Annotated in this window: 414 protein-coding genes, 12 tRNA genes and 2 pseudogenes (2 of these 428 running past the window's edge); 226 read left to right on the forward strand and 202 right to left on the reverse strand. The window is 65.9% G+C overall.

Translation table 11 applies throughout. The features are described from left to right. Positions 1–281 carry the 3' end of an amidohydrolase gene (locus ACRYLO_RS03845; protein WP_482658951.1) on the forward strand. Its footprint begins 1,393 nt before the window's first position, so the window shows 281 of its 1,674 coding nt (coding positions 1,394–1,674); its start codon lies off the left edge, out of view; its stop codon occupies positions 279–281. Positions 282–441: 160 nt separating this feature from the next. Here ACRYLO_RS03845 and ACRYLO_RS03850 read toward each other — a convergent pair whose 3' ends face one another. Further along, positions 442–2,193, reverse strand: coding sequence for a methyl-accepting chemotaxis protein (locus ACRYLO_RS03850; RefSeq protein WP_482658952.1), 1,752 nt, complete (start codon positions 2,191–2,193; stop codon positions 442–444). A gap of 307 nt (positions 2,194–2,500) precedes the next feature. Between ACRYLO_RS03850 and ACRYLO_RS03855 the strand changes: the two genes are divergently transcribed. The 3 genes from ACRYLO_RS03855 to ACRYLO_RS03865 all read left to right on the forward strand — a co-directional run bounded on the left by ACRYLO_RS03855 (position 2,501) and on the right by ACRYLO_RS03865 (position 4,317). Next, on the forward strand, positions 2,501–3,319 hold the full coding sequence (locus ACRYLO_RS03855) for a flagellin (RefSeq protein WP_482658953.1): 819 nt from the start codon (positions 2,501–2,503) through the stop codon (positions 3,317–3,319). Positions 3,320–3,480: 161 nt separating this feature from the next. Beyond that, the gene (locus ACRYLO_RS03860; protein ID WP_482658954.1) at positions 3,481–3,894 is read left to right on the forward strand and encodes a hypothetical protein; all 414 of its coding nucleotides are present in this window, start codon (positions 3,481–3,483) and stop codon (positions 3,892–3,894) included. A 117-nt stretch (positions 3,895–4,011) separates the two neighbouring features. Continuing rightward, on the forward strand, positions 4,012–4,317 hold the full coding sequence (locus tag ACRYLO_RS03865; protein ID WP_482658955.1) for a hypothetical protein: 306 nt from the start codon (positions 4,012–4,014) through the stop codon (positions 4,315–4,317). Between the two features lie 190 nt (positions 4,318–4,507). On the opposite strand, the gene ACRYLO_RS03870 is transcribed toward ACRYLO_RS03865, so the two are convergent. Continuing rightward, positions 4,508–5,920, reverse strand: a complete 1,413-nt coding sequence (locus ACRYLO_RS03870; RefSeq protein ID WP_482661666.1) for a sugar MFS transporter — start codon at positions 5,918–5,920, stop codon at positions 4,508–4,510. A 280-nt stretch (positions 5,921–6,200) separates the two neighbouring features. Here ACRYLO_RS03870 and ACRYLO_RS03875 point away from each other — a divergent pair, with 280 nt between their 5' ends. Together ACRYLO_RS03875 and ACRYLO_RS03880 are read left to right on the forward strand one after the other, a co-directional pair. Continuing rightward, entirely contained in the window at positions 6,201–6,353 is a 153-nt protein-coding gene (locus ACRYLO_RS03875) for a hypothetical protein (RefSeq protein WP_482658956.1), read from the forward strand. Positions 6,354–6,448: 95 nt separating this feature from the next. Continuing rightward, entirely contained in the window at positions 6,449–8,314 is a 1,866-nt protein-coding gene (locus ACRYLO_RS03880; RefSeq protein ID WP_482658957.1) for an asparagine synthase-related protein, read from the forward strand. Here the strand turns inward: ACRYLO_RS03880 and ACRYLO_RS03885 are convergent. Then, positions 8,283–9,221, reverse strand: a complete 939-nt coding sequence (locus ACRYLO_RS03885; protein WP_482658958.1) for an HPr kinase/phosphorylase — start codon at positions 9,219–9,221, stop codon at positions 8,283–8,285. The two genes, ACRYLO_RS03880 and ACRYLO_RS03885, sit on opposite strands and share 32 nt — an antisense overlap. A gap of 119 nt (positions 9,222–9,340) precedes the next feature. On the opposite strand from ACRYLO_RS03885, the gene ACRYLO_RS03890 reads away from it, so the two are divergent. The 6 genes from ACRYLO_RS03890 to ACRYLO_RS03915 all read left to right on the forward strand — a co-directional run bounded on the left by ACRYLO_RS03890 (position 9,341) and on the right by ACRYLO_RS03915 (position 16,462). Then, positions 9,341–9,622 (forward strand): PqqD family protein, encoded by a 282-nt coding sequence (locus ACRYLO_RS03890; RefSeq protein ID WP_482658959.1) that lies wholly within the window; start codon positions 9,341–9,343, stop codon positions 9,620–9,622. 159 nt (positions 9,623–9,781) lie between these two features. Then, positions 9,782–10,357 (forward strand): RNA polymerase sigma factor, encoded by a 576-nt coding sequence (locus ACRYLO_RS03895; protein ID WP_482658960.1) that lies wholly within the window; start codon positions 9,782–9,784, stop codon positions 10,355–10,357. After that, positions 10,350–11,303 carry a FecR family protein gene (locus ACRYLO_RS03900; RefSeq protein WP_482658961.1) on the forward strand — a complete coding sequence of 318 codons (954 nt, stop codon included), beginning with the start codon at positions 10,350–10,352 and terminating at the stop codon, positions 11,301–11,303. The genes ACRYLO_RS03895 and ACRYLO_RS03900 overlap by 8 nt, the downstream gene beginning before the upstream one ends. Positions 11,304–11,386: 83 nt before the next feature. Beyond that, entirely contained in the window at positions 11,387–14,413 is a 3,027-nt protein-coding gene (locus ACRYLO_RS03905; RefSeq protein ID WP_482658962.1) for a TonB-dependent receptor, read from the forward strand. A 46-nt stretch (positions 14,414–14,459) separates the two neighbouring features. Next, the gene (locus tag ACRYLO_RS03910) at positions 14,460–15,365 is read left to right on the forward strand and encodes an alpha/beta hydrolase fold domain-containing protein (RefSeq protein WP_482658963.1); all 906 of its coding nucleotides are present in this window, start codon (positions 14,460–14,462) and stop codon (positions 15,363–15,365) included. Further along, positions 15,362–16,462 carry a pectinesterase family protein gene (locus ACRYLO_RS03915; protein ID WP_482658964.1) on the forward strand — a complete coding sequence of 367 codons (1,101 nt, stop codon included), beginning with the start codon at positions 15,362–15,364 and terminating at the stop codon, positions 16,460–16,462. Before ACRYLO_RS03910 ends, ACRYLO_RS03915 begins: the two co-directional genes overlap by 4 nt. A gap of 44 nt (positions 16,463–16,506) precedes the next feature. On the opposite strand, the gene ACRYLO_RS03920 is transcribed toward ACRYLO_RS03915, so the two are convergent. From ACRYLO_RS03920 to ACRYLO_RS03960, 9 genes are all read right to left on the reverse strand, one after another. Next, positions 16,507–16,582, reverse strand: a tRNA-Thr gene (locus ACRYLO_RS03920). Positions 16,583–16,631: 49 nt separating this feature from the next. Beyond that, a complete protein-coding gene (locus ACRYLO_RS03925; protein ID WP_482658965.1) occupies positions 16,632–17,489 on the reverse strand; it encodes a hypothetical protein in 858 nt (285 codons plus the stop codon). 12 nt (positions 17,490–17,501) lie between these two features. Further along, entirely contained in the window at positions 17,502–18,116 is a 615-nt protein-coding gene (locus ACRYLO_RS03930; protein WP_482658966.1) for a response regulator transcription factor, read from the reverse strand. Positions 18,117–18,196: 80 nt separating this feature from the next. After that, entirely contained in the window at positions 18,197–21,661 is a 3,465-nt protein-coding gene (locus tag ACRYLO_RS03935; protein ID WP_482658967.1) for a CHASE domain-containing protein, read from the reverse strand. A gap of 229 nt (positions 21,662–21,890) precedes the next feature. Next, complete coding sequence (locus ACRYLO_RS03940) at positions 21,891–22,805, reverse strand: hypothetical protein (RefSeq protein ID WP_482658968.1); 915 nt, start codon at positions 22,803–22,805, stop codon at positions 21,891–21,893. Then, a complete protein-coding gene (locus ACRYLO_RS03945) occupies positions 22,802–23,065 on the reverse strand; it encodes a PqqD family protein (RefSeq protein ID WP_482658969.1) in 264 nt (87 codons plus the stop codon). The genes ACRYLO_RS03940 and ACRYLO_RS03945 overlap by 4 nt, the downstream gene beginning before the upstream one ends. Before the next feature lie 4 nt (positions 23,066–23,069). Beyond that, positions 23,070–23,942 (reverse strand): hypothetical protein, encoded by an 873-nt coding sequence (locus ACRYLO_RS03950; RefSeq protein ID WP_482658970.1) that lies wholly within the window; start codon positions 23,940–23,942, stop codon positions 23,070–23,072. 59 nt (positions 23,943–24,001) lie between these two features. Beyond that, a complete protein-coding gene (locus ACRYLO_RS03955) occupies positions 24,002–24,823 on the reverse strand; it encodes an HTTM domain-containing protein (RefSeq protein WP_482658971.1) in 822 nt (273 codons plus the stop codon). Beyond that, the gene (locus ACRYLO_RS03960; protein WP_482658972.1) at positions 24,820–25,488 is read right to left on the reverse strand and encodes a hypothetical protein; all 669 of its coding nucleotides are present in this window, start codon (positions 25,486–25,488) and stop codon (positions 24,820–24,822) included. Before ACRYLO_RS03960 ends, ACRYLO_RS03955 begins: the two co-directional genes overlap by 4 nt. Between ACRYLO_RS03960 and ACRYLO_RS03965 the strand changes: the two are divergent. Both ACRYLO_RS03965 and ACRYLO_RS03970 read left to right on the forward strand, forming a co-directional pair. Continuing rightward, a pseudogene (locus ACRYLO_RS03965) lies at positions 25,487–27,178 on the forward strand (O-linked N-acetylglucosamine transferase, SPINDLY family protein). The gene ACRYLO_RS03960 and the pseudogene ACRYLO_RS03965 overlap by 2 nt on opposite strands. A gap of 109 nt (positions 27,179–27,287) precedes the next feature. Next, positions 27,288–27,443, forward strand: coding sequence for a hypothetical protein (locus ACRYLO_RS03970; RefSeq protein ID WP_482658973.1), 156 nt, complete (start codon positions 27,288–27,290; stop codon positions 27,441–27,443). A gap of 32 nt (positions 27,444–27,475) precedes the next feature. Here ACRYLO_RS03970 and ACRYLO_RS03975 read toward each other — a convergent pair whose 3' ends face one another. Next, positions 27,476–28,378 carry an NHL repeat-containing protein gene (locus tag ACRYLO_RS03975; protein ID WP_482658974.1) on the reverse strand — a complete coding sequence of 301 codons (903 nt, stop codon included), beginning with the start codon at positions 28,376–28,378 and terminating at the stop codon, positions 27,476–27,478. An 86-nt stretch (positions 28,379–28,464) separates the two neighbouring features. Here ACRYLO_RS03975 and ACRYLO_RS03980 point away from each other — a divergent pair, with 86 nt between their 5' ends. Continuing rightward, positions 28,465–30,201: an asparagine synthase-related protein gene (locus ACRYLO_RS03980; protein WP_482658975.1), complete on the forward strand. Its 1,737-nt coding sequence runs from the start codon at positions 28,465–28,467 to the stop codon at positions 30,199–30,201. 7 nt (positions 30,202–30,208) lie between these two features. Here ACRYLO_RS03980 and ACRYLO_RS03985 read toward each other — a convergent pair whose 3' ends face one another. From ACRYLO_RS03985 to ACRYLO_RS03995, 3 genes are all read right to left on the reverse strand, one after another. Continuing rightward, positions 30,209–31,414: a 2OG-Fe(II) oxygenase family protein gene (locus tag ACRYLO_RS03985; protein WP_482658976.1), complete on the reverse strand. Its 1,206-nt coding sequence runs from the start codon at positions 31,412–31,414 to the stop codon at positions 30,209–30,211. A 175-nt stretch (positions 31,415–31,589) separates the two neighbouring features. Continuing rightward, positions 31,590–32,048: a thiol-disulfide oxidoreductase DCC family protein gene (locus tag ACRYLO_RS03990; protein WP_482658977.1), complete on the reverse strand. Its 459-nt coding sequence runs from the start codon at positions 32,046–32,048 to the stop codon at positions 31,590–31,592. A 165-nt stretch (positions 32,049–32,213) separates the two neighbouring features. Beyond that, a tRNA-Pro gene (locus ACRYLO_RS03995) sits at positions 32,214–32,290 on the reverse strand. A 263-nt stretch (positions 32,291–32,553) separates the two neighbouring features. Between ACRYLO_RS03995 and yajC the strand changes: the two genes are divergently transcribed. Genes yajC through ACRYLO_RS04015 form a run of 4 tightly spaced genes read left to right on the forward strand, consistent with a single transcriptional unit; the run spans position 32,554 to position 35,892 of the window. Further along, a complete protein-coding gene (yajC, locus tag ACRYLO_RS04000; protein WP_482658978.1) occupies positions 32,554–32,895 on the forward strand; it encodes a preprotein translocase subunit YajC in 342 nt (113 codons plus the stop codon). A gap of 1 nt (position 32,896) precedes the next feature. Further along, positions 32,897–34,540: a protein translocase subunit SecD gene (gene secD / locus ACRYLO_RS04005; protein ID WP_482658979.1), complete on the forward strand. Its 1,644-nt coding sequence runs from the start codon at positions 32,897–32,899 to the stop codon at positions 34,538–34,540. Between the two features lie 12 nt (positions 34,541–34,552). Further along, the gene (gene secF, locus ACRYLO_RS04010) at positions 34,553–35,530 is read left to right on the forward strand and encodes a protein translocase subunit SecF (protein ID WP_482658980.1); all 978 of its coding nucleotides are present in this window, start codon (positions 34,553–34,555) and stop codon (positions 35,528–35,530) included. After that, complete coding sequence (locus ACRYLO_RS04015) at positions 35,530–35,892, forward strand: Mth938-like domain-containing protein (RefSeq protein WP_482658981.1); 363 nt, start codon at positions 35,530–35,532, stop codon at positions 35,890–35,892. Before secF ends, ACRYLO_RS04015 begins: the two co-directional genes overlap by 1 nt. On the opposite strand, the gene ACRYLO_RS04020 is transcribed toward ACRYLO_RS04015, so the two are convergent. Then, positions 35,889–37,016, reverse strand: coding sequence for a tetratricopeptide repeat protein (locus tag ACRYLO_RS04020; RefSeq protein ID WP_482658982.1), 1,128 nt, complete (start codon positions 37,014–37,016; stop codon positions 35,889–35,891). The genes ACRYLO_RS04015 and ACRYLO_RS04020 overlap by 4 nt on opposite strands. A 144-nt stretch (positions 37,017–37,160) precedes the next feature. Here ACRYLO_RS04020 and ACRYLO_RS04025 point away from each other — a divergent pair, with 144 nt between their 5' ends. After that, on the forward strand, positions 37,161–38,285 hold the full coding sequence (locus ACRYLO_RS04025) for a DUF3089 domain-containing protein (RefSeq protein WP_482658983.1): 1,125 nt from the start codon (positions 37,161–37,163) through the stop codon (positions 38,283–38,285). On the opposite strand, the gene ACRYLO_RS04030 is transcribed toward ACRYLO_RS04025, so the two are convergent. The 3 genes from ACRYLO_RS04030 to ACRYLO_RS04040 form a co-directional block, all read right to left on the reverse strand. Next, positions 38,282–39,448, reverse strand: coding sequence for a glycosyltransferase (locus tag ACRYLO_RS04030; RefSeq protein WP_482658984.1), 1,167 nt, complete (start codon positions 39,446–39,448; stop codon positions 38,282–38,284). The genes ACRYLO_RS04025 and ACRYLO_RS04030 overlap by 4 nt on opposite strands. A 46-nt stretch (positions 39,449–39,494) precedes the next feature. Continuing rightward, the gene (locus ACRYLO_RS04035; RefSeq protein WP_482658985.1) at positions 39,495–39,875 is read right to left on the reverse strand and encodes a glycine zipper 2TM domain-containing protein; all 381 of its coding nucleotides are present in this window, start codon (positions 39,873–39,875) and stop codon (positions 39,495–39,497) included. A gap of 101 nt (positions 39,876–39,976) precedes the next feature. Further along, positions 39,977–40,297, reverse strand: coding sequence for a glycine zipper 2TM domain-containing protein (locus tag ACRYLO_RS04040; protein WP_294018940.1), 321 nt, complete (start codon positions 40,295–40,297; stop codon positions 39,977–39,979). Between the two features lie 93 nt (positions 40,298–40,390). On the opposite strand from ACRYLO_RS04040, the gene ACRYLO_RS04045 reads away from it, so the two are divergent. Both ACRYLO_RS04045 and ACRYLO_RS04050 read left to right on the forward strand, forming a co-directional pair. Next, on the forward strand, positions 40,391–40,822 hold the full coding sequence (locus ACRYLO_RS04045) for a cupin domain-containing protein (RefSeq protein ID WP_482658986.1): 432 nt from the start codon (positions 40,391–40,393) through the stop codon (positions 40,820–40,822). A 1,055-nt stretch (positions 40,823–41,877) separates the two neighbouring features. Then, entirely contained in the window at positions 41,878–42,621 is a 744-nt protein-coding gene (locus ACRYLO_RS04050) for a sulfite exporter TauE/SafE family protein (protein WP_482658987.1), read from the forward strand. Here ACRYLO_RS04050 and ACRYLO_RS04055 read toward each other — a convergent pair. The 3 genes from ACRYLO_RS04055 to dnaK form a co-directional block, all read right to left on the reverse strand. Next, positions 42,544–43,101 (reverse strand): DUF805 domain-containing protein, encoded by a 558-nt coding sequence (locus tag ACRYLO_RS04055; protein ID WP_482658988.1) that lies wholly within the window; start codon positions 43,099–43,101, stop codon positions 42,544–42,546. The two genes, ACRYLO_RS04050 and ACRYLO_RS04055, sit on opposite strands and share 78 nt — an antisense overlap. Positions 43,102–43,250: 149 nt before the next feature. Beyond that, on the reverse strand, positions 43,251–44,363 hold the full coding sequence (dnaJ, locus tag ACRYLO_RS04060) for a molecular chaperone DnaJ (RefSeq protein WP_482658989.1): 1,113 nt from the start codon (positions 44,361–44,363) through the stop codon (positions 43,251–43,253). Between the two features lie 68 nt (positions 44,364–44,431). After that, positions 44,432–46,336, reverse strand: a complete 1,905-nt coding sequence (gene dnaK / locus ACRYLO_RS04065; protein WP_066658756.1) for a molecular chaperone DnaK — start codon at positions 46,334–46,336, stop codon at positions 44,432–44,434. A gap of 176 nt (positions 46,337–46,512) precedes the next feature. Between dnaK and ACRYLO_RS04070 the strand changes: the two genes are divergently transcribed. Then, positions 46,513–46,941, forward strand: coding sequence for a copper chaperone PCu(A)C (locus ACRYLO_RS04070; RefSeq protein ID WP_482658990.1), 429 nt, complete (start codon positions 46,513–46,515; stop codon positions 46,939–46,941). A gap of 211 nt (positions 46,942–47,152) precedes the next feature. Here ACRYLO_RS04070 and ACRYLO_RS04075 read toward each other — a convergent pair whose 3' ends face one another. From ACRYLO_RS04075 to ACRYLO_RS04090, 4 genes are all read right to left on the reverse strand, one after another. Continuing rightward, a complete protein-coding gene (locus ACRYLO_RS04075; RefSeq protein WP_482658991.1) occupies positions 47,153–49,279 on the reverse strand; it encodes a TonB-dependent receptor in 2,127 nt (708 codons plus the stop codon). Between the two features lie 23 nt (positions 49,280–49,302). Further along, a complete protein-coding gene (locus ACRYLO_RS04080; protein WP_482658992.1) occupies positions 49,303–49,494 on the reverse strand; it encodes a hypothetical protein in 192 nt (63 codons plus the stop codon). Beyond that, positions 49,491–50,636, reverse strand: coding sequence for a PepSY-associated TM helix domain-containing protein (locus tag ACRYLO_RS04085; RefSeq protein ID WP_482658993.1), 1,146 nt, complete (start codon positions 50,634–50,636; stop codon positions 49,491–49,493). The genes ACRYLO_RS04080 and ACRYLO_RS04085 overlap by 4 nt, the downstream gene beginning before the upstream one ends. Before the next feature lie 290 nt (positions 50,637–50,926). Further along, a complete protein-coding gene (locus ACRYLO_RS04090; protein ID WP_482658994.1) occupies positions 50,927–51,457 on the reverse strand; it encodes an rRNA large subunit pseudouridine synthase E in 531 nt (176 codons plus the stop codon). 46 nt (positions 51,458–51,503) lie between these two features. On the opposite strand from ACRYLO_RS04090, the gene ACRYLO_RS04095 reads away from it, so the two are divergent. Continuing rightward, positions 51,504–51,965: a vgr related protein gene (locus ACRYLO_RS04095; protein ID WP_482658995.1), complete on the forward strand. Its 462-nt coding sequence runs from the start codon at positions 51,504–51,506 to the stop codon at positions 51,963–51,965. Positions 51,966–51,971: 6 nt separating this feature from the next. Here the strand turns inward: ACRYLO_RS04095 and ACRYLO_RS04100 are convergent, their stop codons facing one another. Continuing rightward, complete coding sequence (locus tag ACRYLO_RS04100; RefSeq protein ID WP_482658996.1) at positions 51,972–53,702, reverse strand: hypothetical protein; 1,731 nt, start codon at positions 53,700–53,702, stop codon at positions 51,972–51,974. A gap of 313 nt (positions 53,703–54,015) precedes the next feature. Here ACRYLO_RS04100 and ACRYLO_RS04105 point away from each other — a divergent pair, with 313 nt between their 5' ends. From ACRYLO_RS04105 to uvrA, 4 genes are all read left to right on the forward strand, one after another. Beyond that, positions 54,016–54,666 carry a hypothetical protein gene (locus ACRYLO_RS04105; protein WP_482658997.1) on the forward strand — a complete coding sequence of 217 codons (651 nt, stop codon included), beginning with the start codon at positions 54,016–54,018 and terminating at the stop codon, positions 54,664–54,666. Next, positions 54,663–55,238: a hypothetical protein gene (locus ACRYLO_RS04110; protein ID WP_482658998.1), complete on the forward strand. Its 576-nt coding sequence runs from the start codon at positions 54,663–54,665 to the stop codon at positions 55,236–55,238. Before ACRYLO_RS04105 ends, ACRYLO_RS04110 begins: the two co-directional genes overlap by 4 nt. Continuing rightward, complete coding sequence (locus ACRYLO_RS04115; protein ID WP_482658999.1) at positions 55,220–57,877, forward strand: DUF2610 domain-containing protein; 2,658 nt, start codon at positions 55,220–55,222, stop codon at positions 57,875–57,877. The genes ACRYLO_RS04110 and ACRYLO_RS04115 overlap by 19 nt, the downstream gene beginning before the upstream one ends. Positions 57,878–57,956: 79 nt before the next feature. Continuing rightward, positions 57,957–60,929 carry an excinuclease ABC subunit UvrA gene (gene uvrA / locus ACRYLO_RS04120; RefSeq protein ID WP_482659000.1) on the forward strand — a complete coding sequence of 991 codons (2,973 nt, stop codon included), beginning with the start codon at positions 57,957–57,959 and terminating at the stop codon, positions 60,927–60,929. On the opposite strand, the gene ACRYLO_RS04125 is transcribed toward uvrA, so the two are convergent. Genes ACRYLO_RS04125 through ACRYLO_RS04135 form a run of 3 tightly spaced genes read right to left on the reverse strand, consistent with a single transcriptional unit; the run spans position 60,926 to position 63,385 of the window. Next, positions 60,926–61,486, reverse strand: a complete 561-nt coding sequence (locus ACRYLO_RS04125; RefSeq protein ID WP_482659001.1) for a toll/interleukin-1 receptor domain-containing protein — start codon at positions 61,484–61,486, stop codon at positions 60,926–60,928. The two genes, uvrA and ACRYLO_RS04125, sit on opposite strands and share 4 nt — an antisense overlap. Next, on the reverse strand, positions 61,487–61,933 hold the full coding sequence (locus tag ACRYLO_RS04130) for a TIR domain-containing protein (protein ID WP_482659002.1): 447 nt from the start codon (positions 61,931–61,933) through the stop codon (positions 61,487–61,489). 9 nt (positions 61,934–61,942) lie between these two features. Continuing rightward, complete coding sequence (locus tag ACRYLO_RS04135; protein ID WP_482659003.1) at positions 61,943–63,385, reverse strand: SIR2 family protein; 1,443 nt, start codon at positions 63,383–63,385, stop codon at positions 61,943–61,945. 122 nt (positions 63,386–63,507) lie between these two features. On the opposite strand from ACRYLO_RS04135, the gene ACRYLO_RS04140 reads away from it, so the two are divergent. Beyond that, positions 63,508–63,903: a cupin domain-containing protein gene (locus ACRYLO_RS04140; protein ID WP_482659004.1), complete on the forward strand. Its 396-nt coding sequence runs from the start codon at positions 63,508–63,510 to the stop codon at positions 63,901–63,903. Between the two features lie 9 nt (positions 63,904–63,912). Here the strand turns inward: ACRYLO_RS04140 and ACRYLO_RS04145 are convergent, their stop codons facing one another. Further along, positions 63,913–64,425, reverse strand: a complete 513-nt coding sequence (locus tag ACRYLO_RS04145) for a DUF421 domain-containing protein (protein ID WP_482659005.1) — start codon at positions 64,423–64,425, stop codon at positions 63,913–63,915. A 119-nt stretch (positions 64,426–64,544) separates the two neighbouring features. Between ACRYLO_RS04145 and ACRYLO_RS04150 the strand changes: the two genes are divergently transcribed. The 4 genes from ACRYLO_RS04150 (at position 64,545) to ACRYLO_RS04165 (ending at position 66,093) form a co-directional block, all read left to right on the forward strand. After that, the gene (locus ACRYLO_RS04150; protein ID WP_482659006.1) at positions 64,545–65,003 is read left to right on the forward strand and encodes a hypothetical protein; all 459 of its coding nucleotides are present in this window, start codon (positions 64,545–64,547) and stop codon (positions 65,001–65,003) included. Positions 65,004–65,472: 469 nt separating this feature from the next. Then, complete coding sequence (locus ACRYLO_RS04155; protein WP_066658172.1) at positions 65,473–65,685, forward strand: cold-shock protein; 213 nt, start codon at positions 65,473–65,475, stop codon at positions 65,683–65,685. A gap of 61 nt (positions 65,686–65,746) precedes the next feature. After that, a complete protein-coding gene (locus tag ACRYLO_RS04160; RefSeq protein WP_482659007.1) occupies positions 65,747–65,947 on the forward strand; it encodes a hypothetical protein in 201 nt (66 codons plus the stop codon). Then, positions 65,944–66,093, forward strand: coding sequence for a hypothetical protein (locus ACRYLO_RS04165; protein ID WP_482659008.1), 150 nt, complete (start codon positions 65,944–65,946; stop codon positions 66,091–66,093). The genes ACRYLO_RS04160 and ACRYLO_RS04165 overlap by 4 nt, the downstream gene beginning before the upstream one ends. Here ACRYLO_RS04165 and ACRYLO_RS04170 read toward each other — a convergent pair. The 3 genes from ACRYLO_RS04170 to ligA (ACRYLO_RS04180) form a co-directional block, all read right to left on the reverse strand. Further along, a complete protein-coding gene (locus ACRYLO_RS04170; protein WP_482659009.1) occupies positions 66,090–66,680 on the reverse strand; it encodes a hypothetical protein in 591 nt (196 codons plus the stop codon). The two genes, ACRYLO_RS04165 and ACRYLO_RS04170, sit on opposite strands and share 4 nt — an antisense overlap. 108 nt (positions 66,681–66,788) lie before the next feature. Continuing rightward, positions 66,789–69,341, reverse strand: coding sequence for a TonB-dependent receptor (locus ACRYLO_RS04175; RefSeq protein ID WP_482659010.1), 2,553 nt, complete (start codon positions 69,339–69,341; stop codon positions 66,789–66,791). A 134-nt stretch (positions 69,342–69,475) separates the two neighbouring features. Beyond that, a complete protein-coding gene (gene ligA / locus ACRYLO_RS04180; RefSeq protein WP_482661667.1) occupies positions 69,476–71,611 on the reverse strand; it encodes an NAD-dependent DNA ligase LigA in 2,136 nt (711 codons plus the stop codon). A 150-nt stretch (positions 71,612–71,761) separates the two neighbouring features. Here ligA (ACRYLO_RS04180) and ACRYLO_RS04185 point away from each other — a divergent pair, with 150 nt between their 5' ends. After that, positions 71,762–72,226 carry a hypothetical protein gene (locus ACRYLO_RS04185; protein ID WP_482659011.1) on the forward strand — a complete coding sequence of 155 codons (465 nt, stop codon included), beginning with the start codon at positions 71,762–71,764 and terminating at the stop codon, positions 72,224–72,226. 178 nt (positions 72,227–72,404) lie between these two features. Here the strand turns inward: ACRYLO_RS04185 and ACRYLO_RS04190 are convergent, their stop codons facing one another. Then, complete coding sequence (locus ACRYLO_RS04190) at positions 72,405–72,947, reverse strand: DUF3617 domain-containing protein (protein WP_482659012.1); 543 nt, start codon at positions 72,945–72,947, stop codon at positions 72,405–72,407. A 432-nt stretch (positions 72,948–73,379) separates the two neighbouring features. Here ACRYLO_RS04190 and uvrB point away from each other — a divergent pair, with 432 nt between their 5' ends. Together uvrB and ACRYLO_RS04200 are read left to right on the forward strand one after the other, a co-directional pair. Continuing rightward, entirely contained in the window at positions 73,380–75,569 is a 2,190-nt protein-coding gene (gene uvrB, locus ACRYLO_RS04195) for an excinuclease ABC subunit UvrB (RefSeq protein WP_482659013.1), read from the forward strand. 41 nt (positions 75,570–75,610) lie between these two features. Continuing rightward, a complete protein-coding gene (locus ACRYLO_RS04200; protein ID WP_482659014.1) occupies positions 75,611–76,144 on the forward strand; it encodes a hypothetical protein in 534 nt (177 codons plus the stop codon). Between the two features lie 383 nt (positions 76,145–76,527). Here the strand turns inward: ACRYLO_RS04200 and ACRYLO_RS04205 are convergent, their stop codons facing one another. Next, positions 76,528–77,091, reverse strand: a complete 564-nt coding sequence (locus ACRYLO_RS04205) for a hypothetical protein (RefSeq protein WP_482659015.1) — start codon at positions 77,089–77,091, stop codon at positions 76,528–76,530. A 65-nt stretch (positions 77,092–77,156) separates the two neighbouring features. On the opposite strand from ACRYLO_RS04205, the gene ACRYLO_RS04210 reads away from it, so the two are divergent. Then, positions 77,157–77,747 (forward strand): NADPH-dependent FMN reductase, encoded by a 591-nt coding sequence (locus ACRYLO_RS04210; RefSeq protein WP_482659016.1) that lies wholly within the window; start codon positions 77,157–77,159, stop codon positions 77,745–77,747. On the opposite strand, the gene ACRYLO_RS04215 is transcribed toward ACRYLO_RS04210, so the two are convergent. The 4 genes from ACRYLO_RS04215 to ACRYLO_RS04230 are packed head-to-tail and all read right to left on the reverse strand — an operon-like array spanning position 77,744 to position 80,958. Then, on the reverse strand, positions 77,744–77,914 hold the full coding sequence (locus tag ACRYLO_RS04215; RefSeq protein WP_482659017.1) for a hypothetical protein: 171 nt from the start codon (positions 77,912–77,914) through the stop codon (positions 77,744–77,746). The genes ACRYLO_RS04210 and ACRYLO_RS04215 overlap by 4 nt on opposite strands. After that, positions 77,911–80,487 carry a DNA mismatch repair protein MutS gene (gene mutS / locus ACRYLO_RS04220; protein WP_482661668.1) on the reverse strand — a complete coding sequence of 859 codons (2,577 nt, stop codon included), beginning with the start codon at positions 80,485–80,487 and terminating at the stop codon, positions 77,911–77,913. Before mutS ends, ACRYLO_RS04215 begins: the two co-directional genes overlap by 4 nt. Before the next feature lie 28 nt (positions 80,488–80,515). Continuing rightward, positions 80,516–80,794 (reverse strand): type II toxin-antitoxin system RelE/ParE family toxin, encoded by a 279-nt coding sequence (locus tag ACRYLO_RS04225; protein ID WP_482659018.1) that lies wholly within the window; start codon positions 80,792–80,794, stop codon positions 80,516–80,518. After that, on the reverse strand, positions 80,773–80,958 hold the full coding sequence (locus ACRYLO_RS04230) for an antitoxin (RefSeq protein WP_482659019.1): 186 nt from the start codon (positions 80,956–80,958) through the stop codon (positions 80,773–80,775). The genes ACRYLO_RS04225 and ACRYLO_RS04230 overlap by 22 nt, the downstream gene beginning before the upstream one ends. Before the next feature lie 178 nt (positions 80,959–81,136). Between ACRYLO_RS04230 and ACRYLO_RS04235 the strand changes: the two genes are divergently transcribed. Further along, positions 81,137–83,395: an NADP-dependent malic enzyme gene (locus ACRYLO_RS04235; RefSeq protein ID WP_482659020.1), complete on the forward strand. Its 2,259-nt coding sequence runs from the start codon at positions 81,137–81,139 to the stop codon at positions 83,393–83,395. 3 nt (positions 83,396–83,398) lie between these two features. Here the strand turns inward: ACRYLO_RS04235 and ACRYLO_RS04240 are convergent, their stop codons facing one another. Beyond that, positions 83,399–84,505: a lactonase family protein gene (locus tag ACRYLO_RS04240; protein ID WP_482659021.1), complete on the reverse strand. Its 1,107-nt coding sequence runs from the start codon at positions 84,503–84,505 to the stop codon at positions 83,399–83,401. A 173-nt stretch (positions 84,506–84,678) separates the two neighbouring features. Between ACRYLO_RS04240 and ACRYLO_RS04245 the strand changes: the two genes are divergently transcribed. Then, positions 84,679–85,752 (forward strand): AI-2E family transporter, encoded by a 1,074-nt coding sequence (locus ACRYLO_RS04245; RefSeq protein WP_482659022.1) that lies wholly within the window; start codon positions 84,679–84,681, stop codon positions 85,750–85,752. On the opposite strand, the gene ACRYLO_RS04250 is transcribed toward ACRYLO_RS04245, so the two are convergent. Both ACRYLO_RS04250 and ACRYLO_RS04255 read right to left on the reverse strand, forming a co-directional pair. Then, complete coding sequence (locus ACRYLO_RS04250; protein ID WP_482659023.1) at positions 85,749–86,537, reverse strand: Rossmann-fold NAD(P)-binding domain-containing protein; 789 nt, start codon at positions 86,535–86,537, stop codon at positions 85,749–85,751. The genes ACRYLO_RS04245 and ACRYLO_RS04250 overlap by 4 nt on opposite strands. Before the next feature lie 14 nt (positions 86,538–86,551). Beyond that, on the reverse strand, positions 86,552–87,697 hold the full coding sequence (locus ACRYLO_RS04255; RefSeq protein WP_482659024.1) for an acyl-CoA dehydrogenase family protein: 1,146 nt from the start codon (positions 87,695–87,697) through the stop codon (positions 86,552–86,554). Between the two features lie 91 nt (positions 87,698–87,788). Between ACRYLO_RS04255 and ACRYLO_RS04260 the strand changes: the two genes are divergently transcribed. Together ACRYLO_RS04260 and ACRYLO_RS04265 are read left to right on the forward strand one after the other, a co-directional pair. Further along, positions 87,789–88,016, forward strand: a complete 228-nt coding sequence (locus ACRYLO_RS04260) for an AbrB/MazE/SpoVT family DNA-binding domain-containing protein (protein ID WP_482659025.1) — start codon at positions 87,789–87,791, stop codon at positions 88,014–88,016. 6 nt (positions 88,017–88,022) lie between these two features. After that, positions 88,023–88,406 carry a type II toxin-antitoxin system death-on-curing family toxin gene (locus ACRYLO_RS04265; protein WP_482659026.1) on the forward strand — a complete coding sequence of 128 codons (384 nt, stop codon included), beginning with the start codon at positions 88,023–88,025 and terminating at the stop codon, positions 88,404–88,406. A 62-nt stretch (positions 88,407–88,468) separates the two neighbouring features. On the opposite strand, the gene ACRYLO_RS04270 is transcribed toward ACRYLO_RS04265, so the two are convergent. Beyond that, complete coding sequence (locus ACRYLO_RS04270) at positions 88,469–88,627, reverse strand: hypothetical protein (protein WP_186456931.1); 159 nt, start codon at positions 88,625–88,627, stop codon at positions 88,469–88,471. A 180-nt stretch (positions 88,628–88,807) separates the two neighbouring features. On the opposite strand from ACRYLO_RS04270, the gene ACRYLO_RS04275 reads away from it, so the two are divergent. The 6 genes from ACRYLO_RS04275 (at position 88,808) to ACRYLO_RS04300 (ending at position 96,092) form a co-directional block, all read left to right on the forward strand. Then, complete coding sequence (locus ACRYLO_RS04275) at positions 88,808–90,190, forward strand: helix-turn-helix domain-containing protein (RefSeq protein ID WP_482659027.1); 1,383 nt, start codon at positions 88,808–88,810, stop codon at positions 90,188–90,190. A gap of 121 nt (positions 90,191–90,311) precedes the next feature. Then, the gene (locus ACRYLO_RS04280; RefSeq protein ID WP_482659028.1) at positions 90,312–91,376 is read left to right on the forward strand and encodes an efflux RND transporter periplasmic adaptor subunit; all 1,065 of its coding nucleotides are present in this window, start codon (positions 90,312–90,314) and stop codon (positions 91,374–91,376) included. Beyond that, positions 91,376–94,477 (forward strand): efflux RND transporter permease subunit, encoded by a 3,102-nt coding sequence (locus tag ACRYLO_RS04285; RefSeq protein ID WP_482659029.1) that lies wholly within the window; start codon positions 91,376–91,378, stop codon positions 94,475–94,477. The genes ACRYLO_RS04280 and ACRYLO_RS04285 overlap by 1 nt, the downstream gene beginning before the upstream one ends. Before the next feature lie 27 nt (positions 94,478–94,504). Then, positions 94,505–95,056 carry a TspO/MBR family protein gene (locus ACRYLO_RS04290; RefSeq protein ID WP_482659030.1) on the forward strand — a complete coding sequence of 184 codons (552 nt, stop codon included), beginning with the start codon at positions 94,505–94,507 and terminating at the stop codon, positions 95,054–95,056. 120 nt (positions 95,057–95,176) lie between these two features. Next, the gene (locus ACRYLO_RS04295; RefSeq protein ID WP_482659031.1) at positions 95,177–95,476 is read left to right on the forward strand and encodes an accessory factor UbiK family protein; all 300 of its coding nucleotides are present in this window, start codon (positions 95,177–95,179) and stop codon (positions 95,474–95,476) included. Positions 95,477–95,585: 109 nt separating this feature from the next. Then, positions 95,586–96,092 carry a type III secretion system chaperone family protein gene (locus ACRYLO_RS04300; RefSeq protein WP_294018071.1) on the forward strand — a complete coding sequence of 169 codons (507 nt, stop codon included), beginning with the start codon at positions 95,586–95,588 and terminating at the stop codon, positions 96,090–96,092. A 172-nt stretch (positions 96,093–96,264) separates the two neighbouring features. Here ACRYLO_RS04300 and ACRYLO_RS04305 read toward each other — a convergent pair whose 3' ends face one another. Together ACRYLO_RS04305 and ACRYLO_RS04310 are read right to left on the reverse strand one after the other, a co-directional pair. Then, positions 96,265–96,528 (reverse strand): hypothetical protein, encoded by a 264-nt coding sequence (locus ACRYLO_RS04305; RefSeq protein ID WP_482659032.1) that lies wholly within the window; start codon positions 96,526–96,528, stop codon positions 96,265–96,267. A gap of 132 nt (positions 96,529–96,660) precedes the next feature. Continuing rightward, positions 96,661–97,311 carry a hypothetical protein gene (locus tag ACRYLO_RS04310; RefSeq protein ID WP_482659033.1) on the reverse strand — a complete coding sequence of 217 codons (651 nt, stop codon included), beginning with the start codon at positions 97,309–97,311 and terminating at the stop codon, positions 96,661–96,663. Between the two features lie 135 nt (positions 97,312–97,446). Between ACRYLO_RS04310 and proC the strand changes: the two genes are divergently transcribed. Then, the gene (proC, locus tag ACRYLO_RS04315; RefSeq protein ID WP_482659034.1) at positions 97,447–98,250 is read left to right on the forward strand and encodes a pyrroline-5-carboxylate reductase; all 804 of its coding nucleotides are present in this window, start codon (positions 97,447–97,449) and stop codon (positions 98,248–98,250) included. Between the two features lie 61 nt (positions 98,251–98,311). After that, on the forward strand, positions 98,312–98,941 hold the full coding sequence (locus ACRYLO_RS04320; protein WP_482659035.1) for a hemerythrin domain-containing protein: 630 nt from the start codon (positions 98,312–98,314) through the stop codon (positions 98,939–98,941). 32 nt (positions 98,942–98,973) lie between these two features. On the opposite strand, the gene ACRYLO_RS04325 is transcribed toward ACRYLO_RS04320, so the two are convergent. Further along, positions 98,974–99,459: a MarR family winged helix-turn-helix transcriptional regulator gene (locus ACRYLO_RS04325; RefSeq protein WP_482659036.1), complete on the reverse strand. Its 486-nt coding sequence runs from the start codon at positions 99,457–99,459 to the stop codon at positions 98,974–98,976. Between the two features lie 79 nt (positions 99,460–99,538). Between ACRYLO_RS04325 and ACRYLO_RS04330 the strand changes: the two genes are divergently transcribed. The 6 genes from ACRYLO_RS04330 to ACRYLO_RS04355 all read left to right on the forward strand — a co-directional run bounded on the left by ACRYLO_RS04330 (position 99,539) and on the right by ACRYLO_RS04355 (position 107,435). After that, positions 99,539–100,606, forward strand: coding sequence for a branched-chain amino acid aminotransferase (locus ACRYLO_RS04330; RefSeq protein ID WP_482661669.1), 1,068 nt, complete (start codon positions 99,539–99,541; stop codon positions 100,604–100,606). 52 nt (positions 100,607–100,658) lie between these two features. Then, a tRNA-Gln gene (locus tag ACRYLO_RS04335) sits at positions 100,659–100,733 on the forward strand. A gap of 231 nt (positions 100,734–100,964) precedes the next feature. Beyond that, the gene (locus tag ACRYLO_RS04340; protein WP_482661670.1) at positions 100,965–104,375 is read left to right on the forward strand and encodes a response regulator; all 3,411 of its coding nucleotides are present in this window, start codon (positions 100,965–100,967) and stop codon (positions 104,373–104,375) included. Further along, a complete protein-coding gene (locus ACRYLO_RS04345; RefSeq protein WP_482659037.1) occupies positions 104,360–105,208 on the forward strand; it encodes a CheR family methyltransferase in 849 nt (282 codons plus the stop codon). Before ACRYLO_RS04340 ends, ACRYLO_RS04345 begins: the two co-directional genes overlap by 16 nt. Beyond that, positions 105,205–105,777 carry a chemotaxis protein CheB gene (locus ACRYLO_RS04350; protein WP_482659038.1) on the forward strand — a complete coding sequence of 191 codons (573 nt, stop codon included), beginning with the start codon at positions 105,205–105,207 and terminating at the stop codon, positions 105,775–105,777. Before ACRYLO_RS04345 ends, ACRYLO_RS04350 begins: the two co-directional genes overlap by 4 nt. Continuing rightward, positions 105,774–107,435 (forward strand): response regulator, encoded by a 1,662-nt coding sequence (locus ACRYLO_RS04355; RefSeq protein WP_482659039.1) that lies wholly within the window; start codon positions 105,774–105,776, stop codon positions 107,433–107,435. The genes ACRYLO_RS04350 and ACRYLO_RS04355 overlap by 4 nt, the downstream gene beginning before the upstream one ends. A gap of 34 nt (positions 107,436–107,469) precedes the next feature. Here ACRYLO_RS04355 and ACRYLO_RS04360 read toward each other — a convergent pair whose 3' ends face one another. Further along, positions 107,470–108,699: a chymotrypsin family serine protease gene (locus tag ACRYLO_RS04360; RefSeq protein WP_482659040.1), complete on the reverse strand. Its 1,230-nt coding sequence runs from the start codon at positions 108,697–108,699 to the stop codon at positions 107,470–107,472. 151 nt (positions 108,700–108,850) lie between these two features. On the opposite strand from ACRYLO_RS04360, the gene ACRYLO_RS04365 reads away from it, so the two are divergent. The 5 genes from ACRYLO_RS04365 to ACRYLO_RS04385 all read left to right on the forward strand — a co-directional run bounded on the left by ACRYLO_RS04365 (position 108,851) and on the right by ACRYLO_RS04385 (position 116,205). Then, positions 108,851–110,134, forward strand: a complete 1,284-nt coding sequence (locus ACRYLO_RS04365; protein ID WP_482659041.1) for an SGNH/GDSL hydrolase family protein — start codon at positions 108,851–108,853, stop codon at positions 110,132–110,134. 347 nt (positions 110,135–110,481) lie between these two features. Continuing rightward, the gene (locus tag ACRYLO_RS04370) at positions 110,482–111,486 is read left to right on the forward strand and encodes a LacI family DNA-binding transcriptional regulator (protein WP_482659042.1); all 1,005 of its coding nucleotides are present in this window, start codon (positions 110,482–110,484) and stop codon (positions 111,484–111,486) included. A gap of 113 nt (positions 111,487–111,599) precedes the next feature. Continuing rightward, complete coding sequence (locus tag ACRYLO_RS04375; protein WP_482659043.1) at positions 111,600–112,682, forward strand: alpha/beta hydrolase; 1,083 nt, start codon at positions 111,600–111,602, stop codon at positions 112,680–112,682. Positions 112,683–112,774: 92 nt separating this feature from the next. After that, entirely contained in the window at positions 112,775–114,886 is a 2,112-nt protein-coding gene (locus ACRYLO_RS04380; protein WP_482659044.1) for a TonB-dependent receptor, read from the forward strand. An 89-nt stretch (positions 114,887–114,975) separates the two neighbouring features. Continuing rightward, positions 114,976–116,205, forward strand: a complete 1,230-nt coding sequence (locus ACRYLO_RS04385; protein ID WP_482659045.1) for an MFS transporter — start codon at positions 114,976–114,978, stop codon at positions 116,203–116,205. Here ACRYLO_RS04385 and ACRYLO_RS04390 read toward each other — a convergent pair. Next, the gene (locus ACRYLO_RS04390; protein ID WP_482659046.1) at positions 116,202–117,182 is read right to left on the reverse strand and encodes an alpha/beta hydrolase; all 981 of its coding nucleotides are present in this window, start codon (positions 117,180–117,182) and stop codon (positions 116,202–116,204) included. The two genes, ACRYLO_RS04385 and ACRYLO_RS04390, sit on opposite strands and share 4 nt — an antisense overlap. Before the next feature lie 212 nt (positions 117,183–117,394). Here ACRYLO_RS04390 and ACRYLO_RS04395 point away from each other — a divergent pair, with 212 nt between their 5' ends. Together ACRYLO_RS04395 and ACRYLO_RS04400 are read left to right on the forward strand one after the other, a co-directional pair. Then, the gene (locus tag ACRYLO_RS04395; RefSeq protein ID WP_482659047.1) at positions 117,395–118,561 is read left to right on the forward strand and encodes a glycoside hydrolase family 68 protein; all 1,167 of its coding nucleotides are present in this window, start codon (positions 117,395–117,397) and stop codon (positions 118,559–118,561) included. Next, a complete protein-coding gene (locus ACRYLO_RS04400; protein ID WP_482659048.1) occupies positions 118,558–119,442 on the forward strand; it encodes an ROK family protein in 885 nt (294 codons plus the stop codon). Before ACRYLO_RS04395 ends, ACRYLO_RS04400 begins: the two co-directional genes overlap by 4 nt. 18 nt (positions 119,443–119,460) lie before the next feature. Here the strand turns inward: ACRYLO_RS04400 and ACRYLO_RS04405 are convergent, their stop codons facing one another. Both ACRYLO_RS04405 and ACRYLO_RS04410 read right to left on the reverse strand, forming a co-directional pair. After that, positions 119,461–120,804 carry a neutral/alkaline non-lysosomal ceramidase N-terminal domain-containing protein gene (locus ACRYLO_RS04405; protein ID WP_482659049.1) on the reverse strand — a complete coding sequence of 448 codons (1,344 nt, stop codon included), beginning with the start codon at positions 120,802–120,804 and terminating at the stop codon, positions 119,461–119,463. Positions 120,805–120,957: 153 nt separating this feature from the next. Next, the gene (locus ACRYLO_RS04410) at positions 120,958–121,677 is read right to left on the reverse strand and encodes an arylesterase (protein ID WP_482659050.1); all 720 of its coding nucleotides are present in this window, start codon (positions 121,675–121,677) and stop codon (positions 120,958–120,960) included. A gap of 17 nt (positions 121,678–121,694) precedes the next feature. On the opposite strand from ACRYLO_RS04410, the gene ACRYLO_RS04415 reads away from it, so the two are divergent. Next, positions 121,695–122,393 carry an ABC transporter ATP-binding protein gene (locus tag ACRYLO_RS04415; RefSeq protein WP_482659051.1) on the forward strand — a complete coding sequence of 233 codons (699 nt, stop codon included), beginning with the start codon at positions 121,695–121,697 and terminating at the stop codon, positions 122,391–122,393. Further along, the gene (locus ACRYLO_RS04420) at positions 122,390–124,909 is read left to right on the forward strand and encodes an ABC transporter permease (protein ID WP_482659052.1); all 2,520 of its coding nucleotides are present in this window, start codon (positions 122,390–122,392) and stop codon (positions 124,907–124,909) included. Before ACRYLO_RS04415 ends, ACRYLO_RS04420 begins: the two co-directional genes overlap by 4 nt. Before the next feature lies 1 nt (position 124,910). Here the strand turns inward: ACRYLO_RS04420 and ACRYLO_RS04425 are convergent, their stop codons facing one another. Genes ACRYLO_RS04425 through ACRYLO_RS04435 form a run of 3 tightly spaced genes read right to left on the reverse strand, consistent with a single transcriptional unit; the run spans position 124,911 to position 128,136 of the window. Next, positions 124,911–125,828, reverse strand: coding sequence for an alpha/beta hydrolase (locus ACRYLO_RS04425; protein WP_482659053.1), 918 nt, complete (start codon positions 125,826–125,828; stop codon positions 124,911–124,913). A gap of 17 nt (positions 125,829–125,845) precedes the next feature. Next, entirely contained in the window at positions 125,846–126,820 is a 975-nt protein-coding gene (locus tag ACRYLO_RS04430; RefSeq protein ID WP_482659054.1) for a glycoside hydrolase family 43 protein, read from the reverse strand. Beyond that, positions 126,817–128,136 carry a sugar MFS transporter gene (locus tag ACRYLO_RS04435; RefSeq protein ID WP_482659055.1) on the reverse strand — a complete coding sequence of 440 codons (1,320 nt, stop codon included), beginning with the start codon at positions 128,134–128,136 and terminating at the stop codon, positions 126,817–126,819. Before ACRYLO_RS04435 ends, ACRYLO_RS04430 begins: the two co-directional genes overlap by 4 nt. Positions 128,137–128,246: 110 nt before the next feature. Between ACRYLO_RS04435 and ACRYLO_RS04440 the strand changes: the two genes are divergently transcribed. From ACRYLO_RS04440 to ACRYLO_RS04455, 4 genes are read left to right on the forward strand one after another with little or no spacing between them, the layout of a single operon-like run. Further along, a complete protein-coding gene (locus ACRYLO_RS04440; protein WP_482661671.1) occupies positions 128,247–129,362 on the forward strand; it encodes an aldose epimerase family protein in 1,116 nt (371 codons plus the stop codon). A gap of 8 nt (positions 129,363–129,370) precedes the next feature. Beyond that, on the forward strand, positions 129,371–131,161 hold the full coding sequence (locus ACRYLO_RS04445; RefSeq protein WP_482659056.1) for an IlvD/Edd family dehydratase: 1,791 nt from the start codon (positions 129,371–129,373) through the stop codon (positions 131,159–131,161). Between the two features lie 25 nt (positions 131,162–131,186). After that, a complete protein-coding gene (locus ACRYLO_RS04450) occupies positions 131,187–132,800 on the forward strand; it encodes an alpha-N-arabinofuranosidase (protein WP_482659057.1) in 1,614 nt (537 codons plus the stop codon). Positions 132,801–132,849: 49 nt separating this feature from the next. Beyond that, a complete protein-coding gene (locus ACRYLO_RS04455; protein WP_482659058.1) occupies positions 132,850–133,377 on the forward strand; it encodes an NADAR family protein in 528 nt (175 codons plus the stop codon). Positions 133,378–133,466: 89 nt separating this feature from the next. Here ACRYLO_RS04455 and ACRYLO_RS04460 read toward each other — a convergent pair whose 3' ends face one another. Together ACRYLO_RS04460 and araD1 are read right to left on the reverse strand one after the other, a co-directional pair. Beyond that, complete coding sequence (locus ACRYLO_RS04460) at positions 133,467–134,390, reverse strand: Gfo/Idh/MocA family protein (RefSeq protein WP_482659059.1); 924 nt, start codon at positions 134,388–134,390, stop codon at positions 133,467–133,469. Further along, positions 134,387–135,379, reverse strand: coding sequence for an AraD1 family protein (araD1, locus tag ACRYLO_RS04465; protein ID WP_482659060.1), 993 nt, complete (start codon positions 135,377–135,379; stop codon positions 134,387–134,389). Before araD1 ends, ACRYLO_RS04460 begins: the two co-directional genes overlap by 4 nt. Positions 135,380–135,495: 116 nt before the next feature. Here araD1 and ACRYLO_RS04470 point away from each other — a divergent pair, with 116 nt between their 5' ends. Then, positions 135,496–136,242 carry a FadR/GntR family transcriptional regulator gene (locus ACRYLO_RS04470; protein WP_482659061.1) on the forward strand — a complete coding sequence of 249 codons (747 nt, stop codon included), beginning with the start codon at positions 135,496–135,498 and terminating at the stop codon, positions 136,240–136,242. On the opposite strand, the gene ACRYLO_RS04475 is transcribed toward ACRYLO_RS04470, so the two are convergent. From ACRYLO_RS04475 to ACRYLO_RS04515, 9 genes are all read right to left on the reverse strand, one after another. After that, positions 136,239–137,222, reverse strand: a complete 984-nt coding sequence (locus tag ACRYLO_RS04475; RefSeq protein WP_482659062.1) for an aldo/keto reductase — start codon at positions 137,220–137,222, stop codon at positions 136,239–136,241. The genes ACRYLO_RS04470 and ACRYLO_RS04475 overlap by 4 nt on opposite strands. A gap of 247 nt (positions 137,223–137,469) precedes the next feature. Beyond that, positions 137,470–139,776 carry a 2-hydroxyacyl-CoA dehydratase gene (locus tag ACRYLO_RS04480; RefSeq protein WP_482659063.1) on the reverse strand — a complete coding sequence of 769 codons (2,307 nt, stop codon included), beginning with the start codon at positions 139,774–139,776 and terminating at the stop codon, positions 137,470–137,472. Further along, positions 139,776–141,023 carry a CaiB/BaiF CoA transferase family protein gene (locus ACRYLO_RS04485; protein WP_482659064.1) on the reverse strand — a complete coding sequence of 416 codons (1,248 nt, stop codon included), beginning with the start codon at positions 141,021–141,023 and terminating at the stop codon, positions 139,776–139,778. The genes ACRYLO_RS04480 and ACRYLO_RS04485 overlap by 1 nt, the downstream gene beginning before the upstream one ends. After that, a complete protein-coding gene (locus tag ACRYLO_RS04490; protein ID WP_482659065.1) occupies positions 141,020–142,189 on the reverse strand; it encodes a CaiB/BaiF CoA transferase family protein in 1,170 nt (389 codons plus the stop codon). The genes ACRYLO_RS04485 and ACRYLO_RS04490 overlap by 4 nt, the downstream gene beginning before the upstream one ends. Continuing rightward, positions 142,186–143,148 (reverse strand): CoA transferase, encoded by a 963-nt coding sequence (locus ACRYLO_RS04495; protein WP_482659066.1) that lies wholly within the window; start codon positions 143,146–143,148, stop codon positions 142,186–142,188. Before ACRYLO_RS04495 ends, ACRYLO_RS04490 begins: the two co-directional genes overlap by 4 nt. Beyond that, on the reverse strand, positions 143,145–144,338 hold the full coding sequence (locus tag ACRYLO_RS04500) for a CaiB/BaiF CoA transferase family protein (RefSeq protein ID WP_482659067.1): 1,194 nt from the start codon (positions 144,336–144,338) through the stop codon (positions 143,145–143,147). Before ACRYLO_RS04500 ends, ACRYLO_RS04495 begins: the two co-directional genes overlap by 4 nt. Beyond that, the gene (gene dctP / locus ACRYLO_RS04505; RefSeq protein WP_482659068.1) at positions 144,335–145,375 is read right to left on the reverse strand and encodes a TRAP transporter substrate-binding protein DctP; all 1,041 of its coding nucleotides are present in this window, start codon (positions 145,373–145,375) and stop codon (positions 144,335–144,337) included. Before dctP ends, ACRYLO_RS04500 begins: the two co-directional genes overlap by 4 nt. Positions 145,376–145,378: 3 nt before the next feature. After that, entirely contained in the window at positions 145,379–146,683 is a 1,305-nt protein-coding gene (locus ACRYLO_RS04510; RefSeq protein WP_482659069.1) for a TRAP transporter large permease, read from the reverse strand. Next, positions 146,673–147,209, reverse strand: a complete 537-nt coding sequence (locus ACRYLO_RS04515; protein ID WP_482659070.1) for a TRAP transporter small permease — start codon at positions 147,207–147,209, stop codon at positions 146,673–146,675. Before ACRYLO_RS04515 ends, ACRYLO_RS04510 begins: the two co-directional genes overlap by 11 nt. Positions 147,210–147,334: 125 nt before the next feature. Here ACRYLO_RS04515 and ACRYLO_RS04520 point away from each other — a divergent pair, with 125 nt between their 5' ends. Then, positions 147,335–147,814 (forward strand): MarR family winged helix-turn-helix transcriptional regulator, encoded by a 480-nt coding sequence (locus ACRYLO_RS04520; protein ID WP_482659071.1) that lies wholly within the window; start codon positions 147,335–147,337, stop codon positions 147,812–147,814. Positions 147,815–147,857: 43 nt separating this feature from the next. Here the strand turns inward: ACRYLO_RS04520 and ACRYLO_RS04525 are convergent, their stop codons facing one another. Next, positions 147,858–150,557, reverse strand: a complete 2,700-nt coding sequence (locus ACRYLO_RS04525) for a TonB-dependent receptor plug domain-containing protein (protein WP_482659072.1) — start codon at positions 150,555–150,557, stop codon at positions 147,858–147,860. Between the two features lie 134 nt (positions 150,558–150,691). On the opposite strand from ACRYLO_RS04525, the gene ACRYLO_RS04530 reads away from it, so the two are divergent. Then, positions 150,692–151,141 (forward strand): MarR family winged helix-turn-helix transcriptional regulator, encoded by a 450-nt coding sequence (locus ACRYLO_RS04530; RefSeq protein ID WP_482659073.1) that lies wholly within the window; start codon positions 150,692–150,694, stop codon positions 151,139–151,141. Positions 151,142–151,268: 127 nt separating this feature from the next. On the opposite strand, the gene ACRYLO_RS04535 is transcribed toward ACRYLO_RS04530, so the two are convergent. The 4 genes from ACRYLO_RS04535 to ACRYLO_RS04550 form a co-directional block, all read right to left on the reverse strand. Beyond that, positions 151,269–153,356: an acetate--CoA ligase family protein gene (locus tag ACRYLO_RS04535; RefSeq protein ID WP_482659074.1), complete on the reverse strand. Its 2,088-nt coding sequence runs from the start codon at positions 153,354–153,356 to the stop codon at positions 151,269–151,271. A gap of 152 nt (positions 153,357–153,508) precedes the next feature. Further along, complete coding sequence (locus ACRYLO_RS04540) at positions 153,509–154,345, reverse strand: p-hydroxycinnamoyl CoA hydratase/lyase (RefSeq protein ID WP_482659075.1); 837 nt, start codon at positions 154,343–154,345, stop codon at positions 153,509–153,511. Positions 154,346–154,475: 130 nt separating this feature from the next. After that, positions 154,476–155,900 (reverse strand): aldehyde dehydrogenase, encoded by a 1,425-nt coding sequence (locus ACRYLO_RS04545; protein WP_482659076.1) that lies wholly within the window; start codon positions 155,898–155,900, stop codon positions 154,476–154,478. 33 nt (positions 155,901–155,933) lie between these two features. After that, positions 155,934–157,322 (reverse strand): MmgE/PrpD family protein, encoded by a 1,389-nt coding sequence (locus tag ACRYLO_RS04550; protein WP_482659077.1) that lies wholly within the window; start codon positions 157,320–157,322, stop codon positions 155,934–155,936. Positions 157,323–157,380: 58 nt separating this feature from the next. Here ACRYLO_RS04550 and ACRYLO_RS04555 point away from each other — a divergent pair, with 58 nt between their 5' ends. Further along, positions 157,381–158,628: an alpha/beta hydrolase gene (locus tag ACRYLO_RS04555; protein ID WP_482659078.1), complete on the forward strand. Its 1,248-nt coding sequence runs from the start codon at positions 157,381–157,383 to the stop codon at positions 158,626–158,628. A gap of 165 nt (positions 158,629–158,793) precedes the next feature. Here ACRYLO_RS04555 and ACRYLO_RS04560 read toward each other — a convergent pair whose 3' ends face one another. Both ACRYLO_RS04560 and ACRYLO_RS04565 read right to left on the reverse strand, forming a co-directional pair. Then, entirely contained in the window at positions 158,794–159,774 is a 981-nt protein-coding gene (locus ACRYLO_RS04560) for an alpha/beta hydrolase (protein WP_482659079.1), read from the reverse strand. A gap of 63 nt (positions 159,775–159,837) precedes the next feature. After that, positions 159,838–160,830 carry a LacI family DNA-binding transcriptional regulator gene (locus ACRYLO_RS04565; RefSeq protein WP_482659080.1) on the reverse strand — a complete coding sequence of 331 codons (993 nt, stop codon included), beginning with the start codon at positions 160,828–160,830 and terminating at the stop codon, positions 159,838–159,840. A gap of 202 nt (positions 160,831–161,032) precedes the next feature. On the opposite strand from ACRYLO_RS04565, the gene ACRYLO_RS04570 reads away from it, so the two are divergent. The 6 genes from ACRYLO_RS04570 to ACRYLO_RS04595 all read left to right on the forward strand — a co-directional run bounded on the left by ACRYLO_RS04570 (position 161,033) and on the right by ACRYLO_RS04595 (position 169,785). Further along, complete coding sequence (locus tag ACRYLO_RS04570; protein WP_482659081.1) at positions 161,033–162,088, forward strand: cytochrome P450; 1,056 nt, start codon at positions 161,033–161,035, stop codon at positions 162,086–162,088. Then, positions 162,085–163,206, forward strand: coding sequence for a CapA family protein (locus ACRYLO_RS04575; RefSeq protein ID WP_482659082.1), 1,122 nt, complete (start codon positions 162,085–162,087; stop codon positions 163,204–163,206). Before ACRYLO_RS04570 ends, ACRYLO_RS04575 begins: the two co-directional genes overlap by 4 nt. Beyond that, positions 163,203–164,249, forward strand: coding sequence for a hypothetical protein (locus tag ACRYLO_RS04580; RefSeq protein ID WP_482659083.1), 1,047 nt, complete (start codon positions 163,203–163,205; stop codon positions 164,247–164,249). Before ACRYLO_RS04575 ends, ACRYLO_RS04580 begins: the two co-directional genes overlap by 4 nt. A 64-nt stretch (positions 164,250–164,313) precedes the next feature. After that, positions 164,314–166,947 carry a TonB-dependent receptor plug domain-containing protein gene (locus tag ACRYLO_RS04585; protein ID WP_482659084.1) on the forward strand — a complete coding sequence of 878 codons (2,634 nt, stop codon included), beginning with the start codon at positions 164,314–164,316 and terminating at the stop codon, positions 166,945–166,947. Next, complete coding sequence (locus ACRYLO_RS04590) at positions 166,947–168,467, forward strand: tannase/feruloyl esterase family alpha/beta hydrolase (protein ID WP_482659085.1); 1,521 nt, start codon at positions 166,947–166,949, stop codon at positions 168,465–168,467. Before ACRYLO_RS04585 ends, ACRYLO_RS04590 begins: the two co-directional genes overlap by 1 nt. A gap of 169 nt (positions 168,468–168,636) precedes the next feature. Then, complete coding sequence (locus ACRYLO_RS04595; protein ID WP_482659086.1) at positions 168,637–169,785, forward strand: hypothetical protein; 1,149 nt, start codon at positions 168,637–168,639, stop codon at positions 169,783–169,785. 274 nt (positions 169,786–170,059) lie between these two features. Here the strand turns inward: ACRYLO_RS04595 and ACRYLO_RS04600 are convergent, their stop codons facing one another. From ACRYLO_RS04600 to ACRYLO_RS04610, 3 genes are read right to left on the reverse strand one after another with little or no spacing between them, the layout of a single operon-like run. After that, positions 170,060–171,382, reverse strand: a complete 1,323-nt coding sequence (locus tag ACRYLO_RS04600; RefSeq protein ID WP_482659087.1) for an MFS transporter — start codon at positions 171,380–171,382, stop codon at positions 170,060–170,062. Between the two features lie 48 nt (positions 171,383–171,430). Then, positions 171,431–171,856 carry a Saro_0803 family transcriptional regulator gene (locus ACRYLO_RS04605; RefSeq protein ID WP_482659088.1) on the reverse strand — a complete coding sequence of 142 codons (426 nt, stop codon included), beginning with the start codon at positions 171,854–171,856 and terminating at the stop codon, positions 171,431–171,433. Then, the gene (locus tag ACRYLO_RS04610) at positions 171,853–172,875 is read right to left on the reverse strand and encodes a Rieske 2Fe-2S domain-containing protein (RefSeq protein WP_482659089.1); all 1,023 of its coding nucleotides are present in this window, start codon (positions 172,873–172,875) and stop codon (positions 171,853–171,855) included. Before ACRYLO_RS04610 ends, ACRYLO_RS04605 begins: the two co-directional genes overlap by 4 nt. An 80-nt stretch (positions 172,876–172,955) precedes the next feature. Here ACRYLO_RS04610 and ACRYLO_RS04615 point away from each other — a divergent pair, with 80 nt between their 5' ends. Then, a complete protein-coding gene (locus tag ACRYLO_RS04615; protein WP_482659090.1) occupies positions 172,956–174,062 on the forward strand; it encodes a 5-methyltetrahydropteroyltriglutamate--homocysteine S-methyltransferase in 1,107 nt (368 codons plus the stop codon). A 117-nt stretch (positions 174,063–174,179) separates the two neighbouring features. On the opposite strand, the gene ACRYLO_RS04620 is transcribed toward ACRYLO_RS04615, so the two are convergent. The 4 genes from ACRYLO_RS04620 to ligK all read right to left on the reverse strand — a co-directional run bounded on the left by ACRYLO_RS04620 (position 174,180) and on the right by ligK (position 178,146). Next, positions 174,180–175,385 (reverse strand): multidrug effflux MFS transporter, encoded by a 1,206-nt coding sequence (locus ACRYLO_RS04620; RefSeq protein WP_482661672.1) that lies wholly within the window; start codon positions 175,383–175,385, stop codon positions 174,180–174,182. Beyond that, complete coding sequence (locus ACRYLO_RS04625) at positions 175,367–176,260, reverse strand: amidohydrolase family protein (protein ID WP_482659091.1); 894 nt, start codon at positions 176,258–176,260, stop codon at positions 175,367–175,369. Before ACRYLO_RS04625 ends, ACRYLO_RS04620 begins: the two co-directional genes overlap by 19 nt. Continuing rightward, a complete protein-coding gene (locus ACRYLO_RS04630) occupies positions 176,257–177,309 on the reverse strand; it encodes a 4-oxalomesaconate tautomerase (protein WP_482659092.1) in 1,053 nt (350 codons plus the stop codon). Before ACRYLO_RS04630 ends, ACRYLO_RS04625 begins: the two co-directional genes overlap by 4 nt. A gap of 162 nt (positions 177,310–177,471) precedes the next feature. Beyond that, positions 177,472–178,146, reverse strand: coding sequence for a 4-carboxy-4-hydroxy-2-oxoadipate aldolase/oxaloacetate decarboxylase (ligK, locus tag ACRYLO_RS04635; RefSeq protein WP_482659093.1), 675 nt, complete (start codon positions 178,144–178,146; stop codon positions 177,472–177,474). A 185-nt stretch (positions 178,147–178,331) separates the two neighbouring features. On the opposite strand from ligK, the gene ACRYLO_RS04640 reads away from it, so the two are divergent. The 7 genes from ACRYLO_RS04640 to pobA all read left to right on the forward strand — a co-directional run bounded on the left by ACRYLO_RS04640 (position 178,332) and on the right by pobA (position 185,260). Continuing rightward, positions 178,332–179,540 carry a LysR family transcriptional regulator gene (locus tag ACRYLO_RS04640; RefSeq protein ID WP_482659094.1) on the forward strand — a complete coding sequence of 403 codons (1,209 nt, stop codon included), beginning with the start codon at positions 178,332–178,334 and terminating at the stop codon, positions 179,538–179,540. A 53-nt stretch (positions 179,541–179,593) separates the two neighbouring features. Beyond that, entirely contained in the window at positions 179,594–180,445 is an 852-nt protein-coding gene (locus ACRYLO_RS04645) for an NAD(P)-dependent oxidoreductase (protein WP_482659095.1), read from the forward strand. Positions 180,446–180,569: 124 nt separating this feature from the next. After that, on the forward strand, positions 180,570–181,595 hold the full coding sequence (locus ACRYLO_RS04650) for an amidohydrolase family protein (RefSeq protein WP_482659096.1): 1,026 nt from the start codon (positions 180,570–180,572) through the stop codon (positions 181,593–181,595). Further along, positions 181,592–182,002, forward strand: a complete 411-nt coding sequence (gene ligA, locus ACRYLO_RS04655) for a protocatechuate 4,5-dioxygenase subunit alpha (RefSeq protein ID WP_482659097.1) — start codon at positions 181,592–181,594, stop codon at positions 182,000–182,002. The genes ACRYLO_RS04650 and ligA (ACRYLO_RS04655) overlap by 4 nt, the downstream gene beginning before the upstream one ends. A 2-nt stretch (positions 182,003–182,004) precedes the next feature. Then, the gene (locus ACRYLO_RS04660; protein WP_482659098.1) at positions 182,005–182,895 is read left to right on the forward strand and encodes a class III extradiol dioxygenase subunit beta; all 891 of its coding nucleotides are present in this window, start codon (positions 182,005–182,007) and stop codon (positions 182,893–182,895) included. Positions 182,896–183,023: 128 nt separating this feature from the next. Beyond that, positions 183,024–183,971 (forward strand): Gfo/Idh/MocA family oxidoreductase, encoded by a 948-nt coding sequence (locus tag ACRYLO_RS04665; RefSeq protein WP_482659099.1) that lies wholly within the window; start codon positions 183,024–183,026, stop codon positions 183,969–183,971. 119 nt (positions 183,972–184,090) lie between these two features. Continuing rightward, positions 184,091–185,260 (forward strand): 4-hydroxybenzoate 3-monooxygenase, encoded by a 1,170-nt coding sequence (gene pobA, locus ACRYLO_RS04670; RefSeq protein WP_482659100.1) that lies wholly within the window; start codon positions 184,091–184,093, stop codon positions 185,258–185,260. On the opposite strand, the gene acs is transcribed toward pobA, so the two are convergent. The 4 genes from acs to ACRYLO_RS04690 form a co-directional block, all read right to left on the reverse strand. Further along, the gene (gene acs / locus ACRYLO_RS04675) at positions 185,257–187,203 is read right to left on the reverse strand and encodes an acetate--CoA ligase (RefSeq protein WP_482659101.1); all 1,947 of its coding nucleotides are present in this window, start codon (positions 187,201–187,203) and stop codon (positions 185,257–185,259) included. The genes pobA and acs overlap by 4 nt on opposite strands. An 89-nt stretch (positions 187,204–187,292) precedes the next feature. Continuing rightward, positions 187,293–188,222 (reverse strand): alpha/beta hydrolase, encoded by a 930-nt coding sequence (locus ACRYLO_RS04680; protein WP_482659102.1) that lies wholly within the window; start codon positions 188,220–188,222, stop codon positions 187,293–187,295. Next, entirely contained in the window at positions 188,222–191,296 is a 3,075-nt protein-coding gene (locus tag ACRYLO_RS04685) for a TonB-dependent receptor domain-containing protein (RefSeq protein WP_482659103.1), read from the reverse strand. Before ACRYLO_RS04685 ends, ACRYLO_RS04680 begins: the two co-directional genes overlap by 1 nt. 60 nt (positions 191,297–191,356) lie before the next feature. Beyond that, positions 191,357–192,691 carry a dicarboxylate/amino acid:cation symporter gene (locus tag ACRYLO_RS04690; protein ID WP_482659104.1) on the reverse strand — a complete coding sequence of 445 codons (1,335 nt, stop codon included), beginning with the start codon at positions 192,689–192,691 and terminating at the stop codon, positions 191,357–191,359. Positions 192,692–192,910: 219 nt separating this feature from the next. Between ACRYLO_RS04690 and ACRYLO_RS04695 the strand changes: the two genes are divergently transcribed. After that, positions 192,911–194,674, forward strand: coding sequence for a sensor histidine kinase (locus ACRYLO_RS04695; protein WP_482659105.1), 1,764 nt, complete (start codon positions 192,911–192,913; stop codon positions 194,672–194,674). Continuing rightward, the gene (locus tag ACRYLO_RS04700) at positions 194,674–196,008 is read left to right on the forward strand and encodes a sigma-54-dependent transcriptional regulator (RefSeq protein WP_482659106.1); all 1,335 of its coding nucleotides are present in this window, start codon (positions 194,674–194,676) and stop codon (positions 196,006–196,008) included. Before ACRYLO_RS04695 ends, ACRYLO_RS04700 begins: the two co-directional genes overlap by 1 nt. On the opposite strand, the gene ACRYLO_RS04705 is transcribed toward ACRYLO_RS04700, so the two are convergent. The 4 genes from ACRYLO_RS04705 to rpsA form a co-directional block, all read right to left on the reverse strand. Then, complete coding sequence (locus ACRYLO_RS04705) at positions 196,005–197,390, reverse strand: hypothetical protein (RefSeq protein WP_482659107.1); 1,386 nt, start codon at positions 197,388–197,390, stop codon at positions 196,005–196,007. The genes ACRYLO_RS04700 and ACRYLO_RS04705 overlap by 4 nt on opposite strands. A gap of 18 nt (positions 197,391–197,408) precedes the next feature. Then, positions 197,409–197,496, reverse strand: a tRNA-Leu gene (locus tag ACRYLO_RS04710). Between the two features lie 101 nt (positions 197,497–197,597). After that, positions 197,598–197,876, reverse strand: a complete 279-nt coding sequence (locus ACRYLO_RS04715) for an integration host factor subunit beta (protein ID WP_482659108.1) — start codon at positions 197,874–197,876, stop codon at positions 197,598–197,600. 184 nt (positions 197,877–198,060) lie between these two features. After that, entirely contained in the window at positions 198,061–199,773 is a 1,713-nt protein-coding gene (gene rpsA / locus ACRYLO_RS04720; RefSeq protein ID WP_482659109.1) for a 30S ribosomal protein S1, read from the reverse strand. 330 nt (positions 199,774–200,103) lie between these two features. On the opposite strand from rpsA, the gene ACRYLO_RS04725 reads away from it, so the two are divergent. Continuing rightward, entirely contained in the window at positions 200,104–200,526 is a 423-nt protein-coding gene (locus tag ACRYLO_RS04725) for a hypothetical protein (protein WP_482659110.1), read from the forward strand. 60 nt (positions 200,527–200,586) lie between these two features. Here the strand turns inward: ACRYLO_RS04725 and ald are convergent, their stop codons facing one another. Further along, positions 200,587–201,693 carry an alanine dehydrogenase gene (ald, locus tag ACRYLO_RS04730; RefSeq protein ID WP_482659111.1) on the reverse strand — a complete coding sequence of 369 codons (1,107 nt, stop codon included), beginning with the start codon at positions 201,691–201,693 and terminating at the stop codon, positions 200,587–200,589. Between the two features lie 141 nt (positions 201,694–201,834). On the opposite strand from ald, the gene ACRYLO_RS04735 reads away from it, so the two are divergent. From ACRYLO_RS04735 to ACRYLO_RS04755, 5 genes are all read left to right on the forward strand, one after another. Then, positions 201,835–202,308 (forward strand): Lrp/AsnC family transcriptional regulator, encoded by a 474-nt coding sequence (locus ACRYLO_RS04735; RefSeq protein ID WP_482659112.1) that lies wholly within the window; start codon positions 201,835–201,837, stop codon positions 202,306–202,308. Positions 202,309–202,423: 115 nt separating this feature from the next. Next, entirely contained in the window at positions 202,424–202,597 is a 174-nt protein-coding gene (locus ACRYLO_RS04740) for a hypothetical protein (RefSeq protein WP_482659113.1), read from the forward strand. Positions 202,598–202,747: 150 nt separating this feature from the next. Continuing rightward, positions 202,748–204,676 carry a potassium transporter Kup gene (locus ACRYLO_RS04745; RefSeq protein WP_482659114.1) on the forward strand — a complete coding sequence of 643 codons (1,929 nt, stop codon included), beginning with the start codon at positions 202,748–202,750 and terminating at the stop codon, positions 204,674–204,676. 134 nt (positions 204,677–204,810) lie between these two features. After that, the gene (locus tag ACRYLO_RS04750; RefSeq protein WP_482659115.1) at positions 204,811–205,320 is read left to right on the forward strand and encodes a 2'-5' RNA ligase family protein; all 510 of its coding nucleotides are present in this window, start codon (positions 204,811–204,813) and stop codon (positions 205,318–205,320) included. Between the two features lie 69 nt (positions 205,321–205,389). After that, positions 205,390–205,466: transfer RNA gene (locus ACRYLO_RS04755), tRNA-Met, on the forward strand. A 4-nt stretch (positions 205,467–205,470) separates the two neighbouring features. Here ACRYLO_RS04755 and ACRYLO_RS04760 read toward each other — a convergent pair. Continuing rightward, complete coding sequence (locus tag ACRYLO_RS04760; RefSeq protein WP_482659116.1) at positions 205,471–205,944, reverse strand: Lrp/AsnC family transcriptional regulator; 474 nt, start codon at positions 205,942–205,944, stop codon at positions 205,471–205,473. 94 nt (positions 205,945–206,038) lie between these two features. On the opposite strand from ACRYLO_RS04760, the gene putA reads away from it, so the two are divergent. Further along, positions 206,039–209,638, forward strand: a complete 3,600-nt coding sequence (putA, locus tag ACRYLO_RS04765; RefSeq protein WP_482659117.1) for a trifunctional transcriptional regulator/proline dehydrogenase/L-glutamate gamma-semialdehyde dehydrogenase — start codon at positions 206,039–206,041, stop codon at positions 209,636–209,638. Here the strand turns inward: putA and ACRYLO_RS04770 are convergent. Next, positions 209,635–211,422, reverse strand: coding sequence for an acyltransferase family protein (locus ACRYLO_RS04770; RefSeq protein WP_482659118.1), 1,788 nt, complete (start codon positions 211,420–211,422; stop codon positions 209,635–209,637). The genes putA and ACRYLO_RS04770 overlap by 4 nt on opposite strands. A 142-nt stretch (positions 211,423–211,564) precedes the next feature. Here ACRYLO_RS04770 and ACRYLO_RS04775 point away from each other — a divergent pair, with 142 nt between their 5' ends. After that, positions 211,565–212,782: an NAD(P)/FAD-dependent oxidoreductase gene (locus ACRYLO_RS04775; protein WP_482659119.1), complete on the forward strand. Its 1,218-nt coding sequence runs from the start codon at positions 211,565–211,567 to the stop codon at positions 212,780–212,782. Positions 212,783–212,791: 9 nt separating this feature from the next. Here the strand turns inward: ACRYLO_RS04775 and ACRYLO_RS04780 are convergent. Next, a tRNA-Cys gene (locus tag ACRYLO_RS04780) sits at positions 212,792–212,865 on the reverse strand. Between the two features lie 164 nt (positions 212,866–213,029). On the opposite strand from ACRYLO_RS04780, the gene ACRYLO_RS04785 reads away from it, so the two are divergent. The 4 genes from ACRYLO_RS04785 to ACRYLO_RS04800 all read left to right on the forward strand — a co-directional run bounded on the left by ACRYLO_RS04785 (position 213,030) and on the right by ACRYLO_RS04800 (position 218,532). Next, on the forward strand, positions 213,030–213,692 hold the full coding sequence (locus tag ACRYLO_RS04785; RefSeq protein WP_482659120.1) for a protein-L-isoaspartate O-methyltransferase family protein: 663 nt from the start codon (positions 213,030–213,032) through the stop codon (positions 213,690–213,692). A gap of 14 nt (positions 213,693–213,706) precedes the next feature. Next, positions 213,707–215,209: a TolC family outer membrane protein gene (locus ACRYLO_RS04790; protein WP_482659121.1), complete on the forward strand. Its 1,503-nt coding sequence runs from the start codon at positions 213,707–213,709 to the stop codon at positions 215,207–215,209. An 81-nt stretch (positions 215,210–215,290) separates the two neighbouring features. After that, positions 215,291–215,812, forward strand: a complete 522-nt coding sequence (locus tag ACRYLO_RS04795; RefSeq protein ID WP_482659122.1) for a DUF2497 domain-containing protein — start codon at positions 215,291–215,293, stop codon at positions 215,810–215,812. Positions 215,813–215,850: 38 nt separating this feature from the next. Then, on the forward strand, positions 215,851–218,532 hold the full coding sequence (locus ACRYLO_RS04800; RefSeq protein WP_482659123.1) for a valine--tRNA ligase: 2,682 nt from the start codon (positions 215,851–215,853) through the stop codon (positions 218,530–218,532). A gap of 30 nt (positions 218,533–218,562) precedes the next feature. Here the strand turns inward: ACRYLO_RS04800 and ACRYLO_RS04805 are convergent, their stop codons facing one another. Next, a complete protein-coding gene (locus ACRYLO_RS04805; RefSeq protein ID WP_482659124.1) occupies positions 218,563–219,270 on the reverse strand; it encodes an SIMPL domain-containing protein in 708 nt (235 codons plus the stop codon). A gap of 242 nt (positions 219,271–219,512) precedes the next feature. On the opposite strand from ACRYLO_RS04805, the gene hemB reads away from it, so the two are divergent. Genes hemB through ACRYLO_RS04820 form a run of 3 tightly spaced genes read left to right on the forward strand, consistent with a single transcriptional unit; the run spans position 219,513 to position 223,310 of the window. After that, complete coding sequence (gene hemB, locus ACRYLO_RS04810; protein WP_482659125.1) at positions 219,513–220,502, forward strand: porphobilinogen synthase; 990 nt, start codon at positions 219,513–219,515, stop codon at positions 220,500–220,502. Beyond that, positions 220,499–221,038, forward strand: coding sequence for a GNAT family N-acetyltransferase (locus ACRYLO_RS04815; RefSeq protein WP_482659126.1), 540 nt, complete (start codon positions 220,499–220,501; stop codon positions 221,036–221,038). Before hemB ends, ACRYLO_RS04815 begins: the two co-directional genes overlap by 4 nt. A gap of 16 nt (positions 221,039–221,054) precedes the next feature. After that, positions 221,055–223,310: a spermidine synthase gene (locus ACRYLO_RS04820; protein WP_482659127.1), complete on the forward strand. Its 2,256-nt coding sequence runs from the start codon at positions 221,055–221,057 to the stop codon at positions 223,308–223,310. A gap of 4 nt (positions 223,311–223,314) precedes the next feature. Here the strand turns inward: ACRYLO_RS04820 and ACRYLO_RS04825 are convergent, their stop codons facing one another. After that, on the reverse strand, positions 223,315–223,806 hold the full coding sequence (locus ACRYLO_RS04825) for a hypothetical protein (RefSeq protein WP_482659128.1): 492 nt from the start codon (positions 223,804–223,806) through the stop codon (positions 223,315–223,317). Between the two features lie 84 nt (positions 223,807–223,890). On the opposite strand from ACRYLO_RS04825, the gene ACRYLO_RS04830 reads away from it, so the two are divergent. Continuing rightward, positions 223,891–223,967, forward strand: a tRNA-Arg gene (locus ACRYLO_RS04830). Positions 223,968–224,064: 97 nt separating this feature from the next. Then, positions 224,065–224,214: a hypothetical protein gene (locus ACRYLO_RS04835; protein WP_482659129.1), complete on the forward strand. Its 150-nt coding sequence runs from the start codon at positions 224,065–224,067 to the stop codon at positions 224,212–224,214. A gap of 2 nt (positions 224,215–224,216) precedes the next feature. Here ACRYLO_RS04835 and ACRYLO_RS04840 read toward each other — a convergent pair whose 3' ends face one another. Beyond that, a complete protein-coding gene (locus ACRYLO_RS04840; RefSeq protein WP_482659130.1) occupies positions 224,217–225,608 on the reverse strand; it encodes a helix-turn-helix domain-containing protein in 1,392 nt (463 codons plus the stop codon). A gap of 99 nt (positions 225,609–225,707) precedes the next feature. Between ACRYLO_RS04840 and ACRYLO_RS04845 the strand changes: the two genes are divergently transcribed. The 12 genes from ACRYLO_RS04845 to ACRYLO_RS04900 all read left to right on the forward strand — a co-directional run bounded on the left by ACRYLO_RS04845 (position 225,708) and on the right by ACRYLO_RS04900 (position 237,052). Further along, positions 225,708–227,234 (forward strand): acyl-CoA carboxylase subunit beta, encoded by a 1,527-nt coding sequence (locus tag ACRYLO_RS04845; RefSeq protein ID WP_482659131.1) that lies wholly within the window; start codon positions 225,708–225,710, stop codon positions 227,232–227,234. Between the two features lie 53 nt (positions 227,235–227,287). After that, entirely contained in the window at positions 227,288–227,518 is a 231-nt protein-coding gene (locus ACRYLO_RS04850) for a hypothetical protein (RefSeq protein ID WP_482659132.1), read from the forward strand. A gap of 28 nt (positions 227,519–227,546) precedes the next feature. Beyond that, complete coding sequence (locus tag ACRYLO_RS04855) at positions 227,547–228,320, forward strand: hypothetical protein (protein WP_482659133.1); 774 nt, start codon at positions 227,547–227,549, stop codon at positions 228,318–228,320. 16 nt (positions 228,321–228,336) lie between these two features. Next, positions 228,337–228,756 carry a methylmalonyl-CoA epimerase gene (mce, locus tag ACRYLO_RS04860; RefSeq protein WP_482659134.1) on the forward strand — a complete coding sequence of 140 codons (420 nt, stop codon included), beginning with the start codon at positions 228,337–228,339 and terminating at the stop codon, positions 228,754–228,756. Between the two features lie 122 nt (positions 228,757–228,878). Further along, a complete protein-coding gene (locus ACRYLO_RS04865; protein ID WP_482659135.1) occupies positions 228,879–229,658 on the forward strand; it encodes an enoyl-CoA hydratase-related protein in 780 nt (259 codons plus the stop codon). Between the two features lie 106 nt (positions 229,659–229,764). Then, positions 229,765–231,903 carry a methylmalonyl-CoA mutase gene (gene scpA / locus ACRYLO_RS04870; protein WP_482659136.1) on the forward strand — a complete coding sequence of 713 codons (2,139 nt, stop codon included), beginning with the start codon at positions 229,765–229,767 and terminating at the stop codon, positions 231,901–231,903. Next, positions 231,900–232,481 carry a TlpA family protein disulfide reductase gene (locus ACRYLO_RS04875; protein WP_482659137.1) on the forward strand — a complete coding sequence of 194 codons (582 nt, stop codon included), beginning with the start codon at positions 231,900–231,902 and terminating at the stop codon, positions 232,479–232,481. The genes scpA and ACRYLO_RS04875 overlap by 4 nt, the downstream gene beginning before the upstream one ends. After that, on the forward strand, positions 232,478–232,831 hold the full coding sequence (locus tag ACRYLO_RS04880) for a hypothetical protein (protein ID WP_482659138.1): 354 nt from the start codon (positions 232,478–232,480) through the stop codon (positions 232,829–232,831). The genes ACRYLO_RS04875 and ACRYLO_RS04880 overlap by 4 nt, the downstream gene beginning before the upstream one ends. After that, on the forward strand, positions 232,828–233,823 hold the full coding sequence (gene bioB, locus ACRYLO_RS04885) for a biotin synthase BioB (RefSeq protein ID WP_482659139.1): 996 nt from the start codon (positions 232,828–232,830) through the stop codon (positions 233,821–233,823). Before ACRYLO_RS04880 ends, bioB begins: the two co-directional genes overlap by 4 nt. A 4-nt stretch (positions 233,824–233,827) precedes the next feature. Continuing rightward, positions 233,828–234,565, forward strand: a complete 738-nt coding sequence (locus ACRYLO_RS04890; protein WP_482659140.1) for an HNH endonuclease — start codon at positions 233,828–233,830, stop codon at positions 234,563–234,565. 50 nt (positions 234,566–234,615) lie between these two features. Further along, complete coding sequence (locus tag ACRYLO_RS04895; protein WP_482659141.1) at positions 234,616–234,876, forward strand: DUF2442 domain-containing protein; 261 nt, start codon at positions 234,616–234,618, stop codon at positions 234,874–234,876. 145 nt (positions 234,877–235,021) lie between these two features. Then, on the forward strand, positions 235,022–237,052 hold the full coding sequence (locus ACRYLO_RS04900; protein ID WP_482659142.1) for an ATP-binding protein: 2,031 nt from the start codon (positions 235,022–235,024) through the stop codon (positions 237,050–237,052). A gap of 97 nt (positions 237,053–237,149) precedes the next feature. Here the strand turns inward: ACRYLO_RS04900 and ACRYLO_RS04905 are convergent, their stop codons facing one another. The 8 genes from ACRYLO_RS04905 to ACRYLO_RS04940 all read right to left on the reverse strand — a co-directional run bounded on the left by ACRYLO_RS04905 (position 237,150) and on the right by ACRYLO_RS04940 (position 244,808). Further along, positions 237,150–238,457, reverse strand: coding sequence for a sensor histidine kinase (locus ACRYLO_RS04905; protein ID WP_482659143.1), 1,308 nt, complete (start codon positions 238,455–238,457; stop codon positions 237,150–237,152). Positions 238,458–238,508: 51 nt separating this feature from the next. After that, entirely contained in the window at positions 238,509–238,724 is a 216-nt protein-coding gene (locus tag ACRYLO_RS04910; protein WP_066662717.1) for a hypothetical protein, read from the reverse strand. Positions 238,725–238,799: 75 nt separating this feature from the next. Then, positions 238,800–240,059: an N-succinylarginine dihydrolase gene (locus ACRYLO_RS04915; RefSeq protein WP_482659144.1), complete on the reverse strand. Its 1,260-nt coding sequence runs from the start codon at positions 240,057–240,059 to the stop codon at positions 238,800–238,802. Then, positions 240,046–241,056: an arginine N-succinyltransferase gene (locus ACRYLO_RS04920; protein ID WP_482659145.1), complete on the reverse strand. Its 1,011-nt coding sequence runs from the start codon at positions 241,054–241,056 to the stop codon at positions 240,046–240,048. The genes ACRYLO_RS04915 and ACRYLO_RS04920 overlap by 14 nt, the downstream gene beginning before the upstream one ends. Beyond that, on the reverse strand, positions 241,053–242,258 hold the full coding sequence (locus ACRYLO_RS04925; protein ID WP_482659146.1) for a hydrolase: 1,206 nt from the start codon (positions 242,256–242,258) through the stop codon (positions 241,053–241,055). The genes ACRYLO_RS04920 and ACRYLO_RS04925 overlap by 4 nt, the downstream gene beginning before the upstream one ends. Before the next feature lie 80 nt (positions 242,259–242,338). Continuing rightward, entirely contained in the window at positions 242,339–243,286 is a 948-nt protein-coding gene (locus ACRYLO_RS04930) for a DUF481 domain-containing protein (RefSeq protein WP_482659147.1), read from the reverse strand. Between the two features lie 50 nt (positions 243,287–243,336). Beyond that, positions 243,337–243,837 carry an RNA pyrophosphohydrolase gene (locus tag ACRYLO_RS04935; protein ID WP_482659148.1) on the reverse strand — a complete coding sequence of 167 codons (501 nt, stop codon included), beginning with the start codon at positions 243,835–243,837 and terminating at the stop codon, positions 243,337–243,339. Further along, entirely contained in the window at positions 243,834–244,808 is a 975-nt protein-coding gene (locus ACRYLO_RS04940; RefSeq protein WP_482659149.1) for an alpha/beta hydrolase, read from the reverse strand. The genes ACRYLO_RS04935 and ACRYLO_RS04940 overlap by 4 nt, the downstream gene beginning before the upstream one ends. Positions 244,809–245,149: 341 nt before the next feature. On the opposite strand from ACRYLO_RS04940, the gene ACRYLO_RS04945 reads away from it, so the two are divergent. Further along, entirely contained in the window at positions 245,150–246,175 is a 1,026-nt protein-coding gene (locus tag ACRYLO_RS04945; RefSeq protein WP_482659150.1) for an aspartate-semialdehyde dehydrogenase, read from the forward strand. Positions 246,176–246,185: 10 nt separating this feature from the next. After that, positions 246,186–246,824 (forward strand): DUF2238 domain-containing protein, encoded by a 639-nt coding sequence (locus ACRYLO_RS04950; protein WP_482659151.1) that lies wholly within the window; start codon positions 246,186–246,188, stop codon positions 246,822–246,824. On the opposite strand, the gene ACRYLO_RS04955 is transcribed toward ACRYLO_RS04950, so the two are convergent. From ACRYLO_RS04955 to ACRYLO_RS04965, 3 genes are read right to left on the reverse strand one after another with little or no spacing between them, the layout of a single operon-like run. After that, positions 246,772–248,355, reverse strand: coding sequence for a DHA2 family efflux MFS transporter permease subunit (locus tag ACRYLO_RS04955; protein ID WP_482659152.1), 1,584 nt, complete (start codon positions 248,353–248,355; stop codon positions 246,772–246,774). The two genes, ACRYLO_RS04950 and ACRYLO_RS04955, sit on opposite strands and share 53 nt — an antisense overlap. 9 nt (positions 248,356–248,364) lie before the next feature. Next, positions 248,365–249,426 (reverse strand): HlyD family secretion protein, encoded by a 1,062-nt coding sequence (locus tag ACRYLO_RS04960; RefSeq protein ID WP_482659153.1) that lies wholly within the window; start codon positions 249,424–249,426, stop codon positions 248,365–248,367. Next, positions 249,419–249,862: a MarR family winged helix-turn-helix transcriptional regulator gene (locus tag ACRYLO_RS04965; RefSeq protein WP_482659154.1), complete on the reverse strand. Its 444-nt coding sequence runs from the start codon at positions 249,860–249,862 to the stop codon at positions 249,419–249,421. The genes ACRYLO_RS04960 and ACRYLO_RS04965 overlap by 8 nt, the downstream gene beginning before the upstream one ends. A 128-nt stretch (positions 249,863–249,990) precedes the next feature. On the opposite strand from ACRYLO_RS04965, the gene ACRYLO_RS04970 reads away from it, so the two are divergent. Continuing rightward, positions 249,991–250,749 (forward strand): alpha/beta fold hydrolase, encoded by a 759-nt coding sequence (locus ACRYLO_RS04970; RefSeq protein ID WP_482659155.1) that lies wholly within the window; start codon positions 249,991–249,993, stop codon positions 250,747–250,749. A 58-nt stretch (positions 250,750–250,807) separates the two neighbouring features. Continuing rightward, positions 250,808–252,640 (forward strand): M2 family metallopeptidase, encoded by a 1,833-nt coding sequence (locus tag ACRYLO_RS04975; protein WP_482659156.1) that lies wholly within the window; start codon positions 250,808–250,810, stop codon positions 252,638–252,640. 57 nt (positions 252,641–252,697) lie between these two features. On the opposite strand, the gene ACRYLO_RS04980 is transcribed toward ACRYLO_RS04975, so the two are convergent. From ACRYLO_RS04980 to ACRYLO_RS04995, 4 genes are all read right to left on the reverse strand, one after another. Next, positions 252,698–253,444, reverse strand: a complete 747-nt coding sequence (locus ACRYLO_RS04980; protein ID WP_482659157.1) for a hypothetical protein — start codon at positions 253,442–253,444, stop codon at positions 252,698–252,700. An 87-nt stretch (positions 253,445–253,531) separates the two neighbouring features. Continuing rightward, a complete protein-coding gene (locus ACRYLO_RS04985) occupies positions 253,532–254,968 on the reverse strand; it encodes an AMP nucleosidase (protein ID WP_482659158.1) in 1,437 nt (478 codons plus the stop codon). A gap of 84 nt (positions 254,969–255,052) precedes the next feature. Next, positions 255,053–255,307, reverse strand: a complete 255-nt coding sequence (locus tag ACRYLO_RS04990) for a hypothetical protein (RefSeq protein ID WP_482659159.1) — start codon at positions 255,305–255,307, stop codon at positions 255,053–255,055. 85 nt (positions 255,308–255,392) lie between these two features. After that, positions 255,393–255,872 carry a redoxin family protein gene (locus ACRYLO_RS04995; RefSeq protein ID WP_482659160.1) on the reverse strand — a complete coding sequence of 160 codons (480 nt, stop codon included), beginning with the start codon at positions 255,870–255,872 and terminating at the stop codon, positions 255,393–255,395. Between the two features lie 108 nt (positions 255,873–255,980). Between ACRYLO_RS04995 and ACRYLO_RS05000 the strand changes: the two genes are divergently transcribed. Beyond that, positions 255,981–256,541 carry a YqgE/AlgH family protein gene (locus tag ACRYLO_RS05000; RefSeq protein WP_482661673.1) on the forward strand — a complete coding sequence of 187 codons (561 nt, stop codon included), beginning with the start codon at positions 255,981–255,983 and terminating at the stop codon, positions 256,539–256,541. 95 nt (positions 256,542–256,636) lie between these two features. Here the strand turns inward: ACRYLO_RS05000 and ACRYLO_RS05005 are convergent, their stop codons facing one another. Then, complete coding sequence (locus tag ACRYLO_RS05005; protein WP_482659161.1) at positions 256,637–258,214, reverse strand: hypothetical protein; 1,578 nt, start codon at positions 258,212–258,214, stop codon at positions 256,637–256,639. A 200-nt stretch (positions 258,215–258,414) separates the two neighbouring features. Between ACRYLO_RS05005 and ahcY the strand changes: the two genes are divergently transcribed. From ahcY to ACRYLO_RS05050, 9 genes are all read left to right on the forward strand, one after another. Next, positions 258,415–259,821 (forward strand): adenosylhomocysteinase, encoded by a 1,407-nt coding sequence (gene ahcY / locus ACRYLO_RS05010; RefSeq protein WP_482659162.1) that lies wholly within the window; start codon positions 258,415–258,417, stop codon positions 259,819–259,821. Positions 259,822–260,004: 183 nt separating this feature from the next. Then, the gene (locus ACRYLO_RS05015) at positions 260,005–262,350 is read left to right on the forward strand and encodes a sensor histidine kinase (protein WP_482659163.1); all 2,346 of its coding nucleotides are present in this window, start codon (positions 260,005–260,007) and stop codon (positions 262,348–262,350) included. Then, entirely contained in the window at positions 262,347–262,790 is a 444-nt protein-coding gene (gene tsaE, locus ACRYLO_RS05020) for a tRNA (adenosine(37)-N6)-threonylcarbamoyltransferase complex ATPase subunit type 1 TsaE (protein WP_482659164.1), read from the forward strand. Before ACRYLO_RS05015 ends, tsaE begins: the two co-directional genes overlap by 4 nt. A 26-nt stretch (positions 262,791–262,816) precedes the next feature. Continuing rightward, the gene (locus ACRYLO_RS05025) at positions 262,817–263,788 is read left to right on the forward strand and encodes an aminoglycoside phosphotransferase family protein (protein ID WP_482661674.1); all 972 of its coding nucleotides are present in this window, start codon (positions 262,817–262,819) and stop codon (positions 263,786–263,788) included. 59 nt (positions 263,789–263,847) lie between these two features. Next, positions 263,848–264,546: a nucleotidyltransferase family protein gene (locus ACRYLO_RS05030; RefSeq protein ID WP_482661675.1), complete on the forward strand. Its 699-nt coding sequence runs from the start codon at positions 263,848–263,850 to the stop codon at positions 264,544–264,546. Between the two features lie 499 nt (positions 264,547–265,045). Beyond that, complete coding sequence (gene addB / locus ACRYLO_RS05035; RefSeq protein ID WP_482659165.1) at positions 265,046–267,988, forward strand: double-strand break repair protein AddB; 2,943 nt, start codon at positions 265,046–265,048, stop codon at positions 267,986–267,988. Next, on the forward strand, positions 267,969–271,379 hold the full coding sequence (addA, locus tag ACRYLO_RS05040) for a double-strand break repair helicase AddA (RefSeq protein ID WP_482659166.1): 3,411 nt from the start codon (positions 267,969–267,971) through the stop codon (positions 271,377–271,379). Before addB ends, addA begins: the two co-directional genes overlap by 20 nt. 51 nt (positions 271,380–271,430) lie before the next feature. Beyond that, positions 271,431–271,757 (forward strand): thioredoxin, encoded by a 327-nt coding sequence (gene trxA, locus ACRYLO_RS05045; RefSeq protein WP_482659167.1) that lies wholly within the window; start codon positions 271,431–271,433, stop codon positions 271,755–271,757. A gap of 1 nt (position 271,758) precedes the next feature. Further along, a complete protein-coding gene (locus ACRYLO_RS05050) occupies positions 271,759–272,163 on the forward strand; it encodes a hypothetical protein (protein ID WP_482659168.1) in 405 nt (134 codons plus the stop codon). Positions 272,164–272,363: 200 nt separating this feature from the next. Here ACRYLO_RS05050 and argJ read toward each other — a convergent pair whose 3' ends face one another. Together argJ and leuA are read right to left on the reverse strand one after the other, a co-directional pair. Further along, positions 272,364–273,587, reverse strand: coding sequence for a bifunctional glutamate N-acetyltransferase/amino-acid acetyltransferase ArgJ (gene argJ, locus ACRYLO_RS05055; RefSeq protein ID WP_482659169.1), 1,224 nt, complete (start codon positions 273,585–273,587; stop codon positions 272,364–272,366). A 53-nt stretch (positions 273,588–273,640) separates the two neighbouring features. Beyond that, positions 273,641–275,305 carry a 2-isopropylmalate synthase gene (gene leuA / locus ACRYLO_RS05060; protein WP_482659170.1) on the reverse strand — a complete coding sequence of 555 codons (1,665 nt, stop codon included), beginning with the start codon at positions 275,303–275,305 and terminating at the stop codon, positions 273,641–273,643. 271 nt (positions 275,306–275,576) lie between these two features. On the opposite strand from leuA, the gene ACRYLO_RS05065 reads away from it, so the two are divergent. Beyond that, positions 275,577–275,972 (forward strand): BLUF domain-containing protein, encoded by a 396-nt coding sequence (locus ACRYLO_RS05065; RefSeq protein ID WP_482659171.1) that lies wholly within the window; start codon positions 275,577–275,579, stop codon positions 275,970–275,972. Between the two features lie 4 nt (positions 275,973–275,976). Here the strand turns inward: ACRYLO_RS05065 and ACRYLO_RS05070 are convergent, their stop codons facing one another. Together ACRYLO_RS05070 and ACRYLO_RS05075 are read right to left on the reverse strand one after the other, a co-directional pair. Beyond that, entirely contained in the window at positions 275,977–276,609 is a 633-nt protein-coding gene (locus ACRYLO_RS05070; RefSeq protein WP_482659172.1) for a YceI family protein, read from the reverse strand. Positions 276,610–276,710: 101 nt separating this feature from the next. After that, positions 276,711–277,838 carry a zinc-binding dehydrogenase gene (locus ACRYLO_RS05075; RefSeq protein WP_482659173.1) on the reverse strand — a complete coding sequence of 376 codons (1,128 nt, stop codon included), beginning with the start codon at positions 277,836–277,838 and terminating at the stop codon, positions 276,711–276,713. 130 nt (positions 277,839–277,968) lie between these two features. On the opposite strand from ACRYLO_RS05075, the gene ACRYLO_RS05080 reads away from it, so the two are divergent. Further along, complete coding sequence (locus ACRYLO_RS05080) at positions 277,969–278,379, forward strand: acyl-CoA thioesterase (protein ID WP_224920221.1); 411 nt, start codon at positions 277,969–277,971, stop codon at positions 278,377–278,379. Positions 278,380–278,513: 134 nt separating this feature from the next. On the opposite strand, the gene ACRYLO_RS05085 is transcribed toward ACRYLO_RS05080, so the two are convergent. From ACRYLO_RS05085 to ACRYLO_RS05115, 7 genes are read right to left on the reverse strand one after another with little or no spacing between them, the layout of a single operon-like run. After that, positions 278,514–278,993, reverse strand: coding sequence for a methyltransferase family protein (locus ACRYLO_RS05085; RefSeq protein ID WP_482659174.1), 480 nt, complete (start codon positions 278,991–278,993; stop codon positions 278,514–278,516). Between the two features lie 9 nt (positions 278,994–279,002). Further along, positions 279,003–279,872, reverse strand: a complete 870-nt coding sequence (locus tag ACRYLO_RS05090; RefSeq protein ID WP_482659175.1) for an RDD family protein — start codon at positions 279,870–279,872, stop codon at positions 279,003–279,005. Continuing rightward, positions 279,865–280,860, reverse strand: coding sequence for a stage II sporulation protein M (locus ACRYLO_RS05095; protein ID WP_482659176.1), 996 nt, complete (start codon positions 280,858–280,860; stop codon positions 279,865–279,867). Before ACRYLO_RS05095 ends, ACRYLO_RS05090 begins: the two co-directional genes overlap by 8 nt. After that, the gene (locus ACRYLO_RS05100) at positions 280,857–282,197 is read right to left on the reverse strand and encodes a DUF58 domain-containing protein (protein ID WP_482659177.1); all 1,341 of its coding nucleotides are present in this window, start codon (positions 282,195–282,197) and stop codon (positions 280,857–280,859) included. Before ACRYLO_RS05100 ends, ACRYLO_RS05095 begins: the two co-directional genes overlap by 4 nt. Then, entirely contained in the window at positions 282,194–283,150 is a 957-nt protein-coding gene (locus ACRYLO_RS05105) for an AAA family ATPase (RefSeq protein WP_482659178.1), read from the reverse strand. The genes ACRYLO_RS05100 and ACRYLO_RS05105 overlap by 4 nt, the downstream gene beginning before the upstream one ends. Next, positions 283,147–284,346 (reverse strand): DUF4350 domain-containing protein, encoded by a 1,200-nt coding sequence (locus ACRYLO_RS05110; protein WP_482659179.1) that lies wholly within the window; start codon positions 284,344–284,346, stop codon positions 283,147–283,149. The genes ACRYLO_RS05105 and ACRYLO_RS05110 overlap by 4 nt, the downstream gene beginning before the upstream one ends. Beyond that, positions 284,343–285,023 carry a DUF4129 domain-containing protein gene (locus tag ACRYLO_RS05115; RefSeq protein ID WP_482659180.1) on the reverse strand — a complete coding sequence of 227 codons (681 nt, stop codon included), beginning with the start codon at positions 285,021–285,023 and terminating at the stop codon, positions 284,343–284,345. The genes ACRYLO_RS05110 and ACRYLO_RS05115 overlap by 4 nt, the downstream gene beginning before the upstream one ends. Positions 285,024–285,160: 137 nt before the next feature. On the opposite strand from ACRYLO_RS05115, the gene ACRYLO_RS05120 reads away from it, so the two are divergent. The 4 genes from ACRYLO_RS05120 to ACRYLO_RS05135 are packed head-to-tail and all read left to right on the forward strand — an operon-like array spanning position 285,161 to position 288,907. Beyond that, entirely contained in the window at positions 285,161–286,582 is a 1,422-nt protein-coding gene (locus ACRYLO_RS05120) for an amidohydrolase (RefSeq protein WP_482661676.1), read from the forward strand. Continuing rightward, positions 286,579–287,880, forward strand: a complete 1,302-nt coding sequence (locus ACRYLO_RS05125; protein WP_482659181.1) for an amidohydrolase family protein — start codon at positions 286,579–286,581, stop codon at positions 287,878–287,880. Before ACRYLO_RS05120 ends, ACRYLO_RS05125 begins: the two co-directional genes overlap by 4 nt. Positions 287,881–287,894: 14 nt before the next feature. Beyond that, entirely contained in the window at positions 287,895–288,536 is a 642-nt protein-coding gene (locus ACRYLO_RS05130) for a TetR/AcrR family transcriptional regulator (RefSeq protein ID WP_482659182.1), read from the forward strand. Between the two features lie 35 nt (positions 288,537–288,571). Further along, positions 288,572–288,907 (forward strand): hypothetical protein, encoded by a 336-nt coding sequence (locus ACRYLO_RS05135; RefSeq protein WP_482659183.1) that lies wholly within the window; start codon positions 288,572–288,574, stop codon positions 288,905–288,907. A 72-nt stretch (positions 288,908–288,979) separates the two neighbouring features. Here ACRYLO_RS05135 and ACRYLO_RS05140 read toward each other — a convergent pair whose 3' ends face one another. Continuing rightward, positions 288,980–291,466, reverse strand: a complete 2,487-nt coding sequence (locus ACRYLO_RS05140) for a PhoX family protein (protein ID WP_482659184.1) — start codon at positions 291,464–291,466, stop codon at positions 288,980–288,982. 162 nt (positions 291,467–291,628) lie between these two features. On the opposite strand from ACRYLO_RS05140, the gene ACRYLO_RS05145 reads away from it, so the two are divergent. Genes ACRYLO_RS05145 through ACRYLO_RS05155 form a run of 3 tightly spaced genes read left to right on the forward strand, consistent with a single transcriptional unit; the run spans position 291,629 to position 293,021 of the window. Continuing rightward, entirely contained in the window at positions 291,629–292,141 is a 513-nt protein-coding gene (locus ACRYLO_RS05145; RefSeq protein ID WP_482659185.1) for a hypothetical protein, read from the forward strand. Then, the gene (locus ACRYLO_RS05150; protein ID WP_482659186.1) at positions 292,138–292,605 is read left to right on the forward strand and encodes a hypothetical protein; all 468 of its coding nucleotides are present in this window, start codon (positions 292,138–292,140) and stop codon (positions 292,603–292,605) included. Before ACRYLO_RS05145 ends, ACRYLO_RS05150 begins: the two co-directional genes overlap by 4 nt. Then, positions 292,596–293,021, forward strand: coding sequence for a hypothetical protein (locus tag ACRYLO_RS05155; protein WP_482659187.1), 426 nt, complete (start codon positions 292,596–292,598; stop codon positions 293,019–293,021). The genes ACRYLO_RS05150 and ACRYLO_RS05155 overlap by 10 nt, the downstream gene beginning before the upstream one ends. On the opposite strand, the gene ACRYLO_RS05160 is transcribed toward ACRYLO_RS05155, so the two are convergent. The 6 genes from ACRYLO_RS05160 to gspG all read right to left on the reverse strand — a co-directional run bounded on the left by ACRYLO_RS05160 (position 293,022) and on the right by gspG (position 298,525). Beyond that, positions 293,022–294,206, reverse strand: coding sequence for a hypothetical protein (locus ACRYLO_RS05160; RefSeq protein ID WP_482659188.1), 1,185 nt, complete (start codon positions 294,204–294,206; stop codon positions 293,022–293,024). Between the two features lie 100 nt (positions 294,207–294,306). Beyond that, complete coding sequence (gene gspD, locus ACRYLO_RS05165; RefSeq protein WP_482659189.1) at positions 294,307–296,352, reverse strand: type II secretion system secretin GspD; 2,046 nt, start codon at positions 296,350–296,352, stop codon at positions 294,307–294,309. A 19-nt stretch (positions 296,353–296,371) separates the two neighbouring features. Next, entirely contained in the window at positions 296,372–297,157 is a 786-nt protein-coding gene (locus ACRYLO_RS05170; RefSeq protein ID WP_482659190.1) for a type II secretion system protein N, read from the reverse strand. Then, complete coding sequence (gspI, locus tag ACRYLO_RS05175) at positions 297,154–297,510, reverse strand: type II secretion system minor pseudopilin GspI (protein WP_482659191.1); 357 nt, start codon at positions 297,508–297,510, stop codon at positions 297,154–297,156. The genes ACRYLO_RS05170 and gspI overlap by 4 nt, the downstream gene beginning before the upstream one ends. Next, positions 297,507–297,974 carry a prepilin-type N-terminal cleavage/methylation domain-containing protein gene (locus tag ACRYLO_RS05180; protein WP_294016907.1) on the reverse strand — a complete coding sequence of 156 codons (468 nt, stop codon included), beginning with the start codon at positions 297,972–297,974 and terminating at the stop codon, positions 297,507–297,509. Before ACRYLO_RS05180 ends, gspI begins: the two co-directional genes overlap by 4 nt. A 5-nt stretch (positions 297,975–297,979) precedes the next feature. Further along, positions 297,980–298,525, reverse strand: coding sequence for a type II secretion system major pseudopilin GspG (gspG, locus tag ACRYLO_RS05185; RefSeq protein WP_482659192.1), 546 nt, complete (start codon positions 298,523–298,525; stop codon positions 297,980–297,982). A 24-nt stretch (positions 298,526–298,549) separates the two neighbouring features. Here gspG and gspL point away from each other — a divergent pair, with 24 nt between their 5' ends. The 5 genes and pseudogenes from gspL to ACRYLO_RS05210 all read left to right on the forward strand — a co-directional run. After that, positions 298,550–299,641, forward strand: coding sequence for a type II secretion system protein GspL (gspL, locus tag ACRYLO_RS05190; protein ID WP_482659193.1), 1,092 nt, complete (start codon positions 298,550–298,552; stop codon positions 299,639–299,641). Then, positions 299,638–300,135: a type II secretion system protein GspM gene (gspM, locus tag ACRYLO_RS05195; protein WP_482659194.1), complete on the forward strand. Its 498-nt coding sequence runs from the start codon at positions 299,638–299,640 to the stop codon at positions 300,133–300,135. The genes gspL and gspM overlap by 4 nt, the downstream gene beginning before the upstream one ends. Before the next feature lie 11 nt (positions 300,136–300,146). After that, positions 300,147–301,607 (forward strand): GspE/PulE family protein, encoded by a 1,461-nt coding sequence (locus ACRYLO_RS05200; protein ID WP_482661677.1) that lies wholly within the window; start codon positions 300,147–300,149, stop codon positions 301,605–301,607. A gap of 135 nt (positions 301,608–301,742) precedes the next feature. Further along, a complete protein-coding gene (locus ACRYLO_RS05205; RefSeq protein WP_482659195.1) occupies positions 301,743–302,966 on the forward strand; it encodes a type II secretion system F family protein in 1,224 nt (407 codons plus the stop codon). A gap of 96 nt (positions 302,967–303,062) precedes the next feature. Continuing rightward, positions 303,063–304,013: pseudogene (locus tag ACRYLO_RS05210) on the forward strand (B12-binding domain-containing radical SAM protein); the annotation flags it as partial. A 420-nt stretch (positions 304,014–304,433) separates the two neighbouring features. Here ACRYLO_RS05210 and gspN read toward each other — a convergent pair. Next, positions 304,434–305,207 (reverse strand): type II secretion system protein N, encoded by a 774-nt coding sequence (gspN, locus tag ACRYLO_RS05215; RefSeq protein ID WP_482661678.1) that lies wholly within the window; start codon positions 305,205–305,207, stop codon positions 304,434–304,436. On the opposite strand from gspN, the gene ACRYLO_RS05220 reads away from it, so the two are divergent. Genes ACRYLO_RS05220 through ACRYLO_RS05235 form a run of 4 tightly spaced genes read left to right on the forward strand, consistent with a single transcriptional unit; the run spans position 305,141 to position 308,099 of the window. Further along, positions 305,141–306,193: a penicillin-binding protein activator gene (locus ACRYLO_RS05220; RefSeq protein ID WP_482661679.1), complete on the forward strand. Its 1,053-nt coding sequence runs from the start codon at positions 305,141–305,143 to the stop codon at positions 306,191–306,193. The genes gspN and ACRYLO_RS05220 overlap by 67 nt on opposite strands. Then, on the forward strand, positions 306,190–306,807 hold the full coding sequence (locus tag ACRYLO_RS05225) for a type II secretion system protein GspJ (RefSeq protein WP_482659196.1): 618 nt from the start codon (positions 306,190–306,192) through the stop codon (positions 306,805–306,807). Before ACRYLO_RS05220 ends, ACRYLO_RS05225 begins: the two co-directional genes overlap by 4 nt. After that, positions 306,804–307,679, forward strand: coding sequence for a type II secretion system minor pseudopilin (locus ACRYLO_RS05230; protein WP_482659197.1), 876 nt, complete (start codon positions 306,804–306,806; stop codon positions 307,677–307,679). Before ACRYLO_RS05225 ends, ACRYLO_RS05230 begins: the two co-directional genes overlap by 4 nt. A 48-nt stretch (positions 307,680–307,727) precedes the next feature. Then, a complete protein-coding gene (locus ACRYLO_RS05235; RefSeq protein ID WP_482659198.1) occupies positions 307,728–308,099 on the forward strand; it encodes a MerC domain-containing protein in 372 nt (123 codons plus the stop codon). Between the two features lie 94 nt (positions 308,100–308,193). Here the strand turns inward: ACRYLO_RS05235 and hutU are convergent, their stop codons facing one another. Genes hutU through hutI form a run of 4 tightly spaced genes read right to left on the reverse strand, consistent with a single transcriptional unit; the run spans position 308,194 to position 313,323 of the window. Beyond that, on the reverse strand, positions 308,194–309,852 hold the full coding sequence (gene hutU, locus ACRYLO_RS05240; protein ID WP_482659199.1) for a urocanate hydratase: 1,659 nt from the start codon (positions 309,850–309,852) through the stop codon (positions 308,194–308,196). Continuing rightward, the gene (gene hutG, locus ACRYLO_RS05245; RefSeq protein WP_482659200.1) at positions 309,849–310,649 is read right to left on the reverse strand and encodes an N-formylglutamate deformylase; all 801 of its coding nucleotides are present in this window, start codon (positions 310,647–310,649) and stop codon (positions 309,849–309,851) included. The genes hutU and hutG overlap by 4 nt, the downstream gene beginning before the upstream one ends. After that, positions 310,646–312,139 (reverse strand): histidine ammonia-lyase, encoded by a 1,494-nt coding sequence (gene hutH, locus ACRYLO_RS05250; protein WP_482659201.1) that lies wholly within the window; start codon positions 312,137–312,139, stop codon positions 310,646–310,648. Before hutH ends, hutG begins: the two co-directional genes overlap by 4 nt. Then, positions 312,136–313,323, reverse strand: coding sequence for an imidazolonepropionase (gene hutI, locus ACRYLO_RS05255; RefSeq protein ID WP_482659202.1), 1,188 nt, complete (start codon positions 313,321–313,323; stop codon positions 312,136–312,138). Before hutI ends, hutH begins: the two co-directional genes overlap by 4 nt. A gap of 28 nt (positions 313,324–313,351) precedes the next feature. Between hutI and ACRYLO_RS05260 the strand changes: the two genes are divergently transcribed. From ACRYLO_RS05260 to ACRYLO_RS05275, 4 genes are read left to right on the forward strand one after another with little or no spacing between them, the layout of a single operon-like run. Next, positions 313,352–314,713, forward strand: a complete 1,362-nt coding sequence (locus tag ACRYLO_RS05260; RefSeq protein WP_482659203.1) for a formimidoylglutamate deiminase — start codon at positions 313,352–313,354, stop codon at positions 314,711–314,713. Next, positions 314,710–315,405 carry a UTRA domain-containing protein gene (locus ACRYLO_RS05265; protein WP_482659204.1) on the forward strand — a complete coding sequence of 232 codons (696 nt, stop codon included), beginning with the start codon at positions 314,710–314,712 and terminating at the stop codon, positions 315,403–315,405. The genes ACRYLO_RS05260 and ACRYLO_RS05265 overlap by 4 nt, the downstream gene beginning before the upstream one ends. 8 nt (positions 315,406–315,413) lie before the next feature. Beyond that, positions 315,414–315,692: a DUF6356 family protein gene (locus tag ACRYLO_RS05270; RefSeq protein ID WP_482659205.1), complete on the forward strand. Its 279-nt coding sequence runs from the start codon at positions 315,414–315,416 to the stop codon at positions 315,690–315,692. 1 nt (position 315,693) lies between these two features. Further along, a complete protein-coding gene (locus tag ACRYLO_RS05275) occupies positions 315,694–317,049 on the forward strand; it encodes an FAD/NAD(P)-binding protein (RefSeq protein ID WP_482659206.1) in 1,356 nt (451 codons plus the stop codon). A gap of 194 nt (positions 317,050–317,243) precedes the next feature. On the opposite strand, the gene ACRYLO_RS05280 is transcribed toward ACRYLO_RS05275, so the two are convergent. The 18 genes from ACRYLO_RS05280 to purM all read right to left on the reverse strand — a co-directional run bounded on the left by ACRYLO_RS05280 (position 317,244) and on the right by purM (position 335,757). After that, positions 317,244–317,555: a hypothetical protein gene (locus ACRYLO_RS05280; protein ID WP_482659207.1), complete on the reverse strand. Its 312-nt coding sequence runs from the start codon at positions 317,553–317,555 to the stop codon at positions 317,244–317,246. Positions 317,556–317,881: 326 nt separating this feature from the next. After that, positions 317,882–317,958, reverse strand: a tRNA-Pro gene (locus ACRYLO_RS05285). A gap of 109 nt (positions 317,959–318,067) precedes the next feature. Continuing rightward, on the reverse strand, positions 318,068–319,366 hold the full coding sequence (locus ACRYLO_RS05290) for an FAD-dependent oxidoreductase (protein WP_482659208.1): 1,299 nt from the start codon (positions 319,364–319,366) through the stop codon (positions 318,068–318,070). 86 nt (positions 319,367–319,452) lie between these two features. Beyond that, complete coding sequence (locus ACRYLO_RS05295; protein WP_482659209.1) at positions 319,453–319,929, reverse strand: response regulator; 477 nt, start codon at positions 319,927–319,929, stop codon at positions 319,453–319,455. Then, complete coding sequence (locus tag ACRYLO_RS05300) at positions 319,926–320,972, reverse strand: sensor histidine kinase (protein WP_482659210.1); 1,047 nt, start codon at positions 320,970–320,972, stop codon at positions 319,926–319,928. Before ACRYLO_RS05300 ends, ACRYLO_RS05295 begins: the two co-directional genes overlap by 4 nt. After that, complete coding sequence (locus ACRYLO_RS05305) at positions 320,969–321,439, reverse strand: methanogen output domain 1-containing protein (protein ID WP_482659211.1); 471 nt, start codon at positions 321,437–321,439, stop codon at positions 320,969–320,971. The genes ACRYLO_RS05300 and ACRYLO_RS05305 overlap by 4 nt, the downstream gene beginning before the upstream one ends. Positions 321,440–321,710: 271 nt before the next feature. Further along, positions 321,711–323,738 carry an RNA polymerase sigma factor RpoD gene (rpoD, locus tag ACRYLO_RS05310; RefSeq protein WP_482659212.1) on the reverse strand — a complete coding sequence of 676 codons (2,028 nt, stop codon included), beginning with the start codon at positions 323,736–323,738 and terminating at the stop codon, positions 321,711–321,713. Positions 323,739–323,791: 53 nt separating this feature from the next. Beyond that, a complete protein-coding gene (dnaG, locus tag ACRYLO_RS05315) occupies positions 323,792–326,584 on the reverse strand; it encodes a DNA primase (RefSeq protein ID WP_482659213.1) in 2,793 nt (930 codons plus the stop codon). Positions 326,585–326,639: 55 nt separating this feature from the next. Beyond that, positions 326,640–327,278, reverse strand: coding sequence for a phosphoribosylanthranilate isomerase (locus ACRYLO_RS05320; RefSeq protein ID WP_482659214.1), 639 nt, complete (start codon positions 327,276–327,278; stop codon positions 326,640–326,642). 92 nt (positions 327,279–327,370) lie between these two features. Then, complete coding sequence (locus ACRYLO_RS05325; RefSeq protein WP_482659215.1) at positions 327,371–328,930, reverse strand: leucyl aminopeptidase family protein; 1,560 nt, start codon at positions 328,928–328,930, stop codon at positions 327,371–327,373. A gap of 56 nt (positions 328,931–328,986) precedes the next feature. Next, a complete protein-coding gene (locus ACRYLO_RS05330; protein WP_482659216.1) occupies positions 328,987–329,505 on the reverse strand; it encodes a GNAT family N-acetyltransferase in 519 nt (172 codons plus the stop codon). Between the two features lie 152 nt (positions 329,506–329,657). After that, on the reverse strand, positions 329,658–330,329 hold the full coding sequence (gene pyrF, locus ACRYLO_RS05335) for an orotidine-5'-phosphate decarboxylase (RefSeq protein ID WP_482659217.1): 672 nt from the start codon (positions 330,327–330,329) through the stop codon (positions 329,658–329,660). Beyond that, positions 330,326–330,673: a LapA family protein gene (locus ACRYLO_RS05340; protein WP_482659218.1), complete on the reverse strand. Its 348-nt coding sequence runs from the start codon at positions 330,671–330,673 to the stop codon at positions 330,326–330,328. Before ACRYLO_RS05340 ends, pyrF begins: the two co-directional genes overlap by 4 nt. Positions 330,674–330,737: 64 nt before the next feature. Beyond that, entirely contained in the window at positions 330,738–333,032 is a 2,295-nt protein-coding gene (locus ACRYLO_RS05345) for a patatin-like protein (protein WP_482659219.1), read from the reverse strand. Next, a complete protein-coding gene (locus ACRYLO_RS05350; RefSeq protein ID WP_482659220.1) occupies positions 333,032–333,727 on the reverse strand; it encodes an endonuclease/exonuclease/phosphatase family protein in 696 nt (231 codons plus the stop codon). Before ACRYLO_RS05350 ends, ACRYLO_RS05345 begins: the two co-directional genes overlap by 1 nt. A gap of 43 nt (positions 333,728–333,770) precedes the next feature. Beyond that, on the reverse strand, positions 333,771–333,911 hold the full coding sequence (locus ACRYLO_RS05355) for a hypothetical protein (protein WP_482659221.1): 141 nt from the start codon (positions 333,909–333,911) through the stop codon (positions 333,771–333,773). Positions 333,912–334,065: 154 nt separating this feature from the next. Then, positions 334,066–334,632 (reverse strand): phosphoribosylglycinamide formyltransferase, encoded by a 567-nt coding sequence (purN, locus tag ACRYLO_RS05360; protein ID WP_482659222.1) that lies wholly within the window; start codon positions 334,630–334,632, stop codon positions 334,066–334,068. Positions 334,633–334,662: 30 nt separating this feature from the next. Beyond that, complete coding sequence (purM, locus tag ACRYLO_RS05365; protein WP_482659223.1) at positions 334,663–335,757, reverse strand: phosphoribosylformylglycinamidine cyclo-ligase; 1,095 nt, start codon at positions 335,755–335,757, stop codon at positions 334,663–334,665. A gap of 211 nt (positions 335,758–335,968) precedes the next feature. On the opposite strand from purM, the gene ACRYLO_RS05370 reads away from it, so the two are divergent. The 4 genes from ACRYLO_RS05370 to ACRYLO_RS05385 are packed head-to-tail and all read left to right on the forward strand — an operon-like array spanning position 335,969 to position 341,575. Further along, the gene (locus ACRYLO_RS05370) at positions 335,969–337,246 is read left to right on the forward strand and encodes a heavy-metal-associated domain-containing protein (protein WP_482659224.1); all 1,278 of its coding nucleotides are present in this window, start codon (positions 335,969–335,971) and stop codon (positions 337,244–337,246) included. Continuing rightward, on the forward strand, positions 337,243–337,881 hold the full coding sequence (locus ACRYLO_RS05375; RefSeq protein ID WP_482659225.1) for a P-loop NTPase family protein: 639 nt from the start codon (positions 337,243–337,245) through the stop codon (positions 337,879–337,881). Before ACRYLO_RS05370 ends, ACRYLO_RS05375 begins: the two co-directional genes overlap by 4 nt. After that, on the forward strand, positions 337,878–340,067 hold the full coding sequence (locus ACRYLO_RS05380) for an RNA degradosome polyphosphate kinase (RefSeq protein WP_482659226.1): 2,190 nt from the start codon (positions 337,878–337,880) through the stop codon (positions 340,065–340,067). The genes ACRYLO_RS05375 and ACRYLO_RS05380 overlap by 4 nt, the downstream gene beginning before the upstream one ends. Next, positions 340,064–341,575: a Ppx/GppA phosphatase family protein gene (locus ACRYLO_RS05385; protein WP_482659227.1), complete on the forward strand. Its 1,512-nt coding sequence runs from the start codon at positions 340,064–340,066 to the stop codon at positions 341,573–341,575. The genes ACRYLO_RS05380 and ACRYLO_RS05385 overlap by 4 nt, the downstream gene beginning before the upstream one ends. Positions 341,576–341,677: 102 nt before the next feature. On the opposite strand, the gene ACRYLO_RS05390 is transcribed toward ACRYLO_RS05385, so the two are convergent. Together ACRYLO_RS05390 and rnd are read right to left on the reverse strand one after the other, a co-directional pair. Continuing rightward, positions 341,678–341,974, reverse strand: coding sequence for an I78 family peptidase inhibitor (locus ACRYLO_RS05390; RefSeq protein ID WP_482659228.1), 297 nt, complete (start codon positions 341,972–341,974; stop codon positions 341,678–341,680). Further along, on the reverse strand, positions 341,971–343,149 hold the full coding sequence (gene rnd / locus ACRYLO_RS05395) for a ribonuclease D (RefSeq protein ID WP_482659229.1): 1,179 nt from the start codon (positions 343,147–343,149) through the stop codon (positions 341,971–341,973). The genes ACRYLO_RS05390 and rnd overlap by 4 nt, the downstream gene beginning before the upstream one ends. 100 nt (positions 343,150–343,249) lie before the next feature. On the opposite strand from rnd, the gene aspS reads away from it, so the two are divergent. From aspS to ACRYLO_RS05415, 4 genes are all read left to right on the forward strand, one after another. Continuing rightward, positions 343,250–345,049, forward strand: a complete 1,800-nt coding sequence (gene aspS / locus ACRYLO_RS05400) for an aspartate--tRNA ligase (protein WP_482659230.1) — start codon at positions 343,250–343,252, stop codon at positions 345,047–345,049. A 113-nt stretch (positions 345,050–345,162) separates the two neighbouring features. Next, positions 345,163–345,936 (forward strand): polyphosphate kinase 2 family protein, encoded by a 774-nt coding sequence (locus ACRYLO_RS05405; RefSeq protein ID WP_482659231.1) that lies wholly within the window; start codon positions 345,163–345,165, stop codon positions 345,934–345,936. Positions 345,937–346,001: 65 nt separating this feature from the next. Further along, on the forward strand, positions 346,002–347,393 hold the full coding sequence (locus tag ACRYLO_RS05410; RefSeq protein ID WP_482659232.1) for an L-serine ammonia-lyase: 1,392 nt from the start codon (positions 346,002–346,004) through the stop codon (positions 347,391–347,393). An 81-nt stretch (positions 347,394–347,474) separates the two neighbouring features. After that, positions 347,475–348,254, forward strand: coding sequence for a DUF1206 domain-containing protein (locus tag ACRYLO_RS05415; RefSeq protein ID WP_482659233.1), 780 nt, complete (start codon positions 347,475–347,477; stop codon positions 348,252–348,254). On the opposite strand, the gene greB is transcribed toward ACRYLO_RS05415, so the two are convergent. The 3 genes from greB to ACRYLO_RS05430 are packed head-to-tail and all read right to left on the reverse strand — an operon-like array spanning position 348,251 to position 351,161. After that, complete coding sequence (greB, locus tag ACRYLO_RS05420) at positions 348,251–348,739, reverse strand: transcription elongation factor GreB (protein ID WP_482659234.1); 489 nt, start codon at positions 348,737–348,739, stop codon at positions 348,251–348,253. The genes ACRYLO_RS05415 and greB overlap by 4 nt on opposite strands. Beyond that, positions 348,736–349,149 carry a GNAT family acetyltransferase gene (locus ACRYLO_RS05425; RefSeq protein ID WP_482659235.1) on the reverse strand — a complete coding sequence of 138 codons (414 nt, stop codon included), beginning with the start codon at positions 349,147–349,149 and terminating at the stop codon, positions 348,736–348,738. Before ACRYLO_RS05425 ends, greB begins: the two co-directional genes overlap by 4 nt. After that, a complete protein-coding gene (locus ACRYLO_RS05430; protein WP_482659236.1) occupies positions 349,146–351,161 on the reverse strand; it encodes a lytic transglycosylase domain-containing protein in 2,016 nt (671 codons plus the stop codon). The genes ACRYLO_RS05425 and ACRYLO_RS05430 overlap by 4 nt, the downstream gene beginning before the upstream one ends. A gap of 71 nt (positions 351,162–351,232) precedes the next feature. Here ACRYLO_RS05430 and dapA point away from each other — a divergent pair, with 71 nt between their 5' ends. From dapA to ACRYLO_RS05505, 15 genes are all read left to right on the forward strand, one after another. Further along, a complete protein-coding gene (gene dapA, locus ACRYLO_RS05435; RefSeq protein ID WP_482659237.1) occupies positions 351,233–352,114 on the forward strand; it encodes a 4-hydroxy-tetrahydrodipicolinate synthase in 882 nt (293 codons plus the stop codon). 3 nt (positions 352,115–352,117) lie between these two features. Then, entirely contained in the window at positions 352,118–352,846 is a 729-nt protein-coding gene (locus tag ACRYLO_RS05440) for a hypothetical protein (RefSeq protein ID WP_482659238.1), read from the forward strand. A 57-nt stretch (positions 352,847–352,903) separates the two neighbouring features. Further along, positions 352,904–353,386 carry an SsrA-binding protein SmpB gene (gene smpB, locus ACRYLO_RS05445; protein WP_294016824.1) on the forward strand — a complete coding sequence of 161 codons (483 nt, stop codon included), beginning with the start codon at positions 352,904–352,906 and terminating at the stop codon, positions 353,384–353,386. 1 nt (position 353,387) lies between these two features. After that, positions 353,388–353,963: a DUF2062 domain-containing protein gene (locus ACRYLO_RS05450; RefSeq protein WP_294016822.1), complete on the forward strand. Its 576-nt coding sequence runs from the start codon at positions 353,388–353,390 to the stop codon at positions 353,961–353,963. A 57-nt stretch (positions 353,964–354,020) separates the two neighbouring features. Beyond that, complete coding sequence (locus ACRYLO_RS05455) at positions 354,021–356,069, forward strand: M13 family metallopeptidase (protein WP_482659239.1); 2,049 nt, start codon at positions 354,021–354,023, stop codon at positions 356,067–356,069. A 38-nt stretch (positions 356,070–356,107) separates the two neighbouring features. Next, positions 356,108–358,495 carry a hybrid sensor histidine kinase/response regulator gene (locus tag ACRYLO_RS05460; protein ID WP_482659240.1) on the forward strand — a complete coding sequence of 796 codons (2,388 nt, stop codon included), beginning with the start codon at positions 356,108–356,110 and terminating at the stop codon, positions 358,493–358,495. Between the two features lie 40 nt (positions 358,496–358,535). Then, positions 358,536–358,886, forward strand: a complete 351-nt coding sequence (locus ACRYLO_RS05465; RefSeq protein ID WP_482659241.1) for a response regulator — start codon at positions 358,536–358,538, stop codon at positions 358,884–358,886. 186 nt (positions 358,887–359,072) lie between these two features. Continuing rightward, positions 359,073–360,143: a recombinase RecA gene (gene recA / locus ACRYLO_RS05470; protein ID WP_482659242.1), complete on the forward strand. Its 1,071-nt coding sequence runs from the start codon at positions 359,073–359,075 to the stop codon at positions 360,141–360,143. A gap of 295 nt (positions 360,144–360,438) precedes the next feature. Beyond that, a complete protein-coding gene (locus tag ACRYLO_RS05475) occupies positions 360,439–361,080 on the forward strand; it encodes a glutathione S-transferase family protein (protein WP_482659243.1) in 642 nt (213 codons plus the stop codon). 25 nt (positions 361,081–361,105) lie between these two features. After that, a complete protein-coding gene (locus ACRYLO_RS05480) occupies positions 361,106–362,416 on the forward strand; it encodes a dicarboxylate/amino acid:cation symporter (protein WP_482659244.1) in 1,311 nt (436 codons plus the stop codon). Beyond that, positions 362,413–363,663, forward strand: a complete 1,251-nt coding sequence (locus tag ACRYLO_RS05485; RefSeq protein ID WP_482659245.1) for a M24 family metallopeptidase — start codon at positions 362,413–362,415, stop codon at positions 363,661–363,663. The genes ACRYLO_RS05480 and ACRYLO_RS05485 overlap by 4 nt, the downstream gene beginning before the upstream one ends. Continuing rightward, positions 363,660–364,226 carry a tetratricopeptide repeat protein gene (locus ACRYLO_RS05490; protein WP_482659246.1) on the forward strand — a complete coding sequence of 189 codons (567 nt, stop codon included), beginning with the start codon at positions 363,660–363,662 and terminating at the stop codon, positions 364,224–364,226. The genes ACRYLO_RS05485 and ACRYLO_RS05490 overlap by 4 nt, the downstream gene beginning before the upstream one ends. 49 nt (positions 364,227–364,275) lie before the next feature. Next, a complete protein-coding gene (gene alaS / locus ACRYLO_RS05495; RefSeq protein WP_482659247.1) occupies positions 364,276–366,933 on the forward strand; it encodes an alanine--tRNA ligase in 2,658 nt (885 codons plus the stop codon). A 70-nt stretch (positions 366,934–367,003) separates the two neighbouring features. Continuing rightward, a complete protein-coding gene (locus tag ACRYLO_RS05500) occupies positions 367,004–367,285 on the forward strand; it encodes a hypothetical protein (protein WP_482659248.1) in 282 nt (93 codons plus the stop codon). Between the two features lie 25 nt (positions 367,286–367,310). Continuing rightward, positions 367,311–369,125 carry a DUF885 domain-containing protein gene (locus ACRYLO_RS05505; protein WP_482661680.1) on the forward strand — a complete coding sequence of 605 codons (1,815 nt, stop codon included), beginning with the start codon at positions 367,311–367,313 and terminating at the stop codon, positions 369,123–369,125. Here the strand turns inward: ACRYLO_RS05505 and ACRYLO_RS05510 are convergent. The 3 genes from ACRYLO_RS05510 to ACRYLO_RS05520 form a co-directional block, all read right to left on the reverse strand. Further along, a complete protein-coding gene (locus tag ACRYLO_RS05510; RefSeq protein WP_482659249.1) occupies positions 369,118–370,908 on the reverse strand; it encodes a cation:proton antiporter domain-containing protein in 1,791 nt (596 codons plus the stop codon). The two genes, ACRYLO_RS05505 and ACRYLO_RS05510, sit on opposite strands and share 8 nt — an antisense overlap. Positions 370,909–371,024: 116 nt before the next feature. Next, positions 371,025–371,849, reverse strand: a complete 825-nt coding sequence (locus ACRYLO_RS05515; RefSeq protein WP_482659250.1) for a hypothetical protein — start codon at positions 371,847–371,849, stop codon at positions 371,025–371,027. A 96-nt stretch (positions 371,850–371,945) separates the two neighbouring features. Beyond that, positions 371,946–373,169 (reverse strand): NADP-dependent isocitrate dehydrogenase, encoded by a 1,224-nt coding sequence (locus ACRYLO_RS05520; protein WP_482659251.1) that lies wholly within the window; start codon positions 373,167–373,169, stop codon positions 371,946–371,948. 147 nt (positions 373,170–373,316) lie between these two features. Between ACRYLO_RS05520 and ACRYLO_RS05525 the strand changes: the two genes are divergently transcribed. Further along, a complete protein-coding gene (locus ACRYLO_RS05525) occupies positions 373,317–374,048 on the forward strand; it encodes a phosphatidylserine decarboxylase (RefSeq protein ID WP_482659252.1) in 732 nt (243 codons plus the stop codon). Further along, entirely contained in the window at positions 374,045–374,836 is a 792-nt protein-coding gene (locus ACRYLO_RS05530) for a CDP-alcohol phosphatidyltransferase family protein (protein WP_482659253.1), read from the forward strand. The genes ACRYLO_RS05525 and ACRYLO_RS05530 overlap by 4 nt, the downstream gene beginning before the upstream one ends. On the opposite strand, the gene ACRYLO_RS05535 is transcribed toward ACRYLO_RS05530, so the two are convergent. Then, on the reverse strand, positions 374,781–374,996 hold the full coding sequence (locus tag ACRYLO_RS05535) for a hypothetical protein (RefSeq protein WP_482659254.1): 216 nt from the start codon (positions 374,994–374,996) through the stop codon (positions 374,781–374,783). The two genes, ACRYLO_RS05530 and ACRYLO_RS05535, sit on opposite strands and share 56 nt — an antisense overlap. A gap of 281 nt (positions 374,997–375,277) precedes the next feature. Between ACRYLO_RS05535 and rpsB the strand changes: the two genes are divergently transcribed. From rpsB to ACRYLO_RS05640, 21 genes are all read left to right on the forward strand, one after another. Then, on the forward strand, positions 375,278–376,135 hold the full coding sequence (gene rpsB / locus ACRYLO_RS05540; protein WP_482659255.1) for a 30S ribosomal protein S2: 858 nt from the start codon (positions 375,278–375,280) through the stop codon (positions 376,133–376,135). 105 nt (positions 376,136–376,240) lie between these two features. Further along, positions 376,241–377,170, forward strand: coding sequence for a translation elongation factor Ts (gene tsf, locus ACRYLO_RS05545; protein WP_482659256.1), 930 nt, complete (start codon positions 376,241–376,243; stop codon positions 377,168–377,170). Positions 377,171–377,311: 141 nt separating this feature from the next. Further along, entirely contained in the window at positions 377,312–378,022 is a 711-nt protein-coding gene (locus ACRYLO_RS05550; protein ID WP_482659257.1) for a TonB-dependent receptor, read from the forward strand. A gap of 104 nt (positions 378,023–378,126) precedes the next feature. Further along, a complete protein-coding gene (gene pyrH, locus ACRYLO_RS05555; RefSeq protein ID WP_294016785.1) occupies positions 378,127–378,858 on the forward strand; it encodes a UMP kinase in 732 nt (243 codons plus the stop codon). 29 nt (positions 378,859–378,887) lie between these two features. Beyond that, positions 378,888–379,445 (forward strand): ribosome recycling factor, encoded by a 558-nt coding sequence (gene frr, locus ACRYLO_RS05560; RefSeq protein ID WP_482659258.1) that lies wholly within the window; start codon positions 378,888–378,890, stop codon positions 379,443–379,445. Next, complete coding sequence (locus ACRYLO_RS05565) at positions 379,442–380,182, forward strand: isoprenyl transferase (RefSeq protein WP_482659259.1); 741 nt, start codon at positions 379,442–379,444, stop codon at positions 380,180–380,182. The genes frr and ACRYLO_RS05565 overlap by 4 nt, the downstream gene beginning before the upstream one ends. Continuing rightward, positions 380,179–380,961 (forward strand): phosphatidate cytidylyltransferase, encoded by a 783-nt coding sequence (locus ACRYLO_RS05570; RefSeq protein WP_482659260.1) that lies wholly within the window; start codon positions 380,179–380,181, stop codon positions 380,959–380,961. The genes ACRYLO_RS05565 and ACRYLO_RS05570 overlap by 4 nt, the downstream gene beginning before the upstream one ends. Further along, positions 380,961–382,118 carry a 1-deoxy-D-xylulose-5-phosphate reductoisomerase gene (locus tag ACRYLO_RS05575; protein WP_482659261.1) on the forward strand — a complete coding sequence of 386 codons (1,158 nt, stop codon included), beginning with the start codon at positions 380,961–380,963 and terminating at the stop codon, positions 382,116–382,118. The genes ACRYLO_RS05570 and ACRYLO_RS05575 overlap by 1 nt, the downstream gene beginning before the upstream one ends. Beyond that, a complete protein-coding gene (locus ACRYLO_RS05580; protein WP_482659262.1) occupies positions 382,115–383,251 on the forward strand; it encodes a M50 family metallopeptidase in 1,137 nt (378 codons plus the stop codon). Before ACRYLO_RS05575 ends, ACRYLO_RS05580 begins: the two co-directional genes overlap by 4 nt. 71 nt (positions 383,252–383,322) lie before the next feature. Then, complete coding sequence (bamA, locus tag ACRYLO_RS05585; protein WP_482659263.1) at positions 383,323–386,079, forward strand: outer membrane protein assembly factor BamA; 2,757 nt, start codon at positions 383,323–383,325, stop codon at positions 386,077–386,079. Next, complete coding sequence (locus tag ACRYLO_RS05590) at positions 386,079–386,696, forward strand: OmpH/Skp family outer membrane protein (protein WP_482659264.1); 618 nt, start codon at positions 386,079–386,081, stop codon at positions 386,694–386,696. Before bamA ends, ACRYLO_RS05590 begins: the two co-directional genes overlap by 1 nt. Next, positions 386,693–387,172 carry a 3-hydroxyacyl-ACP dehydratase FabZ gene (gene fabZ / locus ACRYLO_RS05595; RefSeq protein ID WP_327519819.1) on the forward strand — a complete coding sequence of 160 codons (480 nt, stop codon included), beginning with the start codon at positions 386,693–386,695 and terminating at the stop codon, positions 387,170–387,172. The genes ACRYLO_RS05590 and fabZ overlap by 4 nt, the downstream gene beginning before the upstream one ends. 120 nt (positions 387,173–387,292) lie before the next feature. Further along, positions 387,293–387,523, forward strand: coding sequence for a 50S ribosomal protein L31 (rpmE, locus tag ACRYLO_RS05600; protein WP_066660932.1), 231 nt, complete (start codon positions 387,293–387,295; stop codon positions 387,521–387,523). 124 nt (positions 387,524–387,647) lie between these two features. Further along, a complete protein-coding gene (locus ACRYLO_RS05605; protein ID WP_482659265.1) occupies positions 387,648–387,974 on the forward strand; it encodes a PilZ domain-containing protein in 327 nt (108 codons plus the stop codon). Between the two features lie 57 nt (positions 387,975–388,031). After that, positions 388,032–388,748: a heme ABC transporter permease CcmC gene (gene ccmC, locus ACRYLO_RS05610; protein ID WP_482659266.1), complete on the forward strand. Its 717-nt coding sequence runs from the start codon at positions 388,032–388,034 to the stop codon at positions 388,746–388,748. Continuing rightward, a complete protein-coding gene (gene ccmD / locus ACRYLO_RS05615; RefSeq protein ID WP_482659267.1) occupies positions 388,745–388,876 on the forward strand; it encodes a heme exporter protein CcmD in 132 nt (43 codons plus the stop codon). The genes ccmC and ccmD overlap by 4 nt, the downstream gene beginning before the upstream one ends. Next, the gene (ccmE, locus tag ACRYLO_RS05620) at positions 388,873–389,307 is read left to right on the forward strand and encodes a cytochrome c maturation protein CcmE (RefSeq protein WP_482659268.1); all 435 of its coding nucleotides are present in this window, start codon (positions 388,873–388,875) and stop codon (positions 389,305–389,307) included. Before ccmD ends, ccmE begins: the two co-directional genes overlap by 4 nt. Next, positions 389,304–391,241: a heme lyase CcmF/NrfE family subunit gene (locus tag ACRYLO_RS05625; RefSeq protein ID WP_482659269.1), complete on the forward strand. Its 1,938-nt coding sequence runs from the start codon at positions 389,304–389,306 to the stop codon at positions 391,239–391,241. Before ccmE ends, ACRYLO_RS05625 begins: the two co-directional genes overlap by 4 nt. Beyond that, complete coding sequence (locus tag ACRYLO_RS05630) at positions 391,238–391,765, forward strand: DsbE family thiol:disulfide interchange protein (RefSeq protein ID WP_482659270.1); 528 nt, start codon at positions 391,238–391,240, stop codon at positions 391,763–391,765. The genes ACRYLO_RS05625 and ACRYLO_RS05630 overlap by 4 nt, the downstream gene beginning before the upstream one ends. Next, positions 391,762–392,142 (forward strand): cytochrome c-type biogenesis protein, encoded by a 381-nt coding sequence (locus tag ACRYLO_RS05635; RefSeq protein ID WP_482659271.1) that lies wholly within the window; start codon positions 391,762–391,764, stop codon positions 392,140–392,142. The genes ACRYLO_RS05630 and ACRYLO_RS05635 overlap by 4 nt, the downstream gene beginning before the upstream one ends. Next, positions 392,142–392,798, forward strand: coding sequence for a tetratricopeptide repeat protein (locus ACRYLO_RS05640; protein WP_482659272.1), 657 nt, complete (start codon positions 392,142–392,144; stop codon positions 392,796–392,798). The genes ACRYLO_RS05635 and ACRYLO_RS05640 overlap by 1 nt, the downstream gene beginning before the upstream one ends. A gap of 2 nt (positions 392,799–392,800) precedes the next feature. Here the strand turns inward: ACRYLO_RS05640 and cmk are convergent, their stop codons facing one another. Continuing rightward, positions 392,801–393,439, reverse strand: coding sequence for a (d)CMP kinase (gene cmk, locus ACRYLO_RS05645; protein ID WP_482659273.1), 639 nt, complete (start codon positions 393,437–393,439; stop codon positions 392,801–392,803). Next, positions 393,436–394,770 (reverse strand): 3-phosphoshikimate 1-carboxyvinyltransferase, encoded by a 1,335-nt coding sequence (aroA, locus tag ACRYLO_RS05650; RefSeq protein WP_482659274.1) that lies wholly within the window; start codon positions 394,768–394,770, stop codon positions 393,436–393,438. The genes cmk and aroA overlap by 4 nt, the downstream gene beginning before the upstream one ends. 111 nt (positions 394,771–394,881) lie before the next feature. Here aroA and ACRYLO_RS05655 point away from each other — a divergent pair, with 111 nt between their 5' ends. From ACRYLO_RS05655 to ACRYLO_RS05670, 4 genes are all read left to right on the forward strand, one after another. Then, entirely contained in the window at positions 394,882–395,202 is a 321-nt protein-coding gene (locus ACRYLO_RS05655; protein ID WP_482661681.1) for a TIGR02300 family protein, read from the forward strand. 68 nt (positions 395,203–395,270) lie between these two features. Next, a tRNA-Ala gene (locus ACRYLO_RS05660) sits at positions 395,271–395,346 on the forward strand. Between the two features lie 193 nt (positions 395,347–395,539). Further along, complete coding sequence (locus ACRYLO_RS05665) at positions 395,540–395,917, forward strand: hypothetical protein (RefSeq protein ID WP_482659275.1); 378 nt, start codon at positions 395,540–395,542, stop codon at positions 395,915–395,917. A gap of 85 nt (positions 395,918–396,002) precedes the next feature. After that, positions 396,003–396,170: a hypothetical protein gene (locus ACRYLO_RS05670; protein WP_294016750.1), complete on the forward strand. Its 168-nt coding sequence runs from the start codon at positions 396,003–396,005 to the stop codon at positions 396,168–396,170. 18 nt (positions 396,171–396,188) lie between these two features. On the opposite strand, the gene ACRYLO_RS05675 is transcribed toward ACRYLO_RS05670, so the two are convergent. Next, complete coding sequence (locus ACRYLO_RS05675) at positions 396,189–397,478, reverse strand: MFS transporter (protein ID WP_482659276.1); 1,290 nt, start codon at positions 397,476–397,478, stop codon at positions 396,189–396,191. 126 nt (positions 397,479–397,604) lie between these two features. On the opposite strand from ACRYLO_RS05675, the gene pgsA reads away from it, so the two are divergent. From pgsA to ACRYLO_RS05690, 3 genes are read left to right on the forward strand one after another with little or no spacing between them, the layout of a single operon-like run. Further along, positions 397,605–398,159: a CDP-diacylglycerol--glycerol-3-phosphate 3-phosphatidyltransferase gene (pgsA, locus tag ACRYLO_RS05680; RefSeq protein WP_482659277.1), complete on the forward strand. Its 555-nt coding sequence runs from the start codon at positions 397,605–397,607 to the stop codon at positions 398,157–398,159. Then, positions 398,159–398,410 carry a MoaD/ThiS family protein gene (locus ACRYLO_RS05685; RefSeq protein WP_482659278.1) on the forward strand — a complete coding sequence of 84 codons (252 nt, stop codon included), beginning with the start codon at positions 398,159–398,161 and terminating at the stop codon, positions 398,408–398,410. Before pgsA ends, ACRYLO_RS05685 begins: the two co-directional genes overlap by 1 nt. Further along, a complete protein-coding gene (locus ACRYLO_RS05690; protein WP_482659279.1) occupies positions 398,407–398,847 on the forward strand; it encodes a molybdenum cofactor biosynthesis protein MoaE in 441 nt (146 codons plus the stop codon). Before ACRYLO_RS05685 ends, ACRYLO_RS05690 begins: the two co-directional genes overlap by 4 nt. Here the strand turns inward: ACRYLO_RS05690 and ACRYLO_RS05695 are convergent. Next, positions 398,844–399,758 carry a hydrogen peroxide-inducible genes activator gene (locus tag ACRYLO_RS05695; protein ID WP_482659280.1) on the reverse strand — a complete coding sequence of 305 codons (915 nt, stop codon included), beginning with the start codon at positions 399,756–399,758 and terminating at the stop codon, positions 398,844–398,846. The two genes, ACRYLO_RS05690 and ACRYLO_RS05695, sit on opposite strands and share 4 nt — an antisense overlap. A gap of 100 nt (positions 399,759–399,858) precedes the next feature. Further along, entirely contained in the window at positions 399,859–400,602 is a 744-nt protein-coding gene (locus ACRYLO_RS05700) for an SDR family oxidoreductase (RefSeq protein ID WP_482659281.1), read from the reverse strand. 95 nt (positions 400,603–400,697) lie between these two features. Here ACRYLO_RS05700 and ACRYLO_RS05705 point away from each other — a divergent pair, with 95 nt between their 5' ends. Continuing rightward, positions 400,698–401,600: an AraC family transcriptional regulator gene (locus ACRYLO_RS05705; RefSeq protein WP_482659282.1), complete on the forward strand. Its 903-nt coding sequence runs from the start codon at positions 400,698–400,700 to the stop codon at positions 401,598–401,600. A 52-nt stretch (positions 401,601–401,652) separates the two neighbouring features. Here the strand turns inward: ACRYLO_RS05705 and ahpF are convergent, their stop codons facing one another. The 3 genes from ahpF to ACRYLO_RS05720 form a co-directional block, all read right to left on the reverse strand. After that, positions 401,653–403,233 (reverse strand): alkyl hydroperoxide reductase subunit F, encoded by a 1,581-nt coding sequence (ahpF, locus tag ACRYLO_RS05710; RefSeq protein ID WP_482659283.1) that lies wholly within the window; start codon positions 403,231–403,233, stop codon positions 401,653–401,655. Positions 403,234–403,348: 115 nt separating this feature from the next. Beyond that, positions 403,349–403,912, reverse strand: coding sequence for an alkyl hydroperoxide reductase subunit C (ahpC, locus tag ACRYLO_RS05715; RefSeq protein ID WP_482659284.1), 564 nt, complete (start codon positions 403,910–403,912; stop codon positions 403,349–403,351). A gap of 133 nt (positions 403,913–404,045) precedes the next feature. Beyond that, positions 404,046–404,810 carry a sulfite exporter TauE/SafE family protein gene (locus ACRYLO_RS05720; protein WP_482659285.1) on the reverse strand — a complete coding sequence of 255 codons (765 nt, stop codon included), beginning with the start codon at positions 404,808–404,810 and terminating at the stop codon, positions 404,046–404,048. A gap of 155 nt (positions 404,811–404,965) precedes the next feature. Between ACRYLO_RS05720 and epsC the strand changes: the two genes are divergently transcribed. Continuing rightward, on the forward strand, positions 404,966–405,661 hold the full coding sequence (gene epsC, locus ACRYLO_RS05725; RefSeq protein ID WP_482661682.1) for a serine O-acetyltransferase EpsC: 696 nt from the start codon (positions 404,966–404,968) through the stop codon (positions 405,659–405,661). Continuing rightward, positions 405,658–406,002 carry a DUF2794 domain-containing protein gene (locus ACRYLO_RS05730; RefSeq protein WP_374139471.1) on the forward strand — a complete coding sequence of 115 codons (345 nt, stop codon included), beginning with the start codon at positions 405,658–405,660 and terminating at the stop codon, positions 406,000–406,002. Before epsC ends, ACRYLO_RS05730 begins: the two co-directional genes overlap by 4 nt. An 11-nt stretch (positions 406,003–406,013) precedes the next feature. On the opposite strand, the gene ACRYLO_RS05735 is transcribed toward ACRYLO_RS05730, so the two are convergent. From ACRYLO_RS05735 to ACRYLO_RS05755, 5 genes are read right to left on the reverse strand one after another with little or no spacing between them, the layout of a single operon-like run. Continuing rightward, a complete protein-coding gene (locus ACRYLO_RS05735) occupies positions 406,014–406,289 on the reverse strand; it encodes an acylphosphatase (RefSeq protein ID WP_294016731.1) in 276 nt (91 codons plus the stop codon). Between the two features lie 46 nt (positions 406,290–406,335). Then, positions 406,336–406,488 (reverse strand): hypothetical protein, encoded by a 153-nt coding sequence (locus tag ACRYLO_RS05740; RefSeq protein ID WP_482659286.1) that lies wholly within the window; start codon positions 406,486–406,488, stop codon positions 406,336–406,338. A gap of 49 nt (positions 406,489–406,537) precedes the next feature. Next, a complete protein-coding gene (locus ACRYLO_RS05745; protein WP_482659287.1) occupies positions 406,538–407,173 on the reverse strand; it encodes a carbonic anhydrase in 636 nt (211 codons plus the stop codon). Next, positions 407,170–407,484, reverse strand: a complete 315-nt coding sequence (locus tag ACRYLO_RS05750) for a P-II family nitrogen regulator (RefSeq protein WP_482659288.1) — start codon at positions 407,482–407,484, stop codon at positions 407,170–407,172. Before ACRYLO_RS05750 ends, ACRYLO_RS05745 begins: the two co-directional genes overlap by 4 nt. After that, the gene (locus ACRYLO_RS05755) at positions 407,481–408,446 is read right to left on the reverse strand and encodes a sodium-dependent bicarbonate transport family permease (RefSeq protein ID WP_482659289.1); all 966 of its coding nucleotides are present in this window, start codon (positions 408,444–408,446) and stop codon (positions 407,481–407,483) included. Before ACRYLO_RS05755 ends, ACRYLO_RS05750 begins: the two co-directional genes overlap by 4 nt. A 79-nt stretch (positions 408,447–408,525) precedes the next feature. Between ACRYLO_RS05755 and lipA the strand changes: the two genes are divergently transcribed. Both lipA and ACRYLO_RS05765 read left to right on the forward strand, forming a co-directional pair. Next, entirely contained in the window at positions 408,526–409,458 is a 933-nt protein-coding gene (lipA, locus tag ACRYLO_RS05760) for a lipoyl synthase (RefSeq protein ID WP_482659290.1), read from the forward strand. Further along, positions 409,458–409,931 (forward strand): type II toxin-antitoxin system RatA family toxin, encoded by a 474-nt coding sequence (locus tag ACRYLO_RS05765; RefSeq protein ID WP_294016723.1) that lies wholly within the window; start codon positions 409,458–409,460, stop codon positions 409,929–409,931. Before lipA ends, ACRYLO_RS05765 begins: the two co-directional genes overlap by 1 nt. Here ACRYLO_RS05765 and ACRYLO_RS05770 read toward each other — a convergent pair. The 3 genes from ACRYLO_RS05770 to ACRYLO_RS05780 form a co-directional block, all read right to left on the reverse strand. Further along, positions 409,880–410,395, reverse strand: a complete 516-nt coding sequence (locus ACRYLO_RS05770; RefSeq protein ID WP_482659291.1) for a CinA family protein — start codon at positions 410,393–410,395, stop codon at positions 409,880–409,882. The two genes, ACRYLO_RS05765 and ACRYLO_RS05770, sit on opposite strands and share 52 nt — an antisense overlap. Beyond that, positions 410,392–410,916, reverse strand: coding sequence for a hypothetical protein (locus ACRYLO_RS05775; protein ID WP_482659292.1), 525 nt, complete (start codon positions 410,914–410,916; stop codon positions 410,392–410,394). Before ACRYLO_RS05775 ends, ACRYLO_RS05770 begins: the two co-directional genes overlap by 4 nt. Before the next feature lie 87 nt (positions 410,917–411,003). Next, positions 411,004–412,155, reverse strand: coding sequence for a bifunctional 2-C-methyl-D-erythritol 4-phosphate cytidylyltransferase/2-C-methyl-D-erythritol 2,4-cyclodiphosphate synthase (locus ACRYLO_RS05780; RefSeq protein ID WP_482659293.1), 1,152 nt, complete (start codon positions 412,153–412,155; stop codon positions 411,004–411,006). Here ACRYLO_RS05780 and ACRYLO_RS05785 point away from each other — a divergent pair. Together ACRYLO_RS05785 and ACRYLO_RS05790 are read left to right on the forward strand one after the other, a co-directional pair. Further along, positions 412,091–412,315, forward strand: a complete 225-nt coding sequence (locus ACRYLO_RS05785) for a hypothetical protein (protein ID WP_482661782.1) — start codon at positions 412,091–412,093, stop codon at positions 412,313–412,315. The two genes, ACRYLO_RS05780 and ACRYLO_RS05785, sit on opposite strands and share 65 nt — an antisense overlap. A gap of 147 nt (positions 412,316–412,462) precedes the next feature. Then, on the forward strand, positions 412,463–412,780 hold the full coding sequence (locus ACRYLO_RS05790; protein ID WP_294016715.1) for an HPF/RaiA family ribosome-associated protein: 318 nt from the start codon (positions 412,463–412,465) through the stop codon (positions 412,778–412,780). Between the two features lie 169 nt (positions 412,781–412,949). Here the strand turns inward: ACRYLO_RS05790 and ACRYLO_RS05795 are convergent, their stop codons facing one another. Further along, positions 412,950–413,540, reverse strand: coding sequence for a DMP19 family protein (locus ACRYLO_RS05795; RefSeq protein WP_482659294.1), 591 nt, complete (start codon positions 413,538–413,540; stop codon positions 412,950–412,952). A 203-nt stretch (positions 413,541–413,743) separates the two neighbouring features. On the opposite strand from ACRYLO_RS05795, the gene dusB reads away from it, so the two are divergent. From dusB to ntrX, 5 genes are all read left to right on the forward strand, one after another. Further along, the gene (gene dusB / locus ACRYLO_RS05800; protein ID WP_482659295.1) at positions 413,744–414,769 is read left to right on the forward strand and encodes a tRNA dihydrouridine synthase DusB; all 1,026 of its coding nucleotides are present in this window, start codon (positions 413,744–413,746) and stop codon (positions 414,767–414,769) included. Continuing rightward, positions 414,745–415,848, forward strand: coding sequence for a two-component system sensor histidine kinase NtrB (locus ACRYLO_RS05805; protein ID WP_482659296.1), 1,104 nt, complete (start codon positions 414,745–414,747; stop codon positions 415,846–415,848). Before dusB ends, ACRYLO_RS05805 begins: the two co-directional genes overlap by 25 nt. Positions 415,849–415,983: 135 nt before the next feature. Then, entirely contained in the window at positions 415,984–417,426 is a 1,443-nt protein-coding gene (gene ntrC, locus ACRYLO_RS05810) for a nitrogen regulation protein NR(I) (protein ID WP_482659297.1), read from the forward strand. Positions 417,427–417,506: 80 nt separating this feature from the next. Continuing rightward, positions 417,507–419,774, forward strand: a complete 2,268-nt coding sequence (locus ACRYLO_RS05815; protein ID WP_482659298.1) for a sensor histidine kinase — start codon at positions 417,507–417,509, stop codon at positions 419,772–419,774. Next, positions 419,774–421,144: a nitrogen assimilation response regulator NtrX gene (gene ntrX, locus ACRYLO_RS05820; protein ID WP_482659299.1), complete on the forward strand. Its 1,371-nt coding sequence runs from the start codon at positions 419,774–419,776 to the stop codon at positions 421,142–421,144. The genes ACRYLO_RS05815 and ntrX overlap by 1 nt, the downstream gene beginning before the upstream one ends. Positions 421,145–421,309: 165 nt before the next feature. On the opposite strand, the gene ACRYLO_RS05825 is transcribed toward ntrX, so the two are convergent. Further along, complete coding sequence (locus ACRYLO_RS05825; RefSeq protein ID WP_482659300.1) at positions 421,310–421,624, reverse strand: DMT family transporter; 315 nt, start codon at positions 421,622–421,624, stop codon at positions 421,310–421,312. Here ACRYLO_RS05825 and hfq point away from each other — a divergent pair. The 4 genes from hfq (at position 421,623) to ACRYLO_RS05845 (ending at position 424,725) form a co-directional block, all read left to right on the forward strand. Further along, positions 421,623–422,342: an RNA chaperone Hfq gene (hfq, locus tag ACRYLO_RS05830; protein WP_482661683.1), complete on the forward strand. Its 720-nt coding sequence runs from the start codon at positions 421,623–421,625 to the stop codon at positions 422,340–422,342. The genes ACRYLO_RS05825 and hfq overlap by 2 nt on opposite strands. Before the next feature lie 19 nt (positions 422,343–422,361). Further along, positions 422,362–423,654, forward strand: coding sequence for a GTPase HflX (gene hflX / locus ACRYLO_RS05835; protein ID WP_482659301.1), 1,293 nt, complete (start codon positions 422,362–422,364; stop codon positions 423,652–423,654). After that, complete coding sequence (locus ACRYLO_RS05840) at positions 423,651–424,304, forward strand: peptidylprolyl isomerase (protein ID WP_482659302.1); 654 nt, start codon at positions 423,651–423,653, stop codon at positions 424,302–424,304. The genes hflX and ACRYLO_RS05840 overlap by 4 nt, the downstream gene beginning before the upstream one ends. Before the next feature lie 76 nt (positions 424,305–424,380). Further along, the gene (locus ACRYLO_RS05845; RefSeq protein ID WP_482659303.1) at positions 424,381–424,725 is read left to right on the forward strand and encodes a hypothetical protein; all 345 of its coding nucleotides are present in this window, start codon (positions 424,381–424,383) and stop codon (positions 424,723–424,725) included. A 3-nt stretch (positions 424,726–424,728) separates the two neighbouring features. On the opposite strand, the gene mazG is transcribed toward ACRYLO_RS05845, so the two are convergent. The 10 genes from mazG to ACRYLO_RS05895 form a co-directional block, all read right to left on the reverse strand. Beyond that, on the reverse strand, positions 424,729–425,523 hold the full coding sequence (gene mazG, locus ACRYLO_RS05850; RefSeq protein ID WP_482659304.1) for a nucleoside triphosphate pyrophosphohydrolase: 795 nt from the start codon (positions 425,521–425,523) through the stop codon (positions 424,729–424,731). A 22-nt stretch (positions 425,524–425,545) separates the two neighbouring features. Beyond that, complete coding sequence (locus tag ACRYLO_RS05855; RefSeq protein ID WP_482661684.1) at positions 425,546–426,157, reverse strand: retropepsin-like aspartic protease family protein; 612 nt, start codon at positions 426,155–426,157, stop codon at positions 425,546–425,548. A 5-nt stretch (positions 426,158–426,162) separates the two neighbouring features. After that, positions 426,163–426,927, reverse strand: a complete 765-nt coding sequence (locus ACRYLO_RS05860; RefSeq protein WP_482659305.1) for an MBL fold metallo-hydrolase — start codon at positions 426,925–426,927, stop codon at positions 426,163–426,165. Continuing rightward, positions 426,924–427,709, reverse strand: a complete 786-nt coding sequence (locus tag ACRYLO_RS05865) for a TatD family hydrolase (protein WP_482659306.1) — start codon at positions 427,707–427,709, stop codon at positions 426,924–426,926. Before ACRYLO_RS05865 ends, ACRYLO_RS05860 begins: the two co-directional genes overlap by 4 nt. Next, positions 427,706–429,262: a methionine--tRNA ligase gene (gene metG / locus ACRYLO_RS05870; protein ID WP_482659307.1), complete on the reverse strand. Its 1,557-nt coding sequence runs from the start codon at positions 429,260–429,262 to the stop codon at positions 427,706–427,708. Before metG ends, ACRYLO_RS05865 begins: the two co-directional genes overlap by 4 nt. Before the next feature lie 126 nt (positions 429,263–429,388). Next, on the reverse strand, positions 429,389–430,372 hold the full coding sequence (locus tag ACRYLO_RS05875) for a DNA polymerase III subunit delta' (RefSeq protein ID WP_482659308.1): 984 nt from the start codon (positions 430,370–430,372) through the stop codon (positions 429,389–429,391). Next, entirely contained in the window at positions 430,369–430,992 is a 624-nt protein-coding gene (gene tmk, locus ACRYLO_RS05880) for a dTMP kinase (RefSeq protein WP_482659309.1), read from the reverse strand. The genes ACRYLO_RS05875 and tmk overlap by 4 nt, the downstream gene beginning before the upstream one ends. After that, a complete protein-coding gene (locus ACRYLO_RS05885) occupies positions 430,989–432,155 on the reverse strand; it encodes a D-alanyl-D-alanine carboxypeptidase family protein (RefSeq protein WP_482659310.1) in 1,167 nt (388 codons plus the stop codon). The genes tmk and ACRYLO_RS05885 overlap by 4 nt, the downstream gene beginning before the upstream one ends. 29 nt (positions 432,156–432,184) lie before the next feature. Continuing rightward, positions 432,185–433,018: an SPOR domain-containing protein gene (locus ACRYLO_RS05890; RefSeq protein WP_482659311.1), complete on the reverse strand. Its 834-nt coding sequence runs from the start codon at positions 433,016–433,018 to the stop codon at positions 432,185–432,187. Further along, complete coding sequence (locus tag ACRYLO_RS05895) at positions 433,002–434,018, reverse strand: lytic murein transglycosylase (protein WP_482661685.1); 1,017 nt, start codon at positions 434,016–434,018, stop codon at positions 433,002–433,004. The genes ACRYLO_RS05890 and ACRYLO_RS05895 overlap by 17 nt, the downstream gene beginning before the upstream one ends. 138 nt (positions 434,019–434,156) lie before the next feature. Here ACRYLO_RS05895 and ACRYLO_RS05900 point away from each other — a divergent pair. Beyond that, positions 434,157–434,246 (forward strand) — tRNA-Ser (locus ACRYLO_RS05900). A 179-nt stretch (positions 434,247–434,425) separates the two neighbouring features. Here the strand turns inward: ACRYLO_RS05900 and ACRYLO_RS05905 are convergent. The 6 genes from ACRYLO_RS05905 to ACRYLO_RS05930 form a co-directional block, all read right to left on the reverse strand. Next, positions 434,426–435,016, reverse strand: coding sequence for a phage tail protein (locus ACRYLO_RS05905; protein ID WP_482659312.1), 591 nt, complete (start codon positions 435,014–435,016; stop codon positions 434,426–434,428). A 20-nt stretch (positions 435,017–435,036) separates the two neighbouring features. Further along, on the reverse strand, positions 435,037–435,576 hold the full coding sequence (locus ACRYLO_RS05910; protein WP_482659313.1) for a phage tail protein: 540 nt from the start codon (positions 435,574–435,576) through the stop codon (positions 435,037–435,039). A 29-nt stretch (positions 435,577–435,605) separates the two neighbouring features. Continuing rightward, positions 435,606–436,166 (reverse strand): phage tail protein, encoded by a 561-nt coding sequence (locus ACRYLO_RS05915; RefSeq protein ID WP_482659314.1) that lies wholly within the window; start codon positions 436,164–436,166, stop codon positions 435,606–435,608. A gap of 484 nt (positions 436,167–436,650) precedes the next feature. Continuing rightward, positions 436,651–437,703 (reverse strand): Leu/Phe/Val dehydrogenase, encoded by a 1,053-nt coding sequence (locus tag ACRYLO_RS05920; protein WP_482659315.1) that lies wholly within the window; start codon positions 437,701–437,703, stop codon positions 436,651–436,653. A 90-nt stretch (positions 437,704–437,793) separates the two neighbouring features. After that, positions 437,794–437,870: transfer RNA gene (locus ACRYLO_RS05925), tRNA-His, on the reverse strand. Positions 437,871–437,923: 53 nt separating this feature from the next. After that, on the reverse strand, positions 437,924–438,952 hold the full coding sequence (locus ACRYLO_RS05930) for an ATPase, T2SS/T4P/T4SS family (protein WP_482659316.1): 1,029 nt from the start codon (positions 438,950–438,952) through the stop codon (positions 437,924–437,926). Between the two features lie 107 nt (positions 438,953–439,059). On the opposite strand from ACRYLO_RS05930, the gene ACRYLO_RS05935 reads away from it, so the two are divergent. Beyond that, positions 439,060–439,713 carry a prolyl hydroxylase family protein gene (locus ACRYLO_RS05935; RefSeq protein ID WP_482659317.1) on the forward strand — a complete coding sequence of 218 codons (654 nt, stop codon included), beginning with the start codon at positions 439,060–439,062 and terminating at the stop codon, positions 439,711–439,713. A 54-nt stretch (positions 439,714–439,767) separates the two neighbouring features. Here ACRYLO_RS05935 and ACRYLO_RS05940 read toward each other — a convergent pair whose 3' ends face one another. From ACRYLO_RS05940 to lon, 5 genes are all read right to left on the reverse strand, one after another. Continuing rightward, a complete protein-coding gene (locus ACRYLO_RS05940; RefSeq protein WP_482659318.1) occupies positions 439,768–442,443 on the reverse strand; it encodes a TonB-dependent receptor domain-containing protein in 2,676 nt (891 codons plus the stop codon). Positions 442,444–442,570: 127 nt separating this feature from the next. Beyond that, positions 442,571–444,169: a hypothetical protein gene (locus tag ACRYLO_RS05945; protein WP_482659319.1), complete on the reverse strand. Its 1,599-nt coding sequence runs from the start codon at positions 444,167–444,169 to the stop codon at positions 442,571–442,573. 398 nt (positions 444,170–444,567) lie between these two features. After that, a tRNA-Val gene (locus ACRYLO_RS05950) sits at positions 444,568–444,642 on the reverse strand. 122 nt (positions 444,643–444,764) lie between these two features. Further along, positions 444,765–445,037, reverse strand: coding sequence for an HU family DNA-binding protein (locus ACRYLO_RS05955; protein WP_066656000.1), 273 nt, complete (start codon positions 445,035–445,037; stop codon positions 444,765–444,767). 161 nt (positions 445,038–445,198) lie between these two features. Further along, complete coding sequence (lon, locus tag ACRYLO_RS05960; protein ID WP_482659320.1) at positions 445,199–447,586, reverse strand: endopeptidase La; 2,388 nt, start codon at positions 447,584–447,586, stop codon at positions 445,199–445,201. An 85-nt stretch (positions 447,587–447,671) separates the two neighbouring features. Here lon and ACRYLO_RS05965 point away from each other — a divergent pair, with 85 nt between their 5' ends. Then, a complete protein-coding gene (locus ACRYLO_RS05965) occupies positions 447,672–449,342 on the forward strand; it encodes a M1 family metallopeptidase (protein ID WP_482661686.1) in 1,671 nt (556 codons plus the stop codon). A 64-nt stretch (positions 449,343–449,406) separates the two neighbouring features. Next, positions 449,407–449,991, forward strand: coding sequence for a hypothetical protein (locus ACRYLO_RS05970; protein WP_482659321.1), 585 nt, complete (start codon positions 449,407–449,409; stop codon positions 449,989–449,991). A 10-nt stretch (positions 449,992–450,001) separates the two neighbouring features. On the opposite strand, the gene ACRYLO_RS05975 is transcribed toward ACRYLO_RS05970, so the two are convergent. Next, a complete protein-coding gene (locus ACRYLO_RS05975; protein WP_482659322.1) occupies positions 450,002–450,850 on the reverse strand; it encodes a GGDEF domain-containing protein in 849 nt (282 codons plus the stop codon). A gap of 178 nt (positions 450,851–451,028) precedes the next feature. Beyond that, positions 451,029–451,923, reverse strand: partial view of an ATP-dependent Clp protease ATP-binding subunit ClpX gene (clpX, locus tag ACRYLO_RS05980; RefSeq protein WP_482659323.1) — the 3' portion only. The gene runs 374 nt beyond the window's last position; only the last 895 of its 1,269 coding nucleotides appear in the window; its start codon lies beyond the right edge, outside the window; it ends in the stop codon at positions 451,029–451,031.

Here is a 451,923-nt window from a genome sequence, read left to right on the forward strand (position 1 = left end):
AGGACGGGCAGGGGCAGCCGTTCGGCGGCTGGCGGCCGGAAGAAGCGCTCACGCGTGAGCGCAGCTGGCGCGCCTTCACCCTGGACGGTGCCTATGCCGGCTTTGCCGAGACGAAATTCGGGCATCTGGCACCCGGCATGCGCGCTGATTTCATCGTCATTGACCGCGACCCGCTGCTTGCGTCGTCGAGCGAACTGCGCGCGACCGTGGTGATCGAAACCTGGGTCGGCGGCGAGCAAGTCTATCGCCGACCGGGCAGTGACGCTTCGGGCGGGCGTTAGGGTCGTTTTCGGTTAGGCGGCACCGGCGCGCGCCAACGCCGCTCAACCGCAGCCAAAACGCATTCGGCCCGCCCGGCCGGACCGCCACCGCGAGGGAGTGGGTGGGGTCCGGCGGGCGGGCCGTTCGCACTCCGGGAAGGCAGCGCGAAGCGGGAGAGCGTCAGGCGGCCATGTGCAACGCTGCGCTTGCGCGGCGGCCGCCGGTGCCAGGCTGAAATGCGCTGGCATGTTCGGCAAGACGATCGGCTTCGGTGCTCAGCGTCTGCGCCGCGGCGGAGGTTTGTTCGACCATCGCCGCATTCTGCTGGGTCGCGCTGTCGAGCGACTGGATCGCGCCGGACACTTCGCTGATCGCCGTCGCTTGCGACCGGCTGCCTTCTGCGACTGTGTCGAGCAGGCTGTTGACCTCTGCCACGTCGGTGGCGATGCCGACCAGCGCGGAGTCGACGCGGCGCACCGCCTGGACCGCGCCTTCGATATCGACCTGGGTTGCGGTCAGCTGCTCGCGCGCCTGTTTCGATTCTTCTTCTGCACGCATTGCGAGCGCGGAGACGAGGTCGGCAACGACCGCGAAACCGCGGCCGGCTTCACCCGCACGGCCCGCCTCGACCGCAGCGTTCATCGCGAGCACGCGGGTCTGGAACGCGATCTTGTCCAGGCCTTCGATGACATCGTCGATGCCCTTGGCGCTGTCGGACACCCGGGTCATCGCCTGCATCGCCTCTTCGGCCACCGCCCGGCCCGACACAACCGCACCATGCGCGCGGTCGGCGCGCGTCACGGTGTCGCCCGCAGCGGTCGCGCTTGCCCGCACGCTGCCGTCGATCTGCGTAACGGCGGCTGCGGTCTCCTCGATCGACGCCGCATTGCTCTCGGTCCGGCGTGCCAGATCGTTGGTCGCGCTGGCAATTTCGCTGGTGCCGGTGCGGATTGCCTCGACGCTCTGGCTGACGGCATGGACCAGGTTGCGCAGCCCGGCGACAGCCGAGTTATAATCGTCGCGCAGCCCCTGATATGCTGGCGCCACATTGGCATCGATGCTGTGCGAGACATCGCCGGCCGACAGGCGCTTGAGTGCACTGCTCAACAGGTCGACAATCTTTTTCTGCTCGGCCTCGTTCGCGCGCTTGGCGACCTCGGCGGCCTCCTTGGCGATCGCTGCGTCGCGGAAGACGTGGAGCGCGCGGCCCATGTCGCCAATTTCGTCGCGACGGTCGCCCGTCTGCGCCTCGACCGCATGGTCACCCGCAGCCAGCCGCGCCATCTTGCCGACCATGTCGGCCACCGGTTTGGCGATCGAACGGTTGAGCAGAAACGCCAGCCCACCCGACAGCGCCAACATGATCGCGATGCCCAGGCCCAGCGTCCAGCGGACCGCAGCGCGCAGGCTTGATTCCTCGGCGTCCGCAGCCACGACACGGCTCTTTTGCGCCGCGTCCAGCGCCTTGATCGCGTCGCGGATCCGGCTGAGCTGTTTCTTGCCGGCCAGTTCCTGCGCCTCGGCGCGCGTTGCCGGATTGCGGGCCAGCGCGATGGTCGGCTCCAGCTTGTCCTTCTGCCATTCGGCGGTCGCTGCGGCGTATTCGTCGATCAGTCCGCCAAAATCATGCCCCTGCGATACGCTGCGGATCTCATCGACCGCCTCGGTCACCTTGTCGCGATTTTCGACATAGGTTTCGTAAAAGGCCGGCTGCCCCAGGATGGTGAAACCGCGCACGGCATTCATCTGCTCGAGCGTCAGATAGAGCAGGGTCTGCGTTGCCCGCGCCCCGGCATGTGCATTCGCCTTTTCGGTCTGTGCCTTTTCCAGACCGCCAATGGCGTTGATGATCAGCGCGCTCACACCGCCGAACGTCAGGAGGAGAAGGAGAAAGGAGGCGGCGAGCTTGCGCCAGATCGGCCAGTTCTGCATCGGTGTCGTGCCTTTGATTGTCGCAAAAGGGTGGGCGCGTCGATGCACGCCCGTTCTTCAGGCCAATATAGGCTCGCCTCAGCCCGTCCGGTCGTGCAGCGCTCTAGAATCGCGTGTGCGTGACGCGCTGGAAACCGCAGTGTCGCTGCTTAACGCGCTGCTAACCATCAATATTGCCCGGCCGCGACCGGATCATGCTCCGACCTCCCAAAATTGAAAGGCGGGATGCGCTGTGCAGCCCGTCGCTGGGCCTGCGTCTAAGGACCTGGCTGCAGAAGCGGCCAATTTTTCCAGAAGGAATATGATCATGGGTTTTTCGGTTAACACGAACACTGGCGCGATGGCGGCTCTCCAGAGCCTGAATCAGACCAACAAGTCCCTCGCCACGACCCAGAGCCGCATCAACACCGGCATGAACGTCGCGTCGACCAAGGACGATTCGGCCGCTTTCGCGGTCGCACAGACGCTTCGCGGCGATCTGGGCGGCCTGAAGTCGGTCGGCTCGTCGCTCAGCCGTGCAAAGAGCACGGTTGACGTCGCGGTGGCCGGTGCCGAGCAGATCTCCGACCTCGTCAACCAGATGAAGGCCAAGGCGATCGAAGCTTCGGACGCAGGTCTGGACACGGCCAGCCGCACGTCGCTCGGGAAGGATTTCGATGGGCTCAAGCAGCAAATCGAAACCGTCATTGAATCCAGCGAATTCAATGGCACCAACCTGCTGAAGGCAGCGAGCGGCACGGTGAGCGCGCTTCAGTCGACCGATATGGCGGCTGCTACGCTCGACGTGGCGAACCAGGACTTCACTGCGGTCGTGACCGCGATCGGCACCACCTTCACCGACGCCGCTACGGCGGAGACGATGGTGGGCACTCTCGAAACCCAGGCCACTGCCATCAACACCAAGATGAGCACCCTGGGCGCTGCCTCGCGTAAGATCGAGGGCCAGCAGTCGTTCGTCAGCAAGCTGTCGGACGTGATCGAGAGCGGCATCGGCAACCTTGTCGACGCCGACCTGGCGAAGGAATCGGCCAAGCTTCAGGCGCTGCAGGTCAAGCAGCAGCTGGGCGTTCAGGCACTGTCGATTGCCAACCAGGCGCCGCAGACGATCACCTCGCTGTTCCGTTAATAAAAACTTCCCTGACAAAGGCGGGTCGGGACGCGAAAGCGTTCCGGCCCGTTTTTTTGTCTCGGCACGGCCGCGGTCCCGACGACGTCTATCGCACGGATTTGCGATGAAATTCTCATTCCGGGCACCCGTGCCGCTGTTGCGGCTTCTATAACAATGGCATGGTAACCAGTGCCCCCCGCATCCGAGAGATTATCGACGCCACCGGCCTGCGGCTGCGGGTGACGATTGAGGCCGGCACGCGCGGTCCTGCGATCCGGCTAGGCCGGCCCGATCTCGACGCCGATGTGCGGCTCGACGTGCACGGCGCGGACCTGCTGTGCGGCTATCTGGTCGCCGCGCGGCTTGCTGGGCGCCAGCAGCTCGCCGACGAGACCTCGCTCGGTCCGCTGGCTGCGACCTTCAGCCTCTCGCATGACCCGATCGTGCGGATCGAGGTGCGCCGCCATTTGCTCGACGACGCGCTGCTGACGATCCCCGCGACCATGTGGGACCGGCTCTATGCCGAATTGTGCATCGTGGGGGCGCACGCCCGGGCGCTGGGCGGCCTCTCCGCTGCAGCGGAGGCTGCCTAGTAGTTTTACAATAGGTAATCGCGCAGTATTTCGTTCCGGCCCCGCAACCGGCATCTGGGATCAGGATACTACGCTCGAAAACAGGGAACGAGCATGATGGACCCGCGGGAAACGCAAATGCTGAAGAACGACCCCGACCGTCGCGTATGGGGGATGGGTCCGCAGCCCGAATTCCGGGTGAGCGTTACGCTGACCCTCACGGATGCCGATCGGCTGTGGCACGCCGCGCGCGAACGCCTGCTCGCTGCACCAGGCGGCTGCGAAGAGCTGGTCGAGGAAACGATCGGCCCGGTCGAAGCGCCGCAGCTCGCCGATTGCGTCGCGTTGCTCTGTGCGCCCGCGCTGGTGCCGGGCTGCTCGGTCGATGACTATTGGGTCGATGCCATGCCCGGCCTGCCCAGCCAGGACGCGATTGCAGCCTGACATGAAACAGGGGCGCGCCGGTGGCACGCCCCGCACAAGATCCCCCGAAGAAGGGGCCGGCGCGATCCCTCACGCCGGCCCCTTCGACGTTTTTCATTAGGCTGCGGTGCCGGCCCGCTCCCCCACCCGGCCACCCATAGAATGCTGGCGCGGGTGGCCGGGCGGGGGAGCGGGCCGGCACCGCAAATCCTTATCCCGCCACCGGGCCATCATAGGGGCGCCGGGCATAATAGCCGAAGCCCGCGATGATGGCGTAGCACAGCGCCGGCAGCGCAAAGGCGATTGCGAGACTGCCCGTCGAGTCGGCAATCGCGCCCGTCGCCAGCGGGATGACCGCGCCGCCAAAAATCGCGATATTGATGATCCCCGAACCGTCCGCCGCCCGGCTGCCCAGCCGCTCCGACGCGAGCGCGAAGATCGTTGGGAACATGATCGAGTTCATCAGGCCGATTGCGAGCAGTGAATAGGCAGCGACCGCCCCGCTGGTGTTCGCCGAGATGACGATCAGCGCAACTGCACCGATGGCGACGCCCGTGAGCAGCTTGCCTGGAGCAACGAAGCGCATCAGCCCCGAGCCGATCAGTCGCCCGATCATCGCACCGCCCCAATAGAGCCCGATCATCTTCGCAACCGCCGCCTCAGGCTGCGCGAGTACCCGGTCGAGAGCCAGATAGTTGATTATGAAGGAGCCGATCGACACCTCCGCGCCGACATATAGGAAGATGCACAGTGCACCGAAGCTGAAACGGGGCCGAGCCAGCAGATCATTGCCATAAAGCCAAACCACCGGTGCAAGCATGATCAGGATTAGGCCCGCCACAGCGTGCAGCATGGTCGCAACCACCGCGCCCGCAATGAAAACGGCGAGCCCGATTGCGTAGCGCGACGGGCGGACGAATTCTTTGTCACCCATGCTGTCCGAGCGGTGAGGCAGGCGATTGCGGAACAGCCAGACGGCTGCTGCGACGACTGCCAGCGCGGCGGCGATACCCAGATATCCGTTGACGATGACCTGGCTCTCGGCCGAGCGATAGGCTGCGAGCTCGGCGCCGGCGAGCGTGGTGACATCCACACCTGCAATGCTTCCAAGAATGAGCGCCGCGCCGACGAGCGGGAAGACCCAGGTGCCGAACGAGTTGAACGCCTGGGCAAAGGTCAGGCGGCTATGCGCGGTCTCCGGCTTGCCGAGCAGCGAGATCAGCGGGTTGGCGACGACCTGAACGATCACCACGCCACTCGCCAGCACGAACAGCGCGCCCAGGAACAGGGCGTAGGTCGCAGTCTGCGCCGCAGGAATGAAGAGCAGGCAGCCGACGATCATCGTGACGAGGCCCGCCACAGCGCCGCGCATATAGCCGAGCTTCTTAACCAGCTGCGCGCCCGGAATACCGATTACCAGATAGGCGGTGAAAAAGCAGAACTGGATCAGCATCGCCTGAGTGTAGTTGAGCGTGAACAGCTCCTTCAGCTTCGGGATAAGCACGTCGTTGAGCGACGTGATGCCCCCAAAGATGAAAAACAATGCGAAGACAAAGACCTGAAGGTCCGGGGCGTTCACCCCTTGCGCGCCCGGATCGCCCGAATTCGGGTCGGTCGAGCTCATGTTCGTGACGGGTGCGGCCAAGGCCCCTCTCCTGATAACGTTGTCAGCTGTCGCGATGTTTAACGCCGCTCGCGCGAAAGGCGAGGGGAAAGTGTGTCGATGCGACCATGGTTCGGGTTTCGCGCCCGGTGCAGGGACAAGGCCGATACACGGCGGCGTCAGAGCGGCGCCGCCGCCGCTTTTGGTTGCGATCCCCGCCTCGCGACGATATCGAGGAAGCAGATTGGCGGCCCCCACGGTGGGGGGTGCGTCGCGTCTGAAATAACTGGGGGAAGTTGGCATGGAAACGCAGCGCTTCGATCGCGAAGAAGGTCAGCCGGTTCAGTGGGTCGCGCCGCTTCAGTCGATCGAGACCTTCTCGATCTCCGAATTGACCCAGTTCGGCAACCTTCCGCCGGGCGACGATAGTCTGGGCACCTTTACCCAGTCTTGAATTCGGGTGCCGGCTCGCTGCGGTAACGCATGAGCGAATTTCGTGGACATCTTGCGTATAGAACGGAAGCACTGACGGCGCAGGATCGGGCCCGTGTGGGTGCGCCTTTTTTGGGGGCGGGCCTCCCGAAGCCGCGCGTGTGGCGGGACGATATCGCGGCTCTCGCGCTTGCCCAGCGTATCGTTACCACCGAAGATCGCACCGAGCGCCAACCGATCGCAGATCCGGCGGGCCGCGTTGTGCTGTTCGACGGATATCTGTTCGATCCTGCCGCTTTGATTGCCGATCTCCGCCTGCGCCCGCGAACGCCGGATTCCGAAGTGGTTGCGGCGTGGCTTGACCGGTACGGGTTCGACGCGCTGCACCGCTTGCAGGGCGACTTTGCCTGCGCCCTTTGGGACCCGCATGTCCGATGCCTGCATCTGTTCGTGGCACCGATGGCGATGCGGCCGGTCTATTGGTGCGCGCGGCCGACCGGGATTTGGTTCGCAACGACCCTTGGTGCGCTGCATCAGTTTCCGGGCGTTCCACAGCAACTCGATCCGTTGCAGCTGGCGCGGCACTTCACGACGACGGTCGGCGACCCTGCCAACACGGTGTACAAGGACATCCGGCTCGTTGCGCCCGGGGTCCATGTCATCGCCAATGAAAAGGGCGTGCAGGAACGAACCTTTTGGCGGCTCGACCCGCGCCGTCGCGTGAAGCTGAAATCATCGGAGGATTATGTCGAGGCTGCGCGCGCGCTGCTCGATCAGGCGGTTCGGCGCAGTTTGCGCGCAGCCGATACGCCGGGGCTGACACTGTCCGGAGGACTCGACAGTGCAGCGGTAGCTGCCTCGGCAGCGCGCATGCTCGCGCCGAGCCCTCTGCATAGCTACACGGTCGAACCCCCGCCGGGCCAGACGCTCGCCGCGCGGCGTGGGTGGTATGATCGTGAGCGCCCCAAGGTCGATGCGCTTGCGGCGCGCCATCCCAATCTCCACCCGCATTACTGCCACTCCGACGATCCCGCAGCGATCGAGTCCGATCCCACCCCCTTTTTCGTTGCCGGGGGGCGGCCCGTGATCAACATCAATCATATCGGTTGGTTCGAACCGGCCTATCGCGCCGCGCAGCGCAACGGGCACAGCGTTTTGTTGACCGGCCAGTCCGGCAATCTGACGCTGAGCTATACCGGTCTGCGCGGGCTGGCCGACCTTGCCCGCACGGGCCGCTTCGACAAGCTTGCCCGATTACTCCCCCAGGTGGCGCGGTATCGACAGAATACGCTGTGGGGCACACTCAAGGGAGAGGTGCTGATCCCGGCGCTCCCGACCAAGTTGCGCGCGGCGCTGTGGCGCTGGCGGCATGGGGACGTAGCGCCCTCTACCAAATTTGCCGCGATCCGATCGGAATTCGCCGCAGAGGTGGGGCTGGATGCGGCGCTTGCGGCAGAAGGCGATGACGGCCTTTATTTCTACGGAACCGACAGCCGTAAGCTGATCGCGCATCACCTGAACGCGCAGCGTGTCCGGACGCTCGAAACCGTTCGCACCGTGCGCGCCTATTATGGATTGGAGCTGCGCGACCCGTTGGCCGATCCCGATCTTGCCGAATTCTGCCTGGCGATCCCGCGCGACCAATATCTGTTGGGCGGTGTGCAGCGCAGCCTGGCGCGCCGGGTGCTGGCCGATCGCCTGCCCGACGCATTGCTCGCTGAGCGCGGATTCGGACGGCAGAACCCCGAGTGGTTCGCGCGCATCGGTGCCCAGCGTGAGAGTTTTGCTGCGGAGATCGAACGGCTCGCCCATGTGCCGCTCGCCGCCGAGATGCTGGATCTCCCGCGTCTCAAGCAGCTGCTCGACACTTGGCCTCAGGATGCCGCCGCCGCCGAAGCTCGCCGGTTCGAACTGGCGACGCTGCTGCCGCGAGCCGTTCAGACCGGCCGGTTCATTCGCTGGAGCGAGCGGGGCAATCACTGACCGGACGCTCCGCCAGCGCGCGGATGCGATCAACGAGCGCGGGCAGGTCGGAAAGATCTGCGCTGCGGCTCACCTCGACCATCGGAACCCTGTCCGCCAGTCGCGCCATCGCCTTGAAGATCAACGGTTGATAGCCCAGTGCTGCGCCCAGCTTCCACCGATGGACCAGATCATGTCGGCGCATCGCTGCGACGCCGACCAGCGGGTGCGGCGCGGCCACCTGGCCATCCCGCTCGGTCTTCAGAAAGACAATCTGTGCCGGGGGCAGGGCGTCCGGCTGAAACCGTGCTTCGGGGAGCGGAAGGTTGAACTTCTCCAGCCCCTCCCTGCTGCGATCGAGGTCATCGGTCGAAACCCGCAGTTGGCACGCCGAATCGTCCCATAGCTTGACGCGCGGAAAGGCCGACAGAATGCGCAGCGGCTGCCCTTCGTCCAGTTGAAGCGCGCACAGATCGTCGCCAAGCAACCGGTACCCCTGCGCCGAAAATGCCGCAGCCAGCGTGGATTTTCCTGCGCCCGACGCGCCCGAGATCAGCAGCGCCCGGCCACCGATATTGACCGCACTGGCGTGCAGCGGAACCAGCCCGCGCTGAAAGCAGATCAGGGCGAGCACCGTCCCCAGCAGGAACACCCGGATCAAGGGCGCGTCCCGCGGCAGCAGCGGCGCGATGGTGACATGGCGGCCCGCCGCGATCAAATAATCGGCGACCTGCGGTATGGCCACGCGCAGCCCCTGCGACTGGACCTGCACACCCGGCGTCTGGGCCGGCAGGGTCGGATCAAGCGGCGGCACCGCGCCGACCGCGATGGTCAGGTCCGGCAGCCGATCATCGCCGCGCCATGGGCGAAGCTCCGGGAGCGGTAATGTGCTCTGCACGCGCCAGCCGAAAAGCGTGTAATCGTTCATTGCATCCGGTCTGCCGCCCCGCCCCGCAGCGGACGGCTCAGGGGCGCACGGCCTTGGTGATGTTCACCGCCGCGCAACCGCCTTATAGGAGGACCGCATCGAGAAAGGGTAGCACAATCATGGTCGATCTTGAGACGGTTATCGTGCGCAGCGACACGGTCCTCGACGCCAGCGTCGGTGACGAATCCGTCCTGATGAGCATCGAGACCGGTCAATATTACACCGTGAAGGTCACCAGCCGCGCGATTTGGGAACGGCTGGACCAACCCGTCCGGGTGCGTGACCTGTGTGCCGCACTTGCCGGTGCCTATCAGGCGCCGCTGGAAACGGTCGAAACCGATACATTGGCCTTCCTCAACTATCTGGAGGCGCACAAGATGATCGAGCGCCGCGAGGGCTAGTTGGAACGGGACCAAGCACTTCATTTGCCGTGTGCAAGCTGACGGGCTCTATCCCGTGACCGTTCGTCCCGAAACGCTTCCGTGCCGCTCGGCAGCGGTGCGACCCAACTAAATTTCCGCCCGCTTGACGGAAACACCGCCAATGCGGCTCTTATGCGCATGGGGGGAGAAGGTATCACCACGCGCGAGGAGCTAGCTGAATGGGTCGGTCGCGAGATCCTTCCCCTGGAACGCGACCTGCGATCCTGGCTGCGGCGGCGTGTCGCATCGCCAAGCGATGTCGAGGATATCGTGCAGGAATGCTATTGCCGCATCGCCCGCCTGCACGATGTGGCGCACATAACCCAGCCGCGCGCCTATCTCTATGCGGTGGCGCGCAACCTGTTGCAGAATCAGCTGAAGGCAGCACGCGTGGTCCGGCTTGAAGCACTGGCCGAGCTGGACATGGAGTGGAGCTCCGACGACCCCTCGCCGGAAGATGTCGTCATGGCGCGCAGCGAACTGGGGCGGGTACAGGCCGCGCTGGCGACATTGAGCGAGCGCGCGCGCGCCATCTTCATCATGCGCCGCCTTGAGGGCATGTCGCAGCGCGAGATCGCGCAGACGATGGGCGTGTCGGAAGCGGTCGTCGAGAACGACGCCAGCCGCAGCCTGCGCGCCATTCTGCGCCTGCTGACCGATCCGGATGCCGGGGCCGAACCCAGTCTTGCGCGGGGGAAGCGCCGCAATGCGTGAGGCGATGGAAACCGAAGCCGCGCGCTGGGCGCTGCGCCATCCGCTCTCGGCCGACGAGCGCGTGGCGCTCGAGGCATGGCTGGCGGCGCATCCGCACCATGCCGGGGCGCTGTTGCGGGCGCAGGCCGCGCTGAGCAGCATCGATCGCGCCATCGCGCCGGAACCCGCCGTCATTGCCGAGGAGGCAACGCCTGCCGCACCGCGCAGCCGCCGCTGGTTCCTGGCCGGAGCCGGCAGCATCGCCGCCGCCGCCGCACTAACGGTGGTGTTCGGTTTGCGCGGCACGGCGGCTGATCACGTGGCGACCGGCCCAGGTGAAATCCGGCGCATGCCGCTCGCCGATGGATCGATCGCGGCGATCGATGCCGAAAGCGAATTGCGCATCGCCTTGGCCAAGGACGCACGCCGCATCGACCTGGCGCGCGGCCAGGTGTGGTTTCAGGTGGCCAAGGACCGGCAACGCCCGTTCATCGTCGATGCGGGGATTGCCAAGGTACAGGCGGTTGGCACGGCCTTTTCGGTCAAAAGGACCAGCGCGGGCGTGCGCATTGCGGTGACCGAGGGCCGGGTTGCGATCTGGGCATCGGATGCCAGCGGCGCGGTCAGCATCCTCGATGCCGGCGAGTTTGCGGCCTTTCGCAGTGACGGGACCGCGCCGGTGACCGGCAATGCCCCGAGCGCCATTGAGCGCTCGCTCGCCTGGCGCGAAGGGGAAATCGCGCTGGAGGGCGAAACGCTCGACGAGGCAGTGGCCGCGTTCAACCGGTACAATCAGCAACAGCTCGTCGTGCGCGATCCGGCGCTCGGGCGGGAACGGCTGGTCGGGCTGTTCCAGCTCAACAACCCGGTCGGCTTTGCCAGGACGCTGGAGGCGACGCTGGACGCCGAAGTCACCGTCACGCCGAACGAAATCAGCCTGTCGCGAAATAAAAACGCCTCCAAGTGACGGAAAAGCGGACTACCGCCGCTCTTCCCCCTTGATCGCAGCATCGCACAAGGCGAGCGCGGAAGCTTGGGGGAGGAGTGCGAATGCGCACGATGAATCATATTCTGATGTCCAGTGTGGCGACGGTTGCGGTGCTGGCGGTTGCGCCCGCCGAAGCGGCGGCACAGATTCGCCGGTTCGACGTGCCGGCGCAGTCGGCCCAAACCGGCATTCCCCAATTCGCGCGTCAGGCCGGCATTCAGATCCTTGCCCCCAAGGCGATCGTCGACGGGCTGAAGGTCAATCGCGTCAAGGGCACGATGCATGTCGCCACCGCGCTGCGTCAGCTGCTCGCCGGGACCGACCTGGTCGCGGTGGATATCGGCGGTGCGATGGTGGTGAAGCGCCGCCCGGCGAGCACGCAGGCAGCCGTCGCCCCGGCGGCTACGACTGCGGCATCGCTGGGCACCGCCGATAGCGCCCCGGCGGCCCCGGCGCAGCAGGAGGCCGCAGCCACTGCAGCTGAAGACACCGGGCCGGGCGAAGAAATCGTGGTCACCGGTTTTCGCCAGTCGCTGCAAAACGCGCAGGAGAATAAGCGGCGCGCGGTCAACACGATCGAGAGCATCATGGCGGAGGACATCGCCAAGCTCCCCGACCTCAACCTTGCGGAATCGATCCAGCGTTTGCCGGGCGTCGCCATCTCGCGCGAGGGCGGCGAGGGTCGCAACATCACGCTGCGCGGCTTTGCGCCGGACTTCACCCGGACGACGCTGAACGGGATGGAGGTACCCGCCAGCAGCGACGGACTGGATTCCGGCGGCTTCACCGTGAACGCCGGTCGCGCATTCGACTTCCACGTCTTTGCGTCCGAATTGTTCAACCGGATCGACATCCAGAAGACCCAGACCGCCTCGATCGAAGAGGGCGGCATCGCCGGCACCGTCGATCTCTATACCTCGAAACCGCTCGACAATCCCGGCTTCAACGTCTTCGTGTCGGGGCAGGGCGGCTATAACTCGCTGACCCGCAAGGTCGATCCGCGCGTCGCGGCGGTGGTCAGCAACACCTTTGCCGACGATACGATCGGCGTGCTCCTGTCGGCCGCCTATTCGCAGCGCACTGTCTATCAGGAGGGGTATTCGAGCGTTCTGTGGATCAGCCCCTATGTCAACGGCGACTCCTGGGCCGACACCAACCCGACCGTCACCGGAACGCCGCGGGCGTGCGGTGCGGCCGACCCGCTCGATTGCCTGTGGGCACCGCGTCTGCCGCGCGCGGACTTTTTCGGCAATGACCAGCAGCGGCTGGGTCTGACCGCGTCGCTGCAATTCCGCCCCACCGACAAGCTGCTGGTGACGTTCGACGCGCTTTATTCGCGGCTGGACAATGACCGGTACAGCTACAATTCGATGGAGTGGCTGCTGACCCACGGCCCGGCCGGCGGCTTTGTCGGCCAGACCCCGGTGGCCTTCACGATCGCGCCGGATGGTCGGCAGCTGATCGCGGCGCGGTTCAACGACGTCACCTCCTGGTACGAAAGCCGCCACCAGCAATCGACGTCCGAATTCAAGCAGTTCGTGCTGTCGAGCACCTACAATATCTCGGACCGGGTGAAAGTCGAAGGCCTGCTGGGGAAGGCCAGCGATGACGCCGATCGCACGGAATTGCGCTTCTATGCGCGTTCGGTGCCGCACGCCTTTTCCTATGACTATCGCACCAATCCGTATGTGCCTGAGGTCGACTTCGGGTCCTATGATCCCAATGTGTTCAGCAATTACATCGATGCGCTGACCGCGGCGAACCGGATCAACACGGTGCTGAAGGAAAACTTCACCGGCAAGCTCGGCCTGACCTATGCCGATGACAACGGTTTCTCTGCCAAGACCGGCTTTGCCTATAACGACCGCAAGGTCCGCTATGGCGAAGGGGCGGGGGCCAATGTCAACTTCAATCCCTCGACCTATATGCGCGACTTTCCCTATCCGAATTTCGGTCAGGGGTTCGAAGGCATCGGGCTGAACCGTTTTGCGGTGATCGATTTCGACAAGATCGCCAGCAGCGGGCTGATCCCGGGCGGTTACACCACCAATGTCGGTGCCGGCTGGGAAGTGGGTGAGGAGACGCTGGCGGGCTATGTCGAGCTCAATGGCAGCTTCGACCTGGGCGGCATGCAGCTACGCGCCAATACCGGTCTGCGCTACGTCAAGACCAACCTCAGTTCGCGTGCGACGATCGCTGGCCAGCCGGTTGAGGTGACGCGCAGCTACGAAAACTATCTGCCGTCGATGAACCTGGCGCTGGACATCACCGACAAGCTGGTCGCGCGCTTCGCCTATGCGCGCAGCATGACCCGGCCCGGCCTCAGCACGCTCAACATCGCCGGACCGGTGTTCGGCTATACCACGCGCACGGTCGGCAATCTCGGCAACCCGGACCTCAAGCCCTATCAGTCGAACGACATCGACGCGGGCCTCGAATGGTATTTCGGCAAGGGCGGCCTGCTGGCGGTCAATTTCTTCAACAAGGATATCACGACGTCGCTGACGACGCGGGTGGTGACGCAGATGGTCGACCCGGCCTTCTGGCCGGCCATCTATGCCGACCCGCAATATGACCCGTCCTACAATGCCGACCCGGCGCTGGTGCCCTACACCTTCACGATCCCGGTGAATGCGGACGGCGGCAACAGCGTGAAGGGGATCGAGCTGACCTATAATCAGCCCTTCACCTTCCTCCCCGGCGCGCTGCGCAACCTGGGCGTGGCATCCAACTACACCTATGTCTCGGCCCGGGATTCGACGGGACTGTCGCGCAATTCGTACAATCTGACGGTCTATTATGACTCGAAGAAGTTCGGCGCCCGGCTGTCGGCGAACAAGCGTGACGACTATCTCCTGTCCCAGCCGGGGAGCAGCGGCAACGCCCAGGAGCGCAAATATGGGCCGACCCATGTCGACTTCTCGGCCTTCTACAATGTCACGCCGCAGCTTACTCTGACCGTCGAAGGGATCAACATCACCGATGAGGTCGAGCGCATCTATGGCACCGGAGACGGCACGCAGGACCTCACCCGCGAATACACCCACACGGGAGCGCAGTGGTTTGTCGGTGCGCGCCTGCGTTTTTAAACCGGCGGCCCTCTCCGCAGGTCTGCTCTGCGCCGTCGCCAATCCCGTGGCGGCGCAGAGCCTTTTGCCGATCGATGACAGCTTTAATGTCGCGCGCCGCTTTGCTGCGGACCGGCTCGTGTACCCTGAAATTCGGCTCCCACAGCTACGTACGGCCGCTGGCCAGCGCATGCTGTTCGACCAGCGCTATCGCCAGATCGGCGACCGCGACCTCCACCTCGACATCTTCCTGCCGCCAGCGGGCCGATCGAACGGCTTGGGTATCCTGTTGATCCATGGCGGCGCCTGGGCATCGGGCAACAAATCGCACAGCTATCCGCTCGCCAACCTGCTCGCGCAGCGCGGCTATGCCGTGTTCATGCCCGAGTTCCGTCTATCGCCCGAGGCGGGCTATCCCGCAGGGCTGACCGACGTGAACGCAGCGATCCTGTGGGTGAAGGAGCGGAGGGCGGAGTTCGGGCTGCGACCCGACGGCCTGGCGCTGGGTGGCGATTCCTCGGGCGGCCAGATGGCGGCACTGCTTGCCTATTCGGCAGCGACGGGGCAGTTCGCGCCCCAGGCCGGGGCCGACACGCGAGTGCGCGCGCTGATCGACCTCGACGGCGTGCTCGACATGACCGATCCGCTGGCGCTGCGCCATGAGGACGCCGCCCGCGCGGCCTCACCCTTCGCGCGCTGGGTCGGTGGCGATTACGCGACGCAGGCCGCGCGGTGGCGCGCCGCAAGCGCCGCCACTTATGTCGATGCGCAATCGCCGCCGACACTGATCCTGGGCAGCGGTCATGACCGCTTTACAGCCGGTCGGGTCGGCGTGCAGTCGACGCTCGACCGGCACGGCATTCGCAATCGCTTCGTGAAGCTGGCCCGCGCGCCGCATACCTTCTGGCTCTACGACCCCTATCTCGCGCGCGTCGTCGCGGAGATCGACCGCTTTCTCCGGGAACGCTCATGAAGACCGCCATTGCCGCCTTATGTCTGTCCCTGCTCTGCGCCGCCGGATCGCCCGCGCTGGCAAAGACGAGCCTGAAGGTGCGCACGTCCTGCGCTGAGCAGGTGCGCTGTTTCACCACCATCAGCGCGGCGCTGGCCGAAGCCGAGCGCGACCGGTCGGACCGCTGGGTCACGATCGATGTCGGCGCGGGCGTGTTCCGCGAGAAGCCGACCATCCGTCGCAATCGCATCCGGCTGATCGGGCGCGGCGTCGGCCGCACCCGGCTTCACTTCGACGCGGTCGCCGAACATGCCGCGCATTATGACCGGGGCCGCTGGGGCACTGCAGGATCGGCGACGCTGACGGTCGCCGCCGACCAGGTGCTGGTGTCGGGCATGACGATCGAGAATGATTTCGATTACCTGGGCAATGATGCGCTGCCCGAGGGCGATCCGCGCAAGATTTCGAACAGCCAGGGGGTCGCGGTGACGCTGGATACGGCGAGCGACCGCGTCCTGTTCGATCGCGTGGCGCTCCTGGGCTATCAGGATACGCTGTTCACCCGGGGCAAGCGCGCGATCATCCGCAACAGCCTGATTGCCGGCAATGTCGACTTCATCTTCGGCAACGGCATGCTGCTGATCGAGCACAGCGAAGTGCGCACCCGGCGGCGCGGTGCGGCGACGGAGGGGGAGCCGTTTGCGTCGTTCGTCACCGCCCCCTCGACCAATGTTCAGCAGCCGATCGGCATCGTCATCTATCGCTCGCGCCTCACTCGGGAACGGGGGGTTGCCGATGGGTCGGTGGCGCTGGGCAGGCCATGGCACCCGACGACCGTCTTTCCCGACGGCCGCTATGCCGACCCGGCCGCGATCGGGCAGGCGGTGTTCATCGATTGCCATATGGACGCGCATATCCACCCGGACGGCTGGGCGAGCATGCCGGGCACCGCGCGCGACGGGACCAAGACCGCGATCTTCCGCCCGCAGGACTCGCGCTTTGCCGAAATCCGCTCGCGCGGTCCGGGTGCCCGGCGACGCGACATCGGCATTTCGTGGAGGGACGCACCGGACATTGCAACGGTTCGCCGGGCGATGTTCGAACTGGACCCGCGATGATGGCGTGACCGTGGGTGGCTACTCGCTGGCGCGTCGGGCGGGGATGGTGCCGGTTGCAGGAATCGAACCCGCGACCTTCGGTTTACAAAACCGCTGCTCTACCAGCTGAGCTAAACCGGCGCGGCGGGTGGCGCTGGGGCGACCCGCATCTGGATGGCCCCCCTTTGCGTCAAGCGATGCCGAACGTCCAGCCCTCCGCGCGCGCAATTGCTGAAGTCATCGCGGCGGGCCGCCACAGCGCGGGCGCATCCACCGCGCGCCGCAGCCACGCGGCGGTCAGCAGCGCGTCGGTCGCATGGTCGGTATAGCGCGCGATCGGGGCATGCGGTTGTGAGCCCAATGCCGCCAGCGCGGCGTCGAGCGATTCCCCGTCGCGCAGCTTCGATCGCCCCTTGCGCGCACCAGCCGCCCGTGCGGCGATGGCGGTGTAAATCTCAACGACGCATGCACCATGATTGGGCAGCGGATCGAACGGCCAGATCGGCACGCGCCCATCTAACCGGTGGAGCAGCCGCATCCCGGCAAAACTCGCCTTGGCCACCTGAGCCGCGCCGATCGCGTCGAACACGGTCGACGGCTTAGTGCTGCCATCGTGCGCGACCTCGCACGCGCGCCAGTGCAGAAAGTCCGCCTTCGCCCCGTCCGCGGCGCCAAGATAGAAATGCGTCCCGCGGCGGGCATCGATAAACCTCGCCGCGCCCAGATCGGCGTCGTCGCTCTCGGCATCGACATGCGCCCAGAGCGCGCGGGCATCATCGCCCTGTGTCTCGCCAGGCAGGTGCGCGCCGCGCGCCATGAACGGTGCCGAAAAGCTGAAATCGAACCCGATCAGCGCCGGTATGTCCGCCTGCGCCGCGACCCAGTCCAGCACCTCCTGCCGCGCCCAGGCACGGTTGGGTGGCGGTATCAGCACCGGCGCAGCGGTCCCGCGCTCACACATCGCCACGGCGATGCCGGGATGCCGCACTCCCTTGGCACCGGACCAGTCGATCGCGACAAATCGGGAAAAATGATGGGACGACGCCATGGTCCGACGGGCTCAGCCCGGCGTCTCGATCCCCGCAAGCACCGCCAGCCGGATCGCCTCGGCAAAGCTCGACACGTCGAGCTTGAGCATGATCCGCGCGCGATGCGATTCGACCGTCCGCACGCTCAGCCCAAGCTTCTCGGCGACTTCGCGGTTGGTCAGCCCATCGACCAGCAGCGCCAGAATCTCGACCTCGCGCTCACTCAGCGTTTCCAGCCGGTCGCGCTCGCGGTCGGACTGCCGCTCTTCGGCCAGATTGCGGTCGAGCAGGTCGAACGCGATTTTGAGCGGGCCAAGCAGCTTTTCAAGCGTGAAGGGCTTTTCGATAAAGTCGATCGCGCCTCGCTTGAGCGCTTCGACTGCTGAGGTGATCTGCCCCTGTCCCGACACGATAATCGCCGGGAAACGGCGATGATCGAATGCGCGCAACGCCTCATTCCCGGACAGACCGGGCATATTCAGGTCGAGCAGGACGACCCCCGGGGCGGCGCCATCGCGTGCAGCGGTCAGAAAACGCTCGGCCGAATCCCACGCGCTGACCGACACCCCCGGCAATGTCGCCACCAGGCTTGCAATGACATCGCGGGCAAGATCATCGTCATCGACGACATGAATGGTTCTGGACATTCTCATTCGCTGCTTGGAACCTGAACCGGCCTGATAACCGGTATGTTCTGTAAGTCCATATGATCGTGTGACGTTACTACTCAACTTGATGCGGTCTGGGAACTTGTTTCGATCATCGCCAGCAGCGCCTGCGCAAGAATGATACGTTCGCCGGGTGAAGCATCGATCATCGCCCGTTCTGTTTCGCGCGCCTTTTCACCCAGTTGCGTATCGCCGAAATGCGCCGCCGTTCCGGCCAGCTTGTGGATATCGGAGAGCAGCGCGGCGATCGACTGGGCGTCGTCGGCAGCCACCGGGTCGAATGCGCGCAGCGCTTCGGCCAGTGCAGCGCGACGTTCGGCATAGCGCGCCATCAGCGAAGGGGGGATCGGCTCGGCGGCGGCGGGGGCCGTGCTTGGCACCGACAGCACCGGGATTCTACCGGGATGCCGTCGCGCCCAGGTAGCGATCGCGCCTTCCAGCGCATCGCGCCGCACTGGCTTCGCCAGATGCGCCTGCATCCCGGCCGCGAAACACGCGTCGATGTCGCTTTGGTAGACATTTGCCGACAGCGCGACGATCGGTAGCAGTTCGGCGTCGAACCCCATGCTGCGCAGCTGCCGCGTGGCGCCAATGCCGTCCAGAACGGGCATCTGGATATCCATCAGGATCAAGTCATAGGGCGTACCGCCCCGTACCGCTGCCTCTGCCTGCGCGACCGCCTCTGCACCGTTGCTCACCACATCGAGCGTCAGGCCGAGACGCGCCGCGGTCGCGCGGATCAGCGCCTGGTTGATCTCATTGTCTTCGGCCAGCAGCACCCGGATCGCAGCTGGCGGCGCTTCATCGTGCGACCTGTCTCCCAGCGGATCGGTGGGCGGCACGGACTCTCGCGCCAGGGCGGCGGGAATGCAGGGCAGGGTGAAGTGAAAGTTGCTGCCTTCATTGACGCGACTTTGCACCTTCAGGCTGCCGCCCATCAGCCGGACGAGCGAGCTGGAGATGGTCAGCCCCAGCCCGGTCCCCGTTCCACCAGTGCGCGTCAACGGATCGAGCTGCACGAAGGACTGAAAAATGTCGGCAACCCGGTCCGGGGGGATGCCGGGACCGGAATCGACCACGGCAAACCGCATTTGCTCACCGACCCGGTTGATCTCCAGCCGCACGAACCCCTGCACGGTAAACTTAACCGCATTGCCGAGCAAATTGAGCAGAACCTGCCGCAGCCGCAGCTTGTCGCCGCGCACGACCGGCGGGAGCTTCGGGTCGATCTGGACCTCCAGCCACACGTCGCGACGGCGCACGCTGGGCATCAGCATGCGGATCGCCGAATTGGCCAGTTCCTCGATCGCGACGGGTTCGTCGGCGAGTTCCAGATGCCCCGCCTCGATCTTCGACAGATCGAGCACATCGTTGAGCAGCGCCATCATATTGGTACCAGATTCGATGATGATCTGGGCATAGTTGCGCTGTTCGGTGGCGAGCTTGGATTCGAGCAGCAATTCGGCAAAACCGATCACGCCGTTCATCGGGGTACGAATTTCGTGGCTCAGATTGGCCAGGAACGTTCCGCGCGCCTGGGCCTCCCGCTGCGCCGCATCGCGCGCCTTGAGCAATTGTTCGCGCACCCGCGTTTCATTGGTGACATCCTGTATCACCCCGAACAGTGCGCCGGGCTTGCCGTCCGGCCGCTGTTCGGTGCGGCCGAGATAGGACAGGAAGCGCGTCTCGCCATCATCGTCCCGGGTGATCCGCACGCGCAGATTGAACGGGTGGTGGTCGCGCACAGCCGCCAGCATCGCCTGCCAGGTCTGGTCCTTGTCCTCCGCGTGAAGATAGTCGAGCGCCTCGTCTCGCGTGATCGGCCGGGCCTGGTCGCGACCATGGATGCGATAGACCTCGTCCGACCACAGCAATTTGCCCGCCGCGATGTCGTATCGCCAATGGCCGACATGTGTCGTCGCTTCGGTCATCAGCAGCAGGCGGTTGGTCTCGGACAGTTCGGCCGTGGCGCGATCGACCTCGCGCGTCACCACCGCCTCGCGCCGCGCCACCACCGCCAGCACGGCGGCCAAAGCGAGGTTGATGCTAAGCCCGGTCAGCAGGATCAGCAGCGGCTCGTCACTGCGCGTGCGCTCTTCGAACGCGGCGGTGCTGCGCCATTCCAGCAACCAGACACGGCCGGCGACGTGGAACTTTCTGGAGGTGACAAAAGCCGGTCGATGCGTCGCCTTTGGCCGTTCGGACAGGGTATCGTAGACTGTTACCCAGTTATTCGCGGCGTCGCGCGCGCGGATCAGCAACTCGAAATCGCTGTTCTGGCCCTGTGTCACGCCACTGAAGAACCGCTGGGCGGTGAAGGGGTGATAGACCCAGCCGATCAGCGTGCGGCGGCGCTCCGCCACCGTGCGCGGCGGTTCCGTCGCCGCATAGACCGGCCGCATCATCGTAAAGCCATAGCCGGGCCCGCGATACTGGATGAAGTCGAGCGGCCGGGTGACGACCGCCGTCCCGCTGTCGCGTGCCTGGTCGGCCGCCTCGCGCCGTTTTGGGTCGAAGGTGATGTCCATCCCCAGAACTGCGCGGTTCTGTTCGAGCGGGTGGATATAGGTGACGACATAATGGTCGCTGTCCGCCGGCGCGCGCTGGATGCGGTCGATCGCCAGGCCGTTGCGACGGGCGGCCGCCTGAAATGCAGCGACCTCCGCGCGGGGAACCCGCCGGATGAACCCGATGTCGCGGATGCCGGGATTGCTGCGCTCAAGGTCGATCACCTTGGCATAGGCGACCCATTCGTCCCAGGTCACCCGCTCGCCCGCAGTGAACAGGGCGGATGCAGCGTCCAGGCTGTGCGCGGCACGGTTCAGCCGCTCGTGCAACGCCTGTTCGCTTTCCGCAGCCAGCATGGCAAAGCTGGCCCGGCTGCTATCATACACCCGCTCGCGCACGTTGATCCACGCGAACATGGTCAGCGCAAGACCCAGGCCACAGCCGAGCGCGATATAGCCGAACAAGCCGCGGATCGTCGCGCCGCGCCACAGCGCGCGGAAGCGCCGCCGCTCGCCGATCATTGCAAAGGGCGCGACGGTCAGGATGCCAAGCACGTCGCCCAGCGCCCAGGTCGCCATGCTGCCCGGTACCCGCTCGATCGGAAGGTCGCGCAACGCCATTATCGCGAGATGCCCGACCGAAGCCGACACCAGCGCGGGGATCAATATTCCAAGGCCGATCGCTCCGGCGACATCGCGCGCCCGGGTCAGTTCGATATGATCGCCGAAGCGGCGGCGCAGCAGCACATCGGCGGTCAGCACCTGCAGCGTCGCACCACAGGCGGTCCACACCGCCAGGCTGCTCGCGCGCAGCATCCCGGATCCCATTGACATGCCCAGGATCGTGTTGAGCAACAGCGAGGCCAGGAACACCGCCGGCAACAGCCAGCGCCCATATAGCAGCACCGCCGCAACCGCCACGCCGGACGGAAGCCACAACATGGTGACATTGGCTGGCGGAATCGCGAGCTGCCTTGCGATCCATCCGCTGGCGACGAACGCCAGGATCAGGATCAACCCGATCCGGATGCGCGATATCAGTGACAAGGGTCCAGCGTCAGCCGGATCGCCGGCGGACCGCTGGTCAGCAGAAGGGACGTCGCGCGCAGGTTCCACAACATGGTCTATAGCAAGACGCGCGGCCGATGCATCCATCGCGTTACCCGGTTGGGGACGGCGCACCGCGATGGTGATCTGGGTCCGCGCGGAACAGCGTCACCCGGGGGAAATCTCGGTTGGATCTTTGTCAGCGCCGCGCGCGTCCGGCTTCGGCCATCGATACCAAGAGCTGCGCCGCGCCAGCCGCATTGTGCAATCCCCCATGCGTCGATGCACCGGGCAAAACCGTAACCTGTCGCACGTTCGCAAGATCAAGCAACTGTCGGCGCACGGTGGTGACTGCCGGGGTCTGATAAACGATCCTCGGCCGAAAGAGGCTTCGGGCAAGCAATTGCAGCTTTTGCGGTCCGCTGACTGGCCTGGGCGCACCAGCGCCCAGGATCACGATCCCGCCAATCTCATAGCTTTCGTCGGCCGCGCGACGGCAGGGCCATATCATCTGCTTGCCGCGATCATCGTCAACGATCGTCCGCTTGTGTTCGTGGTCGATGCGCTCGGCCATGTGCGGGTACAGACGCATCGATGGCCGGCCGCGCGTCGCCAGCAGTCGCCCCGCATCCGAATGCAACACGGTAAGGTCGTCGGCCAGAAACTGCGCACCTTCGCCGATCAGTTCGGCGGCAAGGCTGGACTTCCCGGCACCGCTGTTGCCCCCGATCAGCCAGGCGCGGCCGTGGACGACCACGCTGGACATGTGCATCGGCAGCGATCCGCGCCAAGCCAGCAACGTCCCGGCGACGGTGCTGTAAAAGGCGACCGGCAGGGTGCCGCGCCACTGTGTGCCCGGCAGAACATCGATCGTTCCATCGGAATAGGCGTCGAATATTGCCTCGTCCTGCCAGTGCATGCGAAAGCCGTCCCCGGCCAGTTCCACACGGGGGCTGATCCGATGGAGGCTGCGATCCTGCAAGGTCTTGGCGAGACGGACGTGGATCGCCGCGTCTTCGTTGATCGACCTTGTCCGATCAAACAGGTCAAGGTCGAGGTCGCAACGCCAATCGTTGCCAAAGCACCGGTACCCATGCCGGGTCGTGGCGGTCACGCCGGATCGACGAGCCGCTTTTGCGCCATCTCTTCAAGCGTGCGGCTTACGCTTGCCTCGCATGCCGATCGTTCCACCGCATATTCGCTAAGAAGCGCATCGACGACCTCCGCTGCGGTGCGCGGCGTTTCAAGGCTGGTCCAGATCGCCAATGCCGTTTCATTGAGCACGACATAGTCACCAGCATCGATGTGCAGCATCACGAAGCTGTCGTCCACATGCGAGCCAACCCAATTGTCGTTACGCTGGTATCGGGTCATCAGCTCAACTTCCTCTCGCCACCAAGTCGCTTATTTTCGAGCCAAGTTCTTGGAGTGAGTGATATTCCTTGTCAAATCGCAGCTCATAGACGGGAAGCATGCGGCACAGCGCCGTCGCCATCGCCAGCATCGCCTGCTGGTGCCCAAGCAATGTGGGCACGCGTGGCCGGTGCCGATTGCGCATGATGGCGGTAAAGGCCTCGATCCCGGTCAACCGTCGGATCGACAGCGGCTGTCCCGGCGCCAGCACGACGATGGCGTCCAGCCGGGTTGCCTGTGCCCGTTGGATCAGCCCCTCCGCCAGCGGTTCGAACCGCCTGGCGGCTTGCGAACGCACAAACACCCCGCCGGGCAGTCCGTTGCACATCGGCCATTGGCCGGACGGATCGATCGCCAGCGTATCGTCCCCGACCAGGCGGGCCCCGCACCCCAAGAACCAGCGCGCAAGCGTCGATTTGCCGACCCCCGATGGTCCGGCAATGGCGATACATTGTTCGTTCGGTTTCAGGATCAGCCCGGCGGCGTGCAACATGAATCGGCCCCGCGACCATAGCAGCGCCGGCATGGCTGTTGCGACGAGCAGCTCGCCGATGGCCGCGATGGCCGCGTCGGGATGCGGTTCGATCCGGATCGAGTTGCGGGCGATCCGATACCGACCGACACCGGGCGGCGCGAAGTCCAGCACATCCCCCTCACGGCGGTAAGGAAAGGGCCAGGGCGGCAATGCCACCGGGTCACCGACGGTGATCGTCACATCGGTTTCAGCTGACGGGAACGGCCAGGGAATCGCGCCCGGGATCGGCGCTGTGCTGGCAATCCGCAAGCCCCAGCCCAGCACCGGCATATCGCCCGACAATGGTGTCATCGTCAGCGACATCCTGCACGAACGTTGGCAGGATTGCGATGATCGGGCAAGCCGACTGAACATCCTGCCGGTCACCAGGGCGCCATGCTTCCCCTGACGACGTGGCCTAGCAGCAGCGCCGCGGGATAGGCGGCGGCGAAGGCCCAGGGGAACAGGGTGAGCCGCATGACGACCGCCGTCGCGATATGGAAAGCGAGCATTGCGGCGAGCGCGGCGATCAGCACCGGCTCGGTCGCGAACAGCGCCAGCGGAAATAACGCCTCGCCCAGCATCAGCGCCCAGCTGCCGAAAAGCGCGACACCGCGCCGCTGCACCAGACGGCCCGCCCACGGCGCGCCCCACACGGCATGGCGCATCACGCCCGCCAACTCGGTGCCGCTGCGCCACGCGGGCTGACGCAGCTTTGAGACGCCGGCGATCATGTAACAGAGCGCCAACTGCCCGCCGCTAACCAGACAGCCGGCCAGCACCAGCCCGGCATCGCCGACCGACAGCCCGACCGTCCCGACCAACGTCCCGGCAAGCACGATCAGGCCGATCTTGTCCGCCCCGCTCGCGCCATGATCGCCAAACAGCAGGATGAAGCTGCCATGGCTCGCCAGCGCCGCCACCAGGCAGACCGTCGCGAGTAACGGCGATGTCGCGAGCAGAAGCGCGACGGCAAGCGCCAATTGCAGGCCCATCCACGTCCGCAGCAGCTGGGTCGATGTGCGGCGGCGGACTTTGCGCAGCGCTGACCTGCCCGGCATCGGCGGCCAGGGGATCGGCCCTTGCGGTCCAAATGCGCTCGCGCCGACAATCCAGTGCACGCTTGCCAGCATCAGCCAGAGGCCAAGCGCAATGCGGGTCGCGGCAAGATAGGGTGCCGCTGTGGACAGCAGATCGGCGTTCAAGGCGCGAGAAACTCCGACACGAACAGGCGACGGGATTCGCCGCTCGTCCAATCGGTCCGCGACAGGGCAATTTGCAGGTCACTCCGGGGCAGTGCCCGGCGCAGATGCGTGCTCAACGTTGCAAAGGCTTGCGTTTCCGCCAACGTCGTTTCGCTGTCGCCGCGCGCGGCGCGGTGTGCCAGCCGGTCGACCGCGATCCAGATCGCGCCGTTTGCGGCATGGTGGGGATGGTAAATCGCATGCCACCAGCGCACAGGCGGCCAGAGCGGGGCCGGCACCCAATCGCTCAAAGTCCCGGAGGAATCGCGCATGCGAACCTCCACCGCCAGCGCATAGCTACCCACGCCCTGAGTGAAAAACAGCCAGCGCGGCAGGATCCCCAGTCGGTCCAGCGTCTGAAACCTGCGACTGAGCGGCCGAAACTGAAACAGCAGCGTCAGCCCGAGCCAGGCAAGCGCCAGCACCACGGCGATGTCGCCCAGAGTGACGTTGCCCAGAGTGACGTTGCCCAGAGTCATGCCGGTGCCCCGGTTGACCGAAATTCTGCCCGATCGCCCTGCATCGTCGGGACTTACGCCAACATCCTGGCGGCGCCAACCATTCGAGTTGTGCGGCGCGCGCTCCATGGTCCATATGTCGCCGCCGATCAGGAGTGCGTTGCCCATGCCGTCGTTCGCCCGGCACAACGATGCCGGCCACGCTCATTATGCGGCGCGGCGCTTTGCCGAGGCGGTTGCCGCCTATGACCGCGCGATTGCCGCAGCGCCCGATCGTGCGAGCAGCCATAGCCACCGTGCCCGCGCGCTGCTGGCGCTGGGCCGCAAGCCGGAGGCGCTTGCCAGCGCCCTGGCGGCGACGCAGGTCGATCCGGACTCACCGGGGGCATGGATCGCGCTTGGCTCAACCTTCAATACACTGCGCCATTATGAAATGGCGCTGAAGGCTTGGCGAAGCGCGTGGCGTCTAGCGCCCGACCATGTCGGCCTGCCGGGTTTGCTGCTGCAGGCGCAGATGCTGTGTTGCGAATGGGAAGGCCTTGACGCGCTGGCGGAAACGGTCGCCGCCCAGATCGCCTCGGGGGAGGGCGCGGTGCACCCCTTTTACTGGCATGCCATCGCCACCGGGCCAGCCAGCCTGTTGCAGGCCGCGCGTAACTGGCAGCGCGGCACCGCGCCCAAAGCGCCCGACGCCGTGGCAGCGCGCCCCGCCTTCCCGCCGCCCCGCACCGATGGGCGCATCCGCATCGGCTATCTGTCGGGGGAGCTCAATCTGTCGCCCAACGGGCTGGTGATGGCCGGGGTGTTCGACCATCATGATCACGCGACATTCGACATCGTCGCCTTCGACAACAGCCCGGAAGACGGATCGCCGCTGCGTCAGCGCATTATCGGCGCCTTCGATCGCGTGATCGATGTCCGCGCGCTCAGCGATGCCGATCTGGCGGCTGCGATCCGCGCCGCGCAGGTCGATATCATGGTCGATCTCAACGGCTATTTCGGCAACAGCCGCAGCGACGCGCTACGCTATCGCCCGGCACCGGTGCAGGTCAGCTATCTCGGCTGCCCAGCAACCAGCGGCGCAGACCATTTCGACTATGCCATCGCCGATGCCGTCGTCGTTCCCGACGCCGATCGGCAATGGCACAGCGAAGCGATCGTCCATTTGCCTGACAGCTATTATCCCACAGACCGGCAGCGGTTCGTGGGGAGCCGACCCTATACGCGCGCCGAATGCGGCTTGCCCGAGCGGAGCTTCGTCTTCGCCTGCTTCAACCATTGTCACAAGGTGCTGCCGGACAGCTTTGCCCGCTGGATGCGCATTTTGCGCGCGGTGGAGGGCAGCGTCCTGTGGCTGCTCGACAGCAATCCGCTCGCCACCGCCAATCTGCGCGCGCAGGCTGAGCGTCACGGCATTACCGCGGATCGACTGGTGTTTGCGCCACGCATGAGTCCCGAAGATCATCTCAGCCGCCATCGCTGCGCCGATCTCATGCTCGATACCTTGCCCTATAACGGCCACACCACGACCACCGATGCGCTGTAGGCCGGGCTGCCGGTGTTGACGCAGGTCGGGCCGACATGGCCGGGGCGGGTGGCGGCGAGCGTGCTGCATGCGCTCGACATGCCTGAACTCATCGCCAGCGACGGCGCAGCCTATGAGCGATGCGCGATCGACCTTGCCCGCCGCCCCGATGCGCTCGCCGCGATCCGGCATCGCCTGAGCGAACGGCGGCTGTCGGCACCCCTGTTCGACACCGCTCGCTATACGCGCCACCTCGAATCCGCCTATCGCGCCATGCACCGCCGCCGCTGCGATGGGCTGCCGCCCGGACCGATCAGCGTGCCGCTGGACTGACACGTTGCGGCGCGTCTGCGCCAAGGCGGCAACCCGGGCCAGGGGGCATTTGCCAAGTCCCTCAAAAGTGATACTTATGCCGGGTAGAAACAGCCGTCTGGGAAATGACATGGAAAGCACGAAGCTGAACGCCGGTGAAGCCGCCATGGGCAAGGCATGGGTCGAACCGTCGATTCGGTCGCTGGATGTCAGCGAAACCGGCGCATTCCCCAATTTGGGTGCCGATGCGCGCGGCAATCCATCCGTGGATAGCCAGGCCAGCTGAACGGCGGGCTCGCAGTCAGTCGCCAGGCGGTTTCAGCTTAGGGCGACGATCGCTGCCGGTGCACCGGGCAGTTCAATGTCCGCAACGCGTTGAAACTGACGGTCGGACAGCGCAACCATGCCGCGGAGCGCGTCGCGCCGCTCGCGCGGCCCAAAGATCGATAGTCCGACGATGACGTGCTGCGCGTTGAACGCGATGCCGCGCGTCATCAGTGCCTCGCTCATCACGAAGCGTTGACCGTCGCTGGCGACAATTTCACCGGACATTGACGCGGCGTACCACAGCCGCCCGTCACCGCTGGCGACGATGTCGTGGCAACCGCGATCCATCAACACCTGTCGTTCGATTGGCCGCCAGTCGGCTCCAAACCACGCGATTTCGCTGTTCCAGGGTGGGTCTAGGCGACCATTGTGCAGCATCACGCCGATCCGCCCGTCGATCTGCGCAATCGCATTGATGTGATGATAATGCGCCGGATCAAAGGGATGCAGCACGTCAACCGGCCGACCATCGAGATCGAAACGCAGGATCGCCTGGTTGGCGGTATCGACGACGTGCAGAAGTCCGTCGATCACCGTGATCTGGTGACAGTGACAGTCGATGCCGCGGGCGATGACGACCGGTTCGGACAATCGCCCATCGCGCAGCGCGAGTCGCACCAGCCGCCCGCGCGGGCGTTCGCGCTGCCGATGCCCGCAGTTTTCGAACAGGAACAGCCAGTCGCCATAGCGGCAAATGCCGAAATACCACCCGAACAGCGCGGTCGCGAACCCATCGCCATTGACCGCGAATACGCCTTTTGATGACGCCACCAGCCAGTCGTAATCCCGAAGATCGGCATGGGCGACGTGTACGTCGTCGCGGGCATAACGGTCCATTGCCAGGGCCGCGCGTAACTGGGACAGGTCGGGTAGGGAGGGGGTGGTGCTCGGCATCGCTCCAGCCCTAATTCGCTGGCTGGACAGCGCAACCCCGGTCTGGTGCGGCTGGTAAGCTTATGGCATCGGGCAATATGGCCCGAATGAGCGGTATTTACGGAATGTTGCGGCGCGATGGTGGTCCGCTGGACTCCAGCGATGCGGCGTTGCTGGGGTTGCCTGATCCGCAGGGCGCGGCGATCCAGTTGCTGCCCGTCGATGATCGCATACCCAGCGCGCTGCATCGCCTCGACGCAGACGGCGCTGTCACGGTGCTGGTCGGTCATGTCGATGATTGTGCCGCGCTGGCCGCCCGGCTCGCCCTGCCACCCGCGACGTCGCCGGCCATATTGGCGCGCGCCGCACTGGCAAGATTTGCGGGCGACACGCCGATCCACATGATCGGCGAATGGTCGCTGCTGCATGTCGATCGGACGGGTCGCGTAACCCTGATGCAGTCGGCGGCGCTGCGTGATCGCATCTTCTACGCCATCGACGGGCCGACGCTCGCCGTTGCCCCCGATCTGGAGGCGCTGAGCCGCCTGCCATGGGTCGGGCGCGAGATCGATGCGACGGGTCTGCTCTTTGCGCTCGGCCGGGCACAGCTGCGCGTCCGGAACGATGGGCAAACGATGCTGCGCCACGTGCGTCGCCTGGAAGCGGGCGGCACCGTCATGATCGACGAACGCGGGGTGCGAACGTCGAGCGCGAATGCGCTGACCGCTTCGCCGCGCTGGGAAGGCGACTTCGCTGAAGCTGTAGAGGAAACCGAGCGGCTGCTGCGCGTCATCGTCGGCGAGCGGATGCGCCGTGCCGGGTCCTGCATCGCCATGCTGAGCGGCGGCCTCGATTCATCGACCCTGGCATGGCTGGCGGCGGAACAGCGTCCGGCGGATGCGCCCTTGTCGCTGATCACGTCCGTGGCGCCGCCCGATTGCGCCCGGGACGACGAGCGGCACTTCGCCGGAGCGGTGGCATCGGCGCTCGGCCTGTCCACCAACCACCTGTTCCCGGATGCGTCGGTCAGCCTTTACCGCCCTGCCGACGCCATTCTTCACGGCGCCAATGGCCCACTGCTGACGACCCGCCACGGCATGACTGAGCCCTTTCAGCACTTCGCCGCAGCGCGCGGCGCGGCGCTGATGTTCAACGGCAACTATGGCGAGTTGACACTCACCGCCAAGATGCCGGTCGATACGTTGCGCCACCGCATGCGCCGTTTGGCAGGAGCGTTGCGTCGCAGCTTCGGCAAGCGTGCCGCCCCGCCGAGCGCGACCGGCCCATTTGTCGTTCGGCTGGCACGTCACCGATTGGCTGCGTTGCCCGACGCGGTTGTCGACGCGCTGGCGGTGCCGGTACCCGTGGAGGAATATCCGACCCGTGACGACAGTTGCGGCTATCTGCCCGGTGCAGCCAAATCGCTGCGCATCACCACCGAACCCTATCCGGGCGCGGTGCGCGAGGATTTTCCGTACCGCGATATTCGCCTGCTGCGCCTGTTTGCAGGGTTCCCCGCGACGTTCCTGACGCATGGCGGCATGACGCGCTCCGTCGCCCGCCATATGCTGCAGGGGCATTTGCCCGATAGCGTGCGGCTGCGCAGCCGCGGGCTGCCCGCTTCGCCTGACCATCTCGATCGGTTGCACTGGCAGGCATCCGGCGCCCGTGAACGGATCGCCACGTTCCGCCAGGCAGGGATCGATGACTGGATCGATCTCGACTGGCTGGAAGCGGCGCTGGATGACGTGGAGGCCAACGGCGTCACCAGCTATGCCCAGGCCAATGACGTGCAGCTGACTACGATGACCGCCGAATATCTGCTGTCCTGGCAAACTCGCTGAGGACGACTCAGCTCGGCCAGATGTCGAAGGCAACACAGATCCGCCGCTCCGATTGGCCGTGCGGATAGGTGCGGTGATAGGTTTGCGAGGGAAATAGCGCGAGCAGACCGGGCCTGGGGCGCAGCAAATGTCGGCCATAGGCCTGGGCGGCGGCTTCCCCCATCAGCGCGTCGCCGATGCCAAAGGCGATGCAGCCACCCTCATCCTCACCCTCCTGAACCGCGCGCGGCACCGCGACATAATAGACGCCGCTCATCCATCCTTCGGGGTGGATATGCCAATGTTCAAAGCCATGTTCCTGCGTGATCGCGCCCCAGCTGGTCAGTATGCCCGATGCCGGACGCGCGGCGACCCAGGGGTGATCGACATCGTCAAGCGTCGCCGCGTGGCGTTCGGCGGTGCGGGCAATCTGTTCCACCAATGCGGCGGCCAACGGCGCATGGCCATTGGCCAGCGAATCGAGGATCTCGGTGTCGCGCGACGCCGTCCCGTAACGATCGCGACGGATCGCGCTGTTGCGCAGGATTTCGTCCGCCAGCGCGGCATTGAACGCCCCGATATCGTCCCACCCCGGGGGCGGCTCCAGCATGATCTCGGCGCGCAACCTGTGCGCCATTTCACCCGCCTGCGCCGCCTCAATTTCGCCCTGGGCTACCAGCGACAGCGTGCGCGAGGCGTGCAACCAGCTATGCGTGACCCCCAGCGCCGCCATCCGGTCCGCCAGCGCCAGTACCGCTGCAGGCTGCTCACAGCGCAGATGGTGCAGGGTCAGCATCCGATACGCGCCCTGATGGTCCGGTTGGAGCGCCAAAGCACCGTTCAGCAAGTCGATCGCCGCAGAATCAGCACCGTCGCGCCGCGCCAGTCGGGCCTTGAGCACCAGCGCGGCGGTGCGCTGACGGTCGTTGATTGCCTGTTCCAGCGCGGCATCGGCCTCGATCGCCGCACGGCGGATATCCCCCGTCCCGTTGCGGGCGAGCAGCGCCTCACACAGCAAGGCGCGCTCAACGAAGGTCAGCGGACCGGCCGGACTGTCAGTAAGCAGCGCGATGCACGCGTCAAACGCATCGACACGGTTGAACAGCCTGGCCAATCGCGGCCGCAATATAGCCGACCCAGGATTTCGCCGTACCGCTTCACGCAGCAGATCGCATTCTTGCCGCGAGTTGAGCGCGGTGCCGCGTTCAGGCGTGATCGAGATGGAGACAGCCATTGCGGCTCCCACGCGATGCGCGTCGCCGGCCCGCGACGCGATCAGCAAGGCGTTGATGATGCGGCATTCTCATTACCATCAGCGCTAGGCTCGCGACGCCCCTTTTGCAATTGCCGCGACAGGCTCCGCACGACGTTGCCAAGGCCGCCTCGGCATCGCGGTCAGCGCAATGCCGTCACAGCATCCGCGCGCGATGCTCTTCAGAGGGAAGCCAGCAGTCAGTCCGTTTGCCGAAAAGCCGGTAGCGGTTCCGTGCGATCAGCCGGTAGACAGGGTCACGCAGGATCGCCGGTATGATCCGCAAAACCGACGCCAGGCGCCACGGCCAGCCGAGCTTTTCATAGATCGTGATGATCGCATCGCTGTCCTTGTGGACTGCGGATTTCCCGATGACCAGGATGCTGGTCGGGTCATCTGGATCCAATCCGTGCTGGCGGAACAGGCTGGCCCCGACCTGCCCCTGCATCGGTGCCAGATAAAATCGCCGCGCCCTGTCATATGTCAGCACGATCTGCGCATTGGTCGAACACAGGACACATTCGGCGTCGAACAGAATGATGTGACCCTGTTCAAGCAACGCTGAAATGCGCGAATCCGCTTCGTCATCTAACACTATGATGGCAATCCCGAACAACCGCTGTTCTAGTTCGCCTTGCGCCCCGCCGATTGCAAGCAGCTTGTCCGCTTGAGTCTCCGCCCCGCTTCAAACCCGCGCGTCGGTTCGCGTTCCAGATGCGTGCGACGGCATTGCGGTCTTTAACCGCCTGCGGATCAAGCCACTCAAAATGTTCGGATGAATTGGTCGGGGCGACAGGATTCGAACCTGCGACCCCCACACCCCCAGTGTGATGCGCTACCAGGCTGCGCTACGCCCCGACCGAAGGCAGGCCCTCTAGGCGGGTGTGGCGGGGGATGCAAGGGGGTTCGGGTGCGCAGCGACGACGCGCTACCGGCCCGATCCCCACCCGGCCACCCATGGAATACACTGTCGTTGGGTGGCCGGGTGGGGGAGCGGGCCGGTGCCGTATGTCAATATGCCACAGTTGCATGGCCGCAACACAAGTGGTAGCTCGCGCCGCTTGAACCGGGGAGCGTCGCTCCCCACCATTCAGGCCCAACCTTCTGGCCCCGGGAACCTCATGATCATCACTCCAGCATTTGCACAGGCCGCGGGCGGCGCGGCGGCACAGTCCAGCGGCGCGGCGTCGTTCCTGTCGATCGCGCCGCTCGTCCTGATCTTCGTCGCCTTCTACTTCCTGATGATTCGCCCGCAGCAAAAGCGGATGAAGACGCTTCAGGCATCGATCGGATCGATGAAGAAGAACGACACGGTCGTGACCGCAGGTGGCCTGGTCGGCAAGGTGGTGTCCGTCGACGACGTCTATGCCAATGTCGAAATCGCGCCGACCGTGAAGGTCAAGGTGGTCAAGGCGACCATCGTCGAGGTTCAGCCGCTCGGCGGCAAGCCCGCGAACGACTGAGATGCTCGATTTTCCCAAGTGGAAGGTCTGGGCAGTCTGGCTCAGCATCGCCGTCTGCGTGCTGCTGGCGATCCCCAGCTTCGTGCCGGAAAGCGCGCGTGAGCGCTGGCCGTCCTGGATCCCGCAGCCATCGATCAACCTCGGCCTCGACCTTGCCGGCGGCAGCTCGATCCTGCTGGAGGCGGATGTCGACGATCTCGCACGCACCCGCCTCGCGGCCAAGCGCGACGAGATTGAGACCGAGTTCCGCCGTCAGGATCCGCGCATCGACATCGGCGACATTTCGACCCGCGACAACCGCATCACCTTCATGGTGCGCAACGTCGCGCAGGTCGATGCCGCGCGCGAACGCCTGCTCCAGCTGACCGGCAGCGGCGTCGGCATGTCGGGCCAGCGCGAATGGACGATCGAGGTGCGCGACGGCACCCGCTTTATCGTCAGCCAGACCAGCGCCGGGCTCGACCAGGCGGTGACGCAGGCAATGGGCGACGCACGTGAAGTCGTGGACCGCCGCATCAACGCGCTCGGCACGCTCGAACCGACGATCATCCTTCAGGGGCGCAACCGCATCCTCGTCGAAGTGCCGGGGGTCAAGGATCCCGAGGCGCTCAAGCGCACGATCGGCACGACTGCACGGCTTGAGTTCAAGCTGGTCGACACCACCGCCAATCCGGCGGACATCGCGGCCGGGCGTGCGCCAATCGGCAGCGAGATCATGGCCTATCCGGGTGCTCCCGGTGGTGCGCCCTATATCGCCTATCCGACTAGGGAGGGCGAGGTCGCCAAGATCGCGCTCAAGCGCCAGATCATCGTCAGCGGCGATCAGCTGATCGACGCCAAACAGGAATATGACCAGGACCAGCGCGTCGTGGTCGCATTTACCTTCGATAGTCAGGGCGGTTACAAGTTCGCGCAGGCGACGCAGGCCAACACGGGCAAGCCGTTCGCGATCATCGTCGATGGTCAGGTCATCTCCGCGCCGAACATCAACGAACCGATCCTTGGCGGTCGCGGCCAGATTTCGGGCGGGTTCACCGTCGAAAGCGCCAACGAACTCGCCATCGCGCTGCGCTCGGGCAAACTGCCGGTGGCACTCAAGGTAGTCGAGGAGCGTACGGTTTCGGCCGAGCTCGGTCAGGAATCGATCGAAAAGGGCATCCTGGCCGGCATCGTCGGCACGATCGCGCTGATCGCCTTCATGCTGTTCACCTATCTGCGGTTCGGCGTCTATACCGCTGCCGCGCTGCTGGTGAACGCGGTGATGGTGCTGGGCGTGATGGCGTTCTTCGGTGCCACGCTGACCTTGCCCGGCATCGCTGGGTTCGTGCTCACCATCGGTGCGGCGGTCGACGCCAACGTGCTGATCAACGAACGCATCCGTGAGGAACAGCGCATCCGTGGCCGCGCCGCGATCGCTTCGGTCGAGTTCGGCTACAAGGAAGCAAGCCGCGCGATTTTCGACGCGAACATCACCAATGTCATCTCGGCGGCGATCATGTTCCTGTTCGGCACTGGCCCGATCCGCGGCTTTGCGGTCGTGCTCGCCATCGGCATCATCACCTCGGTGTTCACCGGCGTCACCTTCACGCGTCTGCTCGTTGCCGATTATCTGAAGCGCAACCGTCCCAAGACGATCAATATTTAAGGCCGCCCAGATATGCGCCCGCTCAAACTCGTCCCTGACAACACCAACATCCCGTTCCTCAAATGGCGGAACGTGGCGATGGCATTGTCGCTGCTGCTCATCATCGGCTCGATCGTGCTGTGCTTCGTCAAGGGCTTCAACCTCGGCATCGATTTCGTCGGGGGACAGCAGACTCGCGTGACGTTCAGTCAACCGGTCGACATCGAAACGCTGCGCCAGCGGGTCGAAGGGCTCGGCTATGGCGAGGCGACGATCCAGCGCAGCGGCTCGACGAACGAATATTCGGTCCGCACCCCGCTGCCCGAGGGTGGCGAGGAGGCGGCGAACAAGGCCGCGTCGGCGATCCGCGCCACGATCCAGCAGGGCTATCCCGGCGCCCAGGTGGAAGGCGCGCAGAGCGTGTCGGGCAAGGTGTCGGAAGAGCTGTTCCGCAACGGCGCGATCAGCCTGACGCTCGCGATGATCGCCATCGCGCTCTACGTCTGGTTCCGCTTCGAATGGCAGTTCGGCATCGGCGCGCTGTTCGCGCTGTTCCACGACGTCGCGCTGACATTGGGCTTCTTCGCGCTGACCCAGCTTGAGTTCGACCTCAACATCGTCGCCGCGATCCTGACGATCATCGGCTATTCCTTGAACGACACCATCGTCGTCTATGACCGTATTCGCGAAAACATGCGCAAATACCGCAAGATGGAGATGGGCGAACTGCTCGACCTGTCGATCAACGAAACGCTGTCGCGCACCGTCGTGACGTCGCTCTCGATCGGTATCGTGCTCGGCGTGCTGCTGGTGCTGGGTCCGGACGTGATCTTCGGCTTCACCGCCGCGATGCTGCTCGGCATCGTCATCGGCACCTTCTCGTCGGTCTATGTCTCTGCGGCGATCCTGCTGTGGCTGCGGCTGAAGCCCGACAGCTTCCTGCCCAAGGAAGCGCCGGGGCCGAAGGGTGCAGAGCGCACCGGTCCCACCGACTTCAAGGACATGCCCTGATGCGGGTCGACCGGACCCGGATCGAGGGGCCGGTCGTCTCGGGGTTCAGCGGGCGCGGGTTCCGCGTCGATGACGGCGTGTATGACGGGCTGCTCCTCACCCCGACGCGGGCCGATGGCTGGTCGCCTCCGCCGCTCGCGGAACTGACCGCCGACGATCTCGCGCCGCTGCTGGCGATGGACCCGCTGCCGGAATTCCTCATCCTCGGCACGGGCACCACCCTGCGCCGTCCGCCGGCCGCGCTGGAAGCGGCGCTGCCCTTTGGCATCGAGCCGATGGACAGCCGCGCCGCTGCGCGCCTGTGGGGCGTCTTGCGGGCCGAACTTCGCGGCGTTGCCGCCGCGCTCTATCCGCTCGATTAAGGGCGGCTGGTTAGCGCCCAGGCGGCGCGCACCTGCCCGGTGAAGATCGGCGCGTAACTCCGCAATTCGGCGCTAGCCGCCCGGTCATAATCGGCATGCCGCCCCTGCGCCGTCAGCGCTTCGGCCGCTGCCGTCCGGTACAGTGCCCTCGCTTCGCCAGCACGCGCACCATCCTCCCCGATCACACTGGCGAGGCTCCACGCCCCAATCACCCGATCGCGGTCGCCGACTGGCAGCATCGCCAGCTTGATGTGCAGCGCGCGGCGGTACAGCCCCTCCGCCTCCTCTCGCCGCCCCAGCGCCCGCTCCGCCGCCGCCAGCCCGTTGAGGCTGTTGGCAGTATCGGGATGCATCTCGCCGAGGAGTCGCACACGCACGCCTAGCGCCATGCGCAGCGCCATCGCCGCGTCGAACAGCAATCGGCGGCGCAGCATTGCGTCGACCGGCTCAACCCCGCCCGCGCCAGGCATCGGGAGGAACGGGGACAGCACCGCCTGACGCAGGGTAAAGCTGCGTCGAAACCCCGCCTGGACACTGGTCGCGCCCGCCATGCGAACCAGATGCGACCCCAGATTGTTGAGCGCGACCGCAAACTCGGCCTCGGCCGTCGGCCCCATCCGCTGCAATGTCGCCGCCGCCTCGCGATACAGTGCATAGGCGTCTTCGCCGCGCCCCATCGCCGCGAGGATCCCGGCGCGATTGCCTTGCGCACGAGTGAGGTCGAGCCGCGCGCCCGGCCCAGCAGCGGTCAGGATCGTGACCGCCCGCGCCGACAGCGCCTCCGCCTCGTCCAGCCGCCCGGCATCCGCGGCCAGTCCGGCCAACTGGCTCAGGCTGCGCGCGACCGCCGGATGGGCCGCACCATGCCGTACAAGGCGGATCTCGAATGCACGCCGATACAAGGGCTCGGCCTCACGCGGGCGTGCCTGCTTGGCGAGATTGTCTGCGAGCCGCTCCGCCGCATCGGCGACTGAGTCATCGGCGGCTGCCCCAGCATCGCGGATCGCGCGCCGCAGAATCGGCTCCGCCTCGCGATAACGCCCCGCATCCTCAAGCACGCGGGCTGCATCCGGCGGCGCAGCCTGGCTCAGCAATAACAGGGCGAGGGCAGGGGCGAGCGTCACGCCGACACCGTCACCCGCCCACCGCGCGGACGCAAGCGACAGTTTGCGGCTAGGCCGGCCGACCTTCGGGAGAAGTCCATACCCGATCTTCCAATCACGCTACGACTCGTGCATATGTATCGTAAAATAGGGGGAGAGAAGACCATGCTGACCGCCGCACTTGCCATCGCCGCCGCTCAGGTCGCCGCACCCGCGCCTGCCGACTATCGCGATACCGCCAACTGGCTTTGCCGGCCAGGTCGGGAGGACGCCTGCACCGTCAATCTCGACGCCACGGTCGTCGCGCCCGACGGATCACGCACCGTCGAAAAGTTCACGCCCGCAGCAAACCCGAAATTCGATTGCTTCTACGTCTATCCCACCGTCTCGACCGATCAGACACCCAACAGCGACCTCAGCATCGACGCCGCCGAGCGCCGCGTCGCGATGATCCAGGCGGCGCGTTTCCGCAGCGTGTGCCGGGTCTATGCGCCAATGTATCGCCAGGTGACGCTCAAGGCGCTGCAGGCGGTGATGGCTGGCCAGACATCGGGCGCCGATCCGGCGCTCGGCTATCGCGACGTGAAGGCCGCGTTCGACGATTACATGAAGCACGACAATCAGGGTCGCGGCGTCATCCTGATTGGCCATAGCCAGGGCGCGCGGATGCTGTCCCAACTGCTCGAGCGCGAATTCGACGGCAAGCCCGATGCGATGAAGCCGATCATCTCGGCCATGCCGATTGGCTTCAACCTCGACGTTGCGGCGGGGCAGCGCACCGGCACGCTCAAGACAATCCCGACCTGCGCCAGCGCGACCGACACCGGTTGTGTGGTCACCTATGTCAGTTTCCGCGCGACCGTGCCGCCGCCGGCCAAATCGCGCTTCGCCCGCTCCGCCACACCGGGGATGCAGGTCGCCTGCACCAACCCGGCGGCGCTTGGCGGGGGCAGCGCGCCGCTCGACGCCTATTTGCCGACCGGCTCGCTGCTCGGCACTGCCTCCGCCTTCGCGTGGCGCAAGGACGGCCCAGCGGTCACCACCAATTTCGTCAAGCTGCCCGGCCTGATTTCCGGCGCGTGCGTGGTGAAGGACGGCGCAAGCTATTTCGAAGCCACGCTCAACGCCGACCCCGCCGACGCGCGCACTGACACGATCCCCGGTGACGTCATGGTCGGCCCGCAGCGGCTCGACGATTGGGGCCTGCACCTGATCGACATGAACCTGGCGATGGGCGATCTGGTGAAGCTCGCGGAGACGCAATACGCCGCGTGGGCGAAGAAGCGCTAGCGTCCGACCAACCCGGCGAGGTGCGCATAAAGCGCGTCGCGGTTCGCCTCCCAGGTGAACCCCGCCGCGCCCGCGCGCACCGCATCGGGTGCGGGCGGGGCGGCGAGCAGCGCGCCGATCGCCTCGGCAAAGGACGACGCGGCCCTTGCCACGATCCGCCCATGGTCCGGCGCGGTGACCAGTTCGCGCGCGCCACCGGCATCGGGGATCACCACCGGCGTCCCGCTCGCCAGCGCTTCGACCCACGCATTGGCGAGACCCTCCGACGACGATGCCAGCGCCATCACGTCCGCTGCTGCCAGCAATCCGGGCAGCTCGCCATGCGCCACACTGCCCAGCAGCGTCACCCGGTCGCCGACCCCCAGCCGCGCGATCTGCGCCACCAGCTTCGGCCGCTCCGGCCCTTCGCCCGCAATCATCAGCCGCACGCCGGGCAGCGCCGCGACCGCGTCGATCACGATCTCATGCCCCTTGCGCGGGATCAGCGCGCCGACACTCGCGACAAGCGGGCCGTCGACGCCCAGCGCAGCCTTTGCCGCCGCCCGATCGCGCGGTGCGAAGCGGCCCAGATCAACGCCGGTGCGATGCACGCGGATCTTCGCCGCATCCATGCCCAGCGCGACCATGTCGTCGCGCATCGATCCGGCGACTGCCAGCAGCCCGTCGGCACGCCGCCCGGCCTCCAGAATCTGCTCCGCAGTCCCCTGCGCACGGCCCCAATGGTGGATATCGGCTCCCCGTGCCTTGATCGAGACCGGCACGTCGAATGCGCGGCCCAATTCGACCGCTGCCACGCCGTCCGGAAAAAAGAAGCTCGCATCGATCACATCGAACGGAAAATCGCGCCGGATGGCGCGCAACAGCGGCTTGATCCGCGCCGCGAGCATTGTGGCGTGGAACCGCCCACCGGTCCCAGGCAAATTGGCAAAGCGCGGACGCCATGTCTCGACGCCCCTCCATTCCTCGTGCCGGGGGAGGGCGGCCAGCGCCGCATAATGCCCCATGCGCGACATGGGCCAGGGCGGCAGCCCGACCGGGGCGACCAGCTTCAGTTCGACATCGGGATGCGCCGCCAGCCCGAGCGTCTGCCGCTCGACAAACACGCCGAAATTGGGCCGCGACGCATCGGGGAAGAGCGACGAAAGGGTGAGCACGCGAAGCATTGCCTCAGCGCACTACACCCTTCCGGTTAAGTTTGCGCAACCGCGATCAGCGGCAGCGGACTTCACCCTTGTCGACCGCCGAACCGATCACCGCGCCACCGGCAGCGCCGATGATCGTGCCCAGTGTCTTCGACCCGCCCGGCGCGATGATGTTGCCGAGCACGCCGCCCGCGATCCCGCCGACGATCAGTCCGGCGCTGCCATCGCTGCGGCGGCAATAATAACGCCCGTCACGCCCGACATAGACATTGTCCCCGCGGCTGAGGCGGCGTTCCTGATAATTGCCGTCGCGATAGTAGCGCGCTGCGTCCCAGTCACTGCTGCTGGCATAGCCGGGCCGGTCATAGCCATATTGGCTGCAGGCACCGGTCAGCGCCATTGCGCCTGCGCTCAGCGCGATCATACCGGTGCGAAGTGAGAAATTCATCGGGCATCTCCCTGTCCATGATGCCCCCCGCCGATGTTGTGCCAACGAAACGGGGCGCGGAAATATCCCGCGCCCCGCATCATTTTGGCATGCGCCGATCTTTAACGGCAACGCTTGCCGCTGCGCTCGATCTCGCGACCCGCCACCGCGCCTGCGGCCGCGCCAAGCAGCGTGCCGACCGTGCGGTCGCCGCGGGTATCGATCGTCCGACCGACCAGAGCGCCGGCGACGCCACCGATCACCAGACCGGTCGTGCCATCGGGCTTGCGGCAATAGCGGCGGCCGTCACGGCCCTTCCACTCGCGATAGCTGTAGCGCTTCTTCTTCGACTGCGCCTGTGCCTCGCTCGAGGTCTGCGGCAGCATCACCGTCGCGGGGACGGCCAGCGAAGCGGCGCCCAGCGCCAGCATCAGGTTACGCATATCACTTACTCCATCTTCCTGAACTCGCGGGATAGAACGCCGGGCTTGTGGCCGGGGTTTCATGAACGTCACATTTCGGGCAGTTCATGCCCCATGCAGGAAGCTAAATCCCTTATCGACCGCCTCGGCCTCACCCCGCATCCGGAGGGTGGCTGGTACAAGGAAACATGGCGTTCTCAACCACTTGTCCCCGGTGATCGGTCGATCGGAACAGCGATCCTGTTCCTGCTGGAGCAGGGCCAGCGGTCGCACTGGCACCGCGTCGATGCCGATGAGCTGTGGCTGTGGCACGCCGGATCGCCGCTCGACCTGATGATCGCCGACGCCGCCGACGCCAATCCGGAGACGATCCTGCTTGGCGGCGACGTGCTTGGCGGCTACCAGCCGCAAGCGCGCGTGCCTGCGACTCGCTGGCAGGCGGCGGATGCGCAGCGCGGCTGGGCCTTGGTCAGCTGCATCGTCGTTCCCGGATTCGACTTTGCCGGGTTCGAACTCGCCCCGCCCGACTGGTCCCCGACCCGCTGATTCCCTGCCCATGATTCACGTTATCCACAGATGGTAACGGTCGATCGCCGCTTCGCCCGACTCGAAAACCATGACAGCATCATGGGGCAGGCAGATGAGGCCGCGGCGGGAAACCAAAGCGAAATCAAATGTTTGTCACGGCCTGAACCATGCAGGTGCCTTCGGGAAACCGCATGGAACGGGACGGGGACGCCACCCCGGGAAACCGCAGGGACGATGTTCGCATCGGCTTTGCGCGAACGGAACGGACAGGCGTCCAATGGCATCCCAGGGCCTTGTGCCGGGGATGACAGGCGGAAGGGCAGGGGCCGATGCCTTCGGGCATCGGGCCGGACCGGAAGCCATGGACGCAAAGCCCGTCTTCGGACCGGGTGGAGCGGGTTGCAGCGGAGCGGCGGCGCCTTCGGGCACGGTCGGGAAGATGCAGCCACAGCCGCGACGGAACCTGGGCCTTCGGGAAAAAGGACCGACGCGAGGTGATCGAATGAAACGACCCTTCGGGGATCGTGTCGATCGATGACCGGACCGCGATGCCGGAGCGCCGCAAGGGGCAAAGGGATCGCAAGGACATCGAGGCGGGAACGCGGCTCTTCGGAGCCGGCCCCGTCCCGGTGACCGGCCAGCGGACGCCTAGCGACCGTTGGAACGCAGGGTTCCGCAGTCCCTTGCCGGAAGCGGAACACTGCCTGCCGCCGCCGCAGCGCGCCCGTCTCCCGGATGGGCAAGCGAGCGGCTGGCGACACCGGGGGGCTGGCGGAAACGCCGGCCCTCTTTTGGTTTTGGAGGTCGTGAGGGCACGCGTGCGGCGCGCCTTCTTCTCCCTCTCCCCTTCAGGGGAGAGGGTCGGGGAGAGGGGCCCTCTCCCGCAAGCGGAGAGAGGGCAAGGCCCCCGCAACCATCGTCACCCCGGCCTCCGTGCCGGGGTCCACCCCGCCTCACGTCCAACGCTATAGCCGCTTGCTCCGCGCCCGCCTCCCGGTGGACCCCGGACCAAGTCCGGGGTGACGAAGAAGAGGGCTGGACTGCTCCGGCGCGCTCGTTACGCCTCTACCCCAATGCCCTTCGACTCCCTCCACCTCGCGCTCGCAGCCTGCATGTTCTTGGGGGCGATGCTCTATTCCACCGTCGGGCATGGCGGGGCGTCGTCCTATATCGCGCTGATGGCGCTGTTCAGCGTGCCGGTCGCGACGATGCGGCCGACCGCACTCGTCCTCAACCTGATCGTCGCGAGTCTGGGATCGATCCGCTACGCCCGCGCGGGACTGTTCCGCTGGCGCACGCTGTGGCCGTTCCTCGTCGGCGCGATCCCGGCGGCGTTCGTCGGCGGCATGATCCACATACCCCCGGAGATCTATCGGCCGGCGATGGGCGCAGTGCTGCTCTTCTCCGCCGCCCGCATGCTGTGGCCGCGCGAGTTGAAGGCCGAGCGCGAATGGCATGATCCGCCTTTATGGGTCGCGATCCTCGCCGGGATCGGCCTCGGCCTGCTCGCTGGCCTCACCGGCACCGGCGGCGGCATCTTCCTCTCGCCGCTGCTGCTGTTCCTCGCCTGGTCGGCGCCCAAGCCGGCGTCGGGCGTCGTGGCGGTGTTCATCCTCGCCAATTCCGCCGCCGGCCTCGCCGGAAACCTCGCCTCGGTCGGCAGCCTCCCGCCCGAGCTCCCGCTTTACGCCGTGGCGGTGCTGGCGGGCGCAGTGGTCGGCACCACGCTCGGCATCAAGCTACCGCAAAAGTGGATCCTGCGCGCCCTTGGGCTCGTCCTGCTGGTCGCTAGCGCGAAGCTGTTCGGGGTGTATTGAGCGACGCGGATCGGGGCCGTAACGGTTGGGGCCTTCGGTGCCGGGGACCACTAAGACGACGGCCAAGGCAAACAGCACGCTGCCGATCTGAAACAGCGAGGCCCATAAAGGCAGGTCGGCTAACGTCGACGCACCGGTTTGAATGTCACGGAAGACAAACCGAGCGCTCGAATAGATGCCCAACACCATGGTTGGCGGGAACAGGAGCGCCCACCATCCGCTGAGGTTCGCGTCATGCAGCCGACGCGTAAACTGGGCGAAGATTGGCAGGAACACCAGCAACTGGGTCGCCTGATCCAGTATCCAGCTGGTGCGGATCGGCAATTGATGCGGAATGAGCCCGAACATCGTGCTCATCAGCATCGCTGCAATCCAGTAATAGACCAGCTCCGACCGGCGGGAGCGTCCGCGAAACGTCGCGATGCCCCTGATGGCGCGCAGAACAAGATCGAGGGCATTGGGGTTTGCTTGCTGTGCCATCGGCGCTCAGCCTAGCTGCATCCCGAAACATCTCAAGACGGCAAACATGCCCCCTCGTCGTCCCGGCCTTGAGCCGGGACAGGGCTTCGTCTTCACGACGGCCAAAAGGCCCGGCCCCGGGTCAAGCCCGGGGCGACGGGGGAGGCGTCTCAGCCCCCCACTGCCTTCTTCAGCTTGTCGAAGAACCCGGTCGAGATCGGGCATTCCTCGCCCGTCTCGAGCGCGCGGAACTGTTCCAGCAATGCGCGCTGTTCGCCTGACAGCTTGGTCGGGATCTCGACCTCGATCCGCACGACCAGGTCACCGCGACCGCGCCCCTGCAGCACCGGCATGCCCGCGCCGCGCTGGCGCACCTCGCGCCCGCTCTGCGTACCGGGGTGGAGGTGAATTCTATGCACTTCGCCGTCCGGGCCCGGGATCTCGATCTCGCCGCCAAGCGCTGCCGTCGTGAAGCTGATCGGCGCGCGCGCGAACAGCGTCGTGCCTTCACGTTCAAAAAGCGCGTGCGGCTTGACGTGCAGGAAGATGTAGAGGTCGCCCGGGGGCGCCCCGCGCGCGCCCGCTTCGCCCTGGCCCGCCATGCGGATGCGCGTGCCTTCGTCGACGCCCGGCGGGATGTTGACGTTCAGCGTGACCGTCTTGTCGACGCGACCCTCGCCCCGGCAATTGCGGCACGGATCGGCGATCGTCTGGCCCGCGCCATGGCACGACGGACAGGTCCGCTCGACCACGAAGAATCCCTGCTGCGCGCGCACCTTGCCATGCCCGGCACAGGTGGTGCAGCGCTTCGCCATCGTCCCCGGCGCAGCACCGGTGCCGCCGCACGGTTCGCACGGGCCGGACACGTCGATGGTGATGTCGGTCGCCTTGCCGTTAAAGGCGTCTTCCAGGCTGATTTCCATGTCGTAACGCAGGTCGGCACCGCGCGCCTGACGCTGTCCGCCACCGCCGCGACCGCCCATGAACTCGCCGAACATGGATTCGAAAATGTCGGAAAAGGCGTCGAAGCCCGGCCCGCCGCCGCCGCCCATGCCCTGCGGCCCGGCATGGCCGAACCGGTCATAGGCCGCGCGCTTTTGCGGGTCCTTCAGGCAATCATAGGCTTCGTTGATCGCCTTGAACTTGGCTTCCTGCTCCTTGCACCCGCCATGCTTGTCGGGGTGGCACTGGATCGCCAGCTTGCGAAACGCCGATTTGATCGTCGCATCGTCCGCATCGCGCGAAATGCCGAGCAGTTCGTAATAGTCAATCTGGGTGGTCATTCACTCGGCCCCCGCCCGATCCCCCGCCACCTTTCCTTGGGAGTGAAAGGGGCGGGGGTGAGCATAAATTACGCCTTGTTGTCGTCCACCTCGGAGAATTCGGCGTCGACCACGTCGTCCGCCGGCTTCTCCGCAGCTGCATCGGCCGAGGGCGAAGCCTCGCTCTGCTGCTGCTTCTCGTAGATCGCCTGACCCAGCTTCATCGCGACCTGCGCGAGGGCCTGGCTCTTTTCGTTCATCTGATCGGCGTTGCCGCTCTCGACCGCCGCCTTGGCCGCGTCGATCGCCGACTGGATTTCGCCCTTCAGCGCCTCGTCGACCTTGTCGCCATTCTCGGCGAGCTGGCGTTCGGTGGTGTGGATCAGCGATTCCGCATTGTTCTTTGCCTCGGCGGCGGCGCGGCGCGCCTTGTCCTCCTCGGCGAACTTCTCGGCGTCGCGCACCATCTGGTCGATGTCGCTGTCCGACAGGCCACCGCTGGCCTGGATGCGGATCTGCTGCTCCTTGCCGGTGCCCTTGTCCTTGGCGGACACGTTGACGATGCCGTTGGCGTCGATGTCGAACGTCACCTCGATCTGCGGCACGCCGCGCGGGGCAGGGGGGATGCCGACCAGGTCGAACTGGCCCAGCATCTTGTTGTCCGCCGCCATTTCGCGCTCGCCCTGGAAGACGCGGATCGTCACAGCCTGCTGATTGTCATCGGCAGTCGAATAGACCTGACTCTTCTTGGTCGGGATCGTGGTGTTGCGGTCGATCATGCGGGTGAACACGCCACCCAGCGTCTCGATGCCCAGCGACAGCGGGGTCACGTCGAGCAGCAGCACGTCCTTGACGTCGCCCTGCAGCACGCCGGCCTGGATCGCCGCGCCGATCGCCACCACCTCATCGGGGTTGACGCCGGTGTGCGGCTCCTTGCCGAAGAACTCCTTCACAACCTGGCGCACCTTGGGCATGCGGGTCATGCCGCCGACCAGCACCACTTCGTCGATCTGCGCCGACTTGACGCCGGCATCCGCCATCGCCTTGCGGCACGGGTCGAGCGTGCGGGTGATCAGATCGTCGACCAGCCGCTCCAGCTCCGCGCGCGACAGCGTCTTGACGAGGTGCTTGGGGCCGTTCTGGTCGGCGGTGATGAAGGGCAGGTTGACCTCGGTCGTCTGCGCCGACGACAGCTCGATCTTCGCCTTCTCGGCCGCTTCCTTCAGACGCTGGAGTGCCAGCTTGTCCTTGGTCAGGTCGATGCCTTCGACCTTCTTGAACTCGTCGGCGAAATACTGAACCAGCTTGGAATCGAAATCCTCGCCGCCCAGGAAGGTGTCGCCATTGGTCGCCTTCACCTCGAACACGCCGTCGCCGATCTCGAGGATCGAGATGTCGAACGTACCGCCGCCAAGGTCATAGACCGCGATGGTCTTGTTGTTGTCCTTGTCGAGGCCATAGGCCAGCGCCGCCGCGGTCGGCTCGTTAATGATGCGCAGGACTTCGAGGCCGGCAATCTTGCCCGCGTCCTTGGTCGCCTGACGCTGCGCGTCGTTGAAATAAGCCGGCACTGTGATGACAGCCTGCGTCACGGTCTCGCCGAGATAGCTCTCGGCGGTTTCCTTCATCTTCTGCAGGATGAAGGCCGAAATCTGCGACGGCGAATAATCCTCGCCACCCGCCTTGACCCATGCGTCACCGTTCGAACCCTTCACGATCGTGTAGGGGACCAGCTCGGTGTCCTTCTTGGTGATGGGATCGTCATAGCGGCGGCCGATCAGGCGCTTGACCGCAAAGACGGTGTTGTCGGGGTTCGTGACCGCCTGGCGCTTGGCCGGCTGGCCGATCAGTCGCTCGCCGTCCTTGGCAAACGCGACGATGGACGGCGTGGTGCGCGCGCCCTCTGCATTCTCGATCACCTTGGGCTTGCCGCCCTCCATCACTGCCACGCAGCTGTTGGTCGTGCCGAGATCGATTCCGATAACTTTACCCATGAGTCCTCTAAGGCCCCCGTATGCTAAATCATGTTAATCCAGTGCGTTACCGCGCCCCTCAAGCGGCAACGCGGCCTTCACAAGGGGCGATATAGGCGCGGCGCGCCTTGCCGCAAGACCATGGCGCTCTTAGGAATTTCCCTAAGCTTCCCGAATCGGGAGAAGGAGTTTCGACAATGCGGTCTTTGGTGGCGGTAATGGTGGCGGCGGTTGCGCTCGCCGGATGCGAACAGGCGCAGCTGGGGGTCGAGGATGCGTGGGTCCGGCTGCCCGCCGTGTCGAGCCGTCCGGGCGCGGCTTATTTCACGGTCAAGGGCGGGGCGGATGCGACCAGCCTGCTCGCCGTCTCCTCACCCGCCGCCGTGCGCACCGAGCTGCACGAGATGAAGCATGAAGGCGGCATGATGACGATGTCGCCGCTCAAGGATGTCGCGATCCCCGCCGGCGCAACGGTCAAGTTCGAGCCGGGTGGGAAGCATATCATGCTCTATGACCTGTCCCCCGAACTGCGCGCCGGTGGCAAGATCCCGCTGCGCCTCGCCTTCGCCAACGGCAAGACGATCGAGGTCGAAGCCGAACTGCGCGCGCCGGGTCAGGAAAAGTAATTGAATTTCCTCGCCCCTCCGCAGGAGGGGAGAGGGATGCGCAGACTTAGGGCTTGCGAAGCAAGGCCTTAGTCGCAGCTGGGAGAGGGGTGGCGGCTACGCAGTAGCCGCGCGGAGCTTTGCTCCGCTCTACCCCTCTCCCAGCTCCGCTAAGGCAGCAAGCTGCCAAGCTTCGCTATCCTCTCCCCTATCAAGGGGAGAGGCGAACGGATCAAAAATCCACCGACAGCGACGCCCGCACCGTCCGCGGCGCACCCTGCAGCAGCGCTTGCCCGAACGCGTCGAACGCCGAAGCCCAATAGCGCGCATTGGCGACGTTATCGACGCCGACCCGCAACGTCAGCGGCTTGTCGCCCGCCGCAAAGACATAGCGCGCGCCGACATCGAACCGGGTCCAGTCGTCCAGCTCCAGCGTATTGGCGATGTTTACCGCCTGCGGCCCGGTATGCACCACACGCCCGGTCAGCGTCAGGCCGGGGACGAAGCGCATGTCCCATTCGGCATTCAGGTTCGCGGTATATTCCGGCACGCCCTGCGCACGATTGCCTTCATTCGCGCCGCCCAGCGTCTCGCGCAGCTTCGCATCGACCACCGTGCCGCCACCGATCAGGCGCAGCCCGGGCGCAACCTCACCGGCAAAGCTCAGCTCGATCCCGCGATTGCGCTGCTTGCCGAACAGGCCATAGACCTGGCTCGTGCCGGTGCCGGTCGGCACCGCATAGGCGCTCGGCAGGTCGATCTGGAACAGCGCCAGGCTGGCATCGATCCCGCCGATGCGGACCTTGCCCCCGACTTCATATTGCACCGATTTGGTCGGCGCGAGCACCTCGCCCGAATTGACCAGCAGCGGGTCGATCGGCGCGGTCGGGCCTTGCTGCAGCCCCTCGATCCGGTTGGCGAACAGCGACACGCCGGCAACCGGCTTCACCACCACGCCAACCACCGGGGTCACTGCGCTTTCGTCGTAGGTGCTGTCGAGCAGCCCGCCATTATAGGCATTATACGCCTTCACCCGGATCGACTGGAGCCGCAGCCCCCCGGTCACCAGCAGGCGGTTGTCGAACAGCCCGACCGTGTCCGACGCGTAAACGCTCCACAGCCGCGTGCGGCTGATCGGGAACGGATCGTCCAGATCGCCGCCGACGAACGCCGATGCCGGGATCGCCGCCAGCGTCGGACTGTACAAATTGGTCGCGAACCCAGCGAAGCCGGGGCCATAGAGGAAGTCGAACGCATTGCGGTTCACCTGCCAGGCGATGTTGCCGCCCAGGTTGAACTCATGCGTCACCGCCTGACCCAGCTTGACGCGCAGCCCGGCCTCGATCGCCTCATTATTGTCGGTGCGCGGCACGTACAGCGCGTTGCCGTTCGCCGCGCCGGTGGTGGCGTCCAAAATGGTGATGCCGCCATAAATGCCCTCTTCCATCCCGTCGCGCGCACCGGCGCTGGCATAGAACATCGCATTGTCGGCCACGTCATATTCGATCCGCGCAACGCCGAACACGTCGCGCATGTCGGTATAGGTCCAGGGCTGGGCATAGTTGGCATCCGCGTCCGGCACGCGCGGAACGACGGTGGTACCGACCGTCACCTTGGGCCGCAGCCCGTCCACCTCGACCCGCTGATAGCCCAGGTCCAGCGACGCCCGCACCCGTTCGCCGCGCCAGTCGAACGCTGCGCCCAGCACGGCGGTGCGGCGGAACTCGCCCTCGACCGCCACGTCACCGCTGCGGAACGCGCCATTGACGCGCACCCCGAACGACCCATCGCCAAAGCGGCGCGCGACGTCGAAGCTCCCGCCGAAATGCTCGTCGCCGATATAGCTGGCGGTCACGCGGTTGAGGTCGCGCCCGGCGCGCTTCAGCTGCAGATTGACGCTCCCGCCGATCCCCGACCCACCCGGCGCCGCGCCGTTCAGGAATGCCGATGCGCCGTTCAGCACCTGCACGCTCTCGAACAATTCTGGCGCGACCAGCTGACGCGGCGCGATGCCGTACAGGCCGTTCAGGCCGACATCGTCACCGAACAGCTGAAACCCGCGGATCACGAACTGCTCCGACGCATTGCCAAAGCCATAGGTGGTGCGGATCGTCGGATCATTCTCCAGCAGCGCGCCCAGCGTCAGCGGCTGCTGGTTGAGGATCAGCGCCTCATTGTACGATCGGACGGTGAACGGCACATCCTCCGCCTTCTTGTCGCCCAGCGCGCCCAGATCGCCTTCGCCGGTCACCGCGCTGGCATTCTCGCGCTGTGCCTGAATGACGACCTCGTCATCCTGCGCCAAAGCAGGGGTGGCGATCGCGGCGAGCGATACGGTGGCAAGGATCAGGCGCTTCATTTGTCTATCCAATTGTCTAGGGTTCAGGAACGGCGCAGCCAGCTGCGCAGGAAAATCAGGACGGGGAGGGCGAGCAGCAGTGACGCGGCCGCATCGCGCCACCCATCGCCGGTCAAACCAAGGATCAGGCCCGTCAGGCTCGCGACCAGCAACAATGCGGGCACCGCAAGCACGCTAGCCGCGCGCTGCGGGCCGATGCGGCGCGACGCGTTCACGATCCGGCTCCGGCATGGACGATCTCGTCCACCGCGCGCTCGGTGCCGCGCGCACCCTTGCCCAGCCACAGCTGCAGCCCGCTCCACAGCACCCAGATCGTCGCCAGCGTCAGGATCGCCCACAGGATCTTGAGCGCGATTCCGCCATAATTGCCAAAATGCAGCGGCTTGGACAGCATCAGCGCCTGGGTGAATGCCGGCATCGTCGCGGTATCGGCCAGCTTCGCGGTCTCGGCATCGACCAGAGCCGGGGTCAGCACATGGCTGGTCAGCGGCGTGTCGCCTTGGAAGAAGATCGCATAATGCCGCCCGCTGCTCCACCCGCCGCCCGGAAAGCCGATGAACTGCGGCGACACGCCCGGCAGCGCCGCCTGCGCCGCCGCCATCGCGGCATCGACCGAGGCATAATCGGCGGGTGCCACCGGCCGGTCACCACCATGCGCCGCGACCATTTCCTTGAGCTGCCCCTCGCGCCAGCCATAGGTCAGCGGGTCGGCAAAGGCGTTGATCACGCCCGTCACCCCGACCACCAGCGCCCAGCCCAGCGTCACCACGCCCAGCAGGTTATGGGTATCGAGCCGCCGCACCCGCTTGCTCCGCGTCTTGCGCAACGTGCCGAACCGCAACCGCCGCATGAACGGGACATAGAGGACGACGCCGGAGATAATCGCGAGGACGAACAGCGCGCCCATGACCCCCAGGAACAACATCCCCGGCAGGCCCAGAAACATGTCGGTGTGCAGTTTCAACAGGAAGTGCATCACGCCTTCCTCGCGGATCTCCCCCGCACTCGCGCCGGTGGTGCGGTCATAGGAGAACAGCCGCATCTGCGCTTCCGGCGCGTCGGGGGTCGGCCCGGTGGTCACGGTCAGGATCGGATTGTCGTGGCTGAACCCGACGAACAGCGGCACCCCGCCGCCCCCCTCGGCCACCGCCTTGGCGATCAGCGTGTCGAGCGGCACGCCGCCCTGTGCCGAGGGCCTGCCCTGCATCGCCGCCGCCGCGTCATGCTCCAGCGCCTCGATCTCGTCATGGAAAATCAGCGGTAGCCCGGTGACGCACAGCATCAGCAGGAATGCGGTGCACAGGATGCTCGACCATTTGTGGATCAGGAACCAGGCCTTGATCGTCGAGCGGGACACGGTGCGCGGCTTTCCTCGGCAAACAACGGAACGCCGCGCGCCTACCTCGCTTCGCCGCGACAGTCAATGCGAGGCATTCGCATTTGCAATCAACGAGCGCGGGGCCTTTACCCATTCCTCCCCTGAGCTTGCTCAGGGGAGGGGGACCGCTCGCGCAGCGAGTGGTGGAGGGGCGGCCGCGCAGACGGCCGGGAACAGCTCGACAAAACTCCGCCCTCTGCGAGGGCGGCCCCTCCGTCAGCGCCGCGCGCTGCCACCTCCCCTGCGGGGCAGGGGAGGAATATTGCGCGTCACCCCTCGCGCCACGTCCCCGGCGCAACCCCGTCCAGCGCCCACTCACCCACGCGCCAGCGCACCAGCCGCAGCGTCGGATGCCCCACCGCCGCCGTCATCCGCCGCACCTGCCGGTTGCGCCCCTCGGTGATCGTCAGCGCGATCCAGCAATCGGGCACGGTCTTGCGGAACCGCACCGGCGGGTCGCGCGGCCAGATTGCGGGCGGGTCGATCCGCTCGGCCAGCGCCGGGCGCGTCACCCCATCCTTCAGCCGCACGCCCGTGCGCAGTGCCGCCAGCGCCGCGTCATCCGGCTCCCCCTCGACCTGCGCCCAATAGGTCTTGGCGACTTTGTGCTTCGGGTCCGCGATGCGCGCCTGCAACCGCCCGTCATCGGTCAGCAGCAACAGCCCCTCGCTGTCCCGGTCCAGCCGCCCGGCAGGATAGACCCCCGGCACGTCGATATAATCAGCCAGCGTCGGATGCCCGCTGCCCTCATCGGTGAATTGCGACAGCACGCCCCACGGCTTGTTAAACAGGATCAGCATGGGGAAGCTCTAGACATAACCCGCCTGCGCATCCACCTCAGCCACGATGACTCATCGTCGCCCGCTCACTCCCGGAGAGATCGCGCTCGCCCGCAGCGTGTTCGGCGACGCGATCGACTATACCGCCGCAGCCATCGCCAACCGCAAATGGATATTCTTCCAGCCGCGCAACGTGACGATGGCGCCGCTCGGCTGCATCCATTTCCACCCAAAGGGGGCCGCGTACCGCGACGATTTCGCGACCGCCTCCCTCGGCCTCCAGGCACATTTCATCCATGAAATGACGCATGTGTGGCAGCATCAGCGCGGCATCTTCCTCCCCCTGCGTCGCCACCCGTTCTGCCGCTATGATTACGCGATCAAGCCCGGCTGGACGCTCGAGCGCTACGGGATCGAGCAGCAGGCGGAGATCGTCGCCCATGCCTTTCTGCTCGCGCGCGGCGCGCCCGTTCCCGGAGCCCCGCCGCGCGCGGTCTATCAGGCGATTCTGCCCTTTACCCCGGCCTGACCGCGCTCATTGCGGGCGCTCGGCAGTGCGGTCCTTCACCGACTGCCCCGGATCGCTGCTGCGCGTCTGAGGCGGAGGCGGCGGTGGCGGGGGAGGCGGCGGGGGCGGCGGTGGCGCCACCCGGACCGGCGGGGGTGGAGGAGCCACCCGCACAGGCGGCGGTGCCGGCTGGGGCCGCGGTTGGACCTGTGGCTGCGGCTGCGGGCGCCATTGCGGTTGCGGCTGTGCCTGCGGCTGCGGCGCGACCCGCACCGGCGCTTGCGGCCCGCTCTCACGCGGGGCCGTGCCTTCCGGCATCCGCCGCCGCCATTCGACCGGGCGATCGCCGAGTGGCCGTCCGAACTCCGGTCGCGGGGGTCGCGAGGGCTGAGTCGTCGGCGCAGGCTGCACCGCGACCGGTGGCGGCGTCGGTGTCGGCGCAGGCGACGGCGTGCTCACCGGCGGCCGGCCGCCGCCCGTTCCCGGGCGTCCGTCACCGGGGCGTCCATCACCCGGTCTGCCATCACCCGGGCGTCCATCGCCGGGACGTCCTCCGGGACGCCCGCCACCGGGCTGCCCGCCCTCGGGCTGACCCGCGCCGGGATTAGCGCCACCTGGGCGGCCATCGCCCGGCCTGCCATCGCCGGGCCGCCCGCCACCGGGCTGCGACCCTTCGGGCCGACCGCTTCCGGGGCGACCCGTGCCGGGCCGGCCGTCGCCGGGACGTCCGCCCGGCTGTCCAACATCCGGCCGACCGCCACCCGGTCCACCTGCACCCGGCTGTCCGCCGTCAGGGCGTCCGCTGCCGGGGCGACCGTCGCCGGGACGCGGGCCACCGGGCGATCCGACGTCGGGCCGGCCGGTTCCGGGGCGACCGCTGCCCGGCCGACCGTCGCCCGGACGCCCGACCTCCGGCCGTCCGCCGGGTCGTCCGACGCCCGGTCGGCCATCGCCATCGCGCCGTGGAGGACGCACGCCCGGCCCCGGACGACCCGGCCGCCCCGGCCCGTCAAAGCGTGGCGGCGGTCCGCGAAAACCCTCGCGCTGCCAGCGCCGGAAGCGGTCGCCGTCCAGCCGCCGCCGCTCGCGCTCCCGCTCCAGCCGCAACCGCCAGCGCACGGCATCCGCCGTGCCGCGCCAGCGCTGCCAGCCCGGATGCCGCACCCGCCCGCTTTCCCAGCGCAGCCGCCATTCGATCACCGTCGCGACCTGCCCGGCCCACCACCCGGCATCGACCGCATCCCATTGCCCGGTCCCGTCCGACGCCGCGCGCAGCGCAATGCCGCGTGCGTAAAGGTCACCAGCGCGATCATCCCACATGTCGCTCTCGCGCGGGGACAGCGCCGCCCCGCCGCTGTCATACACCACCGCCAGCCGCTGCCCCTGATAGGCAAACGACCGCCGCGCCTCCTGCACCAGGAACGGCGTATCGGCGTCCGGCTCGAAATAATAGTAACGCAGCGCGCCATCGCGATCGGTCTCTGCCAGCACCAGATGCCCGGTCTGCAACTCCCAGCCCCAGGCATCGTCACCGCGATAGCGGAAGGTAAAGTCCGGCGGCGCATCGCCAATCGCCTCCAACAGGCCATCGGCATTGTCGATCCAGTAATAGTCCCCTGACGCCGCCCGCCATCCGGCCTGCGCGGCCGGGGAGGGCGCAGCATAGCCCACCGCCGCCGCAGCCTGCGCGGAACCGGCAAAGCCCCCCGCCAGCACCAGCCCCACCGCCATCAGACTTACGCCACGCAATCCACGCATCGTCCCGCTCCTAACTACAGGCCGCACTATTCGGCGAGTCGGTATGAACGGCGGGTGGATGGATTTGGGGGGGGCGCAACGAACCCCATCCCCCCGACGGTCAGAGGAGATACTCCGCCAATATGTTCCCCCGGCCAGCCGACCTGCATCGCCCAACACGGCCGCGCCGTGTCCTCAATCGTCCCACTAGTCCCCGCTTTTCAGAGCAAAGCTAGAACGCCCCGCCGCGCATCACCCAAAGTGTCAGAAATTCGACCTTGTCGGTGCGACCGACACGGCTATTCTGCGCCTGTTAGTCACATGCCGAGGCCGTATGCACGAGCCTGTCACGCGTCGCGCTCTGATCTCCGTCGCTGCCTGTTTGCCGTTGTTCGGCGTGACCGGCGCGCGTGCGCAACGCGACACCCGTCTCGCTCAGCCGGATTTTCTGGCCGAAGGGCTGGCGGACTGCGGCCTCGACGCGCGCGATCCGCTGTTGTTGCTGGCCGCCGCGCGGGTGGCGCGGCAGCGCGGCGATGTCGCGGCCCAGCTTTGGATTGATCGCGCACGGATCGAGACGGTCGGGGGCGAGATGGCAAAGGCAATCGGGCGGGCGAGTGTGGCGTCGGCCAAGAGCGACACCGTCTGGCGAGATGATGCCATGCAGCTCGCCGCCGGGGAGGAGCGCGCGCTGCCGCTGCCACAGAATAAGGGGCGGATCCGGTTCAGGGCGTGGATGCGACGGCCCGGCCCGGAACAGGTGCTTCGGCTGGCTCAGCAGGCGCGCGCGGGCTGCCTGGTGCAGATCAACGGTGCTCGTCTCGCCGGCACATCGGGCTCACCATCGACCAGCCATGCCGTTGCACTGCCTTGGGACGTCGTTCTTGAGCCCAGGGGAAAACGGCTTGTTGCGACAGTCAGGAATACCTTTGGGGCCGATGCGATCTTCGCCTATTCCGCCACTCCCATCGGCGCGTCGAGATGACCACGCCGCTCTCCCCGGTCGAGCTATATCATCTGGCCTGTCGCAGTGCCGAGCGCGGGCGGGTTGCCCGCGATCCGGTGGTGATGCTCGCCGCGGCAAAGATCGCCGGCCAGCTCGGTGAGGTCAATTTGATCGCATCGGCGGCGCGAGAGGACATTGCCGGCTCGACGTCAGGTCCCGCCGGGGCATTGGGCGACGCGCGCCCGGTCGTTGCCGCATTGCGCAGCGAAGCGCGTATTCATGCCGCCGGCACGCCCGACGAGGCGCTGGTCGCGGATGTGGATGCGATGCTGAACGATCTTGCCGCGGCGCCGGGTCAGCTCGATGGTGTGCGCCTGGTGGTGCGGGCCGGGCGGGCGGTCGAGCTGGCAATTCCTAACGGGCGCAGCGTCGTGATCGCCGGGGATGGCCGTAGCCCGCTATTGTGCACTCGTAACGCCATGGCCGATGCGACCGCTTCGCCCAACATCGCCTTGCTGGTTGCGGCCACACAGTCAGGCACCCCTGATCGCGTGCGGATCGACAATGTCGGCCGCTTTTCTGCCGATCTGCTGTGCGTGTGGGCCAGATGATGGCGCGGCTGGTCGCATGGGTCGCCCTGGCGCTATGGCTGGCCTGCGCGCCGTCAGCCGATGCTCAGGCACGGGAAGAGGCGCGCCTCTCACTCGTCATCGGCATTCAGGATTACCGCGAAGGCGCGCAATTGTCGCAGACCCGCGCCGACGCGCTGAACATAAATGCCGCATTGCGGGCCATTCTCTTCGCCGGCAACGGCGAACCGCCCCTGCTGGATGCCGATCGCGGGCAGATCCTTGCAGCGGTCGACAAGCTGGCCAATCAGGCCGCCGCCGCACGTCGGCGCGGCGCCTTTGTCACGGTGGTCGTCTATTTTTCCGGCCATGGTCTCGGCGTGCCCGGGCTCGACAATGACATGTATTTGCTGCCCCGCGATTTCGGGTTCGAGCCAAAGGCGACCCTGGCGACCGAAACACTGGAGGCAGAAGCGGTGCGGCTCGCCATGCTGCGGCAAAAGCTGGGCGCGGCGGCGGATCAGGTGGTGTTCCTGATCGACGCGTGCCGAACGCAGTCGGACCGGCTGACGGGAAGCCCTGCGCAATTTCCTGCTGCATCGACCATTCCCGCCAAGATCGCCACCCTCTTCGCGGCGCAACCTGGCCGCGCCGCCCCCGATAACGGCGCGTTCAGCGCGGCGTTGGGCGAAAGCCTCAAGCGGCATGCTAGGCTCAGCGCGGTCGCCGCCGAACTCGGCTCGAACAACAAGCTGCAATCCTATTACTCCGAAACCAGCCAGATTTCGCTCAGGCCGCAGGTTGCGGAAGGCGTCGGTATGGCCAGCAGCGGTCAGCCCGGCGTCGTCCCGCAGGTCGACGCCGCCGCAATCGCTCCAGAACGCCTCGGCACCGACATCCGGAACGCGGCGGTCGGATCGCACTTGCGCGACTATGTCACGAAATACGGCCTGCCAGGCACGCGCGCCCGGGCCGAAAAAGGCGATGCCACGGCGCAGTTCATGTTGGGACTCGCCTATACCCTTGGTCTGCGCGTGAAACCCGGCGAAGTGCTGCCGGAGGATTGGGAACTCGCCGCCAACTGGCTGCAAAAGGCATTGCTCGGCGGCGAAATCCGCGCCGCCAACACGCTCGGCTTTATCTATGCAGAAGGAAAGATCGGACCGCCCAATCTGAAGGAGGCGGCGCGCATCTGGACCGCAGCGGCGGAACGGAATGTGCCGGTTGCGTGGAACAATCTCGGTACGCTCTATCGCGATGGCGCCGGCGGCATGCCAAGGGATATCGGCAAGGCCATCGAATTGTTTGAGAAGGCTGGTGCCGCGCGCCTGGGGCTTGGATACGCCAATCTCGGCTGGCTGTATGGGGACAGCGCCGAACAAACCTATTTTGATCCGCACAAGGCCGTCGCTTATTTCAAGCTCGCCGACACGCTCGACGAAGCGGTTGGCGCGTATGAGCTGTCGGTCATTTACCGCTATGGCCGCGGCACGATCGCGGCAGACGAGGTCGAAGCAAACAAGTGGCTGAAGCGCGCGGTACAGCTCGGCCACTCGACTGCTGCGGTCGAATTGGCCGAGCGCGCCCTGGAGCGAAAGGGCTTTGGCGAAATCAGCGCCGAAAAGGCGGAGCAACTCGCCGCCCAATTCGAACGCGCGGCGTCCGATCTCGGCGATCTCGATGCAATGGGGCGCTATGCTGACCGGCTGGTGGCCGGGAAGGGGGTTGCGCAGGATCGCGCGGCCGGGGTGCGCATTCTGAGGAGCGCGACCGCCTATGGCTCGCTCGCTGCCAAGGTTTCGCTGGGACGCACCTTGCTGGCGGACGGCGACCGTGCGGGTCGGGCGCTGCTGGCAGATGTGGTCGCGGCGAATTTCAAGACGATCGATCCAAAATTGTGGCCGGTCTATTATTATGAGGCGGCGATCCGGCTGCGCGACGCCGTGGATGAGGGCGACAAGGTTGCCGAGAATCTGTCGGTCGCGGAATTCCGGTCGGCCTTCGGCCCGCGCAAGCAGGAAAAGACCTCCTATACGACCGTGGTCGTTCCCATTTCCTGCGAGATTCCAGGCGGCGGACGGCGCGTCGTGCTGTTCAAGCTGTTCCTGTTCGACTGGCCGCAGGCTGAGGACATGGTGGCGGCGCAATTCGCCTGGGTGGAACGCGAGCGCGGTTGTGCGGCGGGGCAGGACGTGAAGTCTTCATTTACGAAGCTCTACCGGATCGCCAAGGACAATAAGGTCAGCTATCGTGAACTCGTGGCCTATGCGCTTGGCGAGCGCGGAAGCACAGCGCTCGGCGAAGAACAGGCAGCCACCGCCGCAGGGCTCAAGATCGGGGCACCCGACACGGCATGTATCGCGGGCGCGGCTGACACGTCGGTCCCGGAGGGCCTCGACCCGGCGTTGCTCGACGAAAAGGTGGTCATCCTGCTCCAGGGCAAGAATGTCTACGGGGACCGGATATTCACGTATCTGCAAATGACACTGCGTAGCTTGCAGCAGCTGCGCGGCCGGATGCGCAGCCAGTGTGACTTCATGCCGGCCGATTACGGCTCGGTGCTTGCGGCCGGGAAGGGCGAACCCAGCGCCGAGCTGCGCGCGCGCATGACCAAGGAATACAATATGGTCGACGTGCCCCGCCCTCAGGCACAGCCGGCCGAAACGCCGACCAAGACCTGACTACCCCCCTCGCAACACGGCGCGCACCGCCCTATCTGGGGTCTAGCTTCCCCTCCAGAACAAAGCTAGAACTCACCGCATGGCACTTACGCATATCTCGGTCCGCGGCGCGCGCGAGCATAACCTCAAGGGCGTGGACATCGACATTCCGCGCGACACGCTGACGGTCATCACCGGCCTGTCGGGCTCAGGCAAATCCTCGCTCGCCTTCGACACCATCTATGCCGAGGGGCAACGGCGTTACGTGGAATCGCTCAGCGCCTATGCGCGCCAGTTCCTTGAGATGATGCAGAAGCCCGATGTCGAGCATATCGACGGCCTGTCTCCCGCGATCAGCATCGAGCAGAAGACGACCAGCCGCAACCCGCGCTCGACCGTCGCGACGGTGACCGAGATCTACGATTATATGCGCCTGCTGTGGGCGCGCGTCGGCATTCCCTACAGCCCCGCGACCGGCCTGCCGATCGCGGCGCAGACCGTCAGCCAGATGGTCGACCGCGTCCTCGCGCTTCCCGAAGGCACCCGCCTGCTGCTGCTCGCCCCGGTCGTGCGCGGCCGCAAGGGCGAGTATCGCAAGGAACTCGCCGAATGGCAGCGCGCCGGCTTCCAGCGCGTCCGCATCGACGGCGAAACCTATCTGATCGAAGAAGCCCCCGCGCTCGACAAGAAGTACAAGCACGACATCGAAGTCGTCGTCGACCGCCTCGTCGTCCGCGACGACATCGCCACGCGGCTGGCCGAGAGCTTCGAGACCGCGCTGAAATTGGCGGACGGCCTCGCCTATGTCGATCTGGTGGATACGACGGTTGGGGAACTGGTCGGAGGCCGTGTCAAGGAAGCGCCGCAGAAGTTCGCCGCTGAACCCGTCGCCCCGGCGAAGGGCATGAAAAACACCGGCATCCCCGACAACCGCATCGTCTTCTCCGAACGCTTCGCCTGTCCGGTCAGCGGCTTCACCATCGCCGAAATCGAGCCGCGCCTGTTCTCCTTCAACGCCCCGCAGGGCGCATGCCCGGCCTGCGACGGCCTTGGCGAAAAGCTGGTGTTCGACGAAGACCTCGTCGTCCCCAACCACGACCTCAGCATCAAGAAGGGCGCCGTCGTCCCCTGGGCCAAGTCCAACCCGCCATCGCCCTATTACATGCAGGTCCTCGGCAGCCTCGCGCGCGAATTCGGCTTCTCCCTCGACACCCCGTGGAAGGACCTGCCCGGCGAAGTCCAGCTGATCATCCTCCACGGCACCGGCGGGCGTCCGGTCACGCTCACCTTCATCGATGGCCGCAAAAGCTACGACGTGAAGAAGCCGTTCGAGGGCGTCATCGGCAACCTCAACCGCCGCATGCTCCAGACCGAAAGCGCCTGGATGCGCGAGGAGCTGTCCAAGTACCAGGCCGCCCACGCCTGCGAAACCTGCCACGGCGCCCGCCTCAAGCCCGAGGCGCTGGCGGTCAAGATCGCCATGCGCGACATCTCCAGCGTCACCCGCCTGTCGGTCGCCGACGCGGTGCCGTTCTTTCAGACGCTCCCCGACGCGCTCACCGGCCAGCAACGCGAAATCGCCCGCGCGATCCTCAAGGAAATCGACGAACGCCTCGGCTTCCTAAACAATGTCGGCCTCGACTACCTCAACCTCGATCGCACCAGCGGCACGCTGTCGGGCGGGGAGAGCCAGCGCATCCGCCTCGCCTCGCAAATCGGCAGCGGCCTGTCCGGGGTCCTCTACGTCCTCGACGAACCCAGCATCGGCCTGCATCAGCGCGACAACGACATGCTCCTCGTCACGCTGCGCCGCTTGCGCGATCTCGGCAACACCGTGCTCGTGGTCGAACATGACGAGGACGCGATCCGCAGCGCCGACTACGTCATCGACATGGGTCCGGGCGCCGGCGTCCATGGGGGCGAGGTCGTGGCACAGGGCACCTTCGACGAAGTGCTCGCGTCCGAAAACTCGATCACCGCCGACTATCTCGCCGGCCGCCGCGAAGTCCCGCTCCCCAAAAAGCGGCGCAAGGGCAATGGCAAGAAGCTGACCGTCCACAACGCCACCGCCAACAACCTCACCGGCGTCACCGCGTCGATCCCGCTCGGCACCTTCACCTGCATCACCGGCGTGTCCGGCTCGGGCAAGTCGAGCTTCACCATCGACACGCTCTACGCCGCCGCCGCGCGCCACCTCAACGGCGCGCGCGTGCTCGCGGGCAAGCATGACAAGATCACCGGCCTCGACCATCTCGACAAGGTGATCGACATCGATCAGTCGCCGATCGGCCGCACCCCGCGCTCCAACCCCGCGACCTATACCGGCGCCTTCACCAACATCCGCGACTGGTTCGCCGGGCTGCCCGAGGCACAGGCGCGCGGCTACAAGCCCGGCCGGTTCAGCTTCAACGTCAAGGGCGGGCGGTGTGAGGCCTGCACCGGCGACGGCCTGCTCAAGATCGAAATGCACTTCCTCCCCGACGTCTACGTCACCTGCGACGTGTGCCACGGCCAGCGCTACAACCGCGAAACGCTGGAGGTGAAGTTCAAGGGCCGCAGCATCGCCGACGTGCTCGACATGACGGTCGAGGACGCGGTCGAATTCTTCAAGGCCGTCCCCCCGATCCGCGACAAGATGGCAATGCTCGCCGAAGTCGGCCTCGGCTACGTCAAGGTCGGCCAACAGGCCACGACCCTGTCGGGCGGCGAAGCCCAGCGCGTCAAACTCGCCAAGGAACTCAGCCGCCGCGCCACCGGCCAGACGCTCTACATCCTCGACGAACCCACCACCGGCCTGCATTTCGAAGACGTCCGCAAGCTGCTGGAGGTGCTCCACGCGCTGGTCGAACAGGGCAACACCGTGGTGGTGATCGAACACAATCTGGATGTCATCAAGACCGCCGACTGGATCCTCGACTTGGGCCCCGAAGGCGGCGTCAAGGGCGGCGAGATCGTCGCCGAGGGTACGCCAGAGGCCGTGGCGAAGGAGCCGCGGAGTTATACGGGGAAGTATCTTGCGCCGTTGTTGGAGCGGGGTGGGGTCAAGGAGCGGGCTGAGGTGGCGGCTAGTTAAATGGTCGGCCTCAGCTTGTCTGAATGTTGACGCCAGTTTTCAAACGACCTGAAGGTGCTTGCGGTTTTGTGAATATATATGGTTCCACCGGTGAAATCCACGTATGGATAAAGCCCTAAAAACTCTTCTCCATAATATGTGGTAATGTTATAGCGCTCTGCTAAAGGTAATATGGCAACATTACCGTTATTTCCATCGAAATAACCCAACTCCCAAGGCATCCAGCGAGACTTGCTTGCATTTCCAGAATGGGCATAAAAGAGTGATTTGCATTGACGCATTCTTACTCGTAGCTTTTCAGCGGTAGCCGCTGTGACGTTTGATCTATCTAACTGGGGGTCGTCGATCCAGTCAACATAAACGGACTTCCCCAGGCGCTCGAGCGTCCTTTTAATCCCTAAGATAATCTCTGCGTCCATCCGAGAGTGCGATAGGAATATGTCGAATGACGTCAGCGCAGTTCTGGCGCTTTCGTTCAATGAAGCAGTAGCGGATTTGTTAAGGCGAACAGATTCTAGCCTGCCCGCCTGGCGAGCTTCATCAATAGTAAGTAGCATTTAACGACCCGCCATAATTGCTGCGCGTTCAATCCAGCCGGATAGATCATTATGTCCGGTATAGAGATAAATCGGAGCGTTAATTTGAGTAAGAAGATTAGGTACCTCGCCTTGCGGGTCCTGCATTCTATCGTGTCCAACCAAGTTATTTATACGCAATCCTAAAATGCCGTTTCCCCGCGCAATTGACTCTCTGATTTCATAATTGATGTACCGCCGCCCGGCAGTTGCCGCCCCGATGCAAACCACCGTAACGGAGGTTCCATAGAGTGCAGAATCTATCATTCGCTTGATGGCGTCATCGCCTTTGCGCTTTGTTTCTTCCCAAAGAGAGGCGTCGCGAAAACCTGCTGCTGATTCGGGGATAACGTTAGTGATGCTACGAATTTGATTAACGCGAAACACATCGCGCTGGTAATGAAAGCTAAAAAAAACATGCCGCGCCATGCATCGCTCCTATTTTCGGCGTGATAAGATCCCTGATACTACGCGTGAAATATCATCGAGTGTCGCACTATTATCAGACAGCTTGTCCAGTTCATCGTCTGTAGGTCGCGTGGCGTTTGGACCGCTATCTTTCGCTGACGAACCCTTAAGCATCGTGGCGATCGTCGTCGCCGCTCCGCCAGTGGATCCAATTGGAATGATAAAGCTCTGTTTCGCTTTAGCTATCTCAAATTCTCGCATGACTCCGTCGGCAGAGATTGCTGGACCACCCGATGTTTTCTTGAGTCCGCTGATTACAACCATCGTGCCAGATAGTCGCGCCATTTCCTGCCGGAGCCGCTCTTTCTGGGCTTGGTCAGGTGAGGAGTTGGGTGATGGTTGAGGAAACGGTCTGACGATCAGTCGACGCTCAAGGTCCCATGCTCCCGTCCTTTGCAAGCCGTCCAAGAAGCCACCGAGGGCAGCAGGCCCAACTGTAAGGCCTGAGCCCGAAACTAAGCTGAAACCTTTATCGGCAGCCTGCATTCCAACTAACGCGGCAACCTTCCGAACGAAATCAGAGGCGGGTGTTGATACATCTTCGGGAAAGCTCCCAGAAACCCAAATACGATGTCTCGAAACATATCTTTCTAATTCGAGCAGAAGCTCATCTATCGCTCCGTAAGTTGGAACCTCCACAACATTAAAACCGTAACGAACAAGATCGGATGCCCAATGCTGGTGGCGCACCGTGCGAGCTTGGAACGCGTCGTCGTTTTCGAAGTCGCTCCGGTCTGGAGTTTTCGTAATAAGATAATGTTGAGATGCGCTATTTGGAAAGCTCTGTCTTATCGACGAAAGTACGTGCCTGATATTTGGATCTGTCAGGCTGACACCGGTAAACAAAAATGTTCGGCTCATCATTTCAGCTTCGAGCAGATTTAGAAATGGGCCGCGGTTATCTCGGTATAGTTCATAATCGTCCGTTGATATAACTAAGCCATTGGTATCGTCTATTGTGCCATGCATTTTGTATATCTTGACGCTACCTGGCTGGGCACCCTTGACTGAAAGCTGGGCTCGCGTCGCCTTCAGATCATAAGGCCGCCCTATCTGTGACAAGGCCCGCTCGATCAATCGATCGTAGTTGGTGGTCCAAATGTGCCTCAGGGGCAGCCTTGCGATGACCTCCAAGGCCGGTGGAATGGTCCTATCTGGACCTATTTGATCAAATAGTGTTGCGTTGACGCGCGCGCGGTTTAGACCGTCAGCGCGAATTGCCCACTGGGCGATGGCAGCGAGATCGTCTTGATCGGCTAGCTCTAGGCCGAGTTCTTCGGCAATTTCCTCCAGCAATTTCTTCCACGACGGGTAGCCTGCGGCCATGGAAGTGCCGGCACCGACAAATATGCCGGCAGACTCGTCAGCAATTGCGCGGGAAAAATCTCGCAGAAATCTTTTTCGCGCTGACATCGCTCCCCCCAAAAAAATTGGTATTAGCTAGCTACAAGGCTAGTAGTGCAAATGTTGTTGGTGTCATTCTGGACGAAGGTTTACAGAAGTGGAAGGCCTTAACTCTCTAACCTAACCGCTCCATGCCCCACCTCGAAACCCAATTCGCCCATCTCGGCCGCAACGCCACCGCAACCGTCGAACCACCCTTCGACGGCATGGCCTGGTACGCCGGATACGAACAACGCCACGCCGCCGACGGGATCGAGGGGCGGCTGGTCATGCAGTACAGCTTCACCGAAAGCTGGACCGCGTGGGAAGTCCATCCGCACGGCGCGGAGCTGGTCATCTGTACTGCGGGGGAAATGACGCTGGTGCAGGAGCTGCTCGATGGCACCACCACCCGCGAAACCCTCACCCCCGGCGACTATGCGATCAACCCGCCCGGCGTGTGGCACACGGCGGACGTGCCCCCCGGCACCACCGCCACCGCCATCTTCATCACCCCCGGCGCCGGCACCGACCACCGCCCGCGCTGATCTGCGCGCTCATCGCGCCACGCCCGCCAGCGCGTCCAGCTCCGCCGCGCGCCCGGCGCTCGCCGGGATCACGCTCAAACTGCCATCGGTTTCCAGCACCACGGCGGCGGCGTCCGCGATCCGGCCGATGCCCTGCTGTCGCAACGCCGCGTCGATTTCGTCGCGCGTCACCCGCTCCGCCGCCATCGCGTCGCGCCGCGCCACGCCATCCTCGACCAGCAGGCGCGGCTCGGCGCGCACCGCATTGCGGAACCAGCGCCACCGGATGGAAGCTCGCGCCACCGCATATTGCAGCCCGGCGAGCATCGCGAACGCCAGTGCGCCCTCGGCCAGCGCGACGTCCTTGCTCAGCAGCACCGTCGCCAGCGTCGACCCCAGCGCCACCGTCACCACCAGGTCGAACGCGTTGAGCTTGGCCAGCGCCCGCTTCCCCGCCGCGCGCAGCACAACGATCAGGATCGCATAGGCGCACAGCGTGATGACGATGACCCGCAACAGGCCAAATCCGGTGTCAAAGAACATGCCCCATCAAGTCGCCGCGTGCGCGCTTGTTCCGCGCCGCGTCGCGGTGGCACCCGGAACCCGCACCCGTGTTGCCGTGTTCTCTCGCCATTCCCCCAGCAATTTCAGAGAGATCGATCATGGCAACCCGCACCACGACCCCCAAGGCCAAGCCCGCCACCAACGCCTCGGGGCGCGCCGCCACCAAGCGCGCACCGACCAAGCGGACCGCGTCGGCAAAGGCCACCCCGCGCAAGGCTGCCGCGCGCAAGTCCCCCGCGCGCAGCAAGGCGACCGCCGCACAGGGCGGGGCCGCCAGCACCGCGCTCGCCGCGCTGCGCCGTAACGCCTTCCCGCTTGCCGGGGCGCTCGCCGCCGGTGCCGCGACCGCCGCCGCTTTGTTCTTCACCCGCCGCAGCAACGTGCTCGCAGAGGGTCACTCCGCCCCGGATCTTGAGGGCGACGCACATCCGGGCGCAGACGACCGCGCGGTCCAGCATTTCCGCCCGAATATGGATGCGCCAATGACCGCCGCCGATCGCGCCGCGCTCGCCCCGGCGCTCGCCAATGGCGACGCGCGCGCCGACCTGCGCCACTGATCCGACGCAGCGGCCGGGCAGGGGGCTTTCCTACACGTCCCCCGCCGGCATAGCTGGATGGTCCTCTCGCAATCGACAGGACCATCCATTGTGCCGTTCCCAACGCCCGCACCCCTGCCTGACAACCCCGTCGCGCCGCGGTCGCGTGGGTGTCGCGTCGCCGTCGCGAACCGGTCGCGTCGCGGGCCGAAACCCGTCGCTTCCGCCCAAAACCCCTCCATTTTTGTCAGCATCGTCGGACAGGTGTCAGTCTCCCGGGAACACCCGTTGCGCTATGGGGCAGGGGAGCGCCGCCGCCCCCCGCCGGGGGCTGCCCTTGTAATTTCGGGGGATAGGGCGCATATAGGCGCTGCTACAGTCGCAAATCGACGGTCTTCGGTGCTTTGCGGCCCCTTCTTCCTTCTTTCCCTGCCTCCGCAGCTCGAGGTCCGCCCGATCGGGGCGCGCCGACAATTGAAGGAAGTATCCAATGAGCATCACCGGAACCGTCAAGTTTTTCAATTCGGACAAGGGCTATGGCTTCATCGCCCCCGACAACGGCGGTGGCGACGCGTTCGTTCACATCTCGGCCGTTGAGCGCGCCGGCATGGCGACGCTGAACCAGGACCAGCGCGTCAGCTACGAGCTGGAGCAGGACAAGCGCGGCAAGATGGCCGCCGTGAACCTGCAGGCCGCCGACTGATCCGCGACGGGCGGGGCGCATCCGTGTCCCGCCCGCCGTCTTTGCAGAAAAGGAGCGCTTAATGGCTGCCCAGACGCTGACTTATCGTGACAATGCGGCCAAATGCCGTGCCGACGCCGACGCGGCGACGCTCGACAATGTCCGCGACCGCAACCTGCGTGCCGAGGCCGCATGGCTTGCCATGGCCGACCGCCAGCAGCGCACCGAAACCGCCCGCGCCGAGCGTGAGGCGAACATCATCCCCCGACAGGAAACTCAGTGAAGTCTATTTTTTCGAATACGTATCAGACCGTTACCAATAATCCGCGGTCGGCCCGTCCGCCGCTTACCTTCCTCGCCCGCCGCACCGCCGACGACCTCCGCGCCGCCGCAGTGGCCCGCGCCGCCGTCCTCGAAGTGATCGGCTAGAACAGCTCGGCAATTCCTGCGGTCAGCAGCAACAGGCTGACCGTCGCCAGCAAGACCGCATTGGTCCGCCGCCCATTGACCCGCAGCAGGACCAGCAGCAGCACCAGCACGCCAAGCGAGGCCAGCACCTCCACGGCGTCGCCGGTGCCGGAAAATGTCTCCTCCGGCGACGCGACCACGAACTCGAGCGCGATTGACCCGATCCAGCTCCCGACATTCGCCGCCAGCAACCCGCCGATCACCATCCGGTTCTGCCGATCGTACCACAGGTCGAAATCCGGCCAGTCCCCCGGGTCATCCGGAAAGATCAGCGAAGCGGCCAGATAATAGATCCCGACGATCGCCAGCACGCTGACCAGCGTCAGGTAATTCGCCACGATCTGGCTCTGCGCCTCCCAGGCCAGCAGCCAGAATGAGGTCAGGTCGAGGATCACGACGATGCCCAGCAACGGCGTCAGCCAGCCGACCCGCACCGCCTTGCCGCCCCGCTTGAGCTTCAGCGCCCGGGCAAAGCCGCCCAGCACCTCGGCAATCGCCAGCCCCAGCAACAGCCCATAGACCGCGAACACCAGCTCGAATGGTGTCATGTTCAGTTTCCCCGCTTGTGGGGTTCAGCTTAACCCACTCGACCCAAAAGAAAACCGCCGCCCCGGTTGCCCGGGACGGCGGTGTTTCCAGTTAGCGTGCGGTGTCGATTAGAAGCCGACGACCAGCGAACCCAGGAACGTGCGCGGATAACCGATCTGGACGAACGGAGCGCTCGACGAAGAGATCGTGCCCGAGCTGTTCGCGGCGATGCTCGACAGGTTGCCCGAGAAGCCACCGACATAGAGTTCGTCGAAGGCGTTCATCAGGTTGAACTGGAAGTAGGTCTCGTCGCCGAGGCCGGCCCAGTTCAGCTTCACCCGTGCGTGGAAATCAACCAGCGTGTAGGCCGGGGTCTTCGCCGGATACAGGATCGACGCCGGCGTCGGGCCGGTGCCGGTGCGGATCGGGTTGTTGTCATCGAACACATAGCGCGAACCGGTGCGCTTCACGTTCGAACCGAACGTCACCGGGCCGATATCGGCGTTGAAGCCGGCACCGAGGGTGTAGGTCGGGGCACCCGCTTCGCGCTTGCCGGCGGTCATCGCAAAGATCTGCGTGCCCGTCGTGGTGGTCGCCAGAACGACATTGTCCTGGATTTCCGATTCCAGCAGCGAACCGAAGGCGTAGACGCTCAGGGCCGAAATCGGCTGCCAGCTGATGTTGGCGTCGACGCCGTACTTCTTCACGCGGCCAAGGTTACGATAGACGGTACGCTCCAGCTCGGGATCATAGGCCGAAGCCAGACGATCGGTGTAGTTGGTGTACCAGCCGACAACCTGGGCATGGACCGTCGACGAGCGGTAACGCAGACCGACGTCGAAATTGTCCGTCTTCTCCGGCCGCGGCTGCGCCTGTGCGGCGGTCACCGGGAAGTAGAAGCTGTTGTACAGATTGTCGGTACCCGGTGCCTGCAGGCCCTGCGAGAAGTTGCCGAAGGCCGAGAAGTTCGAGGTCAGGTCATAGACCAGGCCGATGTTCGGCAGCGCCTTCTTGTAGTTGAAGATGCGCTGCTGCGGAGCCGAGGTCGCGAAGGTGCCGACGCCCGGAACGGTCTGGGTCGGGTTGGCCGCCAGCCATGCCGCCTGCGCCGCCGAGTCGCCGTTGAAGCACTCAACGAAGCCCGATGCCGACGAGGTCGCGCAATAGTTGGTCAGGTTGCGACGCATGAACGGCAAGCGGACGCCCGCATTGACGGTCAGGTTGCCGAACTCACCGCGATATTCACCAGCGATCTGGTGCAGGATCGCGAACGACAGACGATCACGCTTTTGCAGCGCGCGACCGTTGCGGTCTTCCAGCGGGTCGTTGACGGGGAACGGATCCCAGGTCGCGCCATTGGCCTGCAGGAAATTGGTCTCGCCGGTCTGGCGGTGACGTGCGCGGTCATACGAATAGGCAAGACGCAGCGTGTTCGCATCGTCCAGGGTCCAGCGCAGCGAGGCGATCACGCCGATGCGATGGGTCTGGGTCTGGCTGGGAGCCAGCACACGAACCTGGTCGAGCATGTCGCCGTCGCCATTCAGGTCGCGACCGAAATAGGGCGAACCGCCGATATAGCCGGTGATCGGCGTACCGCCAGCGTTGAACGTGCCTTCACGCGCCGTCGCGGTGCCGCCGCCATTCGCCTTCACATACTGGTACGACGGATCGACCGACAGGACGAGGCTTTCACCAAGGGTGAAGCGCGATGCACCGCGAATGTTGCCGGTGTTCGACGGGTTGATGCGGCGATCGAATTCCGAACCGCAGCTGTTGGCCGTGTCGGCGAGACCCGGGCGGGGCGTCGCGAGCAAGCAAGGCGCGATCGAGTAGAAGCGCTCTTCCTTGGTCTGCGGGAAGCGGTTGGGGGTGACGCGACCGGCGTCGTTGCGCAGCGCGACCGAACCGAAGAAGTTCTTGCGGTTCACGTCATAGGTGCCGGCGACCGAGATGAAATCGCCATTGTCGCCCAGCGGCTGGTACAGGCGTGCGTTATACTGCTGACGGTCAATCTTGCCTTCGCGATAGAAGGTCGCGCCGCTGGTGACGTTGCTGGCCGAGATGAACGCGCGCAGGCCCGACGAGGTCAGGTTGCCCGTGTCGACCATGCCGAACACGCGGAAGAAGCCATATTCGCCGGCCGAGCCGACCAGCTTCACGCCGAAATCCTCGCCCGGAACGCGGGTACGGAAGTTGACGGTCGAGCCCGTCGCAGCCGCGGTCGGGCTGTCGACGTCGGTGGTGCCGAGGTTGACGCTGACGCGCTCGATCAGTTCGATGTCGAGCTGCTGGCTGAAGTAGAGCGCATAGTTGCCCGAGTCGTTCAGCGGGATGCCGTCGACGGTCTGGCTGATGCGATCCGACGAGAAGCCGCGGATGGTCATCGTGCCGCCGGCCGAACCGAACGCATCGTTGTTCTGGAAGCTGACGCCCGGCAGGCGGTTGATCACTTCGTTGATCGACTGGCCGGGGACCGATTGCTGGATCGCCTCGGCACTCAGCTCGGCCTTGGCCTTCGACGTATCAGGAACGATGACACCGGCGACGCCCGTCGAGACGCTCGAGCCGGTGATGACGATTTCGCCTTCGTCAAAGTCAACCGAACCGGTCGACTGCGCGTGCGCCGCGGCAGGAAAAGCGAGCGCAGCAACAGCCGCGCCGATCAGCAGATGGTTTCGCATTATGGTCCCCTTAGGATGGGCTGTTCAAAGCCTACGCGAGCGGTGTCGTTCACCGTCTTGCGTTGCCCCATGGGGATGCTTCTTTGCGGAATTGTTACAACTGTATCAAGCGAATTGTGCGTTGCAAAAAAGCATCACCTCGCGGCTATCACAATCGCGTTCCACGCCGCCTCGTCGATCACGCGAATCCCAAGCTCTGCGGCCTTTTTGAGCTTCGATCCGGCGCCCGGACCGGCGACGATCAGGTCGGTTTTGGCCGACACCGATCCCGACACGCGCGCTCCCAACGACTCTGCCTGCGCCTTCGCCTCGTCGCGACTCAGCGTTTCGAGCGATCCGGTGAACACCACGGTCTTGCCGGACACCTCCGAGTCGCGTGCTTCGACGATGAACGGGGGCGGGGCGATCTCGGCGAGCAGATCGTCCCATACCGCGCGATTGTGCGGCTCGTGGAAAAAGTCCGCCAGCGCATGGCCGACCGCCGCGCCGACATTCTCGATGCCGATATGCTCGGCGATCGCCTTGTCGCGCCGCGCATTGAACCTGGCTTCAGGCTCCCCGATCGCCGGGGTGATCGACGCGCGCAGGGCGATGATCTCGTCCGCCAGTGCGGCCAGGGCGGGGAGGGTGGCGAGCCGTTTCATCAGATCGCGCGCGGTGATCGCGCCGACGTGCCGGATGCCAAGGCCGAACAGCAGTCGCGCCGCATCCGGCTCCCGCTTGGCCTCAATCGCGGCAAGCAGGTTGTCGACCGACTTCTCCTTCCACCCCTCGCGCAGCAGCAGCGCGTCGCGATGCTGGCTCAAGCGGAAGATGTCGGCCGGCTCGGCGATCCAGCCCAGCTCCAGAAACTCGACGATCGTCTTCTCGCCCAGCCCCTCGATGTCGAGCGCGCCGCGGCTGACAAAGTGCTTGAGTCGCTCGAGCCGCTGCGCCGGGCAGATCAGCCCGCCGGTGCAGCGCACATCGACCTCACCCTCCTCTCGCGTCGCCTCCGACTGACAGATCGGGCAATGGGTGGGAAAGACGAACGCCGGCCGATCGACGTCGCGCGTCAGATTTTCGACAATCTGCGGGATCACATCGCCCGCGCGCTGCAACACCACCCGGTCGCCAGGGCGCACGCCCAGCCGCGCGATCTCGTCGGCATTGTGCAGCGTCGCATTTGTCACGACCACGCCACCCACCGTCACCGGCTCCAGCCGCGCCACCGGGGTCAGCTTGCCGGTGCGCCCGACCTGAATGTCGATGTCGCGCAGCGTCGTCTCGGCGCGCTCCGCCGGGAATTTATGCGCGATCGCCCAGCGCGGTGCCCGCCCGACACTGCCCAGCCGCTCCTGCCAGTCGATCCGGTCTACCTTGTACACCACCCCGTCAATGTCGAACGGCAGGTCCGCGCGCAGCCTTTCGATCTTGCGATACTGCGCCAGTGCGGGTTCGACCTGCGCGCATGCGACGAACAGCGGATGGACCGGAAAGCCCCAGGCTTCGATCGCCTTCATCACCGCAAACTGGCTCTCGCCCGGCAGCGCGCTGATCTCGCCCCAGCCATGCGCCAGGAATCGCAGCGGCCGCGCAGCGGTGACGCTCGCATCCTTTTGTCGCAGCGACCCGGCGGCTGCGTTGCGCGGATTAGCGAACTGGCGCGCTTCCTTGCCAATCTCCTCCGCCTCGGCGAGCAGCCGCGCGTTGAGCGTCAGAAAGTCGTCCTTGGCCATATAGACCTCGCCCCGCACCTCGAACACATCCGGGGCATCGGCGGGCAATTCGGTCGGGATGTCGGATATCGTCAGCGCATTGGCGGTGACATTCTCACCCACCTGCCCATCGCCGCGCGTCGCCGCCAGCACCAGCCGACGCCCCTCATAGCGTAGCGAGCAGGACAGCCCGTCGATCTTGGGCTCGGCGGTCAGGGCAACGCGGTCGCCTTCGCCCAGCGACAGGAACCGCCGCACGCGCAACACGAACTCGATCACATCCTCGTCGCTGAACGCATTGTCGAGGCTCATCATCGCCCGCGCATGCGGCACCTTGGCGAGATGCCCGGCCGGCGCCGCACCGACCAGCCGCGACGGCGAATCCGCCCGCACCAGCCGCGGGAACGCCGCCTCGATCGCGGCATTGCGCCGGACCAGCGCGTCATAGGCGGCGTCGCTGATCTCGGGCGAATCCTCGGTATGATACAGCGCGTTGTGGCGCGCGATCTCGGCGGCGAGCCGCTCCAGTTCGGCGGCGGCGTCAGTCTCGGTAGCGGGGAGGGTGTCCATCAGGCTTCGCTAGCCGGGTTGGCTGGCGCATTGAAAGCCCCATTCGTCGTGTCGCGTGTCCGGCTGTCCCGGATTTGGTTACTGCCGTATTCTCCGTGCTTGAGCCGCGCTGCCGCGCGATGCTAAGCCCCGCGCACCGGGGAGGGGTTTCTGGTGACTGAACATGCAATGCGCGCGTCCGCGCCGCATTATGACACGACGCTCGACCGTGCGGGGCTCGCGCTGGCCCTGGGCGGCGCATTGGGTGGCCTCGTCGTGCTGCTGCTCGTCATTGCAGCGGGACAGCGCGAGGCGGTGTCGCTGGGTGCCGCATGGGTGCTCGGCACGATCTTCTCGGCGCTCGGCATCGCGGGGGCCGGGGGGCCGCTCTGGCTGGTCCTCCACCTCGCCGGCTATCGCCGCGCGTGGCACGCCGCCGTGCTGGGGGCGCTGATCTCGCTGGTGCTGTTCGTCGGGGCCCAGACCTATGGCTTCGGCTTCCTCGCCGTGCCGGCCAGCGATCTGCGCACCACCTTGTTCCGCTGGATCAGCGCACTCGGCACCAGTGCGCTGCTGGCGGTCGTCGCTGCGGGGATCGCGCTGGCGATGTGGCGGGTGGCATATCGCCGGGTGATGTGACCCCCTAATTCCTCCCCTGAGCTTGTCTCGGGGGAGGGGGACCGCCGCCGAAGGTGGTGGTGGAGGGGCGGCTGCGCAGACAGCCGTGGGCATCTCGGCAAAATTCCGCCCTCTGCGAGGGCGGCCCCTCCGTCAGCGCTACGCGCTGCCACCTCCCCTGCGGGGCAGGGGAGGAATACTACGCCTTCGTCCCCGGACAATCGCCGATCCGCTTGCCGGAAGTCTTCGCCTTGATCTTCATCGTCTGCGCGCCGCCCGGCATGGTCGTTTCCATGTCGTTGTCGATCGCAAAGGCGTCGTCGCTGAACGTCCCGCTGATCTTCATCGTCATCTTGCCGCCATCGGCATCGCACACCATCGTCCCGTCGATCTTCCCACCGGCCATCGTGAACGTCTCATAGGTGCAGCGGCCCTTGCTCTGCGCCAGCACCTCGGCCGGGGGCGACTTTGCCTGCTCGGGCGTCACGCAATTCTTTCCGACCTGCTTCTTCTGCAGCATCAGCTTGGTCATTTCGTCCTTCATCGGACCCTCGAGCCCGGGAATGTCGATCGACACCGTCTCGACCGTGGTCTCCCACTCCCCCGGATTGAACCGCGCCCCACCCGCCGCATCGACCTTGGCAGCGACCTCTTCGGGCGAGGCGTTGGTGACGGACACGTCGCCACTGCCACAGGCGGCAAGAGCAAGGGCGGCGATGGGGGTGAAGGCGATGGTGCGCATGAACGGGCTCCTCTCGGTTTCGCGATGATGCTGAACCCGTGTGCCACAAAGCGCAACAGACAAGGCGCGGCAATATGTTCTTTATTTGTTCTCGTAATCATGCTACCGCAAACGCGGAGGCGAGTGCGCATGAGAATCCTGCATCCCTTGGGCTTTCCCGACCACTCGGATCACGGCGTCGCCAACCCGGCGCGTCGGCGTCGCTCAACTGACGCGCAGCTGTCGCGTTCCGGTCCTGTCGCAGTCGCGTCGCGGTGCGGTCCCCGTCGTGTCACTGGCATGCATCGATCGCGATGGTGTCGCGTTCCAGTCGCGTCTCCCGTGCCGCTCTCTGGGGAACCGCCCGCAACCCGCGTGTTTTTGTCAGCATCGTCTGTCAGCCTGACAGTCGCCCCCATTTGCACCCCCATCTGAAGGCCCCATATTCCCCCCATGGCGATCCAGATCCGTACCAGTCTTGCCGAACCCGAAACCGGCCCCGGTTTCGTTCCCCACCGCCCGCAACGCCCGCAAAAGAGCGAGGGCGGGCGGCCGTTCAAGCTGGTCAGCGACTATTCCCCCGCCGGCGATCAACCGACCGCGATCGAGGAACTGACCGAAGCGGCCTTGGCGGGGGAGCGCGATCAGGTGCTGCTCGGCGTCACCGGCTCGGGCAAGACGTTTACGATGGCGAGCGTCATCAACAATCTTCAACGCCCGGCGCTGATCCTCGCCCCCAACAAGATCCTCGCCGCGCAGCTCTATGGCGAGTTCAAGAGCTTCTTTCCCGACAACGCGGTCGAATATTTCGTCAGCTATTACGATTATTACCAGCCCGAGGCGTACGTCCCCCGGTCGGATACGTACATCGAGAAGGAAAGCTCGGTGAACGAGGCGATCGACCGGATGCGCCACTCGGCCACCCGATCGCTGCTCGAACGCGATGACGTCATCATCGTCGCCTCGGTGTCCTGCATCTACGGCATCGGCTCTGTCGAAACCTATTCGGCCATGATCTTCGACCTCAAAAAGGGTCAGGTCGCCGACCAGCGGGAGATCATCCGCAAGCTCGTCGCGCTGCAATACAAGCGCAACGACGCCGCCTTTGCCCGCGGCAATTTCCGGGTGCGCGGGGACAGCCTCGAAATCTTCCCGTCGCACTATGACGACACCGCCTGGCGGATCAGCTTCTTCGGCGACGATATCGAGGAGATTACCGAATTCGATCCGCTGACGGGCTCAAAGGTCGCAAACCTCGACAGCATCCGGGTCTATGCCAATTCGCACCACGTCACCCCCGGCCCCACGCTCAAACAGGCGATGGAGGCGATCAAGCACGAACTCGCCGAGCGGCTGAAGGAACTGCATATCGAAGGCAAGCTGCTCGAAGCGCAGCGGCTGGAGCAGCGCACCAATTTCGACCTTGAGATGATCGCCGCGACCGGCAGCTGCGCGGGGATCGAGAATTACAGCCGCTTCCTCACCGGCCGCCTGCCCGGCGAGCCACCGCCGACGTTGTTCGAATATCTCCCCGAAAACGCGCTGCTGTTCGTCGATGAGAGCCACCAGACGGTGCCACAGATCGGCGCGATGGCGCGCGGCGATCACCGACGCAAGATTACGCTCGCCGAATATGGCTTCCGCCTCCCAAGCTGCATCGACAACCGCCCGCTGCGCTTCAACGAATGGGATGCGATGCGGCCACAGACCGTCAGCGTTTCGGCGACGCCCGGCGGCTGGGAGATGGAGCAGACCGGCGGTGTGTTCAGCGAACAGGTGATCCGCCCCACCGGCCTGATCGACCCGCCGGTCGAGATAAAGCCGGTCGAGGAACAGGTCCAGGATCTGATCGTCGAATGCCGCAAGACCGCCGAGCTGGGTTATCGCACCCTCGTCACCACGCTGACCAAGCGCATGGCCGAGGATTTGACCGAGTATATGCACGAAGCCGGACTCAAGGTCCGCTACATGCACAGCGACGTCGAAACGCTGGAGCGGATCGAGTTGATCCGCGACCTTCGGCTCGGTGTCTACGACGTGCTGATCGGCATCAACCTGCTGCGCGAGGGGCTCGACATCCCCGAATGCGGTCTGGTCGCGATCCTCGATGCCGACAAGGAAGGGTTCCTGCGTTCGGAAACCTCGCTGATCCAGACGATCGGCCGCGCGGCGCGCAACGTCGATGGACGCGTGATCCTCTACGCCGACCGCATCACCGGCAGCATGGAGCGCGCGCTCAACGAAACCAGCCGCCGCCGTGAGAAGCAGGAGGCTTATAACCGCGAACACGGCATCACCCCGACCACGATCAAGCGCAATATAGGCGACATCATCGCCCATGTCGCGTCGAAGGATCAGGTGACGGTCGAGATCGAGGATGGCCCGGCGCACATGGTCGGCCACAACCTGCGCGCGTACATCGAGGAACTCGAAAAGAAGATGCGCAACGCCGCCGCGAACTTGGAATTCGAGGAGGCGGGCCGCCTGCGCGACGAAATTCGCAGCCTCGAAGCCGAAGAACTCGGCCTCCCCGCTGGAGAGCACAAGGCACCGGTGATGGGCCGCAGCAACGAGGGGAAGCCGGGCACGCGCAAGACGCGGTACGGCAAGGTGCAGCGCAAATGGGGCGGGGGGAAAAAGTGAGCCGGTTGAGCCGCGCCGCGGCTTCGCCCATAAGGCGCGGCATGCGCTTCATTCCCCTTCTCGCGGCGTCGGTCGCCCTCGCCAGCTGCTCCAACGTCGTTCCTCCGGCACCCGCTCCGGCGCCGCCGCCGCGCCCGGTGCCGGCTCCGGCGCCCGCTCCGGCACCTCCGCCGCCGGCGGCCAGCAGCGACTGGCGCGACTGGGCCCCAGCTCGGGGTGACTGGAGCTACCGGCAGGAAGGGCAGGGGACGATCGCGCTGTTCGGGCTGCGTGCCGACCAGCCCGAACTGTCGCTGCGCTGTGATCGCGCGACGCGACAGGTGCAGATTGCCCGGCGCGGTGAAGCGCCGGGGCCGATCACCATCCGCACTTCGACCACCGCGCGCAGCTTCAATGCCCGGCCAACGCCCGGCGCGCAGCCCTATGTGGCGGTGATGCTCGCCGCGAACGATCCGATCCTCGACGCGATGGGCTACAGCCGCGGCCGCTTTGTGGTTGAAATGCCGCCACTTGCGCCATTGGTCGTCCCGACCTGGGCAGAGGTGCAGCGCGTGGTGGAGGATTGTCGGCGCTGAAGTTTCGACGCCAGACTCTCAGAATCGTATAAATTCCGGATAATTACAAGACTTGTTCTCGCTTCCCGGAGTCGCCACATTCGGGATGTACCCAGATCGGGGTACGCCGTTTCAACAAGCGAAAGGAGGTGATCCGATGTCTCATGGTTCAGCAGTGAGGTCGGTTCAGTTCGTTCGGGAGACGCGCCGCTAAGCTTTCTGCATCGGATGGCCGCCGGAGGCGCTCCGTCCGATCTGGCGTTCGGGAGGTATCCTCCTCCAATCAACGACGCCGCAGAATGCGAACCGCGGTCCGCATGGTCTCCCGGGCTGGAGCTCTCCGGCCGCTGACCATGTCGGAGGTCACCGGGTGCCAGAGATGGCCCCGGTGGCCTCTTTCATTTTCAGATGAGGTAAACGACCAGATAGCGCGCCACCAGCGCCACCATCACCGCAATGCTCGCAGTCCGGCCCCGCACGACCATCGCCGCGATCATCAGCACCAGCAGCACCACCGCCAACCCCGCCGCCAACGGCCGCTGCAGATTGACCGCCAGCTCCGGAATGCTGGCATAAAAAGCGATCTGGCAGATCAGCAGCCCCAGCATCACCCCCAGTACGATCCGCCGCACCCGAAAATAATGCGCGTCCAGATCGGCAAGCTCCCCCGGCTCGCGCGGGAACACCAGATGCGCGGCGAGATAATAGGCACCGGCAAACGCCGTCACTGCCATCATCGAATGGCCAGAAACGCCGACGACATCCCGCGCTGTCCATGCCGCCCCCCAGAAGGAAAGCAGGTCGAGCAGCACGAAGATGCCGAGCAACGGCGTCAGCCAGCCGATCCGCACCGTCGCCCCGGGCCGCAACCGCGCCTCGATCGCCCGGGCCAGACCGCCCAGCACTTCGACGATCGACAGGCCGAGCAACAGCCCGAACAGCGCGAAGATGAACTCGAATTCGCTCATGGATTTCCCCCCGCCACCCACTATCCATGACGATACCGCCCTGTCGAGCGAAAGGCCTGCCGATCATGTCCGACCGCATCCTCGTCCTATACGGCTCCTACCGCCGCGACCGCATGGGCATCCGCCTCGCCCGGTGGCTGACGGCACAGCTGAATGCGCGAGGATGCCATGCCGAGCTGATCGATGCGATGGCGGTGGACCTCCCGATGCTCGACCGGATGTACAAGGAATATCCGAAGGGCGAGGCACCTGAGGCGATGGAAACGCTGGCCGCCAAGATCAATGCGGCGGACGGATTCCTGTTCGTCACCGGTGAGTATAATTGGGGGATGCAGCCGGGCCTCAAGAACCTGACCGACCATTTCCTGGAAGAGTGGTTCTGGCGTCCCGCCGCGATCGCCAGCTATTCGGCCGGGCGGCTGGCCGGCGCGCGCAGCAATTCGATGTGGCACCCGACGCTCAGCGAAATGGGCCTGGTCGTGATCTCGTCTACGTTGACAGTCGGCCAGATCGGGCAGGCCATCGACGCCGACGATCAACCGCAGGGGGAGGGCGGAGCGTCCCTTACCCGCGCGTTCCCGCGCTTCGCCGACGATTTGCTATGGTGGGTCGAAGCGGCGAAGGCGCAGCGCGTCCGGCGCGACCCGCCCTATTAGACAAGGCTGACCAATAGCCAGGTGAGCAAGGCGACCAGCAGCAGCGGGCTCGCCAGTATCAATCCGATCACCAGCATCACCCGAGCCGCCTGCCGCGCGCCGAACCCTGCGCGCGAGCTGGCGTAAATCACCCACAGTAGTCCGAAAAACCCGTTGTTGCGCATCATGCGTCACCCAATGCCTTGAGCCGGTAGAGCGCGTCCAGCGCCTCGCGCGGACTCAGCGCATCGACGTCTAGCGCTTCCAGCTCCGCCCGCAACGGATCGACCGGCGCCGCTTCCTCCGCCACCATCGCGGCAAACAGCGGCAGGTCGTCCAGCCCGGCGGCGATCCCGCCGGTCCTTTCGCGCCCGGCCTCCAGCTTGGCGAGCACTGCCTTGGCGCGGCTGATCGTCACCGGCGGCAGCCCCGCGAGCCGCGCGACGGCAAGGCCGTAGCTGCGATCCGCCGGTCCTTCGGCCACCTCGTGCAACAGCACCAGATCGCCTTTCCACTCGCGCGCGCGCACATGGTGCAGCGACAGCGCCTCACACCGCTCCGCCAGCCGCGTCAGCTCATGGTAATGCGTCGCGAACAGGCAGCGGCAGCGATTATCCTCATGGATCGCCTCGACCACCGCCCAGGCGATGGCGAGGCCGTCATAGGTGCTGGTCCCGCGCCCGACCTCGTCGAGGATGACGAAGCTGCGCGGCGTCGCCTGCGCCAGGATCGCGGCGGTCTCGACCATCTCGACCATGAAGGTCGATCGCCCGCGTGCGAGATTGTCCGACGCGCCGACGCGGCTGAACAAGCGATCCACCAGCCCCAGTTGCGCCCGCGCCGCCGGGACATAGGCCCCCGCCTGCGCCAGCACCGCGATCAGCGCATTCTGGCGCAAAAAGGTCGACTTGCCGCCCATGTTCGGCCCGGTGACCAGCCACAGCCGGTTGCGCTCCGAAAGCACGCAGTCATTCGCGACAAAGCGCTCGCCGCTCCGCGCCAGCGCGGTCTCCACCACCGGGTGCCGCCCGCCCTCGACCTCGAAACACGCGTGATCGACCAAAGCGGGTCGCGTCCAGCCGCCCTCCGCCGCGCGCTCGGCCAACCCCGCCGCCACGTCGAGCCGGGCGAGCGCATCGGCGGTCGCGGCAATCGCTTCGCGCGTCGCCAGTGCGGCGGCGGTCAGATCCTCCAGATGCGCCGCCTCCGCCGCCAGCGCATGCGCGCCGGCCTGCGTCACCTTGACCGCGATCTCGTGCAGCTCGGGCGCGTTGAAGCGCACCACACCGGCCAGCGTCTGCCGGTGCGTGAACCCGCTGTCCGCCACCATCAGCGCGTCGGCATGTTTCGCCGCAACCTCGATATGATAGCCGAGCACGCCGTTGTGCTTGATCTTGAGCGCCGCGATGCCGGTGCGGTCGCGATATTGCGCCTCCAGCGCCGCAATGGCGCGCCGCCCACCCGCGCCCGCGTCGCGCAGATCGTCGAGCGCGGCGTCATAGCCCTCGGCGATATAGCCGCCGTGCGCCGCATCGATCGGCGGGGCAGGGACGAGTGCCCGCTGAAACAGGTCGATCAGCGCGCCATGCCCGCGCAGCTGCGGCGCAAGCTCGGTCAGCAGCACGGGCGCATCTGCCAGGCGCCCCAATTTCTCGCCCAGCCGCCACGCGCCGTCCAGCCCGTCGCGTAGCTGCCCCAGATCGCGCGGGCTGCCACGCCCCGCTGCGAGCCGTCCCAGCGCGCGCCCGATATCGGGCAGGCTGCGCAACGTCCCCCGCACATCCTCACGCAGGCCGGGGTCGTCGTGAAACCGCTGAACCAGATCCAGCCGCGCCTCGATCGCCGCGACATCCATCAGCGGCGCGGCGAGATCCTGCCCCAGCAATCGCGCACCTGCCCCGGTCACCGTCCGGTCGACCGCATCGAGCAGGCTGCCCTTGCGCGTCCCCGACTGGCTCTGCGTCAGCTCCAGGCTCTCGCGCGTCGCCGCGTCGATCGCCATGCACGCATCCGACCGGGTGATCCGCGGCGGGCGCAGAAACGGCAGGGAACCCTTTGCCGTATGGTCGAGATAGGCGATCAGCCCACCCGCCGCCGCCAGCGCCGCGCGCCCGAACTGGCCGAACCCGTCCAGCGTCGCCACGCCGAACAACGCCTTGATCCGCGCCTCGCCCCGGCTGCTGTCAAACTCGCCGCGCGGGCGGGTGGTGGTGGCGAGCAGCGCCGCCTCGCTCCCCTCGGCCACGACGATCTCGGCCGGGTTGAGCTGGGCGAGCACCGCCCCGACTGCTTCGGCGCTGCATTCCAGCAGTTCGAACCGGCCGGTGGAGATGTCGGCAGCAGCAATGGCGACCGCGCCGCCCGCTTCGCCGATCGCGGCGCACCAGTTCGCACTGCGGCTGTCGAGCAAAGCTTCTTCGGTTAACGTTCCCGCAGTGACAACGCGGATGATCGCCCGCGCGACCAGCGCCTTGGACCCGCCGCGCTTCTTTGCCTCTTCGGGCGTCTCGATCTGGTCGGCAATGGCGACGCGATGCCCCGCCTTGATCAGCCGCGCCAGATACCCCTCGGCCGAATGCGCGGGCACGCCGCACATCGGAATCTTGTCCCCGCCATGCTCGCCGCGCGACGTCAGCGCGATGTCGAGCACGTTGCTGGCGATTTTCGCATCGTCGAAGAACAGCTCGAAGAAATCGCCCATGCGATAAAAGAGCAGGCAGTCCTGAGACTCCGCCTTGAGCGCCAGATATTGCGCCATCATCGGGGTGGGGGCGGCGGTCATTGCGGGATCATTCTTCGATGGGGCGACGCGCGCCGTGGCGGATGCTTAGGACCGAGACTGTATCGCCGACGACCTGGTAGCGTAGAATATAGGGCGGAACGGTGACCATCTCTCGGGTGCCGTTACCGGCGGGGCGTCCGCGATTGGGGAAGTGTGTCAGACTGTCGGCGAGCGTAAAAACCCGGTCGCCCAAGCGTCGCGCCGCTGAGGCATCAAAGAGTTCGATGTATGAGACGATCAGGTCGAGTTGCTCGATCGCCTCATCTACCCAGACGACTTCAGCCATTCTTTGAACGGTTTGCGATCGGGGGTGCCCCAGGTGCGAAGCCAACGGCTGACCGTTTCATGGTCGTAGGACCGACCCGCCGCGAGATCGGCACGGGCGCGTGCATCGGATGCGGCAATCGCTTCCGGGTCCGGCTCGCTGAAGATTTCGCGCTCATGCTCCATCCCGCGCACCATAGAGCGTCGGCATTAGCTTGCCTAGGTCCGGCTTGTGTGTGGAAGTCCACACATTCCACCGTTTCGGCCACACCATTTCGACAGTTTCCCCCGCCTTCCCCTGCGTCAATGCGCGTTGCAATCTGCGTCCGCTCGCCCCTAAAGGGAAGCCGACCGGGAGAGCGAAATGTCCGAAGAAGCCAATATCCAGTTTTCCGAGCGCGAGGCGCTGCTGTTCCACTCGGAGGGCCGGCCCGGCAAGATCGAGATCATCGCATCCAAACCGCTGACCACCCAGCGCGATCTGGCGCTCGCTTATTCGCCCGGCGTCGCGGTGCCCGTGCAGGCGATCGCCGACGATCCCGCAACCGCCTATGACTATACCGCCAAGGGCAACCTGGTCGCGGTCATCTCGAACGGCACTGCCATTTTGGGCATGGGCAATTTGGGGGCATTGGCGTCCAAGCCCGTGATGGAGGGCAAGGCGGTGCTGTTCAAGCGCTTCGCCGACGTGGATTCGATCGATATCGAGTTGAAGACCGAGGATGTCGATCGCTTCATCGACGCGGTCGAGCTGATGGAGCCGAGCTTTGGCGGCATCAACCTTGAGGATATCAAGGCGCCCGAATGCTTTATCATCGAGCAGACGCTGCGCGAGCGGATGAACATCCCCGTCTTTCATGACGACCAGCACGGCACCGCGATCATCACCGCCGCCGGCCTGATCAACGCCTGCCTGCTCACCGGGCGCAGCCTTGGCGATATCAAGGTGGTGGTGAACGGCGCGGGCGCCGCCGCCATCGCCTGCACCGAATTGATGAAGGCGATGGGCGTGCGGCACGAAAATGTGCTGATGTGCGACCGCACCGGCGTCATCACCACCGATCGCGAAGGCGTGAACCAGTGGCAGTCGGCCCATGCGGCGACCACCGACCGCCGCACGCTGACCGAGGCTCTGGTCGGGGCCGATGTGTTTCTGGGCCTGTCCGCCGCCGGTGCGCTCAAGCCCGAGATGGTCGTGGACATGGCCCCGGCACCGATCATCTTCGCGATGGCCAATCCCGAGCCCGAAATCCGGCCCGAACTGGCCAAGGCCGCGCGCCCCGATGCGATCATCGCCACCGGACGGTCGGACTATCCCAATCAGGTCAACAATGTCCTCGGCTTCCCGTTCATCTTCCGCGGCGCGCTCGATGTGCGCGCGACGGCGGTGAATGAGGAGATGAAGATCGCCGCCGCCCGCGCCATCGCCGAACTTGCGCGCGAACAGGTGCCGGAGGAAGTGGCGCTGGCCTATGGCAAGGCGCACAGCTTCGGCCCGGAATACATCATCCCCGCACCGTTCGACCCGCGCCTGATGGAAGTCGTGTCGATGGCGGTGGCGAAGGCGGCGATGGACTCGGGCGTTGCGACCAAGCCGATCCTCGACATGGCCGCCTATCGCCACACGCTTCGCGGTCGCCTCAACCCGACCACTTCGGTGCTGACGCTTGCCTATGAAGGCGCGCGTGCGCACCCCAAGCGCGTGATCTTTGCCGAGGCGGAGGAGGAAGTCGTGCTGCGCGCCGCAATCGCCTTCCGCGACGGCGGCTATGGCACGCCGGTGCTGGTCGGCCGCGACGACGTGCCGGAGCGGCTGCGCGCGCTCGGCGTCAGCGACCCGGACAGCTTCGAACTGCACAACAGCCGCAACTCGCCGCTCGTCCCGGCGATGGTCGATTTCCTGTACAACCGGCTCCAGCGCCGTGGCTATCTGCGCCGCGATTGCGAGCGGATGGTGAACCAGGACCGCAACATCTTCGGCTCGCTGCTGCTGCAGCTGGGTGAGGGCGATGCGATGATCACCGGCGTCACCCGCACCTATTCGCAGACGCTGCGCGAAGTGCGCCGCGTGATCGACGTCGCCGATGGCCGCACCGCGTTCGGCATGCACTTGATGGTCGGCCAGTCGCACACCGTGTTCATCGCCGACACGACCGTCAACGAACGCCCCAGCGCCGAGGAACTGGCCGACATCGCCGAGCAGACCGCCCAGGTCGCGCGCCAGATGGGCCACGAACCGCGCGTCGCGTTCCTGAGCTATTCGAACTTCGGCAATCCGAAGGGCGCGTTTCTCGAAAATATCCGCGATGCGGTGAAGGTGCTCGACGGGCGCGGCGTCAGCTTCGAATATGAAGGCGAGATGGCCCCCGACGTGGCACTCAACCCGCGCCAGCTCGCCAATTACCCCTTCGCCCGCCTGTCCGGCCCGGCCAACATCCTGATCATGCCGGGCCTGCAGTCCGCGCATATTTCGGCCAAGCTGCTGCGTGAGCTGGGCGGCGACAGCATGATCGGCCCGATGCTGGTCGGCATGGAAAAGCCGGTTCAGGTCGCACCGATGACCAGCAGTGCGGGTGATCTGGTGACGCTGGCGGTCCTCGCAGCGGGAGGGATCGCGCGCTAGAGCCTATTCGGACAGGAACACCACGCCGGGGATCGCCGGGCCGCGCGTCGGCTCGGCGAGCCGGCCGTCCGCCTGAATCCGCATCACCGCGACATTGCCCGATCGCTCGTTTGCGACGAGCAGTTCGTTCCGGTCTTCGCGGAGCAGGAACAGGCGCGGCCAGTGCCCGCCGCAGCTGACATGCTGTATCAGGGTCAGGTTGCCGTCGCGTGCGATGGCGAACACGGCGATGCTGTCATGGCCCCGGTTGGACAGATACAGCCGCGTCCCTGCGCGGTTGACCGCGATATGTGCGCCATAGGATGCACCACCGAAACCGGCGGGCAGGGTCGAGAGCGTCGTACCCGCCGTGAATGCGCCGTCGGCATTCGCACGCAGCACCGTCACCGTATTCGCCAGCTCGGCCAGTAGATAGGCGACCGGCAGCCGCGGGTGCCAGGCAAGGTGGCGCGGCCCCGACCCGGGCGCGGCGCGATACGCAACATCGCTGCGGATGACGCGTCCCGACGCCGGGTCGACGCGATGCGCGAACACCGCATCCGCGCCCAGATCGACCGCGTGAAGCGTCCGCCCGTCCCGACTGAACCCGACCCAATGCGCATGCGGCGCTGCCTGCCGACGCAGGTTCGGCCCGCTGCCGCTGTGCGCGACGCTTTGTGCCGCACCGACCGGCAGTCCGGTCTTTCCGTCCAGGCGCCACAGAGCGACGTTGCCGCTGGAGTAGTTCGCCACGGCAAGCATCCCGCCATCGGGGCTGAGTGCGGCATGACAGGGATGCGCGCCCAGAGTGGGAACGGTGACGAGCGGCTTCATCGCGCGGTCGTAAATGCCGAGCGCGCCAGTTTCGTTTTCGTCGAGCAGGTAGCGCACGTGGCCGTCGTGCGACCTCACTCCGAAAGAAGCGTTGTGGATCGCGGCGAAGGGCGCGCCCGCCGTCCAGCCATCCGGCTTGGCGATCAACGGAACGACGCCCGCGCCGCCCCGGCTGGCATAAGTGCCGGCGATCAGGCTATCGGGTGCGGGGGCCATAGCAGCCGCCGGGCTGGCGGCGACGGCAAGGGTGCCGGCGAGGAAACTGCGGCGGGACGGGGCGAATGGGGAGCCGGTCATCCTCCCTAGAAAGCCTTCTACGCCCTCTGCGTCAACGCAGCTTTGAGCAAGCGGGCGTTTTGCGTTTCCGCTATCGGGACCCGCTGGCGATACAAAGCGTTGCGCGGTAGCATTGTCGCAGCCGGGCCTCGGGTTCGATCCCAAGGGCCGCATTGAATGGAGCCTATCGCCGCATGACGCCCCCTACCGAGTCGACCGGCAGCGCTTTCCCGACTGTCGGCCGGGTTGCCACGATTACCATCACGATCCTGGCGATCGTTGGCTTTGCGTGGATGCTGCTCGAATTGTCGGGCTTCATCATGCTGATCTTCGCGTCGCTCGTGCTCGCTGCGATCTTTGGCGTGATCACCCAGGCGGTGAGCCGCTGGACCGGCATCGGGCGCGGCCTGTCGCTCGGGATCTCGGTCATCCTCATCCTCGCCGTGTTCGGCGGCGCGTTCACGCTGTTCGGCTCGCAGCTCGCCGGTGAGTTCGACACGATCCAGGACAGCATCCCGCCCGCGATCGAACAGGTCCGCGCGTTCTTGGAACGCGCCGGGCTCAGCGAGTCGGTGCGCAAGATGGTCGAGCAGGGGAGCAGCGACGTGTCGCGCTTCGCCAGCCAGGCCGGCGGCTATGTGCTGACCGCCACCAACGGCATCGCCAATTTCGTCCTCGTCTTCGTCGCCGCCATTTTCCTTGCCAGCGATCCGGCGGTGTATCGCCGCGGTCTGTTGCTGCTGATGCCGCATCGTGCCGAGCCGACCATGGCTGCGGCGCTGGACGATGCCTCGCGCGGCTTGCGTGGCTGGATGGTTGGGCAGGCGGTGTCGTCGCTGGTGGTCGCCGCCTTTACCTGGGCCGGGCTTGCGCTGCTCGGCGTGCCGGCGGCGGGCGGGCTGGGCCTGATCGCCGGGCTGCTCGACGTCATCCCGATGATCGGCCCGATCATCGCCGGGGTGCCGGCCGTGCTGCTCGCCTTCACCGTCTCGCCGATCACGGCGCTGTGGACGGTCGTGCTGTTCCTGGTCATCCAGCAGATTCAGGGCAATTTCCTGCAGCCGATGATCCAGAAACAGGCGGTCGACGTGCCGCCGGCCATCCTTCTTTTCGCCGTGGTCGCCGCGGGGCTGCTGTTCGGCTTCCTCGGCGTCCTGCTCGCCGCCCCGCTGACCGTCGTGGTCTATGTGCTGGTCCAGCGCATCTATGTCCGCACCCTGCTGGGGAAGGACATCAAGATCGCCGGCCAGACCGAAGACGCAGACTAGGCGTCGATGCTGACCCCCAGCGAGGCATTGACGAGCCCGCCGTCTACTACCAGCGTATCGCCGACGACATAATCCGACGCCCGGCTGGCGAGGAAGATCGCGGCGCCGGCCATGTCCTCAGGCGTACCGACGCGGCGCATCGGGATGCGCTTGGCGACTTCATCGCCATGGTCGCGCGCGGCGCGGTTCATTTCGCTGGCGAATGCGCCGGGCGCCAGGCTGGTGACGATGATCCCGTCGCGGATCAGCCGCGCGGCCATGCGCTTGGTCAGGTAGATCAGCGCCGCCTTGGACGCATGATAGCTGTAGGTTTCCCACGGATTGAGCCGCAGGCCGTCGATCGAGGTGATGTTGATCACCTTTGACGGCGCGTCATGGCTGGCGCGGGCCTTGAGCAGGTCGTGCAGCGCCTGCGTCAGGAAGAAGGGCGATTTCACGTTGAGGTCCATGACCTTGTCCCAGCCGGCCTCGGGAAACTCCGCGAATTCGACACCCCATGCCGCGCCGGCATTATTGACGAGGATGTCGAGATGCGGCTCGCGTTCAGCCAGCGCTGCTGCAAGTGCTTTGCAGCCCTCGACGGTCGAGACGTCCATCGGCAGCGGAATACAGTTCGGGCCGAGTTCGGCGGCGGTTTCCTCGCACGCCGGGGCCTTGCGCGATGAGATATAAACTTTGGCACCCTGCGCGATGAAGCCTTCGGCGATCATCTTGCCAATGCCGCGGCTGCCGCCGGTGACGAGGGCGACCTTGCCGGTCAGGTCGAAGAATTTGCTGGTGTCCATGTCTCTCCCTTTCGTCAGCCGCCGCGCTTCAACGTCTCACGCGCGATGATCAGCTGCTGGATCTGGCTGGTGCCTTCGTAGATGCGGAACAGGCGCACATCGCGATACAGCCGCTCGATCCCGTAATCGGCGATATAGCCCGCGCCGCCGAAGATCTGCACCGCACGGTCGGCGACGCGGCCGACCATTTCGGTTGCGAACAGCTTCGCCGCTGCGCTCTCCATCACCACGTCCTTGCCCGCGTCCTTGGCGGCTGCCGTCTCGAGCACCAGCGCGCGGGCGGCCAGCGCCTCGGTCTTGCTGTCGGCGATCATCGCCTGGATCAGCTGGTGCTCGGCAATGGCTTTGCCGAACTGCTTGCGCTCGGTCGCATAGGCGACACAGTCGGCGACCAGCCGCTCGGCCACGCCGACACTGACCGCGCTGATATGCAGCCGACCACGGTCGAGCACGCGCATTGCGATCTTGAAGCCTTCGCCCTCTTCGCCGAGGCGGTTGGCGACGGGGACGGGGACATCGTCGAAGATCACGTCTGCAACCTTCGCGCCCTTCTGCCCCATCTTCTTCTCGGGCTCGCCGATGCTGACGCCCGGCAGGTCGCGCGGAACGAGGAAGGCGGAAACGCCGCGCGCGCCCGGCTCGTCGCCGGTGCGGGCCATTACGGTGAACAGCGACGCCTTGTCGGCATTGGTGATGTAGCGCTTGGTGCCGGACAGGCGGTAGACATCGCCATCGTGCACCGCGCGGGCTTTCACTGCGCCGCTGTCGCTGCCGACATCGGGTTCGGTCAGCGCAAAGCTGGTGACGATCTCCCCGGTTGCGATTTTCGGTAGCCACTCCGCCTTCTGCTCGGGGGTGCCGGCCATCACGAGGCCCTGCGAGCCGATGCCGACATTGGTGCCGAAGGTCGAGCGGAACGCCGGGGTGGTGCGCCCGAGTTCGAGTGCGACCCGGCATTCCTCGACCATATTCAGGCCCAGCCCGCCATACTCCTCCGCGATCGACAGGCCGAACAGGCCGAGCGCCTTCATTTCCTCGACGATGTGCGCCGGAATTGCGTCGGCCTCTTCGACCTCAGCCTCCAGCGGACGCAGTCGTTGGGCGACGAAGCGGCGTACCGTGTCGATCAATGCGTCAAAGGTTTCGGCGTCGAGGCTCATATCCGGCGATCCTGCTCCATACCCTGTTTTCGAATTGTGGGTTAGCAAAGCGAAACTTGGCCGTCACCGGAAAATATGTTAGAACATTCGTATGAACAAGCCGCTCAAGCTCATCAAGATCGGGAATTCCACCGGCGTAATTCTGCCCAAGGACGTGCTTGCGCGCCTGAGGGTGGGGCAGGGGGATGAGGTGTTTTTGAGCGAGGCGCCGGGCGGATTCGCGCTGTCGGCGAACAATCCTGATCTCGCTGAGGCAATGGCGTTGGCGGAAGAAATTATGCGCGAGGATCGCGATATTCTGGCTGTGCTGGCGCGTTAAGTAGCCATGGCTCAGTTTCGGTTCCTCGATGCTCATATCGCGCGGGCGGTTCATGACCGGCAGCTTGCCGAGCATGGCGGGTTGGTCGGCGTCAAGGATGACGGGTTGCTCGAATCTGCAATTGCCCGGCCCTTGCACAAACTCGCGTATGGCGAGGACGATCCCTTCGTGCTGGCAGCGGCCTATGGCTATGGTATTGTGCGCAATCATCCCTTTGCCGATGGCAACAAGCGCACGGCATGGGTCATGGCGCGGCTCTTCCTGAAGCTGAACAATATCGCCATCGCCTTCGACAAGGCCGATGCGATCCGCACGATGCTGGCCCTTGCCGCTGGCGAGTTGAGCGAGGATGCGTTGGCCGCTTGGCTGCGCAGTCACCACCACCCCTAAGCCAAACACCCGCCGGGACCAGCCCGGCGGGCATCGTTCCTCCCCAGGAAGGCGGTGCCGCGTCAGCCGAGGCGGCCGAGGCGGTGATAGAGGTTGGCGAACTGGACCGAGCGGGGATCGTCGGCGATCTTGCGGGTGTAATCGGCCACCGCTTCCTTGAGCAGGGCGAAGTCGGCGGTCGAGAAGACCGGGCGGGCAGTCGCGGGTTCGGGGGTCTTCATCAGCTTGCTCCTGTAAACTGTCGTGCATTCTGTATGACTCTCGAATGGCGATGCTGACAATTTTAATAGGCTGTCAGCGCGGTCATGGTGTAGTCTGAGCATGACAGCCGAGTGGATGTTATGTAAATAATTGACACGGGCTGATTGAGTCGAACATAGCAGGAACAAGGGCTGTAGGACATGGCTGAGCGCAAATTGTTTGCCGGGCATGCGGTTCGCCGGCTGCGGCGCGGGCAGGGGCTGACTCAGGCGGCGATGGCCGAGATGCTGGGGGTGTCCGCCAGCTATCTCAATTTGGTCGAGCGCAACCAGCGGCCGCTGTCAGCGACGCTGATGCTGAGCCTTGCGCAGGTGTTCGACTTTGACCCGCGCACGCTGGCAGCGGGGGAGCCGGGTGGGGGCGAGGAGGCGATGCGGCGGCGGCTGGCCGACCCGCTGTTCGCCGATATCGAGATCGATCGCAGCGAGCTGACCGAATGGCTCGCGGGCGCACCCGGCGGGGCGGAGGCGTTTGCGCGCGCCTATGACCGGATCGGGGCGGGCGGAACGGTGGCGACCGGGGACGCCGAAGATCCCGGCGCGGCGGTGCGGCGCGAGGTCGAACGCTGGCGCAACCATTTCGCCGATCTTGACGCTGCCGCCGAAACGCTCGCCGACGAGCTGCGGATCGCATCGAGCGACCCGTTCGGTGCGATGGCCGAGCGGCTGCGGGTCAAGCACCAGCTGTCGATCCGCGTCCTGCCGATCGAGGTGCTGGCCGGATTGCGCGTGCGGCTCGACCTGCATGCGCGCCAGCTGCAATTGTCCGAAGCGCTCGATCCGCCGAGCCGCGTCTTCGCCCTCGCCCGCCAGCTGGCGAGCGAGGCGCGGGCCGAGATCGAGGGGCTGGTGCGTGGCGCGGGCTTTGCCGACCGCGTCGCCGAGCGGCTGTATCGCCGCCACCTCGCCGGTTATTTCGCGGCGGCGGTGATGATGCCCTATGCCCGCTTCCTGCGCGCGTGCGAGGCGACCGGATACGACCTCGAACTGCTGCGCCGCCGTTTCGGGGCGAGCGCGGAGCAGGTGGCGCACCGGTTGACCACATTGCAGCGCGTCGGCGCGCGCGGCCTGCCCTTCTTCATGCTGCGGATCGACCGGGCGGGGCAGGTGTCGAAGCGTTTTGCCGGAGCGAGCGGATCGCCGCTGGTGGAATCCGCCGTGCCGTGCCCGTTGCTAGACGCCTACGCCGCCTTTGCGCGGCCCGACGAGCGGATCGTCCAGCTGGTCCAGCTGGAAGACGGCTCGCGCTGGTTCACCAGCTCGCGCTGCGTCGCTCCGCCCGGCGGCTGGGCGGGGGCGGTGCGTGCGCGCTTCGTGGTGACGCTCGGCCTGGCGGCAGAGGCGGCGACGGGGCTGGCTGCGGCGCGCGGGCTGGATTTTGGCGGAGAGGCGGTGCCGGTGGGCCTGGGCTGCCGCGCCTGCACCCGCGAATGTCCGCAGCGCAGTGCGCCGCCAACGGGGCGTGCGATGCTGGTCAACGAACGCGAGGCGGGTGTGTCGCCCTTCGGGTTTGCGGGAGACTGAGCCGCTTCGTTCCGATTGGAAACACAGCGTTTCTTGGCGAGTGCAATAAAGTCTGACACACTTTTGCGACAAGTTGGTTGGAATAGTTGATGTTCCCCCCGGTTGGTGTAGCGCGCTCCCCATGCGAATGATTCTTGTTCTGACGGCTGCGGCTGCGGCTCTGGCTTCCTGCGGCGGCGGCGACGCCGCGCAGAAAAAGGGCCGTGAGCCGCCGCTGGTGACGCTGGGCGCGGTCCAGTCGGCGCGCTTCGTCGAACGGATCGACGCGGTCGGAACCGCGCGCGCCAATGAACAGGTGACGCTGACCGCGCCGGTTACCGAACGCATCCTGCGCCTCAATTTCGAGGATGGCGCCTATGTCAGCCGGGGCCAGGTGATTGCGGTTCTGGCGCAGGGTCAGGAGACTGCACAGCTGGCGCAGGCGAGTGCGCGGGCGCGCGAGGCGCAGCAGCAGCTCGACCGGCTGGAGGAGCTCAAGAACCGGGGCTTTGCGACGCGCAGCGCGGTCGATGCGCAGCAGGCGCTGGCCAGCCAGGCCGGGGCGCAGGCGGCGGAAGCCCGGGCATCGATCGGCGATCGCGTGGTGCGCGCGCCATTTGCCGGCTGGGTGTCGCTGCGCAACATTTCCGCAGGGGCGGTGGTGAGCGCAGGGACCGAGATTGCGACGGTCAGCGACGTCAGCCGGATCAAGCTCGATTTCACCGTGCCCGAGACGTTGCTGGCACAATTGGAGCCCGGTCAGCCGATCGTCGCGGTTGCCGCCGCCTATCCCGACCAGCCGTTCCGCGGCACGGTCGCCACGATCGACCCGGTGCTGAACCCGCAAACCCGCGCCGCCACCGTGCGCGCCGTGCTCGCCAATGGCGACCGCAAGCTCAAGCCCGGGATGCTGCTGACCGTCAGCATCGAATCCCAGGCCCGGACCGCCGCCGCCGTTCCCGAGCTGGCGGTGGTGGGCGAGGGCGAGCAGAGCTTTGTCTTCATCATCGAGAATGGCAAGGCGAAGCGTGTGCAGATTCGCACCGGGCTGCGTCAGAACGGTCTGGTCGAGGTGACGCAGGGCCTGAAGCCTGGTCAGCGCGTCGTAACCGAAGGCGTGGTCAAGATCGCCGAGGGGCAGCAGGTGCGCACCGCCGGACCCGGCAATGCGGCCCCCAAGGCTGGCGGCCAGGCCAAGGGTAACTGATGCAGCTGTCCGACCTCTCCGTCCGGCGGCCCGTCTTCGCCGCGGTGCTGGCGATCCTGCTGGCGATTATCGGCGTGGTCGGGTTTCTGAGCCTGTCCGTCCGCGAATATCCCGACACCGATCCGCCGGTCGTGTCGGTCGAAACCGCCTATACCGGCGCCGCCGCCAGCGTGATCGAGGCGCGGATTACCCAGCCGATCGAAGAGGCGCTGTCGGGCATCGAGGGAATCGAAACGATTACCTCACGGTCGCGCGACGGCGTGTCGGACGTGTCGATCGAGTTCCGCGCGGGTCGCGATATCGATTCCGCCGCCAACGACGTGCGCGACCGCATCGGCAGCGTCGCCGAGGACCTGCCCGAAGAGGCGCTGGCCCCCGAAGTGCGCAAGGTCGATGCCGACAGCTCGCCGATCCTGTTCCTCGTCATTTCGCGCCCCGGCTGGTCGCGGCTCGAACTGTCCGACTATGTCGACCGCAATCTCGTCGACCGGTTCAGCACGATCGACGGTGTGGCGCGCGTGTTTGTGGGCGGTGAAGCGCGGCCATCGATGCGCATCTGGCTCGACGCGAGCAAGCTCGCCGCATTCGGCCTGACCCCCGCGAATATCGAAACCGCGCTGCGCAGCCAGAATGTGGAGCTGCCCGCCGGGCGGCTCGAGGCGCAGCAACAGAACCGCACGCTGCGCGTCGAACGGCCGTTCGGGAGTCCGGAAAGCTTTGCGGGGCTGGTCGTCGGGCGCGGCGAGGACGGCTATCTCGTCCGGCTGGGCGATGTCGCGCGGGTCGAGGTGGATGCCGAGAACCCGTATAGCGCATTCCGCATGAATGGTCAGTCGGCGGTGGGCCTGGGCGTTGTGCGTCAGTCGGGCGCCAACACGCTGCAGGTCGCGCAGGCCGCCAAGGACGCTGCCGAGGCAATGAAGCCCGACCTGCCTGAGGGGATGACGATCACCGTCGGGTCGGACGATTCGCTGTTCATCGGCCGTGCAATCGACAAGGTGTGGCAGACGCTGGCCGAGGCGGCGATCCTGGTGGTACTGGTGATCTTTCTGTTCCTGGGGTCGTGGCGGGCGACGCTGATCCCGGCGGTGACAGTGCCGATCTGCCTGCTCGGCGCTTGTGCGGTGCTGTGGCTGTTCGGCTTTTCGATCAACCTGCTGACCCTGCTGGCGCTGGTGCTCGCAATCGGCCTGGTGGTCGATGACGCGATCGTGGTGCTGGAGAATGTCTATCACCGGATCGAGGAGGGGGAGACCCCGCTGGTTGCGGCGTTCCAGGGGACGCGGCAGGTCGGATTCGCGGTGATTTCGACGACGTTGGTCGTGTGCGCGGTGTTCGTGCCGATCTGTTTCCTGTCCGGTCAGACCGGCTTGTTGTTCCGCGAACTGGCGGTGGCGATGATCGGCGCGGTCGCCTTTTCCGGCTTCCTCGCGCTCAGCCTGACGCCGATGCTGTGCTCCAAAATGCTGAAGCAGGAGAAGCGCGGGCGGTTCACCGGCTGGGTCGACGACCAGTTCCGCAAGCTCGAGAATGTCTATGGCCGCTGGCTCGGCCGCGCGATTACCAAACCGCTGCTGCCGCTGACCGGTGTGCTGGCATTCCTGTTCGCCGCCGGCGCGGCCTTCATGACATTGCAGTCCGAGCTGGTGCCGCCCGAGGATCAGGGCATCGCGCAGGTTCAGGTCAGCGCGCCCGAAGGCACCGGCTTCGACCAGATGGACGCCTATATGCTTGGCGTGCAGGGCAAGCTGCTGCCGCTGGTGGACGAGGGCACGGTGCGCACGATCATCACGCGGACCCCCGGCGGGTTCGGCGCGAGCGATGATTTCAACAGCGGCGCGTTCATCGTGTTCCTGAAACCCTGGGAAGATCGCGAGAAATCGACGCAGGACATCGCCCAGCAGATCAATCGCATCCTTGCCGACGAACCGGCGGTGCGCGGCAATGCGCAGGTCCGCTCGGCGCTGGGGCGTGGGCGCGGACAGCCGATCAACTTCGTGCTGGCGGGCAACACCTATGAAGGGCTGGCCGCCGCGCGCGACCGTATCCTCGCCGCCGCCGCCGCCAATCCCGGCATCATCAACCTCGATTCCGATTACAAGGAAACCAAGCCGCAGATGCGGATCGAGGTCGATACGACGCGCGCCGGCGACCTTGGCGTATCGGTCAACGATGTCAGCCAGGCGTTGCAGACCCTGCTCGGCTCGCGCCGCGTCTCGACCTATCTCGACCGCGGCGAGGAATATCGCGTGATCGTTCAGGCGGATGCGGAGAACCGCTCGACCCTAGCCAACCTCGCCCAGATCCAGGTGCGCGCGCGCGACGGGGCGCTGGTGCCGCTGTCCAACCTTGTCACTACGCGCGAAGTGTCCGGTCCCCGCGACCTTGGCCGCTATAACAAGCTGCGCGCGATCACCCTGTCGGGTGCCGTCGCGCCGGGCTATTCGCTGGGCGAAGCGCTGACCTTCCTGCAGGAACAGGCGGCGCAATCGCCCGAAGTGATGGCGGTCGGCTATCGCGGCGAGAGCCAGGCGTTCGTCGAAACTGGTGGGTCGATCCTGCTGGTGTTCGGGTTGACCATCCTGATCATCTACCTGCTGCTTGCCGCGCAGTTCGAAAGCTTCGTGCACCCCGGCGTGATCATCATGACCGTGCCGCTGGCGGTCGCGGGCGGGATGCTGGGGCTGTTCTTCTTTGGCAAAACGTTGAACCTGTACAGTCAGATCGGCATCGTCATGCTGGTCGGCCTCGCGGCCAAGAACGGCATCCTGATCGTCGAATTCGCCAACCAGCTCCGCGATGAGGGCAAGGAGATTGCCGAGGCGATCCGCCTCGCCGCTGCCAGGCGTCTGCGCGCAATCCTGATGACGTCGATCGCGACGGCGGCGGGCGCGGTGCCGCTGATGATCGCGAGCGGGGCGGGGGCGGGCGCGCGGTCGGCGATCGGCGTGGTGATCGTGTTCGGGGTCATGCTGGCGACGCTCATCACCTTGTTCCTGATCCCGATCCTCTATAGCAGGCTTGCCAAGTGGACTGGTTCGCCCCAAGCGGTGAGCCGGGAGCTTGACGCGGCGATGGCATCGCCGCAACCGGCCGAATAGGGCGGCTACAAGAACGGGGAGCGGGGAATGGAGATTGCGTCCAAGGGGCAATTGCGGCTGGCGTTCCTGCGCTGGGCGATCGTCACCGTTCCGTTCATCCTGCTGCTCGGCTTCACCTCGGCCCGCATCGCACCGACCGGGGCCGACAATCCCTGGTACCAGATGCTCGAAAAGCCGGCGCAGACCCCGCCGGACTGGGCCTTTCCCGTGGCATGGGCGGTCATTTATGTGCTGATGGGCCTGGCGCTGGCGATGATCATCAACGCGCGCGGATCGAAGCTGCGCGGCCCGGCGCTGGTGTTGTTCGCGGTGCAGATGGGCGCGAACCTCGCCTGGTCGCCCTTGTTCTTTGGCATGCATCAGCCATTCTGGGCATTCGTGCTGATCGGCGTGATCCTGGTGCTGGCGCTCGCCACGACGGTGATGTTCGCGCGCATCCGGGTGGGCGCAGCGATCCTGATGCTGCCCTATCTTGGCTGGCTGTGCTTTGCCGGATGGCTGTGTTTCCAGATCGATCAGCTCAACCCCAATGCGGCAACCCTTGTCCCGGCGCAGTCGGCGCCCCAGATGAGTATTTGAATTTGGTTCAGCTGCGCTGAACGCGCGGTGCCAGCCCGCTCCCCCACCCGGCCACCCAGCGGTAGCATGATATGGGTGGCCGGGTGGGGGAGCGGGCTGGCACCGTCCAGGAGCAAAAATATGCAGAGCGACAACCGCATTTTCGACGATTTCGTGAAGTTCGTGAACGGCGCAGCCGGCACGATGGCCGGCATGGCGCGTGAGGGCGAGAGCGCCGCGCGCGAGCGGTTCAAGAGCTTTGTCGGCGGCATGGATTTCGTGGCGCGCGACGAGTTTGAGGCGGTGAAGGCGATGGCGGTCGCTGCGCGCGACGAGAATGACGCACTGCGTGCGCGGATCGAGGCGTTGGAGGCGAAGCTTGCCGACGCTCCTGCCGCTGCCAAGACCGCGAAGCCCAGAAGGCCGGGGGCGGGCCTCTAAACCCGTTTTTCCACATCTATTTCCGCCGCGTTTACGCTAACTGCTTGTGCAGCGCGGCGAGGATTGGCACCAACTGCGCCAGGCAAGGGCCGGGCGGAGGACGACCGGAATGCTCGATGAGAGCGAATATGAGCGCGACGACGATGCCGCGCCGATCGACATGCTGGAAAGCTACTTCGCTGCGCATGGCTGGAGCCATACGCGCGAAGAGGATGAGGTCGTTGCCAAGGTAAAGGGCAGCTGGACCGAGTACGAACTGCGCGCGATCTGGCGCGAGGATGACGGGGTGCTGCAGTTTCTGGCGTTCCCGGATGTCCGCATCCCTGACGAGCGGCGCGGCGCGATCTACGAGACGATTGGCCTCGTCAACGAACAGCTCTGGGTCGGCCATTTCGAATTGTGGTCGTCGAGCGGCATCCTGCTCTACCGCCACGCTGCGATGATCCCCGGCGACGACGGCGCGTCGATCACGCTGCAGCACACCGAATTGCTGGTCGAAAGCGCGATCGACGAATGCGAGCGCTTCTACCCGGTGTTCCAGTTCGTCCTGTGGGGCGGAAAGACGCCGAAGGAAGCGATCGCCGCCGCGCTGATCGACACGCAGGGCGAGGCGTAGGCCACTCCGACAACCGCCGCGTCGCCCCGGGATCGAGCCGGGCCAAGGCTTTTTCGACCGGCTACGGGGGTGGGGCGACGTCAAGCCTTGGCAGCCGGTCGTTTCAAGGCTCTGCCCGCGATGGCCAAACGGCTTAAATTGGCTGGAAAGCTGCCGATAATTTGCAGCTACATCATCTGTGTTTGCGCTTGAAGCGACTTGCCAGCCAGCCCAGCGCGCACCCGCTCAAAGGCACAGCAAAGGCTATGAAATAGCCGACGCCTGCGAGTGCATCGCCGCGTGTTGGATCTGCACCTAGCCAAAGATAATAGGCGATTGCCATTCCGAAGCCGAGAACCGTGGCAGCGGCAATCGCGTAGGTCAGACACCGAAATACAAAGCCGGCGATGCAGCCCAGGGCGAATGCGGCAATTCCCACCATATCTATCATGATCATCCCTGTCCGCCGGGTATCATGATGCGTTCATCAGCGAAGGTCCGCAACGGGGGCGTGTGCCGCCGTTCCGCTTTATGCGTTTACCGTAGTGGATAATACCGGGCACACCGTCTCCAGCGCGCCCGGCACCCCTTACCCCTCCGGCCCGATTGTCTTCACCACCTTGCCCGTGTCGTCGAGGAAGTCGATTGCCGCGCCGCCGTCGGGCGCGACCTTGAGCATCAGGCGGGGCTTGCCGCTCGCGTCCTGCAGCATCACCACCGACGCCTTGTCGCGCGATTTGCCGACGAACAGGCGGCCCGCACCCTTCGACGCATCGGGGCGGATCGCGGCCTTGCCCTCGGCCTTGGTGAACATGCTCTCGGCACCGCGATCGGAGATGATCAGCGCGGCGCTGTCGCGGCTGCCATTGTCGGTCTGGACGATCTGCACGGTTTGGTCATTTTCATAGCGGTCGAAGGTCAGGCTCGCCCCCGCATTGACCTTGTCGCCGTCCTTCTTGCCGGCCCAGATCAGACCGCCATTCTCGGTCCCTTCGTCGTTCATGAACAACATGCCGGCGGCAAAGGCGCGGTCGGGGCGGGCGATCTCCTCGCCCTTGTAGAATGCGCCGGGAAAGCGGCCCTTGCTGGCAATCACCAGCCGCAGTGTGCCGTCGGGTTCGCGGACATTGATCCGCTCGACGTCGATCGTCCCGAATTTCTGCGGCTTCGTCGCCGCCACCAGCGTCACCGCCGCGATCGCTACCGCTGCACCCGTCACCAGACCCTGCCAATATGCCATTCAATCCCCCAAAAAAGTTGCGGATGCGAAACCTACCCGCGCGGCAGGCGGGGTCAACTCGCTATGCGCGGCGATTGGGCTTGACGCCCCGCCACGCTTCTTCGACGGGCGAAGGGGCGTAATGGAGCTGTGGCAATGACGACCCCCAAGACCCTGTGGCTGATCGGATGCGGCAATATGGCCGGGGCGATGCTGCGGCGCTGGATCGCGGCAGGCGCGGTGCGGGGGGAGGATGTGTTCGTTCTCAACCGCAGCGACCGCGCGCTCCCCGAAGGCGTGCGGCAGGGCAGGGCGCTTCCCGACGGCGCGTTGCCCGATGCGGTGATGCTGGGGGTGAAGCCGCAGCAACTCGACGGGATCGCCGAACAGATTGCGGCGCGGATCGCGGGTGCGCGGATGTTGGTGTCGATTCTGGCCGGGGTCGAGGAGGCTGCGCTGGCGACGCGCTTCGATGCCGGCTCGATCATCCGCGCGATGCCGAACCTGCCGGTCGAGATCGGCAAGGGCGTGGTGGCGCTGCACAGCGACAGTGCCGACGACCCTGCGCGTGCGGGGGGACAGGCGCTGATGGCGCCGTTGGGGCTGGTTGAATGGGTTGATGTCGCGCAATTCAACGCTGTGACCGCGCTGGCGGGCAGCGGTCCGGCCTTTGTTTATCGCTTTATCGACGCGCTGGCCGAGGCGGGGGCGGCGGTTGGCATTCCGGGCGATCAGGCGCTGCGGCTGGCGCTGGCAACGGTGGAGGGCGGAGCGTTGCTCGCCGCCCAGTCCAGCGACACGCCCGCTGCGCTCGCCGACAAGGTGGCCAGCCCCGCCGGTTCGACGCGCAAGGGGCTGGACGTGCTCGACGCCGATGCCGCGCTCGTCAGGCTGCTCACCGCCACCCTCGAAGCGTCAGAGCGCCGTAACGCCGAAATGGCGGCCGCCGCGCGCGGCTGAGGCGGAACGTCCAACCCCCTGAAAACGTTGTCCCGCCAATATCCTATCCACGGAGGCGATGATGGCGACCAAGACTCAGAGCAGAGCGACCCAAGCAGACAATCAGGCCCGCGATGGCAAGGGCCGGTTCAAGGACGAAGGCGGCTGGGGCGGCAGCTTCGGCGCGATTGCCGGCGCGACGGCGGCCGGTGCCGCGCTCGGCGTGCTGGCGATGCTGGGCCGCAAGGCCGCAGTGCAGTCGCCGACCTTGCTGGCAGGCGACTGGATGGACGGGCTGATTGCCGAGCATCAGGCGGTGCTCAAGCTGCTCGACGCGATCGAGGCGACCGACGACACCGCGACCGCGCGCCGCACGCTGATGCTGACTCAGCTCAAGCATGCGCTGGCCAAGCATGCGATCGAGGAAGAAAATGTGATTTACCCGGCGCTGCGCGAAGCCGGGAAGGTGGCGGAAGCCGATGAGCTCAACAGCGAGCACGGCTATGTGAAGCAGCACCTCTACGAGCTCGACAACATGCCCGCCGCCAGCCCGCAATTTCTGGCCACGATCCGCAAGCTGCGCGGCGAGCTGGAAGAGCATATGAAGGACGAGGAAGAACGCCTGTTCCCGCAGCTGCGCGCCAGCCTGTCGGACGAGAAGAATGCGGTCCTGACCAAGGCAATGAACCGCGAAGGGTTCAAGGTGGCGTGACCTTATAAGCCCTTCCGCTTCAGGGGAGGGGCTTATTTGCCGCCCAGATCGGACACCCGTTTGCGCTCGTCGGCGGGGATCAGGCCTTCGAGCACTGCCCAGAACCCCCCGACCGCCGCCTGTCCCGCCGAGGAATAGGCGGCGGTCATTTTTTCGCGCAGGGCATCGAACAGTTCGGCCTCCAGCCGTGCCCCCTCGGCGGTCAGGCGCAACAGGCGCTGGCGGCGGTCTTCGCGTCCCGGCCGCGTCTCGATCAGTCCGCGCTCAGTCAGGTCGGTCAGTACGCGGCCGAGCGATTGTTTGGTGATCGCCAGCAACGCGATCAACTCGCCCACGGTGATATCCGGTTGGCGCGCCACGAAATAGATCGCACGGTGATGCGCGCGACCCAGCCCCTGCGCCGCCAGCCCTTCATCGATCGAGCGAGTAAGGTGGCTGTAGCCGAAATAGAGCAGCTCTACCCCGCGCCGGATTTCGGCTTCGCGCAGGAATAGCGGGGACGCAGTTGGGACAGCCATGTTGACCTGTTTTGCCATCGGCCTTAGGTCAGCGCAACGATCAATTCAGGAGAGTGAAGTGAGCAGCACGCCGTTCCAGATCGAAGCCAATCCGGCTCCCGTCGACGCGAACGCGCGAACCCGCCTGCTCGCCGACCCCGGATTTGGCAAGCTGTTCACCGATCACATGGCGATGATCCGCTGGTCGGATGCAAAGGGCTGGCATGACGCGAAGATCACCGCGCGCGGCCCGCTGATGCTCGATCCGGCGACCGCCGTGCTGCATTATGCGCAGGAGATTTTCGAGGGACTCAAGGCCTATCGCCTGAGCGACGGCGGCACCGCGCTGTTCCGTCCGCAGGAGAATGCCCGTCGCTTCCGCGAATCGGCGCAGCGCATGGCGATGCCGGAACTGCCCGACGATCTGTTCATCGGCTCGCTTGAAGCATTGGTTGAAGCCGATCGCGACTGGATCCCGAGCGTTGAGGGCGGGTCGCTGTATCTGCGCCCGTTCATGTTCGCGAGCGAGGTGTTCCTGGGCGTCAAGCCGGCGAGCGAATATCTCTACCTCGTCATCGCTTCACCCGCCGGCGCCTATTTCAAGAGCGGGGCCAAGGCGGTGACGATCTGGGTGTCCGACCATTATACGCGCGCTGCGCCCGGCGGGACCGGCGCTGCCAAATGCGGCGGCAACTATGCCGCGAGCCTGGTTGCGCAGGCCGAAGCGATCAAGCAGGGCTGTGACCAGGTCGTGTTCCTCGACGCGGCCGAGCGGCGCTGGGTCGAGGAACTGGGCGGCATGAACCTGTTCTTCGTGTTCGATGACGGCAGCATCGTCACCCCGCCGCTGACCGGCACGATCCTGCCCGGCATCACCCGCGATGCGATCATCACCCTGGCGCGCGACCAGGGGATGACGGTGCGCGAGGAGCCCTATGCGATGGACCAGTGGGAAGCGGATGCACAGAGCGGGCGGCTGGTCGAAACCTTCGCCTGCGGCACTGCTGCGGTGGTCACGCCGGTCGGACAGGTCAAGAGCCGCGACGGCGGCTTCACCATCGGCAGCGGCGGTCCGGGACAGGTCACCGAGGCGCTCAAGGCGCGCCTGACCGCGATCCAGCGCGGCGAAGCGCCGGACCCGCATGGCTGGGTGCATCGGTTCGGCTAAATTCTCTTTTCAGGCGGTGCGCGGCGCTCTAAGGGCGTCGCTTCCGCGATGTTGGGGCGTAGCCAAGCGGTAAGGCAGCGGTTTTTGGTACCGCCATGCGCTGGTTCGAATCCAGCCGCCCCAGCCAGTCCGACGTCGTGATCGGCCCTTAGACGCGGAAGCAAGGGCATCTTTTGAGCAGAGACCGCGCCGCAACGGCTGGCCGGGGAGGTGGGTTGGTCCATCGCCGTGCAGCACCCGCGGACGCCCCCCGATCAATCTGTTCGACCCATGCGACAGTTCCGACTTGCTCTCGATCGCAAGCCATGAAACCGAGGAACGGATCACTGCCGCCAGGATTTCCAGCTACATGACCAACATGATCGCGCGTGCACTGCCCTTTTCGCGCACCAGGATCGGGCTCGGTACCGCATTGGGCGTCGGCGGCGCGCTGATCTTCTTCCTGATCACGGGTGCCCTCGCTTATTCGAACATGCTGACGCTGCGGGCCGACACCGCCAGGGTCGTCCACACGCATGACGTGATCACCGAACTGGGCAATTTGCTGTCCGCGACGCAGGATGCGGAAACCGGGCAGCGTGGCTTTCTGCTCACCGGCAACAACCGCTATCTCGAACCCTATCAGGACGCGATCACGCGGGCGGATGCCAGTGTGAGCACGATCCAGTCGCTGACCAGCGACAATCCGGTGCAACAACAGGCGTTGCGCCGTCTCAAGCCCCGGCTCGACGCGCGTTTCGCCGAGCTGCGCGAGACGATCGAGCTGCGTCGCGCGCGGGGCGTGTCGGCTGCGCTGGATATCGTGAACACCGATCGCGGCAAGGTCCAGATGGACGCGGTGCGCGCACAGATCGATGCGATGCGGGCCGAGGAGCGGCGGCTGCGGACGGCCCGGCTGCAGCAAATGGACAGCGCCTATGCGACCGCGACGCTCAGCGGCGTCCTCGCCGCGATCCTGGGCATCGGACTGACGCTCGCGGTGGGATTCCTGGTCCATCGCAGCACCGTTGCGCGGCAACGCCAAGCCTGGCTGCAGGCCGGCGAAGTCGGACTTAGCCAGGCGATGCTGGGCGACAAGACCGTGCATCAGCTCAGCGAGAGCATCCTCGATTTCCTCACCCCCTATCTCGGCGCACAGGCAAGCGTATTGTTCAAGGGCGAGCATGGCGCGTTCGAGCGGATGGCGACCCTTGGGGTGCCGGGGGACGCGACCGTGACCCAACGGTTCCGCCTGCGTGAAGGCATGCTCGGGCGGGTCGCGGCCGATGGCGCGCCGGTGGTGCTCGACGATGTGCCCGAGGGGTATCTGACGCTGGGTTCGGCGCTCGGGCGCGACACGCCGCGCCACCTCGTCATCGCCCCGCTCAACGCCGATGGCACGACCAACGCGGTGCTCGAATTCGGCTTTCTGCATCCCGTGGACGCGGGAGCGATGGAGTTGCTGGAGCGCATCGCACAACCCGCCGGCGTCGCCCTGCGCACCGCCAAATACCGCAGCGAGCTGCAGGCGTTGCTCGATGAAACGCAGCGCCAGTCCGAAGAGCTGCAGGTGCAGAGCGAGGAGCTTCGCGTCTCGAACGAGGAGTTGGAAGAGCAGGGGCGTGCGCTCAAGGAATCGGCCGTGCGGCTGGAGCAGCAGCAGGTCGAGCTGGAACAGACCAACACCCAGCTGGAGGAACAGGCGCAGCTGCTGGAAGCGCAGCGCGACGATCTGGCGCGGACCAGTGCTGCGGTCGAACTGAAGGCGCGCGAGCTGGAGCAGGCAAGCCAGTACAAGTCCGACTTCCTCGCGAATATGAGCCATGAGCTGCGCACGCCGCTCAACTCGCTGCTGATCCTGTCGAAGCTGCTCGGCGACAATCCCAATGGCAATCTGACCGACGAGCAGACGCAATATGCCCGGACGATCCAGGCGTCGGGCAACGACCTGCTCAACCTGATCAACGACATCCTCGACCTGTCGAAGATCGAGGCGGGGCATGTCGAGATCGATCCACAGGCGTTGACGCTGGCGCGTCTGACCGCCGATCTGCGCCAGATGTTCGACCCGATTGCCAAGGACAGGGGGCTGAATTTCAGCATTGAAGTCGCCAGCGATGCGCCCACCGCGATCGGCACGGACCGCCAGCGGCTGGAGCAGGTTCTGAAGAACCTGCTCTCCAACGCCTTCAAATTCACCGAAGCAGGCGGAGTATCGCTCGCAATCGCGCCGGTCGAGGGCGACCGGCTGGCGCTGACCGTTACCGACACCGGCATCGGCATTTCGCCCGAACAGCATCAGGCGATTTTCGACGCGTTCCGTCAGGCAGACGGCGCAATCAACCGCAAGTTCGGCGGTACCGGCCTTGGCCTGTCGATCTCGCGCGAGCTGACGCGCCTGCTCGGCGGATCAATTTCGCTCAAGAGCACGCCCGGCGTCGGTAGCAGCTTCACCGTCACGATTCCGCTCGATTACGATCCCGCGCTGGTCGAAGCCCGCGTGGAGCCGAGCGCGCCTGCCGCGCCCGCGCCCGCAATCACCCCGCCGCGCCGCGCGCCGCGGCTGGCGCCGGTCGAGGATGATCGTGACCGATTGGAAGGCGCCCGCCGCGTGCTGCTGGTGGTCGAGGACGATCAGGTCTTCGCGGGAATCGTGCGCGATCTGTCGCGGGAGGCGGGGTTCCAGGCCCTGGTCGCCGGCACCGCCGAAGAGGCGCTCGACCTCGCCCGTCAACATCGCCCGAGCGCGATCGTGCTGGACCTTGGCCTGCCCGACCAGTCGGGCCTTGCCGTGCTCGACCGGCTCAAGCGCGAGGATGCGACGCGTCACATCCCGATCCATGTCGTATCGGCCAGCGACCAGACCCAGACCGCATTTTCGCTCGGCGCGATGGGCTATCTGCTCAAGCCGGTGAAGCGCGAGGACCTTGCCCACGCGCTCGAAACGCTGGAGGCGCAGCTGACCCGCACGGTCCGGCGCGTGCTGATCGTCGAGGACGATGCCGTGCAGCGCGACGCGGTGGGCAAGCTGTTGGCCGGACCCGGGGTCGAAACGGTCGGCGTCGGCACCGCCGCCGAATGCCTTCAGCTGCTGCGCGAGCAGACCTTCGACTGCATGGTGCTCGACCTGACGCTGCCCGACGCGTCTGGCTTCTCGCTGCTCGAAACGCTGAGCGAGGACGAGGCGCACGGCTTCCCGCCGGTGATCGTCTATACCGGCCATGACCTGTCGCGCGAAGACGAGCAGAAGCTGCGCCGCTATTCGAGCTCGATCATCATCAAGGGCGCGAAATCGCCTGAGCGCCTGCTCGATGAGGTGACGCTGTTCCTGCACCAGGTCGTATCCAAACTGCCACCCGAACAGCAGAAGATGATCCAGCAGGCGCGGCACCGCGATGCGTTGCTGGAGGGCCGCCGGATCCTGATCGTCGAGGACGATGTCCGCAACGTCTATTCGCTGACCAACATCCTCGAGCCGCGCGGCGCGAAGGTGGCGATCGCGCGCAATGGCCAGGAGGCGCTCGACGCGCTCGACAGCGCCGCTGGCACGCCGGAGGCAATCGATCTGGTGCTGATGGACGTGATGATGCCGGTCATGGACGGCCTTGAAGCAACGCGGCGGATGCGGCTCGACCGGCGCTGGTCGAAGCTGCCGGTGATCATGCTGACGGCCAAGGCGATGCCGGACGATCAGGCCAATTGCCTCGCCGCCGGCGCCAATGATTACATGTCCAAGCCGCTCGACGTCGACAAGCTGCTGTCACTGGTGCGCGTATGGATGCCGCGTTGACCCGGGGATCGACCGAAGCGGTCGAGGATATCGAGATTCAGCTGCTGCTGGAGGCGTTGTTCCGCCGCTATCATTACGACTTTCGCCATTATGCGCGGGCGTCGATCAAGCGGCGGTTGCGCCAGGCGCGCGAGCAACTCGGCTTTTCCGATTTCACGGCGATGCAACAGGCGCTGCTGCACGGCGATACGCTGGTCACGCGCCTGCTCGACTATCTCACTGTCCAGGTGAGCGAAATGTTTCGCGATCCCGGCTATTTCCGCGCGATCCGCGAACAGGTGCTGCCGCATCTGCGCACCTATCCCTCGCTGAAGTTATGGATTGCCGGGTGCAGCCAGGGCGAGGAACTCTATTCCTTCGCGATCCTGTTGCTTGAGGAAGGCTTGCTCGACCGGACGCTGATCTATGCGACCGATATCAATCCCGCCGCGCTGGAAGCGGCGCAGAGTGGCGTCTATGCACTCGATCGGCTTGCCGCATTTACCCAGAACCATCAGCGCGCGGGCGGCAAAACTTCGCTGTCGGACTATTATACCACCGCCTATGGCCGGGCCGTGTTCGACAAGAAGCTGCGCGCGCAGGTCGTCTTTTCCGACCATAGCCTGGTGACCGACGCGGTGTTCGCCGAATGCCAGTTCGTGTCCTGCCGCAACGTCATGATCTATTTCGACCGGCCGCTGCAGGATCGCGCGGTCGGGTTGTTCAAGGATTCGCTGACGCGGCGCGGCTTTCTCGGCCTAGGGTCAAAGGAAACGCTGCGCTTCTCGGCGCATGCCGACGCGTTCAGCGAATTCGTGCGCGAGGAGAAAATCTACCAGCGGCGGGACGGATGAGCGGCCCGCCCCCGCAGGCGGTGGTGATCGGCGCATCGGCGGGCGCGGTGCAGGCGCTGTCCGCAATTCTGCCGCGCCTGCCGGCCGACTATCCCGTGCCGGTGCTGATCGTCGTGCATGTCCCCGACGGGCCATCCGGCCTGACCGCCCTGTTTGCCAGCAAGTGTGCGATGGCGTTCCGCGAGCCTGAGGACAAGGAGCCGATCGTGCCGGCGACCGCCTATCTCGCCCCCCCGGGCTATCACATGCTGGTCGAGGCGGACCGCAGCATTGCCCTGTCCACCGACGAGCCGGTGCTGTTCTCCCGCCCATCGATCGACGTCCTCTTCGAAACCGCCGCCGACAGCTACGGTGCCGGGCTGACCGGCATCATCCTGACCGGTGCGAATGAAGACGGCGCGCGCGGCGCCGCCGCGGTACACAAGGCGGGCGGGACGGTTCTGGTCGAAGACCCGGCAACGGCCTATGCCGCAGCGATGCCGACGGCCGCGCTGATGCGCTGTCCGGCTGCAGCCGCGATGTCGCTCGACGGGATCGCCGATCATCTGCTTAACCTTGGAACATCATGAGCAACGCGCCCGAACCGATCTATTTTCTGCTCGTCGATGATCTCGAGGAGAATTTGCTCGCGCTCGAGGCGCTGCTGCGGCGCGACGGCCTTTCCTTTCTGCGCGCGCGGTCGGGGGAGCAGGCGCTGGAACTGTTGTTGCAGCACGAGGTCGCGCTGGCGCTGCTCGACGTGCAGATGCCGGGCATGGACGGGTTCGAACTGGCCGAGTTCATGCGCGGCAATGCGCGCACCCGGCATGTGCCGATCATCTTTGTGACCGCCGGCAGCGCCGACATCCAGCGGCGCTTTCGCGGCTATGAGGCGGGCGCAGTGGACTTCATCCAGAAGCCGATCGAGCCCGATATCCTGCGCGGCAAGGCCAATGTGTTTCTCGAACTCTATCAGCAACGTCGCGCGCTGTCCGATGCCGCCGACCAGCTGGAGAGTGAGGTGCGCAAGCGGACCGCCGAGCTTGAGCATACGCTCGCACGCCTTCAATCGGAGATCGCCGAGCGCGAGCGCGCCGAAGCATCGCTGCGCCAGAGCCAGAAGATGGAGGCAGTGGGTCAGCTCACCGGGGGGATCGCGCACGATTTCAACAACATGCTGACCGGAATCATCGGGGCGCTCGATCTCATGCGGCGCAAGATTGCGGCCGGGCGGATCGAGGAGATCGATCGCTACATCGACGCGGCCAGCACCTCGGCCGGGCGCGCGGCATCGCTGACCCACCGACTGCTGGCCTTTTCGCGCCGCCAGTCGCTCGATCCGCGCCCGCTCGACATCAATGACCTGATCCGATCGATGTCGCCGCTGGTCGAACATGCGCTGCCCGAACGGATCGAGTTGGTGGTTTCCTATGGGACCGACCTCCCGCATGCGCTGGCCGACGCCAATCAGCTTGAAAATGCGGTCCTCAACCTTGCGATCAATGCGCGCGATGCCATGCCCGATGGCGGGCGGCTGACCATCGAAACCAGCCTCGTCGATGTCGATGCCACCCATAGCGCGACGCGCCCCGGTCTGCCGCTCGGCAAATTCGTCCAGGTGTCGGTGTCCGACACCGGCACCGGCATCCCCGCCGACGTGCTCGAAAAGGTGTTCGAGCCGTTCTTCACGACCAAGCCACAGGGGCAGGGGACGGGCCTGGGCCTGTCGATGGTCTATGGTTTTGCGCAGCAGAGCGGCGGGGCGGTGCGGATCCACAGTCAGCCGGATCTCGGCACATCGGTGAAGCTATATTTGCCGACGACCAGTGCGCGCGCCGTCGCCGTCGAAGCGGCGCCGAGTGCAAGCTATCGGGGTGCAGGGCAGCGCGTATTGATCGTGGAAGACGATGATGCGGTGCGCATGCTCGTCTGCGAAGTCCTTCATGAACTCGACTATGAAGCGATCGAAATCTCCGACCCGACCGCGGCGCTGCCGTTGCTGGCGTCGGACGCGCGCATCGACCTGATGGTGTCCGATATCGGAATGCCCGGTCTCAATGGCCGGGATCTCGCCAATGCCGCGCGCCTGCATCGGCCCGAGCTGCCGATCCTGTTCATCACCGGCTATGCCGAACAGGCAACCCAGCGTGGTGCGTTTCTGGGTGAGAACATGTCGATGATCACCAAGCCGTTCTCGCTCGAGACGCTGGCGATGACGATCAACGCGTTGATCGGTGAAGGCCGGTAACCTTTCCGAAACGGGCCAGTCCAGCCGGCCCGATCTACTGCCCCTGCGCCATTGCCGCCGGGCTCTCGGTCAACAGTCGCCACGGCGTCGGCAGATAATCGAGCGACATGTAGAAATAAAAGGCGCAGGACCCGTCGGGGCGGAAGGTCGCGCCCTTGACGATGCCGAATGCGGTTGTGCCGCTGAACACCGGCCCGCCGCTGTCGCCCAATTTGCACGTTGGCCCCGCCACCGCGACCCAGGTCGGCAGGCAATAACCGCCGCACAGTTGCCCCGCCGGCGCGAAGTCGAGCAACGTCACCTCGGCGCAACTGTAACCCGTGCTTTCGCCACGATGGCAGATAAAGTCGCCCGCGCGGGTGCTCGTCTTGCTGCGCTGGGCTTCGACCGGGCGGGTGAGGGTGCGCGCGGTATCGGCGAAGAATGTTGGGCGGGCGGCGGTGGGCAGCGCGTGAATCTGCACGTCGTGATAGCCCCAGCCCCATTGCCCGACAAAGCCGAGCGGCGTCGCCTGACGCGCCGGATCGATATAGGCGAGGTCGTCGAGGCAATGCGCCGCAGTGGTGATCGCGGTGCGCGTGCCATCGCCGACCAGAAAACCGCTGGTGCAGCGATAGCGCCGCCCGCTCGCCGGGTCGGTCCCGTCGAGCCGTCCGCCGCCCTGCGGCCCGAGATTGCGGTCGACCAGATCGAGCATGCGGATGCGCACCGGCACGCCGGTCAGCTGGGTCAGGCGGGTCTCGAGCGTGGCCGCTCCCCCGGCGCGGTCGACCACCGACTGGGCGGCGATGACCACCAGTTCGCCGGTGCGCGGATCGATGCCCATCGACGGCGTCCCGCTGAGTGCGGCGCGGATCGCAGGCTGGTGATGGGTGAGCGCCCATAGCACGCGCTCGCGACTGGCCTTTGCGCCGGTCCGGAACTGCACGGGCACGCGCATCGAGCCGGCCATCACGCTGGTCGGCGCCACCGGACTCTCGCCGGTGAGATACACGATGAAGCGATAATCCGGGCGATGCTGGACGGAAATGCCGGCAAGGCGGTCGCGATAGCGATCGGCGATCGCATCGATGGCCGGCACGCTGTCCTGCTGCGCGATCAGCCGCCGCATCGCCTCTGGTGCGGGGACGCCATAGGCGCGGGCATATTCGGCGGCATCCTGCGCCAGTGCTTCGGCGCGCGTCTGCGTGGTTTGCGCGGCGGCGGGATGCTGCAGCGCGGACCAGGCGATGAGCAGCAGGAGAAGACGGGAGAGCGAGCGCATAAGGTTGATCTAACTAGCGCGCCGCGCCGCGCCAAGATCGGCAATCGGCTGGCTTGCAGCTGCGATGAGCGAATGATAGCGACTGGCAATCGATTGCAAACGCGGATCGCCGCGCCAGTGTACGGAGAGGTCAGTGAGGGGCAGGGCATTGATGCACGGATGGATGGCGCTGTGCGGCGCGGTGGCACTGATTGCATCACCGGTCGCGAAGGCCGAGGATCGCTGGATCAGCGCATGGGGAACCGCGCAGCAACTTGCCCCGATGCCGCCGCCGCGCATGCCGCCGCGTCCAGCCGGAGAGGCCCGGCCAGCGCCGCCGCCGCCCTCGGGCCCGTCGCCGATCCTGCCCACGCCGGAGCGGCTGAAGGATCAGACGGTGCGCATGGTGGTTCGCCCGACCGTCAAGGGCGGCGTGTGGCGGGTGCAGTTCTCCAATGCGAGCGGCGGTGAACCGCTCCGGATCGGTCGTGCCGCGATTGCGAAGAGCGCCGACGCCGGGGCGATCCGGCCGGGAACGTCGCGATCACTGAGCTTTGCCGGACAGGCGGGCGTCACGATTCAGCCTGGCGCGGTGGTGTTCAGCGATCCGGTCGCGCTCGACGTCGCGGCGCTGGAGCTGCTCGCGGTCTCGATCCATCTTCCCGACGATGTCGCGGTGAACACGCTGCACCCGCTGGGGCTGCGCACCACCTATGTCGCCAAGGGTGAGCGCACCGGCGATACGGCGCTGGCCGGGGCCCAAACCAATCGCTCCTATTTCTGGCTGAGCGGGCTGGCGGTGCAGGCGGATGCACGTGCGGGGACGATCGTCGCATTCGGCGATTCGATCACCGACGGCTATGGCACGACGCCCGACGCCGGGCGGGCGTGGCCGGAGCTGCTGGCAGAACGGTTGCAGGCGGACGCGCGCACGCGGCACCTGTCGGTCATCAACATGGGAATTTCGGGCAATCGCGTACGGCGCGATGGCGCGGGGCTGTCGGCGCTCGCCCGGTTCGATCGCGACGTGCTTGCGCGGCCCGGCGTGCGCTGGGTGATCCTGCTCGAGGGGATCAACGACATCAATTTCGCGGCGATCCCGGGGATGCCGGCGAGCGAGGCGGTGACGGCGGAGGACCTCATCGCTGCCTATGCGCAGTTCATCGATCGCGCGCATCTGCACGGGATCAAGGTAATGGGCGCGACGATCGCGCCGACCGAGGGGACGTGGCTTTACAGCGACAAGACCGAGGCGCTGCGCCAGGCGGTCAACCAGTGGATCCGGTCGAGCGGCAAGTTCGATGCGCTGGTCGATTTCGACGCGGTGCTGTGTGACCCCGCACGTCCGACCCGGCTCAACCCGGCCTATGATCCGGGTGACAACGTCCACCCCAACGACGCAGGCAACGCCGCAATGGCGCGCGCGATCGACCTCGCCCGCTTCCGGCGGAACTAAGGGTCTGTACTCAATCAGCACGGGGGCGAGACGGAGCGGATTTTGGCGCAGGGCGAGGAGCGAGGAGGGAGCGATGCCGCAGCATCGTGACCGACGAGGGACGACGCCATGCGCCAAAATCCGCCCGCCGCTGCGCGGTTGCTCGAAAATGGCCGCTGGTCTGCGTCGCTTGCTTGCGCGTAGCTCTGCTACGCGACTGCGCTGCGCTTCTTGCCAGCGGCCATTTTTGAGCAATCTCGATCCCCGTGCTGATTGAGTACAGACCCTAACCTGCAACCGGGGACGGGCTTGTTGCAAAGGCCGCGCTGCGACCCTATCCCGATGGATGCGTTTGGGGAGGCCGGATTTTGGCGCGCAAGATCAAGACCATCTACGACCTCGCCGAACTGGCCGGCGTCTCGGCGGCGACCGTGTCGCGCGCGCTGGCGGGCAAGACGATGGTCAATTCCAAGACCTCCGAACGCATCCGCAAGCTCGCTGAAAAGCATGATTTCCGCCCCAGCGCGCTCGCCCGCAACCTGCGCACCAAGCAGCGCGGCGCGATCGGCGTGGTGGTGCCGCTGGGCCATGATCGCGGTCAGCATCTGTCCGACCCGTTCTTCATGACGCTGATCGGCTATCTCGCCGACGAGTTGAGCGAGCGCGGGTTCGACCTGATGCTGTCGCGCGTCATTCCCAATCAGGACAATTGGCTGGCGCGGCTGATCGATGCCGATCGCGTCGACGGTTTCATCATCGTGGGCCAGTCCGACCAGTCGCAGGTGCTCGACCGCACCGCCGCCGACTATCTGCCTTTGGTCGCGTGGGGCGGGTTCGTGCAGGGCCAGATCCATTGTTCGGTCGGCACCGACAATTTCCTCGGCGGGCGGCTCGCGACCCAGCACCTGATCGACCGTGGCTGTCGCAAGATCGCGTTTCTGGGGAATACCCAGGCGATCGAGCCATCCTTGCGCCTTCAAGGGGCCAAGGCCGCGATCGCCGCGCAGGACGGGATCCGGCTGGTTGACGCGACGACGCATTTCGATTCGGAAGTCAGCGGTTCGGATATCGATTCGTTTCTCGACCAGTCCGACATTCTTCCCGATGGCATCTTCGCCGCGTCCGATTTGATCGCGCTGACCGCGATTCAGGTGCTGGCGACGCGCGGCCTGTCGGTGCCGGGGGACGTCAAGGTGATCGGCTATGACGACCTTTATCTCGCGCGCACCAGCGCCCCGCCGCTTTCGACGGTGCGCCAGAACCTCGCCGCCGGCGCCGCACATCTGGTCGACAGCCTGATGAAGCGGATCGCCGGAGAGGCGACCGGATCCACCATCCTGACCCCCGAACTGATTGTTCGCGAATCCAGCTGAGTCTGTCGCGTCACGCGATCTACGACTTTGGTGGAGTTGACTTGCAATCGATTGCTAATAGGATGTCGCCATAACGGACCCGAGTCCGAGCGATAAGCGGTTGGGAGAGTGTGATGCGCGCAAGGATTTCCATCGCCTGTGGAGCCGCTTTGCTCAGCGTCGCGACCCTGCCCGTTGCCGCGCTCGCGCCGCAGGGGCGGCCGACGGTCCAGCTCACCGCCGAGGATGAAGCCAAGCTTGCGCCGATCGCGCCGGAACTGCGCGCGGGCGCACGCATGGCGATCGGTTTTTCCAAGATGATGGGAACGATCGACGAGGCGATGGTGCTCGCGTCGCGCAAGCGCGGCGGCGGGCCGCCGGTGCCCCCACGCCACGCCGACATCCCGGTCGAGGAGAAGATGATCCCCGGCCCGGCCGGCGCGCCGCAGGTCAAGCTGTTCGTCATCAACGCCAAGGCGGGGACCAGTCGTCCCGGCATCCTGCACACGCATGGCGGTGGCTATATCATCGGCACCGCCGCGACCGATGTCCGCCGCCTGCAGGAAATGGCGCGCGAGCTCGACGCGGTCATCGTCAGTGTCGAATACCGCCTGGCGCCTGAAACGACGTTTGAGGGATCGATCGAGGATAATTATGCCGGCCTGCGCTGGATGTATCAGAGCGCGGCGGAGCTGGGACTGGATCGCAGCCGCATCGCGGTTACAGGCGAGAGCGCGGGCGGCGGCCATGCCGCGTTGCTGGCGATCACCGCGCGCGACCGTGGCGAAATTCCGATCGCGTTTCAGGCTTTGGTCTATCCGATGCTCGACGATCGCACCGGGGGCGCGGTGAAGCTGCCCGGTCATATCGCCACGGTCGGGTGGAGCGCGTCCGAAAACCAATATGGCTGGAAGGCATTCCTCGGGCAGGCGCCCGGCACCGACACGGTGCCCGCGCGCGCCGTGCCTGCGCGGACGCCGAGCCTTGCCGGGCTGCCCCCTGCGTTCATCCAGGTCGGTGGGGTCGATCTCTTCGTCAGCGAGGATATCGATTATGCCCGGCGATTGAATGAGGCCGGGGTGCCAACCGAATTGCAGGTGATCCCGGGCGCCTATCACGGGTTCGACCAGCTTTCGGCGGACTCGCCGCAAGCGAGGCAGTTCACCCGCGCAAAGATCGAGGCGCTGCGCCGCGCCTTTACCCGCCCGACGAAATAGAGGGCGTCGGGCGTCGCCCAAGGGCCGGGCGATCCATCGACAGTTGTGGCCCGATGTTGCAATCGATTGAAAAAATAACCGGGGAGAGAAACATGAAGCATCTTTGCACGACAGTTGCGTCGATCGCGGTCGCGAGCGTTCTGGCATCCGCACCGGCCTTTGCGCAGAGCGATGCGGCGGGGCAGCAGGCCGAGCGGCCTGCCGCATCCACCACCGAAGAAGTCGTCGTGACCGCGCAAAAGGGCGGGGCGCAGGCACTTCAGGAAGTGCCGCTTGCGATCCAGGCGTTCGACGGCGAGGAGCTGAAGGAGCGCAACATCAGCACCATCGGTGACCTGGTATCGAGCGTGCCGGGGGCGTTCGAAGGGTTCCGCCAGTCCAACGGTTCGCGCTTCTACAATCTGCGCGGCAGCGTGACGCAGAATGGCGACTCGCCGATCGGCTATTATCTCGACGACGCGCCGTTCATCGTCACCAATTTCGGCATCGCCCCGCCGGTGCGCTTCCTCGACATCGACCGGGTCGAAGTGCTGCGCGGGCCGCAGGGTACGCTCTATGGCCAAGGGTCGTCGGGCGGCGTGTTCATCTTCCGCACCCGCGATCCGAACCTCAAGGATTTCGACTATGCGTTCGAGGCGGAGGCATCGCAGACGCGCGGTGCCGATGGCCTGAACTATGGCGTGGCCGGCGCGGTCTCGGTGCCGATCGTCAAGGACATGCTGGCAGTGCGCGTCAGCGGCGGCTTCTCCCGCGATGCAGGCTGGGCCGATGCATATTATGGCGCGTTCGACGGCACGCCCGATGAGACCGGCGTCAATGTTGCGAAGAATGACGACATTCGCGTCGTCGCGCTGTTCCGCCCGGCGGACAACGTAAACATCCGCGCGCAATACTGGAAATTCCGCCCGCGTCAGGGCTTCACCGGCTTCACCGCGTCGGTCAACCCGCCCTATTTCCAGAACACGGCCGGGCAGGACGGATTTTCGAACGGCGACTTCACGCTCTACAGCTTGACGGCAACGGTCGATTTCGAGGCCTTCTCGATCACTAGCGCGACCAGCCAGCTCGACGGCGTGTTCGGGATCAATATCCCGCTTTCGCCCTCCGGCTCTTTCTCCAGCCAGTTCCTGCCGAGCATGTTCGCACAGGAATTGCGGTTGAATTCCAACGGCAGCGGTCCGTTCAAATGGCTGGTCGGTGCCTCTTACCAGAATGGGTCGGGGCCGCAGGAGAATGCGCTGACCCTGCCCGGGGTGGTCATCAACGCCGACAACGACACCTTGACCGAAAATTACGCGTTCTTCGGTGAAGTTAGCTACGAACTGTTCGACGGCAAGCTGGTGCCGCTCGTCGGCTTGCGTCAATATCATGACGACCGTGCCTTTGCCGACGCAACCGAAACGCTCCCGACCACGAAGGACGTGACGACCTGGCGGGTCAACCTGTCCTATCTGCCGACCGATGATCTGACGATGTTCATCTCGGCGGCGACCGGCTTCCGTCCGGGTATCGTCCAGTCGCGGGTGCAGGTTCAGTCGGTGACCGGTGCGGGCGTGCCCACGGGGGTGACGCTGGAGCCGGAATCGTCGACCAACTATGAATTCGGCGTCAAATGGCGCAGCGCCGACCGGTCAGTGAATATCGGGCTCAACCTGTATCAGCTCGAATATACCAACCTGCAGACCTCGGTCACCGGGTCGATTGCCAACGTCAACGGCTTTGCCAATTTCGGTGACGCGAAAACCAAGGGCGTCGATCTCGAACTGCGCTGGAATACCCCGCTGAAGGGATTCAACCTTGGCTTTGTCGGCAATTTCAACGACAGCAAATATACCCGCGTCAATCCGATCGTCGCAGCGGCTCAGCCGTTGCTGCGGCCCGGCGCGCGGCTCACCAACACCCTGTCGAACAACTTCCGCGTCGATGCGGGCTATAATGGCGAGATCGCGAGCGGTGTGAACCTGTTCGGCAATCTGTCGCTCAGCCACAGCGGCGACCGGTTGCAGGGCAATGGCATCACTGCGCCGTCCTACAACGTGATGGCCCTGACCCTGGGCGTGCGGTACGGCGATTATGAGCTGGCGCTGATCGGCAACAACCTGACCGACGAGCGTGGGCCGACCTTTGTCGGCACCAACGGCCCGTTGTCGGGATCGGGGCCGACCCCGCGCACGATTGGCCTGCGCTTCCGGGTCACGCCCTGACCGGAATCGCACATGCGGGAAGGGCGGGGGGCTGCGCGCTTCCCGCCCTTTCCGTACCCTGGCCCAACGATGATTGAATGGAGAGCGGGATGAACGATCAGGCTGGGCGCGACGGCGCGGCGACGTTGCTCAAGGCGCTGGTGTTCCTGATGTTCGCGATGTTCGCGATGACCACCGATTCGGTCGGCACGGTCATTCCCGAAGTCATCCGCGAATTTCAGCTGGGCCTGACAGCCGGCGGATCGTTCCAGTACGCGACGATGGCCGGGATCGGGATTTCGGCAATCGCGCTCGGCTTCCTTGCCGACCGGATCGGGCGCAAGGCGACGATCCTGATCGGCCTGGTCCTGTTCGGGGTCAGCTCCGCGCTGTTCGCGGCGGGGCATGATTTCCTGTTCTTCACCAGCCTGTTGTTCATCTCCGGCATCGGCATCGGCATCTTCAAGTCGGGCGCGCTCGCGCTGATCGGCGACCTGTCGCGATCGACCGGCGAACATGCGCGGACGATGAACCTGATCGAGGGGTTTTTTGGAGTCGGCGCGATCATCGGGCCGGCCGTCGTCGCCTATATGCTGCTCAACGGCGCGAGCTGGAAATGGGTGTATCTGATCGCCGCGATGCTGTGCGCGTTGCTGGTGCTGGGGTCGGCGGTGGCGCGCTTTCCGCGTCCGATCGTCACCCGCACCGAACCGGTCCGCGCGAGCGAGGCGATCCGCATGGCCGGCGATCCGCCCGCGCGCTTCTTTGGCACCGCGCTGATGCTCTATGTCGGGGCAGAGGCGGCGATCTATGTCTGGGCACCGACCTATCTCGCCGATTATTCGGGGTCGTGGCTGTGGCTCGCGGCCTATGTCGTGTCGATCTTCTTCGTGCTGCGCGCGGCGGGGCGGTTTCTGGGCGTGTGGCTGTTGTCGCGCTTCGACTGGGCGAGCGTGATCCTGGTGTGCAGCGCGACGATGGCGGCGTTGTTCTGGGTCGCAGTGATCGGCGGGCGGGAGGTGGCGATCTTTGCGCTGCCCGCCACGGGGCTGTTCATGTCGGTGCTGTATCCCACGATCAACTCGACCGGGATCAGCTGTTATGACAAGGGGCGGCACGGGTCGATCGCCGGGCTGCTGCTGTTCTTTACCTGTCTCAGCGCGGTGCTGGCGCCGCTGGCGATGGGCGCGCTCGGCGAATGGCTGGCGGACAGCAGCTATGCGATCCTGCTCGGCGGCGTGTTCGCGACCTTGCTCGCGCTGCTGTGCGGCTGGAACAAGTCACGCGCGCCGTTCGCCGCGCTGCTCGCGCAGCGCGACGCCGACGATTATCGCATCTAGTTCAGATGACGGTCGAGCCAGGCGGCAAACAGCGCAGGCCAGTGGCCGACGGGCGTGTCGGGACGTCCGACGCCGAAGCCGTGATTGCCCGCTTCGAACAAATGCACTTCGACCGGGCGGTTCGCGGCCTGAAGCGCGCGCAGCATGATCATGCTGTTCTCGGCTGGAACCGCCTTGTCGTCGAGCGCATGGACGAGGAAGATGGGCGGGGTCTGCGCGGTGACATGCAGCGCGGGCGAGCGTTTGGCGATCAGTTCGGCGGAGGGCGCGTTGCCCAGCAGCCGCATCGCGGACTCGCCATGCGTCACCGGCGCGGTGACGCTGATGACGGGGTAGATCAGCGCCATCGCCGCCGGCCGGGCATCGAGCGCGTCGGTGGCATCGCGTGGGGCATAGACCTGCTCGGCAAAGCCGGTTGCCAGCGTCGCGCCGAGATGTCCGCCGGCCGAGAAGCCGACTGCAGCGACCTTGGCCGGGTCATAGCCGTAGCGACCGGCATTCGCACGGATCACGCGGATCGCGCGCTGCGCATCCTGCAGCGGCACATCGGCGCGGTCGCTCCAGCCTTCGTCGGGCAGGCGGTAGGTGAGGACGAACACGGTGTATCCGCGCGCCGTCATCGCGCGGGCAACATCGACGCCCTCGTTGAGGATCGAGACAAAGGTATAGGCTCCACCGGGGATCGACAGCAAAGCGCGGCCGTTGGACTTCTCGGGGCGAAACACGCGCAGCATCGGCTTGTCGATGTTGCGGACCATGATGTCGGGCCAGTCGGCGGGGACGGCGCGCGCGGTATAACCGCCGCCGGGCGTGCCGTTCGGCCAGAGCGGGATCTGTTCCGCGTCGATCCAGGCGCGCGGCATTGGCGGAAGCTTGGGGAATTGCGCTGCGCCCGCGCTTGGCGTGCCAGCGCTCAGCGCCGCGAGTCCGGTGGCGCCGACCAGAAATCCGCGCCGCCCAAAATGTTCGATCTTCACCGTGCATCCTCCCGTCCCGGACAGCGCATTGCTGCTCCCGGCTGCACCGATAGAAGCGCGTCGCGCGGCACGTTGCAAGATGGATTCACAATCGATTGCGAAACCTTGGCGAACACGGCAAGGAGGTTTCCTGGACCCGAGCAAGGGAGAGTGGACTTGATCCGGCGAGTTGATGCGTTTTGCCCAGATGGGCTGGCCGGACCTGTCGTCCAATGAGTGCGATCAACCCTTCGTCTGCGATCGTCGCTGCAAAACAGGGCGCGATGGCATCATGGACCCCAGAGCATGTCCGCGCGCTGGCTCGACTTCGCCACGACAGCGCTCCACTGATCACGGATAGCGATGTCGTGCGCATTGCGCCCGATCTCGACATCTGGGACGCGTGGCCGGTGCAGGACGCGGATGGAATGCCGTCTGCACTGCCCGGTGGAGAGACATTGTGGATGGCGCTGGGCGCGCCTCGGTTCGAGGATCCCGATGAGCGCCACGGCCATGCCCGCATTCACCTGATCCTGCGCGACGCGGCGGGCTGGCATCCGCTTGGTCCGGCCATGCCCGATGGTTTTGCGCCGGGCAGCCGCGAATGGTCCGGATCGGCGCTGCTCGCGGCGGATCGCCGCACGCTGACGCTGTTCTTCACCGCCACCGGGCAACGCGGAGAGGCAGCGCTGACCTTCGAGCAACGCCTGTTCCGGGCCGGTGCAACATTGACGCACGCGGGCGGCTATCGTCTGATCGATTGGCGCGCTCTGCATGAGTTCGTTGTTCGCGATCCCGCGCATTACATGGCGAGCGATGCCGGCAGCGGTGCGGTCGGCACGATCAAGGCATTCCGCGACCCGGCTTATTTCCGCGACCCGCGCGACGGGCGGCATCATGTGTTCTTCGCCGCCTCGCTCGCGGAGTCGGCCTCAGCCTTTAACGGCTGTGTCGGATGGGCAAGCGCGCGCGACGATACGCTGACGGAATGGGACATCCGCCCGCCGCTGGTCAGCGCGGATACGCTGAACAACGAGCTCGAGCGGCCGCACGTAGTCATGCACAGGGGTCTTTATTACCTATTCTGGTCGACCCAGCGGCATGTGTTCAACGGCGATGGTCCGACCGGCCCGACCGGCCTCTACGGTATGGTCTCCGATCGTCTCGACGGGGGCTGGCGTCCGCTCAACGGCACCGGGCTGGTCTTCGCAAACCCTGACGCCGCGCCGAAACAGGCCTATAGCTGGCTGGTATTGCCCGACCTTCAGGTGACCAGCTTCATCGACGCCTGGGGGAGCGATGGCAGCGACGCGCATGCCCGCCGCTTCGGCGCAACTTTCGCGCCGATGCTGCGCTTGCGGTTGCAGGTCGATGAGGCGGGGCTGGAGACGAATGCATGAACCGCTATGCGGGGATCGAACTGGGCGGGACCAAGGCGATTGCCGTGCTGGCGCAGGGCGACGCGATCGTCGAACGGCGCAGCATTGCCACGGGTGAGCCAATCGCGACGCTAAGCGCGCTACGCACGATCCTCGATGGCTGGGCGGCCACCGCGCCGCTGGCGGGGCTTGGCATCGCCAGCTTCGGCCCGATTCAGCTCGATCCGGCGCATCCACAATTTGGCCAAATCCTCGCAACTCCGAAGCCCGGCTGGACCGGCGCGCCGGTCGCGGCGATGCTGGGCGATGGGCTGGCATGCCCGATGGCGATCGACACCGACGTCAACGGCGCGGCGCTGGCGGAATATCGCTGGGGTGCGGCGCAGGGGTGCGACAGCCTGTGTTATCTCACCATCGGCACGGGGCTGGGCGGCGGGCTGCTGATCGGCGGACAGCCGGTGCACGGCGCGATGCATCCCGAGATCGGCCATATTCGACTGCGCCGCGTTGCGGGGGATGCCTTTGCCGGCAACTGCCCCTTCCACGGCGACTGTATCGAGGGGCTGGTGTCGGGACCGGCGCTCGCCGCACGCTTTGGCATGGACCCGGCAACGGCGCCTGACGACCACCCGATCTGGCGCCACGTCGCCGCCGATATTGCCGAATTATGCTGCGCGATTTTGCTGACGACGTCAGCGCGCCGCATCCTGTTCGGCGGCAGCGTTGCGCTGTCGCGCGCCTTCATCCTGCCGTGGGTGCGTGAGATCGTCGTGGCGCAGCTTGAGAGCTATCTGCCCTTCCTCACCCCCGTGGCGGTGTGCGAGATCATTCAGCCCGCGGGTCTCGGCACCGACGCCGGCCCGCTCGGTGCGATTGCGCTGGCGCAGGCCGCGTCGCGCTAAGCGACGCGGCCTGGCTGATCACTTCGCGTCGACCTTCTCGATCAGGTCGAGCAGCCCGTTCACGATCGCGCTCTCCGCACATCCCGGCTTCAGACGCGACGACACCACCTCGAACGTATTGTACGCGAACGCCGCATCGTTCGGGATATAGCCCGACGGCGCCATGCCATTGGTGATCGTCGTCATCATGCTGTGCTTGAACGGCGATTCGCGCTTGAAGCGCTGGGCGATGGTCGTGAACACCTCGGCATCCACCCCGCCGATCACCGTGTCGCCGATCTTGAGCAGGCTCAGGCGGATGCTGACCGGGTCGGCATCCTCATAGGTTCCGGCATAGCCCGCGCGCCCCTTGTCCAGCCGCTTGCGGCCGGGGCAGGAAACGCTGGTCTGCGCGCCCTGAATGCGCGCCTCCGCTACGGGCCGCTCGAGGCTGGCGCGGCTGACGTGCAGCACTTCCTCGCCCAGCATCTGGCCCATCGATTTCACCATCTGCTTCTGCTGTTCCATCAGCATCGCGACGCGCGGGTTCTTGCGGTCCATGCCGGTGCCGCCGGGCGGCATCGCGTTGCTGATATCCTCGCCCCGCGCGGCATAATCGGCGGTGCGGATCGCGCGCAGGTCATAGGTCTGGTTGAAATAGATCGGGTTCTGATCCCCCGCCGCGCCATTGGAATAAACCGCGACCGCGTCGCCACCCAGCGACTCTTCGATATAATTGGACGCCGCGCCCGGCAGGTCGGCGCTGACCAGATCGAGATTGCCGGTCAGCACGGCATGCACGCCATAGTTGAAATAGACCGCGATCGGCGCGCCCTCGAGCGTCTCGAACCGCACCACCGCGACGGTCTTGTCCGACACGCCTTCATAATTCGGCCCCTCCCACCAGCGGCGGTTCTTGGGGTCGATGATGTTGCGGTTGACGTTGATGTACGAAACGCCGGTGCCATAGGCCATGCGCGCGGGCTTGGTCGCCGCCGCGGCCTTGCGGATCGCGTCGAAAATCTGCGCCTCGTACGCCGCGCCCCGCATCCACGGCGCGCTGTGCGTGTGGCTGGCGGTCAGCAGCAGCTGGCTGGTCGGGATCTTGAGCTCGCGCTCTACCCGCGCGGCGACATTGGCCCAGGTCTCGGTCATGATCGCCCCGGCATCGACCGTCACCATCGCGGCGCGCGTCTTGCCGTCATCGACGACGATCGCACGGACGTTGAGCGGATCGAGCACGCCGAGCATGTTCTTGGGCATTTCGGCGGGCTTGGGGGTGATGTCGACCTTGGCCGCGCCGACCTTGAGCGCCTGGGCCGAGGCGGGGAGGGCGACGCACATCAGGGTGGCGGCACAGGCCGCGCGAAGCTCAATCTTCATGGCAAGACATCCCGTTGGAGCCGAGGACAGACGGCGGCGGAACGGCACGCAGATGCGCTTTCAGCATAATCCTCTCCGCCTGACGATCGCGTTATGCAATCGATTGCTGTCGATGTAACGCAGCGGTGCGGCGGTTGGCAACCTAAAAGGGGACTAGCCCGCGTCGCCGGGCTTCAAGGCATCTGCCACCAGCGGCGCGACCCGCCCAACGATCTTCTCCAGCCCCTGCGGATTGGGATGGATACGGTCCTCCAGCATCAGTGAAGGATCGGTCACCACCTGATCCAGAAAGAACGGGTAGAGCACCGCGTCATAGCGCTTCGCCAGATCGCCATAGATCGCGTTGAACGCGTCGGCATAGTCGCGGCCCATGTTCGGCGCGGCGATCATGCCGGTCAGCATGATCGGGATGCTGCGCTTTTTCAGCTCCTCGCAGATCGCGGTCAGGTTCGCGCGCGTCTCCGCCGGGTCGATACCGCGCAGCATGTCGTTGCCGCCCAGATTGACCATGACCAGGTCCGGCTTGCGATCCAGCCCGTCGAGCGTGAAGGCAAGCCGACGCAAACCCGCCGAGCTGGTATCGCCCGAAACCCCGGCGTTGCGGACGCTCGCGGCGATCCCGCGTGCGGCGAGCGCCTTTTCGAGCTGGGCCGGAAAACTCTCCTGCGGCAACACGCCATAGCCGGCATAAAGGCTATCCCCGAACGCCACGACAAGGCGCGTATCGGCTTTCTCCGCGCCGGCCCTCGCGACCGCAGCCGGGGTCGGCGGGGTTGTCAGCGACTGGTTCGCCGAATCATTTTCGCCCGAACAGGCGCTCAGCCCTTGGAGGAGCAGCACCGCGCCCGCATATGAGGCCAGCTTATTGGTCAAGGACGTCTTCTCCACACATGTCGATCGAACCAGTGGCGGATATCGCAATCCGCGCGCGCAATGTCACCCTGACGCTTGGAACGCGCGAAGCGCCGACCGAGATTTTAAAGGGAATCGATGTCGATATCGCGCGCGGCAGCAGCGTCGCGATCCTCGGCCCGTCGGGGTCGGGCAAGTCGTCGTTGATGGCGATCCTGTCGGGGCTGGAGCAGGCGAGCGGTGGTAACGTGAGCGTTGCTGGCATCGCCTATGACACGCTGGACGAAGATGGGCTGGCGCGTGCCCGGCGCGGACGGGTGGGCATCGTGCTGCAGGCATTCCACCTGCTTCCCACGATGACGGCGCTGGAGAATGTCGCGGTGCCACTGGAGTTGGCGGGCGCGGACGATGCCTTTGCCCGTGCGGCCGCGGAGCTCGAGGCGGTCGGCCTCGGCCATCGCCTGACGCACTATCCGGTGCAGCTGTCGGGCGGCGAGCAGCAGCGCGTGGCGATCGCGCGCGCGGTGGCGGGACGGCCCGAGATCATCTTTGCCGACGAACCGACGGGTAATCTCGACGGCGCCACCAGCGGCGTGATCATCGACCTGTTGTTCGAGCGCCAGCGCGCGGCGGGGGCGACGCTGCTGATCATCACCCATGACCCGGCGCTCGCCAGCCGTTGTGACCGCGTGCTGACGATGCGCGACGGGCATATCGTTGCGGACAGCGCCCCGTGAGCGCCTTGGGCTGGCGCAAGGCGTGGCGCATTGCGCGACGCGACCTGCATGCCGGGTTTCGCGGGCTGCGGCTGTTGCTCGTCTGCCTGTTCCTGGGTGTCGCGACGCTGGCGACGATCGGCAGCCTGACCGCGTCGATCACCGGCGAGATTTCGGCGCGGGGGCAGGTGCTGCTCGGCGGCGATGTCGAGGTGGGGATGACCCAGCGCCAGGCATCGGCGCAGGAGCGTGCGGCGTTCACCGGGCTGGGGACCGTCAGCGATACGATCCGTACCCGTGCAATGGCGCGGCGTGCAACGCCGATCACGGGCGCGCCCGATGCGGTGCTGACCGAACTCAAGGGCGTCGATGCCCGCTATCCGCTCTATGGCAGCCTGACGCTCGAGCAGGGCCGCTACGCGCCACTCGCGCCCGATGCGGTGCTGATCGGCAAGTCGCTCTCCGAACGGCTGTTGCTCAAGACCGGCGACCGGGTGCGCTATGGCGATGCCGAGTTCCGCATCGCCGGGCTGATCGCCGATGAGCCCGATCGGGTGGGGGAGGGGTTTACGCTCGGCCCGGTCGCCATCGTCTCGCTCGACGGGATGAAGCGTACCGGGCTGCTTCAGCCGGGTGCGCTGTACGAAACCAAATACCGCGTCCGCCTGGATCCCGGCGTGACGCCGGAGGAGGCGGTCGACGGGCTCAAGCAGCGTTTCGCCACCGCCGGGTTTGAATACAAGACGCGCGACCGCGCCGCCCCCGGTGCCGTCCGCTTCTTCGAGCGGATGGGGCAGTTTCTGTCGCTGATCGGCCTGGCCGCTCTGGTCATCGCCGGGATCGGGGTGAGCAATGGCGTCGCCTCCTATCTCGGACAGAAGCGCGGCGGGATCGCGACGTTCAAGATCCTTGGCGCGACCTCGGCGGATATCAGCCGCATCTATTTGCTCCAGATCGCCGCAGCCTCGGCACTGGCGGTGGCGGCGGGGCTGGTGGTCGGCGCGGTGCTGCCGATCGCGTTCGTCGCACTGGCCGGCGATCTGTTGCCGGTCGCGCCGGGCTTCGCGGTCTATCCGCTGCCGCTGGTCACCAGCGCCGCCTATGGTCTGCTGATCGCTTTCGCCTTTGCCATGCCGCCACTCGCCCGTGCCCGCACCCATCCCGCCGCCGCGCAGCTGCGTAGCGGCGTGGAGGAGGGGACGCGCATCGACCGGCGCAGCGTCGCGCTGGTTGCGCTCGCAGGAACGCTGGTGGTGACGCTGGCACTGGTCACCGCGCGCGAGCCGATCTTCGCCGCCGCGGTGCTCGGCGCAGTCGCGCTGGTGCTGCTGATCCTGCTCGGCATCGGCGCGCTGATCCGGCGCGTATCCGCCAAGTTGCCGCGCCCGCGCCGCCCGCTGCTGCGCCTCGCGCTGTCCAACCTGCATCGTCCCGGCGCACAGACGGTGGCGCTGGTCATCGCGCTTGGCCTTGCACTGACCCTGTTCGTCACGCTCGCCGCGATCCAGACAAGCCTCGATGCCGAGATCGAACGCGCCGTGCCGCAGCGTGCGCCGAGCCAGTTCGTCCTCGATATCCCGTCCGAATCCCGCGATGCCTTTTCCGCATTGGTGAAGCGCGAGGCGCCCGAGGCGAAACTCAACATCGTGCCCTCACTGCGCGGCACGATCACCGCCTATGGCAACACCCGCGTTGCCGACCTCAAGACCCTGCCTGAGGGCGCCTGGTTCCTGCGCGGCGAGCGCGGCGTGACCTATTCCGACGTGTTGCCGGAGGGCAGCGATCTGGTCGCCGGGCAATGGTGGCCCAAGGACTATGCCGGCCCGCCGCTCGTCTCGCTCGATCGGGAGGCGGCCACACTCCTGAACGTCGGGGTGGGCGACACCATGACCGTCAGCATCCTCGGTCGCGAGATCGAGGCACGGGTCGCGTCGTTGCGGCAGGTCAATTGGGACACGATGGGGTTCAACTATATCCTCGTCTTCTCGCCCAACACGCTTGCCGCCGCGCCGCACAGCCTGACCGCGACGATCGACATGGAGCCGAAGAATGAGGGCAAGGTGTCGCGCGCGCTGCTCGGCGCTTTCCCCTCGGCCTCGATCATCGCGGTGAGTGAAGTGGTGGGACAGGTGCGCACCATCCTCGACCAGATGGCAACCGCGATCCTGCTCTCGGCATCGGTGACGATCCTCGCCGGTATCGCGGTGCTGGTGGGTGCCATCGCCGCGTCGCGACAGGCGCGCAGTTATGACAGCGTGATCCTCAAGACATTGGGCGCGACCCGGCGTCAGATCCTCGCGGCACAGGCGCTCGAATATGCCCTGCTCGCGCTGACCCTCGCGGCACTGGCGCTGGGGCTAGGCGGGCTGGCGGCGTGGTATGTCATCACCGGCGTGTTCGAGTTCGGCTGGGCACCCGATTGGAGCATCGTCGGCGCGACCCTGGGGCTGGGTGCGTTGCTCACGCTCGGCATCGGGTTGCTGGGATCGCTGCCGGTGCTGTCGGTCCGGCCCGCTCAGGCGCTGCGCAGGCTGTAAGTTACTTCCGCTTGAGATAGCCGTGCATCGTCATCCAGCTGACAAAGGCGTTGAACCAGCCGGTGCTGGTCGTCTCCTTTGGGTACATTCCGAAGCCGTGCCCGCCCTGTTCGTACAGGTGGAACTCGACCGGGCGCTTGGCGGTGCGCCAGGCATTGACCAGCCCATAGTCGATATTGCCGAACAACGGATCGTCCGCCGCCAGCGCGACGAACAACGGCGGCGCGTCGGCGGGGATCGTCATGGCCGACAGGGGGCCGTAGATGTTGCCGATAAAGGCGGGCTTGGCATCGACGCCCGCTACAGTGGTTGCCATCGTCAACATCGCGCCAGCCGAAAAGCCGACCATCCCGATCCGGTCGGGATCGACCTTCCACTCGCTGGCCCGCTTGCGCACCAGCGCGAAGGCGGCGCGCGCGTCGGTGATCTGTGGCGTCAGGCCGGCGAGCTGCGCGTCGGGGGAGGGGCGGGCGGGGCGGGCGGCGCCGGAGAACATCTGGCGCATCGACGCCTCGAACCCCGCCATGTCCGCCGGGGTCTGGTTGAGGCGGTATTTGAGGACAAACGCGGCGACCCCGCGATCGGCGAGCGCACGCGCCACGGCCCAGCCCTCATTCTCCATCGACAGGGTGCGAAAGCCGCCGCCGGGCGCGACGATCACCGCCGATCCGGTCGCCTTGGCAGGATCGGGCAGGAAGGGGGTGAGCGTCGCCTGCGTCACGTTGCGCGCGAAAACGCTGCCATATTGGCTGTGCCAGCTTTCGGGATTGGCCGCGCCGGGGAGCGGCCCGGTGCCGAGCGGGATCGCGTTCGGCTGGGCCGGGACGGCGATCGGCGTCATCCGGTCATTCTGCGCCTGCGCGGGTACAACGGTTGCGCAGAGCAATGCGGCGGCAAGGGCGGATGCGCGGAACAGCATGGCGGTTCTCCTGAATGTCAGCGGGGTGGCGGGGCGGTCACGCCCGCATCGGTCTGGGTGACGGGCAGCATCAGGCCATTGGCGTCGTAGCGCAGATGCTCGACCGTCACCGCGCGGCGGCCGAGCGCGCCTTGCTGATCACCGATGGTGAGCGCGGCATTGTGCAGGAACAGATACCAGCTGCCCTTGAACTGCGCGATGCCGGGGTGGATGGTGAAGCTGTTCTTGCCCGATCCGGTCAACTCGCCGCGATAGGTCCACGGACCCGTGATCGACGGCGCGGTGGAGTATGACACGCGCTCGTCGGTGTGCGTCTTGCGGTCGAGCGAGGCATAGGTGAGGTAATAGAGCTTGCCCCGCTTGTGCAGCCATGGCCCTTCCTCGAAATGTGGCGGAGTGATCTCGGTGATCTCGCCATCGATCTCGATCATGTTGGGCTTGAGCTTCGCGATATAGGCCTGACGATTGCCCCAGGCGATCCAGGTCGTGCCATCATCGTCGGTGAACACCGTGGGGTCGATATCCTCCCAGCTGTGCGTGCCCTTGGGCGTCATCTGGTTGGTGATGAGCGCGCTGCCCCTGGCATCGACGAACGGTCCGGTGGGCTTGTCCGACACAGCCACGGCAATCGCCTTGCCCGGATTGCTGTCGTCATGCTCGACCGCAGCGTAGAACCAGAATCTGCCGTTCTTCGCGATCGCCTGCGCTGCCCAGGCATCCTTCTTCGCCCATTTGAAGTCGGCGACGTTCATGATCGGACCATGATCGGTCCAGGTGCGCATGTCGGTGGTCGAATAGACCAGCCATTCGCGCATATTGAACATCTCGTCGCCACGCGCCTGATCATGCCCGACATAAAGGAAGAGCCGGTCGCCGACGACCAAAGGCGCAGGGTCGGCGGTGAACTTGTCGCGGATGATCGGGTTCGACCCAGGCACCGGCGTCGTCTGAGTCAGCGCCAGCGCGGCGGCAAGGATCGTGGCGCGGATCATGCGGCGGTTTCCTCCACCGGCTTCGATCCCCACAGCGCGTACCAGAGCACGTAAAGCTCACACGCTGCGGTCAGCAGGAACGACATTTGCAACCCGAAACTGTCGGCCAGCCAGCCCTGGACCGCGACCAGGGCGCCGCCGGCAATCGCCATGATCAGCAGCCCCGACGCCTCCTCGGTATAGCGGCCCAGCCCCTTGATCCCGAGCGTGAAGATCGTCGGGAACATGATCGAATGGAACAGGCCGACCAGGATCAGCGACCACATCGCCACCGGACCATCGGCGAACACGGTCACCAGCATGACGATGAACGCGCCGACGCTGAAGCAGGCGAGCAGCGTCTCCGCCCGGATCCAGCGCATCGCGATGGCGCCTGCAAACCGCCCGACCATCATGCCCAGCCACATCAAGGTGAGATACCGCCCCGCCTGTTCGGTCGTCAGGTTGGCAATCTCCGGCTGTGCGACGAAGTTCACGAACAGATTGGCGACGCCGATCTCTGCGATCAGGTAGATGAAGATCGCCGGCACGCCCCAGACGAGGTTGCGGTGCCGCCACATCGGGTGCGTCACGAAGCGGGTCCAGGCGGTGCCGGTCTTGGCTACGCCATCGCTGATCCGCGCCGTCGCCTTGCCCATTGCGGGCAGCGGGAAGCGGCCGATGATGACCGCCAGGATCACCAGCACCAGCGCCACCAGCCCATAGGGCAGGATCACCGACTGCGCATCCGCCAGCCGCTCCGCCTGCGTCAGCACCCGGCCCTGCTCGGCGGTGCCTCCGACCGAGCGGCCAAGGATCAGATAGGCGCCGAACAATGGCGCGAGCACGGTGCCGAGCGAGTTGAACGCCTGCACCAGATTGAGCCGTGCGGACGACGTTTCGGCCGGGCCGATCACCGCGACATAGGGGTTCGCCGCCACCTGCAGCAGCGTGATCCCGCTGGCGATCACGAACAACATGGTCAGCGTGACGCCATATGACGGGATGCTCGCTGCCAGCATCATGCCCAGCGATCCCGCCGCCATGATCAGCAGCCCGGTGACCAGCGACTTCTGATAGCCGATCCGCTCGATCAGCTTCGCCGAAGGGATCGAGGCGATGAAATAGGCGATGAACCACACGCTCTCGATCAGCGTGGTTTCGGTATAGTTGAGGTCGAACACGCTGCGCAGATGCGGCAGCAGCGTGCCGTTGATGACGGTGATGAACCCCCACATGAAGAACAGGCTGGCGAGCAGGGTCAGCGCCGGGCGGTAGCTGCGCGTCGCGGCGCCCTCGCTGATCGGAATCGTCCCGCCGACTGGTGAAACTGCCATCATCCCCTCCACGCCCGGCAATTTGCTTGCCCGTTATTTTGTCGGAGTATAAGCAAGCGCTGCGACCGTCAATCCTGCGGCGGCGAACGGGGAGTGGGATGATGAAGGCGATGATGATCCCGGCGTTGCTGTGCGCGTCGGCAAGCCCTGCGCTTGCGGCGGATGCGGTGCGCAGCGAAGCGGGGAAGCTGGCCGACGGCACGCTGGTCGAGGCGGTGACGCTGAAGAACGACCGCGGCGTTTCGGCGCGGATCCTCACCTATGGCGCGACGCTGCAATCGCTGGTCGCGCCCGACCGCGCGGGGAAGCCTGCTGAAGTCACGCTCGGCTATGACAGCGTCGCCGAATATGAGGCAAAGCCGGCCTATTTCGGCGTCACGGTCGGCCGCTTCGCCAACCGCATCGGCGGCGGACGCTTCTCGCTGGATGGCCGCGCCTATCAGCTGACCCAGAACGACAAGGCCAATTCGCTGCACGGCGGCGTGCAGGGCTTCGACAAGCGCAACTGGCGGATTTTGTCGGTGTCGAGCGGACCGACCGCACGCGTGGTGATGGCGCTGACCAGCCCCGATGGCGATCAGGGCTATCCGGGCAAGCTGGAGGTCACGGTCACCTACACGCTCGACAATGCAGGCGACCTGACGATCCAGTTCGATGCGGCGACCGACAAGCCGACGATCGTCAATATGACCAACCACGCGCTGTTCAACATGGCCGGCGACGGCGCGGCGGAAGGGACGTCGCGCCAGCTGCTGACGATTCCCGCGCGCACCTACACCCCGGTCGATGCGGCGCTGATCCCCACCGGCGAGTTGAAGCCGGTCGAGGGCGGGGTGTTCGATTTCCGCCAGCCCCGGCTGATCGCCGAAGGGCTGCGCGACGGACGCGACCCGCAGATCGTCGCGGGGCGCGGCTATGACCACAATTGGGCGCTCGACAAGGGCCAGACCGCGACGCCGCAGCTCGCCGCTCGGCTGGAAGACCCGGTATCGGGCCGGGTGCTGGAGGTGCTGAGCACCGAGCCCGGCCTCCAATTCTACAGCGGCAACTTCCTCGACGGCACAGCGGCGGGGCGCAGCGGGCGCATCTATCGCATGGGCGACGGGATCGCGCTGGAGCCGCAAAAATTCCCCGATGCGCCCAACAAGCCCGCCTTCGCCTCCGCGCGCGTCGATCCGGGCAAGCCCTATCGCCACGTCATGATCTACCGCCTGTCCACCCGCTGAGTTTCCCGATGACCACCGACACACCGCTGCGCTCGCGCGCCTGGTTCGATAACCCCGACAATATCGACATGACCGCGCTCTATCTGGAGCGTTACCTCAACTTCGGCCTCAGCCTTGACGAGCTGCGTTCGGGCAAGCCGATCATCGGCATCGCGCAGACCGGATCGGACCTCAGCCCGTGCAACCGCCATCATCTGGTGCTGGCGGAGCGGGTGCGCGAGGGGATCCGCGAGGCGGGCGGGATCGCGATCGAATTTCCGGTCCATCCGATCCAGGAAACCGGCAAGCGCCCGACTGCGGGGCTCGACCGCAACCTTGCCTATCTCGCGCTGGTGGAGGTGCTGTACGGTTACCCGCTCGACGGGGTGGTGCTGACGATCGGCTGCGACAAGACGACGCCCGCCTGCCTGATGGCGGCGGCGACGGTGAACATCCCGGCGATCGCGCTGTCGGTCGGGCCGATGCTCAATGGCTGGCACAAGGGCGAGCGCACCGGGTCGGGCACGATCGTGTGGAAGGCGCGCGAGATGATGGCGGCAGGGGAAATCGACGCGGACGCGTTCATCCGCCTCGTCGCCTCCTCCGCGCCTTCGACCGGCTATTGCAACACGATGGGCACGGCGACGACGATGAACTCGCTCGCCGAGGCGCTGGGCATGTCGCTGCCCGGATCGGCCGCGATCCCCGCGCCGTACCGCGACCGGCAGGAGGTCGCCTATCGCACCGGCCTGCGCATCGTCGAGATGGTGCGGGAGGATATGAAGCCATCCGACCTGCTGACGCGGGAGGCATTCCACAATGCGATCCGGGTCAACACCGCGATTGGCGGATCGACCAACGCGCCGATCCACCTCGCCGCGATCGCGCGCCATATCGGGGTCGAGCTGCCGATCGACGATTGGCAGGCGATGGGGCGCGACGTCCCGTTGCTGGTCAACCTGCAGCCGGCAGGCGAGTATCTGGGCGAGGACTATTACCGCGCGGGCGGCGTCCCGGCGGTCGTCGCTCAGCTGATGCGCCACGGGCTGATCCATGAGGACGCACTGACCGCCAATGGCCGGACGATCGGCGACAATTGCCGCGCCGCCACGATCGAGGATGAGCGGGTGATCCGTCCGTTCGAGGACCCGATCCTGCGCGATGCAGGCTTCCTGGTGCTGCGCGGGAACCTGTTCGACTCCGCGATCATGAAGACCAGCGTGATCTCCGACGATTTCCGCGCCCGCTACCTCTCCAACCCCGACGATCCCGATGCGTTCGAGGGGCCGGTGGTCGTGTTCGACGGGCCGGAGGATTATCACACGCGGATCGACGATCCTGCCCTTGGCATCACGCTGGAGACGCTGCTGATCATGCGCGGGGCGGGGCCGATCGGCTATCCCGGCGCGGCGGAGGTCGTGAACATGCGGCCGCCCGATTACCTGATCACCAGCGGCATCCGCGCCCTGCCGTGCCTGGGCGATGGGCGGCAATCGGGGACGAGCGGCAGTCCGTCGATCCTCAATGCTTCGCCCGAGGCAGCGGCGCTGGGTGGCCTTGCGCTGCTGCGCAACGGCGACCGGGTGCGCGTGGACCTGCGCGCCGGGACCGCCAACATGCTGGTCCCCGATGCCGAGCTGGCCGAGCGCCGCCGCGCGCTCGAGGCGGCGGGGGGCTATCCCTATCCGGCATCGCAGACCCCGTGGCAGGAAATCCAGCGCAATCTGGTCGGCCAGATGGAGGGCGGGGCGATCCTGGAGGGCAGCGAAGCCTATCAGCGCATTGCCCAGACCAGCGGCCTGCCGCGCGACAATCACTGACCGCACGCAGCGGAGGGAGAGGATGATGAAGCACTTCATGCTGGCAGGATCGCTCCTCGCCACGGCAGTCCCGGCCCTCGCGCAGCAGGCCGAGGCTCCGGTCACGGTGACGGTTCAGGCGGACAAGTCCGGCCCGAAGATCAACCGCCATATCTTTGGCCAGTTTGCCGAGCATCTCGGCACCGGCATCTATGGCGGCGTGTGGGTGGGGCCGGACTCGCCGATTCCCAATGTGCGCGGCATCCGCAGCGACGTGGTGGCGGCGCTGAAGCAGATCAGCGTGCCCAATGTCCGCTGGCCGGGCGGCTGCTTCGCCGACGAATATCACTGGCGCGACGGCATCGGCGATCCGGCCAAGCGGCGGGTGACGGTCAATTCCAACTGGGGCGGAGCGATCGAGAATAACGCGTTCGGAACGCACGAATTTTTCGATTTCATCGAACAAATCGGCGCGGAAGCGTTCGTGTCGATCAATGTCGGATCGGGCAGCTACAAGGAGGCCGCTGACTGGGTTGCCTATATCACCGCGGACACGCGCAACACGGCGGGGCAGGAGCGGGCGGCGAACGGGCGGAGCGAACCGTGGAAGATCCGCTTTCTCGGCATCGGGAACGAGACCTGGGGCTGTGGCGGCAATATGCGGCCCGAGTATTATGCCGATGAACTGAAGCGCTACGCCCGCTTCGCGCGCAACTATAACCTGGCGCAGCAGAGCTTTCCGAACCCCGCCAACCCCTCGGCACCACTGCCCAACCCCGACCAGATGCTGCGTGTCGCGGTCGGCCCCAGCGACGGCGACACCGCCTATACCGAGGGGGTAATGAAGGCGTGGCAGGGCCGCGACTGGAGCTGGAGCATCGAGGGGCTGTCGCTGCACAGCTACACGCTGGTGAAGTGGCCGCCGGTCTATGACTCGGTCAATTTCGCCGAGAAGGAATATGCCGAGCTGATCCAGTCCACCCTGCTGATCGACGAGCGCATCCGCACCCATTCGGCGATCATGGACAAATATGATCCCGACAAGAAGGTGCCGCTGATCGTCGACGAATGGGGCGTGTGGCTGGCCAAGCTGCCCGGTACGCCCGAGGGCTTTTTGCAGCAGCAGAATTCGCTGCGCGACGGCATCATCGCCGCGCTCAACTTCAACATCTTTGCGCGCCATGCCGATCGCGTGCAGGGCGCCAACATCGCGCAGATGGTCAATGTGCTTCAGGCTTTGATCCTGACCGACGGGCCAAAGATGGTGCTGACCCCGACCTATCACATCCACAAGATGTACCGGCCGTTCCAGGACGCGACGCTGGTGCCGGTGACGTTCGACGCGGGCCAGTATCGGGAAGGCGCAGTGACGCTGCCGCGCGTCGACGCGGTCGCTGTGCGGGCGACCGACGGGAAGCTCTGGCTGTCGCTGGTCAACCTCGATCCGGCCAAGCCCGCCGAAATGCGGCTGGCGATCCCGGGCGTGAAGGCGAAGTCCGCCGCCGGCACGGTGCTGACCGCGGCGAAGGTCAACAGCATCAACAGCTTCGGCGCGCCCGATGCGGTGAAGCCGCAGCCGATCGCGGGCCGGGTCGCGGGCGGGGCGGTGAGCGTGCGCCTGCCGAGCAAGTCGGTGACGATGCTGGAGATTGTGGAGTAAGGCCGGAACTTAGTGGATTGCCGTCGTGCTTCGCTGTAGAATATTTGGTGTGCTGGACTTCAAGACAACACCGACCCTCACAGCCGAGCACTTACCTCAGGCGAGTGACTTCGTCGCTTTTCAGCCATTCATCAAAGGCGTTTTCAGCCAGTGGCACGTGACGCCTTTCAATCTGTGTGATCGCAGTTTCGTGACCGCCGAGCAATGGATGATGTTCTGCAAAGCGACGCTCTTTGAAGATCATGATCGTGCCGAGAGAATCATGGGAACCGACGATCCAAGTTTGCAAAAACGATTAGGAAGTCTCGTCACTCCCTTTGATCAATCGATCTGGGACCGTTGGAAGATCGAGATTGTCTACACCGGCAATAAGGCCAAATTTACGCAGAACCCCGGGGCCGCTCGCCAATTGTTGCAAACAAATCCGGGCATGCTGGTGGAGGCCAACGTCCGAGATTGGATTTGGGGCGTAGGACTTGCGATCGACAATACTGATGCGAGCGACCCAAGTAAATGGCGCGGCACAAACTTCTTGGGTCGTATCCTCACGCTCGTGAGGTCCGAGCTGGATCGGTGACGCCTTATGTCCATTTTGGGGTCGTTTGCTGACAGTCGCGCAAGGGCACACACTTCTCCTCGGCCCTCCCTTTGGGGAGCATGGCTGGGTCACTCCTCGAACGGTTCGACCACGCAATGCCGCCCGCGCAGAAAGGCGTCGGCGACGAGGCGGAAGGGGGTGGTGTCGAGGTCGCTCGCGCCTGCCGCGATCAGTTGTGCGAACTGCGCGTAGAGCGCGGGATATTCGCGATCCTCGCCGCTGCGGGTCCCGTCGGGCAGGGTCAGCTCGGCCCCGCCACGTGCCAGCCGCAGCGTGCCGGCGTCGGTCTCGATCTCGATATCCCAGCTTTGCGGTCCGGTCTGGCGGAAGTCGAAGTCCGCCGCGAACGGCGCGCCGCAGCCCGTTTCGAGCGTCAGCCGCGCGGCGATGGGGGCGTGGCGGTTGCTCGGTACCTCCAGCTCGGCGTCGCGCAGCAGCAATGTGCCGGGGAGGATTTCGGTGACAATCGACAGCGCGTTGATCCCCGGATCGAATACGCCAAGGCCGCCCGGCTGCCAGATCCATTGCTGGCCGGGATGCCAGACGCGCACATCCTCACGCCAGGTGATCGTCCCGCGCAGGACGGTGCGCTCCGCCAGCCACGCGCGGGCCTCCGCCACACCGGCGGCGCAGCGCGAATGCCAGGCTGCGAACACCGTGACCTTGGCCTCGTCCGCCAGTGCCGCGAGCGCTGCGGCCTCGGTCAGACTGGCGGCGGGGGGCTTTTCAAGCAGGACGTGCAGCCTGTGGCGCAGCGCGGTGGCGGCGACGCGGTGGCGCACTTGCGGCGGGGTGCAGAGCGCGACCGCATCAACCGCGATGCCGCTGGCCAGCAATGCCTCGATACTGTCGAAGCCCGGCACGCCGTCCAGAACCGCGCCGTCGGCGCTCGCGGTCGCCACCAGCGTGAAGTCCGGGTCTGCGGCGATCGCTGGCAAATGCTGGTCATGCGCAATCTTGCCGAGGCCAATCAGTGCAATCCGGATCGTCACAGCGCGCGCACCGTCAACGCCTCAGCCTCCGCGCGCGCCAGCGGGTTGCGCAGCGGCAGCGTAAACGGTGCCGCCTCGATCTCGAATACATCGCCGGGCTGGGTCGCGATGCCATCGCTGAACGACAAGGTCGCGGTGCCGAAGAAGTGGACATGGAGATCGCCCGGGCGGCGGAAGCCGGCATATTTGAAGTGATGGTGCTCCAGATTGGCGATGCTGTGCGACATATTGGCCTCGCCCGTCAGGAACGGCTTTTCCCACAACACCGCGCCGTCGCGCACGATCCGGCTGGACCCGCGCACATCGGCGGGAAGTTCGCCGACGAGCAATTCCGGGCCGAGTGCCGCCGGGCGCAGCTTGGAATGGGCGAGCCAGAGGTAATTGTGCCGCTCGGTCACATGGTCGCTGAACTCGTTGGCGAGGCAGAAGCCGATGCGGTGCGGCGTCCCGTCGGGGCCGATCAGGTAGATGCCGGCCAGCTCCGGCTCCTCCCCGCCATCCTGCGCGAACGCCGGCATGGTGAGCGATGCGCCGGTGCCGACCAGATGCGCGCCATCGCCCTTATAGAACCATTCCGGCTGTTGCCCGACCGCACCGGCGGCAGGCTTGCCGCCCTCCAGCCCTTCAAGGAACATGCGCATGGAATCGGTCAGTTTCTCCCCCGCAGCGGCGGCGCGGTGCATCTTGTCGCGCCCCTCCGCCGATCCGAGATGGGTGAGGCCGGTACCGGTCACGACGACATGTGCGGGGTCGGGATGGTCGATCGGCGCGAGCAATTCCCCCGCCGCTGCCGCCGCGTTGAGATCCACCGCTTCGTCGTACCCCGCTTCCTCGACTGCCGCCGCGAGGTTGATCCCGCGCGCAATCGCCGCCTCCGCCAGACTCCGGACATCGGCAAAGCCCCGCACAAACCGCGCGGCTCCATCGGTCGCGGCGATCACACGGCGCGCGCCATCGGGCGCACGGTGCTGTAGCAGACGAACCATCAAACCTCTCCCTTTCGATGAGAATTAGTCCGACATAAAATAAAATGGAAGTTCGCATGTCGCATTGCGGGCGCCATTTTTGGCGCGTAGGCAATCGGGCCGCTACGAGAGGCGAGAGGGTGAAGCAGGAAGAGCCGTCCGAACCCGGTGAACCCAAGCGCGAACGGAGCACCGGTCGCCGCCTGCGCGGTGCGGTTGCGCATTATCTGGGCCGCGCGATTGTCAGCGGAGCGATCGCGCCCGGCGAGCGGCTGACCGGGGAGGTCGCCAATGCCGAGGCGCTCGACGTGTCGCGCAGCGCCTATCGCGAGGCGATTCAGGTGCTTGCCGCGAAGGGGCTGGTCGAAAGCCGGACCAAGGCGGGGACGCGAGTGCTGCCCCGCAGTCGGTGGAATTTGCTCGATCCCGATATCGTCGCCTGGGCTTTTTCCGGCGAGCCCGATCCTGCCTTCATCCGCGACCTGTTCGAACTGCGCGCGATCGTCGAGCCGGCTGCGGCGCGACTGGCGGCCCAGCGCCGGGACAAGGAAGATATCGCCGCGCTCAAGGCCGCGCTGGTTGGCATGCGGCGGCACACGCTGGCGACCGAAGCGGGGCGCGACGCCGACCGCGCGTTCCATGACGCGCTGTTGCAAGCGACGCGCAACGACGCGCTGATCACGCTGAGCGCCAGTATCGGCGCGGCGGTCAACTGGACCACGCGGTTCAAACAACGGACCAAGGCGCTGCCGCGCGACCCGGTGCCCGATCATGCGCGCGTCAGCGATGCGATCATCGCGGGCGATGCGGACGCGGCCGAGGCAGCGATGCGCGCGCTGGTCGATCTGGCGTTTGAGGATACGCGCGCCGTTCTCAGCGAGTCCTAGAACTCTTCGGTATCGATCTCCGCCTGCGTCGCCGCCGGGTAACGCGGCCCGGCAATCGCGTCGGGCGCGAAGATGCGGTCGAGTTCGGCCAGCACTTCGCCCGGCAGCGGCTCGACCGGGGTCGCGAAATTCTCGGCAAGGTGCGCGGGTGAGGTGGTGCCGGGGATGGCGACGACATGCTTGCCCTGTGCGAACACCCATTGCAGGCAGAGCTGCGCCGGGGTGATGCCGCGGTCGGACGCGATCCGCTGCAACTGCGCGAGCAGGTCGAGATTGCGTGCGAAATTCTCCGGGCTGAAGCGCGGCATCATGCGGCGGATGTCGCGTTCACCCAGCGCGTCCGGCGAGGCCAGCGCGCCGGCGAGGAAACCGCGCGCTACGGGCGAGAAGGCGACCAACGTAGTGCCCAACTCCGCGCACGCCGCAAGCACGCCCAGCTCGACATTGCGCGACCATAGCGAATATTCATTCTGCACCGCCGCGATCGGATGGACCACATGGGCGCGCCGCAGCGTGGCGGCGGACACTTCGCTCAGGCCAATCGCGCCAATCTTGCCCGCCGCGACCAGCTGCGCGAGTGCGCCGACCGACTCCTCGATCGGCACCGATTTGTCCCAGCGGTGGAGGTAGTAGAGGTCAACGCGGTCGGTGCGCAGGCGAGTCAGCGACTGGTCGATCGTCGCGCGCAGCGTTTCCGGTCGCCCGTCGATCACGCGCTTCCCGTCCACGCTTGTCATCCCGCATTTGGAGGCGAGGAAATAGTCGTCGCGGCGATGCGCGACCGCTTCGCCGATCAGGCTCTCGTTCGCACCGAAGCCATAGAGCGCGGCGGTGTCGAGATGGTCATAGCCGAGGTCGAGCGCCTGGTTGAGCAGCCGGATCGCATCCTCCCGCGCCGGCGGGGTGCCATAGGCATGGCTGAGCGACATGCAGCCGAGGCCGACCGGGTTGACGGTGGAGGATGCAAGGCGGCGCTTCATGGGACACTCCGATACTGATTGCCGCAATTCCCTGACCCGCCCGTTGCCTGCTGGCAAGGCCTGGGCGGCATCGGTTCCCACTCAATCCTCCCCCGCCAGGGGGAGGTGGCACGCAGCGTGACGGAGGGGGCGGAAGCACGCCGGCTGGAAGTTCGGGGGCGAAAGGCTAGAGGACACAGCCGTCCTCCCCCTCCGTCGCCTTCGGCGCCACCTCCCCCTTGCGGGGGAGGATAAGTGAAACAACTTCTCAGTCGCGCCGTGCCGCGTAGTCGCTGACTGGCCCCTCCAGAAACGCAGCGATCTGGCGATCGACCGCGTCACCGTCGCTCGCCTCGCGGTTGTAGTTATCGAGGTCCAGGCTCAGCACCGGCACCCCGGCGCGGCGCAGCGCGCGCAGGACGAACGGGTCGGCATCGCTCAGCGCCACCGCGCCGTCGACGGCGTGGCTCTGCGCCTCGCGGACATGCCACGCCCCGGCCCAGGTCGGCATGCGCAGCTCGTCGCCCATCGTCACGAAGCGTGCAGCGAGCGCGCGCAGCGGGTCCTCTCCCGGCGCAGTGCGGCGGATATAGCCGTCGGCGGCGAGCGCGAGGTACATTGACCACACGAACACCGCGCCATGGCTCTGCTCCCAGCGCTGGGTAAAGCCCATGTCGCTCCACATGCCGCGCCCGACCCACATCAGGCGCAGTTTCTCGTTGGCGCAGGCAGCCTCGCCCGCTTCGTGCCGCGCCTTGACCTCGTGATAAAAGTCTCGCGCCGCGTCGCGTGCCCATTCGGTCCCGCGATGCCATTGCGGCACCATGGTTGCGGGCATGGTGTCGCTGATCGAAACGGGGGCGGGGTGCGCGCCGGCGATCAGGTCGCGGGTGCGGCGGTAATAATCCTCCTGCTCGTTCACCAGGTTCATGATGTGGGCGAAGCGATCGGGGTCGAAGCGGCGGTCGGTACTCGCCTCGATCCGCGCGATCACCGCGCGCAGTTCGGCGGTCATCAGGTCGAGCCGTTCGGGCTCGATCGCGCTGTCCCAGTCGTCGTGCAGCCGGTCCCACCAGTCGACCGGGAAGTCGATGCGGCTTTCGATGCTGCGCTCGAACAGGAACGGCTCCGCACCCGTTTCGCGGGCCCAGTGATCGAAGATGCGCGGCGTCGCGTCGGTGCCGAGCGGGGCCTGAACAAAGGCGGGGCGGGGCAGTCCGCCCCAGGGCGCCTGTTCCGGGTCCGCGTCGAACATGGCGGCGATGCCCTGCGCGCTATACGCCTCGGCATCGCTGGGATAGCCATGGTCGCGCAGCAGCTGGAAGTAGCGCGGCGATTGCTGTTTTGCCGCGACGATCGACGCCCACCATTGGTTGACGACGAACGGCACATCCATCGCGCGCAGGATTTCCTGCGGCGAGTTGGCGTTGACGATGGCGAGCGGCGCACCCGCTGCAATGGCATCGCGCACGCCCTTGAACCAGTCTCGCTGATAGGCGCCGAAGCTGGCGATCGAGGCCAGCGACTTGCGGCTGCGGCGGCCGTCCTGTCCGCGCGGGGCGGGGCGGGGGGCGTCGCTCGACGGGGCAGGGGGCGGCGGCGCTCCGATCCGTTCGACTTTGAGGCCGGCGGCTTCGAGGGTGCGCGCGAGATAGCCCGCATCCCATGCCGCGGCTTCGTCGCCGACGGATTCCACGATGACCGCACGGGTGATGCCCAGCGCCGCCATCCGCGCGATTGCGGCGGTGGCACGCTCGGTTGCAGGCATCAGCTTGCGCGGGACGAGCCGCGCGGGGTCGGACAGGCCGTCGAGTGTCGCAGGGCTATCGGCGCACGCCGCAACCAGCGGATCGCCCCAGTCCTGATCGTCGGCGCGGGCGTCGAGGCCACGCACGGCAAGGTCGCGCGCGCGGGCGGTCGAGAAGTGCGCGGAGCCAAGGATGAACACCGGCTCGCCGGTGGGTTCGCCCAAAACCTGCCCCACCAGCTCCAGCCATTCGGCCGGAGGAAGGGCATGCGCCGCACCAATCGCCGCGATCCGTAGCACGCCCGACAGGTGCCGCATCGCCGCCGGACGCGCACGCTCGTCGGCGGCATATGCGGCGAGGTCATCGGCGTCGACCCCGCCAAGCCAGTCCACCAGCTGGTCGATCCGCGCCGCATTATAGGCCCGGCTGGACTCGCGCGGCTGGTGGCCCAGATCCAGCATATGGATCGGTCGCTCGGCAATATCGCCCGCGCGGATCAGGTCGCGCACTGTCGCGAACAGCTGCGGCAATTCGCTATCGGCATGGGTGAACAGCAGCGGCGTTCCGCCCGCATCCCCGACAATCTGCTGCAACAGCGACCTGCCGCGCTGCGACAGCGTGCCGTCGCCCGCCAGCATATCGGCATCGGGTGTCGGGCCGGGGCGGGGGACCATACGCACCGGCGCGCGACCCGCGGCGCGCAGCAGCGCATAGGGCGCGTCCTGCCCCAGCACGCGGATCACCGCCTGCCCTTCGGACCGCAGCCGCTCGGCAACCGCGCCGGGGTCGTCGCACGCCGCGATCAGCCGTGCCGTTGCATCCTGCATCAGATCACGCCCCGCTCGCGCAACTGCGCGATCCGCTGCGCATCATAGCCCAGCGTCTCGGCCAGCACGCGGTCGTTATGCTCGCCGACCAGAATCGGTGTCACATCGTCAAAGCCGGTGTCCGCGTCGGAAAACACGATCGGGATGCCGGCGGTGCGCAGATTGACCTGCGATCCATAGCTCGGATGCGCGACCGGCACCGCCTCGTGCCGCGCGACCACGCGTGGATCGTCCAGTGCGTCCTCAGGGTGGCGAACAGGAGCGACCGGCACACCCTCGGCTTCCAGCACCGCGACGACATGCTCGACGCTGTGCTGACGCGACCAGCCGTTGATCGTTTCCTCCAGTACTACCGCATTGGCGACGCGGCTGTCGCGATTGGCGAAGCGCGGGTCGTCCGACAGCTCGGGCCGCCCCATCGCGCGGAACAGGCCCTGCGCCAGCTTCTCATGCACCGCAACCACCGCGACATAGCCATCGGCGCATTCGAACACACCGAACGGTGAGAGGCGCTGGACGGTCAGGCCGGTGCGCGCCTGCATCCCCGCCGCCGCCATCGCCGACCAGTTCTCGATCGCGACAAAGCTGGTCAGCGCGCCGAGCATCGACACGTCGATATGTTGGCCGACCCCGGTGCGGTGGCGCTGCTCGAGCGCGGAGAGGATGCCGATCACCGAGAACACCGGCGCGAGCATGTCGGCGATCGGGATGCCGATGCGCACCGGGGGCTCGCCCGGCCCGCCGCTGGCATACATCGCGCCCGACAGCGCCTGGATGATGATATCCATCGCCTTGCCCCCCTCCGGCGCGGTCGCGCCGAAGCCGGAGAGCGAGCAATAGATGATGCGCGGATTGGCGGCCTTGGCGGCCGCGTAGCCGACACCCAGCCGGTCGGCGGTGCCGGCGGTGAAATTCTCGACCACGATGTCGGCGGTGCGGACGAGGTCGAGGAACACCTCCTTCGCCTCGGGTGACTTCAGGTTGAGCGACACGCCCAGCTTCCCGCGCGCGCGGGTCAGATGGCTGATCGAGACATCATCGTCATGCTTGCGCTCGACGGTGATGCCGTCGCGGCCGACATAGGGGCTGTTATCGCGCGCCAGATCGCCGCCCTTGGGGTCTTCGACCTTGATCACCTCCGCACCCAGCCCGGCAAGCAACAGCGTCGCATAGGGTCCGGCAAGCGCGCGGGTCAGGTCGATGACGCGCAGCCCTTCAAGCGGGCGTTCGCGGGTGGCTTCGGTCACGGGAGTCGTCCTTCAAGTGCAGCGGCCTGTGCCGCGGTGTAGCCTAGGGTCGCCAGCACCTCCGCCGTATCGGCACCCGCGGGGCGGGCGACGGCGGCGGGGCTGGCGGGAGTGTCGGAAAGGCGGATCGGGCAGCCGGTGTGGCGCACCGTTCCCCCACCGGGCGCGGACAGATCGAGGATCATGCCGCGCGCGTGGTTGTGCGGGTCTTCCATCGCCTGCGCGACGGTGAGGATCGGGGCGAACTGCGTGCCGGCCGCGTCGAGGATGGCGAGCCATGCATCGCGCGGCTTCGTCGCCATCACCTCGGCAATGCGGTCCTTCATCGCGGGCCAGTTGGCGCGATCCATCTGTTTGTCGGCCAGCTCGGGCAGCCCGATCGTCTCGACGAAGATGCGCCAGTAGCGCGGCTCCATGTCAGTCGTCACCAGCCACTCACCATCGGCGCAGCGCCAGATGCCGCTGTCGGCACGGTGCATCCCCTTGGGCGGTGCCTTGGCGAGGTCCGGGTTGCGCGAGAGGATGTTGCCGATCAACGCGAGCGAGGCGTCGGACATCGCGATGTCTACCTGCTGCCCCCGGCCCGTCGTCGCGCGTGCGATGACGGCGGCGAGGATGCCGATGACGGCGTTGGAACCGCTCAGCAGATCGGCAACCGGCACGCCGGGAAAGGCGGGGCGCTCGGGGTCTTCGCCGATCCGCGACAGGGCCCCGGCAATCGCAAGCGCGACCGGATCATGACCGGGCTTGCGCGCATAGGGGCCGGTCTGGCCGCACAAAGTAACCGAGCAATAGATCAGCCGCGGGTTGCGCGCCGCCATTTCAGGCCAGCCATAGCCCATGCTCGCCATCACGCCGGGGCGGTAATCCTCGACCAGGATGTCGGCCTGATCGATCAGCTTCAGGATCGCCTCGCGCCCGTCATCGCTGCCGGGGTCGATCAGCACGCTTTTTTTGCCCCGCGCGAGGATGTCGTGCGCGCGCAGCCGGGCATTCTCCTCGTCCGACAGCTTGTCCCAGCCGAACACCTTGCGCTGCTTGGCCAGCTCGCGCGGGTTTTCGATGCGGATGACCTCTGCCCCCAGATCGGCGAGCAGCCAGGTGCAATAGGGGCCGGGGAGGAACTTGCTGAAGTCGATGACCTTGAGGCCAGTGAGCGCGGTCATTGGCCCTCCTCCAGCGACGATACCCACAGCCTGCCCGGCAGCTTCACGCCAGCGACATCGCGCCACAGCCCGCGCGCGGCGAGGTGCTCGCTGGCGAGTGCATCAGCCGGGGTGTCGATCCACGACAGACCAAGCCCGTTGGCCTGCGACATCGCGCCAAGCTCCGCGCGCGTATGTTTGAGGAAGAAGGCCTCAACCACCGCTTCCCATGCGATCAGCGTTTCGCGCGGCATGTCGGCGACCAGGATCGCGTCCCAATCGACATCGGCCAGCGGCCCGGCGGCGTCGCCCATCACCTTGACCATGCCGCGCATCATCGGCTGGTTGTCGACCAGCGCCCAGGTGACGAAACCATCGGCACAGGGCCAGATCTGCCGCACGCCGGATTTGCCGCGGATCAGCAGATTGCCGGTGCGGTTGCCGACCCGGCCGGTCCATTGCCAGGTCAGCGGCTCGCGATAATTGGCGAGGACGGCGGACTGATAGGCTGCGACCTCGACCAGCTGACCCTTGCCGCTCGCCGCGCGGGCATGGAGTGCGGTCAGCGCGCCGATCACCGCCTGAATACCGGCGAGCGCATAGGCCTGTTCACCGGGCAATGTCAGCGGCGCTCGGTCCGGATCACCAATGATCGTCATCAGGCCGGATCGGGCCATCAGCGTCAGATCGGTTTCCGGGCGGCCGTCATTGGGTCCGCCGGGCAGGAACGGCGCGACGACCACGTCGATCAGCCGCGGGTTGGCGGCGGCGAGCGCGTCATGGTCGCGCCCGGGATTGCGGAACAGGATATCGGCGGTGGCGAGCAGCGCTTCGGTGTCGCCGGTCTGCTTGCCATGGTCCCACGCCGCGTCGCCCGGTTCGGCCCGCACGACACGCGCGCCGAGCTCGGCGAGCATCCGCCCGGCGAGTTCGCCAAGACCCTCGGTCAGGTCGATAATGGTGAGGTGGGCGAGCATCATGCGAGTGCTCCCGCCTCGGTGAGGTCGCGGACCTCGGCCTCGCTCATGCCGACCAGGTCCACGAACACCGCATGATTATGCTCGCCCAGATTGGGCGGCGGACCGAGGCGAATTGCGCTGTCGGAAAAGCGAAGCGGCGGACCGGGGATTTCGGTGTCGCCGAGCTTGCTGTGCGTGACCGGGCGGTAGTGGCCGCGCTCGATCAGCTCGGGGTCGGTGAACACGTCGCGGCCGTCATTGACCGGCTCGGCGGGGATGCCGAGTGCGGCCAGTCGATCGGCAAGGACGCGCTTGTCCTGCCCGCGCGTCCACTCCGACAGCGCCGCGTCGAGGTCGTCTTCATGCGCCTTGCGCCCGGCGAGCGTGGCGAAGCGCGGATCGGCGATGCCTGCCGCCTCGGCCAGTACGGCCCATTCGGCGTCATCGCGCACCGCGATCGCGATCCACTGGTCCACGCCGCGCGCAGGATAAGCTCCCTGCGGCGTGCGATGGGGCGAGCGGTTGCCCGGTTTCCCGCCGCTGCCGGTCTGTTCCGCCAGAAAGCGGTCGGCCATCACGTGGATCAGCGGCTCGGTCTGGCTGATGTCGATCAGCTGCCCCTCGCCGGTCTGCCGACGATGCTCGAGCGCGGCGAGCGTCGCGACGGTCGCAAACATCGGCGCAACCACATCGCCATAAGCAAACGGCGCCATATGCGGGTCGCGATCGGGCCAGCCCGACAGTGCCGCCATCCCCGACAGCGCCCCCGCCGAATTGCCATAGCCGCGCATCGTGCCGAGCGGCCCCTTGCGCCCCGCGACGCTGACGCTGATCTGGATGATGTCGGGCTTGATCGCCTTGAGCGTATCGAAGCTCAGGCCGATGCGGTGCATATAGCCATGGCTGAAATTCTCGACCACGATATCGGCCCAGGCGACCAGCTTCTTCGCGACCTCGATCCCGCGCGGATCATTCAGGTTGATCGTCACCCCGAGCTTGCTGGTGTTGGTGATCGCGAAGAAGGTCGAGGCATCGGGATCGCGCCCGGGGGTCGCGAAGGGAGGGGACAGGCGGCCCAGATCGAGCCGCTTGCGCGATTCAATCTTGATGACGGTCGCGCCCATGTCCGCCAGATCCTTTGTCGCGCGCGGCCCCGCACCGACCCAGGAGAAATCGGCGACCTTGACGCCTTCGAGGGGGAGGTTGCTCATCGTGCCGCCACCTTCGCGTCACACCGGATATCGCCGCCCGCGATCAACCGCTGCGCCTCTTCATAGATCGGCACCGCGTCGATCCCGATCTTGCCCAGCCGCTGCGCCTGGATGCGTGCATCCTTGTTGTAGAGCGCGTCGAACGTGCGCTGTTCCTGCTCGGGAATGCTGGAGAAGGTGATGCCTTCCTTCCGGCCATAATCGATCCCCGCCTGCTCGGCCTTGAGCAGCTGGCGGTTCAGCGCTTCCTCCCACACCTTGCGTCCTTCGGTCAGGATCGCCTGAAGATCGGGCGGAAGCGTCCGCCAGGTCTTGTCCGACATCGCCCGCGCCGGATAGGCGCCGCGGCTGAAGCGGATCGTGGTGAAATGCTTCGCGACCTCGGCGAAATGCAGGCTGCGGATCGTGTCGGCCGGCGCTACCACGCCGTCGATCACGCCCTTGGCCAGCGCCGAATAGACCTCGCCCATCGGCATGTTGACCGGATCCGCACCCAATTGCTTAAGGATATCGACCGCGTCGCTCTGCGCGCGCAGACGCAGGCCCTTGAAGTCCGCAAGGCTGCGGATCGGCCGGTCGCGCGTCAGCACGCCGGGAAAATTCCCGCCCTGCACCGCGAGCACATGCAAGCCGTGCAGCTCATTCTCGAAATGCGGGAAGCGATCGGCCAGGCAGTCATACACCGCAACCTGATCGGTGATGGTCCTGATGCCGCCATAATAGGCCGCCTGCCCACGCAGCAGATGCGCGCCGCCCTTCGAATAGATGGGCGTGATCAGGCCGATATCGGCAACGCCGTGGCGCACCTCCTCCATGCTCATGTCGGACGAAATCAGCGCGCCCGACCAGAACGGCTTGAACGCGATGCGCCCGCCGCTCTCCGCCTCGACCCACTTCATCCACTCCTGATCGGCGAGGCCGAAGGGATGAGTGGGGGTATAGGGGCTGGCATAGGTCAGCACATGCTCTGCGGTCGGCTGCGGCGCGACGCTGCATCCGGCGAGCGCGAGCGCGGCGAGGATCACTGGCAAACGCATCGGTCAGGCCCCCATCACGCTGGGCAGCCACAGGGTCACCGCCGGAAAGGCGATGATCATGGCAAGGTGGAAGAAATCGGCGACCAGGAACGGCACGATCCCGCGGAAAATCTGCCCCAGCGGAATGTCCTTGCCGATCGCCTGGATGACATAGACGTTGAGGCCAAGCGGCGGGTGGACGAACCCGATCTCCATCGTGCGGACGAGGAAGATGCCGAACCAGATCGGGCTGTAGCCCAGCTCCAGCACGATCGGCAGGAAGATCGGCGTAGTCAGCAGCATCAGCGCCAGGCCGTCGAGGAACGACCCCAGCACCAGCAGCATCAGTGCGATGACGATCACCACAACGATCGGGCTCGCATCCATGGCGCGCACCGTGTTCGACATCAGGTCGGCGATCCCGGTCACGCTGATAAAGGTCGCGAACAGGATCGCGCCAAAGATGATCAGGTAGATCATGCCGGTGGTCGACAGCGTCTTGGCAAAGCTGTCGGCGATGGCCTCCCGGTTAAACGCCCCGCGAATGCCCATCAGGATGAAGGCGACGATGACGCCGACCGACGCGGCCTCGGTCGGGGTGAACCACCCGATCATCAACCCGCCGATCACGAACACGACCAGCACCAGAATGTCGAGAATGCCGAGCAGCCCCCGCATCCGCTCGCCCCAACCGACGCGCACCGAACGCGGCCCAAGTTCGGGCTTGAACCAGCAGAGGATCGCGATGGCGATCATGTAGAACAGCGCCTGGCTGAACCCCGGGATGATCGCGGCGGTGAACAACCGGCCGATCGAGACTTCGGCGATGATGCCGAACACGATCAGCGCGCCCGATGGCGGGATCAGTGCGCCGAGCGTGCCGCCTGCAGCGAGCGCACCGGCGGCGAAACCGGGATTATATCCCGCGCGTCGCATCTCGGGCAGCGCGGCGGAGCCGACCGTGGCGACGGTGGCGAGGCTCGATCCACTGATCGCGCCGAACCCGGCACAGCCGGCGATTGAGGCAAGGCCAAGGCCGCCGCGGCGATGCCCGACGAAGCGTGCCGCGACATCGAAGAAATCGCGACTTGCGCCCGCCGCAAAGCACAGATGCGCCATCAGCAGGAACAGCGGCAGGACGCCGAGTTCATATTTCTGCGCGACCTCGAACACCACCACGCCCGCCTTGACCAGGGCGGCTTCAGGCGAGAGCATCACCATCAGGCCAACAACGCCGGTCAGCGCAAGGCTGACGCCGATCGGCACGCCCAGCGTCAGCAGGCCGAGCAGCGCGAGGATGCCGATCAGGCCGATCAGTTCAGGTGCCATGACCACCCTCCGGCGTTTCGCGCGAAAAGGCGTGGCGGACGAACAGGATCGCGACGAACATCAGCGCAGCGATCATCAGCAGGCGGAACCAGCGCAGCGGAATGTGCAGCAGCTCCGACCGCTCATGCCCGCTCCACAGGTCGGCAAGCAGGATCAGCGATCCCGCCGCCAGCAGCAGCACGGCAACAGCCCCAAGCAGGTTCGCAACGCGCGCCAGCGTCGCACGGCGGGCAGGAGAGAGGCGGTCGGTCAGGATATGCACCGCCGCATGGCCGCGCGACAGCGTCACCGCGACCATCGACGATGCGGCGATGAGCACGATTGCTGCCTGCACGATCTCGATTGCGCCGAGCAGCGCGAAGCCGGTGTGACGCCCCAGCACGGCGATTGAATCCGCTGCCATCGCCAGCACCAGTCCAGCGGATCCGATGTAAAACGCCGCACGGCCCGCGATGCCCGTGACCGGGGCGGGGGGCGGCTCCTCATCGTGCAGCGGCGCTGCGGCTTCGGTCACCGGGTCGGACACGCTCTGCCTCTCCTGATTGACAGCCTCTCGCTGGGGCGGTCTAACTGAATGGTAGGATCAAAACCGTAGATATTTTCAACCATCTGTCAATTGCACGAATGGCAGGTGGCGACAAGGGGACGCTGGTGACGCAGTTGCGGTCGAAAACGCCGGACGAAGTGAGCGAGGGCGGGCTGAAGCTCGGTCGGTTGGGCGATTATGTCGGCTTTCGCATGCGCCGCGTCCAGAACCAGCTGTCGGCCGATTTCGCCGCCGCGAGCGCGCATTACGGCATCCGCGCCGGCCTGTTCTCCTCGCTTGCGCTGATCGAGGCCAATCCGGGGCTGTCGCAACAGCAATTGTCGAGCACCGTCGGGCTCGACAAGTCGATCACGGTCCAGATCGTCGACGAACTGGAACGGCGCGGCTGGGCCAAGCGCGAACGTTCCACCGTTGACCGCCGCCGCCACGCCCTGACGATCCAGCCCGAGGGTAAGAAGACGCTCGACGATTTGTTCAACATCATGAAGGGCGTCGAGGCGGAGGTGCTGGCACAGCTCAGCCCCGAAGAACGCCCGATTTTCGACGCGGCGCTCGACCGGATGTATTCGGTCTTCCATCGCTAAGCACAGGCCTCCGGGAGCGGCACAGGCCGCCCCCGGCACCCGTTTACATGCGGAAGCGCAGCGACGCGGCCAGTACGCGCCCGATCGGGTTCGCCGCCGACGGATCGTACCCACCGCCGCCGTTCAGGCCCGGCGCCACATTCACATAAGGCGGCTGGAGGTCGAACAGATTGCGGACTTCCAGCCCCAGCTCGACCCCGCCGAACACCGATTTCGCGCCCATCTCGCCCAGGTTCCAGCTGACCGCCAGATCGATCGGCGTGTAGCTCTTGACCTTCTGGTTCGGGTTGATCGCGGTGTTGGTATAGCCGCCGACATGCGTTGCGGTCAGCTGAACCCGCATCGGCTCATAATCCCACACCAGGCTGCCGCGCGCCTTGAACTTGAGCGGGTTGTAGATGGTGTTGAGACGGCTGCGCGGCGTGCCTGCGGGCGATACCGCAGTCTCGTAATGGAAGAGATAGGCGCCCGACGCGTTGAAGTTGAACGTGCCCGCCTTCTCGGTCGGCACCCGCCAATTGACGACGAAGTCCATGCCGCGCGTGGTCGATTGGCCGAGATTGTTGTTCCGGCCATCGACGAACAGCGTGACGTTGTTGGGATCGCCACCCGGGAAGGTGCCGCGCGCCAGTGTCACCCCCTGTGACAGCAATTGCAGCACGCGATCGCGCGCCGCCGTGCCGCGCAGGATGATGCCCGTCCCCGCGAATTCGGACTCGCGCGCCAGGATGGCGAGGTCGGCGAGATAGCTGTCGACCTGGTTGATGTATTTCACGTCCCAATAGGTCGCGCTGACCCGCAAATTGGGGGTGACGTCCCAGTCGCCGCCGACCGACCAGGTGGTCGCCTCTTCGGGTTGCAGGTTCGTATTCGGCCCCGAATAGGCAAAGCCGGTCAGCGGCGCACCACCCGCCGGATTCTGATAGCTTTGCCCGAACAGATTGTTGCTGTTGCCGTAAATCTGCGAAATCAGCGGCGCGCGGAACGACGTGCCATGGCTGCCGCGCAGCACCAGCCCGCGCACCGGCGACCAGTTGACGCCGAACTTGGGATTGGTCGTCTCGCCGACATCCGAATATTTGTCGTAGCGGACCGCGGCATTGATCTCGAGCCGCTCGAACCCGCCGATGGCGTTCCCGGCGCCGAACACCGGCACCAGCAATTCCGCATAGGCGGAATCGACCCGGCGGGTGAAGCGGCGGAAGGTGACCGCCGTGCCCGCCGCACCGCGCGCCGAACCCAGCCGCGTCTCGATCTCCTGGCCCTCATAGCCTGCGGCAAGCTTCACGCTGCCGCCCGGCAGATCGACGATCGACCCGTTGATCCGCGCTTCATAACCGTTGAAGTCGTTCAGCGTCGGCGACAGCGTCAGGAAATTGCTGATCGCCAGCAGCGTGGCGGCCGAAGTGCGGCCGAGGCCATAGGGATCGAACGCCGTCGCCGGGTTGCTGCTCGCCAGCGCCGCGTTCAGCGCGGTGGCGTTGAGGCCGCGCACCTGATCCGACTGGTCGTTGCCACGGCCATAGGTGAACAGCCCTTCCAGCTCCCAGTCGCCCGGCAGCTTGAAGCGGACGCCAGGCGTCACCTGCCAGTTCTCGGCAAAGCCGCGCGAAACGTCACGGGGCAGGTCATTGCGGAAATTATAATCGATCGTGTAGCTCGTGCCGGCAAAGCCGGTCGGGCGAACGAACCAAGCGTTGGTCTGCGGCACCGTCAGCGTCGAGCTGAAATAAGCGGGCAACCGCTCATATTCGCGCTTGCTGTAAAAACCGTCGGCGAACACCGTGAACCAGTCGGTGACCTCGAACGTCGCGGTGCCGTTGACCGAGTTGTAGGTCTGTTTCGGGAACAGATCCTGCCCGACCAGGTCGTCGCAGCTGTTGACGGTTCCGGCAACCAGGCTGCCGACATTGGCCGGCGTCAGCTGTCCCGGCATCGCATAGGACACGCCGCCTGCACGCAACGTGCCCGGCGCACAGCGCGTGACGCGATAGTCGTTGCCGCCGAACGCGCGCTGGTCCGAGCGAAAGAAGGAGCGATCGTCGCCGCTGAGGTTCGACCGGCGCGAATGCTCATAGGCCAGCATGACCTGACCGCGATCCCAAACCTTACCGGCCGCGACGCCGACCTGATATTCGTCGAAATCGGCACCCCAGCCGCCGCGCGCGGTCGCCTCGATCCCGTTGAGCGAGCGGCGCGGGATCAGGTTGACGACCCCGGCAATGGCGTCGGAGCCGTAGATTGCCGATGCGCCGTCCGCGACCACCTCGACCCGCTCGAGGCCGAGCGTCGGGATGACGGAGGGTTCGAACGCGCGACTGTTGTTCACCGCGCGATGCCCGTCGACCAGGATCAGCGTCGCATAGGGGCCGATGCCGCGCAGGTTGATGGTGTTGCCATAGGTGATGTTGCCGCTGCCACCGCCTTGCGCGCGCGAGTTTTCGCTGACGCCCAGGTCGAGTACCTGCGGAATCTGTTGAATCAGGCGATCGGTGCTGATCGCGCCGGCCGCTTCGATATCGCCGCGATCGACGGAGATGACCGTCGAGCCGACCGGGGCAGCGCCACGCAGCCGGCTGCCGGTAACGATGATTTCAGACGATGCCTCCGCGTCCGCTTGCTGCGTCTCGGGACCGGCGGGCGATGCGGTGCTACCGTCCTGCGCGAATGCCGGTGCCTGCGTGGCCAGCACGATCGCCAGCACGCTCCCGGCACAGCGCAACTCTCTTCCGAATCCAGCCATTGCATCCTCCCACCATGTATCGGTCGTTATCGACTCGAATAGATATGAACATAAACAATCCGTATCGTCAACGTTATGCCTCTGGACGGATACTCGCATTGACGAAATGACTGAAATCGTGCTCTCGCTGGGGCATGTCAGGGGAACAGGAACAGGTCGGCGCGCTCGGGCCGCTGGTCGGATATCATTTGCGGCGCGCTTTCGGTGCCTTTGCGGCGGATTTCGCGGCGGCGATGGAAGGGACCGGGATGCGTCAGGTGCTGGTCGGCATTCTGGCGGTCGTATCGGGCAATCCCGGCATCAATCAGGGCGCAGTTGGGCGTCTGCTCGGCATCAAGCGCGCCAATATGGTGGCGTTGATCAACGAGCTGGTCGATCTGAAGCTGATCGCACGCGTCGTCGACCCGGCCGACCGCCGCGCCTTTGCCCTGACGCTCACCGATACCGGGCGCACCATGCTGACCGAATGCCTCGCGCGGATCGAGGCGCATGAGCGCGAGATGCTCGCCGGATTGAGCGAGGCGGAGCGGGCTACGTTGCTCGACCTGCTCGGCCGGATCGAACGCCGCACGCCGGCGGTTTAAAGTCCGAACGCGTTGTGGCTCTTCTCCCCTCCCGCTTGCGGGAGGGGCCGGGGGAGGGCCTGTCCCCGCGCAACGCAGCCTGACTGGACAGGCCCTCCCCTAACCCCTCCCGCGAGCGGGAGGGGAATTAATCGGCCAAAATCAGCGCATCCAGCGCAACCACGCCTTCGCCCTTGGGATAGACCACCACCGGGTTGAGGTCGATCTCACGGATCGACGGCGTCCCCGCCAGCACGCGGCCGAGACCCGCGATCAACGCTGCCACCGCATCGACATCCAGCGCGGGCGACCCGCGATAGCCATCGAGCAGCGCCCCCTGTTTGAGCGCGCGCAACTCGGCGCAGATCGCGTCATGCGTCAGGTCGTGCGGGAGCAGCCGGACATCGTGCAGCAGCTCTGCAGTCACCCCGCCAAACCCGGCCAGGATCACCGGCCCCCATTCGGGGTCGTTGCGCGCGCCGATGATCAGCTCGACCCCGCGCTTGCCCATGGCCTCCACCTGTGCGCCGTCGAGCGCGATTGCCGCGTCATAGGCCGCGACATTGGCAAACAGCCGCTCCCACGCCGCATCGAGTGCAACATCGTCGGCGATGTTGAGGATCACGCCGCCCGCGTCGCTCTTGTGGCTCAGCTCCGCCGACTGCGCCTTGATCGCCACCGGATAGCCGACGCGCGCGGCAATCGCCTTGGCCTCCTCCGCGCTGGCGGCAAAACCGCCGGCGGGGAAGGGGATGCCGACCGGGCCGAGCAGTTGCTTGGCGCGATATTCCGGAATGACGCCCGAGGGCAGGTCGAGCGCGACCGGCGCAGCCTCCGCCGTCGCGAAATCCCGCTCGGCCAGCTTGCCCAGCTGCCGCAGCGCGCGGAACGCGCGGTCGGGCGAGGGGAAGTAGGGCACGCCGATCGCGCGCAGCCCGTCGATATATTCCGCCGGCACCTCCGCCCCGTCGTCGATCCCGGCAAAGATCACCGGCTTTTCGGGCTTCAGCGCCGTCACTGCATCGATGATCGCCGGGAACTTGCGCGCGCAGGTCGCCGGATCGGTCTGGATGATCCCGAACACTAGTGCCGCGAAGTTATCGTCCGCCAGCAGCGGCATCAGCGTGCGGCGATACAGGTCGGGGTCGACCAGCGCCTGCGCGGTTAGGTCCATCGGGTTGGACACGGGGATGAAGTCGGGGATCGACGCGCGCATCGCCTCTGCCGTCGCGCCGTCCATCGCGGGCAGGTCGAGGCCGATGCTCTCGGCAAGATCCAGCGTCAGCGCCTTGAACGCCCCGCTTTCGGTCAGCACCGCGGTGCCACCACGCCGCACCGGCTTGGCGCGCACCGCCAGCTCGACGACATCGCCCAGCGCTTCGAGGCTGTCGACCAGCACCACGCCTGCGCGCTCGACCTTGGCCTTCATCAGCTGCCAGTCGCCGGCCATCGCGCCGGTATGCGTCGCCGCACTTTCCCGCGCCGCGCTCGACGTGCCCGGGTGGAGCAGCACGATATGCTTGCCCGCCGCGCGCGCCTTCTCCGCGAGCGCGAGGAAGCGCGCAGGCTTGCGGAACTGCTCGACGATCATCGCGATCGCGGGAGTGGCGGGGTCGTTCAGCAGATGCTCGACATAATCCTCGACGCCCGACGCGGCTTCGTTGCCGGTAGAGACCGACACGGTGATGCCCAACCCCTTGGCCATCAGCGTCGTGCCCAGTACCACCGCCATCGCGCCCGACTGGCTGACGATGCCGACCGCGGGCTTGCCCGCCAGGTCCAGCACCGGCGTCTCGACGAAGGTCAACGGAACGCCAGCGGCATAGTTGACCATGCCAAGGCAATTCGGCCCCTCGACGACCATGCCATGCTCATGCGCGATCCGCGCAACCTCGGCCTGTGCGGCAAGGCCCTCTTCGCCGCCCTCGGCAAAGCCCGCCGAAAAGATGATCGCCGCACCGACACCGCGCGCCGCCAGCGCCTGCACCGCCCCCAGCACCGCCGGTCCCGGGATCGCCAGCACGGCCGCGTCGACGCCATGCGGCAATTCGTCGATCGACTTCAGGCACGGCCGCCCGTCGATGTTGTCGCGCTTCGGGTTGATCAGGTGGATGTCGCCCGCATAGCCATGCCGCTCCAGGTTGCGCAGCACCGAATTGCCGAGCGCGCCGGGCGTCGGGGATGCACCCACGATCACGACCGAGCGGGGGGAGAGCAGGCGGGAAAGGTCGGGCATTGTTCGTCCTTAAATCCTCCCCGGAACGGGGAGGGGGACCATCCGCAGGATGGTGGAGGGGGCCCGAGGCAAGGGAGCCCGTTGCCTCGGGCCCCCTCCACCACGCCCTTTGGGCGCGGTCCCCCTCCCCGTTCCGGGGAGGATTTAGTTGTTCAAACCTTCACGCGATCCTTGTCATACGCGCCCAGGCCCGGCTTGTAGCTCTTCTCGTCGATGAACTGACGGATGCCTTCCTTGCGGCCTTCATTGTCGTACGAGTTCGCCGCTTCCTGCGCGCGGATCAGATAATCCTCGGCCTCGTCATAGGTCATCACCCCGACGCGGCGCACCGCATCCTTGGTCGCCTTGAGCGCCACCGGGTTCTTGCCCAGCAGCACTTTCGCCACCTCGGTCACGCGGTCCTTGAGCGCGGCGAGCGGCAGCGCCTCATTGACCAGACCCCATTCGGCGGCGGTCTTGCCGTCGATATTCTCGCCCATCATCGCATGGTACATCGCCTTGCGGAACGGCAGCAGCTCGGTCGCCACCTTGGTCGCGCCGCCGCCGGGCAGGATGCCCCAGTTGATCTCGGACAGGCCAAACTTGGCTTCTTCCGCGGCAAAGGCGAGGTCGCACGCGAAGAGCGGGCCATAGCCGCCGCCAAAGCACCAGCCATTGACCATCGCGATCGTCGGCTTCTGATACCAGCGCAGGCGGCGCCACCAGCCATAGCTTTCGCGCTGCGCCTTGCGCGTGCCCTTCAGGCCATCGGCCTCGGTCTCACGGAAATACTCCTTGAGGTCCATGCCCGCGGTCCAGGCCGGACCCTCGCCCGACAGGACCAGCACGCCGACATCGTCGCGGAACTCGAGCGTGTCGAGCACCTCCATCATGTCGCGGTTGAGCGTCGGGCTCATCGCGTTGCGCTTGTCGGCGCGGTTGAACCGCACCCACGCAATGCCGTTCTCGACATCATAGGCGACGACGCCGTTGGCACTCAGTTCCGTCATGAAATACCTCTTCCCTATTCGTCGTCATCCCCGCGAAGGCGGGGATCCATTGGGGCTGCCGCAGCGGCTCGATCCGAGAGATCAGCCAGAATGGGTTCCCGCCTGCGCGGGAATGACGAAGTTCCTTGAATTAAATCGGATAATGGCCCGGTTCGGTCTCGATCGTGACCCACCGCAGCTCGGTAAAGCTGTCGATGCCCGCGCGCCCGCCAAACTTGCCATAGCCCGACGCCTTGACCCCGCCGAACGGCATCTGCGCCTCGTCATGCACGGTCGGGCCGTTGACGTGGCAGATGCCCGACTTGATCTGCTTCGCGACCTTCAGCCCGCGCGCGGTGTCGCGGGTAAATACCGAAGCCGACAGGCCATATTCGGTGTCGTTGGCCAGTTCGATCGCATGCGCCTCGTCACGCGCGCGGATCACGCCGACGACCGGGCCAAAGCTCTCGTCGCGGAACAGCTTCATGTCCGGCGTCACCTTGTCGATGACATGCGCGGGCATCAGCACGCCATTGGCGTCGCCGCCATTGACCTGCACCGCGCCGTGCGACACCGCGTCGGCGATCAGCGATTTGCAGTGATCGACGGTCTTTTGGTCGACCACCGCGCCGAGCGGGGTCTTGCCCTCGCGCGGGTCGCCGACCGCCATCGTCCCGACCTTCGCCGCGAACTTCTCGACGAACGCATCGGCGACGCTGTCGACGACGATGATCCGCTCGGTCGACATGCAGATCTGGCCCTGGTTCATGAACGCACCGAACGCCGCAGCCTTGACCGCCTCGTCGAGGTCCGCGTCCTCCAGCACGATCAGCGGCGCCTTGCCGCCGAGTTCGAGCAGCACGGGCTTCAGATGCTCCGCCGCGCGCTTGGCGATGATGCGGCCGACCGCGGTCGAACCGGTGAAGTTGATACGGCGCACATGCGGGTTGTCGATCAGCGCGCCGACGATCTCGCCAGCATCCTGCGGCGCATTGGTAACGATGGTCACGGCGCCCTTGGGCAGCGCCTCGTCAAAGGCTTCGGCGATCAGGCTATGGGTGCGCGGGCATTGCTCGCTCGCCTTGAGCACCACGGTATTGCCGCACGCCAGCGGCACCGCGACCGCGCGCACGCCCAGGATGATCGGCGCATTCCACGGCGCGATGCCCAGCATCACGCCGACTGGCTCGCGCAGCGCCATCGCGATGCAGCCCGGCTTGTCCGACGGGATCACTTCGCCGCCTATCTGGGTGGTCAGCGCTGCGGCCTCACGCACCATGCCGACCGCCAGCATCAGGTTGAAGCGCGCCCAACCTTCGGTCGCGCCGATCTCGCCCATCATCGCATCGACGAACTGCTCGGCTTTCGCTGCAAGTGCATCGGCCGCCTTGGTCAGTGCGGCGCGGCGGGCATTGGGACCCAGCGCCGACCAGGCGGGGAAGGCCGCGGCGGCGGCTTCGACGGCGGCATCGGCATCGGCGACGCTGAACGCCTTCGCTTCGGTCGCGACGGCGCCGGTGACCGGGTTCACACGGGTAAAGGTAACGCCGGGAGCCGGCGGTGCGATTGTAGCCATGAACCTCTCCTCTATATTGTTATGCATTATAACCTAACGGGGTATGGTGCAAGGGGGATCGCACAGATTGCGCGCCGCCGCGCCCGCCGAAAATGACAGGATTTGGCTGGCCAGTGAACCGGCTGCAGCGGCATCCATCGGCGATGCGGCATGGGCGGCGCAATCGACAAACTTGGCGATCAGCGACTCGTCGTCCATCGGCCGGTCGGGATGCCCGGCGGCCTGCATCACGCGCTGGTGCAGCACTGCGCCATCCGCCAGCGTCACCGTCAGCGATCCGCTCGCCGCTTGGCCCCGGCCCCAATCGGGGTTGCGCCGCTCGACCACTTTGTGCGCCAACGTCCGCGTTACCGGATCGGCGATCCGCGCGGCGGTGAAGCTGTCGAGCCTCACCGCCCCGTCGATCAGCGCTACGGCGACGGTATAGGGGATCGAGAATTTGGCCTCGATCGCGCGGGTCGGTTCGGCTTTCACCGGCTGCGGGCGGATCAGCATTTCCTGGATCGGCCCGGTCTCGGCCTCGATTCCCACCACCTGCGCCGGATCGATCCGGTCGCGCAACGCCAGCGCCGCCTCGATATAGGGATGCGTCCCCCGGCACGCGGGCCATGGCTTGAAGCTGACCTGATCGCCCAGAAACGTCGCGCCCAACCCGTCAAGCAGCGCGTCGCGCGGCGCTCCGCCGCCATAGATCGCGAAGAACCCCGCACGCCCCTCCAGCGGCTCCGCAAAGGCGGTGGCCCCGGCCTCGGCCAGCAACGCCGCCTCTACCGCCGCACGCGCCACGAGTCCCTCGCGCACGCCCCGGATCGGCGAGCTCGCATCATATTTGATCGCGCTCGGGAAACTGCCCTGCAGCAGCGCCAAGCCCATCACATGCCGGATACCGTCGGCGTCCAGCCCGATGAACCGCGCGCACGCCGCCGCCGTGGCGATCAGATTGACCAAAGGTGGGGGATACCAGCCGCCCTCTTCATAGGGTCGCGGCGCGGCGATCGACAGGCGGCAGGCCAGATCGCTCCCCGCTGCCATCGACACGAGAAGTTCGCCGAACGTCAACTCGGGCCGGGCATCGGCGAGCGCCAGCAGAGCAGGGACCAGCGCCGCATTGGGATGCGCCGGCCCCGCGTCGAACGTGTCTCCGAAATCAAGCTGATGCGCGAGCGCGCCATTGGCGAGCGCCGCCAGCGCCGGGGTGCTCGATCCCGAAAATCCGATTAGCCGCGATGGGCCGGGGACCGCTTCGGCATGGCGGCGATAGGGCGCCGCATCCTCGCCCAATCCGGTCGCGCCGAGCGTCACCCCGACCGCATCCAGCAGCGCCCGCCGCGTCGCATGCCCCGTCGCATCGGGCAGCGCGGCCAGCGTGAGCCCCGCGAAATGCGCCGCAATCGCCGCCGAAATAGCTTTATCGCAAAACATTCTATGCAAACGCTTTCATCGGCTTTATCGGAAACGCAAGCAAAAACGGGAGAGAGCGATGCGGACGGGCGCGATTGCGGCGGTGACGATGCTGGCGATGACGCTGCCGGGGGCGGCGCGACAGGAACAGACCCTGCCCGGCGGGGCCCGCTGGGCGGCGGAGGTTCCCGCCAACTGGAACGGCACCTTGCTGCTCTACAGCCGCGGCTATTCCCCCAGTGCCGGCAACCCCGACCCCGCCCCCAAACAGCACCGTCAGGCGCTGCTCGACGCCGGCTACGCCATCGCCGGGTCGGACTATGGCAGCGGCGGCTGGGCGCTCGAACAAGCGGTCCCGGCGCAGCGCGCGACCCTCGCTGCCTTCGCCGCCAGACATGGCAAGCCCAAGCGCGTCATCGCCTGGGGCAGCTCGATGGGCGGCCTCGTCAGCACCGCGCTGGCCGAGGCAAAGGGCAGCGGCATCGACGGTGCCGCGCCGATGTGCGCGTCGATCGGCGGCTCGCTCGGCATGATGAACATGGCGCTCGACGGCGCCTATGCCTTCCGCACGCTGATCGCGCCTGATGCGGGCATCCGCGTCACCGGAATCGACGACGACCGCGTCAATGGCAAGCGGGTCGCCGATGCGCTGGCCGAGGCGGCCAAGACCCCACATGGCCGCGCCCGCATCGCGCTCGCTGGAGTGCTCGCGGGCATCCCCGACTGGACCAGCCGCGACAAGCCTCAGCCCGCCGCCACCGACTACGCCGCGCAAGCCGCAGAGATCGCCAAATCCTTCGTGATGGGCGTCTACCTCCCCCGCACCGATCAGGAGGCGCGCGCGGGCGGCATTTTCAGCTGGAACACCGGAATCGACTATCGCGCGCAGCTCGCCCGCTCGGGCCGCCGCGCGATGGTGGAGGCACTGTATCGCGACGCGGGGCTAAAGCTCGACGCCGATCTCGCCACGCTCAACGCGGGCAAGCGCATCGCGGCCGAGCCAAAGGCGGTCGCCTATATGCGCGCCAACTACACGCCCAACGCGCGCCCGCTGGTGCCGCTGGTCGCGGTGCAGACGATCGGCGACGGCCTCACTGCCCCGGCGATGCAGCGCGGCTATGCCCGAGCGGCGCGCGGCGATGTGAAGAGCCTGTACGTCAACGCTGCGGGTCATTGCACCTTCGACACCGCCACGGTGCTGGCGACGATCCGCTATCTCGACGCGCGCATCGCCACCGGCAAATGGCCGCAGACCCCCGCCGCCTTCGTCCCGCACCAGCCCGCCCCGATGCTGCGCCCGTGCTGGCGCGGGGGGAAGTGTCGCTGAACTAAATGATCCTCCCCCGCCAGGGGGAGGTGGCACGCGCAGCGTGACGGAGGGGGAGGAAGGGGAGCCCTCACGGGATACGCGTCATCGCCAGCGCATCGCCGTCCTCCCCCTCCGACGCCTTCGGCGCCACCTCCCCCTGGCGGGGGAGGATTATCTGCCTTCTCAAATCCCCTTGCGCTCGATCTTCCACTTGGGGTCCTTGCACAGCCCGCAATCCGCGCCCTTGAACAGCTTCCCCGCCTCGGCATCGCCGCGCAGCTGCCAGTTGAGCCACGCGACCGCAAAGCGGCCGACATCGCCACCATTATCCTCGCGGAACGTCCCGCCATGGCCGACATCGCCATCGACCAGCGCAACCGGGACATGCGTGATCCGCGCATAATCATCCGTGCCGTTGGGCCAGGCAACATCGCCCTTTCCGCCGAGCACATAGAGGGTCGGGGTGTGCAGCGCCTTCAGCATCGCCTTGTCCACGGTCATGCCCGTGATCGCCTGCTTGCCATCGTTGAACACGCCGCTGTTATGCACCAGCACGGTCTTGATCCGCTTGTCCGCGCCCGCCGCGATCGCCTGCAACCCGCCACAGCTATGCCCGGCGACCGCGACTTGCGCCGGGTCGATCAACCCCTTGTAGCGGCTCCCCTCGCGGCCATTCTCGGCCAGCGCCCAATCCAGCCCCTTGAGCACGTCCGCCGACGTCGTCGGCGGCTGGGGCAGGCGGCCCGTCGCAGGATCGGGACCGCGCGCTTCTGCATTAGCGGTGCGGGGCAGGGCGCCGGGGCCGCTGTAAATCCTGCCCGGCGCGACCACCAGATAGCCATAGGACGCAATCTGCGCGAGGTGATGCCGTGCGCTCGCCCCATCGGCGGCGCACCCGCCATTGCCCCAGACAACAACGCCCAGCTTCTTACCGCCCAGCTTCGACAAATCGGCGGGGCGATAGACGGTATGATCGGGCAGGCCGGGGTCGGCCTCCTTGATCGCGGCAAAGGGGCCGGTGCCGGTCGAATCGGGGCGCTTGGCATCGGCGGCGCGCATCTCGGCCATGCGGCGGGCCGCTTCGGGGTCGGGCTGCGGAGCAGTCTGCGCCAGCGCGGTGCCAGCCATCAGCGCCAGTCCAAGCGCCATCATCCCGATCCGCATCGTCACTCTCCCACGGTTGTTATGTGGGAAAACTAACTCAGCGATGCGGCGATGCAAGCCCTTTCATGCGCTCTCACGGGCAATCACGCGAAAGCCGACATCGATCCGCGTCTCGATCTCTTTCCCGGCTGCACGCGCGCGCAGCACCCGCATCACCTCCCGCGCGATGCGGGCACCATCGACGTCCATCGAGGTGATCGTCGGCCGCATGTCGCCGGCGAGGCGCAGATTGCCAAAGCCGGTGACGGCGATCTGGTCGGGCACGCGAATCCCCGCCGCCTGCGCCTCGACGATCAGGCCCTGCGCGATCCAGTCCGATCCGCACACCACCACATCGGGTTGCTCATCCAAGTCGCTTAAGCCGCGATAGGCCAGTCGCCCCTGACCGAAATGGCTCGGCACATTGACCTCCAGCCGCGTCGGCTCCGGCCCGCCATCATGCACCCAGCGGGTCGCGAACCCATCGGCCCGCCGCTCCGACCGGGTCGATCGCGGGACGACCAGGTGCGGGCGACGATAGCCGCGCTGGCGCAGGAAGCGCGCCATTTCCTCGCCCGCCGCGCGGTGGGAAAAGCCGACCGCAACGTCGATCGGATCGTCGGGCAGCCCCCAGGTCTCGATCACCGTCGTCCCGGCGGATCGCAGCCGCTGGCGCATCTCTTCGTCGGAAACGATGCCGGTCAGGATGATCGCGTCCACACGTCGCCCCAGCGCCATGTTGATCTCACGCGTCAGGCGGTGATTGTCCGCCCCGGTCAGCGCGAGCATCACGCTGTTCCCGTCGCTCGACAGCTCGTCGATCATCGCTTCGACGGTGTCGTTGAAGATCGATTGGGCAATGTCGGGCACCAACGCCGCGATCAACCGGCTGCGGCTGCCCGCCAGCGCGGTGGCGGCAAGGTTCTGGACATAGCCCGTCTTTTCAATGGCCTCGCGGATGCGCGCGCCGGTCGCGGCGGCGACCACTTCGGGGCTGTTGAGATAACGGGATACGGTTGCGGCGGACACGCCCGCCATCGCCGCCACATCGTCCAGTCGGGGATTTCGCGCTGCCATGGCGACCGTCATACACCGCCGATATGAAAATGTGCAAAAGCGCTTGCAAGCGCTTGCATTGTGTCATAGCGATATTGTTATGACGCATGACTTCGATCCGCTTCTGCCGGAGACGTTCGACAGCGCAAACGGGGAGTATGCCGAGCTTCGCGCCCGGTGCCCCGTTGCGCATAGCGACGCATGGGGTGGCTTTTGGGCCTTGATGAAACACGCCGATGTCGCGGCCGCCGCGACCGATTGGCAGACCTTCATCACCTCCAAACAGAATGTTGTGCCCAAGGTCGCCTTTACCGGCCGCCGTCCACCGCTTCACCTCGATCCACCCGAGCACACCCCCTATCGCCGCGCGATCGCGCCCCTGCTGACCGAGCGCAAGGTCGCGAGGCTGGAGCCGGTCGTGCGGCGAATTTGTCGGGATTTGCTCAATACCATGGTGGCGAAGGGTGGGGGCGATGTCGTCGCTGACTATTCCGCGCACATGCCGATCGCGGTGTTCGCGCATTGGATGAACCTGACGCCGGATGCGGTCGCAGAACTGACCCGCGTCGGCCAGCGCTACAATATCGCGGTCCAGTCGGCCGACATGGACGCGACCAAGGAATCGAGCCTGCTGCTCTACGACATGGCGCGCGCCATCGTCGCCGATCGCAAGGCGAACCCGCTTCCGGTCGATGAGGATGTGACGAGTGCGCTGCTCGCCACCCGTGTCGATGGCGAACCGCTTCCCGAAGAGATGATCGTCGGCACGATCCGCCAGGTGCTGGTGGTCGGCATCATCGCGCCCAGCGTGATGATCGGCTCGATCGCGGTGCATCTTGGCCGCGATCAGGCGTTGCAGGCAAAGCTGCGTGCTGACCCCGCGCTGGTTCCTGCGGCGGTCGAGGAATTTCTGCGCCTCTACACCCCCTATCGCGGCTTTGCGCGCACCGCCGTCACCGATGTCACGATCCGCGGGCGCACAATTCCCGCCGGGGAGCCGATCGCGCTCGTCTATGCCTCGGCCAACCGCGACGAAGAGGTGTTCGAGGACGCCGACCAGTTCCGCATCGACCGTCCGAACATGAAGGATTCGCTGGCCTTCGGGCGCGGCACGCATTCATGCGTCGGTGCCGCGCTGGCGACGCTTGAGCTCAATGTTGCGGTCGCGGAATTGCTCGCCGCCGCGCCGGGCTTCACCCTGACCGGAGAGCCCAGGCCGACACGCTTCCCCGAAATTGGTGCGCTCAGCGTGCCGATCGCGTTCGAGCGCGCCGCATGATCCATGTCTTCCTCGCGGCGGGCGACCTCGCCCCCGATCGCGACGATTATGACGAAAGCTATGTCGCGACCCGCGACGTGCTGCACGCCGCCGACATCGCTTTCGCCCAGCTTGAAACGAGTTTCGCGGAAAAGGGCGTTCGCCTGCCCCAGGCGCGCCACGCCGTACTGGCCCGGCCCGATGGCGCCGACGCACTCGCCCGGGCCGGGTTCGACGTCATCTCGATGGCGGGCAACCATGTGCTCGATTGGGGCAATGACGCGTTCTTCGAGACGAAGGCCAATCTCGAGCGCGTCGGGCTGAAGGTCGTCGGTGCCGGCGCCAATATCGCCGAAGCGCGCAAGCCGGTGATGATCACGCTCGGCGACGGCACCCGCGTCGCGATCCTCGCTTACTGCACGATCCTGCCGCACAGCTATTGGGCGGAGGAGCACCGCCCCGGTTGCGCCCCGATGCGCGCGCACACGCTGTACGAACAGATCGAACATGACCAGCCGGGCACGCCCGCGCGCATCCACACCTTCCCGCACCGCGAGGATCTCGCCGCGCTGGAGGCGGACATTCGCGCGGCCAAGGCGGACGCGGACCTCGTCTTCGTCTCGCTCCACTGGGGCATCCATTTCGTCCGCGCGAGCATCGCCGACTATCAGCGCGACGTCGCGCGCGCGGCGGTTGCTGCCGGGGCCGACGCGATCCTGGGAGGGCATCCGCACATCCTGAAAGGCTGCGAAGTCATTGACGGCGCGCCAGTCTTCTACTCGCTGTGCAATTTCGCGACCGACCTGCGCATGGACCCGGTCCATGCCGCGTCGAAAAGCTTCAACGAAATCCGCGTGCTTGCCGAAGAATGGGAGCCGGATTTCGACAGCCTGTACAATTTCCCCAAGGCATCGCGCCTGTCGCTGGTCGCGCGGTTCGAGATCGAGGGGGGGCGCATCGTCCGCTCGGGCTTTCTGCCGCTGTACATCGACCGCGACGCGATCCCGCGCTTCGTCGCGCCGGACAGCGACCGCCACGCCGAAATCGTCGATTACATGGCGGCCGTGACCGCCGAAGCAGGGCTCAACGCCCGCTATCGTGTGGAGAGTGAAATGGTCATCCTGGAAGCCGCGGCATGAGCGACGGCAAACCCGCAACCGCATCCGGCTTTCCGCTCGAAGGCTATGTCTTCCTGTACCTGATCGCCTACCTGCCCAACGTCATCATCACGAAATTGGTGACGAGCACGGTTCATCCTGGCCTCGGCCGTCCGCTGACGGGCCTTGAGACGCTGCCCGCCTCGCTGATCATCAGCCTGGTGCTGACCTATCTCTTCATCTGGTGGTCGGGCTGGCACAAGGACGCGCATGGCGTGATGATCCTGGGTCGCCGCATCCCGGTGCCGACGAAATATACCATGTACTCCGGCCTCGGCACCGCGCTGGTGCTGTTCACCGTGCCATTGTCCTTCACCTTTGAAGGCGTCAGCATCCCGTTCATTCAGCTGCTGATGCGCGGCGACATCCTGCTGATCGCCCCGATCGTCGACCTGATCTTTGGCCGCCGCGTGCGCTGGTGGAGCTGGACCGCGCTGGTGATGGTGCTGATCGCGATGATCATCACGCTCAAGGACCGTGGCGGGCTATACCTCCCGCCGCTCGCGATCCTGACCGTGGTGCTCTACACGATCGGCTACTTCGTCCGCCTGATCGTGATGACCAAGGTGTCGAAGAGCGGCGATCCCGCCAGCGTCCGCCAATATTTCGTCGAGGAAAAGATCTTCGCGCTGCCGCTCTCGGTGGCGATCCTCGCGGCGATCTCGGCCTCGGGCATCGGCAGCCAGTCAGGCGCGCTTGGCTGGGGCTTTATCTCGGTGTGGACCGATCCGGTGATCTGGCCGCTGCTGGGCATCGGTATCACGCTTACCATCGTCTCGGTCTTTGCGATCATCATCCTGCTCGACCCGCGCGAGAACGCCTATTGCGTCCCGCTCGAACGCGCGGCGAGCCTGGTCGCCGGGGTCGGCGGTGCGCTGATCCTCGCCTGGGTCTGGGGTCTGCCGCATCCGCGCCCCGCAGAACTGATCGGCGCCGGCATCCTGATCGCCGCCATCGTGTTGCTTTCGCTTGCCCCGCGTTACGCCGACCGGCCCGCCCGGGCGGCGCGTGCGGAAACCACCTGAAACAAACCATCGCGTTCATTCGACCCGCAGAGACAGGCGGGCTGAACATAAGGAGGGGAATGAAATGACCAACACCATTTGCCGCCCGTCGACCCTGTTGGGTCGCAGCGCATTGGGCGCGCTCGCGCTCGCCATCGCCACGCCGGCCCTTGCGCAGGAGGAGGCCCCGGCCACCGAAGCGCAAGCCGCCGAACAGGACATCGTCGTCACCGGCAGCCGCATCCGTGGTATCGATCCGGTCGGCTCCGCAGTCATCGCGATCGACGCCGACCAGATCATGGAAGAACCGGTCACCTCGACCAACGACATCCTGCGCCGGGTACCGCAGGTCGTGTCGCTGGGCGCGAACCGCGCGGGCGGCAACGCCCAGAACGGCGCGGCCAATGCCACGCGCGGCGCGGGCATCAACCTGCGCGGCCTCTCCACCAACGCGACCTTGCTGCTCTATGACGGCAAGCGCTTGCCCCCGCAGGGCACGCAGGGGCAGTTCACCGATCCGTCCGCCATCCCCTCGATCGCACTCGGCCGGATCGAGGTCGTCGCCGACGGCACCTCCGCAGTTTACGGTTCGGATGCGGTTGCCGGCGTGGTCAACCTGATCCTGCGCAAGGATTTCTCGGGGATCGAGGTGCGCGGGCGCTACGGCATTACCGAAGCAGACTATTACGAGGCGCAAGCCGCCATACTGCTCGGGCACAAATGGGATACCGGCTGGATCATGGCCGCGGGCGAATACGCCAAGAACAACAATCTGTTCGGGTCGGAGCTCGACTTCTACACCTCCGATAATCGCAGCCGGGGCGGCCGCGACCTGCGCGGCACCAACTGCGCGCCCGGCACCATCGTCGCGGGCGGCGTCAACTACGCCATCCCCACCGGCGGCGTGACGAGCGCCAATGTCGGCAGCCTTGTCGCCGGAACCCGCAACCTCTGCGAATTCCGCGACATCGCGCAGGTCATCCCCGATCAGGAACGCTGGAGCGGCGTCGCAGCGGTGAGCCAGGAGATCACCGATGGCATCCGCATCTTCGCCGACGGCTTCTATTCGCGGCGCAGCGGCACGTTGCTGTTCAACCCCACCGCCAACGCGACGGTGCCGAGCAGCAACCCCTTCTTCGTCTCCCCGGTCCCCGGTGCGACGTCGGTGACGGTGCAGACGACCTTCCTCGGCGCGACCGGCGCGCTGCCCAACCCCTATTGGGCGAGCACCTGGAACGCATCGGCCGGGGTCGAGGCCGATCTGTTCGGCGACTTCCAGGGCACCGTCTACTATGCACAGGGCCGCTCGGAAGAGGTCGCCGACCGCCGCCGTTCGGGCATCAATGCAGGCGCGCTCAACGCCGCGCTCGCCGATACCAACCCGGCGACCGCGCTCAACGTGTTCGGTGGGCCCAACAACCCGGCGACGCTCGCGCGCATCACCGACAACTACTTCGTGATCGAAGGCAAGACCAAGCTCGAGGTGATCAACGCGCAGATGGACGGATCGCTGTTCGCCATCCCCGGCGGCAATGTCCGCATCGCGCTCGGCGCGGAGCATCGCGTCGAATATACCTATACCTCGCTGCTCACCGGACAGGCGGCGACGCAGGTCCGCACCGCCAGCGATGGCAGCCGCAATGTCGACGCGGTCTTTGCCGAACTGTTCGTGCCGATCGTCGGTGCCGACAATGCCGCGCCGGGCCTCGAGCGCCTCAACCTCAGCCTCGCGCTGCGGCATGAGAATTACAGCGACTTCGGAAGCACCACCAATCCCAAGATTGGCGTGACCTATTCGCCCTGGACCGGGCTGGTGCTCAAGGGCACATATGGCACCTCGTTCCGCGCGCCGACCTTTACCGAGGTATCGACCGTCGGCGGTGGCGCCGGCCTGTATTTCGACACGCTGCCCGGTCCCAGCGGCAACCAGATCGGCATCGGCATCGCCGGCGGCAATCCGAACCTGAAGCCCGAACAGGCGACCACCTGGTCGTTCGGCGTCGATGTTGCGCCGGTCGCGCTGCCCGGCTTCACCGCTTCGCTCAACTATTTCCGGATCGACTATACCGACCAGATTCAAGCGCTGCGCGGCACGCCCGGCCTGCTCACCAATCCGATCTACAGCCAGTTCGTGCAGTTCAACCCGACCCCGACGCAGATCAGCGCGCTGGTCAATTCGGGTCTGCCGATCAACGCCGCGATCAACCAGTCGCTGGTGACGTTCATCGCCGATGGCCGCCGCCAGAATCTCGGCACCTCGCTGTTCCGCGGGCTCGATTTCACCGCCGCCTATCGCTGGAACTGGGGCGGGGTCGATCTCGATGCGGGGATCCAGGGCACCTATATCCTCGACTATCTGTTCGAAGCGGTCCCCGGCGCGGGGCTGGTGGACGTGCTCGACACGATCGGCTTCACGCAGAAGTTCCGCACCCAGGCCGACATCGGCGCCAAGGTCGGCGGGTTCAAGTCGCGGCTGACCTGGAACCACCTCAATGGCTACACCAACACCACCTCGACCGTGTTCCGTGAGGTCAGCAATTACGACACGTTCGACCTGCTGGTCGGCTATGACTTCACCGACCGGATCAACCTGTCGCTCGACGTGCGTAACCTGTTCGACGAGGATCCGCCCTTTGTCGACACCACCAACGGCTTCGACCCGCAGGCGTCGAACCCGATCCCGCGCATGTTTGCAATTACGGCGAACGTGAAGTTCTGATGCCGGCGCTGCTCGCCGCAGCCCTGGCCGGGTGCGCGTCCCTTACGGGCGCGCACCCGGGCGGGGTGACCGTCACCGCGGCGACAGCGATCACCCCCGCGCCCAGCTGGACGCCGCAGACCACCAGCTTTTATCGCGGCGGCCCGGTCAGCGTACCGCTGTGCCGGGTCGAAGGGGTGATCGAGGGCAATATCGGCTTCGAACTCTGGCTCCCTGCAACGTGGAACGGCCGCCTGCTCGGCGCGGGGGTCGGCGGCGACGCGGGCGTCTACAACTATACAGACATGAGCCGCCGGGTGGGCGAGGGCTTTGCCACGGTCACCACCGACAGCGGGCATAAATCCACCCAGGCACGCTGGATGGCCGACCCCAAGGCGCGCGTCGATTACGAACATCGCGCGGTCCATTTGACCGCCGTCGCGGCCAAGGCGCTCGTCGCCAGATTTTACGGCCGCCCGGTGAACAAAAGCTACTTCACCGGCTGCTCGGGCGGCGGGCGTCAGGCGCTCAAGCAGATGCAGAATTATCCCGGCGACTATGACGGCGTGATCGCCGGCGCGCCGGGGCCATATATGCCGCTGCAATCGGTGCGGATGCTGTGGTTCGCGCTGCAGCAGAAATGGACCCCCGCGGGCGCGCTGAGCGATGCCGACTGGGCGCTGTACGAAAGCAAGGCGACCGCCGCCTGCGATGCGCAGGATGGCGTCAAGGACGGCATCATCGCCAACCCGCTCGCGTGCAAGTTCAAGACCGCGACGTTACTATGCAAGTCCGGCCAGACTGAAGGCTGCCTGACCGCGCCCAAGCTAAAGATGCTCGACCTGATCCGCGCGCCGATGCGCGACGAAGCGGGCAGGGCAATGGACGGCGGCCTGTTCGCGGGCGTCCGCACGCGCCCCGGGCCGCCATCGCCGCTGCTGCGCGCGATGTGGGCCGACGGCGTCTATGACGACGCCAATTGGGACGAGGACAGCTTCCAGCGCAGCCGCGACCTGCTGGCCGCCAACCAGCGGATGCCCGAACTGCGCGCCGACAAGGTCGCAATTGCGCCCTTCATCAAGGCGGGTGGCAAGGCCATCCTCTATCAGGGCTGGGCCGACCCCTCGACCAATGCCGGGCCGACGATCGACTATTACGCTGCACTCGCCCGCGCCAATGGCGGCCTCGCCACGCTCGACGACAGCGTCCGCCTGTTCATGGCCCCCGGCATGTATCACTGCGCCCGCGGCCCCGGCGCCGACCAATTCGGCGCGTCGGGGCAGCAGAGCTGGCCGGGCGATCCGTCGCGCGACGTGCTCTGGTCGCTGATCCACTGGGTGGAGAAGGGGCATGTGCCCGCACGCCTGACCGCGACGAAGGTGGTGGACGGGAAGGAGGCGTTCACCCGGACGCTCTGCTCTTACCCACAAGCGGCACGCTGGGACGGGAAGGGGGCGGTCGAAGCGGCGTCCTCCTATCGCTGCGTGATCGATCCGGCGCTGGTCAAATATATGGGTCGAAAGACATTGGTGGGGTTTTAGCTCCTAAAGCCCCCCTCGGAGCTGCGCCTGCTTCAGACGTCCAAGCCATTCTTGACATGTTTCCGCATCAGCCGCTCGAGTCCAACCGCTTTTGACCGGTGATAAGCCAGCTACAACCTGCTACCTTTCCCCAATGATTTGGGCATCGCTCGTTCCGCTTCTAGCCACTATGGCAACGCTGCAACCGGCGCAAACTTCCTCCGAGGATACTGCCCTTATTGACGCCCGGGAAGCTTATCACGAGCGTATTCCAAGTGTCACGAGCGCGGCAGATGCGGCAGATGCGGCAGATAAGCGCGGCGACTTCCGACGAGCGCTGACACTATATGTACAAGCAGCTGAAGACTGCGAGCAGGTGAACGGATTTTCAAACCGTCTCTCCGTTCACCCTGATCGCTTCGCCATTTACGGATGTTATAGATTGTGGCGTTCGGCGCGAAATTTAGCCGACAAAGCAGGGGATATCAGCGCAGGAAATCATGCTGCAGCAAGATTAACCCAAATTATGCAATGGATCGAGGATCACAAGAACCAAATGAGGTCGCAGGGTCCGGTTCAAAAATCTGCGGAATATGATGGCGATTCAGATCCATACAAAATCTTTGATACCCTAAATTCCACCAAGAAGTTTACCGATCCAGCGCGGCAGATGCAATATGTCGAGCGAGAGCTTGGCTGGAAATCAAATAAACGGCCAGAAGATTTAACAATATCAAATTATTATTTAAGGGCGTTAATTATGATTGACGCGTCAGTCGGAAGGTCGGGACCTGCTAAGGTTAATTTGAAGCGTATCAAAAAATATTTCGGTAAAGGACATTGTTCTACAATATATCGTGATATTGCGCGAGATGCAGTGTCTTATGGGAATATGGATGTTGCTATCTTCGCCGGGACGTTGGGCTTGAACTTTGCTAAACATTCGGCAGATCCTTGCAGGCATGATTCGAAGACTGTTGCGATGTGGACTTCCCATGCTGCGAGTGATTTAATAGCAAACTTGATCAAGGTCGGACGCCACCGCGATGCGGCGATCCATTACGGACATTTGTACTCTTATTGCAGTCGCTATGACCCTGATTATCGAATCGAAGATGTCAGCTATTTGGAAGTAGGTGGAAATATATTCCAAACTTTCCCAGAAGGACATGCAATGGCACGTACATTGTATCGACAAGCGATTGAAATTCATGCCGCTCGCCTCGACTACTTGAAAACTTCGGACATCGCTGCTGCCGCCGAACGGAAACGCGCGGTTCCAATGTTCAAAAATGTCGTAGGCAACACTTGGAAGCTAGCTCTGGTGGCGCGACGTTAGACCCTGCGTGTAAAAGGCTCTCCGCGAGGAGGTAGACGACACACCACGCCAGCCGGCGGCAAATGGATCCGCTGCAATCCGCTACCGATGGCGGGCGCTCGGGGACTTGATCGGCACGTTACCCACACTAACGGCTTCCGTGAACGCGCATGGCGACGTCCATGTCATCTTCGCATTGCCCACAATCAGCAGCTAGTCGGCGACCTGTGCGACGCAGAGGCTACGGTCGGTTTCGTCACTCACCCCCCGTGTCTCCGACCCCAATGGTCGGTTATTAACCGGCGGCCCCCTCAACCGGTGCCTTCCACCCGCGCATCGCCAGCAGCGCGCCCGCCGCGACGATCGAACCAAGCCCCATCAGGATCGCCACCGTCGGCAGGCCGTAGCCCGCTGCAAACAGGAACCCGGCAAGGGCAGGGGCCAGCGCCGATCCGCCGCGCCCGACGCCGATGACAAATCCGGTCGCGGTGGCGCGAACGCCGGTCGGGAAGGACTGGGCGATCAGCGCATACAGGCCGACCACGCCGGCGTTGGTGGCAAAGCCAGCCGCCGCGGCAACCATCGACAGCCCGGCCAGATCGCTCTGTCCTTGTCCGAACAGGATGACGAGCGCGGTGGACAGCAACATCGCAACCACGGTGAGCGCGAGCAGCCGGATCTTGCCGGTCAACAGCCCCAGGATCAGCGATCCGGTCGCGCCACCGATGCTTGCCCACACCAGCACGCCTGCGGCCTCGGGCGGCGGAAAGCCCATGTCGACGACGATCTTCGGGATCCATTTGAGGATGAAGTAAAACGTCATGATGTGCGCCAGATAGGCCAGCGTCAGCAGGATCGTCGGCCGGATCAATCCGGGCGAGAACAGATTGACCAGCGGTGCCTTGCGCGACGTCACCACGTCCGGTTCGGGCAGCGCATCGATCGGCGGATGGCCCATGCGGGCGAGGTTGGCGTTGATCCGCTCGAGCGCGTTGGGTGGGCGTTTGTGCATCAGGAACGCGACCGATTCCGGCGCGCGCCACAGCACCAGCGGCACGAACAGCAGCGAACATACCGCGCCGAATACGAACACCGCGCGCCAGTCATACATCGACAGCAGCACTGCGGAGATCGACCCGCCGATGATCGTACCGACCGGATAGCCCGCCGCCATCAGCACCACCGCGAGCGACCGGTGTTTGGCATTCGCCGCCTCCGCCACCGCCGCGTTGGTCGCTGCCAGCATGCCGCCGATGCCAAGCCCGGTGAGCACGCGCCACATCATCAGCGTATAGACGTCATGCGCCGTGGCCGCGCCGAGCATGCCAATGGTCATGATGCCGAGGCACGACAGGATCGTCGCGCGCCGCCCGATGCGGTCGGCAATGCCGCCCAGAAAGAGTGAGCCAATCGCCATGCCGACCAGCTCCATCGACAGCACGATGCCCAGCTGCGCGCGGTCGATGCCCCAATCCTTGGCGATGCCGGGCGAGGCGAAGCTGATCGACAGCACGTCGAACCCGTCGAGCGCGTTGAGCCCCACCATCGTCGCAACCACGCCCCATTGGAACCGGGACATTGGTGCGCGGTCGATCACCGCGCGCGGATCGGTAGCCATTTCCCCTCCAGCGGCCAGTGTCCGGCCATTGTTATATCTGAAAACAACCTATCGATAGATGCGTGCGAGCAATTCCTCAAGTGTTGCCAGTTCGGCTGCACTGAATCGTGCCTTCAGCCATGCCTCATGCTCCGCAATCGCCGCCTTGGCCTGCGCCAGCAACGCCTCACCCGCGTCGGTCAGGCGGAACGCGATGCGTCGCCCGTCGGTGCGTGACGGGCTGCGCGACACCAGCCCGCGCTTCTCCAGCCCGTGCACCAGTGCCATCGTCGTCGCGCGATCCATGTCGAGCGCGACCGCCAGGTCGGCCTGCGCCAGATCGGGGTGATCCCCGGTCAGCCACAGCACCGACACCTGCTTCTGCGTCAGGCCCAGATCGGCGAAATGCTCGACGAAATGCCGCTGCACCGCGCCATGCGCGCGCCGCAGCCGCAGGCCAAGGTTGCGGTCGAGATCGCCGCGCCCGATCGTCACGCGGTCTCCGCCTCCATCAGCTTGCGGATGATCGTCCGCGCGCGCACGCTGCCCTGATCGATCGAATAGCCGCGCAGCTTCATGTCGGGATTCGCCACGATGCTGCGCTGCTGCGCCTCCAGCACTTCGACATCCTCGTCGAACACCTGGCCCTGCTGCGCCTTGAACCGTGCGGTAAAGCCGGCATCGTCGATGTCAAAATTGCGCGCCATGCCCCAGAAATAGTGAGTCGTCGTTTCCGTCTCCGGTGTCATGGCATCGACGACGAAGCCGCGCACCCCCGAATTATGCTCCTCGATCGTATCGCCCGCATCGGCCGGCGACACGCCGACATCGATCAGCACCGAAGAGGGCGGGATGAAGTGGCACACCTGCCAGCGATCGACCGGCCCGGCCGAGCGCAGCGCGTCGCGCCAGAAGGGGGGCGGCTCGATCCCCGGCATCCAGCGGCGGACAAACACTTCTTCGCCATCGACCACCGTCTCGATCGGCGCCTCGGTAATCTCATGCTGCCCGATCGACCCCTGATGCACCCAGGTCTCGTGGCTCAGGTCCATGAGGTTGTCGATCACCAGCCGGTAATCGCAGCTGATATGGTTGTACCCCCCGTCGAACGTCCACCCCGGCGCGCTGCACGGCCAGAAATCGGGGATCGTCGCCGGATCGGCCTTCGCCGCCTCGCCGATCCACACCCACACGAAGCGGTGCTTCTCGACCACCGGATACAGCGTCGCGCACACCGCCTTGGGCACCGCTTCCGACTTGATCGGCATTTCGCTGGCACAGCCGTCGGGCTCGATCAGCAGCCCGTGATAGCGGCACCGGATCGAATCCCCCTCCTTGAACCCCATCGACAGCGGCAACAGCCGGTGCGGACACGCATCGCGCATCGCCACCACGCTGCGGTCGAGCTTGCGGTACAGCATCACCGGTTCGCCACAGATGGTGCGCGCGATCGGCGTGCGGTCCACCTCCGAATCCCATGCGGCGACATACCAGCGGTTGGTGATCCAGGTCATTGCCTCGCTCCTCATCCTGTCCTATCGATCGTCGCAGCATTTTGTATGTAACACTTACAAATATCGCAAGGAGAATCAGGATGCCCACACCCCCGTTCCGCGCCGATCATGTCGGCAGCTTCCTCCGCCCCAAGGCGCTGATCGACGCCCGCGCCGCGTTCAAGGACGGCAGCATCGACGCCGCCGCCCTGCGCGCAGTCGAGGACGAAGCGATTCGCGGCGTCGTGAAGTTCCAGGAGGATCTGGGGCTGGAAGGCATCACCGACGGCGAGTTCCGCCGCACCTATTTCCACACCGATTTCCTGCTCCAGCTCGACGGCGTCGAAGAAGCCGGCGGCACCGCGGTGCATTTCCACCAGCATGGCGGCAAGGAGCTGTCCTACGCCCCGCCGGTGATGAAGATCACGGGCAAGATTGAACATGCCCGCGACATCCAGCGCGCCGACTATGAATTCCTCGCCAGCTGCACCAGCCGCACGCCCAAGGTCACGATCCCGTCGCCGACCATGCTGCACTTTCGCGGCGGCCGCGATGCGATCGATGCTGCAGCATATCCCGACCTCGAGGACTTCTACACCGACCTCGCCGCCGCCTATCGTGCAGAGATCGCCAGCCTCGCCGACGCCGGCTGCCGCTACCTCCAGCTCGACGACACCAACCTCGCGTACCTGTGCGACGACACGCAGCGCGAGAACGCGAGGCTGCGCGGCATGGACCCGGACGAGCTGCCGCGCCTCTACGCCCGCATCATCAACGACTCGATCCGCGACAAGCCCGACGACATGGTCGTCTGCGTCCACCTCTGCCGCGGCAATTTCCGCTCGAGCTGGGCAGCGGAAGGCGGTTACGAACCGGTCGCCGAAGTGCTGTTCAACGAACTGAAGATCGACGGCTATTTCCTCGAATATGACGATCCCCGTTCGGGCGATTTCGCCCCGCTGCGCTTCGTCCCCAAGGGCAAGACCGTCGTGCTCGGCCTCGTCACCACCAAGCTCGGCGAGCTGGAATCGAAGGACGACATCAAGCGCCGCATCGAAGAAGCCGCGCAGTTCGCCCCGCTCGACCAGCTCGCACTGTCGCCGCAATGCGGCTTCTCCTCGACCGTCCATGGCAACGACATCGAGGTCGAGCAGCAGGCGGCAAAGATGCGCCTGGTGATCGACGTGGCGAAGGACGTCTGGGGCTGAACCCACGACCGTCACCCCCGCGAAAGCGGGGGCCCATCTCCTGCACGATCGGCAACCGAACCGGTGCTGTTTGTGGATAGTCCGGGAGATAGGCCCCCGCCTACGCGGGGGTGAAGTCTACGGTTCACTAACCGGCTGATTTCCCAAGCCCCGCAACCCCAAAGCCACCACCACCAACACCCCGATCACCCCCAGCTCCACCGCCGGGTCCGGCGCGATCCGCACCGCCAGCGTCGAGATCAGCGCCGCGCCGCCCATCTGCATCGTCCCGAACAGGCCCGTAGCCGCGCTCGCCCGCTCGCGCTGCTGCTCGATCGCCTCGGCCAGCAGGGCAGGCCCGGTCAGCCCCGCGCCGAACGCAATCAGGCTCATCGCCACGAACAGCCCCGCCAGATGCGCCCCCGTCGCCGCAACGATCAGGATCACCACCGCGCCGCTGCCCAGCGCGACCGATCCCGCAGGCTTCAACCCGCGCGGCCAGCGGCGCAGCACCACCGGCACGCATAACGTCCCGCCAATGATCGCGCACGCCACCGCCGAATAGAACAGCCCCGCCTGCGCCGGCGTCGCCCCCGCCGCATCCAGCACGAATGGTGACGCCGCCAGAAAGGTGAAGAACCCCCCGCTGATCAACGCATTGGACAGCGCGAGCGGCAGATAGCCCCGCTGGCACAGCACCTGCCAATAGGTCCTCGCGATCCGGCGCGGGTGGACCGGCGCCCGGTCGCCCGCCCGCGTCTCGGGCAGCATCCGCAATGCCAGCGCCCCGCCGATCAGCGTCAGCCCGGCAAGGATCCAGAACAGCGCCCTCCATCCCCCGATGCTCGTCACCGCGCCGCCCAGCGCCGGGGCAAGGGCAGGGGAGATCAACGTCACGCTGGTCAGGATCGCGAGCGGCGCTGCTGCCTTGCCCACCGGTGCGGTGTCGGTCGCCATCGCGCGCCCAGCGACCAGCGACGACGACGCCCCGATCGCCTGCACCGCGCGACCGACCAGCATCGTCGCCAGATCGCCCGCCACTGCGCACACCAGCGTCCCGATCAAAAACACCACCAGCCCGCCGATCAGCACCGGCCTGCGCCCATGATGATCCGCAACCGGCGCCCAGCCCAGCTGTCCCAGCGCCAGCCCGATCAGATAGAGCGAGATGACCAGCTGCCCGCCCGCCGGCGTCGCGCCAATGCCTTCAACCAATTGCGGCAGGGCAGGGACGATGATCTGGATCGCTAGCGACCCCAGCGCGATGATCCCGCCCAGCAGGATCAGCCGCCCCCTCGTCGCCTCGGCGCGCGCCGGCGCGATGGTCAGGCTTCCTCGGGCCAGTAAAGCCGCATCGGATTGGCAACGAGCAGCTTGTGCTGCAACTCCGCAGTCGGCGCGATCTCCGGGATCACATCGACCAGCGCGCCGTCATCGGGCAACACGCTTTCCATGTTCGGATGCGGCCAGTCGGTGCCCCACAACACCCGATCGGGATAGGCTTCGACCAGCGGGCGCACGGCGTTCACAAAGTCCGCATAAGGCGGTCCGGCGGGATCGAGCCGGTCGGGGCAGGTGACCTTGGTCCAGATATCGTCGCGACTGTCGAGCAGCGCGCGGAACGCGGTCATGTCCGCCCCGTCCGGTCCCTGCCGCACATCGGGCCGGCCCATATGGTCGATCACGATCGGCACGGGGATGGCGGCAAGGAACGGCTTCATCTCCTCAAGGATATCCGCCTCGAAATAGACCACGACATGCCAGTTCAGCCGCGCAATCCGCTGCGCCACGTCGAGAAACTTGTCCTTCGGCGCATCGTCCACCAGCCGCTTCAAGAAGTTGAACCGCACCCCGCGAATGCCGCCCGCGTGCAGCGCATCCAGCTCGGCATCGCTGATCGCCGGATCGACCACCGCGACCCCGCGACACGTCCCGCCCGACACGGCAATGCCATTCAACGTCGCGGCATTGTCGGTCCCGTGACAGCTGGCCTGCACGATGACGTTGCGCGCAAAGCCCAGCCGCGCGCGCAACGCGAACAGCGCGTCCGGCCCGGCATCCTGTGGCAGATATTTGGCCTTGGGGCTGAACGGGAACTGCGCCTGCGGCCCGAAGACATGGCAATGCGCATCGACCGCGCCCGGCGGCGGGGTAAAGCGCGGCTTGGACGGCTCCAGCGTCCAGCTGCGGATGCGCCCATCGGCGTCGGTCGTGCTCATGCGAAGACTTCCCCATCCATCAATTTGCGCGCCGTCCGCAGCATCCCGGCCTCAATCGGTGCGCCGGCCTCATCCAGCGTCACCACGCATTCGGTCACCCCGGTCGGATGCTCGACCCCCAGGGTCAGCGACCGCCCCTCCGGCACCACCGCCAGCGCCGCCGCCGGCGATCCCTCGATCAGGCACGCGGTCGCCACGCTGACTGCACCCAGCACGCCGATTGAGGCATGGACGCGGTGCGGGATCAGGGACCGGACGGCAATCCCGCCACCCTCGCGTGGGGCGGCGACCAGCATCATCTTGGGCACCGATTTGTCGGTCACGTTGCCCAGATTCATCAGCGGCCCGGCCTTCAACCGGATCGCCTCGACCTTCGCCTTCATTGCCGCATCGGCGTCGAGCGTGTCGCGATCCTCGTATCCGCTGATGCCGACATCGGCCGCCGCGATCACGACGCACGGCATGCCATTGTCGATCATCGTCACGCGCACGCCGTCGATCTCGTCGACGCCGTTGCCGGTGGGCAGCAACGCGCCACAGCTCGACCCTGCAGTATCGCGAAAGGCAAGCGGGATGGGGGCTGCAGTCCCCGGCACGCCGCTGATGCTGGCGTCGCCCTCATAGCGGACCGTGCCGCCGGGCGTCTGGACCGTCGCCACCGCGACCTGCCCGGTATTCTCCATGAAGATCGCGACGCGCGTCGCGCCATCGTGCGGCGCGACCAGCCCGCGCTCGATCGCGAATGGCCCGATCCCGGCCAGGATATTCCCGCAATTCTGCGCATCGGTAACGATCGCCTGATCGACGAACACCTGCAGAAACAGGTAATCGACATCGACCCCGTCGCGCGCAGATTTGCGCACCACCGCGACCTTGCTCGTCAGCGGATCGGCGCCACCCATGCCATCGATCTGGCGCGGATCCGGCGATCCCATCACCCGCAGCAAAAACGCATCGCGCGCGGCGGTATCGGCGGGCAGATCATCGGCAAGGAAATACCCCCCCTTCGATGTCCCCCCACGCATCCACATGCAGCGGACGCCGGTCATAAGAAATTCCTCCCCTGCTCCGCAGGGGAGGTGGCGCCGAAGGCGACGGAGGGGCCGCCGCGAAGACGGCGGAATTTTGCCGAGCTGGTTACGGCCGTCTGCGCGGCCGCCCCTCCACCGCCTTCGGCGGTCCCCCTCCCCCGTTGGGGGAGGAATAGGTGGTCACTCATACTTCAGCCCCATCTCCGCCAGCCGCGGCCGCATGTCGTAGATGTCGAGCCCCAGCTCCCCCGCCGCCAGCCGCACCCGCTTGGCTTCCTCGGCAGCCTCACGCTTGCGCGCAGCCTCCAGCACCGCCGCAGCATCGGCGCGCTTGACCACGCACACGCCATCGTCATCGGCAACGATCACATCGCCCGGCTCGATCGCCGCACTGGCGCACACGATCGGCACATTGACCGACCCCAAAGTGTTCTTGACCGTCCCCTGCGCGAACACCGCCTTCGACCAGACGGGAAAGCCCATCTGCGTCAGGTCGCGCACGTCGCGCACGCCCGCATCGATCACCAGCCCCCGGCACCCGCGCGCCATCGCGCTGGTTGCCAGCAGGTCGCCGAAATAGCCATCGACGCAGGGGGAAGTGGGCGCGAGGACAAGGATGTCGCCCGCCTGCAACTGCTCGATCGCGACATGCACCATCCAGTTGTCGCCCGGCGGCGACGAGATCGTCACGGCATTCCCCGCAATCCGCGCTCCGGAATAGATCGGGCGCATGTAATGGGCGAGCAGCCCGATCCGCCCCTGCGCCTCATGCACCGTCGCGACGCCCGCTTCGGCAAGGCCATCGACGATGTCCATCGGGGTCCGCTGGATGTTTTGAACGACGCGTGCACTCATTGTCTTCTCCGGTGCGGAATGTCGAATCCGCCTTTGGGCCGATGCAGCCTTGTTGCGCCACATGTTCGCTTTTTTGGACATCTCACAGTCGGCGGCGACTTGTTCGCCTTCCATGGCTGCCGATCTCCAACACACCATAATATGAATTCCGTTTATGTAATAAGATTTTCGGATATGTTGGCGGCATGATCCGTCCGTTCGACCTCAATCTCCGCCATTTGCGCGCGCTGGGGCAGGTGATCGCGCAGGGCAGCCTCAACCGCGCGGCGGAAGCGGCGGGGCTGTCGCAGCCGGCGCTGACCCAGGGCCTCGCCAAGCTGGAAAAGCAGCTCGGTGTCACGCTGTTCGATCGGCATTCGGACGGGGTGACGCCGAGCCCCGCCGGCACCGCGCTGGCCGAACGGGTGGCGCGCGCCTTTGACCAGCTCGCCGCCGCAACGCGGCGCTCGGCGCGTGGTGGGACGCGCGGGTTTGCGCGGCCTGAGCTGCTGATGACCGCGACCCAGCTCGACGCATTTCTTCATTTCGCCGACGCACAGGGCTTTGCCGGTGCGGCTGCGGCGAGCGGCATGTCGCAGCCTGCGGTGCATCGCTCGGTGCGTGAGCTTGAACAGGTGTGCGCCACCCCGCTGGCCGAGCGGCGGGGGAGGGGGATGGCGCTCACTCCGGCAGGCCGCACGCTGGCGCGCGGCGTGCGCCTTGCCGCCAGCGAGATCTCCGCCGGGATCGCCGAGGCTCGCGGCGACGACGGCACCGGCGGGCGCATCGCGATCGGCGCGATGCCGCTCAGCCGCGCGCTGCTGCTCCCCCACAGCCTCGCCCAATTCCTGCGCGAGGAGCCGCGTACCGTGGTCGATGTGGTCGAGGGGTCGTGGCGTGAGCTGGTCGATCCTTTGCTCGACGGCATCATCGACATCATGGTCGGCGCGCTGCGCGACGATTGCCCGCCAGGCGTCGAGCAGGTGCCGCTGTTCACCGACCGGCTGGCGATCTTCGGGCGGCGCGGGCATCCGCTGGCGCAGGGGCCGGTCGATCTCGACACGCTCGCCGCGCAATCCTGGGTGGTCGGCCCGATCGGCACGCCGCTGCGCACGCATTGGGAGGCGCTGTTTGACGGGCGCGCGTTGCCGCCGGTGCCGATCGAGTGCGGGTCGGTGATGGTGATCCGCGGCCTGCTGGTGCAGAGTGACCTTTTGACCCTGCTATCCCCCGATCAGGTCGCGTTGGAGGTCGGGGCAGGGATGCTCGAAAGTATCGGCCCCCAACTCCCCGGCGCGGTCCGCACGATCGGCATCAGCACCCGAGCCAACTGGCGCCCCACCCGCGCCCAATCCCGCATGCTCGACCTGCTCCACCGCGCTTCGGACGAAACCAGACTTCAGAAAAACGGATAGCGCGCGGCGCAATCCGATTGGAACATGTCGCGCAACAACGCTTCATGACCCGCATGATCGAGTGGACATCTCTTCTGGGATTTGGCGAAGCAGGCCAAGCCTTCGCCCAACCCGGCGTCGCCGCATTCGACATCGCCACCGAGAATGGCGAAACACGTCCACTCAAGATCACCCAATTCGAATCCGCCCAAATCCGCTGGTCCGCAACCCCCGCCGGAGCATTGGCGCGCGCCGATCTGGTGCTGTGCCTCGTCACTGCGGACCAAGCGCTCGCCGCCGCGCAGCGCTGCGCGCCGCTGCTGAAACCCGGAACCTTGTGGCTCGACATGAACAGCGTTGCGCCCGGCACGAAGCGGGAAGCGGCGCAGGCGATCGAGGCGGCGGGGGGGCGCTATGTCGATGTTGCGGTGATGGCGCCGGTGTTGCCCGCGCGGCTGGGCGTGCCGCTGCTGGTCGCGGGGCCGCATGCCGATGCCGCCGCTGACGCGCTGCGCGCCTATGGCTTTAGCAAGGTGGCGATCGCCGGCCCCAGCGTCGGCGATGCCTCGGCGATCAAGATGATCCGGTCGGTGATGGTCAAGGGGCTGGAGGCACTGACCGCCGAATGCGTGCTGGCGGCGGAGCGTGCCGGCGTGCGCGATGCGGTGCTCGCCTCGCTCGATGCGAGCTGGAAAGAGCGGGCGTGGGCCGCGCGCGCGGACTATAATCTTGATCGGATGCTCGCCCACGGCACCCGCCGCGCCGCCGAGATGGAAGAGGTCGCGAAGACGCTGAGCGATCTCGGCGTTGATCCGGCGATGACGCGCGGCACGATCGTGCGGCAGCGGGAGCTGGGTGCGCTCGGCATGACGCCGCCCGAAGGGCTGACGGCGAAACTGGTTGCGATTGAGGGGCGGGTGGCATGATCGCCGCTTCCCTTCGTCGCCCCGGCCTTGAGCCGGGGCCGGGCTGCCTTTCTGGTCGCTCGAACAGGAAGAAAGCCCTGTCCCGGCTCAAGGCCGGGACGACGAAGGTTTCTGGAGGGAATGCGTGAGCCTCATCATCGACTGCCATGGCCATTACACTGTCCTGCCCAAGGCGCATGACGCCTGGCGCGAGGAGCAGAAGGCCGCGTTCAAGGCGGGGACGCCGTGCCCGCCCTATCCCGACATCAGCGATGACGAGATCCGCGAGACGATCGAGGCGAACCAGCTGCGCCTGATCAAGGAACGCGGCGCGGACCTGACGATCTTCTCTCCCCGCGCGTCGGCGATGGCGCCGCATGTTGGTGACGAGGGCGTCGCGATCGAATGGGCGCGCCGCTGCAACGATCTGATCGCGCGCGTCGTCGGGCTGTTCCCGGAGACGTTCGTCGGCGTGTGCATGCTGCCGCAATCGCCCAAGGCCGATATGAGTGCGAGCATCGCCGAGCTGGAGCGGTGCGTTACCGAACTCGGCTTTATCGGCTGCAACCTCAACCCTGATCCGGGCGGCGGGCATTTCACCCATCCGCCGCTGACCGATCGCTATTGGTATCCGTTCTACGAAAAGATGGTCGAGCTGGACGTCCCGGCGATGATCCACGTCTCAGGCAGCTGCAACCCGGCGATGCACGCGACCGGCGGCTATTACATCGCCGCCGACACGGTTGCTTTTATGCAGTTGCTGGAGGGCGATCTGTTCGCCGATTTCCCGAGCCTGCGCTTCATCATCCCGCATGGCGGCGGCGCGGTGCCGTATCATTGGGGGCGCTATCGCGGCCTTGCCGACATGCTGAAGAAGCCGGCGCTCGACACGCATCTGATGAACAACATCTTCTTCGACACCTGTGTCTATCACCAGCCGGGCATCGACCTGCTGGCCGACGTGATCGAGAACAAGAATATCCTGTTCGGGTCGGAGATGGTCGGCGCGGTGCGCGGGATCGATCCCACCACCGGGCATTATTTCGACGATACCAAGCGCTACGTCGATGCCCTCGACATCAGCGATGCGGAGCGGGCCGCAATATTCTCCGGCAATGCCCGCCGTGTCTTCCCCCGCCTCGACGCCAAATTGAAGGAGCGCGGCCTGTGACCGACCACACCGACATCCACGCCTATCTCGCCGAGTTCGAGGATATCCCCGGCACGCGCGTGTTCACGGCCAAGCGCGCGCGCGCCGGTTATCACATGAACCAGTTCGCGATGAGCCTGATGAAGGCCGAGAACCGCGAACGGTTCAAGGCGGACGAGCGCGCCTATCTCGACGAATGGCCGCTGAGCGAAGAGATGAAACAGGCGCTGCTCGATCGCGATTACAACAAGTGCCTCGATTTGGGCGGCAACGTCTATTTCCTCGCCAAGCTGTTCTCGACCGACGGCATCCCCTTTGCCGAGGCGGTCAGCACGATGACCGATATGAGCTTCCCCGAATATCGCGAGATGATGATGCGCGGCGGGCGTTCGCCCATCGGCGTCCGCTCGATCAAAGAAGGACGTTGAGCATGGCACGGATTACCGCAGGCGTCGCATCGAGCCACGTGCCGCTGCTCGGCGTTGCCGTCGATCAGGGGAAGGATCGCGACGATTATTTCGGCCCGATCTTCGCCGGCTATGACTGGACGCGCGAATGGGAGAAGGCGGAGAAGCCCGATGTCGTCATCCTGGTCTATAACGACCATGCTTCGGCGTTCGACATGAAGATCATCCCGACCTTCGCGATCGGCTGTGGCGAGCGCTACACCTCGGCGGACGAGGGCTGGGGCCCGCGCCCGGTGCCGGACGTGGAGGGGCATCCCGACCTCGCTTGGCACATCGCGCAGAGCCTGGTCCTCGACGAATTTGACATGACGATCATCAACGAGATGCAGGTCGATCACGGCCTGACCGTTCCCTTATCGATGATGTTCGGCACACCCGATGCCTGGCCGTGCAAGGTGATCCCGCTGGCAGTCAATGTCGTCACCTATCCGCCGCCCTCGGGCAATCGCTGCTGGGCGCTGGGTGAGGCGATTGCGCGCGCGGTGGCGAGCTTCCCCGAGGATCTGAACGTTCAGGTGTGGGGCACCGGCGGTATGAGCCACCAGTTGCAGGGGCCGCGCGCCGGCCTGATCAATCGTGAGTGGGACAATATGTTCCTGGACGGGCTGATCGGCGAAAGCGATCACCTGCGCCGCATCCCGCACATCGAATATCTGCGCGAGACCGGGTCCGAGGGGATCGAGATGGTGATGTGGCTGATCATGCGCGGCGCGATGGGCAAGCGCACCGCCGCGCTGCATCGGCATTATCATATCCCCTGTTCGAACACCGCGATCGGCCATGTCGTGCTGCGTCCCGACAATGGCGAGGGGCTGGATATGGCGGGCAGCGGGTTTGCCGAGGCGGCGGAGTGATCAAAGCCCTCTCCCCCTTGGGGAGAGGGTTGGTAGAGGGGCAGTCCTCTAGACTTTAGCGATGGGCCGGATTGGAGGGACTGCCCCTCTCCCCGGCCCTCTCCCCGGAGGGGAGAGGGAGATTGAACATGAAAATCGCACTCGCAGGCGCCGGGGCATTCGGCGAGAAACATCTCGACGGACTCAAGAACATCGACGGGGTCGAGGTGATCTCGGTCGTCGGTCGCCGGCTCGAACCGACCCAGGCGGTCGCCGCCAAATATGGCGTCGCGCACGCCACCACTGACCTTGCCGAAGCCCTGGAACAGCCCGGGCTCGACGCGGTGATCCTGTGCACGCCGACCCAGATGCACGCCGCCCAAGCGATCCAGTGCATGGACGCGGGCAAGCATGTGCAGGTCGAAATTCCGCTGTGCGACAGCCTGGCCGATGGCGAGGCGGTGCTGGCCAAGGCGCAGGAGACCGGCCTGACCGCGATGGTCGGGCACACGCGGCGCTTCAATCCCAGCCATCAGTACATCCACCGCAAGATCGCGGCGGGAGAGCTGAACGTTCAGCAGATGGACGTGCAGACCTATTTCTTCCGCCGCCAGAACATGAATGCGAAGGGTGAAGCGCGCAGCTGGACCGATCACCTGTTGTGGCACCATGCGGCGCACACGGTCGATCTATTCGCCTATCAGGCCGGGCCGATCGTCGCCGCCAATGCGATTCAGGGTCCGATCCATCCTGAGCTTGGCATCGCGATGGACATGTCGATCCAGCTGAAGGCGGAAAGCGGCGCGATCTGCACGCTGAGCCTGTCGTTCAACAATGACGGGCCACTCGGTACCTTCTTCCGCTACATCTGCGACAACGGCACCTGGATCGCGCGCTACGACGATCTGGTGACCGGGCGCGAAGAGCCGGTCGACCTGTCGGGCGTCGCTGTGTCGAACAACGGTATCGAGCTGCAGGACCGCGAGTTCGTCGCGGCGATCCGCGAAGGGCGCGAGCCTAATTCCAGCGTTGCGCAGGTGCTGCCCTGCTACCGCGTGCTGCACCAGCTGGAGCAGCAGCTGAACGCGGGGCGCTGAAGTTCAATCATATCACCCGTTCGCCCTGAGCTTGTCGAAGGGCAGTTCTTCTGATCGCGACGCCGAAAGAAGAACGGGGCTTCGACAAGCTCAGCCTGAGCGGGGTGGGGGACCGAGTTATGAAGACCCAGGTTGCGATCATCGGGGCAGGGCCGTCCGGCCTGCTGCTCGGACATCTGCTGCGTCAGGCGGGGGTGGATTGCGTCGTCGTCGAGCGCGCGTCGCCCGACTATGTGCTCGGCCGTATTCGGGCGGGGGTGCTGGAGACGGTCACCACGGATCTGATGACGCGGCTCGGCATCGATGCGCGGATGAAGCGGGAGGGGCTGGGCGAGGCGGGGTTCAACCTTGCCACCGACGACCGGCTGATCCGGATCGACATTGCCGCGCTGACCGGGCGGCACGTGATGGTCTATGGCCAGACCGAGCTGACCCGCGACCTGATGGACGCGGCACCGGAGCGGGGGCTGGAGGTGATCTATGACGCAGGCGATGTCGCGCTGCATGAGATTGAGGGCGATGCACCGTTCGTCACCTATGTGAAGGATGGCGAGACGCACCGGATCGACTGTGCGTACATCGCCGGGTGCGACGGGTTTCATGGGCCCTCGCGCAAGGCGATCCCGGCGAGCGCGGTGCGCGAGTTCGAGCGGGTTTATCCGTTTGGCTGGCTTGGCATCCTTGCCGATGTCCCGCCGTGCCATGACGAGCTGATCTACGCGAATGGCCAGCGCGGCTTCGCACTGGCTTCGATGCGGTCGAAGACGCGCAGCCGCTATTATATCCAGGTGCCGCTGACCGACAAGGTCGAGGACTGGACTGAAGAGCGCTTGTGGGATGAGCTTTCAGCGCGGTTCGATCCGATCAGCGAGCACAAGGTCACGCGCGGGCCGGCGCTGGAAATGTCGATCGCGCCGCTGCGGTCCTATGTGTTCGAGACGATGCGGCATGGGCGCCTGTTCCTCGCCGGGGACAGCGCGCATATCGTGCCGCCGACGGGGGCGAAGGGACTGAACCTCGCCGCGTCGGATGTCGCCTATCTCTGCGATGCGCTGGTAGGTGCGGTGAAGCAGGGCGATGCGGCGGGGCTGGACGGGTATCAGGCGCGCGCGCTGGCGCGGATCTGGAAGGCCGAGCGGTTCAGCTGGTATCTGACCAAGCTGATGCACCGCTTCCCCGAGGATGGCGCGTTCGAGCACCGGATGCAGGAGGCCGAGCTCGACTATGTCGCCAACTCGACCGCGATGCAGACCGCGATTGCGGAGAATTATGTGGGGCTGCCGCTTTAGGCTCCCGCAAGCTGAGGTCGGTTGGCGAGCAGGTGATCGACCACCGAGGGATCGGCCAGGGTCGAGGTGTCACCGAGGTTGCTGACGTCATTTTCGCCGATCTTGCGCAGGATGCGGCGCATGATCTTGCCCGACCGCGTCTTGGGTAGCGCCGGGGCGAACTGGATGACGTCGGGGGTGGCGATCGGGCCGATTTCCTGGCGCACCCATTTGATCAGCTCGGCGCGCAGCGCGGCATCGGGTTCGACCTCGGCATTGGTGGTGACGAAGGCGTAGATGCCCTGGCCCTTGATGTCGTGCGGCATGCCGACGACTGCGGCTTCGGCGACTTTGTGGTGGGCGACGAGTGCGCTTTCGATCTCGGCGGTGCCCATGCGGTGGCCGGAGACGTTGATGACGTCGTCGATGCGACCGGTGATCCAGTAATAGCCATCTTCGTCGCGGCGGCAGCCGTCGCCGGTGAAATAGCGGCCGGGGAAGGTGCTGAAATAGGTCTGGAAGAAGCGGTCGTGATCGCCCCAAACGGTGCGCATCTGGCCGGGCCAGCTGTCGGTGATGACCAGACACCCGTCGCCCGCGCCCTCGATCAGCGTGCCGTCATTGTCGAGCAGAGCGGGCTGAACGCCGAAGAACGGCTTGGTCGCCGAGCCGGGCTTGAGCGCGGTCGCGCCGGGCAGGGGGGTGATCATCGCGCCGCCGGTCTCGGTCTGCCACCAGGTATCGACGATCGGGCAGCGGCCCTCGCCGACGACGCGATGATACCATTCCCATGCCTCGGGATTGATCGGCTCGCCGACGCTTCCGAGCAGGCGCAGGCTGCTGCGGCTGGTGCGCGTGACCCAGTCGTCGCCCTCGCGCATCAGTGCGCGCAGGGCGGTGGGGGCGGCATAGAAGATCTCGACGCCGAACTTGTCGACCACCTGCCAGAAGCGGCTGTGATCGGGGAAGTTGGGCACGCCTTCGAACATCACGCTCGTCGCGCCGTTCATCAGCGGGCCGTACACGACGTAGCTGTGGCCCGTGACCCAGCCCACATCGGCGGCGCACCAGTAAATCTGGCCGGGGCGGTAATCGAAGACATATTCGTGCGTCATTGCAGTCCACACGGCATAGCCGCCGGTGGTGTGCAGCACGCCCTTGGGCTTCCCAGTCGAGCCGGAGGTGTAGAGGATGAACAGCGGGTCTTCAGCGCCCATCGCCTCGGGCGCGCAGTCGGCGCTCTGGCTGGCAGCTTCCGCCCAGTCGATATCGCGGCCCGCGATCATCGGCACATCGGCGCCGGTGCGGCGGAACATGATCACCCGCTCGACCCCGGGGCAGCGGGCCAGCGCGGCATCGACATTGGCCTTGAGCGGAATGCGCTTGCCGCCACGCAGCCCTTCATCGGCGGTCAGCACGATGCGGCTGTCGCAATCCTGGATGCGCCCGGCCAACGCGTCGGGGGAGAAGCCGGCGAACACGATCGAATGGATGGCACCGATCCGCGCACAGGCGAGCATCGCCACCGCCGCCTCCGGCACCATCGGGAGGTAGAGCGTCACCCTCTCGCCGCGCTTTACGCCCTGTGCCTTGAGCAGATTGGCGAAGCGGCAGACATCGGCATGCAGCTCGCGATAGCTGATGACGCGGTGTGGCTCGTCCGGGCTGTCCGGTTCCCAAAGGATCGCGGTTGCGTCGCCGCGTTCGGCGAGGTGGCGGTCCAGTGCATTGGCGCTGATGTTGAGCGTGCCGTCGGCGAACCAGGCGATGCCGAAATCGGCTTCGTCGAAGCTGGTTTCCTTGACCCGCGTGAACGGCGTGATCCAGTCGATCCGCTGCGCGGCCTCGCGCCAGAACCCTTCGGGGTCCTCGACCGAGCGGCGATACATGGCGTCATAGCCGTCCGCATCGACCAGCGCATTCGCTGCCCATTGCTCGGGCACCGGGAAGATCGTCTGGGCCATGTCACTCTCCTGTCTACGCCGCGCGTTTGGTGTCCGCGTTAGCGCATCGGGAGCGACAGGTCAGTCCGACTTTTGTCGTAGATCAGTGCTCAGTCGGCAGCTTCAGCCGCCTTTCGCGCGGGCAGCCAGCCATTCGCCCTGGCCCAGCTGGAAAACAGCCGCGGCCAGGCCGCAACCGGCTCGCCGGGCTTGCCGAGACCCCAGCTGTGCCCGCCGCGCTGGAACAAATGCATTTCCACCGGCCGTTTATGCGCGTGCATCGCCGCCGCGAGCCGCAGGCTGTGCGCGACATCGGCGGTGGGATCGTCAAAGGCATGGGCGAGGAAGATCGGCGGAGTGGTGGCGGTCACCTGTGCCTCTACAGAAAACGCATCACGCCAGTCGGGCAGCTTGCTGACATAGCGCGCGGTTCGCGTGGTATCGATCGGCGCGCGCATCGATACCACGGGGTAGATTAGCGCGGCAAAGTCCGGCACCGCACTCACAGCGTCCACCGCGTCGATCGCCGGGTAGAAGTCATGCGCGCCGCGCGTCGCCAGCGTGCCGGCGAGATGCCCGCCCGCCGAAAAGCCGATCACGCCGATCCGCTTGGGGTCGATCCCGAGCGTCTTCCAGTTGCCGCGCAGCAGGCGCATCGCCCGCTGCCCATCCTGGAACGGAACTTCGGAACTCCAGCCGTCGCCGGGCAAGCGGTAGTAGAGGACGAAGGCGGTGACGCCGCGCTGCGCCAGCCATTGCGCGGTCGGCAACGCCGCGCTGCCGATCTGAATGCGGAAATAGCCGCCGCCGCCGATCACCAGCACCGCCGCGCCATTGGGCTTTTTCGGGCGGACGACGACCATGCGCGGCACGGTGACGTTCGACACCGAGCCGGTCGCCGCGCCCTCACTGCCGGTCTTTTCGGGCCCGGTGACGGTCCCGCTGCCCGGCATCGCGCCGGACCAGAGGTTGATCACCTCGCTCCGCGCCGAGGCCGGAGCCGCGACGCAGAGCAGGACGAGGGCGGCGACCCAGCGCATCAGAACGTCTTCCCGATCGAGGCGTAGAGGTAACGACCATAGGGCACGTAAAGCGACCCGAGATAGCCATCGGCGGTGATCGGCGGCTGGGTATCGAAGACGTTGCGCGCACCGATGCGGAAACGCGTGTCCTCCAGCGGCCCCTTGCGGATGCGATACTGGCCATAGAGGTTGAAGAACGCCTTGCCCTCCACCTTGTACGGGTTGCCGGCCGTGTCGAGGAAGTTGGTGTCATACACCGTGCCGATGTAATTGCCGAACGCGCCGATCTGGAAGCCCTTGTGGCTCCAGGTGAGCGATCCGGTGACGCGCCATTTCGGCCGCCCGCGCTGCTCGATCAGGTCGCTGGCGTCGGTCAGCGGAGTCGCGGCGTTGATCTGACCCGCCGCGCGCGCGTCGAACAGTTCCTGCACTGCCGGCGGCGTCTCGCGCGAGAATTTGGTCAGGCGCGCGGCGTTGAATGCGACGTCGAAGCGGCCGATTCCGGTGCGGACATTGTAGAGCACTGCCAGATCGACCCCCTGCACCGTTTGGGGCAGCAGATTGACAAACTGGTCGTTGATGCGCGTGACCGCGCCGACGGCGGCCAGGCCGGTGCCGGCAAATACCGGCGTGTCGTCGGCGGTCGGTGCGGATCGGATCACGTTCGGGTTGCTCGACCCCTGCAGCCGCAGCAGATAGTCGAGCACCAGCGCATTTTGCGCGCCGAACTGGCCGACGATGCCGGTCTGCTGGATCGACCAAAAGTCTGCGGTCAGGGTCAGGCGGCCAAGGCGGCTGGGAATGAACTTGGGCTCGATCACCGTCCCGACGGTCCAGTTGGTGCTTTCCTCCGGCTGCAGGTCGGGGTTGCCGCTGATGAAGATCGAATAGCTGATGCCCCGGCTGCACGCGCCGAAATTGGCGATCCGCGCGGCGCGCAGGTCGGCCTCGCAACGGTAATAATCGGTGTTCGAATTGAGGCGCGAATAGGCAACCGTCTTGGTCTGCTCCAGGTTCGGGGCGCGGAAGCCCTGCGACCAGGAGCCGCGCAGCCGTAGCCCGTCGACGATGTCCCACGCCGCCGCGACCTTGGGCTTGGCGACCGAACCGAAGTCGGAATATTCCTCGGCCCGGCCCGCGATCTGCAGATCGAGGCGGTGGACCAGCGGCACGTTCATCTCCGGCGAAACCAGCGGCACGGCGAGTTCGGCATAGGCCGACAACACGGTGCGGCTGCCGAACACCGACGGCGTCGGGCTCACTGCGGCGACGTTGGACAGGTTGGTATCGCCGGTCACCATATCGGTGAAGGTGATCTGGCCGTTGAGATTGGGGTCGCGGATATCCTGCTGCGTCTCGCGCCGACCCTCGACGCCAAACGCGATGCCGACACCGCCGCCGGGCAAATCGAACAGGCTGGAATTGGACAGCTTGAAGTCGCCTAGCAACAGGGTCGTCTTTGACTTGCGCACCAGGTTAAAGCTGATCGCGTCGATCGTCGCCTGGCTCGCGGGGGAGCAGTCGCCCAGTGACGGCGTCGCGGAACAGCCACCGCTGAACGGGTTATAGGCATCCGGGGTCGACAGCGCGAGGTTGCGCTGAAGCGCGGTCATGTCGATCGCGTTGGAGCTGTCGCGCGCCTGCGCCTCCGAATAGAGGATGCCGGTGTCATAGTCGAAGCTGCCGATCTTCCCGCGCGCACCGAGCAGGAAGCGCGATTGCCAGTTTTCGACATCCACTACCTGATTGCCCGCATCGACGAAGCGATAGGTGGTCAGGCGCACGGGCAGGCCGGCGGCGGGGACGTTGGTCAGGCCCGCGATGCGGTTGGGGTTGGCCTGGCCATTGGCGAAGGTGACCGGGCCGAACGGATTCCAATAGTTGCTCGCCGGAATGACGATCGCGTTGAGGTTGATCGTCGGCGGCTGGATGCGCTGGGTATCGGCGAGATAATAGCCGAGTTCGGTATAGAGCTCGACCGCGTCGCTGACCTCATAGCGGCCGGTGAAGAATGCGTTGTAGCGGTTGAACGAGGGCGTGACGGTCGTGCCAGGGCGCGTATCGAACCGCTCGCTGCGCAGCGTCGATGCGGTCGCGCGCGTGCCGGTTCCGTAGCAGACATTGCTGTTGATCGTGACCGCGCAGCCGGGGTTGAGCGACGATTGCGTGTGGAACGCGCCCGCCGATGAGGTCAGTGCCTGATTGCCCGGGCTGCGGCGGATCGTGCCGGGGCCCCCGACCACCGCGAGATTGGCCCAGGGGCTTTGCGTTGCGCGGCCGTCCGCCGCGAGGTTGCCGGCATAGGCCGGGTCATCGGCAAAGAAGGAGAGGAGATTGTCGGTCGCGGTATAGGGCTGATCCTCCGCCAGCTGCGCGGTGCGGCGGACATAGTTGACGAACAGCGAGAAATTGCCACGGCCGCCGGCGAAATTATGCCCGATCAGCCCGGTGCCCTCAAACTCCTTGCGGTTGGTCCCCTCAGCAAACCCATAGCGTAGGTCGAGCCGCGCGCCGTCGAAATCGCCCCGGGTCACCGTGTTGACCACCCCCGCCACCGCGTCCGCGCCATAGATCGCCGCCGCGCCGTCGCGCAGGATTTCCAGCCGCTCGATCCCCGCGACCGGGAGCGCGTTGGAATTGTAGCCGAGCACGGGGACGTTGCCGTCGCCCGCCTGGCTGGTCGGGTGGCTGACCATGCGGCGGCCGTTGAGCAGCACCAGCGTGTTGCCGACGCCCAGATTGCGCAGGTTGATCGAATTGACGTCGCCGCGCGCCGCGTTGCTGGTCTGGGGGTTGTTGGATTCGTTGAAGGTGACGTCGCCCGCCTGCGGGATCGATCGGATCAGATCGTCGCCCGACAGCGCGCCGGTCGCTTCGATCTGGTTGCGGTCGATCACGCTGACCGGCAGGGCGGTGGTGATGTCCTTGCCCTTGATCTGGGTACCGACGACGACGACCTCCTGCTCGGGTGCGGCCTCTTCGCCCGTGGGAGCGGCGGGCGGTGCGTCCTGAGCCTGGGCGGGCAGCGCGATCGCCACTGCGGCGAGCGCAGTGCTGGTGGCGAGGATGCGGAGCCTGTTGCGGTTCGTCATGGTCTTCTCTCCCTGTTCCGGGGCGGCGGCTTCGACGTCCGCGCGTCCCCATGTCTTCGATCAGTCCGGATCGGTCTCCGTTGCCGGCCATGCCGGACCGGTGGGGGCATGACCCGAGAGCGCGCGGTCGAGCGCGTCCTTGTCGAGCGCATTGTCCCAGCGGGCGACGACCACCGTCGCGACCGCATTGCCGATGAAATTGGTGAGGCTACGGCACTCACTCATGAAGCGGTCGATGCCCAGGATCAGCGCCATGCCCGCGACCGGCACCGACGGCACGATCGACAGCGTCGCGGCGAGCGTGATGAACCCCGCGCCGGTAACCCCCGCCGCACCCTTGGACGAGATCATCGCGATCAGCAGCAGCGCGATCTGGTCGCCGAGCGTCAGGTCCACATTGCACGCCTGCGCGATGAACAGCGCCGCCAGCGTCATGTAGATGTTGGTGCCGTCGAGGTTGAACGAATAGCCGGTCGGCACGACCAGCCCGACGACGGACTTCTCGCACCCCGCGCGCTCCATCTTGTCCACCAGGCTGGGCAGTGCGCTTTCGGACGAGGATGTGCCGAGCACGAGCAGGAGTTCGGCCCTGAGGTAACGGATCAGCTTGAAGATCGAGAAGCCGGCGAGCCGTGCGACGATGCCGAGCACGACGACGACGAAGATCAGCGAGGTGAGGTAAAAGGTCGCCACCAGGCCGGCGAGATTGGCGAGCGATTCGATGCCGTACTTGCCGATGGTGAATGCCATTGCGCCAAACGCTCCGACCGGCGCGGCGCGCATCAGGATGCCGACCAGCTTGAACACCACGAGGCCAACCCGCTCGAGCATGTCGCGCACCGGTGCGGCGGGCTCACCCACCATCGACAACGAAATGCCGAACAGGATCGCCACCAGCAGGACCGGCAGCAGCTGATCGCCGGTGAGCGCCGATACCAATGTCGTCGGGATGATCGCCATCAGGAATTCGACGATGCCGCTCTCATGCGCCTTGGCGACATAGCCCTCGACCGCGCCGGTGTTGAGCGTGGCGGGGTCGACATTCATGCCGGCGCCGGGCTGGACCGTATTGGCGACGATGAGGCCGACGATCAGCGCCAGGGTCGAGAAGAACAGGAAATAGGCGAAGGCCTTGCCGGCGACGCGGCCGACCGAGCGCAATTCGGTCATGCCCGCGATGCCCGTGACGAGGGTCAGGAAGATCACCGGGGCGATGATCATCTTTACGAGCTTGATGAAGGCGTCACCCAGCGGCTTGAGCGCTTCACCGACGCCCGGCCAGAAGAATCCGACCGCAATGCCCGCCGCAATCGCGACCAGCACCTGGACATAGAGCTGGGTCCACCAGCGTCCGGGCTTGGCGGGTTCCGCCGCATATTCGAGTGCAACCGCCATCAACCATCCCCTCTGCGCGCCTTGATTGGCGCGTCTGGCTATAGTTGCCGAAAATATGGCTGGGACAGGGGGAATCGCGAAGGTTGGTAATTAATACCGTAACTTCAATTATATAGGCAGATTAGGTCGCGTTGGCGCTGCACCAATTGTGTGAAATTCCGCGCATTGTATCTGCGTAATGTGTGATATTCCGCGTGAATGGAGATGGGGACGACTCGATTGTCGCGCCGTCTGGCGCTGGTTGCGGCGATCGGACTGGTGCTGTTGGCGGCAGTTGCGCTGGGTGCGTCGCGCTGGGCGCGGGGGCAGGCGGTGGCCGCGACCGATGCGGCAGCGGCGGAGCTCGCGCGCGCCAATGCCGGGCTGCTGACCAGCGAGCTTCAGAAATTCCGGCTGCTCCCGCTCGTCCTCACCGAATATCCCGATGTCCCGGCGCTGCTCGAAACGCCCTCGGCCGGCGTTGCGGAACGCGTCAATGCCCGGCTGGAGCTGCTCGCCGCGCGCACCGACGCTGCGGCAATTTATGTCATCGACGCGCGGGGCAAGACCGTCGCAGCAAGCAACCACCGCCTGCCCACCAGCTTTGTCGGCCAGAATTACGGCTTTCGTCCCTATTTCCGCGATGCGTTCCGTAACGGCAGCGCGGAGCTGTTCGCGCTGGGGACGGTCAGCGGCGTGCCCGGACTATATCTTGCGCAGCGGATCGGCACTGCCGCCCGCCCGCTCGGCGTGATCGTGGTGAAGATCGAGTTCGAACGCGTGCGGGCGCAATGGGCTGCGCAACAGGGCACGACGATCGTCACCGACCGGCATGGTGTGGTTATCGTGACCGGCCGCCCGGATTGGCGTTTCCGCACGCTCGCGCCGCTCTCCGCCGCGAGCCGCCAGGCGATCCGCGCGACGCGCCAATATGGCAATCTTCCGCTTGGCCCGCTGGCGCTGACCATCGACGGCGCAGACGCGCGTGGGAGCGAGGCCGGTATTACGGGCGATAGCCGCGTCGCCTCGATCGCCGCGCCGCTGGCGGGGGCGCAGTTGCACGTCCTGATGCCGCTGCGGCCGGCGCTCGTCAGCGCCAATGCCAATGCGCGGCTGGTGACGCTTGCCGCGCTTGTCCTGATCGTCGGCGCGCTGCTGTTGCTGTGGCGCGCGCGCGAACGGCAGCTGCTGCAAGCGGCGGCGCGGGCCGCGCTGGAATCCCAGGTCGCCGAGCGGACCGCCGAATTGCGCGAGACCAACCGTCAGCTCGAGGCCGAAAGCGGCGAGCGCGCGCGTGCCGACCAGCGTTACCGGGCTGCGCGCGAAGAGCTGGCCCAGGCCAGTCGCCTCGGCTCGCTGGGGCAGATCACCGCCGGGGTGGCGCATGAGATCAACCAGCCGGTGGCCGCGATCCGCACCTTTGCCGACAATGCCCGCCAACTGCTCGACCGTGGGGATGCCACGCGCGCCGTCGACAATCTCGGGCGCATCAGCGCACTGACCGAGCGGATCGGCGCGATCACTGGCGAACTGCGCAGCTTTGCGCGCAAGCGGACGCCCGATATCGGCGCGGTCGAGATCGGGTCCGCGATCGAATCGGTGATGCTGCTGATCGGTGACCGCGTGCGTGCGGCGGGAGTCCGGCTGGACCGCATCGGCGATATGAACATTTGCGTCATCGCCGATCGCGTGCGGCTTGAGCAGATCCTGATCAATCTCGTCCAGAACGCGCTCGATGTGCTTGCCGGGCGACCGAACGCGCGCATCGTCATTGCGGTGGAGGGGGAGGGGGATCGTGCGCGCATCACCGTCAGCGACAATGGCCCGGGCGTGCCGCAGGATCTGCGCGACCAGCTGTTCACGCCATTCGTCACCGGGCGGGAAGAGGGACTGGGGCTCGGCCTGGCGATCTCGCGCGACATTGCCCGTGATTTCGGCGGTGAACTGGCGCTGGCCGACAGCGAGGACGGCGCGCGGTTCGAACTCACGGTGTTGCGCGCATGATGGCCGAGGCGGATCAGATCGTCTTCTTTGTCGACGACGACGCGGCGTTGCGCGAGGCGAATGTGCAGACGCTCGACCTCGCCGGCCTGCCGGTCCGCGCCTTCGCTGACGCTGCGTCGCTGCTTGCGGGCATCGGACCGGAGTTCGATGGCGTGGTGGTCAGCGACATCCGCATGCCGGGCATGGACGGATTGCAGCTGTTCGCACGCCTCCGCGCATTGGATGCGGAGCTGCCGGTCATCCTGATCACCGGGCATGCCGATGTGCCGATGGCGGTCGGCGCGCTGCGGGATGGCGCGTTCGATTTTCTGTCCAAGCCGTTCGCAGCAGACCATCTCGTCGCCGCCGTCCGCCGCGCGCTCGCGCATCGCCGGCTGATCCTGGACAACCGCGCACTCCGCGCGGCTGCAGCCAGCCCGCCCGACAGCCCGCTGATCGGCGACAGCCCGGCAATGGTCCGGCTGCGCGAGAGCGTCGCACAGGTCGCGCGCGCCGAGGTCGACGTGCTGATCGAGGGGGAGACGGGCACTGGCAAGGAATTGGTGGCGGCGATGCTCCACCGCGCCTCGCCGCGCGCCTCACGCGCCTTCGTCGCAGTCAATTGCGCCGCGCTGCCCGATGCGCATGCCGAGATCGAGCTGTTCGGCCATGCCGCCGACGCGGTCCCGCATGGCCGGTTCGAACGCAGCGGCCGGATCGAGGCGTCAAGCCGCGGCACCTTGTTCCTCGACGATATCGACGGGATGCCGCTGGCGGTGCAGCCGCGCCTGCTGCGCGTGCTGGAAGAGCGCGAGGTGCTGCCGGTCGGTGCAGAGCGCCCGATCCCGCTCGACCTGCGCGTCATTGCCTCGGCCAAGCGTGACTTGCTGGCGCTTGCGCAACAGGGGGCGTTCCGCAGCGACCTGTATTTCCGGCTGAACGTTGTGCGCCTGTCGATCCCGCCCCTGCGCGAGCGGCGCTCCGATATTGCGCAGCTGTTCGCGGCGTTCGTTGCCGAGGCGGTGGCGCAGACCGGGCAGGGCGAGTTTCGCATGACCGATGCAATCCGCCGCCATCTGCTCGACCATGAATGGCCCGGCAATGTCCGCGAGCTGCGCAATTTCGCGTTCAGCGCGGTGCTGAACCTGCTCGACGGCAGTGGCCCGTCAACAGCACGCCAGACGCTGCCCGATCGCGTTGCCGCCTATGAAGCGATGCTGCTGCGGGAGGCGCTGGAGGCGACGCGCGGCAATGTCGCCCGCGCGGTCGATCTGCTGGGCATCCCACGCAAGACTTTTTACGACAAGATGGCGCGTGCCGGGCTGACGGCGGGGGAGTTCAGGCGGCGGGTTTAGTTGGGGTCGGTGTGCGGCGGCTTCTGAAGCAGGAGCTTGGTCTGGTTGTCGATCGCGGTCGTGATCCGAAGCCATGCGTGTTCCAGTGCCGCGAGATCCACGATCGGGTTGAGCTCAGTCACCGCGAAATTGTGCATATCGGTCTGGACCGTATCCGACAGCCCCGAAAGCTTCAGCGATTCACGCAGTGTGTGCAACAGCTGCCACTTGCGGCGCTGCAACGTCCAACGTTGCAGGGTTTTTTCCAGCTTCTGCAGCGCGGTGGGGATGCCGGAGGAGTCGTGCACCTCGGCAAGCAGAGTCTCTGCGCGCTCCAGCGCATCGAAATAGAAATCGTCGTGTAGTGGATGATTTTTGAGCCGATTTTTCAGATTCTTGAGCGCCTGTTTCTTCTGGTCGACGAGGCTGAGATGGGCACCAATGCCTTTGCGCGCGAACTTGAAATCCTTGTCGCCGCGCCAACCATTGACGGTGCTGCGCATCCGACTGGTCAGGGTGGAGGCATGTTCGCCCTTGCCGCTGCTCTTGAACGGTCCGAGCATCCGGTTGCTATAGTCTGTTTTCGCTGAGCGCAGGCCTAATGCTCTGCGCTTCTTTCCAGGTCGGCTATATACGGTCCAGACTTCATTCTTGCCGCCCTCCAACAGGCTATGGGCGGCGACCATCTCGCACAGGAACGTCGCTTTTGCATTTGCCGTGAGGTCGGCGCCATTGGCCGGGGTGGCGGTTACGCGATAATGGACGAAGAACGGCCCTTTCTCTCCATTCTTCATCGCGTCCATTTCACGGCGCGTATTGGCCTTCAGCTTGCCTTCCGCGGAAACCTTGTGCTCGCTATTTGCCGATGAGGTGATCGGGAACAGGTTATACACATCTCCGACGCCGCCCAGATTGTCATTGAGCAGATGGCCGCGGATAAATCCCTGAAAATATACGCTCCTCAGTCGCGCATACATGGCCTTTTGCTGCTGTCCGCTGTCGGGCGATGTCCCGGTGATCGGGTCGGTCACGTCGATCCACGCGTCGGCGACTCTGCCCACCGTTTCGCGATGCATCTTGCCCTTGGCGTCCTTGTAACCGACGGTCTGCGTGTCGTACTTGACCTCGCTCTTGCGCTGAATGACCGGCTGATCACGTCCGGAAAGCTGCAGCGGCGCAGATTTCTGCAAACCGACCTTCCGCTGGATCAGCATGTGCGTGCGGGAACTTTTTCCGAGCACCGCAGCCAACTGCAACTGGGCGGGCGACCGTGCCGACACAGGTTGCACGGTGGGAGAAGGGTGAGCGGACCGGCGGCCGGCACGGGCGGCGAACTGCTGCGTCAACGCGGCTTCCCCCAAATATGACTGCCGTAAAATAGCAGGGCTGCCGGGATCGATCAAATCGGAAGCGGAGCAAACTGGTACGGGCGGGGGGACTTGAACCCCCACGGGCCTTGCGGCCCAACGGATTTTAAGTCCGGTGCGTCTACCATTCCGCCACGCCCGCGTCCTTGTTGGCTGGCGGGATCGGGTCGCCCCCGAACGCCAGAACGCGCTCCGCGCTCTACCGGTCCGCTGGCATGGTGCCAAGCAAATTGGGGCGCGCCGTTACATGTTGAGGCGCAGGCGCATTTCCTTGCCCGGCTTGAAATAGGGGACGCGCTTTGCATCCACATCGACCGCCTCGCCGGTGCGCGGGTTGCGTCCGGTGCGGGCATCGCGCGCGCGGGTGGAGAAGGCGCCGAAACCGCGCAATTCGACGCGGCCATCCGCGACCAGGCGCGCGGTGATCTCGTCAAAGAAGATGTCGACGATCCGCTCGATCTCACGCGCGGACAGGTCGGGATTGTCCGTTGCGAGCATCTGTACGAGTTCAGAACGGATCATGTGCGTCCCCATGTTCGAGCTGCGGCGCCATCCCGACAGCTGCGACTGAATCTGAGGTTTACGCGGGGTGTGGGGGTGGCGGCAACACAATCTTGCTCACCGCGATCGAAATTTGAAATAATTGTCTGAAGCCGTTGAAATGATTGGAAAGGGGCGGACGCCGATGCGCCCGCCCGCAGTCCGATTACTTCTTCTCTTCGCGCGCCTTGAGCGCTTCGCCGAGAATGTCGCCCAGCGACGCGCCCGAATCGGACGAGCCATATTGTGCGACCGCCTGCTTCTCTTCGGCGATCTGCATCGCCTTGACCGAGAAGGTCGGCTTCTTCGAGCGGTCGAGGCCAGTGACCATCGCGTCGAACTTCTGGCCAACCTGGAACCGCTCCGGACGCTGCTCGTCGCGGTCGCGGCCAAGGTCGGTGCGCTTGATGAAGCCGGTCACGCCATCGTCGCCCACCTGGACTTCGAGGCCCGCGTCGCGGACTTCCAGAACGGTGACCGTGACGACCTCGTTCTTGTTGACGCGCGAACCGGCACCGCCGGCTGCCGGGGTCGGCACGCCGCCACGCTCAAGCTGCTTCATGCCAAGGCTGATGCGCTCCTTGTCAGGCTCGATCGCCAGGACGATGGCTTTGACCATCTCGCCCTTGCGATGAAGCGCCAGCGCGTCCTCGCCCGAGATGCCCCATGCGATGTCCGACATGTGGACCATGCCGTCGACGTCGTTGTCCAGACCGATGAACAGGCCGAATTCGGTGGCGTTCTTGACTTCGCCCTCGACCTCGGTGCCGACCGGATGGGCCGACGCGAAGGCTTCCCACGGATTCTGCTGAGCCTGCTTGAGGCCGAGCGAGATGCGGCGCTTTTCCTGATCGACCTCGAGCACGACGACATCGACTTCCTGGGAGGTCGAGACGATCTTGCCCGGATGGACGTTCTTCTTGGTCCAGCTCATTTCCGACACGTGAACCAGGCCCTCGATACCGGCCTCGAGCTCGACGAACGCACCATATTCGGTGATGTTGGTGACGCGGCCCGACAGCTTCGCGCCGATCGGATATTTGCTGCCTGCGCCATCCCACGGATCGCTCTCAAGCTGCTTCATGCCGAGCGAGATGCGCTGGGTGTCGCGGTTGATGCGGATGATCTGAACCTTGACGGTGTCGCCGATGTTCAGGACTTCCGACGGGTGGTTGACGCGCTTGTAGCTGAGGTCCGTGACGTGCAGCAGGCCATCGATGCCGCCCAGGTCGACGAACGCACCGTAATCGGTGATGTTCTTGACGACGCCGTCGATCACTTGACCTTCGGCGAGGCTCAGGATCAGGCCCGAACGCTGCTCTGCGCGGTTCTCTTCGAGAACGGCGCGGCGCGACACGACGATGTTGCCGCGCTTGCGGTCCATCTTCAGGATCTGGAACGGCTGCGGCAGGTCCATCAGCGGCTGAACGTCGCGGACCGGACGGATATCGACCTGCGAACCGGGCAGGAACGCCACGGCGCCCGACAGGTCGACGGTGAAGCCGCCCTTGACGCGGCCGAAGATCACGCCCTCGACGCGGTTGCCCTGGCTGAATTCGAGTTCGAGCGTGTCCCATGCGGCTTCGCGGCGGGCGCGGTCGCGGCTGAGCATCGCTTCGCCGTTCGCATTCTCGACGCGGTCGACATAGACCTGGACTTCGTCGCCGACCTTCAGGTCAGCCTTCTGGCCCGGCGCTGCGAATTCGCGCAGCGGCACGCGGCCTTCGCTCTTGAGGCCCACGTCGATGACGGCGAGGTCGTTTTCGATGCCGGTGACGGTGCCGATGACGACGCGGCCTTCAAAGCTTTCTGCGCCGCCGAGCGTCTGGTCGAGAAGCGCGGCGAAATCGTCGCGCGTGGGGTTTGCCGAAGTGGCCATAAAAGGGTTCAGTCCTAACTATCGTTTTTCCGGCCGGCTGGTTGGGTCCAGCGGTCTTAAAAGGCCGAAATGCCACGGCGGCCGAACGCCGGTCGCGGCATTCCTTGAACGGCCCGGACGAAGGGACTGACGCTCTTGCTGGAAAAGCGAAAACGGCGCTGGAGCAACAAGCCCCGCGCCTCCCTCCGCAAGCGCCGCTCGCAGAACGGGCGCGCCATAGATGGGAACGGCCCGAAACGCAAGGATATCCGACCGGTACCACCGCTCACGCTTTGTTTACCGCGCTCCGCCATCATGCCGACCCAATACGACCTGTGGGGGAGAGGGTGTATGGTAGCGGTAACCGTGCCGGCTGGCTGCGTGCAGGGGCGCGTCGTGGCATCGATACCGGGGCAGTATGAGATCGTCCGCGACGATCGCCTGGGCGTGATCCGCATCCGCTGCGTCGGCCTGAGCCTTGGTGATGAGGTCGATCGCTACCTTGCGGTGCTGGAGCCGATCGTTGCCGACATGCGCGCTTGTCACGGCCGCGTCCGGGTGATCGCCGACCTGTGCAATGCCCCGATCCGCACGCAGGAAGCAGCCGACAAGATGCGCGCGGGCAATCTGCGCCTCTATCGAACAGGCGACCGGATCGCGCTGATCGTGGAGTCCAGCCTGCTCAAGATGCAGCTGCGCAGGACGCTGGTCGAGTATCAGAACATCTTCGTCTCACCCAACGCTGCGGAAACCTGGGTGACAGCAGAGGTGTGAGGGATGCCCGCCGCCCCCGCGGAGGGGGGGAGTGGGGACGGCGAGCAAAGGGGCCGGGCCTCAGGCGCTCCAAGCCTGATAGGGCAGGTCGAGATCGTCGGCGACCGCCTTGAACGCGATCTTGCCCTGATAGACGTTGAGCCCGTTCGCCAGATGCGGGTCGGCGGCCATCGCCTTTTCCGCGCCGAGATTGGCGAGCTTCATCACAAACGGCAGCGTCGCGTTGTTCAGCGCGAAGGTGCTGGTGCGCGCGACTGCGCCGGGCATGTTGGCGACGCAATAATGGATCACACCGTCGACTTCATAGACCGGGTTCTCATGCGTCGTGGCATGGCTGGTCTCGAAACAGCCGCCCTGATCGATCGCGATGTCGACCAGCACGCTGCCGCGCTTCATCGTCTTGAGCATCTCGCGGGTCACCAGCTTCGGCGCCGCCGCACCGGGCACCAGCACCGCGCCGATCACCAGATGCGCATTGGCAACCGCCGCCGCGATCGCCGACTTGCTGGCATAGGCGGTCTTGATCTGGCTGCCGAAATGCATGTCCAGCTCGGCAAGGCGGGTGTTGTTGATGTCATAGATGGTGACGTCGGCGCGCAGGCCGGTTGCCATCTGCGCCGCGTTGATGCCCGACACGCCACCGCCGAGGATCGCGACCCGCGCCGGGGCAACGCCGGGAACGCCGCCGAGCAGCACGCCGCGGCCGCCCTGTTCCTTTTCCAGATAATGTGCGCCGACCTGCACCGACATGCGGCCCGCGACCTCGCTCATCGGCTTGAGCAGCGGGAGCGAACGGTCGTTCGCGGTCACGGTTTCATAGGCGATGCAGGTCGCGCCCGACTTCATCAGCCCCTCGGCCTGGGGCTTGTCGGCGGCGAGGTGGAGATAGGTGAACAGCGTGTGGCGCGGTTCGAGCAGCGCGATCTCGCTCGGCTGCGGTTCCTTCACCTTCACGATCATGTCGCTCTGCGCGAACACCTCGGCCGGGGTGCCGACGATCCGCGCGCCCGCGGCGATGTAATCCTGGTCGCTGAAGTCGATGCCCATGCCGGCATTGCTCTGTACCACTACTTCATGGCCGGCGGCGGTCAGTTCGGCGACGAGCGGCGGGGTGAGGCCCACGCGATATTCGTGATTCTTGATTTCCTTGGGAACACCGACGCGCATGGACACCCTCCAGACGGATTTTGTTTCTGTCGCATCCCTAGCGCAGGATGGACCCGCAAATCCCTGCAAACTCATGCGCTGTTCAAGTGCCTGTTGCATCATTATGGCGTGAGCGGCGTAAAAACTGGAAATTTGTGCAAGATGGATCGAATCGACGGGGCAATCCTGAAATTGCTGGCGCAGAATGCGCGCGCACCGGTGAACCAGATTGCGGGCGAGGTGGGGCTATCCCCCTCGGCCTGTACGCGGCGGATTCAGGCGCTGGAGGCATCGGGGCATATTCAGGGCTATGCTGCGCGGCTCGGTCTGCGTCGGCTCGGTTACAGCGTGACGGCGTTCGTCGACATCACGCTCGGCACCGAAGTGGACGAGGATCTGGCGCGGTTTGAGGCTGCCGTCGCCCAGATTGACGGCATCGTCGAATGCGCGTTGGTGTCGGGCGGCTATGATTATCGGCTCAAAATACTTTGCCGCGATCTTGACGATTATGAACGGTTGCACCGCGAAAAAATGGGCCGCTTGCCCGGCGTGGTCAAAATCAGCTCCAGCTTTGTGTTGCGATCGGTGCCAACACGAAGCGAGGCGGATGCGCTGTTCGTGCGGCCGGCGCAGTAAAATTGTTATTGTTATTATAACCGTATCAAAAAAAGTTGCCATGCGTTATGGCACTACAAGAGTCGTTTGCGGCTCGCTGTGAGTGCCATTGCTCCCAGTTTTTTGGGAGCACAGCGTGCCTGAGCTGATTTTACTCGCCGCCATCTCGATCGCCGTCATTGGCTATTTCGTCAGCCGAAGATACACGCACGAGGCAGTCTATCGCCGCCGACGTCGTCGCGAGAGAGCGGAGTATGATGCGGTGATGGACAGTCGGCGTGAGGCCGAGGATGCCAGCCGTTTGCCGTGATGCCGATCGCACCGTGATCACCCGATCCGGGGATGCGGGTCGTACCGTTGCTACCCCATGTTGCACGTGCTAACGGCCCGCGTTGTTTCAACGGACAGGCATTGGTCGCATGACCCCTCGCGCTCTCGCCACGGCACGTAAGTTCCTCCCGTGAGCGAGCCCAACGGAAGCCCCGGGCCGGCTACCGACTCGATCCCGACAGATCAGAACCACGGACATGGCCGCGAGGCAGCGCTGTGGAAGCTGGCGGTTGGCGCCATCGGGATCGTGTTCGGCGATATCGGCACCAGCCCGCTTTATGCATTCAAGGAAACCTTTGCGGGGCATCATCCCCTCGCGCTGGACCAGGAACACATCATGGGCGTCATCAGCCTGATGTTCTGGTCGATGATGGCGGTGGTGACGCTCAAATATGTCAGCATCATCATGCGCGCGGACAATAAGGGCGAGGGCGGGAGCCTGGCGCTGCTCGCGCTGATCAATCGGTCGAGCGGGCAAAAGAAGTGGACTGCGGGCATCGTGCTGCTCGGCGTGTTCGCCACCGCGCTGTTCTATGGCGACTCGATGATTACGCCTGCAGTGTCGGTGCTGTCGGCGGTCGAGGGCATTGCGGTGGCCGCGCCGACCTTTTCGGGCTGGATCCTGCCGATCGCAGTGGCAATCCTCGTGGCGCTGTTTTCGATCCAGCGCACCGGGACGGCGCGCGTTGGCGCGATGTTCGGGCCGATCATGCTCTTCTATTTCGCGACGATTGCCACGCTCGGTACGCTGAGCGTGATCAAGACGCCCGAAGTGCTGTGGGCGCTGCTGCCCAGCTATGCGGTGCATTTCTTCGTGATCGACGGCTTTGCCGCGTTCCTTGCGCTCGGATCGGTGGTTCTCGCCGTGACCGGTGCTGAGGCACTGTATGCCGATATGGGCCATTTCGGGCGGCGTCCGATCCGCGTGTCGTGGCTTTGGTTCGTGCTGCCGGCGCTGATGCTCAACTATATGGGGCAGGGTGCGCTGCTGATGCGCGACGCCAGCGCGTTGCAGAGCCCATTCTACATGCTCGCGCCGGAATATCTGCGCCTGCCGCTGGTCGGCGTTGCGACCATGGCCGCGATCATCGCGTCGCAGGCGGTGATTACCGGCGCCTTCTCGGTGACGCAGCAGGGTATCCAGCTCGGCTTTATCCCGCGCCTGCGCATCAGCCATACCAGCGCGGATACGGCGGGACAGATCTACATTCCGCTGATCAACTGGGCGCTGATGATCGCGATCATCCTGCTCGTGCTGACCTTCCAGACTTCGTCCAACCTCACGGCCGCTTATGGAATCGCGGTGACCGGGGCGATGCTGATCGACAATTTCCTGATCGCGGTGGTGCTGTTCGGATTGTGGAAGTGGAAGAAGCGCTATGCGGTTCCGCTGCTCGCGCTCTTCTTTGTCGTCGATCTCGCCTATTTCACGGCGAATATGACCAAGGTGCCCGATGGCGGCTGGTTCCCGCTGCTGGTTGGCGTGGTGATCTTCACGCTGCTCACGACCTGGTCAAAGGGCCGTCGCCTGATGGTCGAGCGGATGCGTGAGGCGGCGATGCCGATCAAGGTGTTCATCCAGTCCGCCGCCAGCTCGGCGACGCGGGTGAAGGGCACGGCGGTGTTCATGACCTCGACGCCCGAGGGCGTGCCCCACGCGCTGCTCCACAACCTCAAACACAACAAGGTGCTGCACGAGCGGGTGGTGCTGCTTACAGTCAAGATCGCCGACCAGCCCTATGTCGACGACAAGGACCGCGTCACACTCGACGATCTGGGGCAGGGCTTCCATCGCATGAAGATCCTTTACGGGTTCATGCAGGAGGCGGATGTCCCTGCGGCGCTGAAGGCATGCAGCACCTGTGGCGGCGCGTTCAACATGATGGACACCAGCTTCTTCCTGTCGCGCCAGACGTTGTTGCCGTCCGAGCATCCAGGGATGCGGATCTGGCGCGAAAAGCTGTTCGCGTGGATGTTGCGCAACGCCGAAAGTGCGATGGAATTTTTCCGTCTGCCCACCAACCGCGTGGTCGAACTGGGGAGCCAGGTCGAGATTTGAAGCGGGGGCCCATCACTTTGTCGCCCCGGCCCTGTGCCGGGGGCCGCCGTGCCGCAAGCGCGGAGCTTGAGCCTCATGCCGCTGGGCCAGGCGCGCAGTGGACCCCCGAACAAGTCCGGGGTGACGAGTAGGGGATGACCGCATCCGCCCCGATCATCGTCTCCGCGCTGTTCGGACGGCAGGATCAGGCCGCGTTCGATGCGCTGCGGCGGGCGCATTTTCCGCCCGAGCGCAATGTGCTCGCTGCGCATCTGACGCTGTTCCACCACCTCCCGCCGTCGGCGCTGGACGAGCTCAAACGTCGCCTGAATGCCGCCACGCGCGGGGTGCGTGCGCCCGCGGCGCGGGCGGCGGGGCTGATGTCGCTGGGGCGGGGGGTGGCGGTGAAGATTGAGTCACGCGGACTGGCCGCGATCCGCAGTGATCTTAGCGAAGCCTTTGCCGGGATGCTGACGCCGCAGGACGCCGGCGGCTGGCGCCCGCACGTCACCATCCAGAACAAGGTTGCACCGTCGATCGCCAAGCTGTTGCTGACGGCGCTGAGCCAGGATTTCCAGCCGCGCGAGGTGGAGATCGCCGGTCTCGCCGCCTGGTATTATCGCGGCGGGCCATGGGAGCCGATCTCGCGGCACATGTTCGCTTGACCGGGCCGGAAACGCTGCCTATGTGCGCCGCTCTCGCTCGCGCCGAAGGGTCGCGAGGCGCCTTGGTAGGGCGGAGTAGCTCAGTTGGTTAGAGCACGGGAATCATAATCCTGGGGTCGGGGGTTCAAGTCCCTCCTCCGCTACCATTCGTCAGCCGCCGGCATCCTTGATCGTCTCCATCGCGACGAAGGTGGAGGTGCTCGCCACATGCGGCAGGCTGGAGATGCGCTCGCCCAGCACTTCGCGATAGCGGCGGATATCGGCGGTGCGGACCTTGAGCAGATAGTCGAAGCTGCTGGCGATCATGTGGCATTCCTCGACCTCGGGGATGCGCAGCACGGCTTGGCGGAATGCCTCCAGCGCATCCTCGCGCGTGTCGGACAGCTTCACCTCGGTAAAGGCGATATGGTCGAGACCAAGGCGGGCGGGGTCGACGATCGCGCGGAAACCGCGGATCACGCCGCTGGCGACCAGGCGCTTCACGCGCACCTGGCATGGCGTTTTGGACAGGCCCACGCGGGCGGCAAGATCTGTGATCGAGATGCGACCATCGACGCGCAGGATTTCCACGATCTTGCGGTCGAACGGATTAAGATCGCTGTGCTCGAGCAGGTTGTGGCGCATTTGATCTGTCCTGACGTCGATTTGAAGGCAATATGATAGGTCAAAGGCAATTCAAAAGTCCATCTGCCGCGCTCGCATCTGATAATATCGCGCAATGACTCAGCCCTTCGCCGACTTCGCCCCGCCCGTTCGTCCTGCCACCCCGCTGCGCGCCGCGATCACCTCCGCCTATCGGCGGCCCGAGCCCGAATGCCTCGCCCCGCTGATCGAAGCGGCGACGATGCCGACAGGCGTGCGTGCGGCGGCGAGGGCGACCGCGACCGGGCTGATCACCGCCCTGCGTGCCAAGCACAAGGGCACCGGTGTCGAGGGGCTGGTGCAGGAATATGCGCTGTCGAGCCAGGAGGGCGTGGCGCTGATGTGCCTCGCCGAAGCGCTGCTGCGCATTCCGGATGCCGCGACCCGCGACGCGCTGATCCGCGACAAGATTTCGGACGGCGACTGGAAGAGCCATGTCGGCGACGGCCGTTCGCTGTTCGTCAATGCCGCGACCTGGGGGCTGGTGGTCACCGGCAAACTGACCGGCAGCGTCAATGACGCCGGTCTTGCCGCTGCACTGACGCGCCTGATCGCGCGCGCGGGCGAGCCGGTGATCCGGCGCGGCGTCGATATGGCGATGCGGATGATGGGCGAGCAGTTCGTCACCGGCGAGACGATCGCCGAGGCGCTGAAGCGCGCGCGGCCGCTGGAGGCGCGCGGCTTCCAGTATAGCTATGATATGCTGGGCGAGGCGGCGACGACGATGGCCGATGCTGACCGCTATTATCGCGACTACGAGAATGCGGTGAACGCGATCGGCGCGGCGTCGGCGGGGCGCGGCGTGGTCGGGGGCCCTGGCATTTCGATCAAGCTGTCGGCGCTGCACCCGCGCTATGCCCGCGCTCAGGCGGAGCGGGTGATGGCCGAACTGCTGCCGCGCGTGAAGGCGCTGGCGGTGCTGGCGAAGTCGCACGATATCGGCCTCAACATCGATGCCGAGGAGGCCGACCGGCTAGAACTCTCGCTCGACCTGCTCGAGAGCCTCGCGCTCGACCCCGATCTGGCGGGCTGGGACGGTCTTGGCTTCGTGGTGCAGGCCTATGGCAAGCGCTGCCCGTTCGTGATCGACTGGATCATCGATCTCGCCCAGCGCGCCGAACGGCGGATCATGGTGCGGCTGGTCAAGGGCGCCTATTGGGACGCGGAGATCAAGCGGGCGCAGGTCGATGGGTTGGCTGATTTCCCGGTCTATACCCGCAAGGTGCATACCGATGTCGCGTACATTGCGTGCGCGCGGAAGCTGCTCGCGGCGAAGGCGCATGTTTTCCCGCAGTTTGCGACGCACAATGCGCAGTCGCTGGCGACGATCTACCAGCTCGCCGGGCCCGACTTTGCGATCGGCGATTATGAGTTCCAGTGCCTGCACGGCATGGGCGAGCCGCTATATGATGAGGTGGTGGGTAGCGATAAGCTGAACCGGCCGTGCCGCATCTATGCTCCGGTCGGGACGCACGAGACGTTGCTCGCTTATCTCGTCCGCCGTCTGCTTGAGAACGGCGCGAATTCGAGCTTCGTCAACCGCATCGCCAATCCCGAAGTGTCGATCGCCGAGCTGGTGACCGACCCGGTTCAGGTCGTGACCGCGATGGATGCGCCGGGATCCAAGCATCCGATCATCGCTCTGCCCCGTGACCTGTATGGCGCGCGGGTCAATTCGGCGGGCATCGATCTGTCGGACGAGACCGCGCTGGCCGCGCTCGGCGATGCGTTGCGTGAAAGTGCGGAGATTGGCTGGCTGGCACAGCCCGCGAACGGCGAGGGCAAGTCGCGCCCGGTGGCGAACCCGGCCGATGCGCTCGACATCGTCGGAACCGTGGTCGAGATGAGCGAGGCGGCTGCGCTGCAGGCGGTGGAAGCCGCGCAGTCGGTCGCTGCGGACTGGGCCGCCGTCCCGGTCGCCGACCGCGCCGCGTGCCTCGACCGTGCCGCGGACCTCATGGACTCGCGGATGCAGTTGCTGATGGGGCTGATCATGCGCGAGGCGGGCAAATCCGCGCCCAACGCGATTGCCGAGGTGCGCGAGGCGGTCGATTTCCTGCGTTACTATGCGCAGCAGGCGCGCGCGACGCTGGGTGCGGCGCATGCCCCGCTGGGGGCGGTGGTGTGCATCAGCCCGTGGAATTTCCCGCTGGCGATCTTCATCGGGCAAGTCGCGGCCGCGCTGGTGACCGGCAACCCCGTCCTTGCCAAACCGGCCGAGGAAACCCCGCTGATCGCCGCGCAGGGCATTGCGATCCTGCACGCGGCGGGCGTGCCGGCTGATGTGGTTCAGCTGGTTCCCGGCGATGGTCAGATAGGCGCGGCGCTGGTTGGTGCGGCGGGCACTCAGGGGGTGATGTTTACGGGGTCGACCGAGGTCGCGCGGATTATCCAGCGGCAGCTTGCCACGCGCCTTGCCAGCGATGGCACGCCGATCCCGTTCATTGCCGAAACCGGCGGGCAGAATGCGATGATCGTCGATAGTTCGGCGCTGGCCGAACAGGTCGTCGCCGATGTCATCGCCTCGGCCTTTGACAGCGCGGGGCAGCGCTGCTCGGCGCTGCGCGTGCTCTGCCTGCAGGAGGATGTGGCCGACCGCATCCTGACGATGCTGCGCGGCGCGCTGCACGAACTGTCGATCGGGCGCACCGACCGGCTGTCGACCGATATCGGTCCGGTGATCAGCGTTGAGGCACAGATCAACATCAACAGCCATATCGAGAAGATGCGCCGACTAGGTCGCCGCGTCGAACAGATCGAACTGGCCGGTGAGACCGGGCAGGGGACGTTCGTGCCCCCGACCATCGTCGAAATCGATGCGATCGCCGATCTGCAGCGTGAGGTGTTCGGCCCGGTGCTGCATGTGATGCGGTACCAGCGCCGCGACCTCGACCGGGTGATCGATGCGATCAACGCGACTGGATACGGCCTGACCTTTGGCCTGCACACGCGGCTGGATGAGACGGTCGAGCATGTCACCCAGCGGGTCGAGGCGGGCAACCTCTACATCAACCGCAACATCATCGGCGCGGTGGTCGGGGTCCAGCCGTTCGGCGGGCGGGGCCTGTCCGGCACCGGGCCGAAGGCGGGCGGGCCGCTTTATCTCGGGCGGCTGGTCAAGGCGCCGACGGTGCCGGCGGACCTCGCCTCGTCCGCATCCGACCCGGCGCTGCGCGATTTCGCGCTGTGGCTCGGCGAGGGTGGCGATTGTGCGCGAGAGGCGGGCGAGGCGTCGCTGCTCGGTGCGCAACTCGAACTGCCGGGGCCGGTGGGCGAGACCAATCTCTACACCATTCATCCGCGCAGTCGGGTGCTGCTGTTGCCGCAGACGCGCGCGGGGCTGGTCGAACAGCTGTGTGCGGTGCTGGCCACGGGCAACCGCGCGGTGATCGGCAATGCAGCGTTGCGCGACGCGCTGGCCGGGCTGCCCGAGCGGGTGGCGCAGCGGATCGACTGGGTCGCGGACTGGCGCGCGGCGGGGCCGTTCGGCGGCGCGCTGATCGAGGGCGATGCCGCGGCGCGGCTGGCTGCGCTTGCCGACATCGCCGACCTGCCCGGGCCGATCGTGCTGGCGCAGGCGGGGACGCCGCGGCTCGACTGGCTGGTGGAGGAGGTTTCGACCTCGATCAACACGACGGCGGCGGGCGGCAATGCCAGCCTGATGGCGATGGCCTAACGCTGCGCGCTTGCCAGTACGGGCCGCCATACGGGATCGTCCAGCACGGTCGCGGCGAAGAATTGCGCGCCCGCCTGGGTCAGGTGGATGCGGTCCGCTGACAGGATGCGGCCCTGTGCATCGAACACGGGCAGCCCGCCATGGCGGCGCTGCATGATGCCCAGCAGGTCCACATAATGCTCGGGCGGGGCCAGCGCGGCATAGAGCGCATTGGACGCGACGGTTTCGGGCAGCAGCGCGGCGCGGACGCCGGGTCGCTGTGATACGGGCACGCGCAGCCAGGCATTGAGATTGTAGCCGAAATCCTTGGGCCCGATCAGCAGCCAGGTCTTGCCCGCGAGGATAGAGTCCCGGTCAGCGGCGGAGGTCTTGCAGCCCAGCGGGGCGGACATCGATGCGACGAAAATTACCGCCTGCGCATCCGCGATCAACTGGCGGGTGGTGGCGGGCGCGCGGGACAGCGCACAGAGACTGGCGTCGGAGCGATAGACGATTTCGAACCGGTCGAAGCGTTTGCTCTCGACCAGCATGTTGATCATGTCGCGCGCCATGCTGTTGCCGATGACGAGCAAATTGGGTCGCGCGGGATCGTCGAACCGGTCCTTCTGAAAGCGGAAGGCGGAATTGTTGTACGCAGCGTAATCGCCGGCGCTCAGACCGATGTCCGGCGTCCGCTGTGGCAATCCTGAAGTGACAGAGACCGCCAGGCCAGCCGCACCGGCCAGCGCGGTGGCCGTTATGCCGAGCCCCAAGAACGGGCGGAGCGGCCATCTCCGCGCATCGCGAAACGGCTGTTCGACCCAGCGCCAGCTCGCATAGCCAATGGCCAATGTGGCAAGGGTGAGGACGGTCATCAGGCCCGCACCCGGCTGGGTTATGCTCATCGCCCGCGCAAAGGCGAAGAGCGGCTGATGCCACAGATAGATGCTGTAGCTGGCAAGGCCGACCAGCACGAGCGGCCCCCAGCCGAGCACGCGCTGCGCCAGCCCGCCAGCATCGCCATGGCGGAGGATCAGCGCCGTCCCGACGCATGGCAGGAGCGCGCGCCAGCCGGGATAGGGCGCGGTCTCGTCGATGAGGACCATCGCGCCGATAATCATGGCTAGCCCGGTCAGTGCGAGTGCGTGCGCGATCCGCTCGGGCTGTGGTGTGCGTGGCATGTGCCATGCCGTCAGTGCGCCGAGCAGCAATTCCCATGCGCGGGTGTGGATCAGGTAGAAGGACGCATCCGGCTGGCGCGCGGACAGGGCGATGCTGAGCAGCAGGCTGATCGCGATGCCGCCCGCCAGCATCGGCGCGAACAGCCGGGGTCGCCGCCGCAGGACCAGCAAGGCCAGCAACGGATAGGCGATGTAGAATTGCTCCTCGACCCCCAGGCTCCACGTATGGAGCAGCGGTTTAAATGTCGCGGCGAGGTCCCAATAGCCGCTGGTCAGCGTCAGCAGCACATTGTTGGCGTAGAACATCGTCGCGAGAGCGCTTTGGCCGAGATTTTCGTAATCGTCGGGGAGCAGCAGCCAATAGCCGGCGATCAGCGACAGTGCGACGACCGGGACCAGCGCGGGGAGGATGCGGCGTGCGCGGCGCTCGTAGAAATGCGCGAGCGTGAAGCTGCCGTCCGCCAAGCCATCGGTGATGATCCGGGAAATCAGGAAACCGCTGATCACGAAGAAGACGTCGACGCCCACGAACCCGCCGGGCAGCGCGGCGAGGCCGGCATGGTGCAGCACCACGCCCAGCACGGCCAGCGCGCGCAGCCCGTCAATATCGTTCCTGCGCTCCATCGGTCTTCCGCTTATGGGTATCGACCGCTCATGGCCCGGCGCGACGGCGGCGTGCAAGCCCGGCTTCGTGCGGCACCAGCCACTTTGTGTTGGCCATCGCCGCGACCGCTGCTAGCCGCACCGCAAAATACGGGAGCGAAACATGCAGTTCGATATCGTGATCGTGGGCGCGGGGCATGGCGGGGCGCAGGCGGCGATCGCGCTGCGTCAGGCCAAGTTCGAAGGAACGATCGCGATCATCGGCGACGAACCCGAGCTGCCCTATGAGCGCCCGCCGCTGTCGAAAGAGTATTTTTCTGGCGAGAAGGCGTTCGAACGCATCCTGATCCGCCCCGTGGCGTTCTGGGCCGAGCGCGATGTCGAGATGTTGCTGAACCGGCGCGTGGTCGTGGTCGATCCGGTTGCGCACAGCGTGACCACAGCGGATGGCGCGACGATCGGCTATGGCCAGCTGATCTGGGCCACCGGCGGCAGCCCGCGCCGGATCGGGTGCGCGGGCAATGACCTGATCGGCGTCCACACCGTCCGCACCCGCGCGGACGCGGACCGGATGCTCGCCGAGCTGGACGGGATCGAACAGGCGGTGGTGATCGGCGGCGGCTATATCGGGCTGGAGGCGGCGGCGGTGCTCGCCAAGTTCGGCAAGAAGGTCGTGCTGCTCGAAGCGCTGGATCGGGTGCTGGCGCGCGTCGCGGGCGAACCGCTGTCGCGCTTCTACGAGGCCGAGCATCGCGCGCATGGCGTCGATGTGCGGCTGGGCGCGGCGGTCGACTGTATCGAGGGTGAGGGCCGGGTGAGCGGCGTCCGCATGCAGGACGGTGAGGTCATTCCGGCGCAGATGGTGATCGTCGGCATTGGCATCGTTCCGGCCGTCGAACCGCTGATCGCGGCGGGTGCGGAGGGCGGCAATGGCGTTGCGGTGGACCATCAGTGCCGCACCTCGCTGCCCGATATCTTCGCGATCGGCGACTGTGCGCTGCACGCCAATCGCTTCGCCGACGACATGCCGATCCGGCTCGAATCGGTACAAAACGCCAATGATCAGGCGACGTTGGTGGCGAAGACGATCATGGGGCAGGAACTGGCCTATGACGCGGTGCCGTGGTTCTGGTCGAACCAATATGATTTGAAGCTCCAGACCGTCGGCCTGTCGACCGGCCATGACCAGGCGATCCTGCGTGGCGATCCGGCGAACCGCAGCTTTTCGGTCGTCTATCTGAAAGAGGGCCGGGTGATCGCGCTCGATTGCGTCAACGCGACCAAGGACTTCGTGCAGGGGCGCAAACTGGTCGTGGAGCGGCTGTCGCCCGACGCGGCGGCGCTCGCAGATGCGAGTGTGCCGCTCAAAGAACTTGCCTGAAGTAAAGGCTGGAGGCCCGAGCCGGAATCGAACCGGCGTGCAAGGATTTGCAGTCCTCTGCGTAACCACTCCGCCATCGGGCCTCGACAGCGAGGGCGCGATGTGCGCGGGGCGGACGCCCGTGTCAACCGCCGATGCGAATTTTGCGGGGAAGCTTGCTTGGCGTAGGCGGCGGCACGCGATACAAGCGCGCGAGCGAACAAGTGTATTGCATGACTATAACAGTTGTGCGAACAGGGCTGGAGCGATGATGACGACGACCACCGAACCCTTGGGCCATCAGGCCGCCCGCGCTGCGATGGTGGCGAGCCAGCTGCGTACCAGCGGTGTCAGCGATTCCCGTGTCGTCGCCGCGATGGCGCAGATCGCGCGCGAGGATTTCCTGCCCGAATCGCAGCGTCCGTTCGCCTATCGCGACCGCGCGCTGCCGCTGGGCAACGGTCGTGCACAGAATCCGCCGCTCGCCACCGGTCTGCTGCTGACCGAAGCGCGGATCGAGGCGGGCGAGAAGGTCCTCGTGATCGGCGCCGCGGGTGGCTATGCCGCCGCGATCGCCGCACAGATCGGCGCGCAGGTGACGATGGTCGAGGAGGATGGCGATCTCGTCGCGCTCGCTCGCACCGCGTTGGGCGACACGGTGACGCTGGTCGAAAGGTCGCTGGCCGCCGGAGCTCCGGCAAACGCGCCCTATGACCTGCTGCTGATCGACGGCGCGGTCGAACTTATTCCCGATGCGCTCGCCGAGCAGGTGCGTGACGGCGGACGGGTGGTTACCGGCCTGGTCGATCGCGGCGTAACCCGCATCGCGTCGGGCGTGCGCACCGGTTCCGGCGTCGGCCTGGCCAGCGTTGTCGACAGTGAATGCGCCCTTTTGCCCGGTTTTGCCAAACCGCGCGGGTTCCAGTTCTGAGGAAAGCGAAACTGATGCGATTGAGCCTGATCCTTGCCGGTGTGAGCGCTGCCGGTCTGACGTTGCCCGCGCTGGCGCAGACCGTGCCGCCCGCGGCGCAGGCGCCTGCCGCCCAGCCGACCGAGACGCTGCGCGAGGCGCTGGTCAGGGCCTATCGCACCAATCCCGACATCACCGCCGAGCGCGCCAATCTGCGCGCGACCGACGAAAATGTGCCGATCGCGCGTTCGCGTGGCCTTCCGGGCGTGTCGTCGACCGGTGCCTATAGCGAGAGCCTGTCGAACACCGATTCCTCGCCCGCGTCGATCCCGCGCCAAGGCAGCCTGGGCGTCGACCTGAGCGTCCCGGTGTTTTCGGGCGGCGCAGTGCGCAATTCGGTCCGCGCGGCGGAGACCCGCGTCGAGGCAGGGCGCGCCGGGCTGCGCAGCGTCGAAGCCGCGCTCTTCACCGATGTGGTTGCCGCGTACATGGACGTGATCCGCGACGAAGCGACGGTCCGCCTCAACCAGCAGAATGTCCGCGCGCTCGACGTCAATCTTCAGGCGACGCGCGACCGGTTCGAGGTCGGTGACCTGACCCGCACCGACGTCGCCCAGTCCGAAGCACGGCTCGCGCTGGCGCAGAGCCAGCTGCAGGGTGCCGAGGCGCGCCTGATCTCCAGCCGTGAAAACTACATTCGCGTGGTCGGCACTGCCCCGGGAACGCTCGCACCGCCGCCGCCGCTTCCCGGCCTGCCCGCCAATCCCGATCAGGCGGTAGCGACCGCGCTGACCGACAATCCCGCGCTCGAAGGCGCGCGCAAGGCGCGTGAGGCCAGCGGCTATGACGTCCGCGTCGCCCGCGCGGGCCGCCTGCCGACGGTGAGCGTCGGGGTCGGCGGTGACTATTATAACCGTTTCGGATCGGTTCCGGGGGCGGGACAACTTGCAGGCGTTCAGAATGACGGCTTTGCGACCTCGGCTGGCGTGAGCCTGAGCATTCCGCTGTTCCAGGGCGGCCGTCCGGCGGCGCAGGTGCGCCAGGCACAGGCGCGCGAATCGGCGTCGATCGAGCAGGTGACCGCGACCGAGCGTGGCGTGATTGCGCAAGCGCGCTCGGCCTATGCCGTCTATCAGTCGGCACTGCGCGTGATCGAGAGCAGCCGCGTCGCGGTGCAGGCGAACCAACTGAGCCTAGAGGGCGTCCGCGCCGAAAACAGCGTCGGCACGCGCACCATCCTCGACATCCTCAACGCCGAACAGGAGTTGCTCAACAGCCAGGTCCAGTTGGTGACGGCGGAGCGCGACGCCTATGTCGCCGGCTTTGCGGTGCTGGCGGCGATGGGCCGGGCCGAGGCCGAGGATCTGGGGCTCGATGGCGGGCCGCTCTATGACCCGGTCGCCAATTACGATCGGGTTCGGGGCAGCTGGTCCGACTGGCGGGACAACGCAGCACCCGAGGCGGAGGCGACCCGCACGGTCAATACGCCGGCCCAGAATCCGGTTGTTTCCGGACCGGTCGACCCACAGCCGCGCTGAACAACGCTTGCTGAACAGTTGACATTCCTACCGTAAATCTAACAGGTGGCGGCAACTGCGATTCCTGGTTAAGGAATGATGATGGGGGACGTCAGCAACGAGCCATCGATGGAGGATATTCTCTCCTCCATCAAACGCATCATCGCCGAAGAGGGCGATGCCGCGACCGCGAATCGTTCGCGTCGTCCGGCGCGTCCGGCTGCGGCTGCGCCGACGACCGCCGATGATGAAATTCTCGAACTGAACGAACCCGCGCCAAGCGAAGCGCTGCGACCCGAACCGCGCCGCGCTGCATCGCCCGTTCAGCGCGAGACGCCGCGCGTCGACCTGCGCGACGTGGTGCCGGACTCTGCGCCGGAGCCGATCCTGTCGCCCACCACTGCTGAAGCCACGCGCGGTCCGCTTGAGGCGCTGTCGCGGATGGTGGTGAAGCCCGAAGTGGCGCCGGCCCCCGCCATTCCCACCGGCGAAACCTCGCTGGAAGGCATGGTGCGGGAGATGATCCGCCCGATGCTGCGCGACTGGCTCGACACCAATCTTCCGCGCATGGTCGAGGAAATGGTTCAGCGCGAGATTTCCCGGATCGCCGCGGGACGGGACTGAGTCTTGCCTAAGCCGTCCCGCCCGTTAGAGGGCGGGGCATGAGCGAACTTCCAAAGACCTTCGACCCCGCCGAGATCGAGCAGCGCTGGTACGCGCATTGGGAACGCAACGGGCTGTTCCGGCCCGAGCGTCCGGGCGCGCAGCCCTGGACGATCGTCAACCCGCCGCCGAACGTGACGGGTTCGCTGCATATCGGCCATGCGCTCGACAATACGCTGCAGGATATCCTCGTCCGTCATGCCCGGCTCAAGGGCATGGACGCGCGCTGGGTGGTGGGCATGGACCATGCCGGCATCGCGACGCAGATGGTGGTCGAGCGCCAGCTCAACGCGCGCCAGCAGAAGCGCACCGACTTCACCCGCGAGGAATTCATCGCGAAGGTGTGGGAGTGGAAGGCCGAGAGCGGCGGCGCGATCACTGGCCAGCTGCGGCGTCTGGGTTGTTCGATGGACTGGTCCGACGAGCGCTTCACGATGGACGAGGGCTTTTCGAAGGCCGTGCTCAAGGTGTTCGTCGAGCTGCATAAGCAGGGTTTGCTCTACCGCGACAAGCGCCTCGTGAACTGGGACCCGGGCCTTGGCACTGCGATCAGCGACCTTGAGGTCGAAACGGGCGAGGTGAACGGCAAGTTCTGGCATCTGCGCTACCCGCTCGCCGATGGCAGCGGCTTCATCCATGTCGCGACGACGCGGCCGGAAACGATGCTGGCCGATATGGCGGTCGCGGTGCATCCGACGGACGAGCGTTACACCGCGCTGGTCGGCAAGCAGGTGCGGCTGCCGATCACCGGTCGCCTGATCCCGATCGTCGCCGACGAACATGCCGATCCCGAACTGGGTTCGGGCGCGGTCAAGATCACGCCGGGGCATGATTTCAACGACTTCGAGGTCGGTCGTCGCGCCGGGATCGAGGCGCGCGACATGCTCAATATGCTCGATGCCAAGGCGATGATTTGCCAGACGTCGGACGGGTTGATCCCGGCCGAGCTGATCGGCCTCGACCGCTTCGACGCGCGCGAGAAGGTGGTGGACCGGCTGAAGGATGAGGGCTTCCTCGTCCCCTGGACCGACAAGGACGGCAACGAGCACGACGCCGAACCGCGCAAGATCCAGACGCCGTTCGGCGACCGTTCGGGCGTGGTGATCGAACCGTGGCTGACCGACCAATGGTATGTCGACGCCGCGACGCTTGCGAAGCCCGCGATCGAGGCGGTGCGATCGGGCGCGACCAAGGTTGTGCCGAAGAGCTGGGAAAAGACCTATTTCAACTGGATGGAGAATATCCAGCCGTGGTGCGTGAGCCGCCAGCTGTGGTGGGGGCATCGGATTCCGGCTTGGTTCGCCGACGATGGCAGCGTCTATGTCGCTGAAAATGAAGCGGAAGCGCAGGCGCAGGCGGGTGAGGGCGTTGCCCTGACGCAGGACGAAGACGTCCTCGACACCTGGTTCTCGTCCGCGCTGTGGCCGTTCGCGACGCTCGGCTGGCCCGAGAATGACGACCCCACGCTGGGCGGACGTTATCCGAACGACGTGCTGATTTCCGGCTTCGACATCCTGTTCTTCTGGGATGCGCGGATGATGATGCAGGGTTTGCACTTCATGAAAGAGGTGCCGTTCAAGACCCTGTATTTGCACGGGTTGGTGCGCGCTGCGGATGGCGCGAAGATGTCCAAGTCCAAGGGCAATGTCGTCGATCCGTTGGGCCTGATCGACCAATATGGCGCGGATGCGCTGCGCTTCTTCATGGCGGCGATGGAGAGCCAGGGCCGCGACGTGAAGATGGATGAGAAGCGGGTCGAGGGGTATCGCAACTTCGCGACCAAGCTGTGGAATGCGGCGCGGTTCGCGCAGTCGAACGGGATTCGTGCAAGCGAACATGTCGAGGCTCCACGCGCCACGCTCGCGGTGAACAAGTGGATTATCGCGGAAACCGTGTCCACGGTGCAGGCGATGGACCTCGCCTTCGCCGACCATCGGTTCGACGGCGCGGCCAACACGATCTACCAGTTCACCTGGAGCCGCTTCTGCGACTGGTATCTGGAGCTGATCAAGCCGGTGCTGCAGACCGAAGGCGCCGAGGGTGCCGAGGAAACGCGGCAGGTCGCGGGCTGGGTGCTCGACCAGATTCTGGTCATGCTTCACCCGTTCATGCCGTTCATCACCGAAGAGCTGTGGTCGAAGATGGGCGAGCGCCCGGACACCCCGATCATCACTGCGCAATGGCCGATGGCGGATGCGCGGGCGCTCGATCCGGAGGCGGCGCAGGAGATCGACTGGCTGATCCGGCTGGTGAGCGAGCTGCGCGCGGCGCGGACCGAGCTGAACGTGCCGCCGGGCGCGCGGCTGGCGCTGCACGTCCGCGACGCGCATGCCGATACGCTGGAGCGGCTGACGCGCCAGAATGCGGCGCTTGCCCGGCTGGCCCGCGTCGATCGCGCCGAGGGTGAAGCCCCGGCGGGCGGTGCGCTGCAGATCGTGGTGGATGAGGCGACCTATGTCCTTCCGCTCGAAGGCGTCATCGACCTCGACGCCGAACGCGCGCGCCTGACCAAGGCGATCGCGGCGGCGGAGAAGGAGCGGGATAGCCTGAACGCGCGGCTGTCCAACCCCGCCTTTGCCGAGAAGGCGAAGCCGGAGGCGGTGGAGAAGGCGCGGGCGGATCATGCCGAAAAGTCGGCCGAAGCGGCGCGGCTGGGCGCGGCGCTGGGGCGGCTGGGGTAGAATGCCCTCCCCGAATGGGGAGGGCGTCGCTCATTTGATCAGTGCGTAGACGATCACGATTTCCGCACTGGTTTCGACGGGCGCGGGCGAGACGTCGATCTTGACCGGTGGGACCAGTGCCTGCGGTGCGACCGCCTGCGCTGACACCTCCAGCATCATCATCGTGTCCGACTCGCGATCCCGGCCGTCGAGGATCGAAACAACCGGACCGAGCCGGGCACCCGACGCGACGGCGAGCGCGTCGGCGCGGGTGCGGGCATCGACAATCGCCGCAGCCGTCGCCGCGCGGCGGGCGGCGGCGGGATCGCTGAGGCGGAATTGCTTGAGCTCGGCGGAACTTGCGCCGAGCCGGTGGGCGAGGCCGATTGCGGTCCCCGCCTGATCGACCGCGCGCAATTCCATGGTCGCGTCAATTGTCGCGGTATAGCCGACCACGCGGCACGGACCCTTGTCGGTGTCATCGCGGTTCTGGGCCAGATCGATCAGGTCGTCGCTCGCGGCGCAATCGCCCTTGCGGACCGCGCGCATCGACACGTCGCCGGTGCGATAGCTTGCCTTGGGGTCGAGCGACGCGATCCCGCCGGTCACCGCCTTTTGCGCGTCCGCGAGCGCCTTGCTGGCGGCGTCAGCGGTGGTGCCGTCGCCGCGCAGGGTGATCGACAGTTCGGCGATATCCGGTGCGGTCTCGATCACCGCGCGCCCCTGAACGACGATCCCCGGTGGCAGCGTTTCGCGCATCGATTGCGCAGCCGCGGGCAGTGGTGAGAGTGCTACGATCAGTCCGACAAGCCTTAGCATATGCGACCCCTCCTATTATGGTATGAGATAACATCGCTGAAATTGGCGTGTGGTCAAGCGCATTGTCTGCCGCCTTCCACCGTCGCCCGGCGCTGAGCCGGGGCGCTTTGGGTAAATCCTCCTCGTGCCGGGGAGGATTTGGATGCCTTGCGAGCGCGCGGGACTTGGCCCAAAAGCGCGCCATGTCCCATTATCCCGCGCTTCGCCTTCGTCGCACCCGTAGTTCCGCGTGGAGCCGGCGGCTGCATGCCGAGACTCTGCTGACCCCGGCGGACCTGATCTGGCCGTTGTTCGTGACCGAGGGGGAGGGGGTCGAGGAGCCGATCTCCAGCCTGCCGGGTGTGTCGCGCTGGTCGGTCGATGGGATCGTCGCGCGGGCGCGCGAGGCGGCGGTGGCGGGGATTCCGTGCCTGGCGCTGTTCCCCAATACGCCTGTGGAACTGCGCACCGAGGATGGTGCGGAGGCGTTGAATCCCGACAATTTGATGTGCCGCGCGATCCGGGCGATCAAGGATGCGGTGCCGGAGATTGGCGTGCTGACCGATGTCGCGCTCGATCCCTATACCGCGCATGGGCATGACGGGCTGGTCGATGCGGCGGGCTATGTGCTGAATGACGAGACCGCCGAAGTGCTGGTCGGACAGGCGCTCAATCAGGCGCGCGCCGGGGCGGATGTGATTGCGCCCAGTGACATGATGGACGGGCGCGTCGGCCTGATCCGCGCGGCGCTCGAGGACGAAGGCTTCGTCAACGTCCAGATCATGGCCTATGCCGCCAAATATGCCTCGGCATTCTATGGTCCGTTCCGCGACGCGGTGGGATCGCGCGGGCTGCTGAAGGGCGACAAGAAGACTTATCAGATGGACCCGGCCAATGCCGAAGAGGCGCTGCGCGAAGTGGCACTCGACCTCGACGAGGGGGCGGACAGCGTGATGGTCAAGCCGGGGCTGCCCTATCTCGACATCGTGCGCCGGGTGAAGGAGCGGTTCGAGGTGCCGGTGTTCGCCTATCAGGTCAGTGGCGAGTACGCGATGATCGAGGCAGCGGCAGCGGCGGGGGCGGGGGACCGCGATGCGCTGGTGCTGGAAACACTGATGGCGTTCAAGCGTGCCGGGTGCAGCGGGGTGCTGTCCTACCACGCGCTCCATGCTGCACGGTTGATGGGCGGATGATCGAAACCGAACGGCTGGTGCTGCGCCCGCCGGTGGAGGCGGATTATCCGGCGCTTTACGCGATGTGGGCTGACCCGGTAGTGATGGCCGATCTGGGGCCGGTCAAGGACGATGCGGCGAGCGCGGCGGCGCTGGCGCGGCATGATGGCTATCGGCACGAGGGATTGGGGTTTCTGAGCGTCGTCCGCAGGAAGGACGATGCGGTCATCGGTTTTTGCGGGTTGAAGCGCGGCGATGCGCAGAACCCGATTGCGGGGCAGATCGAGGCGGGGTGGATGCTCGGCCGGGCCTATTGGCGGCGGGGCTATGCGCTGGAGGCGATGCGCGCGGTGCTGGCGTGGGGCTGGGCCAAGTTCGACGTGCCGCACATCGTGGCGATCACGTCGCAGCGCAATGCCGCCAGCCGGGCGATGATGGAGCGGCTGGGCATGGCCTATGTCGAGGGCGGCGATTTCGATCATCATGCCTTTGCGGTGGATGACCCCTTGCGCCATATCGTGACCTACCGCATCACTCGCCCGGTTAGTGCCGCGTAAGAGAGAAGGGGAGGCGATGAGCGCCGAAGCAGTCGCCGAACCACAGCCGGGCGCGCCCGGATGGCTGAAGGGCGTGAGCGGCCCGCTGTTCGTCGCCACGATCCTGCTGGGCAGCTTCCTGCTGTTCCTGGTCCAGCCGATGATTGCGCGGATGGCGCTGCCGCGGCTGGGCGGCGCGCCCGCCGTGTGGAACAGCGCGATGCTGATCTATCAGGCGCTGCTGCTGGGCGGCTATGCCTATGCGCACTGGCTGGGCCGCGTGCCGGTGCGGCGGCAGGCGATGATCCATCTGGGCGTGCTGGCGGTCGCGGCATTGTGGCTGCCGATCGGGCTGATGGCGATGCAGATGCCGGCCGATGCCGAGCCGGCGGTGTGGGTGCCGTGGTTGCTCGCCGCGTCGATCGGGCCGCTGTTCTTCGCGATTTCGGCACAGGCGCCGTTGCTGCAGCGCTGGTTCGCCTCGGCGTCGGGCGGGCGTGATCCCTATGCGCTCTATGCCGCGTCGAATGTCGGCAGTTTCGGCGGCCTGATCGCCTATCCGTTGCTGGTCGAACCGGGCATGGCGCTGCACGCGCAAAGCTGGCTGTGGACCGGCGGCTATGTGCTGGTGTTCGTCGCGGTTGCAGCCTGCGCCCTGTTGCTGCCGCGCAAGGCGGCGGACGCGCCGCATGTCCACGCAACCAGCGCCGCGCCGTCGAAGCGGCGCGTGGCGCACTGGATCGCGTTGGCCTTCGTTCCCTCGGGACTGATGCTTGCCACCTCGAGCTTTCTCACCACCGATATCGTGGCGGTGCCGATGCTGTGGGTGCTGCCGCTCGGCCTGTATCTGCTGAGCTTCACGATTGCGTTCGCGACGCGGCGGGCGGTGGCGGTGACGCTGACCCGGTTCGCGCCGATCACGATCCTGTTGTTCGGCGGGCTGATGATTGCGGGGCATAATGCCAATCCCGAGCTGAATGCGTTGATGGCGCTCGCCCTGCTGTTCATGGTCGCGGTGGCGCTGCACACGCATATGTATGATTTGCGGCCCGAGCCGGACCGGCTCACCGGCTTCTACCTCGCCATGTCGGTCGGCGGCGCGCTGGGTGGCGTATTCGCGGCTCTCGTCGCGCCGTTGGTGTTCGACTGGACCTATGAATATCCGATCCTGATCCTCGCCGCCGGGCTGCTCGTGCCGCAGGAGTGGCTGCTGCCGTTCCTCCAGCGGCTATGGGGTGAGCCGGGGCAGGGGCGGCGGGTGCGCGTGCTCGCCGTCGCGCTGGCGGTGGTGCTGATCGTGTGGTTCGGCGTGTCGCAGGGGTCGGACGTCCTTGGCCAAAAGCAGGCGGGCATCCTGTATCTCACGCTTGCGCTGATCGGGCTGTTCACCGTGGGCATGCGGGTGCCGTTCATGATCGTGCTGGCGGGCGCGCTGTTCCTGTTTGGCGGGTTCCGCTCGATCGCGATGAGCTGGCACGGCGATCTGCGCACGCGTAGCTATTTCGGGGTCTATACGATCACCGACCTTGCCGATCAGAAACGGCTGGCACACGGAACCACGCTGCATGGCGTGCAGCTGGTGGGAAATTCCGAGCGACTGAAGCTGCCGACGACCTATTATGTCCCCGGATCGGGGGTGGGGCAGGCGATGCAGGCGCTGCCGCCGTTATATGGCCCGAATGCGCGGGTCGGGGTCGTGGGCCTCGGCACCGGAACGCTCGCCTGTTACGCGAAGCCCGGCCAGTCGTGGCGTTTTTACGAGATTGATCCGGCGGTGGTGCAACTGGCGCGGGGGCCGTTCCGGTTCCTGGAACAATGCCGGCCGGACGCGAAAATCGTGCTGGGCGACGCGCGGGTGCGGCTGAACGACGAACCGGCGCAAAGCCTGGACCTGCTGGTGCTCGATGCCTTCTCGTCCGACGCGGTGCCGATGCATCTGATGACACTGGAGGCGTTCGCGACCTATGATCGCGTGCTGGCCAAGGACGGGCTGCTGTTGGTCCATATCTCCAACCGTTTCCTGGCGCTGGAGCCGGTGGTCGAGCGGGCGGCGACGCTGGGCGGATGGTCGGCGGCGCAACTGACCTATTTTCCGCCGCTGATCGAGGAATTGAACGAGGCAGCGACGTCGGACTGGATCGCGCTGTCGCGCTCGCCGCAGAAGCTGGCCCAGCTGACCGCGCGGGCGGACGGGTGGCGCCGGCTCGAGGGGCGGCCAGGGTTCACGCCATGGACCGACGATTATGCGACGATCCTGCCGGTGCTGCGCAGCCTGAACAAGGATTTGCCCTAGGGATTTAGCTCGCCAGCGCGTCTTCCAGCGCCTGGACCTTCTCCGCCTGCTCGGCCGCGGTGCGGGAGAGGTTGGCGATGGCAGCATCGAGCGCGGGATAGGGTGGCGTACCGGCCTTAAGCCGTTCGGCCGCAGTCTCTTCGAGTGCCGTCACGATCTCCACCGTCTCACCGCGCGCACGATTGAGGTCGGCCAGCGCAATTTGTGCTGCAAGCCAGCTGTCGCTGCCCGGTGCGACGCCGCGCGCCACCGCCACCCGGGATTCGGTTTGCAGCGCGAGCGCGCGGAAGCGGGTGGCGATGCTCTCCGCAGCGGCCACGCGCTCGGCAATACGCGAGTCGAGTGCCGCATTGGGGGTCACGGTCGGGTCGGGGCGGATCACCTCTCCCGCGTCACGCGATTCGATCGGTCGCGGCAGCAGCGAGGGATAGCCGTCCCCGGTGGTGCTGCAGGCGCTGAGCGCTATGGGTAGCGCGAGGAGGGCTGGGTGTCGCATCGCGGCGGGTGTATGCCGCGAAGAAACTCTGCGCAACGGGGTTGCGTTTCGGGAAAACCGCTTCTATCAGCGCCCCTCCACTGCGCACCCGTAGCTCAGCTGGATAGAGCATCAGACTACGAATCTGAGGGTCGGACGTTCGAATCGTTCCGGGTGCGCCATTCAAAGCCCCGCCAAGTCACTGACTGGGCGGGGCTTTGTTGTTTTCGTTGCGTAATGTCTGAATTTTCCGGCGATATTTTGTGCTATGCAGCACGCATGGGGATGTTTCGCGCACTTTATTGCCTGATTCGGGGCCATCGCTGGACGCATAGCCGGACGCGTGAGGGCTATCGCACCTGTAAACGGTGCAAGCGGCGCGAGCCCGACCCCGCTTATGGCCCGGTGGACGCGCGCCAGTCGGACTGACTTTAAAAGCTGTACGGGACGGCGGCGCGGGTATCGGGGTCGATCCGGATCTCGCTGGCCGCGGGGGGGAAGGCGCGCTGGTCGCAATCGGCGCGGGGACAGATGCGGCAGCTGGTGCCGATCGGGGTCGCCACACCGCCCGGGCGCAGGCCATCGGCATAGACGAACTCACCCGCATGCGTTTCTTCACAGCCCAGGGCCACGGCATAGCGGCGCGGGGGGCGGTCGTAGCTGGCCGAGGGTTTGACCAGACCCTTGGCCATGATGACGTACCGCGCGCCGTCGGGTGTTTGCGCGAGTTGCGTCAGAATGCGGTCGGGGATCGCCACCGCCTCATGCACCACCCAAAGCGGGCAGGCGCCGCCGAAGCGCGCAAACTCCAGCGGCGTGGCGGAATGGCGCTTGGTGACGTTCCCGGCCATGTCGACGCGGCAGAAGAAGAAGGGGATGCCCTGCGCGCCGGGCCGCTGAAGCGTGGAGAGGCGGTGGCAGGCCTGTTCGAAGCTGGTGCCGAACCGCTGGCGTAGCCGGTCGATATCGTGGCGCAGCTCGCGCGCGGCATCGCGAAAACGGGTATAGGGCATCAGCAGCGCGCCGGCGGCGTAATTGGCGAGTCCGAGTGCGAGCAGCTCGCGCGCGGCGGGGGAGGCGAGGCCGCTGGCGTCGGCGACGACGCGCATCTCGTTTGCAAACTCCAGGCTGGCGAGCCGTTGGGCGAGCAGGAAGGCGCGGCTTTCGGGCGGGAGCACGCCGCTGATCGTGAGCCGCCGGGAGCGGGCGTCGAAGCGCGACAGGCGCAGATCGTCGTCGCGCGCCTCGTCGATCGCGATGCCGTGCCAGCCGCGCAGCCGGTCCTCGATCGCGCGGGGATGGTCGAAGCTGTCGGCCAGGACCTCGGCGGCGCGGTCGAGCGGGTCGATGTAATTGCCCTCGGCCTGATACCAGTCGCGCACTGCCTCCCACGGCAAGGCACCGCCATGGCCGGCACCGGTTTCGACCTTGTCGTCGAGCACGCGCAGCTGCGCCTGGCTGCGGCGCCATGCATCGTGGAGCGCGACCATGCGGCGGGTGAGGGCGGGGTGTTTTTCGACGCCCCGGCGGACGGCGGCTTCGTCCAGCGTATCGGCGGCGATGCTGGTGTCGGTTGCTGCCTCGATCGCACGGACCAGGGCCGCGGTGCCGTCGTCAGGCCCGACTTCGCCCCATTGTTCGGGAAACTCACGGCTTAGCGCGACCAGCACTGCCGGCGTCAGCGGGCGCTCCTCATTCTCGATCTGTGAGAGATAGCTGACCGAGACGCCGAGCCGGGCGGCGAGCGCCGCCTGTGGCAGCGCCAGCCGCTTGCGCAGGTCGCGGACCCGATGACCGGCGAAGAGGCGACGACGTTGTTCCATTGCCGCAGGATATATGCAGAGTCTTAAGATGCAACTTCGCAACATTGCATTTGCATGCGGACCGATGTCCTGTGCAGGGACCGGCCAAGGGAGTGTGCCATGTCTTCGACGATCGCGGAACTCGAACGCCGCCGCGCTGCGGCCCGGCTGGGCGGGGGCCAGAAGCGGATCGACGCGCAGCACGCCAAGGGAAAGCTGACCGCGCGCGAGCGGCTGGAGGTGCTGCTCGACGCGGGATCGTTCGAAGAGCTCGATATGTATGTCGAGCATAATTGCGTCGATTTCGGGATGCCGGAGCAGATCGTGCCGGGCGACGGCGTGGTCACCGGCAGCGGCACGATCAACGGTCGCCTTGTGTTCGTGTTCTCGCAGGATTTCACGGTGTTCGGCGGGTCGCTGTCGGAACGGCACGCGCAGAAGATCTGCAAGATCATGGACATGGCGATGAAGGTCGGCGCGCCCGTGATCGGCCTGAACGACAGCGGCGGCGCGCGCATTCAGGAGGGCGTTGCGAGCCTTGCCGGCTATGCCGAGGTGTTCCAGCGCAATGTGCTGGCATCAGGTGTGGTGCCGCAGATTTCATTGATCATGGGGCCGTGCGCAGGTGGTGCGGTCTATTCTCCCGCGATGACCGACTTCATCTTCATGGTGAAGGATTCATCGTACATGTTCGTCACCGGCCCGGATGTAGTGAAGACCGTTACCAACGAGATCGTCACGCAGGAGGAACTGGGCGGAGCTGTGACGCATACCACGAAGTCGGGCGTTGCCGATGTGGCGTTCGAGAATGATATCGAGGCGCTGCTGGCGGCGCGCGACTTCGTGGACTTCCTTCCCGCGAGCAATCGCGAACCTGTGCCCGAACGGCCATGCAGCGACCCGTGGGACCGCATCGAGGACAGCCTCGACACGCTGATCCCGCCGAGCGCGAACCAGCCCTACGATATGCACGAGCTGATCCGGAAGACGGTCGATGAGGGCGACTTTTTCGAGGTGCAGCCGACGCATGCCGGCAACATCATCATCGGCTTTGGCCGGATCGAGGGGCGCACCGTCGGCATTGTTGCGAACCAGCCGATGGTGCTGGCGGGCGTGCTCGACATCAATTCGAGCAAGAAGGCGGCGCGGTTCGTGCGCTTCTGCGATGCGTTCGAGGTTCCGATCGTGACGTTTGTCGACGTGCCGGGCTTCCTGCCGGGCGTCGGGCAGGAGCATAGCGGTATCATCAAGCACGGCGCGAAACTGCTGTTCGCCTATGCCGAGGCGACGGTGCCCAAGATCACGGTGATCACGCGCAAGGCCTATGGCGGTGCCTATGACGTGATGGCGTCGAAGCATCTGCGCGGGGATTTGAACTATGCCTGGCCGACGGCGGAGATCGCGGTGATGGGCGCGAAGGGCGCGGTCGAGATCATCTTTCGCGGCAAGACGCCCGAAGAGATCGCGGAGAAGACTGCGGAATATGAGGCGCGCTTCGCCAACCCGTTCGTCGCGGCGAGCAAGGGGTTTGTCGACGAGGTGATCATGCCGCATTCGACCCGGCGCCGGATCGCGCTGGGGCTACGGAAGCTGAGGAACAAGAGCCTCGAAAATCCGTGGAAGAAGCATGATAATATTCCACTCTAGCCTTAGCGCGGCTGGTTGGCGATTTGGTAGGGAACAGGTGGTAGCCATGCCCCATGATCGGACTGGGCTTCATTCTGCTCGCGATTGCGGCCTTCGGCGTGTTCAAGGCCAGCGGCGTTCTGTCGGACGGGTTGCTATCCGATCATATCCGTGTGCGCGGCGAGGTCATCGCTCGGCGGGATCGACCGCTGCGTTTTGCGCGGGAACTGTTGAGCGCAGCGGTGGTGCTAGTGGCGGCGCTTTACATCGGCTTCCTGGGGTTTTCGTTTCTGATGGCGACGTGACTGCGCTTGGGCGCGCCGAGTTCTCATCGTGAGTTTCGGTCGCCTAAATTATGTCGGCATCGCATTGGCGGCCGCATTGGCGGGCTGCCAGCAACCACCGGAAAGCGGCAACACGACCGCGCCAACGTCGTCCGCGACCCCTACGCCGACCGGCGTCCGCGCCTTGCCCGAGTCTGAGCAACTCAAGCTCGCCTTCCGCACCGCCTATGGCAAGGATGGTGCGGCGCAGGTGCAGGAAGACGATGCGGGTGTCATCAATGTGAAGCCGGGCCAGCTGTTGTGGACCGGCGATACTGCAGTGCTGCTGAGCCCTGGCGCGAATGAGTCCGACTGCCATGCCTGTTCGGGGGCGCTGGCGATCGCTTATCTGAAGCCACAGGGCGACGGGTTTGCGGTGACGGGCCAATGGCCGACGCTGGTGCGTGGCTCCGGCTGGGGTGCGGAGCCGGAGTGGCGCGTGACTAACGAATTCACCGACAACCCGGCGATCTATGTCGAAAGCGGTGACACGGCGCAGGGCTATTCGTGCGGCGGGGCGTCGATCACCGAGTTGAAGCCCGATGGGCCGGTCCAGTCGGAGCGGGTATGGCTGTCGTCATCGAATGAGGGCGCGGTCGATGAGACGACCGGCAAGACTTTTGGCGGCGAACCGCTGATCCGGCTTGAGGGCAAGATCACCGATATCGTGAAGGGCAAGTCGTTCGCGGTGCAGGCGAGCGGGACGGCGAAGTTCGTCGAACGCTATGAATATCGCGATGGCAAGTTCATGCCGGTCCAGAAGGAGTCGCGGCTGTCATGTTGAACCGGGAAGTGACGCCATGAAACTCGGCCGCCTGAACCATATCGGCGTTGCGACGCCGTCGATCGTGGACTCGATCGCCTTCTATCGCGATGTGATGGGGGCGGAGACGATCCATGAACCCTTCGACCTGCCGGCGCAGGGGGTGAAGGTGTGTTTCGTCGATACGCCGAACACGCAGATCGAACTGATCGAGCCGCTGGGCGCGGACTCGCCGATCCACGGGTTTCTGGCGAAGAACCCGGCGGGCGGGCAGCATCACCTGTGCTACGAAGTCCCGGATATTCACGCGGCCAAGGCGTGGTTCGAGGGCAAGGGCGCGCGGGTGTTGGGCGAGCCGCGCATCGGGGCGCATGGGACCTTGATCTTCTTCGTCCATCCGCGCGACATGGGCGGGGTGCTGACCGAGATCATGGAGAGCCCGCGTGCTAGCCACTAATTGCCACCCCGGCCTTGTGCCGGGGTCCACCGGGCGGCAAGCGCGGGTGTTGATGGTGAGCGATGCGCGTGTGGATGAGTGGACCCCGGAACAAGTCCCGGGTGACGAAGGGGGTTTTGCGAATGTCTGACGACAGCGTCCTTTACAGCCTCGAAGAAGGCGTCGCGACGATCCGCCTCAATCGGCCCGAGCGGCTGAATGCGGTGACGTTCGACATGCTCGACCTGATCCGCGCGTCGTTGCTGCGCGCGGTGAATGAGGGCGCGCGGGCGGTGCTGCTGACCGGCGAAGGGCGGGCGTTCTGTTCGGGCGCGGATCTGGCCGGGCGGATGGATCGCGGGCCGGTCGATCCGGCCGAGAGCCTGGAGTTTCATTACAACCCGCTGGCCGAAACGCTGTCGAAGCTGCCGATCCCGATCGTCACCGCGATCAACGGGCCGGCGGCGGGTGCTGGCGTCGGCATCGCGCTGGGCGGCGACATCGTGGTGATGGCGAAGAGCGCCTATCTGCTGCTGGCGTTCAGCAATATCGGGCTGGTGCCCGATTGCGGCGCGACGTGGCTGGTCGCCAAGTCGGCGGGGCGGGCCAAGGCGCTGGAAATGGCGCTGCTGGGCGAGAAGATGTTCGCCGATGACGCCAAGGATGCGGGGCTGGTCGCGCGCGTGGTCGAGGACGACGCGCTGATGGCGGAGGCAGGCAAGCTCGCTGCGACGCTGGCGGCCAAGCCGACCATCGCGCTGGGCCTGATCCGCGCGCAGATCAAGGCGGCGCTCAACAACACGCTGTCGGAAACGCTGAGCGTTGAGGCGGCACATCAGCGGATTGCGGGCAAGACCGAGGATTTTCGCGAAGGCGTGATGGCGTTCCTCGGCAAGCGGGCGCCGGAGTTCAAGGGTAAGTGAGCTACGTACCGCCCTCCGTTTGCCCTGAGCCTGTCGAAGGGCCGGGCATGACCGAAATGACGGGGGCGGTGCTTCGACAAGCTCAGCACAAACGGATGTTTCGCGTATGACCGACAAGCCCACCCCCGCCGAGTGGAAGGCGCTGGCCGACAAGGAAGTGAAGGGCCGCGACCTGACGTGGCACACGCCGGAGGGGATTGACGTCAAGCCGCTCTATACGGCGGAGGATGTGACGGCGGACCCCGGCCTGCCGGGTTTCGCGCCGTTCACGCGCGGGGTGCGGGCGTCGATGTATGCCGGGCGGCCCTGGACGATCCGGCAATATGCGGGCTTTTCGACCGCCGAGGAATCCAACGCATTCTATCGCCGCAACCTGGCGGCGGGGCAGAAGGGGCTCTCGGTCGCGTTCGATCTGGCGACGCATCGCGGATACGACAGCGATCATCCGCGCGTGACCGGCGATGTCGGCAAGGCGGGCGTCGCGATCGACAGCGTCGAGGACATGAAGATCCTGTTCGACGGGATCCCGCTCGACCAGATGTCTGTTTCGATGACGATGAACGGTGCGGTGATCCCGATCCTTGCCTTCTTCATCGTCGCGGGGGAGGAGCAGGGGGTCGATCAGAGCCTGCTCGATGGGACCATTCAGAACGACATTCTGAAGGAGTTCATGGTCCGCAACACCTACATCTACCCGCCCGAGCCGTCGATGCGGATCATTTCAGATATTTTTGCATATACGTCGGCCAACATGCCGAAATTCAACAGCATTTCGATCTCCGGCTATCATATGCAGGAGGCCGGGGCGACGCAGGTGCAGGAGCTGGCCTTCACCATCGCCGACGGCATGGAATATGTGAAGTACGGCGTTGCCAGCGGCCTCGACATCGACAAATTTGCCGGGCGGCTCAGCTTCTTCTTCGCAATCGGTATGAACTTCTTCATGGAAGTCGCTAAATTGCGGGCGGCGCGGGTGTTGTGGCATCGCGTGATGACCCAGCTGGGCGCGAAGGATGAGCGCAGCAAGATGCTGCGGACCCACTGCCAGACCAGCGGCGTGTCGCTGACCGAGCAGGACCCGTACAACAACGTCATCCGCACGACGATCGAGGCGATGGCGGCGATGCTGGGCGGGACGCAGAGCCTGCACACCAATGCGCTGGACGAGGCGATTGCGCTGCCGACCGATTTCTCCGCGCGGATCGCGCGCAATACCCAGCTGGTGATCCAGGAAGAGACGGGGATGACCAATGTCGTCGATCCGCTGGGCGGCAGCTATTATGTCGAGGCGCTGACGCAGGAGCTGGTCGACAAGGCGTGGGCGATCATCGAGCGGGTCGAGGCCGAGGGCGGGATGGCCAAGGCGGTTGCCGCCGGCTGGCCCAAGGCGATGATCGAGGAAGCCGCCGCCGCCACCGCCGCGCGGATCGACCGGGGCGAGCAGGTGATCGTCGGGGTCAACAAATACCGCAAGGCCGAGGAAGACCCGATCGACATTCTCGACGTCGACAACCACGCCGTGCGCGAGGCACAGGTGGCGCGGATCGCGCGGGTCAAGGCGGAGCGCGACGAAGCGGCGTGTCAGGCGGCGCTGGATGCGCTGCGTGAGGGCGCGCGGGGCAATGGCAATCTGCTCGAACTGGCGGTCGTGGCGGCGCGGCACCGCGCGACGCTGGGCGAGATCAGCACGGCGATGGAGGATGTGTTCGGGCGGCACGGGACGGTGCCGACCCCGGTCAAGGGCGTCTATGGCGGCGCCTATGACGCGGACCAGAGCTGGGAGCGGCTGAAGGGCGGCGTCGCCGCGACGGGGCGGCGGCTGGGCCGCGCGCCGCGGATGCTGGTCGCGAAGATGGGGCAGGATGGGCATGACCGCGGGGCCAATCTGGTCTCCTCTGCGTTCGGCGATCTGGGCTTCAAGGTCGTGCCCGGCCCGTTGTTCCAGACGCCGCAGGAAGCCGCCGAGCTGGCGCTGGCCGAGGATGTCGATGTGGTCGGGGTCTCCAGCCTGGCGGCGGGGCACAAGACGCTGATCCCGCAGCTGATCGGCCATCTGCGCGATGCGGGGCGTGCCGACATCAAGGTGATCGCGGGCGGGGTGATCCCGGCGCAGGATTATCAGATCCTGCGCGACGCGGGCGTTCAGGCGATCTTTGGCCCGGGCACCAATCTGGTCAATGCTGCGGCGGAGGTGCTGACCCTGCTCGGCCATAATATGCCGCCGGAAAAGGAGGCTGCGGAGTGATCGTTGCTGCAAATCGCCTATGCATGGCCGTGGCCCTGGCGGCAGCACTGCTGATCGGCAACGCTGTCGGTGCGCAGCAAAGTGCACCGACGGCGGGCAGGTCGATCGCGACGATCGCCAAGGTGCCGCTGACATCAAAGGGCGGCGCATCGATCCAGCTGGGGTCGCGCGTTGCACCGGGCAAGCCGACCTTGATCGCGTTCTGGGCAAGTTGGTGCATGCCCTGTCTGGTCGAGGCACCCTATCTCAGAAAGATCAGGGCCGAACTCGGCGATCGATACAACTTCATCTATATCAATCGCCGGGAGGGAAACCCGGACCCCGATCAACCACAGGCCGCGATGACGCAGTTTCTGAGCCGGTCGGGGCTGGGTGACACCGATTACGTGATTGCCGACGTGCCGGCCTACCGCACGCTCATCGGGAAAGACCTGCGCGATATCCCGGAAGGGAAGGTCGGGCTTCCGCGCATCTACCTGTTCGACCGGCACGGTCGGCAGATCTACACCTCCTACGGCTTTTCGCCGGCGGAAGGCCCAGCGTTGGAGCGGCTGGTCAGGCAGGCTGTCGCGAAATGAGCGCGGAGGTCGTCAAGCCGGACCCGGAGCCCGGGTTCGACAAAGAGATGCTGCTCTACGATTATTCGAAGCATCTGCTGTCGCTGGCGTTGTTGGGCCTTGGCGGCATTCTGTCGATCGCGCAGTCGCCGCAGGGGCAGAAGATTCCCGGACCCATTATTGCGGGACTGACCGTGTTTCTGGCCATTTCGGGGCTGTGCGCGCTGAGCTGTACGGCGTCGATTTTGCGTTCGCGTCAGCGTAACGTGCCGGTACCGCGCTCCGCTTGGCTGACCAATCAGGGGGCGATGATGTTCCTGGGCATCGGGGTCGGCGGCTTTCTTTACTCTTGGATCAAGGTTTTGATGTGAGCACCCGTACCGACTGGACCCGCGACGAGATCGCCGCGTTGTTCGACCTGCCGTTCATGGAGCTGGTCTATCAGGCCGCCACCGTCCACCGCGCACATTTCGCGGCGGATGAGGTGCAGCTGTCGACGCTGCTCAGCATCAAGACCGGCGGGTGTCCGGAGGATTGCGGGTACTGCAACCAGTCGACCCATGCCGAGACGGGGCTGAAGGCGACCAAGCTGATGGATGTGCGCGCGGTGCTCCAGGCGGCGGCGCAGGCGAAGGATAATGGCTCGTCGCGCTTCTGCATGGGCGCGGCGTGGCGCAACCCCAAGGACCGCGACATGCCCGCCATCGTCGAGATGGTACGCGGGGTGCGCCAGATGGGCATGGAAACCTGCATGACGCTGGGCATGCTGACCGAGGGGCAGGCGGCGCAGCTCGCCGATGCCGGACTGGATTACTACAACCACAATATCGACACGTCGCCCGAACGCTATGCCGAGGTGATCACCACGCGGACGTTCGAGGACCGGCTGGAAACGCTGGACCATGTGCGCGAGGCGGGGATCAACGTGTGCTGTGGCGGGATCGTCGGGATGGGCGAGACGCGGGCGGATCGCGTCGGCTTTATCCACGCGCTGGCGACGCTGCCCATGCATCCCGAGAGCGTGCCCGTGAACGCGCTGGTGCCGGTCAAGGGCACGGTGCTGGGCGACATGCTCCACGACACGCCGCTGGCGAAGATCGACCAGATCGAGTTCGTGCGCACGGTCGCGGTGGCGCGGATCACGATGCCGGAATCGATGGTGCGCCTCTCCGCCGGGCGCGAGAGCATGAGCGATGAGACGCAGGCCTTGTGCTTCATGGCGGGGGCAAACTCGATCTTCACCGGCGACAAGCTGCTGACCACCGGTAATGCTGGCGACGACAAAGACGCGGCGTTGTTTGCTCGGCTCGGGATGCGGGCGATGGCGGGTGAGGTGAAGGCGGAGCTGGAGGCGGCGGAGTGAGCCAATGGAACTTGTAACTCAACAAGACCAAATCATGGATAATGCACAGATTCTTGCGGATGCGATCCATGATGGAAATCTTGATAGGGACGAGGCTAGTGATCTCGTGGCTCGGGGGAAGGTGTTTTTACCCTTTCGTTATGGACCCTCCCTCGTTTTTGCGCCGGCAAAATTCGTCGGGTACGCGAATAATTCGGTAAAATCCTATCGTAAATCAGTCGGTACCAGAAGTGGAAGCGTTGCGCGGGCTGCAATAACGCGGGTTCTTGGATTCGACGCCTTGGAGAATGAGCCTCTCGAGCTGCAGCTTTCCAACTACTGCGAACAAATCGGGGTGCGTTTGCAGGCAAATAAGCATAGCTTTTGGATTACGCGATCAGCAGAAAGGCAGATACAGAATGATCGATCTGCCATAAATGACATCGAAACTGATTTTGGAAACGAAGATCCAGAATATAGGAAGCGTATGGCTGGTTCGTATGTGCGTGACCAGCGCATCCGCAAGAGGGTTTTGGAAAGGGCGAATGGCCGTTGCGAGTATTGTGGCTCATCAAGTTTTCTTACTGTAAGCGGAAATCCATTTCTTGAGGCCCATCATGTTATTAGTCTTTCGGAAGAGGGCGCTGATACGATGGGGAATGTTATCGCTCTCTGTCCGAACGATCATCGGCAGGCTCATTTTGGCGAGAATTGGAAATCGTTGCAGGAAGAGTTCTCAAAAATCATACGGGACAAGGTTTGAGATTGTCGCGATGAATGAGCAGAATCGAACCACGGTTGTGGAGGCGTGGCATGAATATTTCGGCTAAAGTCACCGACGAGCGGGTGCTGGACATCCGCTGCGACGCGCACAGCCCGATCGTCGATCTGATGGATGGACGCACCATCTCGGCGCCGCTCGCCTGGTATCCCCGCTTGTTGCGCGCGACGGTCGAGCAGCGGGCGAAGTGGGAGCTGGCGGGCGCGGGTTACGGCATCCACTGGCCGGAGATTGACGAGGATCTAAGTACCGAGGGGCTGCTGCGCAGTGCGCCGGCACCGAAGGTAGCGTGAACGCCGAGAAGTACGAACTTGACGAGTTAAATCCCCCTCCCGCTCGCGGGAGGGGTTAGGGGAGGGCCTGTCCCTCACAACAGATTGCACCGCGTGCGGACAGGCCCTCCCCCGGCCCCTCCCGCAAGCGGGAGGGGAGTGAAGGGTGTTCAAGAAAATCCTGGTCGCCAATCGTGGTGAGATTGCCTGCCGCGTATTCCGCACCGCCAAGCGGATGGGGATCGCCACCGTCGCGGTCTATTCCGATGCCGATGCGCGGGCGCCGCATGTGTTGATGGCGGACGAGGCGGTGCGGCTGGGGCCGGCGCCTGCCAGCGAGAGCTATCTCAAGGCTGAGCTGATCCTGGCCGCGGCCAAGGCTACCGGCGCGGATGCGATCCATCCGGGCTATGGCTTCCTGTCGGAGCGCGAGAGCTTTGCCAAGGCGTGTGCGGAGGCGGGGATCGCCTTTGTCGGGCCACCGGCCAATGCGATCGCGGCGATGGGGGACAAGATCGAGTCCAAGAAGCTCGCCAAGGCGGCGGGGGTCAATGTCGTTCCCGGCTATCTGGGCGAGATTGCCGATACCGACGAGGCGGTGAAGATCGCGAGCGAAATTGGCTTTCCGGTGATGATGAAGGCGTCGGCGGGCGGCGGCGGCAAGGGGATGCGGCTGGCGTGGAGCGAGCAGGACGTTCGCGAGGGCTTTGAGGCGACCAAGCGCGAGGGGCTGGCGTCGTTCGGCGATGATCGCGTGTTCATCGAGAAGTTCATCGAACAGCCGCGCCATATCGAGATCCAGCTGATCGGCGACCAGCATGGCAATATCGTCTATCTCGGCGAGCGCGAATGTTCGATCCAGCGGCGGCACCAGAAGGTGGTCGAGGAAGCGCCATCGCCCTTCGTCACGCCCGAGATGCGCCGCAAGATGGGCGAGCAGGCGGTCGCGCTGGCGCGGGCTGTTGGGTATTATAGCGCCGGGACGGTCGAGCTGATCGTCAGCGGCGCCGACAAGACCGGGGAGGGGTTCTACTTCCTGGAGATGAACACGCGACTGCAGGTAGAGCATCCGGTGACCGAGGCGATCACGGGGCTCGATCTGGTCGAGCAGATGATCCGGGTCGCGGCGGGCGAGCGGCTGGCGTTTACGCAGGATGAGGTGACGCTGACCGGCTGGGCGATCGAGAATCGCGTCTATGCCGAGGATCCGTATCGCGGGTTTCTGCCGAGCACCGGGCGGCTGGTGCGCTATGCGCCCCCGGCGGCGCAGGAGACTCCCTATGGCGCTGTCGGCGGGGAGGGCTATGTCCGCGTCGACGATGGCGTTGCCGAGGGGGGCGAGGTCAGCATGTTCTATGACCCGATGATCGCCAAGCTGATCACCTGGGCACCGACGCGCGAGGAGGCGGCGGATCTGCAGGTCGCGGCGCTCGACCGGTTCGAGCTGGAGGGGCTGGGCAACAATATCGATTTCCTGTCGGCGCTGATGCAGCATCCGCGCTTCCGGTCGGGGGCGCTGACCACCGGTTTTATCGCGGAGGAATATCCCGAGGGGTTCGAGGGCGCTCCGGCCGATGCGGCGCTGCTGCGCAAACTCGCGGCGGTGGCGACGGTGCTGGACCTGATTCAGGCTGCGCGGGCGGTGGAGATTTCGGGGCAGCTTGCGACGCCGACCCTGTCGAGCGCGCGCGTCGTGCTGATCGGCGCCGAGCGGTTCGACATCAGTGTCGATAGCCATGCCGGAGGGATGCTGGTCAATTTCGACCCGAACGAGGCGCCGCTCGACATTGCCACTGGCTGGCAGCCGGGGCAGCGGCTCGCGCAATTCCGTATCGATGGCGAGGAATTGTTGAGCGTCGGGGTCAAGCGCACCCGCGCCGGGTGGATGCTGCGCGCACGCGGTGCGTCGCATAACGTGAAGGTCTATGCGCCGCGCGTTGCGGAACTTGCCCGCCACATGATCGAGAAGATTCCGCCGGACATGAGCCGGTTCCTGCTCGCGCCGATGCCGGGGCTGCTGACGCGGATCGAGGTGGGCGAGGGCGAGAAGGTCGAGGCCGGGCAGCCGCTGGCGGTGGTCGAGGCGATGAAGATGGAGAATATCCTGCGCGCCGAGAAGGCAGGCGTGGTCAAGGCGATCAACTTTGCCGCGGGCGACAGCCTGGCGGTGGACGCGGCGATTTTGGAGTTTGAGTGAGGCGCAGGGGCGCGGGCTCTACGAAGAAACAGAAGAGGACCCTCCCTAACCCCTCCCACAAGCGGGAGGGGCTAAGAAGAGAGCGGTCGCTCCTGCCTCACGCCATCGGCGGGGATGCGGGCAGGACCACAGTGATGCGCAGGCCGCCGATCGGAGAGTTGCTCGCCTCGATCCGGCCGTGATGCCCTTCCACGATTGCGCGGGCGGTGGCGAGGCTGAGGCCCGATCCGCCGGGCGTATCCTTGGCATTGGCGCGGTAGAAGGGTTCGAACAATTGCTGGGCGAGCTGCACGTCGATGCCCGGCGCATTGTCGTCGACGATGAGGCGCCACGCGTCGCGCTGGCTTTCGAGGCCGAGGACGATGCGGCCGCCGCGCGGGACATAGCGCATGCTGTTTTCGATCAGCGCGCCGAACAATTGCTCGATCCGCTCGGCGTCCCATTTCACCAGGATGGTATAGGGGGGCAGGTTGCTGGTTTCGAGCCGCACGCCGGCCGCCTCGGCGCGCTTGCTGTGGCTCCAGATCGCGTTGTGGATCAGCGCGCGGGGATCGACATCGGCAAAGCGCAGCGGGAGGCGGCCCAGATCGGCGAGCGCGACGGCGTGCAGGTCCTCGGCCATGCGCGCGAGGCGGTTCTGGTCGGCTTCGATCGCCGCCTTGAATTCGGGTTCGGCGGTCAGGGCTTCCTGCAACGTTTCGAGGCGTCCGCCGAGTGAGGCAATCGGCTCGCGCAGCTCTTCTGCGATCATCACCAGCCAGGTGCGACGCGCCGTTTCGATCCGTTCGAAGCGGTTGGCGATACGGCGCAAATTGCGCATCGTGCCGACAATCTCACGCGGGCCGCGCTCTTCGAAATGAATGTCGCCATCGCCATCGGCCACCTCATGGCTGAGCCGCAGCAGTTCCTGCTGTGGTCTCGACCAACGTCCCGCAAGCCAATACGCGACCCCGAGCAGCAGGGCGAGGATGCCCGCCAGGATCGCGCCGATGCCGATATAATGGTCGCGCAGCAACGCGCGGTCGCGGTCGCTGAGCTGTGGCGGGCGCACGACGCGGGCACGCGCTACGGTCGTGCCGTTGACGACGACCGGGCGCTCGATCAGCGCCGGACCCGCAACCGGACCGCCGAGCAGCCGGTCGCCAGCGCCGACAATGGCCACGCGATTACCCAGAATGATCGGATCGCGCTTATCCAGCTCTGCGACGATGCGGTCGAACGGTTTGCCCGCCGTCGCCGCTTCAGCTGCCAGCGCGGCAAAGGTTTCAAGATGCTCGACATCGCGATTGCGTAGCAGGCGCTCGCTGCTGGTGTAGACGTTCCACAACAGCAGCCCACCCGCCACCGCCACGATCAGCAGCGCCTGCGCCGCCAGTGCCGTGAACATGCCCCGAAACAACCGCACTCTCATCTCCCCATCCGGCCCGTCCCCCGACAGGCCGTCCGATAAAATTGCCTATTCGATCCCGGCATCGAGCGAATCGAGGATCCGCGCGCCCGCCATGAACACCGCGATGGGGCAGACCGCGAACAGCAGCCATCCGCCAAAGCCGGGATATTGCTCCAGATAGTGAATGCCGCGATCGACCGCCCCGACCCCAAGGCCGTAGATCACGGCAAACGCCTCGAATCTGGTCTTGATGGTGAAGAGGCGTTTGATGCGTGACAGCATGGAAATCGTTACGCAAGACCCGGGCCAAATACGGAATTGGCGGGTTTCGCGTTAACGGCTATGGTTACCTGTCAATTAACCCGACAGATTCGCCGGATCGATGCCGAGCGCGTCGAGCAGGGCGGCCCGCGCGGCGGCGATATGGGCGATGAGCGCGGGGTCGCCAATTTGATCCTGTGCGATTCCCGCGGGCCAGTGCGCCTCGATCACTGTAGCGATCCGGTCGAGCTTGGCTGAATCGACCAGGAAGCGGGGATCGACGGTGGCGGGGTCCGCGACGACGCGCAGGCGCAGGCAGGCAGGGCCGCCGCCATTGGCCATCGACTGGCGCACGTCGACCACCTCCAGATGCCGGATCGGGCCATTGCCAGCAACGTGGCGCTGGAGCCAGCCCCATACGGACGGTGTATCGCGGGCCTCGGTGGGCAGGATGAGCCCGGTCTCGCCACCGGGCAGCGTCACCAGCTGGGCATTGAACAGATAGGAACTGATCGCGTCAGCGAGGCTGACCTCTGCTGCGGGAACCTCGACGATCTCGACGCGGGGCATCAGGCGGCGCAGGTCGGCGTAGAAGGCGTCCTTGTCGGCGAAGGCCAGTTCGTGCGCGAACAGGACGTTGGCGTTGGCCACGGCCACGACGTCGTTGTGGAAGGCGCCGGCGGCGATCGCTTCTTCCGATTGCTGGACGAACAGCGTCCGTTCGGGGTCGAGGCCGTGTCGGCGGGCCACGGCTGCGCTGGCTTCGCGATGCTGGCGCGCGGGGAAGGGGCCGCCGCTGACGCCATAGACGAAGATCTCGATGCCCGGCGCGTCATGCTCGGGGGCCAGGCGCATGTGATTGGCCGCGCCCTCATCTCCGAACGGGGCGGGGACGGGACCGTGGACGCGGAAGGCGTCGTGCGCGAAGGCTAGGCGGAGTTGGGCGAGCGTTTCGGGCCACTCATGGCTGCGATGCGGCATCGTCACGAGGTTGGCGACGGTCAGGTGGCAGCGGCCATCGGCGGTGTCGGGCGCGGGGGACACGGTTGCGGCGTTGGCGGCCCACATTGCCGAGGCCGACAGCGCCTGTGCCTGAAGGTGCGGCGCGGCTTCGGCGTAGTCGGTGGCAAGGCTGTCGAGCCAGCGATGGTCGGGGCGGGCATGGGGCAGGAGGATGCCCTGGGTCAGCCCGAGCGCCAGGTTGGCGCCCATCTTCGCGATCCCCTGCAGCGCGGCCGCACGGGGTTGCGACACCGCGCCCTGATTGCGCGTGGCGGCGAGGTTGCCGTGGCTGAGGCCGGCGTAATTGTGGCTCGGCCCGATGATGCCATCGAAGTTGATCTCAACGCGGGGCATGGCACACGTCCTGCCCCGCCGTGACGTCGAGCAAAGCGGCGGCGGCGGGGTCGAGCGTCACGCCCTCCGCTCCACACGTGATCCGACCATGACAGGCGCGGAAGTCGCCGAGCGTGCCGCGGGCGATGATACTCGCGTCGCCGCCTGGTGCGATGTCCGCGACCGGTTGGGTCCGGCAGTCGCGGATCGTCATCACATGGTCGGTCCGGGCGGTCATCGTCGGGCCGCCGTCGAAGATGTCGATGTAATTCTCGAACGCGAACCCTTCATGCTCCAGCATCCGCATCGCCGCACGGCCGGAGGGGTGGGGGACGCCGATCACGCTGCGGGCATGTTCGGTGAGCATCGCGGTATAGACCGGGTGGCGCGGCATCAGGTCGGCGATGAACTGGTTGCCGTGGATCGCGTTGAATTCGTCAGCTTGCTGGAAGCTCATCCCGAAGAAGCGGCCCGCGACGCCGTCCCAAAAGGGCGATCCGCCGGCCTCGTCGATCACCCCGCGCAGCTCGGCGAGGATGCGGTCGGCGAAACGTGCACGGTGCATCGCGATGAACAGGTAACGGCTGCGCGCGAGCAGCATGCCGAGGCCCCCGGCGCGCTCGCCCGGGTGGAGGAACAGACCACCGACCTCGCTTGCGCCCTCCAGATCGTTGACGAGGTTGAGGATTTCGGCGCGGAAGGTGCGATTGAGCGCCTCGCTATGCTTGGTCACCGTGCCCATGCGGTACGAGTAAAAGGGCCAGCGCTGGCCGACCTGGGTGAAGATCTGGCAGGTGCCGCGCACCTCCTGCGTCGCGGTGTTTTCGAGGACGAGGACGAACAGCTCATCCTTCTTCGCATCGTCGGTGCGCGCGAACGCCTCGGCGCTGCGCTCGAGCTTGGTCTTGAGCGCTGGTTTTTCGGGGGGGAGGTTGGTGAAGCCGCCGCCGGTGAGCTTGGCCATCTCGTAGAGATGCTGAAGGTCGTCGGCGCGGGCGGGGCGGATGATGAAGGTCATACGCGGCCCTTTTCGATGATGCGCAGGATGGTCAGCGCCGAGAGGGCGGCACGTTCGGGCAGGCTGTCGGGGATCAGAAATTCCTCCTGCGAATGAATGGCGCCGCCGCGCGCGCCCATCGTGTCGACGACGGGCACGCCGCACGCGGCGATGTTGTTGCCGTCGCACACCCCGCCGGTCGCCTTCCACGCGACGGGGATGTCGAGATCGGCACCGGCTTGCTTGACCAGGCCGAACAGCCGTTCGGCCCCCGGGTCGAGCGGTTTGGGCGGGCGGTTGAAGCCGCCATGGACATGAACCGACACGTCGTGTTCGGCAGCAATCGCGTCGGCGAGGGCTTGGACGGCTGCTCCGGCGCGCTGGATGGCGTCGGGCGAGGCGGGGCGGAAATTGACGCGCAGGATCGCGAGATCGGGGACGACATTGTTCGGCCCGCCCCCTTCGATCCGTGCCGGGTTGACGGACAGGTCGTCGGTCATCAGCTGCGATAGGCGCAGTGCGAGATCGGCGGCGGCGACCAGCGCGTTCCGGCCGTCGCGCGGGTTGCGACCGGCATGCGCGCTGCGCCCGCGCACGACGATCGAGAAGTTGCCCGTGCCGCCGCGCGCGCCCGCCAGCGTGCCGTCGGGCAGCGCGGGTTCATAGGTGAGCGCCGCGACCTTGTTCTTCGCGGCCTGTGCGATCAGCGCTGCCGAGGCGAAGGAGCCGGTTTCCTCATCGGAGTTAATCACGACCTCGTAACCGAAGCGCGCGGCGGCGGGCGTATCCTCGACCGCGCGAAGGGCGGCGAGCATCAGTGACAGCCCGCCCTTCATGTCCGCCGCGCCGGGGGCGTTGAGGATGCCGTCGGGCAACCAGGTCGCGGTCTGGAATGGGTGATCGGCGGGGAAGACGGTGTCCATGTGACCGGTGAAAAGCATCTGCACCGGGGCCTCAGGCCGCACGCACAGATGCAGATGGCGGCCATGGGCGAGCGATTGCACGGTGCCGCTATTATCGACCATCTCGACCGGCGCGGGTTCAACCAGCGCTAGGTTGCCCGGCAGTGCGGCAAAGGCGTCGGCAAGCAGCCCTGCCATCGTCGTCAGCCCATCGAGGTTGCGGGTGCCACTGTTGACCGCGACCCAGCGCTCGACCTGCGCCAGCATCGGTGCGGCGCGGGCCGCCTCGACGGCGGCGGCTTCGATTGCGTTCAGCCCCATGGGGGTGGTCTATCGGCTGATCTCAGCGGGGTGAACCCCCGGCGTCGGAAAAGTATCAAAAGATACCGGTGTTCGGCGCGTCAGAAATCCACCAGCAGCGACGCGCGGGTCGTCGTGTCGGTGCTTTTGCGACCATTTGGCGGCGCGCTTTCATAGTTTACCGCATAGGACATCTGGGTCGAAAACGGGCCGAACAGCTTGACGCGCAGCGCGGATTTGCCGGTGATCGTGCTGTTCTGCTGCTCGACGAATGCCGAGGCGTCCTGGCTGAAGGTCACGCCCCTGCTGATCTTCCAATCCAGGTCGAGCTTGCCGCGTGCGGCGATCTGCCGTTCGGTCGGCGCGGTCACGAACTCGGTGTAGCGGAAAGCCGGGCCGAGCTCGAGGTCGAGCGTCAGCGCGGGCGACTTGACCGCAGAATAGCCCGCTCCGGCCGAGATCGCATAACGCTCGTCAAAGCCGAGGAACCGGTCGCTTTCGAACTGTGCCGCGCCATAGACATAGGCGCGGTCGTCGATCTTCCAATTGGGCTCGTACGCCGCGAGATAGCGCTCGCGCACCGTCTGACCGAGGCTTTCCTGATAATCGGCCTGCACGCGGAACTTGTGGCGCCAGCGCAGCGCTTCGCGCTTGAGATCGAGAATGCCGGTCAGGCCGAGCGTTTCGGTATTGCCGGTGGTGAAATAGCCGCCCAGCTCCGCGCGGCCCTTGACTAGGTCGAGAAACTTGGCCTCGCGCAGACGCCGTTCGGCCGCTTCCTTGCGTTCGCGCTTCCATGCACTTGCCGTCTTTTCAAACTGGGCGGCGCGCTCCTTGTCGGCGGCCTTGGCATATTTGACGATCGCGTTGACCGCGCCCTCGTCACCCGCCTTCATCGCCGCATCCAGCATCGCCTTTACCTCCGACGAGCGCTCGACCGACTGATTGGGCGGTGGGGGCGGGGCGGCCTCCTGCGGCGCGGTGCCGGTCGTGTCGGTGTTGGCCAGCAGCAGCGGGGCTGCGAGCAGAAGGAACAGGAAGCTGCGCATGTAACCGGTTACTACCCGATTCCCGGCCAAAGATCGAGTGCGGTTCGGCATTACCGTACACCCCCCTGCTCGAGGCCGAGCGGCTCGGCGAAAATGCGCAGGATGTCGAGATAGAGATCACGTTTGAACGGCACGATCACGTCCGGAAGCTCCCGCGGGTCGAGCCAGCGCCACGCGCGAAACTCGGGCTCGGCGGTGGCGATGTCGATCGCCTCGTCCCCGGCGGTCAGGTGGAACAGGAACCAGCGCTGGCGCTGGCCGCGCCATTTGCCCTTCCACACCTTGCCGATCAGGTCGTCGGGCAGGTCATATTCCAGCTCGATCTCCGGCGCGGCGAGCAGTTCGACATGGTCGCGCTGGACCCCGGTTTCCTCCCACAGCTCGCGATAGGCGGCGTCGAGCGGGTCTTCGCCGGGATCGATCCCGCCTTGCGGCATCTGCCACGCCTCCAGCGTCGAATCGAGCCGCTGGCCGACGAACACCTGGCCCTCGCGGTTGAGCAGGATCACCCCGGCGCAAGGGCGATAGGGAAGGGCAGCACGGTCGATCATGCGGCGGCCTGCGCCATCACGCGGTTCGCCTCAGCCTCGGTCAGCAGTGCGCGGAACGCGACGAGCATGCCCGCGACATCGCCCTGGGCGGAGGGGATCGCGCGGCGCAGGGTGATGAAGCCGTGGATATTGCCCACGGCCTCACGGAACACGACCGGCACGCCTGCCGCCGCGAGCGCGCCGGCATAGGCGCGGCCCTGATCGCGGATCGGATCGAGGCTGGCGGTGAGGACGAGCGCGGGGGGCAGCCCCTCCAGCGTTGCATGCCGCATCGGCGAGGCGCGGGGATGTTCGACATCGGCGGCATAGCATTCGTTGAACCACGCCATACCCTCGGCGGTGAGCAAATAGCCTTCGCCAAAATGGTCAGCGGACGGGTAGTCGCCGCTGAAATCGGCGGCGGGGTAGATCAGCAGCTGGCCGATCACCGGCACCGCGGCGGGGGCGTCGCGCAGATCGATCGCGGCAACCGCGGCGATCTGGCCCCCGGCGCTGTCGCCCGCCAGCGCGATCGCGGTGACCGCACGGCCCAGCTCGGCCGGGTTTGAGGCGACCCAGCGCGCCGCTGCCTCGCAATCATCCGATGCGGCAGGCCAAGGGTTTTCGGGTGCCAGGCGATAGTCGATCGATACGACCGGCAGATCTAGCTGGCGGCTGATTTCCGCGGTGAAGTTCGCATGGCTATCGATGCTGCCAATGACGAAACCGCCGCCATGGAAGAACAGCACGACCGGGCCGGGTTCACGGCGTTCGCGCACGTCGAATAGGCGGGCGGGGATTGGGCCGGCGGGGCCGGGGATGGTGAGGTCCTTGATCGTCGCCAGCTCTCCCAGCGGCAGGTCGACCAGATCCTTCATCGCCAGATATTGCGCGCGATACGCCTCGGGCTGGGGCGGCGAGGGCATTTGCGGCATCGCGGCGAGCATGTCGAGAAAGGCGCGGGTGTCGGGACGGACGAAATGGTTGGCCAAGATCGGGTCTCCTCTTATGTGCCGGGTCATAGGCGAGGCGACGCGCCGTCGTCCACCGCACAACCCGCTTCAGCACCCAACCCTTGCTTTGCTGTAAGAAAAGAAGAATTTCACTGTCCCGCGCGCAATAGTGCTGCTAGGGGCGCGGCGATGTTTCGAAAACGGCCCATTATCACCACCCGGCCCGCGACCCGCCGCTGACAGGCCCGTCGCGTCGGTTCGGGTATCCGCCGCGAAACATTTCCGAAGGCTGGCCATGCAGGGCCGCTGACTTCCCACCGAAGAATGACTATGTGCCTGCCCGTATTCCGGGCGGCTCGACCGCATGAAAGGGTCTATTGATGGGTTATCGTGTCGTAGTCGCAGGCGCCACCGGCAATGTCGGGCGCGAGATGCTCGCCATTCTGGCCGAGCGCGAGTTTCCGATCGACGAGCTGGCGGTGCTCGCCTCCTCGCGCTCGACCGGCGACATGGTCGATTTCGGCGACACCGGGAAACAGTATAAGATCCAGAATATCGAGCATTTCGACCCCACCGGCTGGGACATGGCGCTGTTCGCGATCGGGAGCGAGGCGACCAAGGTTCACGCACCGCGCTTCGCCAAGGCGGGCTGCACCGTGATCGACAATTCGTCGCTCTATCGCATGGACCCCGACGTGCCGCTGATCGTGCCGGAAGTGAACCCGGAGGCGATCGACGGCTACAAGGCCAAGAACATCATCGCCAACCCGAACTGCTCGACCGCGCAGATGGTCGTCGCTTTGAAGCCGCTGCACGATGCCGCGACGGTCAAGCGCGTGGTCGTCGCGACCTATCAGTCGGTGTCCGGCGCGGGCAAAGAGGGGATGGACGAGCTGTTCGAACAGTCGCGCAACATCTTTGTCGGCGACAGCGCCGAGGCGAGGAAGTTTACCAAGCAGATCGCGTTCAACGTGATCCCGCATATCGACAGCTTCCTGGACGACGGATCGACCAAGGAAGAGTGGAAGATGGTGGTCGAGACCAAGAAGATCCTCGACCCCAAGGTCAAGGTGATCGCCACCTGCGTCCGCGTGCCGGTGTTCGTCGGCCATTCCGAGGCGGTGCATGTCGAGCTGGAGCGCGAGCTGTCGGCGGAGGACGCGCAGAGCATCCTGCGCGAGGCGCCCGGGATCATGCTGGTCGATAAGCGCGAGGATGGCGGGTACGTCACGCCGGTCGAGTGCGTCGGCGACTATGCGACCTTTGTCAGCCGGGTGCGCGAGGATTCGACGGTCGAGAACGGCCTCGCCTTCTGGTGCGTCAGCGACAATCTGCGCAAGGGCGCGGCGCTGAATGCGGTGCAGATCGCCGAACTGCTGGGCCGTCGTCACCTGAAGAAGGGCTGAGCGCCCGCACATGGGCCTCCCCGCCGCGCAACGCTGGTGGCTGCTCGCATGCCTTGCGGGCGTGCCGCTGAGCGCGGTGGGGGCGGCTTATCCGCCTAATACGTGGTTGCAGGTTGGGCCCGTGGTGGCGGGCGTACCGCTTGCATGGTGGGCGCTGCGGCGCTGGCCGTTCAGCACCGCCAGCGTGGGATGGGCGTGCAGCTTCGTGCTGCTGCACCTGTTCGCCGCGCGCTGGACCTATAGCAGCGTGCCGTACGATGCCTGGGGGCAGGCGGTGTTCGGCTTCAGCATCGATGCGGCGCTGGGTTTTGAGCGCAACATGTTCGATCGGCTTGTGCATTTCGCCTCGGGGCTGTGCTTTGCGCTGCCGCTGGTCGAGGCCGGGATGCGCCATGCCGGGCTGACGCGGCGGATGGCGGTGACGTTCATGCTTCTCGCCGTGCTGGCGATCGGAGCGCTCTACGAGATTTTCGAGTGGATGCTGACGCTGGGCCTCAGCCCGGAGGCCGCGGAGCAGTATAATGGGCAGCAGGGCGACATGTTCGATGCGCCCAAGGATATGGCGCTGGCGCTGCTCGGCGCGCTGATCTGGATCGTCAGTGCCCGGCTGCGGCGGGATCGTTCGCGATCGGTGCCTTGGGCCGCTTGAGGAACAGCACCAGCGGGATCGACGCTGCCGTGACGATCATCATCGCGTGGAAGTCGTTGAGATAGGCGATCATCGCGGCCTGGCGCGTCACTTCGGCATTGGCCATCGCCAATAGCGCGTCCGCCTGGCTGCCGAAATTGGCGAGCAGGCCGGGGTCGAGGGTCTGGAGGCGTTCGGCCGTGATATTCGGGGCAAGGTCGGCGTGGCTGACCTGCGTGCTGCGGGCGAGGATCGTGGTGACGAGCGATATGCCGATCGACGCGCCGATGTTGCGCGACAGGTTGGTGAGGCTCGCCGCCTCGGTCCGCTGGTGCGGGGGCAGGGTGGCGAAGGCCATGCCGTTGAGCGGCATGAAGATCATCCCCATACCGAGGCCCTGAACAAAACCGGAGACGATGAAGGGCGTCGACCCCATCTGCAGCGTCCAGCTGGTCATGTCCCACAGCGACCAGGCGGCGAGCGCGAAGCCGGTGCCGACGAGCAGGCGCGGATCGACTCCGCGCGCGACCAGTCGCGCCGACAGGCCCATGGTGATGAGCACGCCGACGCCGCGCGGCATCATCAACAAACCGGTGTCGATGACGGGATAGCCGTAGAGCGTCTGGAGCATCGGCGGGAGCAGCGCCATCGTCGCCATCATCACCACGCCAACCACCTGCATGAAGGCGAGCGCGGTGACCAGGTTGCGGTTCTTCCAAAGGCTGCGCTCGAACATCGGGTTCTTGCCTGTCGCCATATGCACGACGAACATCCAGATCGCGGTGCCGGCGATGATCGTCTCGAGCCAGATTTCGGGCGAGGAGAACCAGTCGGCATGCTGGCCACGGTCGAGCATCAGCTGGAGCGCGCCAATGCCGATGGCGAGCAGCGAGAAGCCAAACACGTCGAACGCGCGCTTGCGCACCGGGCGGCTGGGCAACAGCCACCACAGGATGACGAGGCAGATCACGCCGAGCGGCAAATTGACATAGAACACCCAGCGCCAATTGAAATTCTCGGTCAGCCAGCCACCGAGCACGGGCCCCAGGATCGGGCCGATCATGATGCCCATGCCCCACACTGCCATCGCCTTTTGCTGGTCCTTTGGCGCGTTGATGTCGAGCATCACGGTCTGGCTGAGCGGGTTCATGAATGCCGCCGCAATCCCCTGAAGGATGCGGAACAGCACCATCTGCTCGAGGCTCTGCGCCGCGCCGCACAGAGCGGAGGCGATGATGAAGCCGACGATCGAGATGAGGAACAGGTTGCGCGATCCGATCCGGTCCGACACCCAGCCGGTGATCGGAATCGCGATGGCCGAGGCGACGATATAGCTGGTCAACACCCAGGTGATCGTGTCCGCCGTCGCGCCGAGCGAGGTCTGCATATGCGGCAGCGCGACGTTGGCGATGGTGGTGTCGAGGATCTGCATGATCGTCGCCAGCATCACGCCAAAGGTAAGCAGCCCCTTGTTGCGCACGGGGAGCGCCGCCTGACCTGCCGGGGGCGGGGCAGGGGGCGTATCGGCGGCGGGGACGGCGGCGCTGGCCATGGGTGGCGCTTACTTGCTCGTGTCGACCGTGACTTCGGCGGAGAGACCGGCGATCAGCTGGCGCTGGCTCTTTTCGTCGATCGCGATGCGGACCGGCACGCGCTGCGTCACCTTGACCCAGTTGCCATTGGCGTTCTGGGCCGGAAGCACCGAGGTTTCCGAACCGGTCTGCGACCCGATCGAGGCAACATGGCCCCTGAGCTTCAGGCCTGGATAGGCGTCGAAGCGGACTTCGGCGGGTTGGCCGACGCGCATGTCGGCAAGGTCGGTTTCCTTGAAATTCGCCTCGATCCACGATCCGCCGGAGCGGACGATGGTCACCGCGGGCAAGCCCGACATCATCATCTGCCCGACCTGAAGCCGGTCGGCCTGGCTGATCACACCGTCCACCGGCGCGCGGCGCGCGGTCCGTTCAAGGTCGAGCAGCGCTTTGGCGCGCTGGGCGCGGGCGGCGGCGATGGCGGGGTTGACGCCGGGCACCGCGCTGCCGCTCGACAACTTGGCGCGCGCTTCCTCTGCGCCGGCAAGGGCGCTCTGATAGCTGGCACGGGCTTGTTCGACCGCATGCTGTGCCTGTTCGAAGCGGGCGCGGGTCGTGAAGCCGCGGTCCATCAGCGCCTTTTGCCGGTCATAATCCTGCTGTGCCGACGCGATGCGGTCGCGCGCGGCCTGGATATCGGCGCCGGTTCCTTCGTAGTTCGCTTGCAGCGTCGTCACCTGCACCTGAGCATTGGCGATGGCGGCATCCGCCTGGGCGACCGCGATGCGATAGGGTTCGGGATCGATGCGGAACAACAGATCACCAGCCTTGACGCTCTGGTTCTCCTTGACCGCGACCTCGACGATCCGTCCGGCAACGTCGCTCGCGACCGACACCTTGTCCTGCTGGACATAGGCATTGTCGGTCGAGACGGTGCCGCCGGACAGCGACCACCACAGCGCGATCGCGGCGATGACCACCAACGGCACGCCGAACATCAGGATCGGGCGCAGCAGCTTGCGGCGCGGCTTTTCGGCCGGAGCGGGGTCTGCAGTCGTCACGGTTTCGATGCGGGGGTCGGCTTCAGCCATTTGCGGCCTCATTGGACTGGTCGGTCGAGAGATTGGAGCGGAGCTGTTCGAGCAGCGCGTGGAGCTTGGCTTGGTCGGCGGGGAGGATGCCCTCGGCCGCATCGACGAACAGCGCGTCGGCGATGGTCTTGAGTTGGAGCAGAACTGGCTGTGCGGCCTCGGTCAGATGGATGCGCCAAACGCGGCGGTCGCCCGGATCGCGGCGGCGTTCGACCCAGCCCGCTTCCTCGAGCCGATCGATCATCCGGCCTAGCGTGATCGGTTCGACCTCGAGCAGCTCGGCGAGCATGCCCTGATTGCTCCCCTCATGCCGCTTGAGGACGCTGAGCGTCCGCCATTGCTGGCGGGTGACGCCAATCAGGCGCGCGCGCTCATCGAAGCGCTTGCGGAGCAGGCGGGAGACGTCGCTGATCAGGAATCCGAGTGAGTCGGTCATAAGCGGCGATATAATAAGCATGCTTATAGAATGCCACTGCTATTAGTTGCATTTCGCGACGGGGGCGATTGCGCCAAACGCAAGTGCGCGGTCTTTCCCGTAGCAGCGATCCGGTGCATCAGGCTGGCATGACCGACACAGTGAACATGTTCGAGAGCTTCGACGGCCAGCAGCTGGCATGGCGCGAGATGGGGGAGGGGCGGCCGCTGGTGCTGATCCACGGCTTTTTCTCTGACGCCCAGACCAACTGGATCAAATATGGCACGGCGGCGAAGCTGGCGGCGGCGGGGTTCCGGGTGATCATGCCCGACCTGCGCGCGCATGGGCAGAGCGCCCGGCCGCACGACGCCGCCGCCTATCCGCCCGATGCGCTGGCGCGGGATGCGGAGGCGCTGATCGCGCATCTTGGCCTTACCGATTACGATCTTGGCGGCTATTCGCTGGGCGCGCGGACGACGGTGCGGGTGCTGGCGCGCGGTGTTGCGCCCCGGCCGCGCCGCGTCGTGCTGTCGGGTCTGGGCGATGAGGGGGTGACCGATACGGGGCGCCGCACGGGATTCTTCCGCAGCGTGCTCACCGGCTTTGGCAGCTTCGTGCGCGGCGACAAGCAGTTCATGTCGCAGGCGTTTCTAAAGACCACCGGGGGCGACCCGGTGGCGCTGCTCGGCATCCTCGACACATTTGTGGATACGCCGCCCCAGGCCCTGGCCGGGTTCGACCTGCCGGTGCTGGTGGTCGCGGGGGTGGAGGATGACGAGGTGGGGTCGTTCACCGGCCTTGTCGCGATGCTGCCCGATGCGCGCTTCGTCGAAATCCCCGGCAACCATATGAGCGCGGTGACGCGGCCTGAGCTGGCCGATGCAATCGTATCATTCCTGACGACTTGACCCCGTCCTGGGGCAGGCGCAGGTTGCGGTCATCCACTTACAAACAATCGAGGGATTGATGATCCGCACCGGAATTTCGACGATCGCGCTTGCCATGCTGCTGGCCAGCCCCGGCTCGGCGCAGAGCCAGAAGGCCGCCGCCCCCGCAGGTGCCGCCACGCCCGCCGCAGCGGACGCGTTTCTGAAGCGTGCCGAGGCCGAGTATAAGGACTATTCGCTCGATGCCGCGCGGATTGCCTGGCTCTACGCCACCTATATCAATGACGACACGTCGGCGCTGGTCGCCAAGAGCGGGGCGAAGGGGACCGAGATGGCGGTTCGCTTTGCGCTCGAAGCGGCCAAATATGACAAGGTTCAGGGATTGTCGCCCGATACAAGGCGCCAGCTGAACATCCTGCGCTCGCGCATCACCTCGCCGGCCCCGACGCGCGATGGCGCGGCCGCCGCGCTGTCGAACCTGCAGACCGGCATGCAGACGGTCTATGGTACCGGCAAGGGGACGCTGAAGGGGCAACCGATCAGCGGGAGCGACATCGAGGCCGCGATGGGCACCAATCGCAACCCCGACGAGCTCAAGGAAATGTGGACCAGCTGGCACGACAATGTCGGCGCGCCGCAGCGGCAGGACTATCAGCGCTCGGTCGGGCTGCTGAATGAAGGCGCGCGCGAGCTGGGCTACAAGGACGTCGGGTCGATGTGGCGGTCGAATTACGACATGCCGCCGGAGGAATTCGCCAAGCTCACCGACAAGCTGTGGAACGAGGTGAAGCCGCTTTATGAATCGCTGCACACCTATGTGCGCTGGAAGCTGAACGAAAAATATGGCGATGCGGTGCAGTCCAAGACCGGGCCGATCCGCGCCGACCTGCTCGGCAATATGTGGGCGCAGGAATGGGGTAACATCTACGATGTCGTCGCGCCCCCGGGAGCAGGCGATGTGGGCTATGACATTGGCGAGCTGTTGGTTGCCAAGGATTATGACGCGATCAAGATGGTGAAGACCGGCGAGGCGTTCTACTCGTCGCTCGGCTTCGATCCGATGCCGGAGACGTTCTGGACGCGTTCGCAATTCGTGAAGCCGGCCGATCGCGAGGTGCAATGCCATGCCTCGGCGTGGAACCTCGACGATGTCGACGATCTGCGCATCAAGATGTGCATCAAGGTCAATTCGGACGACTTCATCACCATCCAGCACGAGCTGGGGCATAATTACTATCAGCGTGCCTATAACAAGCTGCCGATCCTGTATCGCGATGGCGCCAATGACGGATTCCACGAAGCGATTGGCGACTTTGCGGCGCTGTCGATCACGCCCGACTATCTGGTCCAGGTCGGTCTGCTCGACGAAAGCAAGGTGCCGAGCGCGGACAAGGACACCGGGCTGCTGCTGCGTCAGGCGATGGACAAGGTCGCGTTCCTGCCGTTCGGGCTGCTGATCGACAAATGGCGCTGGGGCGTGTTCTCGGGTGGCATTCCCGCGGGCGGCTATCAGGGTGCGTGGGACGCGCTGCGCCTGCAATATCAGGGTATTACGCCCCCGGTGAAGCGGGACGAGACCAAGTTCGATCCGGGCGCGAAATACCATATCCCGGCGAATGTGCCCTACACCCGCTACTTCCTCGCCCGGCTGTTGCAGTTCCAGTTCTACAAGGCTGCATGCGATCAGGCGGGGTGGAAGGGGCCGCTCCACCGCTGTTCTTTCTATGACAACAAGGAAGTCGGCGCGAAGCTGAACGCGATGTTGGAAATGGGCGCGTCTAAGCCCTGGCCCGACGCGCTGGAGGCGTTCACCGGCAGCCGCGAGATGTCTGGCGCGGCGATGGTCGAGTATTTTGCGCCGCTCAAGGCGTGGCTCGACGAGCAGAACAAGGGCAAGCCCAAGGGCTGGTAACGAAAAAGGCCGCCGCGAGGTGATCGCGGCGGCCTTAACTGTGCGATTGCGTTCCGGTCAGCTGGGAAGCTTGTCCGGAATCGTGCCTTCGTCCGCGATCCCCGCCTCGAACGAGGCGGAGCTGTCGGTGCCGTCGGCCTGATGCGCGGTCGCCCCGGCGGGCGCTGCGTCGTCCTTGGGCCCGCTTTGACCCTTTTGCACAGCGTAGAAAATGCCGGCGACAGCCGCGCCGATCGCCGCGACCCCGCCGATCAAGGTCGCGAAGAAATTGCGGTCGCCCATTTTCTCGCGCGTCTCGGCCACGAACTGCACGGGGGCGGAGTCGGTGACAGTTTGCGCGGCGTTGTGCGCAGCCGAAGAGACTTTCGCCGCAGCAGCCTCGACCGCAGCGCGCGGGCGGCTGGCGGCAGGTTTGCGCGTGGATGCGCGCGGCTTGGTGGTTGCAGCGGGCTTGCGCGTGGCAGCGGTGCGGCGCGGGGGCGGTGCCTTGTCGGCGGCGGTCGGAGGCTTGGCAGCGGCCGGTTTCCGCGCGGGGGCCTTGGTCGGCGTTGCGGGCGTCTCCACGGCTGCGGGCGGTTCCGCCGCTGGCTTTGGCGCGGCTTTTGGCTTGGCCGGTGCCTTTGCCTTGGCCGGTGCCTTTGCAGGTGCCTTGGGCTTCGCCGGAGCGTTTGCCTTGGCCGGGGCGGGTGCTTTGGTTTCGTCAGCCTTGGCGGTCGGCTTCGCTGCCGCCCGGCGCGGCTTGGCTTGTGCCTTGGCCTCGGTCGGGGTGTCGCCGTCGTTCGATGTGGTCGGGGCTTTCGCCATCACGCAACTCCAGTGGTTTCGTGTCAGTAACCAACCTGACGCCAATCGGTTTCCCGCGTCAATGAAAAGCGCGCGCTCGGCCCAAACTTACCGGAACGGCGGTTCGTTGAACGCGCGCAGCTTGCGGGAATGCAGCTTGGCGCCTTCCCGCCGCAATTGCTCGCAGGTTTCGATGCCGATCTTGAGATGTTCGGCGATGGCGCGTTCGTAGAAACGGTTGGCCTGGCCGGGCAGTTTCAGCTCGCCGTGCAGCGGCTTGTCCGACACGCACAGCAACGTGCCATACGGCACGCGGAAGCGATAGCCTTGCGCGGCGAGCGTCGCGCTCTCCATGTCGACGCCGACCGCGCGGCTCAATGAGAAGCGCAGCGCCGAGCGCGAGAAGCGCAATTCCCAGTTGCGGTCGTCGGTGGTGACGATCGTGCCGGTGCGCAGGCGGCGTTTGAGTTCCTCGCCCGACTGGCCCGACACCGCCTCGGCCGCGCGCGCCAGCGCCTGCTGTACTTCGGCGATGGCCGGGATCGGGATTTCCGGCGGCAGCACGTCGTCGAGCACATGGTCGTCGCGCAGATAGGCATGGGCGAGGACATAGTCGCCGATCCGCTGGCTGGGGCGCAGGCCGCCGCAATGGCCGATCATCAGCCACGCCTCAGGACGCAGCACGGCAAGGTGGTCGGTAATCGTCTTGGCGTTGGACGGGCCGACACCGATGTTCACCAGCGTGATCCCGCTTCCGTCCTCGGCCATCAAATGCCAAGCCGGCATCTGGTGGCGCCGCCACGCGCTGTCGGTCAGCAGCATTTCGGGGTCGTCGCCAGCCTTGAACACGATGCCGCCCGGCCCGGACACGCCGGTGAAGCGGCTGCCCTCACCAACCTGCTCCGCCGCCCAGCGCACGAACTCGTCGACATAGCGGTGATAGTTGGTGAACAGGATATATTGCTGAACATGCTCGGTCGGCGTGCCGGTATAGTGGCGTAGCCGCGCGAGGCTGAAATCGGTCCGCAAACCATCGAACAGCGCCAGCGGGCGGGTGCCGTCCTGGCTGATCCAGCTGCCGTCGGCGATCTCGTCGCCGATATGCGCCAGCTCCGTCGCGGGGAAATGCCGGGCGAGTTCGAGCACCGACACCTGATCCATCTTCAGCACATGACTGGGGTCGATCACATAGGGGAAGGGGATTTCCTGACGGCCGGTGGTCGCGCTGACCTCGACGTCATAATCCTCGATCAGCAGGGTCAGTTGCTCGACCAGATAAGCGGCGAACATCGCGGGGCGGGTGACGCTGATCGCGTAATCGCCGGGTTCGACAAGGCGGCCGAAGCTGCGCGCCGGGGTCGGGCGATCGACTTCGTTGCGGTAGCGGACACGGATTTCGGGATAGGCGAAGCTGCCGTCGGTGCGGTGCGCCGGATCCGGGGCAATCCCCTGGGTCAGATAGAGATCGAGCGCCTCACGCAGGCGGGTGACGGAGGCGGTGTGCAGCCGATCCAGTTCGGCGACGATTTGTTCTGCTTGTGTCATCTTCCACCGCTAAATGGCACGGCGTATTTTGGCAAGATGGCAGGAAAAAGGGGGTGCCGGTCGATGCGGCACCCCCGAAAATCGTTACTTGTCGTCGTCCTTGTCGAGCAACTTGCTCACACCGAACGCGGCCCCCGCAACTGCGGCAGCAGCGCCAGCGGCGATGGCTGCGGCGGCAACAGGGTTCTTCTTTGCGGCATCGACGACATCGTCGAACGCTTCGCTGATCGCTTCACCGGCGTCGGTCAGCGCTTCCTTGGCCTGGCTGAACAGCGACTCGTCGCCAGTGGCCGTTTCAGTGGTCGCCGGGGTGGTGGCGGGCTTGGTCTCTTCGGTCATATCGAATTCTCCCTACGGCAATGACAACAGCTTCGCCGCACACCGGTTCCGCCGTCAACGGCGAACCGGCGCGCGACCGGAACCGTTAGAGGTTTTCCAGCATATGCTCGGCCGAGCTGACCTTGAACTCGCCGGGCGCTTCGACGTGGAGCTGCTCGACCACGCCGTCATTGACCAGCATCGCATAACGCTGGCCGCGCGTGCCCATGCCGAACTTGCTGCCGTCAAATTCGAGCCCGACGGCCTTCGCAAAGGCCCCATTGCCATCGGACAGCATCGTGACGTCGCCGGCATCGGCGCTCTTCGCCCATGCGCCCATGACAAAGGCGTCGTTGACCGCGGTGCAGGCGATCTCGTCAACGCCCTTGGCCTTCAGCGCGTCCGCCTTTTCGACATAGCCGGGCAGGTGACGGGCCGAGCAGGTCGGGGTGAACGCGCCAGGGACCGAGAAGAGCGCGACCTTGCGGCCCGCGAAAAATTCGTCCGAGCTGACCTGTTCTGGGCCATTTTCGGTCGCCTTGACGAAGGTGGTGGTAGGAATGCGGTCGCCGATCTGGATGGTCATCTGGGTTTCCTCTCGCTGCGCTGAACTGCGTCTGGTCGTGCAAGTGGCATGGCCGCCGCGATTTTCAAGCGTGGCGAAGTGGAAGCTGCGGGACTATGTTCGCGTTCGATGGAAGAGAGCAGTTTTCTCACCGGGCAGATCCTGCTCGCCTTGCCCGGAATCGGCGATCCCCGGTTTGAGCGGGCGGTGATCGCGATGTGCGCGCATGACGAACAGGGCGCATTGGGGGTCGGCATCGGGCATGAGCTGGAAGAGCTCACCCTCCACGACCTGCTCGGGCAGTTCGAAATCGATCCGGGTGTCGCGCCCGATGCGCCGCTTCATTATGGCGGCCCCGTCGAGCCCCGCCGCGGGTTCGTGGTGCATTCAACCGACTGGGGTGGGCAGGACACGATCGATGTCGCGGGACGCTGGGCGCTGTCGGGCACCATCGACGTGCTGCGCGCCATCGCCGACGGGACCGGTCCGTCACGCTGGATCGTCGCACTCGGCTATGCCGGCTGGAGCGAGGGGCAGCTCGATGCGGAAATGACGCGCCATGGCTGGTTCAACGTGCCGGGGGACGCGGCGTTGCTCTACGACAGCGATGCCGGTCAGCGTTGGGAGCGCAGCTTCGCCCGCGCCGGCATCGACCCGCGCCTGTTGACCCCTGGCGCTGGAACGGCCTGAAGACCCCCGCCAAGCAATGCTTGCCGCGATGGCGTTCCGCATCCGTGCCGATATCCGTGCGCTGGTCCTCGCACGGACATCGGTCGGCTGAGCGGTTACTTCTTGGCCTTTTGCTCGGCGCGGATGGTTTCGGGGGAGGGGATGACCGGCGAGAGCGCGGCAATCACCTGCTCGGCATCGGCGAACATCGGGTCGGACAGGCCGGGATCACCCTTGTTGCCGGTGATGAACGCGGCCAGCACGAGCCGGTCGCCGACGATCGGGAGCATCGTGAACCCCTGATGCCCGCGCGACTTGGCGAGCAATGCCGCGTGCAGTGCGTAGGCGGGGAATAGCGCGTCGAAATCGGCACCGTAATAGAACATCCGTTCCATCTTCAGCTTCGACTTGCTGTCGTCCTTCAGCTCGAGGACCAGCTTCGACTTGTCGGTGCGCCACACCTGCTTGGACAGGTTGCGATAGGCCGCTGCGGAATCGACCGAAGGGATCAGGCGGAACAACGTCGCATTGTCGCTGTCCTTGGCCAGCGCCTCGGCGCGGCGGGTCTCAAGCCGGTCCTTCCACAGTGCGTCAGGAGCGCGGGACAGGCCGCCGATCAGCTCCTCGGGACTCGCACCCGTGCGCAGGCGCCGTGTGACCTCGACCACGCTGCCGAATGAAGCAGCGACCCATTGCGAGCGCGCCGCGAACAGACGCCGCGCCGCCGTCAGTTCGCCGCGCTGGGTCTGGCGGATGATGCCGTGCAGGTCCAACAGCTCGACGATCTCGCTCGCATCTTTTTCGGTGTCGCCGGCTGCGCGACGCTTTTCAGCGTTCGCGCGGGCCTCGGCGATGCGGGTGTCGGACAGTTCGGCATTGCCCGCCAGCGCCAACGCGATGGCGGCGCGGGCGATCACCGCGCTGCTGCGTGATTCCGGAACGGTGCGCTTGTTGAAATCGACCTGTGCCTCACGCACGGCGGCGGCTTCGGCGAAACGGCCCCATTCTTCGAGTCGGTCGGCCTGCGCGCCGGTGCCGAAGCCCAGGCGGCTACGCCAGGCGCGGAATTCCGCCTCGCGCGGAGAGTCGGCCGGGTCAATGAGCAGATATTCGGGAACGCTCAGCAACGGGGTGAGGAGGAATTGCGCATCGCCCAAATTGCGCAGTGCGGTCTCACGCGCCTCCACCGGCTTGCCCGCGCGATACTGGGCGGCGGCGGCGATCAGGTCGAACGCGCGACCCTGCGACCGGACATAATAGGGGTTGGCCATGAACCCGGCCGCTTCGGCTTGCGACCGGGCCAGTTCGGCATCGGCGACGGCGCCATCGTAATCTTTCGCCTCGATCCGGTGGATCGCGCGACCGAGGATCAAATTGACCCGGCGATAGTCGTTGGTCTCGCGCTTTTCGCCGTCGATCAGTGTTGAGCAGATCGCGACGCCTTCGGCTCCGAACTTGCGCTTGTCGGGGTCGGCATTTTCCGGCGGCGGGGCGAACAGCGCGAGCAGAGTGATCGCGCCGATCAGCCGTGCAGCCGTCTCGCCCGCACTCATATTGTTGGGATTGCCGTCGCACTGGACGTGAAGCGAGGGTCCCTTCTCCGCCTTAGCAGCCTGCGCCAGCGCTGGAGCTGAGCCCATGCACGCAACCATCAGCGCCAGCGCGGCGGCGCCGGTGTTCGACCGAATCTTCATTGCAAAGCCCCCAAAATGCCCTTCGGCAGAAGAGGTGCCAGCGGTGGAAATTGCTGTCAACGCGGTCAATTCAGCTCGATCGAGAACGCCATATAAAGATATCTTTATGTTTCGTTTGCGCAATGCGGCGGGATCGGCTAGGGGCGCGGGCACAGTCGTGGGCATGCCGCGGCGATAAATTCACTAGCCGGAGAAAGATCGTGGCCACCGTGCTCGACAAGACCGAATACGTCATCAAGGACATCAGCCTCGCCGCGTTCGGCCGCAAGGAAATCGAGATCGCAGAAACCGAAATGCCGGGCCTGATGGCGCTGCGCGAGGAATTCGGCGCGAGCAAGCCGCTCAAGGGCGCGCGCATCACCGGTTCGCTGCACATGACGATCCAGACTGCGGTGCTGATCGAGACGCTGAAGGAACTCGGTGCCGAACTGCGCTGGGCGACCTGCAACATCTATTCGACCCAGGACCATGCCGCCGCCGCGATCGCGGCCGCCGGCATCCCCGTCTTCGCCGTCAAGGGCGAGACGCTGGAAGAATATTGGGATTACGTGATCCGCATCTTCGACTGGGGTCAGGACCAGACCTGCAACATGATCCTGGACGACGGTGGCGACGCCACCATGTTCGCGCTGTGGGGCGCGCGCGTCGAGGCGGGTGAAGAGCTGTTCACCCCGTCGAACGAGGAAGAGGAAATCTTCGTCGCGACGCTCAAGCGCTTCCTGGCCGAGCGTCCGGGCTACCTGACCAAGACCGTCGCCGCGATCAAGGGCGTGTCGGAAGAGACCACCACCGGCGTGCATCGCCTGTATGAGCTGTCGAAGAAGGGCAAGCTTCCCTTCCCGGCGATCAACGTCAACGACAGCGTGACCAAGTCGAAGTTCGACAACCTCTATGGCTGCAAGGAATCGCTGGTCGACGCGATCCGTCGCGCCACCGACGTGATGCTGGCCGGCAAGGTCGCCTGCGTCGCCGGCTTCGGCGATGTCGGCAAGGGTTCGGCGGCGTCGCTGCGCAATGGCGGCGCGCGCGTGCTGGTCACCGAAATCGATCCGATCTGCGCGCTGCAGGCGGCGATGGAAGGCTATGAAGTCGTGACGATGGAAGAGGCCGCCCCGCGCGCCGACATCTTCGTGACCGCGACCGGCAACGAAGGCGTGCTGACCGTCGATCACATGCGCGCCATGAAGAACATGGCGATCGTGTCGAACATCGGCCACTTCGACAGCGAGATCGAGATCGCTGGCCTCAACAACATGAAGTGGACCGAGATCAAGCCGCAGGTCGACGAGGTCGAGTTCCCCGATGGCAAGAAGATCATCGTGCTGTCGAAGGGCCGCCTGGTGAACCTGGGCAATGCGACCGGTCACCCGTCGTTCGTCATGTCGACGTCGTTCACCAACCAGGTGCTGGCCCAGATCGAACTGTGGACCGCGTCGGACAAGTACAAGAACGAGGTCTATGTCCTGCCCAAGCACCTCGACGAAAAGGTCGCGGCGCTGCACCTCGAAAAGCTGGGCGTCAAGCTGACCAAGCTGAACCAGCGTCAGGCCGATTATATCGGAGTGTCGGTCGAGGGGCCGTTCAAGCCGGATCATTATCGCTACTAAGCGGTAGAGCCGAACGGAAAGGGGGCGCTTCGAGCATCGGAGCGCCCCTTTTTTTGTGTCAGCTGACCGGTGCCGCTTCCCGCTCCGGGTCAGGATGGGCCATCACCGTCCGCGCCGGGCTTGTGGGCGTTGCCGGGGACAGCACGACTTCGTAAGAGCGGGGGTCATGAAGGTTCCGGCGCGTTGATCGAGATTTCCCAAACCGCAGCGGCCCTGGCCGGCGCGGCGCTTGCACTGTTGCTGGCGGCTGGCGGGCTGATGCTTTTCGTCGGGTTGCGCGCACGGTCGCGGGCCGCGCGGTTGAGCGATGCCAATGCGCGCTTGCTCGCGCTGGCAGCGGGGTCGCCGGCGCTGGCGATGATCGTGCGCGCGGACGGGCGGATCGATCTGTCGATCGCGCTCGCCAATCTGTTCGGCTTCGACACTGTGCCGGTGCATTTTTCCGACCTGATCGATAATGATTCCGTCCTCGCGCCCGAAGATGCGCAGGTGCTGGGGCAGGAGGTCAGCGCGGCGCAGCGTGCGGGCAAGCCGTTCCGCATGATCGTGCCAGTGCGCGGGGCGAGCCGGACGTTGCTTGCCAGCGGCATGCGGGCACCCGACGCGGTGCGCGCACCGGGCGGGGCGGTGCTGTGGTTCCTCGATGCGACCGAATCGAGCGAGGAAGTCGCGCGGTTCGCGGCGGAGGCCGATCGCTATCGCGTTGCGTTCGACGCGCTGACCGGCCTGATCCAGTCGGCGCCGATGCCGATGTGGTATCGCGACCCCGAGTTGCGCATCGCGATGGTCAACAATGCTTATGTCGAGGCGGTCGAGGGCAAGGATGCCGAGCAGGTCGTCGCGTCCGGCATCGAGCTGGTCGATGCCTCGGCACCGGGCGGGCCGCTTGCCAGCGCGGCGCACGCGCGGGAGGTGAACGCGCCGCAGATGGTGAAGCTGCCCGCGACGATCGGCGGCAAGCGGCGCACGCTGCACATCCATGACGTGCCGTTGCCGACCGGCGGGGTCGCGGGCTTTGCCGTGGATGTCGAGGAGCTGGAACAGGCGCGCGGCGGGATCAAGCGCGCGGCTGAGGCGCAGCGCGCGATGTTCGACCGGCTGTCGGCGGGCGTCGCGCAGTTCGGACCGGATCGGGCTTTGGTGTTCTGCAACCAGCCGTTCCGGCGCATCTTTGAGCTCAAGAACGAATGGCTGGCCGATCGGCCCGAGTTCGACCGCATCCTGGAGCGGATGCGTGAGGCCAATCGCCTGCCCGTCGTGCGCGATTTTCCGGGTTGGAAGAATGAGCGGCGCGAATGGTTCCTGGCGGCGGAAAGCGCGCGCGAGGAGAATTGGACGCTGCCTGGCGGCACGCATCTTCGTGTGGTCGCCCAGCCTTTGCCCGAGGGCGGGCTGCTGACGATTTTCGAGGACCTGACCGAGCAGGTGCAGCTGGCGAGCGCGCGCGACACGCTGTTGCGGGTGCGGACAGCGACGTTCGACAATCTGTTCGAGGGGCTGGGCGTGTTCGCCGCCGACGGGCGGCTGCAGCTGTGGAATAACCGGTTCAAGACCGCCTGGGGGTTTGAGGACGCGTTCATCACCGCGCATCCGCGGGTCGATGCCCTGGCGAAGGAAGCTGCGGGCAAGCTGGCCAAGCCGGGCCGCGCGTCGCTGATCGGCGATCTGGTGCGCGCCGCCACGGTCGAGCGCCAGCAGCGCGGCGGATCGATCGAGTTCGCCGATGGCCGGATTTTCGAGGTGGCGGCGGTGCCGCTGCCCGATGGCAACGCGCTGTTCACGATGCTCGACATTTCCGACCGGCGGCGGATCGAGAATGCACTGCGCGAACGCAACGACGCGCTGGAGGCGGCCGACCGGATCAAGACCGCGTTCGTCGCCAGCATGAGTTACGAGCTGCGCACCCCGCTGACGTCGATCAAGGGCTTCGCGGAGATGCTGTACAATGGCTATGCGGGCGAATTGCCGCAGACGGCGGTCGATTATTCGGGCGCGATCCTGGAGTCGGTCGGGCGGCTCGGCGATCTGGTCGACGATGTGCTCGACCTGACCCGCGATGGCGGAGCACTGGCGCGCGAGGCGGTCGATCTGGAACTGGTCGCGGGCGCAGCGGTCGAGAATGTCCAGCCGTCGATCAAGACCAAGAAGATCGAGCTGGCGGTCGAGATTCAGGGAAGCGCCGGAAGCATCCAGGGCGATCCGCGCCGTATCCGCCAGATTATCGAACATCTGCTGCGCCACGCGGTGAGCGGGACGGGTGAGGGTGGGCGCGTGCTGCTGCACATCGACGGGTCAGACAAGAAGGCGCGAATCGTGGTATCTGACGACGGCCCGGGCATGGCAGCGGAGGTCGCGGCCAAGGCGTTCGACCGCTTCGCGCAGGCGGGGATCAGCCGCAATGGTGAGCGCGCGCTGCAACTCGGCCTGCCGATCGCCAAACAGTTTGTCGAGGCGCATCGCGGGACGATCGAACTGGTGACCGAGCCGGGGCAGGGCACGATGGTGGTCGCGGAGCTTCCACGCGCATGATCGCGCTGGCGGATGCGGCGGCAACCGAGGCGTTCGGGCGCGCGCTCGCAGCAAAAGTGCGGCCGGGCGATGTCGTCGCGCTGTCAGGGCCGCTGGGCGCGGGCAAGACCAGCATTGCGCGCGGGCTGCTCGCTGCGCTGGGGCTGGAGGGCGAGGCGCCGTCGCCGAGCTATGCGATCGTCCAGCCCTATGACCCGCCCGAGGTCGCGTTTCCGGTGCTGCATGTCGACCTCTACCGGATCGACGATCCGGACGAGGCGGAGGAGCTGGGGCTGGACGATGGGCGCGCAGATTCGCTGCTGCTCGTCGAATGGCCGGAACGGCTGCCCGAGAGTTTTTGGGCGGACGCCCTGGTGCTGACACTGACGATCGAAACCGATGGATCGCGCGCCTTGACAGCGCGTGTGCCGGCGGCATGGAAGGACCGATGGCCCCTATGAGCGACGGCGTAGTCTCGCCCCCCGACATGAACCCGCCCGAGCGGGCACCCCATTTCCTGGCCGAGATCGGCTGGGGGGACAGCGAAATCCTGCCGCTGGCGGGCGACGCGTCGTTCCGCCGCTATTTCCGGGTGCAGGCACCGGGGCGCAGCGCGATCCTGATGGACGCGCCGCCGCCGCATGAGGACCCGCGGCCGTTTATCTCGATCGCGCGCTGGTTGACCGATCGCGGCTTTGCTGCGCCGACCATTTATGGCGAAGACCTTGAGGTCGGCCTGGTCCTGATCGAGGATTTCGGCGACGCCCGGCTGCGTGAGACGGTGGATGCCGCGCCCGAGAGCGAGTTGCGGCTGTATGAGGCGGCGATCGATGTGCTGATCCGGCTGCGCGGGCATGAAGCGGCTGAGCTGGATCCCTATGATGTCGCGACCTGCCAGCGGGAGGCGGCGCTGCTGACCGAATGGTATTGTCCGGCGATTGGCGTGGATGCCGATGTCGAGGGGTATCGCGCGGCGTGGGATGCGGTGCTGGCACCGACGCTGCACGGACAGCGGGTGACGGTGCTGCGCGACTATCATGCCGAGAACCTGATGCTGATCGAGGGGAGCGAGACACTGGGCCTGCTCGATTTCCAGGACGCGCTGGCGGGGCATCCGGCCTATGATCTGGTCTCGCTGCTGCAAGACGCGCGGCGCGATGTGCATCCCGATCTGGAGGCGGCGATGCTCGACCGCTATCGCCGGATTACCGGCGCAGATCAGGCGTTTGTCGACGCCTATCATGTGCTGGGCGCGCAGCGTAATGCCAAGATCATCGGCATCTTCACCCGGCTGTGGCAGCGCGACGGCAAGCCGCGTTACCCCGGCCTTTGTCCGCGTGTGTGGGGCTATCTCGAGCGCGATCTTCAGCATCCGGCGCTTGCCCCGGTGAAGGCTTGGTTCGACGCGAATATCCCGGCTCATCTGCGCGGCGACCCGATGGTGGTGGTGCAGGCGTGAGCGCGAAAAAGACGCTGGCGATCCGGCCCGTTCCGGCTGGGGCCGTGCCGCGCACCGCGATGGTGATGGCGGCGGGGCTGGGCAAGCGCATGCGCCCGCTGACCGCGACCCGGCCCAAGCCGCTGGTCGAGGTGGCGGGCAAGCCGCTGATCGACCATGTGTTCGACCGGCTGCGCAGCGCGGGCGTCGAGCGCGCGGTGGTCAATGTCCATTACCTCGCCGATGCGCTGGAGGCGCATGTCACGCACCGGGTGAAGGACATCGAGGTGCTGGTGTCCGACGAGCGCAAGCAGCTGATGGAGACCGGCGGCGGGCTGGTGCAGGCGCGCGACATGCTGGGCGATGACCCCTTTGTCTGCGTCAACAGCGATAACCTGTGGGTCGACGGCCCGATCGACGCGATCCGGCAGTTGGCGGCGGCGTGGGACGATGAGCGGATGGACGCGCTGTTGCTGCTCGTCCCGCTCGCCCGTGCGCATTGCCATGGCGGGCAGGGGGATTTTCACCTCGATCCGTTCGGCAAGATCGTCGGACGGCGCAAGCCTGGCCGCTTGGCACCCTTTGTCTATACCGGGGTCCAGATCCTCTCACCGCGCGTGATCCGCGACTGGCCGGAGGGGGCGTTTTCGACGAACCTGTTCTGGCAGCGCGCGATGGAGGCCGGGCGCGCGTTCGGCGTGGTGCATCAAGGGCTGTGGTTCGACGTGGGTTCACCGCCAGCGATTGCGGCGACCGAGGCGGTGCTGGCGGACGGGTGAGTGTGAACATTCGGGTTTCCGGGTGGCTGGCGATCGGCACAATATAACCAAATAGGTTCTTGTAGGAAAGCTGGGGGCTGAAAGGCGCGGTTTTCCGCGCGTTTTTGGCAGTTGTGAGATTCCGAAGGTGGCGTGGTCCGGCGCGATGGGGCGGGGCGGTCGCATGAGGCGATGCGAACATGTCGCGGATGAACGCGCCATCGGTGTCAAAGTGGGCGTGTCGGTCTGTGAGGGAAAAGGCGAATCTGGTCCTCCCGCGGATACAGGCGGCGGCAAGCCCGCTTGCGATTGCCGCGATTGAGGCGGTGCTGGCGGAAGGGTTGCCTTCCCGATTAGCGTCACCCCGGCCCTGTGCCGGGGTCCACTATGCCTCAATTCCGGTGCTCTAGCCGTCTTCTTCGCGCTCGCCTCCCGGTGGACCCCGGAACAAGTCCGGGGTGACGAAAAGGGGGGGGGCACGCTTGCCTAACCGGTGCCCTGCGCTACGGTCGGCATCCCCATGACCACCCGCCTCAACCTCTACACCATCCCGCCGCATCGTGCCTTTGCCGATGCGCTTGCGCAGGGGTTGATCCGGCGGCATGGGGGCGATCTGTTGCGGCTGGCGCGGGGGGTGGTGCTGGTTCCGACCAATCGCGCCAAGCGGACGATTACCGATGCGTTCGTACGGGCGAGCGGGGGCGGGTTGTTGTTGCCGCGGATGGTGGCGATCGGCGATCCCGAGCTGGACGAGGCGGCTGGGCCGTTTCTTGATCCGGCGGACGATGACGCGCCGATTCCGCCCGCGGTCGATCCGTTGCAGCGGCGGATGATCCTGGCGCGGCTGATCGAAGCGCATGACCGCAGCGTCGATGCGGCGGAAGCGGTGCGGCTGGCGGGGGATCTGGGGCGGACGCTCGACCAGATGCTGGTCGAGGAGATCGCGCCGACCGCGCTGCGCGACGTGGTGCTGCTCGATCATTTGACGGTGCACTGGCAGCGTGCGCTCGATCTGTTCGAAATCATTCTCGAGAAATGGCCGCAAGAGCTTGAGAAGCTTGGCCGAATCGATCTTGCCGAGCGGCGCAACCGGTTGCTTGACCGGGTCGCGGCGCGGTGGCGGGCGGAGCCGCCGGAGCGCTTTGTGTGCGCGGCGGGGATCACGACGAGCGCGCCGGCGATTGCGCGGTTGCTGCGGGTCGTTGCGGGACTGCGGCAGGGGCAGGTGGTGCTGCCGGGCGTCGATCTGGCAATGGCGGATGAGGAATGGGCGATGCTGGGGCCGTTCCCGGCTGACCCGGTGAGCGGACGGCGCAAGCGCAGCCTGGAAACGCATCCGCAATTCCATCTGAAGCTGCTGATCGACCGGATGGGCGTGCAGCGCGGCGAGTTCGAGAGCTGGCGCGTGGCGACCGAGCTGGATGCGCCGCCCGCGCGGAGCAAGGCGATTGCAAGCGCGATGATGCCGGCCGAGCGGACGACATTGTGGAGCGACCTGCCCGCCGGTGAACGGCGGCTGGCAGGCGTGCGCGTGCTTGAGGTTGCGACCCCGGCGGAGGAAGCGCAGGGGATTGCGCTGGCGCTACGTCAGGCGCTGGAGGAGCCGGGGCGGACTGCGGCGCTGGTGACGCCGGATCGCGCGCTGGCCAAGCGGGTGGCGGCGCATTGCGCGCGCTGGGGGATTGCGATCGACGATTCGGCGGGGTCGGCGCTGTCGATCCTGCCACCGGGGACGCTGTTGCTGGCGCTGGCCGAGGCGGCGGCGCAGGGGTTTGCGCCGATGGCGTTGCTGGCGCTGCTCAAGCATCCGCTGGTGCGCGCGGGCGACGCGCGGATCGGGTGGCTGGAGCAGGTGCGCATCCTCGATCTGGCGCTGCGGGGGCCGAGGCCGCCTGCGGGGTTGGCGGGGGTGGCGGCGCATCTGGCCGATCCCGAGGGCTATGATGCGCGGATTCGGGGGCGGGCGATCGAACCCTGGGGGGAGATTGCGGCGCTGCTCGAACCGATCGAGGCGGCATTTGCGGCGGAGCTGGTGCCGCCCGCGACGTTGCTGGCGCAGTTGCGGGAGTGTGCCGAGCGGTTGTGCGGCGAGCGCATCTGGGCGGGTGTCGATGGGCGCGCGGCGGCGGCGTTGCTCGACGATCTGGAGCGTGAGGCGGTGCATGGTCCTGCGCTGATTGCCCCGGCGAGCCTGCCCGCATTGCTGCGGACGTTGATGGACGAGGTGGCGGTGCGGCCGCCACAGGGTGGGCATCCGCGCCTCGCGATCCTCGGCGTGATCGAGGCGCGGTTGCACGCTGCCGACCTGTTGGTGCTCGGTGGGTTGAACGAAGGTGTATGGCCGGGGCTGCCCGCGCCCGACCCGTGGTTGGCGCCGCGGATTCGCAGCGAGCTGGGGCTGCCGGGGCTGGAGCGGCGGATTGGCCTTGCGGCGCATGATCTGGCGCAGGGGCTGGGCGCGCGTGAGGTGTTGCTGACGCGGGCGAAGCGTGATGCGGGGGCGCCGACCATCGCGTCGCGCTTCTGGCTGCGGCTGGAGGCATTGTCGGGCGGGCTGGAGCGGGCGAGCGAGCTGGAAGCATGGGCGCGCGCGATCGATGTGCCGGGGGTGCATGAGCCGGTGACGCGGCCCGAGCCGTGTCCGCCGGTGGCGATCCGGCCGCGATCGATTCCCGTGACCGATGTCGATCGGCTGAAGGCCGACCCCTATGCCTTTTACGCCAAGCGGATGCTGCGACTGCGCCCGCTCGATCCGGTCGATGCCGATCCGAGCGCGGCGTGGCGCGGAACGGCGGTGCATGACGCGCTGGAGCAATGGGCGCGGCATGATGGCTGTGACCCCGATGCGCTGGAGCCGCGCGTGCTGGAGATGCTGCGCGCGGCGCACCCGATGATGCGCGCGCTGTGGCAGCCACGGTTGATCGAAGCGGTGCGCTGGATCGTGCGCGAGACGGCGGCGCATCCGGCACGGCGCATCCTGGCGGTGGAGCAGGAGGGCGGGATCGACATTGCCGGGGTGCGGCTGACCGGCAAGTTCGACCGGATCGATGCGATGGGCGACGGGACGATCGGGATTGTCGATTACAAGACCGGCCAGCCGCCGAGCACCAAGGCGGTGCGCGCGGGGTATAGCCTGCAGCTGGGCCTGCTGGGCCTGATTGCGGAGCGTGGCGGGTTTGCCGGGATTTCGGGGCGGGCGAGCTGTTTCGAATATTGGTCGCTGGCGCGGAAGAATGGCGAGTTCGGCTATGTCGCGACGCCGGTCGATCCGGCGGAGAAATATGGGCGGATGAAGCCGGAGGAGTTTGTGCCGAATGCGGCGGAGAAGTTCGCCGATACGGCGGGGCGCTATCTGACCGGGGGAGAGGCGTTCACCGCCAAGCTGCACCCCGAATATGCGCCCTATTCCGACTATGACCAGTTGATGCGCCGGGACGAATGGTATGGCCGTGAGCGGCGCTAATATCTCCGCACTTCCCCCGCTCGCCGGGAGCCAGGGGGCGGCGTCGCAGCCGGAGGCGAGCGTGTGGCTGTCGGCCAGCGCGGGGACGGGCAAGACGCAGGTGCTTGCCGCCCGCGTGTTTCGCCTGTTGCTGCGCGGGGTCGATCCGGGGGCGATCCTGTGCCTGACCTTTACCAAGGCGGGCGCGGCGGAGATGGCGGCGCGGGTGAGCGGGCGGCTGGCATATTGGGTGCGGGCGAAGCGGACCGAGCTGTTTGCCGATCTGGAGGCGCTGGGCGAGCCTGCGGATGACGCACAGATTGCGCTGGCGCGGACCTTGTTCGCCAAGGTGCTCGATGCGCCGGGGGGCGGCTTGCGCATCCAGACGATCCATAGTTTCTGCCAGACTTTGCTGTCGGCGTTTCCGGTGGAGGCGGGGCTGACGCCGGGGTTCCGGCCGCTGGAGGCGCGCGAGGAATCGGCGCTGGCGCGCGAGGCGCTGGCGGAGATGCTGGTGACCGCCGAGCGCGAGGGGCGCGGGTGGGTGATCGACGCGGTGGGCGCGCTCAGCCTGCGGCTGGGCGAGGGCAAGGCCGAGGCGTTTCTGAGCGCTTGTGCCCGCGCGCCCGAGGCGATGGCGGCGATGCCGAGCGGGATCCAGCCATGGTTGCGGCGGGCGTTCGGGCTGCCGTCTGGCGATGTCGCGGCCGAAGCACAGCGCTGGTGCGATGACGAACATTTCGACACCGACGCGGTGCGCCGTCTTGCGGATGCCAACCACGCTTGGAAAACGGCGACCGGAGACAAGGATGCCGCGATAGCCGAGCGCTGGCTCGCGGCTGATCCCGCCGGGCGATTTGAGCAGCTGCGTGACCTCAGCCTTATCGCCCTGAAGAAGGACGGCGATTTCCGGGTATTCAAGGGGAAACTGCTCACACTCGAACCGGATTACGCGGAGCTGGCGGTCGCGCTGGGCGAGGCGTGCATCGCGGTGCAGGGGATGGTGGCGCGCGCGGGCTATGTCGATTGCCTGGCGCAGGGGCTGGCGGCGGGGCGTGAGTATGCGGCGACCTACACGTCGGCGAAGCGGCGCGCGGGGGCGGTCGATTTCGACGATCTGATCGGCAAGGCGGTGGCACTGCTCGAACAGCCGGGGATGGGCGACTGGATCCGCTACAAGCTGGATCAGGCGACCAGCCACGTTCTGATCGACGAGGCGCAGGACACCAATGTCGCGCAGTGGCGGATCGTGCGCGCGCTGGCGGACGAGTTCTTTGCCGGCGAGGGTGCGCATGGCGAGGAGGTGCGGACGATCTTTGCGGTCGGGGATTACAAGCAGGCGATCTTTGGCTTTCAGGGGACCGACCCGGTCAATTTCCGCGCGGCGCAGACGCATTTCGACACGCGCGCGGCGGGGGCGCTGGATACGCTGTCGCTGGTGCACAGTTTCCGATCGACCGCGCCGGTGCTGGAGTTTGTCGATGCGGCGATTGGTGCGCTGCCCCCGCCGGGCATGGGCGCGTTCGCCGAGCCCGAGCCGCATGCCAGCCGGGTCGAAGGGCCGGGGACGGTGACACTGTGGCCGCCGGTGGTGACTGGCGGCGACCCCGAGGATGAGGAAGGCTGGATCGACGACGCGACGCGCGAGCTCGCCAGCCGGATCGCGCGGCAGATCAAGGCGTGGATCGGCACGCTGGAGCTGGAGAGCAAGGGACGCGTGCTGCGGCCCGAGGATGTGATGATCCTGGTGCGGCGGCGTGGTGAGCTGGCCGGGCTGATCGTCGCGCGGCTTTATGCCGAGGGTGTGCCGGTGGCGGGGGTTGATCGGCTGCGGCTGAATGCGCCGCTGGCGGTGCAGGATCTGCTCGCGGCGGTGCGGTTTGCGTTGCAGCCGGACGATGACCTGTCGCTGGCGGCGCTGCTGGTGTCGCCGCTGATCGGGTGGAGCCAGGACGAGTTGATGGTTGCGGCGATCCGCGAGCGCGGGAGCCTGTGGCGGCATTTGCGCGCGACGCAGACGCCGGAGCGGCTGGAGCCGTTGTTCGGGCTGCTCGCGCGGGCGGATTTCATGACGCCGCACCGGTTTCTCGAGGCGATCCTGACCGGGCCGATGGATGGGCGGCGCAAGCTGCTGCACCGGCTGGGGGCGGAGGCGCTCGATCCGATCGAGGAGTTGCTGACGGCGGCTTTGGGGTTCGAGGGGGTGGCGACGCCGACGCTGCAACGCTTCCTCGACTGGTTCGATCGGGGGGATGTCGAGATCGTGCGCGATGCGGCGCAACCGCAGGCGGCGGTGCGGGTGATGACGGCGCATGGCGCGAAGGGGCTGCAGGCACCGCTTGTGATCCTGGCCGATGCGACGGCGGACCCGGTGGCGGGTAATCGCGGGGATTTTGTCGAGTGGCAGCCGGAGGGCTTTGAGGAGAAGCTGCCGGTGTTCCGCCCCGGCAAGGCCGAGCGCGGCGGGCCGGTCGATGGGGCGGTGAGCGCGGCGGAAGCGCGCGAGCTGGAGGAGCATTGGCGGCTGTTCTACGTCGCGGCGACGCGGGCCGAGGAGCGGCTGGTGATCGCGGGGTCGTTGGGTGCTCGCGCGACCAACGGGCCGCCGGAGTTGAGCTGGTACACGGCCGCTGCTGCCGGGCTGGACGCGCTGGGCGTGGAAGCAGGGGAAGGGGAGCGGAGCTTTACCGGCCTGGCGCCGACCCGCGCGGTGCCGCGTAAGGCTGTCGTCGCGGAGACCGGCGAGGCGGCGGGTGCGGTGCCGGATTGGGCGCGGCGGGCGGCTCCGGTCGAGGCGCGACCACCGCGACCGCTGGCGCCGTCTTCGCTGGGTGAGGATCTTGTGGCCGATCCGCCGCCGGCCGCGGCGCTGCGTGCGGCTGCGGAGCGGGGGCGGTTGATCCATGCGCTGCTCGAGCGGCTGCCCGTGGTTGCTGCCGAGCGCCGCGCTGAGGTGGCGGAGCGCTGGCTGGCGGGCGCGGGGGGCATTGAGGATGCGGGCGAGCGGGCCGAGCTGGCGCGTGCGGCGCTGGGGGTGCTGGCCGAGCCGCGCTTTGCCGACCTGTTTGGGCCGGAGGCGCTGGCCGAGGCGCCGGTCGCGGCGGTGGTTAGCGGCGGCCATGTCGTTTCGGGAACGGCGGACCGGCTGCTGGTGACCGACAGCCGCGTGCTGGTGGTGGATTTCAAGACTGGGCGGCGCGCGCCGGCTTCGCTTGGCGATGTGCCGCCCTATCATGTTCGGCAGATGGCGGCCTATGTCGCCGCGCTGGAGGTGATCTTTCCGGGGCGCGAGGTGGTTGCGGGGCTGCTCTACACGGCGGGGCCGGTGCTGTTCGAACTGCCCGCCGATCTGGTCGCGGCGCACAAGCCGGGCTTCGCGGGCAGCGAACAAAGCTTGGCACTCGATGCTTGAGACGGGCGGCTGCCGACCCTAGTTAGGCAGCAACACAAGGAGATTTGAGACATGGCGAAGGCCGTTACCGACGAGAGCTTTGCAACCGACGTGCTGCAGTCCGACAAGCCCGTGCTGGTCGATTTCTGGGCCGAATGGTGCGGCCCGTGCAAGATCATCGGCCCGAGCCTGGAAGAGCTGGCCGAGGAGCTGGCCGACAAGGTCACCATCACCAAGCTGAACATCGAGGAAAATCCCGACACGCCGGGGCAGCTTGGCATTCGCGGCATCCCGACGTTGTTCGTCTACAAGGATGGGCAGAAGGTCGCGCAGCAGGTGGGGATCCAGGAGATCAACACCAAGTCCAAGCTGAAGGCGTGGATCGAGAGCGTGGTGTGAGATGATCGGTGCGCTGGTATTGCTGAGCCTGGGCATGCCAGCGCAGGCCGCTGCCGCCTGTCCGGCCGAGATTGTCGAGCCGGAGCGACGGTTCAGCGGCATCTTTGTCGACGACTTCGAGGGCCAGCGGTTCTTCGAAGGTGCCGCTGGCATCGGCGATCTCGACTTTCGCGCGCGCCCAATCGTCAATTTCGAGCCGGACATTGTCGGCGTGGGTGAACGCTTCGGCATCACGCAGCGTGCGAATGGCTTGGCCTATCGCGTGACGTTCAAAGGCGTCATGCGCAGTCGCGGGACGGTCGAGCCGCCCGCGCTGCTTTGTGGTTACGGCCATTTTGGCGGAGCGGGCAGGCGTATTGATCTCACCGTAGTCGAGACCATCGAACCGCTTGGACCGGTACGCTAGGTTGTTCCGACATCAGACCCCTTCCTGAAAGGGAGGGGTCAGGAGTGGGTTTAACGCATCGCGTGTTTAGCCCGATTCTCTTTCCCGTTTGTGCCGAGCTTGTCGAAGCACCGTTCCTGCACTCACGAGAGCAGACTACGGCCCTTCGACAAGCTCAGGGCAAACGGCTGTAGAGCGATCCCAGATAAACGCGCTGAGCCTCAGCTACGATAGTCGGCGTTGATCGAGATGTAGCCGTGGGTCAGGTCGCAGGTCCACACGGTGGCGCGGCCTTCACCGAGGCCCAGATCGACGCCGATTTCGATGTCCTGGCCCTTGAGATGCGCGGCGACGGGGGTTTCGTCATAGCCTTCGACCGCGAGGCCACCTGACGCGACCTGAACGCCGCCGAAGGTGATGGCGAGCTTGTCGCGCTCGGCGGCTTCGCCGGCCTTGCCGACGGCCATGACGATGCGGCCCCAGTTCGCGTCCTCGCCTGCGATGGCGGTCTTCACCAGCGGCGAATTGGCGATGCTCAGCGCGATGCGGTGCGCGCTGGCGTCGCTTTCGGCGCCTTCGACATCGATGCGGATGAACTTCGACGCACCCTCGCCGTCGCGGACGACGAGATGGGCGAGCTGGAGGCAGAGGTCGGCGAGCGCGGCGCGGAATGCGTCGGCGCCGCCGCTGTCATCATCGGTGAGCGGGGCATTGCCCGCTGCGCCTGTGGCGAAGGCGAGGACGGTGTCGCTGGTCGAGGTGTCGCTGTCGACTGTGATGCAGGAGAAGCTCTTGCGGTTGGCGTCGCTCAGCGCCCGCTGGAGAAACGCGGGATCGACTGCGGCATCGGTGAAGACATAGCCGAGCATCGTCGCCATGTCGGGGGCGATCATGCCGCTGCCCTTGATGATCCCGACCAGATTGACGGTGCGGCCATCGACGATGGCGGAGGTCGCTGCGCCCTTGGCGAAGGTGTCGGTGGTGCCGATGGTGTTGGCGGCATCCTCCCAGCCGCACGGTTCGGCGGTGAAGGCGGCGTCGAGGCCAGCCTCAGCCTTGTCGATCGGGAGCGGGACGCCGATCACGCCGGTTGAGGAGACGAACACGTCCGACGGCTGGCAGCCGAGATGCCCTGCGACGCGGGCGGCGATTGCCTCGACCGCAGCGCGGCCGCGATTGCCGGTGAAGGCGTTGCTGTTCCCTGCATTGACCACCAGCGCGCGGGCGCGGCCGAGCGGGAGCGCGTCGCGGCACCATTCGACTTCGGGCGAGGGGCATTTGCTGGTCGTGGTGACGCCCGCGACCGCCGTACCCTCATCCAGCGTGACGAAGGTCAGGTCGCAGCGGTCCCATTGCTTGTAGCGGGCGCGGGCGACGCGGAGGGTGACGCCGGGGATTGCGGGAAGCGTGGGGAAGCTGGCGGGGGCGAGGGGGGAGCGGGTCATGTCTGTTCCCTAACAAACTTGGCGGCCCCGGCCTGCGCCGGGGCGACGGCAATTCAAGCCAGCGCACTCGCGGCGCTGAGGACGGCGCGGACGCTGGCGGTGGCGACGTCTTCGTCGATGCCGACGCCCCACACGGTCTGACCGTCGGCGGTGCGGCATTCGACATAGGCGGCGGCCTGTGCGGTCGAGCCATGGCCGATCGCGTGTTCGGCATAGTCGGCGATGTCGAGATCGACGCCGAACCCTTCGCGGATCGCGGCGACGACGCTGGAGATCAGGCCGTTGCCGCGCCCGCTGACCGATTTGGACACGCCGTCGACTTCGATCGATCCGGCGAAGATGCGTTCGCCATTGGATGCGCGGGTTTCGTCATAGGCACCGAGCGTGAAGCGCTGCGGCGTCTGGAGACGATAGGCGCTCTGGAACGTCGCCCAGATGTCCTGCGCGTTGAGTTCGCGGCTGGTTTCGTCGGCCATGCGCTGGACGTGGCGGCTGAAATCGGCCTGGAGCCGCTTGGGGAGTTTCAGCCCCTTGTCCTGTTCCAGCACCCAGGCGACGCCGCCCTTGCCCGACTGCGAATTGACGCGGATCACCGCTTCGTAGCTGCGGCCGAGATCGGCGGGGTCGATCGGGAGATAGGGCACTTCCCAGAGCGCGTCGTTGCGCGCTTCCTGCGCGGCGAAGCCCTTTTTGATCGCGTCCTGGTGGCTGCCCGAAAATGCCGTGAACACCAGGTCTCCGGCGTACGGCGTGCGCGGATGGACCGGGATGTTGGTGCAATATTCGACCGTCTTCACCACCTCGTCGATGTCATCGAAGGCGAGGCCGGGGTCGACGCCCTGCGTGTACAGGTTCATCGCGACGGTCACGAGGTCGCAATTGCCGGTGCGCTCACCATTGCCGAGCAGGCAGCCCTCGACGCGATCGGCGCCCGCCATCAGACCGAGTTCCGCCGCCGCGACGCCGGTGCCGCGGTCGTTATGGGTGTGGAGCGAGATCACCACGCTGTCGCGATTGGGGATGTGGCGGCAGAAATATTCGATCTGGTCGGCATAGATGTTGGCGGTCGCCGCCTCGACCGTTGCGGGCAGGTTGAGGATCAGCGGGCGTTCGGGCGTGGGGCGCAGCACGTCCATCACGGCGGCGCACACCTCGACCGAGAAATCGAGTTCGGCGGTGGAGAAGGTTTCGGGCGAATATTGGAAATGCCAGTCGGTGTCGGGCTGCGCCGCCGCGCCGTCGCGCAGCATGCGGGCGGCGTCGATGGCGATGCCCTTAACCTGCGCGCGCTCCATGCCGAAAACGATCCGCCGCCAGGCCGGGCTGACGGCGTTATAGACATGGACGATCGCCTGTTTCGCGCCGCGCAGGCTTTCGAAGCTGGTTTCAATCAGGTCGCGGCGCGCCTGCGTCAGCACCTGCACCGTCACGTCGTCGGGGATGCGGCCGTCGCGGACGAGGCCGGAGATGAAGTCGAACTCGGTCGCGCCGGCGCTGGGGAAACCGACCTCGATCTCCTTGATCCCGATGCGGCAGATCAGGTCGAAGAAGCGCGTCTTCTTCTCCGCATTCATTGGGTCGATCAGCGCCTGATTGCCGTCGCGCAGGTCGGTGGAGAGCCAGCGCGGCGCTTTGGTGATGGTGCGGGACGGCCATTGCCGATCGGGCAGATCGACCTGGGGGAAGGGGCGGTATTTGACGCTGGGGTCGCGCAACATGGGACTTCTCGCTTCGAAACGGACGGTCAGGGGAGGGTTTGCTCTGCCCTTAGGCCGTGTGCGCAGGGGGTGCCCGCGCGAATCCACGCCCTAAGGGCGGATAAGTCGAAGCAGGGTGAGGCCGCAGTCGTGCAACATTATGCGAGGCGCTTAGCCCGGCCGCGCAACAAATGTCCAGTACGGATTCCTCCGCTCGGCCACCGGCCTAGCGATATCATTCTATAAAGATTTGAGCGGCATAGGATGAGCTGGGGGCTGAACAGGACGAAAAATGCTTCAAATCATGTACATCAGCAGCGCCTCCAACTGCGCCCCGATCGACGTTGCACAGATTTTGACGGTGTCGCGGCGCAACAATGCGCGGGATGGTATCACCGGCTTTCTCTACGCCGACGGGCGGCGGTTCCTGCAGGTGCTGGAGGGACCGGAAGAGGCGGTCGAGCGCGCCTTTGTCCGGATCGGTGGCGACCCGCGCCATCGCGCGGTCGTGACGCTTTCCCGCCGCGCGATCGAGGCGCGTGAGTTCGGCGAATGGGCGATGGCGCACCGCATGCCCGGCGGCGATTCCGACACGCTGATGGAACAGATTGCCGAGCGGCTCGAGGCCGCGTCGCCGAATGTTCGCGCCACCTTTGAGGGCTTTGCGAAGATCCGGCGCGCGGCCTGAGCGGTTACTTCTGAAAGGCGGCGGCGATGGTCAGTTCGACCTCGTCGCTGACCAGCGGCACGGCATAGCCGAGGCCGAAGTCGCTGCGCTTGATCGTGGCCTCAGCCTCGAACCCGACATTCTCCTTGCCGCCCATCTGCGCCGGCGCCTTGCCCGCGCCGTAAAAATCGACGTCGAGCGTCACCGGCTTGGTGATGCCGTTGAGGGTGAGGTTGCCATGAACCTTGGCCTCGTCGCCGTCTTCATCGACCATGACATGGGTCGAGACGAACTTCGCGTCGGCCGGGGCCGAGCCGAAGAAGTCAGGCTTGCCGCCGTCCTTGCCGTCGCGCAGCAGGTGCGCGGTGAAGCCGGGGACGCCGGTCACCATCTTCGACACCGGGATGGTCACGTCGACCTTGGACGCGGCGGGGTTTTTGGGGTCGAGCTGCATCGTGCCGGTGACCTGGCCGAACAGGCCCCAGAGCGGCGAGAAGCCGAAATGGTTGACCTCCCACTTCACCAACGTGTGGTTGGCGTCGACGGTGTAGCTGCCGCCGGTGATCGCGGCCTTGTCCTTCGACCCCGGCATCTGCTGGGCGACGAGGGGGGTGGCGATGGCGGTTGCGGCGAGCAGGGTGGCGAGGACGATGCGCATGGGGGTTCTCCGGATTGCGTTACGGGGGCGCCACGATAATGCGCGACGCCCCCGACTTGTTCAAATCACGAAATGGGAACGCATGGTTTCCCGGAGCGCGATCAAAGTTGCGGGAGGATCAGATACTTTTCCCCCGTCGCGCGCCGGTTGTAGGCGGCGATGCAGCCGGGCTGGACCGCGTCCTCAAGGCTGATGCGGTTGCTGTAGCTGCTGGCGAAGGTGGTGCGGATTTCGGCGGCGACCTTGGCGCGCATCCGCATCACTTCCTCCATCCCAGCCTTGGCGAGGTAGGGCGTGAGGAGCCAGCCGCCGACGCCCCAGATCATACCGAAACCGCGATTCAGTTCCGTCGGTGCGGTGCTGAGGCCGCCATAGATATAGACCTGCTTCATCGTCGACGAGCCATAGGGACCATTTGCCGGGTTGGTGCGGACGGCCGCGGCCTCCATCGCGGTCAGGATCTGGCCGGCGAGCTTGCCGCCGCCGATCGCGTCGAAGGCGAGGAAGGCTTGCGTCTCGGCGATGGCGTCGGTCAGCTGGGCCATGAAGTCGGGCGCGCTGCTGTCGACGACATGGGTCGCGCCGAGATCGCGGAGCAGCAGTGCCTGGGTCTGGCTGCGCACGATGTTCACCAGCGGCACGCCTTCGGACAGGGTCAGCTTGACCAGCATCTGGCCAAGGTTCGACGCGGCGGCGGTGTGCACGAGGCCCTTATAGCCTTCACGCCGCATCGTCCCGACCATGCCAAGCGCGGTCATCGGGTTGACGAAGGACGAGGCGGCTTCTTCGGCGGCGATCCCATCGGGGAAGACGAGGCAATCGCGGGCGCGGAGCAGGCGATACTGGCTGTAAAAACCGCCGCCCGCTGCAGCGACGGTCTTGCCGATCAGCGCCTGTGCGGCGGGATCGTCTCCGGCGGCGACGACCGTACCGGCGCCTTCATTGCCGATCGGCAGCGGCTTGCCCGCGCGCACCGCGACATGGCGGCGGAGCGCTTCGGGGATTTCCGCCCGCGCGCCATAGCCGAGTGACTCGAACGCGTTGGAGTCGGCGACGCTGAGCATCACCGCGAGGTCGGACGGGTTGATCGGCGCCGCCTCGACCCGGATCAGGACTTCGTCACCGCTGGGCTGGGGCACCGGCACGTCGCGCAAGGTGAGTTCGAGGCCGCCATCCTCGGTAACGGTCGACAGCATCTGCTTGGCCTGGGCCGGGATCGGGTGAGTCATTGCATCCTCCTTTATCGTTTGAACCGGGCATACCGTGAATTCGAAAGCGGGATCAATGGGGCTTTACGGATTTGCGCGGGCGCGCGATTGCCCCCTCGCATCTGCGGCTGGTTTACGTTAAGGTGAACCCATGACGCGCGCAGCCATCCCGTTCGAAGTGCCCATCCCCGTCGATCCCGCCGACATCGACTTCATGGGGCACGTCAATAACGCCAGCTACCTGAAATGGGTGCAGGAGGCGGTGTTGGCGCATTGGCAGAAGCTGGCACCGGCGGAAGAGGTGGCGAAGCACCTGTGGGTCGCGCTCAAGCATGAGATCACCTATCGCAAGCCCGCCTTCCTCGATGACGAGGTTGTCGCGACGGTGCTGCTGGAGAAGGTCCAGGGCGTCAGCGCGTTCTACGAAACGATCATCCGCCGCGGCGACGACGTGCTGGCCGAGGTCAAGTCACGCTGGTGCTGCGTGGACGCAACGACGCTGCGCCCGGCGCGGATCGCCGAGCATATCGTCGAGCATTTCTTTGGGAAGCGCGAAGGCTGACGGTTCTCAGTCTGGCTGCAGATCACCACAGCCGTTTGTGCTGAGCCTGTCGAAGCACAATTCCTGTGTTCAGCTAGGACAGTATCCCGCCCTTCGACAAGCTCAGGGCAAACGGAGGTTGGGCGGCAATCCGGTCAAAGCCAGCGCGGGACGTTGTGGGCGTAGTTGACGTAGGCGACGCCGAATTTGTCCGCCATGTAGCGTTCCTCGCGCGCGATCACGCCATAGTGGATCGTCATGATCAGCGGGATGAACAGCCATAAGGCGACCGGTGCGTTCGCAGCGACGGTGAGGCCGAGATAGGCGAGCGTCATGCCGAGATACATCGGGTTGCGGGTCCAGCGGTAGACGCCCTGCACGACGAATGCGGTGGTTGGCTGCCAGGGCGGGGCGGGGGTGCCAGCGGCCTTGAACCGGCCCAGTGCGGCGGCGATCAGGCCACCGCCAGCCAGCAGGAACAACGCGACGACCGTCCAGCGCAGCGAGCCGGGCATATCGAGGCCTTGGGTGCGGACCACCAGATATTCCAGCGCGATCCCGGCGATCAGATAGCCAAGGAAGATCAGCGGCGGCGGGGCGATGACGCCGGGAATGTCGGGTTTCGTGTCGGTCATGGGGCGTTCCTAACCTTCCGAATCGAACTTGTCGCGCTTTCGCTTGCCGAACAACAGGCGGCGTTCGAGATGGCGGCGCGCGGCTGCGTAATAGGCGTCGAGGAAGGCGCGATCCTCGCCGACATGGGTGCCATGGTCGGGGCGCCCGAGCTTGCGCCGGATCACGCCGGCGACGGTGACGATCGTATCCGCCTCATCGCGATGGAGGATGTCGGCGAGACGCTGCACCTCCATCTGGCCATAGGTTTCCAGCTCTTCGGGCGTGAAGGCGTAAAGCTCGATCCGCGCGGGTTCGGCATCGGCGAGCAGGTCGGGGGCGATCTTGGGCCGTTCATTCTCGACCACCCACGTGCCTGCAATCAGATCGCCCGCGCGCAGCCGATCGCGGTTGAACAGCGGGAACAGCATGAAGATCGCCGTCCAGCCAAAACCGAACAGGGTTAGCCAGCGGTTGCTGAACCCTTCTGCCTGTGCCGAGAGCAGGAAGATGAGTGGCAGGAACACCTCGATCTCGCGCGTCAGGTTGCGGGCGAGCACTGCGCCACCGGTCAGCCGCCCGCCGTCGCGTGCGACGACCCGCAGCTTGAGCGCGCGTTTGCCCAGCGTCGCAGCACGCCCGCCGCTTTCGAACAAGGTGAAGTAGAAATTGCGGAGCAGGAAGAAGCCGAGCAGCCACAGGATCACCGCGACAGACTGCGACGCCTTGTTGCTCAGCAGGCCGAATGCCGCGATCGTCACCGCGATCAGGCTTCCCAGCATGATCGCCGCATCGATGGTGAATGCCGCCGCGCGCGACCCGGCACTGGCGAGGCGCAGATGCAGCACCGCGCCCTCGGGCGTCACCAGCTCACGCACCAGGCGATCCTTGCGCTCAGCCATGGCGACGGCGTCCGGCCAACGCGAAATAGACCACCCAGATCGCGAACATCGTCGCGGCGATGGCAAAGCGGGCTGCATCGGCGGTGATCAGCTGGCGCGCAAAGCCTTCGAGCAGGCCGGCGACGAGCAGCATGATGACGACCCCGATCATCACCAGCGCGCCCCGGCGTCCAGCCTCACCCGCCGCGGCAAGGCGGCTGCGGTCGCCGGGAAATGCGACCGCGCGGCCGATGTGCAGCCCCGCCGCCCCGGCGAGGATGATTGCGCTCAATTCGGTCGATCCGTGGATCATCAGCCAGCCGGTGAAGCCCACCCCCAGCCCCTTGGAGACGAAGGCGGCATAAAAGGCACCGAGCAGCACCCCGTTGCTCGCGATCAGGAACAGTGTCGGGATGCCGAAGGCAAAGCCCAGCGCGAACGCCATGATCGATACCTGGCTGTTATGCGTGAACAGGAAGGTCGCGAAGATTTCGAGGCCGTCATGATCGGGCGGACCATAGATCGACTGGCGCAGGGTTTCGACACTCGCCTGCATGTTGCGGCCGCCGGCGAGCTCGCCGGGCACGATCGCGCCGAACCAGCCTGGATCGGCCAGCACGAGGAAGTATCCGGCAAGGCCGCTGCCGATGAACAATGCCGCGATGATCAGGATTTCGGGGACCATCCCGCGCACTGCGGCGGGCCAGCCCTGTGCGAAAAACCCGCCGAGCTGCTTCCAGAAGGAGTCGCGGCAGCCATAGAGGATGAAATAGGCGCGGGTCGACAGGCTCTCCAGATAGGCGATCATTGACCCGTCGAGCGAAGTTTCGCGCGCGATCGACAGCGCCGACAGGGTCGAGCGATAGAGGCGGGGAAGCTCGAACAGATCCTCGCTCGACAGGCGGCGCGGCGATTTCTTCTCGATCAGGTCGAGCATCGCTTCGAGCCGCTGCCAATCGGCTTCGCGTTCGGCGCGGAACTGGCTGACGCCAAAGACGGTATTGCTCATGGCCGTTCGCGGTCCCGGACATAGCGCTCGGCGAGCGCGAGGGCGAGGTCGTCGGGGCCGGATTCGAGCACGTCGATGCCGAGCCGCTTCAACCGTTCGATCACGATCCGCCGCTCGCGCAGCAGGGCGTGGGCGACATTGGCGCGGATCACGTCGTCCGCCGTTTTCGGGCGCGCCTCAAGAAACGCCTCAAGCTCGATATCGCGGAACAGGACGAAGAGCAGGCGGTGGCGCTTGCGCATCCGCGCGGCGGCGGTGAGCATCAGTTCGGCGCTGGTCGGATCGGTGAATTCGCTGAACAGGATGATCAGGCTGCGGCGTTGGAGCCGCTGGTCAAGCGCGACGAGCGAGAGGGTGAAGTTGCTTTCCTGCACGCCATAATCGAGTTCGGCGGCGGTGCGGTGGAGCGTTGCAAAGCCGCGCGCGCCGGTGATGCTGCCCGAATCCGCAGTCGGGCGTCCGGCGAACCCGAACAGGCGGACGGTATCGCCCGATTTGAGCGCGACGAAGGCGGCGAGCAGGGCGGCGGAAACCGCGCGGTCGATGCGCGGCATACCGGCGACCGGCTCGCTCATCGTTCGTCCGCAATCCACGGCGAACACGACGCTGTTGTCGCGCTCGGTGCGATATTCGCGGGCAAGCAGCGAAAGGTGGCGGGCGGTGGCCTTCCAGTCGATCGCGCGGCGTTCCATGCCGGGCTGGAAATCGGTGAGCGACTGGAATTCGGTGCCGTCGCCGCTTTCGGGGCGAATGCGCGTGCCGAACTGGCGGCTGCGCAGGAACTGGCGCACCCCCTGTTCGCGCACGGGGCGCAGGTCGGGGAGGATCCGGATGCTGTCGTCGGTGGCGGCGCTGCGCTGGCGATAGGCGAGGCCGAGCGGACCCGATGCGCGCGCCCAGATGCGTGAGAGCTTCGCTGTGCCACGGCGGGTTGCGGTGAAGTCGAGCGTGTTCCCCTTCCGCTTGGGGGAGGGGCTAGGGGAGGGTCTCTCCTCTTGGAGTGCGGCCTGATTGGACAGGCCCTCCCCCGACCCCTCCCGCAAGCGGGAGGGGAGAAGTTCTAACGGTGGAGAGACGTCTGCCGCGTAGCTGAGGCCCGGGGTTGTGCCGGCAAGTGCAACCGTTCCGCCGACATCCACTGCGCCCGGCCCCTCGATCCTGAGATCGGTGGCCCGGATGCGTGGAGCCATCAACCCGTCGAGCAGCACCAGCAGCGCCACGCCCGCTGCCCAGGCGACCGCGAGCAGCCAGCCGTCCGGACGCACGACGCCGAGCAGCAGCGCCATCGGCGCCGCCACCAGCGTCAGCGCGACCGCACGCTGGGTCGGAACGATCAACGCGGTGCCTCGACCCGGTCGATCAGCTGGGCGACGATGTCGTCGGTGCGGCGGCCGTCGATCTCCGCGGCGGGCGACAGGACGACGCGGTGGCGCAGCAGCGGCTGGGCGAGCAATTTGACGTCATCGGGGATGACATAGTCGCGCCCTTCCAGCGCGGCGGCGGCGCGCGCTGCTGCGGCGAGTGCGGAGGCGGCGCGCGGCGATGCGCCGTGCGACAGGTCGGCATGATCGCGGGTCGCGCGGATCAGGTCGACGACATAGGCGATGATCTCATCCGCCAGCCGCACTTCGAGCACGGTGTCGCTGGCGGCCTTGAGCGCATCGGGGGTCGCGACCTGCTCGACGCCGCTATCCTCCGGCCGGGGCGATCCGGTGCGGGTGCCGTATTGCGCGACGATTGCGCGTTCGGCCTCGGCATCGGGATAGTCGATTGCGAGCTTGAACAGGAAGCGGTCTAGCTGAGCCTCGGGCAGGGGATAGACCCCCTGCTGCTCGATCGGGTTCTGCGTCGCGACGACGGTGAAGCGGTCGGAGAGTTTTTCGGTCGAGCCGTCGATCGTCACCGCGCGCTCCTGCATCGCTTCGAGCAAAGCGGCCTGGGTCTTGGGCGGGGTGCGGTTGATTTCGTCGGCGAGCAGCAATTCGGTGAACACAGGGCCGCGGCGCAGTTCGAACGACGAACTCTGGAAGTTGAACAGGCTGGCGCCGACGATGTCGCCGGGCATCAGGTCGGGGGTGAACTGGATGCGGCCGAAGTCGAGGCCGAGCGTGCGCGCAAAGCTTTGTGCCAGCAGGGTCTTGGCCGTGCCCGGTGCGCCTTCGAGCAGGACATGGCCGCCCGAGAGCAATGCGATGGTGAGGAGGCGCGTCGCGCGCCCCTGACCCACCACGGCCTTGGCGACCTGGGCTTCGATCGCCGCACCGAGGTTGCGGACGTCGTCGAGTGTCATGCCTTTACTTCCTTTCGCCAATCATCGAGCGCCTGTGCGGCGTGGAGCAGTTCGGTTTCGGTGGTCGCGGCGCGGACGCGTTCGGTCGCGGCGGCGTAGGAGGTCGTTGTCGGGACCGCGTCGAGCTGTGCGTCGAGGGCCTCGCCCTGGAGCGTGCGGGGCAGGGCGAGGCGGCGTGCGGCCCAGTCGCGGATCGCGTCGGCATAGGCGCTGCCCCCCTCGCGCGTGCGGCGGGCGCGGCGGGCGAGGCTGACGATATTGTCGATCAGCGCCGCTTTTCCGAACGGCACCGCGCGCTGTTCGCGCCGGACCGGGCCGAACCGGGCCAAAGTCGCGATCCCGGCGAGCAGCGCGGCGATCAGCAGCGCGATGCTGACCCCGGCAAAGGGTGGCTCGAACGCCAGCTGGAGCAGGTTGCGCCCGCCGCTGCCATACGGAAGCATCGTATCGAAGACGACGGCGCCGGGCGCCTGCGGGTCCAGCCCGGCGAGCATCGCCAGCGCGGCGCGGGCGTTGGCGCGATGCGACAGGCCGTGATTGTTGATCAGGTCCGGGTCGGCGAGGATGAAGATGTTCTTGCCCGGAATCTCCGCCAGCACCGCCCCGCCATCGGGTGCGGCGATCAGCGGATAGAGCTTGTCGCCGCGCAGCGACTGGAGCGCGTCTTCGGGCGGGCGGAAGGCAGGGATCGGCAGGCTGGTGCGGATGATCAGGGCGCCGGGCTTTTCGCGCTCGACGGTCGCTTCCGCCAGCGGGGCGAGCAGGGCCGCGATCCGCTGGGCCGGCAGTAATCCCATGCGCTGTTCACGCCGGGGCTGATCACGTTGGGCCGCGGCGATCCATTTGGGGAGGACGACGAGGACCGGCGCGTCGGGCCCGGCCGCATCTTCCAGTGCGGCCTCCATTTCGGCTGGCGTGGTGCCGGCATTGGGCGTGAGGATCAGGATACCCTGTTCGGGCCGCTCTGCCGGATCGCCCGACATGCTCACTTTCCCGCCGGCCAGTTCGACCAGTTTCGTCAGCCCGTAAAAGCCGGTGGCGAAACGCGATGCGGGGCTGGGGATATTGCCGCGCTGGCGATCGATCCGGTCGCCATAGGCGCTGACCAGCAGAAAGCCGAGCGCGAGGATGAACCCTGCCGCGACAAGGATCAGCACCGTGCGGGTGCGAAACGGGTTGGCGCTGCTCTGGGTCATCGGCCGAGCGCAAAGCCGGCATAATCGGCGCGGGCGCGGGTCCAGTCGGCCTCTCCCAGCGGATGGCCGGCGAACAGGCTGCGCTCCACATCGGCGACGATGCGACCGAATACGGTGCGCGCAGCATCAGGTAGCGTTTCGATCCGCGCGATATCGCGGCTGGTCCAGGATGGACGCAGGGGATCGCCGCGCCACCGCTCGATATCCTCGACGCTATGGTGGAGCAGCAGGCGTACCGCCGCATCATATTGGCCAGCGGCGGCAAGCGCATCGGCTTCGACCAGCAGCGCGCGGGCCACCGATGCTTCGGGGGTCCAGCCTGGCGTCGCAACGGTTGCGCCAACCGAAGCCATACGGTTGGCGAGCCAGGCGCGGAGCGGCGGGAAGATCGCGAAGGCAAGCGCGATCACCACCAGCGCGATCGCGATCCACATCAGGACGGTCCAGCCGCCGCCGACCCATTCGATGAAATTGCCGAGCGCCCGGAGCGTGTCCCGGAGCCATTCGGGCATTTCGCGCTGTTCCGGGATGAACCACGGGAAGTCGAACTGGATGCTGGCATCGCCCTTGAGCGTGCGATGCGCGACGTCCGCGCCTGCGGGATCGCCGAACGGAGGCGCGGCATCGACCGCGACCGCGCCGTTGCGCGCGGCGGCGCTTGCGCCCTGTGCCGTCATTGCCCCTTGCCCCCCGCAACTGCTTCATACCCTTGGAGCAAATCGGCAAATTGCGCGCAACGCTTTTCGTCCCTAACGTCGCCAGAACGGCGCGGCGGACCGACCGCGCGGCATCGGACAGGGAGATTTAGGCGTTGATCCGGATCATCATCGGCACGGCTGCGGCGGCGACGCTGGCGGCATGTAGCGCGACCGCTGGGACCAAGCCCCAGAGTGCGTCCTCGGAAGCACCGGCACGCAAGGGTCCCGGCAAGAACAAGGGATATGACCACAATCCCTATCCTTCGACCTACAAACCCTATCCGGGCGTGCCGACGCTGTTGACCAATGTCACGATTCTGGACGGCGAGGGCGGCAAGATCGAGCGCGGCGCGGTGCTGTTCCGCGACGGCAAGATCGTCGAGGTCGGCCAGAACATCGCCGCGCCCGAGGGGGCAACGGTGATCGACGGCGCGGGGAAATATGTGACCCCAGGCATCATCGACGTGCATAGCCATCTTGGCGACTATCCGAGCCCCAGCGTGTCGGCACATTCCGACGGCAACGAGGCGACCGGGCCGGTCACCGCAGAAGTGTGGGCCGAGCATAGTGTGTGGCCGCAGGATCCCGGCTTTTCGCGCGCGCTGGCCAATGGCGGCGTGACCACGCTGCAGATCCTGCCAGGGTCAGCGAACCTGTTCGGCGGGCGCGGCGTGACGCTCAAGAATGTCTATGCCCGCACGATGCAGGGGATGAAATTCCCCGGCGCGCCCTATGGCCTCAAAATGGCGTGCGGCGAGAATCCCAAGCGCGTCTATGGCGGCAAGGGGCGGATGCCATCGACCCGCATGGGCAATATCGCGGTCGACCGCCAGACCTGGGCACGCGCGCAGGACTATAAGAAGCGCTGGGACCGATACGAGGAAAATGGCGGCGAGCCTCCCGCGCGCGACATGGCGATGGACACGCTGCGCGGCGTGCTGGCGGGCGAGATCATCGTCCACAACCACTGCTATCGCGCCGACGAAATGGCCATCGTGCTCGATATGGCCAAGGAGTTCGGCTACAAGGTCGGCACGTTCCACCACGCGGTCGAAGCCTACAAGATCGCCGATCTGCTCAAGGCCAATGGCACTTGCGCGGCGGTCTGGGCGGACTGGTGGGGGTTCAAGATGGAATCCTATGACGCCATCTCCGAAAACCTTGCCGTGCTGGAGCGCGAGGGCGCGTGCGGCATGATTCATTCGGACGACGCCAACGGCATTCAGCGCCTCAACCAGGAAATCGGCAAGGTCCGCGCAGCAGCCAAGCGCGCGGGCTTTGTGATCCCTGAAGAACTCGCGTGGAAATGGGTCGCGATCACCCCGGCCAAGGCGCTGGGCGTCGATCAGGTCACCGGCAGCCTGAAGCCGGGCAAGATGGCGGACGTGGTGCTGTGGAACGGCAATCCGTTCAGCGTCTACACCCGCCCCGAGAAGGTGTGGGTCGACGGCGCATTGCTGTTCGACATGCATAACCCCAAATTGCGGCCGGTATCCGATTTCGAACTCGGCCAGCCCGGATCGGGAGACGTGAAGTGAAGAAGCTCCTGATTGCAGCAGCGGCGATCGGCGCCGCATTCCCCGCTGCCGCTCAGACGGTGGCGGTGACCAATGCGCGGCTGGTCATTGGCGATGGCTCCGCCCCGGTCGAGGGCGGCACGGTGGTGGTGCGCGACGGTCGCGTGGTCGCTGCCGGCGCAGGTGTCGCGGTGCCGGCGGGCGTGCCGGTGGTGGATGCCGGCGGGCGCTGGGTCACGCCGGGCCTGTTCGCGGGCTTTAGCCGGGTGGGCATCGTCGAGGTCGACGGGGTCAGCGAGACCGACGACAGCGCGGCGGGGAACTCCCCGTTCAACGCGGCGATCGACGTGTCGACTGCCGTGAATCCCAAGACCAGCGCAATCACGGTCAATCGCGCCGAAGGGATCACCCGCGCCGTGGTGGCGCCCGAAGCGCGTGGTTCGATCTTTGCCGGGCAGGGGGCGATCATCGATCTTGGCGCGGACATGGATGCGGTGAGCAAGCCGCGCGCGTTTCAGTTCATGGTCTATGGCGAAGAGGGCGCGCGCCGCGCCGGGGGCAGTCGCCCTGCGGCGATCGCGATGCTCAAGAATATCCTGTTCGAGGTGCGCGATTATGCGCGGGCACCAGCGAGCTTTGCCGATCGCGGCAAGGACGCGCTGCTGACCCGCGCCGATGCGCAGGCGCTGGTGCCGGTCGTGACGGGGCAGGTGCCGTTGCTGGTTCATGTCGAGCGCGCGTCGGACATTCTGGTCGTGCTCGACCTCAAGCGCGAGGTGCCGGGGCTCAAGCTGGTGCTGGTGGGTGCGAACGAGGGGTGGACCGTAGCGCGGCAGATTGCAGCGGCGAAGGTGCCGGTGCTGGCCTCGGCGCTGTCCGACCTTCCCGCATCGTTCGAACAGCTGGCGGCGACCCAGTCGAATATCGGGCGGATGCAGGCCGCCGGGGCGACGGTCGGCATCGGCATGATCAACGATGACGAGGCACGTCAGGCGCGGCTGATCAAGCAATATGCCGGCAATCTGGTCGCGCTGACCAAGGTTCCGGGCGCTTCGGGGCTTGAGTGGGGTCAGGCGTTCGCGGCGATCAGCTCGAAGCCGGCCGAGGCCATGGGGCTGGGCGGCGAGTTCGGATCGCTGCGTCCCGGTCGTCGCGGCGACGTCGTCATGTGGGACGGCGATCCGCTGGAGATCGGGACGGCAGCGGTGCGGGTGTTCATCGACGGCGTCGAGCAGCCGATCGAGACGCGTCAGGACCAGCTGCGCAAGCGCTATTTCGATCCGAAGGAAGGCGCCTTGCCCAAGGCGTATCAGCGCTGACCGTCCCCTTTCACATGGGGTGTGCGGGGAAGGAGCCTCGCCGTGCCGGACGCCCGCGCGATCCTGCCAAATATGCAGCGATCGTCGAGGCGGCACGGCAGGCGTTCTTTTCGCGCGGTTTCCATGCCGCAACGATCGAGGAAATCGCGCAAGCCGCCGGCGTGTCGAAGGTCACCGTCTATAGCCGCTTTGGCGACAAGGAGACGCTGTTCGAAGAGGTGATCCGCGCCGTAAGCACGCGGATGGCCGAGGTGTTCGACGACAGCGTATCCGACCAACGATCGCTGGAGGACCAGCTGAACGCCTATGGTGTGTCGCTGCTGACCTTCATGTTCAGCGAGGATCACGTCGCGATCGACCGGGTGCTGCTGAATGAAATTTCGCAGGTCCCGACGCTGGCACGCCGCTTCTATGAAGCCGGGCCGGGCGTGTGTTTCGGGCGGCTGGCCGAGGTGCTGGCCGAGGCGGCGCGCCGCGGCGAGGTGGAGGTCGACGATCCCAACCTGGCGGCGCAGGATTTGTGCGGGCTGTGGAAGGGCGCAGCGGACATGGGCCTGAAGCTGGGGTTGGAGCCACTGCCCTCACCCGAGGCGATTCGGGCGCGGGTGGAGCGGGCGACGCGGTTGTTTCTGAAAATGATCGGATCGAAGCCGTGACGATCGGCGTTGTTAGCGGCATGGAGGTGCGAATGATGCGAACCATGATGGCAATTTTTGCAGGTTCGGTGCTGCTGGCCGGGTGCGGCGGCGGTTCTGACGAAAACGTGCCGGATCCCGCGGCGTCGAAGGCTCCGGCGGCACTGAGCGACCTGCAAAAGCGGATCGTCGCGATGCCCAAGCGGCTGCAGGATGGCGTGATGCTGCGCGCGATTCGCGATGCCGAGTTGACCTGTCAGGAGGTCACCGAACTGACCCGCGTCGAGACCCGCGCCGACCGCATTCGCTGGCGGGTCGTGTGCGACAATACGGAGCCCTATGTGGTCGAGATCACTCCGGACGGCACGGCGCGGATTCGTAGCCGCCCCTGATCGGGGATCGACGCAGGTACAAATAAGGGGGCGGTCGCGAGACCGCCCCCTTTTTCAGTTGGGGTCACAGGATCAGAGGCCGACAACGCCACCGTCATTCTTGGTGATCACCACCACCGCCGAGCGCGGGCGCGTGCCTGCCGGAGCGGTGCCGGTCGCCTGAGTCGCGGGCCAGCTGCTGTCGGGGGCGGCGGGAGTGCCGTCCTCGCCCGGATGCTGGATGCCGACGAACAGGGTGCGGCCGTCCGGCGTGGTATCGACACCGGTGATTTCGCAGCCGATCGGACCGACCAGGAAGCGCTTGAGCGTCGCATCGGTCGCCAGCGCACCGCGACGGGTGGTCTGGGTGCCGGTGGTGCCGCCATTGCCGCGGTTGGTGATCGTGACGTTCGCACCATCGCCGGTAATGCCGGGCATCGCGATCAGCATCTGGTTGTTGGTGCGATCGGTGAAGGCGCCGTCGTCGGTCTGGATCCACAGCAGCGGTTTGGCCACGCCACCCGGGTTGGTCGGGCGCGAGAACCACAGGCCGTCGGGGCTCGAAAAATCGTTCGCCGCCGTAAGGCCCGAGATGTTGACGTCGCTGTTCGCCTCAGCCGAGTCCGCGCCGAACAGGTAGATGTCCCAACCGAAGGTGATTGCGGCAGGATCTTCGGACAGTTCGCGCATGCGCAGGATGTGCCCGTTGGGGTTGCCGAACTGGTTCGACGCACCCTTGGGGTCGTTATAGTGGCGCGGATTTGCAGCGTCGGTGCCGGTGATCGGACGGAGGCTTGCATTGTTGTTGGTGAGGGTGAGGTAGATTTCACCGGTTACCGGGTTGGTCGCGGTCCATTCCGGACGGTCCATCCGCGTCGCGCCCACCGCATCGGCGGCGAGACGGGCGTGGGTGAGAATGTCCGCCTGGTCAGCGAAGACATATTCCGGATCCGCACCGACGGCGGGACGGTTGGGGACCTGGCCGAACACCAGCGGGATCCACGTGCCCGTGCCATTGGCGTTGAAGCGGGCGACATAGAGCGTGCCGGCGTCGAGATACTTGTCGCCGATTGCGAGGCGATCGGTCGCCTGTGCGTCGCTGGCGGTCCAGGTCGCGTTCGACACGAACTTGTAGAAATATTCGCCGCGCGCGTCGTCGCCGAGATAGACGGCGAGCTTCTTGCCCGGGATCGCGTTGCCGAACCATGCGCCTTCATGGCCCATGCGGCCCAGCGCAGTGCGCTTGCGCGGGGCTTTGGTCTTGTCATAGGGATCGAGCTCGACGCACCAGCCGAACTGGTTGGGTTCGTTGCGCCAGTCGGTCGTGGCGCTGCCACCGACGGTCGCGCGCGCGTCCCAGCGACGGAACAGCGTGTTGCTGGGATCGGACGCGCTCACCGACGCCCAGCCATAGCCGCCGCTGCTGCTGCTGACGCCATAGCGGCGCAGAGCGACCAGCTCACGCGCGGTGCGCTGCGCATCGTCGCCGCTGCGGCGGAAATAGCCGGCCCAGTTTTCTTCGCAGGTGAGGTTGGTGCCCCACAGGGTGTGGCCATTGGCGCAGTTGTTGATCGTGCCGCGACCGGCGGTGCCGTCATTCGAATAGGGCGTGTGCAGCAGCGCCGCGCCGCGCACCGGCCCGTTGAACACGACGGGCGTGTTCGGCGTGATGCGGCGGTTGAACGCCGAGTTCTGGACATAGGTCCAGGCGCGGTTGGCACCTTCGACAACTTCGGTGACCGACACGCCATGCGCTTCGATCTCCTTGATCGCCTCGGCCTCCGGACGCACGCCGCCGGGCGTGGTCGGACCGGCCGGGTGGAGATACTGAACGTTCAAATTCTCGTGGTTCTGGACGAGCAGGCCGCGCACCGAGCTGTTGTCGTCGCGCGCGCCGTTCGCCGACAGGCCATACCAATAGAGCGCGTCGCCATGGTCGCCGATGCGGTTGGCGAAATCGGTGTCGGTGCCGTCATTCTTGTAGGCCGGGACGCCCGCAGCAATCGGATCGCCAAGGCGGGTCAGCACCGAAACCGAATAGCCGGCCGGAACGGTGACGACGTCGTTGCGATTCTTGGCGATCGACGTGAAGCCCAGTTCGGCGACGTCGACGCCCACCGTGACGCTCTGGACCGTCATCTGGCCTGCGGTGTCGGTCGCGCGATATTCGAAGCGCAGCTGAGTGCTGTTCGAAACACCCGGGGCGATGAACGACGGCGTGGTCGATGTCGGGTTGGTCAGCGTGACCGTCGGCCCCTGAGTCTGCACCCAGGTCGAGGTGACCGCACCATTGTCCGTCACATTGGCGTTCAGCGTGACGACGCGACCCGCCTTGGTCGTGCCCGACGAGCCGACCGAAATGATGTTGGGGAAGGGGTCGGAGCCGGAGGCGGCGCTGTCGCAGCCGGCCAGCACTGCGCCGCCGAACACTGCGGTCGAGGCCGCGATGGCGCCCGAACGCAGCGCGGCGCGGCGCGAATAGCGCTGTTCGATCATCGCGTTGAGGCTGGGATTGTCGCTGGTATTGGTGTCGACGTCGCCATCGCTGTACGCGAAGCCGTGCGCAGTGAGTTCGGTCATGTCTGTGTCCCCTGAACCCAGGTCCCGTTTGGACCAGGTGCAGGAACGCTGTGGCCGCAGCGCTTTACGGCGTGATGCAGGTTTGCGGACGAACGTGTTGCGATTTCGCGGCAATTTCATGACCGCTGGGCAGAGGCCAACCGCTTCGCTAGAGCCGATCGGATGAGCGTGCCGCCTAGCAGCCTGACCGACCGGCTGGTCCGACGCACCGTGCGTGTGGCGCGGGCGCGGCCGAAACTGGTGGCTGCGGATGTCCGACTGGCGCTGGCGCTTGCGGGGCTTGTGGCACTCGGGCCCTTGCTGACGATCGTCGGCGCACACATGCTGCGCGCTGGGGGCGAGGCGGACAATCGGGCGCTGGCGAACCAATTGCGGACCCGCAACGCCCCACAGGCGGCACGGGGGGCAGCGGCGGCGGTGCTGCGGGATGCGACGCGCCAGCCGCCAGTGGCCGCGACGCTCGATCGACTGGCGCGCGCGCTGCCCGACGATGCCCGGCTGGTTTCCGCCGCGCGCGACTCCGAAGGGCGAATGCAAGTCGAGATATCGGTGAGCGACCCCGATCTGTTGCGGGGCGCACTGCGCCGCGACGCGCTGCTCGCTTCCTTGCGGGAGAGCGGGCAGCGGCGGACGCAGGACGCGCGCGTCGTCGTGACGCTGCGGACGCGGGCATGAGACGCGCGAGCGTGGCGGCAGGGCTGAGCGGGGGCCTGATCGCGGCGGCCCTGCTGGCGGCGCCCCTGGCCGAGGCGCTGTCGGGACTGTGGTCCGCGCGCCAGACCCGCGCCGATCTCACGGCAAGCCTCACCGCCGCGCCCGAGCCGGCGCGACCGCTGGTCGACCCCGGCCTTGCCATCGCCGCAGGGAACCGCGCGTCGGCCGCGCGCAGCCTTGCCGGGCATGTTTGGACAAGCGCCGCCGCTGCCGGGGTGCTGGTCGAGGCACTCGCACACGGGCCTTCGCAGACCGGCGTCGTCACGCTTCGCGTCCGCCTGTCCGGTCGGGAAAAGGCGGTGATCGCCATGCTCGACGGTGTCGAGCGCGGCACGCCGTTGATCCGCTTTCGCAGCTGGCGCGTCAACGCGCTGGCCGATGGCGGCGTGCGGGTCGAGGGTGAAATGGTGGCGGCATGGCGATAAGCCGGATCGAGCGACGCGTGCTGATCGCGGCGGGGATCGTCGCTGCGCTTGTGCCGGTGATCGCCCTCTATTCGTATCCGGTCGCGCCGCGACCCGCCGCGCGGCCCGTCATCGCGACGATCGTGCCGCCGCCCTTGCCCGCACCGGCGCGGGTGTTCGAACGGCCGCTGTTCGCCGCAGCGGAGGGTGACGCTGCACCGGCCGATGCACCCGCGCTGACGGGCATTGCCGGAAGGCTCAACCGCGATGCGGTGGCGCTGGTGCGGAGCGCCGATGGCAGCGCGCGAACGCTGGCGGTGGGCGAAAGCGTCGATGGCTGGCGGCTGGAGAGCCTGGCGATCGATGCGGCCTTCTTCACCCGCGGGCGCGAGCGGGTGCGCGTGGCGATGCAGGACGAACCGCCGCCCGCCGAGTGACTATTGGCTGCAGGACTTGAGCGCCTCGGCACGTGTCGTGCGTCCGCTGGTAATCCAGCTTTCCGGGATCACGCTCAGATTCTGCTGTGTGATCAGATAGGATCCGGGGCGCTGGCGATAGATCACCAGCGTCCCGCAATAGGCGGCGATCTTGGGATAGCTTCCGGTTACCTTGACGAAGGCATAGCGCCCCGGATGCGAGGCGCCCTCGGGATTGTTGACCCAGCCAAGCGTTTGCAGCGTCCAGCGGCCTTTCCCGCCCGCATGTTGCCTGAGCATGTTGGGGACGCTGAGCCACTCGTCCTTCTCAATCTCGAGGATCGGCTCCATCATCGGCATGCCGGCGACATAATCGCTGCGGTCGAGCAGGCCCATATAGCGCTGGGCGAAGGCGGTCAGGTCGGCCTGATCCTGCGCGCTCGGCTTCCAGTCGGCGGGTGCGCGTTCATAGGGATCGGTCGCGGGGTCATAGCAGCTGAAGCTTGCGCGATACTGGGTCAGCGCGGCGCGGCCTTGCGCGTCGGTGCTGGTGAAATATTTGTAGCGGCCCATCCGCGCCGACAGGCGACCGCAGCGCTGCTTGGCCAGCACGCTGATCCGATCGCTGACGGATGCGAGCTGCGTCACCGGGAAGGTGCCCACAACGGCGGCGTAGCCTTTGCCGGGTACGGTTTCGATCCTGATCGCGGGCTGCGACGGCGGGGCGGGCGGGGCGGGTGGGGCGGGAGGCGAGACCAGCACCGGCTCGCTCGTCCGTCCGCCGCATGCACGCACAACGCGGTCGATGGCGGCCTTCAGCGCGGTTGCCATGGCGCCAGCGTAGAGAAACCGTCCGCGCTCAGGCAGGCCGGGGCCGCTTACGACGACATATTGATCGCTGTTGGAAAGGCGCGTCGAACGGACGGTTCCCCATCGGAAATCGATCGCTTCGGTTCGGGCGGCGTGCGAGGTGGTCCCGATCTGGTGCGAGGGGTAGCTGACCTCAAGTCGGGCAGTGCAGCCGGTTCCGGAAAATGAATAGGTGGCCGTCTTTCCCGGCACCGTCGCTCCGGATGCCGCGTACATGGGTGCACGCACCCGTTCCAGCAGCGCCTTGATTTCGTTATGGCTAGTCGTTTGGTTGTTCTGCGCTCCGGCGGTTGCCGGAAGCAACGTTGCGATCAAAGCGGAGAACAGAAGACGCATACTCAATCCTTCGCCAGCCGGCCCGGCGGGCCTCGATCTCTGCCAGGCTATTTGAAGGCAGCACATTTTGAAACAAAAACTGAAGGTTGCACCATGCGCTTCAGTAAATGCCGTCGATCTCCAGCGTCAGCCGTGGCTGGAGCGGCTTGAGCAGCAGGTTGCTGGGCGAATTGAGGTCCAGTTCCTCTGCCCGCAGCCGGGCATATTTGGCCTTGGCGATCGCCGCCGCATCCTCGCCATTGCGCAGGATTGTGGGCTTGAGGAAGATGAACAGGGTGCGCTTTTGCCGGGTTTCGCGGCGGGCCTTGAAGAGCTCGCCCAGAATTGGGATGTCGCCCAGGATCGGCACCTGGCTCTTCACCTGGCCATAATCGTCCGAGGTGAGGCCGCCGAGCACGATCGTCTGACCATTGTCGGCGAGCACGGTCGTGGTGATCGCGCGGCGATTGGTGATCAGGTCGGTCGCCTGGCTAAGCTGGGTCGCGGCGATCGACGAGGCTTCCTGCACCACCTCAAGCCGGATCGTGTCGCCGGCATTGATGCGCGGGAGGACCTTCAGCGTGATGCCGACATCCTTGCGCTCGATCGAGGTATAGGGACGGACATTGCTGGAATCGGTGAGGATCGATCCGGTGACGAACGGCACCTGCTGGGCGGCGACAAACTCGCCGACCTTGTTGTCGAGCGTCGTGATCTGGGGCGTGGAGAGCAGGTTCGACTTGGTCGATGTCCCGAGCGCCTGCACCAGGATCGAGAAATTGTCGCCGATCGAGACGTTGCCGACCAGGCCCTGGCTCGCGCCGAGCAGCGTACCGGCCGGGACACCCAGGGCGCTGAGGATCGCGCCGAGCGAGGGGCCGGCGGTGTTGAACGAGGTTCCGGCCCCTTCCACGCTGTTGAGCGCGGCACCGCTGGTGCCGAGCTGGACCGCGAGTGCCTCCGCCTCCTCGCCGGAGATTTCGGCGATGGCGGCTTCGATCAGCACCTGCGGACGGCGGACGTCGAGATCGGTGATGATCGCTTCGATCGCGGCAATGGTGCTGGGGGTGCCGCGCACGACGACCGCGTTGATGTCCGGTGAGGGCTGGACGGTGACCTCGGGCGTCGAGAAGCCCTGTGGCGTCGCTTCCGACTGCTGCCCGAGCTGTGCCGATTGCGCAGTCGCGGCCGCTGCTGCTGCGGCGGCGGTTTCGGCGGTGCTGGTCCCGCCCGAGGCGATCAGCCCGCCGAGCACGCCGGTCGGGCTGCGCGGGTTGTTGCGCGATCCCGACAGGCTGCGCGCGACCGGGTTGGTGGTGGTTGCTTCCTGACCCAGGATGCCGCGCAGCACTTCGGTCACCGACTCGGCATCGGCATAGTTGAGGCGGAAGACGCGGGTCATGGGGGTCGCGCCGCCGGGGGTGTCGAGCGAGGCCGCCATGCGACGCGCGTCAGCGACGGCGGAGGGCGACCCGCGCACGATGATCGTGTTGCTACGCCCATCCGCCGCGACGCGCGCGCCGCCCGATGCAGCGTCGCCGAGGACGGTCTGAAGCGCCTGTGCGACTTCCGGCGCGCTCCCGTTGCGCAGGGTGATGGTGGCAAAGGTCATGCCGCTGCCATTGCCGTCGAGCGAGCGTAGGATCGATTCGACGCGGCGGACATTGTCGGCATAGTCGGTGACGACGACGGCGTTGGGCTGCGCCAGCGGTTCGACGCTGCCGAAGCTGGCGACGAGCGGGCGCACCACGCGGGCAGCCTCGGCGCTGGGCACGTTGGACAGACGGATCATCCGCGTCACCAGTTCCTGCCCCGATGCCGAGCGCGACGACACGCCGCCGTCGCGCACGGCGTTGCCAGCCGGCACGATCCGCCACGCGCGGCCCGAGCGGACCGCCGCGAAACCATTGGCGCGCAGGACCGACAGGAACAGCTCCCACACCCCCGCCGAGGTCAGCGGGGTGGCGGAGGTGACGGTGACGCTGCCCTTGACCGCCGGGTCGAGGATCAAAGTGCGACCGGTGAGGCGCGAAATCTGGTCGGCGACGTCCGCGATCTCGACCCCGCGCATGTTGACGACGATGTCCGCGCCGTCGGTCTGCGCGGCCAATACCGGCTGGGCGGTCATCGCGGCGAGCGCGAAGATGAGAGCGGTCTTGCGGATCATGTGCGGCACAATGGGATCCCTAGCGGGTCGGGATGGTCAGCGTCACGGGCTTTCCATCGCGGGTGATCTGGACTTGGACGGAGCCTTGCGACTGGGCAGTGGCAAGAGCGGTGGCAGCCTGAGCCTGCGTGTTGATCGCGCGCCCGTTGACCGACGTGATGACATCGCCCTGCTGGAGCCCCGGCGGAGCGCCCGGGCCGATCTGAACGCCGCCGGGGACCGGCGACAGTCCCGATACCAGTGCAGATGGCAGCGCAACGGCATGCGGCGAGCGCGGGGATTGCGGAGCGGCGGTTGTCGCTTGGGCAGGTGTTGCGGGCGCAGCGGCTGCCTGCTGTTGGTCCGCGGTCAGCGCGGGATCGGGAAAGGCGAGATATTCGATGCGGCCAGCCACTCGCAGGATGACGCGGTCGCGCAAGATGCCCTCGATCGTTCCGCCGCCGGGGGCTTCGCCGATGCGGAATGGCTTGGCCGCTTCGCCGCCGACTTCGATATAGGCGACCGAGAGCGCGGCCGGGCTGGCGGCGAACACGCCCTTGAGCTTGAGCGGCAGTGCGGTTGCTTGAGTCGCGTCCGTCGCCGCGCCCTTGCCGAACGGCGCGAAGGCGAGGGCGGGGGTGACATCGGCGGTCACCGCGACCGGCCGCGCGCCGGACGGGATGGTGACCGCACCGGTGCTGGCATGCCCCGCGATACGCCAGGTGAGACCGGCCAGCGCGATGGCGACCGACACGATCACGGCACCCGCGACGAGATCGAGCGTCGTGCGCGCCTGACGCGGCGAGAGGTCGGGGAAGCGGATCATGTCCGTGTGCCCTCCACGAACCCGTCGAGCGATGCAAGCGGCGAACGTTCGCCTTCCGCAATCACCTGAATGCGCACCTTGTCGATCGCCGGGTCTTCGGTGCGGGTGCGGGCGACGTCGACCAGCCATTGCTGGCCGAGCAGTTCGACCTGCCTCTGTGTAGCGGCGGGGTCGGCGAGCTGGAGTTCGGCGAGGCGGTTTTCCGCCACCCACATCGCGGCGGCGCGGCGTTCGAGGCCGCGGGTGGAGTCGACATGGCTCTCCACCGCGCGGACGAGCCCGACTGTGGCGATGGCGAGCACCGCGAGCGCGACCAGCGCCTCGATCAGCGAGAAGCCGTCCTCTTGCTTCACGAGGCTTCGGCCCGGCTGGCGGTGGCGGTCATGCCGTCATAGCGGACGACCCAGACCTGCTCGCCATTGCTGATCGTTGCATTCAGCGGTTTGCCCGCGCCATCTACGCCCATCATGACCGGCGGCGCTACATCGAGTTCGACGGCGATCCCGCCGGGGAGGCGGTGGAAGGCGAGACCATCCGAGAGCGGGGCCATCGACCCGTCGCGGCCGACTGCGGCAAAACCATAGCCGTCCTTTTCGACGGTGAACGCGATGATGCGGTCGCCGATCATCGCATCGTCCGCAGCAGCCTGAAGCCGCAGGGCAAGGCGGCGCGCTTCGGTTTCGACCGAGGGGGCGCGGGTGGCCGAACCGATGCCGAGCGCGACTCCGCCTGCCGCGACGCCGATGATGACGAGCACGATCAGCATTTCGATGAGCGTCATGCCGCGCTCGCCGCTGCGGATGGTCGCCCCCCGCATGCTGCTTATCCGCCCTTGGCGGGCGTTTGGGCCGCGTCGCGCGAGTCGAGATCGGCGTCGAGTTCGGTGCCGCCCGGCTTGCCGTCGCGACCCAATGACTTCAGCTCGAAGCTGCTGCCGGTCGAAACATAGGTGTAGGGATTGCCCCAGGCATCGACCGGAGCCGACTTCACATAGCCGCCATCGGGCCAGGCGGTGGGCAGCGGCGGGGTGGTCGGTTTTTCGACCAGCGCCTTCAGCCCCTGTTCGGTGGTCGGATATTGGCCATTGTCGAGGCGATAGGTGGTGAGCGCGCTCGACAGGGTGACGAGGTTGGTCTTCGTCGTGGTCACGCGTGCCTGATCTGGGCGGCCGACGACGTTCATCGTCACCAGTCCGGCGACGATCGCGATGATGACGAGAACCACGATCATCTCGAGCAGGGTGAGCCCCGCTTCGCCATTTGGCACCGTGCGGCGCTTGCCCTTCGCGGCATCGACTGCCACGGTGTCATCGAATTGTTTCAAAACTATGCGCATCGCAGCCCCATGCGTGTTCATCGTGAAAGCCATGTTACAGCCGGGACCTCTCAAAGAATGACTGGCAAACCCTTTTCGGAGTCCGCGAACGCCGCGTCCGGCGGCGTGTGGACGCTGGCGGGCGGGCAGGCGATCATAGCCGAGCCTGATGGCCCTGCAACCATCCTCGTCCCGAGCGAATCGGTGTCGCTGCTGCGCGTCGAGCTGCCGCTGGCGAGCCGGGCGAAGCGGATCGAGGCGCTGCCCTTTGCGATCGAGGACCGGATCGCCGACCCGATCGAATCGGTGCATATCGCGCTGGGCGCGGAAATTGCGCCGCAGACCTATCTGGTCGCGGTGGTGCGGCACGCGCAGATGGCGAGCTGGGTCGAGGCGGCGGAGCTGGGCGGGCTGGGTCATGCCGCCATGGTGCCCGATGCGCTTGCCTTGCCTGCGCCGGGGCCGGGTGAATGGTGTGCCGAAGCGCGCGATAGCCGGGTGTTGGTGCGCGCCGGAGATGGCACCGGCTTTGCGCTGCCTGCCGCTCTGGTCGGGTCGGCGTGGGAGCGGGCGGGGAGCCCGCGCATCTGGAACTGTGGGCCCTTGGCGATCGGTGAGTTGCCGCAAGCGCCGTGGACTGGCGGCGGCGGTGGCTTGGCCGAACGGCTGGCGAACCCGGCAATTGACCTGCGGCAGGGAGTTTATGCGCGGCGTGGTGCGCGCGGGAGTAGCTGGAAGAAGCGCCTCGCCTGGATCGCGGCTGCCGGCATTGCGGCGCATGTCGTGATTGCGGCGGCGGACGTGGTGATGCTGCGCGTGATTGCCGAGCGGCGCGCCGAGGATGTGCGGTCGGCCGTGGCGCAGGCGGCGCCGGGGGTCAATCTGTCGGGCGACCTTGAGGCATCGGTGGTCGGGATGCTGCCGGTTTCGGGGCCGCCGCCGGGGCGCTTTGTGCCCGCCGTGACCGCAGCTTCGCGCGCGCTGGCGCCGCTGTCGAGCGCAGTGACCGCGCGGGCGATGCGGTTTGAGGGCAATATGCTGGTGCTCGATATCGAGCCGGGCGCTCCGGATTTGGCCGAGCGGATTCGCGCGGCGTTCCGTGCGGCGGCGGTTCCGGCGCAAATCGGGGCAGGGGCGGACGGTGCAATTCGCGTGACGGTGACGGCATGAAGATCGAACGCTCCCCGACCATCGACGCGGCGGTCCTGCGGTTCCAGCTCTGGTGGAGTGGCCTGAGCCCGCGCGAGCGGGTGCTGGTCGGCACGCTGGGGGCGATCCTTGCGGCGCTGATCCTGGTGTTCGGGATCGTCAAGCCGCTGCAGGGCGCGCGGGCCGACGCAATTGCCGATATCCGCAACCATGAAACGCTGGCGGCGCGGGTGCGGGCGGCGGGGACTTTGGTCGCGCCGGGCACTCAGCCCAAGCTGAGTGACGGTCCGCCGATCGAGGCTGCTCAGGCGGCGGCGAGCGCGGCGGGACTGAGCGTGACGCTGACCCCCGGCGGTGCCGGTGCGACGGGGCAAGTGGCCGAGGCGAGCTACGAAGCCGTGGTCGGCTGGATCGCGGCGGTGGAGCGGACGACGGTGCTGCGCGCGCGCCGGGTCGAGCTGACCAAAGGTGGCGCGCCGGGTCGGGTGAGCGCGAGCGTGGAGTTCGGCCAGTGAATGCCGTGACGATGGATTTGCCGAGCCTGCCCTATAGCTATGCGCGCAACCATGGCGTCGTGTTGCGGGTCGGCGCGGGCGGGGTCGAGTGCCTGCATCGTTCCGACGCGGCGCTCGATGCCTTGCTCGAGGTGCAGCGGATCGCGCCCGGGGCCGCGTTCGTCGCGGTGCCGGATGCCGCGTTCGATCAGGCGCTGGCCGCAAGCTATTCGGGCAGTGCCGGGGCAGCGGCGGAGCTGGACCTGGGCAGCATGGACCTGGCGGCGCTGGCCGATAGCGCGGCGGCGGTGGATGATCTGCTCGATTCACGCGACGATTCACCCGTCATCCGCCTGATCAACGCGCTGTTGCTGGAAGCAGTGAAGGAAGGCGCGTCGGACGTGCATGTCGAGACGCAGGAAAAGCGCGTCGTCGTGCGTTTCCGCATCGACGGGGTGTTGCGCGACAAATTGGAGCCGCGCCGCGAACTCGCGCCGCTGCTGGTCAGCCGCATCAAGGTGATGGCGAAGCTCGACATTGCGGAAAAGCGCGTGCCGCAGGACGGACGGGTGACGTTGCGGATCGGTGGGCATGATGTCGACGCGCGCGTATCGACCATCCCGACCCAGCATGGCGAGCGGGTGGTGATGCGCCTGCTCGAAAAGGGTTCGCTCAGCCTCGACATGGAGGCGTTGGGAATGAGCGAGCGGGACCGGGCAGTGTTCGGGCGGCTGCTCGAACGGCCACACGGCATGCTGCTGGTCACCGGGCCCACGGGATCGGGCAAGACGACCAGCCTCTATGCCGCGCTCCATCGGCTGAATGACCGCAAACGCAACATCATGACGGTGGAAGATCCCATCGAATATGAACTGGCCGGGGTTGCGCAGACCCAGGTGAACACGCGCACCGGCATGACCTTTGCCCGCGGCCTGCGCGCGATTTTGCGCCAGGATCCCGATGTCATCATGGTCGGCGAAATCCGCGATCAGGAGACGGCGGAGGTCGCGGTGCGATCGGCGATGACCGGGCATTTCGTGCTGTCCACGCTGCACACCAACAGCGCGGTTGGGTCGGTCACGCGGCTGATCGACATGGGCGTCGAGCGCTATCTGCTCGCGCCGATGCTGGTGGGCGTGGCGGCGCAGCGGCTGGTGCGGCGATTGTGCCCGAGCTGTCGCAGGCAGGATGTGGCGAGCGAGGGGGATTCGCTGTTGCTGGGCGGCGCACTCAAGCCGGGCAAGAAGCTGTGGCGTGCGGTTGGCTGTGATGACTGTCATGGCGACGGCTATCGTGGCCGCGCCGGGTTGTATGAGGTGATCGCCGTGGACGAGAAGCTCCAGGCGATGATCCACGAGGGCGCGTCCGAAGCCGAGATCGAGGCGCATGCGCGGCGGAGCAACCCCTCGCTGCTCGACGATGGCGTCGACAAGGTGCGCGCCGGGGTGACGACGGTCGAGGAAGTTGCGCGCGTGGTGAGGGAAGAGGCGTGAGCAGTAGCCGTCACCCCCGCGAAAGCGGGGGCCCATCTCCTGAACACTCCGCGAAATACGACCGCCTGGTTTGCCGATATTCCGGGAGATGGGCCCCGGCTTTCGCCGGGGTGACGGCTGGGGGCTGGGGTTAGGATGCCAGCCTTCACCTATCGCGCTGCCGACCGGTCGGGCGTGCAGAAAAAGGGCACCGTCGAAGCCTCCAGCGCTGCAGCCGCGCGGGCGATGCTGCGTGATCAGGGGCTGCTCCCACTCGCGGTCGAGGCGGCGGGGGAGCGGCGGTCGATCGGGTCGATCCAGCTGCCCAAGCTGGGCCGGTCGGGCATGAGCGCGCGCGAGCTGGCGACGGCCACTCGGCAAATTTCGACGTTGGTCGGTTCGGACATTCCGGTCGAAGAGGCACTGCGGCTGGCGGCGAACCAGTCGGAGACGCAGCGGGTTTCGGGCATCCTGATGGAGGTGCGCGGCGCGATCCTGGACGGGCGCAGCTTTGCCAGCGCGCTGTCGACGCATCCCAAGACCTTCCCCGAATTCTACCGCGCATCGGTCGCGGCGGGGGAAGCCTCGGGGAAGCTGACCGAAGTTCTCGGCCACCTTGCCCATTTCGTCGAGAACCGGCAGGCGAATGCGCAGAAATTGCAGCTGGCCCTGCTCTATCCCGGGCTGTTGGCGACCGTGTCGCTGGGCGTCATCGTGCTGCTGCTGGTTTATGTGATCCCGGACATCGTCAATGTGTTCGTGTCGCGCGGGACCGACCTGCCGCTGCTGACCCGAATATTGATCGCGGTATCGGGGTTTTTGCAGGCTTGGGGGCTGTATCTCCTGATTGCGGGGCTGGCGGCGTATTTCGTGTTCAACCGCTGGGCGGCGGTCCCGGCGAACAAGCTGAAGGTCCATCGCGGCTTTACCGAGCGTTGGCCGTTCAAGCGCTTTTCCCGCCAGCATAATGCCGCGCGCTTCGCCGGGAGCCTGGCGACTCTGGTCGAGAGCGCGGTGCCGTTGGTCGATGCGCTGCACGCGGCGGCGGCGGTGACGCCCAACCTGTGGGTCCGAGCGCGGGCGATGCATGTCGCGGCGCGGGTGCGCGAAGGCATCAGCCTGCGCGCGGCGATGGCGGAGGCGGGGGTGTTCCCGCTGATGCTGACCGCGATTGTCGCGTCGGGTGAGGCATCGGGCAAGCTCGGCCCGGCACTGTCGCGCGCTGCGGACGAGCTGGACCGTGAACTGGACGCGATCACGACCGCGCTGGTCGCGCTGGTCGAGCCGATGGTGCTGTTGCTCATGGGCGGCATGGTGTTGATGATGGTGCTGGCGATCCTGCTGCCGATCATCAATCTGAATGATCTGGTGACGTTGTAGCGGGCGTCAGCAAAGCCTCATCTTCCGCTCATGACGGCCTGCTGACGGGCTGACAGGCATCGCGCTCTGACACAGGAGTGCGCGATGAAGGTGAAGATGATCCTGCCGGCTTTGACCGAGGCGAAAAGTCCGTTCTGGCGACCGATCAAATACTCGCTATTTCCGCCGCTCGGGCTCGCCACGCTGGCGGCATTCCTCGATCCGGACGACGAGGTCGAACTGATCGACGACCATGTCGAGCCGCTGCGCACCGACGATCAGCCCGATCTGGTCGTGATCCAGGTCTATATCACCAACGCCTATCGCGCCTATGCGCTTGCCGATCTGTACCGCGCGCGCGGCGTCCATGTTGCGTTGGGCGGGCTGCACGTGACGTCGTTGCCGGACGAGGCGGCGGCGCATGCCGATACCATCTTCATTGGGCCCGGGGAGCAGACCTTCCCGCAGTTCCTGAACGATCTGCGCGCGGGCCAGCCGCGCGCCCGCTACAGCTCGACCGCCGGGCGGACGATCCACGGCATCCCGCCAGTACGGCGCGACCTGATCAAGCGGAACCGCTATCTGGTGCCCAATTCGATCGTGGTTACACGCGGTTGTCCGCAGCATTGCGATTTCTGTTATAAAGATGCGTTTTTTGCCGGGGGGCGTTCCTTCTATGCCCAGCGGGTCGATGAGGCGCTGGCCGAGATTGAGCGCTTGCCGGGCCGGCATCTTTATTTTCTCGACGATCATCTGTTGGGTGACCGGCGCTTTGCAGCGGCACTGTTCGATGGGATGCGCGGGATGGGGAGGCTGTTTCAGGGCGCGGCGACGGTCGACAGTGTGCTACGCGGTGACCTGATCGAGCGTGCCGCCGAAGCGGGACTTCGCAGCCTGTTCGTGGGGTTCGAGACGTTCAGCCCAAACAATCTGGCGGCGAGCAACAAGAAACAGAACCTTGCGCGCGACTATGCCGAAGTGACGCGTCGGTTGAGCGATCTGGGCGTCATGATCAACGGGTCGTTCGTGTTCGGGATGGACGATGACGACACCGACGTCTTCGACCGCACCGTCGACTGGGCGGTGCGTCATGGCGTCACCACCGCCACCTTTCACATCCAAACGCCCTATCCCGGCACGCGCCTGCACCAGCAGCTGTCCGCCGACGGACGGATCATCAGCCATGATTGGGACCGGTACGACACCCGACATGTCGTATTCCAACCGCGCAAGCTCAGTCCCGAACAGCTCAAAGCCGGCTATGACCGGGCGTATCGCGACTTCTACAACTGGACGAATATTGCGCGTGGGGCCTGGTCACATGACGCGACCAAGCATCGTGCCAAGCACTTCTTCTACGCTGCGGGGTGGAAGAAGTTCGAGCCGCTGTGGGATCTGGTGATCAAGTCGCGCCGCCTGGCGCTGATGACGCCGATGCTGGAGGCGGTGCTGAGCAAAGTGTCGGGCGGGCGGGACCGGGCGCCCCCGCTACAACGCCCCGGCGATGCTAGCCCCGCCGGGCAGCCCCGCGAAGGGCAGGATACGCGCGCCCTCCGGCGTCATGCGGATCGTGAGCTGGCCATCCTCGCTGAGCGTCGCGGTCATGAGGATTTGGCGCTGCTGGGCGCGGGGGGTAAGGCGGATTTGGGTGGTGGTGCCGATCTTTTCGGAGGTCAGCAGCAGCGGGGGTACGGGGACCGGCGCGCCACCGCCCTTGGGGGTGCAGGTACCGGCGTCGGTGGTCAGACGACCGTCGATGCCCTGGCTCGACCCGCCGACCGCGATCCGGTCGAATTCGAGCTGCATCACCATGTCGCAGTTGAAGGGGAGATTGGGCTGGAGCGCCTGAAGCAGCGCGGCGTGGCTGCTGCCGCTGACCTTGTCGAGCACGGTGCTGCTGAACCCCGCGAGCGCGCGGCCGCCCATGTCGGTGTCGGGGCCGGTCGCGGTCCAGTCGGCGGCGAAGCCGAGGCTGGTGAGTGAGCGCAAGGGCGCCCAGTGCCATTCGAACTTGCTGCCGCCAGCGACCCCGACTTCGCCATTCCATACGGTACCGGCGACGCCGGTGCGCCAGGGACGGTTCTTGACGATCACGCTGGCGGGGATGGTCGCGACCATGGCGAGGGCATAAGCGGCTATGCCCAGCACCACGAAGACGGTAAGACGCCGCCGAGCTGACCAGGATGCCCGTGACCATGCCGCCGATTCGCCGCCGTGCGCTGCTGACCGCTCTGGGATCGGGGCTGATAGTGCCGTCGGCATTGGTCGCTGGTCCCTCTGTCTTCGCGGCCGACAAGGTCAAGCGTGACAAGCGGCCGGTGGCGTTGCTGCTGCCGCTGTCAGGGCCGCGCGCCGAGTTGGGCCTTAGCATGCGTCAGGGCGTGTTGCTCGCTGATTCTGGGCCGGAAATCACGGCTTACGATACCGGCGGGACGCCGGAGGGGGCGGGGCTGGCGGCGCGCAATGCGCTGAAGGCCAAGGCTGCGATGATCCTGGGGCCGGTCACCGCCGAGGAGCTGAATGCGGTCACGGCAGAGGTCGCACGGCGGGTGCCGGTGATTGCCTTTACCAACAATGCGGTCGCGCGGGGGCCGGGAAGTTTCGTGTTCGGAATTACGCCGGCGCAGGTAACCAGCGCGGTGCTGCGCTATGCCCGATCGCGCGGCGTGCGCAGCGTGGTGGTGGTCGATGACGGATCTCCATGGAGCGTCGCCGCGGCGCTGGCGGCGGGCAAGATGCAGAGTGAGGTCGGGCTGGACGTGCGGTCGCTGACCGTGGTCGAGGGACAGCCACTGCCCGCGGCAGGGGATGCGCCGGATGCGGTGCTGCTGCCCGGAAGCAGCGAGACGGTGCTGGCGGCGGCGCGGAACCTGAAGGGCACGGGCGTTCAGCTGCTTGGCACGGTCCAGGCGTTAGATCATCGGCCGACGGCGCTGGAGACGCTGGACGGTGCGTGGATTGCAAGTCCGGATCCGGCGGCATTCGGCAAATTCGCCGCCGAGTTCCGGTCGCGCCATGGCGGCACGCCCGGGGCGCTGTCGGCGCTGGCCTATGACGCCGGCGGGGTGGTCAAGGCGTTGCGGGCGAAGGGCGCGCTCGACGAGGCGGCGTTGCTGGCCGAGACCAGCTACCCCTGTATCACCGGCAATGCGCGCTTCCGCAGCGACGGAAGCGTGGCGCGCGAGCTGGCGATCCTGGTCGCCGGGGCGCAGGGTTATGAGCCGGTGGCGGTGAGCCTGGGGGCGTGAACGCGCCAAGGCCGTCGCCCCGGCGGAGGCCGGGGCCGCTGGAGGCACCGCTGAACAATCCATCGGGCGGCCCCGGCCTGCGCCGGGGGGACGACGGGTTTACCCTGCTCGAACTCATCATTTCGCTGGGGCTGTTCGCGTTGATCGCGGTGGCGGGGCTCACCTTGCTCAACAGCGTGATGACGACGCAGGAGCGGACTGAGGGGCGGCTTGACCGAACGGCGGCGATCCAGCGCACGATGTTCGTGCTGCAGAGCGACCTTGACCAGATCACGCGCGGTGCGGTGAGTGGCGGGGGGACGGGGATCGCATTCACCCGCGTTGCTGCCGGCTTGGGCGGGCCGCCAATTCCATTGCGCTATCAATCCACTGGCGGGGCATTGGTGCGGGCCGCGCCGCAGCCGCAGCTGTTGTTGACGGGCGTGGGTGGCGTGCGGTGGCGCTTTCTCGACGGTCAACGCTGGGTCGATCGCTGGCCCCCGAATGAGGAGCGCAAGGACGACTGGCCGCGCGCGGTGCAGGTCGAAATGCAGCTGGCGGGCGAGCGCGGGCCGCAGGGGACGCTGCGCCGCATCGTCGCGCTGCCGGTCAAGCCGCAGGACGAGCCGCAATGACCCGGCGCGACGACGAACAGGGCATGATCCTGGTCAATGTGCTGATGTTCGTTGCCATCGCGAGCGGGCTGGTGCTGCTGATGATCGGGCGCGAGGAGCTGGCGCTCGACCGCGCGTTGCGCAGTCGCGAGGCGGCGCGGGCGGCGGCGGTGGTGCGCGGGGGCGAACTGTCGGCGCTTGCGGCGCTTCAACGCGATGCGCTCGCCGCGCCGCAGGTGGACCATGCGGGCGAGGCGTGGGCGTCGATCGGAGCAAATGGCGCGACGATCGACGGCGGTACGTTCGATCTGGCGGTGAGCGATGCCGAGGGGCGGTTCAACGTCAACATGCTGCGCAGTGGCGACGCGGTGCCGGTGATCCTGTTCCAGAGGCTCGCGCGGATCGCGGGGCTGGACGAGCAGCAGACGGTCGAGGCGATTGCCTATATCCGCACGCAAGGGCCCGTCAGCGACATTCGCCCGATCCGGCTGATCCCGGGTGCGGACCCGGCGGCGATTGCGCGGCTGGAGCGGATGGTGACGGCGCTGCCCGGCAAGACGACGATCAATTTGAATGCGGCGGATCAGGAGCTGCTGGCGTTCCTGATCGGCGATCCGGTCGCGGCCGAGCGGATCGTCGCGATCCGCAAGCGCAATGGGCAGATCACCTTGCGCGACCTGTCGGACCTCAAGGTCAGCCAGCCGCCGGGGACGGCGTTCAGCTCGAATACGTATTGGGTGCGGGTGCGTGCGAAGATCGGCGACACGGTGCAGCAGGGCGCGACGCTGATCCAGCGGCGGCGGACGGCGCAGGGCGCGGTGACGACGGTGCCGGTGGCGCGCTGGCGCAACGCTGCGCTGCCGCCTGAGGCTCCGGCGCTGGCAGGCGGTTGAAATCCGTGTGACAAAGTATCATCTGCGCTGCGAACGAAGGAGTTTGCGATGCGTGTGATGGTGGCGAAATGGTTTGACGGGCTGGCGGTGGGGGCTTCGGCGCTGTGCCTGATCCACTGCCTTGCGCTGCCGATCCTGATCGCCGCATTGCCCGCGCTGGCGGCGCGGCTCGATCTGGGCGAGGGGTTTCACCTTGGCGTGCTGGCGTTTGCGCTACCGGTCAGCGCGGTTGCGCTGGGGGAGGGATGGCGGCGGCATCGCGGGCTGACGCCGTTGTTTGTCGGGGCGGCGGGCCTGACGCTGCTCGCCGCAGGTCTGGCGTTTGAGGAGTGGGTCGCGGTGGAGACTGGCGTGACCGTGGCCGGGAGTTTGCTGCTCGCCGGGGCGCATATCGCGAATTGGCGGGGGCGGTTGGCTTAACGCCGATCGTCGTCCCGGCCTTGAGCCGGGACAGGGCTGCCTTTCGCGCCGCGAAGAAGCCCGGCCCCGGGTCAAGCTCGGGGCGACGAATGGGTTACAGGATCCCCGGCAGGTCCAGCCCCATCTCTCCGGCGCAGGTCTTGGCGATCTCGTAGCCCGCATCGGCATGGCGCATGACGCCGGTTGCCGGGTCGTTCCACAGCACGCGCTCGAGCCGCTTGGCCGCATCCTGCGTGCCGTCGGCGACGATGACCATGCCGCTGTGCTGCGAATAGCCCATGCCGACGCCGCCGCCATGGTGGAGCGAGACCCAGGTTGCGCCACTGGCGGTGTTGAGCAGGGCGTTGAGCAGGGGCCAGTCGGATACAGCGTCGCTGCCGTCCAGCATCGCTTCGGTTTCGCGGTTGGGGCTGGCGACCGATCCGCTGTCGAGGTGATCGCGACCGATGACGATGGGGGCTTCGAGTTCGCCCGACGCGACCATTTCGTTGAAGGCGAGGGCGAGACGGTGGCGGTCGCCGAGGCCGACCCAGCAGATGCGCGCGGGCAGGCCCTGGAACGCGATGCGCTCCTTCGCCATGTCGAGCCAGTGGTGCAGGTGGTGGTTGCCGGGGAGCAATTGCTTCACCTTGGCGTCGGTCTTGTAGATGTCCTCGGGATTGCCCGACAGCGCGGCCCAGCGGAACGGGCCGATGCCGCGGCAGAAGAGCGGGCGGATATAGGCGGGGACGAAGCCGGGGAAGGCAAAGGCGTCGGCGACGCCCGCGTCCTTCGCGACCTGACGGATATTGTTGCCATAGTCGAAGGTCGGGACGCCCATCTCCTCGAACGCCAGCATCGCGCGGACATGGGTGGCCATCGAGGCGCGGGCGGCGGCTTCCACCTCGTGCGGGGCGGTTTCGCGCTTGGCGAACCATTGGTCGAGCGTCCAGCCGGCGGGGAGGTAGCCATTGATGGGGTCATGCGCGCTGGTCTGGTCGGTGACCATGTCGGGGCGGATGCCGCGCTTGACGAGTTCGGGCAGCACCTCGGCGGCGTTGCCGAGCAGGCCGACCGAGACGGGCTTGTCCGATGTGCGAATGATTTCAAGTGCTTCGTCGATGCTGTTGGCAGCGCGATCGAGGTAGCGGGTCCGCAGGCGCATCTCGATCCGGCTCGGCTGGCATTCGATCGCGAGGCAGGATGCGCCGGCCATGGTCGCGGCGAGCGGTTGCGCGCCGCCCATGCCGCCAAGCCCGGCGGTGAGGATCCAGCGGCCCGACAGGTCGCCGCCATAATGTTGACGGCCCGCCTCGACGAATGTTTCGTAGGTGCCCTGAACGATGCCCTGCGTACCGATATAGATCCAACTGCCCGCAGTCATCTGGCCGTACATCGCCAGCCCCTTGCGATCGAGTTCGTGGAAATGCTCCCAAGTCGCCCAATGCGGGACGAGGTTGGAGTTGGCGATCAGGACACGCGGCGCGTTCTCGTTCGTGCGGAACACGCCGACCGGCTTGCCTGACTGGACCAGCAGGGTCTGATCGGCGTCGAGGCGGCGGAGCGTCTCGACGATCTCGTCATAGGCTTCCCAGTTGCGCGCCGCGCGGCCGATGCCGCCATAGACGACCAGGCTCTCGGGCGCTTCGGCGACATCGGGGTCGAGATTGTTCATCAGCATCCGCAACGCCGCCTCGGCCTGCCAGTTCTTGGCGGAGAGGGTGGTGCCGGTCGGAGCCTTGATGCGGCGGCTATTGTCGGTGCGGGTCGTCATGCTTGGGCTTTCGCGAAGTCGATGGCGGCGGTGAGGATCGGGCGGAGGGTGGCGTGCGCCTGCGCGGCGTGGATGTCGTCCCAGCGCGGGGGCCAGTTGGCGGCGGGCACTTCGGCGACATAGGTGCGCATCGCCAGCTCCATCTGGATCGCGTGGACGCCGGTGTCGGGCTGGCCATAATGGCGCGTGGTCCAGCCGCCCTTGAACCGGCCGTCGATGACATGGCTGCGCTGTTGGTCGGCGCAGATCGCAGCGATCGATTGCGCGAGTTCGGGGGCGCAGGACTGTCCGCTATTGGTGCCGATGTTGAATTCGGGCAGGCGGCCGTCGAACAGCTTGGGCACCACGCTGCGGATCGAATGCGCTTCGTAGAGAACGATTGCCGGGTGAAGCGCGCGCAGGCGGTCGATCTCGGTGCGCAGGGCGGCGTGATAGGGGTCGAAATAGGCGCTGCGGCGGCGGGCGATCTCGGCTGCGTCGGGCTCCTTGTCGGGGCGGTAGAGCGGGTCGCCGTCGAAGGTTTGGGTTGGGCACAGGCTGGTGGTGAATTGGCCGGGGTAGAGCGTCGCGCCGCTGGGGTCGCGGTTGACGTCGATCACCGTGCGCGAGGTGGTGGTGCGGACGATCGTCGCGCCGAGCTGGAACGCGAAGGCGTAGAGCTGGTCGATGTACAGATCGGCGTCGTAGCGTGCGCGGGCGGGGGAGATCAGCGCGGGGGCGATCTCGGCGGGGATTTCGAGGCCGGCATGCGGGATGCTGACGATCAGCGGGCCTTCGTTGCGGACGGTGATGATCATAGCTCGACCCCCGGCAACGCCTCGCCCAGCGCACCGCTCGTTACCAGCGCCGTCGCCAGCGCCATGTCGGGGGCGAAGTGGCGATCATCCTCCAGCGTCGGCACCTGATCACGGAGCAGAGTGCGGGCGGCTTCGAGCGGGGTGCTGGAGGTGAGCGGGGCGTGGAAGTCGCAGCCCTGCGCGGCCGCGAGATATTCGATGCCGATGATGTGGGCAAGGTTGGCGGTCATGGCGAGCAGACGGCGTGCGCCATGGCCGGCCATCGACACATGATCCTCCTGATTGGCGCTGGTCGGGATCGAATCGACGCTGGCGGGATGGGCGCGCTGCTTGTTTTCGCTGACGAGCGCGGCGGCGGTAACCTGGGGGATCATGAAGCCGGAGTTGAGGCCGGGGCGCGGGGTGAGGAAGGCGGGGAGGCCCGACAAAGCGGGGTCGACCAGCATGGCGATGCGGCGTTCGGCGAGGCTGCCGATTTCGCAGATGGCCAGCGCCAGCATGTCGGCGGCGAAGGCGACCGGCTCGGCGTGGAAATTGCCGCCGGACAGCGCCTCGCCCGTATCGGTGAAGATCAGCGGGTTGTCGGTGACGCCATTGGCCTCGATCGCGAGCGTTGCGGCGGCCTGGCGGATCAGGTCGAGGCACGCGCCCATCACCTGTGGCTGGCAGCGCAGGCAATAGGGGTCCTGCACGCGTTCATCGCCGTCGCGGTGCGAGGCGCGGATGGCGGAGCCGTCCATCAGTCCGGCGAGCGCCGCCGCCACCTCGATCTGGCCGCGATGGCCGCGCACCTGATGGATGCGCGGGTCGAACGGGGTGTCGGAGCCTTTTGCCGCCTCGGTCGATAGTGCGCCCGTGACCAGAGCGGCGCGGAACAGCTTTTCGGTCTCGAACAGGGAGGCGAGGGCGTAGGCAGTGCTGAACTGGGTACCGTTGAGCAGGGCCAGCCCTTCCTTCGGACCGAGCGTCAGGCCGCCGAGCATGGTGCGCGCGGGCATGCGGCGCGGGCCCATCTCGACTTCGCCCACGCCGATCATGGCGGCGGCGAGATGGGCGAGCGGGGCGAGGTCGCCGCTGGCGCCGACCGACCCCTGCGAGGGGATGATCGGCGTGATGCCGCGGTCGAGCATGTCCTGAAGCATCGCGATCGTTTCGGGCCGCACCCCGCTATGGCCTTGCGCGAGGCTGGCGAGCTTGAGCGCGATCATCAGGCGCACGACCGGGGCGGGCATCGGATCGCCGACGCCGGCGGCGTGGCTGAGCACGATGTTGCGCTGGAGCGTTTCGAGGTCGTCATCGCCGATGCGGACGCTGGCGAGCTTACCAAAGCCGGTGTTGATGCCGTACACCGGCTCGTGCCGGGCGAGGATGGCCTGCACCGCGTCGGCGCTGGCCGCGACCTTGGCGTGGCACGACGGGTCGAGCGGCGCGGGCTCGCCGTGATAAATGGCGTTCCAGGTGGAAAGCGGGGTGCTGCCGGGGACGATCATATGCCTGCGAATACTCGTGCATGGAGGGGGTTGGCGGCGATGCGATAGACGAGCTCGGCGGGGTCGGAGATGGTCCAGATGGCGAGGTCGGCGGAGCGGCCGACTTCCAGCGTGCCGCCTTTGACCCCGAGGGCGCGGGCGGCGTTGACTGTGACGCCGCGCAGGCATTCGGCGACGGTCAGGCGGAAGAACGTCGCGCCCATGTTCATCGCGAGCAGGATCGACGCCATTGGCGAGGTGCCGGGGTTGCAGTCGGTCGCGAGCGCGATCGGGACTCCCGCGTCGCGCAGGCCCTGAACCGGGGGGCGGCGCTCCTCTCGCGTGAAGTAGAAGGCGCCGGGGAGGAGGGTGGCGATGGTGCCGCTGGCGGCCATTGCGGCGATGCCGGCCGGGTCCAGATATTCGAGGTGATCGACCGAGAGGGCGCCGTGGCGGGCGGCGAGGGCGGCACCGTGCAGGTTGGACAGTTGCTCGGCGTGGAGCTTCACGGGCAGGCCGTGGGCGACAGCGGTTGTCAGGACGCGGTCGGTCTGTTGCGGGGTGAAGCCGATGCCTTCGCAAAAGGCGTCCACGGCGTCGGCGAGGCCGACGGCCGCAGGGATGATGGTGTCGCAGACAAGATCGACATAACCGTCCGGGTCACCGCGATATTCGGGTGGAACCGCGTGGGCGGCGAGCAGAGTGGCGCGGATGCGGACGTTGCGATGCGCACCAAGGCGGCGGGCGGCGCGGAGCATTTTTAGTTCGTCGTCGAGGGTCAGGCCATAGCCGGACTTGATCTCGACCGTGGTGACGCCTTCGCCGATCAGCTGGTCGAGGCGGGGAAGGGCGCTGGCAATCAGCTCGTCCTCGCTGGCGGCGCGGGTGGCGGTGACGGTGGAGAGGATGCCGCCGCCGGCGCGGGCGATCTCTTCGTACGTCGCGCCTTCCAGCCGCGCCTCGAACTCCTTGGCGCGGTTGCCGGCGTAGACGAGGTGGGTGTGGCAGTCGATCAGCCCGGGGGTGATCCAGCGCCCGTCGCAGTCGATGATTTCGGTCGCGTCCGGTGCTTCGGCGTCGGGACCGACATAGCTGATCGTGTCGCCTGTAGCCGCGACCGCGCCATGCTCGACGATGCCCAACCCGTCGCCGATCATCGTCGCCAAACGGGCGTTGCGCCAGAGTTTGTCCGCAGGAGTCGCCATGCGTTTAGTGTTGGACAGCGCGGCCATTATGTCTAGACATATTCGCATGGCGCTCTGGTTCGAAACTGCGTTGCTGGATCATGGCTGGACCGACCGCGTCCGGCTGACGCTGGCGGGCGGGCGGATCGAACGGGTCGAGGTCGGGGTTGAACCTGGCCGGAGCGATGAGCGGCATTTCGCGGCGTTGCCCGGGCTTCCCAATCTCCACAGCCATGCGTTCCAGCGCGCGATGGCGGGCCTGACCGAGGTGCGGGGCGCGTCGAGCGACGATTTCTGGTCGTGGCGTGAGCTGATGTATCGCTTTGTCGCGCGGATCGGGCCGGAGCAGTGCGAGGCGATTGCGGCGCTGGCCTATGCCGAGATGCTCGAGAGCGGGTTCACGCGGGTCGGCGAGTTTCATTACCTGCACCATGCGCCGGATGGGTCGCGCTACGCCGATATCGCCGAGATGAGCGGGCGGATCGCGGCGGCGGCGGAGATTTCGGGGATCGGGCTGACGCTGCTGCCGGTGTTCTACGCGCATGGCGGGTTTGGCGGGCAGGCTCCGGGCCCGGCGCAGGCGCGGTTTATCAATGCGGTCGACGGCTTTGCCGATCTGGTTGAGCGCGCCGAGGCGAAGCTGCCGCCGGATGGCGTGATCGGGATCGCGCCGCATAGTCTGCGCGCGGTGACGCCGGATGAGCTTGGGGCATTGCTGCCGATCGCCAGGGGCGGACCGGTGCATATCCATATCGCCGAGCAGGTGAAGGAAGTGGACGACTGCATCGCGTGGAGCGGGCGGCGGCCGGTGCGCTGGCTGCTTGATGCTGCGCCGGTCGATGCGCGCTGGACGCTGGTTCATGCGACGCATGTCGATGCGGGTGAGGTGGCGGAGATGGCCGCGCGCGGTGCCGTCGCCGGCTTGTGCCCGATCACCGAGGCCAATCTGGGCGACGGGCTGTTTCCCGCAAGCGCGTTTCTCGATAGCGGCGGCATGATCGGAGTCGGAAGTGATTCAAATGTGCGGATCGATGCGGCGGAGGAGTTAAGGGTGCTCGAATATGGCCAGCGGCTGACATTGCGCGGACGCAACCAGCTGGCGAGCGATGTGCAGCCATCGACCGGCGCGCGGCTGTTCGATGCGGCGGTCCGTGGTGGCGGCCAGTCGCTGGGGGTCGAGTCGGGTCTTGCGGCGGGCCGCCCGGCCGACATTGTCTCGCTCGACCGCAGCGATCCGGCGTTCGAGGGGCGCAGCGGCGACGCGCTGATCGACAGCTGGATCTTCGCCAGCCGCCGCCCGATCGACTGCGTGTGGTGCGGGGGCGTCAAGCAGGTCGAAGGCGGGCGGCACCGGCATCGCGACGCGATCGAGGCGCGCTATCGGATGGCGCTGCGCGAGCTGCTCGCATGAGCATCGAGGCGCGCATCCGCGGCGAGATCGAGGGGCGCATCCGCTCGGGCGAATGGGGGCCGGGCACGCGCGTGCCGACCGAATATGAGCTGATGGACGCCTATCGCTGTGCGCGGGCGACCGCCAACAAGGCGTTGAGCCGCCTCGCGAGCGAGGGGCTGATCGAGCGCAAGCGGCGCGCGGGCAGCTTCGTTGCGCGGCCGGCGATCCGCACGCCGGTGGTGGGCGTGCCGGACATCGCCGCGCTGATCGCCGAGCGGGGTGAGGCGTATCGCTGGGAGTTGCTGACGGTGAACCTGCACCGCCGCGCGCCCGCTGGCTTCCCGGTGCGGGGATCGGGCAGCGGCTGGCTGGTGCTGACCGGGGTGCATCATGCGGGGCACGCGCCATTTGGGTGGGAGGAACGCTGGCTCGACCTCGCCGCTGCGCCGGGCGCGGCGGATGCGGATTTCTCCGCGACCGCGCCGGGCAGCTGGCTGCTCGCCAACATCCCCTGGACCGATGCGCGGCACCGGATCGCGGCGGTGGGGGCGAGCGCCGAAGCGGCGGGGCGGCTGAAGCTGACCGAAGGCGCGCCGTGCCTGCAGGTCGAACGCTGGACGTGGCGCGGCAGGGCACCGGTGACGTTCGCGCGCCAGATCTTTCCGGGCGAGCATTACCAGCTGGTCGAGGATTTCACGCCGCGCGGTTAGCGGCTTGCATGGAGACGACGATGTTCAACCGCCTGTTCCTGGACCACCCGCGCGATGTCGGCGAAAGCTATGGCGAGCATTTCGCCACCGCCGCCGGGTTCGGGGTACGGATGGTTGGCGGCGGGCTGGCGTGCATCGTCCATGCGGTCGTGCCCGTGCTGTTCGTGCGGACGGCGAGCGATACGGTGAAGTCGCTCTATGCGACGATGAAGGCGCGTCAGCCGGCCTTTGCGGAGCAGCCGCCCGCCTTCACGACGGCCGAATGGCAGCTCGATTACGAGATCTAGGATGCAGATCGAGCATGTCGCGATCATTGGCGCCGGGTTTTCTGGGACGCTGCAGGCGATCAACCTGTTGCGGCACAAGGGGCCGCGCGCGACGCTGATCGAGCGTGCAGCGACGCCGGGGCTCGGGCTGGCTTATGGTGCGGCGCATCCGAGCCATGTGCTCAATGTCCGAGCGAGCAGTATGAGCGCCTTTCCCGACCAGCCGGGGCATTTCGCCGAGTGGTTGGCGGCGCGCGGGGTGGCGGATGCGGCCAACGCCTTTGCCGCGCGAGTGACTTATGGCGAATATCTGCGCGAATTGCTCGATGCGGCGATTTCCGGGAGCGCGGGGCGGCTAACCGTAGTCCGGGGTGAGGTGACGGGACTGGACCAGCGCGCCGATGGCGTTTCGCTCGCGATGGCGGACGGGAGTGCGATCGGTGCGGACGCGGCGGTGCTCGCGGTTGGCAATCTGCCGCCGCACGACCCCCCGGGGCTCGATCCCGCAGCGCTGCCGGACGATCTCTACAAGGGCGATCCCTGGGCTGGTGATATCGCCGACGGGTTGAGCGATGCCGATACCGTGCTGGTGATCGGCACCGGCCTGACGATGATCGACGTTGCGCTGATGCTGGAGGCGCGCGGCTTTGGCGGGCGGATCGTCGCGCTGTCGCGGCGCGGGTTGCTGCCCCGGCGGCACGAGGCGGGCGCGGCGTGGGACAAGATCGACGAGCGGCCCGCGACGGTGGCGTCGGCATTGGTTCGCAAGGTTCGCGCCCGTGCCAGCGAGATCGGCTGGCGCAATGCGGTGGACGAACTGCGCCCCTTTACCCAGCCGATGTGGGCGAATGCGAGCGTGGCTGAGCGGGGACGTTTCCTCCGGCATCTGCGGCCATGGTGGGACGTGCATCGCCATCGTCTGGCCCCGCAGGTGGCGGACCGGCTCGACGCAATGGCGGCGCGGGGGCAGTTGCAGGTGATGGCGGGCAAGACGCTGTGCTTCGAGGCCGGAGTTGGCGAGGTGACGCTGCACTGGCGACCGCGTGGTGCCGATGCAGCGCAAACCCTGCAAGTCCGGCGCGTGGTCAATTGCACCGGGCCGCTGGGGGATCTGGGGCGCACCACCGATCCGCTGCTGGTGGCGTTGCGCGACGGCGGCGCGATCCGGCCCGATGCCGCGCATCTGGGGATCGATGTGAATGGGGCAGGGGAGGTGATCGGCGCAGACGGCCGCGCCAATCCGCGCCTCTTCGCGCTCGGCCCGATGACGCGGGGGGCGTTCTGGGAAATTGTCGCAGTGCCCGATGTCCGCCGCCAGACCTGGGACGTGGCGCGGCGGCTGTCCAACGCGCATTGGGTCGGCGGCGAGGGGTTGTAGGGCCTATCAGTTTTCAACACATGCCCCCTCCCTGAAAGGGAGGGGTCGGGGGTGGGTGCGCGCGTCTGCGCGCTCAAAAAGCTAAATGCGACCGCGCGGCAGAACAGCGGCAATCGAGGCATCGAGCCTCGCTTGCCGCTAAACCCACCCCTAGCCCCTCCCTTTCAGGGAGGGGAAGTGAATGTCGATACAGCCTAGGTGTTGCTTTGCGCGCGTAGGTTTCGCGCAAACATCCAATCCCGGATTTCGGGCATTAGCGCCCACGCGGCATCCCCGAGGCGGTGGGCATCCTCCGCTATTTTATTGATCGTCTCTGCGGTCACTCGCTGGGACCGCTTGTCGCCTTTGAACCGAACCATTGTCAGGGTCGTCTCGAATCCCTCCAAATCCTTGTGCGCTCCGTGAACGACTTGATTGCGGCGTTCCGATAGCCCGCCCTGCAACTCGGACCGAATAGCTTTAATCTTGCGCACGATCGAGACTGGCAACTTGTGATATTCAGCCAAGGCGCTGCATTGACGCGAGGCCCGAGGTCCAAGCCGCCAAACATAATCGCGCCCTTCTCAAATTCCATCGGCTCGATCGTCACCAGCAGGCCGAGAACGGCCATCTCTAACCGAGACCACTGCAGGCAGACGTGGCCGATAGCTGCCATGATCGCGAGATTTCCCGGCTCGCCCGGAACGGAGATTGTAGTGCTAGTCATTCGGCATCGATGACTGCGGATTCGGACGAGGGCAATGCAGAACCGCGATAAATGCGCAGCTCTCTTAAGGTGCCATTTCCGCAAATTTCATGCGCGCCATCACGGCGGCGGTAAATATTTGAAATATGGTCGGGGAAAGAGGATTCGAACCTCCGGCCCCTGCCTCCCGAAGGCAGTGCTCTACCAGGCTGAGCTATTCCCCGACTGAACGGCGAAGTCCTTGGCAAAGGCCCCGGGTGGGCAGACCGCGTCGTTTGGAGGCGCGCCTATAACCGCCGCATTCCGCCCTTGCAAGCGCCGCAGCGCGCTTTTTTAACCGCCGCGTGCGTCGAGCATTCCGGCGACGCTGGTGAACTTCTCGCGCGGGGAATCGCTGCGGGCGGCGGCGATCTCGGCGGCGTCGATCTTTTGCCAATCGCGGAAGGTGACGACATCGACGCTGCGCGATGCGAGCAGGGCGTCGAGCCCTGGGCGACCTTGCTTGCCGCTGCCGCCCGGTGCGTCTTCGGCGATCTTCTCGGCGATGGCAAAGCCGTCGGGGCGGTTGGTGCCGATCGTGCCGGTCGGTCCGCGCCGCGCCCAGCCGACGGCATACAGACCGGGCAGCACGCGCCCCTCGTCATTGGCGAAGCGCCCGGCGCGGTCGTCATAGGGCACGCCCTCAATCTTCGGGGTGCGGTAGCCGATGCAGGACACGATCAGACTCGCCGGAATCGCATAGGTTTCGCCGGTACCGACCGCTGCGCCGCGTTCGTCGAGGCGGGTGCGTTCGACGATGATACGCTCGGCGCGGCCATCGCCTTCGATCCGCAGCGGCATTGCGAAGAAATCGAAGATGATGTGGACCGGCTTGTCGACGCTCGCGGCCGCGTATTTGCGCAGATGCGCGACCGACTTTCGTAGCCCCGGTTCGAGCAGCGCGTCGTCGATATCGGGCGGAAAATCGGCGGCTTCGACCACCGGGGCGGCGCGTGTGAGGTTGGCGAGCTCACCCAGTTCCTTGGGCGTCATCGCGATCTGGTGCGGACCGCGGCGGCCGAGCAGGGTGATGGTCTCGATCCCCGAGCCGACCAGTGCATTGAGCGCAGGGCTGACGATGTCCGATCCTGCAAACTCACCGCGCGTCTTGGCAAGGATGCGGGCGACGTCGAGCGCGACATTGCCGTTGCCGATCACCACCGCGCCGGGGCCGCCGAGCGGCGGGTTCAGCGCGGCGAAGTCGGGATGGCCGTTATACCAGCCGACGAATGCGGCCGATCCGGTCACGCCCGGCAGGTCGGCGCCGGGGATCTCCAGCGGACGATCGAACGGAGCGCCGGTCGCCAGCACCACCGCGTCGTACAGGCCCATCAGTTCGGGGATGGTCACGTCCTTGCCGACCGTCACATTGCCGACGAAGCGGACCGTGTCGGTCAGCGCCACTGCTTCATAGCGTCGCGACACGCTTTTGATCGACTGGTGGTCGGGCGCGACGCCGCTGCGGATCAGGCCGAACGGGACGGGCAGCCGGTCGATGATGTCGACCCGGACATCCTCCCCGAACTGTTTCTGGCACGCCTCTGCGGTATAATAGCCCGCCGGCCCCGATCCGATCACCGCGATATGCCGCATGCCCGGTCCTTTTCTGTTGTGAGCAGAGGCTAGCGGGGAAATGGGGAAGGGCAAGGGGAATGGTCGCTGCCGTGCGGCGGGCGGGGTCAGTGCCCTTTCTGTGGCGTTTCGAGCGCCTGGCGGACGGCGGCGAGCATCTGCGCGTCGGTGAACGGCTTGACCAGCCAGCCGCGCGGGTCGGCCGCCGCACCACGCGCCCGGATCGCGTCGTCGCAATGCGCGCTGGCGAACAGGCTGGCGATGTTCATGCCGTGCATCGCGACCGCGGTGTCGATGCCGTCGAGCTCTCCGGCGAGCCGGATGTCCATCAGGACCAGATCCGGGGCGGCCTCCGCCACGCTTTGCAATGCTTCTTCGCCGCTATCGACGACGCCGACGACCTCATAGCCAGCGTCCAGCAATGCCGACTCGACGCTGAGCGCGACGAAGTAATTGTCCTCGACCACCAGTATCCGGGCACGATCCGCCGTGGGCTCAGGCCTGAAGCCCGGGTCCGATTCCGTCGTCTCTCCGGGGGGCGGAACGGTCATGGTCCAGATCATGGCAGTGTCGAGGCCGATCATTGCGACTCTCCCGCGCGTGGGGCCGGCAACGCAAACCGCGCTACACAGCGCGCGCCGCCCTGATTTTCGATATCGAGCCTGCCGCCAAGCTGGCGAAGCAGCGCCCGGACGAGGCCAAGTCCGGAGGCCCGGCGCCGCGCGTCGGGGCCGGCAATGCCCGGGCCATTGTCGTGAACAATCATCGTGATGTGCCCCGCATCGTGCCGGAATTCGACGGCGATCTGCTGATTGCCCTGCGCAGGCACGCCATATTTGACGGCATTGACCAGCAGTTCGTTGAGCACGAGCGCGATCGGCGTGGCAGGCTCGATCGGGAGATCGACCGGATCGACATGCTTCGCCGTTGCGAGCGGGGCGCGGGTCATGCCGGCGAGACTTGCCAGCAGGCTGTCCACCAGCGCCTCGGATCCGATCGTATCCAGCCGTCCCGAACCATAGAGCAGCTGCTGCACCGCGCTGACCGCCGAAAAGCGATTGGCGGCATCGCGCAGCGCGAGCTGCGCCTCGCTGCTCGTCGCCTCCCGCGCAGCGCCGAGCAGCATCCCGGCGAGCATCTGCATGTTGTTCTTCACCCGGTGCTGCAATTCGCGCAGCAACAGCTCGCGTTCCCGCAGCGATTCCTGAAGCACCGCCTCGGCATGTTTGCGCTGGGTGATCTCGGTATGAAGCTCATGCACCTTGCGCGAAAGGGCACCGAAGCGATCCTCGTCGGTTTCGAGCATCCGCAGCAGGATCGCCGGAGCGCCCGACAGTGCCACGCGGTTGCCGCGGCATTTCAGCCGCTCGCTGCCGCGCGCGTCGGACACAATCAGGGCACCGACCAGCGGCGCAGATGAGCCGAAACAGCGCTGGATGAAGCGCAACGCGTCCTGCCCGTCTCCCGCCAGGCGATCGAACAACGAGTGACCCGGAAGATCGCTGCCGAGCCGCTGCTGGGCAGCCCGGTTCAGGCCGAGCACGGTTCCGTCCTCGGACACGATCAGCGCCGCCTCCGCCAGCCCGTCGAGCAGGGCCTTTGCATCCTGGGACAGCAGCGTGCTCACCGTCCGTGATAGGCGCGCGCGGTTAGTGGAAGGTCGTCGCTCGCGCGCAGATAGACCGTCACGCGACAATCGGGATGCCCCTCAGCGATCGTGCGTTCCAGGTCGACGGCGGCATAGCCCAAATTCTGCGCGGCGATGTGGCCGAACACATTGGACGTCATCATGCACAGCGAAGGTCGGTCGCGCACCAGTTCGCCGAACGGGCAGGCGCGATTGCCAAGGACAATCCGATCCTCGGTCTCTTCGATCACGAAAAAATCCCCCTGAATGCGCCGCTTGAGGTCGATCAGCACGTCGGTGACCTGTGCCCGCGTCAGGCGATCGACGGCGAGCGCGCTGCGATATTGTCGATCGATCTGTTCCCCGACCGCGACGCCGACGACGCTGATATAACCCGATGCGTCATCAAGGCCGACCACGTCCTGCAGCGTTCCGGCGAGTTCGCGGATCAGGGTCCGTGAAAACACGTCGCGTTCCAGCGGAAGCTCAAGTTCAGATGCTTGCATGCGCCAACGCCCCCTGTTTCGGCGCGACGTGTATGCTTGCGCGAAGCAAGGCACATTCGTCGTCGCCGAGATGCGGTGTCTGCCAACGTCGGTCAGCCGCCGCCGCTTAACCGTCTGTCCCGAATGAAGGCGAAATCCGGAACCGATGCAAGGGTTTATCCGATGCGAACAACCCACCTTGCCGCCGCATGGGGGCGGACGAACCTGTCCCCATGCGACTGGCGATGTGACCTTATTGGTCGAGAAACGAGCGCATCTTGCGGCTGCGGCTCGGGTGCTTGAGCTTGCGCAACGCCTTGGCTTCGATCTGGCGGATGCGTTCGCGGGTCACGCTGAACTGCTGCCCGACCTCTTCGAGCGTGTGATCGGTGTTCATGCCGATGCCAAAGCGCATGCGCAGCACGCGCTCTTCACGCGGGGTCAGGCTGGCAAGGACGCGGGTGACCGTTTCCTTGAGGTTCGCCTGGATCGCGGCATCCACCGGAATGATCGCGTTCTTGTCCTCGATGAAATCGCCGAGGTGCGAATCTTCCTCGTCGCCGATCGGCGTTTCGAGGCTGATCGGCTCCTTGGCGATCTTCATCACCTTGCGGACCTTTTCGAGCGGCATCGAGAGGCGCTCGGCCATCTCTTCCGGAGTCGGTTCGCGCCCCTGTTCGTGCAGGAACTGGCGGCTGGTGCGGACGAGCTTGTTGATCGTTTCGATCATGTGCACCGGGATGCGGATCGTGCGCGCCTGATCGGCGATCGACCGCGTGATCGCCTGACGGATCCACCAGGTCGCATAGGTGCTGAACTTGTAGCCGCGACGATATTCGAACTTATCGACCGCCTTCATCAAGCCGATATTGCCCTCCTGAATGAGATCCAGGAACTGCAGGCCGCGATTGGTGTATTTCTTGGCGATCGAGATCACGAGGCGGAGATTGGCCTCGACCATCTCCTTCTTCGCGATGCGCGCCTCACGCTCGCCCTTTTGCACCATGTTCACGATGCGGCGGAATTCGCCGAGCGCCATGCCGGTCTGCTGGCTGATTTCGGAAACCTCGACCCGGATACGGTCGACGGCGGCGGCCTCGTTCGTGACGAACGCGCCCCATTTTTTGTCGATGGTACCGACCGATTCGAGCCAGTTTTCGTCCATCTCATGATCGACATAGCGATCAAGGAAATCCTTGCGGCTGACCTTGTGCCGCTCGGCGAGGCGCAGCATCTGGCCGCCGAGCGCGGTCAGACGCCGGTTGAAGCTGTAGAGCTGATCGACCAGATATTCGATCTTTGCCTGGTGGAACTGAACGCTCTCGACCTCGGCGGTCAGCTCTTCGCGCAGCCGGTGATATTTCTTCTCGTCCGCCGCCGACAGCTCGCCACCCGCCGCCATCGCGTCGAGCCGGCTCTGCTGAACCTTGCTGAACTTCTTGTAGATCGCGGTGATGTTGGCGAACTTCTCGAGCGCCTGCGGCTTGAGCGTCTCCTCCATCTGGGCGAGGCTGAGGGTGTTGTCCTCTTCCTCATCGTCCGAGATGCGCGGCGCACGGCGTTCGGTGAGGTCATCCTCATCCTCGTCCGCAGCGACCTCTTCGGGCTCTTCCTCTTCCTTGAACGAAGTGCCGGCGGTCTTTTCGCTGATTTCGCCCGAATCGTCGTTCTCGGCACCCTCGACCTGCTCGGCCGACGGCCCCTTGGACAGCATTGCATCGAGATCGAGGATCTCGCGCAGCTGCATCGTGCCTTCGTTGAGTGCGTCGGACCAGCCGATGATCGCGTTGAACGTGATTGGCGATTCGCACAGGCCAAGGATCATCGTGTCCCGACCGGCCTCGATCCGCTTGGCGATCGCGATCTCGCCCTCGCGGCTCAGCAGCTCGACCGCGCCCATCTCGCGCAGGTACATGCGCACCGGATCGTCGGTGCGATCCATGGTTTCTTTTTTCTTGGTCGCTTCAAACGCAGGCTCGTCGTCCTTGCCCTCGGCATCGACCTCGTCCGGAGTGTCGTCCTCGGGCTGATCGTCCTCGCCGACGTCTTCGTTTTCGACGACGTTGACGCCCATGTCGCTGAGCGCGGACATGACGTCTTCGATCTGTTCGGAGGTGAACTGATCCTGCGGCAGCATCTCGTTGAGCTGGTCCACGGTGATGTAGCCGCGCTTCTTCGCACGGGCGACCAGCTTCTTGATCGAGCCTTCGTTGAGATCGATCAGCGGCGCGTCACCGGTTTCCGTGGGTTCCGCGCCGTCCGTCATATTTGCCTTAGCCATCGACTGCCTTTGAAATCGTCTGGCGGCAATTATACGCCGCCCTAATCACCTAATTACGTCTCGTCCGCAAGCATCAGATTGGCGAGCCGCATTTCCAGTTCCGCTTTTCGCTTCACCAGTGCGACCTGGCGTTCGAATGCCTCGTCGCTGAAACGCGCCTGCACCGCCGCAGTTGCCTCTGCCAGCGCCGCTTCGACCTGAGGCCGCGCCGCCAGCACTGCGATCGCCTCACCCAGGTCGAGCGCGGCCCGCCCCGCGTCCCATTCCTTCTGCGTGAAGGTGAAGGGAAGCTGGTCGGCGCGCAGCAACTCGGCTGCCTGTGAATCGAAACCGGACGCCGCCAATATGGTACGCAGCCGCGTGCTATCAAGCGCCCGATCCTCCAGCGCGACATCGACCACCGCTTCGAACAAGCGCCCAAGCGCGCCATCGGCATGGGCAAGGCTGGTCAGCGTTTCGACATGGCGGGCGATTTCGGCGGGGTGGCGGATCAGGCCGGCAAGCACCGCCTTGGCCAGCACCCGGTCGATTCCGCCAGCGCCCACTGCCTGCACCGCAGGGCCGGGCGGCGGTTCGGGCGGCTGCCAGCGCTGGCCGGGTTTGAATGGGCCGCGAGTCTGGTTTCGCGGCGTGAAGGTGCGCGGCGGCGGGGCGAAGTGTTCGTCGACCCGGCGGCGGAACTCGTTCACATATTCGTGGCGGACATTGCCGTCCTGAATGGTTGCGGCAAGATCGGACAGGCGACGCTTGAGCCCGGCGCGCGCTTCGGGCGTGTCGACCGGCTCGGCGGCGAGTTCATGGGTCCACAGGCGATCGGCGAGCGGCTGAGCGGACGCGAGCAGCGCTTCGAACGCCTGTGGCCCCGATGCGCGCACCAGATCGTCGGGATCCTGGCCGGGCGGGAGGGTCACAAACGCAAGACTGCGGCCGGGCTGGAGCAGGGGTAGGGCGCGATGCGCCGCGCGGATCGCTGCCTTTTGCCCGGCATTGTCGCCATCGAAGGAGAGATAGGGCACGTCGGCCATGCGCCACAGCCGTTCGAGCTGGGTCTCGGTCATCGCGGTGCCGAGGGGGGCGACCGCTTCCCCAAAGCCCGCCTGCGCCAGCGCAATCACGTCCATATACCCTTCGACCGCGATCACGCGCCCCGCCTTGCGCGAGGCGGCCGAGGCGCGGTCGAGATTGTAGAGCGAGCGGCCCTTGTCGAAGAGCGGGGTTTCGGGGGAGTTGAGATATTTGGGCTCGCCGTCCCCGATGATGCGTCCACCAAAGCCGATCACGCGGCCGCGCGCATCCTTGATCGGGATCATCAGGCGGCCGCGGAACCGGTCATAGGGTTCCTTGCCGTCGACCTGGATCAGCAGACCCGCCTCGACCAGCATCGCATCGCCATAGCTCTTCAGCGCTTCCCGCAATTTGGTGCGCGAATCGGGCGCGTAGCCCATGCCGAAGGTGCGCGCGGTTTCTGCCGTGACCCGGCGGCGTTCGAGCAATGCCCGCGCTTCGGCTCCGGCGATGCCGTGCAACTGGTCGGTATAGAATTTGGCGGCGTCGGCCATGACCTCATGCAGCCCCCTGGCCCGCTCGGCCCGTTGCGCGGCGCGGGGGTCATCCTCGGGCATGTCGAGCCCGGCGGCCTGCGCCAGCTCTTTCACCGCGTCGATGAAGGGCAGACCGTTATGCTCGGTCATCCACCGGATCGCATCGCCATGCGCCCCGCAGCCGAAGCAATTGCCGGTCAGGATATTGTCTTCGAGCGCGAAGGCGTGGGTGTCCGGGACAGATGCGCAGTAAACCGGCTCGATCCGGTCCGACTGTGCGACGGATCGCACGACCCAGCGAAGCCGGTCGAACCGCTTGGTGTGGCTGGAAAACCGCGCGCGTGCGCGCGACAACAGGAATAGCGCGGGATCGAGCGACGACGGGACGAAGTGGATACGGTGCAGCGCGCTGGGGCTGTCGCCGAAGCCGTTCCGCATCAGCGTGGTGCGACCATAGGTGACGATGCCCAGCTTGAGCGCGATATCGCGGACCCGTTCCAGCACGTCCGGGTCCGCCGCGTTGAGCATCACCGTCCCGTCTTTGGCGACATGCCCGTCAGCCGCGAGATAGCCGGCGAGGAAGCCAAGCAGATATGCATCGGGCAGGTCGAAGCCCGGAAGTGACTTGAACCCTTCGAAGGCGCGACCGCCATAGATGCGGATGTAGCGCTTGTCTCCGTCCCGGTCGTGGGCGTGATGCTGCTGATCGGGGAACCAGCCGGCCAGCTCGGCATCCTTGTCGCCGTGCAGATTGACCGTGCCATACACTTTCTTGAACATCGTGCCGTCGCCGAACACGATGCCGTGCCGGACACCTTCGGGATCCATTTCCCATCGGGTGCGGCGTTCCGGTACCGCGCTCTCAAGGGCATGGCCCGGCCGGAGCTGGTCCGTGCGGACGTCGCTCTTGCGGCCCTTGACGAACCAGCGATGTCCGTCCGTCGCCCAGATCGTCTTGGCAAGGCCGTTCCGCGACAGGTCGATGCGCCATAGCCGCTGGACGCCATAATGATCGAACCGGGCATCAACCCATGTTCCGCCGCGCGTCAGCACGGTAGCGGTCTGTCCGGCCAGCGACGCGATCTCGCGCCGTCCTTCGCGCGTGATGACCCGGGTTTCGGCCGCCAGGCAATGATAGAAGCCCTTGTCGTCGTTGATCGTGAAGGACGGGGTCTTCTCGTTATGGAACGGGCAGCACGCCTTGTACTCGCGACCGGCGCGCGTGATCTTCACGCTGCGGCCGATCAGGGCGGACAGCGTGGTGCGGGCGCGCAGCTCGTCGAGAAAGGCGGGTGTGAGGCTCATGATGCGCTGCTGGACATGCCCAAGCCGGGGGCGGCTCGCAAGCGGGTGCGATCGGTCAGAGCGATGCGACGACCTTCAGGAACGCCGCGATCATGGCCGTGTCCTTCACCCCCGGTGCGCTTTCGATGCCGGAGGAGACATCGACCAGCCGTGCGCCGCTGATGTTGACGGCTTCGGCAACATTGGCGGCGTCCAGGCCGCCCGAGAGCGCCCAGGGCAGCGGGTGATCGAAGCCCTGCAATAAAGTCCAGTCGAAGCGCAGGCCCATGCCGCCGGGGAGCTTGGCGTCGTCCGGGGTCTTGGCGTCGTAGAGGATGCGCTGCGCCGCGCCGCGATAGGCGTGGGCGATGTCGAGATCGGCGCGGATCTTGACCGCAACCGCCGCCCAGATCGGCAGCCGCGTGCGCGCGCCGATCGCGGCGGCGCGCTCCGGGCTGGTGCGGTGCAGCTGGATCGCATCGAGCTGGGCGGAGCGGATTGCCTGATCGAGGAGCGCATCCTCAGGATCGACGAACACGCCCACGCGCTGGATCTGGGGCGGCACCTGCGCGGCGAGCGCGGCGGACTGGTCAAAGGTCACATGGCGCGGGGAGGGCGGAAAGAACACAAAGCCGACATGGCTCGCCCCGCCCGCAAGCGCGGCGTCGAGCGTCGCAGCGGTGGACAGGCCGCAGATCTTTGCAGTGACGGGCATCGTCGCTGGCAATCGGCTGCGGGCGGAGCTTTGGCAAGCGGAAGTTGGGGCACGGTGAGATCAGCCCACCGCGCCACCGGGTTGAGCTGCGCTTATTGCTCGAATTCCCGGACGAGGGCGTCGAACAGGCGGACGCCATAGCCGCGTGCGCCCTTTGGAATCGTCGGGAGCGATTCGTCGGCGCCATCGACGCCGGCCATGTCGATGTGGGCCCAAGGCGTCGGCTGCGGCGTCAGGAAGCCGATGAAATGCGCGCCGCGACCTGCGCCGGGGCCGGACTTGGTCGTGCCGTTGGCGATGTCGGCAATCGGCGATTCCATGTCCTTGGCATAGCTGGGGTGAAGCGGGAGACGCCACACCGACTCGCCCGACGCCGTCGCGGCGGACTGGACGCGCGTCGCCAGCGCCTCGTCACGGGCGAACAGGCCGGCATAATCGTCGCCGAGTGCGGTGATGACCGCGCCAGTCAGAGTCGCGATGTTGACGAGGGCGGCGGGCTTGAACCGATCGATCGCATATTGGTTGGCGTCGGCCAGGACCATGCGGCCCTCGGCGTCGGTGCTGATGATCTCGATCGTCTGGCCGTTCATCGTGCGGACGACGTCGCCGGGGCGCGAAGCATTGCCGCCGGGCATATTCTCCGCCAGCGCGGCGATGCCGACGACATTGGCCTTCGCCCCGCGCTTGGCCGCGGCATACACGCCGCCCATCACTGCAGCGGCCCCGGCCATGTCGCCCTTCATGTCGCCCATGCCCGCGCCGGGCTTCAGGCTGATCCCGCCGCTGTCGAAGGTGATACCCTTGCCCACCAGCGCCAGCGGAGCAGCGTCGCCTGCGCCGCGATACTCGACGATCAGCATCCGCGCGGGGTGGCGCGATCCGGCCGAAACAGAGAGGATCGAGCCCATGTTGCGACGGCGCATTTCGGCTTCGTCGAGCACGGTGATGCGGACATTGGGGACGCCCGCGAACTGCGCGCGGACGGTGGCGACGAAGCTGTCCGGTGTCTTGGCGTTGGAGGGCAGGGTGATCAGGTCGCGGGCCATGCGCGCGCCTTCAGCAACACCGGTGAGTTCGCGCGCATAGGTCGCTTCGCCGGTCGCGGCGACAATGGTCAGCGGCTGAACCGCGGGGGTGGTGACGCCGCTCTTGAGCTTGTCGAAGCGATATTGGCCGAGGCTGGCGCCGAGCGCGACATGGGCGGCCGGGTCGGCGGCGGCGCTGCTGAGCGTGCCAGCGAGGATCGCGACCGGCTGGCGGTTGTCGCGCGTTTCCTGTGCGGCGCGGCCACCGAAATCGGCGAGCGCGGCGGCGTCGAGCTGGCCCGTGGGTACGCCGATCAGGACGATGCGATGATAGCCGCCGACGCCATAGAGCGAGAGCGTCTTGTCGGGCGCAGCCTTGAACCCGGCGGTTGCGACCGCGTCGGTGACGGCGGGGCGCAGCGGGGCGGGGACATGACTGAGGTCGCTGGCACTGGCCATCGGGATGACGAGGACACCGTCGGATGGGGCGGCTGTGGCGAAGCGGATCGGGCGTTCGGCACTGTTCTGCCGCTCGCTGGCGCTGACTCCGGTGCCGATGGCGGCGCGCTCGGATTGGGCGAACGCGGGGGTGGCTAGAATCGTGGCGGCAAGCAACAGGACACGCATCGGCATCAACTCCCTGAACATTGTGATATCGTCACATGGTTAACCGCCGTGCGCGGTCAGGGCAATTGCCGTTGGTCGAACAATGGCTTGACCAGCACCGCCATCGTCAGCGGGGGATCGACCGCGACGGGGAAGGGGCGCGTTTCGCCTGAGCGGGCGTAACCGTGGCGCTCATACCAGGCGATCAGCTCGACGCGGCGGTCGATGACGGTCATTTCGACGCGCGTCGCGGCGAAGCTGTCGCGCGCGGTGGCTTCGGCGGCGGCAATGAGCTGCTTGCCGATCCCGCGTGCCTGGAGTTCGGGATCGACGCAGAGCAGGCCGAGATAGGCGAGGCCATCGCCGCGATCGGCGATGTTGACGCAGCCGAGAATAGTGTCGCCGTCCAGCGCGATGAGGATGCGGCTGTCGCCATCGACCAGCGTGGCGAGCGTCTCCAGATCGGTGCGGGTATCGCTGAGCAGGTCGGCTTCGTGCGTCCATCCCTGTCGCGCGGAATCGCCGCGATAGGCGCGCTCGACCACGGGGTGGAGGCGGGGGAGATCGGCGAGGGTGGCGGGGCGGATGGTGGGCATCGGATAGCCGAATGCCGCGCTAATTCCTCCCCTGCAAGTGGAGGGGGACCGCGCCGAAGGAGTGGTGGAGAGGTGTTCCGCTATCGAAAGGGCGACACCCCTCCGTCAGCGCTCCGCGCTGCCACCTCCCCTTGCAGGGGAGGATTGCCGAATCAGAGCGTCGCCTCGATCTCGCGCGCCGCGAGGTCGGGGTCTTCGGCCTGCGTGATCGGGCGGCCGATGACGAGGATCGATGCGCCGGCGTCGAGCGCGGCGCGGGGGGTGACCACGCGCTTCTGGTCTTCGGTGTGGCCGTTCGACGGGCGGACGCCGGGGACGACGAAGAACCCGTCCTTCCAGGCGGCGTGCGCGGCCTTCACTTCCTCGCCCGAGCAGACGATGCCGTCGACGCCGGCGGACCTGGCGAGTTCGGCCAGGCGGACGACCTGTTCGTGCGGGTCGGGCGACAGGCCGATCGAGGTGAGGTCATTGGCGTCGAGGCTGGTGAGCATCGTCACCGCAACGACCTTCGTCCCCGTCGGTGCGGCGGCCTTTGCATCCTCCAGCATCGCGCGGCCGCCCGAGGCGTGGACGGTGATGATCGCGGGTTCGAGCGGGCGGAGCGCCTGCACAGCCTTCCCCACCGTGTTGGGGATGTCGTGGAATTTGAGGTCGAGGAAGATCGGCAAGCCGATATCGGCCATCTCGTGCACGCCGTGGCGGCCGTTCGCCATGAAGAACTCAAGGCCCAGCTTGATCCCGCCGACATGGTGGCGGACGCGGGTCGCGATCGCCTTGGCGCGTTCGATGTCCGGCGTGTCGAGGGCGACGTAGATCGGGCTCATGGAGTCACCAGCGGCGGCGCGGAGGGGGTTTCGGGCGGGGTGTCGAGATCGCCGGGATCACCGCTCACGACCGGGGCGGGCGGCGCGGCCGGGGCGGGGCGGAGATCGTCGACGGTGCGTTCCAGCATCGCGATGCGGCTGCGCATCCGCCAGCGCACGGTGTGATAGATCGCCAGCATCGGCAGCAGCCCGCCGAGATAGACGACGAACAGCAGGAAGGGCAGATTTACGTCTGCGATCAGGCCGCTCCACAGATGGATTTCGACCGGATGCCAGTTGGTAACGGCAAAGGCGGCCGCGAGACCGAGGATCAGGAACCAGAACAAAGCCTTCAGAAACTGCATCCGCCGCGATCACCCTGTTGCCGTCAAACCCTGTCTTAGGGCGCGGGGGGCGGCTTGGCCAGACTCAGCCGATTTCCTTGCGCAATTGCTCGAACAGCCCCGGGATGGCGTTGAGCCGCGGCTCCTCCTCCTCCAGGATCGCCAGGAACAATTCGCGCTTGATCGTGGCAACGCGGCCGGGGGCGAGGCGCGCGCCGGGGGGAAGCGTGGAGAGGATGATATCGACCAGCCGCTCCGCACCATGCAGCCGCCCCCAGAGATAGTCATTCTCGCGATAGGCGCGGCTGAAAAAGGCCCCGAAATTATTGAACTGAATCCCCTTGAGCGTGGCGCGCGCACCCCCGCTGCGGATCGACGTGGCGTCGTCGGGGGAAATGCGGTCGACGCGGATCGGGTCGAATTCGTTGAGCCCCTCTCCGCGCAGCAGCGGCAGCGTCGCGATGTCGAAAAAGGGGAAGCCGAGATAGGCGAGCAGCATCGGACGGCGCAGGTCGCGCGGCAGCTGGCTCAGCCCGTCGGACAGGCGCTGATCCGTGTCCTCATCCAGCGTGCGCAGGTCCATCCGCGCCGCCAGCTCATCCATCAGTGCGGCAGCATTGCAATCGACGGCGCGAATCGATTCGCGCATCCCCAGAAACGGGTCGGCGCGCTGGCATTCGAGATAGTCGGCGAGCGATTCATAAATAGCGGTGCGGATCGGGGCCAGCTCGGCGCGGCTATTGTCCTGATCGAGCTCGGTCGCGCGCCGGGCGAGCAGGCGCAGGCGGCGGATGCGAAAGCCAAGGTCGTGCGCCCGCAGCAACTCCAGCGTCGCAGGCGTCGCTGCGGCGCTGTGCTGGACGCTGAAATCGTCCGCACCGCGACGGGCGATTTCGGCTCCGATCGCCGCGCGCATCCGACGCCAGCGATCGGAGCCGTGCAGGTCGCCAATCTGGTTCAGATGCGTCGCGATCCGGTCGGCGACGCCTTCGACCTTGAGCAAGCCATAGGCGGCATGGCCATAGCCGGCGCGTGATGCCGCCGCCTGTTGCGCCCGCGCCCGCCAGCTGGCGAGCCGCTTGGGGGTCGGATAGTCGAGGAACAGCGTATAGCCGAACAGCGATTCGACCTGTCCCTCCACCTCCGCTCGAATGCGTTCGATGATCGCCAGCATCCGCTCGATCTGCGCCGAGCGCTGGTCCAGCGATTCCAGATTGTCGCGGATCGGCTGCTGGCGTGGCAGTTCGGACAGCGCGCCGATGATGGTGCGGAAAAAGCCGGGGCTTTCGCCCGACGCCTCTGGTGCGATGCCGATGTGATAGCCGGGTGTGGGGTCGATGAAGACGAAACGTCGGTCGATCTGGCGGCGGGCCGGGCGTTCGCGCAGGGCATCGATCGCTGGCCGGAATGGGGCATTGGCCAGCACCGACCCGTCGATCAGCGGCGCGGTCTCGGCCACACCGGCCGCAAACTGGCGGGGCAGGGCATGTTCGAGAAATGCGGCGCGCCCCGGCCAGTGGCGGTTGCGTTCGGCCAGCACGGCATCGACTTCGGCGACCGTGGCGGGCGGGAAGGCGCCCGGAAAGCTGGACGTCGCGCGCGCGGCAAAGGCCAGCTCCGCATGATCGGCGAGCGGTCCGGTCGCGCTGCCATGATCGCTGAACGAAAATACCAGCCGGTGTTCGGTTTCGACGACTTCAGGCGGCGAATTGAGGCGCAGCCGTTCGGGATGGCCGCGAAAATCGGTGACCGTGACGAACAGGTCGAGCGGTTGACCATCGGGCAGCAGACGCGGGCCGGCCGGTGCGGCCTGCATCGCCTCCAGCGCATCGAGCATCATGTGCAGCAGCTGCTTCCCGCCAAAGGGCGGTTCGAACCAGCGCGAGCGCACGAATCGCTCCAGCTTGGCGCGAACCTCGGCGCGCGCTGCCGGCTCGACGGTCTGGTCGATATCGGCATCGCGCCCGGCGACCATCCAGGCGATCGGTAGCGCCCAGATCTTGGCCAGCCGATGTGACGGGCCGTGATCAGGATTGAGCAGCGCCTCGACATCCGCAATTTCGAGCCACAAATCGGTCAACGGATCGAGCGACTGGCCGCTCGTCACCGCTTGCGCCAGAAACACGCCGTTGATGCCACCCGCGCTCGCCCCGGCAACGATATCGACCATGACGCGCAGGTTGAGCCCCGCCTCATCCGCAACGGCGTCAAGCAGCGCGTGATAGACTCGCGCGCTCGCCCCCGAAGCCGGTTCGAAATCGCGATGCGCACGGCTGGCGCAGGCGAGGTGCCAGATTTCCTTGGTGATGCCGTGCATGTAGATGGCAAGGCTGATCCCGCCATAGCAGACAAGCGCAAGGCGAAGCTCCTTGTCCTGCATCAGCCGCGCTCGACCTGGGCCCAGATCGGCAGATGGTCGGACGCGGTGCGGGCCGCCGCGCTGTCATTCACGCCGCACTCTGCAATCTTCAACTCGCGCGACACCATGATCCGGTCGAGCCGTGCAACAGGCCGCCGGGCGTGAAACGAGCGACCGGTCGGCGCGAAGCTGAAGTCCTTGGCAAAATCGCGCAGACAGCCCGACTGGGCGCTCCAGTCGTTGAGATCGCCCATCATCACCGTCGGCATCGCCCGTTCGCTGGCGGCGAGGTGCGACAGGATGGCATGCGCCTGACGCCGCCGCCACAGCCCTGACAGGTCGAGATGCATGCCGACCACCCGCAGCGCCTGTCCGCCGATGCGCAGGTCCGCCATCACCGCACCGCGCGGCTCCAGCGCCGGCAAGTGGATGACCTCGCAATCCAGGATCTGCGCGTCCTTGCGCACCAGAATCGCGTTGCCGTGCCAGCCCATCGACCCGGAGCGAACGCCGAACGATACCGCCTTCCACGGGCTGTGCTCGTCGAGCATGTGGGGGGAGATCACGCCCTGGCGCTGGCCAAAGCGGCGGTCGCATTCCTGGAGCGCGACGACATCGGCGTCGATCTCGCGCAGCACCTCCAGTGTCCGCTCGGGGCGACGACGGCGGTCGGTGCCGATCGCCTTGCGCATATTGTAGCTGGCTACTTTCAGCATCGAACCTGTTTGGGCGGCGTAACGACGTGACGCAAGAGCAGGATCAGCGTGTTTGCGACGGCAACGGAATTGTGCCCTGGTTGCGCGCCTCGGCGGCGGCCGCTTGCAGGCTGCGCGCAGTGGCCTCGGCGGCGTCCGGGGTCATGGCGATTGCGACGCCATCGGGGCCGTCGAGCAGAACCATTCCGGATTCGGCGCTGGCGATCCCTGATTTGCGATGTGGTTCGCGTCCTTGACCGTGCATCGCCGTGCCTTCCCTGTTCTTTACCTTAGGCGCGCCAAACGCGCCGTGGAGGCATAATATCCCCGGTTTTACAGTCGCGTTGTCGTGTTTCGGGTCAACGACTCAGCCATTGGGCGACGATGCGGGGATAAAGGCGATGTTCCTCGGCCAATACGCGCTGGGCAAGTGTGTCTGGCGTGTCGTCGGCCAGGATCGGAACCGTTGCCTGGCCCAGCACTTCGCCGCCATCTAGTTCTTCGGTGACGATATGGACCGAGCAGCCGCCATGGCTGTCGCCGGCAGCGATCGCGCGGGCGTGGGTGTCGAGGCCCTTGTAGAGCGGAAGCAGCGAGGGGTGGATGTTGACGATCCGCCCGCGCCAGCGCGCGACGAAATCGTCGGAGAGGAGGCGCATGTAACCGGCGAGGGCGATGGCTTCGACGCCGGCGTTGCGGAGGGCGGCGTCGATCGCGGCTTCGTAATCGGCTTTGGCCATGCCTTTAGGCGACTGAGCAAAAGTCGCGATACCATGCGTCGCTGCCCAGGCGAGGCCGTCGGCTTCAGGCTTGTCCGAGGCGACCAGCGCGACGGTGTAAGGGGCGTCGGGACGGCGTGATCCTTTGACCAGCGCCTGCATGTTCGACCCGCGGCCCGAGATGAGGATGCCGAGTTTGCGGGTCATCCGTTTCCCTCCCGCTTGCGGGAGGGGAGGTTATGCATTGTGCGTCGCTTCCCAGGCGGCGCGGGCGCTCCAGGTTTCGACGCTGCCCGAAACGGTGCAGCCACGCGGCCCCTCGACGATTGACCCGATGCGGTGGACGATTTCGCCCGCTTCCTGGAGTTCCGCCGCGACCGCATCGGCCCGATCCGCCGCAACCACCGCGACCATGCCGATTCCGCAGTTGAAGGTGCGTGCCATTTCCTGCGGCTCGATATTCCCCTGCGCCTGCAGGAACGCCATCAGGCGCGGCTGCGTCCAGCTATCGGCATCGACACGGGCGTGGCAGCCCTCGGGCAGGACGCGGGGGATATTCTCAAGCAAGCCGCCGCCGGTGATATGGGCGAGGCCGTGAATCGCGCCCTTGCGAAGTTGCGGAAGCAGACTCCGCACATAGATGCGCGTCGGCGCCATCAGCGCGTCGAGCAGGATCACCTCGGGGTCGAACAGCGCGGGGCGGTTGAGCTTCCAGCTCTTGTCCGCGGCGAGGCGGCGGACGAGCGAATAGCCGTTGGAGTGGACGCCGGTGGAGCCGAGGCCGAGGATGACGTCGCCCGGTGCGATCTTCGTGCCGTCGAGCAACTGGTCACGCTCCACCGCGCCGACGCAGAAACCGGCCAGGTCATAGTCGCCATCGGCGTACATGCCGGGCATTTCGGCGGTCTCGCCCCCGATCAGCGCGCAGTCGGCCTGTTTGCAGCCCTCGGCAATGCCCGCAATCACGCGTTCGGCGACGCCATTGACGAGCTTGCCGGTAGCGAAATAGTCGAGGAAGAACAGCGGCTCGGCGCCCTGCACGACCAGGTCGTTGGCGCACATCGCCACCAGATCGATGCCGACGCCGTCATGCGAGTCGTGATCGATCGCGAGCTTGAGCTTGGTCCCGACACCGTCATTCGCCGCGACCAGCAGCGGATCAGTGAAGCCAGCCGCCTTGAGGTCGAACAGGCCGCCGAACCCGCCAAGATCGGCGTCGGCGCCCGGTCGGCGCGTGGAACGGGCGAGCGGGGCGATGGCACGGACCAGCGCATTGCCGGCGTCGATCGAAACGCCCGCCTGGGCGTAGGTATAGGACTCAGGATCGGTCATGTGGCTGCGCTTAGCGCCGGGGCGTCCAAAGCGAAACCATGGATCGTGCAGAAACCGCGCTTGCCTCTCTCGTCTGCTCGGGCTTGACCCGGGCCAAGGCTTCTTCCTTCCACGACGGTCAAAAGCCCTGTCCCGGGTCAAGCCCGGAACGACGATGAATAGGGAGGATAGCGCTTGGATTTCCACGTCCGCTTCGCCAAAAGGGCGCGGAATGTCTGTTCGTCCTTCTCCTGCCCTCGCCGCGATCGGCATCGCCGCCCTGCTTGTGTCCGCCGGGTTTGCCGTTGCGCAATCGGGCAAGGGCGCGGCCAAGGCGGATGCGAGCGCTGACGCGGGCAACAGCTCGGGCAGTTTCGAGGTCAGCGGCGTCGATGTGGATGTTCGCGGCAAGAGCGCCGAGGCGGCGCGCCTAGGCGGCTGGCGACTGGCGCAGCGCAAGGGCTGGTCGATGCTGGCGCGCCAGCTGACCGGATCGTCCTCCACTCTGTCCGATTCGGCGCTGGACGGGCTGGTCACCGGCATTGTCGTCGAGAATGAGCAGATTGGCCCCAACCGCTATGTCGCGCGGCTGGGTGTGTTGTTCGACCGCAATCGCGCGGCATCGATTCTGGGGGTCGGCGGCACGCTGATGCGCTCACCGCCGATGCTGCTGGTGCCGGTGCAGGTTTCCGGCGGCGCGCATCGGGTGTTCGAGGGCGGCAATGCGTTCGCCGATGGCTGGGCGCGGTTCCGCACCGGGAATAGCAGCATCGATTATGTCCGCCCCAACGGCTCGGGCCCCGACCGGCTGCTGATGAATGCCGGGCAGGTGGCGCGGCGCGGGCGTGGGTGGTGGCGTTCGATCCTCGACCAATATGGTGCGACCGATATCCTCGTCCCGACGGTTGAGCTGCGCCGCAGCTATCCCGGCGGGCCGGTCACCGGCATCTTCACCGCCGGGCATGGGCCCGACAATCGTCAGCTCGCGCAATTCGTGCTGCGGGTGAATGACGGCAACGCGATCCCGGCGCTGATGGACGCCGGCATCGCGCGGATCGACAAGGCGTATCAGGATGCGCTGCGTGCCGGCATCCTCAAGCCCGATCGCCTGCTCGTCACCGAACCGCCCCGCCCCGAAATTCCGCTTGAAGAAACCGGTGAGGAAGAGCTGATCGACACCGGCGAGACCCCGGCGGTCGCGACCGGGACGGCGATCACGATCCAGTTCGACACGCCGACCGTCGGCGCGCTGACCGGGGGCGAAGCGGCATTGCGCGTCGTTCCCGGCGTCAGCTCGGCGGTCACCACCAGCACCGCGCTGGGCGGCGTATCGCTGATGCGTGTGACCTATGACGGGAGCCAGGCCTCGCTGCGCGCGGCGCTGGAGGCGCGCGGATGGCAGGTTCAGGAAGGCGCTGGCGTGCTGCGCATCCGTCGTGGCGGCGGGTCGCCCGCACCCGCGCAACCCGCCGCACCCATCCCGGAAGCGGGGAACAGCAGCAGCGAATGAGCCAGCTTTCCCTGCCGCTCGCCCGACCCCCCGGCGCGCGTGAGGACAGGTTCCTGATCGGCGAGTCGAACGCACAGGCGGTGCAATTGCTCGAACGCTGGGCGACCTGGCCGGTGCTGACCGGGATCATCACAGGGCCACGCAAATCGGGCCGCAGCCTGCTGGCGCGGACGATGGTTGCGCGCAGCGGTGGCACGATGTTCGACGATGCCGACCGCGCGGACGAAGTGGCGCTGTTTCATGCCTGGAACACGGCGCAGGCCGAGCACCGGCCCTTGTTCCTGGTCGCTGAACGTGCGCCGCCGGGCTGGGCGGTGCGCCTGCCCGATCTGCGATCCCGGCTCGGCGCGAGCGTCGTTGCACAGATCGGGCCGCCCGACGATGCGCTGGCGCATGATCTGCTGGCGCAATTGATCGACCGTCACGAACTTGTCGCGCAGCCGGATATAGTGGCGTGGATTCTGCGGCGGATCGAGCGGACGCACCTTGCGATCCTCCGCACCGCCGAAGCGCTGGAGGAAGATGCGAGCCGTCGGGGCAACCGACGCTTGTCGATTCCCACGGCGCGCGCCACATTGACCACGGCGGGGCTCCTTCGCGAGCCCGACGCCCAAATCCGAGACGAGGACCGATGACCCGCGCGCACGCCAACGCCGATCTGCCCCGAGCTGAGGTCGGCGAGAGTCCGACCACTGTCACATCGTCCGATGCGCGTTACTTCAACCGTGAGCTGTCGTGGCTGGCGTTCAACCGGCGGGTGATGGAGGAGGCGTGCAATGCCGCGCACCCGTTGCTGGAGCGCTTGCGCTTCCTGTCGATTTCCGGATCGAACCTCGACGAATTCTTCATGGTCCGCGTCGCCGGCCTGAAGGGGCAGCAGATGCAGGAGGTCGAGGCGCACTCGACCGACGGCCTCACCCCGGCGCAGCAACTCGCCGCGATCGTCGCCGATGCCGCCGACCTGGTGGATAGCCAGCAGACGGTCTGGCAGGACATCCGCGCCGACCTGGCCGATCGCGGGATCGAAGTGCTCGATGCGGACGGGGTCACGGGCCAAACGGCGAAATGGCTGGAGGAACATTTCCGACTGCAGATTTTCCCGATCCTGACGCCGCAGGCGCTCGATCCGTCGCACCCGTTTCCGTTCATCCCGAACAAGGGACTGAGCGTGATTTTCGATCTGGTCCGCATCAGCGATGGCGAAGCAGTGCGTGAGCTGGTGCTATTGCCCGCCGCAACGCCGCGCTTCGTGCGCGTGCCGGGAGAGACTGCGCGTTACATCGCGGTCGAAACGCTGGTGAAGCAGTTCGCGCCGGTGCTGTTCCCGGGGTTCGAAATTCGCAAATCGGCCACGTTCCGCGTGTTGCGCGACAGCGACATCGAATTGGAGGAAGAGGCGGAGGATCTGGTTCTCTACTTCCGCACCGCGATCAAGCGCCGGCGTCGCGGGCGCGTGATCCGGCTCGAGATGGAGGAGGGGATCGACCCCGGCCTTGAGGCCGTGCTGAAAGAGGAGCTGGGTGGCAGCGAGGCATTGCTGACCGAAACGGGCGGGTTCCTCGGCAACGGCGATCTGGCGCTGATTGTGGACGAGGATCGTCCCGACCTCAAATTCCCGCCCTTCGTCGCCCGCTTCCCGGAACGAATCCGCGAATATGACGGCGATTGCTTTGCGGCGATCAAGGCCAAGGACATCGTCGTCCACCACCCCTATGAATCGTTCGACGTGGTGCTCGCTTTCCTCAAGCAAGCCGCCAGCGACCCCGATGTGATCGCGATCAAGCAGACGCTGTATCGCGCCGGCAAGCAGTCGGCGGTGATTCAGGCGCTGATCGCCGCAGCCGAAGCGGGCAAGTCGGTGACTGCCGTGGTCGAGATCAAGGCGCGGTTCGACGAGGAGCAGAATCTGCTCTGGGCCAGCGCGCTCGAACGCGCGGGCGTTCAGGTCATCTATGGCTTCACCAACTGGAAGACCCACGCAAAGGTGTCGATGGTGGTGCGGCGTGAGGGCGACGAGTTCCGCACCTACTGCCATTTCGGGACCGGAAACTATCATCCGGTCACTGCGCGGATCTACACGGACCTCAGCTTCTTTACCGCCGATCCCCGGGTCGGGCGCGATGCGGCGAAAATCTTCAATTATGTCACCGGCTACGTCGAACCGGTCGATCTTGAGCTGCTGTCGGTTTCACCGCGCCATTTGCGCGAGCGGCTGATCGAACTGGCCGATCAGGAGATCGCCAATGCGCTGGTGGGCAAGCCGGCCGCCATCTGGGCGAAGATGAACAGCCTGGTCGATCCGGTGATAATCGAGAAGCTGTATGAAGCGAGCAATGCCGGGGTGGTGATCGACCTGATCATCCGGGGGATTTGCTGCCTGCGCCCCGGCATACCGGGAATGTCGGAGAATATCCGGGTCAAGTCGGTGGTCGGGCGTTTTCTGGAGCACAGTCGCATCTGGGCGTTCGGCAACGGCAAGGCGCTGCCGAATGACGGCGCGTTGGTCTATATCTCCTCGGCCGACTGGATGCCGCGCAACTTCGACCGTCGCGTGGAGTTCATGCTTCCGATCATCAACCCCACGGTCCACGATCAGGTACTGGATCAGGTGATGGTGGCGAACTTGATCGATACCGAACAAAGCTGGGAGTTGCAGCCCGATGGCCGTTATGTCCGCGATGAACCCGGTGCAAAACCGTTCAACCTGCACCGATATTTCATGACCAATCCGTCCTTGTCGGGGCGCGGCGCAGCGCTCGAATCGAGCGGCGCCGTTCCCAAATTGTCACTGCGCCGGTGGCGCGCCGAGCGCGGCGCTTGAGCGTTTCCAACCTGTTGCAGCGCAAGCCGCGCGCGCTGGCGGTGCCAAAGGCGCGACGCACGGCGATCATCGATATCGGGTCGAATTCGATCCGTCTGGTCGTCTATGATGGCGCGGCGCGATTGCCTGCGATCCTGTTCAACGAAAAGGTGATGGCGGGGCTTGGCCGCTCGCTCGCCGAAACCGGCGCGATCGGCGACGATGCGCTGGTGGTGGCGACCACTGCCCTGGCCCGCTTTTCGAGCCTGGCGCGCGAGATGGAGGTCGATTCGCTCCGCACCGTGGCGACGGCGGCGGTCCGTGACGCCAGCAACGGCGACCGGCTGCTGGACATTGCCCGCGCGCTTGGCCTGAAGGTCGAATTGCTGTCGGGCGAGGCGGAAGCATTGGCTGCCGGCTATGGCGTGCTGTCCGGCATCCCTGAGGCCGACGGCATTGTCGGCGACCTTGGCGGGGGGTCGTTGGAGCTGGTCCGCGTCGTCGCCGGGACGGTGACCGACCGCGTGTCCTTTCCGCTCGGCGTGCTGCGACTGGAGGCGATCCGCTCGCAGGGCAAGGGCGTGCTCGACAAGACCGTCGCGCGGATGCTCGACGTATCCGGATGGAACAAGCGCGGGGAGGGGCTGCCCTTCTACCTCGTCGGCGGTTCGTGGCGCGCGCTGGCGCGGCTCGACATGCACCTGACCGGCTATCCGCTGCCGGTCATCCACGAATATGCGATGCCCGCATCGACCATCACCCGGTTGCAGCGGACGATCGCGCAAATGGGCAAGAGTCGCATCCGATCGGTCCCGAACCTGTCGTCGGGGCGCGTCGCGACGTTGGAACATGCGGCGGCATTGCTCGGCGCGCTGATCCGGCATCTGGGGAGCAGCGAGACGGTCGCATCCGCCTTTGGCCTGCGCGAAGGGCTGCTGTATGGCGAGTTGACGCTGGAGGAACGGCGTGCCGATCCACTGATCGTCGCGGCACGCGACGAGGCACGGCGGTCGGGACGCTTTCCTGAACATGGCGATCTGCTCGACGCGTGGATCGCGCCGTTGTTCGGCGACGAGGATGAATCGCTTACCCGCCTCCGCCATGCCGCGTGCCTGCTCGCGGATGTCGGCTGGCGTGCGAATCCCGAATTTCGCGCCGAGCGCGGGATGGAAATCGCGCTGCATGGCAATTGGGTCGGAATCGATGCGCGGGGCCGGGCGTCGCTTGCGCAGGCGCTGTTCACCTCGCTGGGCGGGGGCCTGGAATCGCCGACCCCGGTAGGTCAGCTGGCACCGCCCGAGGCGCTGGAACGGGCGCGATTATGGGGACTGGCGATGCGGCTGGGTCAACGCCTGTCGGGCGGTGTTGCGGGACCGTTGCGCCGATCGCGCGTGGCGATCGAGGAGGAGGTGCTTCAGCTCCATCTGCGCGAAGACGACGCCGCGCTTTATGGTGAGGCAGTCGAGAAGCGGCACCGCGCGCTGGCCGGCGCGCTGGGGCTGACGGCGGGGGTCGAGGTGGGTAACTAAGCTCCGTTTGCCCTGAGCTTGTCGAAGGGCCGTTCCCAACAGCTGTGTGACTTGCGGCCCTTCGACAGGCTCAGGGCAAACGGGGTTGTTAGCTGGCTGGGTCTACCCGCAGCGCAGTGCCTTGATCGTGTTTACATCGTCCAGCTCGACGTTTAGCCGGTCCGAGCGATAGTCCATCGTCACCGCCATTCCGGGCTTGATAACGCGGACGGTGCGTGCGCCGGAGCGTTGCTTGGCGCGGTCGATCACCTGAGGCTTCGCCTCGCGGCCGACCAGAGGCTGAACCCGGTCGGCATTGCATTCACGAATGCCGGTCCCGGGCGCGGGACGCTCATAGCTGCAGGCAGCAAGAGTCAGCGGCACGGCGATCAGGGCGCCAGCAAGTTTTGGGGCTTTCATGGGTTCGGCTCCTCGGTACGCGTCATCTTGAGCTTTCCGTTACGCACGGTGAACCCAAGCTGACCCTCGACCAGCGCGAGTGCATCGCGGCCGAATTGTTCGAACCGCCAGCCGCGCAGGATCGACAGGCCCTCGCGTTGTCCCGCCGCCAGTGCCTCCAGATCGTCGGAGCGAGCGAGCAGGCGTGCGGCAACGTTGATGTCGCGCGCGCGGATCTTGAGCAGCAGCTTGAGCAGGTCGGCGACCAGCGCGCCTTCCTTGCCCAGCGGCAGCTTGCGGTCATCGCGTGGGGGAAGCTCGTCGGCCGGCATCGGTTCGGCGTTTTCGAGCGCCGCCATCAGGCGACCGCCGATATCGTTGCCGCCCCAGGTGGCGGACAGGCCGCGCACCTTGGTCAGGTCGGCCTGCTTGCGCGGCGGGTTGCCCGCCAGGTCAGCGATCGTCTCGTCCTTGACGATGCGGCCGCGCGGCAGGTCCTTGCCCTGCGCCTCACGCTCGCGCCACGCGGCCAGCGCCTTGAGGCGTCCCAGCACTTCGGGCTTGCGGCTGGAGATGCGGATGCGCTGCCACGCCTTTTCGGGATCGCTGCGATAATTTTCGGGATCGCCAATCCGCTCCATCTCCTCGTCCAGCCAGTCGCCGCGGCCGGTCTTCTTCAGCTTCGCCAGCATTTTGGGGAAGATTTCGGAGAGATAGGTGACGTCGCAAATCGCATAATCGATCTGACGCTTGTCGAGCGGACGGCGCGACCAGTCGGTGAAGCGCGCGCCCTTGTCCACCGTGATGCCGAGATAGGTTTCGACCAGGTTGGAATAGCCGATCTGTTCACCCTGACCCAGCGCCATCGCCGCGATCTGGGTGTCGAACAGCGGGTAGGGGGTCTTGCCGGTGAGGTTATAGACGATCTCAAGATCCTGCCCGCCAGCGTGGAAAACCTTGAGCACGTCCTCATTGTTCACCAGCAGGTCGAGCAGGGGCGTAAGGTCGAGTCCCGGCGCCATCGGATCGATCGCCGCCGCCTCGTTCGTGTCCGCGATCTGGATCAGGCACAGCTCGGGATAGAAGGTGTTTTCCCGCATGAACTCGGTATCCACCGTGATGAACGGTTGCTGCGCGAGGCGGGTGCAAAGATTGGCGAGGGTTGCCGAGTCTTGAATCAGGCCGTGAATATGCATCGCAGGCCCATAGCCAAGCCCGCGCGGGTTGACAAAGGGGCGTGTGGGAAGGAAGCGCGCGACCTGATATTTTTCACCTCAGACCCGTTGGAACACGCCCATGCACGCCTATCGCACCCACAGTTGCGGCCAGCTGACCGCCGATCAGGTCGGTGAGACCGTCCGCCTGTCGGGGTGGATCCACCGCAAGCGCGACCATGGCGGCGTGCTGTTCGTCGATTTGCGCGACCATTATGGCGTGACCCAGATCGTGTGCGACAGCGATTCGCCCGCGTTGCCGGTGCTGGAAGGGCTGCGCGTCGAATCGGTCGTGACGATCGACGGCGTGGTCAAGGCGCGTAGCGAGGCGACGGTGAACGCCAACCTCGCGACCGGCGCGATCGAGGTGTTCGCCAAGGGCGTGACGGTCCAGTCGGCGGCGCAGGAGCTGCCGATGCCGGTGTTCGGCGATGCCGAATATCCTGAGGAAATCCGCCTGCGGAACCGCTTCCTCGACCTGCGCCGCGAAGGGCTGCACGCCAACATCATGCTGCGCAGCCATGTCATCGCGTCGCTGCGCCGCCGGATGATCGATCAGGGCTTTACCGAGTTCCAGACGCCGATCCTGACTGCGTCGTCGCCGGAAGGCGCGCGCGACTATCTGGTGCCGAGCCGCGTGCATCCGGGCAAATTCTACGCGCTTCCGCAGGCGCCGCAGATGTTCAAGCAGCTGCTGATGGTCGCAGGTTTCGACCGCTATTTCCAGATCGCGCCGTGCTTCCGCGACGAGGATGCGCGTGCAGATCGTTCGCCGGGCGAATTCTACCAGCTCGATTTCGAGATGAGCTATGTTACGCAGGACGATGTGTTCGCGGCGATCGAACCGGTGCTGCACGGCGTGTTCGAGGAATTTGCGAACTGGCAGGGCAAGGGTCGCACGGTCAGCCCGCTGCCGTTCAAGCGCATTCCGTACCGCGAATCGATGCTGAAGTACGGCAACGACAAGCCCGATCTACGCAACCCGATCCTCATTTCCGATGTCAGCAGCCATTTCGAAGGCTCTGGTTTCGGGCGCTTTGCCTCGATGGTCGCGGCGGGCGACGTAGTGCGCGCGATCCCCGCGCCGAACACTGCCGAGAAGAGCCGCAAATTCTTCGACGACATGAACGCATGGGCGCAGGCCGAGGGCTTCCCCGGCCTTGGTTATGCGACGCAGAAGGACGGCGTGTTCGGCGGCCCGATCGCCAACAATCACGGGCAGGAGGGGATGAAGGCGATCGCCGATGCACTCGGCCTGGGTCCGAATGACGGCATCTTCTTCGCCGCCGGCAAGGAAGCTCAGGCGGCCAAGCTGGCGGGCCTCGCGCGCACCCGCGTTGGCGAGAGCCTTGAGCTGATCGACAAGAGCCGGTTCGAATTCTGCTGGATCGTCGATTTCCCGATGTTCGAATATGACGAGGACGCGAAGAAGGTCGACTTCAGCCACAACCCGTTCAGCATGCCGCAGGGCGAGTTGGAGGCGCTTGAGACCAAGGACCCGCTCGACATCCTCGCCTGGCAGTATGACATCGTGTGCAACGGCATCGAGCTGTCGTCGGGCGCGATCCGGAACCATCGTCCAGAGATCATGTACAAGGCGTTCGAGATCGCCGGGTACAGCCAGCAGGATGTGGACAGCAACTTCGCGGGCATGATCAACGCGTTCAAGTACGGCGCCCCGCCGCATGGCGGTTCGGCCCCGGGCGTCGATCGCATCGTCATGCTGCTCGCCGACCAGCCGAACATCCGCGAGGTCATCGTCTTCCCGATGAACCAGAAGGCGGAGGACCTGATGATGCAGGCACCGTCGCCGGTCAGCGAGAAGCAGCTCAAGGAGCTGCACATCCGGCTGGCTCCCCAGGCGCTGGACAACAAGGGTTGAGCTAAAAGCCCCTCTCGCTTGCGTGAGGGGTTAGGGGAGGGCATGTTCGAGGATATGCCCAACCCTATCCTGACAGGCCCTCCCCCGACCCCTCCCGCAAGCGGGAGGGGAGATTGAAGATCGACCTTTCGGGTTACGAGTCCGGGGACAAGGTCGACGACTATCACGACCGCCTGACCGCGCTGCAGGAACGGCTGGGGCATATCCAGACCGCGCACATCATCCACAAACGCCGTGCGATCATCGTGTTCGAGGGCTGGGACGCGGCGGGGAAGGGCGGGATCATCCGGCGGCTGACCGCAGACTGGGACCCGCGCTATTTCGAGGTCTGGCCGATATCCGCGCCGACGCCGGAGGAATTGTCTCACCATTTCCTGTGGCGTTTCTGGCGGCGCTTGCCCGCGCAGCACAATATCGCGGTGTTCGATCGCAGCTGGTACGGGCGCGTACTGGTCGAGCGGGTCGAGGGTTTCGCGACCAAGGCCGAATGGCAGCGCGGCTATGACGAGATCAACGATTTCGAGGCGCAGCAGGCCGAGGCCGGCGCGACGCTGATCAAGATCTTTGTCCATGTGACGCAGAAGACGCAGGACAAACGCCTGCGCGAGCGGATCGAGACACCGTGGAAACGGTGGAAGACCGGGCTGGACGATTATCGCAACCGCGCGCGGCGGGCGGATTATCTCGATGCCATGCACGAGATGTTCGCGCGGACGAACACCGAGATAGCGCCTTGGGTCGTAATCGACGGGAATGACAAGAAGGCGGCGCGGATCGCGGCGCTCACCGCAATTGCCGATGCGCTGGAGGCGCGGGTGCCGATGGACCCGCCCGCGCTCGATCCGGCGGTTGAAGCTGCGGCGCGGGCGGCTGGCGTCATCGACTGACGCGATGGACGGCGCGGCACCGAAAGTCTAAGTTCGTATCAAATGATATGACTGTTGAGAGAGTGATGCTGGACCCCAACGCTGCGCCTGCGCGCGACCGCGCCGAAGCGACGATCGGTCTGGCCGACCTGTTCACCATCGGGATCGGCCCGTCGAGCTCGCATACCGTCGGGCCGATGCGCGCGGGCTTTGCGTTCGCAGAGGCTGCACTGGATCGGGGGACGCCGGTGTCCGTGTCGTCCGAACTGTTCGGGTCGCTGGCGCTGACCGGCAAGGGGCACGCGACCGACATCGCCGTGATGCTGGGGCTGGCGGGGCATCAGCCCGAGCGCGTCGATCCCGATGCGGTGCCGACCATTATCGACACCATCCGCGCCGAGGCACAGCTCAAGCTCGGCGGGCATGTGCCGGTGCCGTTCGTCGAGGGGACGCACCTCGTCTTTCGCGGAGACCGCTTCCTGCCCGCGCACCCCAACGGCATGCGCTTCGTCGCGCATTATGCCGATGGTGAGCCCTATGAGACCTTCTGGTATTCGATCGGTGGCGGCGCGGTAGTCGAGGGCGGGTGCGATCTGCCCCAATCGAATGTGAGGCTGCCTTTTGCGTTTTCCTCGGGGGCTGAACTGCTGGCTGTGGGCGAGGCGGAGGGCAAGAGCATCGCCGACATCGTTCGCGCCAATGAAGCGGCGTGGCGCGACGATGCGGAGACCGACGCATTCCTCGACAGCCTGCGCGCAGCGATGTCGGCGTGCATTGAGCGGGGAATGCGGGGTGAGGGCGAATTGCCGGGCGGGCTGAAGGTCAAGCGCCGCGCCCGCGACCTGCACGCCCGGCTGATCGCGCGCGGGCCGCGATCGGACCCGTCTTTGGTGTTCGACTGGGTCAGCCTCTGGGCGCTGGCGGTGAATGAGGAGAATGCCGCCGGGGGCCGCGTCGTCACTGCGCCGACCAATGGCGCGGCGGGGGTGATTCCGGCGGTGCTGCGCTATTACGAAACCTTCTGCGCCTCGCCCACTCCGGCGGGGTCGCGGACCTTCCTGCTAACCGCGGCGGCGGTCGGGTTCCTCTACAAGAAGCGCGCGTCGATCAGCGCGGCCGAGATGGGGTGCCAGGGCGAGGTCGGCGTCGCCTGTTCGATGGCGGCGGCGGGGCTGGCGGCGGCACTGGGCGCGACCAATGCGCAGATCGAAAATGCCGCCGAGATCGGGATGGAGCATAATCTGGGCCTTACCTGCGACCCGATCGGCGGGCTGGTGCAGATCCCGTGCATCGAGCGCAATACGATGGGCGCGATCAAGGCGATCAACGCCGCCTATCTGGCGATGCATGGCGATGGCAGCCACATCGTCAGCCTCGACGCGGTGATCGAAACGATGCGCCAGACCGGCGAGGATATGCGCTCGAAATATAAGGAGACGGCGCAGGGCGGGCTGGCGGTCAACGTTGTAGCTTGCTGAGCGCCGACGCCTGACCAATCGAGGTAGTGAAGAGGAACGTCCGCGCACCCGGTCCGTTTGCACGCGATCGGGAGAGGTTCCATGACTGCCAGCACGCGCCTGACGACACTGACACGGATCGGATTTGCAACGCGTGGTGTGCTTTACGCTGTCATCGCTTATCTGATCATCCGCACCGGACGCTCCGAAGATCCGGGTGGGGCCCTTGCGTATCTTAGCGAGGGGTCGGGTAAACTCCTGCTCGGTGTCATGGCCGCAGGCTTGTTGGCCTACGGGATCTGGCGATTGGCCGATGCGGCGCTCAACATCGAGGGTCACGATGCGGACAAGAAGGGCGTCATGGAGCGGGTGGGAGCCGGCCTCAGCGGTCTGGCGCATCTGCTCCTGACGTGGCAGGCGATCCAGCTGATCCAGGGCGTCTCCTCCAACGGTAATGGTGTTCAGGACAGCGCGCGCACCGCATTGACCTTTCCGGGCGGCGGCATCGCGATCCTGCTCGCAGGCGCAGTCGTGCTGCTGGTCGGTATCGTTCAGTTGGTCAGGGCCGCCAAGGCGTCGTTCCTGCGCCACCTTGAGCCGGAGATGGCAAAGCGGACATGGGTAGAGTGGAGCGGGCGCGCAGGTTACGCGGCGCGCGGCGTGGTGTTTCTGATTGTCGGCTATTTTCCTGTCGCGGCGGGCCTTGATACGACAGCCAGCGGGGTCGGCGGCATGGGTGCAGCGCTGACCTGGCTCGAGAACCCGATGGATCTGGTCGTTGCGCTGGGTCTGTTCGGGTTCGGCGTCTTCAGCCTGGTCGAGGCGCGTTGGCGGGTGATCCAATCGGTGCCGGTCGAGCGGCTGTCAAAGGGCAGGTTTTAGGTCGGGGTCGGGTAGTGAATTTCCATCACCTCATATTCCTTCTCCCCCGCCGGGAGCATGACGCGGCGCAGGTCGCCGACGGCGCCGCCGCGTAGCGCGCGGGCGAGAGGGGAGTTCCACCCGATCCGGCCTGCGCCTGCATCCGCCTCGTCATCGCCGGTCAAGGTCAGGGTGCGGTGGTTGTCGTCTTCGTCGGCGATTGTGACGGTGGCGCCGAACCAGATTTTCGACTGGTCCTCCTGCTTCGCCGGGTCGATCACCTTTGCGGCCTTCATCCGCTTCGCCAGCCAGCCGAGCCGCCGGTCGATCTCACGCAGCCGCTTGCGGCCGTAGATGTAATCGCCGTTTTCGGAGCGGTCGCCATTGCCCGCCGCCCAGGCGATCGTTTCGACCAACGCCGGCCGTTCGGTGCCGAACAGCGCATCATACTCGGCCTTGAGCGCCGAATAGCCCGCCGGGGTGATGTAGTTCGGACGATCGATCAAAGATTGCGGCCCATGCTGATTCGCGGCTCGACCGCATAGCCCATATGCGCCCAGAAGGCGGCGGCGTCGTGGTTGGTGTCGCACACCTGCAGGTTGACCTTGGTGCAGCCGAGATTGGCCAGCGCGGTTTCGGCGGCGCGGGTCAGCGCGCGGGCGATGCCGCGACCCCGCGCTTTGCGGTGCACCGCCAGCTTGTAGAGCCAGCCGCGATGGCCATCATAGCCCGCGATGATGGTGCCGAGCACATGCCCGTCCTCCTGCGCGACGAGCAACAGGTCGCGCTGCATCGCCAGCTTCTGCGGGATCGCGACGGCGGCGTGGCTGTGCGGCGGGTCGTCGGGAAAAACGGCTCGCCACAGCGCGTCCACGTCCGCAAACTGCGCCTCACCATAGGGCTGAATTACGATCACCCTGGGCGGTTCTTGCCCAGATACCAGCTGATCCGATGCGGCCCGCGCGAACGTGAGCGCTGCGGGTGGAGCATGTCGTAGACGACCGCGTTTTCCAGCACGCGGTGGACATAATTCTTCGTCTCGAAAATGGGGATATTCTCGATCCATTCGAGCATGTCGACGCCGGGCGTGCGCGGATCGCCATTGGCGCGGATCCACTTGTTCACATTGCCGGGGCCAGCATTGTATGCGGCGACGGCGAGCGGGTAGCTGCCACCGTAATAATCGAGCATGCGCTGGATGTAGCTCGACCCGAGCCGGATATTGTAATCGGTATCCACCGTCAGCGCGGCGCGGTCGTAGCTCATGCCGAGCTTCCCCGCGACCTCGCGCGCGGTGCCCGGCATCAGCTGCATCAACCCGCGCGCGCCGGCATGGCTGACCGCCGCCTTGTCGAACTGGCTTTCCTGCCGCGCGATGGCGTGGATGATCGTGAAATTGCTGTCCTGCCCCGGCGGGACCGGAACCGAAGGGTAGCCCGCGACGGTATAATCGGTCAGGCCGTTGAGCAGCGCGCTGCGCCCGACCATCACGCCGAGGTCGGGGCGGTTGAGCGTACGTGACAGCTCGGTCGCCAGAACATGATCTTCGGCGCTGGTGGCGTCGGCGGCGATCTGGCGCAGGAACAGGCCCTGATCATCGGCGCGGCCGAGCGTGCCGAGCATCTGTGCGGCGCGCACCACTTCGCGATTGTAGAAGGCGGTGCGGGCAGCCGGGTTGACGCTGCGGAAATCGACCGGCGGGGGTGCCTTGAGCTCGCGGCCCAGGCGTTCGGCGGCAAGCTGACCGTAGAACAGGTCGGAATAGGCGGCGGCGCGTTCGTAATAGGCGCGCGCGACGGCGGGCTGCCCGGCGGCTTCGGCGGCGCGACCGGCCCAGTAAATGCCCTTCGACTGCGTCGTCGGGGTGCGTGATCCGCGCGAATAGCGATCGAACATGCCGACCGCATCGGCAGGGCGACGGAGCTTTTGCATCGCAACCGTACCCGCGAGCCACACCAGGCTGGTATACTCGTCGCGGATGCCAAGGCCGAGGTCGGAGATGTCGGTGCCCGGCGCGACCGCATCATCCACCTGAGAGGCGATGGCATAGGCCAGCGCATATTGCCGGTCGGACTCGGCGGCACGCGCGTTGGTCAGCAGGACCTCATACCATTCCTCGACATTGCCGGGCCGGCTGTCCAGCACGCGCGGGCGGGCCAGCAGCGTGCGCGCCGAGCCGCTAGCACCATTGTTGCGATACCAGCTGGCGCGATCGGCAATGAAACCGGGGTCGCGCGCGCCGATTGCCTCGACCGCGGCGGCGCGGTCCTGCGCGTCGGGCGCGTCGGAATGGAGCGCCAACCGCGCCTCGAACAAGGCGCGCTTCTGGGGCGAGGTGTAGCCGATATGGCGGGCAGCGACCGTGCGCGCATCCTGCCACAGCAGCGCGTCCATCCGCGCATCATGGTCGGCGGGAGACAAGGCTGCCGAAAAGCCGCCCAGCACCGCAGTCTCATCGGTCGGACGGAGGATGCCGCTGCGCCAGGCGCGGCGCGCCTGCTCGTCCGCCTCGGCGCGGCGGCCGGTGATCGCCAGCGCCTCGGCAAAGCGGATGCGCCCGGCAGCGGTCAGCGGCGGAAACCGTTCAAAGAAGCGGATGACCAGCGATGGCGCATCTGTGCCGGCACCCAGCGAAGCCTCGGCGGCGGCGCGCCGACTGGTTTCGCCTGGCCAGCCGGGATGGGCCAGCATGAAATTGGCGTAATCGCTGAACGGCCAGCGATCAGACTGTTGCAGCCGCTTCCACTGGTCGATCGTGTATTGCAGGCTGGACGCCGATGGCGGCGCGGGGGCAGGCAGCACTTGCGCCGCGATCACAGCGAACTGCGCGCGATACCATTGGGCCCCATCCTGCACGACCTGGGAAGAGACCGCGACACCCGATACGCCGGCGAGCAGAAGCCCGCTCCTGAACATAGAGCCAAGCATGCTGGACATGATACGCGAACGCACCCTATTGGCCACCCCGAATTTCCGACGATTGGGGCATTTTGACGCATATGTTTGCTGGTTCCATCCCCGCCCTGGTCACGCCATTCCGTAACGGCAGCTTTGACGAGGCGGCGTTCCGCGATTTCGTCGAGTGGCAGATCGCCGAAGGATCGTCGGCTCTGGTTCCCGTCGGCACCACGGGCGAGGCGGCGACGCTGTCCAAGGACGAGCATTTCGAGGTGGTGCGGGTGTGCGCCGATCAGGTGCGCGGGCGCGTGCCGGTGATCGCGGGAGCTGGATCGAACGACACCCGCGTCGCGATCGGCAACGTTCACGCGGCGAAGGCTTCGGGTGCCGACGCGGTGCTGATGGTACCGCCTTATTACAACCGCCCGAGCCAGGAAGGCATTTTCCAGCATTTCGCGGCGGTGGCGGCGGAATGCGAACTGCCGATCATCCTCTACAACGTCCCCGGCCGCACCGTGACCGATATACAGCCCGAGACGGTGATTCGCATCGTCGAGGCATTTCCGGACAAGTTCGTGGCGATCAAAGATGCCACCGGCGACCTTGCCCGCGTGTCGAAGCACCGCGCCGCGCTGCGCGCCGGCTTTGCGCAGCTTTCGGGCAATGACGAGACCGCGCTCGCCTTTAACGCGATGGGTGGGGTCGGGTGCATCTCGGTCGCCGCGAACGTCGCACCAAAGCTGTGCGCGCAGTTCCAGGCGGCGTGGGCGGAGGGCAACACCGCCATCGCGCTGGCGCTGCACGACCGGCTGTTCGCGCTGCACCTGGCGCTGTTCACCGACGCCTCGCCGGGACCGGTGAAGTACGCCGTCAACAAGCTGCGGCCCGAGATTTCCGCCGAACTGCGCCTGCCGATGGTCGCGCCGAGCGACGCCAGCAAGGCAGCGGTCGACGCGGCGATGGCGGCGGCGGGGTTGATCTGAACGATGCGCTACTTTGTCCCGGATATCCGGCTTCCAGAAGAGAGCGGCTCCAACATTGAGCGATTGGGTGGCATACCGTTCGGACTAGCCACGGCAGACTGGCCGTTGTGCGCCGACTGTGGAAAGTCGCAATCGCTTCTTGCCCAGTTCGCGCACCACCCTGATCGGCTCGACCTTGGGCGTGATGGCCGGACGTTGTTCGTGTTCCAGTGCAATCACAATCCCGGAATGTGCGATACTTGGAGCGCGACATCCGGCGCGAACGCTTGCCTCATGGTGGAGCCTGAAAACCTGACTGGAATTCAGACTCCCCTGCCAGCTGACACGCCCCCATTGGATAATGCAGTCGTGATTGCAGGATGGGTCGCTCGCGAAGATTCAGTGACCGACGCCGAGGCCTTAGCTTTCTATTCAGACGAGAAATTTCTTGAACTCGGTGATCATGTCTGGCGCAAGGTTACTGACGGGACGAAGCTGGGAAGCGTGCCGAGCTGGGTACAAAGCCCAGACGAAGCACCGAAGGGTTGGCGGTTCATTGGTCAGCTGGACAGTGGCCACAGCTTTCTCTCAATGCCCGACGCCGCGCCTCCTTGGGTGAAGCCTGATCCCGAAGCATGGGAGGGGCGCGCAGCCTACGCTGACGGCCCCAATTTCGGCGGCGGTATCGCCTATCTGTTCCTGACAGAGGGCGCCTCAACGCCTGAAGTGCGCATGTTTTGGCAGTGCGGCTGACGGTTTAGGAAGGCATCGCTTCCCTTTCGTCCTCCGCACCCCTACATCGCGCGTCCCATGGCACGCCCTCGTCCCCTTGAATTCGACAAGAAGAAGATCGTCGCGGAGAACCGCAAGGCGCGGTACGAGTATTTCCTCGAGGAATTTTTCGAGGCGGGGATTGCGCTCCAGGGGACCGAGGTGAAGTCGCTGCGCTTTGGCGAGGGGTCGATCGCGGAGAGCTATGCCGAGGTCCGCGACGGGCAGGCGTGGCTGGTCAACGCCAATATCCCCGAATTTTCGCACGGAAACCGCTTCAATCACGAACCGAAGCGCCCCCGTAAATTGCTCCTTCATGAACGCCAGGTACAGAAGCTGCATGGCGCGGTCGCGCGGGAGGGCATGACGCTGATCCCGATGTCGATCTACTTCAACAGTCGCGGCCGGGCGAAGGTCGAGCTGGCGCTGGCGAAGGGCAAGAAGACTCACGACAAGCGCGAGTCGATCAAGGAACGGGACTGGAAGCGTGAACAGGGGCGGCTCCTCCGCGATCGCGGGTGACATGAAGCAGCAGAGCCGCCTTGGCGCCTGGTGGCAGCGCAACATGCCCACCCGCGAATCGATCGAGCAGATCCGCTGGCTGCGTCCGGTTGCGCATCGCGTGCTTGCCCCGGAATTGTGGCGCTTTACCCGTCGTTCGGTGCCGCGCGGCGTGGCGCTGGGACTGTTGGTCGGTATTTTCCTGCTGATCCCTGGCCTGCAGATCGCGGGTGCGGCGATGCTGGCGCTGCCGTTCCGCGCCAATGTGCCGATCGCGGCGGCGATGACGTTCCTCAGCAACCCCGCGACGACGCCGTTCATCCTGTACGGATCGGTCTATACCGGCAACCTGATGCTGGGACGCAGCGCCGATGTGTCCGGCTTCATGGCACTGATCGAGCATCATGCAGGGGTCGCCGAATGGACGAGCTGGCTGTTGTCGCAAGCGGCACCAGCCTTGCTGATCGGGCTGCTCGTCATTTCGGTGGTGTGCGCCGCCGCAGGCTATGGTCTTTCCATTCTGATCTGGCGCGGCTGGGTCGCGCGCAAATGGCGCAAGCGCGTCCTGCTCCGCAATAAAGTTTCTTCGGAGACTTGATCGGGCGTATCATCGGCGTAAGACACGGGCGTTTTCAAATGTCCCGAAGGGTGCCCGATGCGTCTTCTCCTGATCCCCGTCCTTCTTGCCGGAACCGCGCTGGCAAGCGGCTGCACGCCGTCCACCAGCGCCGAAGCGCCGTCGGCCGCTCCCGCTCCTGCCGCCAAGCCGCAGCTTGGCAGCTTTGGTTTCGACGTTGCCGGGATGGACCGCAGCGTGGCCGCAGGCGAGGACTTCTACGCCTTCTCGAACGGGACCTGGGCGAAGAACACGCCGATCCCGGCCGACAAGTCGAACTATGGCATGTTCACCGCACTGGACGACCTGTCGAAGGAGCGGGTGCGGGGCATCCTCGATGAGGTGAAGGACAATCCCGCCAGCATGGTCGGGCGCGCCTATTCCAGCTATCTCGACACGGCGACCGTCGAGGCGCGTGGCCTGGCGCCGATCCAGCCCTGGCTGGGCAAGATCAAGGCGCTCGACAGCAAGGCGGGCTATGCCGCCCTGGTGGTCGAGGGTGCGAAGATGGGCGTGCCGGGTCCGTTCGGTGGCTATGTCGGCCAGGACGACAAGATCCCGACGCAGTATATTTTCACCATCTATCAGGGCGGCACCGGTCTGCCCGATCGCGACATGTATCTGCTCGACAACCCGAAGATGGCGGCGATCCGCACTGCCTATCTCGGCTATCTCGCCAAGATGCTGACGCTGGCGGGCGAGGCGGATGCCGACGCGCGGGCCAAGGCGATCCTCGCGCTCGAGACCAGCATCGCCAAGGTGCAGTGGACCCGCGAGGATTCGGGCGACGCGGCGAAGACCTATAACAAGTTTACGCTGGCGGAGACCGCCAAGCTGTCGTCCGGCACGCTCGACATGCCGGCGATGCTGAAGGCGCTGAGCCCCAAGATCACCGAAGTGCTGGTCAACCAGCCGAGCGCGGTGTCGGGCATCGCCAAGATCATCGACGATGCGCCGCTGGCGGTGGTGAAGGACCAGATGTTGGTGCGCAGCCTGGGCGCGATGGCGGACTATCTGCCCGATGCAGTCGCCGACACCAACTTCGCTTTCTACGGCACGACGCTTCAGGGCACGCCGCAGCGCGAGGCACGCTGGAAGCGCGGCGTGGGGTTCGCCGAAGGAGCGCTGGGCGAGGAACTGGGCAAGGAATATGCCGCGCGCTATTTCCCGGCCGAGTACAAGGCGGAGATGAACAAGCTCGTCGCCAACGTCCTCGACGCGATGGGCCGCCGGATCGACGCGCTCGACTGGATGCAGCCGCAGACCAAGGAACGCGCCAAGGCGAAGCTCAAGAACTTCACCGTCAAGGTCGGTTACCCCGACCAGTGGCGCAGCTATGCGGGGCTCGAGGTCAAGGCCGATGACCTGTTCGGCAATGCCGTCCGCTCCAACCGCTTCGATTATGCCTATATGCTCGACAAGCTGGGCGGCCCGGTGCGGAAATGGGAATGGGGCATGCTGCCCCAGACGGTCAACGCCTATGCCAATTTCGGGATGATGGAAGTCGTCTTCCCCGCCGCGATCCTGCAGCCGCCCTTCTTCGATCCCAAGGCCGATCCGGCGATCAACTATGGCGGCATCGGTGCCGTCATCGGGCATGAGATCAGCCACCATTTCGACGATCAGGGCGCCAAGTATAACGAAAAGGGCGAGCTGGCCGACTGGTGGACGCCGGAAGACGTCAAGGCGTTCGAGGCGGCGGGCAAGGCGCTGATCGCGCAGTACGATGCCTATGAGCCGCTGCCGGGCGAGCATGTGAAGGGCGAGTTCACGCTGGGCGAGAATATCGGCGACCTGGCGGGCCTCACCATCGCTTACGACGCGTATAAGCATGCGCTTGGCGGCAAGGAAGCGCCGGTGATCGACGGCTTTACCGGCGACCAGCGCTTCTATCTCGGCTGGGCGCAGGTGTGGCGGCGCAACTATCGTGAAGCGAACCTGCGTCAGCGGTTGCTGACCGATCCGCACAGCCCGTCGATCCAGCGCGCCTGGGTCGTGCGCAACCTCGACCCCTGGTACGGCGCGTTCGGCGCAAAGCCGGGCGAGAAGCTGTATCTGGACCCGGCAAAGCGCGTTCGCGTCTGGTGAGCGCTTGACGCTATGGCAGCGGGGCGGGAAAGGGGGCCATGCCCAGCCTTTCCGCCCCGACTGACGAAACCTCCGGGATCACCGGCCCGCTGATCGTCGCCATCGTGGCGGGATCGGTTGCGGGCGGGGCGGTGCTGTGGGCGATCGACTCGCTGCCGGTGGCGGCCGGGTTCTTCGCGACAGCCGTGCTGATCGCGCTGGCCGCGACCTTGCTGCGGCGGCCAGCAGTCGCGGCGGAAGCGGCATCGACAACCGCCGAGAGCGACTGGTCGCTGGCCAATATGCTGGCATCGATGAGCAACGACGCCATCGCGGTAACCGACCGCGCCGGGCGGCTGGTGTGCGCCAATGAGCGGTTCGGCACGCTGTTTCCGGGCTATCCCGCGCCGCCTGCAGTGGTGATCGGCGATTGGGCGGCATCCCAGCTGGGCAGTGCCGGACGCGCGGCATGGCGCGACGGGCAGGCGTCGAGCGGATCGTTCGATGCCGCCGGGACCAAGCTGACCGCGCATGTGAGCCGGGTCGGCGATTCGCTGTTGGTGTGGCGCTTTGCCGGGGCCGATGCGGTGGACCTGACCAAACAGGCACAGGCGCTGGTCGCTGGCAAATCGGGCGACCGGCTGGGGCAGGCCGGGATCATGATGGCGCTGATCGGCGCCGATGGCCGGGTGCGCGCCGCCAATCGCGTGCTCCGGCTGCGCGCAGCCGGTGACGAGCTGGCGATGATCGAGGGGCGGGACATTACCCGCTTCCTGATCACCGACAATCGCGGGACGGTGCGGTTCGAGCGCGAGGGACTGTCGGGCGCGCCGATCCGGGTGCTCGAAATCCCCTTCCTCGATGGCGATGCCACGCCGATGCTGGTTGCGCTGCTCGACGAGGAATATGCCCCGGCGCAGGAAATGGGCGCGGAATCGACCGCGCATGTCCGGTCGCTGATCGCGCTGTTGCCCACCGGCATCGCGCTGGTCGGGGCGGATGGGCGCTTCGTCTTCATGAACGAAGCCTTTGTTCGCGCGGCGCATGTGAATGGCGACGCGCCGCCGCTCTATCCCGGCGACCTGGTCGTGCGTGAGGACAAGAGCACGCTGGCCGATGCCGTGCGGCGCTTTGCGGCGGGGGCTGTGCATCCGATGGACCTCACCGTCCGCTTTGCTCAGGCTCCGGACGAAGCAGTGTCGCTGTCGATCGCCTCGGCGCGTGGCCTGGGCGACGCGGCGGTGCTGCTGAGCCTGCGCGACGCGGGTGAGGAAGGGCAGCTCAAGCGACAGGTGGCGCAGGCGACCAAGATGCAGGCCGTAGGCCAGCTCGCCGGCGGCGTCGCGCACGACTTCAACAACATCCTGACCGCGATCATCGGTCATTGCGACCTGATGCTGATGCGCCACGCGCCCGGCGACAGCGACTATGACGATATCCAGCAAATCCTGCTCAATTCGAACCGCGCGGCCGCGCTGACCCGCCAGCTGCTCGCCTTTTCGCGGCAGCAGACGCTGCGGCCACAGCTGTTGCAGTTGCCCGACATCATTTCCGAGGTGTCGAACCTGCTCAAGCGGCTGCTGGGCGAGACGGTCGAGCTGGTGGTCAATCACGGCCGCAATCTTGGCCCCGTGCGCGCCGATCCTGGCCAGCTGGAGCAGGTCGTCGTCAACCTGGCGGTCAATGCGCGCGACGCGATGCTGGCGAAGAACCCCAATGGCGGCGGTACGCTGACGATCGAGACGCTGAGCGTCGCGGCACATGAAGTCCGCGCGATGGACGAGGATGTCCTGCCGGTCGGGGACTATACCGCGCTGCGCGTGTCCGACACCGGATCGGGCATTCCGGCGGACGTGCTGGCGCATATCTGGGAGCCGTTCTTCACCACCAAGGAGGTAGGGAAGGGGACGGGCCTGGGCCTGTCGACTGTTTATGGTATCATCAAGCAGTCGGGCGGGTTCATCTTTGCCGAGAGCGAGCCGGGCAAGGGTGCGGTGTTCACCATCTATTTGCCCGTTCACAATGCACCCGAGCCGACCGCGCAGCTTCCGACCGCCAAGGCGGTGCAGGGCGATCTGTGGGGCAGCGGGACGATCCTGCTGGTCGAGGACGAGGCGATGGTGCGCGCGGTCGCCGAACGGGCACTGGCGCGGCAGGGCTATACCGTGCTGACCGCCGAAAATGGCGAGGCGGCGCTGGAATTGCTGGAGAAAAGCGAGAAGCCGGACCTGCTGATCAGCGACGTGGTGATGCCGACAATGGACGGCCCGACCATGGTCCGCCATGCGCGCAAGAAATATCCCGATCTCAAGATCATCTTCATGTCGGGCTATGCCGAGGAACAGCTGCGCAAGTCGATAGATCTCGACAATGTCGCGTTTCTCCCAAAACCCTTTTCAGTCCAGCAACTTGCAGAGCTCGCCCGGTCCGTAATGACCGCAAAATAGCGCTCGACCACGCAACGATTGTCAGGCACATGCTGACGCGATGAGCGCACCCCAACGCATCCTCGTGGTCGAGGACGAACCCCTGATTGCCATGATGATCGAGGATTTCCTCGACATGCTGGGCAAGGACCATGCCGGCACTGCCGACAGCGTGGCATCGGCGCTGGAGATCGTTTCCGCTGGAGGAATCGATGCTGCGATCCTCGATGTCAACCTGTCGGGGGGCGAGCTGAGCTGGCCGATCGCCGATGCGCTGGCGGCGCGGGGCGTGCCGTTCGTGCTTGCCACCGGTGGCAGTGGCGACACGGTGGTCGATGCGCATCGCGATCGGCCGGTTCTGGCCAAGCCGTTCACGATGGACGCGGTCGAGCAGGCGCTGGCCGAGCTCTGACGTTCCGGTCTGGTGGCGGGAGTTTCGGTCCGCGGTGACGGGGTCCCGGCACCTGGCGCGGGGCGTCGGCAGATGAGAACAAAAAAAGATCGTTCCGCACTTGTTCCTTCGGAACAGATGTTGTACATCCGTCGGCAGGCAATGGTTGAACCTGGGCCGCAAAGCATTTAGCGACGGAGATCTCTCATGGCAGCTTCCCTCAAGGTGATCGAAGGCAAGATGGGCATTTCTCCGGATAAGCAGAAGGCGCTCGATGCGGCGCTGGCACAGATCGATCGCGCGTTCGGCAAGGGCAGCGCGATGAAGCTCGGCTCCAAGGAGACGATGCAGGTCGAGGCGATCTCGACCGGCTCGCTCGGGCTGGACATCGCACTGGGCGTGGGCGGCCTCCCGCGCGGTCGCGTGATCGAAGTCTATGGTCCGGAAAGCTCGGGCAAGACGACGCTGGCGCTGCACGTGATTGCCGAGGCGCAAAAGGGCGGCGGAACCGCGGCCTTTGTCGATGCCGAGCACGCGCTCGACCCGGTCTATGCCAAGAAGCTGGGCGTTAATATCGACGAGCTGATCGTGTCGCAGCCCGATACGGGTGAGCAGGCGCTCGAAATCGTCGATACGCTGGTTCGCTCCAACGCGATCGATGTGCTGGTGGTGGATTCGGTGGCGGCGCTGGTCCCGCGCGCTGAAATCGAGGGCGAGATGGGCGACAGCCATGTCGGCCTTCAGGCACGCCTGATGTCGCAGTCGCTGCGCAAGCTGACCGGCTCGATCAGCCGCTCGCGCTGCATGGTGATCTTCATCAACCAGCTGCGCATGAAGATCGGGGTGATGTACGGTAATCCGGAGACCACCACCGGCGGCAATGCGCTCAAATTCTACGCCTCGGTCCGGCTCGACATCCGCCGCACCGGCCAGATCAAGGATCGTGACGATATCATCGGCAACACCACCCGGGTGAAGGTGGTGAAGAACAAGGTCGCGCCGCCGTTCAAGCAGGTCGAGTTCGACATCATGTACGGGCAGGGAATCTCGAAGATCGGCGAGATCCTCGATATCGGCGTGAAGGCCGGGCTGGTTGAGAAGGCGGGCGCCTGGTTCAGCTATGACAGCATCCGCATCGGCCAGGGGCGTGAGAACGCCAAGACGTTCCTCAAGGAAAATGCCGATGTCTGCGCACGGCTGGAAGCGGCCATCCGCAGCCGGACGGAAAAGGTCGCCGAAGAGATGATGACCGGGCCCGACGCGGAAGACGACCTCTGATTTTACGATAGCGGCGGAAAAGCCGTCGTTAACCAGTTTCGGGCAGCAATGCCTGTTGCGGGCCGTGCCGGATCGACAGGTCGGTGGCGGTCAAGGGACCAGTCTCCCATTGGAAGGCCCGGCGTGGCGTGCGCCGGGCCTTTCCTGTTCGTGGCGGTTTCGAAACGCTGTGGACTGACTCAGAGGATCGGCTGCCCGGCGTCGCAAATCCGTGCCGGGCGCCTCTTTCCATTTTCGCCGCATCCGCGCACAAACGCGTCAACCCCGCACGGGACCGACAAGGGAGCGCGCAGCGATGATCACCGTTCACCATCTGGAAAATTCGCGCTCGCAGCGTGTGCTCTGGCTGCTCGAAGAACTTGGGCTTCCCTATGAGATCAAGCGCTACGAGCGGAACCCCAAGACGATGCTTGCTCCGCCGGAACTCCAGGCAGTGCATCCGCTGGGCAAGTCGCCGGTGATCGTCGATGCGGACCCCGACAGCGACACGCCGCGCACCGTGGCGGAGACTGGCGCCATCATCGAATATCTGGTCGAAAAGGCTGATGGGCGGCTCGGCGCGCCGGCGCACCGCGAGTCGGCACTCCGCTACCGCCACTTCATGCACTATGCGGAGGGTTCGCTGATGCCGCCGCTGCTGGTCAAGCTGGTGCTGATGCGCGTTCCGATCTTCGGCAAGGCGGCGCAGAAGAAGATCCAGCCGATGATCGACGTCCATCTCGACTTTGTTGAGGCGGAACTGGCCAGCCGCCCCTGGTTCGCGGGTGACGCGATGACCGCGGCGGACGTGATGATGAGTTTCCCACTCGAAGCGGCACGCTCACGTGGCGGGCTCGACGCGTCGCGCCCGGCGACGATCGCCTGGCTCGACAAGGTCCATGCCCGCCCGGCCTATCAGACGGCTCTCGCCAAGGGCGGCCCCTATGCCTATGCGTGACGCTGCAACAAGTTAAGGGGGACGCATGTCGGGCGCAGAGGCGATCACGGAGCGGCGGCGCGAATCGACGCTGCAATGGCAGATGCTGGGCGGGTTCGTGCTGGGCCTTGCGCTTGGCCTGTTCGTCCATTTCACCTCCGCCGACGCGGCGTGGGTCAAGACGGTGACGACCTATGTCACCGGCCCGATCGGGCAGGTGTTCCTGCGCCTGTTGTTCATGCTGGTGATTCCGCTGCTCTTCTCGGCACTTGTCGTCGGCATCGCCGAGATGGGCGAGATCGCGGCGCTCAAGCGTGTCGGCCTGCGCACTTTGGTCCTCACAGTCTGCGTCTCCACCATCGCGGTGATCGTCAGTCTGTTGCTGGTCAACCTGCTTCAGCCTGGCGCCGGGGTGGACCGGGTCGAGGCGCAGGCTTTGCTCGCTGCGTCGGGGGACAGCGCGGGCGCGATCCTCGATCGCACTGCCAGCACCCCGACCGGCGTGGACGCGATCCTGAACATCGTTCCCACCAATGTCGTCGCGGCGATGACCGCGAACGACATCCTCGCGATCATGTTCTTCGCGCTGTTCTTCGGCATCGGCATCCTGCTCACCGCCGACCGCCCGCAGGTGCAGACGCTCAAGCGCGGGATCGAGGGGATCTTTGAAGTCTCGATGCGTCTGATCGGCCTCGTCATCCGGCTCGCGCCGATCGCGGTGTTCTGTTTCATGTTCAACCTGGCCGCGCTGTTCGGCTGGGAATTGCTGGTACGGCTGCTCGCCTTTGTCGGCGTGGTGCTGGCCGCGCTCGGCACGCAGATGTTCGTGATTTTCCCGATCCTGCTGCTGGTGCTCGCGCGCAAAAATCCGCTCGTCTTCTTCCGCCAGACGCAGGAGGCGGCGGTGATGGCCTTCTCCACCGCATCGTCCAACGCGACGCTGCCGACCGCGCTGCGGGTTGCGGAGAACAAGCTCAAGCTGCCGCCCAAGGTATCGCGCTTCGTGCTGACGATCGGCGCGACTGCGAACCAGAACGGCACCGCGATGTTCGAGGGGGTGACGGTGATCTTCCTCGCGCAATTCTTTGGCGTCGACCTGACGCTGGGACAGCAGATCACGGTGATGCTGGTGTGCATCCTGGGCGGCATCGGCACGGCGGGCGTCCCGGCGGGATCGCTGCCGGTGATCGCGCTGATCCTGGGCATGGTCGGGGTGCCGCCGGCGGGGATCGGGCTGGTGCTGGGCGTCGACCGGTTCCTGGATATGTGCCGCACCGTGCTCAACGTCATCGGCGATCTGGTGCTCGCGACGATCGTGTCGGCGGGTGAGAAGGAGACGCCGGAGCCGGCGGTATGAGGCTGACCCGGCGCGGGTTGATCGCGGCGGGTGCGCTGGCGCCGATCGGGTTTTCCGCGGTCGCGCGCGCGGCGCAGCCCGATCTGACAGCGCTTCAGCCGATCACCGGCGACGCGGTGCCGATCGGGCGCGCGGAACGCGCCGCCCGGCTCGCCCGCGCCCAGGCGCTGATGAAAGCGAATGGCATCGGCGCTGTGTTGATCGAGCCGGGGGCGAGCCTGCTCTATTTCACCGGGGTGCGCTGGGGACGGAGCGAGCGGCTGACTGCGGCGGTGATCCCGGTCGAGGGCGATCCGATCATTGTCACGCCGTTCTTCGAAGAGCCTTCGGTCCGCGAATCGCTCGGCATCCCGGCGGAAATCCGGGTGTGGCAGGAGCATGAGGATCCGTTCGCGGTGGTCGCGGGCTTCCTGCGCGAGAAGAAGCTGCTGGGGCGTCCGCTGGGGATCGAGGAGACCGCGCGCTTCTTTGCGGTCGACGGCATGTGGCGCGCGCTTGCGGGCGTGAAGATCGTGTCGGCCAACCCGATCGTGCGCGGGTGCCGGATGTTCAAGACGCCGGCCGAAATCGCGCTGATGCAAAAGGCGGCGGATGTGACGCTGGCCGCTTATCGCTGGACCTATCCCCGGATCGAGGCGGGGATGACGCCCGCCGACATTGCCGCACTGATGACTGCGGCGACGGTGAAGCTAGGCGGGCAGGTGGCGTTCAACCTGATCCTGCTGGGCGAGGCATCGGCCTATCCGCACGGCACGGGCAAGCCGCAGCGGGTGGTGAAGGGTGAAGTCGTGCTGATGGACTGCGGCGCGCGGGTTCACGGCTATGAAAGCGACATCAGCCGCACCTTCGTGCATGGCGAGGCGACTGCGGAGCAGCGGAAGGTGTGGGAGCATGTCCGCGCCGGCCAGCAACGCGCCTTCGCCGCCGCGCAGATCGGCGTTCCCGCGGGCCGCGTCGATGATGCGGTGCGCGGATGGTATGCGACGCTGGGCTATGGCCCCGACTACAAGCTCCCCGGCCTGTCGCACCGCACCGGCCATGGCATCGGCATGGACGGGCATGAACCGATCAACCTGGTGCGCGGCGAGATAACGAAGCTGGCGCCGGGCATGTGTTTCTCGAACGAACCGGGCCTGTATCTGCCGGGCAAGTTCGGCGTGCGGCTGGAGGATTGCTTCCATATGACCGAAGCGGGGCCGAAATGGTTTAGCGTGCCGCCGAGGTCGATCGAGGAGCCGATCGGGTGACATTTGTGACTTGGATCAGGCGCATAGTCTGGCGGCTGCGAGACCTGCCCGGTCCTCCCCCCGGCATAACGCAAGCGGACGCTGAAGATCTTCTCGAGAAGGGCTGGCACTATTTGGACGAGGGTCAGCTGTCGAAGGCCGAAGGCGTCGGCAAGAAGCTGGTCGCGATGAAGTTCACCGGAGGGGTTGAGATCATCGCCGTCGTCCAAGCTGAGCGGGGAAATCTTGAAGCGGCAGTCGATACGTTGAGTTCGGGAATCGCTTTGAAGCCCGTTTGGCGTTTGGGCCATCTTCGGGCCAACTACCTATCGGATTTGGGCCGATACGATGAGGCACTGGAGGCCTATCGCGATTGCGACGGGATGTTCGGTGCCAAACCTGATTATACGGCACTGAACCGCGCAATCGCGCTGAGCCGAGCTGATCGCGACGATGAAGCTCGGTCCGCACTCCAGCCTTTGTTGAGTAAGGAAATTTCTGACGAAGAGTTGAAGGCTCAGGTCTGGGCCGTTGCCAGAGACCTGGATCTCGTTCCACCCGAGGCGATATCCCAATCACCCTGATCGAACCGTTTCGCTTGAGCGAACGCCTCGGCGCGCTTAAGTCGCGAAAATGACCTCGACCAATGATATCCGCCGCAGCTTCCTCGACTATTTCGAGGGCCAGGGCCATGCCCGCGTCCAGTCCGCGCCGCTTGTGCCGCATAACGATCCGACGCTGATGTTCGTCAATGCGGGCATGGTGCCGTTCAAGAACGTGTTCACCGGCCTTGAAACGCGGCCTTACACCACGGCGGCGTCGAGCCAGAAGTGCGTGCGCGCGGGCGGCAAGCATAACGACCTCGACAATGTCGGCTATACGGCGCGGCATCATACCTTCTTCGAAATGCTCGGGAATTTCTCGTTCGGCGACTATTTCAAGGAGCAGGCGATCCTGCATGCCTGGACGCTGCTGACCAAGGAATGGGGCCTTCCGGCGCACAAGCTGACCGCGACCGTCTATCACACCGACGATCAGGCGTTCGCGCTGTGGAAGAAGATTGCGGGCCTGCCCGAAGAGCGCATCATCCGCATCGCGACCAAGGACAATTTCTGGGCGATGGGGTCGGACGGGCCGTGCGGGCCGTGTTCGGAAATCTTCTACGACCATGGCGACCATATCTGGGGTGGCCCTCCGGGAAGCCCGGAAGAGGATGGCGATCGCTTTGTCGAGATCTGGAACCTCGTGTTCATGCAGCATGTGCAGGAGGCTGACCAGATCGTCGGCGACCTGCCCAAGCCGAGCATCGACACCGGTATGGGGCTGGAGCGGATCGCGGCGGTGCTGCAGGGCGTACATGACAATTACGACACCGACACGTTCAAGGCGCTGATCGCCGAGAGCGGGGCGCTGACGCAGTCGGCGACGACGGGCGAGAATCAGGCGAGCCATCGCGTGATCGCCGACCATATCCGCACTTCCGGCTTCCTCGTCGCCGACGGCGTGCTGCCCGCCAATGAGGGGCGCGGCTATGTGCTGCGCCGGATCATGCGCCGTGCGATGCGCCATGCGCATATTCTGGGCGCAAAGGACCCGTTGATGCACCGCATGGTGCCGGCGGTGGTCGCCGAAATGGGCGGCGCCTTCCCCGAATTGGTCCGCGCCCAGCCGCTGATCGAGGCGACGTTGTTGCAGGAGGAGACGCGGTTCCGTCAGACGCTGGCGAACGGGTTGAAGCTGCTCGACGAGGCGACCGGCGCGATGGTCGAGGGCGATACCCTGCCCGGCGAGACCGCGTTCAAGCTCTATGACACCTATGGCTTCCCCTATGACCTGACCGAGGATGCGCTGCGTCCGCAGGGGATGAAGGTCGACCGCGACGGCTTCGACGCGGCGATGAAGCGCCAGAAGGATGCCGCGCGCGCTGCATGGAAGGGGTCGGGCGCCAAGGCCAGCGACGATGTGTGGTTCGACATCGCCGAAGAGCATGGGAGCACCGAGTTCACAGGTTATAGCGCGACCGAGGGCGAGGGGCAGGTCGTCGCCTTGGTCAAGGACGGCGTTCGCGTCGACCGCGCCGGTGCGGGCGACGAGGTGACGATCCTCACCAACCAGACGCCTTTCTATGGCGAGAGCGGCGGCCAGATGGGCGACGCGGGCACCATCGGCAACGATGTGGCCGAGGCGATTGTCAGCGATACGTCGAAGCCGCTCGGTCGGCTCCACGCGCATCAGGCGACGCTGGTGCGCGGCGAGATCAAGGTCGGCGACACGGTCAAGCTGATGATCGACGTAACGCGTCGCGACGCGATTCGCGCCAATCACTCGGCGACCCATCTGCTGCACGCGGCTCTGCGCAATCGGCTGGGCGGGCATGTCTCGCAAAAGGGTTCGCTGGTCGCGCCAGATCGGCTGCGCTTCGACTTCTCGCACCCCTCGGCGCTGAGCGCGGCGGAGATTGCGGACATCGAGGCCGAGGTGAATGCGGAGATTCGCGCCAACGAGACGGTCGGTACGCGGCTGATGACCCCGGACGATGCGGTCGCGGCGGGTGCGCTGGCGCTGTTCGGCGAGAAGTACGGCGACGAAGTGCGCGTGCTGTCGATGGGCCGGCAGACCGAGAAGCGCTATTCGGTCGAGCTGTGCGGGGGCACGCACGTCAATGCGACCGGCGATATAGCGATCTTCAAGATCATCGGCGAAAGTGCGGTGTCGAGCGGCGTGCGCCGGATCGAGGCGCTGACCGGCGAAGCGGCGCGCACCTGGCTGAACGAGCGCGACGCCAAGCTGCGCGAGGTGGCGGCGACGCTCAAGACCTCGCCTGACGAGGTCGGAGCGCGCGTTGCGTCGCTGGTCGAGGAGCGGCGCAAGCTGGAGCGCGAGCTGGCCGAGGCGAAGAAGGCGCTCGCCATGGGCGGCGGCGGGGCTGCGGCTCCGGCCGGACCCGAGCAGATCGCTGGCGTCAATTTCGTCGGGCAGATCCTCGACGGGCTCGATCCCAAGGCACTGCGTGGCGCGGTGGATGAGGCGAAAGCGCGGATCGGTTCAGCTGTGGTAGCTTTTGTCGCGGTAAATGAAGGACGTGCAGCGATCGCGGTGGGTGTCACCGACGACCTGACCGGCACCTTCAGTGCCGTCGAGCTGGTCAAGCGTGGCGTCGCCGCGCTGGGCGGGCAGGGCGGCGGCGGGCGGCCGGACATGGCGCAGGGTGGCGGACCCGAGGGCGGCAACGCCCAGTCCGCGCTCGACGCCGTCAGGCAAGCGCTTGCCGAGGAGACAGAAGCTGCGTGATCATGTTTGGACGGCCGCCGCCATTGCAGCGGCCCTCATCGCCGCCCCCGCCGCTACGGCGCAGGGCAAATTGCCTCCTTACCCCGAGGCGCTGAACTGCGCCGCGCTGACCCATGCCGCACTCAAGATCGGCAAGGGCACGCCGCAGGAGTCGCAGTTGTTCGATCACCTGATTTATTGGGGTATGGCGGCATCCGATGCCGGTCGCGCGGCGGGCAAGAACGCCAAGACGGTCGATAGCGAAGTCCCCGCACTGTCGGCACAGCTTGAGCCCAAGCTGCGCGCACAGGATGGTGCGACGGTTTCGGCGCTAGCCGCCTGCGTTGCGCGCGTGCCCGCACTCGACAATTGATCCGGATCCCGACCTCCTGATGACGCTGCACCGCCGTTCGTTTGTCCAATCGGTCGGCGCTGTAGCACTGGCCAGCGCAGTACCCGCCGCCGCCCGGGATACGGGCCTCGCGGGGTCGGGGGATGCAACGCTGCGGTCGCTGCTCGATCGCATCTTCAGCGACCGGATGACGCAGAGCCCTGAAGGGGCGACGGCGTTGGGGCTCGACACCGGCAAGAACGCTGCACTCAAGTCACAGCTGTCGGGGCGCAGCGCGGCGGACGCGGCGCGCGATCTGGCGCGAGCGAAGCGCGAACTGGCGGCGATCAGGGCAATCGAACCGGCGACCTTGGGCGAAAATGCGCGGCTCGACTATGACATCGTCACCTACCAGCTGGAGCGCAGCATCGGCGGCCGTGAGCGCTTTAGCTATGGCGCGGCCGGCGGGCGATATGCGCCTTATCTGTTGAGCCAGCTGACGGGTGCCTATCAGGACGTTCCCGATTTTCTCGACAATCAGCATCGCGTGCGGGATGCGGCGGACGCCGACGCTTATCTCGCCCGCCTTGCGGCGTTTGCGAACGTGCTCGATCAAGACAGCGAGCGTCAGCGCGCGGACGCCGTACGCGGGGTGTTCGCGCCCGACTATATTCTCGACACCACGCTGAAGCAGTTTGCCGCGTTGCGCGACCAGGCACCCGGAGCAACCGGTATGGTCACGTCGTTCCGGGCCAAGCTTGCGGCCGCCAAACTCCCGCCCGAGCGTGCGGTGGAGGCCGAGAAGATCGTTGCCGACCGGATCTTTCCCGCGCTCGACCGCCAGCGGGCGCTGATCCGCGACCTGCGCAGCCGGGCGACGCATGACGCGGGCGTCTGGCGCCTGCCCGATGGTGAGGCCTATTATGCCGCTGCGGCGGAGGCCGCGACGACCACGCAGCTGTCTGGCGACGAAATTCACCGGATCGGGCTGGAGCAGGTTGCCGAGATCAGCGGTCGGATCGACACGATCCTGAAGGCGCAGGGCATGGATCAGGGCAGCGTCGGCGCGCGGCTGGTGGCGCTGAACGAGCGGCCCGACCAGCTATTCCCCAACACCGATGCCGGACGCGCGGCGCTCCTGGAAAGCTTGCGGGCGCAGGTTAAGGCGATGGAACAGCGGCTGCCCGAACAGTTCGCGGCATTGCCCAAGGCGCCGGTCGAAGTCCGCCGGGTTCCGCCCGCGATTCAGGCGGGGGCTCCGGGCGGCTATTATCAAGCGGCGAGCCTGGATGGCTCGCGCCCGGGCATCTACTATATCAACCTGCGCGACACGTTCGACCGGCCCAAATTCGGCCTCGCCACGCTCAGCTATCATGAGGCGGTGCCGGGACATCATCTGCAGGTCATGCTCGCGCTGGAATCGCAGGATATTCCGCTGATCCGCCGCCGGGGTGGCTTCAGCGGCTATAGCGAGGGCTGGGCGCTCTACACCGAGCAGCTTGCGGACGAGATGGGCATGTATGACGGCGACCCCCTCGGGCAGGTCGGCTATCTTCAGTCGCTATTGTTCCGCGCGACGCGGCTGGTGGTGGATAGCGGGCTGCACGCCAAACGCTGGAGCCGGGAGCAGGCGACCGATTACTTCATTGCCACCACGGGCATCGCGCGCGGCCGCAGCCAGGGCGAGATTGATCGCTACACCGTCTGGCCGGGGCAGGCGTGCAGCTACAAGATCGGCCATTCCGTCTGGGTGGAGCTACGCGACGAAGCAAAGGAAAAGGCGGGCAACACATGGGATCCGCGCCAGTTTCACGACGTGCTGCGGCGCGGCGCAATGCCGCTCGACGTGCTGAAACGCGTGGTGCGGGCGCGCTTCAGCTGACGCTTCCGCCCTCGGCATCGCCCTGCCGCACCCGGCGGATGCGCGGTTCGCGTTCGAGGCCGGCGGCTTCCTTGATCGCCTTGCGCATTTCGTCGCGCTTTTCGTGGATCGACGCGATCACCGGGCCGACCGCGACGCCGAGGTCCACGAGCGCGGCTTCGGAAAGTTGCAGCGAGCTTTCGAGCGTTTCCGGGACCGCATCGGTCGCGCCCGCTTTGTAGAGTTCGGCGGCGTGGGTGGCGTCGCGGGCGCGGGCGATAATCGGGATGTGCGGAACCCAGCTGCGCACCCGCCGTGTCAGGCGTACGGTCAGAACGGGATCGTCCATCGTCAGGATCAACGCCTTGGCATGGCCGAGGCGCAGGCGATCGACCAACTCGGCGCGTGCGACGTCTCCAAAGATGACGGAATATCCCTCCCGCCGGGCAGCAGCGACGCCATCGATATCGGCGTCGACCGCGACATAGGGCATGTCATGCGCGCGCAGCATCTCGGCGACCGTGCGACCGACGCGGCCGAAGCCGATGATCACGGTGCCGCCGGGGACCACCGCTTCGGCGCTGGCATCGCCACGTACGCTGTCGCGCTCCTCGATCTTGCGTGACGCAAAGCGGCCGGCCTTGGCGAGCAACGGGGTGATGGTCAGCCCGATTGCGGTCACCGTGGTCCAGAATGCGGCGGTCGATGGCTGGATCAACCCGGCAGCTGCCGCGACGCCAAGCACGATCAGCGTGGTTTCCGACGGGCTTGCCATCAACACGCCGGCTTCGGCGGCGGTCCCGGTGCGCGCGCCCGACAGTTTCAGCAGCGCCATGGTCACGCCGACCTTGATCGCCATGACGCCGAGGATCGCGGCGAGCAGTAATGCCCAGTCCTGCATGATCATGCGCGGGTCGAGCCGCATGCCGACCGTGATGAGGAAGACGCCGAGCGCCAGCCCCTTGAACGGGGCAGTAATGACCTCAACCTCGCTGTGATAATCGGTCTCGGCGATCAACAGCCCGGCGAGCAGGGCGCCAACGATCGGCGACAGGCCGACCACTGTGGTGGCGAGGCTGGCGACGATGACAACCAGCAGGCTGGCGGCGAGAAACAGTTCGGGCGACTTGGTGCGCGCGGCCTGAGCGAACAGCCGGGGCAGGAAGAAGCGGCCGCCGACGAACAGTAACGCGACGACCACGCCGCCGCGCAGCAGCGTCATTGCGAAATCGCCGACCCCCGCATCGGCTGCTGCGGGGGCAAGGGCCGCGAGCAGGAACACGATCGGCACCAGCGCCAAATCCTCGAACAGCAACATGGCAAGCGCCGACTTGCCCACTGCGCTGGTGGTTCCGGCGATCGGCAGCACCAGCGCGGTCGACGACATGGCAAGCGCCAGGCCAAGCCCCATCGCCCCGGTCCAAGGCTGACCCATGACATACAGGCCGGTGGCGATCAGAGCGCCCGCGCCGAGCAATTCCGCCGCGCCGACCCCAAAGACCAGGCCGCGCATCGTCCACAGGCGTTTGAACGACAGCTCGAGGCCAATCGAAAAGAGCAGCAGGATGATGCCTAGTTCGGCAAAGGGCTCGATCGACTCGGGGTCCGAGATGGTGAAGTAGAACAGCCAGGGCAAGTTATCGACCAGCTGGCCCAGACCCGCCGGACCGACCAGCGCACCGACCAGGATGAAGCCGATCACCGGGCTGATCCGGAAGCGGGTGAAGGCCGGGATGACGATCCCCGCCGCGCCTAGGATCACCAGCGCGTCGCTGAATCCGCTATTGGACAGGTCAAGGGCCATGAGCGCACCCTAGCGGGCGGCGAAACGATTTGTCACCGGTGGAGCGTGGCGGATCAGGACTTTATTCGCGCGGTCGGCGAACGCGACTTGGCGCGCGCAACAGATGGCACAAGAACCTAACGGAAATTCTCGGCGATCCTCGCGCGCAGATCGCGGCGGGTAAGCGCGGCGCTATAGACAGGCTTCAGCTCGGCGACTTTTGCATAGCGTGCGTTAGCGCCATTCGCCTTTAGCCCGAGCCGCTCACACATCCGCCGGCCCGCGGGTGAGTCGCCGATCGCGATGATGTTGAGCGCCTTGGGTATGTCTTCCTCAAAGAACTCGTCATGAATGTGCCACAGCAGCACCCGACCCAGCGTACGCAGCAGCGTGCCGCCGGGCAGGTTGCGATAGGCGGGCAACAGGCCGACGGCCAGGACCACGACATATTCGGCTTTTGCGTTCTGCGCGCCGGGAAGAAGGTCTGCAAGGACAAGCTCGTCGTCGGGCTTGGCACCTGTTTCGACCGCGCGGCCCGCTTCTGTTGTGACGGGCCAGACGGTTGCCCAGCCGACCGTGCGCTCCGACGCACGCTCGACCAGTGCGATCAGCCGGCGATTATTGTGCTGTTGCGCCGCTTCGACCACGTCGAGCGGGATGTTGCTGTCGGGGAACACCTTGGCCGTGACATCGAGGGTCAGTCGGCGGGCACCCTCTACGGTGTCGATCACATGGCAATAATAGGGTGGCTTTTCATCATCCTCGCCAAGATCCGCGGTCCCGACTTGGCCGCTGTCGGCCTTCAGGGCCGCCCGCAGCGCAGCGGTGACGAACCAGAGCGAGGCGAGCACCACCCCGCCAATGGCGAGGCCGACAACCACGCGGGCCGGCTGGCCGACGATCGAGATGCCGTCGCCCATTTCCTTGAGCGCAGTTGCGATGCCGAAAGCGGTGGCCGCCACCGCGAGCGTCCTGCCAGGGGCACGCTTCGCGGTGGCGGCGATCACCGCACGGAGGCGGTCGAAGGCTAGCGCAGGTGACCAGCCCGCCATGTTGGCTTAAGCCCAGCTGGCCATTTCGGTCTCGAGGTTCTGGCGGATCGCCTCGAAGAACTGCTCGGTGGTCATCCACGGCTGATCGGGACCGATCAGCAGCGCGAGGTCCTTGGTCATCTTGCCGCTCTCGACGGTCTGGATGCACACGCGCTCCAGCGCCTCGGCGAACTTGGTGACTTCCGGCGTGTCGTCGAACTTGCCGCGGAACTTGAGGCCGCCGGTCCAGGCGAAGATCGACGCGATCGGGTTGGTCGACGTTGCCTTGCCCTGCTGGTGCTGGCGATAGTGGCGGGTGACGGTGCCGTGCGCCGCCTCTGCCTCGACCGTCTTGCCGTCGGGCGAGAGCAGGACCGAGGTCATCAGGCCGAGCGAGCCAAAGCCCTGTGCGACCTGATCCGACTGGACGTCGCCGTCATAATTCTTGCACGCCCACACGAACTCGCCGCTCCACTTGAGCGCGGAGGCGACCATGTCGTCGATCAGGCGGTGCTCATAGACGATGCCCGCTTCCTTAAACTTCGCGTCAAAACCTTCGGTCTCGAACACTTCCTGGAACAGGTCCTTGAAGCGGCCGTCATAGGCCTTGAGGATCGTGTTCTTGGTCGAGAGATAGACCGGCCACTTCAGGTTGAGGCCATAGTTGAACGATGCGCGCGCGAAATCGCGGATCGAATCGTCGAGGTTGTACATCGCCATCGCGACGCCCGAACCGGGGAAGCTGAACACTTCGCGGTCGATGACCTGGCCATCTTCGCCTTCAAACACGAGGCGCAGCTTGCCGGCACCGGGAACACGGAAGTCGGTCGCGCGATACTGGTCGCCGAATGCGTGGCGGCCGACGACGATCGGCTTGGTCCAGCCCGGGATCAGGCGCGGAACGTTGCTGATCACGATCGGTTCGCGGAACACGACACCGCCCAGGATGTTGCGGATCGTGCCGTTGGGCGACTTCCACATTTCCTTGAGGTTGAATTCCTCGACGCGCTGTTCGTCGGGGGTGATCGTCGCGCACTTCACGCCGACGCCATATTCCTTGATCGCGTTGGCGGCATCGACCGTGATCTGGTCGTTCGTTTCGTCGCGCTTCTCGACGCTGAGGTCGTAATATTTGAGGTCGATGTCGAGATAGGGCTTGATCAGGCGCTCACGGATCCATTCCCAGATGATCCGCGTCATTTCGTCGCCGTCAATCTCGACGACGGGGTTTTTGACCTTGATCTTCGCCATGCTCGCTTTCCTGTTCATATCCGGGAGGAAGGGTTTGGCCGAGCGTCTAGGAGCAAGCGCGCGCGCGATCAAGCTATGGCAGACACCGGTATCGGCGCACGCCACGCAGGATTGTGTTGCGCGGATGGCACAGCTAGACCCCCGCTCATGGCTTCACTCGATACCCCGCCCGCCGTCACCAACACCGTCAAGTGGCGTTTTCCCTCGGTCCATCCGGAGGGACGCAAATATGTGCTGATCTCGGCGGCGATCACCATCCTGTTCCTGTTCGCGATCTGGGACGAGCTCGGTTTCGCCTTGATCGGCGTGACCATCTGGGTCGCCGCCTTCTTCCGTGACCCGATCCGCGTAACGCCGCAGGGGCAGGGGATGATTATCTCGCCCGCCGATGGATTGGTGACGATGATCGAACGCGTGCCGGTGCCGCGCGAGATTGCCGGACCGGAGGGATTGAACGAAGCGACGCGTGTGCGCGTTTCGATCTTCATGTCCGTATTCGATGTCCATATCAACCGCACCCCGATGGCCGGGACGATCCGTCAGGTCGTCTATATCGCCGGCAAGTTCCTCAACGCCGATCTCGACAAGGCGAGCGATGAGAATGAGCGCCAGCATTTCGTCATGGAGACGCATGACGGCACCCGCGTTGGCTTCACCCAGATCGCGGGCCTTGTCGCGCGGCGCATCGTGACCTTCGTCAAGCCGGGTGACATCGTCGCAGCGGGGCAGCGCTTTGGCCTGATCCGGTTTGGCAGCCGTGTCGACGTGTTCTTGCCCGATGACTATGCCCCTCAGGTCGCGCTGGGTCAGCGTTGCCTGGCCGGCGAAACGCTCGTCGGCCTCAAGGGGGGCGTCGCGGCGCAGGGCGTGGCGCAATGAGCTTGCGCCCGCGCCGGCAGATGCGCGGCCTTCCGCTGCGCGCGGTTGCGCCGAATGCAGTGACCGCGCTGGCATTGTGCGCTGGCCTGACCGGAATCCGCTTTGCCATCGGCGAAGAATGGGAACGGGCGGTGTTGATGGTTATGCTGGCCGGCGCGCTCGATGGCATCGATGGCCAGGTCGCGCGGATGGTGCGGGCGGAGAGCCGCTTTGGCGCAGAGCTCGACAGCCTGTCCGATGCGATCTCGTTCGGCGTCGCCCCGGCGCTGATTCTCTATCTCTGGTCGCTGATGACCGTGCCCAAGCTCGGCTGGATTGTTGCGCTACTCTATGCGGTATTCTGTGCGCTGCGGCTGGCCCGGTTCAATTCGCAGCTCGATAACGAGGTCCAGCCGCGCAAGCTGGCCGGGTTCCTGACCGGCATTCCGGCACCCGCCGGCGCGGCGCTGGCGATGCTGCCAATCTATGTCTGGCTGTGGAGCGAAGAACCGCTCGCGCGCTCCCCATGGATCGTCGCGCCATGGGTCGCGTTTGTCGGCCTGTTGATGGTGTCAAGCATCGCCACCTATTCGTGGAAATCGCTGCGTTTGCGCCGGCACGTGCGATTTGAGGCTCTGGTCGTCGTCGTTATCCTTGCCGCCGCGCTGGTGACCGCGCCGTGGCAAACGCTGACCTTCATCTGCCTTGCCTATCTCGCGACGCTGCCGTTCAGCGCGCGATCCTATGCGCGAACTATGCCGCGGCCCGCAGCGGGGCCGAAATCTGCCGGGGTGCCGCCCGCAGTGTAGCGCGGACGCGCGGCGCCTGAACCGGGGCGAGTGCTGGCATGGCATCGCCGCGCAGCAGGGCGCGCATATAGTCGATGCGCGGGGCGATCGTGACGAACATCGCCCAGATCGACGCTGCGAGTGCGGCGGTGAACAACAGCGTGGCAAGAACAGCAACCATCATGTGCCTCCCGGATTCTTCCTAAGCGACTGGAATCCTGAGGATTCGTGACGCCTAAGCGCGGGCAAGGTTCCCTGTCCGCCGTGTGGACCCTTTATGTTCCATTAACGTTCCAACTGTCAAGTGGCGCAATCCGCTTTTGTTCTCTTGCGCTCTTCCGCGTTCTCGACTAAGCGCGCCACCTTCAACCCCGCATGGGAAGCAACATAACCCGGTGCTGCGGACCGTCACGGTCTTCGGTCACTCGCTTCCCAGAGGCTCAACCGGAAGGAATTATCCCTATGGCGGCACCTGTCGTCTCCATGCAGCAGTTGCTCGAATCGGGCGCGCACTTCGGTCACCAGACGCATCGCTGGAACCCGAAGATGAAGCCGTATATCTTCGGCGACCGCAACGGCGTTCACATCATCGACCTGTCGCAGACCGTGCCGCTGTTCGCACGTGCGCTCGAGTTCATCAGCTCGACGGTCGCTTCGGGCGGCAAGGTTCTGTTCGTCGGCACCAAGCGCCAGGCGCAGGACGCGATCGCCGAGGCGGCGCGCAAGTCGAACCAGCATTTCGTCAACCATCGCTGGCTGGGCGGCATGCTCACCAACTGGAAGACCATCAGCAACTCGATCAAGCGCCTCAAGACGCTTGAAGAACAGCTGTCGGGTGACACGCACGGCCTGACCAAGAAGGAAGTGCTGAACCTGACCCGTGAGAAGGACAAGCTGGAGCTTTCGCTCGGCGGCATCCGCGACATGGGCGGCGTTCCCGACATCATGTTCGTGATCGACGCGAACAAGGAAGAACTGGCGATCAAGGAAGCCAACACGCTCGGCATCCCGGTCGTCGCGATCCTCGACTCGAACGTCTCGCCCGACGGTATCGCATTCCCGGTTCCGGCGAATGACGACGCCAGCCGCGCGATCCGCCTGTACTGCGAAGCGGTCGCCATCGCGGCGACCCGCGGCAACAACCAGGCGCAGATGAGCAGCGGCGATTTCGGCGCGGCCGAAGTGCCGCCGGTCGAAGCAGCGCTGGCTGAGCCGGTTGCGGCCGAGCCGGCTCCTGCCGTCACAGCCGAGCCGGAAGCCCCGGCCGCCTCGACCGAGCCGGAAACGGCTGCCGAGGGCGAGCGCCAGATCGACGCGTAAGCGCTCTGGTCATCGAACCGTAATGGGGGCGGGGCAGGGCGTTTCAGCTTTGTCCCGCCCGCACCATATTTGAAGCAAACCGCTTACAGCACGAGGAATACGAACATGGCCGAGATCACTGCAGCAGCCGTCAAGGAACTGCGCGAGAAGAGCGGCGCCGGCATGATGGACTGCAAGAAGGCGCTGACCGAAACCAATGGCGACATCGAAGCGGCCAGCGACTGGCTGCGTTCGAAGGGCCTCGCCGCCGCCGCCAAGAAGTCGAGCCGCACTGCGGCTGAAGGGCTCGTCGGCGTCGCCGTCGCGGGCACCAAGGGCGTGGCCGTTGAAGTCAACTCGCAGACCGACTTCGTTGCGAAGAACGAAATCTTCCAGGGCTTTGTCCGCGAAGTGACCGGTGTTGCGCTCGAGCAGGGCGTCGATGATGTCGAAGCGCTGAAGGCGCAGTCGATCACCGGCGGCACGATCGAAGACGTGCTCGTCGCGAACATCGCCACGATCGGCGAGAATCAGGTGCTGCGCCGCGCGAAGAAGGTCGAAGTGACCAACGGCGCGGTGATCCCGTACGTCCACAACGCCGCGGCCCCGGGCCTTGGCAAGATCGGCGTGCTGGTCGCGCTCGAATCGGACGCGGGCGCTGACGTGCTCGAGCCGCTGGGCAAGCAGATCGCGATGCACATCGCCGCTGCCTTCCCGCTGGCGCTGTCGGTCGAGGACCTCGATCCGGAAGTCGTCGAGCGCGAAGCCGCGATCCTGCGCGAGAAGAACGCGGACAAGATCGTCGGCAAGTCCGACGAGGTCGCCGCGAAGATCCTCAACGGCCCGGTCGAGAAGTTCAAGAAGGAGAACGCGCTGCTTACCCAGGCGTTCGTCATGGACGGCAAGACCCCGGTCGGCGACGTGATTGCAAAGGCAGGCAAGGACGCCGGCGCGACGATCACGCTGGTCGACTATGTCCGCTTCCAGCTCGGTGAAGGCATCGAGAAGGAAGAGAGCGACTTCGCAGCGGAAGTGGCTGCGGCGGCTGCTGGCTGATCGCACGACACTGAGCGAACAAGAGGGGCGCGGCCAGCGATGGCCGCGCCCTTTTCTGTTTGGGGATGCTACCGATCCCGCCAGCCGATTGACTCGGTCAAGGCCGAGGCAGAAGCTCTCGATCTCAAAGGATCGGGGAGGGTGGCTGTGCTCAAGACGTTGTTTTCAGTGCTGGCGCTGGGCGTGGCACTGCCGGCGCTCGCGCAGGACTTGGCTTCGCAGGAGGTGGTTGTCACCGCCAGCCGGGTCGAGCAGGATGATTATGAGCGCGACATGCCGGCGGTCGGCCTGCGTCGCACCGCAGACTTTCTGGTTCAGGAAGTCGTGATCCGCGGAGATACTCGCGATCCCAAGCAGCGCGGGGCCGAAATCCGCCAGATGCTGGCACGCGCGGTCGAGATGGCGGGCAAGCATGGCGTACAGCTGGCGTTCGGCGACTATATCCTGACGCCACTCACCGCAGCCAATCTCGACGAGGTGACGCTGTCCAACGACAACCGCCCCGACAGCCAAAAGGTCGAGTTTCTGGTCAAAGCGCCGCTCGGCGGCAAGGAGAGCGGCGCGACCGCCGAAAAGCGCATCGCGGCCTATGCCGATGCTGTGCCGGAAGTCGGGCGCGCGCAAATGGATATCAGTGGCGATTCGTCGCTTTCGATCGTCGGTCCTGACCAATATCGGCTGCAGATCGCAGAGAGCGTGATGGCTGATGCGCGCGCGCTGGCAGAGCGGATGGGGGGCGGATACTCCGTGACGATCGAGGGGCTCAACATGCCGGTTCTTTGGACGCGGGCGGGGCTGTCTGACGTGATGCTATATATTCCCTACAAGCTGGTCATCGTCCCAAAGCCCTGACTGGTCGCCCGCGCCATATCGCAGCCGGTTTCCCCGCTTGGCTTCGCGCGCGCCCGCGCCTAAGGTCCGCGCCGCTCCCAACCCCCGACAGACATTAGGGCCAGATGACCGCGCCACGCTTCAAACGCATCCTCCTCAAACTCTCCGGCGAAGTGCTGATGGGGCAGGGGCAGTTCGGGATCGATCCCGCCACCTGTGAGCGCGTCGCGCGTGAGGTGAAGGCGGCGACCGAGGCGGGGTTCGAGATCTGCATGGTCGTAGGCGGCGGGAATATCTTCCGGGGCCTCGCGGGCGCTGCGCAGGGATTCGAGCGGGCGAGCGCCGATTATATGGGCATGCTCGCCACCGTCATGAACGCGCTGGCGATGCAGAACACGCTGGAGCGGCTCGGCGTTGATACCCGCGTGCAGTCGGCGATCCCGATGGCGTCGGTCAGCGAACCCTATATCCGGCGCAAGGCGATGCGGCATATGGAGAAGGGTCGTGTGGTGATCTTTGCCGCCGGGACCGGCCTGCCGTTCTTTACCACCGACACCACCGCTGCGCTGCGTGCCGCCGAGATGAATTGCGACGCGCTGTTCAAGGGCACCAGCGTCGATGGCGTTTACAATGCCGACCCCAAGAAGGTCGCCGACGCGACCCGCTATGAGGAACTGACCTTTGACCGCGTGCTGGTCGACAATCTCAAGGTGATGGACGCGACCGCGGTGGCGCTGTGCCGCGACAATGACATTCCGATCGTGGTGTTCAACATCCGCGACGAGGGCACGTTGGAAGCGGTCTTGCGTGGCGAGGGCACCTCGACCATCGTCCGCAACCAGCCCGTAACCGCTTAAGTTAAGACAGAATAAGAGGAACCTGAGCTATGGCCGCATATGACAAGGCCGATCTGGAGCGCCGGATGAACGGTGCCGTCGAATCGCTGAAGCATGATCTGGGCGGGCTGCGCACCGGACGTGCGAGCACCACCTTGCTCGAGCCGGTGACGGTTGAGGTCTATGGATCGCACATGCCGCTCAACCAGGTCGCGACAGTGTCGGCGCCCGAGCCGCGCATGCTGAGCGTGCAGGTGTGGGACAAGTCGAATGTCGGCCCGGTCGACAAGGCGATCCGCTCGGCGGGCCTGGGCCTCAACCCGATCGTCGACGGGCAGAATCTGCGCCTGCCGATCCCGGACCTGACCGAAGAGCGTCGCAAGGAACTGGCCAAGCTCGCCAGCAAATATGCCGAGGCGGCGCGCATCGCGGTGCGCAACGTGCGTCGCGACGGCATGGACAGCCTGAAGACCGACGAGAAGAAGGGCGAATTCGGCGAGGATGACCGCAAGCGCCATGAGGCCGACGTCCAGAAGCTGACCGATGCGACCATCGCCGAAATCGACGCCGCGTCGAGCGCGAAGGAAAAGGAAATCCTTGGCAAGTGACGTCGGCCTCTGCGCCTCTTCCGGCTAGTCCGGAAGGCGGGGCCGTTCCCCGCCATGTCGCCATCATCATGGACGGCAATGGCCGTTGGGCGAAGGCCCGACGGCTGCCGCGCCTTGCCGGGCACAAACAGGGCGTCGAAGCCGTGCGCCGCGTGTCCCGGGCAGCGCGCGAGCAGGGTATCGAGGTGCTGACGCTCTACGCCTTTTCATCGGAGAACTGGCGGCGACCCGAGGAGGAAGTGCGCGACCTGATGGGGTTGCTGCGCCATTTCCTGAAGAATGAATTGAAGGATCTGGTCGCCGAGAATGTGCGGTTGCGCGTGATTGGCGACTATCGCGCATTGTCGGGCGATCTGGTCGCGATGATCGACGATGCGATTGAGCGCACCGCGTCGAACAGCGGCGCGACGTTGGTCATCGCACTCAATTATGGCGCGCAGGCAGAGATCGTCGCGGCGGCGCGACGGCTGGCGGCGGCAGCGCAGGCGGGTGAGGTTGCGCCCGAAGCGATCGACGAGACGATGTTCAGCGACGCGCTGACCACGCACGGTCTGCCGCCGCTCGACCTGCTCATCCGCACATCGGGCGAGCAACGGCTGTCCAACTTCCTGCTGTGGCAGGCGGCTTATGCCGAACTGTTGTTCGTCGACACATTGTGGCCGGATTTCGATGGCGAGGCGCTGGCTGATGCGATTGCGCAGTTCGGGCGGCGGCATCGCCGGTTCGGGGGTCTGTGACGCCGGTTCCGCCCCGCCGTAACGCCGATCTTGGCACGCGCGCCGTTGTCGGGGTCGCGCTGATCGCCGTAGCCGCTGCAGCCTTGTGGTTCGGCACGTTCTTGTTCTGGCTGCTCGTGACGCTCGGCGCGCTGGCGATGATCCATGAATGGGGTGGCCTGCACGGCGCCGATGCGGGACAGCGCAAGCTGGCGCAATATGCGCTGATGGTGCCGCTGGCGATCCTGTCACCGCTGGCGGCCGGGCCGGGCTTTCTGGCGCTGGGGCTGATTTTCGGCGCGTTTTTCTTCCTCGCCGTCGTGACGCGCAGCGGCGCGCTGGGGGCGGGGGCAATCTATGTAGGATTGCCGGTGCTCGCACTTTTGTATCTGCGCGGGCATGAGAACGGTCTGATGCTGGCGTTCTGGGCGATGGCGCTGGTGTGGGCGTGCGATATCGGGGCCTATTTTGCGGGGCGCGCGATCGGCGGACCCAAGCTGATGCCGGAGGTTAGTCCGAACAAGACGTGGGCCGGGTTGATCGGCGGCGTGATCGCGGCGACCGGCTTTGCGCTTCTGTTGACGCATTGGGGCCTGCCGATGATGCTGGCGCTGGCGACACCGCTGCTGGCGATGCTGGCGCAGGCCGGGGATTTGTACGAAAGCCAGCTCAAGCGCCGCGCGGGGGTGAAGGATTCGGGGACGCTGCTGCCTGGACATGGCGGCGTGCTCGACCGGCTTGACGGGCTGGTGCCGGTGGCGCCGGTCGCCGCGCTGCTGGTCGTGGTTCAGGGGCTTTGATGAAACGGGTAACGATTCTTGGCGCGACCGGATCGGTAGGCACGTCGACGCTCGACTTGATCGAGCGCGAGCCCGATGCATTCGAAGTCGTCGCGCTGACCGCGAACTGCGACGTCGCCAAGCTGGCGGCAGCGGCAAAGCGCGTGTCGGCCAAGCTGGCCGTGGTGGCCGATCCGTCCTGTCATCAGGCGCTGGTGGACGCGCTGACGGGGACGGAGATCGCGGTCGCATCCGGTCCGGAGGCCGTTTGTGACGCGGCGCGGATGGGTGCGGACTGGACCATGGCGGCGATCGTCGGGACGGCGGGGCTGAAGCCGGTACTGGCGGCGCTGGAAGGCGGGCAGGCCGTCGCGCTGGCGAACAAGGAGTCGCTGGTGTCCGCCGGTCACGTGATGATGCAGGCCGCCGCCGCGACCGGCGCGACGCTGCTGCCCGTGGATTCGGAACATAATGCGGTATTCCAGTGCCTTGAGACGCAGAATGCAGATCGCGTCGCACGCATCATCCTGACCGCAAGCGGCGGGCCGTTTCGAGAGCGCACGCTGGCGGAGATGCGCGCAATTACTCCCGAACAGGCGGTGGCGCATCCCAATTGGTCGATGGGTGCCAAGATCAGTGTCGATTCGGCGACGATGATGAACAAGGGGCTGGAACTGATCGAGGCGTTCCACCTGTTCCCTGTGACCGTTGAACAGTTGGACGTGATCGTCCACCGCCAGTCGGTGATCCATTCGATGGTCGAATATGTCGACGGATCGGTGCTGGCGCAGCTCGGTTCGCCCGACATGCGCGTGCCGATCGCGCATGCGCTGGCGTGGCCGCGACGGATGAAGACTCCGTGCCAGCGCCTTGATCTCGCCACCATCGGCCGACTGGATTTCGAGGCGCCGGATTATGAGCGCTTTCCGTGCCTGAAGCTGGCGCGTGAGGCGCTGGCGGCGGGCGGAGCGCGTCCGGCGATCCTGAACGCGGCGAATGAGGTTGCGGTCGCGGCTTTCCTGAAGGGGCAGATCGGCTTTCTTGAAATTGCCGCAATCGTCGCAGATACCCTCAATCGCTACGACCCGGCCGCGCCGGATACGCTCGATGATGTGTTGGCGATCGATGCGGAAGCGCGGATTTTGGCGGGTGAGCGTGTGAAGGACTGCGTCGCTTGACCGAAAATCCCGGTTTCTTCCTCTACCTGATCGCATTCTTCCTGATCATCGGGCCGCTCGTCTTCGTGCACGAGCTGGGTCATTACGCTGCCGGCCGTTATTTCGGGATCAAGGCCGAGGCGTTCTCGATCGGGTTCGGACGCGAGGTTGCGGGTTTTACCGACACGCGCGGCACACGGTGGAAGTTCGGGTGGCTCCCGCTCGGCGGCTATGTGAAGTTTGCAGGCGACATGAACCCGGCGGGTCAGCCGAGCCCCGAATGGCTGGCGTTGCCGGCGGCGGAGCGGGCACAGACATTCCAGTCGAAGCCATTATGGCAGCGCGCGATCGTGGTAGCGGCCGGGCCGATCACCAATTTTCTGGTCGCCATTGCGATTCTGGGCGCTTTTGCCTTTGCCTATGGCGAAGGAAAACGGCCGCCCGTCGCAGCCGCAATCGAGGCGAACAGCCCGGCAGCCGCCGCCGGACTGAAAGCCGGAGATCGCTTCGTCGCGATCGGCGGGCGTCAGGTCGATTCGTTCAGCGACATGTTGCTGTTTACCTCGATGCGGGAAGGCATGTCGGTGCGGATCGTCTATGTTCGCGACGGGCAGGCTGCCAGTACCGAGGCGGTTATCGGGAAACTTGTCGAGAAGGACCGGTTCGGCAACGTGACGAGCCGGGGCTACCTTGGCATCGCGCCGACGGATGAGATCGTCCGCACGCCCATTGCGTGGTGGCAGGCTCCCGGTTCGGGTCTGCGCCAGACCGTATCCCTCGTTGGAACGATGGTCGACTTCCTTGGCCAGCTAATCATGGGGCGCGTCCCCGTAAGCGAACTGGGCGGGCCGCTGCGAATCGCCAAGGCATCGGGCGAGCATCTTTCGCTCGGGTTCGAGGCATTCGTGTTCCTCGCCGCGCTCATCTCGATAAATCTGGGGTTCATTAACCTCCTGCCAGTCCCAGTGCTGGATGGCGGCCATCTTCTGTTCTATGCCGTCGAAGCGGTGCGCCGGAAGCCCGTCGAGCCTGAGGTGATGGAATGGGCGTTTCGCGGCGGAATGATGGCGATACTGGCATTGATGCTGCTGGTGACATTCAACGATCTGGGCGCATTTGGCGTGTGGAAAAGCCTGGCCGGGTTGATCGGCTGAACCGGTTGGGGCAGGGCGTGCGAACGAGCGCAAGCTTCCGACCAAAATCTCTTGGATCCGACTGGGGTGGGATGGTGACGGCTATCAAGGTTACGAAATTCGGCGTGCGCGCCTCTGCGGTCCTGCTGGCTGGCACGACCTGGTTTGCGCTCGCCACCGCCGCGCAGGCCCAGCAGGCGCCAGCCCCCGCTCCGGTCGCGCAACAGCCCGCCCCGCTGCCAGAGGCGTTGGAGACGCGTACGATCCGCACCTTGCGGGTCGAGGGTACCCAGCGGCTCGAGCCGGAGACGGTGTTGTCCTACACCCGCCTGCGGGTCGGCCAGAGCTACACTACCGAAAGCCTTGACCAGGCGATCCGCGACGTGTTGGCGAGCGAACTCCTCGCCGACGTCACGATCGAGGGCGTCGAGTCGGGCGAGATCGTGTTGCGCGTGCGCGAGAACCCTGTGATCAACCGCGTCATCCTGGAGGGCAACAAGCGCCTGAAGGACGACAAAATCGTCAAGGAAATCAAGCTGGCCCCGCGCCAGATGTTCACCCGCACGGCGGTGCGCGCGGACGTCGCCCGGATCGTCGAGCTGTATCGCCGCCAGGGCCGCTTCGCCGCGACGGTCGAGCCGAAGATGGTCAGCCTTGACCAGAATCGCGTCGATATCGTGTTTGAAGTTCGCGAAGGACCCAAGTCCAAGGTCCGCCAGATCAACATCATCGGCAACGAGCAGTTTTCCGACGGCAAGCTGCGCGGCGAGATGGCGACCAAACAGGCCCGCATCACCACGATCATGAGCTCCAACACGAGCTATGATCAGGACCGCCTCGCCTATGACCAGCAGAAGCTGCGCCAGTTTTACCTGACTGAGGGCTATGCTGATTTCCGCGTCGTTTCGGCGGTCGCGGAGCTGACCCCCGACAAGCGCGACTTCATCATCACTTATGTGATCGAGGAAGGTCCGCGCTACAAATTCGGCAAGGTCTCGGTCGACAGCAACATCCGCGACTTCGATGACGAGGCCCTCGCCAAGGGTCTCGCGATGAAGGAGGGCGACTGGTACAACGCCAAGCTGGTCGAGGACACGATCGACCAGCTGTCGGAGACGGCCGGCGCGTTCGGCTATGCCTTTGCCAATGTCAGCCCCGACTTCCAGCGCGATCGCGAGAAGTTGACGATGACGATCAACTTCAACATCGCCGAAGCGCGCCGCACCTATGTCGAGCGGATCGACATCACCGGCAATACCCAGACGCAGGACAAGGTGATCCGCCGCGAAATGCGTCTGGCGGAGGGCGATGCGTTCAACACCTTCCTGGTCAAGCGGTCGCAGGACCGCATCAACTCGCTCGGCTATTTCAACGAAAAGTTCGAGATCGAGCAGAAGGAAGGCTCGGCGCCTGATCGCGTCATCCTGACCGCCAATGTCGAGGAGAAGTCGACTGGCGAACTGACATTGTCGGCGGGCTTCTCCAGCCTCGAGCGGTTCATCTTCCAGGGATCGATCCGCCAGCGCAACTTCCGCGGCAAGGGTCAGGACCTGCGCCTGTCGGCCGATTATTCCAGCTATTCGAAGTCGGTCGAGCTGGGCTTTACCGAGCCCTATCTGTTCGACCAGAATGTCGCGCTGGGCGGCACGATCTTCCGCCGCGACTATAACTCGTTCAACTATCTCGGCACCGACCGCCGCACCACTTATCAGCAGGTGTCGACCGGCGGGCAGGTGGTGCTGGGCGTGCCGCTGACCGAGTATTGGACCCTGTCCGGGCGTTATTCGCTGACGCATGATTCGGTGACACTGGACGAAAGCACCTTCTTCACCGACGGCGAGTGCGATCCGCTCAAGGCCGGGCGTTATCTGTGCGAGGCGCTGGGCAAGCGCTGGACGTCGAGCGTCGGTCTGTCGCTGATCTACGACAGCCTGAACAGCCGTTTGCGCCCGACGCGCGGCCAGCGGCTGGTGCTGGGTACCGATTTTGCGGGCCTTGGCGGCGACGTGAAATATCTGCGCGGTCGTTTCGACGCCGACAAATATTGGAACATCGGCAGCGGGTTCATCTTCTCGGCCGGGCTTGAGGGTGGCTATATCCACAGCCTCGAAGATGCCGAAGCGGGTGTGGACCCGGTCCGCATCACCGATCGCTTCTTCCTGGGCGAGCCGCAGTTCCGCGGCTTCGACATCCGTGGCGTCGGCCCGCGCATCCAGCGCATCAGCTATACGGGCACCGTCGCTGGCGGGAACCAGGCGTTGATCACCAACGAAGACCAGATCTTCGACGATGCGATCGGTGGTCGGGCCTATTATCTCGGCAAGCTGGAGCTCGAGATCCCGCTGGGTGCGGGTGCGCGGGAAATGGGCATCCGTCCGTCGATCTTCTTCATGGCCGGCGCCAATTGGGGCGTGCGTGAGCCGAACAAGACGGCGGCGTTTACCCAAGCCACCGACTCCTCCGGCAATCTGCTGTTCAATGCGGACGGCTCGCCGTCGCTGTTGCCGATCCAGACGCCCCAGTTCGATTCCGAAGGCCGCGCGCTGTACGCCGTGTCGCTGGGCGACTCGGTCGCGCCGGGCGCGCTGACGACCTGTAGCATCGGTTATTCGGCGACGCTGGGCGGCGCGTGCTCGGGAACGTCGATCAACACGCGCTACAACCTTCAGACAGATCCGTTCATCGAAAACTTCCTGGGCAACTCGCCCAAACCGCGCCTGTCGGTTGGTATCGGCGTCAACTGGAACTCGCCGTTCGGGCCGCTGCGGCTCGACCTCGCGCATGCCTTCCTCACCCAGAAGGGTGACGACACCAAACTCTTCACATTCAACGTAGGGACTTCATTCTAATGGGTAACACCAAAACCATTCTCGCCGCGATCGCGGTCGCGGGTGCCACTTTTGGCGCCGGCGCCGCCGCTGCGCAGGCGCTCGTCGACACCAAGGTCGCGATCGTCGATGTGGATCGGATCATGGCCAGCTGCACCGCCTGCACCGCGGCGTCGCAGCAGCTGCAGGCCCAGCGCACGCAGCTTCAGCAATTTGCGCAGCAGCAGGCGACCCCGCTGCAGACCGAAGAAACCGCGCTTCAGGCTGCGCTCAAGGCCGCCAATGGCAAGCCCGATGCCGCGCTGACCGCGCGCATCCAGGCGTTCCAGCAGCGCCAGCAGACCGCGCAGCAGCAGTTCAACGAGCGTCAGGCGACGTTCCAGCGCAACGTCCAATATGTGAACCAGCAGGTGGCACAGCGGATGGTGCCGGTGATCGAGCAGATTTCGCAGCAGCGCGGCGCGCATATTGCGCTGGCCAAGGATGCGACGCTGTATTCGGCAACCAACATCGATATCACCGATGCGGTGCTCGCGGCGCTTAACCAGCAGCTGCCGAGCGTGCAGACCGTGGCGCCGCCGCCGCAGCAGCCTGCGCAGCAGCCCGCACCGACCCAGCCGGCACCTACCGGCCGGTGAGCGACGCCGCCGAAGGAAAGGCCGCTATCGGCCCGCTCGACGTGACGCGGGTGATGGCGGCGCTGCCGCATCGTTACCCGATGCTGCTCGTCGACCGGGTCGAGCAGCTGATCCCCGACGAGCGGATCGTCGCGATCAAGGCGGTGTCGATCAACGAAGAGTTCTTCCAGGGACATTTCCCGGGAAGGCCGATCATGCCCGGCGTCCTCCAGGTGGAGGCGCTGGCGCAGGCGGCGGGCGTGCTGGCGGTCGAGAGCCTGGGCCTCGCTGGAACGGGCAAGCTCGTCTATTTCATGTCGATCGACGGCGTGAAGTTCCGCAAGCCGGTCGAGCCGGGCGTGCTGCTGCGGCTCGAGGTCGAATTCGTGCAGAAGCGTTCGCGCATCTGCAAGTTTGCGGGCAAGGCCTATCTGGGCGACGATCTGGCGACCGAATGCGAGTTCACCGCGATGATCGCGGACCCGCCCAGCGCTTAGTTTGGCGCAGCGTCAGCGGAACGCTCCCGAAGTCCATTGCAAGACCGGCGCGCCTCTGTTAGGGGCCGCGCCTTCTTGTTGCCGGTCGGAAACCGGCGCGCAAATTCAAGGAACAGACACGTGAAGCCCGATACGCACCCCGATTATCACATGATCAAGGTCCAGATGACCGACGGCACCGTCTATGAGACGCGGTCGACCTGGGGCAAGGAAGGCGATCTGATGCAGCTCGAGATCGATCCGCTGGCGCACCCGGCATGGACCGGTGGCCGCGGCCAGATGCTCGACAGCGGCGGTCAGGTCGCGCGCTTCAACAAGCGTTTCGGTGGTCTCTCGCTTTCGAAGAAGTGAGCGGCGCGGGCCTTGTGCCCGGCTGAACCCGATAGCACGGCCCGTCCCGGAACCCCGGGGCGGGCCGTTTGCGTTCGGGCAAGCCGTTAACGCGGCTTTAGCCATCGCGACCTAGGTTGCGTCTATGGTTTTCACCGGCAAGCGCAGTTTCACCGCAGAATTTGAACCGGCAGTGCTGGGCCGTCGGCGCGCACCGCGTGCGCCGGTGTCACTGGACGCGAAGGTCGGCCGTGGGGGACTTGATCGCGCGCTGTGCAAGGTGGTCGACCTGTCCACTCATGGTGCAAAGATCGAGACCTATTCGGAGCTTCGTCGCGATTCGGTGATTTGGCTGACGCTGCCGCATGTCGGCCATTGGGCGGCGCGCGTAGTGTGGTCGAACGACTTCGAGGCAGGGCTGGAGTTCCAGATCCCGCTGAGCGAGGACGAGTTCGAGGCGCTGGTCGGCTGAAGCTGCGCATATCGGTTTGAGCTTGCCGGCGTTTCCGCTTAAGAGCGGGCAAACGCCGTGATCCACGCACTCGCCAATCCCACGCGCTTCCTGAAGATCGCGCGCCCGCTGACGCCCATCCTGTTCTGGAGCGGGCTGCTGCTGACGCTTGTCGGTGCCTGGGGCGGGCTGACGCAGACGCCGCCGGACTATCTGCAAAAGGAAAGCGTCCGCATTCTGTACATCCATGTGCCGAGCGCGTGGCTGGGCATGGGCGGGTGGAGCGCGCTGGCGATCGCATGCTTTGCCTATCTGGTATGGCGGCATCCACTGGCGGCACTGGCCGCGCGGGCGACAGCGCCGGTGGGGGCGGTGTTCGCGGCACTATGCCTGATCACCGGATCGATCTGGGGTCGGCCGACCTGGGGCACATGGTGGCAATGGGACGGACGGCTGACGTCGATGCTGCTGCTGTTTTTCATCTACCTTGGATGGATCGCGCTGGAGCGGGCGGACCGTGAGCGGGGCGGGGACGGGCGCATCCCGGCGCTGTTTGGCATCGCCGGGACGGTGTTGTTGCCGATCATCCGCTATTCGGTTGTGTGGTGGAACACGCTGCACCAGGGGCAGAGCCTGACGCTGACCAAATCGACCATCGACGATTCGATGCTGTGGCCGCTGTTGCTGACATTGCCCGGCTTTTCGCTGCTGTTCGGCGGGATCGTGCTGATGCGGATGCGTGCCGTGCTGGCGGAGCAGCGGATCGAGGCGCGGATGCGGAGACTGGCGGCATGAACCACTGGCCGTTCATCATCGCCGCCTATGCGGCCGTGACCGCAGGGATCGGCGGGCTGTCGCTGCTGAGCTGGCGCGCGATGCGTAGGGCCGAGGCGGCTTCGGACGCATTGAGGGACCGGCGATGAAGGCGAAGCACCAGCGGCTGATCCTCGGCCTGCTCGCGCTCGCCGCGATCGGTGGGGCGAGCGGGCTGGCACTGTCGGCGCTGCGCGACGAGGCGGCGTTTTTCTACACGCCAAGCGATCTGGCGACCAAGACGCCCGAGCCGGGCAAGGCCGTGCGGCTGGGCGGCATGGTGCAGGTGGGCAGCATCAAGAGGCTGGCGGATGGCGTGACCATCACATTCATCGTCGCCGACAATGGCGGGACGGTGCCGGTGCGCTTCACCGGCGTGGCGCCGGATCTGTTCAAGGAAAATTCTGGCGTCGTCGCCGAAGGCAAGTTCGAGGCGGATGGCAGCTTCACCGCCGACAATCTGCTCGCCAAGCATGACGAGCGCTACATGCCGCCCGAGATTGCCGACAAGATGCCGCCGCCGGGGAATATGACGCGATGATTGCCGAAGCCGGATTGGCGGCGCTGTGGTTTGCAGCTGCACTTGCGCTGCTCCAGCTGCTCGCGGCGGGGCTGGGGCTGCGGATGCAGGCGCGGACGTCGGGCGGTGAGCTGATCGCGGCGGTGCGCCCGGTGGCGATCGTGCAGGGGCTGCTCGCTGCCCTCTCGTTCGCTTTGCTGATCACCCTGTTCGTCCATTCGGACATGTCGGTGCTGCTGGTCGCGCAGAACAGCCATTCGGCCAAGCCGATGCTGTACAAGGTCGCGGGGGCATGGGGGAACCATGAAGGCTCGATGCTGCTGTGGGTCACGGTGCTGGCACTGTCGGGCGGGGCGATTGCATTGCTGGAGCGGCAGCTCGACCGCGCGACGCTGACCGCGACATTGGGCGCGCAGGCGGCGATTGCGTTGGGTTTCTACGCCTTCCTTTTGATCGCATCGAACCCGTTCGCGCGGCTCGATCCGGCGGCGGTGGATGGGCTGGGGCTGAACCCGTTGCTGCAGGACCCCGGCCTCGCCTTTCATCCGCCGACGCTTTATTTCGGTTATGTCGGACTGTCGGTCGCCTTTTCCTTTGCGGTCGGTGCGATGGTCACCGGGGTGGTCGGCCCGGCCTTTGCGCGGGCGATGCGCCCTTGGGTGCTGGCGGCATGGGTTTTCCTCACGATCGGCATCACGGCGGGCAGCTATTGGGCCTATTATGAGCTGGGCTGGGGCGGCTGGTGGTTCTGGGACCCGGTCGAGAATGCATCGCTGATGCCATGGCTCGCGGCGACGGCGCTGCTCCATTCGGTCAATGTCCTCGCGGCGCGCGACGGGCTGCGCGCCTGGACACTGATGCTGGCGGTGGTCGCATTCTCGATGTCGATGCTGGGCACCTTCCTGGTGCGATCGGGCATTTTGACGAGCGTGCACGCATTTGCGGTCGATCCGACGCGCGGGTCGTTCATCCTCGTCCTGCTCGCGCTCTATATCGGCGGTGCGCTGCTGCTGTTCGCGCTGCGCGCCGGGACGGTGTGGGCGGGGCAGGGCTTCGACCCGTTGAGCCGTGAGGGCGGGCTGGTGCTCAACAACCTGCTCCTCACCGTGATCCTCGGCATCGTGCTGATTGGGACGCTGTATCCGATCCTGGCGCAGGCGATGGGCGAGCAATTGTCGGTCGGGCCGCCGTTCTTCAACAAGACCGCTGGGCCGATCGCGTTGGTGCTGGTCGCTGCGATGGCGGTAGGGCCGCTGCTCAAATGGCGGCGCGACGATGCCAATGCGCTACTTTCCAAACTGACCGTCCCGGTGGCGGCGGCGATGCTTGGCATGGCAGCGACCTTCGTGCTGGCACCCGACACCGGATGGATGGAGATCGCGGCGCTGGGACTTGCGGCGGGTCTGACGGTGGCGAGCTTTGCGCCGTTGTGGAAGCGCAATCTGCTGCGCACGCCCTTGTTCACCTGGGGCATGGTGATCGCGCATTTCGGCGTTGCGGTGAGCCTGGCCGGAATGGCGGCAGACAGTGCGTTCACCAAAGAGCGGCTGGTCGCGGCGGTCTATGGCCAGCCCTATCAGGTCGGGCCGTGGCGCGTGGTGCTGGACGGCGTCGGCCCCGCCATCGGCGACAATTGGTCGGCAGTCGAGGGGCGCGTGACGGCACGCCGCGACGATGGTCCGGTGGTCCTGTTGCGACCGCAGCGCCGTTTCTATTCCTCGCCCCCCACCGACACGGCTGAGGCGGCGATCAAGACCCGCTGGAACGGGCAGCTCTATGCCGTGCTGGGTGAGCAAGATGCGCAGGGTCGCTGGCAGCTGCGGATGTGGTGGAAGCCGTTCGTCACCCTGATCTGGTTCGGCGGCGGGCTGATCGCGCTGGGCGGGGCGCTATCACTGTTCGGGCGGCTGTTTCGCGAGCGGCGCAACGCGCGGCGGCGGGAGGAGGCGGAATGAGCCGCTGGAAATTATGGCTGCCCCTGATCGGCTTTGCAGCACTGGTTGCGGTCGCGGTCTATGGCCTGCGCGGGACCGGTGAGGCGGTGGTCAAGTCGGCGCTGGTCGGCAAGCCGCTGCCCGAATTCGCGTTGCCCGCGATGGTGCAGGGCAAGCCGGGATTGAGCCGCGCGGACCTGGCCACAGGCAAACCGCGCCTGCTCAATGTCTTCGCCAGCTGGTGCGTGCCGTGCATTGCCGAAGCGCCGCAGCTGATGCAGCTCAAGGCCGCCGGCGTGCAGATCGACGCGGTCGCCATCGCCGATACGCCGGAGGCGGTGACGGCGTTTCTGGCGCGGCATGGCGATCCCTATGCGCGGATCGGCGACGACCGCCAGCGCGCGGTGCAGATCGGAATCGGCTCGTCCGGCGTGCCCGAGACCTTCGTGATCGACGGGCAGGGCCGGATCGCGATGCAGCATATCGGTGACATCCGTGAGGATGACGTGCCCAAGCTGCTCGCCGCGCTGGAGGCGGTGCGATGAGCATGCTGCTCGCCATGGCGCTGGCGGGGGCGGCTGCGCCCGTCGATCTCGGCTATAACCAGCTGCCCGATGCGCGGCAGGAGGCAGCGGCGACCGAACTGATGTTCGAGCTGCGTTGCCTGGTCTGTCAGGGCCAGTCGATCGCGGACAGCGACGTGTCGATGGCGGCGGACATGCGCCGCATCGTGCGCCAGAAGATCGCGGCGGGGGAGAAGCCCGATGCGGTCCGCGACTGGCTGATCGAACGCTATGGCAGCTATGTGAGCTACGACCCGCCGCTGACGCTGGCAACCGCGCCGCTGTGGCTGGCGCCGTTATTGCTGCTGGCGTTCGGCCTGTGGATCGCGCGCGGCAGTTTTCGCAGGAGGCGCGGCTGATGGGATGGGTGATGCTTGCGCTGGTGGGCGCGGTGGCGTTCGGCCTGCTGGCGCTGTTCGGGGTACCCCGGACCTTGTGGAGCTTTGGGGCGGCGGCGCTGATGCTCGGCGCGACCGGCTATGCGTTGCAGGCGCGACCGGGCCTCTCGGGAGCGCCGGCTGCGGCAAGCCGCGCGGTTGAGGTCGATGCAGTCGGTGCCACAAAGATGCGTGAGCTGCGGTCCGCGATGTTTGGGCAGTTCACCGCGCTCGATTATGCATTCTACCCCGCCGATGCGCTGATCCGGTCGGGCAAGGCCGATACGGCGGCACATTTGATGCTGGGTGCCGTGCGCCAGACGCCGCAGGCGCCGGCGCTATGGACGTGGCTGGGCATGACCCTGGTCGAGGCGGATCAGGGGACGATGTCGCCGGCGGCGGGCCTGGCCTTTCGTCGCGGCGTTACGCTTGCCCCCAAACATCCTGGCCCTGCCTTTTTCTACGGCATGGCGCTGGCACGGGCCGGACAGCCCGAAGCGGCAATCCCGTGGCTCAGGCGCGCGTTGCGGCTGACCCCGGACGGCGCGAGCTACCGCACGGATGTTCAGGGGGCGCTGATCCAGATCCAGATGCTGGCTGCGATGCGCGCGCGGGCGGAACAGCCACCCGCGCAATAGATTCAGCGCGCGGCGGCCCTCTGGGCCAGTTGCGCGTCGACCAGCTGGATCGCCTTTTGCACCGCAGCCTCGATCGAGAGGAAGCTGGTGTCGAGCACCGTCGCGTCGGCCGCCGCAACCAGCGGTGCCTCGGTCCGCTTGCTGTCGCGTTCGTCGCGGGCGCGGATATCGGCAAGCACGCGGTCGAGACTGACTGACGATCCACCCTTGCGCAGCTCGGCATGGCGGCGGCGGGCGCGGATCATCGGGGTCGCCTTGACGAATAATTTGGCGTCGGCGTCGGGCGCAATCACCGTGCCGATGTCGCGCCCGTCGAGGATCGCGCCAGCCGGTTGGGCGGCGAAGCGCTTCTGTCGCTGGAGCAGGGCCGAGCGCACCAGCGGATGCGCCGAGACGACCGACGCCGCTTGTCCGACTTCGTCGGTGCGCAGCCATTCGTCGGCGAGCAGCAAATCGTCGAAGCTGGTCGCGGCAACCGCATCGGCCTCCTGCGCCGGATCGAGCTCGTCGCGCAGCACGGTGGCCGCGACGGCGCGATAGAGCAGGCCCGTGTCGAGATGCGGGAGCGCGTAATGGCGTGCAAGGGCGCGGGCGATGGTGCCTTTACCGGATGCAGCGGGGCCGTCGACGGCAATGATCATGGCTGGTGGTCGGTCAGTCGGTCGAGGGTGGAGAAAAAGCCCGGGTAGCTGGTCGCGACCGGGCTGGCATCGTCGATCGTAACCGCGTCGCGCGCGCGCAGGCCAGCCACGGCCATGCTCATCGCGATACGGTGATCGAGTTTCGAGGCGATCTGTGCGCCGCCGGGGAGCAGCTCGCCGCCATTGCCGTGGATGGTAAGGCCGTCCTCAAACTCTTCGAGTTGAACGCCATTGGGTTCGAGCGCCGCGACCATTGCCGCGATTCGATCCGATTCCTTGACTCGCAGTTCCTCCGCGCCGCGCGCGACGGTGAGGCCGCTGGCAAAGGCGGCGGCGACGAACAATACGGGATATTCGTCGATCATGCTCGGGGCCAGATCGGGCGGAACCTCGATCGCCGTCAGCGGCGCGTGGCGGACCTGGAGGTCGGCCACGGGTTCGCCACCCACTTCGCGTGCGTTGAGCTCGGTGATGTCGGCACCCATCATCCTGAGTGCGGTGATGATGCCGGTGCGGGTCGGGTTGAGCCCGACATTGGCGATGACGATGTCGGATCCCGGCACGATCGAGGCTGCGACCATCCAGAAGGCGGCTGAGGAGGGGTCGCCGGGGACCGCGATCTGCTGTGGCTTCAGTTCCGCCTCACCGCGGATTGAAATGACCCGGCCCTGTGGCGTTTCCTCGACGCTCAGCTCTGCGCCGAAGCCACGCAGCATCCGTTCGCTATGGTCGCGGGTGGGCACAGGCTCGACCACGCGGGTAATGCCCGGCGTGTTGAGGCCGGCAAGAAGCACCGCCGACTTGACCTGCGCCGAGGCGACCGGGAGGGTGTAGTCGATCGGCACGGCCGGGCAGAGGCCCCGCATCGTGAGCGGCAGGCGGCCGCCGGGGCTGGCAGTGAAATCCGCTCCCATCGCCGACAAGGGATCGATCACGCGGCCCATCGGGCGCTTTGACAGCGACGCGTCGCCGGTGAAGGTCGCGGTGATCGGGTGGCTGGCGATCAAGCCCATCAGCAGACGGGTCGAGGTGCCGGAATTACCCATCTCCAGCGCCGTCTGCGGCTGGAGCAGCCCGCCGACGCCGACGCCGGCGACGTGCCACACGCCGTTTGCGTCGCGTTCGATCTGCGCGCCCATGGCGCGCATCGCGGCCGCCGTGGCAAGCACGTCCTCGCCCTCCAGCAGCCCCTCGATGCGGCTTTCGCCGACCGCAAGGCCGGCAAACATCAGCGAGCGGTGGCTGATCGACTTGTCGCCGGGAACGGTTACGTTGCCGCGCAACGGGCCGCGGGCGGAAATGGTGAGGGGAAGGGGAGAATGTGCGCTCATTGGCGGCGGCTTTGACAGGGGGCTTGCGCTATGGCAAGGCGCGCGCCACTTCAACGGGGACTAGTTTCCCGTCATCTCAGTAATTTTGAACAAAAAGGCATGGAACGCCACATGGTGAAGCCGGAATGGGGCACGAAGCGGAGCTGCCCGAAATGCGCGACGCGCTTTTACGATCTGACCAAGGATGAGCCGGTTACGTGCATCAGCTGCGGCTATGCCTGGGAGCCCGAGCCGATCCTGAAGTCCAAGCAGCCGCTGCCGTTCGAAGCGGCCAAGGTCGACATCGAGAAGGTGAAGAAGGACGACGCCGATCTGGGTGACGAGGATCTGGACATCGACGAGGACGCCGAGGGTTCGCCCGACGATGACGTCGATCTGGGCGGTGACGACGATCTGGGCGTCGATACTGGCGACACCGACGAAGAAACCTGAAACCCGGGAAAAAAGCGGTTGCACACCGCGCGATGGCTGCTAAAGGCCATCGCCTTCCCGGAACGGATGGGGCCGTAGCTCAGCTGGGAGAGCGCTGCAATGGCATTGCAGAGGTCAGGGGTTCGATCCCCCTCGGCTCCACCATCCCCTTGAAGATAAAAGGCCGGAGCGCATCGCGCTGCCGGCCTTTTTTGTCGTTCGTGGTGAGGTTGCGGGTCGAGATCTCACATTTTGCCCCCGGTTTGGGCAGCAATAGGATCAAGTTGGAGGTAATCGGGGTTCGTGGTCCTGCCAAGTTAAGCTAGCCTTTGGTCACCAAGTCTTCGGGGAGGGCTAGATGTTCAAAACCGCTATGCTGGCTTGCGCGTTTTCGGCGATATTGATGGCTCCGATCGCCTATGCCCAAAATTGTGCTGCGTTTGATCAGGAGCAGGCTGACATCAACTATAGCTGGCGGTGGCTGAAGAGCCGATATCCAGTGACCACATCATTTCATGCCAGTTGTATGCGAGACGCTACTACCGTCGAAGGATCGGCGGCCTGCACGATGACGGCGATCGGCATGGCAGGTCAGTGCCCTTGGGGCGGATGTGACACGAGCAGCGAGGAGTATGGCAATGTTTTTGGGGGCCTGATCGTTCGCTACGGTACGCTCAAGGCGCGCCGTGAGCGATCGAACTGTCGCCTGAACATCCCCGACCTGTTTCTTGAATAGGCCGGTTGCCCGTCCCGCATCGATACAGGCGTTAACGATCATTGAGGGATGGTCGAAATCGTAAACGGCGCGTTAACTTGCCGCCATGCGACGCGAACTCATCCTGACCGGCACCAGCCGCAGCCACCCCTTTCGGGCCAACCTCCCTCACGTGCGCGCGCAGGTGCGCCGCAAGGAGGATGACGGCGACCTCAAGCTGTTCGCGATGAGCTTCACCGCCTTCTTCGTGTGCATCTACACGTTCATCTTCTGAACGCCCCGCGCGCCGCGCCTAATCGCAGGCGCGGTGGAGCCTCTGGGCGATCCAGGCCGAGATGAACGCCATGCCGGCGACGAACAGCAGCTGATCCGCCGGTCCGACTCCGAGTGCGGTGATCGCGATGACCAGCAGCGCGCCCAGCACCATCCCGAATGCGTTGACGATGTTGTTGGCCGCGACCGTGCGCGCGGTCTGATCCTTGGTCACGGTCGTCGTGAGGAAGGCGTAGAGCGGTACCACGAACATGCCGCCGGCAATCGCGATCGCCATCAAGGTAGCGAGCACCAGCCACGCCTGGGGCATCGCCATGAAACCGGCCATGTCGTAGAGCTGACCTGGCGCAGCGGGCACCCAGAAGCGCGATTCGAACGAGAAGGCGACGATGAAGACCGCCATCGCGATCACCGAGATGGGCGAGTATTTGGCCGAAATCTCGCCCTTCAGCATCGCGTTGATGATCACCGATCCGATTGCGACGCCGACCGAGAAGGTCGCGATCATCAAGCTGGCGACTTCCTTGGTGGAGGTCAGCACATTCTTCGCAAGGGGCGTGAAGATCACGATCAGCACCGCGCCCATGGTCCAGAAGAAGCTGATCGCGCAGATCGCCCAGAACAGCCGGGGAATGTGCATGGTGTTGGCGATCAACCGCCATGACGCGGTGAAAGGGTTGAAATTGAGCTTGAGCTTCGCGCCCTGACGCGGCGCGGGCGGCACCATGCGGCCAGTAAACCAGCCAATCACCGCGACGACCAGCGTCATCCAGCCTGCAGTCTCAATCGTAACCCAGCCAGCGACCACGGTGCCAAGCAGGATCGAGAGATAAGTCGCGGCTTCGACCATCCCGGTGCCGCCCAGGATCTCGTCATCCTTCAGATGCTGGGGCAGGATCGCATATTTGATCGGGCCGAAAAACGTGGAGTGGGTGCCCAGCATCAGCACCGCGCCGAGCATCATGCCGACGCCGACCATTGGATAGCCGAAATGCGCGACGATGATGCCGCAGCCGCCGAACAGCATGATCCCGATCTCGGCCGTCTTAACCAGCCGGATGATCTGCGCCTTGTCATAAGTGTCCGCCAGCTGGCCGGACAGAGCGGACAGCAACACGAAGGGGAGCAGCGCCGCACCCGTGGCAAGCGCGTTGAAGACGAACTCCGTCTCCGGGTCGTTCAGCACCTGATAGGTGGCGAACAGCACCATCGCGGTCTTGAACAGATTGTCGTTGAACGCCCCCAGGAACTGCGTGACGAAAAGGGGGAGAAACCGGCGCTCTTTGAGCAGTCCGAGCGCGTTGTTCATATGCGTGGCGGGCCTTCGTCCGTCAAAACTGGCGCACGCATAGCCGGGCGGCACGGGGTGCGGCAACCGGATATCGTGTTGCCGAGAGGGGATGATCACGGCGCGTTGCAGTGCTAGAGGCAAAGGATGCTGACGCTGCCCAACGTCCTGACGCTATCGCGAATCGTGACCGTACCGCTGCTGGTCTTCTTCCTGTGGTGGCCGCAATGGCAGGCGGGCTACGCGCTAGGCTTTGCAACCTACTGCCTGATGGGGATCACCGATTATTTCGACGGTTATCTCGCGCGGTCGCGCGGGACGGTGTCGAAGCTTGGCGTGTTCCTCGATCCGATCGCGGACAAGATCATGGTGGCGGCGGTGATCCTGATCCTGTGCGCGAAGGAAGTGATTCCCGGCATCCACATGATCGCCGCGCTGGTGATTCTGTTGCGGGAGATCGCGGTGTCGGGGCTGCGCGAGTTTCTGGGCGGGATTCAGGTGTCGGTGCCGGTATCGGCGCTGGCAAAATGGAAGACCGCGTTGCAGCTGACGTCGCTCGGCGGGCTGATCCTTGCCGGGGCGCTGCCGGGATGGGGCTGGGTGCATAACACGAGCCTGGCGATGCTATGGGCGGCGGCGGCGCTGACGCTGATCACCGGATGGGACTATCTGCGCGTCGGCCTGCGGCACATGGACAGCTGATGCGGATGCTCTACTTCGCCTGGGTTCGCGAGACGATCGGGGTGGGCGAGGAAGAGGTGCGGCCGCCCGAGGCTGTGCGGACCGTTGCCGACCTGATCGACTGGCTGCGCGGGTGTAGCGACGCGCATATGCGGGCCTTTGCCGATATGACACGGCTGCGCGCTGCGGTGGATCAGCGATTCGTGGCTCTGGACAGCGAACTCGGCACCGCGCGCGAGGTCGCGATCTTTCCGCCGGTAACCGGCGGATGATCCGCGTCTCGGTCGACACCGCGCCGATCGATGTCGGAATCGAACTGGCGGGCATCGAAGAAACCGGCGCGGGCGGCATCGCCAGTTTCATCGGCGTCGTGCGGGGCGATGACGGCGTCACCAGCCTGGAACTCGAACATTATCCGGGAATGACCGAAGCGGTGCTGTGCAACCTTGCCGAGCAGGCAATGGTGCGTTGGGGCCTTGTTTCGGCGGTGATCGTGCATCGCGTGGGGCCGATGGAGCCGGGCGAGCGGATCGTGCTGGTGGCGACTGCGGCGGCGCATCGTGCGGCGGCGCTGGAGGCATGCGCGTTCCTGATCGACCGGTTGAAGACCGACGCGCCGTTCTGGAAGCGGGAGTATCGCGGCGATGCGGTTCGCTGGGTCGACGCGCGGGAAAGCGACCGAGCGGCAGCGAAACGCTGGACTGGTTAGGCCCTGGGCGGTGCCGACTGCGCCAGCACCTCTGCCAACAGCCGGAAATCGCGTTCGCGCGGGCTAGCCTTGCGCCAGACCAGGGCAATGCGGCGTGACGGGTTTTCTGCCTGGAGCGGGCGGGCCGTGATGTGGGTGTGGTCGAGAATGCCGGCATCGATCGCCATTTCCGGCAGCATCGTCACGCCAAGGCCGTTATCGACCATCTGCACCATCGTGTGCAGCGAGGTGCCGAGCATCGTCGCTTCAGCGCGCAGTTCCGGGCGGTTGCACGCGGCGAGCGCGTGATCCTTGAGGCAGTGTCCGTCCTCCAGCAGCAGCAGGCGGGTCTCGTCGATCTCGCTCGCGGTCACACTGGCGTGATCGGGTTCATATTCGCCCTCGGGGAAGGCGACGAACAGCCGGTCATCAAACAGCGGCGCCGTTTCGACGTCGCCACAGGCATAGGGAAGGGCGAGCAACACGCAATCGGTGCGACCGGTGTGCAGGCTTTCGCATGCAGCACCGCTGGGTTCTTCGCGCAGGAACAGTTTGAGGTCGGGATAGTCGCGCCGGAGCCGGGGCAGGATGCGCGGCAGCAGGAACGGGGCGATGGTCGGAATGACGCTCATCCGCATTTCGCCCGAAAGGGGCCGTCCCGCGGCGCGGGCGAGGTCGGCAAGCTCATCCGCCTCACGCAACACGCGGCGCGCCTTGTCGACGATTCGCTCGCCCAGCGGGGTGAAGCGGACAACGCGACGAGTGCGCTCGACCAGAACGACGCCGATCAGCGTTTCGAGCTCACGCAGGCCGGCCGACAGGGTCGATTGGGTGACGAAGCACGCCTCCGCCGCGCGACCGAAATGGCCGTGATCCTTGAGCGCGACAAGATATTGCAGCTGCTTGAGCGTAGGGAGGTAGGTCTGCGCCATGATCGATCCAATCGATTGATGGCGTGCATATAAGTGATCAGTGCGATGATACCAGGGCGTTGCGGCGGCGCAGGATACATTTGCACCGCCGCCGCCCGCCTCACCGCGCGCGCGCCAGCGCCACGGCGTCAGGACCAGCCGGAAAGCTGAGCTGGCCGGTTTCGTCATGGACTGCGCGCCACACACCGTCGGCAACATCGGCCTCGGTCGTGAACAGCGCGGGTGTGGCGAAAGCGGTCAGGATTGGCGCGGCGAAGGCCATATACGGCTCCGGGATCGCGTCCTCGATCCGGGTCCCGGAATTTTGGATGAATCGCGTCGTCGGGCCATAGCCAGGCTGAACCAGCTTCGCCCGAATCCCGAACGCGGCCAGTTCGTGCGCCAATGCGCCGGTGAAACCTTCGATCGCGGCCTTGCTGGCGGTGTACACCGAAACCAGCGGCATCGGCGTCAGCACCGCACTCGATGTGACGTTGACCACCACGCCCGATCGCTGCGCCCGGAAACCGGGGATCACGGCCTGGGTCATCGCCATCACGCCGAAGGTGTTGGTTTCGAAGATCGTGCGCATCCTTTGGACGGGCATCGTCTCAAGCACGCCGATCGCCCCGATGCCGGCATTGTTCACGAGCGCGTCGATCGGACCCGCCGCCTCGATCGCCGCCGCGATGCTTTCGGGGCGGGTGACGTCAAGGCCAAGGATACGGATGCGCTCGCAATGCGGGAGGATGTCGAGTCGTGGCGTGCGCATCGTGGCGATGACCCGCCATCCGCGCGCGTGGAAATGACGGGCGGTTTCGAGTCCGTAGCCTGACGAGGCACCGGTGATCAGGATGGTCTTCATGGGAATTTCCTTGCTGTTGGCATTCCCCAGATGCCTCAGAATGAACCGGACGTTCTACGATTGATAATCCATAATTCATTTGCGATAGTCCTGATATGGTCGATCCTCTGTCCGAAATCATCGCGTTGCTCAGGCCCCGCACCGTCTTTTCCAAGCGCGTCAGCGGCGCGGGGCGTTGGGGCGTGCGCTATGGCGCCTATGGTGCGCCAAGCTTTTGCACGGTGATCGAGGGGCGCTGTCGGCTCGCGGTAGACGGTCACGATCCGGTGACGCTCGAGACCGGTGATTTCATTCTGATGCCCGCGACGCCCGGTTTCGTGCTCTCGGGATTCGAACCGGTGATCCCGATCTACCATGATCCCCATGAAGCGGCGGCCGCGCCTCAGGTCGATGAACTGCGCCACGGCGACCCGGATACCGAGCCCGATGTGCGGCTGCTGGGTGGATATTTCGCATTCGAGATCGCCGACACCGCCCTGCTGCTTTCATTGCTCCCGGCGCTGATCCACCTGCGCGGTGCGACGCGGCTCACAACGCTGGTGACGATGCTGGGGGAGGAGGCGCAGGCGCAACAGCCGGGGTGCGATCTGGTGGTCGAGCGGCTGGTCGAGATTCTGTTGGTCGCGGCGCTGCGTGCGATCCAGGGCGATCACGCGCCGCCCGGCTTGTTGCGCGGACTGGGCGACCGGCGGATCGCTGTCGCAATGCGCGCGATGCATGGTGATCCCGCACGCGCCTGGACGATGGCGCAACTCGCCGGCGAGGCAGGCATGTCACGCTCGGCCTTTTTCGACCGGTTCGTGCGTGCGGTCGGTGTGCCGCCGATGGAGTATCTGCTCGCCTGGCGGATGGCGGTGGCCAAGGATTTGCTGAAGGCGAGGCAATTCGCGCTGACCGAGGTCGCCGAACGGGTCGGCTATGGATCGGCGAGCACTTTCAGCACCGCGTTCAGTCGCCACGTCGGGCAGCCGCCGGGCCGCTATGCGCGGGCGGCGTGAGCAAGCGCGATAACACCACCCCCGCATCTTGCAGGGGTGGTGCCATCCGGGTTCAGGCTGCAGCGGCCTCGATCTCTTCGGCGGGGAGCCGGATGAGATAGTCGAAGGCCGACAAGGCGGCGGTCGAGCCTGCGCCCATCGCGATCACGATCTGCTTGTACGGAACGGTGGTGGCGTCACCGGCGGCGAAGATGCCCGGCTGGCTGGTCTCGCCGCGCGCGTCGATCTCGATCTCACCGCGCGGGGTGAGCGCGACGCTGTCCTTGAGCCATTCGGTGTTGGGGACCAGACCGATCTGCACGAAGATGCCTTCGAGCGCGATGTCGTGCTCGACGCCGGTGTTGCGATCCTTGTAGGTCAGGCCAGTCACCTTGTCCGCGCCGTTCACCCGCGTCGTCATCGCCGAGGTGATCACCTGGACGTTCGGCAGGCTGCCGAGCTTGCGCTGAAGCACCGCGTCGGCGCGTAGCTGGCTGTCATATTCGATCAGCGTGACATGGCCGACGATGCCGGCCAGGTCGATCGCTGCCTCGACGCCCGAATTGCCACCGCCGATCACCGCAACGCGCTTGCCCTTGAACAGCGGGCCGTCGCAGTGCGGGCAATAGGCGACGCCCTTGTTGCGATATTCGTCCTCGCCGGGGACGCCCATCTGGCGCCAGCGGGCACCGGTGGACAGGATGACGGTCTTGGCCTTCAGGCTGGCACCATTGGCCAGCACGACCTCATGCAATCCGCCTTCGCGCACGGCCGGGATCAGCTTTTCGGCGCGCTGCAGGTTCATGATGTCGACGCCATTCTCTTTGACGTGACCTTCGAGCTGGGCGGCGAGCTTGGGGCCTTCGGTGTAGGGGACCGAGATGAAATTCTCGATGCCCATCGTGTCGAGCACCTGGCCGCCGAAGCGCTCGGCCGCGATGCCGACGCGCAGCCCCTTGCGCGCGGTGTAGATCGCCGACGCCGCGCCTGCCGGGCCACCGCCGACGATCAGGACGTCGAACGGCTCCTTGGCGGCGAGCTTTTCGGCAGCCTTGGCCTCTGCGCCGCTGTCGAGCTTGGCGACGATCTGCTCCAGCTCCATCCGGCCCGATCCGAACAGCTCGCCGTTGAGATAGACGGTGGGAACGGCGAGCACCTGGCGTGCATCGACTTCTTCCTTGAACAGCGCGCCGTCGATCGCGACGTGGCTGATCCGGGGGTTGAGGACCGCCATCAGGTTGAGCGCCTGAACCACGTCTGGGCAATTCTGGCAGCTGAGCGAGAAATAGGTTTCGAAGTGGAGGTCGCCGTCGAGGCCCTTGACCGCTTCGATCACGTCCTGCGCGGCCTTGGACGGGTGGCCGCCGACCTGAAGCAGGGCGAGGACGAGGCTGGTGAATTCATGCCCCATCGGGATGCCGGCGAAGCGCACGCCGATATCGGTGCCCGCACGGCGGATCATGAAGCTGGGGGTGCGCTTGTCGTCATCCTTGCGGATCAGCGTGATCTTGCCCGACAGGCCGGCGATTTCGGTGAGGAGGCCTTCGAGCTCGCGCGACTTCGCATCGTCGCCAAGGCTCGCGACGAGTTCGATCGCTTCACGGATATGGACGAGATAGCCTTCCAGCTGCTGCTTGAGGTGCGCGTCGAGCATCGGGGAAACTCCTTGAACTGAAATCAAAACGGCCCGGGGCATCGGTGAGGACTGCCCCGGGCCGTGTTCGCACCCGCCAAACTGGGGGAGGGGCGGGTACGAAAAACCGCGTGGCTTAGATCTTGCCGACGAGGTCGAGCGACGGGGCGAGGGTGGTTTCGCCCTCTTCCCACTTCGCCGGGCAGACTTCGCCCGGATGCGCCGCGATATACTGCGCCGCCTTGATCTTGCGGAGGAGTTCGGTCGCGTTGCGGCCGACGCCCTCGCTGGTGATCTCGACCAGCTGGATCACACCTTCCGGATCGATCACGAAGGTACCACGGTCTGCAAGGCCCTGGCCCTCACGCAGAACATCGAAGTTCTTCGAGAGATTATGGTTCTGGTCGCCCAGCATGTAATAGCTGATCTTGCCGATCGCAGGCGAGGTGTCGTGCCATGCCTTGTGGCTGAAATGCGTGTCGGTCGACACCGAATAGACCTCGACGCCCATCTTCTGCAGGGTCGGGTAGATGTCGGCCAGGTCTTCCAGTTCGGTCGGGCAGACGAAGGTGAAGTCGGCGGGGTAGAAGAAGAACACCGCCCACTTGCCGCGCACGTCCGCGTCGGTAACCTCGACGAACTTGCCTTCCTTGAATGCGGTTGCCGTGAACGGCTTCAGCTCGCTTCCGATGAGCGCCATTTTTGTTCTCCTTTGGATGGTGCAGTGCAGCTTGTGCAATGCGGCATATAGGGTGCGTTGCCGCACATCCAAATTGGAAGTGTCGCTAGCGGTGATCGATCAAATCACTCAATCGCCCTGAACTTATCGATTGTCAGGCGATTGCGCGATAGACGCTGTAGCTGCTGGTCAGGGTCAGAACGACGCCGACTAGGATCAACAGGGTCTTGGTCGGGATACGCTTGGCGAGGATTGCGCCGAACGGTGCTGCAATCACCCCGCCGATCAACAGGCCGACTACTGCCTCGGTAAATGCCGAGAAACCCAAGTGAAAGATGAAGGTAATCGACACCGACAGGGTCAGGAAAAACTCGACGCTGTTGACCGTGCCGATCGTATAGCGCGGCTGGGTTCCCTGGATCAGCAGATTGCTGGTGACGACCGGTCCCCAGCCGCCGCCGCCCGCTGCGTCGAGGAAACCACCGGCGAGGCCGAGCGGCTCGACGATCTTCGGCTCGCGATGATGCCTGGTCGGAAAGCTGATGCCGCGCCACAGCAAATAGACACCGATCAGCGCGAGATAGGCCATCACATAAGGCCGCGTGACCGACGCATCGAGCGTACTGAGCAGATAGGCGCCGGCTACGCCGCCGATCACGCCAGGAATCAGCAGGCGGAAGAACAGCTTCCACTTCACATTTTTGTGGATCGCGTGGCTGATGCCGGACACGCCGGTCGTAAAGCACTCGGCGAGATGGACGCCGGCTGAAGCGGTCGCGGGGGGCACGCCGAGGACGCTGACCAGCAGGGTGCTGGAAATCACCCCGAACGCCATGCCGAGCGCGCCATCGACGATCTGCGCGGCAAAGCCGACTGCGATGAAGGGGAGCAGGGCCTGGACATCGAAACCTTCAAACATGCACGCACCTGCTCTCGATCGGCCGCTTGATTTGCCGGGTGGCGGCAATCCCCACAAGATACATCGTGTTTAGGCACGACAAGCGAAATCCTTGCCATGCTGGAATTGCCGAAATCACATCCCTAAATAGGCGCTGTAAGAAAAGGGGCATGATCATGTTCGGTGGCGTCGCAGCCTATCTCGATTCCATTCGCGCCCGCGATCCGGCGCCGCGCAGCCGCGCCGAAATCCTGCTCTATCCCGGCGTGTGGGCGCTGTTCTGGCACCGCGTTGCCCATCGGCTGTTCCGGGCGCGTTTGTTTTTCCTGGCGCGCGCTGTGAACCATCTCTCACGCTGGCTGACCGCGATCGACATTCATCCAGGCGCGAAGATCGGGCGTAATTTCTTCATCGACCATGGCTTTGTCGTGATCGGGGAGACGGCCGAGATTGGCGACAATGTCACCATCTATCAGTGCGTAACGCTCGGCGGCACCAGCCCAGACAACGGGGTTGCGGGAAAGCGCCACCCGACGTTGGCGGATGGCGTCATCATCGGGTCCGGCGCTCAAGTGCTGGGGCCGATCACGGTCGGTTCGCGCGCGCGGGTCGGTGCCAATGCGGTGGTGACCAAGGATGTGCCGGAAGGCGCCGTCATGGTCGGCATCCCGGCCAAGCCGACTCTGGTCGAGGCGGAGGCATGGAAGAAGGATTTCGTTCCCTATGGAACGCCGTGCAGCGAGCTGTACGATCCGGCGACACAGAAGCTGGAATTGATGCGGTGCGAGCTGGAAACGATGCGCAAGCGGCTCGACGACCTGCTTGCTGAGCGGGCCGCCGAGGGACGGCCGGAGCAGCGCGACCGGGCGTGAGCGCAAACATCACACCATTTCCCGCGCGCGGCGCACCGAGCCAGGTAGGGTTCGACCGGGCTGAGCTGATGCGGATCCTGGACCTATATGGACGGATGGTCGCGGCGGGCCATTGGAAAGACTATGCCATCGACCTCGGCCGTGACGCGGCGGTGTTTGCCGCCTTTCGTCGCACCGCCGAGCGGCCTGAGTTCCGGGTCGAGAAACGCCCAGCGCTGCGCAACCGCCAGGGGATGTGGGCGCTGGTCAACGAATCGGGTGCGGTGTTGAAGCGCGGCCACGAGCTTGGCCCGGTGCTCGCCCCGGTCGAGCGGCGGCTGATGAAGCTTGTCGAAGACTGACCTGCCGCAGATCAGGCGGTGAACCGCTTGGTAAAGCCCTTCACATTGCCGAGTTCGGCGGGATGTGCGTCGACACGCTCGACATGCGCCATATTCGGCCCCTCGCGACAGCGATCGACAAAGGTGTCGAGCGCGACGTCTTCACCGTCCGCCAGGATCTCGACCCGCCCATCCTGCAGATTGCGGACCCAGCCCGTCACGCCCAACTGGCGCGCGGTGCGCACCGCCCAGTCGCGATAGCCGACGCGCTGAACGCGCCCTTCGATCAGCAAACGCTGTGCCGTCATTCCGATACTCCCGCTTACCCATGCGCCTACGCTGCACATGCGCAACTCATAGGCGGATGCGGGCAGACGGGGACAGTCCGCTCTGCCGCGCCGATCGGGCAGTTCGGCGCGGATCGGGTGCGTTGACCGGGTCGGGGGCGTGGGCCGTGTCGCTGCGGGCATGGCCGATGCCGGCATGGTCGTTGCGGCTGGGCCTCATCGCTTTTCTCCTCGCGCTTCCCATGGACGGACGCGCGGGGATGTTCCGTTCAGGCCGGTGAAAAGGAACCCTGTTCATCCATCAGGTGCAGAACGCCATCGCTGATCGCGAAGTAAGCGCCATGGATCGTCAGCTTGCCCGTTGCCTCGCGGTTGGGAATGAACGGGAAGGTGCGCAGGTTGGCGATCGAGGTGCGGACGGTTTCCAGTTCCATTTCACGCGACGCCTGTGGACCATCGCCGAACTTGGCCCGCACGCGTTCGCGCGCGTCGTCGAGCAGGCTGACCCAGGCGTGGACAAAGCCGCCATCACCCGGCGGGCTGTCCTGAAACATTTCGGTCAGCGCGGCATGGGCACCGCCGCACATGCCGTGGCCCATCACCACGATCTCTTCGACCTCGAGCTTGGTTACGGCGAACTCGACTGCGGCGGAGACGCCATGGCGGCCGCCGTCATTCTCGAACGGCGGCACCAGATTGGCGACATTGCGCACGACGAAGATTTCGCCCGGGGAGGTATCGAAAATCTGCGCCGGCTCGACCCGGCTGTCCGAACAGGCGATCACCATCACGCGCGGGCTTTGCCCTTCGGACAGTTCGGTCCAGCGGTCGCGCTGGTGGCGCCAGCCGGTGGTGCGAAAGCGGTGATAACCGGCAATTAGTTCGGTAAGCGGGGACTCGGTCACGTGAATTTCGCGCCTCTGATGACTTCGACCCGGCTGATCGCCAGCAACAGCCCATGGCTGTCGAGCAGGTCGGCGAGCGCGTCGGTTAGCCGGTCGGCGCGAGTTCGGGAAGTGATGGTCAGAAAAAGAATTTTTGCCTGTGCGCCGCTTAACTGATCGTCGCGCCATGGGCCGGATGCGCCGCGCCCACCGAGCAAGGGGAGCAAGGTATAGCCGGATATCCCCGCATCCGCTGCCACCTGCTCCACGCGCCGCAGCAAGGGCTGATCGACCAGAATTTCGACCCGCACGCGCTCAACGGTTTCGGTCATGCTGCCATCGTCCGAGCCAGGGCGGCGATCGCCGGAATGCCGATCACCACGTTGAAGGGAAAGGTGATGCCGAGCGACATGGCAAGGTACAAGCCCGGATCGGCGGCGGGCAGCGCCAACCGCATCGCCGCAGGCACGGCGATATAGGAGGCGCTGGCCGCCAGCACGCCCAGCGCCGCCGCCGATCCCACATCCAGTCCGATGGCGCTGCCGATGGCGACTCCGACGACCCCGTTGACCACCGGCAGAACGATCGCGATCGCAGCGAGGCGCAGCGTCAACGCCCGCGCGTCCCGCAACCGCCGCACCGCGATCAACCCCATATCGAGCAGGAACAGGCACAAAATGCCGCGAAAGCCACCTTCGAAGACGGGCGCGACCGGGGCGAAGCGATCCGGCCCGGCGATCATGCCGATCACAAAGCTGCCGATCAGCAGCACGACCGCGCCGTTGAGCAGCACTTCATGCCACAAACCGTCGCTGCCCCGTTTTGCCGTTGCGTCGCCCATCCCGCGCCGGGCAAGCAAGAGGCCGGTGACGATCGCAGGGGTTTCCATCAGCGCCAGTGCCGCGACCATATAGCCGGCCGGGGGCGTGCCGGCGATCCGCAGCATTTCGCTGGCGGTGACATAGGTGACGACACTGACCGATCCATAATGGGCGGCGACTGCCCCGGCATTGGTGGCATCGAGCTGGCCGACCCTGCGTAACAGCGCAAAGGCGGGGAGCGGGAGGAAGAAGCTGAGCGCCAGTGCCGCCAGCGCCGCCCAGATCAGCCCGGCTTCAAAGCCATGGGCGGCGACGCTCACTCCGCCCTTCAATCCGATTGCTGCCATCAGGTACAGCGACATGGCTTTGGCAATCGATTCGGGGATAGCGAGATCGGATCGTGCCAGCGCGGCGAGTGTACCGAGCAGGAAGAACAGGATGACCGGGCTGAGAAAGGGTTCGACGAAGCTCATCGAGCGGTCGCGTTAGCCATATGATTGCGCGCGGGCAAGTCGGGTTGGAAAATCGGCTCCGGCCCGCTATCTGCCCCCCATGAACGACCTGTCCCAGAGTCCCCGCCCGGAGCGCCAGCGCAAGCCTGACTGGATCCGCGTCAAGGCACCGACCTCCGCCGGCTTTGCCGCGACGCGCGCGCTGATGCGCTCGAAGAGCCTGACCACGGTGTGCGAGGAAGCGGCCTGTCCCAATATCGGCGAGTGCTGGAGCAAGAAGCACGCGACGGTGATGATCCTCGGCGACACCTGCACGCGCGCCTGCGCCTTTTGCAACGTCAAGACCGGCATGCCGCGCGCGGTCGACCCGATGGAGCCCAACAACGTCGCCGATGCGGCGGTGCAGATGGGGCTTCAGCATATCGTGATCACCTCGGTCGATCGCGACGACCTGCCCGATGGCGGGGCGAAGCAGTTCGTCAAGGTGATCGAGGCGATCCGCAAGGCGTCGCCGACCACCACGATCGAGATCCTGACGCCGGACTTCCGCAACAAGCACGAGGCGGCGGTGGAGATGATCGTCGCGGCGCGGCCGGACGTGTACAACCACAATCTTGAAACCGTCCCGCGCCTGTATCCGACGATCCGTCCGGGTGCGCGCTATTATGCGTCGATCCGGTTGCTGGAGCAGGTCAAGAAGCTCGACCCGTCGATCTTCACCAAGTCGGGTATCATGCTGGGGCTGGGCGAAGAGCGGCTGGAGGTCCATCAGGTGATGGACGACATGCGCAGCGCCGACATCGATTTCCTGACGATGGGCCAGTATCTCCAGCCGACCCCGCGCCATGCCAAGGTGCAGGATTTCGTGACGCCGGCGGCGTTTGACGCCTATGCGGCGATCGCGCGGGCCAAGGGCTTTCTGCTGGTCGCATCCTCGCCGCTGACGCGGTCGAGCTATCATGCGGGCGATGACTTCGCGAAGATGAAGCTGGCGCGCGATGCAAAGCTGGCAAAGGCGGTGGTTCCCGCCTGATGCCCCGCCACGCCGAGACTCGCCGACTGCCCTACACGCCGGAACAGATGTTCGACCTGGTCGCCGATGTCGGGCGCTATGGCGAATTTCTGCCCTGGGTCAGCGCGGTGCGGGTCCGATCGAACAGCGAGACCGAGATGGTCGCGGACCTGATGGTCGGCTTCAAGGGGTTGCGGGAGACCTTTACCAGCCGGGTTCAGAAACAGCGGCCGGGGCATATCCGGGTCGAGTATCTCGAAGGGCCACTCAAGCACCTGCACAATGACTGGAAGTTCCGGCCGGATGGCGAGGGCGGGGTGCTGGTCGATTTCGAGGTCGATTTCGCGTTCAAGAACCGCGTGTTCGAGATGCTGGCGGGGCAGGTGTTCGACCGTGCGCTGCGGATGATGATCGGCGCCTTTGAGCAGCGCGCGGCGGCGCTTTACTCCGGTTCGGCGGGCAGCAGCAGTTCGAGCGCGCACAGCGCCGCCTGAAGGCGGACGCCGCCGCGACCAAGATCGCCAAAGTCACGGGTGTCGGCGACGACAACGTCGGGGTCCGCCGCCTTTTCGGCGCGAGCAAAGACAACATGGCCTACCGGCTTCTTGTCGGTGCCGCCACCGGGTCCTGCGACGCCGGTGATCGCAACCGCGACATCAGCGCCGCTCTGCTCCAGCGCGCCCTGTGCCATGCTCCAGGCGGTGGCGACCGAAACGGCGCCGAAGGTTTCGAGCACGTCGCGGCTGACCTTCAACTGCTTGGTCTTGGCGGCGTTGGAGTAGGTGACGAATCCGGCGATCAGAATGTCCGAAGAGCCGGGAATTTCGGTGATTGCAGCGCAGACCAGGCCACCGGTGCAGCTTTCGGCCACAGCGACGGTGCGGCCGGCGGCGCGGTTGGTTTCGACGACGCGGCGCGCGGCGTCGACCAGTTCGGCGGGGAGAATCGTGTTCATCATTTGGGGCGCGGCATAGGGCAAAGCGGCAGCTTTGGCCCGCCTTTTCGACGGTCGGCGTCGAGTTGCGCCATGCCGACGAAAACGCCCGCCAGATTCTTGGGCGGCAAGGGCGCGAGATTGGCGACGATCTTGTCCAGTTTCGGGCAATCGGCGGGTTCGATCATCTGTCCGGCGAGTGGGACCACGATCACCTTGATCGCGGGCAGGACGAACATCGATCCGGCGATGGCCTGCATATCGGGGCCGAGCAGCTTGGCGATGCCGCTGCGTGCGGCCGGAAGTGCCGGGGCGACGCCGGACTGAAGGCGGGCGGCGAATGCGGGGTTGGGGCGGCGGAGGAAGGCGGAAGGGGGCAGGGCGGTGCAGACGCGGCCCATCTCGCTCACCATGTCGGGCAACAGCACCTGAAACAACGCTTCGGCCTCGCCATCGGTCAGGCAGGGGCGCGGTTGAGCCTGAACGCTGGACGCGGCGAGGCCGGTCCAGAGCAGGGCGGTGGCGGTGAGGTGGCGGATACGCATCGACTTACTCCGTCGTTGGGCACAACTGGCGGCCCTATCAGGGACATGTAGCAGGGCGACGCAGTGCGCAGCCTGAACCGGCCCGCTTTATTCGGTCGCCTCCGGTAGCCGGACGGTGGCGACGGCCTGTGCTGCGATGCCTTCGCCGCGGCCGGTGAAGCCAAGGCGTTCGGTGGTGGTGGCCTTGAGGCTGACCTTGCCGAGCGGGAGGTTGAGGATTTCGGCGATGCGGGCGCGGATTGCGGCGCGGTGCGGGCCGATCTTGGGCTCCTCACAGATCAGTGTCAGGTCGATGAAGTCGATGATGCCGCCCTCTGCCCGGACCAGCGACGCGGCATGGTCGAGGAAGCGGTCGGACGCCGCGCCGCGCCATTGCGGATCGCTGGGCGGGAAGTGCATGCCGATATCCCCGGCGCAGATCGTGCCGAGCAGCGCGTCGGTGATCGCGTGGAGGGCGACATCGGCGTCGCTGTGCCCGGCCAAGCCCTTGTCATGCGGGATCAGCACGCCGCCGAGCCAGAGTTCCTCGCCCGTGGCGAGGCGGTGGACGTCATAGCCTATTGCGCTGCGCGAGATGAGGTTGGCGGCATGGCGTGCCTCGGCCGCCGCGAAATCGGCGGGTTGGGTGATTTTCTCGAGCATTGCGTCTCCGGGAACGATCGTCACCTCATATCCGCTGTCACGGACCATTTGCGCATCGTCAGTGGCGTCTCGATCAGGTGGCCAGTTGCGATGCGCTTTAAGTACACAGTCAAACAGGAATGCCTGGGGGGTTTGCACGCGATAGAGGTGTGCTCGCGATACTGTTTCGCCAAGCATACCGTTGAACCGAACCAGAGTGTCAGCCACCGGGAGGGTGGGGATCGCGCCTTCATAGCGGTCGAGCGGCTCCAGAAGCGCATCAATCATGGCATGCGACAGAAAGGGGCGGGCGGCGTCGTGGATCAGGACGCGAGTGACGCCTTTGCCTTCTAGAGCCTCCAGGCCGGCCCGGACCGAGTCGCGGCGTTCGGCTCCGCCTTCGACGAAGCTGACGTTTTCGAGCTGTAGCGCGCTGGCGTGATCCTTCTGGCCTTCGCCGATGACGACGATCGTCTCTGTTATCATCGGGTGGGAGGTTAGCGCGGTAACACTATACACAAGAACAGGTTTTCCGCAGAGCGGGGCGAACTGCTTGGGGACGGTTCCGCCCGCGCGGATGCCCTTTCCGGCGGCGACGATGATGGCGGCGGTGGTCATGACGCGACAGCTACGCGACTGCCGCGCGACAGCGACGCGACGGGTTTGGACGGGTTGGCGACGCCTGTCCGCCACTGGCGCGACCGGTGCGCGACAGGATCGCGCCGCGATGTGGCGGCGACGCGACCGCCGCGCGACGGGATCGCGCCAGTCGTGCTGATTTGCTGAGTGGATCGTGCGGGCTGCATCCGGCCTGCCTAGCGATTGGGGCGCTTGTAGGAAAGCGGGAGGGCAGTGGTGGGTCGGCCGGGAACGATCTCCTGCGTTGAGGCGTCCTTCATGCATCCCACCAAACGGAGAGGTATGCATGGATTTCCAGTTCAACAGCGACAACCGCATCGACGGCACCGACGCCATGGCGGAGCAGAGCGAAGCGCGGGTGCGTGAGCGGCTGGCGCGGTTCGAGGACCGCCTCACGCGAGTCGAGGTGCATGTTCGGGATATCGACGGGACCACGAACGGTGCCGAGGGTGTCGAGGCGGCGATTGAGGCGCGGCCGGCTGGGGCCCAGCCGGTTGCGGTGACCGACCGAGGCGCGAAGCCGGAGGCGGCGATCAATGGCGCACTGAAGAAGCTGGTGATGCGGCTGGATAGCGATTTCGGGAAGGCAGATCGGGTTCGCTGAACCGGTGGGGGGGGGGCAGGAAGCCAGAAGCGGAAAGAGGCCCTACCCAACCCCTCCCGCAAGCGGGAGGGGTGCAAGAAGGAGGGGGGGATGCGTCGCGAATGAGCGGTGTCCAAGCAAGTCGCAGTGCTGATCGATATCGTTGCGACGGGAGGGTGGGGCGGCCGCGCTATCGCTTAAAGGGTTCGATCAATCCGGTGCGATCAGCATAGGCCTGTAGACGGTCGGACAAATCGTCCGGGTCTTCCCAATATTCCTTGTCCAGCGCGTCGAGATACGATTTGTGGTCCGGCCGCTGGCCCTCCCGCCGTTTCATCATTTCCCACCGCGTTGCCCGATCCTGTGGCGGAGCATCGCCTCCAAAGATCGTCTCCGCCGCGTTGCGGAGTATCCTGAGTGCATTCAACGCGCCCAGTTCTGCGAGGCCGGACTCCGCGTCCGCGTAATATGATCCCGAGCTGTTGGAAAAGAACTGATCAAAACCGCCATTGTAGACTTCACCGTCCAGCAAGCAGACGGTGAAATAGGTTCTTTCTGCATCGGAGAGCGTGGTGAGCAAAGGATGCTCGATCGATCGGGCGACCAGCGATTTCCACAGCGCAACTGCAGGATCATATTCGGCACGGGCCTTATAGTAGGCGCGTGACCTTTCCAGATCCTGCCGGATACCTTGTTTGCAGGCCATGCAGACGCCGCCCGTGCTTTCGGCGGTGGTCGGAAGGATCAGCGCGCCGCAGTCTTTGCAGGGGAGCTTTTGCATTGGTGTTTCTCGCCTGCGGGCTGGCGCAATGCAAGGTTGGCTAGCCGTGGGATTACGCGGCGGGCAAGGGGGGGCATCTCGAGCACAAGAAGAAGACTCCCCCAACCCCGCTCGCGAGCGGGAAGGGCTTTGGAGGTGAGGCAGCCACCCTTGCATCCCGGCCCTTGCCGCTGTAGGCGCTCGTGCCTATTTTTCGGGCACAGATGACGATGTTGAAACCCATCCAGGTCGGGCCGGTGACGGTCGAGACGCCGGTGATTCTGGCGCCGATGACGGGCGTCACCGACCTGCCGTTCCGGCGGCTGGTGCGGCGCTATGGGTCGGGGCTCAACGTTACCGAGATGATCGCGAGCCAGGCGGCGATCCGCGAGACGCGGCAGTCGGTGCAGAAGGCGGCGTGGGATCCGATCGAGGAGCCGGTGTCGATGCAGCTGGTCGGCTGCACCCCCTTTGAAATGGGCGAGGCGGCGAAGCTGAACGAGGATCGCGGCGCGGCGATCATCGACATCAACATGGGCTGTCCGGTGCGCAAGGTGACCAATGGCGATGCTGGCTCGGCGCTGATGCGGGTGCCGGATCTGGCGGCCAAGCTGATCGAGGCGTGCGTCAAGGCGGTGTCGGTGCCGGTGACGGTCAAGATGCGCATGGGCTGGTGCCATGACAGCCTGAACGCGCCCGAGCTGGCGCGCGTCGCCGAAGAGCTGGGCGCGAAGATGGTGACGGTGCATGGCCGCACCCGCAACCAGATGTACAAGGGCAGCGCCGACTGGGCGTTCGTGCGCAAGGTCAAGGATGCGGTGTCGATCCCGGTGATCGTCAATGGCGATATATGTACCGTCGAGGATGCGCGGACGGCGCTGGCGCAATCGGGCGCGGACGGCGTGATGATCGGGCGCGGTGCTTACGGCAAGCCGTGGGTGCTGCGACAGGTGATGGACGCGCTGTCCGGCGCTGGCGAACGGGCGGACCCCGATATCGACGAACAATATGCCCTGATCGCAGAACATTATGCGATGATGCTCGACCATTATGGCGAGATGACCGGCGTCAATCTGATGCGCAAGCATATCGGATGGTACACCAAGGGGCTGCCCGGATCGGCGGAGTTCCGCAACAAGGTGAACCAGGAGCCGAAGGCGGCGACCGTGCTGGGCATGCTCGACGAATTTTATGCGCCGTTCCGCGGCATGCCTGCGCTGGGGTCATGGCCGTCACGCGAAGCGGCCTGAGGCCGCCGCCGCAGCCGGGCGAGCCGGACCTGACCGAGATTTTCGGCGGGCTGCCGTGCGCCGCATTGGTGCTCGACCCGCAGGATCGCGTGACCCGCGCCAACATGGCGTGCGAGCATCTGCTGAACCATAGCGAGAAGGCGATGCTCGGCCAGCGGCTCGACCGCATCTTCGCTCCGCCCGAAGGCTATGCCGGACGCCGTGACGGGCATGGCTTTGCCGCGTTCGATGTCGAGATCGAGCCGACCCGCTCACCGCGCACGCGCGTCGATTTCATCGAGCAGCCGATTACCGAACATCCCGGATGGCGGATCGTGACGCTGCATCAGGCACCGACCTCGCGCCGGCTGTCGGTAGGGGCGGATCGCAGCGCAGGGGCGCGGGCGGCGGTGGGCGCGGCGGCGATGTTGGCGCATGAGATCAAGAACCCGCTGTCGGGGATTCGCGGCGCGGCCCAGTTGCTTGCCGGCGATGACGATGCCGAGGCGCGGACGGAGCTGACCCAGCTGATCACGACCGAGGTCGATCGCATCGCCGCGCTGATCGACCGGATGCAGGATTTCACCGATACGCGCCCGCCCAAGCTGGCGCCGCACAACATCTATCCGCTGCTGGACCACGCCCGGCGCGTGGCGCTGGCGGGGTTCGCGCGCGGGATGGTGATCGAGGAGCGGTTCGACCCGTCACTGCCCCCAGTGATGATGGACAAGGACGCATTCCTGCAGATCGCGATGAACCTGCTGAAAAATGCCGCCGAGGCGCTGCGCGATGCGCCTGATCCGCGCATCATCCTGTCGACCCAATACCGCCATGGCGTCGCAATGCGCCCGGGGCCGGACCAGCCGCGCCGCTGGCTGCCGATCGAATTTTCGGTGACTGACAATGGTCCGGGCGCGCCGGCGGACATCGCCAGCCATTTGTTCGAGCCGTTCGTGTCGGGCAAGCCCGAGGGCAAGGGCCTGGGGCTGCCGCTGGTCGAGAAGTTGGTGCGCGATATGGGCGGGGTGGTCGAATATGCGCGCGCCGGTGATCCGGAGATGACGGTGTTTCGGGTGAATCTGCCCCGGGCGGACGGGTGATGGGGGTTTGTCGTCACCCCCGCGCAGGCGGGGGCCCATCTCCTGCACGCGCGGCAAATGCACCGGCGCATTCCTGGATAGTCCGGGAGATGGGCCCCCGCCTTCGCGGGGGTGACGGTTTGGAGAGCGGACCGAATGAGTAGCACCGCTTCGATCCTCATTTGCGACGATGACGCCGCGATCCGCATGGTGGTGACACAGGCGCTGCGCCGCGCGGGGCATCGCGTGACGGCGGCGGCGTCGCTGGGCGAATTGCGGCGCGAGCTGGCGGCGGCGCGGCCCGATGTGCTGGTGACCGATGTCGTGCTGCCCGATGGCAATGGGCTGGATTTCGTCGCGACCTTTACCGGTGAGACGCCCGATGTGCCGGTGATCGTGCTGTCGGCGCAGAATACGCTGTCGACTGCGGTGCGCGCGACCGAGGCGGGGGCGTTCGACTATCTGCCAAAGCCGTTCGACCTGGATGCGCTGACCGCGACGGTGGCGAGCGCGCTGGCGCGGGGGCGGCGACTGGTCGATGACCTGCCCGCGTCGGAGGAGCAGGCGGTGGCGCTGATCGGGCGCTCGCCTGCGATGCAGGATGTGTATCGCGTGATCGCGCGGGTGGTATCGAACGAGCTGACCGTGCTGATCACCGGCGAGAGCGGGACCGGCAAGGAGCTGGTGGCGCAGGCGATCCATGATCTGGGGCCGCGGCGGCGCGCGCCATTTGTCGCGATCAACATGGCGGCGATCCCGCGCGAGCTGATCGAGGCCGAGCTGTTCGGACATGAGAAGGGCGCGTTCACCGGCGCTGCGGCGCGGGTGGCGGGGAAGTTCGAGCAGGCGAGCGGGGGCACGCTGTTCCTCGACGAGATTGGCGACATGCCGATGGAGGCGCAGACGCGGCTGTTGCGCGTGCTGCAGTCGGGCGAGTTCACCACGGTCGGCGGGGCGCGGGCGATCCGGGCGGATGTGCGGATCGTTGCGGCGACCAACAAGGATCTGATGAACCAGGTCGTGTCGGGGCAGTTCCGCGAGGACCTGTTCTACCGGTTGAACGTCGTGCCGATCGCGCTGCCGGCGTTGCGCGAGCGGCGGCAGGATATCCGGTTGCTGGCGCGGCATTTCCTGGACCGCGCGGTCGAGGACGGGTTGCCGCGCAAGCATGTCGGCGACGATGCCATCGCGGTGCTTGAGGCGCATGACTGGCCGGGCAATGTGCGCGAGCTGGAGAACCTCATGCGGCGGATGGCCGCGCTGCACCGTGACGAGTGGATCGACGGCGATGCGGTGCGTGCGATGCTGGGGGAGGGCAGCGGGCTGGCCGCGCCGACGCGCGATGCGGGGATCGAGGCGGCGGTGATTGCGCGGCTGACCCGGCTGGCGGCGGAGGAGCCGGCGGTGCTGGAGGACGGGACGCTGTACGACCGGATCATCGGCGAGGTCGAGCGACCGCTGATCGAGGCGATGCTGGCGCGGCACGGGCACAACCAGCTGCGCGCGGCGCGGGCGCTGGGGATAAACCGCAATACGTTGCGCAAGCGGCTGGACACGTTGGGGATCGATGTGGGCGGACGGCTGGACGATCCGGCCTAGCGGCGAAATTGGCCCAGTTAGCGACAGGCTGAGCGACAAGTGTGTTTTCATGGCAACAATGATGTTGTAGCCATGTCACGATGGATGTTGCCGCAAAGTCACTGATCGACGCGGGCGCCCCCCGCTGGCGGCTGAGCATCACCCCCTTTGTCGAACTGCTGGTCCTGGCGCTCGCGCTGGCGGTGCTGGTCGCGAGCTATTTCGTGGTGAGCGGGAATACCGGGTCGCAGCGGCTGCTGACCCCGCCGCTGGTCGCGCTGTTGCTGGTCGGCAATCTCATCCCGCTGGTGGCGCTGATCGTGCTGGTCGGGCGGCGCGTGGCGATGCGGCGCGCGGCGCGGTCGCCGCTCGGCGGGCGGGCGCGGCTGCATGTGCGGCTGGTGGCGATCTTTTCGATCCTGGCGAGCGTGCCGACGATCTTCGTGTCGATCGTGGCCTCGCTGTTGTTCCAATATGGCGTGGAGTTCTGGTTTTCAGATCGGGCGCGCGGCATGCTGGAGAATGCCTCGGCGGTTGCGGCTGCGGCGCTTAGCGATCTGCAAGAGCGCGTCGGCGCGAATACCGAAGCAATGTCCACCGACCTTGCCGGGGCGCTGGTCGACGGCGTTCCGATCGATAGCCAGACTTTTTTCAACTATCTTCTTGTTCAGACTACCCAGCGTGAATTGTCGGAGGCGGCGATTGTCCGGCAGACCGCAACGGGTGAAGTCATCGTGCTGGCGATCCTCAACCCGTATGACCGCCTGATCGAAGAGCAGATCAGCGCGGGCGCGATCAACCAGTTGAAGAGCGGTGCGAAGCGGGTCGTCGTTGAAGATGCGGGCGGGCGCATTCGCGCGATTACGCGGTTCGCCACAGCACCGGACACGTATCTCTATGCGGCGCGTGTGGTCGATCAGGCGCTGCTTGATCGCAAGACGCGCGCCGATTCAGTGGTGATCGACTACAAAACGCTCACCGACCGGTCCCGCACGCTGCAACTTCAGTTCAACGTCGCGCTGCTCATGCTGTCGCTGCTGATCGTCGGCCTGGCAGTATGGGCGGCACTAGAGATCGCCGACCGCCTCGTCCGGCCCGTGGGCGATCTGGTGAAGGCGGCGCGGGAGGTGGCTGAGGGCGACCTGGGCACGCGGGTGCCGACGCCGCGCGCAGATGACGAGATCGGCACGCTTGCGACCGCGTTCAACCGGATGACCGACCGGTTGCAGGAGCAGACCAACGCGCTGGTCGATGCCAATGCCGAATCCGAGGGCCGTCGTGCGCTGATCGAGGCGGTGATGTCGGGGGTGACGGCGGGCGTGCTGTCGATCGATGCCGAGCGGCGCATCCGGTTGATCAACAGCTCCGCCATGGCGCTGTTGCAGCCGGGCGACGCGCCGGTCGGCAAGCTGCTGGCCGAGGTCGCGCCGGAGCTGGACGCGGTGCTGGGCGGGGAGACGCGCGAAGATATCGTGCAGCTGACGAGCGGGGGCGAGGCACGGACGCTGGCGGTGAAGATCACCCGTGACGAGGCGGGGCAAGTGCTGACGTTCGATGATATCACCCAGCAATTGCTCGACCAGCGCCGCGCAGCATGGTCCGACGTGGCGCGGCGCATCGCGCATGAAATCAAGAACCCGTTGACCCCGATCCAGCTCGCGGCCGAACGGCTGCAGCGGCGCTATGGCAAGAAGATCGAGGGCGACGACGGCACCTTCGCCAAGCTGACCGACACGATCGTGCGGCAGGTCGGCGATCTGCGGCGGATGGTGGACGAATTCTCGTCCTTTGCGCGGATGCCCAAGCCGATCTTCCGCGCCGAATCGATCATCGATGTCGCGCGCCAGACCTTGTTCCTGCACGAAGTGGCCAAGCCCGACATTCGGTTCAGTTTCGATGCGCCCGATGGCCTGCGGCCGTTGGTGTGCGACCGCCGCCAGCTGGGACAGGCGCTGACCAATCTGGTCAAGAATGCGGTCGAGGCGATCGAGGCGCGGACGGGCGAGGACGCGGGCGAAACGCCGGGCGCGATCAGCATGGCAGTGCGCGAGGCCGCCGATGCCCAGCTGATCGTCGAGATTGCCGACAATGGCATCGGCCTGCCCGCCGAACGCGAGCGGATCGTCGAGCCGTATATGACGACACGCAGCCGGGGTACTGGCCTTGGCCTGGCGATCGTCAAGAAGATCGTCGAGGAGCATTTCGGCACCATGGCGTTTGCCGATCGCGACGGCGGGGGGACCGTGGTGACGCTGTGTTTCGACACGGCGACGCTGGAACGACTGGTGGGAACCGGGGGTAGTGACGAGACGGAACAGGGTGCAGCGGGCCTGGCCGCGCTGACTCCGACCAAGAACGGAAACATGTGATGAAACTCGATATCCTGGTCGTCGATGACGAAGCCGATATCCGCGAGCTGGTCGCGGGCGTGCTGGAGGATGAGGGCTATGAGACGCGCAGCGCCGCCGACAGCGATGCGGCGCTGGAGGCGATTGCCGAGCGGCGGCCGAGCCTGGTCCTGCTCGACGTATGGCTGCAGGGGTCGCGGCTCGACGGGCTGGACCTGCTCGACGAGATCAAGCGGCGCGATGCGTCGATCCCGGTCCTGGTATTTTCAGGCCATGGCAATCTCGACACTGCGGTGGCCGCGATCCGGCGCGGGGCATCGGACTTTATCGAAAAGCCGTTCGAGGCCGAGCGACTGATGCTGCTGGTCGAGCGCGCAACCGAGACCGAGCGGCTGCGGCGCGAAGTTGCCTCGCTGCGCGCGACCGTGGGGCGCAGCAACGACCTGCACGGCACATCGGGCGCGATCAACACGGTGCGCGCGACGTTGAAGCGCGTGGCGGCGACGGGCAGCCGGGTGATGATTACTGGCGGGCCCGGGACGGGCAAGGAAGTCGCCGCACGGCTGCTGCATGAATGGAGCAACCGCGCGAACGGCCCGTTCGTGATCGTCAGCGCGGCGCGGATGACGCCGGAGCGGGTCGAGGAAGAGCTGTTCGGGGTCGAGGATGGCGATCTGGTCCATCCCGGGCTGCTCGAACAGGCGCATGGCGGCACGTTGTTCCTCGACGAGATTGCCGACATGCCGCTTACGACGCAGGGGCGGATCCTGCGCGTGCTGACCGAGCAGAAATTCAACCGGGTCGGGGGGCAGCGGCAGGTGAAGGTCGATGTCCGCGTGGTGTCGGCCACGGGGCGCGATCTGACCACCGAGATTGCCGAGGGCCGGTTTCGCGAGGACCTGTTCTATCGCCTGAACGTGGTGCCAGTGGCGATCCCGCCGCTCACCGAACGGCGCGAGGATATTCCGGCGCTGGTCGAGCATTTCGTCGCGCATTACGCGACCGAGCGGCGCGTGCCGACCCCGGAGGTTGCGGGCGAGGCGCTGGTCGCGCTGCAAAGTTACGAATGGCCGGGCAATGTCCGGCAGTTGCGCAACGTGGTCGAGGCGACGGTGATCCTGGCACCCGGCGACCGGATCGGGCGGATCGACACCGACATGCTGCCGACCGAAGTGCTGGGCCGCCGCGAAGATGGCGGGATGGGCGCGGCGACGATCATGGGGGCGCCGCTGAAAGAAGCGCGCGAAAGTTTCGAACGCGAATATCTGCGCGTCCAGATCAAGCGCTTTTCGGGCAATATCTCCCGCACCGCGCATTTCATCGGGATGGAGCGGTCGGCGTTGCACCGCAAGCTGAAGCTGCTCGGCATCAACGAGGTGCGTGAGGAATAGGTGCCGACTCAATCCTCCCCCGCCAGGGGGAGGTGGCATGCGAAGCATGACGGAGGGGGAGGACGGCTTCGCCCTTGATCTTCTTGCCGTCGTGCTTCCTCCCCCTCCGTCGCCTTCGGCGCCACCTCCCCCCTGGCGGGGGAGGATTGGTCGCGCTCTCGGCAATCAAGACGACAGCTTCATCAGCCCGATCCCGCTGACGATCAGCGCGGCGGCGAGCAGGCGGGCGGGGGTGATCGCTTCACCCAGGAACGTGATCCCGACAAGGAACGCGCCGACCGCGCCGATTCCGGTCCAGATGGTGTACGCGGTCCCCAGCGGAAGCTGACGCATCGCGGTGGCCAGCAGCGCGAAGCTGGCGATCACGGCGACGATGGTGATGGCGGTGGGCAGGGGACGGGTAAAGCCGTCGGAGAGCTTCATCGTGCTGGCCCAGACGATTTCGAGCAATCCGGCGATAATCAACAAAATCCAGGCCATGTGGCCCTCCTTTACAAGAGAGCCGGGCCGTCCCGGGCTTGGGGCCGCGTTGCGCGGGGAGGACGTGGCCTCGCGGTGCCGATATGGGGCAGCGCCGCGTGCCCGCAAGGGGCGCTATGGACGTTGGCTGGGGCAATACCTACATTGCCCACATCGCGCCGCTCCGTGGTGCGCATCCGACGCCGGGAAACGGCGCGACTGCGGGAAATCCCCGCCAAAAACAGTGAGCTGCATCATGGCCGAAAAGCAGACATCCCTTCAGGACCTGTTCCTCAACGCGCTGCGCAAGTCGAAGACCCCGGTGACCATGTTTCTGGTCAAGGGCGTGAAGCTGCAGGGGATCGTGACCTGGTTCGACAATTTTTCCGTGCTGCTGCGCCGCGACGGCCAGTCGCAGCTGATCTACAAGCACGCGATCTCGACGATCATGCCGTCGGGTTCGGTCGATGTGGCATCGATCGTCGATGCGATCCCGGATACGCCGTCCAAGAACCCGGTGTTGCAGGAGATTTTCCTGGGCGCAGTGAAGCGTCAGCAGCAAAATGTGACGATGTTCCTGGTGAATGGCGTGATGCTGCAGGGCGGAATCGCTGCGTTCGACCTGTTCTGCATGCTGTTGCAGCGCGATGGCGTGTACCAGCTGGTCTACAAGCATGCGGTGTCGACGATCCAGCCGGCGCATCCGCTCGACCTGACCGATCACGGCGAGGAAGCCTGATCGCCTTGAAAGTAGAGTTATGAGTACCGGTTTCGAGCGCGACCCCGACGAATTCACGCGGGGCGCGCGGGCAGTGGTCGTCTATCCCGATCTAGGCGGGTCGAGCCGCGACGCCGAGGCGCGTCTGGAAGAGACTGCGGGGCTTGCGGTCGCGATCGGGGTCGAGGTGGTCGAGCGGGTTGCGCTGCGCATCCGCGCAGCCAAGCCGGGGACGCTGATCGGATCGGGGCAGGTCGAGGCACTGGCCGAGACGGTGCGCGACCGCGACCTGAGCCTCGCCGTGTTTGACGCAGGGCTGACCCCGGTGCAGCAGCGCAACCTCGAAACCGCACTCGGCTGTAAGGTCATCGACCGCACCGGCCTGATCCTTGAAATCTTCGGTGAGCGCGCGCGCACGGCCGAGGGGCGGTTGCAGGTCGAGCTGGCGCATCTCGATTATCAGGCGGGACGGCTGGTGCGCAGCTGGACCCATCTCGAGCGTCAGCGCGGCGGCTTCGGCTTTCTTGGCGGTCCGGGTGAGACGCAGATCGAGGCGGATCGGCGGCTGATCCGCGACCGCATGGCGCGGTTGCGCCGCGAGCTCGATTCGGTGAGCCGCACGCGCGGGCTGCACCGCGAGCGGCGGCAGCGTGCGCCGTGGCCGGTGATCGCGCTGGTCGGCTATACCAATGCCGGAAAATCGACGCTGTTCAATCGGTTGACTGGCGCTGACGTCATGGCGGAAAACCTGCTCTTCGCGACGCTGGACCCGACCTTGCGGCAGATTTCGCTGCCCGGGATCGACAAGGCGATCCTGTCGGACACGGTGGGATTCGTGTCGGAGCTGCCAACCCAGCTGGTTGCGGCGTTCAAGGCGACGCTGGAGGAAGTGGTGTCGGCTGACCTGCTGATCCATGTCCGCGACATCGCCCATCCCGATAGCGAGGCGCAGCGCGACGATGTCGAGTCGGTCCTCAAGGATATCGGTGTCGCACCGGAGACGCCGCGATTCGAGGCGTGGAACAAGCTCGACCTCCTCGACGCCGAGCGCCGCGATGACGTGCTGGCCGAGGCCGCAAAGCGCGACGATGTGCTGGCGGTGTCGGCGCTGAGCGGGGAGGGGGTCGACGTTCTGATTGCCAAGGTCGCGGCGCGGCTGACCCATGGGCACCGCCGCTATCAGGTGACGCTCGCTGCCGGCGACGGGGCGGGGGCGGCATGGCTGCACCAGCATGGCGAGGTGATCGATCACTGGATCGACGGCGACGCCGCAATTTACGACGTGCGCATGGCGCCCAAGGACCATGAGCGGTTCGAGGTGCGTAACGGATGACGCCACGGCGCGGGGTGGTGTTGGGATTGGCGGCGATGCTGCTTGTCTCTGCGGGGCCGGCGTCGGAACCGCCGGTGGTGCGGGTGCGGCTGGTGACCAGCGCGGGGGCCGTGACTTTGGCGCTGGATGCGCGGCGGGCTCCGCTGACGGTCGCGAACTTCCTGCGCTATGTCGATGATGGGCGGCTGCAGGGCACCTATTTCTACCGCGCAGCGCGGCGCAAGGGCGATCCGTCCAAAGGCTTTATCCAGGGCGGGATCGGCACGGATGCGCGCCGGATCCTGCCCTCGGTCCCGCTCGAGCCGACCAGCAAGACCCGGGTCAAGCATCTGAGCGGCACGATTTCGATGGCGCGCGCGATGAACCCCAATTCGGCGCATGGCAATTTTTCGATCATGGTCGGCGACAATCCGACGCTCGACGCGCGGCCGGGCAAGCTTGGCTATGCCGCGTTCGGGCGGGTGGTCGGCGGGATGGACGTGGTGCGCAAGATCCTGGCGATGCCGACCGGCGGGGGACGCGAGGAGATGCGCGGACAGATGATCCTGCAGCGGGTGAAAATCCTGCGCGCCGAGCGGATCGACGGAACGGCCAAGCCGACCGGGCGACCCCGGCCGTGGCTGATCGACCTGCCGTGGCGGCGCGATTAAGATGAAGCGTCCGTAATTTCACCTAAGTGGTGCGTCGTGACTTGCTGCGATGCAGCATCATTGCCATATTGTCGCGATGGATACCGAGAAGGGGGCGGAGTCTCCGCCAAACCCGACGCCGATCGTGCTGGAGGGGATCGTCAGGCAGAAATGCATGAACGCGATCTATAACCGCACGCGCATGGTGCTGGCGCCGCACATTCTCTACACGCGCGGCGGGTCGCTGTATGTCGACGCGCAGGTCATTTCGCGCGACTTCGTGATCCCGCGCGAGGAGAAGTTCGGGACGTTCAAGGTCGATGGGCTGCGCAATCTGGCGCTGACGGAGCGCGATTTCGCGATCAGCCGGCTGTATCTGCCCGAGTCCGAGAAATATGACGGGACCACGTTGATGGCGGTGGAGCCGCAGGCGGCGGTTTGAACGCTATTCGGCGGATTTGACCGCGACCCATAGTTCTTCCTGTTCCTCCAGCGACAGGCCTGCGAACGCGTCTCCTGCCTGCGCCTCCATCGCGCGGAAGCGGCGTTCAAACTTGGCGTTGGCGGCACGCAGCGCGGCTTCGGGATCGATGCCGAGCTTGCGCGACCAGTTGACCGTGGCGAAGAGCAGGTCGCCGATTTCCTCGGCGCGGTGATCGTCGCTGGTCGCGCTCTCGACCTCGGCCAGTTCCTCGTCGATCTTGGCGCGGGCATCCGCCGGGTCGGTCCAGTCGAAACCGGTGCGCGCGGCGCGCTTTTGGAGCTTTTCGGCGCGGGTGAGGGCGGGGAGGCCGATTGCGACCCCGTCGAGCGCGCCGCTCGTCCCCTTGCTCCCCCGCTCTTCAGCCTTGATTTGTTCCCACAGGTGATGGCCGCCATGTTCGGCACCGCGGAAGATATGCGGGTGGCGACGCTCCATCTTGTCGCAGATGCCGGCGATGACGTCGGACAGGTCGAACGCGCCGAGTTCCTGCGCCATGCGGCTGTGGAAGATCACCTGGAGCAACAGGTCGCCAAGCTCGTCCTTGAGGTCGGTCAGGTCGTCGCGCGCGATCGCGTCGGCGACCTCATAAGCTTCCTCGATCGTATAGGGCGCGATCGTGGCGAAGGTCTGGACGGTGTCCCATTCGCAGCCAGTGACCGGATCGCGCAGCCGCGCCATGATTGCCATCAGGCGCTCGATGCCCGGGGGAGCGATTGGCGCGTTGTCCGTGCCGGGGGAGACCGCCTGCTCGCTCATTGCTTAAGTCCGATAATATACATTATGTTAAATTGGCATCGCTATGCGGTTCGAGGATCAGGACGTTCCCCTCCACCCGCCAGGATTTGAGCCGCGTCAGGAAGTTCATGCCCAGCACGTCGAGATCGCCAAAGCTTGGCGCGACGAACACGGTAAGGTCGTTGGTCGTGAGCGAGCCGACCGCGACCCGTTCCGCCTGGGCGCGCCGGGCATCGACCGTCCCGTTCGCTGTCGACACCTGCACCGGCAGCCCGCGCGCATATGCGATGCCGGCCGCCTGTGCCGTTGCTTCGCTGATCGCACTGACGGTCGCGCCGCTGTCGATGAGCATGCGGCGTTCGACGCCGTTGATCGTGGCGCGCGCCCAGAAATGGCCGTCTGGCGACAGCCGGATGCGCACGGTTTCGCCCGATGTGACCTGGGTCGGTTCGGACAGGCCGACGCTGGTGGTGATCGCTTCGAGCTGGTCGCCGATGCGATCCTTGTTGATCACGACGACATAGATCAGCGCGGCGATTGCGGCCCAGCCGATCACCGTCTTGACGATGAAACCGAACTGCATGTTGCGCACGCTGAGCGATCCCAGCACCAGCGCCAGGAACCCGACCAGCGAGACCAGCTGGATGATCTGCATTTCGGTCAAACGTGCAACTCCATGCCGTCATGGCCCGGCTCGACCCCGGCGGGCAGCTCGGCCTTCAGAGTTATATAGTCCATCGAATGATCCATGTGCACCAGAACCGTGCGCCGCGCACGACATTGCTGCGCCCAGGCGAGCGTTTGCGCGAGATGCGGATGGGTCGGGTGCGGCTCGCGGCGCAACGCATCGGCGACCCACAGGTCGAGATCGCTGTAGAGTGACGCCATTTCTTCGGTGAATATATTGAAATCAGTTGCATAGCCCACTGACTTGCCAGCATGTTCGAAGCGAAGTCCGGCGCTGGTGATGCCGCCATGCGGCTGATCGACGGTGCGCACGATGATGTCGCCGATCGTCATGCCGTCACGCAGCGGCTCGATCGTCGCGGTCGGGCGGTATGGCCCTCCCCCTTCGAACACATAGCGGAAGCGGTCACGCAGGCGTTCCTGCGTCTTCCAGTCGGCAAGGCCGCGCACCGGGGCGCCGCGCAGGTGCATCAGCTGGCGCAGATCGTCGATGCCGTGGCAGTGATCGGCATGGTCGTGGGTCCAGATCACCGCGTCGATATCCGCGACATTGGCGGCGATAAGCTGTTCGCGCAGGTCGGGGCTGGTGTCGACGAGGATGCGGGTGGCGCCGGCCTCGACCAGAATCGAGGCGCGGGTGCGGCGGTTGCGCGGGTCGCTCGGGTCGCAGCTGCCCCAGTCGTTTCCGATGCGAGGGACGCCTGACGACGTGCCGGAACCGAGAATGCGGACCTTCACGGGGTCGTCAGCGTCTTTGCGAACAGCCGGTGGAAGTTTTCGCGGGTCGCCTCTGCCAGTTCCTCGGCGTCCATGCCGCGCAATTGCGCGAGGAAACGGCAGGTGTCGGCGACAAAAGCCGGCTCACCAGTCTTGCCGCGATGGGGGACCGGAGCGAGGAACGGGGCGTCGGTTTCGATCAGCAGCCGGTCGAGCGGGAGCCGTGCGGCGGTTTCCTGAAGGTCGCGGGCGTTCTTGAACGTCACGATCCCCGATATGGAGATATAAAAGCCCAATTCCAGTGCCTTGTCGGCGAAATCTCCACTCGCTGTGAAGCAGTGAATGACGCCGGGATAGGCGCCCTTCCCCATTTCCTCGGCGAGGATGTTGGCCGTGTCCTCCTCGGCGTCGCGGGTATGGACGATCAACGGCAGGCCGGTTTCGCGGCTGGCGGCGATGTGGGAGCGGAAGCTCTTTTGCTGCTGGGCGCGGTCGCTATGGTCGTAATAATAATCGAGGCCGGTCTCGCCGATGCCGACAACGCGCGGGTGCGCGGCGCGGGCGAGCAGCTTAGCGGTGTCGATATGCGGATGCTCGTCCGCTTCGTGCGGGTGGATGCCGACGGTGGCCCAGACGTCAGCCTCACGCTCGGCGGTGGCCAGCACCTCGTCCCATTCGCGCTCACGCGTCGCGATGTTGAGCATCGCCACGACGCCGGTTTCGCGGGCGCGCGACAGCACTTCGGGCTGCTGCTCGCCAAGGCCCTTGTAGTTGAGGTGGCAGTGGCTGTCGGCGAGCCTCATGCGGTGGGTTCCTCCGCCAGTACGAGGCGCGGGAACACGCCGGTCGGCGGGTCGAGACGGAAGCCTGACGCCACGGCATCTTCATACCAGCGCTTGTTGTCGAGCGCGGCGTGGTCGCGCGCGCTCTGGCCGAGCTGGTCGAGGATCTTGCCGGCGGATTCGGGGATTACGGGCAGAATGGTAATCGCAAGGTCGCGGATCGCTAGCACAAGCAGACGAAGCACGGCTTGCATGCGCTCGGGATCTGTCTTGCGCAAAGCCCATGGAGCTTGCTCGTCAATGTAGCGATTACATTCGAAAACTGCGAGCATCCACTTATCAACCGCTTGGGAAAGCTCCAGGCGTGCAAAATGGTCTCTAAACTCCTCGAGCCATTTTTCGATAACCTCAATCGTGCCGAGATCATCTTGATCCCAAGCACCGGCAGTGGGCAACGCGCCTTCGAGGTTCTTGGCGATAAACGACAGCGTCCGCTGGGCGAGGTTGCCGAAGCTGTTCGCCAGATCGGCATTGGCGCGGGTCACGATCGCCTCGTCGCTGAAGCTGCCGTCGTTGCCGAACGCGACTTCGCGCAACAGGAAATAGCGCAGCGCGTCGACGCCATAGAGCCGCGTCAACTCCATCGGATCGGCGACATTGCCGGTCGATTTCGACATTTTCTCGCCGCGGTTCAGGATGAAGCCGTGGGCAAAGACCTGTTTCGGCAGCGGCAGGTCGGCCGACATTAGGAAGGCCGGCCAATAGACCGCGTGGAAGCGGGTGATGTCCTTGCCGATCAGATGGAGGTCTGCGGGCCAGTAGCGCGCAAGGGCACTGCCCTTGTCGGGATAGCCGGTGCCGGTGAGGTAGTTGGTCAGCGCGTCGACCCAGACATACATCACATGTCCCGGCGATCCCGGCACCGGCACGCCCCAGTCGAAGCTGGTGCGCGATACCGACAGGTCCACCAAGCCGCCCTCGACGAACTTCATCACCTCGTTGCGCGAACGTTCGGGGCGGATGAAGTCGGGATTGGCGGCGTAGAGATCAAGCAAGGGCTGCTGGTACTTGGACAGGCGGAAGAACCAGGTTTCCTCGGCAGTCCATTCAACCGGAGTGCCCTGCGGCGACAGCTTGACGTCGCCCTCCCCCTCGGTCAGCTCTTTCTCTTCGTAGAACGCCTCGTCGCGGACCGAATACCAGCCCTCATAGCGGTCGAGATACAGGTCGCCCTTGGCCTCCATCGCGGCCCAGATTGCTTGGCTGGCGGCGTAATGATCAGGATCGACGGTGCGGATGAAGCGATCATATGAAATATTCAGATCGCGTGCCATATCACTGAAATAGGCTGACATTTCGTCTGCGAGCTGCCGCGGGGTCAGATCGCGGGCGCGGGCAGTCTGGGCGATCTTGAGGCCGTGTTCGTCGGTGCCGGTCTGAAAACGCACATCGCGCCCGGCCTGACGCTGAAACCGCGCAATCGCGTCGGCGGCGATCATCTCATAGGCGTGGCCGATATGCGGCTTGCCGTTGGGGTAATGGATCGCGGTGGTGATGTAATAGGGTTCGGACATGGGGGCGCTCTAGAACAATGCGGGGCGGTTCGGAAGTATCCGAAACCCCGTTCGTGCTGAGCTTGTCGAAGCACCGGAGCCTGCGCTTGCGGCCCTTCGACAAGCTCAGGGCAAACGGAGGTTGGATTAGCGCTTCGCCAGCCGCGCGATAATCCCGCCCATTTCGAACACCGTCGCCTGCGCATCAAGCGATTGGGCGAGTGCGACGGGGCCGAGTTGCGACGCGGCCTCGTACACCGCAATCGCCTCGGCCAGCGCCGCGCCATGCCGTCCGCGCGCTTCGGCGAGGGCGAAGGCGGGGACGCGGGCGAGGAAGGCTTCGTAGCGCGGTTGTGCTGCCTTCGACCCTAACGTGCGGGCAAGGCGGGCACGGATCGCGTTGTCGGGGTCGCCGCGCGCTGCGATCGCGGCTATTTCGCTGTCGATCGACGCGAGATCGAGCCCGGCAAAGCTGAGCGCGCGGCCCGGCGAGCCCTTCCCCGCGCGGACCAGCGCCTCGACCTCCGCAGCGCTCGCCTCGGGCATCGCCGCGCGCACGGCCGCCGCGACCTCGCTATCGGGCAGCGGGTCGAAGCGCAGCACGCGACAACGCGAGCGGATCGTCGGGAGCAGGCGCCCCGGCGAATGGCTGATCAGGAGGAAGATCGTCCCCGCCGGCGGTTCCTCAAGATTCTTGAGCAGTGCGTTGGCGGCACCGGGGCGTTCGACATCGTCGATCGCGTCGATCACGATGACGCGGCGGCTCGACATGCTCGGCTTGGTCGCGAACATCGGGTTGAGCGCACGGATCTGGGCGATGTTGATCGAACGGGCGATATTCTCCCCCGGCTTGTCGGGATCCTTGGGCAGGCGCACCAGCGCGCGGTAATCGGGGTGGGCACCGGACTCGATCAGCTGGCGGGTGGGGTTGTCCTCGGGCAGGTCGAAGCCGTCCGATGGCGGCACCTGCCCTGCCCCTTCGGCCAGCAGGCGCGCGGCGGCGGCACGGGCGAAGGTGGCCTTGCCCAGCCCTTCTGCGCCTGCGATCAGCCAGGCGTGATGCAGCTGCCCGCTCGACATGGCGGCGCGAAACGCGGCCTTTGCCGCAGCATTGGGGCCGGTTGACGTCATGGCAGCAGGTCGGACAGCGCGTCCATCAGTGACGTCGTGACGTCATCCATGCTGCCCGAGGCATCGACCAGCCGGACGCGATCGGGCTCAGCCGCGGCGATGCGGCGAAACTGCGCGGCGACGGCGGCGTGGAAGTCCGGCCCGCGCGCGCCGAAGCGATCGGCGGCGCCGCCGTCGCGCTCCAGCGAGCGAGCATGGCCCGCACCATCCGGCAGGTCGAGCACCAGCGTGCGGTCTGGCAACAGCCCCTTTGACCCAAAGCCGTGCAGCGCGAGGATCGCGGCATCATCGATATCCTGCGCGCCCTGATAGGCGCGGGTCGAGTCGATGAAGCGGTCGCACACGACCCAGCTGCCCGCCTCGACCGCCGGGCGGATCAGCTTTTCGACATGGTCGGCGCGCGCAGCGGCGAACAGCAGGGTTTCGGTGTGCGCGCTCCAGCGGGTGACCGCGCCCTGCATCAACAGGCCGCGGATCGCCTCTGCCCCTTCGGTCCCGCCCGGTTCGCGGGTGAGCACGACATGGATGCCCCGCGCCTCGAGCGCGGCGGCGAGCCGCTTTGCCTGAGTCGACTTGCCCGCGCCCTCCCCGCCTTCGAGGCTGAGGAAGACGCCCCTCACGCGCCGAACAGCGACATGAGGCCCGCCCAGATGCGGCCGAAGAAGCCAGCCTCACCGACATCGGCGGCGGCGACCAGCGGCAGCCGCTGTTCCGGCAGGCCGGGCGACGTGACGACGAGGTCGGCGATATGCTGGCCGGCCTTGATCGGGGCCTTGATCGGGCCCTGATAGACCACGGTCGCACGCAGATCGGGATTGGCGCCCGAGGGGATGGCGATGGCGAGATCGCGCGGAGCGACCAGCCCGACCTGCGACGCATCGCCCAGCTGGACATCGGCCTGTTCCACCGTGCGGCCCTTGGTCACCAGCTTGCGCGACGACCAGGCGCGGAAGCCCCAGTCGATGAACTTGACCGATTCCTCGGCGCGCTGGTTGAAGCTGGTGAGGCCCGCGACGACCATGACGAGGCGACGACCATTCTGTTCCGCCGAGCCGGTGAAGCCATAGCCGGCCTCGTCGGTATGGCCGGTCTTGAGGCCATCGGCGCCCTGAACGCGACCGAGCAGCGGGTCGCGATTGGCCTGAGTGATCGGCGCGCCGCCCATCGTGGTGCCGAAGGTGAAGCTCGGCTTGGGGTAGAAGCGCTTGTAGAGGTCGGGATGGTTGGTGATCGTCGCCTTGGCGAGCTTGGCCAGATCGCGCGCGGTCACCACCGTGCGGCCCTGATCGGGCCAGCCCATCGAGGTGCCGAAGCGGCTCGCGCTGAGGCCGATTTCCTTGGCCTTCTGGTTCATCAGGTTGACGAAGGCTTCCTCGGTCCCGGCGATATGCTCGGCCAGCACGACGCATGCGTCATTGCCCGACACGACGATGATGCCGTTGAGCAGGTTTTCGACACTGACCTTCTGACCCGGTGACAGGAACATGGTCGAACCCGCTGAAGGACCATGCCATTTCCGCCACGTCTCTGGCCGGACATCCGCCATGTCGGATAGCTTCAGCTTGCCCTGCTTGATCAGGTCGAACGCGACATAGGCGGTCATCATCTTCGCCATCGACGCGGGCGGCATCGGCCGGTCGGCATCCTTGGCAAACAGCACCGCGCCCGACGACAGATCCTCAAGATAGGCGACCGGGGCCGCCGTTTCGAACGGGGGCGTCTGCGCAGTGGCGGGTGCGAGCGCGAGCGAGACGGCGGCGGCGGCGAGGATCAACTTCTTCATGGGGATCATGGGGTCCGAAGGCTTGAGGGTCAGGGAATCGAAACGATGCGCGCATCGCCATAGCCACGCCGGGCGACATCCGCCCGCGCGCGCTCGGCGGCGCTGGTGTTGGGATAAGGGCCGAGCTGGACGCGATACACGCCGCCGCCGGGGCGGACGATACCCCCCAACTCGTCGGCGAGCGCGCGTGCGCGGGCGGCATTGGACAATGCGGCGACCTGCACGAACAGACCGCGCGTGGCCGTCTGGACCGGACGTGGCGTCGGGCGGGTGGTCGGGCGTGGCGGTGGCGTAGTCGCAGTTTCGCGCGGCGTCTCGCCCAGGCGGCGGCGCAGCCCGGCGAGCAGTGCGGGCGGGGCATCGGCACGCATCGGTGCGCCCTGGCCGGCGGCGAGCGCGGTCGCATCCTGTCCGGTCACGGTGACGCGGCGGACGCGCACCGGCGGATTGCCAGTTACGCCGAGCTGGCGCGCGGCCCCGCCCGACAGCTCGATCAGCCCATTCCCGCGTCCCCGGATCAGGACGAGCATCGTTTTGCCGCTGTCGAGTGCGGTGACCTCAGCATGCGTGCCCTGTGGCAGCACGCCGCTGAGCGCGAACACACCCTCCCCCGCCCCCGCGTAACCGGCATAGCCGACGCGGTCGTAGCGTTCCTCGCCGGGGCGCAGGCGCGAGCTGCCTTGCGGGCCCTCACCGGTCGCGGGGCCGCCTTCAGGGGCACCATAGCCGGCGCCGGGTGCTGCCGGCACCTCGGCCTGCGGCGCGGCGGGTGCCGGCGGCAGTTCGTCCAGATCATCGCCCCCGCCAAAGCCGCACGCGCCGAGCAGGGCAGCGGCGGCGATGACACTAATGTTCGACTTCATCGGCCAGCAGCCCCACCGAAAGCGCATAGAAATTCGAGCAGTTGTAATCGAGGATCACGCGGTAATTGCCGGTGAGCAGAAAGGCGGTCTTGCCCGGCCCGTCCGGCTCCAGCAGCGTGGCCTGAATATGGTCCGCCGGCCAGCTGCCCGATTGTGGCACGATGCCGAGTGTGCGCCATTCGCCCATCGTCCGCCACTGCGAATGCCGCTCGAACACGCGGGTGCAGCGGGTCGGCACGGTGCGATTGGCCAGCGCGGCGCGGTCCAGGGTCGCGGGCACATTCACCGCAACGCCCCATGGCTGACCCGGCCGCCAGCCAGCGGCGACGAAGTAGTTGGCGATCGACGCGAGCGTATCGGCTTCGTTCGACCAGATGTTCGCCACACCATCGCCGTCGCCATCGCGCGCGAGGCGCAGATAGACCGAAGGCAGGAACTGCGGATAGCCGAATGCGCCGGCCCAGCTGCCCTTGAGCGAATCGCGCGGCACGCCGCGATCGACCATCTTCATCGTGGCGATGAACTCCCCGGCGAACAGCGTGCGACGGCGCCCCTCATAGGCGAGCGTGGCGAGGCTGCGCGGCAGATCGAACCCGCCGGTATAGGCGCCGTAATTGGTTTCGTGCCCGAAGATCGCGACCATGATCGACTCCGGCACCCCGGTTTCGCGCTCGACGCGCTCCAGTTTCGACCGCAGGCGACGGTAGGTTTCGCGCCCGCGGTTGATCCGCGCGGCATCGACGTGGCGGGCCTTGTAGGGCGCGAAATTCGGGATCGGGCCGGTCGTACTGCCGCCAGGCTGGTCGCGGTCGAGTTCGACCACGCGGGGATTGTAGCTGAGCGAGGGCAGCACCGCGTCGAGCGTGCGGGCGCTGACCCCTTCGCGCAGCGCCTGTTCGCGCAGCGGGCCGTTGATATAGGCCTGAAACCCCGCCTCATCCTGCGCCACTGCAGGCCCGCCGCCGACGCCAAGCGTCACGACCGCTGTTCCGACCAACATGAAGCGCCGCACAAGGCCCGTAATATCCCGCATGCCCATTCTCTGCCACAGGGCGCGGCGGGCATGAACCCCCTTAGGCGGTGAAATCACGCCGCACTTGCGGAAAACGCGCCGAACAGCCTAAGGCGCATGCCACGCGGAGAGGTGGCCGAGTGGTTTAAGGCAGCGGTCTTGAAAACCGCCGTGGGTGCAAGCCCACCGTGGGTTCGAATCCCACCCTCTCCGCCACCCACTGACCTCGCGGCCTCTTCGGCTTTTATCGAGCGGCTTTACGGCCGTTCGCGCAGTTGCGGTCCAGGCGGGTAGTTCGACCGCAAAACGGTGCAGCGGATTGCGCCGGAGTGCAGGCTGACAGTGTCATCACGACCCCGCCAGCCCCACTTCTTTTACGATCTGCAGCCGGAACCCTAGTTCGGATTGACCGGATATTCGCCGTCATTGCAGATATAATATCCCATGACGAGATAGGGCTGGAGGTTGGGGTGCGGCTCCGCGGTCTGCCCCAATGTGCCATAGGCAGCCGACACCTTCATCCCCAGCATTGTCTTATCACCCGAGCTCAGCGGGGGTGCATCATAGGCGGAGATCACCTTTGCCGTGTTGTTCAGCGCCCGGCTCATCAGGGACGTTCCGGCATTGTTGGTGACGCCAGCCACACCCGTCATGCCCGTTGTGGCCGAACCCGAAAGCTTGGCGTTGAAACTGTGATTGTGAGACGGGGCTTGTGCCGGTGTCAGGGTCACGGTCTCTTCCCCGATTTTTGCGGCAAAGACGAACTGCGTTCCCGAGGTAGCGGAAACGCCGGCATCGACCGGGATGCGCCCGTTCAAATTGGGCAGGTTGAAATTGGTCGTGCCATTCCCACCGAACCGGGTGCCCAACAGCGAATAGAGCACCGTATCCTGATTGATCTGAAGTTGTCGTCCGTCGCATGCATACCAGCCAACTGGTGCATAGCCGAACGGAAATATGCGAATTTCACCGATAAAAGCGTCCATAGCAGCCTCCCACGATATCGTTAGTTGCTAAAGTCTGGATAAAGGCCCGCGACCGCCATCGCATAAGCCAGAACCAGGCTGGGCTGAATGTTGGGATGCGGCTGATTATCGCCGCCATCGAATGAAACCGTCTCCGCGTTGGTCTGAAGCACCGTTCCGGCCTGCGTTTCCGTACAATAGAAGAAATTCCCGCCAACATCCCCGGGCGCGACTGCAGCGCTGGGCGTGAAGCTGGATGCGGCCGTCTTGGTCGCGCAGACGGTGTGCGTATGGGCCGGAACCGTCGCCGACGTCAGCGGCACCTGTTCGACGCCGGCCTTTGCACCGAGCGCATAGGTCGAACCACCCGGTAGCTGGCCGTAATGAACAGGGGTCCGTCCACGCAGGTCGGGCAGGTTGAAGGTGGTGACGCCATCGCCACCATAAGTGGTGCCGATCAGCGAAAACAGCGCCTGATAATCGGAAACGCGCAACGAACGCCCGTCACAGGGCAGGAAATTGCCAGGCGCATATTGGTTGAATGCAAACAGGCGAATCTCGCCGATAAAATATTCTGCCATGGGTTCCTCCACGGATTAAGGGAACGACGTCAGTTGCGCGACGGCCACACACCACCGGTTGCGATGCAGATCTGCAGCGCAAGGATCGGCTGGCGATTTTCATGCGCTCCGCCGCTGCCCGAAAGCCCGATGGCCGAGCTGTGCAGAGGTATCCAATTCGGGTCAGCCGGGGACAACGGGGCCGGCGCATACAGGTCGAACGGTTGCGCAACCGGGGTTGCGGTTGCGACCCCGATATAGTTGCCGTTCGGCCCTGTTGTCGTCGTCGTGGTCGATGTCGAGGCGATGATCTCATGCACATGGGGCGGGGTCTGGGCCGGCGTGAGCGTGATGGACTCGGCCCCGCCCTTCTGGCCGCGCTGGAACAGGGTTCCGCCCCCCGCCGCCTGGCCCGTACCCACGGTGACGCGCCCGCGCAGATCCGGAAGCGCGAAGTTGTTCTTGCCATCGCCGCCATAGGTAAAGCCGAGCAGCGCAAATAGAGCCTGATACTGCTGAACTGCCAATGTTTGGCCATTGCAGGGAAGCCAATGCCGCGGAACGCGCCCGAACCCGAAAACCCTAAGCTCTCCTATAAAATTATCCGTCATTACACTCTCCTCCCACCGATAGGGTTAAACGCGATCCGCCTGTGCGTGACATCTACGTATCTGGAAAAGTTGGCATTTAATATATTGTTGCAGATTGACTTAGCGAGGATGACCAGGGATCGGATCGACCGGCGACATCAGGATTTCATCACTTCACCCGAAACGCTGATCGACGCGAGATTATTTGAATTTACCGAGACAAAATGGAAGCGAACCCGAATCGGGCAGAGTATGCCCATGCAACGGAGAATTTGCCAAGCGCATTGACTGGTCAAAATTGATCCGTGCTTGAGCTGTTCTTTGGAATGGCGTGTTCAATTTGGCGCAGCAAAAAATCGCCGGGCAGCCGGTGGGCTACACAGCGCATGTTGAGAGCGCGCCAACCTAGGCTTCGCCAGGCCAGCGGCTATTGCGAATAGCTTCGAATTGGACGTGGTAGCGCTTTGCGGAGCGCTTCATATCTCGCGGACGTCGGGCGGCGGAGTTAGCCCCGCCCGATCAACCGCATCGCGATCCGGTCAGCCACCTCGCTCGCCGGATCGCCGGTACGGGCACTTTCGTCCCAAATTTCGTGGAGGCGGTCGGGGATCCGCGCGATACGGGCTTCCACCTCGGCGCGGTCACCCTGGCCGAGATACTCAAGGCCGACGTTGATGATGCCGCCGGCATTGATCACATAATCCGGCGCATAGAGAATGCCGCGGGCGTCGAGGCGCGCGCCGTCCCCTTGCTTGGCGAGCTGATTGTTCGCGCCGCCCGCCACAATCTTGCATTGGAGCGCCGCGATGCTCGCCTCGGTCAGGATCGCACCGAGGGCGTTGGGGCTGAAAATCTCGGCTTCGACGGTTGCGATCGCATCTGCACCGGCGACATCCGCGCCCAGCTCGGCAGCCAGCGCTCGTGCCTTGTCGGCGTTGACGTCAGCGAGCGTCAGCTTGGCACCGTCCGCCGCGAGACGCCGGGCAAGGCCGCCACCGACGCTGCCCACGCCCTGCACCGCAACGTGCACGCCCGCCATCGAATCAGCACCCAGTGCGCGCTTGGCCGCCGCCTTGACGCCGAGATAGATGCCGAGCGCGGTGAACGGCCCGGGATCGCCACCTGCGCTGCCCCCGGCGACGGGCAGGCCGGATACGTGGCGCGTGCGGGTCGCGATGACCTTCATCCGTGCTTCGGACATGCCGACGTCCTCGGCGGTGACATAGCGACCGCCGAGCGATTCGACCGCGTCGCCAAACGCAATCAGCTGCGCCTCACTGATCGTCGCGCCCGGTTCAGGGGCGAGCACCACGCCCTTCCCGCCACCCAGGGGCAGGCTGGCCATCGCATTCTTGAAGCTCATGCCGCGCGACAGCCGCAACGCGTCGGTGATTGCCGCATTGCCGTCGGCATAATGCCAGAAGCGTACGCCGCCGGCCGCCGGGCCAAGCTTGGTCGAATGGACCGCAATCACTGCGCGCAGGCCGCTGGCAGGATCGGTGATGAGGTGAACCCCCTCATGCGCGTCGAAATCGGGCAGGTCCCACAGGGCGGTCATGGCGCTTCCAGCTGGCTAAGAATATTTCGAGGGCGCGTAATATTCTTCTGCGCAGCGCAGCGCCAGTCCAAAATATCCGGGGTGGGAAAATGGGGCGACCGACGGGACTTGAACCCGCAACCCCCGGCATCACAAGCCGGTGCTCTAACCAATTGAACTACGGTCGCCGTGGAAGTGGCGCGCTTAGCCGCGTGCCCGAGCAGCGTCAAGCGCCTGTGGTTTACGCCATCAGCAGATGCGGATGCGAGGTCGCCGAAACCGAACCCGCCCCGGCCGCGCGGGCGATGCGGATCGCCGCATCGACGGTGATCCGGCCTTCCCGCGCCAGCGTCCGCGCCGAGGCCGCCAGCGTGGGCGCGCGCACAAAGGCATGCCGGGCAAGGATGGCGACATCGCCCCCCTCGGCGAGCAACCGCCGCAGGCCCGGGTCGATGACTACGGTCTCGAACAGCATCACCGATCCGGAAAAGCCGCTCTGGTCGCACGCGTCACACCCGACTGCGCGATAGATCACCGTGCCCGGATCGACCCCGAGCAATGCCGACTCCGACCCCTCCGCCTGAGCCGGACGGCGGCATGCGGGGCAGAGGCGCAGCTCGGTCCGCGCCGCGATCGCGACCCGTAGCGCAAAAGCCAGCAAATGCCGCTCCACCCGCACTGCGCGCAGTCGGGCGATCGCTGCCATCGCATCCGGGGCTTCGATACCCAGCACGATACGGACGCCGCGCTGGGCATGGTCGAACGCGCCGGCCAGCAGCGCCCGGTCATCGTTCGGGCGCAACAGGATCGCGTCACAATCCATCCGGGCGGCCGAATCAAGCTCGGCACGGTCGGCCGCGATTTCGACAATATGCCGCTCTCCCGGCGCGTACGCAGCCGCCGCCATCGCCCGCGCCATCACCGCCGCATCGTCCGACGCGACCAGGATCACGCCCCCGGGTGCCAGCATCTCGCGCTCGATCGCGGCGCGCATCGATCCAGGCATGCCGAGTTCGGTAAAGCCCCCGCCATTTCGTTCATGCGCGGCCAGATCGATCACCACCCGCTCGCCACGTCGAGTCGCATTGGGCAGCGCCTGCGCAGCTTCGATCCAGTCGGGCTTCGCGACGAGGCTGCGCACCGGGGCGAGGCCGGAGACGGCGCGGACGAGAATGCGAACCTCGCTGCCGTCACGCACCAGGTGCACGGCCGGAATGCCGGCCGCCACGGCGGCCTGAACCAGTTGATCGAGACTGTCGGCGTCGCCCATGTTGCCGCGCTATTACGCAATTGTGACGGTTTGCCTGCGGCCCGGCGAATTTTTTGACGCGGCCCACCCCTCTGGATGCGCGCAATGGCTTCTGGCAGATAGGGAGAATGGTCTCCCCCTCCCCTGCCGCCGGGTTTCCGATCGAACCCGTGATCGAACTCCTGAGCAGCCGCGCCGGGATTCAGAAGGTTCCCACGCCGAAGCTTACGCTGTTCATGCGCAAAGGGTTTCTGGACGCCGAGTTCTGTACCGAGCTGATGGCAATGGTCGACCGCGACCGGCGTCCGTCGCTGGTGTCGGACTATAATGGCGACGACGTGTTCAGGACGAGCGAAACCTGTGACCTGCCGGCCGACAATCCGGCGACGCAGCGGCTGGATGCGATGATCTGCGACTTTATCGGCCTCGATCCGGCGCATGGTGAGCCGCTACAGGGCCAACGCTATGCGGTGGGGCAGGAATTCAAGGCGCATACCGACTATTTCGAACCGACCGGCGTCGACTTCGAAAAATTCTGCGCCGTGGCAGGCCAGCGCACCTGGACGGTGATGATCTATCTCAACGCGGTCGAGGCGGGTGGCGCGACCCGGTTCAAGGCGATCGACAAGCTGGTTCAGCCCGAGCCGGGAAAGCTGCTGGCCTGGAGCAATTTGCGGCCCAATGGCACGCCGAACCCGAGCACGCTGCACCACGCGATGAAGGTCCGCGCCGGGACAAAATATGTCATCACAAAATGGTTTCGCGAACGTCCATGGGGGTGACGCGAAAAGGGCCGCCCCGATGGGACGGCCCTTTCCTGTTGCGACCGAAGTGGCTCAGAATTTTGCGCTGAGGCCGATCGAGAATTTCCGGCCGACGTCATAGGTGTTGGTGTCCACCCGCACATCATTCGGGAAGGTCTGGTATTCCTGATACCGCGTCTTGGTCAGGTTGCGGGCCTCAAGCTTCAGCTCGAACTCTGCGCCTGCCAGCTCAAAGCCCTGGCGCGCGACCAGATCGATGGTCAGGCCCGGCTTCTCGATGATGTCGGGCAGGCGAACGCCTTCGACCACCGGACCGCGGTTGGTGACGCGCTCGCTCGCATAGTTGAACAGCACGGTCAGCTGCGAGAGCGAAGCGGTATCCTCAAATCCGACCTGGAAATTGACCAGGTGATCCGACTGGCCAACCAGCGGGCCGCCGTCGTTGAACAGCAGCGACGACTGTACCGCCGGAGCGCCCAGGATCGGGCTGGCAACCAGCTGGTCGCCCGCTTCGATTTCCGACTTGGTGTAGGTGTAGTTCGCAATCAGCACGAGGCGCTTGGTGTCGAAGAAGCCACCGCCAAGCGTGTCGAGGGCGATGTGCTTCTGCGCCTCGATCTCGCCGCCCCACAGCTTGGCGCTGGGCGCGTTCGAGAAGCCGGTCTGCAGCGAGGTCGAGCCGCCGGCGACGAACGCCACCGCCTCGATTGGATTGTCGATCTTCTTGAAGAAGCCCGCTGCCGTCACGCGCTGATCACGCGCAAAGAACCATTCAAAGCGCGCTTCGGCGTTGTAGAGCTGCGAGTCGATGAGCAGCGGGTTGCCGAGGAACTGGCGGCTGCTCTCGAAATCCTGGTACAGCTGCGGCGCAAGCTCGCGGAACTGCGGGCGCGCGATCGTCTTCGACCCATGGACGCGCAGCTGCATGTCCGGGGCGAAGTTCCACGTGATCGTGGCAGCAGGCAGCCAATAGTCGTTGTCGAGGTTGGTCCCGGCAACGGCACCGGTCGGCAGCACCTGCTGCTTGGCGGTTTCGTAACGCACGCCGACCGACGCGCGCAGACCGTCGATCAGCTCGGCCTCGCCCTGAACATAACCGGCATGGACCTGCAGCGACGCGTCATAAGCCGCCGCACCGGTGCCGGTCGATTCGTTCCGCAGGGTGATGCCGTAGGTCTGGATGTTATAGTCCGACAGCAGATAGTCCGGACGCTGCTGAGCCACAGTCTGGTTCACGCCGCCATTGTTCGGACCGATGAAGCGGAAGAAATAGCGGTACGACTGGCGCTCCGTATCGGTGTACGCATAGCCGGCCGAAAGCGTGATCGGGCGGGCCGTGTTGAGCTCATAAGCAACGTCGACCGCGCCGGTCCAAAGATCCTCATTGAGGTCGCTGAACGCGATCGTCGCGCCGCTCGGCGCGTTGAGCGTGTTGATATAGTCGTCAAACGTGTTGCTGTAGATGTAGCGGAACGCGCGCTCATAGGGTGCCTTGCGCTTGGTATTGGCATAGGCACCGCGCAGATCGAGGTCGAGCGCACCGAAATCGAGCTCAGCGACGATCTGGCTGGTGAACAGCTGGCGCTCGAACCAGTTGGTGTTCTGCGTCGCGAAAGTCGGCACGCCAAACGAACCCGGAATGCCGAAATTCTCTTCGTCGAACTGGCCGATGATCGCCTGCTTCAGCGTGTCGTGGATATAGACGTTGGTGAAGCGGATCAGATGTTCGCCGAACTCAAACCCGACACCGAGCAGGCCATTGGCGATGATGCGGTTGTCGGTCGTCACCTGGTTGCCGTCGCTGGCGAGACCGCCATCGGCACCGATCGCAACCTGCTGCTTCTGCGCGCGGGTCTGCCAGCTGTTGGAAAGGCCACCGGCACCGATCAAGCCGATACGCAGGCCGCCGGTGTCAAAGGTCTTGGCGAAGCTGGTGCTGGCCGACCAGTTGGCCGGGATATGGTTGTTTTCGAACACCACCGTGGTCGGCGCGTTCGACAGCTGGATCAGCTGAGCGGCGTTGGTCACCGAGGTGCCATTGGCACCCGCGTCGAGGATGAAGTTGGGGACGCTGCGCTCACCGTCGTCATAACCGAACACGTCACGGCTGCCGCCGTCATAGGTGTAGCCGAGCTCGCTCGTCGTGACGGTGTCGAAGCCGATCGAGCCACCGATCTCGAAAAACCCGTCGCGCGGTGCGGCACGGGTGGTGATGTTGATCGCGCCGCCGCCGAATTCGCCGGGGTAGTTGGCGGAATAGCTCTTCTGAACCAGTGCGGACCCGACGATGTTGGTCGGGAACAGGTCGAGCGGCACGACGCGGCGCAGCGGCTCGGGGCTCGGCAGCGGCAGGCCGTTGAGCAGCGACGAGGAATAGCGGTCGCCAAGACCACGCACGAACACAAAGCCGTTGCCCACGACGCTGAGGCCGGTGACGCGCGTCAACGCGCCGGCGATGTCGCCTTCGCCCGAGCGTGCGATATCGGCGCTCGACAGCACCGACACCACTTGCGGAGTCGCCTTGATGACATTGGGGATGTTGCGGCCGATGACGACGATTTCTTCGCTCGTATCGCCGGCGCCGGGGGCGGAGATTTCGACCTCTTCCTCTTCGGCCTGCGGAGCGGCCTCGGCTTCCTGCGGCGCGGCTTCGGCGGTCGCATCCTGCGCAGCCTGGGCAAGCGCGTGCGGCGCAACGAGTTGCGAGGTCAGAAGCAGCAGACTTCCGAATGCGGTGCTCTTTTTCATCTGGTGACGTCCGTTTTCAGAGGCTGGCGTTTGCAGAGGCTGAAGCCTTCAAATGCCTGGTCCCGCCAAGGAAAACCGGAACCGGCGGCCCCTTTCCCGCCGGCTCCGGTAGTCGATCACGATCCGATCAGGTGACCGGAACGGTGGTGCAGGCGCTGCCGGCCGCGCCGAAGTTCGCGCGGTTCGAGTTGCAGGTCCAGCCCTGATACCAGGTGTCGGTCGGGCCGCTGACCGCGCCGATATAGCTGGTGGTCACCAGGAAGGACGAGCCCGACGGGTTGAGCGTCGCCGCGTTGAACGCCGTCACGCCCGCTGCGCCGGTGCCGGGCAGATAGCCCGAGGTCAGCGCATTGGCCGCAGTGCCGTTCTTCACGTTGTTGGTGCCGGCATCGACCAGCGCTTCCTGCTCGGCGTTGGTCACGGTGATGCTGTTCACCGCGGTTTCGGCCGACAGGGCGCCCGTGCAAGCGAAGTAGTTCGAACGGAACACCGGCGGACCCTGCTCGTCGATGGTCGCATCCGCCGGGCGGATGGTCGACTTGCCGCCATTGTCGGTCGTGCCGGCCAGGACGTTGAGGCACGGACGGCCTGAAACGAAGATGCCGTTGACGAAGGTGAAGTCCGCACCGCCGCGCAGACGCAGGCCGGCGTTGGTGCCGGTGCTGGTGTGCACGAAGGTGAAGTTCGCGATGCGGCCGTTCTGGCGCGGGGTCGCGTCTTCGTTGTTGTTGGAGTCGATTTCCATGACATAGTTGTCGCTGGTGGTGTTCGACGGCTTCTGGATCGCGATCGCGAACTGAATGAAGCCCTTCCAACCCACATCCGTGTCGATGCTGTCATCATCGGCGCCGGTGACGACCCAGTAACGGCCATTGTGCGTGCCGCCGAAGATTTCGATGCCGTCGTCCGAGCTGTTGTGGATCTGGATATATTCCAGACGGGTGCCACTGCCGACGCCGCCGGTGGTGATGCCCTGAAGCTCGTTGTTCGGGCTGATGACGGTGCCCGAGTAGCGCACCTGGACATAGCGCATCACGCCCGAGTTGTCGCCCGGGGTCGCACCGCCGTACAGCGCGTTGCCGGTGCCTTCGACGACGTTTTCGCAGTTCACCGAACCGCCGGTCACGCCGCTGAGGTTGCAGTTCGAGATCGGCGCGCGGCCGGCCAGGATGATGCCGCCCCACAGGCCCTGCGATTCGTCGGTCACGCCGCCGGTCAGGTTCTGCTGCGCGGTGAAGATGATCGGCTGAGTCGCCGTGCCTTCGGCAGCGATGGTCGAGCCGCGGTTGACGACCAGCAGGTCGTTGTCCGAGTTGGTGGTGTTGGCATAGATGATCACGCCCGGCTGGATCGTCAGGTTGCCGGCAGTGCCCGCCGTGCCCGCGCCACCACGATCGACGCCGACGTCGACGCGGCCGTTGATCTCATAGGCGACGCCCGCAACCTTCTGCAGCGTCAGGTTGGTGATCAGCGAAGGCAGGCGGCAACCGCGGAAGCTGCCAACCACGCCGGCATCGGTGAAGCCCGACGGGCAGCTGGCGGCCGGCGTACCCGGCGTCGCGGTCGGCGACGGCGTCGGCGAGGGTGCCGGGGCAGGAGCCGGGGCGGGAACGACGATCACGCCCTCGCCGGGCGAGGCAACGCTGGACGCGCCGTCGCAAGCGGCGAGCGTGGCGCCCGCGACGCTGGTCATCAGGATGAGGCTGATACGCTTGAAGTCGGCCATGAATTTCTCCGTTCCGGTCGATCCCGGTTTGCAGGATGGTGGGCGAGCGCCCTGGATCGACTCGGAACATTCCCCCTGCCGATCACCTGCGTCGCGCTAGGCGGCGTGCATGACGGTGGGATGGGATTTGCGAGAATTTTCAGTGACTTTGGAGTTACGCTTTTGTGACTTTCATGACGAAACGATGACAAGCAGGCCGCCTGCGTCGAACTAAACAGCTGATACACAACGGTTAAATTCGTGCCGCGCGCGCACCCAGCTTCGCTCCGTTGCGCGATGCGCCGGAGCGCCGCGCACGATCATCCTGCACTGTGACCGCGCCGCAACACACAATTTCTGACAGAGCAATCCGACGAAACGCAAAAAGCCCGCCGGCATCGCCGACGGGCTTTTGGAGATGGTGGGCGCGGCTGGGATTGAACCAGCGACCCCTGCGGTGTGAACACAGTGCTCTACCACTGAGCTACGCGCCCGATGCCGGGACCTTCCGGGAAGGTGTGCGGCCGCTCCGACAAATCGGAACTCCCCGGAGTGGCCCGGGGAGCGGAGCCTCTAAAAGGACGGAACCGGCTTGTCCAGCCCCGTCCAGCGTCTTTCAGTTCACCGCGTCCTTCAGGCCCTTGCCGGCCTTGAACTTGGGCTGCGACGATGCCTTGATCGTCATCGGCTCGCCGGTGCGCGGGTTGCGGCCGGTCGATGCCTTGCGCTTCGATACCGAAAAGGTGCCAAAGCCGACCAGGCGAACTTCGTCGCCCTTTTTGAGCGCGGCGGTGACCGCGTCGAACACAGCCTCCACTGCCTTGCTGGCGTCGCCCTTACCGAGGCCCGCGGTGTCTGCGACCGTGGCGATCAGTTCCTGTTTGTTCATACCCGTAGAACCCCTGCATTTTTTGGTAAGCTTGCATGAAATGCGCGCGGCATCGTCAAGCCGGTGGAACAGGAAAACGCGTCCGCACGCCGCTGTAAAGCGGAAAGCGGTACAAATACGGGGAAAAGGGCGGAAAAAATGCCCTTATCCGCGCTTAACCGTCAATGGCGGAGCGGATCGGGCGCCGTCGCGGGCGGCAAGACCGCCAGATCCTCCGCCTCGCTCCATTCGATCGCGGTCAGCGGTTCGGTCAGCGCGAGCTTGAGCACCTCATCGACATGCGCCACGGGAATGATCGTCAGGCCTTCACGGATATTCGCCGGGATCTCCGCCAGGTCCTTCTCATTCTCCTGCGGGATCAGCACGGTAGCGATGCCGCCGCGCAGCGCTGCGAGCAGCTTTTCCTTGAGACCGCCGATCGGCAGCACGCGACCGCGCAACGTGACCTCTCCGGTCATCGCCACATCCTTGCGCACCGGCACGCCGGTCAGGGTCGAAACGATCGCGGTGACCAGACCGATACCCGCCGACGGGCCGTCCTTGGGCACCGCACCCTCGGGCAAATGGACGTGGATATCCTTGCGCGCGAAGATGCTCGGCTTGATGCCGTAGCTCGGGCTGCGCGCGCGGATGAAGCTGAACGCCGCCTCGACGCTCTCCTTCATCACGTCGCCGATCTTGCCGGTGGTCTTGATCGCGCCCTTGCCGGGGACGGTCACGCTTTCGATCGTCAGCAGCTCCCCGCCGACCTCCGTCCAGGCGAGCCCGGTGACGGCACCGATCTGATGCTCTTCTTCGCCGATGCCGAAGCGATATTTGCGCACCCCGGCGAACTCGTGGAGGGTCTCCGGCGTCACGACGACGCTCTCGACCTTACCCTCGAGGATGCGGCGCAGCGCCTTGCGCGCAAGCTTGGCGATCTCGCGCTCCAGCGTGCGGACGCCGGCTTCGCGGGTGTAGTAGCGGATCAGGTCGCGCAAGCCCGCTTCGGTCAGCTCGAACTCGCCAGCCTTCAGGCCGTGCGCGTCGATCTGCTTGGCGATCAGATGGCCCTTGGCAATCTCGACTTTCTCATCCTCGGTGTACCCCTCAAGCCGGATGATCTCCATGCGGTCGAGCAGCGGCTGGGGCAGGTTCAGCGAGTTGGCCGTCGTCACGAACATGATGTCCGACAGATCGACGTCGATCTCCAGATAATGGTCGTTGAACTTGCTGTTCTGTTCGGGGTCGAGCACCTCGAGCAGCGCCGATGCCGGATCGCCGCGGAAATCCTGGCCCAGCTTGTCGATCTCGTCGAGCAGGAACAACGGGTTGCTGGTCCCGGCCTTTTTGAGGTTGGTGACGATCTTGCCCGGGAGCGAGCCGATATAGGTGCGGCGGTGGCCGCGAATCTCGGCCTCGTCGCGCACGCCGCCCAGCGATTGGCGGATAAATTCGCGCCCGGTCGCCTTCGCGATCGACTTGCCAAGGCTGGTCTTGCCGACGCCCGGCGGGCCGACGAGGCACAGGATCGGACCCTTCAGCTTGTTCGTCCGCGCCTGCACCGCCAGATATTCGATGATGCGGTCCTTGACCTTCTCCAGGCCATAGTGATCCGCGTCGAGCACTGCTTCGGCCTCGACCAGATCCTTCTTCAGCTTCGACTTCTTGCCCCAGGGCAGGCCGAGCAGCACGTCGAGATAGTTGCGCACGACCGTCGCCTCGGCGCTCATCGGCGCCATGGTCTTGAGCTTCTTGAGCTCCGCCTGCGCTTTGCCGCGCGCCTCCTTCGACAGCTTGAGCGTGGCGATCTTCTGGGTCAGCTCGGCGATCTCATCGCCCTCGCCTTCCTCGCCCTCATTGCCCAGCTCGCGCTGGATCGCCTTGAGCTGTTCGTTGAGGTAATATTCGCGCTGGGTCTTCTCCATCTGGCGCTTCACGCGCGAGCGGATCTTTTTCTCGACCTGCAGCACACCCAGTTCGCCCTCCATGAAGGCGAAGACCATCTCGAGTCGCTTTTGCGGGTCGGCTTCGACCAGCAGGCTCTGCTTGTCGGCCACCTTGACCGCGATATTGCCCGCGACCGCATCGGCGAGGCGCGAGGCTTCCTCGATCTCGCCCAGCTGCACCGCCGTTTCTGCAGGCAGCTTGCGGTTGAGCTTGGCGTAATTCTCGAACTGCTCGACGACCGAGCGCATCAGCGCCTGCACCTCGGTGCCGGTCGCATCCTTCTGCTCGACCGGCGAAACCGTGGCGGTCAGATAGCCGCCCGCATCCTGCATCGTCTCGAGTTTACCGCGCTCCTTGCCCGCGACGAGCACGCGCACGGTGCCATCGGGCAGCTTGAGCAGCTGCATCACCTCGGCCGATACGCCGGTGTCATACAGGTCATCGCGGCCGGGATCGTCATTGGCGGGGTCGAGCTGGGCGACGAGGAAAATTTCCTTGTCGGCGGCCATCGCGGCCTCAAGGGCGGCGACCGACTTGTCGCGCCCGACGAACAGCGGCACGATCATGTGCGGGAAGACGACGATGTCGCGCAGCGGCAGGACTGGATAGGAAGACTTCATGGACACTCCGGTGCTGCCCGCAGGGGGCAGAATCAGTCAACTATATGGGGATCGCGCACGCGGCATCAATGCAGTGTTTGCCGCGATGCTGGCGCTGACCGCGTTTGCCCCCGCTGCATTGGCGCAGAAGGGCGAGCCACCGATCACCGAACTGACCGAACGCTCCGGTGGACCGATCGAGCCCGAGCGGGCGGCGTTGCGGCTGGAGCATGTCGATCTCAATCTCCGCATCGGCCCCGAACGAAAATATCTTTCGGGCACCGTCACGCTCCGGCTGAAAACCAGCGCGCGCCAGACCCGGCTGTTGATCGACCTCGACAAGAATTTTCATGTTTCCGGGATCGAGATCGACGGTGTCGCGCTGCGTGCGGATAAGTGGCGTAACCCGGAAGGGCGGCTGTTCATCGATTTGCCCAAACCGGTTCCAGCCGGTGGCAGGGTCGTCGCGAAGATCGACTATGCCGGGCGGCCGCACGAAGCGGTCAACGCGCCGTGGGACGACGGCTTTGTCTGGTCGAGCTGGCAGGGCAAGCCGTGGGTGGCGACGACGGCGCAGGGTTATGGCTGCGACCTGTTCTGGCCGTGTCTCGACTTCCCGGCTGGCGAGATCCCGGAAATCCGCATAACGATCGGGGTCATGCGCGGGCTGGCGGCAATTGCCAATGGCAAGCTCGAGATCGCGACGCCGGCGCTGCACGGCTATTCCGAGTGGCGTTGGGTTGCGAAGAACATCAACCCCTACCTCGTCGCGGTCAACATCGGGCCGTATCGCGAAATCAAGGGCACCTATGCCAGCAAGTTCGGCAACGAGGTGCCGCTGCACCTGTGGCATCTGACCGGCAAGGATGAACAGGCGGCGGGGCTGTTCGCCGAATTCGCGCCGACGCTCGACTTTTACGAAACGATGATTGGCCCCTTCCCCTTCGCGCACGAGAAGCTCGGCGTGGTCGAGACGCCGCATCTGGGCATGGAGCACCAGACGGTCAACGCGTACGGCAACGACTATCGCAAGGATGCGACCGGATTCGACTGGCTGTTCCACCACGAACTGGCGCATGAATGGTTCGGCAACCAGATGACCGCCGCGGACTGGGACGATTTCTGGCTGCATGAGGGCTATGGCCAGTATATGCAGCCGCTCTACGGCCAGTGGCGCGAGGGCGAGGCGCGCTATGCCGCGATGATGGCGGAGCAGCGCAAGAACATCCTCAACCGGCAGCCTTTGGTGTCGGGCCGGTCGCGCACGTCGGACGAGGTGTATCAGCTCGAAAAGGGCGGGCCGGGCCAGGACATCTATTACAAGGGCGCGTGGGTGCTCCACACGCTGCGCTACCTGATCGGCGACGCGGCGTTCTTCGATGCGACGCGGCGGCTCGTCTATGGCCGCCCCGACCCGAGGCCGGGGAATTTCAAGCCGCGCTTTGCCACGACGCCGGAGTTCGAGGCGCTGATGAGCGCGGCTGCGGGACGTGACCTTGGCTGGTTCTACGACGTCTATCTCCGCTCCGCCGCGCTGCCCGAACTGGTCGAGACCCGCACCGGCAGCCAATTGACACTGGAATGGAAGACGCCGCGCAACGTCCCCTTCCCGCTCCCCGTCGAGGTGCAGGTGGATGGCGTCGTGCAGCGCGTCGCGATGACGGGCGGCCGTGCGACAATTGCCGTGCCAGCCGACGCGCGTGTCGTGATCGACCCGATGGCACGCGTGCTGCGCCGGTCCGAGGCGGTGGAGGCAATGCAGCGACCGCGCCGCTAATTTGGGGCTCGTCCTGTGCGGGGCAGCGGCTATGCTGCGGCAATTGCTAAAGGGGAAGACGGTGATGCGGTCATTTGTGTCGGGTTGGTGCGTGGCGCTGACGCTTTTGGTCGCAGGGCCGGTCCAGGCGCAGCGTGATGTCACGAATGCGCCGGATCCCTGGGTCCATGCCGCGACGGGCACCAAATTACCCGTCAGCGTCGCCGGCTTTCAGCGCACGCGCGTCAGCGAATATTCGGACGATGGCCGCGACGCGAGCGCCAGTTACATTCTGCGGCGTGACGGCGGCTTCGTTTCGGTCACCGTCTATATCTATCCCACCGCTGCAGGATTGACCTGTGCCCAGACATTTGCCGACGGCCAGGCGCAGATCGTCCGGCGGGGCGGGGTACGATTGATCCGGGAAGCACGCGATTTGCCTCCGTCGGGTCAGGGCACGCCCGTAGCGCATTATGCCCGCTATGCGATACCGGCAGGCACGATGGGCGAAGGCGTCCCTGCGCTGACCAGCGACCTCTATCTCCACTGCCCGACGGGCAGCGGCTTTCTGGTGAAATACCGTGCATCTGGTACCGAGGGGTTCGAGTTCGGACCGGATGTCACGCGCCTGCTTCGGTCCATCGCATGGCCAGCGGCGCTCGCCGATTGATTGCCCTGCTTCACACAAGCAGGTGCGCCTCGCCAACGCGCAGCTGATTCCGGCCTGATCGCTTCGCGGCATAAAGTGCGGCGTCGGCGCGGGACATCGCGAGCTGAATCGGTTCACCGTCCAGCGCAACGATGCCGCCGGAGCAGGTCATCGCAACGCCGTCAGGCCGCTCGATCAGGCCATTGCCCAGCCGCCGACACAGGCGCTGCAGGATACCGGCAGCCTCACCCTCTTCGGTTGCCGGGAAAAACACCGCGAACTCCTCGCCGCCCCAGCGTCCGACGCAATCCGCCTTGCGCACACCCCGGGCGAGGAACGCGGCAAAATCCTGAAGGATTGTGTCGCCCACATCATGGCCGAACTTGTCGTTGACCGATTTGAACTTGTCGAGATCGATCAGCGCGATCGTGCCGTCTCCGGCGCTTTCGACGCGCGCAAGGAAGCCGCGCCGGTTGAGCAGGCCGGTCAGCGGATCGCGATGCGCCGCAATGTCGAGCGCGGCGACGCGAACTTTGGTCGCCTCGCTCGCGCGGGTCACCCCGGCGAGCAGGTCGGCGAGCATGTCGCCGTCGCTCACCGCCTCCAACGCGTCGGCCTGTTCGCGTTCCAGCGACTGAACTGCCTGCGTCGCCGCGCGCACGGGGGCGAGCAGACCGTCGATACCGATCAGCGTGAACACCGTGCCGAGCAGCGTCGCCGCCAGGACGATCCCCAAATCGGGCCAGTCGATCTTCCCCGTGCTGAACTGCCACGCGGCAAATGCGAGCAACGGGATGTGTGTGCCGATGAAGCAGATGGTGAACATCCGCAGCCGCAGGCTGGACGGGAACAGGAACCGTGTTGCCTTATAAAACCGCAAGTTAGCCTCCGTATCATCCCCACCCGCGGCGCCAACAAATCGTTAGGGGGCATTAAGCGGAGACGAACGAAGATGGTTAATCCTGTGGATGGGCGGCCAGATCGGACAGACCGAAAGCCCAATGCAAAACGGGCGCCGGTTGCCCGACGCCCGCTTGACTGGTTGACCGTGAAGCCGATCAGGCGGCGTCGCCGGCCTTCTTCTTCTCGGCCGAATAGACGCGAACCGGCTCCTTCGATCCGGCGACGACATCCTTGTCGATCATCACTTCGTCCACCCCGTCCATGCCGGGCAGATCGAACATCGTGTCGAGCAGAATGCCTTCGAGGATCGAGCGGAGGCCGCGCGCGCCGGTCTTGCGCTCGATCGCTTTCTTGGCGACCGACACCAACGCGTCGTCGGTGAAGCTGAGCTTCACATTCTCCATGTCGAACAGCTTCTGATACTGTTTCACCAGTGCGTTCTTCGGCTCCGTCAGGATCTTGACCAATGCCGGAATGTCCAGATCCTCGAGCGTCGCGACGACCGGCAAACGACCGACGAATTCGGGGATAAGGCCGAACTTGAGCAGATCCTCCGGTTCGGTCTGACGCAGCGTCTCACCGGTCCGCCGTTCTTCCGGCGCAGCGACATAGGCGCCGAAGCCGATCGACTTGCCCTGAAGGCGGTCGCCGATGATCTTTTCGAGGCCCGAGAACGCGCCGCCGCAGATGAACAGGATGTTGGTCGTGTCGACCTGCAGGAACTCCTGCTGCGGATGCTTGCGTCCACCCTGCGGCGGGACGCTTGCGGTCGTCCCTTCCATCAGCTTCAGCAGCGCCTGCTGCACGCCCTCACCCGACACATCGCGCGTGATGGACGGGTTTTCGGCCTTGCGGCTGATCTTGTCGATCTCGTCGATATAGACGATTCCGCGCTGCGCCCGCTCGACATTATAGTCCGATGCCTGAAGCAGCTTCAGGATGATGTTCTCGACATCCTCGCCGACATAGCCGGCTTCGGTCAGCGTCGTCGCGTCGGCCATGGTGAACGGCACGTCGAGAATGCGGGCGAGCGTCTGCGCCAGCAGCGTC

Source organism: Sphingomonas sp. SDUR79 (genome assembly GCF_056821745.1).

Bases quoted from the DNA above. Each gene is read 5' to 3' on its own strand.
- ACRYLO_RS05200 (WP_482661677.1), top strand. From the start codon at position 300,147: ATGGATTTGCCGAGCCTGCCCTATAGCTATGCGCGCAACCATGGCGTC.
- dnaK (WP_066658756.1), bottom strand. From the start codon at position 46,336: ATGGGTAAAGTTATCGGAATCGATCTCGGCACGACCAACAGCTGCGTG.
- ACRYLO_RS04385 (WP_482659045.1), top strand. From the start codon at position 114,976: ATGAACGATCAGGCTGGGCGCGACGGCGCGGCGACGTTGCTCAAGGCG.
- ACRYLO_RS05955 (WP_066656000.1), bottom strand. From the start codon at position 445,037: ATGAACAAACAGGAACTGATCGCCACGGTCGCAGACACCGCGGGCCTC.
- ACRYLO_RS04985 (WP_482659158.1), bottom strand. From the start codon at position 254,968: ATGACACAAGCAGAACAAATCGTCGCCGAACTGGATCGGCTGCACACC.
- ACRYLO_RS04105 (WP_482658997.1), top strand. From the start codon at position 54,016: ATGCACGAGCCTGTCACGCGTCGCGCTCTGATCTCCGTCGCTGCCTGT.
- ACRYLO_RS04850 (WP_482659132.1), top strand. From the start codon at position 227,288: ATGATCGGACTGGGCTTCATTCTGCTCGCGATTGCGGCCTTCGGCGTG.
- addB (WP_482659165.1), top strand. From the start codon at position 265,046: ATGACCACCCGCCTCAACCTCTACACCATCCCGCCGCATCGTGCCTTT.
- pobA (WP_482659100.1), top strand. From the start codon at position 184,091: ATGAAGACCCAGGTTGCGATCATCGGGGCAGGGCCGTCCGGCCTGCTG.
- ACRYLO_RS05325 (WP_482659215.1), bottom strand. From the start codon at position 328,930: ATGCGTGTCCTGTTGCTTGCCGCCACGATTCTAGCCACCCCCGCGTTC.
- gspM (WP_482659194.1), top strand. From the start codon at position 299,638: ATGAAGATCGAACGCTCCCCGACCATCGACGCGGCGGTCCTGCGGTTC.
- scpA (WP_482659136.1), top strand. From the start codon at position 229,765: ATGACCGACAAGCCCACCCCCGCCGAGTGGAAGGCGCTGGCCGACAAG.
- leuA (WP_482659170.1), bottom strand. From the start codon at position 275,305: ATGTTGCGCGACCCCAGCGTCAAATACCGCCCCTTCCCCCAGGTCGAT.
- ACRYLO_RS05940 (WP_482659318.1), bottom strand. From the start codon at position 442,443: ATGAAAAAGAGCACCGCATTCGGAAGTCTGCTGCTTCTGACCTCGCAA.
- ntrC (WP_482659297.1), top strand. From the start codon at position 415,984: ATGAGTAGCACCGCTTCGATCCTCATTTGCGACGATGACGCCGCGATC.
- dctP (WP_482659068.1), bottom strand. From the start codon at position 145,375: ATGCGTTTGCCAGTGATCCTCGCCGCGCTCGCGCTCGCCGGATGCAGC.
- ACRYLO_RS04430 (WP_482659054.1), bottom strand. From the start codon at position 126,820: ATGATCCGCGCCACGATCCTTGCCGCCGCGCTGGCGCTGACTCAGACG.
- ACRYLO_RS05160 (WP_482659188.1), bottom strand. From the start codon at position 294,206: ATGCGTCTTCTGTTCTCCGCTTTGATCGCAACGTTGCTTCCGGCAACC.
- ACRYLO_RS05825 (WP_482659300.1), bottom strand. From the start codon at position 421,624: ATGGCCTGGATTTTGTTGATTATCGCCGGATTGCTCGAAATCGTCTGG.
- ACRYLO_RS04340 (WP_482661670.1), top strand. From the start codon at position 100,965: ATGATCGCGCGTGCACTGCCCTTTTCGCGCACCAGGATCGGGCTCGGT.
- ACRYLO_RS05790 (WP_294016715.1), top strand. From the start codon at position 412,463: ATGGATTTCCAGTTCAACAGCGACAACCGCATCGACGGCACCGACGCC.
- ACRYLO_RS05520 (WP_482659251.1), bottom strand. From the start codon at position 373,169: ATGGCGAAGATCAAGGTCAAAAACCCCGTCGTCGAGATTGACGGCGAC.
- hutU (WP_482659199.1), bottom strand. From the start codon at position 309,852: ATGACGACCCGCACCGACAATAGCCGCCGCATCAAGGCTCCGACCGGC.
- ACRYLO_RS04960 (WP_482659153.1), bottom strand. From the start codon at position 249,426: ATGGCTGAAGCCGACCCCCGCATCGAAACCGTGACGACTGCAGACCCC.
- ACRYLO_RS04580 (WP_482659083.1), top strand. From the start codon at position 163,203: ATGAGCGACGGCAAACCCGCAACCGCATCCGGCTTTCCGCTCGAAGGC.
- ACRYLO_RS05170 (WP_482659190.1), bottom strand. From the start codon at position 297,157: ATGATCCGCTTCCCCGACCTCTCGCCGCGTCAGGCGCGCACGACGCTC.
- ACRYLO_RS04770 (WP_482659118.1), bottom strand. From the start codon at position 211,422: ATGGAGCGCAGGAACGATATTGACGGGCTGCGCGCGCTGGCCGTGCTG.
- ACRYLO_RS05370 (WP_482659224.1), top strand. From the start codon at position 335,969: ATGTCTGTTCGTCCTTCTCCTGCCCTCGCCGCGATCGGCATCGCCGCC.
- ACRYLO_RS04040 (WP_294018940.1), bottom strand. From the start codon at position 40,297: ATGCGTAACCTGATGCTGGCGCTGGGCGCCGCTTCGCTGGCCGTCCCC.
- ACRYLO_RS05945 (WP_482659319.1), bottom strand. From the start codon at position 444,169: ATGGCCGACTTCAAGCGTATCAGCCTCATCCTGATGACCAGCGTCGCG.
- ACRYLO_RS04255 (WP_482659024.1), bottom strand. From the start codon at position 87,697: ATGAGCCTCGACGCCGAAACCTTTGACGCATTGATCGACACGGTACGC.
- ACRYLO_RS05155 (WP_482659187.1), top strand. From the start codon at position 292,596: ATGGCGATAAGCCGGATCGAGCGACGCGTGCTGATCGCGGCGGGGATC.
- ACRYLO_RS05145 (WP_482659185.1), top strand. From the start codon at position 291,629: ATGAGCGTGCCGCCTAGCAGCCTGACCGACCGGCTGGTCCGACGCACC.
- ACRYLO_RS03970 (WP_482658973.1), top strand. From the start codon at position 27,288: ATGGAAAGCACGAAGCTGAACGCCGGTGAAGCCGCCATGGGCAAGGCA.
- purM (WP_482659223.1), bottom strand. From the start codon at position 335,757: ATGACCGATCCTGAGTCCTATACCTACGCCCAGGCGGGCGTTTCGATC.
- ACRYLO_RS05115 (WP_482659180.1), bottom strand. From the start codon at position 285,023: ATGACGGCACAGGGCGCAAGCGCCGCCGCGCGCAACGGCGCGGTCGCG.
- ACRYLO_RS04645 (WP_482659095.1), top strand. From the start codon at position 179,594: ATGATCGAGTGGACATCTCTTCTGGGATTTGGCGAAGCAGGCCAAGCC.
- dnaG (WP_482659213.1), bottom strand. From the start codon at position 326,584: ATGAGCCTCACACCCGCCTTTCTCGACGAGCTGCGCGCCCGCACCACG.
- ACRYLO_RS05815 (WP_482659298.1), top strand. From the start codon at position 417,507: ATGGATGTTGCCGCAAAGTCACTGATCGACGCGGGCGCCCCCCGCTGG.
- ACRYLO_RS04050 (WP_482658987.1), top strand. From the start codon at position 41,878: ATGCCCTTCGACTCCCTCCACCTCGCGCTCGCAGCCTGCATGTTCTTG.
- ACRYLO_RS05905 (WP_482659312.1), bottom strand. From the start codon at position 435,016: ATGGACGCTTTTATCGGTGAAATTCGCATATTTCCGTTCGGCTATGCA.
- ACRYLO_RS04380 (WP_482659044.1), top strand. From the start codon at position 112,775: ATGAAGCATCTTTGCACGACAGTTGCGTCGATCGCGGTCGCGAGCGTT.
- ACRYLO_RS04100 (WP_482658996.1), bottom strand. From the start codon at position 53,702: ATGCGTGGATTGCGTGGCGTAAGTCTGATGGCGGTGGGGCTGGTGCTG.
- ACRYLO_RS04270 (WP_186456931.1), bottom strand. From the start codon at position 88,627: ATGAAGACCCCCGAACCCGCGACTGCCCGCCCGGTCTTCTCGACCGCC.
- ACRYLO_RS05275 (WP_482659206.1), top strand. From the start codon at position 315,694: ATGCAGATCGAGCATGTCGCGATCATTGGCGCCGGGTTTTCTGGGACG.
- ACRYLO_RS05330 (WP_482659216.1), bottom strand. From the start codon at position 329,505: ATGCCCACCATCCGCCCCGCCACCCTCGCCGATCTCCCCCGCCTCCAC.
- ACRYLO_RS04615 (WP_482659090.1), top strand. From the start codon at position 172,956: ATGCCCACACCCCCGTTCCGCGCCGATCATGTCGGCAGCTTCCTCCGC.
- ACRYLO_RS04250 (WP_482659023.1), bottom strand. From the start codon at position 86,537: ATGGACACCAGCAAATTCTTCGACCTGACCGGCAAGGTCGCCCTCGTC.
- addA (WP_482659166.1), top strand. From the start codon at position 267,969: ATGGCCGTGAGCGGCGCTAATATCTCCGCACTTCCCCCGCTCGCCGGG.
- ACRYLO_RS04200 (WP_482659014.1), top strand. From the start codon at position 75,611: ATGCGCTTCATTCCCCTTCTCGCGGCGTCGGTCGCCCTCGCCAGCTGC.
- ACRYLO_RS04555 (WP_482659078.1), top strand. From the start codon at position 157,381: ATGCGGACGGGCGCGATTGCGGCGGTGACGATGCTGGCGATGACGCTG.
- ACRYLO_RS04350 (WP_482659038.1), top strand. From the start codon at position 105,205: ATGAGCGGCCCGCCCCCGCAGGCGGTGGTGATCGGCGCATCGGCGGGC.
- ACRYLO_RS04805 (WP_482659124.1), bottom strand. From the start codon at position 219,270: ATGCGCGAAACGCTGCCACCGGGGATCGTCGTTCAGGGGCGCGCGGTG.
- ACRYLO_RS04840 (WP_482659130.1), bottom strand. From the start codon at position 225,608: ATGGAACAACGTCGTCGCCTCTTCGCCGGTCATCGGGTCCGCGACCTG.
- pyrF (WP_482659217.1), bottom strand. From the start codon at position 330,329: ATGAGCCCGATCTACGTCGCCCTCGACACGCCGGACATCGAACGCGCC.
- ACRYLO_RS05630 (WP_482659270.1), top strand. From the start codon at position 391,238: ATGAGCCGCTGGAAATTATGGCTGCCCCTGATCGGCTTTGCAGCACTG.
- ACRYLO_RS05695 (WP_482659280.1), bottom strand. From the start codon at position 399,758: ATGGCGCAGACCTACCTCCCTACGCTCAAGCAGCTGCAATATCTTGTC.
- mutS (WP_482661668.1), bottom strand. From the start codon at position 80,487: ATGATGGCGCAATATCTGGCGCTCAAGGCGGAGTCTCAGGACTGCCTG.
- metG (WP_482659307.1), bottom strand. From the start codon at position 429,262: ATGTCCGAACCCTATTACATCACCACCGCGATCCATTACCCCAACGGC.
- ACRYLO_RS05105 (WP_482659178.1), bottom strand. From the start codon at position 283,150: ATGACACTCGACGACGTCCGCAACCTCGGTGCGGCGATCGAAGCCCAG.
- putA (WP_482659117.1), top strand. From the start codon at position 206,039: ATGACTCAGCCCTTCGCCGACTTCGCCCCGCCCGTTCGTCCTGCCACC.
- ACRYLO_RS04595 (WP_482659086.1), top strand. From the start codon at position 168,637: ATGGCAACGCTGCAACCGGCGCAAACTTCCTCCGAGGATACTGCCCTT.
- gspD (WP_482659189.1), bottom strand. From the start codon at position 296,352: ATGATCCGCAAGACCGCTCTCATCTTCGCGCTCGCCGCGATGACCGCC.
- ntrX (WP_482659299.1), top strand. From the start codon at position 419,774: ATGAAACTCGATATCCTGGTCGTCGATGACGAAGCCGATATCCGCGAG.
- hflX (WP_482659301.1), top strand. From the start codon at position 422,362: ATGAGTACCGGTTTCGAGCGCGACCCCGACGAATTCACGCGGGGCGCG.
- ACRYLO_RS04320 (WP_482659035.1), top strand. From the start codon at position 98,312: ATGGCGACCAAGACTCAGAGCAGAGCGACCCAAGCAGACAATCAGGCC.
- ACRYLO_RS03985 (WP_482658976.1), bottom strand. From the start codon at position 31,414: ATGGCTGTCTCCATCTCGATCACGCCTGAACGCGGCACCGCGCTCAAC.
- ACRYLO_RS05750 (WP_482659288.1), bottom strand. From the start codon at position 407,484: ATGACCGAAACCGTTGAGCGCGTGCGGGTCGAAATTCTGGTCGATCAG.
- epsC (WP_482661682.1), top strand. From the start codon at position 404,966: ATGTTCGGTGGCGTCGCAGCCTATCTCGATTCCATTCGCGCCCGCGAT.
- acs (WP_482659101.1), bottom strand. From the start codon at position 187,203: ATGGCCCAGACGATCTTCCCGGTGCCCGAGCAATGGGCAGCGAATGCG.
- ACRYLO_RS04095 (WP_482658995.1), top strand. From the start codon at position 51,504: ATGACTCATCGTCGCCCGCTCACTCCCGGAGAGATCGCGCTCGCCCGC.
- ACRYLO_RS05865 (WP_482659306.1), bottom strand. From the start codon at position 427,709: ATGAGGCTCGCCGACAGCCACTGCCACCTCAACTACAAGGGCCTTGGC.
- ACRYLO_RS04260 (WP_482659025.1), top strand. From the start codon at position 87,789: ATGAACAAGCCGCTCAAGCTCATCAAGATCGGGAATTCCACCGGCGTA.
- recA (WP_482659242.1), top strand. From the start codon at position 359,073: ATGGCAGCTTCCCTCAAGGTGATCGAAGGCAAGATGGGCATTTCTCCG.
- ACRYLO_RS05415 (WP_482659233.1), top strand. From the start codon at position 347,475: ATGACTGCCAGCACGCGCCTGACGACACTGACACGGATCGGATTTGCA.
- proC (WP_482659034.1), top strand. From the start codon at position 97,447: ATGACGACCCCCAAGACCCTGTGGCTGATCGGATGCGGCAATATGGCC.
- ACRYLO_RS05765 (WP_294016723.1), top strand. From the start codon at position 409,458: ATGCCCCGCCACGCCGAGACTCGCCGACTGCCCTACACGCCGGAACAG.
- ACRYLO_RS05455 (WP_482659239.1), top strand. From the start codon at position 354,021: ATGCGTCTTCTCCTGATCCCCGTCCTTCTTGCCGGAACCGCGCTGGCA.
- ACRYLO_RS04070 (WP_482658990.1), top strand. From the start codon at position 46,513: ATGCGGTCTTTGGTGGCGGTAATGGTGGCGGCGGTTGCGCTCGCCGGA.
- ACRYLO_RS04435 (WP_482659055.1), bottom strand. From the start codon at position 128,136: ATGGCAGTTTCACCAGTCGGCGGGACGATTCCGATCAGCGAGGGCGCC.
- frr (WP_482659258.1), top strand. From the start codon at position 378,888: ATGGCCGCATATGACAAGGCCGATCTGGAGCGCCGGATGAACGGTGCC.
- ACRYLO_RS04530 (WP_482659073.1), top strand. From the start codon at position 150,692: ATGTCAGGGGAACAGGAACAGGTCGGCGCGCTCGGGCCGCTGGTCGGA.
- ACRYLO_RS04110 (WP_482658998.1), top strand. From the start codon at position 54,663: ATGACCACGCCGCTCTCCCCGGTCGAGCTATATCATCTGGCCTGTCGC.
- yajC (WP_482658978.1), top strand. From the start codon at position 32,554: ATGATCATCACTCCAGCATTTGCACAGGCCGCGGGCGGCGCGGCGGCA.
- ACRYLO_RS04930 (WP_482659147.1), bottom strand. From the start codon at position 243,286: ATGCGCAGCTTCCTGTTCCTTCTGCTCGCAGCCCCGCTGCTGCTGGCC.
- ACRYLO_RS05000 (WP_482661673.1), top strand. From the start codon at position 255,981: ATGGAAGAGAGCAGTTTTCTCACCGGGCAGATCCTGCTCGCCTTGCCC.
- rnd (WP_482659229.1), bottom strand. From the start codon at position 343,149: ATGCATATTCACGGCCTGATTCAAGACTCGGCAACCCTCGCCAATCTT.
- ACRYLO_RS05135 (WP_482659183.1), top strand. From the start codon at position 288,572: ATGCGAACCATGATGGCAATTTTTGCAGGTTCGGTGCTGCTGGCCGGG.
- ACRYLO_RS04735 (WP_482659112.1), top strand. From the start codon at position 201,835: ATGGATCGAATCGACGGGGCAATCCTGAAATTGCTGGCGCAGAATGCG.
- ACRYLO_RS04880 (WP_482659138.1), top strand. From the start codon at position 232,478: ATGAGCGCGGAGGTCGTCAAGCCGGACCCGGAGCCCGGGTTCGACAAA.
- alaS (WP_482659247.1), top strand. From the start codon at position 364,276: ATGACCTCGACCAATGATATCCGCCGCAGCTTCCTCGACTATTTCGAG.
- ACRYLO_RS04300 (WP_294018071.1), top strand. From the start codon at position 95,586: ATGCTCGATGAGAGCGAATATGAGCGCGACGACGATGCCGCGCCGATC.
- ahpC (WP_482659284.1), bottom strand. From the start codon at position 403,912: ATGGCGCTCATCGGAAGCGAGCTGAAGCCGTTCACGGCAACCGCATTC.
- ACRYLO_RS04680 (WP_482659102.1), bottom strand. From the start codon at position 188,222: ATGCGCTGGGTCGCCGCCCTCGTCCTGCTCTGCGTCGCGGCTCCGGCC.
- ACRYLO_RS05590 (WP_482659264.1), top strand. From the start codon at position 386,079: ATGGGTAACACCAAAACCATTCTCGCCGCGATCGCGGTCGCGGGTGCC.
- ACRYLO_RS05050 (WP_482659168.1), top strand. From the start codon at position 271,759: ATGATCGGTGCGCTGGTATTGCTGAGCCTGGGCATGCCAGCGCAGGCC.
- ACRYLO_RS05270 (WP_482659205.1), top strand. From the start codon at position 315,414: ATGGAGACGACGATGTTCAACCGCCTGTTCCTGGACCACCCGCGCGAT.
- ACRYLO_RS04090 (WP_482658994.1), bottom strand. From the start codon at position 51,457: ATGCTGATCCTGTTTAACAAGCCGTGGGGCGTGCTGTCGCAATTCACC.
- ACRYLO_RS04760 (WP_482659116.1), bottom strand. From the start codon at position 205,944: ATGCGCCACAACCTGCTCGAGCACAGCGATCTTAATCCGTTCGACCGC.
- ACRYLO_RS05320 (WP_482659214.1), bottom strand. From the start codon at position 327,278: ATGCCCGTCACTGCAAAGATCTGCGGCCTGTCCACCGCTGCGACGCTC.
- ACRYLO_RS04145 (WP_482659005.1), bottom strand. From the start codon at position 64,425: ATGTTCTTTGACACCGGATTTGGCCTGTTGCGGGTCATCGTCATCACG.
- ACRYLO_RS05510 (WP_482659249.1), bottom strand. From the start codon at position 370,908: ATGGCCCTTGACCTGTCCAATAGCGGATTCAGCGACGCGCTGGTGATC.
- ACRYLO_RS04175 (WP_482659010.1), bottom strand. From the start codon at position 69,341: ATGCGAAACCATCTGCTGATCGGCGCGGCTGTTGCTGCGCTCGCTTTT.
- ACRYLO_RS05140 (WP_482659184.1), bottom strand. From the start codon at position 291,466: ATGACCGAACTCACTGCGCACGGCTTCGCGTACAGCGATGGCGACGTC.
- tsf (WP_482659256.1), top strand. From the start codon at position 376,241: ATGGCCGAGATCACTGCAGCAGCCGTCAAGGAACTGCGCGAGAAGAGC.
- ACRYLO_RS04625 (WP_482659091.1), bottom strand. From the start codon at position 176,260: ATGAGCACGACCGACGCCGATGGGCGCATCCGCAGCTGGACGCTGGAG.
- ACRYLO_RS03980 (WP_482658975.1), top strand. From the start codon at position 28,465: ATGAGCGGTATTTACGGAATGTTGCGGCGCGATGGTGGTCCGCTGGAC.
- ACRYLO_RS04155 (WP_066658172.1), top strand. From the start codon at position 65,473: ATGAGCATCACCGGAACCGTCAAGTTTTTCAATTCGGACAAGGGCTAT.
- ACRYLO_RS05005 (WP_482659161.1), bottom strand. From the start codon at position 258,214: ATGAAGATTCGGTCGAACACCGGCGCCGCCGCGCTGGCGCTGATGGTT.
- ACRYLO_RS04890 (WP_482659140.1), top strand. From the start codon at position 233,828: ATGGAACTTGTAACTCAACAAGACCAAATCATGGATAATGCACAGATT.
- ACRYLO_RS04510 (WP_482659069.1), bottom strand. From the start codon at position 146,683: ATGGCACCTGAACTGATCGGCCTGATCGGCATCCTCGCGCTGCTCGGC.
- ACRYLO_RS05070 (WP_482659172.1), bottom strand. From the start codon at position 276,609: ATGCGCATCGTCCTCGCCACCCTGCTCGCCGCAACCGCCATCGCCACC.
- ACRYLO_RS04990 (WP_482659159.1), bottom strand. From the start codon at position 255,307: ATGACCGAAGAGACCAAGCCCGCCACCACCCCGGCGACCACTGAAACG.
- ACRYLO_RS04690 (WP_482659104.1), bottom strand. From the start codon at position 192,691: ATGGCGGTTGCACTCGAATATGCGGCGGAACCCGCCAAGCCCGGACGC.
- ACRYLO_RS05350 (WP_482659220.1), bottom strand. From the start codon at position 333,727: ATGCTGAAAGTAGCCAGCTACAATATGCGCAAGGCGATCGGCACCGAC.
- hutG (WP_482659200.1), bottom strand. From the start codon at position 310,649: ATGATCATCACCGTCCGCAACGAAGGCCCGCTGATCGTCAGCATCCCG.
- ACRYLO_RS05605 (WP_482659265.1), top strand. From the start codon at position 387,648: ATGGTTTTCACCGGCAAGCGCAGTTTCACCGCAGAATTTGAACCGGCA.
- ACRYLO_RS05375 (WP_482659225.1), top strand. From the start codon at position 337,243: ATGAGCCAGCTTTCCCTGCCGCTCGCCCGACCCCCCGGCGCGCGTGAG.
- ACRYLO_RS04610 (WP_482659089.1), bottom strand. From the start codon at position 172,875: ATGACCTGGATCACCAACCGCTGGTATGTCGCCGCATGGGATTCGGAG.
- ACRYLO_RS04545 (WP_482659076.1), bottom strand. From the start codon at position 155,900: ATGGCTACAATCGCACCGCCGGCTCCCGGCGTTACCTTTACCCGTGTG.
- ACRYLO_RS04170 (WP_482659009.1), bottom strand. From the start codon at position 66,680: ATGACACCATTCGAGCTGGTGTTCGCGGTCTATGGGCTGTTGCTGGGG.
- ACRYLO_RS04405 (WP_482659049.1), bottom strand. From the start codon at position 120,804: ATGAAGATTGAGCTTCGCGCGGCCTGTGCCGCCACCCTGATGTGCGTC.
- ACRYLO_RS05775 (WP_482659292.1), bottom strand. From the start codon at position 410,916: ATGCGTATCCGCCACCTCACCGCCACCGCCCTGCTCTGGACCGGCCTC.
- ACRYLO_RS05770 (WP_482659291.1), bottom strand. From the start codon at position 410,395: ATGATGAACACGATTCTCCCCGCCGAACTGGTCGACGCCGCGCGCCGC.
- ACRYLO_RS05845 (WP_482659303.1), top strand. From the start codon at position 424,381: ATGGATACCGAGAAGGGGGCGGAGTCTCCGCCAAACCCGACGCCGATC.
- ACRYLO_RS04570 (WP_482659081.1), top strand. From the start codon at position 161,033: ATGAAACACGCCGATGTCGCGGCCGCCGCGACCGATTGGCAGACCTTC.
- ACRYLO_RS04785 (WP_482659120.1), top strand. From the start codon at position 213,030: ATGATGACGACGACCACCGAACCCTTGGGCCATCAGGCCGCCCGCGCT.
- ACRYLO_RS04815 (WP_482659126.1), top strand. From the start codon at position 220,499: ATGATCGAAACCGAACGGCTGGTGCTGCGCCCGCCGGTGGAGGCGGAT.
- ACRYLO_RS03915 (WP_482658964.1), top strand. From the start codon at position 15,362: ATGAAGACCGCCATTGCCGCCTTATGTCTGTCCCTGCTCTGCGCCGCC.
- ACRYLO_RS05205 (WP_482659195.1), top strand. From the start codon at position 301,743: ATGCCAGCCTTCACCTATCGCGCTGCCGACCGGTCGGGCGTGCAGAAA.
- ACRYLO_RS03860 (WP_482658954.1), top strand. From the start codon at position 3,481: ATGGTAACCAGTGCCCCCCGCATCCGAGAGATTATCGACGCCACCGGC.
- ACRYLO_RS05795 (WP_482659294.1), bottom strand. From the start codon at position 413,540: ATGCAAAAGCTCCCCTGCAAAGACTGCGGCGCGCTGATCCTTCCGACC.
- ACRYLO_RS04275 (WP_482659027.1), top strand. From the start codon at position 88,808: ATGGCTGAGCGCAAATTGTTTGCCGGGCATGCGGTTCGCCGGCTGCGG.
- ACRYLO_RS05965 (WP_482661686.1), top strand. From the start codon at position 447,672: ATGCTGGCGCTGACCGCGTTTGCCCCCGCTGCATTGGCGCAGAAGGGC.
- ACRYLO_RS05665 (WP_482659275.1), top strand. From the start codon at position 395,540: ATGTTCAAAACCGCTATGCTGGCTTGCGCGTTTTCGGCGATATTGATG.
- ACRYLO_RS04365 (WP_482659041.1), top strand. From the start codon at position 108,851: ATGCACGGATGGATGGCGCTGTGCGGCGCGGTGGCACTGATTGCATCA.
- ACRYLO_RS04130 (WP_482659002.1), bottom strand. From the start codon at position 61,933: ATGGCGCGGCATGTTTTTTTTAGCTTTCATTACCAGCGCGATGTGTTT.
- ACRYLO_RS04660 (WP_482659098.1), top strand. From the start codon at position 182,005: ATGGCACGGATTACCGCAGGCGTCGCATCGAGCCACGTGCCGCTGCTC.
- ACRYLO_RS05675 (WP_482659276.1), bottom strand. From the start codon at position 397,478: ATGAACAACGCGCTCGGACTGCTCAAAGAGCGCCGGTTTCTCCCCCTT.
- lipA (WP_482659290.1), top strand. From the start codon at position 408,526: ATGAACGACCTGTCCCAGAGTCCCCGCCCGGAGCGCCAGCGCAAGCCT.
- ACRYLO_RS04560 (WP_482659079.1), bottom strand. From the start codon at position 159,774: ATGCGGATCGGGATGATGGCGCTTGGACTGGCGCTGATGGCTGGCACC.
- ACRYLO_RS05525 (WP_482659252.1), top strand. From the start codon at position 373,317: ATGGCTTCACTCGATACCCCGCCCGCCGTCACCAACACCGTCAAGTGG.
- ACRYLO_RS04305 (WP_482659032.1), bottom strand. From the start codon at position 96,528: ATGATCATGATAGATATGGTGGGAATTGCCGCATTCGCCCTGGGCTGC.
- ACRYLO_RS05130 (WP_482659182.1), top strand. From the start codon at position 287,895: ATGGGGTGTGCGGGGAAGGAGCCTCGCCGTGCCGGACGCCCGCGCGAT.
- ACRYLO_RS04245 (WP_482659022.1), top strand. From the start codon at position 84,679: ATGACGCCCCCTACCGAGTCGACCGGCAGCGCTTTCCCGACTGTCGGC.
- ACRYLO_RS04210 (WP_482659016.1), top strand. From the start codon at position 77,157: ATGTCCGACCGCATCCTCGTCCTATACGGCTCCTACCGCCGCGACCGC.
- ACRYLO_RS04395 (WP_482659047.1), top strand. From the start codon at position 117,395: ATGAGTGCGATCAACCCTTCGTCTGCGATCGTCGCTGCAAAACAGGGC.
- ACRYLO_RS03905 (WP_482658962.1), top strand. From the start codon at position 11,387: ATGCGCACGATGAATCATATTCTGATGTCCAGTGTGGCGACGGTTGCG.
- ACRYLO_RS04845 (WP_482659131.1), top strand. From the start codon at position 225,708: ATGTCTTCGACGATCGCGGAACTCGAACGCCGCCGCGCTGCGGCCCGG.
- ACRYLO_RS04025 (WP_482658983.1), top strand. From the start codon at position 37,161: ATGCTGACCGCCGCACTTGCCATCGCCGCCGCTCAGGTCGCCGCACCC.
- ACRYLO_RS05530 (WP_482659253.1), top strand. From the start codon at position 374,045: ATGAGCTTGCGCCCGCGCCGGCAGATGCGCGGCCTTCCGCTGCGCGCG.
- ACRYLO_RS04075 (WP_482658991.1), bottom strand. From the start codon at position 49,279: ATGAAGCGCCTGATCCTTGCCACCGTATCGCTCGCCGCGATCGCCACC.
- ACRYLO_RS04630 (WP_482659092.1), bottom strand. From the start codon at position 177,309: ATGACCGGCGTCCGCTGCATGTGGATGCGTGGGGGGACATCGAAGGGG.
- secD (WP_482658979.1), top strand. From the start codon at position 32,897: ATGCTCGATTTTCCCAAGTGGAAGGTCTGGGCAGTCTGGCTCAGCATC.
- ACRYLO_RS04685 (WP_482659103.1), bottom strand. From the start codon at position 191,296: ATGACGAACCGCAACAGGCTCCGCATCCTCGCCACCAGCACTGCGCTC.
- ACRYLO_RS03865 (WP_482658955.1), top strand. From the start codon at position 4,012: ATGCTGAAGAACGACCCCGACCGTCGCGTATGGGGGATGGGTCCGCAG.
- ACRYLO_RS04205 (WP_482659015.1), bottom strand. From the start codon at position 77,091: ATGAGCGAATTCGAGTTCATCTTCGCGCTGTTCGGGCTGTTGCTCGGC.
- bamA (WP_482659263.1), top strand. From the start codon at position 383,323: ATGGTGACGGCTATCAAGGTTACGAAATTCGGCGTGCGCGCCTCTGCG.
- ACRYLO_RS05265 (WP_482659204.1), top strand. From the start codon at position 314,710: ATGAGCATCGAGGCGCGCATCCGCGGCGAGATCGAGGGGCGCATCCGC.
- ACRYLO_RS04955 (WP_482659152.1), bottom strand. From the start codon at position 248,355: ATGGCCAGCGCCGCCGTCCCCGCCGCCGATACGCCCCCTGCCCCGCCC.
- ACRYLO_RS04290 (WP_482659030.1), top strand. From the start codon at position 94,505: ATGGAGATTGCGTCCAAGGGGCAATTGCGGCTGGCGTTCCTGCGCTGG.
- trxA (WP_482659167.1), top strand. From the start codon at position 271,431: ATGGCGAAGGCCGTTACCGACGAGAGCTTTGCAACCGACGTGCTGCAG.
- ACRYLO_RS05575 (WP_482659261.1), top strand. From the start codon at position 380,961: ATGAAACGGGTAACGATTCTTGGCGCGACCGGATCGGTAGGCACGTCG.
- ACRYLO_RS04160 (WP_482659007.1), top strand. From the start codon at position 65,747: ATGGCTGCCCAGACGCTGACTTATCGTGACAATGCGGCCAAATGCCGT.
- ccmD (WP_482659267.1), top strand. From the start codon at position 388,745: ATGAACCACTGGCCGTTCATCATCGCCGCCTATGCGGCCGTGACCGCA.
- ACRYLO_RS05150 (WP_482659186.1), top strand. From the start codon at position 292,138: ATGAGACGCGCGAGCGTGGCGGCAGGGCTGAGCGGGGGCCTGATCGCG.
- ACRYLO_RS04565 (WP_482659080.1), bottom strand. From the start codon at position 160,830: ATGGCAGCGCGAAATCCCCGACTGGACGATGTGGCGGCGATGGCGGGC.
- ACRYLO_RS04970 (WP_482659155.1), top strand. From the start codon at position 249,991: ATGACCGACACAGTGAACATGTTCGAGAGCTTCGACGGCCAGCAGCTG.
- ACRYLO_RS03890 (WP_482658959.1), top strand. From the start codon at position 9,341: ATGGTCGATCTTGAGACGGTTATCGTGCGCAGCGACACGGTCCTCGAC.
- ACRYLO_RS05740 (WP_482659286.1), bottom strand. From the start codon at position 406,488: ATGAGGCCCAGCCGCAACGACCATGCCGGCATCGGCCATGCCCGCAGC.
- ACRYLO_RS05025 (WP_482661674.1), top strand. From the start codon at position 262,817: ATGAACCCGCCCGAGCGGGCACCCCATTTCCTGGCCGAGATCGGCTGG.
- ACRYLO_RS05780 (WP_482659293.1), bottom strand. From the start codon at position 412,155: ATGACCACCGCCGCCATCATCGTCGCCGCCGGAAAGGGCATCCGCGCG.
- ACRYLO_RS05450 (WP_294016822.1), top strand. From the start codon at position 353,388: ATGAAGCAGCAGAGCCGCCTTGGCGCCTGGTGGCAGCGCAACATGCCC.
- gspG (WP_482659192.1), bottom strand. From the start codon at position 298,525: ATGGCTTTCACGATGAACACGCATGGGGCTGCGATGCGCATAGTTTTG.
- uvrA (WP_482659000.1), top strand. From the start codon at position 57,957: ATGGCACTTACGCATATCTCGGTCCGCGGCGCGCGCGAGCATAACCTC.
- mazG (WP_482659304.1), bottom strand. From the start codon at position 425,523: ATGAGCGAGCAGGCGGTCTCCCCCGGCACGGACAACGCGCCAATCGCT.
- ACRYLO_RS04915 (WP_482659144.1), bottom strand. From the start codon at position 240,059: ATGCCCCGCGTTGAGATCAACTTCGATGGCATCATCGGGCCGAGCCAC.
- ACRYLO_RS04325 (WP_482659036.1), bottom strand. From the start codon at position 99,459: ATGGCTGTCCCAACTGCGTCCCCGCTATTCCTGCGCGAAGCCGAAATC.
- pgsA (WP_482659277.1), top strand. From the start codon at position 397,605: ATGCTGACGCTGCCCAACGTCCTGACGCTATCGCGAATCGTGACCGTA.
- ACRYLO_RS05440 (WP_482659238.1), top strand. From the start codon at position 352,118: ATGCGCTACTTTGTCCCGGATATCCGGCTTCCAGAAGAGAGCGGCTCC.
- ACRYLO_RS05390 (WP_482659228.1), bottom strand. From the start codon at position 341,974: ATGAAAGCCCCAAAACTTGCTGGCGCCCTGATCGCCGTGCCGCTGACT.
- ACRYLO_RS05700 (WP_482659281.1), bottom strand. From the start codon at position 400,602: ATGAAGACCATCCTGATCACCGGTGCCTCGTCAGGCTACGGACTCGAA.
- ACRYLO_RS04495 (WP_482659066.1), bottom strand. From the start codon at position 143,148: ATGATGCTCGCCCACCTCACCATTATCGACCTGACCGAGGGTCTTGGC.
- ACRYLO_RS03925 (WP_482658965.1), bottom strand. From the start codon at position 17,489: ATGGCGTCGTCCCATCATTTTTCCCGATTTGTCGCGATCGACTGGTCC.
- ACRYLO_RS05295 (WP_482659209.1), bottom strand. From the start codon at position 319,929: ATGATCGGCCTCGACACTGCCATGATCTGGACCATGACCGTTCCGCCC.
- ACRYLO_RS04550 (WP_482659077.1), bottom strand. From the start codon at position 157,322: ATGTTTTGCGATAAAGCTATTTCGGCGGCGATTGCGGCGCATTTCGCG.
- ACRYLO_RS04585 (WP_482659084.1), top strand. From the start codon at position 164,314: ATGACCAACACCATTTGCCGCCCGTCGACCCTGTTGGGTCGCAGCGCA.
- ACRYLO_RS04015 (WP_482658981.1), top strand. From the start codon at position 35,530: ATGCGGGTCGACCGGACCCGGATCGAGGGGCCGGTCGTCTCGGGGTTC.
- ACRYLO_RS05875 (WP_482659308.1), bottom strand. From the start codon at position 430,372: ATGACGTCAACCGGCCCCAATGCTGCGGCAAAGGCCGCGTTTCGCGCC.
- ACRYLO_RS04920 (WP_482659145.1), bottom strand. From the start codon at position 241,056: ATGACCTTCATCATCCGCCCCGCCCGCGCCGACGACCTTCAGCATCTC.
- argJ (WP_482659169.1), bottom strand. From the start codon at position 273,587: ATGACCCGCTCCCCCCTCGCCCCCGCCAGCTTCCCCACGCTTCCCGCA.
- ACRYLO_RS04400 (WP_482659048.1), top strand. From the start codon at position 118,558: ATGAACCGCTATGCGGGGATCGAACTGGGCGGGACCAAGGCGATTGCC.
- ACRYLO_RS05485 (WP_482659245.1), top strand. From the start codon at position 362,413: ATGAGGCTGACCCGGCGCGGGTTGATCGCGGCGGGTGCGCTGGCGCCG.
- hemB (WP_482659125.1), top strand. From the start codon at position 219,513: ATGTCCCATTATCCCGCGCTTCGCCTTCGTCGCACCCGTAGTTCCGCG.
- ACRYLO_RS04540 (WP_482659075.1), bottom strand. From the start codon at position 154,345: ATGACGGAACTGAGTGCCAACGGCGTCGTCGCCTATGATGTCGAGAAC.
- ACRYLO_RS05460 (WP_482659240.1), top strand. From the start codon at position 356,108: ATGCCCAGCCTTTCCGCCCCGACTGACGAAACCTCCGGGATCACCGGC.
- ACRYLO_RS05690 (WP_482659279.1), top strand. From the start codon at position 398,407: ATGATCCGCGTCTCGGTCGACACCGCGCCGATCGATGTCGGAATCGAA.
- ACRYLO_RS04360 (WP_482659040.1), bottom strand. From the start codon at position 108,699: ATGCGCTCGCTCTCCCGTCTTCTCCTGCTGCTCATCGCCTGGTCCGCG.
- ACRYLO_RS05180 (WP_294016907.1), bottom strand. From the start codon at position 297,974: ATGCGGGGGGCGACCATCCGCAGCGGCGAGCGCGGCATGACGCTCATC.
- ACRYLO_RS03875 (WP_482658956.1), top strand. From the start codon at position 6,201: ATGGAAACGCAGCGCTTCGATCGCGAAGAAGGTCAGCCGGTTCAGTGG.
- ACRYLO_RS04535 (WP_482659074.1), bottom strand. From the start codon at position 153,356: ATGCCCGACCTTTCCCGCCTGCTCTCCCCCCGCTCGGTCGTGATCGTG.
- ACRYLO_RS03850 (WP_482658952.1), bottom strand. From the start codon at position 2,193: ATGCAGAACTGGCCGATCTGGCGCAAGCTCGCCGCCTCCTTTCTCCTT.
- hutH (WP_482659201.1), bottom strand. From the start codon at position 312,139: ATGATCGTCCCCGGCAGCACCCCGCTTTCCACCTGGAACGCCATTTAT.
- ACRYLO_RS04825 (WP_482659128.1), bottom strand. From the start codon at position 223,806: ATGCGACACCCAGCCCTCCTCGCGCTACCCATAGCGCTCAGCGCCTGC.
- ACRYLO_RS05840 (WP_482659302.1), top strand. From the start codon at position 423,651: ATGACGCCACGGCGCGGGGTGGTGTTGGGATTGGCGGCGATGCTGCTT.
- gspL (WP_482659193.1), top strand. From the start codon at position 298,550: ATGACTGGCAAACCCTTTTCGGAGTCCGCGAACGCCGCGTCCGGCGGC.
- ACRYLO_RS03895 (WP_482658960.1), top strand. From the start codon at position 9,782: ATGGGGGGAGAAGGTATCACCACGCGCGAGGAGCTAGCTGAATGGGTC.
- ACRYLO_RS03885 (WP_482658958.1), bottom strand. From the start codon at position 9,221: ATGAACGATTACACGCTTTTCGGCTGGCGCGTGCAGAGCACATTACCG.
- ACRYLO_RS03960 (WP_482658972.1), bottom strand. From the start codon at position 25,488: ATGGGCAACGCACTCCTGATCGGCGGCGACATATGGACCATGGAGCGC.
- ACRYLO_RS05465 (WP_482659241.1), top strand. From the start codon at position 358,536: ATGAGCGCACCCCAACGCATCCTCGTGGTCGAGGACGAACCCCTGATT.
- ACRYLO_RS05895 (WP_482661685.1), bottom strand. From the start codon at position 434,018: ATGTTGGTCGGAACAGCGGTCGTGACGCTTGGCGTCGGCGGCGGGCCT.
- ACRYLO_RS05655 (WP_482661681.1), top strand. From the start codon at position 394,882: ATGGTGAAGCCGGAATGGGGCACGAAGCGGAGCTGCCCGAAATGCGCG.
- ACRYLO_RS04500 (WP_482659067.1), bottom strand. From the start codon at position 144,338: ATGAGCAACCTCCCCCTCGAAGGCGTCAAGGTCGCCGATTTCTCCTGG.
- ACRYLO_RS05230 (WP_482659197.1), top strand. From the start codon at position 306,804: ATGACCCGGCGCGACGACGAACAGGGCATGATCCTGGTCAATGTGCTG.
- ACRYLO_RS04950 (WP_482659151.1), top strand. From the start codon at position 246,186: ATGGGCCTCCCCGCCGCGCAACGCTGGTGGCTGCTCGCATGCCTTGCG.
- purN (WP_482659222.1), bottom strand. From the start codon at position 334,632: ATGACCCGCAAACTCGGCATCCTCATCTCGGGCCGCGGGTCGAACATG.
- ACRYLO_RS04450 (WP_482659057.1), top strand. From the start codon at position 131,187: ATGAAGCACTTCATGCTGGCAGGATCGCTCCTCGCCACGGCAGTCCCG.
- gspN (WP_482661678.1), bottom strand. From the start codon at position 305,207: ATGCCGACGGCACTATCAGCCCCGATCCCAGAGCGGTCAGCAGCGCAC.
- ACRYLO_RS04800 (WP_482659123.1), top strand. From the start codon at position 215,851: ATGAGCGAACTTCCAAAGACCTTCGACCCCGCCGAGATCGAGCAGCGC.
- ACRYLO_RS04285 (WP_482659029.1), top strand. From the start codon at position 91,376: ATGCAGCTGTCCGACCTCTCCGTCCGGCGGCCCGTCTTCGCCGCGGTG.
- ACRYLO_RS04445 (WP_482659056.1), top strand. From the start codon at position 129,371: ATGACCACCGACACACCGCTGCGCTCGCGCGCCTGGTTCGATAACCCC.
- ACRYLO_RS05110 (WP_482659179.1), bottom strand. From the start codon at position 284,346: ATGACCCAGAGCAGCGCCAACCCGTTTCGCACCCGCACGGTGCTGATC.
- ACRYLO_RS05345 (WP_482659219.1), bottom strand. From the start codon at position 333,032: ATGCAGGACAAGGAGCTTCGCCTTGCGCTTGTCTGCTATGGCGGGATC.
- secF (WP_482658980.1), top strand. From the start codon at position 34,553: ATGCGCCCGCTCAAACTCGTCCCTGACAACACCAACATCCCGTTCCTC.
- ACRYLO_RS04980 (WP_482659157.1), bottom strand. From the start codon at position 253,444: ATGGCGAAAGCCCCGACCACATCGAACGACGGCGACACCCCGACCGAG.
- ACRYLO_RS05890 (WP_482659311.1), bottom strand. From the start codon at position 433,018: ATGAAGTCGAACATTAGTGTCATCGCCGCCGCTGCCCTGCTCGGCGCG.
- ACRYLO_RS05805 (WP_482659296.1), top strand. From the start codon at position 414,745: ATGGCCGTCACGCGAAGCGGCCTGAGGCCGCCGCCGCAGCCGGGCGAG.
- ACRYLO_RS04590 (WP_482659085.1), top strand. From the start codon at position 166,947: ATGCCGGCGCTGCTCGCCGCAGCCCTGGCCGGGTGCGCGTCCCTTACG.
- ACRYLO_RS04490 (WP_482659065.1), bottom strand. From the start codon at position 142,189: ATGACCGCGCTCACTGGCCTCAAGGTCATCGACTTCAGCAAGTTCCTC.
- ACRYLO_RS04055 (WP_482658988.1), bottom strand. From the start codon at position 43,101: ATGGCACAGCAAGCAAACCCCAATGCCCTCGATCTTGTTCTGCGCGCC.
- ACRYLO_RS04355 (WP_482659039.1), top strand. From the start codon at position 105,774: ATGAGCAACGCGCCCGAACCGATCTATTTTCTGCTCGTCGATGATCTC.
- ACRYLO_RS04150 (WP_482659006.1), top strand. From the start codon at position 64,545: ATGGCAACCCGCACCACGACCCCCAAGGCCAAGCCCGCCACCAACGCC.
- ACRYLO_RS05685 (WP_482659278.1), top strand. From the start codon at position 398,159: ATGCGGATGCTCTACTTCGCCTGGGTTCGCGAGACGATCGGGGTGGGC.
- ACRYLO_RS04725 (WP_482659110.1), top strand. From the start codon at position 200,104: ATGGTAGCGGTAACCGTGCCGGCTGGCTGCGTGCAGGGGCGCGTCGTG.
- ACRYLO_RS04820 (WP_482659127.1), top strand. From the start codon at position 221,055: ATGAGCGCCGAAGCAGTCGCCGAACCACAGCCGGGCGCGCCCGGATGG.
- ACRYLO_RS05260 (WP_482659203.1), top strand. From the start codon at position 313,352: ATGTCTAGACATATTCGCATGGCGCTCTGGTTCGAAACTGCGTTGCTG.
- ACRYLO_RS04665 (WP_482659099.1), top strand. From the start codon at position 183,024: ATGAAAATCGCACTCGCAGGCGCCGGGGCATTCGGCGAGAAACATCTC.
- ACRYLO_RS05640 (WP_482659272.1), top strand. From the start codon at position 392,142: ATGGGATGGGTGATGCTTGCGCTGGTGGGCGCGGTGGCGTTCGGCCTG.
- ACRYLO_RS04475 (WP_482659062.1), bottom strand. From the start codon at position 137,222: ATGAAGCGCCGCCTTGCATCCTCCACCGTCAACCCGGTCGGCCTCGGC.
- ACRYLO_RS03950 (WP_482658970.1), bottom strand. From the start codon at position 23,942: ATGTCGCTGACGATGACACCATTGTCGGGCGATATGCCGGTGCTGGGC.
- ligK (WP_482659093.1), bottom strand. From the start codon at position 178,146: ATGAGTGCACGCGTCGTTCAAAACATCCAGCGGACCCCGATGGACATC.
- ccmE (WP_482659268.1), top strand. From the start codon at position 388,873: ATGAAGGCGAAGCACCAGCGGCTGATCCTCGGCCTGCTCGCGCTCGCC.
- ACRYLO_RS03945 (WP_482658969.1), bottom strand. From the start codon at position 23,065: ATGACCCGATACCAGCGTAACGACAATTGGGTTGGCTCGCATGTGGAC.
- ACRYLO_RS04235 (WP_482659020.1), top strand. From the start codon at position 81,137: ATGTCCGAAGAAGCCAATATCCAGTTTTCCGAGCGCGAGGCGCTGCTG.
- ACRYLO_RS05670 (WP_294016750.1), top strand. From the start codon at position 396,003: ATGCGACGCGAACTCATCCTGACCGGCACCAGCCGCAGCCACCCCTTT.
- ACRYLO_RS05930 (WP_482659316.1), bottom strand. From the start codon at position 438,952: ATGGGCGACGCCGACAGTCTCGATCAACTGGTTCAGGCCGCCGTGGCG.
- hfq (WP_482661683.1), top strand. From the start codon at position 421,623: ATGTGGCCCTCCTTTACAAGAGAGCCGGGCCGTCCCGGGCTTGGGGCC.
- ACRYLO_RS04525 (WP_482659072.1), bottom strand. From the start codon at position 150,557: ATGGCTGGATTCGGAAGAGAGTTGCGCTGTGCCGGGAGCGTGCTGGCG.
- ACRYLO_RS05220 (WP_482661679.1), top strand. From the start codon at position 305,141: ATGCCGCCGATTCGCCGCCGTGCGCTGCTGACCGCTCTGGGATCGGGG.
- ACRYLO_RS05910 (WP_482659313.1), bottom strand. From the start codon at position 435,576: ATGGCAGAATATTTTATCGGCGAGATTCGCCTGTTTGCATTCAACCAA.
- ACRYLO_RS04895 (WP_482659141.1), top strand. From the start codon at position 234,616: ATGAATATTTCGGCTAAAGTCACCGACGAGCGGGTGCTGGACATCCGC.
- ACRYLO_RS03870 (WP_482661666.1), bottom strand. From the start codon at position 5,920: ATGAGCTCGACCGACCCGAATTCGGGCGATCCGGGCGCGCAAGGGGTG.
- ACRYLO_RS05720 (WP_482659285.1), bottom strand. From the start codon at position 404,810: ATGTTTGAAGGTTTCGATGTCCAGGCCCTGCTCCCCTTCATCGCAGTC.
- ACRYLO_RS04310 (WP_482659033.1), bottom strand. From the start codon at position 97,311: ATGGCATATTGGCAGGGTCTGGTGACGGGTGCAGCGGTAGCGATCGCG.
- ACRYLO_RS05380 (WP_482659226.1), top strand. From the start codon at position 337,878: ATGACCCGCGCGCACGCCAACGCCGATCTGCCCCGAGCTGAGGTCGGC.
- dusB (WP_482659295.1), top strand. From the start codon at position 413,744: ATGACGATGTTGAAACCCATCCAGGTCGGGCCGGTGACGGTCGAGACG.
- tsaE (WP_482659164.1), top strand. From the start codon at position 262,347: ATGATCGCGCTGGCGGATGCGGCGGCAACCGAGGCGTTCGGGCGCGCG.
- ACRYLO_RS04045 (WP_482658986.1), top strand. From the start codon at position 40,391: ATGCAGGAAGCTAAATCCCTTATCGACCGCCTCGGCCTCACCCCGCAT.
- ACRYLO_RS04715 (WP_482659108.1), bottom strand. From the start codon at position 197,876: ATGATCCGTTCTGAACTCGTACAGATGCTCGCAACGGACAATCCCGAC.
- lon (WP_482659320.1), bottom strand. From the start codon at position 447,586: ATGAAGTCTTCCTATCCAGTCCTGCCGCTGCGCGACATCGTCGTCTTC.
- ACRYLO_RS05355 (WP_482659221.1), bottom strand. From the start codon at position 333,911: ATGGTTCTGCTCGACGGCCCCGATGGCGTCGCAATCGCCATGACCCCG.
- ACRYLO_RS04835 (WP_482659129.1), top strand. From the start codon at position 224,065: ATGGGGATGTTTCGCGCACTTTATTGCCTGATTCGGGGCCATCGCTGG.
- rpsB (WP_482659255.1), top strand. From the start codon at position 375,278: ATGGCGGCACCTGTCGTCTCCATGCAGCAGTTGCTCGAATCGGGCGCG.
- uvrB (WP_482659013.1), top strand. From the start codon at position 73,380: ATGGCGATCCAGATCCGTACCAGTCTTGCCGAACCCGAAACCGGCCCC.
- ACRYLO_RS04795 (WP_482659122.1), top strand. From the start codon at position 215,291: ATGGGGGACGTCAGCAACGAGCCATCGATGGAGGATATTCTCTCCTCC.
- ACRYLO_RS04425 (WP_482659053.1), bottom strand. From the start codon at position 125,828: ATGCTGTTCCGCGCATCCGCCCTTGCCGCCGCATTGCTCTGCGCAACC.
- ACRYLO_RS04230 (WP_482659019.1), bottom strand. From the start codon at position 80,958: ATGGAGCATGAGCGCGAAATCTTCAGCGAGCCGGACCCGGAAGCGATT.
- ACRYLO_RS04265 (WP_482659026.1), top strand. From the start codon at position 88,023: ATGGCTCAGTTTCGGTTCCTCGATGCTCATATCGCGCGGGCGGTTCAT.
- ACRYLO_RS05920 (WP_482659315.1), bottom strand. From the start codon at position 437,703: ATGACCGCCCTGTGGGACCTGCCCGATTTCGACGCGCATGAGGGGGTT.
- ACRYLO_RS04750 (WP_482659115.1), top strand. From the start codon at position 204,811: ATGACCGCATCCGCCCCGATCATCGTCTCCGCGCTGTTCGGACGGCAG.
- ACRYLO_RS05970 (WP_482659321.1), top strand. From the start codon at position 449,407: ATGCGGTCATTTGTGTCGGGTTGGTGCGTGGCGCTGACGCTTTTGGTC.
- ACRYLO_RS04030 (WP_482658984.1), bottom strand. From the start codon at position 39,448: ATGCTTCGCGTGCTCACCCTTTCGTCGCTCTTCCCCGATGCGTCGCGG.
- ACRYLO_RS04775 (WP_482659119.1), top strand. From the start codon at position 211,565: ATGCAGTTCGATATCGTGATCGTGGGCGCGGGGCATGGCGGGGCGCAG.
- ahpF (WP_482659283.1), bottom strand. From the start codon at position 403,233: ATGCTCGACGCGCACCTCAAGCAGCAGCTGGAAGGCTATCTCGTCCAT.
- ACRYLO_RS05410 (WP_482659232.1), top strand. From the start codon at position 346,002: ATGCTGGACCCCAACGCTGCGCCTGCGCGCGACCGCGCCGAAGCGACG.
- rpsA (WP_482659109.1), bottom strand. From the start codon at position 199,773: ATGGCCACTTCGGCAAACCCCACGCGCGACGATTTCGCCGCGCTTCTC.
- ACRYLO_RS04345 (WP_482659037.1), top strand. From the start codon at position 104,360: ATGGATGCCGCGTTGACCCGGGGATCGACCGAAGCGGTCGAGGATATC.
- ald (WP_482659111.1), bottom strand. From the start codon at position 201,693: ATGCGCGTCGGTGTTCCCAAGGAAATCAAGAATCACGAATATCGCGTG.
- ACRYLO_RS04035 (WP_482658985.1), bottom strand. From the start codon at position 39,875: ATGAATTTCTCACTTCGCACCGGTATGATCGCGCTGAGCGCAGGCGCA.
- ACRYLO_RS04995 (WP_482659160.1), bottom strand. From the start codon at position 255,872: ATGACCATCCAGATCGGCGACCGCATTCCTACCACCACCTTCGTCAAG.
- ACRYLO_RS05235 (WP_482659198.1), top strand. From the start codon at position 307,728: ATGCGTGTGATGGTGGCGAAATGGTTTGACGGGCTGGCGGTGGGGGCT.
- ACRYLO_RS05340 (WP_482659218.1), bottom strand. From the start codon at position 330,673: ATGCAGTTTCTGAAGGCTTTGTTCTGGTTCCTGATCCTCGGTCTCGCG.
- ACRYLO_RS04240 (WP_482659021.1), bottom strand. From the start codon at position 84,505: ATGACCGGCTCCCCATTCGCCCCGTCCCGCCGCAGTTTCCTCGCCGGC.
- ACRYLO_RS04190 (WP_482659012.1), bottom strand. From the start codon at position 72,947: ATGCGCACCATCGCCTTCACCCCCATCGCCGCCCTTGCTCTTGCCGCC.
- ACRYLO_RS04965 (WP_482659154.1), bottom strand. From the start codon at position 249,862: ATGACCGACTCACTCGGATTCCTGATCAGCGACGTCTCCCGCCTGCTC.
- dnaJ (WP_482658989.1), bottom strand. From the start codon at position 44,363: ATGACCACCCAGATTGACTATTACGAACTGCTCGGCATTTCGCGCGAT.
- ACRYLO_RS04125 (WP_482659001.1), bottom strand. From the start codon at position 61,486: ATGCTACTTACTATTGATGAAGCTCGCCAGGCGGGCAGGCTAGAATCT.
- ACRYLO_RS05075 (WP_482659173.1), bottom strand. From the start codon at position 277,838: ATGACTCACCCGATCCCGGCCCAGGCCAAGCAGATGCTGTCGACCGTT.
- ACRYLO_RS05915 (WP_482659314.1), bottom strand. From the start codon at position 436,166: ATGACGGATAATTTTATAGGAGAGCTTAGGGTTTTCGGGTTCGGGCGC.
- ACRYLO_RS04640 (WP_482659094.1), top strand. From the start codon at position 178,332: ATGATCCGTCCGTTCGACCTCAATCTCCGCCATTTGCGCGCGCTGGGG.
- aroA (WP_482659274.1), bottom strand. From the start codon at position 394,770: ATGAGCGCACATTCTCCCCTTCCCCTCACCATTTCCGCCCGCGGCCCG.
- ACRYLO_RS05095 (WP_482659176.1), bottom strand. From the start codon at position 280,860: ATGAGCAATACCGTCTTTGGCGTCAGCCAGTTCCGCGCCGAACGCGAA.
- ACRYLO_RS05635 (WP_482659271.1), top strand. From the start codon at position 391,762: ATGAGCATGCTGCTCGCCATGGCGCTGGCGGGGGCGGCTGCGCCCGTC.
- ACRYLO_RS05065 (WP_482659171.1), top strand. From the start codon at position 275,577: ATGCTTCAAATCATGTACATCAGCAGCGCCTCCAACTGCGCCCCGATC.
- ACRYLO_RS05430 (WP_482659236.1), bottom strand. From the start codon at position 351,161: ATGCTTGGCTCTATGTTCAGGAGCGGGCTTCTGCTCGCCGGCGTATCG.
- ACRYLO_RS04215 (WP_482659017.1), bottom strand. From the start codon at position 77,914: ATGATGCGCAACAACGGGTTTTTCGGACTACTGTGGGTGATTTACGCC.
- ACRYLO_RS05855 (WP_482661684.1), bottom strand. From the start codon at position 426,157: ATGCAGATCATCCAGCTGGTCTCGCTGGTCGGGTTCCTGGCGCTGGTG.
- ACRYLO_RS05755 (WP_482659289.1), bottom strand. From the start codon at position 408,446: ATGAGCTTCGTCGAACCCTTTCTCAGCCCGGTCATCCTGTTCTTCCTG.
- ACRYLO_RS05080 (WP_224920221.1), top strand. From the start codon at position 277,969: ATGACGCGCGCAGCCATCCCGTTCGAAGTGCCCATCCCCGTCGATCCC.
- smpB (WP_294016824.1), top strand. From the start codon at position 352,904: ATGGCACGCCCTCGTCCCCTTGAATTCGACAAGAAGAAGATCGTCGCG.
- ACRYLO_RS05030 (WP_482661675.1), top strand. From the start codon at position 263,848: ATGGTGATGGCGGCGGGGCTGGGCAAGCGCATGCGCCCGCTGACCGCG.
- ACRYLO_RS04295 (WP_482659031.1), top strand. From the start codon at position 95,177: ATGCAGAGCGACAACCGCATTTTCGACGATTTCGTGAAGTTCGTGAAC.
- ACRYLO_RS03900 (WP_482658961.1), top strand. From the start codon at position 10,350: ATGCGTGAGGCGATGGAAACCGAAGCCGCGCGCTGGGCGCTGCGCCAT.
- ACRYLO_RS04865 (WP_482659135.1), top strand. From the start codon at position 228,879: ATGTCTGACGACAGCGTCCTTTACAGCCTCGAAGAAGGCGTCGCGACG.
- ACRYLO_RS05290 (WP_482659208.1), bottom strand. From the start codon at position 319,366: ATGCGGCATATCGCGGTGATCGGATCGGGGCCGGCGGGCTATTATACC.
- ACRYLO_RS05090 (WP_482659175.1), bottom strand. From the start codon at position 279,872: ATGGCTGAGCGCAAGGATCGCCTGGTGCGTGAGCTGGTGACGCCCGAG.
- ACRYLO_RS04140 (WP_482659004.1), top strand. From the start codon at position 63,508: ATGCCCCACCTCGAAACCCAATTCGCCCATCTCGGCCGCAACGCCACC.
- ACRYLO_RS04945 (WP_482659150.1), top strand. From the start codon at position 245,150: ATGGGTTATCGTGTCGTAGTCGCAGGCGCCACCGGCAATGTCGGGCGC.
- aspS (WP_482659230.1), top strand. From the start codon at position 343,250: ATGCACGCCTATCGCACCCACAGTTGCGGCCAGCTGACCGCCGATCAG.
- hutI (WP_482659202.1), bottom strand. From the start codon at position 313,323: ATGGCGACTCCTGCGGACAAACTCTGGCGCAACGCCCGTTTGGCGACG.
- dapA (WP_482659237.1), top strand. From the start codon at position 351,233: ATGTTTGCTGGTTCCATCCCCGCCCTGGTCACGCCATTCCGTAACGGC.
- ACRYLO_RS05705 (WP_482659282.1), top strand. From the start codon at position 400,698: ATGGTCGATCCTCTGTCCGAAATCATCGCGTTGCTCAGGCCCCGCACC.
- ACRYLO_RS05885 (WP_482659310.1), bottom strand. From the start codon at position 432,155: ATGAAGAAGTTGATCCTCGCCGCCGCCGCCGTCTCGCTCGCGCTCGCA.
- ACRYLO_RS05935 (WP_482659317.1), top strand. From the start codon at position 439,060: ATGGTCTCCCCCTCCCCTGCCGCCGGGTTTCCGATCGAACCCGTGATC.
- ACRYLO_RS04440 (WP_482661671.1), top strand. From the start codon at position 128,247: ATGATGATCCCGGCGTTGCTGTGCGCGTCGGCAAGCCCTGCGCTTGCG.
- ACRYLO_RS04225 (WP_482659018.1), bottom strand. From the start codon at position 80,794: ATGGCTGAAGTCGTCTGGGTAGATGAGGCGATCGAGCAACTCGACCTG.
- ACRYLO_RS04575 (WP_482659082.1), top strand. From the start codon at position 162,085: ATGATCCATGTCTTCCTCGCGGCGGGCGACCTCGCCCCCGATCGCGAC.
- ACRYLO_RS05085 (WP_482659174.1), bottom strand. From the start codon at position 278,993: ATGACCGACACGAAACCCGACATTCCCGGCGTCATCGCCCCGCCGCCG.
- ACRYLO_RS05535 (WP_482659254.1), bottom strand. From the start codon at position 374,996: ATGGTTGCTGTTCTTGCCACGCTGTTGTTCACCGCCGCACTCGCAGCG.
- ACRYLO_RS05735 (WP_294016731.1), bottom strand. From the start codon at position 406,289: ATGACGGCACAGCGTTTGCTGATCGAAGGGCGCGTTCAGCGCGTCGGC.
- ACRYLO_RS05480 (WP_482659244.1), top strand. From the start codon at position 361,106: ATGTCGGGCGCAGAGGCGATCACGGAGCGGCGGCGCGAATCGACGCTG.
- mce (WP_482659134.1), top strand. From the start codon at position 228,337: ATGAAACTCGGCCGCCTGAACCATATCGGCGTTGCGACGCCGTCGATC.
- ACRYLO_RS04700 (WP_482659106.1), top strand. From the start codon at position 194,674: ATGGCCGAGGCGGATCAGATCGTCTTCTTTGTCGACGACGACGCGGCG.
- ACRYLO_RS04935 (WP_482659148.1), bottom strand. From the start codon at position 243,837: ATGATCGACCGTGCTGCCCTTCCCTATCGCCCTTGCGCCGGGGTGATC.
- ACRYLO_RS05625 (WP_482659269.1), top strand. From the start codon at position 389,304: ATGATTGCCGAAGCCGGATTGGCGGCGCTGTGGTTTGCAGCTGCACTT.
- ACRYLO_RS04135 (WP_482659003.1), bottom strand. From the start codon at position 63,385: ATGTCAGCGCGAAAAAGATTTCTGCGAGATTTTTCCCGCGCAATTGCT.
- ACRYLO_RS05475 (WP_482659243.1), top strand. From the start codon at position 360,439: ATGATCACCGTTCACCATCTGGAAAATTCGCGCTCGCAGCGTGTGCTC.
- ACRYLO_RS04600 (WP_482659087.1), bottom strand. From the start codon at position 171,382: ATGGCTACCGATCCGCGCGCGGTGATCGACCGCGCACCAATGTCCCGG.
- ACRYLO_RS03975 (WP_482658974.1), bottom strand. From the start codon at position 28,378: ATGCCGAGCACCACCCCCTCCCTACCCGACCTGTCCCAGTTACGCGCG.
- ACRYLO_RS04375 (WP_482659043.1), top strand. From the start codon at position 111,600: ATGCGCGCAAGGATTTCCATCGCCTGTGGAGCCGCTTTGCTCAGCGTC.
- ACRYLO_RS04975 (WP_482659156.1), top strand. From the start codon at position 250,808: ATGATCCGCACCGGAATTTCGACGATCGCGCTTGCCATGCTGCTGGCC.
- pyrH (WP_294016785.1), top strand. From the start codon at position 378,127: ATGACCGCGCCACGCTTCAAACGCATCCTCCTCAAACTCTCCGGCGAA.
- ACRYLO_RS04925 (WP_482659146.1), bottom strand. From the start codon at position 242,258: ATGGGGCTGAACGCAATCGAAGCCGCCGCCGTCGAGGCGGCCCGCGCC.
- ACRYLO_RS03930 (WP_482658966.1), bottom strand. From the start codon at position 18,116: ATGTCCAGAACCATTCATGTCGTCGATGACGATGATCTTGCCCGCGAT.
- ACRYLO_RS04415 (WP_482659051.1), top strand. From the start codon at position 121,695: ATGTCGATCGAACCAGTGGCGGATATCGCAATCCGCGCGCGCAATGTC.
- ACRYLO_RS03855 (WP_482658953.1), top strand. From the start codon at position 2,501: ATGGGTTTTTCGGTTAACACGAACACTGGCGCGATGGCGGCTCTCCAG.
- cmk (WP_482659273.1), bottom strand. From the start codon at position 393,439: ATGATCATTGCCGTCGACGGCCCCGCTGCATCCGGTAAAGGCACCATC.
- ACRYLO_RS04790 (WP_482659121.1), top strand. From the start codon at position 213,707: ATGCGATTGAGCCTGATCCTTGCCGGTGTGAGCGCTGCCGGTCTGACG.
- ACRYLO_RS04910 (WP_066662717.1), bottom strand. From the start codon at position 238,724: ATGCTGTCACGCATCAAACGCCTCTTCACCATCAAGACCAGATTCGAG.
- ACRYLO_RS04280 (WP_482659028.1), top strand. From the start codon at position 90,312: ATGCGAATGATTCTTGTTCTGACGGCTGCGGCTGCGGCTCTGGCTTCC.
- ACRYLO_RS04480 (WP_482659063.1), bottom strand. From the start codon at position 139,776: ATGCAGGATGCAACGGCACGGCTGATCGCGGCGTGCGACGACCCCGGC.
- rpoD (WP_482659212.1), bottom strand. From the start codon at position 323,738: ATGGCTAAGGCAAATATGACGGACGGCGCGGAACCCACGGAAACCGGT.